Origin of the sequence: Streptomyces sp. NPDC050528 (assembly GCF_044457795.1) — a bacterium.
Lineage (GTDB): Bacteria > Actinomycetota > Actinomycetes > Streptomycetales > Streptomycetaceae > Streptomyces.
This window is the reverse complement of the sequence record NZ_JBITHH010000001.1, coordinates 623,481-1,048,938: the sequence shown is the minus strand read 5'-3', so window position 1 is coordinate 1,048,938 and position 425,458 is coordinate 623,481. Positions and strand designations below refer to the sequence as shown.

Sequence of the window (425,458 nt, the reverse complement as noted above, 5' to 3'; positions counted from 1 at the left end):
GAACCCCCCTACGCCCCCTCCGGCCGATGATCCCCGGCCGCCCCGTCGATCAACTCCCGCACGATGTCCATGTGCCCCGCGTGTCTGGCCGTCTCCTCAAGCATGTGGACCAGCACCCAGCGCAGCGACACCGACTGCTCCCGCCACGGCGGCCGGCCGACCGCGTCCGGCGGCAGCTCCGTGATCACGCGGTCGGCGGCGGCGCGGGCACGGCCGTAGAAGGCGACGATCTGTTCCGTCGTCTCGTCCGGGCCCGCGGTCATGTCCTCGTCCGTGTACGGGTCGAACCACAGCGGCTCCCGCTCGCGGCCGAAGCTCTCCACGAACCAGCCGTACTCCACCGACGCCAGATGCTTCACCAGCCCGAGCAGACTCGTGCCCGAGGGCGTCATCGGGCGTCTGGCCTGCTCCTCGTCCAGCCCGTCCAGCTTCCACAGCACCGCGTCCCGGACCCGGTCCAGGTTCGTGTGCAGCGTCGCCTTCTCGTCGCCGTGGAACGGCAGCCCCGTATCCCCGTTGCCCGTATCCCCGTTGTCCATGTCCTCGTCCCCCTCCTCGGTCCTGCTTCGAAAATTAGCAGCGCGCACTGACAATGCCCTGCCACCATCGCCCCATGGACAACAGCGGGAGCAGCACGCGCAGCTTCGAAGACCTCGTCGCGGAAGGCCTCGCCGTCCCCACCGAGGGCTGGGACTTCTCCTGGTTCGAGGGCCGGGCCACCGAGGCGCGCCCTTCGTGGGGGTACGCGCGCTCCGCCGGGGACCGGCTCTCGCGTGCGACCACCGCGCTGGACGTGCAGACCGGGGGCGGGGAGGTCTTCGACTTCGCGCTGAGCCGGGCCGCCGCGCAGCCCCCGATGCTCGTCGCCGCCACCGAGGGCTGGCCGCCGAACGTCGCCAAGGCCACCGAGCTGCTCCGCTCGCGCGGGGTCGTGGTGGTCGCCGCGCCCGAGGACGCTCCGCTGCCCTTCGCCGACGCCGCGTTCGACCTGGTCCTGAGCCGCCACCCGGTCCGCGCCCACTGGCCGGAGGTCGCCCGCGTCCTGCGTCCCGGCGGCACGTACTTCGCCCAACACGTGGGCCCCCGCAGCGCCTTCGAACTCGTCGAGCTCTTCCTCGGCCCCCAGCCGGAGGCCGTGAGCGGCGCCCGCGACCCCGAACGCGAACGGGCCGGCGCCGAGGCGGCCGGCCTGGAGATCGTCGGACTCCGCGCCGAGCGGCTGCGCATGGAGTTCTACGACATCGCGGCCGTCGTCCACTTCCTCCGCAAGGTGATCTGGATGGTCCCCGACTTCACGGTCGAGGCCTACGAGCCCCAACTCCGCGCCCTGCACGAGCGGATCGAGGCCGAGGGCCCGTTCGTGGCGCACAGCACCCGCCACCTCTTCGACGTCCGCAAGCCGCACGCGTGACGGTGGCGTAAGAGCCGGTGTGAGGGTCGGCGCGACACCGGTGCGAGCAGGGGGCGCGGTCCCGGCCGGAGTGTCCGGGAACCGCCGTTCGAGCCTCCGGACGCCGCCCGGAACGACATCACCCCACGTCCCCCATACGTACACGGGTTTTCCACATTGTTATCGGGATCGGCTCGCGTCCCGCCCGTCACCTCACGTAGGTTCGGACCAAGGTAATTCGCGTGAGCAAAGATGCGCGGTCGGCACCGCGCGGTGGAGGGGGCCGCGCGGTGCCCTGCCCCGTCAAGCGGACGTTCGCTGACCGCGTCACCCCTGAGAGGGACACGCCGGGGGTCGGCGGAAAACCTCCACGTTCTCCTTGGAATCCGCTGTGAACCAGCCATGATCAGGCCCGGAATCGGGGCTTCCGTACCCCCTGACGCGTCGTCGGCCGGTTTCGGAGAGTAGTTGTGGCACGCCGATGCACGCAGCATCACTTACGAAGGGTTATGGTGGAAACCCCCCCTCGGGCCGGTCCGTATCCCCCCCACGGACCGGCCCGATTTTTTGTGCCCCGCGGTGACGACCCCCGCACCGGCCGCCGGCCCCCCGAGTCCGACCTTCGTGCCGAACCGGGATGAGCCCAGACACCCCTTGGGGGAACAGGGCTCCGGCGGGGGTAGGCTGCCAAGCCGGGGACTGCCATCCACGGAGGGGCTGACAACACGTGAACCTGCGCGACACCCTGCGCCGCCTGCTGGTCAGGTTCTACGCACGCAGGGTGGAAGGCCATCTCGACCACGAGCAGGTGCCCAAGCACATCGGCGTCATCATGGACGGCAACCGGCGCTGGGCGAAGGCGGCGGGCTCGACCACCGTCATGGGACACCGGGCCGGCGCCGAGAAGATCGAGGAGTTCCTCGGCTGGTGCAGTGAGACCGACGTCGAGGTCGTGACGCTCTGGCTGCTGTCGACGGACAACTTCGACCGCCCCCAGGAGGAACTCGGCCCGCTGCTCGGCATCATCGAGAACGTCGTCAGCTCGCTCGCCGCGGACGGCCGTTGGCGTGTGCACCACGTCGGCACCCTCGACCTGCTGCCGACCGGGATGCAGTCCGTCCTCAAGGAGGCGGAGGAGTCCACCGCGCACGTCGACGGGATACTCGTCAACGTCGCCATCGGCTACGGCGGCCGCCAGGAGATCGCCGACGCGGTCCGCTCGATGATTCTGGACGCCGCCGACAAGGGCACCTCGATGGAGGAGCTCGCCGAGCACGTGGACGTCGACCTGATCGGCAAGCACCTCTACACGGGTGCCCAGCCCGACCCCGATCTGGTGATCCGGACCAGCGGCGAACAGCGGCTGTCCGGATTCATGCTCTGGCAGACGGCCCACGCCGAGTACTACTTCTGTGAGGTCTTCTGGCCGGCCTTCCGCAAGGTCGATTTCCTGCGCGCGATGCGTGACTACGCGGCGCGACACCGGCGTTACGGCGGATGAAGAGGCCGCTACGGCGCGTGACGGGCCGTGGCGGAGAAGGATCCGGCCGCTGCGGTGAATGACGGACAGAACCCCGGTACCACCCCCCTTGGGACGTAAGTAACAAGGAGTTCACCAGGGCGCCGTCATATGCCGTGGCATGGCGGCGCATGTTCGAGGGCATAAGCCAAGCAGGTCGACGCCCGAACCACGGGTGTCGTATCTCAGCGGACGGCACGGGGCCGTCCGCCCGGGAGGCCCTTTGCACCAGTTCGACCGTGCGGTCAGTACGGGCGAGACGGAGGGCCGGTTCTCGGCCCGCGCATCGCGGCCTGGACCGGTCCAGCTCCTCTCCGTCGCTCCCCGACCTCTTCCGAGGGGGTACGTCCTTCCGTGGTGACCAGCACAAAGCGCCGTATGCCTGACCGGCGCACCTATGTTCTCGACACCAGCGTTCTGCTGGCCGACCCGAACGCACTGAACCGCTTCGACGAGCACGAAGTCGTGCTGCCGATCGTCGTGGTCACAGAGCTGGAGGCCAAGCGGCACCATCCCGAACTCGGGTACTTCGCCCGGCAGGCCCTGCGCCTGCTGGACGAGTTCCGGGTCCGGCACGGTCGCCTCGACGCCCCCATCCCGATCGGGGAACTCGGCGGCACCGTCAGGGTCGAGCTCAACCACTCGGACCCCAGCGTGCTGCCCAGCGGCTATCGCCTGGGGGACAACGACTCCCGCATCCTCGCGGTCGCCCGCAACCTGCAGGCCGAGGGGTACGACGTCACCGTCGTGTCGAAGGACCTTCCGCTCAGGATCAAGGCGTCGTCCGTCGGACTCCTCGCCGAGGAGTACCGCGCGGAACTCGCCATCACGGGCTCCTCCGGCTGGACCGGAATGTCCGAACTGACCCTGCCCGGCGAACAAGTGGACATCCTCTTCGAGGAAGGCCACGTCTTCGTCCCGGAGGCCGCGGACTTCCCCGTCCACACCGGTCTCACGATCCAGTCCGAGCGCGGCAAGGCGCTCGGCCGGGTCACGGCCGAGGGCAACGTCCGCCTCGTGCGCGGCGACCGGGAGGCGTTCGGCATCAAGGGCCGCAGCGCGGAACAGCGCATCGCGCTGGATCTGCTGCTCGACCCGGACATCGGGATCCTGTCCATGGGAGGCCGGGCAGGCACCGGCAAGTCCGCGCTCGCGCTCTGCGCGGGCCTGGAGGCGGTCCTGGAGCGCCGCCAGCACAAGAAGGTGATGGTCTTCCGGCCGCTGTACGCGGTGGGCGGACAGGAGTTGGGCTATCTGCCCGGCTCCGAGGCCGACAAGATGGGCCCCTGGGCCCAGGCGGTCTTCGACACGCTGTCCGCGGTCACCAGCCGCGAGGTCATCGAGGAGGTCACCGCCCGCGGGATGCTCGAAGTCCTGCCCCTCACCCACATCCGCGGCCGCTCGCTGCACGACGCGTTCGTGATCGTGGACGAGGCGCAGTCCCTGGAGCGGAACGTCCTGCTGACCGTCCTGTCCCGGATCGGCGCCAACTCGCGGGTGGTCCTCACCCACGACGTGGCCCAGCGGGACAACCTGAGGGTCGGCCGCTACGACGGCGTCGTCGCCGTGGTGGAGAAGCTGAAGGGTCATCCGCTCTTCGCGCATGTGACCCTCACGAGGTCCGAGAGGTCCCAGATCGCGGCGCTTGTGACCGAAATGCTGGAGGACGGCCAAATCTGAGGTAGTACAGGCCAGTTGGCGCCGTCCCGCGAAGCCGAAGAGCTTAGCGGGGCGGCGCTTTGGCGTCCTGCTCTTTCTCCAAATCCCGTGGGGCAAACGGGATGTGAGCTTTCACACGCAACTCAGAATTGCCACCCGGCGTCCGGTTGCGGCAGAGTCTCATTCCTGTCAGGCCCCGCATACGACACACGTGTACCCCCAGCGGTACGCACCACATAAGCATCACTGCTAACTCCACAGCGAAGTCGTATGCCGCCCGCTCTCCACGCGGCGCTCCCCGAGCGGGAGTTGCCCACCGGGCCCGTGCCTCCCGTGACCCCGCAGTTGGGAGGCCAGCGTTCAGGGGCACGATTGCGTCCGCCAGGGTCACCGAAGCGGACGATGCTGGAAGGAAACCGTGTGAGCCGGATTTCGGTCCGGGGATTCGCAGTGGCTTCGGCCACCGCGGTCACCGCCGTCGGAAGCGTCGTAGGCGTTGCCTCGGGCAGCGTCGCTCAGGCGCAGAACAATGACGCCGAGACGACGGCAGCCGACACCACGCTCCTGGCGGACATCCCCACGGGCGAGCAGGCCCAGGTGCAGACCGCCTCCTTGACGCAGCAGGCCGACGCCCAGGCGATCCAGGCCGACGCGAGCGCCAAGAAGGACGCGGAGGAGTCGGCCCGCCTGGCCGCCGCCAAGACCGCCGTCGCCAAGAAGGCGGCCGCGGAGAAGGCGGAGAAGCTGGCCAAGGAGAAGGCCGCGGCGAAGGCCGCGTCCGCCAAGGCGAGCAGCTCCTCGTCGAGCTTCCCCGTGCAGAGTTCCTACACGGTCGCGCAGATCCAGTCGATGGCCGCCTCGATGGTGCCCAGCGGCCAGTTCCAGTGCTTCAGCAACATCGTGGACCACGAGTCCAGCTGGAACTACCACGCGGTCAACGCCTCTTCCGGCGCCTACGGCCTCTTCCAGGCCCTGCCCGCCTCCAAGATGTCGTCCGCGGGTTCCGACTGGCAGACGAACCCGGCCACGCAGATCAAGTGGGGCCTCCAGTACATGGACGGGCGCTACGGCAGCCCGTGCGAAGCCTGGACGTTCTGGCAGGCCAACCACTACTACTAGGCCCTGCTCGCGCGTCCGGCGCTCAACCTTCTGAAGCCCCTCCCCGTCCTATGGGGAGGGGCTTCAGCCATGTACGGTCGGACGCGACGACTTCCAGGGGGGAGTTAGTGGGGCAAGACGGGGGAAGAGGACGGATCATGTCGCGTGTACCAGGATGGCTCGGCAAGGTCGGCGCCGGACTGAGTGAGATGGGGGAGCGGTTGGACGAGCGCCGCGCCGAGGTGGCGAAGGAACACGCCGAGGCCGCGCCCGAACCGCCCGCCGAACACCCCGAGCCCCGGGAACCCGTCCCGGTCACCATCGCCCGCGACCGCCCCGACCCCGCGCTCGCCGTGCCCTGGGGCGTCCGTGTCGCCGCCGAGGCCGGCTGGCGGCTGCTGATCCTGGCCGGCACGGTCTGGGTCCTGATGCGCGTCATCAGCGCCGTTCAACTGGTCGTCCTGGCCTTCGTCGCGGCCCTCCTCATCACGGCCCTGCTCCAGCCGACGGTCGCCCGCCTCATCCGCTACGGCTTCCCGCGCGGCGTCGCCACCGCGCTCACCGCGATACTCGGATTCGTCGTGATGGGGCTGATCGGCTGGTTCGTGACCTGGCAGGTCATGGCGAACATCGACAACCTCTCCGACCAGGTCCAGAACGGCGTCGACGACCTGCGCAACTGGCTGCTCAAGGGCCCGTTCCACGTCACCGAGAAGCAGATCAACCAGATCGCGAAGAACCTCCGCGAGGCCATCGGCGCGAACACCGACCAGATCACGTCGGCGGGCCTGGAGGGAGTCCAGGTCATCGTGGAAGCCCTGACGGGCATCCTCCTGACGGTCTTCTCAACCCTCTTCCTCCTCTACGACGGCCCGCGCATCTGGCAGTGGTCGCTGAAGCTGGTGCCCGCGGCGGCGCGGCCGGCGATGGCGGGCGCGGGTCCGCGCGCGTGGCGCACGCTCACGGCCTACGTCCGCGGCACGGTGATAGTCGCTCTGATCGACGCCGTGTGCATCGGCGTCGGCATCTACTTCCTCGGCGTACCGATGGCCGTGCCGCTGGCCGTGTTCATCTTCCTGTTCTCGTTCATCCCGCTGGTCGGCGCGGTGGCCTCCGGCGCGCTGGCGGTCGTCGTCGCGCTGGTGACCCAGGGCGTGTTCACGGCCCTGTTGACCCTGGCCGTGGTCCTCGCGGTCCAGCAGATCGAGGGCCACATCCTCCAGCCGTTCATCCTGGGCCGCGCGGTCCGGGTGCACCCTCTTGCGGTGGTCCTGTCGGTCGCCGCGGGTGGGATGGTCGCGGGCATCGGTGGAGCCGTGGTGGCGGTGCCGCTGGTGGCGGTGTTGAACACGGTGGTGAGTTACCTGAAGTCGTACTCCCAGGAACCGGCACCGATCCAGTCCCCGAAGCCGAGGGGGGCTACAGCGGTGTCATCGACGCCGGTCGACCCGGAACCGTCGGACCAGACCCCGTAGAACCCCTGGGGGCTCCGCCCCCAGACCCCCGGTCTCCCACCCACCCACCCGTCTCGGGTGTTTGAGAGGTTGACCTTTGAGGTCCGGGGGCGGAGCCCCCAGCCAACAGGCAGCCGAAGTCACTCAGCCGCCAAAACCGCCTCCGCCTCCAACGTAACCCCCACCGCCTCCACAACCGCCGCGATCTTGAACGCCTCCTGAATCACCTCGCGCTCAACACCCGCCTTGCGCAACACCTGTTCGTGCGAGTCGAGACACATCCCGCACCCATTGATCGCGGACACGGCGAACGACCACAACTCGAAGTCGACCTTGTCGACCCCGGGGTTGCCGATGACGTTCATACGCAGGCCCGCACGCAGGGTGCCGTACTCGTGGTCGGACAGGAGATGCCGCGTCCGGTAGAAGACGTTGTTCATCGCCATGATCGCGGCGGCGGACTTGGCCGCGCCGTACGCCTCGGGCGACAGGTTGGCCTTGGCCTCGGGCGCCAACTCCCGCAGTACCAAAGGAGAACGCGAGGCGATCGCCGTAGCGAGAACCGTGCCCCACAGCTGCTGCGCCGACAGGTCGGAGTTGCCGATGACCGAACCGAGGTTGAGCTTGAGGTCCTTGGCGTAGTCCGGTATGGCGGACTTCAGGGTGTCCAGTGACATCTCAGGTCACTCCCCGGCGAGCAGCGCGCCCGCGTCGAGCGTGTCGTCGCCCTTGGTCCAGTTGCACGGGCAGAGCTCGTCGGTCTGGAGCGCGTCGAGGACCCGGAGGACCTCCTTCGGGTTACGGCCGACGGAGCCCGCGGTCACCATGGAGAACTGGATCTCGTTGTTCTGGTCCACGATGAACACCGCGCGCTTGGCGAAGCCGTCCTCGCCCTCGATGCCGAGGTCGCGCATCAGCTCGTGCTTGGAGTCGGCGAGCATCGGGAACGGCAGGTCGCGCAGGTCGTCGTGGTCCTTGCGCCAGGCGTGGTGGACGAACTCGGAGTCGCCGGAGAAGCCGAGCACCTGGGCGTCACGGTCGGCGAACTCGTCGTTCAGCTTGCCGAAGGCGGCGATCTCGGTGGGGCACACGAAGGTGAAGTCCTTGGGCCACGCGAAGACGATCTTCCACTTGCCCTCGTAGGTCTTGTGGTCGATCTGCTGGAACTCCCGGCCCTTCTCCAGCGAGACGCAGGCGGTCAGATCGAACGACGGGAACTTGTCACCGACAGTGAGCACACGCACTCCTTGCAGCGGAGAAACACCCAAGCGGAATGGATGTTTCTCGTGGGTTGGTCGGCCCCGATCCTGGCACAACGTGCATTGATTGTGGAAATAGCTACACTGGGTCGTGTTGATCGGAGGCGGTTATCAGTGACCGTTAGTAATACGAGTAAGAGGCGCCAGCCCAGCCTCGCGCAGCTGCGCGCCTTCTCCGCGGTCGCCGAGCACCTGCACTTCCGGGACGCGGCCGCCGCGATCGGCATGAGCCAGCCCGCGCTCTCCGGTGCCGTCGCCGCGCTGGAGGAGACCCTCGGTGTCATCCTCCTGGAGCGCACGACCCGCAAGGTGCTGCTCTCGCCCGCCGGTGAGCGGCTCGCCGCACGGGCGAAGGCGGTCCTTGAGGAGGTCGTGGCGTTGTTGGAGGAGGCGGAGGCGGTGCGGGCGCCGTTCACGGGGGCGCTGCGGCTCGGGGTCATCCCGACCGTCGCGCCGTATCTGCTGCCGACCGTGCTGCGGCTGGTGCACGACCGGTACCCGGACCTCGACCTCCAGGTGCACGAGGAGCAGACCGCGAACCTGTTGGAGGGGCTGACGACAGGGCGGCTCGACCTGTTGCTGCTCGCCGTGCCGCTCGGGGTGCCGGGTGTGGTCGAACTCCCGCTGTTCGACGAGGACTTCGTGCTGGTCACGCCCCTCGGTCATCCCCTCGGCGGGCGGTCCGGGATCCCGCGTGAGGCGCTGCGCGAGCTGAATCTGCTGCTGCTCGACGAGGGGCACTGTCTGCGCGACCAGGCGCTCGACATCTGCCGGGAGGCCGGGCGTGCGGATGCCCCGGTGACCACGACCGCGGCCGGGCTGTCCACGCTGGTGCAGCTGGTCGCCGGCGGGCTCGGGGTCACGCTGCTGCCGCGTACCGCCGTGCGCGTCGAGACCACCCGCAGCGACCAGCTCCTCACCGGCTACTTCAGCGAACCCGCCCCGACCCGCCGGATCGCCCTCGCGATGCGCACCGGCGCGGCCCGTCGCGCCGAGTACCAGGAACTGGCCGCCGCTCTGCGCGAGGCGCTGCGGCCGTTGCCCGTAAGGGTGTTGGGCGGCAGCCACTGATCTGCCCCCGTTCGGTCAAATGAGCGTCGGACAAAGGAAATCGAACGGCGGGAATTCTCAACTTCCGTCACCCGCAGGCAGGTAGGAAGAACCCGACCTGAATATGCGCCCGGACTGATAAACCTTCACCCCTCAGCGCTACACGTCAGTTGCGTGTACGAAAAGCCTAGGGGAGTGATGTCGGGCATTCGGGATTCCCTCGGCCGGGTCGGTCACGACCTGCTCGCGCGGGCTCTCGCGGACTGCGGACGCGAGGAGTTCACCGGGGGACTGCGGGTGTCCGGCAGACCCGGCGGCACCTTCCATCTGCGCGGCGGACTCGTCGTGGCCGTGGAGAGCCCCGGCGCCCCGGGCCCCGAGGCGCTGCTGCTGCGCTCCGGCCGGATCGGCGGTGAGCAATGGGCCGATCTGGTACGGGAGTCGGGCGGCACGCGCTGGCCGCTGGACGGGCTGGTCGCCCACGGGTACGCGGGCGCCGCCCAGTTGCGGATCGTGTGCGTGCTGGCCCTGCACGACGCGGCCTTCGCGGTCGCCGCCGGAGACGTCGACGGCTGTGAACTCGCCCCGGACGCCCAGCCGTTCGCCCCGGTCTCGCTCGGCGAGCCCTCGGCCCGGCTGCTCCAGGACGCGACCCGCAAACTCGCCGCGATCACCGCGCTGCCGTACCCCGTACGCCCCGACCGGGAGCGTCCCCGGGCCCCGGCCCACGCCCTCGACGAGGCCGGACTCGGGCTGCTGCAACGGGAGTTGCTCACTCACGTGGACGGCCGCCGTACCGCACGCGATCTCGCGTTCCGCACCGGGCGCGGGGTCTACCCGGTCACCGCCGAGGTCGCGCGGATGCTCGCCGAGGGCTTGTTGGAGTGTGCGGACAGCCCTGTGCCGATCCCGGTGCGGTTGCCGCCCGAGGCGCCCGTCGTACGCCGTCGTGAGCAACCGGCGCTCCCACCACCGCAGTTCACCGCACCCGCCGAGCTGCCCCGTCGTCGTCCGGGCGCCAGCGGGATCACCGAGACTCTCGTCCCCGAAAAGAGCGGGGCGGGTTGGAAAGGGTTCTTCCGCCTGCGGAACGGAACCTGGAAATGACCCCGATGGACAAAAGCGATCAGTTTTAGGGGAGTTGAGTAAGTGGATCACAAAGCCCTGACTTTGGAAATGCGCGAACTGCGGGAAAAGGTGACCGGTATCACCGATACCGCGCTGACGGCGGCCGACGGGCTGCTCATCGCGGCCGACACCGCCGACTCGATCGACCCGGAGGCCCTCGCCGCCCTCGCGGCGGCCGGCCTCGGCCTGGCCCGGCGCACCGCCGAGGCCACCGACCGCGGCACGCTGCGCCAGACGGTGACGTACGGCAGTCACGGCTGCGCCGCGACCTACGCCGTGGGCGACACCGCGCTGATGGTGGTGCTCGGCGACGAGGGGATGGACGTGGACCGGCTGCACCTCGCGGCCCGGCCGACGCTCGACCGGATCGAGTCGATCCTCACGGAGAAGGCGTCAGAAGGAGTGTGAAGGGATGGCGACGAAACGTATGACCCCAGGATTCTCCGACCAGGTGATGGGCCTGGTCAAAACCCTCCGCACCGATGCCCCCGACTGTGTGGCCTCGGGTGTGGTCGACATGTCCACCGGCATGCTGCTGTCGTACGAGACCATCGACAACCACCCGCCAGAGGTCCTCGACCTGCTGGCGGGTGCGACCCTCGACCTGTTCCAGGGCCGGACGGTCGCGATGATCGAGGACGTCTTCAAGGAACGCCGCGGGATCACCAGTGACCACCACTACTTCCAGGAGATCCTCGTCAACAGCGAGAACCTCACCCATCTGTTCGTGCGGATGACCGAGCAGCAGGACGTCGTCGCCGTGGTCGTCTGCCGCAAGTCGGTCAACGTGGGCATGCTCTTCGCCCAAGTCCGGCGCGTGGTACGGGAGTACGGACTCTGACGCGGGCGGACGGGCGGGCTGTGGACGGGGACTACTCCGTGCGCAGCCCGTCCGGCCGCATCATCCGCAGCAACGGCGGCAGGCTCAGCAGGGTCACCGCCAGGACCACCCCCGCGCCGATGCCGGTCATGGCCAGCACGCTGGACCAGTCGATCCGGATCGCCGCGGCGCTCATCTTCAGCAGCACCGCGCCCAGGGTCAGCCCCACCACCGTGGCCAGCACCAGGCCGAGGCCGATCGGGATCGCCGTCTGCCACAGCACCGACATGCTCAGCGTGCGCCGCCGGGTGCCGAAGGCGACCAGCGCCGACAGCAGCTTCCTGCGCTCGCGCAACTGCTCCAGCTGCGAGACCAGCAGACTCGCCCCGATCAGGAGCAGCACACAGCCGGCACCGATGAACAGCCCGGTGCGGATCGAACGGAACTGCGGCGACTCGTCGTTGACCGCCAGGGTGAACACGTCCGCCAGCGGGTCCATGGTCGCGACGGTGTTCCGTACGTGGTCGGTCGCGTCCGCCACCGACTTGTCGAGCCTGACGAACACATGCTGGTCCAGGCGCTTCACCGCGTTCGCGGGCAGCGCGCCGGAGGTGATCAGCAGCCCGTCGCGGGCGTAGCCGGACGGATCCTTGCGCGGGGTCGCCGTCTTCGCCCCGGCCGGTACCTTCCAGACGGCGGGGGCGGCCGGCATCTGGTCGTACGACGGGTCGAAGTACACCGTTCGGCCGGCCGTGGCCAGCCGCTTCGTCATGGCGGCGGTCCCGCTGTCGGTGCTGGTGATCCGGAAGACGTCACCGTCGCGGCAGGCCGTCAGGTGGGCCACCTCACGCAGTTGGGCGCAGCTGCCGACGGTCACTCCCACCACGTCGTCCGGGTTCTTCGCCCGGTCGCCGACCGTGGTCTGCGAGATGGCCGACGTACCGCTCACGCCCTTGGTCCCCGCGATCTTCCGGTCGGCCTCGGCCAGCGAGGTGCCGCTGTCGACGGTGACCTCCATCTGGGCCCGGTGCAGGTCGCTGCCGGTCGGCTTGGTGTAGTCGCCCTCGACCCCGGAGAACAGCATCTGCAGGGCGATCGCCCCGGCCACCGCGACCGCGATGCCGTTGACCATCCGGGCGGCCGTACCACTGCTCAACTGGAGCCTGCGGACGGCGAGTTGCCAGGACACCGAGCCGGAGTTCAGCCGGGCCACGGTGGCCTCGACGACCCAGGGCAGCAGGGCGGTGACGCCGACGAGCAGCAGGACCGTGCCGCCGATCACCAGCCACTGGTTGAAGTTGCCGTTGGAGTCGCCCTTGCCGGTCATCGGGTAGAGCATCGCGAGCCCGGCCAGCGGCAGCAGCAGCCGCCACCACAGCCGGCGGCGCGGCGGCTTCGCCTTGCGGACCACACCGAGCGGCTCGATGACGACCCCGCGCAGCGCGAGCAGCGTCACCAGTACGGCCGCGGCCGGTACGGCGACGGCGACGAGCAGGGCGAGCGCGGGCGACGGGTTGAGGTCGCTGGGGTACAGGCTGATGTCCCGCACGTCGATCAGGGACGCCAGCTGCCGCCCGGCCAGGAAGAATCCGGTGCCGAAGACGAGCCCGAGGAGCGCCCCCGCGAGCGCCTCGCCGCCCGCGATCCGGCGCGCCATCCGCCCGTCGGCGCCGACCAGCCGCAGCGCCGCGAGCCGCCGGTCCCGGCGTTCGCCGCCGAAGCGCACGGCGGCCGCGATGAACACGGCGACCGGCAGCAGCAGCACGACGAACACGATCAGGATCAGCAGGAGCAGCACCGGGTCCAGCTTGTCGGGCTGACTGGCCGGGGAGGGGCCGTAGTAGTTGATGCGCTCGACGGTGCCGCCGGACTGACGCCCTTCCAGTCCCTTCCCGCCCGCGTAGTAGGCGAGTTCGGCGGGCCCGATGAGTCCTCGGTCCGCGATGGTGCCGGTGATCCGGTAGGGCAGGCGCTCGCGCAGCAGCTTCCCGGAGTCCGACTTCAGCAGCTTGTCCAGCGCGGGGGAGACGACCATCGTGCCCACCGCGGGGAACTTCGCGACCCCCGGCGGCAACGGCGCCTTGGTGCCCTCGGGCTCCAGCAGCCGGCCTCGGATGTCCTTGTTGCGGAACGTGGTGTCCGTGTCGGCGACGACCACGGTGTTGTCCGCCTTCGGCAGCACCTTCCCGCTGTACGTGAAGTCCTGCCGGGCGTCGCCGCGCGCGCTCCGCTCGGACAGCGCGTTGGGCAGTGCCGTGGTGAGCAGCAGCAGCGCCACCCCGAGCCCGACGCCGACGGCCGTCAGCACGGCCCGCACCCAGCCCTCACGCCCGCCGCCGAAGGCGAACCGCACCCCCATGGCCAGATCGGCCGACCACTGACGCACGTTCATACGACGCGCTCCATGTCCCTGGACTTGCCGTCGCGTACGACGATCTCGCGGTCCGAGTACGCGGCCACCCGCGCCTCGTGCGTGACCAGCACGACGGCCGCGTTCGTGGACCGGGCCGCCTCGGTCAGCAGCTCCATCACGCGCTCGCCGTTGAGCGAGTCGAGGGCACCGGTCGGCTCGTCGGCGAACAGCACCCGCGGGCTGGTGACCAGCGAGCGGGCCACGGCGACGCGCTGCCCCTGCCCGCCGGAGACCTCACCGGGCCGCTTCTTGGCGAGGTCGTCGACCTCGAGCCGCTCCATCCAGCCGAGCGCGGTCCGTTCGGCCTCCTTGCGGTGCGTGCCGTTCAGCCGCAGCGGCAGGGCGACGTTCTCGACGCAGGTCAGCTCCGGCACCAACTGCCCGAACTGGAACACGAACCCGAACTCCGAGCGGCGCAGCGCACTGCGCTGGGCGTCGCTCATGGTCGCCATCTCCTGCTCGTTGTACGTGATCGAGCCCGAGTCGGGCGGCACGATCCCGGCGAGACAGTGAAGCAGCGTCGACTTGCCCGACCCGGAGGGCCCCATCACCGCGACGACCTCGCCGGGGTGGATGGAGAACTCCGCGCCGTCGAGCGCGGTCGTCGGACCGTAGGCCTTGCGCAGCTCGTTGGCCGCGAGCAGGGAACCGGCGGGATGTGTCGTCACTTGGCCACCACCTCGGCGAGTTTGTCGAGGCGCGCGGCGGTGAGCTCCAGCCACCGCAGGTCGGCCTCCAGATGGAAGAGGGCGTGATCGCAGATCAATTGGTCCGCGAGATCGCCCTTGCGCTTGCGGTCGGTCAGGATCCGCATGCTGCGCAGATGCTCGGAGCGCTGCACGTCGAGGATCTCGGCCGCGTTCCGGTGGGTCAGCAGCGCGAGGACGACCTTGGTGTAGAGCGCCGACTGCAGATACGGCTCGGGCTTCTCCGGCGTCGCGAGCCACTTCTGTACGTCGGTGACCCCGGCGTCGGTGATCGCGTACCGCTTGCGCTCGGGACCGCCGCCGGCCTCGATGCCGTCGACCTCGACGAGACCGTTCTTCAGCAGGCGGGACATCGTCGAATAGACCTGGCCGTAGTGCAGCGGCCGGTCGTGACCGAACTTCTCGTCGAAGGCCCGCTTCAGGTCGTAACCGTGACGCGGACCGGACTCCAGGAGCCCCAGAAGGGTGTGACCGATGGACATGCGGAGCACTCTACACACGGGGTATACCTGGTGTGTATACGCACGGTGTGTAGATCATGGCGGGCCGTACTGGTCCGCAGGTGGCGGCCGATTGTCACGGTTCTGCCACACGCCCGGGCTCTTCTGCCAGGGGTGCGCATGGTCAGCCCGTCCGGCGTTTGAGGACGAGGCCCTTCAGGCCGACGGGGGTCTGGGGGCGGAGCCCCCAGGTGGTCGCCCGCGACGGGGGAGTGGCCTGGCTTCGCCGGGGAGCCGTCCGGCCTCCGCCAACGCCCTGCGCAACAGGAACTCGATCTGCGCGTTGGCGGACCGCAGTTCGTCTCCGGCCCACCGCGCGATCGCGTCGTACACGGACGGGTCCAACCGCAGCAGCACCTGCTTGCGCTGCTGCGGCCGGCGCTTCCCCTCGGGGGCCTCGGAAGGTTCGGTCACTGGTACAGGGTGCCTGTGTTCAGTACCGGCTGCGGCGCCCGGTCCCCGCACAGCACCACCAGGAGGTTGGAGACCATCGCCGCCTTCCGTTCGTTGTCCAGCTCCACGATGTCCTGCTCGGTGATCCGGGCCAGCGCCGCCTCGACCATGCCCACCGCGCCGTCCACGATCTGCCGCCGGGCCGCGACGACCGCACCGGCCTGCTGCCGCTGGAGCATCGCCGAGGCGATCTCGGGCGCGTAGGCGAGATGCGTGAAGCGGGACTCGATGATCTCCACGCCGGCCGCCTCGACCCGGGCGCTCAGCTCGACGGCGAGCTTCTCGGTGATCTCCTCGGCGTTCCCGCGCAGCGAGAGCCCGCCCTCGTCGTGGGCGTCGTAGGGATACTCGATGGCGATGTGCCGTACGGCCGTCTCGGTCTGGGTGGCGACGAACTCGGTGTAGTCGTCCACCTCGAACGTGGCCTGCGCCGTGTCGCGGACCTTCCACACCACGACGGCGGCCAGCTCGATCGGGTTGCCGTAGGCGTCGTTGACCTTGAGGGCCGCCGTCTCGTGGTTGCGGACCCGGGTCGAGATCTTCGTGCGCGAGGTGAACGGGTTCACCCAGCGCAGCCCGTCCTGCCGGATCGTCCCCCGGTACCGCCCGAAGAGCTGCACGACCCGCGCCTCGCCCGGCGCGACCGTGTTCAGCCCGCGCATCGCGATGAACGCGGCGAGCAGCACGAGGATGCCGCCGATGATCAGCGCGGCCTTGACCCCGCCCGCGTCGACCGAGGTGGCCCCGACCAGCAGTCCGGCGGAGGCGAGCAGCCCGGTGAGGCCGAGGACGAGCGCGAGCGCGCCGCCGATGCTGTGCGCGGCGAACTCCCGCACGCGCGGGGCGGGCATGTCGGGTACGTCAGCGGGTACGTCGGTGGTCATGGTGTTCCCCCGTAGCTTGGTTGAATCAAAGTGATATCACAATACCCGAGTACGGCAACCCTCAACCCCTCTCGTACGTCGGTTCCATAAGGACGGGTGCTGATTGTCACGTCCGTAATGGACCGGATCGACAGCCCTTTGTCACAACTCCTGGTGTTAGCTTTCTGAGCTGACTTGACGGGCGAACCTGTGTGACACCAGAGCACAAGAGAGCGAAGCGGAGCGAAACGGACCCATGGGACGAGCGGAAGAGAGACGAGCGCGCCAACGCGGTGGCCACCGCGCGGCGCCCAAGACCCGCCGCTCGTCGGGGGCGGACGGCACGAGCGCCATGAGCACCGCGGGCGCCAAGGGCTCCAAGGACGGCAAGGGCTCCAAGGACGGCAGGAGCTTCATACGCAGGCTCTTCACCTGGAAGAAGATCCTCGGTACGTTCCTCGGCCTCTGCCTGCTGGGCATCGGAGCGTTCATCGTGCTCTACATGATGATCAGCATCCCCGCGGGCAACGCGGACGCGAAGCTGCAGAGCAACGTCTACAAGTACAGCGACGGCTCGACCATGATCCGCAAGGGCAGGGTCAACCGCGAGAACGTCGACCTCTCGGAGGTCCCCAAGGCCGTCCAGCAGACCTTCGTCGCCGCCGAGAACAAGACGTTCTACAGCGACGCAGGCGTCGACCTCAAGGGCACCGCCCGCGGCCTGCTCAACACGCTGTCCGGCAAGGGCGCGCAGGGCGGTTCGACGATCACCCAGCAGTACGTCAAGAACTACTACCTGACGCAGGACCAGACCGTCACGCGCAAGCTGAAGGAAATGGTCATCTCGCTGAAGCTGGACCGCGAGAAGTCCAAGGACTACATCCTCGCCGGGTACATCAACACCAGTTACTACGGCCGCGGCGCCTACGGCATCCAGGCCGCCGCCCAGGCCTACTACCGGGTCGACGCCAAGGACCTCAACGTGCGGCAGGGCGCCTATCTCGCCGCGCTGCTGCAGGCGCCGAACCAGTACGACTGGGCGATCGCGACCGACACCGGCAAGAAGCTGGTGCAGGCGCGCTGGAACTACGTCCTGGACAACATGGTCGGGCAGGGCTGGCTGAGCTCCACCAAGCGCGAGGCCATGACGTTCCCGGTCCCCAAGGAACCCAAGCCCGAGGCCGGCATGGAGGGCCAGATCGGCTACATGGTGACCGAGGCCGACGCGGCGCTGGAGAAGCAGCTGATCGCCTCGGGGCAGGCCGCCGACTCCAAGGAGGCCGAGGCCCTGGTCGACGCGGGCGGCTGGACGATCACGCTCAACATCGACAAGAAGAAGCAGGCCCAGCTGGAGAAGTCGGTCAAGTCCCAGCTGACCGGCAAGCTCGATGCCAAGAAGCGCAAGGTCGACGGCAACGTCCAGCCCGGCGCGGCGTCCGTGGACCCCAAGACGGGCGCGGTCGTGGCGATGTACGGCGGCGTCGACTATCTGAAGCACTTCAGGAACAACGCGACCCGCACCGACTACCAGCCCGCCTCGACGTTCAAGCCGGTGATCCTGGCCGCGGCCCTGGCCGACCAGGCCAAGACGCAGTCCGGCAAGACGATCACGACCGACACGCTCTACGACGGCACCAGCAAGCGCCCGGTCGTGGGCAGTGACATCGGGTTCGCGCCGGAGAACGAGGACGACCAGGACTACGGCAAGGTCACCGTCCAGACGGCCATGAACAAGTCGATCAACTCGGTCTTCGCACAGCTCGGTGTCGACGTCGGCATGGACAAGGTCATGAAGACCGCGGGCGAACTGGGCATGGACTCCGACGACTTGAAGGCCGTACCGGCGCAGACCCTAGGCACCATGGGCGCGAGTCCGATGGAGATGGCCGGCGTCTACGCCACCTTCGACAACCACGGCAAGAAGGTCACCCCGGCGATCATCAAGTCGGTCGCGCACAACACGCGTACGGTCACCATGCCGAACCCGATCGGCGCCCAGGTCATCCCGCGCGAGGCCGCGGACACGGTGTCCTCGGTGCTGACCGGTGTGGTCGACGACGGTACGGCCAAGGTGTCGGTGGCCGAGAACAGCAAGCGCGACGGGCAGCAGGTCGCGGGCAAGACGGGTACCTCCGACAACAACCTGTCGGCCTGGTTCACCGGCTACACACCCGATCTGGTCACCTCGGTGGGCCTGTTCGGCGAGGACGCCAAGACCCACGCCCAGGTCCCGCTGACCGGCGCGACCGGCCTGATCACCGCGGGCGGCGGCCGTATCAACGGTGGTGGCTATCCCGCGCAGATCTGGGCGACGTACATGTTCGGAGTGACCAAGGCGAACGACAAGTTCGACCTGGAGACCGACCAGGGCGCGGCCGTCGAGCCGACATACACGCCCACGCCGACCGTGACACCGTCGGAGACGCCGTCGAAGACGCCGACGCCTTCGGAGACACCGTCCGAGACGCCCTCGGAGACGCCTTCGGAGACACCGTCCGAGACACCCTCGGAAACGCCTTCCCAGACACCGACGACCACTCCACCGACGACACCGACCGACGACAACACGGACCAGCCGTTCGACCAGCTCGGTCAGTAGGCAGATCGCACGGAGAAGGGCGCCCGGCACTTGGCCGGGCGCCCTTCGCATGTGCTCAGAAGTTCGGGACGGCGCCTCAGGTGGTGTAGACGTCCTTTGTTTCGATGGTGCTCCAGAGGAGGCCGCCGGTGGCGGTACCTTGCCAATCGCCTTCCATGGCCCCGACCGAGAAATATGTGTGTTCAGGGAGGTTGAGGTTCACGTACCGTGTGGTCCCCTTGCCATCTCTGTTCCAGTAGAAGTACTGGCTGCCGAGCTGGTACGTGCCGACGGCCGAGTGCCCGTTGGCTATTTCGTCGGTGATGTACATGTCGTCTCCGTACGCCACCCATTGCACGAAGGCGCCAAGGCCGTCGCTGTAGACCACTGCGTCCTCGGCGCTGGCGGTCGTGGTCGTGCCCGCCGCCATCGCAACTGCGATCGCGCCGATGAAAGAAATACGCATCAGTGCCTTCATGAAGGATCTCCATCTCGTCTCTGTTGAATAACTGCTCGCACGATACTGGATCGGCGAACGCGAACTAGAGATTTCCGCGTTGTCGTCCGTTTGCTCTTTTTATGTCATGGCATTGTGCTGAGTCTTCTGATTATTTAGGATGGCGGCACGAAATGACTCCCTCCTAGGCGAAGGTTGGCATGAAGAGACCGTATTACGCGGCCCACGTCGCCCTCATTGTTGTGTTTTCTTCTTTGATTGTCGCGTGTGAACGGAACGGCAGCGCCCAGCCGAATGCTGCCGACAGCCCTAGTGCGAGTATCTACCGGGGAACTCGGGCGGAACCTTCGGGGGAAAAGTTGTTGACCGCGATGAAGGATGTTGCTGATTCCGGTGAAGGGTTCACCCTGAAGGATGCTACGAGTCTTGGCAGATATGTCTATCACGGTCAGGTCGGCGAATATATAGCATGCTTCCGGAAGGGGGTGCCCAAACTTCAAGCTGTAGAGATTTATGCGGTACCGAAGGCGGAGAGTTGCCCGGAGAAGCTGGGCATGAAGGTGCAGGCTTCAAAGCTTTCGAGCCTCGTCGGCCAGAAACTTGATGCATCTCTATTGGCTGTGCTTGTGGCTGGGTACTACCCGGATCACGTCAAGGTTTTCAAGGCCGACGCCCCGGAGTCGCAAGTCGCGAACCCCAAGTCACTGGCGAACTGGCAGGTGTGTGTCCAGGAGCCCAGAGCTGGAACGGAATATGTCGCATCAGCGAAAGTGCGGCTGTACGTCGCCAAAAAGTGTTCGTGACGGGTCAGCGGATTCCGGAGTGAAGATGCCGGAGTGGCTCAGGTCTCCGCCGGACCGGGGCGGGGCGGCGCCGAAAGAGAGTTCCGTGGCACCCGGAATCGGGAAGCTGCTCCGCGGACCCCGGTTCGTACCCGGTGCCGCAGAGCGTGGGGCAGCCGAGCTGACGGCTGTGGCGTCCGCCTCGGGGACGGCGCGGGTCCGTGCATCCCGGTCGCGGTTGGGGGGCAACTGACCTCGGTACCAGCGATGTGTCGCTCCGGCGCGCCGACAGCGGCGGGGCGGATGAGCTTGCGCATGGAAAGAGCTTCCCCTCGATGCGGGTTCTGGACGGTGCCGTATGCCGGGTGCCACGGAGCGGGTGCTCGGCGGAGTGATCTGCACCTGCCAAGCGTGACGGTCACCATAGACATGGGTCAGCCTCGTCGACCAGCGGTTATTTGAGGGCTGGCTCGATAACACCCCTGTGGGATCACGGTCGGAGACTGCGGCTTCCCTGTGTGCGGGCGGTTGGAGGAAGCGTGAACCGCTTGCGGAACGGTCTCTTCCAGGGGCATATTCGGGCCACTTCCTCCCTGTCGTGCAGTCGGCCCTTGACTCCCGTCCATGATTCGGGGCTAAGGTGATCGGCGCGTGGGCGGTTCGGCGACTGAACTGCCGGAACATGCGCCGGCCGACGACTGGGGGATCGTTGTGGTGGGGGAATGCGGCACGGTGTCGCGATGCGGCCCGGCCGTGAGCAGCGAGTTGAATTCGTACACCCTGCTCCGCTCCGTTCGGCTTTCCTGACGCCATACCGCAAGGCGATTCATTTCCGTACCCGCGATACCGGCTGGGCGGGCCGGGCTCGGCGGTGATCTTCATGCGGTTGTTCTTTGCCGCGTGCGTCTTCAATGAACCGGCCGCGAGCGCGCTTGAGGACGACCGGCACCTGGGACTCTGACTTCGAGGGCTGGATACACGGCTTCCAGAAGTTCTTCGCCCTCGCCGACAGTGCCGGCATCTTCGGGACGCGTCTGCGCGTGTTCCCGACCTTCCAGGACAACGCCGGGGCCCACGAGGACTTCAACTGGCCGAACGGCTGCGACCACGGCCGGCGGGCTCATGACCAGGCGGTGCCGATATGCCCAAGGCCGTCGAGTACTTCCAGGGTGTTGCTTCGGGCCCGGCGAGCAGCGGACCAGTTCGTCTCGTACATGTCCGGGCTGTACGACCTGGCGAAAGTGCAAGGACAGGGGTTCATCAGCTACCCCGAAGACCATGGGGCCGGCATGACGGCGGATTTCACCGACCTCTTCTCCGGCTTGGCGCTCGGCCCCGAGCATCTACCTGTCCGGCACCGCCGCGGCGGTCCGTCCGCTCTTCCGTCCCCCTCGGCGTGGAAAGAGCCACCGCCATGACGGAACAGGAGCGCACGGTCGTCCGGGACGTCCTTGCCGACCGCCAGGATGTCGTCGCTCGGGGTGGGGACTTCGAGCCGGTGAAGGAGTCCGACTTCGGGATCGGCGTCCCTCCGGGCGATTCCCGGCGCTCCCGGCTGGCTCAGCGGATCCAGGGCTGGGACGCCACGCCCGGACAGGGTGCCGGAAGTATCGACGCGTTCGAGCCGGCGCGCGTCCGCCGTGCCAGGAGGGCGACAGCGGCCGGACAGTGGGCACGGACTTGAGCGGCGCGTAGCGGCGCGGCGCTCAAGCCGGTGGTCCTGGCCGCATGCCCGGCTGACGGGGCCAAGACGCAGTCGGGCAGGACGATCACCACGAACCCGCCCTACGACGCCGCCGGCAGGCGCCCGCGTAAGTCGGAAGGGCGCCCGGCACATCGCCGGGCGCCCTCTCTCGTGCCGCTGGGTGAACTCCCGTACCGCTAGGCGAAGTTCGCCGCGATCCGGTCGCCGAGTTCCTTGTCGATGTTGTGCCAGTACTGGAGGGCGCGGTCGAGGACCGAGCGGGAGACGTCGGCCTTCAGGTGGCCGCTGACGTTCGCCACGAGGCGGTCGCGGGCCGCGTCGTCGAGGACCTCGCGGACCATCGTGCCGGCCTGGCCCCAGTCGTCGTCCTCGGCGTGCGGCTTCGTTGCCTCGCGGACGAGTTCACCGGCCGTCTGCCAGCTCGCCGGATCGCCGAACTGCCCGTAGTCGGCAGCCGGGCCGCCGTAGGAGTTCGGGGCGTACGGCCGCGCCGCGTTGGACGGCTCGTACCGCATCGGGCCGTCCTTGGCGTACGAGTTGACCGGGGAGTGCGGGCGATTCGGCGGCAGCTGGGTGTAGTTGGGGCCGATCCGGTACCGGTGGGTGTCCGGGTACGAGAAGAGCCGGCCCAGCAGCATCTTGTCCGGGGACGGGCCGATGCCCGGCACCAGGTTCGACGGTTCGAAGGCGGCCTGCTCGATGTGGACGAAGTAGTCCTCGGGGTTGCGATTCAGGGTCATGCGGCCGACGTCGATCAGCGGGTAGTCCCCGTGCGGCCAGACCTTCGTCAGGTCGAAGGGGTTGAAGCGGTAGTCCGCCGCGTCCTCGAACGGCATGATCTGGACCTTGAGGGACCAGCTCGGCGCGTTCCCGGTCTCGATCGACTCGTGCAGGTCACGGCGGTGCTTGTCGCCGTCGGAACCGGCGAGTTCGTCGGCCTCGGCCTGCGTGAGGTACTCGATGCCCTGGTCGGTCTTGAAGTGGTACTTCACCCAGAACCGCTCACCGGCGCCGTTGATCCACATGTAGGTGTGGGAGCTGTAGCCGTTCATGTGGCGGTACGTCTTCGGGATGCCCCGGTCGCCCATCAGCCAGGTGACCTGGTGCGCCGACTCGGGGGAGAGGGTCCAGAAGTCCCACTGCATGTCGTTGCTGCGCAGCCCGGTCGCCGGGTGGCGCTTCTGCGAGCGGATGAAGTCCTGGAACTTGATGGTGTCCCGGACGAAGAAGACCGGGGTGTTGTTGCCCACCATGTCGTAATTGCCGTGCTCTGTGTAGAACTTGAGGGCGAAGCCGCGGGGGTCGCGCCAGGTGTCGGGCGAGCCCTGCTCACCGGCGACGGTGGAGAACCGCGCCAGCATCTCGGTGCGTTTGCCCGGCTGGAAGAGGTCGGCCCGGGTGAACTGGCTGACGTCGTTGGTGACTTCGAAGAAGCCGTATGCTCCGGAGCCCTTGGCGTGCACCACCCGCTCGGGGACCCGTTCCCGGTTGAACTGGGCCATCTTCTCGATGAGGTAGTGGTCCTGGAGCAGGATCGGTCCGTCGGGTCCGACGGTGAGCGAGTGTTCGTCGCTCTCCACCGGGATGCCGACGTTGTTGGTGGTGTACGGAGTGTGCTGGGGTGCCTGCGTCACGAGCGTCCTCCTGTTCGGAAGAAAGTAGGTCGCTTTCGCTTCGCGTACCCCAGCAGTCAACTCCCACGCCGGTACCTCGGCAACTTTTGGACGATGTCTAATTCCGGTTCAGTTCGAACCAGACCACCTTTCCGGTGCTCAGCCGGGTGGCTCCCCACCGACGGGCCAGTCTGTTGACCAGGTACAGCCCGCGTCCGCCCTCGTCCGTGGCCCGCGCCTGCCGCAGCCGGGGCAGCTGGGGCACGTCGTCGCCGACCTCGCAGCGCAGCACGTCGGTCCGCAGCAGCCGCAGCGTGACCGGCCGCGACGCGTACCGCACGGCGTTCGTCACGACCTCGCTGACCAGCAGCTCCACGGAGTCGCTCATGTCCTCCATGCCCCAGCGGGCCAGCGCACGCCGGGCCAGCCGACGGGCCTGCCCGGGCGCCGAGTCCTCCGGGTCGAGGAACCAGTACGCCACATCACTGGGCGCGATCCCGTCGAAGCGGGCGGCGAGCAGCGCGATGTCGTCGTCCCGGTCACCCGGGCCGAGCATGTCGAGCACCTCGTCGCACAGGGCCTCAAGGGGCGGCGGATGATCGGGTCCGGTGAGCTGCGCGACCGCGGCGAGCTTCTCGCGCAGCTGCTCTATCCCGGTCCACACGTCCCGCAGCCGCGACTCGACCAGCCCGTCCGTGTAGAGGAGGAGCGTGGCCCCGGCGGGCGCGTCCAGTTCTACGGCCTCGAAGTCGACGCCGCCGACCCCGATCGGGGCGCCGGGCGGCACCCGCAGGACCTCGGCCCTACCGCCCAGGTGCAGCAGCACCGGCGGCGGGTGGCCCGCGTTGGCGATGGTGATGCGGTGCGAGACCGGGTCGTAGACCGCGTAGAGGCAGGTCGCCATGCGGTCGGTGCCCAGCCGCTGGGCCTGTTCGTCGAGGTGGTGCAGGACTTCCTGCGGGGGCAGGTCGAGACCGGCCAACGTCTGGGCGGTGGTGCGGAGTTGGCCCATGATCGCGGCCGAGGTCATGGAGTGGCCCATGACGTCGCCGACCACGAGGGCGACCCGGCTGCCGGGCAGCGGGATCGCGTCGTACCAGTCACCGCCGACGCGTGCCGTCTCGGCGGCGGGGAGGTACCGGGACGCCAGCCGGACGCCGGTGGGGCGGGGCAGGGTCTCCGGGAGCATGGTGCGCTGCAGCTCGTCGGCGATGTACGCCTCACGGCCGTAGAGGACCGCCTTGTCGATGCCCAGGGCGCTGTGCGTGGCGAGTTGGGCGGCGACCAGGAGGTCGTCGGCCTCGAACGCCATGCGCTCGGGGCGGCGCAGGAAGAGCGCGGCGCCGATCACCCGGCGCCGGCCGCGCAGCGGCGCGAGGATCGCGCGCTGACCGGCCGGGACGATCAACTCGCCGCCCTCACCGAGGAGTTCGGGCAGCGCGGCGCGGGCGGCGGGGGAGTCGGCGAAGACGGGACGGACGCCCCGCAGCACCTCGTTCAGCGCGCCGCCGGGCCGTACCTCGCACAACTCCGCGGTGACCGCGGACAGTTCGGAGGGCTGCTCCGGCTGTATCGCGGGCATGAAGCCGTTCTCCGTGTCCCGCTCTTCGGGGATCCGGTCGGTACGGCGCAGGCGCAGCACGACGGGCCCGGTGGGCCGCTCGTCGCCGACCGGCAACGGGTCGCGCAGGTAGACCAGGATCGCGTCCGAGAACGTCGGTACGGTCGCCCGGCACAGGCCCATGACGATCTCGTCCAGGTCGATGCCGCGGGCGATCCGCCGGGTCGCGGCGCCCACGAAGCGCAGCCGGTCCCCGTCCCGCCGCATCGGCATGGGACCGCCGGACGGCAGCCCCTGTCCCGTACGGCGCTCCTTGGCGGCGGCGTCGGCGACCCCGCCGCCCGGCTGGGCCGGGATGCCGTCGGGCGCGGGGCGCGGGCGATGGGTGTCGGGTTCGGCCGCCGAGGGCTGGGAGTGCTCGGAGCCGGCTGCGGCGGTATCGGGCTCGGGCTTCACAGGGGTACCTGCCGGGTCCTTCCCCTTGGCGCGGGACGTGCTCGTACCCGGCGGCTCGCCGGTGCGTGCCTGTGCCGGTAAGCCGGCGCCACCGGACGGCCTGGACGGCGTCGAGGTGTGCAGGAGCGCCCCGCGGGGGTCTGCGGGGTCGGCGCCGCTCGGGCGCTCGAAGGAGGTGGGGTGCTCCGTCACGCGTGTCGAATCCGTCCGTCCGGGACCGCACGCGATACGTGCGGATCGTCCCGCCGAAATGCCGATACCCGGAATACGTGCCCCAGGAACGGAATTCCCGCGTGGTCAGAGGCTGTTCCTGTGCCACCGGCGGACCGGCGGCCCGCTCCGGTGTCGCCCTGATACCCCTCGCTCACGTCCTGCCGCCCCTCGGTGACGTCTGGTCAGTCCCGGTACATGCCCCGGGAGTTGTGCGGTGCCCTTGCGGAGGACGATCCTACGGTTGCGCACCGGGGGCGCATCAAGGGTCTCATGTGGACATGTGCGCGGGGGTGCGGTCCCAGTCCTCCGGAAGTGAAGGTACAGCCCAGGACGGATCCGGGCGCCAGTGCTGCCACCTGTCCGCGAACGGCGACCCCCACGCGCGGATCGTCTCGACCGCGGACCAGCCCGCTTCCCGTACCCGTTCGGCGAGTTGGGGATCCATCAGCCCGTCCCGCTGGGCCTGCGTGAACTCGTCCTCGTCGAGCCAGCGCCAACTGCGGTCCGGGTGAACGGAGATGTCCAGGAAGTGATCCACCGAGTCGACTCCGCCGTCCCAACGGAGCTGCGGTTCCTCAAGGTTCACGTACCAGTTCTTGAACCGCCATCCGGGCTCCCAGAAAAGCCACACCGACCAGGCCTCACCGGGTCGCGCCAGCTTCAGCACACCGGTGCCGAACCAGTGGTCGCGCTGGACCGTACGCGGCTTGGTGTACCGCGTCTCCAGCGGCTCCCCGTGCACCGACGTGCCGTCCGCGAGCACCGGCTTCACACACTCGGTGCCGGGCGCCAGCCAGACGGCGAGCAGCTCCTCGTCGTCCCGGACGACGGTGACGGGCCGCGCGATGTGGAAACGGTCGCCCGCGTTCTCCCGATAACGCCACAGGATCTGATCCCCGGGCGCCCAGAAGGCCGTAGACGTACCCGCTTCCACCGCTCGCACCGCTCCACCGTCTGTCATGAAGAGATATTAGGTGCCCGGGGCATACGACGCTGCGGTGCGCGTCACGGTTCACGCCAGGGCGACAATTGGTTACGGACGCGTCATCCGCAGGACATCGAGGGCCTCGTCCAGCTGCGCGACGGTCAGGTCACCGCGCTCGACATAGCCGTTCTCCAGCACGACTTGGCGGATCGTCTTCCGTTCCGCCAGTGCCTTCTTGGCCACCTTGGCGGCCTCCTCGTACCCGATGTACTTGTTCAGCGGAGTGACGACGGACGGCGAGGACTCGGCGTACTCACGCGCCCGCTCCCGGTGCGCGACGATCCCCTCGACGGTCCGGTCGGCGAGCAGCCGGGACACATTGGCGAGCAGCCGAATGGATTCGAGCACGTTCTTGGCAATCACCGGCAGCATCACATTGAGCTCGAAGTTGCCTGCGGCCCCGGCGGTGGCGACGGTCGCGTCATTCCCGATGACCTGCGCGGCGACCATGAGCACGGCCTCCGGAATCACCGGGTTGACCTTGCCGGGCATGATCGAGGACCCCGGCTGCAGATCGGGCAGCGAGATCTCGGACAGCCCGGTCCGCGGCCCGGACGCCATCCACCGCAGATCGTTCGCGATCTTCGTCAGCCCTACGGCGATGGTCCGCAACTGCCCGCTGGTCTCGACGATCCCGTCCCGCGCGCCCTGTGCCTCGAAGTGGTCCCGCGCCTCGGTCAGCGGCAGCCCGGTGACCAGCGCGACCTCGGCGATCACGGCGGCGGAGAACCCGGGCGGGGTGTTGATCCCGGTCCCGACGGCGGTCCCGCCCAGCGGCAGCTCGGCGAGCCGGGGCAGCGAGGCCTCCAACCGCTCGACGCCGTACCGGACTTGGGCCGCGTACCCGCCGAACTCCTGCCCCAAGGTCACCGGCGTGGCGTCCATCAGGTGGGTCCGCCCGGACTTGACGACATCGGCGAACTCGACGGACTTGCGCGACAGCGCGCCCGCGAGATGCTCCAGCGCGGGGATGAGGTCGTGGAGGACGGCACCGGTGGCCGCGATGTGGATGGAGGACGGGAAGACGTCGTTGGACGACTGCGAGGCGTTGACGTGGTCGTTCGGGTGGACGTCCTTGCCGAGCCGCTCGGTGGCGAGGGTGGCGATCACCTCGTTGGTGTTCATGTTGGACGAGGTCCCGGACCCGGTCTGGAACACGTCGATGGGGAAGTGCTCGTCCCACTTCCCGCCGGCGACCTCACGCGCCGCGTCCTGGATCGCCTCCGCGATGTCCTTGTCGAGCACGCCGAGTTCGGCGTTCACCTTGGCCGCCGCACCCTTGATCCGGGCGAGCGCCTCGATGTGGGCGCGTTCGATGGGCTGCCCCGAGATCGGGAAGTTCTCCACCGCCCGCTGGGTCTGCGCCCGCCACTTCGCGTCGACCGGGACCCGCACCTCCCCCATCGAATCGTGCTCGATACGGAACGGACCCACTGTCTGACCGTCGGCCATCGCCGATCACCTCCTGTGGGGGACAGCATCGCGGACACGTCCCGTGTTCCCACCTCAGCGGAGGGAAACGGAGTGTCTCGGCGGAGCGCTCAGCGGGCGGTCCCGGTGCACACGGGCTTGCCGCCCACCTCGGCACAGGCCTGCGCGCCGCGCGGGTCGGAGGCGGCCAGCATCGGACTGCTGTAACCGTCCGAGCGGTCCCCGGGGTACTCGGCGGACAGCTCGTCCTGCCCCGCCCTGATGGAGATCTCCCGAGACCCGCCGACCCGGGTGCGCACCTCGGACCAGACGGTGGCGCAGGACGGCGAGTACCGCAGCAGTACGACCTGACGGGCCCGGTTCACGACGCTCTCCGTACGGGCGTCCCGCGCACAGGTCTCGGAGGAGGGCAGCGCCCCCTGACAACCGTTGCCCCGGCAGGAGGCGACCGTGTGATCGAGGACGTCGGTGGCACCGGCGGTGACCGCGACGGTGGTGGCCATGGCGGCGAGGGCGACGAGGGCGCGGGCGGGGGCACGGAAGCGACGGGGTCGTACCGGCGGCACGGACGGCACGGCCGGGACGAGTGGGACGGGCGCCTGCGGCGGGGGAGGAGCGGGCCTGGACCGCTGCTCACGGGCCGCCGCGTCCCACAGGGAGAGGAGCGCGCGGGGGTCGGTATGGGCGAGGGTGGCGAGCGCCTCGACGGCTGCCCGGGGCGGGAGTTGGTCGCCGTTGAGATAACGGTGCCAGGTCGACTTGCTGAACGGCGTGACGGAGGCCAGCGCGGCCAGGCTCAGCCCGGTCCGCTGCTTGAGGAGACGGAGCTGTTCCGTCAGGAGCGGCTGTCTGTCGACCGTCACGTGGCTTTCCATCCTGCTCCCTCGCCTTACCGGGGTGACCGCCGTGATCTGTTCCCGGGGGCGGTGCCGGGCCACACCCCGACAACCGGAATATGAAGGGGTGTTGACCTGGTGTCCCCCGACGGGACGTACGGGACCGTCCTGTCGGGGGACGCCGTCGGTCAGACGAGGGTCAGCACCAGCGGACGGCGCTGCGGTTGTGGACGTAGTGGGCGGAGACGTAGCCCTCGTGGTGCGGGAGCTTGTACCAGCGGTGGTTGCCGTAGACGTTCGACCCGTAGGTCTTGCAGACGATCGGCAACGTCCGCCCGACCCGCCGCGAACCGACCACCCGGTACCCGGTACCCGGGCCGGAACGGACGTTCAGCCGCTTGAAGTGCCGAGTGGTGACCTGCCCGACGGCGTGCCGGGTCACGTGGTGGTGGGCGGTGACGTGATGCGGGGCGGGGGCGCCGGTGGCGGCAACGGCAGTCACCGGGAAGACGGCGACGGCCGCGACCGCGGCGACGAGCCCGTTGCGCAGAGTGCGTCCGATCATGGGGGGTTCCTCCGAGTCGACCGTGGACCACGGGGTGCGGTCCTGTCGGTTCGGAGCGTTTCCGGCAAAGCACCCGAAAATGCCGTCCCGCATGTCCCTGGGACGAACCGGGACAACATGCGGGACATACCAGCCCGTCCGGCGTTTGAGGACGAGGCCCTTTCGGGGCCGGACGGGGGTCCAGGGGGCGGAGCCCCCTGGTGATGGGACGGGTAGGGGTGGCGGGGGCGATGAAAGCCCTACGCCAGCCCCGGCCCCCGCACCGGAATATGCGTGAACGTAGGCTCCGGCGCCGGGTTCTGGAAGAAGTCGTTGCCCTTGTCGTCGACCACGACGAACGCCGGGAAGTCCTCGACCTCGATCTTCCAGACGGCCTCCATCCCGAGCTCCTCGTACTCGACGACCTCGACCTTCTTGATGCAGTCCTGGGCGAGCCGTGCGGCGGGCCCGCCGATCGAGCCGAGGTAGAAGCCGCCGTGCGTGTCGCACGCGTCGGTGACCTGTTTGCTGCGGTTGCCCTTGGCGAGCATCACCTTGGAGCCGCCCGCCGCCTGGAACTGCTCCACGTAGGAGTCCATGCGCCCGGCCGTCGTAGGACCGAAGGAACCGGACGCGTAGCCCTCGGGGGTCTTCGCCGGGCCCGCGTAGTACACCGGGTGGTCCTTCAGGTACTGCGGCATCTCCTCGCCCGCGTCCAGCCGCTCCTTGATCTTGGCGTGCGCGATGTCGCGGGCCACGACCAGCGGGCCGGAGAGCGAGAGCCGGGTCTTGACCGGGTACTTGGTCAGCTCGGCGAGGATGTCGTCCATGGGCTGGTTGAGATCGATCCGCACGACATCTTCCTCGGCGGAGTCGAGATGCTCATCGGTGGTCTCCGGCAGGAACCGCGCGGGATCGGTCTCCAACTGCTCCAGGAACACGCCCTGGGCGGTGATCTTCGCGACGGCCTGCCGGTCGGCGGAGCAGGACACGGCGATGGCGACGGGGCAGGACGCACCGTGCCGGGGCAACCGCACCACCCGCACGTCGTGGCAGAAGTACTTGCCGCCGAACTGCGCCCCGATCCCGATCTTCTGCGTCAGCTCGAAGACCTTCTGCTCCAGGTCCTTGTCCCGGAACCCGTGCCCCAACTCCGAACCCTCGGCCGGGATCTCGTCCAGGTAGTGCGCGGAGGCGTACTTCGCGGTCTTCAACGCGTACTCGGCGCTGGTGCCGCCGACCACGATCGCCAGGTGGTACGGCGGGCAGGCCGCCGTACCGAGCGAACGGATCTTCTCCTCAAGGAACTTCATCATGGAGCCCTCGTTGAGGACCGCCTTGGTCTCCTGGTAGAGGAACGACTTGTTGGCCGAGCCGCCGCCCTTCGCCATGAACAGGAACTTGTAGGCGCCGCCGTCGGTCGCGTACAGCTCGATCTGGGCGGGCAGGTTCGACCCGGTGTTCTTCTCGTCCCACATGGTCAGCGGGGCCATCTGCGAGTACCGCAGGTTGAGGTTGAGGTAGGCGTCGTAGATACCGCGAGACAGCGCCGACTCGTCCTCACCTTCGGTGAGGACGTTCTGCCCCCGCTTCCCCATGACGATCGCCGTCCCGGTGTCCTGGCACATGGGCAGCACACCGGCGGCGGCGATGTTCGCGTTCTTCAGGAGGTCCAGCGCCACGAACTTGTCGTTGTTCGACGCCTCGGGGTCGTCGATGATCCGGCGCAGCTGCGCGAGGTGGGCCGGCCGCAGGTAGTGCTGGATGTCGTGGATCGCCTCGGCGGCGAGCTTGCGCAGCGCCTCGGGCTCGACCTTGAGGAACGTCCGCCCGTCGGCCTCGAAGGTGGAGACACCCTCGGAGGTCACCAGCCGGTACGGGGTGGTGTCCTCTCCCATGGGGAGCAGATCGGTGTACGCGAACTCAGGCATCGCAGCCCATTCCTCACTCGACAGACGGCCGCCCGCCGACACTGGCGGGCGCTCACCAGCGTAGAACCTGCCACTGACACCGGGCTTGTGAGGTAAGGCTCAGTTCTTTCCGGGCTTCGCCACGCCAACGTCGTCCACACCCCTAGTCGCGATCTATCGCGTTTCGGTACGCTGCTGCCGTGGACCTTCAGAAGCAGCCCGCGCCCCCGCAGCCCCCCTCCGCGCCCACGGCCCCGTCGCAGCCCGCGCCCGCAGCCGCGTCGCTGCGTGCCTCGGACGCCGACCGTGACCGCATCGCCGACATCCTGCGCGAGGCCCTGGCCGAGGGGCGTCTGGACGCGGACGAGCACGCCGAGCGGGTCGAGGGGGTGCTGAGCGCCAAGACGGTCGGCGAGCTGGAGGTCTTCATCCAGGACCTGCCGGCCGCCCACGGACACCGGGCTACGACCCCGTCGTACAGCCCCGCTCCGAACCGTCCGACGGAGGGCGCGATCCCGGCCGAGGCCGACGAGCACGTGGTGGCGGTGTTCAGCGCCGCGATGCGCAAGGGCCGTTGGCGCGCGGGCCGCCGTATGCACGCGTACGCCGTGTTCGGCAGTGTCGAGATCGACCTCAGCGAGGCGATCTTCGAGTACCAGCAGGTCGTCATCAAGGCGATCTCGGTCTTCGGCAACGTCGAGATCCGCGTCCCGGAGAACGTGTCGCTGCGCGGCACCGGCGGCGGCGTTCTCGGTAACTTCGAGGTGGACACGCTGGACTCCGTCGAGCCGGACGCGCCCGTGATCTACGTCGACGGGTGGGCCGTACTCGGAAATATCGAGGCAAAACCCAAGCGGGGTAAGCTCGTTGCGGACATTCTCGATCGGGTTCAGCGCAAGGTCGACAAGAATTTGCGCAAACACCTGGACCGTTGACGGTTGTGAATCGGGACACATGTGGAGGTGATCGGTCCACGCCCGTCCGGTCCTGACATCGCGCAGAAGCGCCCGAAAACCAGCGGTTCGGAACTCAGTGCATAGGCGCGCGCACAGCGGGTAGGCCTTGCTGCATCGTCTCTCGCTCGCGAAGCCGTCGTCAGGAGTAGACCGTGCTGCAACCGCCGCATTCGCCCCTCCAGGTAGCTGCTGTTCCGGCCCAGCGGGTGCCTGCGCGAGACAGGGACCAAGACGCTCCATGGCACACCGAAGCGGTGTGCCGGCGCGACGAGGCAGGCCTGTTCTTCGCACCCTCCAAGGAACCCACCGCCGCCCGACTCTCCCGCGAGGACGCCGCCAAGCGCGTCTGCGCCCGCTGTCCGGTCATGGTCGAGTGCCGAGAGCACGCACTCCTGCAACCCGAGCCGTACGGCGTCTGGGGCGGCCTCACCGCCGCCGAGCGCCGCGTGGTCCTGGCCAGGCGCCGCCGCCGCGACCTGGAACTCCAGAAGGCGCGAGCGGCGGGCCGTATAGCGGCGGCCGGCTGACCGACGTAGAAGAAAGGGGCGCCCCCACCGCACCGGGGGCGCCCCTTTCACGTACGACCCTGTGGTCGTGGCTTCGTTGCCGCTACGGCGTGGCTACTTGGCCCGGTCGAAGTCGATCGCGCTGTACGCCCGGAGCTTGCTCAGCCGGTGTTCCGAATCGATTCGCCTGACGGTGCCGGACTTGGACCGCATCACGATGGAGTCGGTCGTCGCGGTCTCCGCCCGATACCGGACGCCCCGTAGCAGCTCCCCGTCGGTGATCCCGGTCGCGACGAAGAACACGTTCTCGCCGGACACCAGGTCGTCGGTGGTCAGCACGCGGTCCAGGTCGTGTCCGGCGTCCAGCGCCCGCTGCCGCTCGGCGTCGTCCTTGGGCCACAACTTGCCCTGGATCACGCCTCCCAGGCACTTCACGGCACAGGCGGAGATGATGCCCTCCGGCGTACCACCGATACCCAGCAGCAGGTCCACGCCGGTGCCTTCGCGCAGCGCCAGGATGGAGCCCGCGACATCGCCGTCGGAGATCAGCTTGATCCGCGCACCGGTCTCCCGGATCTCCTTGATGATGCCGTCGTGCCGGGGCCGGTCCAGGACGACGACGGTGACGTCCTCGGGCGTGACCCGCTTGGCCTTGGCGACCCGGCGGACGTTCACCGAGATCGGGGCCTCGATGTCGACGAACTCGGCGGCCTCGGGCCCGGCGACGAGCTTGTCCATGTAGAACACGGCGGACGGGTCGAACATCGAACCCCGGTCCGCGGCGGCCAGCACGGCGATCGCGTTCGGCATGCCCTTGGCGTTGAGGGTGGTCCCGTCGATCGGGTCGACGGCGATGTCGCACTCCGGCCCGGTCCCGTCGCCGACGCGCTCGCCGTTGAAGAGCATCGGCGCCTCGTCCTTCTCGCCCTCACCGATGACGACGACGCCGTTCATCGAGACGGTGGAGACGAGGGTCCGCATGGCACGCACGGCGGCACCGTCGGCGCCGTTCTTGTCACCGCGCCCGACCCAGCGGCCCGCGGCCATCGCGGCGGCTTCGGTCACCCGGACGAGTTCCAGGGCGAGGTTGCGGTCGGGGGCCTCGGAGGGGACTTCGAGTTCGGACGGCAGATGATGATGCTCGGTCATCGGAGCGCACCTTTCTGATACGACGACGGCCGGATGAGGGTATGGCCACGACTCTATCGCCAGGCAGACAAAATGAGCATGGGGGCCCACGGATGAGCGGACCAGGGCACCTGCGACGATAGGGACGTGGCAGGTTCGAACGGCAAGCAGAAGACGGTCCGGGACATGATCCTCTCCCTGGGCCTGATCGGGATCGCGGCGGCGATCATCTACATCTTCATCCCGCACAGCGACCACGCTCCCGACATCAAGCGGGTCGACTACCGCGTGGAGCTGCTCACGGCACGCCGCACCGCGCCGTACCCGGTGGCGGCCCCGGAGGGCCTGGCCAAGACCTGGAAGGCGACCTCGGTCAGTTATGACGGCGCCGCGTTCGACGCCTGGCACCTCGGGTTCAGTGCCCCTGGCGGACAGTACGTGCAGATAGAGCAGTCGACTCAGAAGCCGGCCGACTTCGTCGACACCGCCAGCCAGGGCTCCGCCGCGACGAAGACGACCCAGAACATCGACGGCCGCACCTGGACCCGCTACACCGGCGGCCGCTACGACGCGCTCGTGCTCGCGGAGAAGGGCTCGACGACGGTGGTGGCGGGTACGGGCTCGTTCGCGCAGCTGACGGAGATGGCGAAGGCGCTGCAGACGAAGTGAAGTGAGCTGACGGCTGAGACGAAGGCCCCCGGCGCCGCGTGGTGCGCCGGGGGCCTTCTGTGTGTCATGGGTGTCCTGTGCCTCAGACGGTCGTGACGACCTCGTCGTAGGCCAGACGCGGGGAGCGCGGGAACCAGGCGTCCGGGCCCGGCTTGCCGATGTTGATGACGACGAACGGGGTGTGGTCGTCGTCCAGGAACTCCTTCTGGACGCCCGCGAAGTCGAGACCGGTCATCGGGCCGGCGGCGAGACCGGCGGCGCGGATGCCGATGATGAAGTACGCGGCCTGGAGGGCGGCGTTCAGCGCGGCGTTGCCCTCACGGACCGAACGGTCGCCGAAGACGGCGTCCTTGGCCTGCGGGAAGTGCGGGAACAGGTTCGGTAGTTCCTCGTGGAACTCGTTGTCCGCGGAGAGGATCGCGACCAGCGGGGCGGCGGCGGTCTTCTTCTGGTTGCCCTCGGAGAGGTGCTGCACGAGGCGCTCGCGGGCCTCGGGGGAGCGGACCAGGGTGATGCGCAGCGGCGACTGGTTCATCGAGGTCGGGCCGTACTTGACCAGGTCGTAGATCGCCTGCACCTGCTCGTCCGTCACCGGCTCGTCGGTGAACGTGTTCGCGGTACGGGCCTCGCGGAACAGCAGGTCCTGGGCGGTGGGGTCAAGGACGAGAGACATACGTGAACTTCCTCGGATAGCCGGGAACAGGATTACCGGACCACGGTCCGGATCGACTGACAGGACCGACGGTACGCGAAGAGAGGTTCAACGTTCAACCAAAAATGGAGGGGGGTGATCCGTATCACGGGGGAGGGGGGTGTGGGTGGGGATGGTCATCGGGTGCGGGGTGCGGGGTGCGGGGTGCGGGGTGCGGGGTGTCGGGTGCGTGCTGGTGCTGGTAGAGGTTCGGCGTTGACGGCGGTGGGCGGTGGTGGGTACTGGCTGGCCGCTGTCGCTAAGGTGTCTGTCGGCGCGAGTCGCTGTTGCTGTCGGCTGTCGTAACTCGGCGTCCGTTGCCAGCAGTTGCTAGCTGTCACCGTTTCCGCCGTGGCTGGCAGCCGGATGTCGGCTGGCGCTACGTGCCGTCTGCTGCTGGCTGTTGTGAGTCGCCCTGCGCTGCCAGTCCTCGGCCACTGGCCCGTTGTTAGCTCTTAGCTGTCGCTGCCGACTGGCGTCCGCCGCTTGTTGTCCGCTGCCCCCGTCAGCCGTCAACCCGCGTGAGCCGTCCGCCCCCGCGTGAGCCGCCCCCGCTCGCTACTCGCCGTCGCCGTCCGCTTCTACGGCTGAGCCCTCTTCCTCCGCCAACGCCGCGTCCAGTCGCGCCCGCGCCCCGTCCAGCCAGCGGCGGCACACCTTGGACAGTTCCTCGCCGCGCTCCCAGAGGGCGAGGGACTCCTCCAGGGTTGTACCGCCCGCCTCCAGGCGCCGTACGACCTCGATCAGTTCGTCGCGTGCCTGCTCGTACCCGAGCGACTCTTCCGTCACCTTGCTGGTCATTCGCCCACCCTATGCATCAACAGGAACTACGCCTCGACCCGAACCGTGAACTCGCCCTCGGCGACCCGCGCGCGGAGCGCATCGTCCGCGCTCACCTCGTCCGGGGCCCGGACGACATGCCCGTCGGCCCGCTGCAGCACCGCGTACCCCCGCTTCAAGGTGGCCGCGGGGGAGAGGGCCACCACGCGCGCGTGCGTGTGGGTCAGCTCCGAGTCGGCGCGGTCCAGGAGGTGGCCGAGGGTGCGCCGGCCGCGGTCGAGGAGGGCGGCCACGTGATCCGCCCGCTCGTCGATCATCCGGTGCGGATCCTGTATCGACGGCCGCGACAACGCCTGCGCCAGCCCACGCTCCTCCCGGTCCACGAACGCCACGACACACCGCCGCGCCCGGTCGCGCAGTTGCCGTACGCGCTCGTACTCCTCGCCCACGTCCGGTACGACCTTCTTCGCCGCGTCGGTGGGGGTGGAGGCGCGCAGGTCGGCCACGTAGTCCAGGAGGGGAGTGTCGGGCTCGTGCCCGATCGCGGACACCACGGGCGTACGACAGGCAGCCACCGCCCGTACGAGCTGCTCGTCCGAGAACGGCAACAGGTCCTCCACGCTGCCGCCGCCCCGCGCCACGATGATCACGTCCACACCGTCGAGCGCGTCCAGCTCCTTCACGGCCTGCACGACCTGCGGCACGGCGTGCACACCCTGCACGGGCACGTTGCGCACCTCGAAACGGACCGCCGGCCAGCGATGCCGCGCGTTCTCCAGGACGTCCCGCTCGGCCGCCGAGGCCCGCCCGCAGACCAGCCCGATCAGCTGCGGCAGAAACGGCAACGGCTTCTTCCGGTCGGCCGCGAACAGCCCCTCCGCGGCCAACGACTTCTTCAACTGCTCCAGCCGCGCGAGGAGTTCCCCAACCCCGACCGGCCTTATCTCGGTCGCCCGCAACGACAACTGCCCCCGCGGCGCGTACCACTCCGGCTTCGCGAGTACGACGACTCGCGCGCCCTCGGTGACGACATCGGCGATCTCGTCGAACACCTGCCGAAAACAGGTCACGCTCACCGAGATGTCGTACGACGGGTCGCGCAGCGTCAGAAACACCACACCGGCACCGGGCCGCCGCGACAACTGCGTGATCTGCCCCTCGACCCACACCGCACCGAGCCGATCGATCCACCCGCCGATCAGCCGGGAGACCTCACCGACGGGGAGCGGCGCGTCCGGAGCAGTGTTGAGAGCCATGCGCCGAGAGTAACGGCCGCCTCTGACAACGGGGTCGAGGTGTGGCGTGGTGGGGCGGTGAGGGGTGGGACATGGGGGCGGGCTGGTGGCCTGGGCTGATGGGGGGCTGCCGTTGACGTGCCGTCCGGCGCCTTTTCAACGCAGGCCGCCTATTTTCAGCCCGTCCGGCGTTTGAGGACGAGGCCCCTTCAGGGCCGACGGGGGTCCGGGGGCGGAGCCCCCAGGAGACGCCCGCCCCCACCCACGCCGCTGGACAGCTACTGCCGGACCGCCCCACGTGACTGCACAGCCAGCACCACCAACCCCACCGCCAACCAGATCGCCCCCACCACCTGCGCCGTCCCGGACGCCTCCACGATCACGGCGATCGTGATCGCCGCCCCCAGCACCGGCACCAGCACGTGCCGCCACCACACCACCGGCCCACCCCGCCGCCGTACCGCGAACCACCCCACCACGCTCGCGTGCAGCAACGTGAACGCGGTGAGCGCGCCGATGTCGACGACCGAGACCAGGTGGTCGAGGCCGTCGTCGCGGCGGGCCGCCCACACCGCGGCGATCAGGGTGATGACCGCCGCAGACAACAGGGCGACCCTCGGTACCCCGGAGTCGGTCTTCGACAGGGCGCGGGGCAGGCGCCGGTCGCGGGCCATCGCGAACACCAGGCGCCCCGCCGCCGCCTGCCCGGCCAGCGCAGCGAACGCCGCGCCGATCGCCTTGCTGACGGCGACCAGGTTGTGCAGCCAGTCGCCGACCGAGACGTCGACCGCGTCGTAGAACGCCGATCCCTGTTTGCCCGGGTCGGCGGCCAGTTGTGCGGACGTCGTCGGCTCCAGGAGGGCGACCAGGTACGTCTGGGCGATGAACAGCACGCCGGCCAGGGCGAGGCAGAACAGCAGCGCCCTGGCGACCTTCTCGGAGCCGCCGGTGACCTCTTCCGCGAAGGTGGCGACCGCGTCGAAGCCCAGGTAGGACAGGACGGCGACCGAGACCGCGCCGATCACCGCCGACAGCGCGAACGCGCCCTGCGTGCCGTCCCCGGAGAGCGGCGACAGCCAGCCGCGTTCGGCACCGTCGCGCGCGAGGACGACGATCGCCGACACGACGAAGATGATGAGGACGACGATCTCCATCGCGAGGACCAAGAAGCCAACGCGGGCCGCCGCGCGCACACCCCAGAGGTTGAGGCAGGTCGTGATGACGACCGCCAGCGCCGTCCACACCCACCGCGACACGTCCGGGACCAGCGCGTTCATGGCGATCCCGGAGAACAGGTAGGCGACGGCGGGGATCAGGATGTAGTCCAGCATCGCCATCCAGCCGGCGATGAACCCGGCCTCCTTGCCGAGCCCCACGCGCGCGTAGGCGAACACCGAGCCCGCCTGAGGGACGACCCGCACCATCTGCGCGTAGCTGAACGCCGTGAACGCCATCGCGACCGTGGCCACGACGTAGACCAGCGCGACGGCCCCGTGCGACTTGGCGTCCAGGGTGCCGAAGACGCCGACCGGCGCCATCGGGGCGATGAACAGCAGCCCGTAGACGACGAGATCCCGGAAGCCGAGGCTGCGCCGCAGCTGGGGCCCGTCGTCGGCCGAGGTCGTCGTATCGGTGGCCGTATCGCTGTCCCTGTCCGCCATCTCGCGTCTCCCGTACGTCGTGCCCGGCCCCCACCCCTCCCACTCCACGGCCAGTCTCCCCAAGGACGCGATCTTTGACCCGTCGAGCGCGGCCTTACGATGGGACGCATGACTGCTTCGTCTGGCCGCCGTGTCCTGCTCGCCGCCCCCCGGGGCTACTGCGCGGGCGTGGACCGCGCCGTGATCGCCGTCGAGAAAGCCCTTGAGCAGTACGGGGCTCCGATCTATGTCCGGCACGAGATCGTGCACAACAAGTACGTCGTCCAGACCCTGGAGAAGAAGGGCGCCGTCTTCGTCGAGCGGACCGAGGAGGTCCCCGAGGGGAACATCGTGATGTTCTCCGCGCACGGCGTCGCCCCCGTCGTCCACGACGAGGCCAAGCAGGGCCGCCTGGCCACCATCGACGCGACCTGCCCCCTGGTGACCAAGGTCCACAAGGAAGCCGTCCGTTTCGCCAACGAGGACTTCGACATCCTGCTCATCGGCCACGAGGGCCACGAGGAGGTCATCGGCACCTCCGGAGAGGCCCCCGACCACATCACGCTCGTGGACGGCCCCAAGGACGTCGCCAAGGTCGAGGTGCGCGACCCGTCCCGGGTCGTCTGGCTCTCCCAGACGACCCTCTCCGTGGACGAGACCATGGAGACGGTCGACGCCCTGAAGGAGAAGTTCCCGCAGCTCATCTCGCCGCCCAGCGACGACATCTGCTACGCCACGCAGAACCGCCAGCTCGCCGTGAAGCAGATGGGCGAGGAGGCCGACCTGGTGATCGTGGTCGGCTCGAAGAACTCCTCCAACTCGGTACGGCTCGTCGAGGTCGCCAAGCTGGCCGGCGCCCGCGCCGCCTACCTGGTGGACTTCGCCGACGAGATCGAGGAGGCCTGGCTGGAGGGCGTCACCACGGTCGGCGTGACCTCGGGCGCCTCCGTGCCGGAGGTTCTGGTCGAGCAGGTCCTGGAGTGGCTGTCGACGCGTGGCTACGAGGACGTCGAACTGGTCAAGGCGGCCGAGGAGTCCATCACGTTCTCGCTGCCCAAGGAACTCCGCCGCGACCTGCGCGAAGAGGCGGCCGCGCTGGTCGCCGAGCGCACCGGTTCGGACCGTACGGCACCCTCCGGGCAGTGACCGTCAGTCGTTCGTCGTAGCGTGGATCCATGCAGATCTTCGGCGTGGACATCGGTGGATCCGGGATCAAGGGCGCCCCTGTGGACCTGGACAAGGGCGAATTGACACAAGAGCGGTGCAAGGTGCTGACCCCGCACCCGGCGACACCGGACGGAGTGGCCGACGGCGTGAAGGAAGTCGTCGACCACTTCGGCTGGACGGGACCGGTCGGGCTCACGTTTCCGGGCGTGGTCACCGGCGGGGCCACGATCCGTACGGCGGCGAACGTCGACAAGAGCTGGATCGACAAGGACGCGGGCGCGCTCTTCGCCGACCGGCTGGGCGGCCTCCCGGTGACGGTCGTCAACGACGCGGACGCGGCCGGCGTCGCCGAGATGCACTTCGGCGCCGGCCAGGGCCGCAAGGGCACGGTGATCCTGCTGACCTTCGGCACGGGCATCGGCAGCGCCCTGTTCGTCAACGGCATCCTCGTGCCGAACACGGAGCTGGGCCACCTTGAGCTGAACGGCCACGACGCCGAGAAGAAGGCGTCCAGCAAGGCCAAGGACGACGGCGAGCTGACCTGGGAGCACTGGGCGCACCGCGTCCAGAAGTACCTCGCCCATGTCGAGATGCTGTTCTCGCCCGAGCTGTTCATCATCGGCGGCGGAGTCAGCCGCAAGGCCGACAAGTTCCTGCACTTCATCGAGGACATCAAGGCCGAGATCGTGCCGGCGCAGCTGCAGAACAACGCGGGGATCGTCGGGGCGGCGATGCACGCGGCGGGGGACGACTAGACCCCGGAGTCCGGAGGGGGCACGCGCGCGTGCGTACGGGAGTCGGGAGTCACGCGCGAGTGCCCAAGGGGGTTACGGGAGTCACGCCCGCCGGCGACGCCTCAGCAGCCGGACCCTGCGAACCGTCGCGATGAGCCCCGCGACGAGGGTCCCCCCGTACAGCCAGCCGGCCTGTGTGGCGAGCCCGGTGAAGAGGGCCACCATGCGGTTGGCGAGGCCGCCGTTGCCGTCGGCCAGGGGGAACAGGCCGACGGCGAAGGCGATCGGTACGACGACCGGCGCGGTCAGCAGGTCACCGCGCCGGATCCAGACCGCGGTCAGCACGCACACCGGCAGGAACAGCACGCCGTACACGGTCAGCGACGCCCCGAACAGGAACTGGTCGATACATCCGAGCACGAACATCACGGCCGTGCAGAAGAGCCCGCCGCCGAGGCCGGTGAGCCGGGGGTTCGGCAGCTGCCGTACGGACTGGGCCGCCGTAGGACCCGGGCGTCGTACCGCCGACGGGCGGCGCTGTGCGGTGCCGCGTGGCTGGGGTCCGGGCTTTCCGGCCCTGGTCGTGCGGGCCGGGCCGCCGTTCGGGCCCCGGCCCGCCTGCGGGGGCAGGGGCGGGGCCCCGCGTCTTGCGCCGGCCTGTGGGGGTCGTGTCCTGTGTTGCTCCACTGGACCAACTTAGGTCGGTTTATGTGCCCAATAGGTCTTGAGACACGCCGATGGGCAGAGCTTGGCCACGTGTTCGACGCGGAGCCGGAAGGGCGCGGCTCACGCCGTAGACTGGTGGATCGGCCCCGGGCCCAAGGCTCCGTAGCCCCGGCCGGTCCCCTCCACTGCTCTCACGCCACTCACGTACGGGAAGTCGCAACGTGTCGCTCACGATCGGAATCGTCGGTCTGCCGAATGTCGGCAAGTCGACCCTGTTCAACGCCCTGACCAAGAACGACGTGCTGGCGGCCAACTACCCGTTCGCCACGATCGAGCCGAACGTCGGCGTGGTCGGTGTCCCCGACCCGCGCCTGACCAAGCTGGCCGAGATCTTCTCCTCGCAGAAGATCCTCCCGGCGACGGTCGACTTCGTCGACATCGCGGGCATCGTGAAGGGCGCGTCGGAGGGCGAGGGGCTGGGCAACAAGTTCCTCGCGAACATCCGTGAGTCCGACGCGATCTGCCAGGTCATCCGCGCCTTCCAGGACGAGAACGTCGTCCACGTCGACGGCAAGGTCTCGCCCAAGGACGACATCGAGACGATCAACACCGAGCTGATCCTCGCCGACCTGCAGACCATCGAGAAGGTCCTGCCGCGCCTCCAGCGGGAGTCGCGCATCAAGAAGGACATCGGCCCGAAGGTCGCGGCGGTCGAGGCGGCGCAGGAGATCCTGGAGAGGGGCGACACGCTCTTCTCGCAGGGCATCGTCCAGGGGTCCGGCAAGGAGGAACTCCTCCACGACCTGCACCTGTTGACGACCAAGCCCTTCCTCTACGTCTTCAACGTCGACGAGGACGAGCTGGTGGACGAGGACTTCAAGACCGCACAGCGCGCCCTGGTCGCCCCCGCCGAGGCGATCTTCCTCAACGCCAAGCTGGAGGCGGACCTCGCCGAGCTCGACGAGGAGGAGGCGATGGAGCTCCTGGAGTCGGTCGGCGTCGAGGAGCCCGGCATGACGACCCTGGCCCGCGTCGGCTTCGACACCCTCGGCCTCCAGACGTACCTGACGGCAGGTCCCAAGGAATCCCGCGCCTGGACCATCAAGAAGGGCGCCACCGCCCCCGAGGCCGCCGGCGTCATCCACACCGACTTCCAGAAGGGCTTCATCAAGGCGGAGGTCATCTCCTTCGCCGACCTGGTGGAGACGGGCTCGGTCGCCGAGGCCCGGGCCAAGGGGAAGGCGCGTATGGAGGGCAAGGAGTATGTGATGCAGGACGGGGATGTCGTCGAGTTCCGGTTCAACAACTGAGCTCCACCACGTCGGCGATGTGACGTCGGCGGGGATCTGCGCCAGTCACACGCCGGCGTGAAGTGGGCTGTTTCCGGGTGGTGTTCAATCGCGGCATGAGCAACGCAGACCGGCACCGGCTGATCGCCCAGGCCGTCAAGGAGTCGGGCAGTGCCACGGTCCCGGAACTCGCCGAGCTGACCGGCGCCTCGGAGATGACCATCCGGCGCGACCTGGACACGCTGGCCGCGCAGGGTGCTCTCCAGCGTGTCCGCGGCGGGGCGCTCACCCTGCTGCTCAGGGGCGAGGAACCGCCCTTCGCGCTGCGCGCCCACGAGGCGGCCGACGAGAAGCGCCGGATCGCGTCCGAGGTGTCCCGGCTCGTCGCCGACGGCGAGACCGTTCTGCTCGACAGCGGTACCACCTGCCTGGAGGTGGCCCGCCTGCTGCGTGGCCGGCACATCACCGTGATGCCCCTGTCGCTGCAGGCCATTCACGTACTCGGCGAGACACCCGGCCCGACCACGTTGCTGGTGCCCGGCGGACGCCCCCGCGCCGCCGAGGGCGCCCTGACCGGCCCCCTCGCACTCGCTTCCCTCGCGGCGTTGCGCTTCGACACCGCGATCGTCGGCTGCTGCGGCCTGAGCGCCGCCGAGGGCCTGACCGCCTACGACCTCGACGACGCGGCGGTGAAGAAGGCGATCATCGCCTCCACGCGCCGCGTCATCGCCGTCGCCGACGGCAGCAAGCTCGGCCGCACCGCCCACGCCTACGTCGGCCCCTCCGCACTCGTGCACACCCTCGTCACCGACACCACCGCGTCCGCCGACGAAGTAGCGGCGCTCGAAAGCGTCGGCACTGTCGTGACGACTGCCTGACAGCGATCAGGGTCCACGGGGACGTGGGGTGCGGGGTGCGCTCGGAGTGGGCCCGGCGCCCGGATGCGGACGGGCGGGTGCGGTCGGCGACGTCAGCCCACGGCGTGCGCTGACCGGCTCATGACGGCGAAACCAGGGCCGGAACCAGGGCCGGAACCAGAACCCGGGTCCGGCCTCGTGGGCTTATCTTAAAAGTGATTAATTCTGTATTTGTTTTCCTGTGAGGGTTTCCGTCGCTTCCCCCGTAAACAAGGGTGAAGGGTGGAGGGCGCATGGATGCGAAAAACAGATTCGAGACGAGAGTCACCTTCCTGCTGCTGCGGATGGAATGGCTGGGTGGTCTGGTCGTATGTGCCGTGCTCGCCGTGCGGCATTTTTCGGAGATTCGGTGGGGAGTGTTTGTCGCTCTCTTCGTCGTGATCGATGTCATCGGTTATCTTCCCGGCGCCCTGGCCTTTCGGAGGAGTCGGGGCGGGTGTATCTCGCGGTGGTACTTCGTGGCGTACAACACCATGCACAGCCTTGTGACCGGGGGTGTCGTCGCCGGATTGTGGGCGGTGCTGGTGAGGCCGGAATGGGCGCTGCTCGCTCTGCCCCTGCATCTGTTGGGGGACCGGGCTCTGTTCGGGAATTCGCTCAAGCCGTTCGGGGTGCGTTTCGAACCGGACCCGCATCCGGCGTATGTCGAATTCGAGCGGGCATACTCGCTTTCGGCCGGAGAGAATTCCGGTGAATCCCGAAGGGGTGCGGATGTCGTCCGTCTTTGATGCCCTGGTCCGGCACAGTGACAATCCGAGTTCTTTTCTTGCCCTCAATCAGGGCAACGAATACTTTCGAGATCCGCGCTTCGACGGCACGTGCGTCTATCGCCGGTCGGGGCGGCACCTGCTGCAGTTCGCGGGGCCCTTCGCGGCGGAGGAGCAGCGTGCGGGGCTGTTGGACGCCTTCGCGGCGCAGGCCCGGCCGCGGCGGGTGGTGGCCGTACAACTGCAGCGGGCGGACGCCGAGTTGTACGGGGCGCACGGGTTCACGGTGAATCAGCTCGGGGCGTCGTACGCGGTCGACCTGGGCCGGTTCACGCTGCGCGGGTCGGCCTTCGTACGGCTGCGGAACAAGATATCCAGGGCCCGGCGTGCCGGACTTGAGGTGGTCGAGGCACCCACTGTGGCCGACGACGAGGTGCGGAACGAGCTGGATCTGATCGACCGGGCCTGGTTGCGGGGCAAGGGCGGTGCGAAGGAGCTGCGGTTCCTGGTGGGTGAGCGGACCGGGCTTGCCCAGCGGCACCGGCGGTTGTTCGTGGGGCGGATCGGTGGGGTGGCCGTCGGGTACATCAGTTACTCGCCGGTGTTCGGGAGTCGGCCGGGCTGGCTGCATGACCTGAGCCGGCGTTCTCCGGAGGCTCCGCCCGGGGTGATGGAGGCGCTCAACGCGACCGCGATGGAGCGGATGTCTGCCGACGGCGCGGGCTGGCTGCACTTCGGTTTCACGCCCTTCACCGGTCTTGCCGACGAGCACGAACTGCCTTGCGCGAGCCGTACGTTCACGCGTTGCGTGCGGTTGCTCGCCCAGCACGGGGAGCGGATTTATCCGGCTGCGGCGCAGCTTGAGTACAAGCGGAAATGGGCGCCGCATGTGGTGCTGCCGGAGTACATCGCGTTTCAGGGGCGGCCTGGGCTTGCGGCGGTGTGGCAGCTGTTGCGTGCTACGCGGGCGCTGTAGGGGCCGGGTGATCGGGCGACCGGTCCTGCCAGTTCCGTCCATCGATCAGTCCCGTCCATCGATCAGTTCCGCCCGTCCATTCGGCTAGCCCCGTCGACCCGCCCATCCCGCCATCCCGCCATCCCGTCTTTCCCGCCACCCGTCATTCCCGTCCGCCGGACGGGGTCCAGCGCGACCGGGTCGTCCCGGAGCAGGGGAGCACATGAGGTTTTTGGAGCGCGAACGCGCCGTACTGACGAAGTTGTTGCCGGGGCTCGACGAGAGTCTGCGGGCGGTGTCGCTCATGGAGTTGGAGAGCCCGCGCAGTCCGGGTATCGGGCTCTTCCGTGACAGTGGCGGGCCCGGGCTTGTGGTGCCGGTTTCCTGTCAGGGGAAGGGGGCCACCGCGCTGGACGCCCTGCGGGTGCAGCGTGCGCTGGGCAGCAGGTCGCCGTCCCTGGCCGTGGCCACCACGATGCATCACTTCTCGATGGCCACCCTGGTCGGTCTCGTCACCGACGGCGAGGGACTGGAGTGGATGCTCGTCGAAGGCGTGGCCTCCGGGAATCGTCTGGTGGCCTCCGGGTTCGCCGAGGGGCGCCCGGGCGCCGGCATTCTCTCGCCGTCGATGACCGCCACGGTGGGGCCCGACGGGGTGCGGATCAGCGGGGTGAAGCGCCCGTGCAGTCTCGCCCGGTCCATGGATCTGCTCACCGCCAGTGTCCTGGTGCCCGGTGAGGGAGGGGTGCGTGAGGAGTTGGCGGTGGCGTTGGTGCCCGCCGAGAGCGAGGGCGTCAGCGTCAGCGGGTTCTGGTCCAGTTCCTTCCTGTCGGGGGCGGAGAGCGACCAGGTCACCCTCACGGATGTGCTCGTGCCGCCGGAACTGTTGCTGCGTACCTCGTGCTCGGACGGGCGCCTGGACGAACTGCAGACCGCGGGACTGGTCTGGTTCGAGCTGCTCATGACGGGGAGCTATCTCGGGGTCGCCAGCGCGCTGGTGGAGCGGGTGTTGTGCAACGAGCGGGTGCCCGAGTCCGAACGGGTCCGGCTGCTGGTGGAGACCGAGGGTGCGATGGCCGCAGCGGAGGGTGTCGCCCGCCGGCTCGACGAGGGTTGCCCGGACGAGTCGACACTCGCCGACTCGCTGTACGTGCGGTACTCCGTCCAGGACGCCCTGGCCCGCATCGTCCCCCGGGCGGTGGAGCTGCTCGGCGGCCTCAACTTCATGAGCTCGGACGAGGTAGGACACCTCGCGGCCTGCGCCAACGGGCTCTCCCTGCACCCGCCGGCCCGGTCCAGGATGACGGGCCCGCTGGCGACCCACCTGGCCGACGGACCGCTCACTGTCGCCTGATCCGGTCCCGATTCCGACCCCGGTCCCGATTCCGACCCCGGGCGGGACTTCGACTCCGACTCCGGGTGCGACTCCGCACGTTTCCACGAACCGCGTCTCGCCCCAACACCCCTCACCCGACGGGCCGTTCACCGTCGTCTGATCCGACCCCGACCCCGCCCCCGCCCCCGGGCGCGACTCCCCACGTCCACGCGAACCGCATCGCACCCCCCACGCCCTCCACCCCCAACACCCCCCACCCGACGGGAGTTTCCGAACCATGCCGCCAGAACCCACCGGTCCGTCCCGCCCCCGGAACCCACGCCCGACCCTGCTGCTGACCGGCGCCGCAGGCGTCCTCGGTCAAGCCCTGATCGACGAGCTCTGCGACGACTACGACCTGATCTGCCTCCGCCACCGGGCACCCCTGGACGACCCCCGGGTACGGGAGGTCACCGCCGACCTGAGAGCCCCCGGTCTCGGGCTGTCGGCCGCCCAACGGCTGGACCTCGCCGCCGAGGTGGACGTGGTCGTGCACTCCGCCGCCGCCACCAACTGGCGCCTGGACCCGGCCGACATCTGGCGCACCAACCTCGACGGCACCCGGTCGATGCTCGACCTCGCGGCTCGCGCCGACGCCCCCTTCTTCTACATGAGCACCGCCTTCGTGGCGAACCCGCTCGCGCCCGAGGAACGGGAGCGTTTTCCCGGGGCGGCGGCCTACCTCGCCTCCAAGGCGGCTGCCGAGGAGGCCGTACGGTCGGCCGAGGTTCCCGGGGTCATCCTGCGGCCGTCGCTGGTCATGGGTGACTCGTCCACCGGCCGGATCGCCCGGGTGCAGGGTCTGACCCGGGCGCTGGGCGGGATCGTCAAGGGCCAGGTCCCGGTGCTGCCGGGCTCGCCCGGGACACGGATCGACATGGTGCCGCAGGACGTGGTGGCCCGCGCGGTCGGTGACCTGGTCAGGTCCGGGGTCGCCCAGGGCGAGTACTGGCTGACCGCCGGGCGCGAGGCGATCCTGCAGCGGGAAGTCGTCGACATCTGCCTGGAGTTCGCAGGACACCACGGTGAACGCCCGCACCCGCCACGGCTGATCCCCGTGGAAGCGGTGCACCGGCTGCTGCTTCCGCTGCTGGAGGGACCGTCCTTCCCCGCGCTGGTACGCCGCCGGCTCCAGGACTACGCCGAGCTACTCCTGGTCTTCCAACGGGAGTTGCCCTTCGCCTCCGATCTGGGAACACCCCACTGCGGCACGGCCCCCACCCGCGCCGCGATCCGCTCGGCACTGACCCGCAACGTCGAGTGCTGGGCCACCGGCCGAGGAGGCCTACGACGATCCCGGCCGACCCAGACCCCGGCGGAGCTGGCGTCATGACGGCGGTGGAGGCTGCGGCTCAGGCGCCCGCAGGGGTGGCGGGTCCTGCTGCCGTGGAGGTGCCTGGTCCCGCCACCGTGGAGATGGCTGCTTCCGCTCCCGAGGAGGGGGCCGGTCCTGTGGTAGCAGAGGTGGCGGCTCACGCCCTCGTGGGAGCGGCCGCCCACGCCGCCGTGGAGATGGCTGCTCCCTCCGCCCTAGGGGTGGCTGCCACAGCCGTTGAAGGGACGGCCGGCCCGGTGGCCGTAGGGATGACCAGTCCCACCCCCGAAGGGATGGCCGGTCCCGTCGCAGGAGAGGCGGCGACTCACGCCCCCGTAGGAGCGGCCGCTCATGCCGCCGTAGACATGGCTGCTCCCGCCACTTCAGCGGTGACCGGTCCCGCCCCCGAGGAGACAGCCGGTCCCGCCGTTGAAGAGACGGCCGCTCCCGCCCCCGCCGGGGTGACTGCTCCCACCCCCAAAGAGACGACCCCTCCAGTCGCCGTGCAGCCGCCTCCCCCCACCCCCGCAGAGCCGACCGCCCCCACCCCCACAAGCCCACCCCCCGCCACCCCAACCCCACCCCCCACCACCGCCGAGCTCTACCACCGTCACCTCAGCACCGGACGCGCAGTCATGGGCACAGTGCTCGGCGGGATGGCCGAGGTGTACTCCGAAGGCGCCTGGGTGTACGTCGACGACGGGCGGCGGTATCTCGACTTCGGGGGCTACGGCGTTTTCATCCTGGGGCATCGGCATCCGGCCGTACTCGACGCGGTGCAGGGGCAGTTGGGTGCGCATCCGTTGGCCACGCGGGTGTTTCTGGAGCCCGTTGCCGCGCGGGCCGCGGCCGCGCTTGCCGCCCGTACCCCGGCCGGGCTCGATCACGTGCACTTCGTCAACTCCGGTGCCGAGGCGGCCGAGGCGGGGCTGAAGCTGGCCCGTGCTCATGGGCGCAACGCGTTGGTGAGTACCGTGTCCGGCTATCACGGCAAGACCCTGGGGGCGTTGAGCGTTACCGCCAACTCCCTTTATCAGGAGGCTTTTGAGCCGTTGCTGCCGGACACCGCGCAGGTTGCCTACGGGGACTTGGGCGAGTTGGAGGCGGCACTGCGTCAGCGTCGGGACCGGGCCTGCGTGATTCTTGAGCCGGTGCAGGGGGAGGGCGGGGTGCGGATTCCGCCGCCCGGGTATCTCGCGGAGGCGGCCGCGCTGTGCCGGGCGTACGGCGCCTTTCTGATCGTGGACGAGGTACAGACCGGGTTGGGGCGGCTCGGCAGCTGGTGGGGCGTGGACGCGGAGGGGGTCGTGCCCGATGTCCTTCTCGTGGGGAAGGGGCTGAGCGGCGGTGTCGTGCCGGTGGCCGCGATGGTGGCCACCAAGGATGCCTATGGGCCGTTCTCGCGCGACCCCTACCTCCACACCTCCACCTTCGGCGCCTCGCCGATCGCCTGTGCCGCGGCGATGGCCGCGGTGGAGACGATCGACCGCGAGGACATCGTGGGCCGGGCCGCCGCGCTCGGCCGGCAGTTGCTCGGGGGAGTCGAGGAGATCTGCGCCCCCTACCGGGAGCGTCTCGTGCACGAGGTCCGGGGCCGGGGACTGCTCATCGGGATCGAGTTCACGCAGGCGCAGGCCGTCGGCGAGACGCTGCTGGAGCTGGTGAGCCGCGGTGTCCTGGTCAACCACTCGCTCAACTCCACGCGCGTCCTCCGGCTGACGCCCCCGGCGATCGCCGACGCGGACGAGGTCCAGTTCTTCCTGGACGCCCTCGCCGAAGCACTACGGGCCGTGCACACCCGCCTCGGCTGACTACCCCCCCCAGGACCGCTGTACGACAGCACCACCCCCTTTGGTCACGACAGCCCCCCACGCCAGTGAGGACGAACCCCATGCGCCAAGTGACAGTCCGGATGACGGCTCAGGGCATCGACCCCGAGCACGCCTACCGGAGGATCAGCGACTTCAGCCGGTACCCCGAACTCACCACGACCGTACGGGCGGTGGAGGTGCAGCCGCCGCGTCCCGACGGTTCCGTGGTCTCCGCGTGGACGGTGGCCTTCCGCAACGGGCTGATGCGCTGGACGGAACGCGACACCTTCTCGCCGGCCGCCCGCTCCATCGCGTTCGAGCAGCTCAGCGGTGACTTCGAGACCTTCGAGGGCAGTTGGGCCTGCGAGGCGCACCCGGACGGCACGACCGTCACTTTCCGGGCCGCGTTCGACCTGGGGATCCCCACCCTCGCCGAGATCCTCGACCCGGTGGCCGAGTCGACGTTACGCACCAACATCGAGAAGATCCTCCAGGGTCTGCTCGGCACGGTGTCGCCGGCCGGTCTCGCGGACGCCGCGCATGGCTGACCTCGCCCTGGCCCGGCCCTTCGATCCGGGCGAACAGTTGCGGGACGAACCCGGCCCCGACACCGAACACTGCCTGCGCCTCTACGCGAAACTCGCCTCCGGCGTCACCGTGATCACCACCCAGGGCGGGACCGGCCCCACCGGAATGACCGTCTCCTCCCTCACCTCGCTCTCGGCCCGCCCACCCCTCCTCCTCGCCTGCCTCCGCAACGGCTCCCACACCCTGTCGGCCATCAGCGGCCAGGGCGTCTTCGCGGTCAACCTCCTCCGGGACAGCCAGAGTTCGCGAGCCGCCCGCTTCGCGGATCCGGCCGTCCCGTCGCCGGAGCGGTTCCGCGAGGTCCCGCTCCGTCGCGTCCTGGGCGCACCCGTCTTCGGCGACGCGCTCGGCTGGTCGGTCTGCCTGGTCGAGGACATCCGCCGCTACGGCGACCACAGCGCGGTGGTGGGACGGGTGGCCGCGGTGCAGGTGGCGTCGGGCCGGCCCCTGCTCTGGCACGACCGGCGGTTCGGGGCACTGTCAGGAGCCGGGGAAGGAGCGCCCCAGTGACCCTGTTCGCGCCGGGCACGCCCTGCTGGGAGCCCGGGGACCCGGACGGCACGGACCCGCCGTCCACCGTGCGCGGCCGGATCGGTGCCGATGTCGCGGTGGTGGGCGCGGGACTCGTAGGACTGTCCACCGCCTTCCACCTCGCGGAACGTCAACCCTCCCTGGACATCGTGGTGGTGGACGCGCGGCGGCCGGCGGCCGGGGCCAGTGGGCGGGGCACCGGGCTGCTGGGACCGCGCGTGGGCCCGCCGGTCGACCGGGCGGTGCGGCGGCACGGGCCCGCCGTCGCCCGCCGGATGCACCGGGCCAGCGTCGAGGCCGTACGACAGGTCGTGGAGCTGTGCGACCGGCTCGGGGTGCCCTGCGCGGACGGCGAACAGATCGTCGCGGCGCGTTCCCGCACCGGGCTTGCGTCCCTGGCCCGGCAGGCCGCCGCCTACCGCGCCCTGGACCTGGAGGTGCCCGTGTTGTGCGCCGCCGACATCCGGCGCCGGGTCGACGTGCCGTACCACGCGGGGTTGCTCCACCGGCATACGGCCACCCTCGATCCGGCCGCGCTGACGGCGGCCCTGGCGAGGGCCTGCGTCGCCAAGGGCGTACGGCTCTACGGCGGCAGCCCGCTGCGGGAGGTGCGCGGCGGGGACGGACAGCAGCCCCAACTGCTGTTCCCGCACGGCATGGTGAGGGCACCGAAGTCCGTGCTGGCGGTGAACGCCGGGGTGGCCGGGCTCGGGCTGCCGGTCGGCACGGTGCTCGGGCTTGAGGTGCACGCGGTGGCGACCGAGCCGCTGGGCCACGAGGCGCGGGCGCTCCTCGGGCAGGGCGGCCTGGCGGTGATCGACGCGGTGCCACTCGCCCCGTACTTCCGCCTCACCCCGGAAGGCCGGCTGGTGGTGGGAGGCGGTACCGCCCTCTGTCCGGACGGGATCGGACCACGTCGTACGGCCGTGCTGCGGGTCTTCGCCTTCGACCGGCTGGAGCGGTGGCTACGGGCACTGCACCCCGCCCTGGCCGGGGTCGAGGTCACGCACCGCTGGGCGGGCGGGATCGGGGTGACGGCGGACGGGCTCCCCGTGGTGGGACCGGTCCGGGGCCGACCCGGCGTCTGGTACGCGGGCGGCTGCAACGGGCACGGTCTCGCGATGTCGGTGGCCCACGGCTCCCACCTCGCCGCGGCCCTCCTGGGCGACGCGGACCCGCATGACCCACTGCCCTGGCACCGCTCCCGAGCACCACGCCTGCCGGTATCGGGCCCGGCCCGCCCGCTGCTGCGAGCCCGGCTGGCCTCGATGGACCGCACGGTCCGCCGCGCTGCCTGGCCCGAGCTCGGACCCCGGGGGTGAGGAGCCGCCGTAGAGCATCCGTGCCGTAGGTCATCCGTCCGACCCCCCTTCGACTGCTCACCACCACACGGACGCCAGGGCGACCGGGAAAGGAAACGTCAATGATCGGGACACTGTTGGCAAGGCCGTTGGAGCTCATGGAGGAGAACTTTCGGAGGCCGGTCGGGAGAGCCGGGCGGTTCTTCGGGAATCTGATGGCGGTGCAGCACCGGAGTCTCACCGAGTGGACGATCGAGCACATGGACGTGCGCGGCCGTCAGCGGGTGCTGGACGTCGGCTGCGGCGGGGGCATGGCGGTGAAGCTGTTGTCGCGGCGGGCCGCTCAGGGGTTCGTCGCCGGGGTGGACTACTCGATGGAGATGGTCGAGCAGGCGGCGCGGCGGAATGTGCCGGCCATCGCGCGCGGGCGGGTCGAGGTCCGGCACGGGGATTGTTCTCAACTGCCGTACGAGGACGCGTCGTTCGACCAGGTCTGCGCTATTGAGACTTTTTACTTCTGGCCGGACCCGCTGGGCGGGCTCGCCGAGGCGTACCGGGTGCTCAAGCCGGGCGGGCAGGTCGCCGTCACGCTGGAGATGAGCCGGGAGGCCGCCGACGATCCGTCACTCACCCAGCGGTTCTTCGGGCGGCGCTTCACGGAACGTTCGCAGCGGGCGGGGCTGCACATCCTCTCCGGGGACGACCTGGTGGAACGGCTCACCAAAGCCGGGTTCCAGGACGCCCGCTTCGTGTCGGAGCCACGCCGTTCGCTGGGCTGGGTCTGCGCCCTGGCACGGAAGTGAGGGTGAGGGACATGAGTGTTGTGCGCGATGGTGTCCTGGGTGCTCCTCGGGCCGCCGGGTTGCCCTTGCTCGGCAGCGTGCTGGACTTCCGGCGCGACATCCTCCAGGCCATGCATCGCGGGCGTAGCGCCCATGGGGACCTGGTGCAGTACCGGCTCGGGCCCGTCGCGGTGCACGGCGTGACCAGTCCGGAGCTGGCCGCCGAGGTGCTGACCGACAGTGAGCGGTTCGGGAAGCTCGGGCCGGACAATCCGTTGCGGCTCGTTCTCGGTGAGGGGCTGCTGACCAGCGACGACCACAAGAGCTGGCTGCGCAACCGGCGGATGATGCAGCCGATCTACACCAAGCAGGCCCTCGCGGGAATGTTCGCGACGATGGGCGTCTCGGCCGCCGAGCAGATCGCGCACATGGCCGACCGCTACCGCACGGGCGCGGTGGTGGACCTGCACACGGAGATGATGCGGGTCACCCTCGACATCGTCAGCCGCTGCATGTTCAGCACCGATGTGAGCCGGACCCTGGCCGGGCTCGGACCGGACGCGGTGGACGTCGCCATCAACTACGCCTTCGACCGGCTGCAGAACCCGCTGAGCCCGCCGACGTCCTGGCCGACCCCACGCAACCGGCGCTTCCAGGACGTCATGCGGGGACTCGACGACCTCATCTACCGGATCATCGCGGAACGCCGGCAGCCCGACGCCCCCACCGGCGGTGGGGATCTCCTCGACATGCTGCTGGCCGCCCGCGACGCCGACACCGGTGAGGGGATGACCGACCGGGAGCTGCGGGACGAGGTGATCACCACCTTCGCCGCCGGGCACGAGACCACCGCGATCACCCTCACCTGGGCCTTCTACCTGCTCTCCCGGCACCGGGACGTGCTGGAGCGGGTCCAGCGGGAGGTCGACGGCGTCCTCGGCGACGAACTGCCCACGCCTGACGACCTGGCGGAGATGCCGTACACCCTGCGGGTCTTCGAGGAGGCCCTGCGGCTCTATCCGTCGGCGCCGATCCTGCCCCGGCTGGTGCGGCGGGACACCGAACTGGGCGGCTACCGGGTGCCGGCCGGGTCACGCGTCCTGGTGAACCTGTACGACATCCACCGGCACCCGCGGCACTGGCCGGACCCCGAGCGCTTCGACCCGGACCGGTTCCTGCCGGAGGCCGGCAAGGGGCGGCACCGCTTCGCGTATCTGCCGTTCGGCGCGGGGCCGCACCTGTGCATCGGGAAGCACTTCGCGCTCATGGAGGCGCATCTGCTGCTGTGCGCCCTGGTGCGCCGCTGGGAGTTCCGCCATGTTCCCTCTCACCGGGTGGTGAACCACGCCACCATCACGCTGCGGCCGCGGTACGGAATGCTGATGACGATGCATCAGCGGACGCCCTCGGCCGCACGCACCGCCCATGTCGCCGGAGAACGGACCTCATGAACGCCGACGCCTCGCTCCTCGACCCCGAGCACATCAACCGGACCCGTTACCGGCCGGGCCAGCGGGCCGGTCACTACGAGAGCTTCTACCAGCGGGGCAACCACCCCACGGAACCCCGCGCGTTCTGGATCAGGTACACCGTGTTCAGCCCGGCCGGGATGCCCGAGGCGGCGATCGGCGAGCTGTGGGCGATCTGGTTCGACGGGGTGACCGGTCGGCATGTGGTGGCCAAGGAGGAACACCCCATCGCCGACTGCCACTTCAGCACCGAGTCGTTCGGCGCCCGGGTCGGCGACCGCGTGCTGGAGCCGGGCCGCCTCAAGGGCGAGGCACGGGGACCGGACGGCCGGATCGGCTGGGATCTCACGTACAGCGGGGGCCAGCAGCCGCTGTTCCTGCTGCCGCCGAGGATGTACACGGGCGGGTTCCCCAAGGCCAAGAGCCTGGTCGGCACACCGCTCGCCGAGTACAGCGGCAGCCTCGACGTCAATGGCGAGGAGATCTCCATCGACGGCTGGACCGGCAGTCAGAACCACAACTGGGGCAGCCGCCACACCGATCACTACGCCTTCGGGCAGGTCGCCGGGTTCGACGGGGAGCCCGACAGCTTTCTGGAGGTCGTCACGGCCCGCGCCAAACTCGGCCCGGTGCACATCCCGCAGGTCACCTTCCTCGTCCTGCGCCACGACGACCGCGAGTACTCGCTGGTGTCCCTGCGTCAGGCGCTCTCCGCCAAGGCCGACTTCGGCTACTTCTACTGGGACTTCGCCACGTCCGACGGCACCGTCGACATCCGCGGCCGGATGACCGCCCCCAAGGAACGGTTCGTGGGCCTCAACTACTACAACCCGCCCGGCGGGATCAAACACTGCCTCAACACGAAGATCGGCTCCTGCACGGTGGAGATCGCCAACCGGGTCACCGGCAAGCGGACCGCGCTCAAGACCGACAGCCGCGCCCTGATGGAGATCCTCACGGACGACCGTGAGCACGGCATCACCATCCGCGCGTGAGGGGCTCGGCCGTGCTCACCGAGAGCATCACGGTCCGGGTGCCGCCGGGCACGGCGTACGCGGCCGTCAGCGACGTCACGCGCATGGGGCAGTGGAGTCCGGAGGTCCGCGGCTCCCAAGTGCTGGGCGGCCGCGGGCCCGTGCGCGTGGGAACCCGCTTCGTGGGACTCAACCGCGCCTCGTGGCTGCCCTGGGCCACCCTGTGCACGGTGGTCGCCGCCGAGCCGGAGAGCCGCTTCGCCTTCAGGGTCAGCTTCCTGGGTGTCGCCCTGTCCCAATGGACGTACCGGTTCAGGGAGTTGCCCGGGGGCTGCGAGGTGACGGAGGAGTGGCTGGACCTGCGCTCGCCGGTCGCGGGACGACTGCTCACCGCCGTCACCCCGGTGTTCACGGGCGTGGTCCGGCGCCGCGAGCGCAACCGCGCGACGATGCGGGCGACCCTCGCCGCCCTCCGGGCAGCACTGGAGAGCGGCTGAGGCGGAACCCTGTTGGTTTGGTGGGCGGTTGAGGACGGGGTGCGCCCGGACCCGGCTCCGGAACCGGCCTCAGACCCTGGACGCGTCAGCGGGTTCTACGGCGGTGATCGAGCAGCAGCGCCATCGCACCCAGGGCGATCAACCCGCCGTAGGAGGAGCCGCGTTGGCCTCCCAGGGCGGCCGGGGTCCTGGGGTGGTGGACCTGGAGTGCGAAGCGCCGGTTGGACGCGTCGGCCAGCAGTCCGCGCAGCTGCTCGGGGCTGGTGGTGGCCGTGACCATCAAGTCCATTGCCGTACGGCCCAGTTGCTCCAGCGAGATGAACTCGCCCAGCAGGGACATCACGATGCCGCGGACCTCGCCCTTGAAGATCTCCGCGAGCGACAGCTCGGGCGCCAGACAGCGCACCGAGCCTTCGAGGTTGGCGAAGGACTTGCCGAGCAGGGAGATCGAGGGCGCGGAGCCGATGCCCCGCTTCGTGGCCTTCTCCAGCACCGTGGTCAGCGAGACGCCGAAGTTGAGTTCGCCCAGCGAGGCGCTGGAGATCTTGGGGACCAACGCCGCCATGTCGGCGGCGAACGCCGGCAGGTTCGCCCAGGCGGTGAGCTTCCCCATGTCGGCCCAGGCGCGGGCCAGGCCGTGTCCGTCGTTCTGCGCCAACGCCATGAGCAGGGGCAGCAGTTGGAGGCTGGTCCGCTTGTCGAGGCGTCCGACCATGCCCCAGTCGATCAGGGTCGCGGGTCCGCCGGGCAGCGCGAAGACGTTGCCCGCGTGCGGGTCCGCGTGGAACGTCCGCTGCACGAAGTAGCCGCGGTACATGAACCGCAGCAAATCCTTGCCGATGTCGGTGCGTTCGCGGTCGCTGAACGCCCTGGGGTCCAGATGCCGTACGGACATGCCGGGAGCCATCGACTGCACCAGCACCCGGGGTGTGGCCAGGAGGACCTCGGGGACGGCGAGGGTGCTGAAGTCGCGGGCCGCCTCCCTGCCCTCCTCCATGTTGCGGGCCTCGCCGGTGAAGTCGAGTTCGGGTTCCATGGCGTCGAAGATCGAGCCCAGCATCGCCTCGACGTCGATGACCTCGTTGAAGCGGGGTGCCGCGCGGGCGACGATGCGGGACGCGCGGCGCAGCAGGGCCATGTCGGCCCGTACCGCCTCGCGGATCGCCGGCCGCTGGATCTTCACCACGGCCGGTCTGCCCCCGGGCAGGGTCACCTTGTAGACCTGGGCCAGCGAGGCCGCGCCCAGGGGCTTGGTGGTGTCGATGTCGTCGAACCTGAGCTTCCAGTCCGGGCCGAGATCACTCTCCAGGACCGGCTCGAACACGGAGAACGGCTGCACGTCGACCTGGTCGTGCAGGTTCTGGAACTCGGCGATCATCGACGGCGGCACCATGTCCGGCCGCGTGGACAGGATCTGGCCGAGCTTCACGTAGAAGGGGCCGAGGCTCTCCAGGGCTTTCCGTACGGCTCTGGCGCGTCGTTGGGCGTCCCCGGCGGCGGATTCCTCCTCCTCCGCCGGGGACCGGCCGTTCCCCTTGGATCTGCCGCGTTCCCGCGCCGTGTGACCGACCTCGTCGGCGATCAGACTGCCCAGCACCTTCACGACCAGCCGGAGCCGGTCGCCGATCAAGGTCCTCACGACGCGGGTTCCCTCCTAAGGGTTCTCGGGGTTCTGCGGCAGCCGGCCCGGCGCACCGGGCGCGGACCGCGGGTCAACGGCCTGGTGACAGGACGGCGTCGGTCATCCCTTCTTGGCCGGCGTACGGACCCCGGCACTTGCCGCGACATCGCTGATCGTGTCGAGAGCGCCGACCAGCGTGGAGAGCAGGTCGGTCAGTTTGGCGATCTGCTGGGGCAGGGTCGCCAGGGACTCGGCCAGACCGCCGAGACCGCCCACGGCACCGGGCAGCCCCGCCGCCGCACCGGCGAGCTGGCCGAAGGCGGCGAGCGGATTGTTGGTGGAGGAGGGGGACTGGCCGGCCAGCCCGGCGAGGGCGGCCGCCGGGTTCGCGCCCGCCAGGACGGCGAGCGGGTTGGCGTTCGCGAGTGCGGCCAGGGGGTTCACCGAGCCGGAACCCCGGTCGGAGGAGGCGCCCGCCAGGAGGGCGAGCGGGTTGGCGCCGGCGAGTGCGGCCACGGGGTTCAGCCCGCCGCCGCCGAACGCCGCCATCGCCTGCAGTGCCCCGAGGGGCGTTCCGGCGAGGGCCGCCATCGGATTGCCGGAGCCGAACCAGTCCGGGAAGTCGGACTTGTTGGACTTGTTCGGCGGGTCGAGGAAATCGTTGAAGGCCTTGTTGGAACTGTCGGCGATATCGCCGAGTAAGTTCTTGATGGTGTCCTGTGCACTCGGTTTGTCAGCCACTTTTTCGGGTGTCCTTCCCTAGGGGCATCATGGAATTCACCAGAATGCCCAACCGTTTTTCGGTCATCCGCAGGATTCGCCCAGAGACTGGGTGCACATGTGCCGGAGCCTGGCTCTGCCACGTGTGAATGCACCCTCGGCGGCCTTTACGGAGATCTGGTTGATGCGGGCGAACTCGGCGATGGAGATACCGTCGGCCCGCGCGAGCATCACCTGCCGCTCCCGGCCCCGGAGCTGGCCGGCCTGCCGGAGCAGCCAGCGGCCGAATTCCCGGTCGCAGACGGCCTCCTCCAGCATCTCGGGCTCCCCGTCGGTGATGCGCAGCAACAGCCGCTGCCAGCGCTCCCGTTCCCGGTAGCTGTCGATGCACAGCCGCATGGCGACCGTGGTCAGGAACGCCCCGAGCCGGTCGCGGTCCAGGTCGCGGTGGGTCGCCGCCCGCAGCATGGCCTCCTGGACGCAGTCCTCGGCGTCGTGCGGATTGGGCAGTCGCCGGCGCACCAGACGCAGGAGGCGTTCGCGATGCTGGAGGACTTCAGTCCAGAAGGAATCGCGGCATAAGTGCATGCGTGTCACCAATGATCGAACGAAAGAAATGCTCCGGCGATTGGGTTCACGCCTGCCGCCATGCGACGAAAATACCCTCCACTCTTTCCACCCCCTCGCCCGTCCTTTCCTTTCTTGGATGGAAACAACGGCTTTCTGCCCTGGGGGGAGGTGGTTAACCCGCCGATCAGACCCTTCCTTCGTTTGAATGAGAAAATGAGAAGGGATAACAGTATCTTCGGGTTTGTTGAATCTGGGGTTCGGTGCCGTGTGTGGCGCATGGCGAGGTGGCGGGCCGGCGAGGCTGGTTGCTAACATCTACGTTAGTAACGTCGTCGTTAGTACCAAGCCCGGAGGTCGGCCCGCATGGTGGATTTCGTAGGCCGGCGTCCGGAACTGGCGACGCTGGAGCGGGAGCTGCGGAAGGTGGCGGCAGCCGTCGGCGGGGAGCGGCCCGGGCGGTGCCTGATGTTGCGTGGGCGGCGCCGGGTGGGCAAGTCGCGGCTGGTGGAGCGGTTCGCGGAGCGCTCCGGGGCCCCGTTCCTGTTCTACGCGGCGACCGGCGCGTCCCTTCGCAGCGATCTCGCCCGGCTCGCCCGGGACGCCCAGGCGTCGACGCTGCCGATGGCGCCGCTCGTGGCCGCCGCCCGGCCGGAGAGCTGGGACGCGGCGTTCGACGTGCTGGCCGCGGCGCTGCCCGCCGACCGGGCGAGCGTGCTGGTCGTCGACGAGGTGCCGTACCTGATGGATGCCGACGGCGCCTTCGAGGGGATGCTGCAACGGGCCTGGGACCGGGTGCTGGAGACCAAGCCCGTGCTGCTGGTCCTCATCGGCTCCGATCTGTCGATGATGGAGGCCCTGAACAGCTACGGACGCCCCTTCCACCAGCGCGGCCGGGAGATGGTGCTGGGGCCGCTGAACCCCGCCGAGGTGGGGCGGATGCTCGGGCTGGCACCGGCGGAAGCCTTCGACGCCGCGCTGGTCACCGGCGGGCTGCCGCTGATCTGCGCGGAGTGGCCGCGCGGCGCCGGGCTGTGGGACTTCCTCGACGAGGCGCTGAGCGACCCGGTCTCGGCCCTGCTGGTGTCGGCCGAGCGTTCGCTGGCCGCCGAGTTCCCGCCGCAGGCCCAGGCTCGTACGGTGCTGGCGGCCATCGGCAGTGGCGAGCGGACCTTCACCAACATCGCCCGTGCGGCCGGCGGGATCGGGGCCACGCCGTTGCAACGGGCGCTGGAACTGCTCACGGAGAAGCGGATCGTCGCCGCGGAACTGCCCGTGTCGCCGCGTCCGTCGAAGGACCGTCGCTACCGGGTGACGGATCCCTACCTGCGGTTCTGGTTGCACCTGCTCGGCCCGTCCATGGAGGAGATCGAGCGGGGGCGGGGCGATCTGACCCTGGCGCGCATCCGGGAGAACTGGACCAGCTGGCGCGGCCGGGCGGTCGAGCCCCTCGTCCGCGAAGCCCTGGCGCGGATCCTGCCCGACGACCGGCTCCCCGCCGCGCCCGCCGTCGGCGGCTACTGGACCCGCACCAACGACGTCGAGATCGACATCGTCGGGGCGGACCGCGCCCCCATCGCCAAAGAGCTGCTCTTCGTCGGCTCCGTCAAGTGGCTGGAGCAGTCCCCCTTCGACCGGCATGACCTGGCAGCCCTCCATCGCCATCGGGCCGCCCTCACTCCGGATCCCGTTCCCGTCCTGGCGGTCTCGCGCAGCGGAGTCGACTGCCCGGGACTCGACGCCGCCTACGGCCCCGACGATCTGCTGACGGCCTGGCCGCTGTGAGCGGCGGATGACGGACGCGGTACGGGAGTTGGGGGCGTGTCACACAACCACGCGTGCCCTTACCCGAGTTGCTCGGCTGCTCGACGAAGTCGTACCCGCCCGGGGTGAGCCCGCCCGGATCGCCGTTACCGAAAGAGGACCATGTACGAGTTCCACGGCTGGTTCGGCATCGCGGAGTCGCCGGAGGAGGCCGACACCGGCACTCTCGACGAGGGCATCGCCGAGCTGAGGGAGCGGATCGAGGCGCTCGACTGGTCGACGGGCGAGGCGGTGCTGCGCGCCCACAACGGGGAGTGGTTCGTGCGCGCCGACGGGCTGGTCAACCGGCGGCGTGACGAGGCCGAGGAGCTCGATGCCCTGGTCGCCTTCGTCGCCCGGCGCTTCCCCGGCGCGTGGGGTCTCCTGTACGAGCGCGCGGACGACCTGCCCTCGCCGCCGGGGCCGGGCGCCTTCCGGGTCCGGGTGCTGGCCCGCGGTGAGGTGACGGAGCGGCTCGACCCGTTTCTGTCGCCGGTGCGGCCGCTCATCGAGGACTGACCGGGCGTCAAGTCGCCGCTCCCGTCAGCCCGGTGCGTCCGCCGCGCGCCGGTTGCCGATCCGGACGACGATTTCGGCCACGAGCGTCGGGACCACCAGCACCACGCAGCACACGAAGCCGAGCAGCCCGCTCTCCAGCCAGACGACCGGACGCTCGTCCCAGCACTGAACCTGTTGCCGGGTGCAGCCGATGTCCGGAGGGAGCGGTGGCACCGGCAGGTTGAACCCCATGACGACGACGAGCACGGAGACGACGGCCCCGGTGGGCAGCAGGGTCCAGCGGATCCACGGCGGCCCCCACCACGACAGGATCCAGCCGACGGCGATCACCGCCGGCAGGATCCATACCTGGGCACTCATTCCCCCACCGCATCGGTCCGCGACATCGAGTTCCGGCCCCTCACCGCTCGGTATAGACCCGCACCTGCTGCGGCCGAACGATACGCGCGTCCATCCGGTAGCCGTGCCGCACCACCTCCGCGACCTCCCCGCTCTGTTCCGGGGAGAGCGCGGCCAGCGCCCCTACGGCCTCCTGCGTCTCGGGGTCGAACGGGTTGCGGGTGACCGGGATACGGGTCATGCCGTATTTCTCCAGCACGGCCAACAGCTCCGCCGCCACCGAGCCGACGAACGCGTCGTCCTGCGTGGCCTGCCGTTCGATCCGGTCGACGAGGAGGACGAGGTCGTAGAGGAGCGGCTGTACGACGCGGCCCTCGGCGGCCTGGTGTGCGTGGTCGAGCTCGGTGAGCAGTCCGTCGAGGCTTCGGCGGACCTCCCGGTCGTTGAGCAGCCGGCGGCGGAACTGGTCGCCGAGGGCGGCCAGTTCGTCGCGCATGCCGTCGACCGCGTCGGCCACGACGGCGAACGGGTCGGGCTGCGCCGCCGGGCCGGGCGGCGGCTCGGCCGGCGCCACGGGCTGGGGGACGGGCGGGTCCTCCGGCTGGGGCGGGTGCGGTGGAGTGGTCATGAGAAGCTCCTGATCTGCGGCCTTTGGTGCGGGGGCAGGTCGTTCAACGTGTGCTGCCAACGCGGCTTGACCCCCATCACGAAGGGCAGCAGGAAGAGTCCGGCTACGAGCAGCACTCGCAGCGGGGTCGAGTCGTATGCCAGGCCGAGGAGGCAGATGCCCATGATCACGGCCATGCTGTTGTGCCAGCGCCAGGTCTTGTCGAGTGCCGTGCTCGCCTCGGCCCGGTAGCCGTTCAGGCGGTCGGCGAGTCCGGGGTCCGTGATGCCGACGGCCAGCGCCTGTTCCACGCAGTGCGTGACCAACGGGACGCCGGCCTCCGAGGCGATGACGTACCGGCTCCTGGCCGGGTGATAGACCATGGCGCCCTCGGCCCGCAGCGACCAGATGCGGCCGATCTGGTCGCGGACGGCCGGGTCGCCGGACCGCTTCGCCAGGGCCTGTTCGTAGTTGCTCAGCGCCTCGTCGTACCGCTGGGCCTGGTACAGGCTGTCGGCGGCGGCGACCCGTGCGTCCGTGTCGTCGGGCGCGAGCCGGGCCGCCTCCAGATGCCAGTTGGCGGCGGTCGTGGTGTCGCCGCGCGCCTCGTGCACCCGGGCGATCAGGGTGTGGGTGAGCGCGTCGCGGGGGTACAGCTCTCGGGCCCGCTGGAACTCCTGCAACGCGTCCTTCCACTGACCCTGTCCGGCGTGGACCGCACCGAGCAGCCGCCAGGCGTCGCCGTTGCCGTCGTCGTAGTGCACGGCCTGCCGCAGCTCGTACAGCGCGCCCTCGTGATTGCCCTGGCTGATCATGCTGCGGGCGTGTCCCACCCAGTCCCGGCCGCCCAGGGTGGGGTGCGGTCGAGGCTGTGTCTGCGGTCCGGGCATCGGCTCCGGTGCGCTCCGGCGCTGTCGCGACTGGTCCAGTCTTCGGTGGTAGTCCTGGCGCCGGGCCGGGTCGAGCAGGTCGTGCCGCGCCCGGGATATCAGCTCCACCTTGTCCTCGGCCTCCCGCCGCTTCGTGGCGTCGGGGGCCCGGCTCGCCCGGCTCGACCAGGTGCGGAACGCCTTGTCGAGCTCTCCTTTCACCGTGTCCGCGGACGCGGACCGGTCGATCTGGAACTCCGTGTAGTAGTCGGGGACGTCCTCGGTCGTCATCGCTGCCGGCTCCCGCTGGAAGGTCAGGACCTAGAGGGTCGGGATGCGGGCGACACGGTCACCGAGCTCGGCCAGCTCGGCGGCGTTCAGGTTGTCCGGGCGTTCGAGCTCGAACTCGCCGAGCCACTTGCCCGTCGTGACGTCCTTCACCTCTACGTGGATGACGCCGTCGACGTCGTAGGAGTACGACACCTCGAACGGCGCGCCCTTGGGATAGCGCGGGATGTCGATCGTGCCGTCCCCGACCGTCTTCACGTACTCCAGGTCCTCGTCGTCCCCCTCCGTCACCTGGACCTTGAGCCGGCTCTGCTGCTCGGCGACGGTGTGGAAGGTGTCGCTCTTCTTGGCCGGCACGGGCGTGTTGTGCGGGATGATCACCGCGTTGTACTCGACGTCGAGGTCCGCGTCGCGGAGCGCGATCATGCCGAGCGACTGCGAGGTGACGTCCTTGATGGACTTCACCTTGCCCTTGGTGAGGCGGGCCAGGCCGTCGCCGGGCGCGGAGTCGACGGCCGCGCCGCCGCCGACGTACTTCCGCTTCTCCTGCGCGTCCTCGGCACGCACCGCGGCGTCCAGCCCGATCAGCGCGGCGCCGAGCGCGACCACCTCGTCCTGGGCGATGCCGCGCTCGGGCTCTCTCCCGGCCAGCCGCTGGATCAGCTCCTGCACCATCGGCATCCGCGTCGAGCCGCCGACCAGCAGCAGCCGGTCGATGCCGGACCAGCCGAGCCCCGCCTCCTCCAGCACGCCCTCGGTGATGATGCGGGTGCGGTCGAGCAGGTCGGCGGTGATCTCCTCGAACTTCTCGCGGGTCACCCGGATCTGCTCGTGGCGGCCACCGGCGGAGAGGATCACGACGGACTGCGGGGCGTTCGAGAGGGTGCGCTTGGCGATCTCCGCCTTGTCGCGCAACTCGGCCTGCAGCGCGCTGTCTTCGGTGAGGTCGGGACCGCCCGCGGCGATGAACGCGCCGTTGAGGTGGTTCATCAGGGCGCCGTCCCAGTCGAAGCCGCCGAGGTTGCGGTCGCCGTCGGTGGCGATCACCGTGTAGTCGCCGTCCTCGACGCGCATGACGGTGACGTCGAAGGTGCCGCCGCCCAGGTCGTAGACGAGCACGGTGCCGATGTCCTCGCCGTCGTCCCGGCCGTCGCCGGCGGACTGGTCGAGGCCGTAGGCGAGCGCGGCCGCGGTGGGTTCGTTGACGATCCGCAGCACATCGAGACCGGCGAGCCGTCCGGCGTCCTGCGTGGCCTTGCGCCGGGCGTCGTCGAAGTACGCGGGTACGGTGATGACCGCCTGCTCGACCGGCTCGCCGAGCATCATCTCGGCGTCCTCCTTGAGGCGTTTGAGCAGCAGGGCGGAGATCTCCTCGGGCCGGTACGCCGTACCGGACTCCGAGTGGTAGACCGGTTTCGTCTCCCCCATGTAGCGCTTGACGAACTGCACGACGTGGTCGGGCGCCGTGGCCGCGGACCGCTTCGCCTGGGAGCCGACGACCACGGTGTCGCCCTGGAACATCACCACGGACGGGGTGATGTTCTCGCCCTCCCGGTTGCGGACGATGGACGGCCGTCCCGAACGGTCGGCCACCGCCACCGCGCAGTACGTCGTCCCGAGATCGATGCCTACAACACGCGTCACCGCTCATTCCCCCTTATGTGAGCAGAACTGCTGACAATCCCAATTGTGCTCATTCCGTGGCCCGTTGGCTGCTTTTCGGCAAGAACCGTTTGACGGTTTTCGGCCGGTCCGGTGTGCGGCGCCCGAGCCCGGCTCCGGCTCGCGCTCCGGCTTCGATTCCGCGCGGGCGTACGCGCTCCAGCGCACGGATACGCAAAGGGGCGCGGGGAACCGATCAAGCGCCCCAGCGCACGGGAACGCCAAGGGGCGCGGGGTGAACTGAACAAGCGCCCCCGCGCCCCGCATCCGCTCCCCGACAGTTGCCAGAGGTCGACAGTTGTCAGAAGCCCCGCCGCGCCCCGCCGTCCACCGACACCATCACCCCGGTGACATACGAAGCCGCCGGCGACAGCACGAACGCGCCCGTGCGGCCGAACTCCTCCGGCGATCCGTACCGCCCGAGCGGAATCGCGGCCTCGTTGGCGGCCTGCCTGGCCGCCGGGTCGGGGGCCAGACCGTCCAGTTCGCGCATACGGTCCGTGGCGATCCGGCCCGGGAGCAGGCCTACGACGCGGATGCCGCGGGGGCCCAACTCGTCGGCCAGGGACTTGGCGAAGCCGGCCAGGCCGGGGCGCAGGCCGTTGGAGATGGCCATGCCGGGGGCCGGTTCGTGGGCCGTGCCGGAGAGGACGAAGCCGATGACTCCGCCGGGTCCCAGTTCCGCCGCGGCCGCCCGGGCCAGCCGTACCGCGCCCAGGAACACCGACTCGAACGCCGTCTGCCACTGGTCGTCGGTGGTGGCCGCCACATCGCCCGCCGGCGGGCCGCCGACGCTGACGAGGATGCCGTCGAAGCCGCCGAACAACTTCCGTGCCGCGGCGATCAGTTGGCGAGGGGCCTGCGGGTCGGAGTTGTCCACGGCGACGCCGGCCGCGTCCGGGCCCAGCTCGGCCGCCGCCTCCGCCGCGCGCTTCTCGTCGCGGCCGGTGACGACCACTTTGGCGCCGTCGGCGACCAGTTCGCGGGCGATGGCGTAGCCCAGCCCGCGCGTGCCGCCGGTGACGACGTACACCTTGTCCTTCAGTCCGAGATCCATGAGTCCTGTCCCTTCCTGTCTCTTGTGTCCGGTCCCTTCTAGAGGCCCAGGGTCGTGGTGACGACGGCGTCCACCCGCGCCGCCAGCTTGGTGTCGTCCTCGTCCGTCCACGCCCAGGTGACATGTCCGTCGGGGCGGACCAGGGCGGCGCGTACGTCCGCCCACGCGGGCCGCGTCCGGTCGGGCGCCCCGGTGTGCACGGCGATCCGCCGCTGGGCGCGGTCCGCCAGCGCGCCGCTCTCCGTCAGGTCGAGCAGGACGTACGCGTCCGCCCGCAGCGCGCCGAACAGCGTGCCGTCCGTGCTGGTCAGGGGCAAGTCGGGGGCGCGGGTTCCGGTCACCGGGTGGGCCGTCGGGTCGGCGCTCGGGTAGGCGACGTCGAGCGCGGTGAGGCGGCCGGCGAGTACGTCGCTGAACTCCCGTGATTCCGGGACCATTCGGCTCAGCAGGTCGCGCAGGGCGAGGCCCTCCGGTGTGAAGGCGTGGAACAGGTAGGTCTGCGCGCGGCTGTGCTCCATCAGCTGCTCGCCGACCGGGTAACGGTCGGTGTGGTAGCTGTCCAGCAAGCCCTCCGAGGCCCAGCCGTCGATCGTCGCGGCCAGCTTCCAGCCGAGGTTGAAGGCGTCCTGGAAACCGACGTTCATGCCGACGCCGCCGGTGGGGTAGTGCTGGTGCGCGGCGTCGCCGGCGAGCACGACGCGGCCACGCCGGTAGTGGGAGGCGAGGCGGGTGGCGTTGCCGTAGCGGGAGAGCCAGGACGGGTCGCGCATGCCGAAGTCCTCGCCGGCGATGTCGACGACCTTCTGCCGCAGCTCGTCCATCGTGAAGTCGCCGGGCCATTCCGTGGTCGCGCTGTCGGGGCTGGTGCCCGCGATGCGCCAGCGGTTGTCGGGCAGCGGCACGATCATCAGGCCGCCGCGCTCGGTGAACCGGTTGAAGCCGGGCGCCGGCGGGTTGTCGAAGAGGACGTCACCGAGCCAGCCGAGATAGCGCGAGTCCGTCCCGGGGAACTCGATCCCGGCGACGTCGCGCACGGTGCTCCGCGTCCCGTCGCAGCCCGCGATGTACTCCGCCTCGATCTCGTACGGCCCCTGCGGCCCCTCCACCTGGACGGTCACCGAGTCCGCGTCCTCGGTGAAGCCGGTGACGCGGTGCCCGCGCCGGATCGTCGCGCCGAGCCCGCGGGCATACTCCTCGAAGAGCGCCTCGGTACGGGCCTGGGGGATGAAGAGCGTGTACGGGAACGGGGTGTCCATGACCGAGAAGTCGAGCCGGTTGGACAGGTTGGCGAAGTGCCCGGTGGAGATCTTCAGGCTCTCGTCGAGGAAGCGTTGGTGGATCCCGCGCGAGGCCAGCACCTCGACACCGCGCGGGTGCACGGTGAGCGCCTTGGAGCGGTTGTCGATCTCGGTGCGGATCTCCAGGACGGTGACGGAGATGCCGTTCAGCCGCAGCTCGGCGGCGAGCCAGAGGCCGACGGGGCCGCCTCCGGAGATCACGACCTGCTCTGTTTCCACCCGCTGTGCCCCGGCCTGCCGCGCTGCCGCCTGCTGTGCGCTCATGAGATCACCCATTTCTTGGTCGCTGACCTAGAGTCTTTGAGTGCAGTAAACTAGGTCGGTGACCAACAAGCAACAGAGCGACCGACTGGATCCGGCCACGGTGATCCGCGCGGGTCTGGCCCTCCTGGACGAGAAGGGCCTGGACGCGGTGTCCACGCGCGCGGTCGCCGACCGGCTCGGCGTGCGGATCAACACCGTGCAGTGGCATGTGAAGACCAAGGCCCGGATGCTGGAGCTGATGGCGGACGCCGTACTTGGCGAGATTCCGCTCACTGACCTTCCGGAAGTCCCCGCCGAACGCGCCCGCGAACTGGCCCGCCGGTTCCGCCGCGCCCTGCTGTCCTACCGCGACGGCGCGGCCCTCGTGGTCGGCACCTACGCCGCCGAGCCCATGACCCTGGCCTTCGCGGAGAGCCTGGTCGAGGCGCTGCTCGCCTCCGGCCTGGACGAGCGCAAGGCCGCGTGGACCGCGTGGGCGCTCGTCTACTTCGCCCTCGGTCTCACCCAGGAGGAACAGGCCCTGGATCACCGCCCGTTGGGCGACGTCCTGGCGCGCGCGATCTCCGAGACGACCCACCCCGCGCTCCACCGCGTGGCCGGCCATCTCGCGCCGACGTCGTTCGAGGAGCGGTACGAGTCCGGGGTGGCGGCGCTGCTGGCCGGGGGGCGGTGAGGGGGAGGGCCTCTCAGGGCGCCGGTCCGTCACGCGTTTCAGCGAAGCGCCGTCAACGCGCTCTCGCCGGCGGCCAGAACCGTGCGCGCCTGGTGTTCCACCTGGTGGCGGACCGGTACCCAGCGCACGCGCAGGGCTTCTTCGGCGTCGGTGCACCACGCGGTGAAGAGTTCGTCGAGTTCGCGGTACAGCGCCGGGGCCGCCCTGTCGCCCGATGCCTTCAGCAGCCGTAGCAACAGGCCTGCCGCGCGGACGGGTTGGCGGCGGGCGACGATGTTCAGGGCCGCGACCTGGGCCGTCGTCAGGTGTCGAGGGTCGTCGGCGGTCGACGCGGCGGCTGCCTGACGGGCCAGTGGTTCCCAGGAGTCGGCGACCATCTCGTAGAGGCCGTCGGCCATCCACTCCACCACCCGCCTGAGCGGGTCGTGTTGAGGCGACGGCAGGAAGACGCGTGCCTTGTCGAGTACGGCGGTCACCTGACGCCCGCCGTCCAGGACCAGGTCGGCCAGTTCGCGGAGCGCGTGCTCGGCATCCGGGTACGGGGACAGGTCCTCGGCCAAGTCGCTTGCCCACATGGGGACTTCGACGATCGCGGTGACTCCGCCGTACCGCGCGGGCGCGCACCAGGTCGACGCCCCGATGTTCTCCGAACCGGCCGCGAGGCGCGCGGTGTTGTCCGGCGGGGGCAGGACGTAGACCGCGGGACCGGGGTTCTCCCAGTACAGGGCGTCGTACGTGCCGTGCTGGAGGGGGATGCGGAGTTCCGCGGCGGATCGGCGGAAGGGTGCGGCCAGTTCGGGGAGATCGCGGTCAACTGGACCCAGCTGCCGCCGATGTCGGTGCTGTGGAGCGAGCACTGGAGGACGGGACGGAGCTCGTCGATCACCGCGAACAGGGCCTGGCTCTCGGGGAGTCGGCACCCGACGATCGGCGCCCACTCCGGCTGCTCGGCGGCGATCGGGCGGTAGGTGGTGCGGTAGTAGGTCCGCAGGGTGGGGACGGTCGCGGGAGCGGCCGTGGCTTCTTCGGCGCCGGCCTCGCTCACGGCCGCGCCGTCCGGGTCGAGACACAGGACGAAGTCCCAGGTGGCGAGGGCGGGGTCGGTCGCCGCGAACGGCCGCTCTCCGCGCGCCACTTGCTCCGCCAGCACGAGCGCGGTCGCGCCGCCGACCGGCTCGTCGGGGTGCGGTCCGGCGACCACGAGGACGTGGTGCGGGCCGTGTCCCACGGACAGCATCAGGATCGGGCGGCCCGCGCGGGAGCTGCCGATCCGGCGCAGTCGGCAGGCCGCGGGATATCGGGAGACCAACTGCCGCGCGGACCCGGTGACTTCGGCGACCGTGGGATAGCGGGCCGTATGATCGGGGAATTCTTCGAAACATTCGGGCGAAAACATTCGACGGTCGGATCTTGATTGTCGGCGATCCATGGGCGACCTCCCGGCGTGAATCGTTCAATAGTGGCTATGAGCTGGGGAATTAGACGAAGCGTCCCGCATTCGCGAGCGGCGAATATTTCGTACTCGGCACCGAAACTATTGACAGTTGGCAGGGGCAGACCAAAACTGACGCGCCATGGACAACACACCCGCACGCACGTCGAAACACTTAAGGCTCTCCGTCAGCGGAGCCTGCGCCTTGCTGCTGGCCCTCCTGGCGCTGATGACCCTGCCCGGCACCGCCCGTGCCGACACGGTCGTCACCACGAACCAGACCGGCACCAACAACGGCTACTACTACTCGTTCTGGACCGACTCCCAGGGGTCGGTCTCCATGAACCTCGGCTCCGGCGGCAACTACAGCACCAGCTGGAGCAACACCGGCAACTTCGTGGCCGGCAAAGGCTGGAGCACCGGCGGGCGCCGGAGCGTGACGTACTCGGGGACCTTCAATCCGTCCGGCAACGGCTATCTGTCGCTGTACGGCTGGACCTCGAACCCGCTCGTCGAGTACTACATCGTCGACAACTGGGGCACCTACCGGCCCACGGGCACATACATGGGCACCGTCACCAGTGACGGCGGCACGTACGACATCTACAAGACCACGCGCTACAACGCCCCTTCGGTGGAGGGCACGAAAACCTTCGACCAGTACTGGAGCGTGCGGCAGACGAAGCGGACCGGCGGCACCATCACCACCGGCAACCACTTCGACGCCTGGGCCCGCGCCGGCATGCCGCTCGGCAGCTTCAGCTACTACATGATCCTCGCGACCGAGGGCTACCAGAGCAGCGGCAACTCCAACATCACGGTGGGCGGGACGAGTTCGGGCGGCGGCACCAGCGGCTGCACGGCGACCCTGTCCGCCGGTACGCAGTGGAGCGACAGGTACAACCTCAACGTCGCGGTCACCGGTTCCAGCAACTGGACCGTGACGATGAACGTCCCGTCACCGGCGAAGGTCCTCTCCACCTGGAACATCGCGGCCACGTACCCGAGTTCGCAGGTGCTGTCCGCCAAACCCAACGGCGCGGGCAACAGTTGGGGCGCCACCATCCAGCCCAACGGCAACTGGACCTGGCCCACGGTCTCCTGCACGGCGAACTGACCGTCCCCACCCAACTCCCAAGGCTGGAGGACCACTTCACATGGCACCCGCACCGAACGTCTTCTCATTGCGCGCCCTACGATCCCTACGGCCCCTGGTCGCCAGGCTGGCCGTGGTCGCCCTGGCCGCCGCGGGCACCCTCGCCGTCGGTGTCAACACCCCCGCTCAGGCAGCCACTTGCAGCGGCTACGTCGGGCTCACCTTCGACGACGGCCCGTCCGGCAACACCCCCACCCTGCTCAACGCGCTGAAGCAGAACGGTCTTCGGGCCACGATGTTCAACGAGGGTCAGTACGCGGCCGCGTACCCGGCCCAGGTCAAGGCGCAGGTCGACGCCGGTATGTGGGTCGGCAACCACAGCTACACGCACCCGCATCTGACCACGCAGACCCAGGCGACGATCGACTCGGAGATCTCCCGGACCCAGCAGGCCATCGCGGCGGCGGGCGGCGGCACCCCCAAGCTGTTCCGTCCGCCGTACGGCGAGACCAACGCGACGGTGAAGGCCGTGGAGGCCAAGTACGGTCTCACGGAGATCATTTGGGACGTCGACTCGCAGGACTGGAACGGCGCGAGCACCGACGCGATCGTCGCGGCGGCCGCCCGGCTCACCAACGGCCAGATCATCCTCATGCACGACTGGCCCGCCAACACGGTCGCGGCGATCCCGCGCATCGCCCAGGGCCTGGCCGCCCGCAACCTCTGCGCCGGAATGATCTCCCCGACCACGGGCCGCGCGGTGGCCCCCGACGGCAGCGGCAACGGCGGTGGCAGCGGCGGCAGTTGCACGGCGACCCTGTCCGCCGGTACGCAGTGGAGCGACCGGTACAACCTCAACGTCGCGGTCACCGGCTCCAGTGCGTGGACCGTGACGATGAACGTCCCGTCGCCCGCGAAGATCATCGCCACCTGGAACATCGCGGCCACGTACCCCAGTTCCCAGGTGCTGACGGCCAAACCCAACGGCGCGGGCAACAGTTGGGGCGTGACCATCCAGCCGAACGGCAACTGGACCTGGCCCACGGTCTCTTGTACGGCTAGTTGACCCCGGCCGGGCTGAGGGCCGCCGCGATCGCCGGGGTCACGGGGTGTCCCGCGAGGACGTGGCGGACCGCGTCGAGCGGGACGGGGCGCTCGTAGTCGTCCTCGAAGTGGGCCTGGACGGTCTCCGGGGAACGGTCGGTGAGGAGGTGGAAGAGGAAGTCGGAACCGTCCGGGTCCGCGTCACCCACGGGGAAGTCGATGGCCGAACCGGCGCGCCACGCGGTGTCGCCGGTCTCGCGCCACAGGCAGACGGTGACGCGGGTGACGTCCGGGCCCTCGTCGCGGAAGGCCGGATCGTCCAGCAACGGACGCAGTACAGCGGGCACTTCGTCGACGACCCCGGGCCAGACCTCCTCGTCGTCCGTCCCGTACGGGCTCATCGCCGACTCGTGGTCGAAGCCGCGGATGAGCACGCCGGCCGGGGCGAAGAGGACCGAGAAGTCGTCCCCCGAGCCGTTGTCCATCAGGGCCGCTTCCGTGCCGGGGCCCCAGCCTGTGTCGAAGACGTACTGGACGAACTGCGGATCGTCGCCGATCGTGGCGTCCAGGACGGCCAACGCCCGCAGATGGACGCGGAGTTCGGCGGGATCGGGGAGGAGGGCGGCGGCCTCGTACACGGTGCTCATGACCTCATGGAAGCAGCCGCCACTGACAACTCCGGCGCGCTACCGGGCCATCCACGGCAACGCGATACCGGCATCGGCCAGCAACCGCAGCTCCCCACCCGTGAACGTTGGCCCGTCGAGCTGCGGCCGTAGTGGCCCAATTGCCGCCGCTGCCAGGACACTTGGGCGGAGCAGGACGGTGCCGGGGGACTGGAGGGTCAGGACTTCCGTCATCGCGGTGGCCACGCGGTACGAGCCCGTCGCGGTGTGGGACAGGCGGCTGACGTAGCGCTGGAGGAGTCGGTCGGCCGTGCCCGCGGTGCGGCCCTGTGTCGTCCTGTAGTGGATGTCCTGGCCCACGGCGAGACTCCAGGCGAGTTCGACGGGTCTCGCGATGGCCCGTTGTGCCTTGCGGGAGAGGCCGTCGGCGAGGCCCACGGACGTCAGGCGGGTGCGCAGGGCCACGGCGCCGATGGCCGCCACCGACATGCCGTGGCCGTAGACCGGGTTGAACGCGGCGACCGAGTCGCCCAGGGCGACCAGGCCTTCGGGCCAGGACTTCAGACGTTCGTAGTAGTAGCGGCGGTTGACCGTGCTGTGGGTCAGGGCGACGTCCGTGAGCGGCTCGGCGTGGGCCAGCAGGTCGGCGACGACGGGGTGGCGGAGGGTGCGGGCGTAGGGCTCGAACTCGGCGGCCTCACGCGTGGGTTGGGCCCCCGGCGTGCCGATCAGGCTGACGTGCCAGCGGCCGTCCTCGATCGGGACGATGCCGCCCGTCCGGCCGGGTTCGCCGGAGCGCGGATCGGCCTGGACGTTGATCACGGGCCAGTTGTGGGTGGGGACGGGCGCGCGGTAGATACGGCTGGCGTACGCGATACCGGAGTCGATGCGGTCCTCGGCCGGGCCCGGGGCGCCCAACTCGCCCAGCCAGCGCGGAAGTCGGGACGCTCGTCCGGAGGCGTCGATCACCAGGTCGGCGGTGAGGCCGGTCTCGGTGCCGTCCGCCGCGCGCAGCCGTACGCCGGTGACGCGGTCCGAACTCCCCAGCAGGGCAGTGACGTTGGTGTGCGGGCGTACGTTGACGCGCGGGTCCTTCACCACCTGGCGGCGGACGACGGAGTCCGTGAGGTCGCGGCTCGCGGTGATCAGATAGTGGCTGTCCCGCTGCCAACGGCGGTACCAGCCCTCGGGCGAGTGGATCAGCATGTTCGTCGTCATGGGCACCCGGTTGGCGCCCGCGGACAGCAACTCCTTGACCGTGCCCGGCAACAGCTCCTCGATCGCGTTGGCCCCGCCGGACAACAGGACGTGGAAATGCGCCGCTTGGGGCACACCCGGACGTGCCTCGGGACCCTCGGGCAGGCCGTGCGCCTCGATGATCTCGACGGTGTCGACATGGTCCCGGACGGCCGCCGCGGCGAGCATGCCGGCGAGGCTGCCGCCGATGACGACGGCACGGGTGGACATGCGGGACGCGGGGCGCGGCGATTCACTCATGGGGGGCTGCTTTCTCCAGAGGAGCACCGGCGAACCAGATCACATCGAGAGGTCTCGATCACATCGAGAGGTCTCGCAGAATATGCCAATCGCAAGGGGACCGAAACGGGGCCGTCGGCCTCACGCGCCGTCGAGCAGCGAGGCGAGCCCCCGGTCGAGGGACGGTTCCAGGGCTTCCCGGCCCGGCTCGGTCACCCGGTAGGTGCGGCGCAGGAAGTGGTGCAGGGCGACCGTGTCGAAGCGGATCATCGCGATGCCCTCCGGCGAGTGGAACTCGACGGCCGTGTGGGCGGGGCCGTAGGGCCTGATGTGCACGTTGCCCATCCCGGCGGGAGCGGCGAGGCCCTCCTCCAGGAGTGCCCGCGCGAAGGTCCATGTCACCTTCTTGCCGTCGAGCGATATCCAGGCGGGGAACAGGAGTTGGACGGCGAAGGGGTCGCCGGAGGAGTAGCGGAGCGTGACCGTGACGGCCAGCTCCTGGTCGTCGTCGGCGAGCAGCCGGGCACTGGTGGGCTGTTCCAGGGTGACGTGGCGCATGGGTGGTCTCCGATTCGGGCGGGGCGGCGGCCGGTTGTGCCGACTCACCCTCCTTGAGCGCGCGGAGGGGCACTTGATTACGCCGTTGCGGAAGTTGGTTGATGTGATCTGAGTCACCTTCCGTTATTGCTGCAACTTTAGTTGAAAGTTTCGCCATCTAGGCTTACAAAATCCTTCCCCGCCCCCTTGGCAACTGGAGCGTTGCTGCCATGACCGACGGTCCCACCGCCGAGTACGCCCGGATCTACGAGGAGCAGCAGCCGCGCCTCGTCGCCTACGCCCGCTCGCTCACCCGGAACACCTGGGTCGCCGAAGACCTCGTCGCCGAGGCGCACTTCAGGGTGTGGCGCAGGCTGTCCGCCGGCCATGAGATCGACAACGTCCCGGCGTACCTCATGACGACGGTGAAGCACCTCGCCACGGCCGCGGGGAGCGCCGCACGCGAGACACCGCGTGATCCGCAGGCCGACGAGCGGGCCGAGGGGAACCACGCGCAGGTCCACGGGGGCGACCCGGCCGAGCAGGTGTCCTCAACGGACCTTCTGGTAAGGGTACTTGAGCAGTTGCCCGAGCGCTGGGTGAAGGCGCTGTGGCTGGCCGAGGCGGAGGGCCTGCCGCTGGCCGCGATCGGCCCCCAGCTCGGCACCAAGCAGGGCGCCACCGCCGTACTGCTGCACCGCGCGCGGGAGGGCATGCGGCAGGCGTTCCTGCGCGAGCAGACCGGCGCCCCGGACGACCCCGCGTGCCAGGTCCACTGGGCCCGTATGCCCGCGTACGTACGCGGAGCCGCCACCGAGCGGCAGTCCGAACGCCTCCTCGGCCATGTCGACGCGTGCGACGACTGCCGCGCCCGCCTCGCGGCCCTGATGCGCGCCAACGACCGCCTGCCCGCGCTCGTCGCACCGGCTCTGCTGGTGTTCGTGCTCGGCGGTGCGGGCAAGTTCCTGCTCGCCGGGTTCGGCGCGGGTTCCGCCGCCGCTGCGGGCGGCCACGGTGCCGGACTGCTGCACGGCGTACGGCACGCGGCAGTCGGCGCCTCCAAGACACAGATGGCGGCCGCCGTCGGTACGGCCGTGGCGGGCGCCGTCGCGGTCGTCGTCCTCTTCGGCGGCACCGACGCCACCGAAGTCCCGGTCGCGAAGGGCCCGGTGGCCGAAGTCCCGGTCACCCAGGCCCCGGTGGCGTCCGAACCGCGCTCGGGGAAGCCCCCGAAGACACCGGGCAAGAGCACGGGTTCTACGGCCCCTGCGGCGGACGGGTCCATAAGTGCCGTGCCCCCGGCCGTACTTGGCGACACGGGCGACGGGTCGGGTGCGAGCGGGACAACTCCGGTTCCTACGGCGCCAGTTGAGTCGCCGCCGGTGACCACCGAGCCGGTTCCCGCACCGCCGGTGACCACGGAACCTGAACCGGAGCCGAAGCCCACGCCCAAACCGCCGGTGGTCACGGACCCGGCCCCGGAACCGACGCCCACCGACCCGACTCCGGCACCGCCCAAGACCGGCGAGCCGAAGCCGGAGCCCACGACCCCCTCCGAGCCGTCGACGGGGGAACCAACTCCCGCCGATCCCAGTCCCGTTGGGGACCCGGTGACCACCCCGGAGACGCCCGAACCGTCCACCCCGGCCGACGGCCAGCCCTGTGCTCAGACAGGGGACGGAGCCGGAGACCGGGGCGGGGTTACGGGCGGCGACGCGGGCGGATCAGCCGATGGCGTAGGCGCGGTAGACGGTCTCCACTGACGTACCGCCCGCGGAGTCGGTCACCTGGGAGCGCAGGGCGACCGCGCCGGAGGCCGGGTTGTGCACGGACGCCTTCCAGGAGGAACCGGAGCGGGTGACGGTGGCGGCCTTCCAGGTCGTGCCGCCGTCCGAAGACGCCCAGACCTTCAGGGACTTGACCGTCGACTTGGTGAACTTGACGTCCGGGCCCTGGGATCCGCGGCCCGCGCTGACGGTGACCGACGTGGTGCTGTTCGCCTTGGCCCGGTTGCGGCTGTCGAGGCCGGCGGGCAGGAAGCGGGTCATGAAGACGGGGGCGACCACCGACTTGGCGGGGTCGGCCTTGAACCGCCAGTCCAGGGTGACGCGCGACGACAGCATGCCGGACGGGAAGGTGATGCCCGGGCGGTAGCGGTGGGCGTCCACGGTCAGCCGGTAGGTGCCCGCCGAGTGGATCGTGGCGGCGAAGTCGGCGTCGGAGGAACCCCAGTTGGTCAGGGTCTTCTTCTTGACGGTGGTGCTCCCCTTGGACAGGACCACCGTCTCCTTCGTCGGGTCGGCCCCGCTCGTGCCCACGTCGGGGTCGCCGATCAGCGCGTCCGGGATGAAGTTCACGGACTTCTGCCAGACGAACGGCAGATAGTGCAGCGGGCTCCACACGGCCCGCCCGAAGGACTGGGTGAAACTCTGCCCCGCCTTCAGCGTCCGCACCGCCGGGAAGCCCCCGCCGACGTCGTCGCCGTTGCTCGCGAAGATGTCGTCGCGCGGCTGCCAACTCCCGGGCGTCACATGGACGGTGGCGCTGTACGGCGCGCTGTCGTCGTTGACGTTGGCGTACAGATCGGTCGTGCAGTTGTCGACCTTCGGGGCGGCCTGGAGCGCGACGTTGTGCTCGTTCGCCATCTGTGTCCCGCCGCGCACCGAGAAACGCATCGTCGCCAGCTGGGACCGCTTGAACGATCCGCCGGGCGCGGCCGGGATGCCGGTCGTGTTCTTGACCGCGACATAGCTGTCGTTGCCGGACCACTGCGCCAGGTACCCGAACTGCAGCCGCTTGGAGGAGTTGGGGATGGCGTAGAGCGACCCCGCGCGGTTCCCGCCGCTCACGGCGACGGCGGAGGGCATGTTGGCGTCGGCGGAGCACACCTGCGCGCCGATCGTGGCAGGCTCGGTGACATCGGCCGGAGTGTCCAGCGACACCTTCACCGCCTTGCCCTTGCGGGCGTCCAGCGTCGTGGACTTGGCCCCCGACACGGACACGACCTGCGCGCCGAGGGTGTCGGTGCCCAGACCGTCCGCGGTGCTCTCGTAGATGTCGGCCATCGCGAGATACGTGCCCGCCGGCAGGCTGAGCCGCTTGCCCGACTTGACGGTACGCGTCTCACCCGACGACGCGTTGACGACGGTGACCGTCGTCGCGACCTTGGCGCCGTGCCGCCCCAGCGTGGTGACGGTCAACGACCCCGACGCCGCCTGCGCGTTGCCGGCGGAGACGACCAACGGCCCCGCGAGCGCGGCCACTCCGACGAACGCGAGCGATGCGAGCGGCGTGCGTCTTGTCCGTCGTACGGACATGCTTCCCCCTGTGGACATGGTTCCCCTCCGAGTCCCGAACCCCAACCCCCGAAAACGGCTCATCGTAACTGTGCCGCAAGGGAGTTCGATCAGCGCCCCGCCACCAGCCGGCACGCCTCCGCGTACGCCCGGACCAGCGGCCGTGCCCCGTCCTCGCGCCGCCACGCGAGGGCGTAACGGCTCGGCGAAATGCCGTGCACCGGGCGGGTGACGACACCGCCGAGGGTGATCAGATGGGCGTTGCCCGTGGCGACCAGGCAGACGCCCAGACCGGCGACCAGCGCCTCGTACGTCTCCTCGGTGCTCGCGATCTCCGCGCCGATGCGCGGGAGTCGGCCGTCGCGTTCGTCGAGGGCGAGCCAATGGTCGCGCAGGGGACCGGCGTCGGTCGGGAGGGCGAGGAACTGTTCGTCGGCGAGGTCCGCGAAGTCGACCTCGGAGCGGGCGGCCAGTGGATGGGTGTCCGGGAGCGCGACAAGGCGGGGTTCCTCGGCGACGACCGTCCAGCCGTAGCGCTCCGCGTCGGGCAGCGGCAGCCAGACGAACGCCACGTCCGCGTCGCCGTCCGCGAGACCGGCCGTCGGATCGTCCCAACTCACCTGCCGCAGCCGTACGTTCGCCTCCGGACGCGCCGCCGTGAAGCGGGAGCGGATCGCCGGGAGCAGACCGCCCCGGCCCGGGCTGGTGCTCATGCCGACCACCAGGGTGCTGCGTTCGGCCGCCGTGACCTCCGCCAGCGCGGCCGTGCCCTCCGCCCAGGTCGCCAACAGCCGTTCCGCGTACGGCAGTAGGGCCGCACCGGCGGCCGTGAGCGCCACGCCCTGCCGGTCACGCCGGAACAACTCGGCGCCCAACTGCCGCTCCAGCGCCCGGATCTGCTTGCTCAGGGCGGGCTGCGAGACGTACAGCCTCTCGGCCGCGCGCGTGAAGTGGAGCTCCTCGGCGACCGCGACGAAGTAGCGCAGGTCCCGTACGTGTACGTCCGTCGTCATGGCCATTGGTTATCAGCGTAGGTCTTGGACGGGTGATCGGGGGCGGGAGCAGGCTGGTCGGCAGATGGACAACAGGGGATCTCAAGGGGAGACGTCATGAACAAGGTGTGGCTGGTCACCGGTGCGAGCAGCGGGTTCGGGCGGGCGATCGTCGAGGCGGCGCTCGCGGCCGGTGACGTGGTGGTCGGTGCGGCCCGGCGGACCGAGGGACTGGACGACCTGGTGGCCGCGCGTCCCGACCAGATGGAGGCGTTGCGTCTGGACGTCACCGACACCCGGGCGGCGGAGGCGGCCGTACGGGACGTGGTGGCGCGGTACGGGCGGATCGACGTGCTCGTCAACAATGCGGGCCGTACGCACGTCGGGGCCTTGGAGGAGACCACCGAGCAGGAGCTGCGGGACCTGTTCGACCTGCATGTCTTCGGGCCCGCGGCCCTCACGCGCGCGGTGCTGCCGTCCATGCGGGAACGGCGCTCCGGGGCGATCGTGCAGATGAGCAGCATGGGCGGGCAGATGTCCTTCGCGGGCTTCTCGGCGTACAGCGGAACGAAGTTCGCCCTGGAGGGGCTCTCCGAGGGGCTCGCGGACGAGGTCGCCGAGTACGGCGTCAAGGTGCTGATCGTCGAGCCGGGTGCCTTCCGGACCGCCCTCTTCGACACGAGCCGGGCCGGGGTCAGCGTCGACAGCGGGGTGTACGCCAAGGTGAGCGAGACCCGCGGCTTCGTCTCCGGCGGCGACGGTGCCCAGGCCGGCGACCCCGCGAAGGCGGCGGCCCTCATCCTCGCCGCGCTGGACGCCGAACAGACCCCGCTGCACCTGCCGTTGGGCGACGACGCGGTCGACGCCGTCCTCGACCACCTCGACCAGGTGCGCGGCGACATCGCGGCCTGGGAGAAGCGGACCCGGGCGACGGGGTTCGACGCGTGAGGAAGGGCTGAGGAGCCGGGCCCGCTCCCGTTGTCAGTGGTGCGTGCCACGATGGGTGCACGGCGAGAAACATGGGGAGCGGGGGTGACATGGAGGGCGAGTTTCCGCGGGCCGGGCGGCGGGCCAGGGAGCTGTGCGCACGGGGCACGCAGCTCTACGACGTGGCGCGCGCCCTGCGTGCCGACCACACCCGCGCGCTCGACACCGTCCGCTCCGCGCTGGAGCCGCTGCGGGCCGAACTCGTCGCGCAGGAGCTGGAGTCCATCCCGGTCGCCCGCCTGAAGGACGTCACCGAGGGACGGCTGCGGCTCGGGGCCGTGGAGGCGGCGGGACTGACCTCCGTGCGCGCGGTGCACGAGGCGAGCCGGTACGAGCTGCGGCAACTGCCCGGCGTAGGACAGCAGACCGCCGACCGCGCCCTCGCCGCCGCCCGGCAGATCGCGCGGGCCGTCGCGGAGACCGTCTCCGTCCGCATCGACGTCGACCACCCCGAGCCCCGGACCACCGCCCTGGTCATCGCTCTGCAACGGCTCGTCGAGGCAGGCCCGGAGCTGCGCCGCGCCCTGGACGCCGCGAACCGGCTCGACGAGCGGCTCGGCGCGCTGCTGCCCGTGGCGCGGCCCGCCAGCAGCAGGCTCCTGATGGCGCTCGCCGGGCGCAGGCGAAGGGACGGCGCGCTCGCCGCGGTCGCCGAAATCCGTGAACTGGTCGGCGACCCGGCCGCCAAGGACGTACGGCTGCTGATCGCCCAGGCCTCCACCGATCTGCTGCGGCCGCCGGTCTCCGAGATCGAGGCGTGGGTCGACTTCGAGCTGCGGTCCGCCGAGTACTACAGCCAACTCGCCGAGGTCGACGGGCAGCAGCCGGACCTCGCGGCGAGCGAGGGCTTCCTGCCGGCGGAGCTGGCCGAGCGCGTGCACGCCCAGCCGCTGGACGACACCCACCGCCGGGTCTCGCTGCGCGGGTACCAGTCGTTCGGGGCGCGGTTCGCCCTGGCCCAACGCCGGGTCGTCCTCGGGGATGAGATGGGACTCGGCAAGACCGTCCAGGCCATCGCCGCGCTCGCCCATCTCGCGGCCGAGGGGCACAACCACTTCCTTGTGGTCTGCCCGGCGAGCGTGCTGATCAACTGGACCCGCGAGATCGGCGCCCGCAGCACCCTGCGCGCGCTGCCCGTGCACGGCCCGGACCGGCACGAGGCCTACGCGGAGTGGGGCGAGCGCGGCGGAGTCGCGATCACGACCTTCGACACGCTGCACACCCTGCCCGCACCCGCCGACACATCACCCAAGGGCAGGCGGACGAAGACCGACGCGCCCACCGGCCCCACCCCGGGCATGCTCGTCGTGGACGAGGCCCACTACGTGAAGAACCCGGACACCCGCCGTACCAAATCGGTCGCCCTGTGGACCGAGCGCTGCGACCGCGTCCTGTTCCTCACCGGCACCCCCATGGAGAACCACGTCGAGGAGTTCCGCACCCTCGTCCGCCACCTCCGCCCCGACCTCCTGCCGACCATCAGCAACGGCAGCGCGGCGGCCGGACCGCACGCCTTCCGCAAGTCCGTCGCCCCCGCCTACCTGCGCCGCAACCAGGAGGACGTGCTCACCGAACTGCCCGCCCTGGTCCAGGTCGACGAGTGGGTCGAGCTCGGCGTCGCCGACCGCGAGGCGTACGAACGCGCGGTCGGCGACGGCAACTTCATGGCGATGCGCCGGGCCGCCTACGCCGACACCGAGAAGTCCGCCAAGCTCCAGCGCCTGCGCGAGCTGGTCGCCGAGGCGGCGGACAACGGGGTGAAGGTGGTGATCTTCTCCTACTTCCGGGACGTGCTCGCCGCGGTCGAACAGGCCCTGGAAAAGGGCGTGTTCGGGCCCATCTCCGGAAGCGTCCCGGCGGCCCGCCGACAGCAGCTCGTCGACGACTTCACCCAGGCCACCGGCCACGCCGTCCTGCTCTCCCAGATCGAGGCGGGCGGTGTCGGCCTCAACCTCCAGGCCGCCTCCCTGGTCATCCTCTGCGAACCCCAGGTCAAGCCGACGGTCGAGCACCAGGCCGTGGCCCGCGTCCACCGCATGGGCCAGATACGCACGGTCCAGGTGCACCGCATGCTCGCCCCCGACAGCGTGGACGACCGGCTCCTGACCATCCTCAAGAACAAGGACCGCCTCTTCGACGCCTTCGCCCGGCGCAGCGCCCTCGCGGACGCCACCCCGGACGCGATCGACATCTCCGACGCCACGCTGGCCCGCCGGATCGTGGAGGAGGAGCAGCGGAGACTGGCGGCGGAGGCCACCAACTGACGCTTCCTTCAGGGGAGTTCGACCGTCACGAGCGCACGTCGAGCTCGGCGAGAGTGGCGCCCTTGCCGCCACTGCGCACGCTGACGCGGACGTACCGGGCTGCCGTTCCGTCGGGCGTGTGCCAGGTACGACGGTCCGCCGAGACCTCGACCGTGTACGACCCCGGCTGCTTGGTCCACGTGGGGTGAACCGTCCGTACGCGCACCGGCCGCCCCAAGTCGACGGTGAGGGAGGCCCGGTCGGCGTCCGGGGACCAGGCGGTCGCGGGGCTGCCGTCCACGGCCGCCTCCGGGTAGAGGCCGGAGACCGAGGAGGTGGCCGTCGCCGGTCGGCAGCGGGCCAGGTCGGTGGTGGGGGTGAGGTCCGGGCGCCGGGTCTTCAGGGTGACCGTGCCGGAGAGGGTGCGGCGCCCCTCGGGGGTGTCCAGGGCGAAGGGCGCCCCGGACCGCAGCCGTACCGTCGTCGTCTTCGCCCCGATCGCGATGTCGTACGTACGACCGTGCCAGCGCAGCCCCGACAGGCGGACGCCGTCCGGGAGTTGGGGCGGCAGGGTCGGGTCCAGGTGGAGGGCGTCAGGGCGGAGCCGTAGACCGGTCAGGCCGTGGGTGAAGACCTGGAGGAAGCCGCCCTTGCCGGTGAGGAAGTCCTGGGCGGGGGAGCCCGCGAGGGGGTCGGACGCGCCCGCCTTGTCGCCGCGCGACTCCGAGAAGAGGGCGAACGGGCCGCGCGCGAAGGGCTGGTAGGCCCGCCGCAGGAAGGTGTACGCGGCACAGCCGGGTTCGCCGATCGCCGCCGCGTCGATCGCGTGGACGGCGTCGGTCATGGCGGGGCCGTCCGGGTCGGTTCGCTGGGCGTAGTAGTCGAGGGTGGCGGCCGCGGCACCGGCCGGCATCGGCCACTCCAGCGGGTAGATCAGCAACACGGTGTCGGCCTGCTTGATCTGGGAGCCGTTGTAGCCGTCGTACTGGAGGAAGATCTTGCGCTTCGGGTCGTAGGGGATGCGCAGGCCGTTCGCGACGCTGAGCCAGTCGGCGGGGGCGTTGGTGCCCAGGGCGCGGGCGGCGTCGGTCGCGGCGCGGAGGGCGGTGGCGGCGACGGCGTTGGTGTAGACGCCGTCGTTGACGCCGTTGCTGTACTCGTCGGGTCCGGCGACCTCCTTGACGGAGTACGAGCCGTCGGTGTTCTTGGTCGCCCGCGAAGTCCAGTACTGGGCAAGGCCGTTGAGGAGGGGCCAGCCCCGGGTGCGGAGCCAGGTGCGGTCGCCGGTGGCGAGGTAGTACTGCCAGGCGGCGAGGGCGATGTCGCCCTGGAGGTGGTTCTGGGTGACGCAGTGCGGCGGCTGCCAGCTCTGGCACTCGTTCCACAGCTTCCCGTGACTCGCGCTCGTCCACGGGAAGAACAGGCCCTTCACCGCGGTCTTCGCGGCGTTCTCGGCGGCGGCCGCGCGGGTGCGGTAGCGGTATTCGAGGACCGGGCGGGCGAGGTCGGGGTGGGTCGCGAGCAGTGAGGGGAACATCCACGTCTCGGCGTCCCAGAACACCATGCCCGCGTAGTTGTCGCTGGTCAGCCCGGCGGGCGCGATGCTGTTCGCGGCTCCCGGCCGCAGCGCGGACAACAGCCCGTACTGCGCGGAACGGACCCAGAGTTGGAGATCGGGATGCCCCGGAACCTCGATGTCCGACGACCACAACGCGCGCCAGGCGGCACGGTGCGAGGCGAGCAACGCGTCCCATCCGCGCCGCGCGGCCACCCCGGCGGCGTCCTGCGCGGCGGACCGGGGATCGTGCGAGGTGAGGGTGGTGTCGACGCCGACGTACTTGGTGGCGGTGTAGGTGTGCCCGGAGCGGACGGGGAGGACGGTCGACTGACTTGAACTCAACTTCCCCTGCCTGCCGGTCTGTTGGGACTGGCCGGGCGCATCCAGCACGGACGCGACGGCCCCGTCGACCCCCGTCCCGTCCGTGCGGAACGCCACGCCGATGGTGTGTTCGCCCACGTGCCCGCCGTCGGTCTGTGTGATCCGGCGGGCGCCGCGGCCGTCGAGGCGGTCGGTGAGGGTGAGTTCGCCGTCCCAGTGCGGGGTCACCCGCAGGTGCACGGCGCCGGTGTGCGGGGTGTCGCGGGCGGCGAGGACGTCGTAGGTGAGGTCGGTGCGGCGGCCGTCGGCGGTGGTCCAGGTGAGGGACGTACGGACGTATCCGCAACGGAGGTTGAGGGTCTGCCGGTAGTGACTGACCCGGCCGCCGCTGCTCCCGCCGTAGGTCTCGCCGCCCGCCGTGACGTCGAGGCCGGTCCAGTTCGGGAGCGCGGCGAGGGCCTCGCGGCCGGCCGTGTTCGCGGGGCCCCGGGCATAGAGCCCGGAGACGAACGCGCCGTCGTAGCGCGGGGTGTAGAGCGGCCAGCCGGTCTTCTCACCGGAGGCGGCGTACCCCGCGCCGGCGGGCGGGACCCGGGTGCCGAGATAGCCGTTGCCGACGTAGGGGTGGTACGTGTCGGCCGGGTCGATCCGGGTGGCGGCGGGCGCCCAGCCGCGCGCGGCGCAGTCGTCGCGGGGGTGGGTGCGGGGGAGGGGTGCGGCGGACGCCGGGGGGAGGGGAAGGGGGAGGAGCAGCGCGGCGGCGAGGAGCGGGAGCAGCAGGCGGGTCGGCTTGGTCACCGTTCGACGATGGAGTGCCCCGCGGGACGACGGCGGGAAGCGCGCGGGGAATTACCACGTACGGGGCGCACCCGGCCCCGAACCCCCTACCTCCCGTAAGGGGTCGGATCGGTGACCCAGCCCGCCGTCAGGATCAGCCGGGACTCCCGGTGTACGGCCAGGAAGCCGAAGGGGCGGTCGAAGAGGGCGGTGACGACGGTGGTCGTGTGGCGGAGGTCGGGACGGACCCCGGCGCCGTAGCCGGCGATCGCGGTCACCGCGCCCGCACGGAAGCCGAGCGCGCCGAACTGGGCCATCGCGGACTGTTCGGCCTGCCCGATGGCCAGCGGGTTCGGGCTGATGCCGGGGAAGTGGCCGGCGCCGGTGTCCTTCGCCGTGGTGAGCCCGAACAGGCCGGGCAGGTCCAGGAGATCGTGCCGCGCCCGCATGTCGTACGCCACCGTCGTGACGTGCAGCTCGGGCGGTTGCGGTATGGCGCACCGCTGTTGCTCGACGCGCAGGCCCGGTCCCACGTCCCCGTACGGGAGTTGGCCACTCGGTACGACGGCCAGCCGGCGGGCCAGCACGTCAACTCCCGTGCCCAGCACCTGACCCGGGGTCATGCGCGGTTCGCCGAGCAGCAGGTGGACGTCGATCCCGTTGTCGCCGGGGACCTTCAGCTCGGTGACGTAACCGTGCGGGCCGCTCACCACGCCGACCCGGTCGAGCCGCACGCCGGTGCGGTACAGGCCCACCAACTGCCGTCCCTGCCAGGGCCCGGCGTCCGGGCCGAGCCTCAACTCGCTGAAGGGGCGCGGCCATTCGGTCCGGAGCGCGAGCGCGCTGGCGAGGACCATCAGCACGCCCGGGTCCAGCGTGACCGGCATCCGCTCGATCAGCCCGTCGGTCCGCTCGGCCGCCCAGGAGTCCAACTCCTTCTGGCAGACCTGGAGATCCCCGGCGAGCACCCCGTGCGTGTCCGCGGGCAACCCGGCCCGCCACTCCTCCCGTACGGCCAGTTCGGGCCGGGTCCACAGGCCGAGCGCGGGGTTCAGCCCGGGCATCGACCCCATCGCGGCCAGCAACTCCCGTGCGGCGGCGGCCGCTTGGTCGGCGGGCATCCCGACCGCGTCCGCCAGCTCCGCCCGCGCGGCGCCCGACGCCCCGTCGGCGAGGAACGCGAGCAGCGGCCACACTCCGGCCGCCGAGAAGACCGAGCCGTCGGTCACCGCGTCCGCCCAACGCGCCGTCAGCCGATTGGCCGCGTCCACCGCGCTCCCGAGCGCCACACCGTCGACCGTCGTGCCCCGCACCGCTCCCACTTCCGCCCCCGTGAGTCCCGTAGCGCAAGATCGCGCACGGAAAGGCTATCGTCGCCCGCCCCGCATCCGACGCTCAGCCCCAGTCCCCCTCGTCCTGCTCGGGGTACGGCTCCGGTTCCGTGACCCAGCCCGCCGCCAGTACCAACCGTGAGTGACGGTGCAGGGCGAGGAAGGCGAAGGGGCGGTCGAAGCGGGCGGTGACGGTGGTCGACACGTAGCGCAGGGCGGGCGCGGCACCGCCGGGGACGGCGGCGACGGCTGTCACCGCCGCCGCGCGGAAGCCGTGTGCGCCGAACCTCGCCGTCGTCGACTGCTCGGCCGACCCGATGGCCAGCGGAGACGGGCTGATTCCAGGGAAGTGACCGTCCGTGGCGTCCCGCGCCGCCGTGAGCCCGAACAGGCGGTGCAGGCGCAGGAGATCGTGCCGCGCGCTCATGTCGTACGCCACCGTCGTCACGTCGAGCGAGGGCGGCTGTGGGCGCGTGCGGCGTTCCTTCGCCACGCTGAGGCCCGGTCCCGGTTCCCCGTAGGGGAGTTGTTCCCCGGGTACTACGGGATGCCGGCCGTCCAGGATGCCCACGCCCGCGCCGAGCACCTGCCCGGACGTCATCCCCTCCTCCCCGAGCAGGAGATGGACGTCGACCGCCGACTTGCCGAGGACCTTGAGCCGGGTGACATGGCCGTCCGGTGTGTTCGCGACGCCGATCCGGTCCAGGAGGGCCGAGCTGCGACGCAGGCCGAGCGGGACCCGGTCGCTCCAGTACGGGCTCTCCATCGGCACCTCGTCGAACGGCCGCAGCCACTCCGTGCGCAGGGCCAGCGCGCTCGCCAGCACCAGTTGGGTGTCGTCGGTCAGCGCGACCGGCATCCGCTCGATCAGTCCGCCGGTGCGTTTCGCCGCCCACGTGTCCAGGGCCGTGCGGTCGGCGTCGAGGTCACCCGTGAGGACCCCGTGCGCCTCGGCCGGCAGCCCCGCCGCCCATGCCTCCCGCAGCTCCAGCGTCCGCTTCGTCCACAGTCCGAGCGCCGAGTCCACGTCCCGTATCGCCGCGAGCCCGCCCAGCAACTCCCTTGCGGCGGCGGCCGATTGATCCGCCGGCATTCCTACCGCGTCCGCCAGCTCGGCCCGCGCCGCGCCCCCGGCACCGTCCGCCAGCAGCGCCAGCAACGGCCACACCCCCGCCGCCGAGAACACCGTGCCCCCGTCGACGGCCCCGGCCCACCGCGCCGTAAGCGCGTTCACCGCCCCTACGGTTCCCCGCCCAACCCGCATTCCGCCTCCGCTCACCTGCCGCTTACCATGCGCCAAGTCGTACGTCAGTCCCGCATCTGAAGGTCTCCAGCTCTCCCCCGGAGATCCCCGCCTGAACCAGGAGCACGGTACCCGTGTCCATACCCCCGCCCCCGGAGCCCCAAGGGCCGCCCACCCAGGGCCCCGAGAGCCCCCAGGACCAGCCCCCGGCCCCGGGCCCGTCTCCCTCCCCGCAGGCAGCCACCCCGTACAACCCGTACGCCCCACCGCAGCAGGACCCGTACGCCCCGCCCGCGCAGAACCCGCCCACTCCCTACGGCGCGCAGCCGCAGCCCCAACCCCCTTACGGGACACCGCCGGGGACCCTCTACGCCCCGTACCCCCAAGGCCCGCAAACCCCTCCGGGTCCCCCCACTCTCAGCCCTTACGGCCCGCAGCCCTACCAGACCTGGTCCCAGGGCTACACCCCGTACAACAACCCCGCGCCCCTCAACGGCATGTCCGTCGCCGCGCTCGTGCTCGGCATCCTGTGCTGCATACCGGGGGTCGGGATCGTCCTCGGGCTGATCTCGCTGAACCAGATCAAGAAGCGGGGCGAGCGCGGGCGGAGCATGGCGGCGGCCGGGATGGTGCTGTCGGCGTTCGGGCTGATGGTGTGGGTGCTCGGGGCGACCGGCGCGGCGACCGGGTTCTGGGACGAGGTCAAGGACAGCGCGCGGGACAACTCCAGTGCCTCCCCGGTGAAGGGCGAGTGCTTCGACGCGCCCAGCGGTTCGCTGGAGGGCATGACGTACGACTTCGACGTGGTGTCCTGCGACGGCGCGCACGACGGGGAGGTGTTCGCCGTCGTACGGATGGGGAGTGGCGCGTACCCGGGGGACAAGAAGGTCACGGCCACCGCCGACGACAAGTGCTACGCGCTCCAGGACGCGTACGCCATGGACGGCTGGGCCGTGCCCGACGACGTGGACATCTACTACGTCACCCCGACCTCGCAGAGCTGGAGCCTGGGCGACCGCGAGATCACCTGTGTGTTCGGCAACACGGACGAGGAGGCGAGCCTGCCCGGCGGTTCGCTGCGCAACGACGCCACGAACCTCGACTCCGACCAGGTCGCCTATCTGAAGGCGGCGCACGTCCTCAACTCGGCGCTGGACTCGGCCCCCGACGCGCAGTACGTCGAGGACGACCTCCCGGGGCACAAGGCCTGGGCGGGCCGGGTGTCGGCCGCGCTCACCCAGCAGGCCGACCTGCTCGACGGTCATGAGTGGTCCGCCGCCTCCGACGAGCCGGTCGCGGCCCTGGTCAAGGACCTGCGGGCGGCACAGAAGGAGTGGGCGAAGGCGGCCGAGGCCTCGGACGCGGACGAGTTCTACGCGCACTACGACAAGGGCGCCGACCTGATCGCCCCCCAGAAGTCCGTCACCGCCCGCAAGGCTCTGGGGCTCGCCACGACCCCTCCGTCGTACGACGAGAACGACAGCGGCGGGGACGGCGGGGGAGACGCCGGCGGCATGGAGGTGTGACGGCCCCTATAGCGGGGAGAAAGTGCCTGGGTAAAGCCCACGCCGGGGATAAGTCATCACATCGAGTGATTCTCTGGCCTTTGCTTGCATGGCACAACCCACGGTTGCCAGGCTGTTGCTGTCTGTACAACCTGATGGGAGCGGCCAGTGACATTCGGTGAGCAGCCGGCATATCTGCGCGTCGCGGGTGATCTCCGCAAGAAGATCGTCGACGGCCAGCTGCCCCCGCACACCCGGCTCCCCTCGCAGGCCAGGATCCGCGAGGAGTACGGGGTGTCCGACACGGTCGCCCTCGAAGCGCGCAAGGTGCTGATGGCCGAGGGCCTGGTCGAAGGCCGCTCCGGGTCGGGGACGTACGTGCGCGAGCGTCCCGTGCCGCGGCGCGTCTCCCGTTCCGGGTTCCGGCCGCCGGCCGGCGCGACCCCGTTCCGGCAGGAGCAGGCCGAGGGGGAGGCGCGCGGCACCTGGGAGTCCAGCAGCGAGCAGGCCGAGGCCGGCGCCGCCATCGCCGAGCGGCTCGCGCTCCAGCCCGGTGAGCGCGTGATGTGCACGAAGTACGTGTTCCGGGACGCCGGCGAGACGATGATGCTCTCCACGTCCTGGGAGCCCCTCGCGGTGACCGGCCGTACGCCCGTGATGCTGCCCGAGGAGGGGCCGCTCGGCGGCATGGGGGTCGTCGAGCGGATGCGTGCCATCGACGTCGTCGTCGACAACGTCACCGAGGAGGTCGGCGCCCGGCCGGGTCTCGCCGAGGAGTTGCTCGCCCTGGGGGGAGTCCCCGGGCATGTGGTGCTGGTCATCCAGCGCACGTACTACGCCTCGGGTCGCCCGGTGGAGACGGCCGATGTCGTGGTCCCGGCCGACCGGTACCGGATCGCCTACCACCTTCCGGTGAAGTAGCGCACGGGCGGTGGAGCAGCGCGCGGGCGGTGAAGTAGCACACCGGTGGTGAAGTAGCGCACGCTTTCCGGCAGTTGACCCGTCTTGTCGCCGGATCCGGTCAATCCGCCCTGCCCTGCGGGCCGTTGGATTCCGGTCTATCTCGCAGGTCGTTCACGGCGCCTGTAGCGTGCCTCTCACCGGAAGCATCGAGGTGCGCCAACGGCGCGTTCGTGGTCGTGCGCCCCCTGCGTCTTGGCTGGTTGCGTACCTCTTTGTGAAAAGCCGTATTCGCTGCGTGAAGGTTAGGCGTAGGCTCCGGCATATGCGGATTGCGGTTTCCTTATGGGGTGGGGCACGGCACGAACCGCGAGCGGGAGGCGGAGGGGCGCGATGGCGATGAACGACGGCACGATCACTCTTCCCTGGCTCGTCATACGGCAGGACGACAACGGCAATCGCTACCGCGTGGGCCGGTACGCGACCCGCGCCGAGGCCCAGAAGATCGCGGACAGCCTCGACGACCGCCGGCACAAGCAGCTCTACTGGGTCGAGCGGATCGGGCAGAGCGAGGACGCCACCCGCAACTGACCGCGCCCCCGCACCCCGTAGGCTCCGGCGCATGACGACACGGATCGTGGTGGTCGGAGCCGCCCTGTTCGACGGCGGCCGCCTGCTCGCCGCGCGCCGCAGCGCACCCCCCGAACTGGCCGGGCGCTGGGAACTCCCCGGCGGCAAGGTCGAGTCCGGCGAGCGCCCCGATGCCGCGCTGGTGCGCGAGTTGCGCGAGGAACTCGGCGTCGACGCCGAGACCGTCGAGCGCGTCCCGGGCGAGTGGCCGCTGAAGCCGCCGTACGTCCTCCAGGTCTGGACGGCCCGGCTGCTCCCCGGATCGGCGGAGCCCCGACCCCTCGAAGACCACGACGAACTGCGCTGGCTCGCCCCCGCCGACATCTGGACCGTCGACTGGCTCGACCAGGATGTGCCCGCCGTACGGGAGACGCTCGCGCTGCTCGATGCCGGGGCGCGCTGAACTCGTCGTCCCCGCCCGGCTTGTCACCGGGGCGCGCCGAAGGTGTCGTGGGCCGAGACGGGGGAGTGTGCCGGATGAGGCGTACGCCGTTCGTGCCACAGTGCGCCCTCGGGGACGGTACCGGGCCCTGAATATCGGGTATGTGCCCATTAACCCCATGAAATCGGACATGGGTGAGCGGGCTGGCCCGGGAGGTGATCGGCTTGATCGACACCGAAGGCGACCGCGTCGAGTGGACGTTTCCCGCGGATCCGGGAGCCGTCCGCACCGCGCGCACCGCCGTCCGCGCCCAGTTGCGCGACTGGGACCTCGACGCCCTCGCCGACATCGCGGCGCTGCTGGTCAGTGAGCTGGTGACCAACGCGTTGCGGCACGCCACAGGACCCATCGGAGTCCGGCTGGTGCGGCCCGTCGGCCCGGCCGGCGTGCTGCTGGTCGAGGTCTCCGACCCACTCCCGGACCTGCCCCGCGAGCGCGTCGCCCGCCCCGAGGACGAGAGCGGCCGGGGTCTCCAACTGGTCGCCGGTGCCTGCGTCCGCTGGGGTACCCGCCCCGGGGAAACGGGCAAAACCGTATGGTTCGAGCTGGCCGTGCCCGGGTGAACCGGGACCGAACACAGCTGTACGAACCGGACAGTCGTGTCCATCGACTGGTTCAGGCCTGTGACGGTTGTCGATCCGCGTGGTTCGACTGCGTGTCCGCTGGTTAGAAGACTGGAAGTGTTGTCGCAGGCAGGTCCGAAATGCATCGGGATTGTCCTGTGATCGTGAACACCGTGTTGTGCGGCGCCGTAGTGCTGGATACTGCGGGCAGCCGCCCCCGGTGACCGGTGCCGGACGCGGTGAGCTGGAGGGGACGGTTCGCGTGAGCGAGATACCAGCGAAGGCCACGGAGTCCGAGGACCCGTCGGACGGCGCGAGGGCTGAGGCCGCGGGCTTCATCGACGTGCCCGGCGAGGGCGTTCTGTCCGTCGGCGACGCCATGTGGCAGAGCAGCCCACCCGGCTCGATCTACGACTACATCAAGGTCGCCTCCTTCTCCATAGGCCCCGACGGGCTCGTCGACCAGTGGAGCCTGCGGGCCGAGCAGCTGTTCGGCATCTCCACGGAGCGCGCGGTGGGCATGGATCCCATCGAGGCGTTCGTCGACCCCGAGTTGCACGAGCACGGCCAGCGGAAGATGGCCGAGATCCTGGACGGCCGGGAGTGGACCGGGGTGGTCCCCTTCAAGGTGCCGGAGACCCCCGGGGGAGAGCCGGGCAAGGAGGGTCTCGCCGAGGTCTATGTGATGCCGACGCGGACCGAGGAGGGCGAGCGGGCCGCCGTCTGCATCGTCGTCGACGTCCGCATCCTGCGCCGGATCGAGACCGATCTCGCCGCCTCGCAGTCGATATTCGGTCAATCTCCCTTCGGCTTCCTGCTGATCGACCCCGACCTGCGGGTCCGGCGGGCCAACCAGCAGATCGCCAACACCTTCGGCGGCACCCCCGACGACCACCGCGGCCGGGGCGTCCAGGACTATCTGCAGAGCCCCGAGGCCGAGCGGGTCACCGCGACCCTGCGCCGGGTCCTGGAGACCGGCAACTCCATCACGGACATGCATGTCACCGGCCTCGTGCCGGGTTCCGAGGAGCGCCGGCACTGGTCCATCAACCTCTACCGCGTGCACAGCGGCAGCGGCCGCCCCATCGGCATCGCCTGGCTCGGCACCGACATCACCGCGCGTCGCGCCGCCGCCCGTGAGGCCGCCTCCGCGCGGCGCAATCTCGCCCTTCTGAACGAGGCCGGCGCCCGGATCGGGAACTCCCTCGACCTGGAGACCACGGCCCGCGAACTCCTCGACGTCGTCGTCCCCGGCTTCTGCGACCTGGCGACCGTCGACCTCTACCAGGGCCTCCTGGCCGGCGACGAGACCCCGCCCGGCCGCGCCGACGGCAGCGCGGAACTCCGCCGGGTGGCCTTCGCCAGCGCGGTCTCGGACGCCCCCTTCGTAGGCGGCGGCGCACCCGTCGCGGTCGGCGCGGTCCACCACTACCCCTTCAACTCGCCCTGCGCGGACGCTTTGCGCACCGCCCGCCCGCAGTACGTCCCCGCCGAGGAGGGCGGCCTCGTCCAGTCCACGCTGGCCGTGCCGATGGTCGCCCACGACACCGTCGTAGGGCTCGCGCAGTTCGCCCGGACGAAGGGCAGCGAGCCGTTCGGGGACCGGGACCGGGATCTCGCGGTGGAGCTGGCGGCGCGGGCCGCCGTCTGCATCGACAACGCGCGGCTGTACCGGCGCGAGCACGAACGGGCGTTGATACTGCAACGGTCCCTCCTCCCGCCCGGCGACCCGGAGGCCTCCGGCCTCGACATCGCCTGCCGCTACCTGCCCGGAAACGCGGCGACGGAGGTCGGCGGTGACTGGTTCGACGTCATCGAACTCCCCGGCCACCGCACGGCGTTGGTGGTGGGCGACGTGATGGGCCGCGGTCTGCGCGCTGCGGTGGCCATGGGCGAACTCCGCACGGCGGTCCGCACGTTGGCCCTGCTTGACCTCGAACCGGCCGAAGTCCTCTCGGCGTTGGACGAGATCGCCCGAGGCCTGGGCACCCCCGGCGGAGTCCAGCAGGCAACGAGGGCGGCCCGCCGCCCCCGCGAGGCGGACCTGGCAGAGGTGTATCTGGCCACCTGTATCTACGCGGTCTACGACTCGGTGACCAGGCGCTGCACGTTCGCCAACGCGGGGCATCTCCCGCCGGTCCTGGTGGAACCGGGCGAGGCGGCGCTGATGCTGGACGTCCCTCCCGGCATGCCCCTAGGGGTAGGCGGCGAGCCCTTCGAGGAGGTGGAGGTCGAACTCCCCGAAGGCGCGCTGCTGGCGCTCTACACGGATGGACTGGTCGAATCCCGCGACCACCCCCTGGACGAGGGCCTCCAGGCGTTCGTGGGCGCGCTGACCGACCCGGCGACGCGTGGTTCGTCCGACGGCCCCCCGCCCACCGCGGCGGCACTGAACGCCGAGACCCACCGCGACCTGGAGGACGTCTGCGACCACGTCCTCAGCACCCTCGACACCCACCACGGCGAGGACGACATCGCGCTCCTCATGGCCCGCGTTCAGGGCCTGCCGGAGGACTCGGTCGGCGACTGGACCCTGCCGCGCGAACCGCGCAGCGTGGGCCGCGCCCGCGAGTACGCCCGCGCCCGCCTCCAGTCCTGGGACCTCGAACCCCTCGTGGACACCGCCGAGTTGCTGGTCAGCGAGCTGGTGACGAACGCGCTGCGGTACGGCGAGGGCGAGATCAGGCTGAGGCTGTTGCTGGACCGCACCCTGGTGTGCGAGGTCTGGGACGCGGGCCTGGTCCAACCGCGCCGCCGCCGCGCCCGCGACACGGACGAGGGCGGCCGGGGGTTGCAGCTGGTCGGCCTTCTGTCGGCGGCGTGGGGCTCACGCCGGACGCCACGCGGCAAGACGGTGTGGTTCGAACTGCCGTTGCCGGATGGGGAGAACGGGATGGTGGACCCGGCGGAGGCACTGCTCAGCCTGTTCTGAGGGAGCGGGCGGGCCTGATCGAGCCGGCGGCTTTGGCTGTTGGGGCGGCCCGCTGGTGCCGACTGTGGTGTTGTTCTACGTCGGCGGGAGGCCCCGGCGTTTCCGGGTGTCCGGTCCGCCGAAGGCGAGGGGCGGGCCGCCGTCCGGGTCCTCGCCCAGCAGGATCCCGCCGAGGACCGCCCCGCCGACCCCGCTGGTGTGCTCTTCGGCGGTACCGGCGTACGGGTTCCCGTGGACGCGGACGTCCTGCTCGGCCAATTCCCGGGCCTCCAGGGCGCATACGTCGGCTGCGGCGGGGTCGGTGGTGAGCAGCGGTTCCGCCTCGGCCAGCCGGGTGCGGGCTGCTACGCCCACGGCACCTCGGTGCGTCGCCACGAAACCGTCCGCCGACCCGAGGTCGCTCCGCGCGACGAGCCAGGCGGCGACACCGAGGACTCCGTCGCGCCCCGCGCCCAACGGCGACAGGGCTCGGACGATACGGCGCAGGGCGTCGAGGGGGTCGTAGGGGTCGTCGCCGGTGAGTTCGTCTCGTACGACGGCGAGGGTGGCGCGGGCGGTGTGGGCGGCTTGGGCGTGGAGGTGTCCCGGTGCGGGTTCGTTGGTTGCCCGTGCGATCGCGGCTTCGGCGCCGGTGAGGGTGGCGGGCAGCAACTCGGTAGCGGCGGCGAGGGAGTTGGCGAGGCGGTCGACGTCGTTGAGGAGGACGTCGGCCTGACTGATGGCACCTTCGGCGGCACGGAGGGAGCGGATGGCTTCGCCGGTGTGGTCCAAGTCGGCTGCCTGGCGGGCCTGGTTGAGATGAGTGGTGGCGAACACGAGCCGGTCCTTGGCCTGTTCGACGTATCCGGTGACGGGGGTGGTCGCGGTGGCCGGGTAGTGCGTGTTCAGGTGGTCGAGCGTGGCGTCGACGCCCCCTGTACGTCCGGCCAGTTCCCGGAACCGCGCCTCCGCGACGCCGAGGGCGTCGTTCATCTCCCGCTCCAACGCCCGGAGTTGATCGAACGCAGGCGCCTCCGCGTCCAACCGACGCCCGGCTTCGGCACACCGCCCGACGATCCCGGCGAGGGCTTGCCGCCGGCCGGTTTCTTCGTCCGGTACCCCATGCTCGTAGCGCAGGCGTATCGCGAAGGCGGCGGAGAGTTCACGCTCGGCTTCGCGCAGGGCCCGTACGAACGATCCGACGGCCACGTCCCCGAACCGGGCCTCGGCAAAGGCGAGTTCCTCACGGCTCGTACGCAAGCAGTCGTCGGCTTGGACGAGGGCGGCACCGGCCTGGCGTTCCAGTACGGGGAGCGGGGTGGCGGGGGGTTGGGGTGACACGACACCGACACCGGGGGTCGTACGGGTACGGGCCCTACGGGTACGGCGCACATACCCGTACCCCGCGAGGACGACCACTCCGCCGAGGGCGACGAGGGGGAGGACGAGGTCGGCGCCGGAGGTGCTGGCTTCGGCGTGCTGGGGGGTGGGGGGTGTGCTGAGGTCGGTGTCTTGTGCGGGGGTGGATGCGCTTCGTCCGAGGTCCTGGGTGGCGGCGTATGTGCTGCCCTCGGTGTCCTGCGCGGCGGTGCCCGCGACGGGCCCGGCCCTCGTCGCCGCAACCGGAGCCTCCGCATTGATCGTCATCACCGGCAACACCAGCCACACGACCCCGGCCGCCCCACCCAACACGGCATGCACCACCCGCACGGATATGTGGGAGGTCCCGCGCCGCGGTCGGCCCCGTATCAAGGATGACGTCACATTTCGGAGCGTATGAGCAGGAATGCGGGCGCGCGACCGGGGTGGGGCGGGGGTGGGACCTGGGGGTGAGTGGGGGGTGTGAGGTGCGGGGGTGCGGCTATCGGGAGGGGTGGTTCCGGGATGGGGCAGGTTGGGGGCGCGGGGATGGGTGCGGGGGCCGGAACGGGTGAAGGGGAGGCGCCGGCTGAGCTGGTGATCGGCGAGGGGGACGCGTCTGCGGGGGCGGAGGCCGGGGAGGCTGCGGTCGGTTCGGGGATGTCGGCGGGTCCTGAGGCTGGGGAGGCGAGTGCGTCGGCGGGTTCCGAGATCGGCGAGCCGCCGGTGTCGGTGGGTCCCGAGGACGGAGAGGCGGACGTGTCGGTGGGTCCCGAGGACGGAGAGGCGGACGTGTCTGCGGGTTCCGAGGGCGGGGTGGCCGATGTGTCTGCGGGTTCTGGAGCCGAGAAGACGAGAGCGTTGGCGGGGCCTGAGCCTGGGGAGACGGAGGCGTCGGTGGATTCCGAGGCCGGGATGGCGGGAGCGCCGGTAGATCCGAAGGCGGGGAAAGGGGACGCGGTAGCCCGACCGGAGACCAAGGAGGGGGACCCCGAGGTCCTTTCAGTGGCCGGCGACGGAGTTGCGCCGGGGGAACCAGAGGCCGGGAAGCACGCCGGGAGCAAAGCGACCGGCGGGTCTGTGGGTTCGGGCGGGTCTGTGGGTTCGGGCGGGTCTGTGGGTTCGGGCGGGTCTGTGGGTTCGGGCGGGTCTGTGGGTTCGGGCGGGTCTGTGGGGACCGACTCCGCTGAGGCCGTTGCCCCTGCCGGGCGTGCGTCAGGTGATCCGGAGTCTGGGGTGGGTGCGCCCGTGGTGACCGATGTGCCTGCGGCCGCCGATGGCGCTGTACCCCCACAAGGGCCACCCGCACCCGACGACGAAAGTAGTACGGGTGGGCGGGGTGGGGGAGCGAAGTGGGTTCGGCGGAGTGTCCTCGGTCTTGTGCTTGCCCTGGTGCTGCCCCTCCTCGGTGCGGAGGCCGCCCTTCGGCTCAATTACGCCGGTGACCTCGCCGACGGGACGTACACCCGGAGCAAGGACGCGATCTGGCTCGGCCACGCCTGGGTGGACGGTCGTAAAACCGACGCCGACTTCACCGCGCTCGCCGGTCGGCTGAAGCGCACCGGTATCCGCGACCTGTACGTCCATTCAGGCCCCCTGGAGCACGACGGCACCCTCCCCGAGTCGGACTATCCGAGGGCGGCGTGGTTGATCGAGTCCGTGCACAGGGAGCTGCCCGGGGTTCGGGTACAGGCCTGGCTGGGGGACAAGCTCGCCACCGAGAGCCCGGACGGCCTGCGCCTGCAGAACCCCGCGACCCGTACCGCCATCGTCGCCTCGACCCGCCAGATCCTCGCCGCCGGCTTCGACGGCGCCCACTTCGACCTGGAACCCCTCCACTCCGGCGACGCGAACTACCTCGACCTCCTCGACCGACTCCACGAGGTCACGCAGGCCCACCACGCCCAACTCTCCGTCGCCGCCCACCAGATAGACCCGCTCCCCGCCTTCCACTCCTTCTGGGGCACCGTCACCAACCACCCCAAGTGGTGGTCGCAGGCGTACTTCGGCCAGGTCGCCCGCCGCGTCGACCAGATCGCCGTCATGTCGTACGACACGATGCAACCCCTCCAGAGCCTCTACGGCGGCTACGTCGCCCAACAGACCTCCCTCGCCCTGGAGGTCACCCCGGACGACACCGACCTCCTCATGGGCCTGCCCTTCTTCCACGAGAACCGCTTCGGCCACCGCGGCGCCGCCGAGACCGTCCCCGCCGCCGTACGCGGCGTACGCCTCGGCCTGTCCCGCACGGACGCGCAGCGTACGAACTTCGGCGTCGCCCTGTACGTCGACTTCGCGGCGACGGAGGCGGACTGGACGGCGTACCGGGAGGGCTGGGTGCGCTGAGCACTGGGCGCACGCTCAAGTTCCCTGAAAATACCGCGCTGTTCAGAGCCCGGGGTGCGATGATCGGCCAGGTCCGATGGGGGTGGGCGATGGTGTGGACGGGACTGGCCGCGGTGGCCTGTGCGCTGGTGGCCGTGAGCGGAGTCGTCGCGGTGACAACCGGCCGTATGCTGCCGACGATGCAAGGCCGGGTCGTACGGCCGGAGTTGTGGGGTTACGGGCAACTGGTCTTCGCGTCCGGCATGGCGACGGGCATCTCCCTGCGCTGGTGGGCGAGTTCCCTTGCCCTGGGCGACGCGGGTGGCGTGACCGCGCTCGCCCTGATCGCCCTCGGCTGTGCGATCCAGTGGCGCGCACAGTGCCCCGCACCCCGATGACCGCCACCCGCAAGACCCTCACCCCCACCGACCTGTCTCCCTTCGCCCGCGCCCTCGGCCACACCCTGACCGACGTCACCCGTCTCCGGGGCGGCTCGAAAAAGGGTGTCTACCGCCTCACCTTCCAGGACCGTTCGACCGCCGTGGCCTACGTCTGGTCCCCGGACGAGGACCTCTGGGACGCCGGCCCCGCAGACCCCCGTGACCCCTTCTCCCACGCCTCCGGCCTCCCCCTCTTCACCGCGGCCGCGAACCGCCTCGCCGCAGCCGGCGTCCGCGCCCCCCGCCTCCTCCACGCCGACAACACGCACACCCACCTCCCGGCGGACGTGGCGCTCGTCGAGGACCTCCCGGGCGGCAGCCTGGAGGACCTGCTGAACGGCGACCTGCCCGCCGTAGCGAAGGCGGACGCGCTGGAGCGGATGGCGGCCCTGCTCGACACCCTGCACGCGTGCACCGGACCGCGCTTCGGGAAGGTCGCGGTCGTCGACAACGGCGGTTCCTCGTACGGCGGTTCGTGCGAGGCGGTCGTAGTGGAACGGGCCCAGAGCGACCTCGACGAGCTACCCGCACGCGACCCACGAGCGGCAGCAGCCCACCCCCAACTGGCCGAGGCGATACGGACGTTGGCCGCGCAAGTCCAGCCCCGCGCCGAACCCCCCGCCCTCATCCACGGCGAACTCGGCCCCGACCACGTCCGCGTGACCCCCGACGGCGACCTCGCCCTCATCGACATCGAAGGCCTGATGTACTTCGACGCCGAGTGGGAACACGTCTTCCTCCGCCAGCGCTTCGGGCACCACTACGACGCCCTGCGCACCGAAGACGCCGAACGCACCGAGGGTCTGGACGAGGACCGCCTGCGTCTCTACCGGCTGGCCACGCATCTCTCCCTCGTGGCGGGTCCCCTGCGTCTGCTCGACGTCGGGGACTTCCACGACCCGGAGTTCATGCGCGGCATCGCCGAGCACCACCTCGGTCTGGCCCTCAGCTTTCTGGAGAACGCCTCCTGATCTTCGACCCCAGCCACACCAACGGGTCGTACTTGCGGTCAACTGCCCTTTCCTTCAAGGGAATCAGCGCGTTGTCCGTGATGTGGATGCCCTCGGGGCAGACCTCGGTGCAGCACTTGGTGATGTTGCAGTAGCCGAGGCCGTGCTCGTCCTGGGCGGTCTTCTTCCGGTCCAGGCCGCTCTGGGCCGCCGCGTCCAGCGGGTGCATGTCCAACTCCGCGACCCGCATGAGGAATCGGGGACCGGCGAACGCCGTCTTGTTCTCCTCGTGGTCGCGCACGACATGGCAGGTGTCCTGGCACAGGAAGCACTCGATGCACTTGCGGAACTCCTGCGAGCGGTCGACGTCCTCCTGCATCATCCGGTACTCGCCGGCCGCGACCCCCTCCGGCGGTACGAACGCCGGAACCTCCCTGGCCTTCTGGTAGTTGAAGCCGACGTCCGTGACGAGGTCGCGGACGACGGGGAAGGCGCGGAGCGGTGTGACGGTGATCGTCTCCTCGCGGGTGAACGTCGACATGCGGGTCATGCACATCAGCCGGGGACGTCCGTTGATCTCCGCCGAGCACGAACCGCACTTGCCCGCCTTGCAGTTCCAGCGCACGGCGAGGTCGGAGGCCTGGGTGGCCTGGATGCGGTGGATGATGTCGAGGATCACCTCGCCGTCGTTGACCTCGACCTTGTAGTCCTCCAGGCCGCCGCCTTCGACGTCCCCCCGCCACACCTTGAAGCGGGCCTCGTAGCTGCTCACTCGTAGAGCTCCTCTTCGGCGAGGTACTTGACCAGCTCTTCCTTCTCGAAGAGGGCGAGCAGGTCGGCGCGGATGGGTTCGGTCGTCTCGCGGGTCAGGCTGATCTGGCCGGACACCGGGTCCGCGGCCGCCAACCCGCCGTTGGGGTGGGTGAGTTGGCAGATCAGGTTGATGCGGCGCCAGTCGCGGTTCATGCCGGGGTGGTCCTCGCGGGTGTGTCCGCCGCGTGACTCGGTGCGTTCCAGGGCCGCCCGGGCCACGCACTCGCTCACCAGCAGCATGTTCCGCAGGTCCAGCGCGAGATGCCAGCCCGGGTTGAACTGCCGGTGCCCCTCAACTCCCGCCCTGCGGGCCCGTACTCGAAGATCCGCCAGTTTCTCCAGCGCCTGTTCCATCTCGCCCTGGCGGCGGATGATGCCGACGAGGTCGTTCATGGTCTGCTGGAGTTCCTGATGGAGGGTGTACGGGTTCTCGGGCGTGCGGCCGTTCTCCTGGCCCGGTTCCGGGCCCTCCGCCGAGAACGGGCGCAGGGCCTCCGCCGCCGCCAGGTCGACCTCCGTGTCGTCCACCAGCGGGCGGCTGTCCGCCAGGTCCGCCGCGTGGTCCGCCGCGTGCCAGCCCGCCCGGCGGCCGAACACCAGGAGATCGGAAAGGGAGTTGCCGCCCAGCCGGTTGGAGCCGTGCATGCCGCCGGCCACCTCGCCGGCCGCGAACAGGCCCTCCACTCCGCGTGCCGCCGCGGTGTCCGAGTCGACCGCGATGCCGCCCATCACGTAGTGACAGGTCGGCCCGACCTCCATCGCCTCGGCCGTGATGTCGACGTCGGCCAGCTCCTTGAACTGGTGGTACATGGACGGGAGTCGGCGCCGGATGACCTCCGCCGGCATCCGCGTCGACACGTCCAGGAAGACCCCGCCGTGCGGTGAGCCGCGGCCCGCCTTCACCTCGGAGTTGATGGCGCGGGCGACCTCGTCGCGGGGGAGCAGTTCGGGGGGACGGCGGTTGGTGTCGGGGTCCTCGTACCAGCGGTCGCCCTCGGCCTCCGACTCGGCGTACTTCTCCTTGAAGACGTCGGGGATGTAGTCGAACATGAACCGCTTGCCCTCGGAGTTGCGCAGCACCCCGCCGTCACCGCGCACCGACTCGGTGACGAGGATGCCCTTCACGGACGGCGGCCAGACCATGCCGGTCGGGTGGAACTGCACGAACTCCATGTTGAGCAGAGGGGCTCCGGCGAGGAGTGCCAGCGCGTGGCCGTCGCCCGTGTACTCCCACGAATTCGACGTCACCTTGAAGGACTTGCCGATCCCGCCCGTCGCGATCACCACGGAGGGCGCCTCCAGGACGAGGAAACGGCCCGTCTCGCGCTCGTAGGCGAAGACCCCCGAGACTCGGCTGCCGTCCTTCAACACCCTTGTGACAGTGCACTCCTGATAGACCTTCAGGCGGGACTCGTAGTCGCCGGTCTCCTTGTGGTCCTCCTGCTGGAGCGACACGATCTTCTGCTGGAGCGTGCGGATCAGCTCAAGTCCCGTACGGTCGCCGACGTGGGCGAGGCGCGGGTACTCGTGGCCGCCGAAGTTCCGCTGCGAGATCTTGCCGTCCTTCGTACGGTCGAAGAGGGCGCCCCAGGTCTCCAACTCCCAGACCCGGTCCGGGGCTTCCTTCGCGTGCAGCTCCGACATGCGCCACTGGTTGAGGAACTTGCCGCCGCGCAGGGTGTCGCGGAAGTGGACCTGCCAGTTGTCGTGCTCGTTGACGTTGGCCATCGCCGCCGCGATGCCGCCCTCGGCCATCACCGTATGGGCCTTGCCGAACAGCGACTTGCAGATCACCGCCGTACGGGCACCGCGCTCGCGCGCCTCGATGGCGGCCCGGAGGCCCGCGCCACCGGCACCGACCACGACGACGTCCCACTCCTGTCGCTCGACCACGGACATATCAGAAGAACCTCGGATCGTTGAAAGCGCCGGAGGCGACCAGGTACACGTAGAAGTCGGCAGCCGCGACGCTGATCAACGACGCCCAGGCCAGCTGCATGTGACGGTTGTTCAGCTTCCCGACGAACTTCCACGCCTTGTAGCGCACGGGATGCTTGGAGAAGTGCTTGAGCTTGCCGCCGACGATGTGCCGGCAGGAGTGGCAGGAGAGGGTGTACGCCCAGATCAGCACGATGTTGGCCACGAAGACGAGGGTGCCCAGGCCCATGTGGCCCCAGTGGTAGTGCTCGTCGCGGAAGGTCAGCACGGTGTCGTAGGTCAGCGTGCCCGCCACCAGGAGCGCCGCGTAGAAGAAGTACCGGTGGACGTTCTGCAGGATCAGCGGGAAGCGGGTCTCACCGCTGTACTTCTTGTGCGGCTCGGCCACCGCGCAGGCCGGGGGAGAGGCCCAGAAGCCGCGGTAGTAGGCCTTGCGGTAGTAGTAGCAGGTCAGGCGGAAGCCGAGCGGGAAGATCAGGATGATGATGGCGGGGGAGATGCCCCACCAGCTCCCGAACAGGTCGGCGTTCGGGCCGGCGTGCATGGTTCTGCACCGGTCGGCCAGACAGGGTGAGTAGAACGGCGAGACATAGGGCGCCGCGTAGTAGTTCGAGTCCGCGAAGGCCCGCCAGGTCGAGTAGACGACGAAGGCCAGCAGTCCGGCGGCGGTGACGGCCGGGGCCAGCCACCAGCGGTCGGTCCGCAGATGCGGGGCGTCGATCGCGGCGCGCGTCCCGGTGTGGACGCCGCCGCTCTTCTGTTGGGGTTCCGTACCAGTGGCCAACTTGAAGACTCCGGTCGGTTGCTGGGGACGCCTCAGTGGCCGGGGCCGTGGTGGGCGCCGAGTCCCTCGTCGTCCGTGTCCGTCCACAGGCTCTTGTCGTACGGGGCGTCGGAGATGGGGACGAGATCGGGGCGCCGGGGGCGCTCGATCTTTGGTGCGGCGTCGCGCAGCAGCGCGACGCTCTCGCGCAGCCGGTCGGCGTCGGCCTTGACCCTGCGCATTTCCAGGCCGCCGCTGCCGAATTGGTTCTCCAGCCGTCCCACCGACCTGAACAGGTCGTCGAGACAGCGCTGGACTGACGTCAGTTCGTCGTGCACGGACATGACGTGACCTCACTTCCGCGGGCGTCGGCCCTGGACGGCAACGTTCATGCGCCTGCGAGTGTTGCGCGTCACACCTACCGGTGGGAAGCGGTGTGCACGGATTGGCCGGGGTGCGTTGGTGTGTACGGGGGCAGATTCGAACATTGCGCCGCACGGGTGGGCTTCCCGGCGCCCCTCGCCGTGTCGCCCTTCATGGCCGAACCGTTTCCTCTTCAGTGGCCGCAAAGATCTGATCAGCTCCATATACGCCCATAAGTGATCAGAAGTCCCGCGGCTTACCGGAGGTAGCAGTGATGTCCCACGACGGCGTCAGACTGCGCGCGGTCATGCGCTCGGTCGCCTTCCTCACCGCGGGCGCGCTCGCGGTGACCACCCTCGCGGCCTGCAGTTCCGAGGATGAATCGGGCAAGCCGTTGGCCGGGCAGGACATCGCGCCGGCCGGCCGTGACCTGGTCGCCGACGGCGGCACCCTGAACTGGGCCGTGGACGACGTGCCGGAGACCCTCAACACGTTCCAGTCGGACGCCGACGACACCACCACCCGGGTCGCCCAGGCCGTGCTGCCCGCGATGTTCCGGCTCGACGCCCAGGGACGCCCGCAGCGGGACGCCGACTTCCTGGAGTCCGCGAAGGTCGTCGACACCGAGCCCAAGCAGGTCGTCCTCTACAAGCTGGACCAGCAGGCCGTGTGGAGCGACGGCCGGGAGATCGGCGCCGCCGACTTCGCCGCCCAGTGGCGCGCCCTGTCCGGCAAGGACTCCGCGTACTGGACCGCGCGCAACGCCGGCTACGACCGCATCGAGAAGATCGAGCGCGGCGCCAACAACCTTGAGGTCAAGGTCACTTTCAGCAGGCCGTACGCCGACTGGAAGGCGCTGTTCTCGCCGCTGTACCCCAAGGACGTCATGGGCACCCCGGACGCCTTCAACGACGGCGCGCGCCGCAAGCTGAAGGTCACCGCCGGCGCGTTCGGTCTGCAGAAGGTCGACCGCAAGGACAAGGAGATCGTCCTAGCCCGCAACCCGCACTGGTGGGGCCGGCCCGCGAAGCTCTCCGAGATCGTGCTGCACGCCGTACCGCTCGACAAGCGGGCCGCCGCGCTCGCCGACGGCACGGTCGACCTGGCCGAGATCGACCCCGCCGACGCGAGCCGGATCGCCCTCGCGGGCCGGGCGAAGGGGACGAACACCCCGCTCCAGGGCGCGAGTTCGAGCTCCACGGCCAAGGACGAGAGCAAGAACGAGAGCCGGCAGAAGAAGAAGCTCGGCAAGAAGGAGCGCAAGGCGCTCGCCAAGTTCCTGCGCCAGCAGGACGAGTTGCGTGCCTTCATCGTCCGCCGCTCCCTTGAGCCCGCGTACACACAGCTCGCGCTGAACGGCTCCGAGGGCCCCCTCCGCGACGAGCGCGTCCGGCGTGCGGTGGCCCGCGCGCTCGACCGCACCGAGCTGGCGAAGGTCGTCCTCAAGCCGCTCGGCCTGCCCGCCGTGCCGGTCGGCAGTCACCTCGCGCTCTCCGGGCAGGCCGCGTACGCCGACAACAGCGGTGCGCTCGGCGACCACGACACCTCGGAGGCGCAGGCGCTGCTCGCCGACGCCGGGTGGGTGCCCGGCGGTCCGCTCAAGGACAAGGGCGAGAAGGCCGCCGGTTCCGAGGGCAAGAAGTCCGACGACGAGGCCGAGTCCGAGGGCGGTTCCGACGGGCAGTACATCGTCGGCGAGGACAACAAGGACCCGCAGGACCACACCAAGAAGCACGGACACGGGGACGAGAGCTCCAGGCACCTCGCCGACGGCAAGCAGTACGACGGGCGCAAGGTGAAGCAGGGCGGGGCGCCCGGCGCGTACGCCCCGAAGGGCACGGCGGCCCCGGCCGGCGCGAAGAACGGGCCGCTCGCCAAGGACGGCAAGCCGCTCACCCTCCGCTTCGTGCTCCCGTCCGGTACCGGTTCGGAGTCGCTGGGCGCGGTCGCCGACAGCATCTCCCGGATGCTGGAGAAGGTCGGCATCCGCACGGAGATCACCAAGGTCTCCGACGACAGCTACTTCAAGGACCACATCGCGTCCGGCCAGTACGACCTCGCCCTCTACTCCTGGCCCGCGTCCGCCTACCCCGCCACCGACGCCCGTCCGATCTTCGCCAAGCCGGTCCCGGCCGCGGACGGCTCCCTCAACGTCGAGCAGAACTACACCCGCGTCGGCACCGACCAGGTCGACCAGCTCTTCGACCAGGCCGCTTCCACCCTCGACCAGGACGAGTCCGCCGCCCTGGTCCGCAAGGCCGACGCCCGCATCTGGGCGGCGGCCGGCTCGATCCCCCTCTACCAGCGCCCCCAGCTCACGGCCGCCCGCAGGACCATCGTCAACGCGGGCTCGTTCGGCTTCCAGACACCGGTCTACGAGGACATGGGCTTCCTGAAGAAGGGCGCCCACCCCTCGGCGAGCCCGACCAAGGACTAACATCGTGCGTACATGACGAGCACGGCCGCCGTCCCGCACCTGGTTGCGGGGCGGCGGTTGTCGTACGGGGGAGCGGGGCGGGCGATGCGAAGCTGGGCTGCGACGGTCACGGTGATGATGTTGGCGACGGCCGGCTGCGGAGCCGTGGCCACCGATGACGGCCGGGACGCCGCCGGGGCGGCCACGATCTGTGGGAACGGGACGTACCAGTGGTCCGGGGTCCGGCGGTCGCAGGAGCTGACCGCGCTCGCGGACCCGGTCACCTTCCCCAAGGGGACCGAGCACTACGAGTCGCACCTCAAGCCCGTCGGTGACACCGTCTACCGGGTCGTCGTCTCCCCTGTGCCCAGGGGAGTCCGCGCGGCCCGCGTGGTCACGGCGCTGGGCGAGCGGCTGAAGGTGGACGAGCCGCTGGCCGATCCGTCGGAGGTGGTGCGGCCCGAGCCGTCGGAGTACTTCGCGGACACCGGGGACCTGGAGGGCGCGTACTACGCCTGGGGGTCGATCAGCCTGGTTGAGGCCGACTTCACTTATACCTGCGGGGCCACCCTGCCGGTGCGGGGCCGGGTGCGGACCTGGGAGACGGTCGGCGTGGGGTTCCTGCCCTGCTCGGAGCCCTCGGACGAGGACGCCGGGCTGGCCGCGGCCCGGCGCCTGTGCCCGGCCGGTTCCCCCGCGACCGAACCCGTCTGATCCGGTCCCGGCGTCGCCGGTAAGGCCCTGCGGAGGCCCCTTCCCCATACGCCACGTACGATGGGGTAAGGCCGTGGCGTGTCCAGCCCGGCAGGGTCCGCGTAACACAGACGTACGCGCAGGCCTTCCTCACTCTCCGGGAGTTCGCCGCAATATGGCCACGCGCCACGACATCCGCAACGTCGCCATCGTCGCCCACGTCGACCACGGGAAGACGACCCTCGTCGACGCCATGCTGAAGCAGGCCGGTGCCTTCGCCGCGCACGCCGCCGAATCGCTCGACGACCGAATGATGGACTCGAACGATCTGGAGCGTGAGAAGGGCATCACGATCCTGGCCAAGAACACGGCCGTGAAGTACCACCCGAAGGATGGCGGCGACGTCATCACCATCAACATCATCGACACCCCGGGCCACGCCGACTTCGGTGGCGAGGTCGAGCGCGGTCTGTCGATGGTGGACGCGGTGGTGCTGCTCGTCGACGCGTCCGAGGGCCCGCTGCCCCAGACCCGCTTCGTGCTGCGCAAGGCGCTCCAGCAGCGCCTGCCCGTCATCCTCTGCATCAACAAGACGGACCGCCCCGACTCCCGGATCGACGAGGTCGTCAACGAGACGTACGACCTGTTCCTGGACCTGGACGCGGACGAGGAGCAGATCGAGTTCCCCATCGTCTACGCGTGTGCGCGTGACGGTGTCGCCTCGCTGACCAAGCCCGAGAACGGCACGGTCCCGCAGGACAGCGACAACCTGGAGCCCTTCTTCTCCACGATCCTGTCGCACGTCCCGGCCCCCGAGTTCGACGAGGCCGCCCCCCTCCAGGCGCACGTCACCAACCTGGACGCCGACAACTTCCTCGGCCGTATCGCGCTGCTCCGCGTCGAGCAGGGCGAGCTGCGCAAGGGCCAGACCGTCACGTGGATCAAGCGCGACGGCACGATGTCCAACGTGCGCATCACCGAGCTGCTGATGACCGAGGCGCTCACCCGCAAGCCGGCCGAGATGGCGGGCCCCGGTGACATCTGCGCCGTGGCCGGTATCCCGGACATCATGATCGGCGAGACCCTCGCCGACCCCGAGAACCCGATCGCGCTGCCGCTGATCACGGTCGACGAGCCGGCGATCTCCATGACCATCGGTACGAACACCTCGCCGCTGGTCGGCCGCGGCGGCACCGGCAAGGGCGCCACCGCGAAGGCGGCCGTCAAGGACCGCAAGGTGACGGCCCGTCAGGTCAAGGACCGCCTGGACCGCGAGCTGATCGGTAACGTCTCGCTGCGCGTCCTCGACACCGAGCGCCCCGACGCCTGGGAGGTGCAGGGCCGCGGTGAGCTGGCGCTGGCCATCCTGGTCGAGCAGATGCGCCGCGAGGGCTTCGAGCTGACCATCGGCAAGCCGCAGGTCGTCACCCAGCAGATCGACGGCAAGACGTACGAGCCCGTCGAGCGCATGACGATCGACGTGCCCGAGGAGCACATGGGCGCGGTCACCCAGCTCATGGGCGTCCGCAAGGGCCGGATGGACAACATGTCCAACCACGGCTCGGGTTGGGTCCGCCTGGAGTTCGTCGTCCCGTCCCGCGGTCTCATCGGCTTCCGTACCGAGTTCCTCACCGGGACGCGCGGCACGGGCATCGCCCACTCCATCCACGAGGGCCACGAGCCGTGGTTCGGCGTGCTGACGACCCGTAACAACGGCTCGCTGGTCGCCGACCGCGCCGGTGCCGTCACCGCGTTCGCGATGACGAACCTCCAGGAGCGCGGTGTGCTGTTCACCGACCCCGGCACCGAGGTGTACGAGGGCATGATCGTCGGCGAGAACTCGCGCGCCGACGACATGGACGTGAACATCACCAAGGAGAAGAAGCTCACCAACATGCGCTCGGCCGCCGCCGACTCGTTCGAGGCGATCGTCCCGCCGCGCAAGCTCTCCCTGGAGCAGTCCCTGGAGTTCTGCCGCGACGACGAGTGCGTCGAGGTGACCCCGGAGGCCGTCCGTATCCGCAAGGTCGTCCTCGACCAGAAGGAGCGCGGCCGCTCCGCGAGCCGCGCCAAGCACGGCTGACGCACCCCGGTACAGCTCGACTGAGCCCGGGCGCCCCCGAGTCGGGGTGCCCGGGCTCAGTCCGTGGGCCGGGCGACGGTGACGATCTCGGGGCTCGCGGCGGTGAACGGACTCCGGTCCCAGTCGCCGTACCGCTCGGCGACCGTCAGTCCGGCCCCGGTGAGGAACCCGGACAGGGCGGCCGGGTCCAGGAACCGCAGGGTGGACCGGCTGACCCGCGGCCGCGGCCAGCACGCGCCCTCGAAGGTCTCGGTGAACGTCAACCGGTCCCCGGGCACAGGGAGTTCGACCTCCTGCCGCACCCGTACGACCTCGCCGTCCGGGCCGGTGAGACGGCGCTCCCGGTCGGGCGTCCAGGTCTCCCAGGCGCGGGCCGCCGGGTTCCGGGTCTCGAAGACGAACCGGCCGCCGGGCGCGAGGGCGGTCCGGACGGCGCGCAGCGCGAGCCTCAACTCCTCGTCGCCGACGAGGACTTGGAAGGCGTGCCCGGTCATCACGACGAGGTCGAAGGCGCCGCGCCAGGGCACGGTCCGCAGATCCCCGAGCACCCACTCGACGCCGGGTTCCCGCCGGCGGGCCTGGACGAGCATCGCGGCGGCGGGGTCGATGCCGGTGAGCCGCCCCGGATGTCCGTCGCGGCGGGCCGTGCGCAGCAACCGTCCGGTACCGCAGCCGACATCGAGCACGGCCCCGGCGGACATCACCAGCTCCAGACAGAAGTCGTCCCCCTCGCCCCACGGATTGAGCTGGTCGTACAGCGAGGCCAGGGACGGGTCCGCGAACGATCGATCCACCACCGCGGCAGCCTGACACACCCGGTGAAGCGCGACGGCGGGGCCGGGCGCATTCTTGACGGGTTCTCAACTATGGAGGTGTCAGGCGTTGTTGCATCACGTCGAACTGTGGGTCGCGGATCTGGAGCGGTCCGAAGCATCGTGGGGATGGCTGCTGGAGCGCCTCGGCTACGCGCCGTACCAGCACTGGGCGGCGGGGCGCAGTTGGCGGATGGCGGAGACGTATCTCGTGATCGAGCAGTCGCCGGCGCTGCGCCCGGACACCGCGCACGACCGGATGCGGCCGGGGCTGAACCACCTGGCCTTCTATGTGCGCGGCGGCCGTGCCGAACTCGACGCGCTGGTCGAGGCGGCGCCGAAGCACGGCTGGGCTCCCCTGTTCCCGGACCGGTATCCGTACGCGGGCGGCCCGGACCACTGTGCCGCCTACCTGGAGAACGAGGAGGGCTTCGAGGTCGAGCTGGTCGTGGGGGGATTCCGCTCGGTCGAGGTTGGCTGAATACAGGGATAACCCTTGTCCTCGCCCGGAATCCGCACAGGCGGGTCCATCCGCACTACTCTGCCGTTGGCGCGATCCTGTCCATGCTCTCTGAAGTGCCGGTCGCATGCTCCCGGCACATGGACCTGTTGATTGCACAACGTTCGCAGAACCGCAACTGGATTTTCACCGGGCGAGCGTTCGGCATGCGGACATTCAGGCCCGATAGGTGTGTAACAAGTCCGTTTCGCAGGGGTCTTTCACCAAACCCTTTGTCCGGATTTTGGAAGATGTACGCGTCAGGTGTGATCGAACCGAGACCTTGGCAGTGTGGTTCGGCCTTCGCTCATGGCAGATAGTTAGGCGCGTAGAGCTCGGGTACGACGGGTCGGGCGCCGACAGGAGGCGCAGGCTCGCGAGCGCTGGGGGCACCGACACATTTTCAGGCACCGGTGACGGTGTTGTGACGTGTGCTGTCCCGTGCAGTGAACCTATGGATTCTTGAAGGAGGAGCCCATGCGCGGTGCGAAGAGTGCCAAGTGGGTCGCGATAGCGGCGGTTGTGGCACTGGGGGCGACCGCCTGCGGTGGTGGCAGCGACGACGGCAAGAGCGACACCAAGGCCGCGGTCAACCCGAACGGCACGTTCACGGTCGAGTCGGGCGAGCCGCAGAACCCGCTGCAGCCGGCCAACACCATGGAGTCCTACGGCAGCATCGTCATCAAGTCGCTGTTCACCGGCCTGGTGGACTACGACAGCGCCGGCAAGATCGTCATGATGAACGCCCAGTCCGTCGACACCAAGGACAGCAAGACCTACACGGTCAAGCTGAAGTCCGGCTGGAAGTTCACCGACGGCACCCCCGTCACTTCCGAGTCCTACGTCAAGGCCTGGAACTGGGCCGCGAACCCGGCCAACAAGCAGACCAACAGCTTCTGGTTCTCGGACATCGCGGGCTACGACGACGTCGCGCCGGCCAAGGGCAAGCCCAAGGCCACCGAGCTCTCCGGCCTGAAGGTCGTGGACGACAACACCTTCACCATCACGTTGTCGAAGGCGATTCCTTACTTCATCTACAAGCTGGGTTACGAGGTCTTCTCGCCGCTGCCCGCGTCCTTCTACAAGGACCCGGCCGCCGCCGGTCAGAAGCCGGTCGGCAACGGCCCGTACAAGTTCGTCAGCTGGGAGCACAAGAAGGCGATCACGGTCGCCAAGAACCCTGACTACAAGGGCCCCAACGCGGCGAAGAACGGTGGCGTGGTCTTCAAGAACTACTCCACCCCGGAGACGGCGTACGCGGACCTGAAGTCCGGCAACCTCGACGTCATCACCCAGGTCGCCCCGAAGGACCTGCCGGTCTACAAGCAGGACCTCGGCGACCGCGCGATCGACCAGGCGTACTCCGCGATCCAGACCATCGCGCCGGCCTTCTACTCCAAGCAGTGGAAGGACATCAACCCGAAGGTCCTCCAGGGTCTGTCGATGGCGATCGACCGCGACACGATCACCAAGACCGTGCTCCAGGGCACCCGTGAGCCGGCCACCGGCTGGGTCGCCAAGGGCGTCCTCGGCTACCAGCCGAACGCCGCGGGCGACGTCACCAAGTACGACCCGGCCAAGGCCAAGGCGCTCATCAAGGAGGGTGGCGGCGTTCCCGGCAACTCCATCACCATCCAGTACAACACCGACGGTGGTCACAAGGAGTGGGTGGAGGCGGTCTGCAACTCCATCACCAACGCCACCGGTGTGAAGTGCGGCACCGACCCGAAGGCCGACTTCCAGGCCGACCTCGACGCCCGTGACGCGCACGAGGTCAAGTCCCTGTACCGCTCGGGCTGGGTGCTGGACTTCCCGATGAACGCCAACTTCATCCGGGACCTGTACGGCAGCAAGTCGGACGGCAACCAGAGCGGCTTCTCCAACGCGACGATCGACAGTGAGATCGCCGCCGCCGACAGCGCCGCCACGCTGGACGACTCGGTGAAGAAGTACCAGGCGATCGAGAAGCAGCTCGTGAACTACATGCCGAGCATTCCGCTCTGGTACTACAAGGTCAACGCGGGCTACTCGGAGAAGGTCTCGGGCGTCAAGTTCGCCCAGGACGGCGACCCGATCCTGACCGGCGTTCAGGTCAAAAAGTAACCGCAGGCAATCCGTTGCCCGGGGCGCGCTGAGCGCGCCCCGGTCGCGGCGGAAGCGGCCGGGGGGCCCTTTCCTTGCGTACCGCTCAGCGGTGCGCAAGGAAAGGGCCCGCCTGTTGCCGCTGTGACTTTTTTATGGAGGCACGATGGGGCGCTATGTCGCACGACGACTGCTCCAGATGATTCCGGTCTTCTTCGGGACCACCCTGCTCATCTTCCTGATGGTCTATGCCCTGCCCGGTGATCCCGTCCGAGGGCTGTTCGGCGACAAGGGCGGCAGCCCGCAGGTGATCGCCGCGCTGCGACACCAGTACGGCCTGGATCAGAACATCTTTGTGCAGTACTTCAATTACATGAAGGGCATCGTTCTGCACGCCGACTTCGGCACGCAGATAGCCAGCGGACGCCCCGTCACCGACGTGCTCGGCGACGCCTTCCCGGTCACCCTGCGCCTGGGCGGCTTCGCCTTCGCCATCGAGATCGTCCTCGGCGTCGGCCTCGGCGTCTACGCCGGTCTGCGCGCCGGCCGGGCCGCCGACACCGCGGTGCTGCTCGTCACCCTGCTCCTGATCTCGATCCCGGTCTTCGTGCTCGGCTTCATCCTCCAGTGGATCTTCGCCGACCAACTCCAGTGGCTGGAACCGAACGTCAACGACGCGTCGAACTACGGTCAGTTGCTGATGCCTGCGATTGTGCTGGCCACGGCGTCACTCGCCTATGTGTCACGGCTGACCCGTACGTCGATCGCGGAGAACATGCGCGCCGACTACGTCCGTACGGCCATCGCCAAGGGTCTGCCCCGGCGCCGGGTGGTGACCGTCCACCTCATGCGCAACTCGATGATCCCCGTGGTCACCTACCTCGGCACCGACATCGGCAGCCTGCTCGGAGGTGCCGTCGTCACCGAGGGCATCTTCAACATCCAGGGCATCGGCGGCACGATCTACCAGTCGATCATCCGCCGGGAAGGCACCACCCTCGTGGGCCTGGTGACCATCCTCGTCCTCGTCTATCTCGTCGCCAGCCTCCTTGTCGACCTGCTCTACGCGGTCCTTGACCCGAGGATTCGCTATGCCTGACATGACCAAATCCGACACCGTCACCGCCGAGCCGGACACCGAGGGCGCGGCCACCCAGAGCCCCCAGCCGGCCAAGGCCGAGAAGACCCGCAGCCTGTGGGGCGACGCCTGGCAGGACCTGCGGCGCAACAAGATCTTCCTCGTCTCGTCGGTGCTGATCCTGCTGCTCCTGGCGATCACGTTCTTCCCCGGCTGGTTCACCAGCGGCAACCCGACCTACGGCGACCTGTCCAAGCACTACCTGCAGAAGCCCCAGCTCGGAAAGGTCTTCTCGACCGAGTGGCTGGGCTACGACCAGCAGGGCCGCAGCGTCTACGCCCGGCTCATCTACGGCGCCCGGGCCTCCATAGCCGTCGGCTTCGGCACCACGTTCGCCGTGACGGTCATCGGCGGACTGGTCGGCATGATCGCCGGCTACTTCGGCGGGATCATCGACTCCGTCCTGTCGCGGCTCGTGGACGTCTTCTTCGGCATCCCGTTCCTGCTGGGCACCATGGTCGTCCTCAACTCCTTCCCGAATCGCACGACCTGGGTCGTCATCGGTGCCCTGAGCTTCTTCGGCTGGACCCAGCTGGCCCGCGTGATGCGCGGCGCGGTGATCACCACCAAGCACTCCGACTACGTCCAGGCGGCCAAGGCACTGGGTGCGAGTACCCCACGCATCCTGTTCCGGCACATCCTGCCGAACACCCTGGCCCCGGTGATCGTCGTGGCGACCATCTCGCTCGGCGTCTACATCGGCTCCGAGGCCACGCTGTCCTTCCTGGGGCTCGGCCTGAACGGCGTCTCCTGGGGCAACGACATCTCCGACGGCGGCAGCTCGATCCGGGTTGCCCAGTGGATCATGCTCTACCCGTCGATCATCCTCACCATCACGGTGCTGGCATTCATCATGCTCGGCGAAGCGGTCCGCAACGCCCTCGACCCGAAGACACGCTGAGGGAGGCGTACGTGACCATCATCGAAGAAGCAGCGCCGGTGCCGGCGCCCCGCGACGGCGAGGACACCCCACTGCTCGAAGTGCGTGACCTGCACGTCGAGTTCGTCACCCGCGAGGGTGTCGTACGGGCTGTCAACGGCGTCAACTACAACGTCCACGCCGGCGAGACCCTCGCCGTGCTCGGCGAGTCCGGCTCCGGCAAGTCGGTGACCGCGCAGGCGGTCATGGGCATTCTCGACATGCCGCCGGCCCGGATCCCGCAGGGCGAGATCCTCTTCCGCGGCCAGGACATGCTCAAGATGTCCGGCGAGGAACGCCGCAAGATCCGCGGCCGCCGCATCGCCATGATCTTCCAGGACGCGCTCAGTTCGCTGAACCCGGTGCTCTCCGTGGGCTACCAGCTCGGCGAGATGTTCCGCGTCCACCAGGGCCTCTCCAAGAAGGAGGCCAAGGCCAAGTCCATCGACCTGATGGACCGGGTGAAGATCCCGGCCGCCGCGGCGCGGGTGAACGACTACCCGCACCAGTTCTCCGGCGGTATGCGCCAGCGCATCATGATCGCCATGGCGCTGGCCCTGGAGCCGGACCTGATCATCGCCGACGAGCCCACCACGGCCCTCGACGTGACCGTCCAGGCCCAGGTCATGGACCTGCTCGCGGACCTCCAGCGCGAGTACAACATGGGGCTCATCCTGATCACCCACGACCTCGGCGTCGTCGCCGACGTCGCGGACAAGATCGCGGTGATGTACGCGGGCCGGATCGTCGAGCGCGCGCCGGTGCACGAGCTCTACAAGAGGCCCGCGCACCCCTACACCCGGGGTCTGCTGGACTCGATCCCGCGCCTGGACCAGAAGGGCCAGGAGCTCTACGCGATCAAGGGCCTGCCGCCCAACCTGCTGCACGTGCCCACCGGTTGCGCCTTCAACCCGCGCTGCCCGAAGGCGCAGGACATCTGCCGTACGGAGGTCCCGGAGCTGGTTCCGGTGACCGAGCAGGACGGCACCGAACTGGTCGGCCGGGGTTCGGCATGCCACTTCTGGAAGGAGACGATCCATGGCTGAGCTCAGCAAGAACGACGAGCCGCAGGAGGCCACGCCGAACGTCTCCGAGGTGGAGGTCGCCGAGGTCCACTCCGAGACGGAGGCGGTCGGCGCCATCGAGGCGCCCGTCGACCGGGGCGAGCCGATCCTCCAGGTGCGGAACCTGGTGAAGCACTTCCCGCTCACCCAGGGCATCCTGTTCCGGAAACAGATCGGCGCGGTCAAGGCCGTCGACGGTGTCTCCTTCGACCTGTACCAGGGCGAGACCCTGGGCATCGTGGGCGAGTCCGGCTGCGGCAAGTCCACGGTCGCCAAGCTCTTGATGAACCTGGAGCAGGTCACCGCGGGCGAGATCTTCTACAAGGGCCAGGACATCACCAAGCTGTCCGGCCGCGCGCTGAAGGCCGTCCGCCGCAACATCCAGATGGTGTTCCAGGACCCGTACACCTCGCTCAACCCCCGGATGACGGTCGGCGACATCATCGGCGAGCCCTTCGACATCCACCCCGAGGTGGCCCCCAAGGGCGACCGGCGCCGCAAGGTGCAGGAACTCCTCGACGTCGTCGGTCTCAACCCCGAGTACATCAACCGCTACCCGCACCAGTTCTCGGGCGGTCAGCGCCAGCGCATCGGCATCGCCCGCGGCCTCGCGCTCAACCCCGAGGTCATCATCTGCGACGAGCCGGTCTCCGCGCTCGACGTGTCGGTGCAGGCACAGGTCATCAACCTGATGGAGCGACTGCAGGACGAGTTCAACCTCTCCTACATCTTCATCGCGCACGACCTGTCGATCGTCCGCCACATCTCGGACCGGGTCGGGGTCATGTACCTCGGCAAGCTCGCCGAGATCGGCAGCGACGAGCAGATCTACGACCACCCGACGCACCCCTACACCCAGGCTCTGCTGTCGGCGGTCCCGGTGCCCGACCCGGAGGCCCGTGAGGGCCGCGAGCGGATCATCCTCACCGGTGACGTCCCGTCGCCGGCGAACCCGCCGTCCGGCTGCAGCTTCCGCACCCGTTGCTGGAAGGCGCAGGACAAGTGCTCGACCGAGGTCCCGCTGCTGGCGGTGCCCGAGCGCTTCCGCGGGGACGACACCCCGGCCGCGCACGAGTCGGCGTGCCACTTCGCCGAGGTCAGGGACGTGGTGCACGCGAGCTGAGCCGCGGCGTCCTCTCTACGGCCACTGGTTCCCGGCACCGTCCCACGGTGCCGGGAACCGGCGTTCCCGGACCGGGGCGGTGCCGGTGCCCGTGTGCTCAGACCGCGGGGTCCAGCGCCCGCGCCCAGTGACAGGCCACCTGCGCGTCCCCGCCGCCGCCCAGCACCTCCAGGTCCTCGGTCCGGCACCGGTGTGCGACACCCGCGCGCTCCGCCTCGCCGCTCGCCAGGACCTGGCAGCGCGCCCGGAACCGGCAGCCGGTCGGGATACGGGACGGGTCCGGAGGCTCGCCGCTGAGGACGACGGGATCGCCGGGCGCCTCCGGCAGGACCGACAACAGGGCCTGGGTGTAAGGATGTTGAGGCGCCGTCAGCACCTGCTCCGCGTCCCCGGTCTCCACGATCCGCCCCAGGTACATCACCGCGACCCGGTCGGCGATGTTCCACGCCAGCCCCAGATCGTGGGTCACCACCAGGGCGGCCAGGCCGAGTTCGGTGCGCAGCCGCAGCAGGAGGGCGAGGATCTCGCCGCGCACGGAGGCGTCCAGGGAGGCCACCGGCTCGTCGGCGACGAGGAGTTCGGGCTCCAGGACGAGCGCACCGGCGATCACCACGCGCTGACGCTGCCCGCCGGACAGCTCGTGCGGATAACGCAGGAAGAACCGCTCGGGCGGCCGGAGCCCCGCCCGGGCCAACGCCTGCGCGACCGCCGCGCGTTCGTCACCGGCACTTCCATGGATCCGCAGCCCCTCGGCCACCGCGTCGTACACCGTGTGCCGCGGATTGAGCGACCCGCTCGGATCCTGGAGGACAAGCTGAACCCGCCGCCGATAGGCCTTCAGCGCCCGGGAGTTGTACCGCAGCGCCTCCCCGTCGAACGCGACCCGCCCCGCGCTCGGCGCCACCAGCCCCAGCAACGACCGCGCCAACGTCGTCTTCCCACACCCGGACTCCCCGACGAGCGCCACGATCTCACCCGCCCGGATATCGAGATCGACCCCGTCCACAGCCCGAGCCTCCGCACCCCCACGCCGCGCGGGAAACGCCACACGCAGCCCCTGAGCACTGAGCAACGGCCCCGAAGTCGTCGTCATGGCGCACTCCTTGTGTCAGGGGCGGGGGTGGCTGGTTCCTGTGTGCCCTCGGTCGCCGTCCCCGTGCTCACGGCAGGCACCGGCACATGAACACAAGCCGCCCGTCGCCCCCGCCCCGCCCCCCGCAAGACCTGGTCCTCAGTCAGACACACGTCCACCGCCTCCCCGCAGCGTGGATGGAACGCGCAGCCGGACGGGAGTTCCGACGGGTCGGGTGGGTCGCCCGGCAAGCCGCGGGGCGCGAAGCGGGAGGTCGGGTCGCCGATGTGGGAGAAGGAGGCCGAGAGGGCCTTGGCGTAGGGGTGGAGGGCGTTTTCGTAGACCTCTTGGGCGGGGCCCTCCTCGATGATTCGGCCTGCGTACATCACCACCAGGCGGTCGCAGATGTCCGCCAGGACGGCCAGGTCGTGGCTGATCATGATCAGGCCCAAGTCCTGGTCCGTGACGAGGCGTTCGAGGAGGTTCAGGATCTGGGCCTGGATCATCACGTCGAGGGCGGTGGTCGGCTCGTCGGCGATGATCAGTTGGGGGGCGCAGGCCAGGGCCATGGCGATCATCACGCGTTGGCGTTGGCCGCCGGAGAGTTCGTGCGGGTACGCCGTCGCCCGGGACGCCGGCAGTCCGGCCTGTTCCAGGAGTTCCCCGGTGCGCTTGCGGGCCTGTGCCGCCGTCGCACCCTGGTGCAGCAGCACCGGCTCCGCGATCTGGTCGCCGATGCGGTGCACGGGGTTGAGGGAGTGCATCGCGCCCTGGAAGACGATGGAGGCGCCGGCCCAGCGGACCGCCCGCACCCGCCCCCAGCGCATCGTCAGCACGTCCTCCCCGTTCAGCAGGATCTCCCCGGTGACCCGGGTCCCCGGCGGCAACAGCCGGAGCAGCGCGAGGGCCAACGTGGACTTGCCGCAGCCCGACTCGCCCGCCACGCCCACTTTCTGACCGGCCGTCAGGGACAGGTCCACGCCCCGTACCGCGGCCACACCGCCCGGGTACGTCACTTCCAGGTTCTTGACCTCCAGGAGCGTCAACCCGCCACCCCCAGCCGGGGGTTGAGGACCGACTCCACCGCGCGCCCGCACAGCGTGAACGCCAGCGCGACCACGGCGATCGCGATGCCGGGCGGGATCAGATACCACCAGTCACCCGCGCTCACCGCGCCCGCTTCCCGGGCGTCCTGGAGCAGCCCGCCCCACGACACCACCGTCGGATCCCCGAGCCCCAGGAACGCGAGGGTCGCCTCCGTGAGGATGGAGGTCGAGACCATCAGGGTCGTCTGGGCCAGGATCAGGGGCATCACATTGGGCAGCACGTGCCGGGACATGACGTGCCAGTGGCCGCCGCCCAGCGCCCGCGCGCGTTCGATGTACGGCCGTGACTCCACCGCCAGCGTCTGCGCCCGCACCAGCCGGGCCGTGGTCGGCCACGTGGTCACGCCGATCGCCAGGATCACCGTCCCGAGAGAGCGGGACATGACCGTGGCCAGCGCGATCGCCAGCACCAGCGTCGGCATGACCAGGAACCAGTCGGTGATCCGCATCAGCACGGTCCCGTACGCGCCCCGGAAGTGCCCGGCGGTGATCCCGACCACCGCGCCGATCGCCACCGACAGCACCGCCGCGAGCAGTCCGACGAGCAGCGAGACCCGGGCTCCCCAGACGACGAGCCCCAGCAGGTTCCGCCCGAACTGGTCGGTGCCCAGCGGGAATTGGGCGCTCGGGCTCTCCAGCGGGTCGCCCGGCGCGTCGGTCACGCTCGACACGTCGGAGCCGACCGTCAGCGGCGCGGTGAGCGCGATCAGCGCGAAGAGGGCGAGCGCGGCCAGGCCGATCAGGCCGGAGCGGTGGGTGCGGTACCTCGTCCAGAACCGCGCGGCGGACCGGCGCCGGCGCTGCCAGGCGAGCGCCCGAGGACCTGCTTGCGCGACGGGGGGAGTGGTCATCGGCCCACCCGGGGGTCGAGCAGCGGATAGACCAGGTCCGCCAGTGTGTTCATGACGATCACCGCCGACGCGAAGAAGAGGAACAGGCCCTGGACCAGGGGCAGATCGGGCACGCTGAGGGCCTGGTAGAACAGCCCGCCCAGGCCGGGCCAGGAGAACACGGTCTCCACCAGGATCACCCCCGCGACCGTACGGCCGAGGTTGACGAAGACGAGGGTCACGGTCGGCAGCAGCGCGTTCGGGACCGCGTGCCGGCGCCGGACCAGGTCGTCCCGAAGTCCCTTGGCTCGCGCGGTCGTCAGATAGTCGCTGCCCATCTCGTCGAGCAGCGCGGAGCGGGTGACCAGCAGCGTCTGCCCGTACTCGACCGCCACCAGCGTGATCACCGGGAGGACCAAGTGGTGGGCGACGTCCAGGACGTACGCGAGGCCCTCCTTGCCGCCCGATTCCATGCCGCCCGTCGGGAAGAGCCCCGGGATCGGGCCCACGCCCACCGAGAACACGATGATCAGCAGCAGGCCCAGCCAGAACGACGGGACCGAGTAAAGGGTCAGCGCCAGACCGGTGTTGAGCCGGTCCGAGAGGCTGCCGTGCCGCCACGCGGAGCGCGTCCCGAGGAACATGCCGAGCGCTGTGTACAGCACGAAGGCCGTGCCGGTGAGCAGCAGCGTGTTCGGCAGCGCCTCGGTGATCTTGTCGATGACGGGCGCCTTGAACTGGTACGACGTCCCGAGGTCACCGGTGAGCGCCTTGCTGCAGTAGTCGGTGAACTGCTGCCACAGTGGCAGGTCGAGCCCGAACTCCTTGCGGTACTGCGCGAGTTGCCCGGCGGAGATCGGGCGGCCGCCCGTCATCGTCTTGACCGGGTCGCCCGGGATGAGCCGGAACAGGAAGAAGCCGGTGACCAGCACGGCGAGCAACGAGACGGCCGCGCCGCCCAACTTGCCCGCCACGTACCGGACATAGCCGGTCCGGGTGCCCGCTCCCGGACCGGTCGTCTCCTCCACCAGAACCGATGGTGCGTCGGCTGCCATCAACGGCCGCCCCGCGCACCGCTGTTGAGGATCGGCGCCATCGGCTACTCCCGGTCCTCGGCCGTGGCCCGGCGCCGCAGCCCGAACAGGACCAGCGCACCGACGACGACCACACCCCCGACGGCGATCCCGGCGATCGCCCCGCCCGAGAGCCCGCCGGACGACGACCCGTCGGAGGCGGCCGGCACCGCGGACCACCAACTCCAGTAGCCGTCCTGGCCGTAGATGTTGCCGCCACTGCTGGGCATCGTCTCGATGGACTTGATCTGGTCGGTGCGGTAGGCCTCGACGGCGTTCGGGTACGCCATGACGTTCATGTACCCGAGGTCGTAGAGCCGGGACTCCATCTGCTTGACGATGTCCGCCCGCTTGGCCGGGTCGTACTCGGCCAACTGCTGGGCGTAGAGCGTGTCGTACGCCTTGTCGCAGACGAAGTTGTCGGTCGCGCCGATGTCCTTGGGCGTCGCCGGCAGGGCCGCGCAGGTGTGGATGGACAGGACGAAGTCCGGGTCGGGGTTGACGGACCAGCCGTCGAAGGCGAGGTCGTACTTGCCCGCGAGCCAGGGGTCGGTGACGTTGTCGAGGCAGTCGAGGCTCACGCCGATGCCGAGCTTGCCCCACCACTCCTGGAGGTACTGGCCGACCGCCTTGTCGTTCGGGTCGGTGGCGTGGCACAGCAGGCGGTAGGTGATCGGCTTGCCGTCCTTGCCGACGCGTTTGCCGTCACTGTTCTTCTTGTAGCCCGCCTGGTCGAGGAGTTGGGCCGCCTTGGTGGGGTCGTAGGCGAGTTCCTGGCTCGCCGACGGTTTCCAGAAGTACGTCGAGAAGCGCGGCGGGATGTAGCCCTGGCCCTCGACGGCGTGGCCCTGGAAGACCTTGTCGATGAGGGTCTTGCGGTCGACCGCCATGAACAGGGCGTGCCGCACGTTCTCGTCGAGCAGGGAGGGGTCGCCGTCGCCGAAGTGCTGCCCGTTCTTCGCCTGTGCGCCGGGGTTGGTGGCGAGGGCGTAGAAGCGGCGGCCGGGGGCGTCGTTGACCTTGATGTTCTTCTCGCCCTTGAGGGACGCGGCCTGGGCGGGCGTCAGGGACGGGGACCCGGCGACGAAGGAGACCTCGCCCTTGCGCAGGGCGGCGACCGCGGCGTCCTGGTCCTTGTAGTAGCGGAAGACCAGCTCGTCGAACTTGGGTGCCCCGCGCCAGAAGGTCTTGTTGGCCTTGAGGCGGACGTAGCTGTCGGCCTTGTAGTCGGTGAGGACGAACGGGCCGTTGCCGACGATCGGGAAGGTCTTGTCGTTGTTGAACTTGGAGAGGTCGCCGGCCTTCTCCCAGATGTGCTTCGGCACGATCGGCACGTCGAGCGCGGTCATCGTGGCCTGCGGCTTCTTCAGCTTGATGACCAGCTGGGTGGGGCTCGGGGCGGTGACCTTCGCGAAGTTGGTGACGAAGCTGCCGTTGGCGGTGGCGGCGCCCGGGTCGGTCATCATCGTGTTGAACGTCCACGCCGCGTCCTCGGCGGTGGCCTGCTGTCCGTCGGACCACTTGGAGTTCGAGCGGATCGTGTACGTCCAGGTCAGCTTGTCCGCCGACGACGTCCACTTGGTGGCCAGCCCGGGGATGGTGTGGTTGTCCTTGGGGTCGTAGTTGGTGAGGTAGTCGTACATCAGCCGGCCGATGCTCGTGCTGACCAGGCGGGTCGCCAGGAACGGGCTCAGGGAGTCCACGCTCTGCGCGACGGCGACGGTGAGGACCTTGTCGCTCTTCTGGGCCTTGGCCTCGGCCTGCTGCGGTGCCGGATTGAGGGGGGTGGCGAGCGCCGCCGTGAGCGCCAGGGCGCCGGCCGCTCCGGCCACCAGCCGGTGCGGGCGGGGTCGTGGTCGTCTCGGGCGTGAGTGCTCTGTGCCGGTGCGGTCCTGAGTGCTCATGGTCCTGACCTCGCGCTGGTGACGCCGGGCTGGGTTGAAGAGTGTGTCTATCAGCGCCGGTCGGCGCCCGTCAACGGTGCCTGAAAGCCCATGTGGCCTGCGGAAACGGGGAGTTGACGGCGAGATCGGAGGTTTATTGGTCCACACCACTGAAGCGTGCCTGGTGGGGCCCTGACGGTCTGTCCGGACCACCTCGGTCCAGGTGGCATCACCCCTCTCACGCGCGGCTTGTGCTGCATTCGGGTGACTGCGTGTGCGCTGTGCCCACTTTGTGCAGATATTGGCCGGTAACGGATGTGCACGGATCGGCTTTCCTGAGGAGGCACTCGATGCGTGGAGCCACGCACGCCAAATGGGCCGCTTGCGCGGCGGCGGTAGCCCTCGCGGCGACCGCCTGTGGGGGCGGCGGGAGCAGCGGCGGCGGTGGTGGCGACGGCAGCGCGGTGCTCAGCGCCTCCTGGGGAGACCCGCAGAACCCGCTGGAGCCGGCCAACACCAACGAGGTGCAGGGCGGCAAGGTCCTCGACATGGTCTTCCGCGGTCTGAAGCGGTACGACCCGAAGACCGGCAAGGCCGAGGACATGCTCGCCGACAAGATCGACACCACGGACTCGCAGAACTTCACGGTCACCGTCAAGAGCGGCTGGAAGTTCAGCAACGGCGAGGCCGTCACCGCGAAGTCGTTCGTGGACGCCTGGAACTACGGGGCGAGCCTCAAGAACAACCAGAAGAACGCGTACTTCTTCGGGTACATCGAGGGCTACGACAAGGTCCACCCCGACAGCGGCTCGCAGAGCGCGACCACGCTCACCGGGCTCAAGGTGACCGGCACCAACACCTTCACCATCAAGCTCACCCAGAAGTTCTCGACCTTCCCCGACACCCTCGGCTACGCGGCCTACTCCCCGCTGCCGTCGACGTTCTTCTCGGACCACGCGGCCTGGCTGAAGAAGCCGGTCGGGAACGGGCCGTACACCATCTCGTCGTACACCAAGGGCTCGCAGATGCAGCTCAAGAAGTGGGACGGGTACACCGGTTCGGACAAGGCGCAGAACGGCGGGGTGACCCTCAAGGTCTACACCGACAACAACACCGCCTACACCGACCTGATGGCCGGCAACCTCGACCTCGTCGACGACATCCCGGCCTCGCAGCTGAAGAACGTCAAGAGCGACCTCGGCAGCCGGTACATCAACACGCCCGCCGGCATCATCCAGACCCTCGCGTTCCCGTACTACGACAAGAACTGGAACAAGAGCGGCTCGGAGAAGGTCCGCCAGGGGCTGTCCATGGCCATCAACCGAGACCAGATCACCAACACGATCTTCCAGAAGACGCGTACCCCCGCCACCGACTGGACCTCACCGGTGCTCGGCACCGAGGGCGGCTTCCAGGACGGGCTGTGCGGGGACGCCTGCAAGTACAACCCGACCGAGGCGAAGAAGCTGGTCCAGGAGGGCGGCGGCATTCCCGGCGGCCAGGTCAAGATCACGTACAACGCGGACACGGGCTCGCACAAGGAGTGGGTGGACGCGGTGTGCAACTCCATCAACAACGCGCTCGGCAACGACAAGGCGTGCGTCGGGAACCCGGTCGGCACCTTCGCGGACTTCCGCAACCAGATCGGCCAGCACAAGATGACGGGCCCGTTCCGCGCCGGCTGGCAGATGGACTACCCGCTCATCCAGAACTTCCTCCAGCCGCTGTACTACACCAACGCCTCGTCCAACGACGGCCAGTGGTCCAACAAGGACTTCGACAAGCTCGTCGACCAGGCCAACGCGGAGACCGACACCAGCAAGGCGATCAAGCTCTTCCAGCAGGCCGAGGGTGTCGTCCGCGACAACATGGCCGCCATTCCGCTCTGGTACCAGAACGGCAGCGCGGGCTACTCCGACCGGCTCTCCAACGTGGCGCTGAACCCGTTCAGCGTCCCCGTCTACAACGAGATCAAGGTCAGCTGAGCCGCACCGGGGGCGGGTTCACGCTCGCCCGCCCTCACGATCCCCGGAGCCTCCATGGGACGGTACGTAATCCGGCGTCTGCTGCAGATGATCCCGGTCTTCATCGGCGCCACACTGTTGATCTTCCTGATGGTGAACGTGATGGGCGACCCCATCGCGGGCCTGTGCGGCGACCGGCAGTGCGACCCGGCGACGGCCGCCCAGCTCAAGCGGGAGTTCGGCCTCGACAAGCCCGTGTGGCAGCAGTACCTGACCTACATGGGGAACGTCTTTACCGGTGACTTCGGTACGGCGTTCAACGGCCAGAAGGTCACCGAGCTGATGTCGACCGCGTTCCCCGTCACCATCCGGCTGACCGTCGTGGCGATCGTCATCGAGGTCGTCGTCGGCATCGCGCTCGGCGTGATCACCGGCCTCAAGCGCGGCCGCCCGATCGACACCACGGTCCTCCTGCTCACCCTCATCGTGATCTCCATCCCGACCTTCGTCACCGGTCTGCTGCTGCAACTGCTGCTCGGCGTCGAATGGGGCTGGATCAAACCGTCGGTGTCCACGGACGCGAACTTCGGCGAACTCATCGTCCCCGGGCTGGTGTTGGCCTCGGTCTCGCTCGCGTACGTGACCCGGCTGACCCGGACGTCCATCGCGGAGAACCGGCGCTCCGACTACGTCCGTACGGCGGTGGCGAAGGGTCTCCCGAGACGCCGGGTGATCGTCCGCCACCTGCTGCGCAACTCGCTCATCCCGGTGGTCACCTTCATCGGCACCGACATCGGGGCCCTGATGGGCGGCGCGATCGTCACCGAGCGGATCTTCAACATCCACGGCGTCGGCTTCCAGCTCTACCAGGGGATCGTGCGCCAGAACACCCAGACGGTGGTCGGCTTCGTGACGGTCCTGGTCCTGGTCTTCCTGGTCGCGAATCTTCTCGTCGACCTCCTCTACGCCGTACTCGACCCGAGGATCCGCTATGCCTGAGCAGCCGTTCGAACCGGAGCGCGCGATTGCCGGGACCGGCATGGGCGGCGCGATGGACCTCGCCGCGAGCGAGGCGGAAACCCTGGAGAAGACGCCGGGCGGCCCGGAAGGCACGGGCCCGCAGGAGAGGCCCCGCAGCCTCTGGTCAGACGCGTGGCGCGACCTGCGCCGCAACCCCGTCTTCATCATCTCCGCGCTCGTCATCGTCTTCCTGGTGATCATCTCCCTCTGGCCGTCCCTGATCGCCTCGGGCAACCCCCTCAAGTGCGACCTCGCCAAGGCGCAGGAGGGCTCCCAACCGGGCCACCCCTTCGGCTACGACGGCCAGGGCTGCGACGTCTACACGCGCACGGTGTACGGCACGCGGACGTCGGTGACGGTAGGCGTGCTGGCCACGCTCGGGGTAGCGATCTTCGGCTCGGTACTGGGCGGCCTGGCGGGCTTCTTCGGCGGGATCTGGGACTCGATCCTCTCCCGCCTGACGGACATCTTCTTCGCGATCCCGGTGGTCCTCGGCGGCCTTGTCCTGCTCTCCGTGGTGACGAGCAACACGGTCTGGCCGGTCATCGGCTTCATGGTGCTGCTCGGCTGGCCGCAGATCTCCCGCATCGCCCGCGGCTCGGTCATCACCGCCAAACAGAACGACTACGTCCAGGCCGCGCGAGCATTGGGCGCCTCCAACTCCCGCCTGTTGCTACGCCACATCACCCCGAACGCGGTAGCCCCGGTGATCGTGGTCGCCACCATCGCCCTCGGCACCTACATCTCGCTGGAGGCGACCCTGTCGTACCTCGGCGTAGGCCTGAAGCCCCCCACGGTCAGCTGGGGCATCGACATCTCGGCCGCCTCCCAGTACATCCGCAACGCCCCCCACATGCTCCTCTGGCCCGCCGGCGCCCTGGCGATCACGGTCCTCGCATTCATCATGCTCGGCGACGCGGTCCGCGACGCCCTCGACCCGAAGTTGAGGTGACCCGCGTCATGCTGCTCGAAGTGCGGGATCTGCACGTGGAGTTCAGGACCAGGGACGGGGTCGCCAAGGCCGTCAACGGGGTCAACTACAGCGTGGACGCGGGGGAGACCCTGGCCGTGCTGGGGGAGTCGGGGTCCGGGAAGTCCGTGACCGCGCAGGCTGTCATGGGGATCCTCGACACCCCGCCGGGGAAGATCACCGGCGGGGAGATTCTCTTCCGGGGCGAGGATCTGCTGAAGTTCAAAGAAGACGAGCGGCGCAAGGTTCGCGGTGCCGAGATGGCGATGATCTTCCAGGACGCGCTGTCCTCGCTCAACCCCGTGCTCTCCGTGGGCGATCAGCTCGGCGAGATGTTCATCGTGCACCGGGGAATGTCCCGAAAGGACGCGCGGACCAAGGCAGTTGAGTTGATGGACCGGGTGCGGATTCCCGGTGCCGCTCAGCGCGTCCGGGACTATCCGCACCAGTTCTCCGGCGGGATGCGGCAACGCATCATGATCGCCATGGCGCTCGCCCTGGAGCCCGCGCTCATCATCGCCGACGAACCCACCACCGCCCTCGACGTCACCGTCCAGGCCCAAGTCATGGACCTGCTCGCCGAGTTGCAGCGCGAACTGCACATGGGGCTCATCCTCATCACCCACGACCTCGGAGTCGTCGCCGACGTCGCCGACAAGATCGCCGTGATGTACGCCGGTCGCATCGTCGAGTCGGCCCCCGTCCACGACATCTACAAGGCGCCCGCCCACCCCTACACGCGCGGCCTGTTGGACTCCATCCCACGTCTGGACCAGAAGGGGCAGGAGCTCTACGCCATCAAGGGCCTCCCGCCGAACCTCATGCACATCCCGCCCGGCTGCGCCTTCAACCCCCGCTGCCCGATGGCCCAGGACGTGTGCAGGACCGACGAACCCGAGCTGTACGAGGTGGATCAACACCGGGGCAGCGCCTGCCACTTCTGGAGGGAATGCCTCAATGGTTGAGTCAACAGCCGTAACAGGATCAACAGTTGAGCCGATCCTGGAGGTTGAGGGGCTCGTCAAGCACTACCCCCTGACCCAGGGCATCCTCTTCAAGAAGCAGGTCGGTGCCGTCAAGGCCGTCGACGGGGTGGACTTCACGCTCAACAGGGGCGAGACCCTCGGCATCGTGGGCGAGTCCGGGTGCGGTAAATCAACCGTCGCCAAGATGCTGGTCAACCTTGAGCGGCCGACCGAAGGGTCGATCAAGTTCAAGGGCGAGGACATCAGCCGGATGTCCGGCAAGGAACTGAAGGCCGCCCGCCGCAACATCCAGATGGTGTTCCAGGACCCCTACACCTCCCTCAACCCCCGTATGACGGTCGGCGACATCATCGGGGAGCCGTACGAGATCCACCCCGAGGTGGCGCCAAAGGGTGACCGGCGCAAGCGAGTTCAGGATCTGCTGGACGTGGTCGGGCTCAACCCCGAGTACATCAACCGGTATCCGCACCAGTTCTCCGGCGGCCAGCGCCAACGCATCGGCATCGCACGGGGGTTGGCGCTCCGCCCCGAGGTCATCGTCGCCGACGAACCCGTCTCCGCGCTCGACGTCTCCGTACAGGCCCAGGTCATCAACCTCCTCGACCGCCTCCAGGACGAGTTCGACCTCTCCTACATCTTCATCGCGCACGACCTGTCGATCGTCCGGCACATCTCGGACCGGGTCGGGGTCATGTACCTCGGCCGGATCGTGGAGATCGGCAAGGACGAGGAGATCTACGACCACCCGACGCACCCGTACACCCAGGCGCTGCTCTCCGCCGTCCCCGTCCCCGACCCGGACGCGCGCGAGCACCGGGAGCGGATCATCCTCGCGGGTGACGTGCCGTCGCCGACGAACATCCCGTCCGGGTGCCGCTTCCGCACCCGCTGCTGGAAGGCACAGGAGCGCTGCTCACTGGAGGTCCCGCTGCTCGCGGTACCGGCCGAGTTCCGGCTCGTGAGCGGCCCCACGGCACACGACTCGGCCTGCCACTTCGCCGAGGAGAAGACGGTCGTACCGAAGGAGGAGACCCCCGCAGCGGCCCCCGAAGCAACCCCGGACGATCTTGCGGATGGGGCGGAATAACACCACAAACAGGCATCAACCGCGTTAACACGCAGGCAACTCCGCCGACCCGGTCTCGATATACGGACGAGTCAACCTGAGTGACGTACGGCCGTGCGGGTGCCGTAAACGGACCGGGGCGCGCCATGTCGCCCCGGTCCGTTGCCGTACCTAGGACAGGCCCAACGCCCGCTTCAGGAAGTCCACTTGGAGCAGGAGCAAATTCTCCGCGACCTGTTCCTGCGGGGTCATGTGCGTGACGCCCGACAGCGGCAGCACCTCGTGCGGGCGGCCGGCGGCCAGCAGCGCGGAGGACAGCCGCAGGGCGTGGGCGACCACCACGTTGTCGTCGGCGAGACCGTGCACGACCATCAGCGGGCGGTCCGGGTCGGCGGGGGAGGACAGTCCGTCGTCCGTCACCAGACTGCTCTTCGCGTACGACTCCGGGTCCTTGGCCGGGTCGCCCAGGTACCGCTCCGTGTAGTGGGTGTCGTACAGCCGCCAGTCGGTGACCGGGGCGCCCGCGATGCCCGCGTGGAAGACGTCCGGGCGGCGGAGTACGGCGAGTCCCGCGAGCCAACCCCCGTACGACCAGCCCCGGATGGCCACCCGGGAGAGGTCCAGCGGGTGGGACTTCGCGAGGTCCTGGAGGGCGTCGATCTGGTCGTCCAGGGAAACCGTGAAGTCGCGGTGGACGGCCTTCTCCCACGCCGGTGAGCGGCCGGGGGTGCCCCGCCCGTCGGCGACGAGCACCGCGAAACCCTGGTCCGCGAACCACTGCGAGGTGAGGTGGGCGTTGTGCGCGGCGACCACGCGGGGGCCGTGCGGACCGCCGTACGGGTCCATCAAAACCGGAAGCGGACTGCTGCCGTCGTAGTCCTGTGGCATAAGCAGGGCGCACGGGACGCGCCGTGCGCCCCCCTCGGTGAACGTCATGCGCGGGGACAGACCGGGATCTTCGGCGTACGACGCGATCGTCACCGTCTTCTTGCCCTCGCGCAGCACTTGGATCTGCGTGCCCGGCCGGTCCGGTACCGCCGAGACCAGCACGGTCACGCCCCCGGCGCGTACCGCCGAGTGCACGCCGGGCTCTTGCGAGAGACGCTCCAAACCGAGTTCGTTGACGCGATAGACATGCACCTCGCCGGTCTCCGGGGCAGGCGCGTCCTCGCCCGCCGACGCCGAGATCAGCACGTGGTCGTCGGAGACGTCCAGCACCGCGCGGACGTGCAACTGCGGCCCTGTGAGCAGGCGTTCACCCACCGCGAGCACCCGGGCACCGCCCTCGTCGGCGATCCGCACGAGCCGTCCCGAGGGGCTCCAGCACGGCACTCCAGGGAAAAGATCAAGCCAAATTGGATCTTCGTCGGCATGCACCATCCGGGTCGCCCCGGAGTCGGGCTCCACGGCGAGGAACAGCTGGCTGCGCTGGTCCCGGGCCTGCACAAGGAGCAGCGGCGCACCCGCCGCTGACCAGTGCACTCGCGCCAGATACGGGTACCGGGCGCGGTCCCAGCGGACCTCCGTGCGCGTCCCGTCGAGCCCGATCACGTACAGCCGGACGTCCGCGTTGGCCGTGCCCGCCGCCGGGTACGCGACCCGCTGCGGCTCGCGCTCGGGGTGGGCCGGGTCGGCGATCCACCAGCGCTGTACCGGCGTGTCGTCCGCGCGCGCGACCAGCAGCCGGTCCGACTCCGGCGACCACCAGAAGCCGCGCGTCCGGCTCATCTCCTCGGCCGCGATGAACTCGGCCAATCCATAGGTAACTTGGTCCGACTCCGGCTCGGCGAGCGCGCGGTCACCGTCCCCGTCGGCTCCCACGACGCGCAGGGCGCCGCCCGTGACGTAGGCGATGTGCCGGCCGTCGGGGGAGGGGCGGGGGTCGATCACCGGTCCCGGGACCGGGAGTTCGCGTGCCGTACCGGCCCGCAGCTCGGCCGTGAAAAGCCGCCCTGACAAGGCGAAAGACGCCAACTCGGCCTCGCTGTCGGTGGCGTAGCCGACGATCCCCGCACCGCCCTCGCGGGTGCGTTCGCGGCGGGCCCGCTCCTCGGGGAAGAGGCGTTCCGAGGCCCCGCCCAGGAGGGCGCGCGGGTCGGCCGCCACGCGCTCCTCGCCGGCCGCCGGATCGAGGACCCACAGCGCGTTCGCCCGGTCCGTGCCGGACGGGGAGCGCAGGAACACGACCCGGGAACCGTCAGGTGACACGGTGAACGCGCGCGGCGCGCCGAGCGTGAACCGCTGGGTACGGGCGTGCCGTCGGGGGAAGGAGTCAGCCTCGGTCGTCATGACCCGACCATATTGGCCATGCGCCCCCTTGTGCGGCTGTGCGCCGAGCGATGCGCGAGCTCGCATAGTTATGATCACTAGCGCTGGGTGGGTATGAACCTGCTGGCTCCTGTATGGATTTGCTGTACCGATTTGCTCCAGGGATCCACCCCATGGATCCGCTGCCCCCATAGTCCGACCCCCCTAGTCCCTGGGATCATTGGAGGTGAGCCGCCGTGGCACTCTCGATTTCGGCGGTGGTGCTGCTGGCGATCGTCGTCTTCCTTCTGGTCAAGAAATCAGGGCTGAAGGGCGGACACGCGGTCGTCTGTGTCCTCCTGGGCTTCTATCTGGCCTCGTCGACGGTCGCGCCCACGATCAGCGATCTCACGACCAACATCGCGAGCATGATCGGCAGCATCAAGTTCTGACCGGCCTCAACCGCGCGGCGTGCTCGAAGTCACGAGTCCGCCGCGCGTTGTCGTTCAGGCCTGGGACACGTACGGCACGAAGTCCGTCCACGCGTCCGGGGTGACCGTGAACCGAGGGCGGGGGCGGGGGCCTTCGGCGGTCTTGGAGTCGCGGATGTGGACAGCGCGGGGCGTTACGGCGATCTCGACGCAGGAGTCGCCGTCAGGGCCAGCGCTGTAACTGCTCTTGAACCAGGTCAGTTCAGGCGCTGTCACGCTTCTCCCAGCTGCTGCACGAAACCTGTCCACGCTGCCGAGGTGACCGTGAACCGAGGGCCCTCTACGTTCTTGGAGTCGCGGACGTTGACTATGCCGGGGGCGGTGGCGATCTCGACGCAGGAGTCGCCCTCGGGGCCGTCGCTGTAGCTGCTCTTGTACCAGGCCAGTTCGGGCTCGCGGATCATGTTTCTCCCAGCAGGCGTTCGATGAAGGACAGAGACTCCCGTGGGGTGAGAGCCTGAGCCCGAATGGTGCTGTATCGCAGCTCAAGAATGCGAAGCTGCTTCAGCTCAGAGGTCGGGCGACCATTGAACGCCCCGTCGGAGCGCCCCACCGCCGTACCGTCCACGAACTTCAGCACCTCGATCTTGCCACTCAGTCCAGGGTGAGCCCCAGAGTCGGTCGGCATTACCTGAAAGGTGACGTTGCGTAGCTCCGCAACCTCCGCCAGGTGTTCGAGCTGCTGACGCCAGACCATTGTGCCTCCCACCCGTCGGCGTAGCGTCACCTCTTCCTGAACGAAGCTGAGCATGGGCGCCGGAGATCGCTCGAAGATTGACTTCCGCGCCATGCGAGCAGCGATCAGGCGCTCCATCTCCCCTTCCGAGTAAGCGGATTGGGATACCTCGAACAGGGCTCGCGCGTGTTCCGGTGTCTGCAACAGGCCGTGGAGGCTGAGCCCGACGTAGACCCCGAATTCAACCGCCTTGGCTTCCGACTCCGCCAGGTCCCGCACCTTCTTCGGATACCGGACCTTCTCCACGTCCTCCTTCATCGCGGCGATCAACCCATCCGCCCCCAACACCTCCTCCGCCTTGTCCAGATACTCGGGCCGGGGGATCCGCTTACCGCCCTCGATCTTGTAGACGAGGTCCTCGCCGTACCCCACCGCGACCGCGAATTCCGCGACCCGCATGCCTGCGGCCTCGCGTCGCAGCCTCAACTGCCGCCCGACCGTCGCGAGGACGGCCAATCCCCACTCGTCGTCCGGGTCGACCTCCCAACCCGGCTCATCCGCCTCGCCGTTGACCTGATCCGGTTCGCTCATCCCGCACCCCTCCTGATCCGTACGACCGTGCCGCGACGCCCCTACCCGCGCGACCGGTCCAGACAGCTTGGACACGACCGGACAACGCCTGGACAGTCACCGTACGCAACGGCCATGTCACTGTTCACGGTAAACACGGACGGCCACGCTGAGTGACGTGATTCAAGAAACCACCGCCTCGGAAGCCCGGCCCAAACCCCAACTCGGCAACCCCACCCGCAACTTCACGGTGCAGTTGTCCCCCACGCTCCGCGGCGCCCGCCTCGCCCGTCTCCTGGCCACCGAACAACTCCGGTCCTGGGCCGTCCCGTTGGACCCGGCCCGCCAGATCGTCGCCGAACTCGCCACCAACGCGGCCACGCACAGTCGCGTACCGGGGAGGGATTTCAGACTCACCCTCTACGTCGTCGCCGGCATCCTGCGCATCGAGGTCACCGACACCCGGGGTGACCGACCGCCGTGCCTCCAAGTCCCGGCGCCGGGCGGGGAGTCGGAGTCGGGCCGGGGTCTGCTGATCGTCGACGCGCTCGCCGACCGCTGGGGCTGGGACCCGGGACCGCGCCCCCGCAAGACGGTCTGGGCCGAACTGCGCCTCGCACCGAAACCCGGAAACCCGAACTCCGGTGCGGGTGACGCCTTTTCCCAAGAACCCACGACGGCGAAATGACCCCCACCAAGCCCCACCCCACCCTCCCGGCGGCCGGAGCCGACACTCACCCATCCGGGTGAACATCATCAACTGGGCTGGATTCCGAGCGGGTTACGTGATCTACGCTCAGCGCAGCAGCAACTCAGGCTGTGCACACCAACCTTCAGACATACGACGGCCCTCGCCGGGACGGCAATCCCAAGGCGAGGGCCTGACCACCAAGGAAGAAGCCCCTTCCCGATGGATACGCACGACATTAGCGCGCCCTCGCGCGCCCAGTCCCGGCACGCCGCCGACAAACACCCGAACCAGCGGAGCAACCGCGCACCCGGCGTCGGTCTCACCCACGAGAACGCCCGCCACACCACCCGCTTCACGGTGATCGGCAACCACCTCGCCCAGCACCCGGAGTTGTCGGCGCTGGCGATCGGCCTCGGCGTCCACATCCAGTCCCTCCCCGCAGGGGCCCGCGCCGACATCAACACCCTCGCGGCCCGCTTCCCGGAGGGCAGGACCCGAATCGCCGCCGCGCTACGGGAGTTGGAGACCCACGGCTACCTCCGCCGCGAACGGCACCGCATCCCGGACGGCCGCATCGTCACCCGCACGATCTCGTGCAACCAGCCCGGAAGCAGCCGTAGAGAAGCCCACAGAGATGCTCCCGCGGCACCCAAAGCAACCGGCGCAGCCAGGACAACCAGGGCAGCGAAACCCGCGCCCCGCAAGGCGCTGCCACCTGTACCGCGCCCGGCGTACCCGGCCCCCGCGCTCGTCCAGCAGGCCACGGATCTCCTGGCGGGCCTCCGCCGCCACGACCCCCGCCTGCTCCTCTCGGCCTGCGACACGGCCCACCTCGCCCCGGGCGTCGCCGCCTGGCTGGAGCGGGACGTCACCCCCACAGCCGTACGCCACGCCCTGACCGCCGATCTGCCCCCCGAGGCCCTGCGCCGCCCCGCCGCCCTCCTGGCCCACCGCCTGACGGCCCAACTGCCACCCCCGCCCCCGTTCCGGACCCCGGCGCCACCACCGGCCGTACGGCACCCGCTCCAGACCTGCGAGGCCTGCGACCGCGCTTTCCGCTCCCCAACCCCAGGTCGCTGCCGCGACTGCCGAACCGATGCTCCGGAGGCCGCCTGGTGAAAGGGCCGCTCCCTTCCCGCCGTTACCGGGCCATGAGGGACTTCCTTGAGTCCATGGACGACACCCTTCCGGGCAGGTTCGAGATCACCAAGGAGGGGATGGACGCCGGACGTGGAAGGCGAAGCCGAGGGCATCATGCGGCGTCCCGACGTGATGGTGATCGCTTGGGCGGACATGGACGTGCCGGGTTCGTTCGACCCGCGCACTCTCGTCGCCGCCGTCGAAGTGGTCTCCCGCTCCAACCCGGACAACGACTGGGTCAGCAAGATGCGCGACTATCCCCTGATCGGGATCCCCACCTATGCCGTCTTCGACCCGCGCACCGGTACCGGCGCCGTCCTCACCGACATCCACGCCACCCCCGACGGCCCCCGCTACGCCACCCGCAAGGACTTCGTCTACGGCGAGGACGTCACCATCGGCGACTGGACGATCGCGACGGACAACCTGCCGCGCTACGGGTGAGGCCCGTGGCCTCGTAGGGTGGGGGTATGACCGAACTGCCCGCCCGTCGTCTGCTCCTGGTGCACGCGCATCCGGACGACGAGTCGATCAACAACGGCGCGACGATGGCCAAGTACGCGGCCGAGGGTGCCCACGTGACGCTGATCACGTGCACCCTCGGAGAGGGCGGCGAGATCATCCCGCCCGCGCTGCGGCATCTGTCGGGCGCCGAGCTGGCCGAGGAACGGGAGAGGGAGCTCGCCGCCGCCATGAAGGCTCTGGGGGTCACCGATCACCGTCTGCTGGGCGGGCCCGGGCGGTATCGGGACTCCGGGATGATGGGTACCTCGGACAACGACGACCCCGGCTGCTTCTGGCGGGCCGACGTCGACGAGGCCGCCGGGCATCTCGTCGAGGTCATTCGTGACGTGCGTCCGCAGGTTCTTGTGACCTACGACCCCGACGGGGGGTACGGGCACCCCGACCACATCCAGGCCCACCGTGTCGCCATGCGTGCGGCCGAACTCGCCGCTGACGCCGGGCAGTTGATCGACAAGGTCTACTGGAATCGCGTACCCCGGACCGTCGTAGAAGACGGTTTCGCGCGGCTGCGGGACGCGTTGCCGGAGTTGCCCTTCGGGGAGACGGCCGCCGTGGACGATGTGCCGGGGGTCGTGGACGACGGGCGGATCACCACCGTGATCGACGGCACCGCGTACGCCGCCGCTAAGACCGCCGCGTTGCGCGCGCACGCCACGCAGGTCGAAGTGGCCCCGGACGCGCCATACTTCGCGCTCTCGAACCTCCTCGCGCAACCCGTGTTCACCACCGAGTACTACGAGTTGGTCCAGGGGGTACCCGGTGGGGCGCCCGAGACCGATCTCTTCGAAGGGCTGGGCCTGTGATGAGTGCCACCAACGGCGGGAGTCTGCTCGCGCAGCCGCTGCAACGGCCGTCCGCGCTGCGGGTGTTGGCCTACCTCGGGCTCTTCGTGCTCGGCGCGGTCGTCGGGGCGGCCGGGGCGCTCGTGCAGGCCGCGTGGTTCCCGGGCGGGCTGCTGCTCGCGCTCGTGGGAGCGGCCGGGGCGTTCGTCGGCGGGGCGAGAGCGACCGAGGGCCGGGGCGGTGCCGTGGCGCCCGCCGCCGGCTGGATGGTGGCCGTCATCCTGCTCACCGCCAGCCGCCCGGAAGGCGACTTTCTTTTCGGCGCGGGGGTCGGTTCCTATCTCTTCCTGCTCGGCGGGATGGCCGTAGCTGTGATCTGTGCCACGTTGGGTTTGGGGCGGCAACCAAGCAGCCCTGACGTCCGACTTGGCAAGTGACGTACCACTTCGCGGTGACGCGCGCGTGCGAGTCCGGTGTGGGTTTCCCCAGCGGCCGTGGGATACCGCCAAGAAGTGGCCAGTATGGTGGTGCGCGCCGCCGAGTCGCCCGTGGGTGTCGGGCGGCGGAGCCAACCGGGAGAACCTGCCTTGAGTCGTGAAACTGACACTCCGTCCTCCGGGCCCGACGGGCGCGGCGGAGCCGCTTACCCCTCGGGGACCCCGCCGTACGGGACGCCCGCGGCTTCCGACGACCGTACGGATGCGGGGCGTTCGGCCGCGCAGCCGGAGGAACGCAAGACCGAGACGACGCTGACGACCCGGATCCGGATCAACATCCCCGGTTCGCGGCCGATTCCGCCTGTCGTCGTGCGCACGCCCGTCGCGGACACCGAGTCCGGCGACGGCTCCACGACCGCCGAGGTGCAGCTGCCGAGTTCCGCGCTGCCCACGCGCGGCGTTGTCGAGCCGACCGGCGAACTCGCGCTGCCCGGCGCCGAGGAGAAGACCAGCGACTGGTTCGCACCCCGCAAGTCCGGCCCCGCGAAGGGCGGTCAGGGCGGTGGCGGCACCAACGGCGCGGGAATTCCGGGTGGTTCGGCCGCCGGTACCCCGAGTGCGCCCGCTGCCGGTGCGCCCGGTGCGCCCGGTCCGGGCAGGCCGAGCCCCGGCCGCCCCGGCGGTGTGGTCGGCGGCATGAGCGTGACGGGCGCCGCCCGCCAGGCCGCCGCGAACGGCGGCACGAACGGCGCCGGAATCGGCGGCGCCACCGGAGCCGGACCCGTCGCCCCCGGGCACGGTGGCGGCACCGGTTCCTTCGACGTGACGGAAGCACTGGCGGCCGGTAATGGGTCGCGCCCGAACGGCGGCGGACCGAACGCTGGTCCCAACGGTGGCGGTCCCGGCGAACCGCGCCGCGACACCCTGCCGTACTTCTCGGACAACGGGCAGCAGGGCGGTTACCCCGGCCCCAACGGGCAGGGCGGCCAAGGCGGTTACCCCGAGCCCAACGGCCAGGGTGAGCCGGGCGGTTTCCCCGGGGGCAACGGTCCCGGCGGGCGAGCCGAACAGTTCCCCGGGCCGAGCGGCCAGGGCATGGGCCCGGGCGGTCCCGGTGGTCCGGGTGGACCCAGCGGTTTCAACGGCCCGAACGGGCGCGGTGGCCAGGGCGGTCCCGAGGGTCCCGCTGGCCCGACCGGCGGTCCGGTCACCGGCAACGGCCTGATGCTCCCGCCCGGCGGCCCCATGGGCGGAGCCCCGGGTGCGCCCAGCGCGCTGAGCGGCTACGCGGACGGTCCCGGACCCGGCGGCCCGAACGGCACCGGCGGTCCCGGAGGCCCTGGCGGCCCCGGCACCCCGGGTGCGCCCTCCGGCCGTCACGGCAGGGGGCCCGGCGGTCCTGGCGCAGGTCCCGGTGGTCCCGGCGCGGGCTCCAACGGTCTTGGCGTGGGGCCCGGCGGTCCCGGTGGCCCGGGTATGGGCCCTGGCGGTCCCGGTATGGGTCCGGGCGGCGCGAGTCTCCCCGGGGGCATGATCCCCGGCGGTGGGCTCAGCGACGACACCGCGATCCTCACCCCGCAGAAGCCGGCCCCCGAACCCGGTGGCCCCGGGTACGGCGCCCCCGCCGACCAGGTCTCCGGACACACCGTCACCAGCGGTATGCCGGTCATCCCGGGCGCGGGCAACGCGCCGTTCGGCACCGGCACCCACCCCGACGGACCGCTCCCGCACACGCCCCCGAAGCTGCCCGACCCCGGCTCGGCACAGAGTGCGCCCGTCGCCGCCAAGAACTCCGGCAAGAGCGCGAAGAAAAAGAAGAAGGGCCGCAGCAAGCTGGTCCTGCTCTGCGTCGGCGTGATCGTCATCGGCGGCGGCGCCTACTGCGCGGGCCTGCTGATGAACCACACCGACGTGCCCAAGGGCACCACCGTGCTCGGCGTCGACATCGGCGGCGGCACCCGTGACGACGCCGTCAAGAAGCTCGACGACGCGTTCGGCGACCGCGTGAACAAGCCGCTGAAGCTGTCGGTCGGCGGAAAGACGGTCTCGCTCAAGCCGGACCAGGCGGGGCTGCAGTTCGACACCACGGCCACCGTCAGCGCGGCCGCCACCAGCGACTACAACCCGGTCTCCGTGATCGGCTCGCTCTTCGGCCAGCACCGGGTCGTCGCCCCGGTCATGCCGATCGACGAGGAGAAGCTCCAGGCGGCCCTCGCGGACCTCGGCGGCGGCTCCGGCTCCGGCGCGGTGACCGAGGGCACGATCCAGTTCACGTCCGGCAAGGCGGTCGCCGTCTACGGCAAGGCGGGCAAGGCCATCGACGCGTCCGCCTCGACCGGGGCCGTCGAGGAGGCGTACCGCACCGAGGTGGAGACCGGCACGGCGACCGCGGTGACCGTCCCGACGACCACCAAGCAGCCGACGGTCTCGAACGCCGAGGTCGACCGCGAGATGAAGGCCTTCGCGCAGCCCGCGATGTCCGACCTCGTCACGGTCAAGACGGACACCGGGGTCACCCTGCAGCTGAGCCCGAAGAACTCCCTGTGGAAGTTCCTCAAGGTGAAGGCCGTGGGCGGCAAGCTCACCGACAGCCCCGACCTGACCGCCCTCAAGACGCTCTACGGCAGCACCTTCGACAGCGTCCAGATCACCCGGGCGAGCGGCCAGAAGACCGCCGTCACACCCGAGGACGTCTACCTCGCCCTGCGCAAGGCCCTGGTGAGCAAGACCGACCGGGTGGGGATCATCGACACGACCCCCAACTAACCGCACAGTCAGTCGTACGACGAGGGGGCACCCGGCACAGCGCCGGGTGCCCCCTCGTCGTACGACTGACTGTGGTGCGACATCCGCCCCCCGCCCATGACATCTGTCATGCGGCACACCGGACCGCCGACACTGCCGGGCGGTGGCCCCCGGCGGCCAGGATGGTTGCCATGACGACAACAGCGGCGACCACCGGCAACCCGGTGGTCGGGTTCGATCAGGTGAGCAAGAGCTACGGCGAGGTCCGGGCCGTGGACGGGCTGTCGCTCGTGCTGCACCCGGGGGAGACGGTGGCCCTGCTGGGTCCGAACGGGGCCGGCAAGTCGACCACCCTGGACCTGCTGCTCGGCCTCAAGCAGGCCGACCGCGGCACGGTCAGCGTCTTCGGGACGAGTCCGCGCGAGGCCATCGTCGCCGGGCGGGTGGGCGCGATGCTCCAGAGCGGCGGCCTGATGGACGAGGTCACCGTCGGTGAACTGGTCAGGCTGGCCTGCGACTTGCACCCCAAGCCGTACAAGGTCGCCGACGTGATCGCCCGCGCGGGCATCGCGCAGATCGCCGACCGCAAGGTCAACAAGCTCTCCGGCGGCCAGGCCCAGCGCGTCCGCTTCGCCCTCGCGACCGCGGGCGACAGCGACCTGATCGTCCTCGACGAGCCGACCACCGGCATGGACGTCACCGCCCGCCAGGCCTTCTGGGCGACCATGCGCGAACAGGCCGACCAGGGCCGTACGGTCCTCTTCGCCACCCACTACCTCGAAGAGGCCGACGCCATCGCGGACCGCGTCCTGGTCCTGCACCGAGGCCGGCTCCTCGCGGACGGCACCGCCGCCGAGATCAAGGCGAAGGCGGGCGCCCGCAAGGTCGCCTTCGACCTGGAGGGCGAGATCGACGAGGCGCCGCTGAGGTCCCTCCCGTTCCTGACGTCGATCGACATAAGCGGCTCCACGATCCGCATCCAGTCCACCGACGCGGACGCGACCGTCCACGCGCTCTACGGCCTGGGCGTCTACCCCCGCAACCTCGAAGTCGCCGGGCTCGGCCTGGAGCAGGCCTTCGTCGCCATCACCGCCGCCGAGGAGGCCAAGCAGTCATGAACAGCCTGATCAAACTGGAACTCACCCGCGCCCTGCGCAACCGCAAGTTCCTGTTCTTCTCGGTGATCTACCCCTCGGCCCTGTTCCTGCTGATCGCGGGCAGCGCGGGCGGCACGGACAAGATCGACGGCACGGGCCTGACGGTCGCGACCTACATGATGGTCTCGATGGCGTCCTTCGGCGCCCTGACCGCCGTCCTGATGGGCAACAGCGAGCGCATCGCGAAGGAGCGGGAGAGCGGCTGGGTACGGCAGTTGAGGCTCACCACACTGCCCGGGCGCGGCTATGTGATCGCGAAGACGGCCAGCGCCGCCGTGGTCAGCCTGCCCTCCATCATCGTCGTCTTCATCGTCGCCGCGACCGTGAAGGACGTACGGCTGGACGCCTGGCAGTGGCTCGCGCTGACCGGCGCGATCTGGGCCGGGAGCCTGGTCTTCGCGGCGCTCGGGGTGGCCATCGGGTACATGGCGAGCGGGGACGCGGTCCGCCCGATCACGATGATCACGTACTTCGGACTGTCGATGCTGGGCGGCCTGTGGATGCCCGCGACGACGTTCCCCGACTGGCTCCAGTCCATCGCGAAATGGCTGCCCACGCACGCGTACGCTGCCCTCGGCCAGGCGATCGAGCAGAGCCGGTCGCCGCACGCCAAGGACGTCACCCTCCTCGTCGTCTACTTCGCCCTGTTCGCGGGCGGGGCGGCCTGGCTGTACCGGAAGGACACGCTGAAGGCGTGAGCGCGATGACCGAGGACCCGCTGCCGGAGAAGGCCAGGGTGGAGCGGCTGATCCGGATCGGACAGCCGCCCCGCGACCGGGGCGAGATGCTGCGCAAGCTGGTGTGGATCCTGCCCTGGCTGGTCTTCCTGGGCGCACCCGTCCAGGACCTCACGGCCCACCACCACACCACCGCGGCCACGACGGCCGGCTGGGTGGGCCTGGTGGCCTTCACCGCGATCTACCTGGCGGTCGTCTTCCGCACCATGGGCCGCCCGTACTCCGGCTGGCTGGTCGGCGCCATGGTCGCCGTGCTGTGGGTCCTGGCGGTCGCCCTGACCTGCTCCCTCGGCCACGCCTGGCTCGGCCTCTTCGTCTACGTCTCCGTCACCTGCGGGGTGACCCTCCCGCTGCTGGCCGCGTACTGGACGATCCCGCTGACGACGGCCGCGATGATGCTCGCGGGCTGGTACGTGGACGACCTGGACGACGCCTGGGGCCTGTTCCTGATCGTCCTGCTGGTGGGCTACTCCATGACGGGAGTACGGCAACTGGTGCGCACGACGGTCGAGTTGCGCAAGGCGCGCGCCACGGTGGCCCAACTGGCGGCGAACGAGGAGAGGTTGAGGCTGGCGAGAGACCTGCACGACCTCCTGGGCCACTCCCTCTCCCTGATCACGCTGAAGAGCGAACTCGCGGGCCGGATGCTCCCCGGCCACCCCGACAAGGCGGCCCAGCAGGTCGCCGACATCGAACAGGTCAGCCGCCAGGCCCTGGTGGACGTCCGCGAGGCGGTCACCGGCTACCGCCGCCCCCGCCTGGCCGGCGAACTGGCGGGCGCGCAGGTCGCGTTGACGGCGGCGGGAGTGATCGCGGACCTCCCAGTCGAACCGGACCTGAAGGCCCTGTCGAAGGAGAACGAGTCGGCCCTGGCCTGGGCCCTGCGCGAGGCGATCACGAACGTAGTCCGGCACAGCGGCGCCCAGCGCTGCGTGGTCGAACTGGTCCGACGCCAGACCCTGGACGGCCCGATGCTGGAACTCTCCGTCGAGGACAACGGCTCGGGCGGCTCGGGCGGCTCCGGCAAAGGCCCCGGCAACGGTCTGACCGGCCTCACCGAGCGCCTGGAGAAGACCGGCGGCTCCCTGGAGACGACCCGCCTCAAACACGGCTTCCGGCTGGTGGCACGGGTGCCCGCCGACGCCCCGGCCGCCGTGACGGACGTAGGATCCCCCGCATGAGCCGTACGATCAAGGTCCTCCTCGCCGAGGACCAGTCGATGGTCCGCGAGGCACTGGCCGCACTGCTCGGCCTGGAGGACGACATCGAGGTCGTCGCCCAAGTCGCGCGCGGCGACGAGGTGTTGACGGCAGCACGGGAGCACGCCGTGGACGTGGCCCTCCTCGACATCGAAATGCCGGGTTGCACGGGCATCGAGGCGGCGGCCCAGGTCCACAAGGCGCTCCCGGCGGTGAAACTGGTCGTCCTCACGACCTTCGGCCGCCCCGGCTACCTCCGCAGCGCGATGGAGGCGGGAGCGGACGCCTTCCTCGTAAAGGACGCACCGGCGGCCCAACTGGCGTCAGCGGTACGGAAGGTACTCGCGGGGGAGCGGGTCATCGACCCGACCTTGGCTGCGGCGGCCCTGGCGGAGGGCGCCAACCCTTTGACCGACCGCGAGCGCGAGGTGCTGCGGGCGGCGGCGGACGGTTCGACAAACGCCGAGCTCGCGAAGGCGCTGCATTTGTCGCAGGGCACGGTCCGGAACTACCTGTCGACAGCGATCCAGAAACTGGCGGTACGGAACAGGGCAGAGGCGGTGCGAATCGCAAGGGAAAAGGGTTGGTTGTAATCGCAGGCTAGGCCGATCTCCCTAGGGGCGCGGGGCTGTATCGATTTGCGGCTCCGCCGCGTGGGCGCGACCAGCCACGACGAGCCCGCACTCGCAAGCCGACAGAAGCCCCAACGGCGAATAGGCGAAGGTCAGTTCAACATGGCCCGAGCCGATGAAGCCTGCCCCCGCACCCGCTCCGCAGCAGCTTCATCCACCGCAGCCACCACCTCGGCATAAGCATCCAACTCAGCAGCGCCGGTCAAGAAATCCCCGCGCTGCACAAGAAGTTGAGCCCGCTCATACCGCAACCGAGCCGAATGAGACGGCAACACCAACGCCAACTCAACGGCCCACAGGGCAACATCCGACCGCTCAGGCCTCGCCGCCGCCCACGCCCGAATGTTGTTGAGAACCCGCACCACCACATCAAGGGGATCAGCCGGCTCCAGCATGGAAGGCCGCAAAGTCGCCCCCACCAACAACTCCGCATCACCCCCGGACAACACCCGCCCCCCGTCAAAGGGATCAACCAACACCTGATCCCCAGCCCCGGCCCCCACCCCGAACCCCACAACAAAATGCCCCGGCAACCCGACCCCGTACACCGGCGCTCCCGCCCGCCGCCCAACCTCCATCCACACCACGGACAACAAGATCGGCAACCCACGCCGCCGCCGCAACACCGCGTGCAGCAACGAGGACTCCAGCCGCTGATAGTCAGAGGGCGAACCCCGGAACTCGAACCGCTCACCCAGGAGTCGACGCAAGGCGCCGGCCCAGGCACCGGGCCCGCCGGGACGGTACGGCACCTGTCCGGCCAGCCCATCAAGCTCCACCTGGACGGAGTCGATCCCGGCGTCGTCCAGCCCCCCGTCCGCCGCGGCCCCCACCAGCAGACACAACGTCGCAAGATCGGGCCGCTCGGCCCGAGCCTCCGCGGCGAACAACTCCCGCACCTCGGCGGCCCGTTCAGCCGAAGGAGGGCAGGGCGAAGACGCGGCGAACTCGAACCCGAACCCGGACCCGGACCCGCTCACGACGAACCATCGCGAGGGTCGCGGTAGTGGTGATAGGCGTGATGCGCGGAGAACCCCATCCCGGAGTACAACGCCCGCGCCCCCACATTGTCCGCCTCGACCTGCAACCACGCGGCCGAAGCCCCCTCCTCCAACGCCCGCGAGGCCAACGCGGCCATGACGAGCGAGGCGAGCCCCCGCCGCCGTAGCGCCGGATCCACCTCGACCGCGCCGAATCCGGCCCACCGCCCGTCGACGACACACCGCCCGATGGCGGCGGGAGCCGAGTCCGCATCCTCGCCGGGCACGGTCGCGAACCACACGGACGGCCCGCTCCCGAGCACCTTCAGAGCCACCTCGCTCACCCCCTTGCGCTGATAGCGGGCCAGCCACCCCTCGTCGGCGGACCGGGACAGCACGACCCCGGACGGGTCGGCGCGGTCGGCGACGGGGGCCAGCGCCCCGACCCACAGCTCGGCCGTGACCTCACGGGTCCAGCCGCGCTGTTCGAGCTCGGCGCAGAGCAGCTCCTGCGTGCCCTCGGCGCCGGTCGCGGTCTGGACGTACGCGGGCAGGCCCCGGTCGCCGTACCACCGTCGTACGACACTCAGGGCCTCGTCGAGGGGCAGGCCGGGATCGCCGAGCGGGAGCACGGAGTTGGCGCGCCGGGTGTATCCGGCGGCGGCGCGCAGCTCCCACGCGCCGAGCCGTTCGCTCACCACCGGCCGCCACGCGCGCGCGGAGACATGGGCCAACTCCGGGTAGCCGGCGGAGGGTCCCCGCCGACGGGCCGGGGCGGCCGGGACGACCTTGCCCGCGACCAGCGAGGATTCCGACATACGGACGGACTCGCCACCCTTCCGTGTGATCGTCAGCACACCGTTGTCCCATGATGTGAGAACACCCACCGTGTCGGTGAACTTCTCCGTCGTGTCTTCAGCATCTGTCAAGCACCTGACGGACACCCGTTTGCCCACGTCAGCAGCGGTTATGCGGACCTCAAGACGTCCCGCCGCAGAGATTTCCACAGGTCAGTTCACCCCTCCTGTATGGATCACGCCCCGGAACGGAGATACTAGGTGCGGGCATGGACGACGCCGCGCTCCAGCGCGCCTGGCGGCGGAGCCTACGGAGGCCCGCCAGCGCCCTATCGAGGAGGAACGACAGCGTGACCTACGTCATCGCGCAGCCTTGTGTCGACGTCAAGGACAAGGCGTGCATCGAGGAGTGCCCGGTCGACTGCATCTACGAGGGCTCCCGGTCCTTGTACATCCACCCGGACGAATGCGTCGACTGTGGAGCCTGTGAGCCGGTGTGCCCGGTCGAGGCGATCTTCTACGAGGACGACACTCCCGAGGAGTGGAAGGACTACTACAAGGCGAACGTCGAGTTCTTCGACGAGCTCGGCTCCCCGGGCGGTGCCAGCAAGCTGGGCCTGATCGAGCGCGACCACCCGTTCGTCGCCGCGCTGCCGCCGCAGAACCAGTAAGAGCGGCCCGCACAGACGCGCGCCGCCTCGGTCCCGTACGGCCTGATCACGCCCGATCAGCGCCCTACGGGGCCGAGGCGTTTGCCGTACCGAAGAAAGTGAGCGAGTAACCGTGTCCGCAGTAACCGACCGCCTGCCCACCTTCCCCTGGGACAAGCTGGAGCCGTACAAGAAGACGGCCGCGGCGCACCCGGACGGCATCGTCGACCTGTCGGTCGGCACCCCGGTGGACCCGGTTCCCGACCTGATCCAGAAAGCGCTGATCGCCGCGGCCGACTCGCCCGGCTATCCGACGGTCTGGGGCACACCCGCACTGCGCGACGCGATCACCGGCTGGGTGGAGCGCCGCCTGGGCGCCCGCGAGGTGACCCACCGCCACGTCCTGCCGATCGTCGGCTCCAAGGAACTCGTCGCCTGGCTCCCGACCCAACTGGGCCTGGGCCCCGGCGACCGCGTGGCGTACCCGCGCCTGGCGTACCCGACGTACGAGGTAGGCGCCCGCCTGGCCCGAGCCGACTACGAGACCTACGACGACCCGACACAGCTGAACCCCGAGGGCCTGAAGCTCCTCTGGCTCAACTCCCCGTCGAACCCCACCGGCAAGGTGCTCGGCAAGGACGAACTGAAGCGCGCCGTCTCCTGGGCCCGCGAGCACGACATCCTCGTCTTCTCCGACGAGTGCTACCTCGAACTGGGCTGGGAGGCCGACCCGGTCTCGGTCCTCCACCCGGACGTCAACGGCGGTTCCTACGACGGAATCGTCGCCGTCCACTCCCTCTCCAAGCGCTCCAACCTCGCCGGTTACCGCGCGGCCTTCCTCGCCGGCGACCCCGAGGTCCTCGCCCCCCTCCTGGAAATCCGCAAGCACGGCGGCATGATGACGTCGGCACCCACGCAGGCAGCGGTGGTGGCAGCCCTCGCCGACGACACCCACGTCCAGGAGCAACGCGAGCGCTACCTGACCCGCCGCACGGCCCTGAGGGAGGCCCTCGTCGCCCACGGCTTCCGCATCGAACACAGCGAGGCCAGCCTCTACTTGTGGGCAACAAGGGACGAGTCCTGCTGGAAGACGGTCGCCCACCTGGCCGACCTAGGCATCCTCGTAGCCCCGGGCGACTTCTACGGAGAGGCCGGCGAAAACTTCGTAAGGGTTGCTTTGACAGCTACGGATGAACGAGTCCGTGCAGCTGTAGAGAGGCTGGGCTGAAGTTTTTAGGGGCGCGGGGAACTGCGCGACAAGCCCCCACCGGCTGGCACTCGACGAACAACCGAAAAAGGGGTCCAGGGAACTCCCTGGACCCCTTAACGCAGCCGCACTAAAACGCAGCCGAATTAGCCGAGCGGCAGCCCCTTCAGCGGCAGCTCCTGCGCCGTGGGCAACCCACCCTTGGTGACGGCGTCCGTAGGCAACCCGCCACCCGACGTCGCCGTCTTAGCGGTCTCACCCAGCAGGCCTCCGGCCTGCCCAGCCGTATCCCCGGCAACATGCTGCGCAGCCGGCGCCACCGTCTTGGCAACCTTCCCACCGGTCTTGCCCGCGGCCGGCACCGCCTTCTCCAGGGCCTGGCCACCGGACTTGCCGGCGACCCCCGTGACATTCTGGCTCGCGCCGTCGACCGTGTTGCCGACGCTCGCCCCGTCCAGGGCGGTCAACGCGCCCAGGTTCGGGGTGGCCGGCAGGGAGGGGGCCGCACTGGCGGAGCCGGCCGCACCGACCCCGGCTGCCGCTCCCGCTGCGACGAGCAGCGCGGCACGGGCGATCCGGCGGGTCAGGGGGAGGGACATGATGCTCCTTGTGTTGATCTCCGGGCTCGGACGCAGTGACTACCGCTCGAAGCGCGCGAAGGTTGCGGAGCGGCAACGTAAAGAGTTGGCAATGCGTCGCATTATCAGCTACGGATAAAAACGGACAAAGAGCGCCGGGTGTGAAAGCCCGCCAAACGCTCACAGCCCTTTGTTTTCAAGGACTCCGGCGCAAGCGGGGGTGACTGCGCGAAAACCTGAGCCCACCCGGGTCGGGATCGGCTGCGCATGACCCCTACGGGTGAAGATCCGTACTACTGCCCGGTCTGCCGCGAGGTCACTATCCGCACCCCGCCGGAGGCCTTCGCCGAGGTCGAGTGCCACGGGTCGTCCGCGCTGCCGGCGGCCCACTCGCGACCGGCGTACGACACCCGCTCGATGTGCAGCACCGAGGAGTTGGCGACCGCCCAGTGCGCGAGCTGCCACCCGGTCCGCGTGCTGCCGGACCGCACCGGCAGGGTCACGGTGCTGCTCCCGCCGCTCGCACTCGCGCTGGGGGACGGCGTCGACTTGGCCTTGGCCTTGGCCTTGGACGACGAGTCACTGGTCACCTCCGCGCCCGTCTCCTTCAGCACCGTGCGCCCGAAGTCCCGTACCAGCGCGGCCCGTACGGCGTCCGGACCGACGGCCGCCTGGGTGCTGTCCGGGAGGCCCTGGCAGGTCAGCGTGGCGGCCGCCTGCCCGGTGAGGGCGGCGGACAGCAGCGTGGCCTCGGGCTCGTGCTTGGCGTACGCCTCCGGGTAGCCGCTGCGCTGCACGCGCTGCGCGGCGACGGTGAGGGGGAGCTGCTGATAGTCGTTCACCTTGGCGAGGTGCTCGTAGAAGACGCCCGCCGCGTACGTCGGGTCCAGGATCTCCTTCTTCGTGCCCCATCCCTGGGAGGGCCGCTGCTGGAACAGGCCGAGCGAATCCAGGTCGCCGTGCTGGATGTTGACCAGCTGCGACTCCTGGAGGGCGGTCGCGAGGGCGATCGTCACGGCCCGCTCCGGCATCCCGCGCCCGGTGCCGACGGCGGCGATCGTGGCCGCGTTCATCGTCTGCTCCTGCGAGAACTCGTAGGCCTGGCCGTCGTCCTTCCCGGAGACCACCTTGCAACCGGGCCCGCCCCGGCCACCGGTGACGTACTGGACGACGAGATAGCCCGCGACCGCGAGCAGCACCACGAACGCCGAGGAGAACCGGAAGAGGCGGCCGCGGCGACGCTTCTTGGGGGTGGGGGACTGGAGCATCCCCACAAGGTAGCGGAGGCTCCTGTTACCGCTGCGCCGGGTGTGGACAAACGGTGGAGAGACCCTTCGGGTTAGGGTCGACGCCATGGCCGACACCGCACTTGACCTCACACTGGACGCCGCACGGCTCACCGCGCAGCTCGTCGACTTCCCCTCGGAGAGCGGCACCGAGAAGCCCCTCGCCGACGCGATCGAGACCGCCCTGCGCGCCCTGCCGCACCTCACGGTCGACCGGTACGGCAACAACGTCGTCGCCCGCACGAACCTCGGCCGTACGGAACGCGTCGTCCTGGCCGGCCACATCGACACCGTCCCGATCGCCGACAACGTCCCCTCGCGCCTCGACGAGAACGGCGTCCTGTGGGGCTGCGGCACCTGCGACATGAAGTCCGGCGTCGCGGTCCAACTCCGCATCGCGGCAACGGTGTTGACCCCCAACCGCGACCTGACGTTCGTCTTCTACGACAACGAGGAGGTCGCCGCCCACCTCAACGGCCTCAAGCACGTCTCCGAGGCCCATCCCGACTGGCTGGAGGGCGACTTCGCGGTCCTCCTGGAGCCGACGGACGGTCAGGTCGAGGGCGGCTGCCAGGGCACGCTCCGGGTGTTCCTGAAGTTCAAGGGTGAACGAGCGCACTCCGCGCGCGCGTGGATGGGCTCCAACGCGATCCACGCGGCCTCAAAGGCGCTGGCCAAGCTCGCCGCGTACGAGCCGCGCACCCCGGTCGTCGACGGCCTCCAGTTCCACGAGGGCCTCAACGCGGTGCGCGTCGAAGGGGGCGTGGCCACCAACGTCATCCCCGACGCGTGCACCCTGGTTGTCAACTTCCGCTATGCGCCCGACCGCAGCGAGGAGGAGGCGGAGGCCTTCGTACGCGACTACTTCGCCGACTGCGGGGTCGACGAGTTCATCGTCGACGACCACACCGGCGGCGCCCGCCCCGGCCTGACCCACCCGGCCGCCGCTGCCTTCATGGCGGCCGTCGGCGGCGAGGCCCGCCCCAAGTTCGGCTGGACCGACGTGGCCCGCTTCAGCGCGCTCGGCGTGCCCGCGGTGAACTACGGCCCCGGCGCCCAACTCCTCGCCCACAAGGTCGACGAGCGGGTCGAGGCGGCCCTGATCCCCGAGGCCGAACGGCGCCTCGTGGACTGGCTGACGGGCTGACATCCGTACGTCCCCCCGCTGTAACCCGCGTAGACCTACGCTGAGGTGGAAACACCTGCAAGTGGAGGGAGCGCACATGGCTACAGGCAACCCCGAGGGCAAGCAGCAGCCACCGGAGGAGCAGCGCCTGGGACCGGTCCTCCGGCGGCGCGGCCAGGTGACCGCGAGCACGACCGACCAGCGCCTCCTGGACGCGGGCGGCCCCTCGGACTGGGTCCACACCGACCCGTGGCGCGTCCTGCGGATCCAGTCGGAGTTCATCGAGGGCTTCGGCACCCTGGCCGAACTGCCGCCCGCGATCAGCGTGTTCGGCTCGGCCCGCACCAAGCCGGACTCCCCGGAGTACGAAGCGGGCGTACGCCTCGGACGCGCCCTCGTGGAGGCCGGCTGGGCCGTGATCACCGGCGGCGGCCCCGGCGCCATGGAGGCGGCCAACAAGGGCGCTCTGGAGGCCAAGGGCATCTCCGTCGGCCTCGGCATCGAGTTGCCCTTCGAACAGGGCCTCAACGCGTACGTCGACATCGGGCTGAACTTCCGTTACTTCTTCGTCCGCAAGATGATGTTCGTCAAGTACGCCCAGGGCTTCGTGGTCCTCCCCGGCGGCCTCGGCACCCTCGACGAACTCTTCGAGGCCCTCACCCTGGTCCAGACCCAGAAGGTCACCCGCTTCCCGATCGTCCTCTTCGGAAGCGAGTACTGGGGCGGCCTGGTCGACTGGCTCAAGAACACACTGATCGCCCAGGGCAAGGCGTCGGAGAAGGACCTGCTGCTGTTCCACGTCACGGACGACGTGGACGAGGCGGTAGCACTGGTGTCGAAAGAAGCGGGACGGTAACTCCGGTCGCTTTCGGTTTGTGACTTTTGAGCGCAGGCCGGCACCATCCAGCCCGTCCGGCGTTTGAGGACGAGGCCGTCCAGGCCGATGGCGGGGGTCTGGGGGCGCAGCCCCCAGGGATGGGACGGGTAGGGGCGGCGGGGGCGAAAAAACCTACGCCAGCCCCCGCCTGCCCACTGCCGGAGGCCGATGCCCCGCAATGGACGCCACCATGTCCAACACCTGCCGCGTCTCCGCGACTTCGTGCACCCGATACACCTGCGCACCCAGCCACGCGGACACGGCGGTCGTCGCCAGCGTCCCGACCACCCGCTCCTTGACGGGCTTGTCGAGCGTCTCCCCCACAAAGTCCTTGTTGGACAGCGACACCAACACCGGCCACCCCGTGGAGACCATCTCCCCGAGCCGCCGAGTCGCCTCCAGACTGTGCCGCGTGTTCTTCCCGAAGTCATGCCCGGGATCGATCAGAACGGACTCCCGAGGAACGCCCAGCGCCACCGCCCGCTCGGCAAGCCCCAGGGTCACACGCAGGATGTCGCCCATGACGTCGTCGTAGGCCACCCGGTGCGGCCGGGTACGCGGCTCCGCGCCACCGGCGTGGGTACACACCAGCCCGACCCCGTACCGCGCGGCGACCTCCGCGAGCCGGGGATCGACGCCGCCCCACGCGTCGTTGAGGAGATCCGCGCCGACCTCGCAGACGGCCTCGCCGACCTCGTGCCGCCAGGTGTCGACGCTGATGATCACGTCAGGGAACCGCCGCCGCACCTCGGCCACGAACCCGACCGTGCGCCGCGCTTCCTCATCGGCGGTGACTTCCTCGCCGGGGCCGGCCTTGACCCCGCCGATGTCGATGATGGCCGCGCCCTCGGCCACCGCCTGCTCCACGCGCGCGAGGGCGGGCTCGTCGCGAAACGTGGCCCCTTGGTCGTAGAAGGAGTCCGGGGTCCGGTTCACGATCGCCATGATCACCGGCTCGTGCGTGTCGAATTCACGCCTGCCCAGCCTGAGCATCCCCTGTGACCTCTCCTAGTACGTACCGGTCTTCAGCCGCCTGTGACCCTAACTGTCAGCGTCGCATGGCACGATCGGACCCTGACACATTCGGCTTCGGCACGTCCGACATCGACGCCCGTGGAGACCTCAGAGATGTTCATGTTCCTGTTCCTGGTCGTCGGGCTCGCCGTCGTGGTCGGCGCCGTGACCCTCTCGGTGATCGGCGGCGGCGAGAACGCCCCGCTGCCCGACGTCGAGGCCGAGCGCCTCGACGACCCGCTGCCCCCGGACCGGCCGGTGAACCACGCGGACATCGAGACCCTCCGCTTCCCGCTCGCCGCGCGGGGCTACCGCATGGCCGAGGTGGACGACGCGCTGAGCCGCATCGCCGCCGAACTCGCCGAGCGCGACGCCCGGATCGCCGACCTGGAGCACGCCCTCGCCGGCGCCCAGGCCACCGCGCACGCGTCCCTGCGGAAGCCGATCGAAGGCGACCAGCAGTGAGCGAGGGCGGGGCGGTGGCGGGCCCGGACGGCGCCCTGCGCTGCCCCTGGGCACTCTCCACGGAGGACTACGTCACGTACCACGACGAGGAGTGGGGCCGCCCGGTCCACGGCGACGACGCCCTCTACGAGCGCCTCAGCCTGGAGGCCTTCCAGTCGGGCCTCTCCTGGATCACGATCCTGCGCCGCCGCGAGGGCTTCCGGGCGGCGTTCGCGGGCTTCAAGATCGCGGAGGTGGCGACCTTCACGGACACCGACCGCGAACGCCTCCTCGCCGACACCGGCATCATCCGCAACCGCCTCAAGGTCGACGCGACAATCGCCAACGCGCGCGTGCTGCTCGACTGGGCACCGGGCGAACTCGACGAGTTCATCTGGTCCCACGCCCCGAAGCCGGGCCCGCCCCCGAAGACACTCGGGGACGTCCCGGCGGTGACGGAGGAGTCGACGGCCTTGTCGAAGGCCCTGAAGAAGCGGGGCTTGAGGTTCGTAGGCCCGACGACGGCATACGCGCTGATGCAGGCGTGCGGATTGGTCAACGACCACCTGGTGGACTGTGTGTCACGCCGTTCCTGAGGTCACCGCCCCAAATACTTCGGCTTCTCCTTGTTGACGAAGGCCTGCACGGCGATCGCGTGATCCTCCGACGCGCCCGCCCAAGATTGCAGTTCGTCTTCTTTCTGCAGCGTCTCCTCAAGGCTGTGCGTCAGACCGAAGGCAACGGCCTCCTTGAGCGCCGCGTAAGCCACAGTCGGCCCGTCCGCCAACTGCTGGGCGACCTTCTCCGCCTCGGCATGCAGCTCACCAACAGGGACAAGCCGGTTGGCGATCCCGAGGTCGTACGCTTCCTGCGCCTTGATCGTCCGAGGAAACAGCAACAGGTCGGAAGCACGCCCAGGTCCGACGACCCGGGGCAACGTCCAGGAGATGCCGGAGTCCGCGGTCAGAGCGACCCCGGCGAAGGACGTGTTGAAGCCGGCGGTGTCGGCCACGACCCGGTAATCCGCAGCCAGCGCAAGCCCGAACCCGGCGCCCGCGGCAACACCGTTGACCCCGGCGACAACGGGCTTCGCCATCCCGGCCAACGCCCGCACGATCGGGTTGTAGTGCTCCTTCACCGTGGTCATCGTGGCCCCGGTCCCGGCCTCCCGGTCGGACGCCAGCAACGTGATGTGCTCCTTCAGGTCCTGCCCCACGCAGAACGCCCGCTCGCCCGCCGCCGTCAGCAGCACGGCCCGTACGGCGTCGTCGGCGGCCGCGGACTGGACCGCCTCCCGGAGGGCGACCTTGGTCGCGATGTTCAGCGCGTTCATCGCCTCGGGGCGGTTCAGCGTGATCGTCGCGAGTCCGTCGCTCACCTCGTAGAGCACGGTGTCGGCCATGGCGTATCCCCTCGGGTGTCGCGGCTCCGGCGTACCGGTCGGTACGTCGTACGTCCGTAGGACAGCATGGCGGAGATCACCGTCCACGACCCGGACCGGACGTGTGACCTGCGTCAAAGAATTACGGCCCGGATCCGGTCGGCCGAGGTCCGCGCGGCGGCGCAGTATCGCAGTCACATCGGCGAATTGAGTGGTTTTGCTCGCGCGCGTTGCCCAAGCGATGCCGACTGATGTTGGTCATCGGGTCCTGAGATGCGGGATAATGGCTTGGAAGCAATGTGTTCGATGCCGGTGACGCGTGTCTCATTAGGGGCCGCGCGTGCCCTCCATGGGGCCGTCGGCGACGATGAGCTGGTTTCAGGAAGGGGAACGAGCATGGCGGCCATGAAGCCGCGGACGGGCGATGGCCCGCTCGAGGTGACCAAGGAGGGGCGGGGCATCGTCATGCGCGTTCCGCTCGAAGGCGGCGGGCGGCTCGTCGTCGAGCTGACCCCTGACGAGGCCGACGCGCTGGGCGACGCCCTCAAGAAGGTCGTCGGCTGACGCGGCGGAACGCGACCATACCCCTTCAGCTGCCCCGGCACCCGAGACGGTGCCGGGGTCGCTGCTTTCCCGGGCGGTCCTTAAGGGGTCAGCGTTTTACGGCGCACAGCAGGCCGTCGCCCACCGGGAGCAGCGACGGCACCAGCTCCGGGCTCTCGCGCACGGCGCGCAGCAGCTCGCGCAGCCGGAGGACTTCGGTGGGCTGGGGGCCCGAGTCGACGGTGCGGCCGTTGGCGAAGACGCCCTCGAAGACCACCAGGCCACCCGTACGCAGCAGGCGCAACGATTCAGCGAGATAGTCCAGGAACTCCAGCCGGTCGCCGTCGCAGAACACGAGGTCGTAGCCGGCGTCCGCGAGCCGGGGCAGCACGTCCAGGGCGCGGCCCGGGATGAAGCGGGCCCGGTTGCTGGCGAAGCCGCAGGCGCGGAAGGCCTGGCGGGCGAACTGCTGGTGGTCCGGCTCCGGGTCGACGGTGGTCAGTACCCCGTCCGGCCGCATGCCGTACAGAAGATGCATTCCGGAGACGCCGGTCCCGGTGCCGATCTCCGCCACCGCCTTCGCGTCCACGGTGGCGGCGAGCATCCGCAGCGCGGCGCCCGTGCCGGGCGACACCGAGCGCAGCCCTGCCTCGCGGGCCCGGTCACGGGCCCAGCGCAGTGCTTCGTCCTCGGCGACATAGGCGTCGGCGAACGCCCAGCTCGTCTGCCGGTTGCCGGTAATGACCCTCTCCTGTCCCCGTGGTTGCCTGGGCGTGACTGTATCCGTTGGTGCCGGGAACCTGCTGATGGGACCGGGCGTTTAGAGGGGGGAGGAAAGCACTGCGGGACGCGGTCGGAGGGAAGGGCGGGGGATGACGATGGATCAGGTTGTCGAGCAAGACGTCGAGCGAGACGCCGAGCAGGGTCACGAGCATCGGCTCGCACCACCGCCAGGTCGGTATGAGCGTGTATCAAATTCTCGTAAAACCGCTTATCCGGAGCTAACGGGCGAGGTGGCTATGGTAGGGGCTCCACTGGACACCACCAGAGCCGACAGGGGAGGTGCGGCTGTACCTGTGGATCGGGGAGGAGTGCTTCGGCGCTTTCTCGGATCGGCGGGCAGGCCGAAATCCGTGAACGACACCGCTGCTGACCACAGCCACGCCGCTGACCATGCCCAGACCGCGACCTTCTCCACCGACGCGGACGGGCAGGCGTGGACTCCGCCCACCTGGGAGGAGATCGTCAGCACCCACAGCGGCCGTGTGTACCGGCTCGCGTACCGACTGACGGGGAACCAGCACGACGCCGAGGACCTCACGCAAGAGGTCTTCGTCCGGGTCTTCCGTTCCCTCTCGACGTACACGCCCGGCACCTTCGAGGGTTGGCTGCACCGCATCACCACCAACCTCTTCCTGGACATGGTCCGCCGCAAGCAGCGCATCCGTTTCGACGCGCTGGGGGAGGACGCGGCCGAGCGACTGCCCAGCCGCGAGCCGTCACCCCAGCAGGTCTTCAACGACGCGCACTTCGACGCCGACGTCCAGCAGGCCCTGGACACCCTCGCCCCGGAGTTCCGGGCGGCGGTCGTCCTGTGCGACATCGAGGGTCTCTCGTACGAGGAGATCGCCGCGACCCTGGGCGTCAAGCTCGGTACGGTCCGTTCCCGGATCCACCGCGGCCGCTCCCAGCTCCGCAAGGCCCTCGCGCACCGCTCGCCGGAAGCACGGGCCGAGCGCCGTTCCTTCGTGGCGCGTGTGCCCGCGCTGGGGGGAGGGGGCGCGACCGCGTGAGTGGATCACGTCCTACGCCTGCGGAGCAGCATCTGGGAGACCGACTTTCCGCCCTGGTGGACGGGGAGCTCGGTCATGAGTCGCGCGAGCGCGTACTGGCGCACCTGGCCACCTGTACGAAGTGCAAGGCCGAGGCCGACGCGCAGCGCCGACTGAAGAACGTGTTCGCGGAAATGGCCCCACCGCCCCCCTCCGAGAGCTTCCTGGCCCGACTCCAGGGGCTTCCCGGGGGAGGCGACGACACGGACGGCGAGGAGCCGCCCGGCGGGGGACTGTTCGCCGCCGGAATCGGCGTCTTCGGCGTCAAAAGAGACGGCCCGCTCGACGCGTTCGAGTTCGGCTACGTCCCCGCGGGCCGGCACGCCGCCACGGCCCTGACCCCTTCGTCCCCGACCCGGTCCGCCGCCCGCGAGGGCTTCCGTATCCATGACGTCAGCCGGCACGAGGCCGACCGCTCCGCCTCGCGCGGGATGCGGTTCGCGTTCGTCGCCGCCGGCGCGGTCTCGCTGGCCGCGATCGCGCTGGGCGGGGTGGCCACGGTCGCGCCGGGCGACACGGCCGCGGAGGCGCGCGGCGGTACGGGTGTGACGCCGGCGCGTACGCAGGGTACGGGCGCGGCGGCGACCACCGACGCCGGGCGTCGCCGTGCGGTCGGCCCGCTGCTCGCCCAGGGCACGAGCCAGCGCTCGATGCTGGGCGACACGGTGGTCCCGACCTCGGTCTCCGCCCCCCTGCTCCCCGGAGTGCCGTCGCCCTCGGCGGTCCAGGGCGACGAGGTCATCCACACGCTGACCGCGCCGGTGATGGCCGGTGCGGCGGTCATGTCCCCCCTGATACGCCCGCTCAACGCGACCCCGCCGGTAGCCCTCACGTCCTGGTCCACGGCCCCCGAGGTCATGGCCCCGGGCCTCCTCCGAGCCCCGGCCCCCGACACCACCTCGTCCCCCTCTTCCACCCCCACGTTCCCCGCCCACCCGCTCCACTGACCGGCCTCTGCGCCACAGCCCGCGAACCTGGTTGAATCCGGGGAGTACGGGGTGGCGCGGCCAGTTGTGGGGGGACGGGAACCATGAACGAGGGGACACCGGAGCGGGCGCCTGAGAAGCCGAAGTGGTGGTCTCGGGGCCGGACAGCGCAGCGGAATCCAATACCGGGCCCGACTGAGGCCGGGGGCGTTGTGCCGGGGCCTGTGGGTGATGCCGGTGCGGATACCGAGGGCGCTGGGGCTGTCGACGGTGCGACCGATGGGGATTTCGCGCTGCGACCGCCGGGCGCGTTGCGGGAAGCTGGCGACGGGGACTTCGAGTTGCGGGCGCCTGTTGAGGGGCGGGGCGGTGAAGTGGCTTCCGGTGGGGGTGACTTCGAGGCAAGGCGTTCTGGGGTTGGGGCGTGCGGTGGCGGTGAGCCTGAGGGTGCTCGGGGTGACGTTGAGCCGGGATTGCCTGGGGGTGGGGCTCCAACTGGGGTTGCGGTTGCGGACGTTGATGGTGATTTCGAGTTGGGGCGCCCTGCGCCGGCGTCCTCGCCTGGTGGTGTGGTCGTGGGTGAGGGCGGTGACTCGAAGGCGGACCACCGTCCTGCGGGTGAGCCTGCAACTCGCCTTGTGGCAGCGGATGTTGGCCACCAGCTGGGCCGGCCCGTGCCGGGTTCTGCGGCCGGTGGTGTGGCCGTGGACGCCGATGGCGTTTCCGAGTTGGACGACCCCGCCCCGCTCTCCCCGGCCGGCGGCATGGCCATAGACCCCGGCGGCGACTTCGAGTTGGGCCGCCCCACGTCGGTTTCCCCAGTCGGCAACGTTGCCGTAGGCGCCGACGACGCCCCCGAGTCGCCCCACCCCGCCTCGGCCGCCCCGACCGGCTCCGGGTCCGCCGACACCGGCGCCGATTTCGAACCGGTATCTCCCGCGCCCGAACCCCCGACGACCCCCGGCGCGGTACTCCCACCCCCTGTTCGCCTCAAGCCACTGCATGACCCCGACCCCTACAGCACCCCGCCGTACGGCGAGCCGGGCCCCTGGGCGTCCGCGCCGCCCGTGCAGCACCCGGCGGTCACCTCTGCGCTCGGCGCGGTCACACAGGCCCCTACAGCCGCTCCCGGCACTCCTGTATCGCCGGTCCCGTACGCCGCTCCCGCGTCTCTTGGTGCCCCTGCACCCCCCTTCACCGATACCGCACCCCCCGACACCCCCATCCCCGCGTCTGTCGCCAACGCCCCGGCCCCCGGCACCTCCCCACCCCCCATCACGCCTCCGGCACCCCTCGCTCCCCCTGCACCACCCCTCCCCAACACCTCAACCTCCGCCCCCCTCACCTCAGTTGCCCCGCACCACACGCCCACCCCCGCCCCAGACCCAGACCCCACCCCACCCACCAACCCCTGGCACCGCTACGACCCCTGGGCCACCCCCGCCCCCCTCCAACAGACCGGCACCCCGACCCTCACCCCCGAGCAGCACCGCACCCGCACCCGGAAACTCCTCGCCGCCTCGGCCCTCGCCCTCGCTCTGGTCTCCGGGGGCATCGGTGGCGTCGTAGGGGCGCATCTGGAGCGGGACGGGATTGGTGGGGACGTCGTGTTGCCGCAGGCCGGTAAGGAAGACGCTCAGCGGGTGCCCGACAGCGTTGCCGGGATTGCCGCTCGGGCTCTGCCCAGTGTGGTGACGCTGCATGTGAGTGGGGGTGAGGAGTCGGCGACCGGGACCGGGATCGTGTTGGACACGCGGGGGCACATCCTCACCAACAACCATGTCGTGCGGTCCGCCGGTGGTGACGGGGCGATATCCGTCAGCTTCAGTGGAGGGCAGAGCGTCAAGGGCAGCGTCGTCGGGCACGACACCGGGTACGACCTTGCCGTCGTGCAGGTGCGTGGGGTGCGGGGGCTGACGCCGATGCCGCTCGGGAATTCCGACAACGTGCGGGTGGGGGACCCCGTCGTCGCGATCGGCGCGCCCTTCGATCTCGACAACACCGTGACCTCCGGGATCATCAGCGCCAAGGAGCGGCCCATCACGGCCGGGGGCGAGGCGTCGGACGGGAGTGATGTGTCGTATGTCGACGCCTTGCAGACCGACGCGCCCATCAATCCCGGGAACTCCGGGGGGCCGTTGCTCGATGCGCGGGGACGGCTCGTCGGGGTCAACTCGGCTATTCGGTCCGCCGATTACGGGGCTGGGGATGGGGACGGGACGGAGAGCGGACAGGCCGGGTCCATCGGGCTCGGGTTCGCCATACCCGTCAATCTGGCCAAGCGGGTTGCCGAGGAACTGATCAACACCGGGAAGGCGGCCCACCCGGTCATCGGCGTCGCCCTCGACACGGACTACGCGGGGGACGGAGCCCGTATCGCCACGAAGGGCACCGGCGACGGGCCCGCCGTCACCGCGGGCGGTCCCGGTGCCAAGGCGGGACTCAAGGCCGGCGACGTCATCACCGAGGTCGACGGCGAGAGCGTCCACTCCGGGAACGAGCTCATCGTCAGGACGCGGGCCCATCGGCCCGGCGACCACGTGCGGCTGACCCTGCGGCGAGGCGGCAAAGACATGACCGTGTCGCTCGTTCTGGGCTCCTCGACCGGTGATTGACAGAAACGTCACAGGTGAGAGCCCCGCGCCCGGTCCCACTAGGCAAACAACCCGGAAAACCGGTGGTGTACACCCACTCGTAGCCCCCGGGACAGTACCGGTCCGGTGGGATCGCCGGGTACCGTGGACCCGGCCCGGACCACGGAAGACGCGCATTGACCACCGAGGGCCGAGGACCGAGGACATCGCAAGGAGCTTCAGGTGTTCAATGACATAGGCCCGCTAGAGCTGGTGACGATCATTGTCCTCGCCGTGCTCGTCTTCGGTCCGGACAAGCTCCCGAAGGTCATCCAGGACGTCATGCGGACGATCCGGAAGATCCGAGAGTTCTCGGAGAGCGCCAAGGCGGACATCCGCGAGGAGCTCGGTCCGGAGTTCAAGGACTTCGACTTCGAGGACCTCAACCCCAAGACGTTCCTGCGCAAGCAGCTGGACAACGACGAACTGGGGCTCAAGGAGATCCGCAACGGCTTCGACCTGAAGAAGGAGATGGCCGAGGTCACGGAGGCGGTCCAGAGCGCGGACACCCCGAGTTCCTCGCCCTCTTCGAGTGGTCGGCTCGACATGACCAAGAAGCCCGAGGACCCGGAGAAGGACGACCGCCCGCCCTTCGACGCCGACGCCACCTGACCCTCCCCGGGCACATCTCCCCGCACATCCCGAGCCCCTCTCACGTGACGCGTCTCATACCTCTGTCACGCCCTCGTACGGCCTGAACACGGCCCATTCGCGCCTCGCGCGCCGGGCGCTTTCCGGGCTGTCTCGCACGAGGTGGCTATGCTGCCGAGTTGTTGTGCGGACCGGGCGAGTCGCCCGACGGGGGGCGGGCCGCCCCGGTCCGACGAGAACGAGGAGGCGTCCGGAGCATGGAGACGACGAGTCGGGTAGGCGCGCAGGCGCCGGCCGCGGAGGGTGGACAACAACTCCCCTCCGCCCGGCGCACGGTCGACGGCTACCTGCTGGCGCCCTTCCCGTGGTACGGCCTCGACGAGGCCTTCACGGGACCGCGCTGGCTGATGCAGGTGGGCATGGCGGCGGACGGAGCCGTCGAACACGGCTCGATCGGGCACGGCGACGAGCCCTCCGTACGCAACGAAGGCACGGAGGACAAGGAGAAGTTCGCGGTCGTCGTCACCGTCGCGGGCAACCCCGCGCGGCGCACGGCCGACGGTACCGGCCTCCTGGAGGCCACCTCGGTCTCCTCTGCGGCCTGGCTCGCCGGGGTGGGACTGCTGTCCTTCACCTGGCCCGGCCAGATGGACCACACCCTGCGCGACGACTGGCTGGAGCAGCAGACGGAGACGGCGTGGGTGCTGGCGGACGACCTCGCCGGCGACGACTGGTCGACCCTGTCCCTCCCCGTGGACGGCGTACCGACGCCCTTCCACTACCGCGAGTCCGAGTTCGGCTGGGTGCTGGCCGGGTCGACTCAGGAGGGCGTGCACGTGGGGGCGTACGGCAGGGGCATGAGCGCGTATGGGCTCGGCTTCGCCATGATCAAGGACATCGCTACTTACGCAGGCCAGTAGCGGTTACGACGATGGGGGCGCCGTCCGGTGAGACGGCGCCCCCATCGTCGTAGAGAAGCCCCTGTGAGACCCCGTAAGAAGATCCCTAGAACTTGTTCCTCGGGGTGATCCCCAGCGACATGCCCGAAAGGCCTCGCTGTCGGCCGCCCAGCTTGCCCGCGATCGCGCGCAGCGCCGCGCCCGCCGGGGAGTCCGGGTCGCTCAGGACCACCGGCTTGCCCTCGTCGCCGCCCTCGCGGAGGCGGACGTCGATCGGGATGGAGCCGAGGACCGGTACCGACGCGCCCGTCGTGCGCGTGAGGCCGTCCGCGACCGACTGGCCGCCGCCCGTGCCGAAGACGTCGACCATCTCGCCGCAGTGCGGGCACGGCAGGCCCGCCATGTTCTCGACGACACCGACGATCTTCTGGTGGGTCTGTACGGCGATGGAACCGGCCCGCTCGGCGACCTCGGCCGCCGCCTGCTGAGGGGTCGTCACGACCAGGATCTCGGCGTTCGGGACGAGCTGGGCGACGGAGATCGCGATGTCGCCGGTGCCCGGGGGGAGGTCCAGGAGCAGGACGTCCAGGTCGCCCCAGTACACGTCCGCCAGGAACTGCTGGAGCGCGCGGTGCAGCATCGGGCCGCGCCACACCACCGGCGCGTTGCCCGGCGTGAACATGCCGATGGAGATGACCTTCACGCCGTGGGCCGACGGCGGCATGATCATGTTCTCGACCTGGGTGGGGTGGCCGTCGGCGCCCAGCATGCGGGGCACGGAGTGGCCGTAGATGTCGGCGTCGACGACACCGACCTTCAGGCCGTCGGCGGCCATCGCGGCCGCGAGGTTCACCGTCACCGAGGACTTGCCGACGCCGCCCTTGCCGGAGGCGACCGCGTACACGCGGGTGAGGGAGCCGGGCTGCGCGAAGGGGACCTCGCGCTCGGCCTTGCCACCGCGCAGGGCGGTCGCGAGTTCCTTGCGCTGCTCGTCGCTCATCACGTCGAGGGTCACGTCGACGCCGGTGACGCCCTCGACGCCCATGACGGCATCGGTCACGCGCTGCGTGATGGTCTCGCGCATGGGGCAGCCGGAGACCGTCAGGTACACGGTGACCGCGACCGCTCCGTCCGCACCGATCTCCACCGACTTGACCATCCCCAACTCGGTGATGGGTCGGTTGATCTCGGGGTCGTTCACCGTCGACAGCGCTTCACGCACCGCGTCTTCCGTAGCCATAGGGTCGATGGTACGGCGCCGCGCGGGGCCGCTGGTAAGCCCGTCACCGGTCGTCTACGTCACGTCCGTGCGACCGTTCCGCCGGGAATACGACGTGTTTGTGGTGGCCGTTCTCCCGTTCCTCCAGCTCTTTCACCAGATCCTGGAGTTCGGAGCGGATCCAGTCCCGGGTCGCGACCTCGCCCAGGCCGATGCGCAGGGCGGCGATCTCGCGGGTCAGGTACTCGGTGTCCGCGATCGACCGCTCGTTCTGCTTGCGGTCCTGTTCGAGGTTGACCCGGTCGCGGTCGTCCTGCCGGTTCTGCGCGAGCAGGATCAGCGGGGCCGCGTAGGAGGCCTGGAGCGACAGCATCAGCGTGAGGAAGATGAACGGGTAGTTGTCGAACCGCACATCCCGCGGCGCGAAGATGTTCCACAGCACCCAGACGATGATGACGATCGTCATCCAGACGATGAACCGTCCGGTCCCCAGGAACCGCGCGATCCGCTCCGACAGCCGCCCGAACGCCTCGGGGTCGTACTCGGGCAGGAACCGGCGCCGGGGCGGACGCGGCTGGTCGAGCCGGGCCCGGGGCCGGGTGGTGGCGGTCGCGCCCGCCGGTGTCCGCTCGCGCGTGGACTCGCGCTCAGGAGTCATGAGCCGCCACCTCCTCGTCCTCGTTCGCGTCCACGCCCTCGTCGAGGTGGAACTCGGTCTCCCGCCAGTCCTCCGGCAGCATGTGGTCCAGCACGTCGTCCACGGTCACCGCCCCGAGCAGCGACCCGGTCTCGTCGACCACGGGCGCCGCGACCATGTCGTACGTCGCGAAGAACCCGGCGATCAGCTGGAGCGACGCGTCCGGGTCGAGCGGCTGAAGATCGTCGTCGATGATCGCGCTGACCAGGGTGTACGGCGGGTCGCGCAGCAGCCGCTGGAAGTGGACCGTGCCGAGGTACTTGCCGGTCGGGGTGTCGTCGGGCGGGCGGCAGACGTAGACCTGGGCGGCGAGGGCCGGGGAGAGGTCGGCGCTGCGGACCCGGGCGAGCGCGTCGGCGACGGTCGCGTCCGGCCGTAGGACGATCGGCTCGGTGGTCATCAGGCCGCCCGCGGTGTGTTCCTCGTACGACATCAGGCGGCGTACGTCGGCGGCCTCCGAGGGCTGCATCAGGTTGAGGAGGCGTTCCTTGTCGTCCTCGGGGAGTTCGGAGAGGAGGTCGGCCGCGTCGTCCGGGTCCATGGCCTCCAGGACGTCGGCCGCGCGCTCCTCCTTCAGCTTGCCGAGGATCTCGATCTGGTCGTCCTCCGGGAGCTCTTCGAGGACGTCGGCGAGGCGGTCGTCGTCGAGGGCGGCGGCGACCTCGGCCCGGCGCTTGGGGGAGAGGTGGTGCAGGACGTTGGCGAGGTCGGCGGGGCGCAGCTGCTCGAAGGTGGCCAGGAGGCTCTCCGCGCCCTGTCCCTGCTCCTCCAGGGAGAACCCGGTGACGGCGGACCACTCCACGGTCAGCGTCTCGCCCTTGGCCCTTCTGAAGGCTCCGCCGGTCCTGCCCTTGCGGACGAAGATCCGGTCGATCTCCCAGTCCCGGCGGGCCGGCAGATGCTGCACCGACAGGTCCAGGACGGTGACCTCCTCGCCGGTCTCGACGAGGGTGACGCGCCGGTCCAGCAGTTCGCCGAACACCAGCCGCTCGGTGGGGCGTTGCTCGAAGCGGCGGACGTTCAGCACGCCGGTGGTGATGACCTGGCCGGACTCGATGCCGGTGACGCGGGTCATGGGCAGGAAGATGCGGCGCCGGGTGGAGAGTTCGACGACGAGGCCGAGCAGCCGAGGGGGCCGGCTGCCGACGCGGAGCATGACGACGAGGTCGCGGACGCGGCCCACCTGGTCGCCGTTCGGGTCGAAGACGGCGACACCGGAGAGGTGCGACACGAAGACTCGGGGAGCGCCGGCTGCCATGGCCGCACCTCCTTCTTTCTCTGCTGGTCCGACGGTGGATTCCGTGGTTTCCGGATGTTCCGAAATGCCTGCTCGGACGGGCTTCAGGCTAGCCCGTCCCCATGTGATCCGCGCTGGTGGGCGGTCCGGACGGACTGGCTCCGCCGGCGCCTCGCGGCCCCGGTACGCTGCCGTACGCCATCGCCCCCCGCACGGAAGGCAACCCACCTGTGACTGCGATCCCCCAGGTCCGAAACCGTCGTGCGGCGCTGCTCGGCGCGGTGTGTGTCCTGGCCCTGACAGGGTGCGGCGGGGACCCGGACGCGGGGACCAACGGGGTCGGCAAGCTGTCCGCCGACAAGATCCAGTCCAAGTCGGTGACGGCCGCGGGTGACGCCGGTGCCGTACGGCTGTCCGGGACGGTCGTCACCAGCGGGCGGACGTACACGCTCGACATGCGGCTGAAGTCCGACGGCGGCAGCGGGTCGGTCACCTCGAAGGGGTCGACCTTCGGGCTGCTGCGGATCGGCGAGCAGCTGTATTTGAAGGCCGACGCGGACTTCTGGAACAGCAACGGGGACTCGGGCGCCGGCAACGCGCTCCACGGCAAGTACGTGAAGGTGCCGCAGGGGGACCCCTCGTACAAGAAGTTCAGTGGTTTCACGGACAAGGACGTCCTCCTCTCCAGCTTGCTGACCCTGCACGGCTCACTCGCGACGGACGGGCACCATGCGCAGAACGGCGTCCGGACGATCCGCATCACCGGCGACAAGGGCTCCGGCGGCACCCTCGACGTCTCCCTGGAGGGCAAGCCGTATCCGCTCCGGCTGGTCCGCGCGGGCGGCGCGGGCACGCTGACCTTCTCGGACTGGGGCAAGAGCTTCACGGTGACACAGCCGAAGGACGACGACACTGTCGACTACGGCAAGCAACTGCCGTCTTCTTAGGGGCAGTTGCTGTAGGTACGGCAGCTACGTACTTATCGCTGCCTGCGTTTCTTCTTCAGGAGCAGGCGCGGCAGGCCAGCCGGGACCGGCTGACGGGTCGTCGCGGGCGAGGGCAGCGGGGGCTGTGCCAGCGAACCCTCCGGCAGGCCGGCGATCGCTCCCGTCGGCTCCAGGCGCAGCACCCTGCACTCGCGGGCCCAGCGGGCCGTCATCGCCTCGCCGTCGGGGGCGTTGAGGCGCTTGCCCTTCAGCTCGGCCACGGCCGCCGTCCAGGCCTCGGAGTCGGGCGCGAGCTCGGTGACCCTCGCGGTCCACGTGACCAGCCGGCCGCCCTTGTCCTTGCTGCGGACCGTGACCTCGGCGGGGCCGCCGTCGGTCAGTCCCGGCAGCGGCTGCTCGCCCGGTCCGTCGCCGATCAGGCAGGCCGCGCCCTCGTGCCAGACGTGCCACAGGGCGCGGGCCGGGACGCCGGGACCGTTGACCCAGACGAGGCCGGACTTCTTCGTGGCCTCCTCGACGAGGGCCTGGTCGAGCAGCTCAGCGCTAGTCATGGCGACCAGCCTATCCAGGCCGCTCACAGCCAGCCGTTGCGCTTCAGCGTGCGGTGGATCGCCAGACAGACCGTCACGGTGAAGGCGAGCACCGCCGGATACCCGTACTTCGCGTGCAGCTCCGGCATGTGCTCGAAGTTCATGCCGTAGACGCCGGTCACCATCGTCGGTACGGCGATGATCGCGGCCCACGCGGTGATCTTCCGCATGTCCTCGTTCTGGGCGACGGACGCCTGCGCGAGGTTGGCCTGGAGGATCGAGTTGAGCAGCTCGTCGAAGCCGATGACCTGCTCGTGGACCCGGGCGAGGTGGTCGGCGACATCGCGGAAGTACTTCTGGATGTCCGGGTCGATCAACCGCATCGGCCGCTCGCTCAGCAGCTGCATCGGACGCAGCAGCGGCGACACCGCGCGCTTGAACTCCAGTACCTCGCGCTTGAGTTGGTAGATCCGCGCCGAGTCGACACCGCGCGAGACCCCGCCCTTGCGGCCCGGCGTGAACACCTCGGTCTCGACCTCGTCGATGTCGTCCTGCACCGCGTCCGCGACCGCGACATAGCCGTCGACGACGTGGTCCGCGATCGAGTGCAGCACCGCCGAGGGACCGCGCGCGAGCAGCTCGGGGTCGTCCTGGAGCCGGTGCCGCAGCGCCCGCAACGAGCCCTGGCCGCCGTGCCGGACGGTGATGAAGAAGTCCCGTCCGGTGAAGCACATGACCTCGCCGGTCTCAACCACCTCGCTGTTGGCGGTGAGTTGGTCGTGCTCGACGTAGTGGATGGTCTTGAAGACGGTGAACAGGGAGTCGTCGTAGCGCTCCAGCTTGGGGCGCTGGTGGGCCTGTACGGCGTCCTCGACGGCGAGCGGGTGGAGCCCGAACTCCCGGGCGATACCGGCGAATTCGGCCTCGGTCGGCTCGTGCAGGCCGATCCACACGAAGCCGCCGTCACGGCGCACCAGGCGCATCGCCTCGTGCGGGGTGAGCGGCTTGCCGGTGTCGATGCGGGCACCGTCGCGGTAGACGGCGCAGTCGACGACGGCCGAGGGGGTACCGGGGTCGCGGGTCGTGTCGTACGCGCCGCCGTCCTTGCGCAGGGAGGGACGGGACGGGCGGACCACGGCACGCAGGTCGCGGATCATCGACATGGCGGGCTCCTTCGCGACGAGCAACGAAAGGCGCCAACGACGGTTGGAACTGCCCGGAATGGGGACGTCCTGTGTGCGGATGTTTGGCACGTCCACAAAGCGGGGAGCACCGCTCCGTCGCGGTGGCGAGCTTCGCTACTGATACAGGCACTGACTTCGGAACAGACAGATCGGTCAGATCGGATTCACCGGACAGATCAGGCAGATCAGGAAAAAGAAACGAAGTGCTCTTCCGGGACAGTGAAGAAGTGCGAGAGGCGGCAGCCGTCTGGGGAGGCTAGAGCCAGAGCGACGACATCAGCGGCCGGAAGAGCGGGTGGTACTGCCAGGCCGACTTCGGTCCATTGCAGCCCCACCTCCTCCGGCCGGTCCCCCGTGGGGGAGTCTCAAGGGCGTCGGGACTTGATCGCGACGCTTCTGCGTGCTGCCCCGAACGACCGGCCAAGACTATCAGCCGACTGAACTGTCAAGGCGCTGCTTTGCCCGGTACTGACGAGTTCTATGCTCACCGCATGGTTGATGTTCTTGCTCTGGTCGAGGCACGGTTGCGCACCGCGCTGGGCGAACCGGACGCCCGCGCCGCGGTCACCTTCCTGGGCACGGACCGCGTCGAGGTACTGCGTTTCCAAGGCGACAACCAGGACGGCACCGTCGTCCGCTACGCCACCCTCGGCATGTCCGCGCAGCCGATGAGCGACCCCACGTCGATGCTCGCCGACCCGGTCGCGGGCCCCCGCGCCGAGCTGGTCCTCTCCGTCCGCGGCGGCCTCGCCGACACCGACAAGGTCCTACGACCCCTTGCCGTGCTCGCGGCGTCCCCGCAGGTCGAGGGCGTGATCGTGGCCCCCGGCGCCTCGCTCGACGTGGGCGAACCGCTGTGGCCCGGCGCTCCGTTCACCTCGGTGCTGGTCGCCGAGCCGGGCGGCCTGGTCGAGGACCTGGAACTCGACGAGCCCCTCGACCCGGTGCGCTTCCTGCCGTTGCTCCCGATGACCCCGAACGAGGCCGCCTGGAAACGCGTCCACGGCGCCCAGGCCCTCCAGGAACGCTGGTTGACGAACGGGACGGACCTCCGGGATCCCTCCCGCAAGTCCGTCCCGCTCGACTGACAGCCGGAGTGAGCAAGCTCACCCATGCGGTCACCAACGTCGGCCGGTCATCGGCTAGTTGGCGAACACCGCGACGCTGTCCTCCACCGCGTGCCTCGGCTCCAGCTCCTCGGCCTCGTGCGTGAGCGCGTTCCGTCGTACGACGACCACCAGCGCGCCCAGCGCCGCGGTGATCGCCGCGACCACGAACGGGATGTGGATGTTGCTCCACCCCTCGATCTTCGGCGCGAAGAACGGCGCGGCAGCGGCCGCGAACCAGCGGACGAAGTTGTAGCCCGCGCTCGCCACCGGGCGCGGCGCGTCCGACACACCCAGGGCCAGCTCGGTGTAGACGGTGTTGTTCACGCCGATGAAGGCGCCGGACAGGATCGTGCAGACGATCGCGGTGGTGTGGCTGCCGTAGCCGAGGACGAGCACGTCGACGGCGAGCAGCACGAGTGAACCGCCGAGCACCTTCAGGGAGCCGAACCGGGTCTGCAGGCGCGGGGCGACGAAGACCGAGAAGACGGCGAGCAGGACGCCCCAGGCGAAGAACACGGCACCGGACTTGTACGGGGTCATGTTCAGCACGAACGGGGTGAAGGCCAGCACGGTGAAGAACGTGTAGTTGTAGAAGAAGGACGAGATCGCGGCGGACGCGAGTCCTCCGTGGCCGAGCGCCTTCAGCGGGTCGAGCAGGGACGTCTTCCGGGCCGGCTTCGGCTGTTCCTTCAGGAACACCGTGATGCACAGGAAGCCGATCGCCATCAGGAACGCGGTGCCGAAGAAGGGGTAGCGCCAGCTCTGGTTGCCCAGCAGGGCGCCGAGCAGCGGGCCGCAGGCCATGCCGAGGCCCAGGGCGGACTCGTAGAGCAGGATCGCCGCGGCGCTGCCGCCGGCCGCCGCGCCGACGATCACGGCGAGGGCCGTCGAGACGAAGAGCGCGTTGCCGAGACCCCAGCCGGCCCGGAAGCCGACGAGTTCGCCGACCGAGCCCGAGGTGCCGGCGAGACCGGCGAAGACCACGACGAGGGCGAGGCCGAGCAGCAGGGTCTTCTTGCCGCCGATGCGGCTGGAGACGAAACCGGTCACCAGCATCGCGATCGCCGTGATCAGGAAGTACGAGGTGAACAGCAGCGAGACCTGGCCGGCCGTGGCGTCCAGGCCCTTCGCGATCGACGGCAGGATCGGGTCGACGAGTCCGATGCCCATGAAGGCGACGACCGAGGCGCCGGCGGTGGCCCAGACGGCCTTGGGCTGTCGCAGGAGGCTGCCCGTGCCGGCGTCTGCTCCCTTGTCGAAGGGGTCGTCCATGCTTCCTCCCAAGTAGTTGGTATATGCACATAGTAAGTTAGGCAAGGTAATGAATGCAAGCTACATCTAGTTCGGGGTCGGCTTCCGGCCGGTTTCGCTCCGTGAGTGGTCCCGGTTCCGTTCCGTGAGTGGCCCGGCCGGACGGGTGATCGTCCTTGACGTGCGCGGGCGAGGGTAGGACCGTGGGGCCCTATGAGGGGCGAACCCAGTTGCCCGAAGTGTGGTGGCCGGGTCAGGGCTCCCGGACTCTTCGCCGATTCCTGGCAGTGCGATGTGCACGGGACGGTGCATCCGCTGCAGCCCGTGATCCCGCCCAGCGTCGAGGCGCTCAGTGTCGTGGTGCATCGGACGAAGGTGCCGGTGTGGATGCCGTGGCCGTTGCCGGTGGGGTGGCTGTTCACCGGTGTGGCTTGTGCGGGGGACGACCGGAGTGGGGGGCGGGCTACGGCTGTCGCCTGTTCCGGGCCGGGGCCCCTAGGGGGAATCGGGGAGTTGATCCTTGTTGCCGAGGAGCTGGGGGTGGGGCTCGGGGCGCGGTATGCGGGGATCGATGGGCCGGATCCTGGGCCCTACATGAACGTTGAGAAGCCTCCTCAGGCGAAGTTGCTTGCGGCGGGGCGGCCTACGCCGTTGTGGCACGTTTCTACGGCGCCGGATGATCGGGCGGTGTTTGCGGGGGAGGCGTTGGGGTTGTGGCTGTGGGCCGTTGTCTGGCCTGAGCAGTCGGGGTTGTTGATGTATGACGAGCTGGTGTTGACGGATTTGCGGGATGCGGGGGCCGAGGTCGACTTGGTGCCGTGTGGGGCGTTGTCGCCCCGGTTGTTGGAGCCGTAGCGCCTAGGGGGGTGCCTCGGTTTGTTGTGGGGCGGGTGCGGCGCCGTTGTGGCTGGTCGCGCAGTTCCCCGCGCCCCTTAAGGGCAAGACCCTCAGGGTGTTTATAGGGGCCCCTGGGATGCCGTTACCCTTGAGTGGTCCCCTTCTTTACTGTTGCCGTTTGGAGTCTGCGCGTGCGTATCGATCTGCACACCCACTCCACGGCCTCGGACGGTACGGATACGCCCGCTGAGCTGGTGCGGAACGCCGCCGCTGCCGGGCTGGACGTTGTCGCGCTGACCGATCACGACACGAGTCGTGGGTATGCGGAGGCGATCGACGCGTTGCCCTCCGGGCTCACTCTCGTCACCGGGGCTGAGATGTCCTGTCGGATCGACGGGGTGTCCATGCACATGTTGGCCTACCTGTTCGACCCGGAGGAGCCTGCTCTGCTTGCTGAGCGGGAGTTGGTTCGGGACGATCGGGTGCCTCGGGCTCGGGCCATGGTGGGGCGGTTGCAGGAGCTGGGGGTGCCGGTCACCTGGGAGCAGGTTGCCCGCATCGCCGCGGACGGGTCCGTCGGGCGGCCTCATGTGGCCACCGCGCTCGTCGAGTTGGGCGTTGTGCCCACCGTGAACGACGCCTTCACCGTGGAGTGGTTGGCCGATGGTGGGCGCGCTCATGTGGCCAAGCATGAGACCGATCCCTTTGAAGCCATTCGGTTGGTGAAGGCCGCGGGAGGCGTGACCGTGTTCGCGCACCCGGGTGCCAGTAAGCGTGGGCACACCGTGCCCGAAGCTGCCATCGCCGAGATGGCTGCCGCCGGGCTCGACGGGATCGAGGTCGAGCACATGGATCACGATGCCGAGACCCGGGTGCGGTTGCGCGGGCTCGCCAAGGAGCTCGGGCTGCTGGCCACCGGGTCCAGTGACTATCACGGGAGCCGCAAGAGCGTGCAGCTCGGGGAGTACACGACCGATCCCGAGGTCTACGGCGAGATCACGCGGCGGGCCACCGGGGCGTTCCCGGTGCCGGGGGCCGGCGGAGTCTGAACCCCGCCTCCGTCTGTTCGTCTCCGCTCACTCTCACTCTCACCTGCAAGGCTCGTGGCTCACCCATGTTCGACGTCGCCGTCATCGGCTCCCTCTTCCTGACCCTTTTTGTCATCATGGATCCCCCTGGGATCACCCCGATCTTCCTTGCGCTGACCGCCGGACGGCCGTCCAAGGTGCAGAAGCGCATGGCGTTCCAGGCCGTGTGCGTGGCCGGCGGTGTCATCGCCGTGTTCGGGCTGCTCGGGCATCAGATCCTCGACTATCTGCATGTCTCCGTGCCCGCGCTGATGATCGCGGGCGGACTGCTGCTCCTGCTCATCGCGCTCGATCTGCTCACCGGCAAGACCGACGAGCCGAAGCAGACCAAGGACGTCAACGTCGCGCTCGTACCGCTGGGCATGCCGTTGCTCGCCGGGCCCGGTGCGATCGTGTCCGTCATCCTCGCCGTGCAGAAGGCCGACAGCGTGGCCACGCAGGTGTCCGTGTGGACGGCCATCCTCGCCATCCATGTCGTGCTGTGGCTGGTGATGCGGTACTCGCTGCTGATCATCCGGGTCATCAAGGACGGCGGGGTCGTGCTCGTCACGCGGCTCGCGGGGATGATGCTCTCCGCCATCGCCGTGCAGCAGATCATCAACGGGATCACCCAGGTCGTTCGCGCGAGCTGATCGTCGTAGGCACCCCGTACGCGCACAACAGTCCCGGTATACGCAGAACCCCCGCCCGGCATCGGTGCCGTGCGGGGGTTCTGAAGTGTGGTGTTGATCCGCGTTTCAGTCGTTCGCGGCGTCGTCGTCAGAGAGTCGTAGGTGTTACGAGGCTTTGGTCTCGGCGGGGCGGATCCACAGGCGCTGTCCTATGGCGGCAGCCTGTTGCACGATCCGGTTGACGGAGGCGGCATCCACGACGGTGCTGTCCACGGTGGTGCCGTCGACCTCGTCGAGACGCATGATTTCGAAGCGCATGGGCTTCTCCCTTCGTCTGGTCATCCTCCTGAGGAGAACTACTCGGTTACGTATGTAGTCAACGGGATGTGTGTTACAAACATTCCCTACGCTAAGGAAATTTTTCGCACGCCTAATTACTGACCGGTAAGAGATCGGCGGGAGACTGACCGGGACCGGTTGTGTTCGCAGCGTGACCGCCGGGACAATGGAGGCGATGAACGACGACCTCGCGGCCCTCAGTGCCCGCATCGACCGCACGAACGAGCTGCTGCAGCGCATGCTCGCCGAAGTGGCGAAGACGCCCTCGACGCATGCGATCTTCGTCGACGCCGGGTATTTGTATGCAGCCGCGGGCCGCCTCGTCTCCGGGACCGAGGACCGACGCACCTTCGACCTCGACACCGAGGGCCTCATCGAGGCGCTCATCGACAAAGCCCGCACGATTTTCGCGGACAGTCGGCTGCTGCGGGTGTACTGGTACGACGGCGCCCGGCGCCGCATCCACACCGCCGAGCAGCAGGCCATCGCCGAACTCCCGGACGTGAAGGTGCGGTTGGGCAATCTCAACGCCAACAACCAGCAGAAGGGCGTCGATTCACTCATCCGCTCCGACCTGGAGTCCCTCGCCCGGCACCGCGCCATCAGCGACGCGGCCCTCATCGGCGGCGACGAGGACCTGGTCTCGGCGGTCGAGGCGGCCCAAGGGTACGGCGCCCGCGTCCACTTGTGGGGCATCGAGGCGCCGGAGGGCCGTAACCAGGCCGAGCCGCTCCTCTGGGAGGTCGACAGCCAGCGCACCTTCGACCTCGACTTCTTCAAGCCGTACGTCTCCCGGCGCGCGTCCGCCGTCTACGAAGCCGCGGCCACCCGGCCCACCCGCGACGACGTCCGTTTCGTGGGCGCGCAGATCGCCGCGAAGTGGCTCGCGGCGCGGGGGCGGGAGGCGCTGGTCGAGCTGCTGCCCGGGCATCCGTATCTGCCGGGCTCCGTCGACCAGGACCTGCTGGTCGAGGCGGAGGGGCTGCTGCAGTACTCGCTGCGCGGGCAGGCCGATCTGCGGCGGGCGTTGCGGGACGGGTTCTGGGAGCACCTGCAGACGCAGTACTGATCCCTCAGGGGGCGGTCGAGTCCCAGAAGTCGGCGATCGCCTTGGCCGTCGCGGCCGGCTGGTCCGTGTTCGGCGAGTGCTCGGCCCGCGCGATGACCGTCCGCCGCGCCTTCAGCCGTACGGCCATGTCGTCCAGGAGCGGCACCGGCCAGGTGTCGTCGCGGGAGCCCGACAGGACGTGGACGGGGAGCGGGACGGCGGCCAGTTCGGCGACCCGGTCCGGCTCCACGCACAACTGGCGTCCCGCGGCGAGGAGTTGAGCCGGCTTCGTGCCCAGCCAACGGCGGCGCAGGTCGGCCCGGTCGTCGAGCCCCTCGTCCAGCCCACCGCCGGTCTCGGTCTCCTCCGGTGCCTCCATGGCCTGGATCGCGTCCCACACCTCGGCCATCGACATCACCGCGAGCGCGTCCCGCAACAGCTTCACGCGCTGCTGCTGCGAGGCCGAGATCTCCGCCGGCCCCGACGCCATCAGCGTCAGCGACACGAACGGTGTGGGGTCCAGCAGTACGGCCGCCCGTGCGATGTGCCCGCCGAAGGAGTGCCCGAGCAGATGCACCGGCGCGCCCACGGTCTCCGCCAGCGCGAGCACGTCCCGCGCCAACTCGTCCTGGGCGTAAGGGGATTCGTCCTCGGCAGGGCCGTCCGACTCGTACTGTCCCCGCCCGTCCACGGCCACGGTCCGGTATCCCCGCGCCCCGAACGCCTCGTGCAGCGGGTTGAAGTCCTCCTTGCTCCCGGTGAACCCCGGCAGCAACAGAGCGACCCCCTTCGCCTCGACACCGTCGCCCATGGGCGAGTCCACGACGGCGAACTCACCGCGAGCGGTCCGCAGCGGGTACGCGCGAGCGCCGGGGGGCGGGGTGAAGGAGGGCGGCTTACTCATGGGGTGAGGTTAACCGGCGAGGCTGAGCGGGAGGGGGACGGGAGGGTGTAACCGGGGTTAACGGGCTGGTGGAACGCCGATGGCCCGGCCCACGTGAAGTGGACCGGGCCATCGGCGGTACTGAGCTGGTCAGCCCTCGGTGGTCTCAGCCGCCGCTGCCGTCTTGCGCGGGCGACGCACCCTCGGCTTGGCCTCGGTGGCCTCCGCCGTCTCCGCGACGACCGGGGCCTCGGCGGCCTTGCGGGTCGTACGGCGACGGGGCTTGACCTCCGCCTCCTCGGCCACCTGCGCCGGGATCTCGGCGGCGACGGCCGTCTTGCGGGTGCGGCGGGGTTTGGCCTCGACGGCCTCGGCCGTGTCGACAGCGGCAACCGCTGCCTTACGGGTCCGACGCGGCTTGGCCTCGGCGACGACCTCCGCAGGTGCCTCGACGGCAACAACGGCGGCCGTCTTACGGGCCCGACGCGGCTTGCTCTCGACGGCCTCGACCGTGTCTACGGCGGTCTCGGCGGCGACGGCGGCCTTACGCGTGCGGCGCGGCTTGGTCTCGGCGACGACCGGCGTCTCCACGGCCTCCACCACCGGCTCCGCGACCTTGCGGGTCGTACGGCGACGGGGCTTGACCTCCGCCTCCTCGGACACCTGGGCGGGGATCTCGGCGACGGCCTTGCGGGTAGCGGTACGGCGGCGCGGCTTGGTCTCCTCGACTGCCTCGACCGTGTTGACGACCTCGACCGCCTCGACCGGAGCCGCGGTCTTCCGCGCCCGGGTCCGACGCGGCTTGGCCTCGACGGCCTCGGCCGTGTCGACCGCGGCCACGGCGGCGGGTTCGGTGGTGGCAGCCGGGGTTGCGGCGGGGGTTGCGGCCTCGACCGGCTCCGCGGCCGGTACTGCCTTACGGGTCCGGCGGCGCGGTTTGGTCTCCTCGACCGGAGTCACGGCCACCGGGGCCTCGACCACCGGGGTCTCGACGACCGGAGTCGCCACTGCGGTCTCGACCGCCGGCTCCGCCGACTTCCGCGTACGCCGACGCCGAGACGTCGTCGTCGGGGCGTCCAGTGCCGGATCCTCGGCCGCGGCTACGGCGCTTTCCGCGACCTTGGACGCGGGCGTGGAGGTGACTGTCGTGGCCGGCAGCTGCTCTCCCGTCGCTCCGTTGCGCGTGCGGCGACGGCGGCGCGGGGTGCGGCCGACGGTGCCTGCCGTGTCCTCGGAGGCGGCCAGCGCGGTCTCCTCCGGAGTGGACGACGTCACGGCCGTAGCGGCCGAAGTCGCTTCCATCGGGGCGCCGTTGCGGGTCCGACGGCGGCGGCGCGGGGTGCGCGGCGCGCGCTCGGTGTCGGCGGCGGAACGGGAGTCGTCGCGGTTGTTGGCACGGCCGTTGTCGCGACCGCCCCTGCCGCCGTCGCGGCCGCTGTCACGGCCACCACGACCGCTGTCGCGGCCGCCTCGGCCACGCGGGCCGCCGCGTCCGCCGGTCTCGCCGAGGTCCTCGACCTCCTCCGCGGCCAGCCCGGCGAGCGTGCGCTCCGAGCGGGGCAGGACACCCTTGGTGCCCGCGGGGATGTTCATTTCCTCGAAGAAGTGCGGGGACGTGGAGTACGTCTCCGGCGGGTTCGGGAAACCGAGGTCCAGCGCCTTGTTGATGAGCTGCCAGCGCGGGATGTCGTCCCAGTCGACGAGCGTGACCGCGATGCCCTTGGCGCCCGCGCGGCCGGTGCGGCCGATGCGGTGCAGGTAGGTCTTCTCGTCCTCGGGGGACTGGTAGTTGATGACGTGCGTGACGCCCTCGACGTCGATACCGCGCGCGGCGACGTCGGTGCAGACGAGCACGTCCACCTTGCCGTTGCGGAACGCGCGCAGCGCCTGCTCGCGGGCGCCCTGGCCGAGGTCGCCGTGGACCGCGCCGGAGGCGAAACCGCGCTGCTGGAGCTGGTCGGCGAGGTCGGCCGCGGTGCGCTTCGTACGGCAGAAGACCATGACCGGGCCACGGCCCTCGGCCTGCAGGATGCGGGCGACGAGCTCGGGCTTGTCCATGTTGTGCGCGCGGTAGACGAACTGCTTGGTGTTCGCGACCGTCGCGCCCTCGTCGTCCGGCGAGGTGGCGCGGATGTGCGTGGGCTGCGACATGTAGCGGCGCGCGAGACCGATGACCGCGCCCGGCATGGTCGCCGAGAACAGCATGGTCTGACGCTTGGCCGGCAGGAAGTTGATGATCTTCTCGACGTCGGGCAGGAAGCCCAGGTCGAGCATCTCGTCGGCCTCGTCCAGGACGAGCGACCTGATGTGCTTGAGGTCCAGCTTCTTCTGGCCGGCGAGGTCCAGCAGGCGGCCCGGGGTGCCGACGATGACGTCGACGCCCTTGCGGAGCGCCTCGACCTGCGGCTCGTAGGCCCGGCCGCCGTAGATGGCGAGGACGCGGACGTTGCGCACCTTGCCTGCGGTCAGCAGGTCGTTCGTGACCTGCGTGCACAGCTCGCGCGTGGGGACCACGACGAGCGCCTGCGGGGCGTCGGTCAGCTGCTCGGGCTTGGCGCGGCCGGCCTCGACGTCGGCGGGGACGGTCACGCGCTCCAGGAGCGGGAGGCCGAAGCCCAGCGTCTTGCCGGTGCCGGTCTTGGCCTGGCCGATGACGTCCGTGCCGGAAAGGGCGACGGGGAGCGTCATCTCCTGGATCGGGAAGGGGGAGACGATACCGACGGCCTCAAGGGCCTCAGCGGTCTCGGGAAGGATTCCGAGCTCTCGGAAAGTAGTCAGGGTGCTGCCTCTTCTGTGTGCGCGGTGCGAGGCGAGCGCGGGGGTCGTGTCAGGACCGTGCCGGGGACGTCGGCTGCCTTACGGACAACCCGTGAGGGCAAGCCGTACTGCACGGGACCACTGCCGACGCTCTAGCGCTCGAACCGCTGAGGGTCCCCCTCCGAACGACGTACGCAACGTGCCGTACGGGCGAGGAGGGCTGTCGGGTCGGAGCCGATCGGGCCACCGACCGGGCATCCTCATTCGTGCGGCCCGGCGAATACTCGGCGGGCGCATTACCACCATACCCCGGAATCACGCACATGCGTTGGCCGATTTGGTCACGTTGTCGTCGTCACACTGATTGACCAGGGACTTCCGCCGTGCTGTGAGCGGGCTATTGTGCGCTTCATGACGACCGCTGACAACGCCTCCGACGCGCCCGCCGAACCCACCGGAGTCGCCGCCCAGGACTGGGCCACGGCCTCCGTCGACCCGCAGTACCGCAACGCGGTCGTGGACCTGCTCGGCGCCCTCGCGTACGGCGAGCTGGCGGCCTTCGAGCGGCTCGCGGAGGACGCCAAGCTGGCGCCGACGCTCGCGGACAAGGCGGAGCTGGCGAAGATGGCGTCGGCCGAGTTCCACCACTTCGAGCAGCTCAGGGACCGGCTCACCGAGATCGGCGCCGAGCCGACCGACGCGATGCAGCCGTTCGTCGCCGCGCTCGACGGCTTCCACAAGCAGACGGCGCCCTCGGACTGGCTGGAAGGGCTCGTCAAGGCGTACGTCGGCGACTCGATCGCCAGCGACTTCTACCGCGAGGTCGCCGCCCGCCTGGACGGGGACTCACGCTCGCTCGTGCTCGGGGTTCTCGACGACACGGGACACGCGAGTTTCGCCGTGGAGAAGGTACGCGCGGCGATCGACGCGGACCCGCGCGTGGGGGGCCGACTCGCCCTGTGGGCACGGCGGTTGATGGGTGAGGCGCTGTCGCAGTCGCAGCGGGTGGTGGCCGACCGGGACGCGCTGTCGACGATGCTCGTGGGCGGTGTCGCGGACGGGTTCGACCTCGCGGAGGTGGGCCGGATGTTCTCCCGGATCACCGAGGCGCACACCAAGCGGATGGCCGCCCTGGGGCTCGCCGCCTAAGCGCGGTCATGCGGGGGCGGACCGCCCCCGGAGTCGTCGCGAGGGTCGAAGGAGCAGCGACAGCGAGGCCGCCGAGACGACCGCGGCGCCGAGCAGGCTCGGGAGTCCGCTGCCGGGGCCGAGCGCGCTGTGGGTGACGAAGTCACCGAAAAGGGCTCCGGCGACGCCCGTGGAGAACACCAGGGAGCGGGCCGGCAGACGGTGTGCGAGCCGGTGTGTGGCAGCCCAGGCGAGCAGCACACCCAGCACGGCGGAGCCGAGCGCTTCCAGGATCATCACGGGGGTCCCTCCCACGGCCGGCGTGCGTTGTTCGGTCGTAGCCGGTCATACCCGTGACCTGCGGAATGCAATCCTCCCCTGTGGGTGACTTGTGCTCCATCTGTGGTGAAAACGCAGATAAGAACAGCGGCGGAAACGCGAGGGGCCCGGTGACCTCCACGGTCACCGGGCCCCTCGTCCGTTCGCGACTACAGCGCGCCGAAGCCCACCTTGCGCGGGGCCGCCTCGCCGAGCTCGACATAGGCGAGCCGGTCGGCGGGGACGAGGACCTTGCGGCCGTGCTCGTCCACCAGGCTCAGCAGCGGAGCCTTCCCGGTCAGCGCCTCGGCCACGGCCTGCTCGACCTCTTCGGCGCTCTGAGCGGTCTCCAGAACGATCTCGCGAGGCGTGTGCAGCACGCCGATCTTGACCTCCACGGCTATGTCCCTCCGACGGTCAGCAAAGTGCGCGATCTTCCGCGCTGTACGCAGCACACACTAGCCCGGCGAGGGGACGTAGATGTTCCGCGCCGGAACGCCAAGAGCGAACAGCGCGCGGGAACAAACCCGGCTCTACGGCGGTCAGTGGTGCTGTTCGCTGCCGTGCAGCGGGAAACCGGCGATGCCGCGCCACGCCAGCGAGGCGAGCAGCTGGACCGCCTGGTCGCGCGGGACGCTGCGGTCGCTGTGCAGCCAGGAGCGGGCGACGACCTGGGCGAGGCCGCCCAGACCCGAGGCCAGCAGCATCGACTCGGCCCGGGACAGGCCGGTGTCCTCGGCGATGACCTCGCAGATCGCCTCGGCGCACTCGTTCGTCACCTTGTCGACGCGCTCGCGCACGGCGGGCTCGTTCGTCAGGTCCGACTCGAAGACCAGCCGGAAGGCGCCGCCGTCGTCCTCGACGTAGGCGAAGTACGCGTCCATGGTCGCGCGGACGCGCTGCTTGTTGTCCGACGTCGACGCGAGCGCGGTGCGGACCGCCTGGATCAGCGACTCGCAGTGCTGGTCCAGGAGGGCGAGGTAGAGGTCGAGCTTGCCCGGGAAGTGCTGGTAGAGCACCGGCTTGCTGACGCCGGCGCGCTCGGCGATGTCGTCCATCGCGGCCGCGTGGTAGCCCTGCGCGACGAAGACCTCCTGGGCGGCGCCCAGCAACTGGTTCCGTCGGGCACGGCGCGGCAGGCGGGTGCCTCGCGGGCGCGCCGCCTCTGTCTGCTCGATGGCTGTCACGCCGCCTCCCAAATGTCGTCCTCATGCGGTGAGCGCCGCGCCGCCATCGTACTTTTCGGTAACCGTGGTGTGCGCGGTGCGAGCGCAGAATTTCACGTACCGGACGGTGGTGAAAGCCGTGCGAATGCGTTGAGAAGGGGATGTAGGGGTCGTGGGTGGTCGGAGGTAAGTGCCTTCTTCTTACTGAAGGGGCCTGTTCGGCGTCACCGGTAGTCGTCCTCGTCGAGGGCGACGACGCGGGCCTGTTCGACGACGTCGGCCTCGTTGGCCTCGTCGGTCTTGCCCGGGTCGAGGTCGGTCGGCTGGTCGTCGGTGGGGTCGTCCTCGGGGGCTTCGACATCGAACGGGGTGGCGCTCTCGTCCTCGAACGTCGCGGGGTCGCTGGGGTCGACGGTCATGGCGGGCTCCCTTCCTGGTACGTCCTGAGCCTAGGAGACAGCGGGCGGGGGTGCCATGGCGGACGTCCAGGGCAGTCGGTCGTAGGGGGCTGTCACGGGCCTTGTGATGGCGAACACACGAGCCACTGCGTGATCGTCTCGTAACATTGCCGCATGTCTTCGACAGAGCTGCCTTCCGTGTCGGCCGCCAGTGTGCTGCCCAAAGTGGCGCCCGTCAGGGTCGGCGAGGGGGAGCGGCTCCGGTCGGTCGGGCTGCCGGGGATCACGCTGACGGTGCGGTCGAGAGCGGCGGCGCGTGAAGGGCTGCCGCCCGCGCTGTACGTCCACGGGCTCGGCGGATCCTCACAGAACTGGTCGCAGCTCATGGCCGAGTTCGACGGCCTGGTCGACAGCGAGGCCCTGGACCTGCCGGGCTTCGGCGACTCCCCGCCACCGGACGACGGCGACTACTCCGTCACCGGGCACGCGCGCGCGGTCATCCGTTACCTGGACGCGGCCGAGCGCGGTCCGGTGCACCTCTTCGGCAACTCGCTCGGCGGCGCGGTCACCACGCGTGTGGCCGCCGTCCGCCCGGACCTGGTCCGTACGCTCACGCTGATCTCGCCGGCCCTGCCGGAGATCCGCGTCCAGCGCTCGGCGTGGCCGACGGCGCTGCTCGGCGTACCGGGGATCGCGTCCCTGTTCACCCGCATCAGCAGGGACTGGACGGCCGAACAGCGCGTCCGCGGCGTCCTGGGCCTCTGCTACGGCGATCCCGGCCAGGTCACGCCCGAGGCATTCCACTACGCGGTCGAGGAGTTGGAGCGACGCCTTCAACTCCCGTACTTCTGGGACGCGATGACCCGTTCCTCGCGCGGCATCGTCAACGCGTACACCCTGGGCGGCCAACACGGCCTCTGGCGCCAGGCCGAACGCGTCCTCGCCCCCACCCTCCTCGTCTACGGCGGCCGCGACCAACTCGTCGGTTGCCGCATGGCCCAGCGAGCGGCCCGCACGTTCCGGGACTCCCGCCTGCTGTCCCTGCCGGACGCGGGGCACGTCGCGATGATGGAGTATCCGGAGACGGTGGCGGCGGCGTTCCGTGAACTTCTCGCGGATGTCGGGGAGTTGGGGGAGAGGGGTGTGTCGGCGGGTTCCGGGACCGGTGCCGGTGCGGGTTCCGTACGCGGGCGTCGCGCGGTCGAGGCGGATGGTTTCGGCCGAGGTGGCGTGAGCGGTGCGCGGGGGTCCCGGGGCGACGGTTCGGTGAGTACGGTGAGTGATGCCGGCCGCGCGGGATCGGGATCGGGACCAGGTTCGGGTCCGGGTTCAGGTGCCGGGGGCGATGGCAACGACGATACGAACGCGGGGAGTTGAGGGGGCGACGTGGGACGCCATAGTCGCCGCCGGTCCCCTGCGAAGGGTGACTCCGCGGACGTAGGCATAGGGGCGGCGGGGAAGAGCGGGAAGAGCGCTCAGGGTTCCCGGGAGGATCAGGGGGCGGGGCGCCAGACTCAGCAGACTCAAGGGGGGCCGCGGTCTCAGCGGGGGCAGGCGGGCCAGCCCGTGCCGGGTCCTGGAACTGAGCCTCGACCGCGACCTGGGGTGGTACCTGGGGGGCGGCGGTCTTCGGTGGATGGGAATCCGGGGTACGGCAATCCGGCGGACGTGAATCCGGGGTACGGGAATTCGGGAGCGGGCGGTGGCACGCCTGCACGGGGAGTTCCACGGCTCCAGGACGCGCCGCCCGCTCAAAGGGGGCCTCGGCCTTCGGACGGGACGCCTGCGCAGGGCGGTTCGGGCTTTCCGGGTGGGACTCCGGCGCGTGGCGTACCGCGGTTCCAAGGGGCGACTTCCGCGGAGGGTGCGTCGCGTTTCGTGGACGGGACTCCGACGGGCGGGGTGCCGCGGGTTCAGGGGCAGTCGTTTGCGGAGGGTGCGTCGCGTTCCGTGGACGGGACGTCGGCTCAGGGTGTGCCGCGTTTCCAGGGGCAGCCGCCCGCGCAGGGTGGGCCGCGGCTTTCTGATGGGACCCCGGCTCACGGAGTTCCGCGCTTCCAGGGCCAGCCCTCCGCTCAGGGTGGGCCGAGGCTTTCTGATGGGACGCCCGCTCACGGTGTTCCGCGCTTTCAAGGGGCGCCGTCTGCGCAGGGTGCGTCGCGTTCCGCTGATGGGACGCTGACTCAGGGTGTGCCGTGGGTTCAGGGGCAGTCGTCTGCGCAGGGTGGACCTCGGCTTGCTGATGGCACTCCGGCTCATGGTGTGCCGCGTTTCCAGGGTCAGCCCTCCGCTCAGGGTGGGTCGCGGCTTCCTGATGGCACGCCCGCTCACGGTGTTCCGCGCTTCCAGGGGGCGGCGGCTGCTCAAGGTGGGCCGCAGCTTCCGGACGGGACCCCGGCTCACGGTGTTCCGCGCTTCCAAGGGCCGCCGTCTGCGCAGGGTGCGTCGCGTTCCGTGGACGGGACTCCAGCTCATGGCGTGCCGCGTTTCCAGGGGCAGCCGCCTGCTCAAGGTGGGCCGCGGCTTCCCGATGGGACCCCGGCTCACGGTGTTCCGCGTTTTCAAGGGGCGCCGTCCGCTCAAGCCGGGCCGGGTCTTCCCGATGGGACCCCGGCTCATGGGTCGCCGCGTTTCTTCGGTGGTGGTCCTACGGGAGGAGGCTCGCGTCTCCCTGACGGCAGTCCCGCGCGCGGGGTGCCGCGTTCGCCGGATGGCATGCCTGGGCAGGGTGGGCCGGGTTTCGGGGACGGGACTCCGGCTCACGGGTTTCCCCGGCTTCCGGACGGGACCCCGGCCCATGGGTTTCCTCGGTTGGCCGATGGGACTCCGGCTCACGGTTTCCCGAGGCTGCCCGATGGCAGTCCCGCGCGCGGTGGGTCACGTATGCCCGACGGCACTCCCCGTGCCCGTGCCGGTCACCCCGAGCAGTCTGAATCCGGGGGCGGCTGGGGCGAGTTGAGGGGGCGGAGCGGTGTGGGGCCGGGCGGGGTGCTCGGTGTTTCTCAGGGGCCGATTGGTGCGTCTGGTGCGTCCGGTGTGTCACACGGGCCCCTCGCCGGTACGCCCTCCGGTTCCGGGCCGGGGCTTCCCATTCCCCGGCAGCGCCAGGCGCCTCAGGGCGGTTCCCGGCGGCGGGGTCGGGGTGGTCCTCGGCAGGACTATGTCGACGCCTTCGAAGGGGACGACGACGTCTTCGCGCCCCGGGCCGGCGTTACGACGCTCGCCTCCGATCCGTACGGGTCCGTCACCGACTGGACGCCCGAGGAAGACACCGACGCCGCCGACGCGCCTCCCACCGATTCCGACCTCGATTCCGACCCCGACTCCGCGCCTGCCAAGGGCCGTAAGGGACGGACGTACACCGGTATCGCGGCCGCCGCCGTCACCACCGTGCTGGCCGTCATCGTGGCCGGGCAGGTTGCCAAGGACAGTGACGGCGACGGTGTGCAGTCGCGGGCGGCCACCGGTCAGGCGCGGGACGCGAGAGGCACGGCCTCGCCGCAGGCCAGCCCGTCGAGTTCGCCACGGCTGGCGACCCTGACGTATGCCCAGAAGATGGACAAGAAGTACCCGCTCGGCGCCAAGCTCAAGGGGCCGGACAAGTTCGACGCGGTGCCCGGTGTCGACAAGGCGCCCGGCAAGGGGCGCAAGTACACGTACCGCGTGGACGTGGAGCAGGGGCTCGGGCTCGACGGGACGCTCTTCGCGCAGGCCGTGCAGAAGACGCTGAACGACAAGCGGAGTTGGGCCCACAACGGCGCCCGTACCTTCGAGCGGATCTACTCCGGCAAACCGGACTTCGTGATCACCCTTGCCAGTCCTGGTACTACCGCCACGTGGTGTGCCAAGTCCGGGCTCGACACCACCGAGGACAATGTGTCGTGCGACTCGGCGGCCACGGAGCGCGTGATGATCAACGCGTATCGATGGGCGCAGGGGTCGTCGACATATGGGGACAAGATGTACGCGTACCGGCAGATGTTGATCAACCATGAAGTCGGTCATCGTCTCGGCTACGGGCACGTCACCTGCGACAAGGACGGCGAGTTGGCGCCGGTCATGCAGCAGCAGACCAAGTTCCTCGACCACGACGGGATCCACTGTCTGGCGAACCCCTGGCCGTACCCGGGCAGTTGACGGTCGGTGACAGGCGACGCTTATGTCACATTGACACGAGCCGCAACTTCCTTCATATTTTTGGGCATGTGGTCTAGTCATGTCCCGAACCGCGCCGCCATCGAGCTGGCGCTCATCGGCGTGACCCCGCTCTGCGTGGCCGACATCCACTGTCGCTGAACACCGCCCCTGGCGTTCGTGTCGCGACCCGCATCATGATGCCCTTGCCGTGTGACCTTGGCAGGGCTTTCTCGACGACCTGACGCCGGGGCAGACGGCTGTTCACTTCCGTCTCACTCCTCGTCCATCCGTCTCACTATTCGAGAGTTCTCCGGGAAATCCCCGCGAAATCCTCGAAAGTCACCCGAGAGGTCGTCATTCCGATGCGTCAACCGTCCGTCATAGCCCGGCGCGTGGCCGTGGCATCCGTCAGCCTGGCCGTGGCGGCGGGCGTCGCCGCCTGCGGGCCGAAGGACAACGATGCCAAGGGCTCCGGTGGCGACTCCACGCCCCACAAGGGCGGCACGCTCACGGTCCTGAACGCGCAGCCCCAGGAGGACTTCGACCCCGCCCGCCTGTACACCTCCGGCGGCGGCAACGTCCCCTCCCTCGTCTTCCGCACCCTCACCACCCGCAACCGCGAGAACGGCGCGGCCGGCGCCAAGGTCGTCCCGGACCTCGCCACCGACACCGGGCGCCCCAACAAGGACGCGACCGTGTGGATGTACACCCTGAAGAAGGGCCTCAAGTACGAGGACGGTACGGCGATCACCTCGGCCGACATCAAGTACGGCATCGAGCGCTCCTTCGCCCCCGAACTCTCCGGCGGCGCGCCCTACTTGAGGGACTGGCTGGTCGGCGCGGCCGACTACCAGGGGCCGTACAAGGACAAGAAGGGGCTCAGTGCGATCGAGACTCCTGACAGTCGGACCATCGTCTTCCATCTGAACAAGCCCGAGGGTGAGTTCCCGTACCTCGCCACGCAGACGCAGTTCACGCCCGTCCCGAAGGGCAAGGACACGGGGACCAAGTACGAGGAGCACCCGGTCTCGTCGGGGCCGTACAGGGTCGTCAGCAACCAGAACGACGGTGAGACGATCGTCCTGGAGCGCAACAAGTACTGGTCCACGGCGACGGATGCCGAGCGCAAGGCCTACCCGGACAAGATCGACGTGAAGTCGGGGCTCGACTCGTCCGTGATCAACCAGCGGTTGTCCGCGTCCCAGGGGGCCGATGCCGCCGCCGTCACGACCGACACCAACCTCGGTCCCGCCGAACTCGCCAAGGTCACCGGCGACAAGGAACTCGCCGCGCGCGTCGGCACCGGGCACTTCGGTTACACGAACTACATCGCGTTCAACCCCAAGGTCGCGCCGTTCAACAACGTCAAGGTGCGCCAGGCGATCTCGTACGCCATCGACCGCTCGTCGGTCGTGAACGCGGCGGGCGGTTCGTCGCTGGCCGAGGCCGCGACCACCTTCCTGCCGAACCAGAAGTCCTTCGGCTACGACCCCTACGACCTCTTCCCGGCGGGCGCGTCCGGCAACGCGGCGAAGGCCAAGGAACTGCTGAAGGAGGCCGGTTACCCGAAGGGGATCACGGTCACCCTGACGCACTCCAACGACAAGGACTTCGAGACGAGCCCGGAGATCGCGACCGCCATCCAGGACGCGCTCAAGAAGGCCGGCATCACCGTCAAGCTCCAGGGCCTGGAGATCAACGACTACAAGGACAAGATCCACAGCGTCAAGACCGAGCCGGGCTTCTTCCTCGCCCACTGGGGTGCCGACTGGCCCTCCGGCGGTCCCTTCCTCGCCCCGATCTTCGACGGCCGCCAGATCGTCAAGGACGGCGCGAACTTCAACACCGGCATGCTCAACGACAAGTCGGTCAATGACGAGATTGACGCGATCAACAAGTTGACGAATCTTGACGAGGCCGCCAAGCGGTGGGGTGCACTGGACAAGAAGATCGGCGAGCAGGCCTTGACCGTGCCGCTGTTCCACCCCGTCTACAAGCGACTCGTCGGCAAGGACATCAGGAACGTCGTCATCAGCGACTGGACCGGTGTCCTGGACATCTCCCAGGTCGCGGTCAAGTAACCCCATGAGTGAGGCACTTGTCGCCTCCCAGGCAGCCGGGGCGGACGTTTCCGTCCCGGCTGTTTCGGGGGCCCGTCAGTTCTGGCGGCGGCTGCGTGCGCAGCGTGCCGCCCTCGTCGCGGCGGCCGTCGTCGCCCTGCTCGTCCTGGTCGCGCTCGCCGCGCCGCTGCTCACCGCGATCGAGGGCCAGGACCCCTTCACCTACCACCCCTCGCTCATCGACTCCGCGCGCGGCGGTGTGCCGACCGGCTCCTTCGGGGGCATCACCGGCGACCACTGGCTCGGCGTCGAACCGCAGACCGGGCGCGACCTGTTCGCCCGTCTCGCCTACGGCGCCCGGGTCTCGCTCGGTGTCGCGCTCGGGGCGACCGTCGTGCAGGTCACCATCGGGGTCGTGATCGGTGTCGCCGCCGCGCTCGGCAGCCGATGGGTTGATCAAGTGTTGAGCCGGATCACCGACATCATCGTGGCGATGCCGTTGATGATCATGTCGTTGGCCCTGCTGGCGATCGTGCCCAGCAGTTTCCCGCGGCCCCTGTTGGTCGCGCTCGTCATCGGGCTCATCGCCTGGGGCAACATCGCGAAGATCGTGCGCGCCCAGACGCTCACCCTGAAGGAACTCGACTACGTCTCCGCCGCCCGGCTCAGCGGCTGGGGCACCTGGCGGATCGCCCGCCGCGAACTGCTGCCCGGGCTCGCCGCACCCGTCATCACCTACGCGGCACTCCTCGTACCGATCAACATCACCACCGAGGCCGCGCTGTCCTTCCTCGGCGTCGGTGTGAAGCCCCCGACGCCCTCCTGGGGACAGATGCTGACCGCCGCCGACGTCTGGTACCAGGCCGCCCCGCAGTACCTGCTGCTGCCCGCCGGCGCCCTGTTCGTCACCGTCCTGGCGCTGACCGTCCTGGGCGACGGCATCCGCACGGCCCTCGACCCGCGCGCGGCCTCCCGCCTGCGCGTCGGCACGGGGCGCAAGCGCGAGGCGAAGGCGGATGCGGATGCGAAGTCCGGTACATCAACAGTTGACCCGAGCGTCAAGGTGATCAAGACAGCCGACGTGAGCGTCAACCCAGTCAAGTCGGCCGACGAGACCGTCAACGTGGTCAAGCCGGCCGACGCGAACGGCAAGAAGGAGGACCCGGCATGAGCGGCTTCGGAGGGTTCGTCCTGCGTCGCGGCGTCGGCACCGTGATCACCCTGCTCGCCATCTCGGTGATCGTCTACGTCGTCTTCTTCGTCACCCCCGGGAACGTCGCCCAGATCACCTGCGGCCCGCGCTGCTCCCCGGAGCAAGTGCACCAGGTGGCCCAGCAGTTGAGGCTCGACGACCCGCTGTACCTCCGCTACTGGCACTTCCTCCAGGGCATCCTCGTCGGCCATGACTACTCCACGGGCACCTCCGTGGAGCACTGCGCGGCGCCCTGCCTCGGGCTGTCGTACCAGGGCGACCAGCAGGTCACCCAGCTGATCCTGGCGAAGCTGCCGGTCAGTCTGTCGCTCGTGTTCGGCGCGATGGTGCTGTGGCTGATCCTGGGCGTCGGCACGGGCGTCCTGTCCGCGTGGCGGCGCGGCCGGTTCACCGAGCGCCTGCTGACCGGCATCACCCTCGCGGGCGTCGCCACCCCGGTGTTCGTGATCGGCCTGGTGCTGATGATCGTCGTCTGCGGGCAGCTGCAACTCCTGCCCTTCCCGCAGTACGTCGCCCTCACCGACGACCCCGAACAGTGGGCCTGGAACCTGCTGTTGCCCTGGCTCTCGCTGGCCCTCATCGAGGCCGCCGCGTTCGCCCGGCTCACCAGGGCGTCGATGCTGGAGACGCTCGCCGAGGACCACATCCGCACCTTCCGCGCGTACGGCGTGGGGGAGCGGTCGATCATCGGGCGGCACGCGCTGCGCGGGGCGTTCGCGCCGATCATCGCGCTGAACGCCAACAACGTCGGCTCGGCGGTCGGCGGCGCGGTCCTCACCGAGACGCTCTTCGGGCTGCCCGGCATCGGACAGGAACTCGTCCACGCCGTCAATGTCGTCGACCTTCCGGTGGTCGTCGGCATGGTCCTGGTCATCGGCTTCTTCGTGGTCATCGCCAACGCCGTCGCGGACGTGCTGTACGCGGTGGCCGACCGACGGGTGGTGCTCGCATGAGTGCGGTGGATATCTCAACGGACGCCGCGGCGGACGTCTTGGTGGAAGTCACCGACCTGACGGTCGCGTTCGGTTCCCTGCGGGCCGTCGACGGCCTCTCCTTCACCCTGGAGAAGGGCGCCGCGCTGGGCCTGGTCGGCGAGTCCGGCTCGGGCAAGTCCACGGTCGCCTCGGCCCTGTTGGGGCTGCACCGGGGCACGGGCGCCGAGGTCGGCGGCTCGGTCCGCGTGGCCGGCATCGACGTACAGGAGGCGTCCGACGCGGACCTGCACCGGCTGCGCGGCGGGAAGGCCGCGATGGTCTTCCAGGACCCGCTGTCGTCCCTGGACCCGTACTACGCGATCGGCGACCAGATAGCCGAGGTGTACCGGGTGCACACGCGCGTGTCCCGTCGGGCCTCACGCGCGCGTGCCGTCGAGGTACTGGACCGGGTCGGAATTCCGGACGCGGTACGGCGATCCCGTTCACGCCCGCACGAGTTCAGCGGCGGCATGCGGCAACGCGCCCTCATCGCCATGGCGTTGGCATGCGAGCCGGACCTGTTGATCGCCGACGAGCCGACGACCGCCCTCGACGTGACCGTCCAGGCACAGATCCTCGACCTGCTGCACACGCTGCGCGAGGAGACCGGCCTGGGGCTGCTGCTCGTCACGCACGACGTGGGTGTCGCCGCAGAGAGCGTCGACGAGATCCTGGTCATGCGGCACGGGCGGGCCGTCGAACACGGGCCCGTGGACACCGTCCTCAGTGCGCCGGCCGAGCCGTACACCCGCGACCTGCTCGGCGCGGTCCCGCGCGTGGACGCGCCGCGCGCCCGCTCGGCGGCGTCCTCGAAGCCCGCGGAGGTCGTCCTGGAGGCGACGGGCCTGCGGCGTGAATTCGGGCGCGGGAAGCGGGCGTTCGCGGCCGTGGACGACGTGTCGCTGACGATCCACCGGGGCGAGACCCTCGGCATCGTCGGTGAGAGCGGCAGCGGCAAGACGACGCTGGGCCGGATGCTGGTCGGGCTCCTGAAGCCGACGGCCGGCGAGATCAAGCCCGGCGGCGGGGTCCGCCCCGACGTCCAGATGGTCTTCCAGGACCCCGTCTCCTCCCTCAACCCCCGCCGCAGCGTGGGCGAGTCGATCGCCGACCCGCTCCGCGCGCGTGGTGAGCGGGACGAGCAGCGCATCCGGGGGCGCGTACGCGAACTCCTGGAGCGCGTGGGACTCGAAGGGGCGCACTACGACCGCTACCCGCACGAGTTCAGCGGGGGCCAGCGCCAGCGCGTGGGCATCGCGCGGGCGCTCGCGGCCGACCCGCGCGTCATCGTGTGCGACGAGCCGGTCTCCGCGCTCGACGTCACCACACAGGCCCAGGTCGTCGCCCTGCTCGGCGAACTCCAGCGCGAACTCGGCCTCGCGCTCGTGTTCGTCGCCCACGACCTCGCCGTCGTGCGCCAGGTCAGCGACCGGGTCGCGGTGATGCGACGCGGGAGGATCGTTGAACAAGGCCCCGCCGACGAGGTCTACGACGCCCCCCAGGACCCATACACGAAGCAGCTCCTGGCCGCCGTACCGGCCCTGGATCCCCAGGTCGCGGCCCGACGCAGGGCGGCACGACGGGAGTTGGCGACGACGTGACGGTGCCGTCGTGACGACGAGACGGTGCCGTTGCGACGACGGAACGGTGCCGTCGCGACGACGCGACGGTTGCGTCCCCGCGACGTGACGGCATCGTCGATACGACCCCGTAGCGACGGCCCGACCGCGGCCTGACGTTCCGTGCGTGATTGATCTCTTAGCGCGACCGAACGCGAACCGCACGGGAAAGTTACGACCGTTCACCCCTTTTGGTGGCGCGATGGACAACCGTCCGTCGCGCCACCGCCTTGTCCGCATACGTTCGTCCCGCTGCGAGCCGCCGGGTCAACGGCGGCTCCCCATATGGGAGATCGGGGGTGTGCCCGTGCGCATAGGACTGCTTACGGAGGGTGGCTATCCGTATGTGAGCGGTGACGCCAGACTCTGGTGCGACCGGCTCGTACGCGGGCTCGGGCAGCACGAGTTCGACATCTACGCGCTCAGCCGCAGCGAGCGCCAGGAGGCCGACGGCTGGCTCGAACTGCCGCCCCAGGTCAGCCGGGTGCGCACCGCGCCGCTCTGGACCGCCGAGGACGACGGGGTGACCCTCGGGCGCCGTGCGCGCCGGCGGTTCGCCGAGCACTACGAGGAGCTCGCGGCCGTGCTGTGCGCGGGGGACGGCGAGGCTCCGGAAGCGGCGGAAGGAGGGGCGCCGGGCGAACAGGGGGAGCCCTCCGCCGATGTGGCGGACCGTTTCGCCAACGCGCTGTACGGGCTCGCCGAACTCGCCCGCGACGAGGGCGGACTCGTGGCCGCGCTGCGCTCCGAGCGCGCCGTACGTGCGCTGGAATGCGCCTGTCGCGCGCCCGGCGCACTCCGTACGGCACGCGAGGCGCGCGTGCCCGAACTCCTCACCGTCGCCGCGCACTTGGAACGCGCCCTGCGCCCCCTCTCGCTCGACTGGTACGAGGACGACGCCCTAGGCTCCGTGGACCTTTGCCACGCGACGGCCGGCGGCACCGCGGCCCTGCCGGGACTGCTCGCCCGCCACTTCGCCGGCGTACCGCTGCTGGTGACCGAGTACGGCGTGCAGCTGCGGACGCACTACCTGGCCTCCGCCGACGCGCCGCCCGCCGTACGGGCCCTGCTCGCCGCCTTCCACGGCAGACTGGCCGCCGAGACCTACCGGCGGGCCGAGTTGATCACCCCGGGCAACAGCCACACCCGCCGCTGGCAGGAACGCTGCGGCGCCGACCGCACGAAGCTCCGCACGGTCCACCCCGGCATGGAGGCGTCCCGCTTCGCGGAGGTCGGCGAGGCGCCCGACGGCGCGGACCCCGACACGCTCGTGTGGGTCGGCCGTATCGAACCCGCGAAGGACCTGATCTCCCTGCTCCACGCCTTCGCGGAGATCCGCAAGGACGAGCCCAAGGCGCGCCTGCGGATCGTCGGCGCGCCCGCCGGCGCCGAGGGTGAGGCCTACCTGGGCCACTGCCGGGCGCTGGCCGCCCAGCTCTTCCCCGACGAGGCCGAGGGCGTGCACGCGGTCGGTGACAACCCGGTGTCGTTCGAGGAGATCGGCGGCCCGGACGCCCCCACGCTGGCCGATGCGTACGCGGCCGGAACGGTGATCGTCCTGTCGAGTGTCGTCGAGGGCTTCCCGCTGAGCCTGGTCGAGGCCATGTTCTGCGGCCGGGCGACCGTGTCCACGGACGTCGGCGCGGTGGTCGAGGTCATCGGCGGTACGGGGCTCGTCGTGCCCCCGCGCAATCCGCGGGCGCTCGCGGAGGCCTGCGTGAGCCTGTTGCGCGACCCGGAGCGCCGGGAGCGCCTGGGCGCCGCCGCGCGCGCCCGAGCGCTCGAACTGTTCACCGTCGAGCAGAACATCGCGGCATTTCACGGCATTTACCTGGAGATCGTCTCGCACTCCCCGGTCCGCCGGGTCGTCCTCGACGACGCAGGTGAACCCCTCCCCTTCGCGGCCCCCGCCGAGGCCCACGTCCCCGGCCGCTGGACCGGCCCGATGGCCCGCGTCGTGGCCCGCGGCGGCCCCACGTGGGCAACCGGAGCGCCGGTACGCGCCACAACTCCCTTGCCGGCAACGGAGGCAGCCCGATGAGCGGCCTCGGCGAACTCGACCGCCCCGGGACGCCCGGGAGCGCGGGGGCGTGGGATGCGCGGTCGGAGGAGTGGCTTGGGGGGAGCGAAGAGCTCGGCGGGAGTGGGGAGTTGGAGACGGCGGCGGAGGGAGAAGCGCAGGGCGCGCCGTCGGTTGTCGGGCAGGACGCACAGGACGCAGGGGACGTGCGTGTTGCCGTCGCCGGCGATGAAGTCCTACCGCCGGATGCCGGGCAGGGCAACGGTCACGTCCGTGTCGCCAGCGCCTTCGCCGCTGACCGCGACGAGGCCGCGCCGGTCGTCGGTCGGGACACCGGTGACGTCCGTGCCGCCGTAGACCATGACGAAGCCGCGCAGGCCGCCGGCCCCGACCCCTACGACGCTGCCCGAATCACCGCCGCCCGCCCCGCAGTTGACGCGCAGCAGGCACACCCCCGTACGGCGCCCGGAACAACTCCCCGCGCGACCGACCGCAAGCCCGCCCCCGCTCGCCGAGGTGCCGCCGACCCCGTGAAGGCGTTGATGCACCGGCACCGCGAACTGTGCGAGCGGGCCGTCGACCCGTTGGAGATCGCGGCGGGGCTGGAGGCGCACGGTGTCACCGACCGGACCGCCGCCCGGTTCCGGCACCGGGACGTGTTCTCGCTCGCCGAGGAGATGTACGCACGCGTGCCCCGCGACGACGCGGCGGCCCCGCACACCGACGCCGTGACCGAACCGGCGCCCCGCGCGACCTGGGCCGTACTCGCCCTGCTGCCCGGAGTCCTCTGCGCCGCGGCCGTGATCGGTGTGCGGCTCACGGACGGCCGGACGCGGCTGACGGTGGCCGTCGTGGGTGTTCTCGCCGTGGCGCTCGGTGTGCGCGCCGCCCTCGCGCGCGGCCCGCTGAGCAACCCGCCCGGCACACACGCGTGGCACCCGCCCCCCGGCACCCGCCTGTGGACGTACTGGCTGCTGGCCTACGCCCTCCTCGGCGACGGACTGCTCCGCGCCGCGGACGACGGCGGCCCCGACGGCCTGCCCACCGGCGTCGCGGGCGGCGCCTGGCCCACGGCCACCGCACCGGTCCTCGCTCTCACCCTGGCCTGCGCCCCAGCGGCCTGGTGCGCCCACCACTTCGCCGTGCGCGCCCGGCGCAAACTCGCGACCAGTCGCGGACTTGAGGACTTCGCCGACTCCGTGCGGCCGCTGCTGCTCGGTACCTTCGCCGTCTTCCTGTGCGCTCTCACCGCCCTCCTCGCTCTCTGCGGCGAGGCCCTGGGCGAGCCCGCCGCGTACGCCCAAACCCTCACCCTGGGCGCCCTGTTGCTGCTCGCCCGCCTCCTCACCGTCCACGGGTTCACCCACGCCCCGACCCTCGCGCTCGGCGCGGCGGCCGCGACGGAGGCGACCGCCTTGTCCCTGGACCTCATCGGCCGCCTCCCCGGCTGCGGCTTCCTGGCCACCCCCGTCGAAACCGTCCTGGAGTCCTGCGGTCCGGGCGGCATCCCAGCCCTGGCCTGCGGCGCGGCCGCCCTGGCCCTCCTGTTCCACACCACCCGCACGCTGACCAGAGCCTCCGCGCACGCGCCGGCGAACGCATCGCGGTGACAGCGCCATGACCCGCACCGGCCAGAGCTGTCACCGAGCCGCAGGCGCCCGGCCCCACCGCCGGAGGCAACCGCATCACCCTGTGAAGGAGAACACCAGATGATCACCTCCCGATCCGGAGAGTCGGCCCCGGGAGCCGTCCGATGAGGGTCCTGCTGATCGGAGCCAACGGTTACCTCGGCCGCTTCGTCGCCGACCGCCTGCTCGCCGACCCGGCCGTCCAGCTCACCGCGCTCGGCCGCGGCGACGACGCCGACGTCCGCTTCGACCTCGCGTCCGGCAGCCCCGGAGCGCTCACCCGCTTCCTGGACGCCGTCCACCCCGGAGTCGTCATCAACTGCGCCGGCGCCACCAGAGGCGGCGCCCGCGAACTCACCCGGCACAACACCGTCGCCGTCGCCACCGTCTGCGAGGCCCTCCGCCGCAGCGGCTGCGGAGCCCGGCTGGTGCAGATCGGCTGCGGCGCGGAGTACGGCCCCAGCCAGCCCGGTTCCTCCACGGCCGAGGACGCCGTACCCCGCCCCGGCGGCCCGTACGGCGTCAGCAAACTCGCCGCCACCGAACTGGTCCTGGGCTCCGGCCTGGACGCCGTGGTGCTGCGCGTCTTCTCACCCGCAGGACCCGGCACCCCCGCCGGTTCCCCGCTCGGCCGGCTCGCCGAGGCCATGCGCCGGGCCATGCAGTCCGGCGACGGCGAACTCAAACTCGGCGGCCTGGGCGCGCAACGCGACTTCGTCGACGTACGGGACGTGGCCCGCGCCGTCCACGCCGCCTCGCTCTCCGCCGCGCAGGGCGTCATCAACATCGGCTCGGGCCGCGCGGTCCGGCTGCGCGACGCCGCCGCCGTCCTCGCCCGCGTCGCCGGATACGGCGGCGCGCTGCACGAACTCGACGGCCCGCCCGGCCCGTTGAGGGCGGCCATCGGGCACCCCCGCACCGACCCCGACCACGCGGCCCCGGTCGCGTACCCGTACCCGGACGGCTGCGGGAGCTGGCAGCAGGCCGATGTGCGCACCGCGCGCGACCGGCTCGGCTGGCGGCCCCGGATCAACCTGGAGGAGTCCCTCGCCGACATCTGGATGGAGGCGGCATGCCGCATCTGACCAGCACGACCCCGGGCACCGCGAGCACCCGAGTCCGCACCGGCTTCGGCATCCCCGGCTACGCGCACCCCCTGGTCGCGCCAACGGAATGGGGCGAACTCACCCGCCCCGGCACCCCCTTGCACTGGGTCGTCCTCAACGTCTCGTCCGGCCCGGGGGCCCGCCCCGACCCACACTGCCTGGAGGCGGCCGGGCGGCTGCGCAACACGGGCGTCCGCGTCCTCGGTCACCTGGACGCCGCGCACGGCGCCCGCACCTTCGGCGACCTGATCTCCGAGGCGCACCGCTACCGCGACTGGTACCAGGTCGACGGCTTCCTCCTGGAGCGCTGCCCCACCGAACGCGCCCGGCTCCCCGAGATCCGCCGCACGGTCACCGCGCTCCGCGAGCTCCGGGACGGCGCCCACATCGTCCTCGGGCACGGCACCCACCCGTACCCCGGATACGCCGAGTGCGCCGACCAGTTGGTGACCTTCTCCGGCCCGTGGAGCGACTACCGCTGGTCCCAGGTGGCCGAGTGGACCGCCGACTACCCGCCCGAGCGCTTCTGCCACTTCGTGCACGGTGTCCCGCGCGGCCATCTCGACGAGGCGCTGCGCATCGCCCGCTGGCAGGGCGCCTCGACCATCTACTTCACCGACCGCACCGATCACGGCGGCCGCACCGACCCCTGGGAGACCATGCCCGGCTACTGGGACGAGATCGTCTCGCGGATCGGAACGGGTGTCTCGGAATGAAGAAGGGCATGGCAGTGTTACGGGGAGAACAACTGTAGTGATTGACCGACCAACGGAGTCCCCGTGTCGCTGCCACCCCTGGTCGAGCCGGCTGCCGAGCTCACCGTAGACGAGGTTCGCAGGTACTCCCGCCACCTGATCATCCCCGACGTGGGCATGGACGGGCAGAAGCGGCTGAAGAACGCCAAGGTGCTCTGTGTGGGCGCCGGCGGTCTGGGCTCGCCGGCGCTGATGTACCTGGCCGCGGCGGGCGTGGGCACGCTCGGCATCGTGGAGTTCGACGAGGTCGACGAGTCGAACCTGCAGCGCCAGATCATCCACAGCCAGGCCGACATCGGCCGCTCGAAGGCCGAGTCGGCGCGCGACTCCGTGCTGGGCATCAACCCGTACGTGAACGTGATCCTGCACGAGGAGCGGCTCGAAGCCGAGAACGTGCTGGACATCTTCCGCGAGTACGACCTGATCGTCGACGGCACGGACAACTTCGCGACCCGCTACCTGGTCAACGACGCCGCCGTCCTGCTGAACAAGCCGTACGTGTGGGGTTCGATCTACCGCTTCGACGGCCAGGCCTCCGTCTTCTGGTCCGAGCACGGCCCCTGCTACCGCTGCCTCTACCCGGAGCCCCCGCCCCCCGGCATGGTCCCCTCCTGCGCCGAGGGCGGCGTCCTGGGCGTGCTGTGCGCGTCCATCGGCTCCATCCAGGTCACCGAGGCGATCAAGGTCCTCACGGGCATCGGCGACCCGCTCGTCGGCCGCCTGATGATCTACGACGCCCTGGAGATGCAGTACCGCCAGGTCAAGGTCCGCAAGGACCCCAACTGCGCGGTCTGCGGCGAGAACCCGACCGTCACGGAGCTCATCGACTACGAGGCCTTCTGCGGCGTCGTCTCCGAGGAGGCCCAGCAGGCGGCCGCCGGCTCGACGATCACTCCCAAGCAGCTCAAGGAGTGGATCGACGACGGCGAGAACATCGAGATCATCGATGTCCGCGAGGTCAATGAGTACGAGATCGTCTCGATCCCCGGCGCCAAGCTGATCCCGAAGAACGAGTTCCTCATGGGCACCGCCCTGGAGACCCTCCCGCAGGACAAGAAGATCGTCCTGCACTGCAAGACGGGTGTCCGCAGTGCGGAAGTCCTCGCCGTCCTGAAGTCGGCCGGCTTCGCGGACGCGGTCCACGTCGGCGGCGGCGTGATCGGCTGGGTCAACCAGATCGAGCCGGACAAGCCCGTCTACTAGACGCACGCTTTCCCGGGAGGGGCTCGGCACCACAGGTGCCGGGCCCCTTTCCGCTGCCCGGGCGGAAGTTCGGGCAGCGGTCCGGGCGGGCGTGCGCGCTACGAGGCGCAGACCTTGCCGTCCTTGGGCACCGTCCCCTTCAGCAGATACGCGTCCACCGTCGAGTCGACACAGTCGCTCCCACTCCCGTACGCCCCGTGCCCCTCGCCCTTCCAGGTGAGCTCCACACCGACGCCCTTGCCCAGCTCGTCGACCATCTTGCGGGCACCTTCGTACGGCGTCGCCGGGTCCCCGGTGTTCCCGACCACCAGGATCGGCGCCGCACCGGGCGCGCTGACCTCCGGGGTGTCGTACTGCCCGGCCACCGGCCAGTCGTGACACCACCCGGCCGTGTCCCAGCCCATGAAGTCGCCGAACACGGGGGAGATCTTCTCGAACTCGGGCAGCAGCTTCTGCGTCTGCGCGGGCGTCGGCCGCTGCTTGTCGTCCAAGCACGATATGACCCGTTGGGACTGCGTCGTCGTGCCGTAGTGCCCCGCGCTGTCACGGTCGTTGTAGCCGTCGGCGAGCGCCAGCAGCTCCGAACCGTCGCCCTCCTGCGCGGAGTTCAGGGCGCTGGTCAGCGTGGGCCAGCTCTCCTTGCTGTACAGCGGAAGGACGATGCCGGTCAGTGCGAGGGTGTCGGTCAGCTTCCGGCCGGTCGAGGTGGCCAGCGGCTTGGCGTCGATCCGCTTGAGCAGGGCCGCGATCTTCTTCGAACCCTGGGCCGGATCCTGGTTCGTCGACTTGAGGTAGTCGTCCAGCGCGCGCTGGAAGCCCCGGGTCTGGTTCAGCGCGTGGCCCACCGAGTCGGCGCTCGGGTCGACGACCGCGTCCAGGATCAGCCGCCCCACGTTCTTCGGGAACAAGTGGGCGTAGACACCGCCGAGTTCGGTGCCGTAGGAGATGCCGAAGTAGTGCATCTTCGTGTCGCCCAGCACCTGGCGCATCAGGTCCATGTCGCGGGCCGTGTCGGTCGTCGACACGTGTGCCATCAGCTTTCCGGCGGCCTTTTCGCAGCCCTTGCCGAAGTCGGCGGCGTCCTGGAAGTACGCCTTCTCCTCGGCCGGGGTGTCCGGCGTGGCGTCGATGTCCTCGGTGGCCCGGATCGCCTTGTCGCTGCGGCAGCGGACGCCCTCGCTGGCGGCGACCCCGCGCGGGTCCCAGCTCACCAGGTCGTAGCGCTCGTGCAGCGCGGACACCGTGGTGGCGTACGCCGGCATGTAGTCCACGCCCGAGCCGCCGGGACCGCCGAAGTTGAACAGCAGCGAGCCGATGCGGTCGCCGCCGGTCGACTTGGAGCGGATCAGGGCCAGCCCGATCGTGGAGCCGTCCGGCTTCGCCCAGTCCAACGGCACCTTGAGCGTCGCGCACTGCCAGTCACTGCTCGGCGCGGCCGAGCCGGCGGTGGCCTTGCAGCGCCCCCAGCCGAGCTTCTGCCCGGTCAGCGACGCGGGCAGCGCGGACGTAGTGGAGGTGGACGAGTCGGCTGCGGACGGCTTGGCGTCCCCCGCGCCCGCACCGTCCTTGCCGTCGTCGGACGAGCCGCCGCTACAGCCGGCCGTCAGCAGTGCGGCGGCGGCCAGCAGGGCCGTCCACCGTACGAATCGCGCCATGTGCATTCCCCCCTCGCAGGCCGTCCGCGTCACGCCGCGGATGGCGGTCAGGCCATAGTAGGCGGCACGGGCCGAGCCCGTGACGGCCTGTGGATAACCTTTTGACCTGCGGTTTTATTCGGAATTCGGGGGCGGTTTCAGGAGCAGACGGTGCCGGCCGCCGGGACTTTTCCGCTCAGCAGATAGCCGTTCACCGCGTTCTGCACGCACTTGTTCTTGCTGTCGTACGCGCCATGTCCCTGGCCCTTGTACGTCAGCTCGACCGCGACACCCTTGCCCAGCGCGTCCACCATCTTCCGCGCCCCCTCGTACGGCGTGGCCGGGTCACCGGTGTTGCCCACGACGAGGATCGGCGCCGACCCGGCCGCGCTCACGTCGGGATGGTCGGCGGCGCCCGGCACCGCCCAGTCGGTGCAGCTGACCATGCCCCAGGCCAAGAAATCGCCGAAGAGGGGAGAGGCGGCCCGGAACTCGGGAAGCTTCTGCTCCACATAATCGGCGGTGTATCTCGGCTTGTCGTCGGCACAGTTGATGGCGATGTTGGCCGCGGTGATGTTGCTGTACTCGCCGTTCTCGCTGCGCCCGTTCATCGAGTCCGACAACGCCATGAGGACCTTGCCGTCACCGCTGTAGGCCTGTTCGAGGCCTTCGGTGAGGTACTCCCAGAAGTCCTTCGAGTACAGCGCCTGCGCGATGCCGTTCGTGGCGGCCGTCTGCGTCAGCTGGCGCGGGAAGATGCCCGGGATCGGCTTGCTGTCGAGGCTCTTGAGTAGCTTGGCGATGCGGTCCTTGACGTCCTGCGCGGTGTCGCCGATCGGGCAGTCCGTGGTCTTCGACGTGCAGTCGTCGGCGAAGTTGTCGAGCGCGAGCTGGAAGCCCTTGGCCTGTCCCAGGGAGCCCTGTTCGGAGTTCTGGGTGGGGTCGACGACCGCGTCGAAGACGGCGCGGCCCACGTGCTTGGGGAACAAGTGGGCGTAGACACCGCCGAGTTCAGTGCCGTAGGAAATGCCGAAGTAGTGCAGCTTGTCGTCGCCGAGGACCTGGCGCATCAGGTCCATGTCGTGGGCCGCGTCGGTGGTGCGCACCTGGGGGAGCATTTTCTTGGAGTGCTTCTCGCAGGCCGCGTTGAACTGCTTGGTGTTGGCCAGCAGCTTGGTGCGCTCGGCCGCGGTGTCCGGGGTCGCGTCCTGCTGGAAGTACTGGTCGAGCTGGGAGTCGCTCTCGCACTCGACGCCGGCGCTGCGGCCCACTCCGCGCGGGTCGAAGCTCACCAGGTCGTAGCGGGTGCGCAGGGTCGCGTAGTCCTCGCCGAACGCGGGCAGCGTGGTGACGCCCGAGCCGCCGGGGCCGCCGAAGTTGAAGACGAGCGATCCGATCCGCTTGCTCTTGTCGCCGCTCGCCTTCGCCCGTACCAGGGCGAGTCCGATCGTGTCGCCCTTGGGCTTGCTCCAGTCGAGCGGCGCCTTCATGGTGGCGCACTGCCACTTGGTGCCGTTCGGCAGCGGCGACGGCGCGGCACCGCCGCCCTCCGACTCGGACGGGGCCGGACAGTCCTTCCAGCTCAGCTTCTGGGCCGTCGGATCCTCGTCCTTGGAGTCGCCGCCGCAGCCCGCCAGCGTGGCGGACAGCAGGACGACGGTGGCGGTCAGGGCAGCGGCACGCAGCCGGGAGGGGTTCGGCATGACCCCATCCTGGGGTCGTATGCGGCGGTGCGCTCGGGGCGCGGGCCGTAAGAGGTACGCACGCGTGCGTGCGCCACATACCCAGGCGATGCGGCACGCGTGCGTGCGCCACGTGCGTACGTGATCGTGCTCTACAGGGAGCCCTTGCGGGACAGGTGGTTGAAGAACAGCCAGCCCGGCAGCACCGGGATCCACAGCGTCAGCAGCCGGTACAGCAGCACCGCCGGAGCGGCGACCTCCTTGGGGAGGCCCACGGCGATCAGACCGAGGGTCAGGCTCGCCTCAACGGCGCCCACACCGCCCGGGGTCGGGGCCGCGGAACCGAGCGCGTTGCCCGCGAGGAAGACGACCGCCACGCTGGCCAGGCTGAGCGACGTCGACTGGTCGCCGAACGCGCGGATCGACGCGTCAAGGCACATCACGAAGCAGGCCGTCAGCAGCAGCATGCCGCCGATGCCGGTGACCAGCTTCTGCGGCCGCTGGAGCACGTCGAGCATGCGCGGGATGACGCCCGCGAAAAGCGACCGCACGCGCGTGACGAGGAACTTCCGCAGGAACGGCACCGAGGTCACCACGAGCACCAGCACCGCCACCGTCAGCAGACCGGCGATGACCGTCCGGGACGGCGACAGGGACGGCGTCTTCTCGGTGCCGGTCAGATAGCCGAACGACAGCAGCATCAGGATGTGGCAGCCCAGGCCGAACAGCTGCGACGCGCCGACACTCGCCACCGCGAGCCCGGGCCGCACCCCGGCACGCTGCAGAAAGCGCGTGTTCAGGGCGACACCGCCGACCGCGGCCGGGGCCACGATCTTCACGAACGACCCGGCGACCTGCGCCGCCACGGCCCGCAGGAACGGCACCCGCTCCGGCACGAACCCCAGGAGGGCCATCGCCGCCGCGAAGTAGCTCAGCGCCGAGAACAGCACGGCCGCGGCCACCCAGCCCCACTGGGCGTTGGCGACGAGCGGACCGAACTCGATGTGCGTGAGCTGCGTCAGCAGGAAGTACGCGCCGATCGCGCCCGCGATGAAACTGATCAACGTGCGCGGCCGCACCCGCTCCAGACGCGCCGGTTCGACGTGCGCCTGCGGTCTGATCAGCAGCACCTGATGACGGATCTGGGTGAGCAGATCCTCCTCACGCGCCTCGTCCAACGCCTCGTCGATGGCCCGCTTCTCGGCCCGCTGCTCCGCGCGCACAGCCTTCTTGTCGGGCTTCTCCAGTACGGGCGTGGAGCCCTCCGAGGCCTCCTCCGCGCGGGCCAGCCTGGTCTGCCGGGACGCCTCCAGGATCGCGTCGCGCTCCCGCTGGGCCCGCTCCCGGGACAGCCGGCGCAGCGTCGCGCGCGTGGAGCGCGACAACGCGATCGGCTGGAGCATCGGCAGACAGTCGGCCACCGCGTCGGGCCCGAGGACACCGACCGCCGAGGCCACCGCACGCTCGGCACCCACCCGCAGACCGATCGTCGTCACCAACTGGGCGACGTCCATGCGCAGCAGCAGCTCACCGGCCGCGATCTCACCGCCCCGCAGGTCCGTGAGGATCACCGTGCCGGAACGATCCACCAGAATCGCGTCACCGGCGAGCCTGCGGTGGGCGATGCGCCGCGACTGCAACGCCTGCACCTGGTGCCAGGTCAGGCGCAGCAGATCGTCGGTGATCTCCTCGTCCCCGAGCGAGTCGAGCGTGCGCCCACCGGTGTGCTCGTAGACGAGCATCACGGCGTCCGGGCCGAGTTCCGAGGTCGCGATCAGCTTCGGGGCGTTGGCACCCGCCGCGATCGCCGCGTACGCCAGCAGAGCCTCCTGCTCCAGCGCCTGGCGCAGCGACTGGAGGCTGCTGCGGGTCGCGAAGCCGCGCAGCGTCAGATTGCGCCACGCACGGTAGAAGAACCCCTGGGCCTGCTGTTCGCGGTCGACCACAGTGACGTCCAGCGGCGGACCGTCCTCCAGGGTCACGAAATAGCGCCGGCCGCGGTCGCCGTTCTCCGTGTCGACGAACTCCTCGCGGGCCGCCCCCACGGGGTGGAAACCGACCGTCCGCAGGCCCGCCATCAGCGTCCGCCCGGTGGGACGGACGTTCGGCGAACCCACCGCGTACAGCGTCCCGTAGGCGACGGTCCAGCCGATCAGCACCGTCAGGATGATCGAGAACGGCGTCGTGTACCCGGTGACCAGCATCGAGAAGGCGTCGAGCAGCAGCACGATCCACAGCACGGAGCGCCAACGCGGCCGCCGGGACATGCCTACGGCCGTCATGTAGGCGATGACGGGCGCCAGATAGCCGTGCACCGGGTCGGTGAGGGCGTGGATGTCGCCGGGGGAGGGCTGGGTGAGCGCCTCCTGGATGGAGCCCGGGGCGGCCTTGGCGACCCACAGGTCCGTGGCGAGTGTCACTCCGTGCGCGAGGACCGCCGCGAGCACGCCGTCGGCGATGCGCAGCCCGTCCCGCTTGATCAACCGCTCGATCGCGAAGGCGACCGGCACCAGCAGGATGGCGATGCTGGACGCCAGTCCTGCGATCTTGATCAGGAGGTCGGGCGCCTGCCCGGTGCCCTTGTTGATGTCCTGTTCGAGCCCCGAGGTCGTGCCGTGCGCGAACGCGGCGATCGCGAGCAGTACGACGATCGCGAGAAAGCCCACCAGGAGGCGCATGAGATCGGAAGGGCGGTGCACGCGCGCGGGGAGCAGCGGTTCGTCGCCCTCGACTTCCTCGACGTGCGGGTCGTCGCCGCAGTCGTCGAGACCGGGCACGGGGCCGGGCGCGGGCGTCTCGGCGGGGCCCTCCGAGGGGTCCTGCTCGTGGGCGTCGGCGGTGTCCGGGCGCGACGCAGCGTCAGAGGTGCCCTCCGCGTCTTCGGGGTGCACACCCTGCTGCTTCATCGTCTCTTCTTGATCTCGTATCACCGGTCACCGCCCGCACGATGGTGGCATGCCCCACCGACACACGGGGGCATCAGGGTGCAAATGCGGGGGCGCACAGTCTGCCCCACGCGCCGCTTCGGGGCGAGGGATACGCACAGTCGCCAGCGCGTCGCATTGTCGGTGGGGTGCGGCAGGATGGGGCGGATGAGCGAGGAGAGCCTTCCGGACGACACCGGCCCCGAGTACGGCGACGCGCTGCCCGAGTACGCGGAGCGGGTCCTCGACGTGGCCGAACGGATTCCGCCCGGGCGTGTCATGACGTACGGGGACGTCGCCGAATGGCTGGAGGCGGGCGGCCCACGCCAGGTCGGCCGTGTGATGGCCCTCTACGGAGGAGCCGTTCCGTGGTGGCGGGTCGTCCGCGCGGACGGGACCCTGCTCCCCGGCCACGAGCTGCGGGCGCTCGACAACTACCGCGCGGAGGGCACACCTCTTAAAGAGGCGAGCAGATCCGCCGAGGGTCACCTGCCGCGCGTCGACATGAAACGGGCGCGATGGGACGGCGGCGAGCGCGCGGACGGTCACACCTGACAGCTTCCGGCATCGGACGCGCCCCGGGGCGACCTGTGGCCCGTACGGGGGAAACCCGGCACGTCCGTGGCATGCCGTACGTTCGAGGGGCGAGGGACGCGAGGGTCGCGCGAGCCGTGAGGGAACGCGCGGAAGTCCTGCTTCCCGGCGACCCGTCGGCGTAGCGTCGGCTGCACCTGTCCCCCTCACCTCGCGGCCACCGCACTCCACATGCGGTGGTCAGGCAACCAGCACACCCACCAGGACCGGCGAACCACGTGAGCTCCTCTTCCTCCACCAGGCGCCTGTCGCACCCCCAGGTGCGACAGGGGAACCGTGGCGCTTACCGACTGGTGCGTACCCCGCCGACCCGGCCGGCTCCCCCTCACCTGGACGCGCCACAGCGCTCGGTGGTTGACCACGAAGCCGGACCACTGCTCGTCCTCGCAGGTCCGGGCACCGGCAAGACCACCACCCTCGTGGAGTCCGTCGCCGCGCGGATCGCCCGGGGAGGTGACCCCGCGCGGATCCTCGTGCTGACGTTCAGCCGCAAGGCGGCCGTCGAACTCCGCGACCGCATGGCCCTGCGCATCGGCGCCGCCCGCGCGCCCCGCGCCACCACCTTCCACTCGTTCTGCTACGCCCTGGTCCGCGCCCACCAGGACACCGACCTGTTCGTCGAGCCGCTACGGCTGTTGTCCGGCCCCGAACAGGACGTCGCCGTACGCGAACTGCTCGCCGGCCAGCCCGGCCTGGAGCGGCTCGGCCTCGCGCACGTGCGCTGGCCGGACGAACTGCGGGCCTGCCTCACCACCCGGGGCTTCGCCGACGAGGTCCGCGCGGTCCTCGCCCGTAGCCGCGAACTCGGCCTGGGCCCCGGCTCCCTGGACGCCTTCGCCCGCCGCATCGGCCGCCCCGACTGGCGCGCCGCCGCCGCCTTCCTCGCCGAGTACCTCGACGTACTCGACCTCCAAGGAGTGCTCGACTACGCCGAACTCGTCCACCGCGCGGTGCTCCTCGCCCACCGCCCCGAGGTCGCCGAGCGGCTCGCCGCGCAGTACGACGCTGTGTTCGTCGACGAGTACCAGGACACCGACCCGGCCCAGGTACGCCTGCTGCAGGCCCTCGCCGGCGGCGGCCGCACCCTGGTCGCCTTCGGCGACCCCGACCAGTCGATCTACACGTTCCGGGGCGCCGACGTGAACGGCATCCTGGAGTTCCCGAACGCCTTCCCGCGCGCGGGCGGCCGACCGGCTCCCGTAGAGGTGCTCCGGACGTCCCGCCGCTCCGCCGCCGCCCTGCTGACCGCCACCCGCCTGCTCACCCAGCGCATGCCCCTGACCAGGCTCCCGGCCCAGAAGGTGCGCGCCCACCGCGAGTTGTCCCCGGTACGGGACGGCGGCCGCGTCGAGGTGTACACCTACCCGACGTCCGGCACGGAGCTGGACAACATCGCCGACATCCTCCGGAGGGCACACCTGGAGGACGGCGTCCCCTGGAACGACATGGCCGTCCTCGTGCGCGCCGGCTCCCGGACCATTCCCACGATCCGCCGCGCCCTCACGGCGGCCGGCGTCCCCCTGGACATCGACGGCGACGACCTGCCCCTGCGCCACGAACCGGCGGTGGCACCCCTGCTGACGGCCCTGCGGGCGGTGGCGGCAGCGGAGGCTTCGGCACGACCCGAGGACGACACCGAAGCCGGAGGAATCGCGGGGGAGACGGCCGACGACGTGGACGCCGTGGCGGAGAGCGACGACGAACAGGCCGCTGCGGCAGCCGGCAGTGAACAGGCCACGGCGGAGGCCGACGGTGAACAGGCCGCTACGGAAGCCGCCTCCGAGGAGCCCATCGTCCCCTCCTGGCTCGACACCGAGACCGCCCTCACCCTGCTCGCTTCCCCCCTCGCCGCCATGGACGCCGCCGATCTGCGACGTCTGGGCCGGGCGTTGCGCGAGGAGGAGCGGGCTGGTGGCAACCCCGTGCCGCCGCCCTCGGACGAGCTGCTCACGCGGGCGCTCGCCGAGCCGGAGCGGCTGGTCGCGCACGACCCGACGTACGCGCGGGGAGCCCAACGCCTGGGCGCGCTGCTGCGCAAGGCACGGGAGCGCCTGGCGGGCGGCGGTACGGCCGAGGAGGCGCTGTGGGACCTCTGGCAGGGCACACCGTGGCCCGCGCGCCTGGAGCGGGCCGCCCTGCGTGGCGGCGCGGCCGGACGCAACGCGGACCGCGACCTGGACGCGATGTGCGCGCTGTTCGCGACCGCGGCCCGCGCGGAGGAGCGCACCGGGGGCCGGGGCGCCCTCAACTTCCTGGAGGAGATCGACGCCGAGGACATCGCCGCCGACACGCTCACCCGGCGTGCCGTACGCCCCGACGCCGTGCGCCTGATGACCGCCCACCGTTCCAAGGGCCTGGAGTGGCGCCTGGTCGTCGTGGCCGGCGTCCAGGAGGGCCTGTGGCCGGACCTGCGCCGCCGCGGTTCCCTCCTGGAGGCCGACCGCATCGGCCGCGACGGACTCGCCGAACCGCTCACCCCGGGGGCCCTGCTCGCCGAGGAACGCCGTCTGTTCTACGTCGCCGCCACACGCGCGCGTGAGCGCCTCGTCGTCACCGCGGTGAAGGCACCCGCGGACGACGGCGACCAGCCCTCCCGCTTCCTCACCGAACTCGGCGTCGAGCCCAAGGACGTCACCGGCCGCCCGCGCCGCCCGCTGTCGGTCGCGGCCCTGGTCGCCGAGTTGCGCGCCACGACCGTCGACCCGCGCGTGTCCGACGTGCTCAGGGAGGCCGCCGCGCGCCGGCTGGCCAAGCTGGCCGCGCTCGCCGACGAGGAGGGCCGCCCGCTGGTCCCGTCCGCGCACCCGTACCGCTGGTGGGGCATGTACGAGCCGACCGAGAGCAAGGTGCCGCTGCGCGACCGCGACCAGCCCGTCGTGCTTTCCGGAAGCGCCCTCGACCAGCTCGCCAACACCTGTGCCCTGCAATGGTTCCTGGGCCGTGAGGTGAAGGCCGACGCGCCCGCGACCGCCGCCCAGGGCTTCGGGAACGTAGTGCACGTCCTCGCCGACGAGGTCGCCTCCGGACGCACCCCGGCCGACCTCGACGTCCTCATGGAGCGCCTCGACACCGTGTGGAACGCGCTCGCCTTCGACGCGCCCTGGAAGTCGGCGCAGGAGAAGGACAACGCGCGCGTGGCGCTCGAACGCTTCCTGAAGTGGCACGTCGACTCGAACGGCATCCGCACCGGCCGTACGCCCGTCGCCAGTGAGCACGACTTCGACGTCACCCTCGAAGCGGGCGACTACGAAGTGCGCATTCGCGGCTCCATGGACCGAGTCGAGGCCGACGGCGAAGGGCGGGCCTACGTCGTCGACTTCAAGACCGGCAAGCAGACGCCGACCGCCCGCGAAGTGGAGCGCCACCCCCAACTCGCCGTCTACCAGCTGGCGGTCCGCGAGGGCGCCGTGGACGAGGCCTTCGACGGGGTGCGTCCCGAACCGGGCGGCGCCGAACTCGTCCAGCTGCGCCAGGGCGCCGCGCAACGGGACGGCGGCGAGACGGTACCCAAGGTGCAGGCCCAGGAGCCCCTGGAGGGGGAGTGGGCCGGTGAGCTGCTGGCCACGGCCGCGGGCAAGGTTCTTGACGAACGGTTCACACCGACGGCCGGGCAGCACTGCGCGCACTGCGCGTTCCGGGCCTCGTGCAGCGCGCGGCCCGAGGGACGACACGTGGTCGAGTAACTCGGGTGACGTATCGCACCACATGTGCTGACCTGCGCTTCTTCTGCCCCTGAGGGCGATTGGTCCTCGACTGTCAGTGGCCGCCGCTAGCCTTCCCGACATGCCCGCCCGTATCACCGATCCCGATCAGCTCAAGGAGCTCCTCGGCATCCCCTTCACCCCGGAGCAGACGGCCTGCATCATCGCGCCGCCCGCCCCGCAGGTGATCGTGGCCGGAGCCGGGTCGGGCAAGACGACGGTGATGGCGGCCCGCGTGGTGTGGCTGGTCGGCACCGGCCAGGTCGCCCCCGAGCAGGTCCTCGGCCTGACCTTCACCAACAAGGCCGCCGGTGAACTCGCCGAGCGCGTCCGCAAGGCGCTCATCAAGGCGGGCGTCACCGACCCCGACGTCATCGACCCGGACAACCCCCCGGGCGAGCCCGTGATCTCGACGTACCACGCCTTCGCGGGCCGCCTGTTGACCGACCACGGCCTGCGGATCGGACTCGAACCGACGGCCCGTCTGCTCGCCGACGCCACCCGCTTCCAGCTCGCCGCGCGCGTGCTGCGCGAGGCCCCCGGCCCCTACCCGGCGCTCACCCGCTCCTTCCCTGACCTCGTCAGCGACCTCCTCACCCTCGACGGCGAGCTGTCCGAACACCTCGTACGCCCCGAGGAGTTGCGCGCCTACGACGCCGAGCTGCTGCGCGACCTGGAGGGCCGCAAGCTCAGCAACGCCGAGCTGCGCAAGGTCCCCGAGGCGGCCGCCGCGCGCCGTGAACTCACCGAGCTGGTGAGCCGCTACCGGACCGCCAAGCGCGAGCGCGACCTGCTCGACTTCGGTGACCAGATCGCCCTCTCGGCGACCCTGGCGCGCACCCGTCCCGAGGTCGGCGAGATCCTGCGCGAGGAGTTCCGGGTGGTGCTGCTCGACGAGTACCAGGACACCTCGGTCGCCCAACGCATCCTCCTGGCAGGCCTGTTCGGCGCCGGGACGGGCCACCCGGTGACCGCGGTCGGCGACCCTTGCCAGGCGATCTACGGCTGGCGCGGCGCGTCGGTCGCCAACCTGGACGACTTCCCGGAGCACTTCGCGCACGCCGACGGCCGCCTCGCCGCCCGCCAGTCGCTCAGCGAGAACCGCCGCAGCGGCGGCCGCCTCCTCGACCTCGCCAACGGCCTCGCGGAACCCCTGCGCGCCATGCACGCGGGCGTGGAGGCCCTCCGCCCGGCCCCCGGCGCCGAGCGTGACGGCATGGTCCGCTGCGCGCTGCTGCCCACCCACGCCGAGGAGATCGACTGGCTCGCCGACTCCATCGCCCACCTCGTACGGACCGGGAAGGCACCGGGCGAGATCGCCGTCCTGTGCCGCACAGCCGGCGATTTCGCCGAGATCCAGGGCGCCCTCGTGGCCCGCGACATCCCGGTCGAGGTGGTCGGCCTCTCCGGCCTGCTGCACCTGCCCGAGGTCGCCGACCTCGTCGCCGTCTGCGAAGTCCTCCAGGACCCCGGCGCCAACGCCTCCCTGGTCCGGCTGCTGACCGGCCCCCGCTGGCGCATCGGCCCGCGCGACCTCGCCCTCCTGGGCCGACGCGCCCGGCTCCTCGTGGCGCACACACGCGTGGGCGACGACGAAGACCCCGACCGCCGGCTCGCCGAAGCCGTCGAGGGGGTCGACCCCTCCGAGGTGATATCGCTCGCCGACGCCCTCGACACGTTCCTGGAGACACCCCTCTACGGCGCCGACCGCGCCGGGGACGACGACGGGCTGCCCTTCTCACCGGACGCGCGCGTGCGCTTCGCCCACCTGGCCACCGAACTCCGCGACCTGCGCCGCTCCCTCTCCGACCCCCTGATGGACGTCCTGCACCGCGTCCTGGCCGTCACCGGCCTGGAGGTCGAACTGGCGGCGTCCCCGCACGCCCTGGCCGCCCGCCGCCGCGAGACCCTGTCGAACTTCCTGGACGTCGCCGCCTCCTTCGCCGCGGGCGACGGCGAGGCGACCCTGCTCGCCTTCCTCGGCTTCCTGCGCACCGCCGCCCAGTACGAGAAGGGCCTCGACAACGCCCTCCCGGGCGGCGAGAACACCGTCAAGGTCCTCACCGCGCACAAGTCCAAGGGCCTGGAGTGGGACGTCGTGGCCGTCCCCGGCCTGGTCACCGGGACCTTCCCCAGCAGCCAGGGCCGCGAGAAGTGGACCGCCCAGGGCAAGGTCCTGCCGCACGCGCTGCGCGGCGACACCGCCACCCTGCCCGACGTCACGTCCTGGGACTCCCGAGGCCTGAAGGCCTTCCAGGAGGCCATGAAGGACCACCAGCACACCGAGGAACTCCGCCTCGGCTACGTCACCTTCACCCGCCCCCGCTCTCTGCTGCTCGGCTCCGGCCACTGGTGGGGCCCCACCCAGAAGAAGCCCCGCGGCCCCTCCGACTTCCTCCAGGCCCTGTACGACCACTGCACGGCCGGGTATGGCGAGATCGAGGCCTGGGCGGACGAACCCGAGGAGGGCGCGGAGAACCCCGCCCTGCACACGGCCACCGCCGACCAGGCCTGGCCGCTGCCCCTGGACGACGCGGCGATGGCCCACCGCCACAAGGCCGCCAAGCTGGTCATGAACCACTTGGAGTACCTCGCCTCCCACGACGAGGGTCACCCCGCGGCCGCACACGACCCGAACACCGTTCACGACGACCCGGACTGGCCACCGCCACCCGAGGACGACGAACCTCCTTACGAAGAGCCCCCTTTCGAGGAGCCTCCCTACGAGGAGTCCCTCCCCGAGACGGCAGTCGAAGCCGAAGACGGCCTCCCTGCGGACGACCCCGCCGACTGGGACGCCTGGAACACGGACCGCCCGACCGTCCCGCACCAGGCGACGGCCCCGCACGCGGCCGAGCACTCCAGTGCGCCAGGGAGCGCACGCCCGCACCTCGCGGATCCGCTCGGCACGCCCCTCACCCCCGAGGAAGCCCGCGCCATCGACTCCTGGGACCGCGACCTGGACGCCCTCACCGGCGAACTCCTGCGCGCCCGCCGAGGCGTCACCGACGTACCCCTGCCGGCCTCCCTCACGGCCACCCAGTTGCTGCTCCTGGCCGCCGACCCGGACGCGCTCGCGCAGGAACTCGCGCGCCCCCTGCCACGCCCACCGCAACCCGCCGCACGCAGGGGCACCCGCTTCCACGCCTGGGTGGAATCACGCTTCGAAGAGCTGACCCTGCCCATGCTGGAGCCGGACGAACTGCCCGGCAGCGAGGCCGAGATCGCCGACGAACGCGACCTGGAGGAACTCAAGGAAGCCTTCGAACGCACCGAGTACGCCCGGCGCACGCCCTACCGCGTCGAGACCGCCTTCCAGCTCGCGATCGCCGGCCGCGTCGTACGGGGCCGTATCGACGCCGTCTACAAGGAGGGCGACGGCGACGAGGCGACCTACGAGATCCTCGACTGGAAGACCAGCCGTACCCGCGCCGCCGACCCGCTCCAGCTCGCGATCTACCGGCTGGCCTGGGCCGAGCGGCAGGGCGTGCCCCTGGAGGCGGTCACGGCCGCGTTCCTGTACGTGCGCGGCGGCGAGGTCGTACGGCCGGAGAACCTGCCGGACCGGGCCGCGCTGGAGCGGCTGCTGCTGGAGGAGCCGGGCGCGCAAGCAAACTGTGAGGAACCGCCCACCGAGGATGTCAGTGCGGGCCGATAGGCTCGTGACCATGAGCCACACCGTTGACAGTGCCGTCAGCGCGGTCCGCACGTACATCGAGCAGCACCGCGCAGCCTTCCTCGACGACCTCGCCGAGTGGCTGCGCATCCCGTCCGTGTCGGCGCAGCCCGACCACGCGCCCGACGTCCGGCGCAGCGCGGACTGGCTCGCCGCCGCACTCCGGGAGACCGGCTTCCCCGCCGTCGAGGTCTGGCCGACCCCGGGCGCCCCCGCCGTCTTCGCCGAGTGGCCCTCCGACGACCCCGAGGCACCCACGGTCCTCGTCTACGGCCATCACGACGTCCAGCCCGCCGCCCGCGAGGACGGCTGGGACAGCGAGCCCTTCGAGCCCGTCGTCCGCGAGAACCGCCTCTACGCGCGCGGGGCCGCCGACGACAAGGGGCAGGTGTTCTTCCACACACTCGGCGTCCGCGCCCACCTCGCCGCCACCGGCCGCACCGCCCCGGCCGTGCACCTCAAGCTGATCGTCGAGGGTGAGGAGGAGTCCGGCTCCCCGCACTTCCGGGCGCTCGTCGAGGAGCACGCCGACCGGCTCGCCGCCGACGCCGTGATCGTCTCCGACACCGGCATGTGGTCCGAGGACACCCCCACGGTGTGCACCGGCATGCGCGGCCTCGCCGAGTGCGAGATCCGGCTGCACGGCCCCGACCAGGACATCCACTCCGGCTCGTTCGGCGGCGCCGTGCCCAACCCGGCGACCGCCGCAGCCCGCCTGGTGGCCGCGCTGCACGACGAGCACGCACGCGTGGCCGTCCCCGGCTTCTACGACGGCATCGTCGAACTCACCGACGAGGAGCGCGAGCTCTTCGCCGAGCTGCCCTTCGACGAGAAGGAGTGGCTGCGCACCGCCAAGTCGCACGCCACCCGCGGAGAGGCCGGACACACCACCCTGGAGCGTGTCTGGGCCCGCCCCACCGCCGAGGTCAACGGCATCGGCGGCGGCTACCAGGGCCCGGGCAGCAAGACGATCATCCCGTCCTCGGCCATGGTGAAGCTGTCGTTCAGGCTGGTCGCGGGACAGGACCCCGACCACATCGAGACGGTCGTCCGAGCCTGGGCCGCCCAGCAGGTGCCCGACGGAATCCGCCAGGAGATCACCTTCAGCGCGGCCACGCGCCCGTGCCTGACGCCCCTGGACCACCCGGCCCTGCAGTCCGTCGTCCGCGCGATGGCCCAAGCCTTCGAGAAACCGGTCCTCTTCACCCGCGAGGGCGGTTCGGGACCGGCCGCCGACCTCCAGGAAGTCCTCGGGGCACCCGTCCTCTTCCTGGGCATCTCCGTCCCCTCCGACGGCTGGCACGCCCCGAACGAGAAGGTCGAACTCGACCTCCTCCTGAAGGGCGTCGAAACCACCGCCCACCTGTGGGGAGACCTCGCCGACACCTGGCGCCGAGCGCCCTGACGAACCCGCGCGACCGGAACGGCCACGCGCGCGGGGCACACTGGAAGAACCGCCCCGCACACCCCGTCCCCGCCGGACCCGGTCGCCTCCTGCCGTACGTCCCGCTGAACCGCCCGCCGAAACAATCCGCATTGCCGGGGGAGTTGGAAGCACCCGTGACCACCTGGACCGACCACACAGCCGACCGACCCATCTCGCTCACCGCCCCGAGCGGCATCGACCGAGCCGCCCACCACCGGCTCGACGAGGCCTGGCTCGCCGCGGCGTGGAGCCACCCCACCACCCGCTGCTTCGTGGTCTCCGGCGGCCAGGCCCTCATCGACGAGACACCCGACGGCAAGACCGAACTCGTCATGACCCCGTCCTTCGAAGCCCCCCTCACCGAGGCCCACCGCTACTTCCTGGGCACCGACGACGACGGCGTCAGCTACTTCGCCCTCCAGAAGGACGCCCTTCCCGGCCGTATCGACCAGTCGGCGCGCCCCGCGGGCCTGCGCGAGGCGGGCCTGCTGCTGTCGCCCCGGGACGTGGGCCTCATGGTGCACGCCGTTGCCCTGGAGAACTGGCAGCGCCTGCACCGCTTCTGCTCCCGCTGCGGCGAGCGCACGGTGATCGCCGCAGCCGGCCACATCCGCCGCTGCCCCGCCTGCGGCGCCGAGCACTACCCGCGCACCGACCCCGCCGTGATCATGGCCGTCACCGACGAGGAGGACCGCATCCTGCTCGGCCGCCAGGTCCACTGGCCGGAGGGCCGCTTCTCGACGCTCGCCGGCTTCGTGGAGCCCGGCGAGTCCATCGAGCAGTCGGTGCGCCGCGAGGTCTTCGAGGAGGCCGGCATCACCGTCGGCCACGTCGAGTACGTCGCCAGCCAGCCCTGGCCGTTCCCGTCCAGCCTGATGCTGGGCTTCATGGCCCGCGCCACCTCGACCGACATCAACGTCGACGGCGACGAGATCCACGAGGCCCGCTGGTTCTCCCGCGAGGAACTCCGCGCGGCCTTCGAGTCCGAAGAAGTACTGCCCCCGTACGGCATCTCGATCGCGGCCCGCCTGATCGAGCTCTGGTACGGCAAGCCGCTGCCGACGCGAACGTTCGTCTGAGGCGACCGGGGGGCGCGGAGGCCCGGGGCACGGATGACCGACCCGTACTGGAACCACAACGTCCACTACCACCCCGTGGTGGTGGACGCCGTGCCCGACGGCTGCCGTGCCGCCCTGGACGTCGGCTGCGGAGACGGCCTGCTCGCCCGCAAACTGGCGAGCAGGGCCGAGTCCGTGACGGGCGTGGACCGCTCGCCCCAGATGATCCGGCTCGCCCGCGCGGACACGCCGCCGGAAAACGTCACCTTCGTAGAGGCCGATTTCCTCGACGACACCTCACTCGACGACGGCACCTACGACTTCGTCAGCGCGGTCGCCGTCGTCCACCACACGGACTTCGAGGACGCGGTGGGACGGCTGCTGCGCCTGCTGGCCCCCGGCGGCCGACTGGTGATCGTCGGCATGGCGTACAACCGCACGCTCCTGGACTGGGTGATCAGCGGTTGTGGACTGCCCGTGAGCCGGTTCCTGACACGACGGAACGGCGGGAAACTCGGCCCCGTCGGCATGCCGATCGAGGACTCGGCCATGAGCTGGGGAGAGGCTCGCGAAGCCGTCCGGCACCTGTTGCCGGGGGCCCGGTTCCGACGACGGCTGCTGTGGCGCTACGTGGTCGTGTGGGACAAACCGGCCGCGTGAGGAGAACGACGAAGAGGGCGGCCCCTGATGTCAGGGGCCGCCCTCTTCGGAGCTGCGTGCGCCGACCGCCGTTCAGGCGCCGAGTGCCTGCTTCACCTGGGCAAGGCTCGGGTTCGTCATGACGACCTCGGAGCCGCCCTGGGAGGGAATGACGAGAACGGTGGGCACCGTCTGATTCCCGCCATTCGCCTTCTCGACGAACGCCGCCGAAGCCGGGTCCTGCTCGATGTTGATCTCGTTGTACGCGATTCCCTCGCGGTCCATCTGGCTCTTCAGCCGACGGCAGTAACCGCACCAGGTGGTGCTGTACATCGTCACAGTGCCCGACATTCTCTCGCGCTCCTCAACAGCTCGGGGGATACGACCTCGCAGTGGTGGAAACGTACGCGACACGGCCCCCATTCCCGCCGGGGACGTCCCGCGGCCCGTGACGCCTGCCGCATTAGTACGACTGCGGGTGCCTGCCTGTGGACAACCGACTCACCTGTCTCCGGCGACCTGGCAGCATGGCCGTGTGACAGCAGCAACGCACTCCTCCCTCTTCCCGCAGGTACCGGACTCGGCCGACGCGGTGCTCGAAGGACTCGACCCCGAGCAACGCGAGGTGGCGACCGCCCTGCGCGGTCCGGTGTGCGTGCTGGCGGGCGCCGGCACGGGCAAGACACGGGCGATCACCCACCGGATCGCCTACGGAGTGCGCGCCGGGGTCCTGCAGTCCTCCAGCGTGCTGGCCGTCACCTTCACCAACCGCGCCGCCGGCGAGATGCGCGGCCGGCTGCGGCAGCTCGGCGCCACCGGAGTCCAGGCCCGGACGTTCCACTCGGCCGCGCTGCGCCAGCTCCAGTACTTCTGGCCGAAAGCGATCGGCGGCGGCATGCCCCGGCTCGTCGACCGCAAGATCCAGCTCGTCGCCGACGCGGCCGCCGCCTGCCGCATCCGTCTCGACCGCGGCGAACTGCGGGACGTCACCGCCGAGATCGAGTGGTCCAAGGTCACCCAGACCGTCCCCTCCGACTACGCGGCCGCGGCGGCCAAGGCGGGCCGCGACGTTCCCCGCGCCCCCGCCGAGATCGCCCAGCTCTACGCCACCTACGAGGACGTCAAGCGCGACCGCGCGGTCATCGACTTCGAGGACGTCCTGCTGCTCACCGTCGCCGTTCTCCAGGACCGGCACGACATCGCCGAACAGGTCCGCTCGCAGTACCAGCACTTCGTGGTCGACGAGTACCAGGACGTCAGCCCGCTCCAGCAGCGCCTCCTGGAGCTGTGGCTGGGCGACCGCGACAACCTGTGCGTCGTCGGGGACGCCAGCCAGACGATCTACTCCTTCACCGGAGCGACGCCGGACCACCTGCTCGACTTCCGCACCCGCCACCCCGGCGCCACCGTCGTCAAGCTGGTCCGCGACTACCGCTCCACACCCCAGGTCGTCCACCTCGCCAACGGCCTGCTCTCCCAGGCCCGCGGCCGCGCCGCCGACCACCGGCTGGAGCTGATCTCCCAGCGCGCCGCGGGCCCCGAGCCCGTCTACGTCGAGTACACCGACGAGCCCGCCGAGGCCGAGGGCGCCGCCCGCCGCATCCGCGACCTCATGGACGCGGGCGTCCCGGCGAGCGAGATCGCGATCCTGGTCCGCACGAACTCCCAGTCCGAGACCTACGAACAGGCCCTCGCCGACGCCGGGGTCCCCTACCAACTGCGGGGCGCCGAGCGGTTCTTCGACCGCCCCGAGGTCCGCAAGGCCGGCATCGCCCTGCGCGGCGCGGCCCGCTTCGGGGGCAACGACTCCCTCCTGGACGACGTCATCGACCTGCCTTCCCAGGTCCGTGCCGTCCTCTCCGGCGAGGGCTGGACCACCGAGCCCCCGGCCGGCTCCGGCGCCGTCAGAGAGCGCTGGGAGTCGCTGGCCGCCCTGGTCAACCTCGCCCAGGACTTCGCCGCCGCCAAACCCGGGGCCACCCTCGGCGACCTGGTCGCCGAACTCGACGAGCGGGCCAACGCCCAGCACGCCCCGACCGTCCAGGGCGTCACCCTCGCCTCCCTGCACTCGGCCAAGGGCCTGGAGTGGGACGTCGTCTTCCTGGTCGGCGTCGCCGAGGGCATGATGCCCATCACCTACGCGAAGACCGACGAACAGATCGAGGAGGAGCGCCGCCTCCTCTACGTCGGCGTCACCCGCGCCAGAGAGCGGCTCCACGTCTCCTGGGCCCTCTCCCGCTCACCCGGCGGCCGCCCCAACCGCCGCCCCAGCCGCTTCCTGGACGGCCTGCGCCCCGGCTCGACCGGCGGTGCGGCCAGACCCGGCACGGTCGCCCCCGGAGGCATCGAGCGCGGCTTCACGGGCGGCGGCCCCAAAGCCGTCCCACGGCGGACCCAGCGCACCGTGGCCCGCTGCCGGGTCTGCGGCCGCACCCTCACCGAGGCCGGTGAGATGAAGCTGATGCGCTGCGACGACTGCCCCTCGGACATGGACGAGGGCCTCTACGAGCGGTTGCGCGAGTGGCGGGAGGTCCAGGCGCAGCGCAGCGGTCAGCCCGCCTTCTGCGTCTTCACCGACAAGACGCTGATGGCCATCGCCGAGACCGTCCCCGACGACGACGGCGAACTCGCGCGGATCCCCGGCGTCGGCGTCCGCAAGCTCAACCGCTACGGGGCCGACGTCCTGGCCATCTGCGGCGGTCAGGAGCCTGCGGAGGGTGTCGGGGAGGACTGATTCAAACTCGTCGAGAAAATAGTTTGCGCATGCCCCAGCAATCCCCATAGGTTCTTAGACACGGGAACAGGGGGCCTTCTCGAAGGCCCTGATTCCGTGCTGTACTTGCATATCCGAAGGACCGGTCTCACCCCCGGTCCCCCGAGACGCCGAGAGGAGGCGATTCCAGTGATCAGCATCAACACCCGCTCCAGCAGCACCGTGAAAATGACCGATCCCTCGGTCGTCTCCCTGTGCATCCTCGGCGTTTCGAACCTGGGCACCGGTCTGTCCGGCATTTCTGCCGCCCGTCCGGCGTCCGCCCTGTCTCTCGCGGTCCTTCCCGTCCGTGAGCGCAATGAGCGACCGACCAAGGCACTGGAAGCAGTAGGGGCACAGGCGCAGGCCTATGCCTTTGCACCCGGTGCCGGAAGCCGGAAGCAGACGACGCAGCACCACCAGATGTGGGCCTTCCGTGGGCCAGAACCCTGGAGTGATCCAGCCTGATCGATCAGGCCGGCGCCTTCAGGGCCGCGGAACCCCACCCGGGATCCGCGGCCCTTCTGTTTTCCCCGAACGGGGACGACGGAGCGAAGGGGCCTCGGGACAAGAAAAGAACCCGGTACCCAGCCGACAACCGGCCCAACAGGGCCGGACCGACCAGACGAGGAAGAACAACCGTGCAACTCGAAGCGCACGCCCCGTCCGTACCGCCTTCCGAAACGATCCCCCCGCCCGGCCTCACGGAGGACTCCACCTTGACTCCGCTCACTACGCTCACCGCGCTCGACGACGCCATCGAGAACCTGGGCGTGCCCGTCCCCTGCCGTTCCTACGACCCGGAGGTCTTCTTCGCCGAGTCGCCGGCAGATGTCGAGTACGCCAAGTCCCTCTGCCGCACCTGCCCGCTGATCGAGGCCTGCCTCGCCGGCGCCAAGGAGCGGCGTGAGCCCTGGGGCGTCTGGGGTGGCGAGCTCTTCGTCCAGGGTGTCGTCGTGGCCCGCAAGCGGCCGCGTGGCCGTCCGCGCAAGAACCCGGTCACGGCATGAACATCTTCGGAACGATCGACCGCCCCCTCACGCACGACCCCAAGAAGCAGGCCCCGATGAAGCCGTCCACTCCCAGCGAGCCCGCGGGCTCCGCGATCCCAGACTTCACCACCCCGGGTGCGACCGAGTCGCGCCAGAACAGGACCCGAGAGATGCAACTCATTCCAGAAGCCCTGGCCCGTGCGCATATGCACGAGCGCCTGCGAGAGGCCGAGCGGGACCGTCAGGCCGTGCGCCTGATGGCCGCCCGTCGGATGCAGCGCAGGGCCGAGCGCGCCTCGATGCGCGCCCGCCGTGCGCTCGCCATGGCCGTCATGCAGTAACCGATCACACCTGAAGCGGTGGCCTCCCGACCCCGGGAGGCGAAAGCTCCTCGCGGGGGCCGGTCCGTCCGAACGGACCGGCCCCCGCGGTGCGTTCAGCCGACCGATCCGCGGCTACGGCGTTATCGTCGCCGCGTGACGAGTCTTCCCGGAGGCAGTGACACCGGCGCCTCCACCACGGAGCCCGGGCCCCTCGTGTGCGCCCGCTGCGGCACCCGGTCCGAAGATCCCCAGCCGACCTGGACCTGTTCCGTGGAGCACGGAACCCGGCACTACTTCTGCGACACCTGCGCCCGCGAGAACCTCAGGGCGATCGAGGGACGCCTGGACTCGGCCTGGTGGTAGGGCTGCGGGCCACCCGGCCGCGTGCTACCAGGCCGCGCATCACCTGACCGCGCGCCACTCGGCCGCAGACCACCCGCAGCCCGACCCACCCGGAGCCCGACCCACGCGGCCCGGCTCACGCCTCCGCCGCAGGATCCTCCTCGTCCAGGAACTCCTCGTACTCGTCCTCCGGTACGAACCCCGGCAGCCACTCCTCCAGCTCCTCGCGCAGCCGTACCGTCGCGCCCAACTGGCACAGCACGCCGATTGTGCTCAATGTCACCCGGTGTATCAGGAGATACGCCGGGGGCAGGTTGAGCTGCTTGCCCAGCTGGTGGGCGGGGGAGCGGGGGTCGGCGATACGGGCCGCCTGGCTGCGCATCCAGCCGCGGCTGAAGGTGAACGCGTCGACCTGGGCCGGCTCGATGATCGGCACGAGGTAGTCGAGGACGGCGTCGGGGTCGAGCTCTATCGACTCCTTGACGAAGCCCTCTGTACGCAGCAGTTCGTAGACCGCCTCGGCGTCGCCGTCGAGTGTCATGCGCAGGGAGTAACCGATGGTCGTCGGCAGACCACCGGGAAGGCGGTCGACCGTGCCGAAGTCCAGGACGCCGAGACGCCAGTCGCCCTTGCCGTCCGGATCGGCGGGCAGCAGACGGAAGTTGCCCGGATGCGGGTCCGCGTGCAGGAGACCGGTGCGGGCCGGGCCGGAGAAGAGGAAGCGGGCCAGGAGCTGGCCTGCCCGGTCGCGCTGCTCCTGGGTGCCGTCGGAGATCACCTCCGACAGCGGGATGCCGTCGATCCACTCCGTGACCAGGACCTGGTCGCACTGGTGGACCACGGCGGGCACCACGACATCCGGGTCGCCCTCGAACTCCTCCGCGTGCACCTGCTGGGCCTGCGCCTCCAAGGCGTAGTCCAGCTCCTCGGAGACCCGGTCGCGGAGTTCGGCGATGAGGGGCTTGATGTCCATGCCGGGGATGAGGGGGCCCAACAGGCGGGCGAAACGGCTCAGTTGGGTCAGGTCGGAGAGGAGGGCCTCGCCGGCGCCCGGGTACTGCACCTTGACCGCGACCTCGCGGCCGTCGTGCCACACCGCCCGGTGCACCTGGCCGATCGACGCCGCGGCCGAGGGTTTCTCCTCGAACTCCAGGAACAGCTCGCGCCAGTCCTCGCCGAGCCGCTCATCCAGCACGCCGTGCACGGTGCGCGTCGGCATCGGCGGCGCCGCCTCCTGGAGCTTGGTCAGCGCGGCACGGTAGGGGCCGGCGACATCCTCGGGCAGCGCCGACTCGAAGACGGACAGCGCCTGCCCGAACTTCATCGCACCGCCCTTGAGCTCGCCGAGCACCTTGAACAGCTGCTCCGCCGTGCGCTGTTGCAGCTCGCGGCCGACGATCTCCGCGGACTCGCCCACGATCCGTTTCCCGAGCCCCCACGTCGCTCTCCCGGCGAAGCCGAGCGGGAGCGCGGCGAGCTTGGCGGTGCGGGTGACCGCCTTGCGGGGAAGATCAGACATGCGCCCTCCAAGTCCCGGCCGGCCGGGCCGAGTCTGCCTTACGGCGCACATCCCTCGACGGCCGGTCCCCTCCCATTGTCGCGTGTGGATCCTCGTCCGTAGAGGTGTGTCCCTCCTTACCTTTCTTCGTACCCTTCTCGGCGGCTCCGCACGGGCAGGCGGAATGCGCCCAGACCGGTCGCGCGTGCCAGTGCAGACCGGGGAGCGAGACCTCCCACCGTGCGCCCGCGCTCGACGGCGACTGCCCGTCCAGGAAGGCGAGCGCGTGCGCGGCCGCCAGACCGGCGACGGTCGTGGCCAGCGTCAGGTCGCAGGGCCGCACCTGCGGCTGCCTGCCGGAGCGCCACTGCGCGACCAGCCGGGGCCAGGTCGCATCCCGGTCGGTGCGCTCGTGATGCAGACAGCCCGCGCAGGACGTCTCACCGGGCAGGACCAGCGGGCCCACGACCCCTGTGCCCTCCACGACACCGGCGTACAGATGAGGGGTCCCCGAGACGATCAGGCCGGTGGCCGCGACCGGGTCCGGCGCGTACACGGCGACATCGTCACGCGGGGCGAGGATCACCAGGGAGAAACCCGGGTCGCCCTCCTCCGACGCGGCCCGCGAGGTCTGGCGGGGCGGGCGGTCCGGTGCCGCCCGGCGTACCGCGCGCCGCGCCGCCTCGTCCCTGCGCTCGCCGACGGCCTCGGCGGGCAGCCCGCCCGGCGCCACGTCCCAGGGCTCGGTGAGCCCGCCGTCGCGAACGTCGACCTCGCCGACCCCCGCGCCCGACAACAGCGCGGCCAGCACCGCGCCCACCCGGCCCGCGCCTCTCACCTGGACGCGCAGTGCGCGACGTGCCGCCAGACGGCCCATCGACTCGCCCGGCTCGCCGGTGATCAGGGAGAGCGACGCGAGGTCAGGGCGCAGCCGGTCGAGGACGTCCTTCTTCGCACGAAGCGCGTCGGCAGCGGGCCCGCCGCCCTTCGCGTCGTCGAGCAGGCCGGCCTGCGTCAGCCCCTCCACCAGCCGGTCGACCTGGCCCTCGGGCAGATCCATCCGCCGCCCCTCCTCACGCAGGAGGGGCAGTCCGCGTGTGCCGTTGAGCAGGTCCAGGAAACTTTCCGTCGCCGTGTCCATCGGGCCCAGCGTCATGGCGTGCGCCGGTGTCATCCCGAACTGCACGGTGTTGAGATCGCGCCAGCCGCGCCGCAGCGCGGGCTTCACCATCGGATGCATGACAGGCCCCCGTAGCCCTAGGAAGTACGTCCCGTGTGCCGGTGGAGCTGGTCGGTGCTCCGCCGGTGATGCCAGCGTGCACGGTTCTGCCGTCGGGTGCCGAAAGTTATCCACAGGCTGTGGGGATTCGTCGTACGAATCAAACGCTTGGTGGGGTATCGACACCGAACCGTCCCAGGGGCGGGACTTCCCGCGTGTGCAGAGGGTAACGTCGTGCCGTGCCCGCCGACCCACTGCACAGCGCCGGAAAACCACAGCGCAGTACGACGAGCCTGCCGCCAGGCGGCTCGGGGGCGAGCGCGATCGAGGTCCGCAGGAGTGCGCGTCGGCGCAGAACTGTCTCCGCGTACCGCGAGGGCGATCGCACCGTCGTGCTCATCCCCGCCCGCATGTCCGAGGCGGAGGAGAAGCGCTGGGTCACCGTCATGCTCGACAAACTCGCCGCCCAGGAAAGCAAACGCGTGCTCGGTGACGCGGAGCTGTCCGAGCGCGCCGAGCGACTGTCGGCCCAGTACTTCGACGGCCGCGCCCGGCCCACCTCTGTGCGCTGGGTCACCAACCAGAACACGCGCTGGGGCTCCTGCACGCCCTCCGAGGGCAGTATCCGCCTCTCGCACCGGCTGCAGGGCATGCCCGAGTACGTCGTCGACTACGTACTGCTGCACGAGCTGGCGCATCTCCTGGTGCCCGGACACGGTCCGCGTTTCTGGCGGCTCTTGGAGGCGTATCCGCGCACCGAGCGGGCCAAGGGCTACCTCGAAGGCGTGGTCGCGGCCGAGCGGCTGCCCCATCCGCCGGGCGCCCGCGACGAATGACATCCCCTTGTGGGGGATTGTGTACCGGGTCTGTACCGACATCCTCCGGTGTCAGAGATTGCCGTTAGCCTGACGCGACGCACTCGCTTTCGGGATGGGGGACGGTCGTTACGCATGGCCAGGGAATTCCAACGCGGCCACAAGGCCAAGATCAGTGACCTCACCGCGGGCACGGATCTGTACGTAGGTGTGCAGATCACGGGCCCCGGACTGACGTTCGACATCAGCTGCTTCGGCCTCGACGCCGAGGAGCGGCTCTCGGACGACCGGTACTTCGTGTTCTTCAACCAGCCGAAGTCCCCCGAGGAGTCCATCCAGCTCCTGGGCGCCCAGGCGGGCGACTCGGAGTCCTTCCGGGTCACGCTCGACAAGATCCCCCCGCAGATCCACAAGTTGGCGTTCACGGCGACGCTCGACGGCGCCGGGCAGATGTCGCAGATCGCCCCCGGGTACGTCCGGATCGTCGCGGGCGGCGAGGAGGTGGCCCGCTACTCGTTCAACGGTACGGAGTTCACCACCGAGCGGGCCGTGATGCTGGGTGACTTCTACCTGAAGGACGTCTGGCGGTTCGCGGCCGTCGGCCAGGGCTTCGACGGCGGCCTCGAAGCGCTGCTGAAGAACTTCGGCGGCGAGGTCGCCGAGGAGGAGACACCCGCGGCGCAGCAGGCGCAGCCCGCGCCGCCGCAGTCCGGTGCCGCCCCCGGCTTCGCCCCGCCCGCGTTCGGCGCCCCCGCGGCCCCGGCACCCGCCCACCAGCCCGCCCCGCAGGGGTACACACCCGCGCCGGCACCCGTGCCCTCCGTGCATGCCGCGCCGACCATCATCGCGCCCATGACCCCGCCCGGCGCGGGCACCGTGCCGCCTCCGGGTCCCGTGCCCGCGCCCTACGGCCAGCCGCAGGCGCCGTACGGACAGCAGGCCCCCGGCCAGACCCCGCCTCCGCCGCCCGGCTACGCGCAGCCCCAGGCCCCGCCCGCGCCGGGCCCGCCGCCCGGCTACGGTCAGCCGACTCCTCCCCCCGGCTACGGCCAGCCGCCCGCGCCTCCTGGCTACGGCCAGCAGCAGCCTCCCTTCGGGCAGGTCCCCGGCCAGGCGGCCGGCTACGGAGTGCCCCAGGGTTCTCCGCAGGGCGCCGGTGTGTCGGCCGCGCTGGAGAAGTTCAAGGAGACGCCCACCGGGCAGCGCTGGACGCAGCAGAACAAGAAGCTCATCCGCGTCGACCTCGGCATCGGCGGCCAGCCCGTGCTCGCCCGCCAGGGCAGCATGGTGCTCTACCAGGGCAAGGTCGACTTCGGCTACAAGGGCGCCGGATTCGCCGGACGGATCGTGGGCAACGCGACCGGCCAGGAGATGCAGCTGATGCGCTGCACCGGCCAGGGCCAGGTGTTCCTCGCCGAGAACTCCACCCACCTGCACCCCGTCGAGCTCCAGGGGGACGCGATCTGCGTCTCCGCGGAGAACGTCCTCGCCTTCGACGAGAGCCTTCAGTACGAGGTCAGACGCATCGAGGGACACGGCATCCCCGGGGGCGCGCTGTTCACGATGCAGTTCCAGGGGACCGGCACCATCGTCGTGAAGACCCACGGCTCGCCCGTGGTGCTGCCGGTCACGCCGACCACGTTCGCCGACTGCAACGCGGTCGTCGCCTGGTCCGCGGCCGCCCAGGTGATCGTCTCCAGCCAGGTCCGGATGCGCCGCAACGCCTATCCGGGCGACACCGGGGAGAGCGTCAACCTGCAGTTCCGGGCCGCCCCCGGCAACTTCATCGTCGTCCAGCCGTACGAGGTCTGAGGGAGCCCGTCATGAACCAGCCGCTCGCGGGCTATGCCCCCGCACCCGTCTCCGCCCGCATGGAGAACCACGGCAACAACATGCTGAAGGTCGCCATGCAGACCGGAAGCGACCTCTTCGCGCGCGTGGGCTCGATGATCGCCTACGAAGGCTTCATCCAGTACGAGCCCAACCCGCCGGCCGTGCGCCAGATCGCGCGCGACTGGATGACCGGCGAGGGCGCGCCCCTGATGAAGTGCTCCGGCGACGGACTGCTCTACCTCGCCGACTACGGCGCGGATGTCGTCGTCATCAACCTCAACGGCGACGGGATCTCCGTCAACGCCACCAACCTGCTCGCTTTCGACACGTCCCTCACCTGGGGTGTCGAGCGCGTCAAGGGGCTCGCCAAGTTCGCCGGGCAGGGCCTGTGGAACACCAAGATCAGCGGCCAGGGCTGGGTCGCGCTGACCTCCCGCGGCACGCCGATCGTCGTCGACTGCGGCGGTGGCGAGGACGAGACGTACGTCGACCCGGACGCGCTCGTCGCCTGGTCCCCGAACCTCAAGGTGAAGGGCAAGCGCAGCTTCAAGGCGCAGTCGCTCATCGGCCGGGGCAGCGGCGAGGCCTACCAGATGGCCTTCTCCGGGACGGGCATCGTCGTCGTCCAGCCCAGCGAGGACAGCACCGACCGTCTCCGGTTCCGGGGCTGAGGGGGGAACACGACACTATGCAGAGCCCGCTTTTCGCGTTCAACGACTCGCAGTCCCAGGACCGCTACAGCCTCCAGAACAAGCAGATGCTGCGCGTCGTCCTGGAGGGCCACGACGACATCCTCGCCCGCAAGGGCACGATGGTCGCCTACCAGGGGCTCGTCGAGTTCGACGCCGAGTACCAGAACAACCAGCAGGCACGCGCGCGTGCCTACACCGGCGAGGGTCTCAGCCTGATGCGCTGCCACGGGCAGGGCACGGTCTTCCTCGCCAACCTCGCCCAGCACATCCACGTAGTGGATGTGGAACAGGACGGCCTGACCGTCGACAGCAGCTACGTCCTGGCGATGGACTCCTCGCTGCACCACGAGGTCATCGCCGTGGACAGCCAGTACGGCATCTCCGGTTCGGGGAAGTACCAGCTCAACATCACCGGCCGCGGCAAGGTCGCCCTGATGACCTCGGGCGCGCCCCTGATGATGCAGGTCACGCCCGACAAGTACGTCAACTGCGACGCCGACGCGATCGTCGCCTGGTCCACCGGTCTGCGCGTCCAGATGCAGGCCCAGACGCATTCCTCCGGGGTGTGGCGGCGCCGCGGCAACACCGGTGAGGGCTGGGAGCTGAGCTTCATGGGCAGCGGTTACGCGCTCGTCCAGCCCAGCGAACTCCTGCCCCCGCAGAACGCCGCGATCGGCCAGGGCCTCGCCGCCCAGTTCGGCATGGGCCAGCAGGGCGTGCACGCCCAGAACCAGGGCAACGCCTGGAGCTGAGGACGGGTAAGGGGTGACCACAAGGGTGGTCACCCCTTACGCCCTCAGAGTCGGGCGCGGGTTGCGTCGAGCAGCCGTACGACCGAGGCATCCGCCACGGACGCCACCTCGTCGTACGCGAACCAGCGCAGGTCGAGCGACTCGTCGCTGATCGCCTCCACGGCTCCGCGTGGGGCCACGGCGGCGTACTGCACGTCCAGGTGCCAGGCGCACGGTGTGTGGTGCCGGTCCAGGCGAACCGGCGTTTTCTGCAGCAGGCTCAGCGAGGGAATGCCGGACTCCTCCGTGGCTTCACGCAGCGCGGCATCCGCGAGCGTGATGTCGCTCCGCTCGCAGTGCCCACCCATCTGGAGCCACATGCGCAGCTTCCTGTGCAGGGTGAGCAGCACGCGCCCCTGCTCCGGATCGATCACCAGGGCGCTCGCCGTGATGTGCCCGGCCTCGCAGTCCTTCCACATACCGTCGGGGTGACCTTCGAGATGGGCCAGATAGACCTCACGGAGGTCTTTCTGGCCCACGTACCTCTCCAGCACCTGGACCGCGTCGTCGTGCAGGGTCACTCGGAGTCGTCGTCCTTCTTCTTCAGGTCCGGCTTCTCCTCCGTGCCGCTCGCCGCCTCGCCGAGCATCTTGTCCAGCTCGGAGAAGTCCAGCTGCTCGCGGTGCACGAAGCCGTCCGGGTCGTCCAGGTCGGAGGCCGTCGGCAGCATGTCCGGGTGGGCCCACAGACCGTCCCTGCCGTCGACACCGCGCGCGTCCGTGAGCGAGGCCCACAGGCGGGAGGCGTCGCGCAGCCGGCGCGGGCGCAGCTCCAGGCCGATCAGCGTGGCGAACGTCTGCTCGGCGGGACCGCCCGTCGCGCGACGGCGGCGCAGGGTCTCGCGGAGCGCGTCGGCGGACGTCAGACGCGGCTTCGCGGCCGCGTGGACCACCGCGTCCACCCAGCCCTCGACGAGCGCCAGAGCCGTCTCCAGACGGGCCAGGGCGGCCTTCTGCTCCGGGGTGTCCTCCGGCTGGAACATGCCCTGCTGGAGGGCGTCCTGCAGCTGCTCCGGATTCGCCGGGTCGAACTGACCGACCACGTCCTCCAGCTTCGCGGTGTCGACCTTGATCCCGCGCGCGTACCCGTCGACCGCGCCGTACAGGTGCGAGCGCAGCCACGGCACGTGCGCGAAGAGACGCTGGTGGGCGGCCTCGCGCAGGGCGAGGTAGAGCCGCACCTCCTCCTGGGGGACGCCCAGGTCCTTGCCGAACGCCTCGATGTTCAGCGGCAGCAGCGCGGCCTTGCCGACCGGGCCGAGCGGCAGGCCGATGTCGGTCGAACCGACGACCTCGCCCGCGAGTGTGCCCACGGCCTGCCCGATCTGCGTGCCGAACATGGCGCCGCCCATCGAGCGCATCATGCCGATCAGCGGGCCCGCCATGGCCTGCATCTCCTCCGGCAGGACGTCACCCATGGCCGCGCCGACGCGCTCGGCGACCGGGTCCACGAGTTCCTTCCAGGCCGGAAGGGTCGCCTCGACCCACTCCGCGCGGGACCACGCCACGGCGGTGCCCGCGCCGGACGGCAGCGAGGTCGCGTCGTCCAGCCACAGGTCCGCGAGGCGCACGGCCTCCTCGACCGCGCTGCGGTCGGCGGGGCCGATGCTCGCGTCCTTGACGCCGTCCTGCGTGCCCTGGGAGACCGTCTGGCGGGCGATCTGCTTGGCCATGTCCCAGTTCACCGGGCCGCCCTCGTAAGAGAGCATCTGGCCCAGCTGCTGGAACGCGGCGCCCAGGTCATTGGGGTTCAGCGAGCCGAACATGGCTGCGAGCGGATTGTCCGCGCCGGGGCCGCCGAAGCCCCCGGCACCGGGCAGGCCGCCAAATCCGAACGGGTTGGCCGGTCCCTGACCACCACCGCTCTCCTGGTCCTTCTTCTTGCCCTCGTCGCCGTCGTCCGGCTCCTCCGGCGGAAGGCCGAATCCGAATGGGGTGTCACTCACGGGATTCCTCGGCTGTTAAGGCCGCCGGTTCTCTCCGACGGCACGACTGCCCTTCAACACCACCCAGCGTAGACACCGCGGGCCGATCGGGCCTCAGTGCTTCGCCGAGACCCGGCCTGCGGCAGGATGGATGCCACCTGGTCCGGACGCGTCACGCGCATCCGTACTGAAGACAACCGCTGGAGACGCCCGGTGAGTTCCCCAGATCCGCAGGTTCGCGCAGCGCGAAACCACTCAACCAGTCCCGCCGTGCGCGGGCCCGTCGTCGCGGTCACCGGCGCCGCGTCCGGGATCGGGGCGCTGCTGACCGAGCGGCTCGCCGCGTCCGAGGAGATCAAGCAGGTCATCGCCATCGACGAGCGGCGCGGCGAGTGCGCGGCGGCGCAGTGGCACATCCTCGACGTACGGGATCCGGCCATCGCGGAGAAACTGCGCGGCGCGGACGTCGTCGTCCATCTGGCCCTCGACCTCGATCTGGAGACCGACCCGGCCGCCCGTTCGGCGTACAACGTCCGGGGGACGCAGACCGTACTCACCGCCGCGGCCGCGGCGGGCGTCCACCGGGTCGTGCTCTGCACCTCGGCGATGGTCTACGGAGCGCTGCCCGACAACGAACTGCCGCTCTCGGAGGACGCCGAACTGCGCGCCACCGCCGAGGCCACCGGCGTCGGCGACCTCCTGGAGGTCGAGCGCCTCGCGCGGCGCGCACCCCGGGCGCACCCAGGGCTCAATGTCACCGTCGTCCGCCCCGGAGTGCTCGTCGGCGGCACCGACACCGCGCTGACCAGGTACTTCGAGTCGCCCCGGCTGCTGGTGGTGGCCGGGTCGCGGCCCGCCTGGCAGTTCTGCCACGTCGAGGACCTGTGCAGCGCCCTGGAGTACGCCGTCCTGGAGAAGGTCGAGGGCGAGCTGGCCGTCGGGTGCGACGGGTGGCTGGAGCAGGAGGAGGTCGAGGAGCTCAGCGGGATCCGCCGCATGGAGCTGCCCTCCGCGGTCGCGCTCGGCGCGGCGGCCCGGCTGCACCGCATCGGGCTCACCCCGTCTCCGGCGGGCGACCTGGCGTACACGATGTACCCCTGGGTGGTGAGCGGGAGCCGGCTGCACGACGCGGGCTGGCGGCCGCAGTGGACCAACGAGGAAGTCCTCGCGGAGCTGCTGGAGGAGGTCTCCGGGCGGCACACGGTCGTCGGACGACGGCTCGGCCGCAAGGACGCGACGGCGGCGGGTGCCGCGGGCGCGACGGTCGCGCTGCTGGGCGCGGCGGCGGTCGTACGACGGGCACGGAAGGCACGGCGGCGCATCTGACGGGCAGGCGGCAGGCCCCTCCGGGACACCCCGACCTCACTCCCGTGAATCGTGCCCCTGTAGAAGGCTCCAAGTCCCCACACGCGTGTGCCTGGTGAAAGTGCTATTCCTCGCTGTCCGCGAGGTGCGGCACGATGGAGGCATGGCACCCACGATCGACCATCCCGGTGAGCAGGCCGCGCACGATCCCATCAAGCTGATCGGGATCCGGGAGACGCCGCTCTCCGTGGACGAGGTCTTCCGGGCCGTCGGGGACGACGCGGCCGGTGGGATGGCCCTCTTCGTAGGGACCGTGCGCAATCACGACGGTGGCGCCGACGTCGACGAGCTGGGGTACTCGGCCCACCCCAGTGCCGAGGACGAGATGCGGCGCGTCGCCGAGAAGGTCGTCGCGGAGTACCCGGTACGGGCGCTCGCCGCCGTCCACCGTGTGGGGGATCTCGGCATCGGGGACCTGGCGGTCGTCGTCGGCGTGTCGTGTCCGCACCGGGGTGAGGCCTTCGAGGCCTGCCGGAAGCTGATCGACGACCTCAAGCACGAGGTGCCGATCTGGAAGCACCAGAAGTTCTCCGACGGCACCGAGGAATGGGTCGGCGCCTGCTGATGCCGGCTCACCGCGCGTGCTGAAGTCGACTCACCGTCCGTGCTGACGGCCGCTCACCGACTTCTCACCGCACCCTGATCGACTTCTCACCCGCCCTCCGGTTGCGTAACCGCCCCCCGGGCACGAGCGTTGTCAGTGGGGCTGGCTAATCTGCTGATCAGTCAGTTGAGGTCATTGATCCGGGGTTGGGAGGTCGGCATGGCGGCACTCGCCTGGTTGTTGATTCCGCTGATGGCGGCGATAGGTGCCGGCCTGTGGGGCAGTTGGGCCAACCGGACCCGCAAGGTGCGCAGCGACGGCCCGGAATTGGACGGCTATGCCCGGTTCCGCGAGGCCATGGAGAAGTCCCACTCCGGCACGTGATCGGAAGGCGGCCCTGACGGTGCGCTGACAGACGCGTCCCGTACTGTCGTGCCATGCCACGCCGCACCGCGACGATGCTCGCCTCCACCCTGATGCTGATCGCGCTCCTGTGCGCGGGAGTCCTCATCAACGTCCCGTATTCGGAGATGTCGCCGGGCCCGACGGTGAACACCCTCGGGGACCACGACGGCGAGCCGGTGCTGCAGATCAACGGGCGCAAGACCTATCCGACGACCGGTCACCTGAACATGACGACGGTCCGCGTCACCAGCGCCGACTACAACATGAACCTCATCGAGGCCGTGTACGGCTGGCTCGCCCACGACGACAAGATCGTCCCGCACGACACGCTGTACCCCGATGGCAAGACGGAGCAGCAGTCCACCCAGGAGAACGCCGAGGAGTTCAGCCAGTCCCAGGAGAGCGCCAAGGTCGCCGCCCTGGACCAGCTGGGCGTCCCGGTGAAGTCCTGGGTGATCGTCTCGACGGTCGTCAAGGGCACCCCGGCCGAGGGCAAGCTGCACGCCGGTGACGTGATCAAGGCGGTCGACGGTACGGCGGTGAAGCAGCCCGACGACGTCGCGAAGCTGGTCACCAAGCACAAGCCCGGCGAGAACGTCGTGTTCACGATCGTGCCCGCCAAGGAGCAGGCCGCCGCCGTGAAGGCCAACAAGACGGCGACCGCGACGAAGAACATCACGATCACCACCGCGACCTCCGACGACACCGGCACCAAGCGCGCCATCGTCGGCATCTCGGCCGGCACCGATCACACGTTCCCGTTCACCATCGACATCAAGCTCGCCGATGTCGGCGGTCCGAGCGCCGGCCTGATGTTCGCGCTCGGCATCTACGACAAGCTCACCCCGGGCGACCTCACCGGCGGCAAGTTCATCGCCGGCACCGGCACGATCGACGACACCGGCAAGGTCGGCCCGATCGGCGGCATCTCGATGAAGACGGTCGGCGCGCGCAGCAAGGGCGCCCAGTACTTCCTGACCCCCGCCGACAACTGCGCGGAGGCCGCCAAGGACACCCCGAGTGGCCTCAGGCTCGTCAAGGTCAACACCATCAAGGACGCGATCAGCGACCTCAAGCTGATCAACAGCGGCAAGACCGACGACCTGCCGAAGTGCAGCACCAAGAGCTGACCAAGGCCCCTTCTTAAAGAAGACCTCGCGTACGACACAGAAGACCTCGCTACGACTCCGGGGGCGCCCCCCAAGCAGGGGGCGCCCCCGGAGTCGTACCCGAGCAACCGGAGTCGTAGCGGACGACGTCAGTCCTCGAAGGTGGCCGACAGGGCCTCCGCGAGGCCGGGGACCAGGGCGCCGCCCGTGAGGACCTCCGTGGGGGAGTCCTTCTCGCGCAGGCGCAGGGCCGAGTCGCGGCTGCCGTCGCGCAGGACGGCGACCGTCATGCGGACCTCCTGGCGGTCGGGGTGCTGGGCGACCCACTGGGTGAGCTTCTTCTCGCTCAGCCCCTCCGGGACGGTGGCCTCGGCGGACGGCGGCAGCATCAGGCGCTCGACGGTGAGCGCGCAGCCGGCCACCGCGTCGGGCCAGGCGATCGTGCCGAGGAACTCGTCCAGCGGCTTTCCGGCCGGGATCTCCTCCTGCTCGATCGGGGTGAGACCGGTGGTCTCGGGCTCGTCCCGCAGGCCGAGTTGGGCCGCGAGGCCGGGTTCCTGGGCCCGCAGCCGTGCGGTGTCTACGAGGGCGAAAAGGCGAGCGGGCTGGTCCCAGCCGAGGCCGGAGGCGTACTCGTCGATCTCCAGTACGGCCCGGGTGAGGGGGTTCGCTGCCATGGGAGTGTTGGACATGGTCACAATCCTGCCTCGTTCATGGCCGGAATCGGGAACCGAGTAAACGGTGAGTAAGTTGCATAGGTGTGGGCCCGCGATCACGTGGGGCTACGGCGGGTCCGCGAAACCGGGGACCTGACGCAACGACAGCGACCAACAGCGAACTTCGAGGTGCGCACCTTGGCTTTCCAGATGCCGGACCGCGGCGGAGGCCCGACAGGGCCGCGGATCAGAGTGGGCCGCCCGTCCCGGCGCGTCCGGACTTTGCTCATGACACTGGGCGTCCTTGCCGTACTCGGCATGGCGTTCACGATGTTCGCGGGCTTCTGGACGGACTGGCTCTGGTACCGGTCGGTGCATTACTCGTCCGTGTTCACCACCACCCTCTCGACGAAGATCGGGCTCTTCTTCGTCTTCGGCCTCCTGATGGCGGCCGCGGTGGGCGTGAACATCTGGCTGGCGCACCGCCTGCGCCCGCCGCTCAGCGCCATGTCGATGGAGCAGCAGAGCCTCGACCGCTACCGGATGGGCATCGCGCCGTACAAGAAGTGGCTGCTGCTGGCGATCACCGCTCTCGTCGGGCTGATCGCGGGCGCCTCCGCGTCCAGTCAGTGGCGGGTCTGGCTGATGTGGGTCAACGGCGTGCCCTTCCACCAGAAGGACCCACAGTTCCACCTCGACGTGTCCTTCTACGCGTTCGACCTGCCCTGGTACCGCTTCCTGCTCGGCTTCGGCTTCGCCGCCGCGATCCTCTCGCTGCTCGCCGCCGCGCTGACCCACTACCTGTACGGCGGCCTGCGCATCACCAGCCCGGGCGCGCGCGCCACGGCCGCGGCCACCGGACATCTGTCCGTCCTCCTCGGCATCTTCGTCGCCCTCAAGGCGGTGGCCTACTGGCTCGACCGGTACGGACTCGCGGTCAAATCAAGCGACTTCAAGGCGACCGGTGACTGGACGGGCCTGAGGTACGTCGACGCGAACGCGTATCTGCCGGCCAAGACGATCCTGTTCTGCATCGCCGTCATCTGCGCGCTGCTGTTCTTCGCCACCCTGTGGCGGCGCACCTGGCAGCTGCCCGTCATCGGCTTCGGCCTGATGGTGCTCTCCGCGATCCTCATCGGCGGCCTGTACCCGGCGATCGTCCAGAAGTTCACGGTCCAGCCGAACGAACAGGCCAAGGAAGCCCCGTACGTCCAGAAGAACCTGAAGGCGACGCGCGAGGCCTACGGCATCGACGACACCAAGGTCACGGAGTACTCGGGGACGAGCACCACCAAGGACAAGACCAAGCTTCGCGCGGACGTCGACTCCACGGCGAGCATCCGGATCGTGGACCCGAACGTCGTGTCGCCCACGTTCCAGCAGCTCCAGCAGATCAGGAACTACTACGCGTTCCCGACCAACCTGGATGTCGACCGCTACAGCGAGGACGGCAAGGACCAGGACACGGTCATCGGGCTGCGCGAGCTGAACCTCAACGGCATCCCGAAGAACAACTGGATCAACGACCACTTCCGCTACACGCACGGCTACGGCGTGGTCGCCGCCAAGGGCACCGAGGTCGACTCCGAGGGCCGCCCGGTCTTCACCGAGTCCGATCTGCCGTCCACGGGTGACCTCGGGACGTACAAGCAGCAGATCTACTACGGCGAGAAGACCACCACGTACTCGATCGTCGGCGGTCCCCAGAAGGAGATCGACTACTCCGACGACAGCGGCGAGAAGACCACCAGCTACACCGGCAAGAGCGGGGTCAACCTCTCCAACCCGCTCAACCGGGCCGCGTACGCGGTGGCGTTCAACGAGCCGCAGATCCTGTACTCCGGTGCGATCGGCGAGGGTTCGCGGATCCTGTACAACCGCACGCCCAAGGAGCGCGTCGAGGCGGTGGCGCCCTGGCTGACCATCGACGGTGACGCCTATCCGGCGGTCGTGGACGGCCGTATCCAGTGGATCGTCGACGCGTACACGACGAGCAACGGATACCCGTACGCCTCACGTACGACCCTCGGCGATACGACGGCCGACTCGCTGACGGCGACCAACAACAACCGCGCGGTGGTGGCCCAGCAGAACCAGGTCAACTACATCCGCAACTCGGTGAAGGCGACCGTCGACGCGTACACCGGTGCCGTCAAGCTCTACCAGTGGGACACCGAGGACCCGGTCCTGAAGACCTGGATGAAGGCGTTCCCGAACACGGTCGAGCCCAAGAAGGACATCTCGTCCTCGCTGATGGCCCATCTCCGGTACCCGCAGGACCTGTTCAAGGTCCAGCGCGAACTCCTCACCCGCTACCACGTGACGGACGCGCAGACGTTCCTCAGCGGCAGCGAGGTGTGGCAGGTCCCGAACGACCCGACGAACCAGTCCAACAGTGCGGTGCCGCCGTACTACTTGAGCATGAAGATGCCGGACCAGTCCGCGCAGGCCTTCTCGTTGACGACGACGTTCACGCCGAACGGCAGAGACAACCTCAGCGCCTTCATGGCCGTCGACTCCGAGGCCGGCACCCCGGACTACGGCAAGATCAGAATCCTGAAGCTGCCGACCAGTACGACCGTCGGCGGACCCAAACAGGTGCAGAGCGCCTTCAACTCCCAACAGGACATCGCCGAATCCATCAAGCTGCTCAAGGGCGGCGACTCCGACATCGAGTACGGCAACCTGCTGACGGTGCCGCTCGACGGGGGACTGCTGTACGTGGAGCCCGTCTACGTACGCGGTGGTGGACTCAAGTACCCGCTCCTGCGCAAGGTGTTGGTGGCCTACGGGAACAAGACCGCCTTCGAGAACACGTTGGACGAGGGGCTCAACAAGGTCTTCGGGGCGGAGAGCAGTACGACGACCCCGCCACCGGACGAGAGCACCAGTCCGCCGACATCCAGCAACCCGACCGTCCAGGCGGCGCTGAGTGACGCTCAGAAGGCCTTCGACGCCGGGCAGACGGCCCTGAAGAAGGGCGACTGGGAGGCGTACGGGCAGGCGCAGAAGGATCTCCAGGCCGCGCTGAAGCGGGCCGAGGAGGCGCAGGCCGCGGCGGACAAGAGCAAGGGCACTGGCAAGACCAGCAGTAGTCCGAGCAGTAGTCCGAGTCCGAGCAGTAGCCCCAGCAGCGGATAGGAAAAAGCCCACCTCACGCCGTGGTACGGTTGCAACACAACGGCGCGGGGTGGAGCAGCTCGGTAGCTCGCTGGGCTCATAACCCAGAGGTCGCAGGTTCAAATCCTGTCCCCGCTACTGAACGCGAAGGCCCGGATCCTTTAAGGATCCGGGCCTTCGCGCTGTGCGAACGCATGTGCCGACGAGGGTGACGGCCGTGCCGCCGGGGGGAGTTGGTGAAACCGTGTTTGTGTTGTCTCTCTGTGGGCATGTCGACAAAACGCTGTAGAGACCTCACTGGCTGCGGTATACCAGGTGTACCCAGGTTGCAGGTGGTGCGACGATGGACGTTATGGGGGACAAGGCAACTCTGTTGGATACAGGGCGTTTTGTGCAGCCTTCCGACCGGGACGAGACCGGTGACGGGGAGGCTGTCGACGAGGCACGCACACGGCTCGCCGCACAGGCCGGCGACGTCGAGGCGACGAGTGTCCTCGGAGCGATGCTGCTGCGCCGCGGTGATCTCGACGGAGCCGAGCCCCTGCTGCGTGCCGCCACCGCCGAGGGCGACCGGGCCGCGGCCAACAATCTTGGCGTCCTCCTGCACCAGCGCGGATACACCGACGAGGCCGCCGGCTGGTGGCGGATCGCCGCCGTGGCGGGATCCGCGGCCGCCGCGCACGCGCTCGGCCGGTTCCACCGCGAGCGCGGTGACGAGCCCGCCGCCGAGTACTGGCTGCGGCAGTCCGCCGAGCAGGGGCACGCGCTGGGTGCCTACGCGCTCGCCGATCTGCTGGAGCATCGCGGGGATGCCGCGGCCGAGCGGTGGATGCGGTCCGCCGCCGAGCGTGGACACCGGGAGGCTGCCTACCGGCTGGCGCGGGCGCTTGATCGCCGGGCGCCGCACGAGGACGAGGGCGGGGCTGACAACGGTGTCGGGTCGGCGCCCGGAGCCGCGGACGTCCCCGGGGATCCCGGGAACGAGGCCGAGCAGTGGTACCGGCAGGCCGCCGCGCGGGGGCACCAGCGGGCCGCGCTGCAGCTCGGGGCGATCTTGGAGCGGCGGGGCGAGCTCAAGGAGGCCGGGCGCTGGTATCTGACGTCCGCGAAGGACGGGGAGGCGCGGGCCGCCTGCGCACTCGGGTTCCTGCTGCGTGACGCCGGCGACACCGAGAGCGCCGCCGTGTGGTGGCTCCGGGCCGCCCAGGACGGCGACGGCAACGCGGCCAACGCGCTGGGCGCGCTGCACGCCGAGCGGGGTGAGACGCAGACCGCCGAGCGGTGGTACCGGGCCGCGATGGACGCGGGGGATGTGAACGGCGCTTACAACCTCGGGCTGTTGTGTGCCGAGCAGGCTCGTACCGCGCAGGCCGAGCAGTGGTATCGGCGGGCTGCCTACGCCGGGCACCGGGAGGCCGCGAACGCGCTGGCCGTGTTGCTGCTTCAGGGCGGCGACGCCACCGGAGCCGAGCCGTGGTTCTCCAAGGCCGCCGAGGCCGGGAGCGTGGACGCTGCCTTCAACCTCGGGATTCTCTTTGCCGGGCGGGGTGAGGAGGGGGTTGCTCTGCCCTGGTACGAGCGGGCTGCTGCTGCCGGGCATACGGAGGCTGCCTTGCAGGTCGGGATCGCTCGGCTTCGGGATGGCGATGAGCGGGAGGCCGAGCGGCATCTGCGGTGTGCCGCCGGTGGGGGGAGTGCGGAGGCTGCGTACCGGCTGGCCTCGGTGCTTGATGCTCGGCGGCCGCCTGCGCCCGCGCATGAGTTGGGGGAGCAGGTGCATGAGAAGACCGAGTGTGAGGAGTGGTACGAGCGGGCGGCTTCTCAGGGGCATCGGCGGGCGCAGGTTCGGGTCGGGATGCTGGCCGCTGCGCGGGGCGATGTTGTCGAGGCGGCTCGGTGGTATCGGGAGGCCGCGGAGGCCGGGTCTCGTAACGGGGCTTTCAATCTTGGGTTGTTGCTGGCTCGGGAGGGGAGTGAGCCTGAGGCTGCTGTGTGGTGGGCTCGGGCGGCTGATGCGGGGCATGGGCGGGCGGCGTTGCGGTTGGCGCTGGTTTATGCGCGGCGGGGGGAGTTGGCCGAGGGACAGCGGTGGGCTGATCGGGCGGTGACGCTTGGGCCCCGGGAGGTTTCTGAGCGGGCGGCTCGGTTGCGGGATGCGTTGCGGCAGGAGCTGACGGCGTAGGGGGGGGGCTTTTTCGCCCCCGCCGCCCCTACCCGTCCCATCCCCAGGGGCTGCCGCCCCTTCCGCCCCGCCTGGGGGCTGTGCCCCCAGACCCCCATCGGCCCTGAAGGGGCCTCGTCCTCAAACGCCGGACGGGCTGGATATAGCCGGCCTGGGGTGGGTGGCTCTGACCTGGCTGGTTAATCGATTTGCTTCTGTCGGTCCGTCTGACGTAGCGTTGCAATCACAACGGCGCGGGGTGGAGCAGCTCGGTAGCTCGCTGGGCTCATAACCCAGAGGTCGCAGGTTCAAATCCTGTCCCCGCTACTGCGGCCTAGGGCCGGAATCCAGAGTCTGGATTCCGGCCCTAGGTGTTTTTGCTGGTGGGTGGTGCTGGTTACGCGCTTGCGCAGTTCGGGCACAGGCCGCGGTAGGTGACCTCTACGTCCGAGACCGTGAAGCCGAAGCGTTCCGAGTCGGGGAGGTCGGCGAGGGGGTTGCCGCCGGGGTGGACGTCGCGGATCTGGCCGCACTGGGCGCAGACCAGGTGGTGGTGCGGGCTGTGTGCGTTCGGGTCGTAGCGCTTGGCTCGTTTGTCCGTGGCGACTTCGAGGACCTCGCCGAGGGAGACCAGTTCGCCGAGGGTGTTGTAGACCGTCGCCCGGGAGATCTCGGGGAGCTTTGCCACGGCGCGGGAGTGGACCTCGTCGGCGGTCAGGTGGACATGGTCGCCGTCGAGTACTTCGGCCACGACACGCCGCTGTGCGGTCATCCGCCATCCGCGTCCGCGCAGCCGCTCCAGAAGGTCACTCATGCCGGTCAGCTTAACAGCTGGGTGACCAGTTCCCGAATAGGTGTGACTTTGGAGGGAGGCCGGAATTGGACTTTGTCCAACTCGTTCTCAGGCCGGTACCTGCTGTCGCGCCGGTGCCCAGCAGCGGATGATGTCGCGGACCGAGACGATGCCGGCGGGCTCGCTGCGGTCGAGGACGATGAGGTGGCGGAAGCCGCCGTGGGCCATCGCGCTGGCCGCGTCCTCCAGGGTCCAGGCCGGGGTGGCGAAGACGACGTCGGTGGTGGTGTGGGCGTGGGCGCGCTCGGTGTCCGGGTTCTGGCCCCGGCCGAGGGAGTTGAGGATGTCGCGTTCGGTGAGGATGCCGATGCCGCCGGCGTCCGGGTCGAGGACCACGGCCGCGCCGACGTGGCGCGAGGCCATCAGGGCGGCCGCCTGGCGGAGGGTGTGGGCGGGGCCGATGGTGAGGACCACCGTGCTCATGGCGTCGCGGACCAGCGTGGACTGGGGAGTCGATTGCGGTGTGGGGTGCGGCGTTGGATTTGGATGCAGCATGGGTGAGGCCACCTCCTAGTGGAATCCGCTTGGTTCACGGACCGTGGGTCCGTTCGTTCGCGGATTCACAAGTTCACAAGTGGGGGACTCTCAGAGTTGCAGGTAAAGCACGGGTCAACAAGAGGGCGCGCGCGGCCGGTTGGGGGCGTGCGCAGGCGTCCCGTTGTGCTCAGTAGCGCATGTTGAGATAGCCCAGGAACTCGTCGTGCAGGATGCCGTTCGACGCAGCCGCGTTGCCGCTGTGCGGGCCCGGGCGGCCGTCGAGGCCCGTGAAGGTGCCGCCCGCCTCGGTGACGATGATCGCGGTGGCCGCCATGTCCCAGAGGTTGAGTTCGGGTTCGGCGCAGATGTCGACCGCGCCCTCGGCGACCATCATGTACGGCCAGAAGTCGCCGTACGCGCGCGTGCGCCACACCTCGCGGGTCAGGTCCAGGAAGCCGCCCAGGCGGCCCTGGTCCTCCCAGCCGGTGAGCGAGGAGTACGCGAAGGAGGCGTCCGCCAGCTTCGAGACCTGGGAGACGCGCAGCCGGGACGCGGAGGAGAGGCTGCGGCCGGTGTAGGCGCCGTGGCCCTTCGCAGCCCACCAGCGGCGGCCGAGCGCGGGTGCGGAGACCAGGCCGACGACTGGCTGGAAACCGCCCTCCGCCGCCTCCATCAGGGAGATCAGCGTGGCCCAGACCGGGACGCCGCGTACGTAGTTCTTGGTGCCGTCGATCGGGTCGATCACCCAGCGGCGCGGGCCGGTGCCCTCGCTGCCGTACTCCTCGCCGATGACCGCGTCGCGCGGGCGTGCGCGCTGAAGATGACCGCGGATGACTTCCTCGGCCGCCTTGTCCGCCTCGGTCACCGGAGTCATGTCCGGCTTGGTCTCGACCTTGAGATCGAGCGCCTTGAACCGTGCGGTCGTCGCGGCGTCGGCGGCGTCCGCGAGGACGTGGGCGAGGCGCAGGTCATCGTGATAGTCGGCCATGCGTGAACCGTATCTTCAGGGGTCGCGCCGGGGCTACAGGGTCCGGTGGGCGAAACGGGAGGTGGGGGACCATCGCGTCCCTCCCTGAGCGGCACTCCTCCCTCAACTCCCGCGCGCAATGGCCGAAGTGCGCCCCCTGGCGCCGCCGCGAACCCTTGACAGTGCCCCCGTGCGCGTCAAATCTGGGCGCAGAGCCGCTCGCCCCGGGAGGCGAATGATGCCTGCAGCGCGGGAATCCCTGCTGGACGCCGCCTATACGGCACTGGCGCGCCGGTCGTGGTCCACCGTACGGATGGTGGACGTGGCCGCTGCCGCCGGAGTGTCCCGGCAGACGCTGTACAACGAGTTCGGGAGCAAGGAGGGGCTCGCGCGGGCGTTGGTCAGAAGGGAGGCCGACGGGTATCTCGTCGGCGTCGAGCGGGCGCTCGGGAGTCACAGCGACGCCCGCGAGCGGCTGACCGCGACCGCCGAGTGGACCGCGTCGGCGGCCCGCGAGAACGCGCTGGTACGGGCCATGCTCACCGGCTGCTGGAGCGAACGGCTGCCCTCGCCGACGCTGTCCGCGGTGCCGTCCTCCTCCGCCGTGCCGGCACAGCGCCGGGCCGACGGGCCGCTGCCCTCACCCGGTGACTTCGTGGCCGTCGTACGCGACCGTGCCGTGGCCGCGCTCGCCGGACCGGGGGCGGCCGCCAAGCCGGACACCACCGACCTGGCCCGGTCCTGCGAACTCGTCGTACGGCTGGCGCTGTCCTGTGTGGCGGCCCCGCCGGGGGAGGGCGGGGTCGGCGAACTCGTGCGCAGTGCGCTCGGCCCGGCCCAATAACTGCTGGGGTCGGCCCAATAACTTCAGTGCGCGGAGCCCGACAGCTGGAGTCCGATGACCCCGATGATGACGAAGCTGATCGACACGATCTTCAGGGTCGACACCAGGTCGCCGAGGAAGACCATGCCGTAGATCGCCGTGCCGGCCGCGCCGATGCCGGTCCAGACGGCGTAGGCGGGGCCCACGTCGAGCTTCTTCAGGGAGAGGGTCAGGAGGCCGAAACTGCCCAGGGCGAAGGAGCAGAAGGCGACCGTGGGCCACAGGCGGGTGAAGCCGTGGGACAGCTTCAGGCACACCGCGAACCCGGTCTCCAGAATCCCGGCCACGACAACCAGCAGCCACGCCATGTGCTGTCCTCCCGTTTGTCCGGCTCGGTGCGATTATGCACTTACCGAACTTGAGTCCCCACAAACACGCGGTGGTCAGCCGGTGATCAGTCGCCCTCGGTTCGCTCCCGGGTGGCCAGCAGCCGCCGTAGCGAATAGAGCCGTTGCGGGTCCGCGTGGCCGTCGGCCACCCACTGGTCCAGGGCGCAGTCCGGCTCGTCGTGGCTGCACGCGCGGGGGCAGTCGGCCGTGCCGGGCTCCAGGTCGGGGAAGGCCTTGATGACCCGGGACGGGTCCACGTGGTGCAGGCCGAAGGAACGGACGCCCGGGGTGTCGACGACCCAGCCCGAGTCGTCCGGCAGCGGGATCATGCGTGCCGAGGTCGTGGTGTGCCGGCCGCGGCCGGTGACGGCGTTGACGATGCCGGTGCTGCGTCGGCGCTCCAGCGAGACCAGCGCGTTGACGAGGGTCGTCTTGCCGACGCCGGAGTGGCCGACGAATGCCGTGATCTTGCCGTCCAGTTGCTTGCGGACCCGTTCCACCGCGGTGCCGTTCTCCAGCTCCTCGCGGCTCGTGACGACGTAGGGGACGCCCAACGCGCCGTACATCTCCAGGAGTTGGTCGGGGGAGGCCAGGTCCGACTTGGTCAGGACGAGGAGCGGGTCCAGGCCGCCGTCGTAGGCCGCGACCAGGCAGCGGTCGATGAGGCGGGGGCGCGGCTCGGGGTCGGCGAGGGCGGTGACGATGGCGAGCTGGTCGGCGTTGGCCACGACCACGCGCTCGTACGGGTCGTCGTCGTCGGCCGTGCGGCGCAGCACCGAGGTGCGCGGCTCGATGCGGATGATGCGGGCGAGGGTGTCCTTGTCGCCGGAGAGGTCGCCGATGATGCCGACGCGGTCACCGACCACGGCCGCCTTCCGGCCCAGTTCGCGGGCCTTGACGGCCATCACGACCCGGTCCTCGACCAGACAGGTCAGCCGGCCCCGGTCGACGGTGACGACCATGCCCTCGACCGCCTCCTCGTGCTTGGGGCGGATGTTGGTGCGCGGCCGGTTGCCCTTGCGGTTCGGGCGCTGGCGGATGTCGTCCTCGTCGGTGTTCTTGCCGTAGCGACGCATGGCGTGTGTCCCCTACGCCCCGTCGCTCCCGAGCATCCCGGTCCACAGGTCGGGGAAGTCCGGAAGGGTTTTCGCCGTCGTCGCCACGTTCTCGATCTGCACGCCCTCGACCGCGAGGCCGATGATCGCGCCCGCGGTGGCCATGCGGTGGTCCTCGTAGGTGTGGAAGATCCCGCCGTGCAGGCGGCGCGGGCGGATGTGCAGACCGTCGGCGGTCTCGGTCACGTCACCGCCCAGCTCGTTGATCTCCTTGGTGAGCGCGGCGAGCCGGTCCGTCTCGTGCAGGCGGAGGTGCGAGACGCCCCGCAGGGTCGAGGGGGAGTCCGCGAGGGCGGCCACGGCGGCGATACCCGGGGTCAGTTCGCCGACCTCGCCGAGGTCCACGTCGATGCCGTGAATGGCACCCGAACCGGTGAACTCCAGCCCGTACTCGGTGAGTTCGCAGGAACCACCCATCTCGGTGAAGATCTGCCGCAGGCGGTCACCGGGCTGGGTGGTCCGGGCCGGCCAGTCCGGTACGACGACCTTGCCGCCGGCGACGAGCGCGGCCGCGAGGAAGGGCTGGGCGTTCGACAGGTCCGGCTCGACGGTCAGGTCCCGGCCGAGCAGCGCACCCGGGGTCACCCGCCAGACGTTGGGTTCGCCGCCGGACTCCGGGGTGTCGACCTGGGCGCCGACCGCGCGGAGCATGTCGACCGTCATGCGGATGTGCGGCATCGAGGGGAGCGAGGAGCCGATGTGGCGGACCTCGACGCCCATGTTGAAGCGCGGGCCGGAGAGCAGCAGGGCGCTCACGAACTGGGACGAGGAAGACGCGTCGATCTCGACCGGGCCGCCGTCCAGGGCGCCGCCGCCGTGCACGGTCAGGGGGAGTGCGCCTCGGCCGTCGTCGTCGATGCGGGCGCCGAGGGTGCGGAGGGCGTCGATGACGCCGTTCAGGGGGCGTTCGTAGGAGCGCGGGTCGCCGTCGAAGCGGATGGGGCCGTCGGCCAGGGCGGCGACGGGGGGCAGGAAGCGCATCACCGTGCCCGCGTTGCCTACGTCCACCGTGGCCGGGCCGTGCAGGCCGGAGGGGATGACCCGCCAGAACTCTCCGGAGCCCTTCTCCGTGCCCACGCCCTCCTCGATGCCTACGCCCATTGCTCGGAGGGCGGCTGCCATGAGGAGGGTGTCTCGGGAGCGGAGGGGGCGGCGCAGCCAGCCGGGTTCGCTGGCTAGGGCTGCGAGTACCAGGGCGCGGTTGGTGACGGACTTGGACCCCGGGACGTGGACCGTCGCGTCGACGGCTCCGCGGGCGTGGGGAGCGGGCCAGAGGGCGGTTTGGTCGTTGTTCGGGGCCATGGGGTCACTGTATAAGGAGGCCGTCTTTCGAGTGCTGCGCCGTCGTGGCTGGTCGCGCCCACGCGGCGGAGCCGCAAATAGATACAGCCCCGCGCCGTTTGTGACTCGCCCCTTCGGGGCGCGTCATAGCTCCAGTAGCCACCTGCCTCCGCCTATGAGCGAGCAGAGGGAGACCAGGTGGAACAGGAAGAACCACAGGCCTGCCGGTACATGGGTCAGGCGGGCCAACTGGTCTGCGTCGGAGTCGCCTGCGCCGCCCCTTGCCCTCTTTGCCTGGAGCTCGAAAGCTGGGCGGACTCCGCCCAGCAACAGGAACCAGACCACCGCGTACGCGAAGGCTGCCTGTACTTGGGGGCCCGTCAGCCAGGAGACGAGCAGGAAGGCTGCGCCGCTGAGGATGACCGTGAGGGCGCCGTAGGCGTTGCGGATCATGACCAGCATGGCTATCAGGAGCAGGGTCGAGAGCCAGAGGAGGAGCGTGATGTGGCCGGCGCCCAAGAGGGCCGCGCCGCCCAGGCCCAGGAGTGGGGGAGCCGTGTAGCCGGCCGCCGCCGTGAGGATCATGCCCAGGCCGTGGGGCTTGCCTCGGCTGACCGTGAGGCCGCTGGTGTCGGAGTGGAGGCGGATGCCGGTGAGGGTGCGGCCGGTGAGCAGGGCCACCAGGCCGTGGCCGCCCTCGTGGGCGATGGTGATGGCATTGCGGGAGAGGCGCCACAGACGGTGTGGGACGACCACGGCCAGCGCGGCGACCATGGTGGCGATCACCACCCACAGGTCGGGGTCCGGCTGGCTGCCGAAGACCTCGTCCCAGAGGGCGCTGAACGAGGTGATTGCGGTGCTGTCCATTGGTGGCGGAGGCTCCCGTGGGTGTCGTCGAATCTGGCAGTCTGGCACGTATGTGCGGACGGTATGCAGCGAGTCGTGGGCCCGAGGATCTCGCAGGAGTCTTTGAGATCGAGAAGTGGGAGCCCGAGGAGGTTCTGGCCCCCGACTACAACGTGGCCCCGACCAAAGAGGTCTATGCAGTCCTCGACCGTCCACTTAAGGACGCGGACAGTCCTGTGCCGGTTCGCCAGCTGCGCAAGCTCAAGTGGGGGCTCGTGCCGAGCTGGTCGAAGACGCCCGAGGGCGGTGCGCGGATGATCAACGCGCGTGCCGAGACCGTGCACGAGAAACCCTCGTACCGTCGCGCCTTCTCGACCCGGCGCTGCATCATCCCCGCCGACGGCTACTACGAGTGGGTCACCGCCAAGGACGAACGGGAGCTGGAGGTCGAGGGCAAGAAGAAGCGGCAGCGCAAGCAGCCGTACTTCGTGCTGCCCGCCGACGGTTCGGTCTTCGCGATGGCCGGGCTGTACGAGTTCTGGCGGGACCGGACCCTGCCCGACGACCATCCGCTGGCCTGGTGGGTCACCTGCTCGGTGATCACTACCGAGGCGGAGACGACCCCGCTGGCGGTCGCCCCGGACGAGGGGCCGCGCGCATTGGCCGACATCCATCCCCGGATGCCGTTGATGCTCACCCCGGACCGCTGGGACTCCTGGCTCGACCCCTCCCGCACCGACCCGGACGACCTGCGCGAGCTGCTCGCCCCGCCGCCCGCCGGGCTGATGCGCGCGTACCCGGTGTCCACGGCCGTCAGCAACGTCCGCAACAACGGGCCGGAGCTGCTGAAGGAGCTGGAGGGGCCCGAGGAGGGCACACTCTTCTGATGTGACGGATGCGACAGGCGTGACTACAGAGGCAATTGAGACCGATGCGGGGACCGCCCGCGTCACCTGGCACACGGCCGAGAAGGCGCGGCTCGTCCTCGCCGTCAGTCATGGCGCGGGCGGCGGCATCGAGGCACGGGATCTGCAAGCCCTCGCTGCCGTGCTCCCTGAGCACCGCGTCACCGTCGCGCTCGTCGAGCAGCCGTGGCGGGTCGCCGGGAAGAAGGTGGCACCGGCGCCGAAGACGCTGGACGTGGGGTGGCGGGGGATCTGGGCGGCGGTCGCGAAGCCGGGGCTGCCGGTGGTTTCCGGGGGCCGTAGCGCGGGAGCCCGCGTGGCCTGTCGTACGGCTACGGAGCTGGGTGCCGCTGCCGTGCTCGCCCTGAGTTTTCCGCTGCATCCGCCGGGCAAGCCGGAGAAGTCGCGGGCCGCCGAACTGCTCGGGGCCGGGGTGCCCACGCTCGTCGTGCAGGGCGGGAACGATCCGTTCGGGAGGCCGGCGGAATTCCCCAAGGGCGACTTCGGGCTGGTCGAGGTGCCGTACGGCGATCATGGGTTCGCGGTGCCGAAGCGGGCGGAGACCGGGCAGGACGAGGCGCTGGAGATCATCACGGGGCGCGTGGTGGAGTGGACTCGAACACTGGGGTAAGGGGCGGGAATGTCGGGGCCCTTACCACTGTTGTGGCGGACATAGACAGTCGTAGAAAGGAAGTCCGCCGCATGGGTTCGACCTTCTGCCCGAGTCGCAACAGCCGCACTGACCTGGACTGGACGGTGCTGCGTGCGGCCAAGGCCACCCCCATTGGGGCGGCGGGCGGACCGGATCGTCGTCTATCCTCCGATTCTGGTGGCATCGGCTTCGGCGCCACCCGGAATCTTGAGGAGGTGGGTCCGGTTCCCGGTACCGACGCAGGGACCGAACACGGCCAGGCGGAGCAGCCCGAGGGCCAGGGCACGAGCGAGGTCACAGCGGAATCGACCTCGGAGCGCAGCGCGCGCTTCGAGCGGGACGCGCTCGAATTCCTCGACCAGATGTACTCGGCCGCGCTGCGCATGACCCGCAATCCGGCCGACGCCGAGGACCTGGTGCAGGAGACGTACGCGAAGGCGTACGCGTCCTTCCACCAGTTCCGTGAGGGCACCAACCTCAAGGCGTGGCTGTACCGGATTCTCACCAACACGTTCATCAACTCGTACCGCAAGAAGCAGCGTGAACCCCAGCGCTCCGCGGCCGAGGAGATCGAGGACTGGCAGCTCGCGCGTGCCGAGTCGCACATGTCGACCGGTCTGCGCTCCGCCGAGTCGCAGGCGCTCGACCACCTGCCCGACTCGGACGTGAAGGAAGCGCTCCAGGCGATCCCCGAGGAATTCCGCATCGCCGTCTATCTCGCGGACGTCGAGGGCTTTGCGTACAAGGAGATCGCGGACATCATGGGGACACCCATCGGTACGGTGATGTCCCGGCTGCACCGCGGCCGTCGTCAACTGCGCGGCATGCTTGAGGACTACGCGCGTGACCGCGGACTGGTCCCGGCCGGCGCCGGAGAGTCGAACGAAGCGAAAGGCTCGGGCTCATGAGCTGCGGAGAGCCGCACGAAACGGACTGCAGTGAGGTCCTCGACCATCTCTACGAGTTCCTCGACAGCGAGATGCCGGACGTGGACCGCGCCAAGTTCAAGCAGCACTTCACGGAGTGCTCGCCGTGCCTGGAGAAGTACGGGCTCGAAGAGGCCGTGAAGAAGCTGGTCAAGCGGTGCTGCGGGCAGGACGACGTACCGACCGACCTGCGCGCCAAGGTCCTGGGACGGCTCGATCTGATCCGTTCCGGGCAGACCGTGCCCGAGCACGATCTGACGGCCGCCCCGCAGGAGTCCTGACCGTTTCACGGCCTTTTCCTGAACGGGCGATCGTCACTCGAACGTGCTAATCCGCGGGTGATACGCCCGCAGCCCGCCCCCGACCGCCCTAGGCTCCTCGGCCTGGACAGGCATGGTCGGGGGAAGGGCGTCAGCCATGGAGGCGACACCGGCACGGGTACGTGCGTACGTCGTCTGTGTCGTCGTCGGCGCCCTGTGGTGTCTGCTTCCGCTGCCGACCGTCCACACACCCTGGTGGGCGGTCGCGCTGCTGGCCGCGCTCTACGCCGGCTGCGAGCAGGTCGCCCGCCGCCGCTTCGCGGGCACGTTCTACCCGGTGCTGCTCGCCGCCGCCTTCCTCCTCCCGCCCCCGGCCGCCACGCTCGTGCCGCTGCCGGGGGCGCTGTTCTCCCGCGTCGAACAGGGCTCGCCCTGGCTGCGGCGGAGCTGGCGGGCCGCGCAGCTCGCCCTGAGCGTGTGGGCGGCGGCACGTGTGCACTGGGCGCTGGGCGGGCGGAACGCCGTCGTCGCGTCCGACTTCCCGTACGCGCTGGTGCCCGCCCTGGCCGCCGTCCTCGCCTTCTGCCTGGTCCTCACCGTCCTCGACGGCGGGATTCTCGCGCTGGCCGAGCGGATGCCCGTACGGCGCGCCTGGCGCGGGCTGTTTCTACGGTCCCTGGCGCCCATCGGCGTGCACGGGCTCGCCGGGCTGATGATGGCCGTCCTGTGGCGCAGCCCCTACGGCCCCGTCGCCGCGCTGCTCGTGCTGTTGCCGATGGGGGTGTCCTGGTGGGTGTTCGCCCAGTACCACCAGGAGCGTGCCGCGCATCAGGCCACCATCCGTGCCCTCGTCCAGGCCGTCGACATCAAGGACGGGTACACCCGCGGGCACAGTGAGCGGGTCGGGCAGGCGTCGATGATGATCGCGCGCGAGCTCGGCATGGACGACTCACGGGTCGAAGTGCTCCGCTTCGCCGGGATCCTGCACGACGTGGGGAAGCTGGGCGTTCCTACGCGGTTGCTCCGCAAGGACGGGCCGCTCACTCCCGAGGAGCGGCGGGTCATCGAACTGCATCCCGAGTACGGGCACGAGATGGTGCGCGGGATCGGTTTCCTGGGGGAGGCCCGTGCGGCTGTCCTGCACCACCACGAACGGTTGGACGGGAGTGGGTATCCCTACGGGCTGTTGGGGAGTCAGATCCCGGAGTCCGCGCGGGTAGTTGCCGTCGCCGACGCCTTCGACGCGATGACGTCCACGAGGTCCTACCGGAGAGCTCGGCCGGTGTCTGTCGCGCTGGAGGAACTGTCGCGTTGTGCCGGTACGCAGTTCGACCCGTTGATGGTCACGGCGTTGGTGCGGGCGCTCGGGCGGTGTGGGTGGCATCCCTCGGTAACAGCTGACGAGGTCCAGTCGTCCATTGTTTTCCCACCCAGCCCGCCCGTTTCCAGTGTGTTGAGGGGTTGACCTCCCATGCCCTCCACCCGACCCCCCTTCACCCTCACCCTCATCCACACCTCCGCCGCCCTCCTCGCCACCACCTCCCTCGCCCTCACCCTCTGGACCGGCCTCGAAGAACCCTCCGTCGCCCTCGCCTTCGGAGTCCTCGTAGCCGTAGGCGAGTTGAGCCGATGGAACGGCACAACCGGCCTCAGAGAAACCGCCCCGCTAGGCGCCGCAGGCGCCCTCTCCTACGCCCTCCTCGGCGCCGACGCCGGCCACCCCACCCACCACGGCGTCTTCCAGACCGTCACCGTGGTGGTCGCCGCCGCCCTCGTCGGCTGCGTCCCGCACATCGCCCGCGGCCACAGCCGCACCCCCGACCACATGGCCCGCCGCATCCTGACCGTCGGCTTCGCGGCCGTCTGCTTCCAACCCCTGTACAACCAGGGCGTGTTCAGACACTGGGGAGGCCCCGCCTACGCCCTGCTCCTCCTCGCGCTCCTCTCCCTCACCGCGCTCTGCGACGCCGTACTCGCCGCCGCGCTCGCGCACTCGCGGACCCGGTGGCCGTTCGGGCCGCTGCTGCGGGACGAGCTGCGGGGGATGCCCGGGATCGGGTCGGCGGTGTGTGCGACCGGCGCGGTGATGGCGCTGGCGGTCGCCGTCGTGGGGCTGTGGGCGCTGCCCGTGTTCTCGCTGCCGCTGCTGCTCACCCAGCTGTCCTTCCGGCGGTACGCGGCCGTACGGGACACCTACCGGCAGACCATCGCCTCCCTCGCCCGGTCCACCGAGATAGCCGGTTACACGCCTGCCGGGCATGCCCGCCGGGTCGCCGCGCTGTGTCAGGCGGTCGGGCGGGACCTGGGGCTGTCCGAGCCCGACCTCACCGTCCTGGAGTACGCCGCCCTGATGCACGACATCGGCCAGCTCAGCCTCGTCGACCCGGTACCGGCCGGCGCCACCGCCGTACTCCCGGCGGAGGAGCAGCGGCGGATAGCGCTGCTCGGCGGGGCCGTCGTACGGCAGACCGGGGTGAGTCCTCAGGTGGCGGCCGTCGTGGAGCGGCAGGCCGACCCGTGCCGGGAGCAGCCGTTGTCCGCGCGGATCGTCCGGGCCGTGAACGCGTACGAGGAGAAAACCCGGGCAGGCGGCCCCGGCGGGCCTCTTCAGGCGCTGGAGGAGCTGCGCCTCGGGACCGCCGGGGACTACGCTCCCGAGGTCGTGGAAGCACTGGCCCGGGTACTGTCCCGGGACTGTCTGACCTTGCCTTCGGCTGGGTAACCCATGGGTAATGAGCGCCCTTCCAGTCGTACGTGGTTGGATGCGAAGAAGAGGGTGTCCGGGGGCATGGCCAGCCCACTGAACGGAACTGGCAGGCGGGAATCGTGAGGATCTTCGGCAAGGGACGGCACCGGCCCTCCGCCTCCTGGCGGCAGGCCACAGACCGCGCGTTCACGCTGATCGGCGACGGTCGGTACGAGGACGCGGGCGCGCTGCTGACGCGGGCCGCCGATCTGGAGCCCTGGCTGTCCGAGTCCTGGTTCAATCTCGCGCTTCTGCACAAGTTCCGGCACGACTGGGAGCAGGCGCGGGCTGCGGGGCTGCGGGCGGTCGCGCTGCTGGACCGGGAGGCGGGTGCGCCTGACTGGTGGAACGTCGGTATCGCGGCCACCGCGCTCCAGGACTGGCCGCTGGCTCGGCGGGCCTGGCAGGCGTATGGGCTGCGGGTGCCGGGTGGGGTCACCGGGGCGGGTGAGCCGGCCGGGATGGATCTCGGCAGCGCTGCCGTACGGCTCTCTCCCGAGGGTGAGGCCGAGGTTGTGTGGGGGCGGCGGCTGGATCCCGCCCGTATTGAGGTGCTGTCCATTCCGCTTCCCTCGTCCGGGCGGCGGTGGGGTGAGGTTGTGCTCCACGACGGCGTGCCGCACGGGGAGCGGACCACTGCCGCCGGGCATTCGTATCCCGTGTTCGACGAGATCGAGTTGTGGGCGCCGTCTCCTGTGCCTACGTGGGTTGTGCTGCTGGAGGCTGCGGCCGAGGCCGACCGGGATGCGTTGGAGCAGTTGGCGGCGGATGCGGGGTTCGCGGCGGAGGACTGGTCGTCTTCCGTGCGGTTGTTGTGCCGGATGTGTTCTGAGTCCCGGATGCCTTCCGATGAGGGTGACGGGGAGCATCTTGATCCGCACGATCACAGTGAGCCGGGGCATCCTGGGCCGCTGGGGCATCGGACGGACGGGCAGTTGTGGGTGCCGGAGCGGGAGTGTGGGTTGGCTGCGCCGGCGTCGCTCGTGCGGGGGTTGTTGGACGGGTGGGTTGCCGACAGCCCTGACTCTCGGGACTGGCGGGATTTGGAAGAGGTCTGCTGAGGTCGGTGGGCGGGTGCGGCGCCGTCGTGGCTGTCGCGCAGTTCCCCGCGCCCCTAAAAGACAGGGCGTTGTCGCTGGTCGCGCTCGCGCGGCGGAGCCGCACATCGACACAGCCCCGCGCCCCTTAAAGACAAAGACGGGGCGTTGTCATGGCCGCCTGCCTGTCCGCACAGCCCCGCGCCTCCCGAAGAACTCCACGTACCCTGTATCAGCAACTTCTCCCCCCTTGGCTTTAGGAAGGCGTTCGTCGGCATGGCGCAGCAGGACACCGATCAGCAGCACGTGGGCGTGCTCCCCGTGGATGACGAGGGGTTCGTCATCGACACCGAGGGGACCGAGGAGCGTGAGGCGGCCTGGCGGGAGCGGGGGGTCTCGCGGGCGATCACGGTCGTCGGGAATCCGGTGCTGCACAAGGAGTGCAGGGACGTCACCGACTTCGGTGCGGAGCTGGAGACACTGGTGGCGGACATGTTCGCCTCGCAGCGCACCGCCGAGGGCGTCGGCCTCGCCGCCAACCAGGTCGGTGTCGATCTCAAGGTCTTCGTCTACGACTGCATGGACGACGAGGGCAAACGGCACGTCGGTGTCGTCTGCAATCCGAAGCTCGTCGATCTGCCCGCCGACAAGCGGCATCTCGACGAGAGCAATGAGGGATGTCTGTCCGTGCCCACCGCGTATGCGCCGCTCGCGCGGCCCGACTACGCCGAGGTGACCGGGCAGGACGAGAAGGGCAACCCGATCAAGGTCCGCGGCACCGGCTACTTCGCTCGGTGTTTGCAGCACGAGACCGATCACCTCTACGGCTACCTCTACATCGACCGGCTCTCCAAGCGTGACCGCAAGGACGCGCTGCGGCAGATGGCCGAGAACGAGCCCCGCTACCCCGTGGTCGCCAACGACTGATCCGGCCGACCCCAGCGGTCGACCCGTCTCCCTTACGTACGGCGTCTGTTCAGGTGCAACTCCCTGACCAGGCGCCGTTCGTCTGTCCCTCGCACATTCGATCGTTTTCGCTCGTGTAGTGATCCAGAATCGGTCACGCAAGGGGAGATTCTCGGCACTTGGGGGTAGTGAAGGGAGCAAATCCGTTCCCAGAACGGTCAGTTGTGGTGCTGAATAGGAAGTGCGGGGATACGCAACGGCGCACGCCCGGCACAGCGGGAGGGGCGTGCGCAACTGGCGGCTGAGAGGGGTTTGTTCGTGCCTGCTTTCTCACACAGCACCACATCGACAACGGCAACGGTAACGACGGCGATCGCGGTACCACCGTCGCTCTCTCTCCCGGTGATCGAGGCGGCGTTTCCCCGGCAACTGCATCCGTATTGGCCGAGGCTCCAGGAGAAGACACGTGTCTGGCTGCTGGAAAAGCGCCTCATGCCGGCGGACAAGGTAAGGGAATATGCCGACGGTCTTTGCTACACGGACCTGATGGCCGGGTACTACTTGGGCGCACCGGACGAGGTGCTCCAGGCGATAGCGGACTACAGCGCGTGGTTCTTCGTCTGGGACGACCGCCACGACCGGGACATCGTGCACCAACGCCCCGACGCCTGGCGGCGGTTGAGGTTCCGGTTGCACGCTGCACTGGATTCACCACGGCACCATCTGCTCCACCCGGACCCCCTGGTCGCAGGGTTCGCCGACAGCATGATGCGGATCTACTCGTTCCTCCCCGACACCTGGAACGCGCGGTTCGCCCGGCACTTCCACGCGGTCATCGAGGCCTACGACCGTGAATTCCGCAACCGCACCGAGGGGACCGTCCCCACGGTCGAGGAATATCTCGCGTTGCGCCGGCTCACCTTCGCCCACTGGATCTGGACGGATCTCCTGGAGTTGAGCGCCGACTGCGAACTCCCGGACGGTGTGAGGAAACACCCGGCCTACCGAAAGGCGGCCCTGCTGAGCCAGGAATTCGCCGCCTGGTACAACGACCTCTGCTCCCTGCCCAAGGAAATCGCGGGCGACGAGGTCCACAATCTCGGCATCAGCCTCATCAAACACGAAGGGCTGACTCTCGAAGAAGCGGTCGCCGAACTGAGGCGCCGTATCGAGGAATGCATAGCCGAATTCCTGGAGGCGGAACGCGAGACGTTACGACTCGCCGCCCGGCTCGACGACGGAAGCGTGCGGGGAAAGGAACTGAGCGCGGCCGTACGGGCCAACCTCGGAAATATGCGGAACTGGTTCAGTTCCGTCTACTGGTTCCACCACGAGTCCGGCCGCTACATGGTCGACAGCTGGGACGACCGGTCCACACCCCCGTACGTCAACAACGAAGCGGCAGGTGAGAAATGACCGTCGAGTCTGTGAAGCCCGCTCCCCCCGAGGTGCCGGAGCTGATGGAGCCGCCCGTCGCGGGCGGCCGGGTCCCGCTTCTCGGCCACGGCTGGAAGCTGGTCCGCGACCCCCTGGCCTTCATGGCCCAACTCCGCGACCACGGCGACGTGGTGAGGCTCCGCCTCGGTCCCAAGACGGTCTACGCCGTCACCGCGCCCGCCCTCACCGGCGCCCTGGCCCTGAGCCCCGACTACATCATCGCGGGCCCGCTGTGGGAGTCCCTGGAGGGACTGCTCGGCAAGGAGGGCGTGGCCACGGCCAACGGGTCCCTGCACCGGCGCCAACGGCGCATCATCCAGCCCGCGTTCCGGCTCGACGCCATCCCCGCCTACGGCCCGATCATGGAGGAGGAGGCGCACGCGCTCACCGAGCGGTGGGCGTCCGGCGAGACGATCGACTGCACCTCCGAGTCCTTCCGGGTCGCCGTGCGGATCGCGGCCCGCTGTCTGCTGCGCGGCGACTTCATGGACGAGCGCGCCGAGCGGCTGTGCGTCGCGCTCGCCACCGTCTTCCGGGGCATGTACCGGCGGATGGTGGTACCGGCGGGACCGCTCTACCGGCTGCCCCTGCCGGCCAACCGCGAATTCAACCGGGCGCTGGCCGATTTGCATCTCCTCGTCGACGAGATCGTCGCCGAGCGGCGCGAATCTGGTCAAAAGCCGGACGATTTGCTGACGGCATTGCTGGAGGCGACGGACGAGAATGGCGAGCCCATCGGGGAACAGGAGATCCACGACCAGGTCGTCGCGATCCTCACCCCGGGAAGCGAAACAATCGCGTCCACGATCATGTGGCTGCTCCAGGTCCTCACCGAACACCCGGAACACGCCGACAAGGTGCGCGAAGAGGTCGAATCCGTGACGGGCGGCCGCCCGGTGGCATTCGACGACGTCCGGAAGCTGACGCACACCAACAATGTCGTCGTCGAGGCGATGCGCCTGCGTCCCGCCGTATGGATATTGACGCGACGGGCGGTCGCCGACACCGAACTGGGCGGCTATCGGATTCCGGCCGGGGCCGACATCATCTACAGCCCGTACGCGATCCAGCGCGACCCGCGTTCGTATGCGCACAACACGGAGTTCGACCCCGACCGCTGGCTTCCGGAACGGTCCAAGGACGTACCGAAGTTCGCCATGAGCCCGTTCAGCAACGGCAACCGGAAGTGTCCCAGCGACCACTTCTCGATGGCCCAACTGAGCCTGGTCACGGCGGCGGTGGCGACGAGGTACCGCTTCGAGCAGGTGTCCGGCTCCAACGACAGCACTCGCGTCGGCATCACGCTGCGCCCGTACCGGCTGCTGCTCAGGCCCGTGCCCAGGTGAGACGCGACGACGTACGTTCAGGCGGCTTCCGGGCCCCTGAACGTGCGTCGGTAGGCGTTCGGGGTGGTCCCGAGCGCCCGGACGAACTGGTGGCGCAGGGCGGGCGCGGTGCCGAAGCCGGCGCGCCAGGCGATCGCGTCCATCGTCTCGTCCGTCCCCTCCAGCAACTGCTGGGCCAGCAGCACCCGTTGACGCAGGATCCAGCGGTACGGCGTGGTCCCGGTCTCCTGCTGGAAGCGGCGGGCGAAGGTGCGCGGTGACATGAGGGCACGGGCGGCGAGCTGTTCGACGGTGACCTCCTGGTCGAGGTGTTCCGCCATCCACACCAGCACCTCGCCCACCGTGTCGCACTGCGAGCGCGGCAGCGGCCGCTCGATGTACTGGGCCTGACCGCCGTCGCGGTGCGGCGGTACGACCATGCGCCGGGCGATCGCGTTGGCGACCTCCGGCCCCTGTTCCTTGCGCACGATGTGCAGACACGCGTCGATACCGGCCGCGGTGCCCGCCGAGGTGATCACCGGGTCCGCGTCGACGTACAGCACATCCGGTTCTACGACGACCTTCGGGTACCGCCGGGCGAGCAGCTCGGCGTGGTGCCAGTGCACCGCGCACCGCCGCCCGTCCAGCAGCCCGGCGGCGGCCAGCACGAACACGCCCGAGCAGACGCTGAGCACCCGGGCACCCCGGTCCACGCCCCGTCGTAGGGCATCGAGGAGTTCCTCCGGGTACCGCCGGGCCGCGTAGGTCGCGCCGGCCGGTACGGCGATGAGGTCCGCGGTCTCCAGGCGTTCCAGGCCGTGCTTGACGGCCAGGGAGAAGCCCGCGTGGGTGGAGAGCTTCGGGCCCTCGGCCGAGGCGACGGCGAAGTCGTAGACCGGCAGCCCTTCGTCGCTGCGGTCGAGGCCGAACACCTCGCAGACCACGCCGAGTTCGAAGGGGTGCACTCCGTCGAGCAGGACCACGGCAACGTTTCTCAGCATGCTGCCAGTGTGCGCCCGGAGTGGCAGTAAATCGAGGGTGTACGGCAGTCCTGCCACTCACGGTAAGGAGTCAAAAGGACGAGACTCATGTCCATGAACACAGCCATGGACAACCTCATCGCCCTCCTCACCGTCGCCGGCATCTTCGTGGCCGTGACCTTCCCGTCGCTGCTCGGCATCGCGCACGACCGGCGCATCGACCGTCAGATCCGGACCGCCCACCGGATCATGGCTTCGACACCACGACGGTGACCGACCATTCCTGAATGCCCTTGCAGGAGATCTTGTGCGGCGCGGTCGCACACAGCGGCCGGGACGACGTGAGCTTCACGGTCCCGGCCGAGACCGCCTCGTAGGCGTTGCTCGCGTCGCCGGGCCGGATCAGGATCCCGCTGTTGGTGGCCTTCAGGCCGGTGCCGACGGTCTTCACCGGTGCCCAGGGCCGGGTGCCCGTCCCGTCCAGCAGGATGCGGACGGTGTTTCCGGTCGTCACACAGAACGTGCCGTTCGTGTCGCCCGCGGCGAGGGTCTCCTTCGCCGTACAGGCCGCCCGGCTCTTGCTCGGCGTGGGGGACGACGACGGCGAGACGCTGCCGCTGCCGGTGTCGGACTTCGTACCGCCGCAGCCCGCGAGGGCGAGCGCCAGGGTGGCGACGGCGAGGGACGGACCAAGAATCGATCGGCGCATGGGGGGCCTCCTTTGCCCCTTTGACGTGTCACGGACGCATCCGGATCCCTTGTGAGCAGTGAAATATCCGTGGACATGACAGAACCCCGACCGCTGCGAGACGGCCGGGGTCCAGCTCATGGCAGGGTCAGCTGGTCGTCACGGCGGTGTCGTCGAGGACGAAGCTGGTCTGGAGGGAGGAGTCCTCGACGCCGCTGAACTTCAGCGTGACGGTGGAGCCGGCGAAGGAGGACAGGCTGAAGGACTTCGCGACGTATCCGGTGGCCGCGTTGAGGTTGGAGTAGGTGGCCAGGGTGGTCGATCCGGCGGTGACCGTCAGCTTGTCGTAAGCCGTGCTGGTGCTGGTCTCCGCGGTGTCGACGTGCAGGTAGAAGGTGAACGTCGTCCCGGTGCAGCCGCTCGGGATCGTCACCGACTGGGACAGCGTGTCGGTGTGGGTCGAGCCGTAGCCGTCGAGCCAGGCCTTGTACGAACCGGTACGGGCCGCCTCACCGGTGTCGTTGGTGATGACACCGCTGCTCGCCGTCCAGGTGGTGTTCCCGGACTCGAAGCCCGCGTTGCCCAGCAGCTGGGTCGAGGTGCAGCTGCCGCCGCCGGAGGTGCTGACCGTCCAGGTGAAGGAGGCCGAGCCGGAGGCGCCGGTGGAGTCGGTCGCGGTCACCGTCACGGCGTAGGTGCCGGCGGTGGACGCGGTGCCGGAGATCAGCCCGGTCGAGCTGCTGATCGACAGGCCGGTCGGCAGCCCGCTCGCGCTGTAGGTGAGGGTCGCGCCCGCGCTGTCCGAGGCCGAGATCTGCAGGCTGGCCGTGGAGCCGGTCGCCGTGGACTGGCTGCCCGGGTTGGTGACGGTCACCGTGTTGCCCGTGGTGGTGCCGGAGGTGAAGGCGGCGGTGCCGTCCGGGGTGCCCCAGCCGGTCGGGCCGTCGTAGCCGGTGCCCGCGGTGCAGAAGTACGAGGTCGAGCAGGTGCCGTTGTTGCCGCTGGTGACGTCGTACAGGTTGCTGGTGTGGGAGTAGGGGTACTTCGCCGGGTAGTCGCTGGAACCCGGGGTGCCGGCCAGCGCGTAGACGCCCGCGATGATCGGGGACGAGGCGCTGGTGCCGCCGTAGACCGCCCAGCCGGAGCCGCCGTAGGTGTCGTAGACGGCCACGCCGGTGGCGGGGTCGGCGACCGCGGAGACGTCGGCCTCCATGCGCTTGGTGCAGCCCGTGTCGGTCTGCCAGGTCGGCTTCGCGTCGTAGGCGGAGCAGCCGGAGCCGCCGCCCTCGGTGCTGCTGGTCTTCCACACGGACTCGGTCCAGCCGCGGGTGTTGGACGACGTGGACAGCGCGGTGCCGCCGACTGCCGTCACGTACTGGGACGTTGCCGGGTACTCGGCGCCGTAGGCCTCGTCACCGGAGGAGACGGTGATCGCGACGCCCGGGTGCTTGAAGTACGAGGTGTCCTCGCTGGTCTGCGAGGAGGACTCGGAGCCGCCCCAGCTGTTGGAGACGAACTTCGCGCCCAGGGCGACGGCCTCGTTCTCGGCGGTGCCGAGGTTGGCGTCGGTGGCCGAAGTGGCCTCCACCAGAATGATGTTGCAGTTCGGGCAGACCGCGCTGACCATGTCGATGTCGAGCGCTTCCTCGCCCGCCCAGCCGGTGTCGTTCGTCGGCAGGGAGGTGGTGGAACCGGTCTGGCTGACCTGCTTGAAGCAGCCGCTGGCCACCGTGCAGGCCGACAGGCCGAAGTTGGAGCGGTAAGTGGCCAGGTCCGAGGCCGCGTTGGGGTCGTTGTACGCGTCCACCACGGCGACCGTCATGCCGGAACCGCCGGTCGAGGGCAGCGCGTACGCGCTGTGCAGGTTGGCCGGGCTGAGCCCGGACACCGCGGCGGCCGCGTCCGCGTGCACGGCGGAGGCCAGTTGCTGCTTGATGTCGGTGCGCCGCTGGGCGAAGCAGGCCGCCGAACCGGGGGCCGCGGTCGCGCACAGGTGCTCGGTCGGCACCTTCTGCCCGGCCTTGCCGGTCGAGTGGACGGCCTGGGCCGCGGGGGCGGTCAGGGCCTTGGAGTTCTGGGTGACCTTGGAGGCCTGAGCGGACTGGACGGCCGCGTGGGGGGCGGGCTGCGCGTCGGCGGGGGAGGCCGCCACGAGCCCGAAGACGCTGAGGGTGAGGGCGGGGATGGCGGCGGTCAGCAGTCTTCGCAGACTCCGTCGGGGCTTTTCACGCATGGGGTACTGCCTCCGTCTTGGAGTGGGGTTCCTCGGCGTGGTGGCAGGCCTGTGACGCGCGTAGCGGCGGCGGTCGACATCGTCATGGGCATGACACTTTGAGCGTCCTGTGGGGCCACTGATGAATGACATGAACAGGACGGGCAGAACGTAGCCGGGGCGACGAGACCGCGAACAGACGCGCCCCATGAACTTTGCCGCTCCATAGAAACTCCATGGACGGCCCATGGAAGCTCCATGGGCCGTCCGCGAAGTAAGAGGCAGATAAAGGGGACTGGTGGTCCTCTAGGGGGTCTAGAAGTCCTCGTCGAGGTCGACCGTGCCCTCCACGGCCACCTGGTACGCCGACGGGCGGCGCTCGAAGAAGTTGGTCAGCTCCTGCACACCCTGCAACTCCATGAAGGAGAAGGGGTTTTCGGAGCCGTAGACCGGCGCGAACCCGAGCCGCTGCAGCCGCTGGTCCGCGACGCACTCCAGGTACTGGCGCATCGAGTCGGTGTTCATCCCCGGCAGACCCTCACCGCACAGGTCGCGCCCGAACTGCAGCTCCGCCTCGACGGCTTCGCGCAGCATGTCGGTCACCTCCTGCTGGAGCTGGTCGTCGAAGAGTTCCGGCTCCTCCTTGCGCACGGTGTCGACCACCTCGAAGGCGAAGCTCATGTGCATGGTCTCGTCGCGGAACACCCAGTTGGTGCCGGTGGCCAGACCGTGCAGCAGACCCCGGCTGCGGAACCAGTAGACGTACGCGAACGCGCCGTAGAAGAACAGCCCCTCGATGCACGCGGCGAAGCAGATCAGGTTGAGGAGGAAGCGGCGGCGGTCGGCCTGGGTCTGGAGGCTCTCCAGCTTCTCGACCTCGTTGATCCACTTGAAGCAGAACTCGGCCTTCTCGCGGATGGAGGGGATGTTCTCCACCGCGTCGAAGGCGGCCGCCCTGTCCTCCGGGTCGGGGAGGTAGGTGTCGAGCAGCGTCAAGTAGAACTGGACGTGCACCGCCTCCTCGAAGAGCTGACGGCTCAAGTAGAGCCGCGCCTCGGGGGAGTTGATGTGCTTGTACAGGGTCAGCACGAGGTTGTTCGCCACGATCGAGTCACCCGTCGCGAAGAACGCGACCAGCCGGCCGATCATGTGCTGCTCACCTGGGGTCAGCTTCGCGAGGTCGGCGACGTCCGAGTGGAGGTCGACCTCCTCGACGGTCCAGGTGTTCTTGATCGCGTCCCGGTAGCGCTCGTAGAAGTCCGGGTAGCGCATGGGGCGGAGGGTCAGCTCGAAGCCCGGGTCGAGAAGGTTCTTGGCTTCGGTCGTCATTACTGGCAGGCCTCGCAGGACTCGGGGTTCTCAAGGGAGCAGGCGACCGCGTCTTCGTCGGGGGTCAACTGCTGTACCGGGATGGGGGTTTGGGCCTGGGCCTGGGCCGCGCGGGCGATCCTCGTCGCCGGGCGGGAGCGCAGGTAGTACGTCGTCTTCAGGCCCTGCTTCCAGGCGTACGCGTACATCGAGGAGAGCTTGCCGATCGTCGGCGTCTCCAGGAACAGGTTCAGGGACTGGGACTGGTCCAGGAACGGGGTGCGGGCGGCGGCCATGTCGATCAGGCCGCGCTGCGGGATCTCCCAGGCCGTGCGGTACAGGGCGCGCACGTCCTCCGGGATCCAACTGAACGCCTGCACCGAGCCGTTGGCCTCGCGCAGCGCCTCCCGGGTGCGGGCGTCCCACACGCCGAGCTGCTTCAACTCGTCGACCAGGTAGGAGTTGACCTGGAGGAACTCGCCGGAGAGGGTCTCGCGCTTGAAGAGGTTCGAGACCTGCGGCTCGATGCACTCGTAGACGCCGGCGATGGACGCGATGGTGGCCGTGGGGGCGATCGCCAGCAACAGGCTGTTGCGCATGCCGGTTTGGGCGATACGTTCCCGCAGGGCCGACCAGCGCTCGGGCCAGGTCAGTTCCACGTCGTAGTGGTCGGGGTGCAGGATGCCCCGGGCGGTGCGGGTCTTCTCCCAGGCCGGTAGCGGGCCGTTGCGCTCGGCGAGGTCGGCCGACGCCTCGTACGCGGCGAGCATGATGCGCTCGGCGATCCGGGTCGAAAGCGCCTGCGCCTGCGGGGAGTCGAACGGGACGCGGAGTTTGAAGAAGACGTCCTGGAGGCCCATCGCGCCCAGGCCGACCGGGCGCCAGCGGGCGTTGGAACGGCCCGCCTGCTCGGTCGGGTAGAAGTTGATGTCCACGACACGGTCGAGGAAGGTGACCGCCGTGCGGACCGTCTCGTCCAGGCGCTCCCAGTCCAGCTCACCATCGGCGACGAACGCGCCCAGGTTCACCGAACCCAGGTTGCAGACCGCCGTCTCGCCGTCGTCCGTGACCTCCAGGATCTCCGTGCAGAGGTTGGAGGAGTGGACCGTGTGGCCCGGCTCGGCGGTCTGGTTGGCGGTGCGGTTGGCCGCGTCCTTGAAGGTCATCCAGCCGTTGCCGGTCTGTGCGAGGGTGCGCATCATGCGGCCGTAGAGATCACGGGCCGGGATGGTCTTCTTCGCCAGCCCCGCGGCTTCCGCCTTGCGGTACGCGGCGTCGAACTCGTCGCCCCACAGGTCGACCAGCTCGGGCACGTCGGCGGGGGAGAACAGCGACCACTCGCCGTCGGCGTTCACCCGGCGCATGAACTCGTCCGGGATCCAGTGCGCGAGGTTCAGGTTGTGCGTACGGCGGGCGTCCTCACCGGTGTTGTCGCGCAGCTCCAGGAACTCCTCGATGTCGGAGTGCCAGGTCTCCAGGTACACCGCGGCGGCACCCTTGCGCCGGCCGCCCTGGTTCACCGCCGCCACCGAGGCGTCCAGCGTCTTCAGGAACGGGACGATGCCGTTCGAGTGCCCGTTCGTGCCGCGGATCAGCGAACCCCGGCTGCGGATGCGGGAGTACGACAGTCCGATGCCACCGGCGTGCTTCGAGAGGCGGGCGACCTGGTGGTAGCGGTCGTAGATGGAGTCCAGCTCGTCCAGCGGGGAGTCGAGGAGGTAGCAGGACGACATCTGGGGGTGCCGGGTGCCGGAGTTGAAGAGCGTGGGGGAGGACGGGAGGTAGTCCAGGCGGCTCATCAGGCGGTAGAGCGCGGCGACTTCGTCCAGGGCGCGGGTCGAGTCGTCCTCGGCCAGGCCGCTCGCCACGCGCAGCATGAAGTGCTGGGGGGTCTCGATGACCTTGCGGGTGATCGGGTGCCGGAGCAGGTAACGGCTGTACAGGGTGCGCAGGCCGAAGTAGCCGAAGCGGTCGTCGGCGCCCTCGTCGAAGGAGGCGGCGATCAGCGCGTCCAGGTGCGCCGCGTGCAGCGTCGCGAACTCGGCGGTGCGGTCCGCGATGAGGCCCTCGCGGTGGCCCACGGCGACGGACTCGGTGAACGTCGTGACGCCCTGGGAGGCGGCCTCGGCGGCGATGCTGACCGTCAGCAGCCGGGCGGCGAGGCGGGAGTAGACCGGGTCCTCGGAGATGAGGCCGGCGGCCGCCTCCGTGGCCAGCTCGCGCAGTTCCGCCACGTCCGCGTGCGCGGACCGGCCGCGCAACGTGGCGGCGGCGACCCGGCCGGGGTCGGCGTCGGGGAGGTCGGCGGTCAGCTCGGTCAGGGTCCGCAGGATCGCGGTACCGGGACCGTCGGCTCCGGGAACGGCCGTTCCGGGAACGTCGGTTCCGGCCACGATCGTGTCGGTTGCCCGGTTCGCTGATGCCGGCTCTGCTGGCGCGATGGTCACGGTGGGGCTCTCCCTCGCTCGGCACGGGGCCTCGCCGAGGGCAGGCGGCAGTACACGAGCGCACGGGGCGTCGCGTCCACCGGCCCACTCCACGAGGCCCGGACGTCATGCGCCCTGGCCGGGTGGCCGGACGCGAGCTGTCGGCAGGTCCTCGGACTGACCATGCGTGCATATGCACGTAAGTACACCGTTGCGGGACAGTTCCGGATTCGCACCGGATTCCCCTGCGGCGACAGCGAGCACGAGCATACATCTTGTGCTCGCCTGTCACGTCACCACCAGATGTTGTGTCGCGCCTGTTTCAGAGCGTCAACTCATAGGTGAGGAGAGTGATGTCGTCGAGCTCCGGCAGGGGAGTCCAGTCGCGGTCGGGGGTGCGGGTGAAACCCAGGCGTTCGTAGATGCGGTGGGCCGCGTGCATGGTGCGTTGGGTCGACAGGACTACGGCCGTGCAGCCTTCCGTCGCTCGGGCGCGGTCGACGCAGGCGCGGACGAGGGCCTCGCCGGCGCCCTTGCCGCGGGCGTCGCGGGCGATCGCCAGCATCCGGATCTCGGCCTCTCCGGGTTGCGCGATGTCGGCCATCGGGCCGCCGGACGGGACGAAGGTCACTCCGCCGAGGAGGCGGTCGCCGTTCAGGGCGACCAGTACGTCGGCTGCGGCTGCCCGTTTTGCTACGGCTCTCAACTCACCGAGGTATTCGTCGCTTTCGCCGAAGTCGAGGAGGCCGTCCTGTAGGTAGGCCTGTGCGGTGATCTCGCCGAGGGGTTCGTATTCGGTGGGTTCTGCTTGCCGGATGAGGATGTCCATGCGGGTGAGTGTGCACGAAGAGCGGGCCGCCGAGGGGGGTGCTCTCGGTGGCCCGCTGCGGGTTCGTTGTGGCTGGTCGCGCAGTTCCCCGCGCCCCTAGGGTGACTTAGTGGCCGGCGATTACAGGGAGCTCCTCCTTCACTCCCGGGTCGCCCGCGTCCGCCGTGTAGTCGGCCGGGTTTGTCTCGTCGGTGCCCTCCGGGGCCTTGAACGCCCTCAGGGCGAACGTCAGGACCACCGTCACCACCACGTTCATCACGAACGCCGTCAGGCCGATGTAGCCGATCTCGCCGATGCCCGGGATCTCCTTGGAGGAGCCGCCGAAGTGGTCCTGGGTCGGGGAGGCCACGCCGTAGGCCGCGAGGGTGCCGTAGATCATGCCGACTGCCCAGCCGGTGAGGAGGGCCCAGCGGTGGGGCCAGCGGGTGAAGAGGCCGCCTACCAGGGACGGGAAGGTCTGGAGGATCCAGATGCCGCCCAGGAGCTGGAAGTTGATGGCGACCGTCTTGTCCATCGTGAGGACGAAGGCGAGGGCGCCCACTTTCACCAGGAGGGAGACGATCTTGGAGACCTTTGTCTCCTGGGCCGGGGTTGCGTCGGGCTTGATGAAGTCCTTGTAGATGTTGCGGGTGAAGAGGTTCGCCGCCGCGATGGACATGATCGCCGCGGGCACCAGCGCTCCGATGCCGATCGCCGCGAACGCCACGCCCGCGAACCAGTCCGGGAACATGTTCTCGAAGAGCTGCGGGATCGCCAACTGGCCGTTGGTGACCTTGACTCCGGCCGCGATCGCCATGAAGCCGAGCAGCGCGAGCAGGCCCAGCATCAGTGAATACAGGGGCAGGATCGTGGTGTTGCGGCGGATCACGTTGCGGCTCTTGGAGGAGAGCGTCGCCGTGATCGAGTGCGGGTACATGAACAGGGCGAGTGCCGAGCCCAACGCCAGGGTGGCGTACGTCCATTGGCCCGCCGGTGCGGGGACCAGTCCGCCCGCCCCGGCCGCCTTGAACTTGGCGCCCGCCGCGCTGAAGATGTCGTCGAACCCGCCGAGCTTGATCGGGATGTAGATGATCGCCACCGCGATGACGATGTAGATCAGGCCGTCCTTCACGAACGCGATCAGCGCGGGTGCGCGCAGGCCCGAGGAGTAGGTGTACGCCGCCAGCACCGCGAACGCGATCAGCAGGGGCAGGTCCTTCACGAACCAGTTGGAGTTCGCGCTGCCGCCCACGCCCATGACGTCCAACACGGCCTGGATGCCGACCAGTTGGAGCGCGATGTACGGCATCGTCGCGAGGATGCCGGTGATCGCCACCGCCAGCGACAGCCCCTTGGAGCCGAAGCGGCCGCGCACGAAGTCCGAGGTCGTCACGTATCCGTGCTTGTGCGACACCGACCAGAGGCGGGGGAGGAAGGTGAAGATCAACGGGTAGACGAGGATCGTGTACGGCACCGCGAAGAAGCCGGCCGCGCCCGCCGCGTAGACCGCCGCCGGGACCGCCACGAACGTATACGCGGTGTAGAGGTCGCCGCCGAGCAGGAACCAGGTGACCCAGGTGCCGAACGACCGTCCGCCCAGGCCCCATTCGTCGAGGCTCTGCTCGTTGTCGGCCCGGCGCCAGCGTGCGGCCAGGAAGCCCAGGGCCGTGACGGCCAGGAAGAAGAAGATGAAGACGCCGAGGGCGACGCCGTTCACGCCGTCGTTCACCGGTTGCCTCCGTGGCGGGTGCGCTGGTCACGCTGCCAGAGCTTGTAGGCGGTCATCGTCAGCGCCGTCGAGATCAGCACCCAGAGCATCTGGTACCAGTAGAAGAACGGGACGCCGATGAACGTGGGGTCGATCTTGGTGTAGGAGCCGACCCAGAGCAGCGCCACGAAGGGCGCGAACAGGCAGACGGCGATGACCACGCGGACCGGTGTCACGACCGGTGCGGCTGCGGGCGGTGCCACTTCGGGCGGTACTTCCGGCACATCTGACATATCGCGGCTCCGTCACCTTTGATGATCCCCTGTGTAATGCGGAGGCAATCTAGGTCACGGCGTCGCGCGAGCGGAAGACCTCGTCCGTATATCGGCATGTCGATTCTGTGAAGACGTGACATCGGTGTCAAAGACAGGCCGACCAGGGTCAACAGCAGCGGAAACCCTGGCGCGGGTCGGCCTCCTGGCGGGCCGTCCGCATGCGTTCGAAGTCACGGCGGTCGGGGACCTCCGCGTCCGGGTGGTTCCGGCGTACGTGCGTGACGTATCGGTCGTACGCCGACTCGTCCGTCAACTCCCGGACGTACCACCGCACTCCACCGATCGCCCGGCTAGCCGCCCGTATCAGCGCCGACCGCATCGCGCGCCACCTCCTCCTTCTCCTCCCGGGTCGGGATCAGCCCGGCCGGTGCCACGATGTGCGACTCGACGTACGGCGTCTCGCTCAGCGTGGAGAGCGCGGGGCGGCGGATGTGTCGAACACAGACGCGGAGGGCGTCCGCGATCACGACCACGACGAGCACCGCGAGAATGGCCGAAAGCACCCCGTCCACCGTGGAGTTGGTGACGACGGTGTGCATGTCGTCCATGGACTTGGCCGGCGGCAGGACCTTGCCCGCGTCGATCGCGTCCTGGAACACGGACCGTTGCTTGAAGAAGCCGAGTTTCGGGTCGCCGGAGAACACCTTCTGCCAGCTCGCGGTGAGGGTGACCGTCGCGTCCCAGGCGAGCGGAATCCCGGTGATCCAGGCCCACTTGAGGCGTCCGGACTTCACTAGGAGGGTGGTGCAGACGGCCAGCGCGACGGCGGCGAGGAGTTGGTTGGCGATGCCGAAGATCGGGAAGAGCTGGTTGATTCCGCCCAGGGGTTCGTGGACGCCGACCCAGAGGAAGTAGCCCCAGAGCGCGCACACGATCGCGCTCGTCAGGGCCAGGCCCGGGCGCCAACTCACGTTCCTGAAAGGCCGGTAGACGTTCCCGAGCATGTCCTGGAGCATGAACCGGCCCACCCGCGTACCCGCGTCCAGTGCGGTCAGGATGAACAGCGCCTCGAACATGATCGCGAAGTGGTACCAGAAGGCGCGCAGGCTCCCGCCGGTGACCTTGGAGAAGATCTCCGAGACGCCGACCGCGAGGGTGGGCGCACCGCCGGTGCGGGACAGCAGGCTCGCCTCGTCGACGTTCTTCGCGGCCTGCGCGAGGTCGGCGGGGGAGATGTGATAGCCCCAACTGCTCACCACCTGCGAGGCGTTCTGCACGGTCGTGCCGATCGCGCCCGCCGGGGCGTTCATCGCGAAGTACAGACCCGGGTCGATGATGGTCGCGGCGACCAGGGCCATCACGGCGACGGACGACTCCATGAGCATGGAGCCGTAGCCGATCATGCGGATCTGGGTTTCCTTCTGGATCATCTTCGGGGTCGTACCGCTGGAGATGAGCGAGTGGAAGCCGGACAGGGCGCCGCAGGCGATCGTGATGAAGACGAAGGGGAAGAGCGAACCGGCGAAGACCGGGCCGTTGCCGTGCCTGGCGAAGTCGGTGACGGCGGGCATCTTCAGGGCGGGCAGGGCGACGACGACGCCTATCGCCAGCAGGCCGATCGTGCCGATCTTCATGAAGGTGGAGAGGTAGTCGCGCGGGGCGAGCAGGGTCCAGACGGGGAGGATCGAGGCGACGAAGCCGTACGCCACCAGCCAGATCACCAGGGTCGAGGGCGCGAGGGTGAAGGTGCCGGCCCAGGACGACTCGGCGACCCAGCGGCCCGCGACCAGGGCGAGCAGCAGCAGGGCCACGCCGATGAGGGAGACCTCGGAGACCCGGCCCGGGCGGAGTACCCGTAGATAGAAGCCCATCAGCAGGGCGATCGGGATGGTCATGCCGATGGAGAAGGTGCCCCAGGGGGAGGAGGCCAGCGCGTTCACGACGACGAGGGCCAGCACGCCGAGCAGGATGATCATGATGGCGAAGGTGGCGATCAGCGCCGCCGCGCCGCCGAACGGGCCGATCTCCTCGCGGGCCATCTGCCCGAGTGACCTGCCGTCGCGCCGGGTTGAGAAGAACAGCACCACCATGTCCTGGACCGCGCCCGCGAAGACGACCCCGGCGATGATCCAGATCGTGCCGGGCAAGTAGCCCATCTGCGCGGCGAGTATGGGTCCGACGAGCGGTCCGGCGCCGGCGATCGCGGCGAAGTGGTGGCCGAGCAGGACGCGGCGGTCGGTGGGGTGGTAGTCGATGCCGTTGTCGAGGCGCTCGGCCGGGGTGGCTCGGGTGCCGTCGACCTTCAGGACCTTGTACGCGATGAACTTCGCGTAGAAGCGGTAGGCGATGGCGTACGAGCCGAGCGCGGCGGCGACCATCCAGGCGGCCGACACGTTCTCGCCCCGCGCCAGCGCGAGGACGGACCAGCCCGCGGCGGCGACGAGCGCGACGAGGGTCCAGACGACGATGGTTCGGACGTTCGCGGTACGCACCGGGGAGTCCTCCCGTCCATGCGGCGACGGGAGGAACGTAGAGCAACCTCGGTAACTCCGTAAGTCCCTTAGTCCTGTGGGCGCTTGAGTCGCGCCACGAACTTGTACCTGTCCCCCCGGTACACCGACCGCACCCACTCCACCGGCTTGCCCTCCTTGTCGAGGGAGTGGCGGGAGAGCATCAGCATGGGCAGGCCCACGTCGGTGCTGAGGAGGCCGGCCTCGCGCGGGGTAGCCAGGGAGGTCTCGATGGTCTCCTCGGCCTCGGCGAGATGGACGTCGTAGACCTCGGCCAACGCGGTGTAGAGGGACGTGTACTTGACCAGTGACCTGCGCAGCGCGGGGAAGCGCTTCGCGCTGAGGTGGGTCGTCTCGATGGCCATCGGTTCGGCGTTGGCCATGCGGAGGCGCTCGATGCGCAGGACCCGGCCGCCGGTGGTGATGTCGAGCAGGTCGGCGAGGGTGTCGTCGGCGGTGATGTAGCCGATGTCCAGGAGCTGCGAGGTGGGTTCGAGGCCCTGGGCCCTCATGTCCTCGGTGTACGAGGTGAGTTGGAGCGCCTGCGAGACCTTCGGCTTGGCGACGAACGTGCCCTTGCCCTGGATGCGCTCCAGTCGGCCCTCGACGACCAGTTCCTGAAGAGCCTGGCGGACCGTGGTGCGCGAGGTGTCGAACTCCGCGGCCAGGGTGCGCTCGGGCGGGACGGGCGTGCCGGGCGGCAACGTCTCCGTCATGTCCAGCAGATGCTTCTTCAGGCGGTAGTACTTCGGCACGCGCGCGGTACGGACGGTAGCCCCACCCTCGTTCTCCGCACTGCTGACGTCGGTGCTCATGCTCCGCCTTCCCGGCTCCGGACAAGGGTCACTTGGTGATCCCCTCTGTATACCGTCGCCGTCTCTTTTGGTCTAGTCCACAGCGCCAAGTGGTCTAGCGGACGACAGTACTCCGGCACCGTTGTTTTCGCTGCCTTCTTACTTAAAGGTTCCTGCATATGTAGGTCGCATAACGGCTGGTCAGGGGTGTTTCGGGGGCTCTTGACAGGCCTTGTGGTCTGGTCCAAGCTCCCGGTACTGGTCTACACCATTGGTTCAGGTCCCGGCCCTTGGGCGGGAGGTGTGGCAGGCATCCCTGAGGAGGGTGGCGTGAAGCGCAAGCTCATAGCCGCGATCGGTATCGCGGGCATGATGGTCTCCATCGCGGCGTGCGGGGGCAACGACGACAAGGGCTCTTCGAACAGCGGCGCCGACGCCAAGGAGCTGACCGTCTGGCTCACCGTCGACGCGCAGAACAACTGGCCCCAGCTGGTGAAGGCGGCCGACGCGGCCGTGCAGAAGGCGCACCCCGGCGTCAAGATCAAGCACGAGTACTACGGCTGGCCGGACAAGAACACCAAGCTCGACGCGGTCCTCGCCACGGACAAGGCCCCCGACGTGGTCGAGATGGGCAACACCGAGATGCTGAGTTACATGGTCAAGGGCGCCTTCGCACCCGTCGACCCCGCCAAGTTCACCAACTCCTCCGCCTGGCTCGACGGCCTCAAGGCCTCGGTCACCTACGACGGCAAGACCTACGGCGTCCCGTACTACGCCGGTGGCCGCGTCGCCAACTGGCGCAAGGACATCGCCGCTTCGGTCGGCGTCAAGGCGCCCCCGACGACGTACGCCGAGCTGACCGCCGACCTGGACAAGATCCAGAAGAAGGAAGGCAGCAAGTTCAGCGCCTGGTACCAGCCCACCCGTGACTGGTATGCGGCCATGTCCTTCGTCTACGACGCCGGCGGCGCCATCGCCACCCAGTCCGGCAGCGACTGGAAGGCCAGCCTCTCCTCGCCCGAGTCCATCAAGGGGCTCACCGAGTGGAAGTCGGTCATCGACAAGTACATGCACGGCGACAAGACCAAGGACGAGTCCGACCGTTACATCGTGTACGGCCAGGGCAAGGCGTCCATGATCTTCGCCGCCGCGTGGGAGGGCGCGACCGCCGCCGACCCGAAGAACGACAAGACGGGCGGCAAGCTGAAGACCGACCTGGTCAACTTCGTGATGCCCGGCCCGTCCGGCAAGAACATGCCCGTGTTCCTGGGCGGTTCGGACCTCGCCATCCCGGTGAAGTCCAAGGCGCAGGCGCTCGCCGCCGAGTGGATCAACGCCTTCACCGGTCCGTCCGGCCAGAAGGGCCTGATGGCCAAGGGCAACCTGCCGAACAACAAGACCGACCTCGCGACGCTGAAGAGCGACCCCGCGACGGCGGTCCCGGCCACCGCGGCCGAGTCCAACTGGTTCGTCCCGATGGCACCGGGCTGGGGCCAGGTCGAGAAGGCCCAGGTCCTGCAGACCATGCTGCAGAACATCGGCACCGGCAAGCAGTCGGTGGCGGACGCCGCGAAGGCCGCGGACACCGCGATCGACAAGGTCATCAACACCAAGTGATCTGAATGCAGGGCCCTGTTGACGTACAGGGCCCTGCATCTCGTACGGATTCCGCGCGTTGGCGCATTCCCGTACGAGGTACGGCCGTACGACCTGAGGGATCGCTGAGGAGCCCGCGATGAGTGCCGACACGACCACCCCCGCCAAGGTGCCGCCGCCGCGGCACGCGCCACCACCGGGCGTCCCCACCGCTCCCCGCAGAAAGCGGACGTCGAGAGGGGCCGGGATCCCCTGGCTGCTGCTCGCGCCCTGTCTGCTCATCCTCGCCCTGGTCATGGGCTATCCGCTGGTCCGGCTGGTCACCCTGTCCTTCCAGTCCTTCGGGCAGTCCCAGCTGTGGGGCTTCAAGTCCGCCGAGTGGATCGGCTTCGACAACTTCTCCGGGATCCTCGGCGACGGCGAGTTCTGGGGCGTCGTCGTCCGCACGATCGTCTTCGCGGCCGGCTCGGTCGTCTTCACGATGGTCGCCGGCATGGCCCTCGCCCTGCTCCAGCAGAAGGTCTCCGGCTGGGTGAAGACCCTCATCAACGTTGTCCTGGTGGCCAGTTGGGGCATGCCGGTCATCGTCGCGACCACCGTCTTCAAGTGGCTCTTCGACTCGGACTACGGCGTCTTCAACGCGCTGCTCAGCAAGTTGCCCGGCGTCGACATGATCGGCCACAACTGGTTCGCCAGCGGACCGCAGGGCCTCCTCGTCATCATGCTGCTCGTGGTGTGGGGCGCGGTGCCCTTCGTCGTCATCACGCTCAGCGCCGGACTCACCCAGGTTCCCCAGGAGTTGGAGGAAGCGGCCCGCCTCGACGGCGCCGGCGCCTGGGGCGTCTTCCGGTACGTCACGCTGCCCATCCTCAAGCCGATCATCGTGATGCTCACGACCCTGTCGGTGATCTGGGACATGGGCGTCTTCCCCCAGGTGTTCGTGATGCGCGGCGGCCACCCCGAGGCCGACTTCCAACTGCTCAGCACCTATTCCTACGACCGTGCCTTCGTCGTCAACGACTACGGACAGGGTTCTGCGATAGCCCTGGTCACGGTGGTGCTGCTGCTCGGGGTCGTCGCCGTCTACATGCGTCAGATGCTTCAGATCGGAGAGGTCGAATGAGCGCGCTCACGACCGATGCGCCCAAGACATCGGGCGGGGGCCGCCGTAGGCCGAAGCTGGGCTGGAACCTTCTCGGCCTGCTCGTCTTCGTCGTCGTCGGCTTCCCCCTCTACTGGATGCTCGACACGGCGTTCAAGCCGGCCAAGGACGCCATCGACCCGGACCCGAGCCTGCTGCCCACCGGCATCACGCTCGACAACTTCCGCCGGGCGCTGGACATCGCCGACTTCTGGGGCCCGGTCGGCCGCAGCCTCATCGTGTCCCTGTCGGTGGTCGTGATCGGCGTCGTCGTCGGCCTGCTGGCCGCGCTCGCCATCTCCCGGTTCGCCTTCCGCGGCCGCAAGATCGTGATCGTCGGCATCCTCGCGGTCCAGATGGTCCCGCTGGTCTCGATGATCATCCCGGTCTTCCTGCTGCTGAACGACCTCGACCAGTACGACAAGCTCTCGGGCCTGATCATCACGTACCTGACCTTCATCCTCCCGTTCACGGTGTGGACCCTGCGCGGCTTCATCGTCAACATCCCGAAGGAGCTGGAGGAGGCGGCCATGGTCGACGGCTGCTCCCGCACCGGCGCCTTCATCCGGGTCGTCTTCCCCCTCCTCGCCCCGGGCATGGTCGCCACCTCGGTCTACGGCTTCATCCAGGCCTGGAACGAGTACCTGTACGCCCTGATGCTGCTCAGCCAGGAGCACCAGACGGCGACCGTCTGGCTCGGCAACTTCACCACCAAGCACGGCACCGAGTACGCCCCGATGATGGCCGGCGCCACCATGATGGCCGTGCCGATCGTCGTCCTGTTCCTCATCGTCCAGCGCAAGATGGCCGCGGGCCTGACCGCGGGCGCTGTGAAGGGATAACACCACCGATGACGACACTCGCCAGCGGTACCGACACCCTGACGCGCGACGCCCTCACCGTCCTGCAACCGGGCTTCCCCGGCACCACGGCCCCCGACTGGCTGCTGCGGCGCCTCGGCGAAGGCCTGGCCTCGGTGGGCCTGTTCGGCCGCAACATCGCGTCCCCCGAGCAACTCTCGTCGCTCACCGCCCAGTTGAGGTCCGAACGGGACGACGTCCTGGTCGCGATCGACGAGGAGGGCGGCGACGTCACCCGCCTGGAGGCCCGCACCGGCTCCTCCTTCCCGGGCAACCACGCCCTGGGCGCGGTGGACGACGTGAACTTGACCAGGGAGGTGGCCCACGAGCTGGGCCGCAGACTCGCCGCCTGCGGAGTGAACCTCAACTGGGCCCCCTCCGCGGACGTCAACTCCAACCCCTCCAACCCGGTCATCGGCGTCCGGTCCTTCGGCGCCGACCCGGAGTCGGTCGCCCGGCACACGGCGGCCTACGTCACCGGCCTCCAGTCGGCGGGCGTCGCCGCCTGCACGAAGCACTTCCCGGGCCACGGCGACACGGCGGTCGACTCCCACCACGCCCTCCCGCGCATCGACGCCGATCTGCCGGTCCTGGAGCGACGCGAGCTGCTCCCGTTCCGCGCGGCCATCGCCGCCGGCACCCGCGCGGTGATGAGCGCCCACATCCTGGTCCCCACCCTGGACCCGGAGCACCCCGCCACCCTCTCCCTCCGCATCCTCACCGACCTCCTCCGAGGCCAACTCGGCTACGACGGCCTCATCGTCACCGACGGCATGGAAATGCAGGCGATCGCCGCCACCTACGGCATCGAACGCGGCAGTGTCCTCGCGATCGCCGCCGGCGCCGACGCGATCTGCGTGGGCGGAGGCCTCGCGGACGACGAGACGGTACGACGGCTGCGCGACGCCCTGGTGGGTGCGGTGCGGTCGGGGGAGCTGCCGGAGGAGCGGCTGGCCGAAGCAGCGGAACGGGTACGGGAGTTGGCCCGGTGGGCGGCCTCGGCGTCGGCCACGGAGGAGGCCTCCAACACCGCATCGGATGTGACGCGCGTCGACATCGGCCTCGTCGCCGCCCGCCGCGCCCTCACGGTCACCGGCGCCGAGGACTTCACCCCGCTCACCGAACCGCCGTACGTCGCTCTCCTCACCCCCGTCGCCAACATCGCCGTGGGCGACGAGACCCCCTGGGGTGTGGCCGCCGAACTCGAACGGCTGCTGCCGGGCACGGAGACGGCCGGCTTCTCCGGGGACGACGCGGGGAGCGTGATCCTGAAGGCGGCCGGGACACGGCGCATCGTGGCCGTGGTCCGGGACGAGCACCGGCACCCCTGGATGACGGCTGCCCTCGACACCCTGCTGGCCGCCCGGCCCGACACCGTGGTGGTCGAGATGGGCGTCCCGCAGGCACCGCCCCGAGGCGCCCTGCACATCGCGACTCACGGCGCGGCCCGCGTCTGTGGCCACGCGGCGGCGGAGGTCATCGCCGGGGCGTGACCGTGAGCCGGGGGAGCGACCCCGACCCGGGGGAGCACCTCCGCATACACCGGTGCCGGGCCTTCCACGAGCGGGCCCGGCACCGGCATGTACAGATATGAGACTGGGTCAGATTCCTTACTGGTCAAGCGGGTTGAGGAACCCGGTCCTCAGATGCCCTGCCAGTCCGGCTTGTTGACGAACGTGTGCCGGAAATAGTCCGCGAGCTTCAGCTTGGACGCGGCGCCCTCGTCGACCACGACCGTCGCATGCCGGTGCAACTGGAGCGCCGACGCCGGGCACACCGCGGCCACCGGACCCTCCACGGTCGCGGCGACCGCGTCCGCCTTGCCCTCGCCGGTCGCGAGGAGGACCAGGTGCCGGGCCTCCAGGATGGTGCCGATGCCCTGGGTGATGACGTGGTGCGGGACCTGCTCGATGTCGCCGTCGAAGAACCGCGCGTTGTCCACCCGCGTCTGCTCGGTCAGCGTCTTGATCCGGGTCCGCGAGGCCAGCGACGAGCACGGCTCGTTGAACCCGATGTGCCCGTCGGTCCCGATCCCCAGCACCTGGAGGTCGACCCCGCCGGCCTCGCCCAGCGCTCGGTCGTACGCCTCGCACGCCGCCTGTACGTCCTCGGCGGTGCCGTCCGGCCCGGAGAAGGCGTCCATCCCGATCCCGAGCGGCTCCAGCACCTCGCGCCGCAGGACCGAGCGGTACGACTCCGGGTGCTCGGCGGGCAGCCCCACGTACTCGTCGAGCTGGGCGATCCGGGCCCGCGAGGTGTCCACGGATCCGGCGCGGACCTTGGCGGCGAGGGCTTCGTAGATGGGCAGCGGCGTCGACCCGGTGGCCACGCCGAGAAGGGCGTCCGGCTTGCGCCGGAGCAGCTGTGCCATGGCCTCGGCGATCAGCTCGCCGCCCGACTTGGCGTCCGGAACGATGACAACTTCCACGCTGGCCTGCCGTTCTGCAGAGGGGCTTCGAGGAGCCCGGAAGAGCTGTGTGGTTTAGACCAATCCGCGCACCAATCTAACAGAGGAGGCTCTTGCCTCCCAGAGTTCGCCCGCTGTCCGAAAACCGGTCACCGCCCAACAGAGGCGCACCTCCCGCAGACGGGGTGAAATGGACACCGCAGCACCGCCCCGACCGACCTCCGGAGGACCCCGCATGACCGCCACGACCCCGGCCCCCGACAGCGAACTCCCCGGCCGGATCATGGCCCGCGAGATGGCCGAACAGCCCGACGTCCTGCGCCGCATCCTGGACGAGGGCGCCCCGCGCATCCGCCAGGTCGCCCAGGAGGTGGCCGTACGCAAGCCGCGCTTCGTGCTGCTCACCGCCCGCGGCACCTCCGACAACGCGGCCCTCTACGCCAAGTACCTCCTGGAGATCCGCCTCGGCCTGCCCTGCGGACTCACCTCGATGTCCACCACCACGGCCTACGGCGCCCGCCCCGACCTGACCGACGTCCTCGTCGTCACCGTCAGCCAGTCCGGCGGCTCCCCGGACCTGGTGGCCTCGACCCGGGCCGCCCGCGACGCCGGCGCGATCACGGTCGCCGTGACCAACAACCCGGACTCACCACTGGCCGCCGTATCGGAGTACCACGTCGACATCATGGCGGGCCCGGAGAAGGCCCTCCCCGCGACCAAGACGTACACGGCCTCCCTGCTCGCCCTCTACCTCTTCGTCGAGGGCCTGCGCGGCGGCGACGGCGCGGCGGCCAAGGTGCTGCCCGACCTCGCCGAGCAGCTGCTCGCCCGCCAGGACGAGGTCCGCACCCTCGCCTCCCGCTACCGCTTCGCCGAACGCATGGTGATCACCTCGCGCGGCTACGGCTACCCCACCGCCAGGGAAGCCGCCCTCAAGCTGATGGAGACCAGCTACATCCCCGCGCTCGCCTACTCCGGCGCCGACCTCCTGCACGGCCCCCTCGCCATGGTCGACAACGTCTCCCCGGTCATCGCGGTCGTGACGGCCGGCAAGGGCGGCAGCGCCCTCCAGCCCGTCCTCGACCGGCTGCGCGGCCGGGGCGCCGACCTGGTCGTCATCGGCCCGGCGGGCCAGGTCGAGCAGGCCTCGGCCGGCTTCGTCCTGCCCGTCGAGGGCGTCCCCGAGGAACTCCAGCCGATCCTGGAGATCCTCCCGCTCCAGCTCCTCGCCTACGAGGTCACCATCGCCCGCGGCCAGGACCCGGACGCGCCCCGCGCCCTGGCGAAGGTGACGGAGACCCGCTGAGCCCGGGTCAGTGTTGGGGCCGCGGAAATTCCCATGACCAATCAGTCCCGCACAGGACCCGACACGGTTAGGCTCTTCAACGTCCTCCCAAGCATGGACACCGCATGTGGTCTAGTCCACAATGTGTTAAGGCGTAAGCCTCCGTCCTCCCCGCACAGGAGGACGGACCGAGGAACCGAGGCTCTCTGCCCTGACTGCCCCGGCTCCTCATCCATCGGCCGATCGGGACCGCACACCCCGTGGCCGTTGCTGCTCCGGGCTGCGGTGCCGAGAGGGCTGAGGGTCCCTCTCAGGCGCCGCGGCCCGCGGGTGTTTTTAGGACAGGTACAGACCGGCGGGTACGCTCGCAGACGTGCCCTCCATGAACGAACTCGTACGCCAGCACACAGCACTCGACGATTCCGACCTTGAGTGGCTGCACCTGCTGGTCTCGGAGTGGCAGCTGCTCTCCGACCTCTCCTTCGCCGACCTGGTCCTGTGGGTCCCCACCCGCGACGGCACCCGCTATGTCTCCGTCGCCCAGATGCGGCCGAACACCGGGCCCACCTCGTACCAGGACGACATGGTCGGCCACCTCGTCCCGCGCGGCCGCCGCCCCATGCTGGACGCGGCCCTGGACGAGGGCCGCATCGTCCGCGAGGGCGACCCCGAGTGGCGCGAAGAGGTCCCCGTCCGGGTCGAGTCGATTCCGGTACGACGGGACGGGCGCGTCCTGGGTGTCATCGCGCGCAACACCAATCTCCTCACCGTGCGCACCCCGAGCCGCCTCGAACTCACCTACCTCCAGAGCGCGTCGGACCTCGCGCAGATGATCGCGGCCGGTTCCTTCCCGTTCCCGAACCAGCAGGTCGACATGGACGCCTCGCCGCGCGTCGGCGACGGACTGATCCGCCTCGACGGCGACGGCATCGTGCAGTACGCCTCGCCGAACGCCCTCTCCGCGTACCACCGCATGGGCCTCGCCACCGACCTCGTAGGCCAGCCGCTGGGTACGACCACCGCCGAACTCGCCCCGACCCGGGGCCCGGTGGACGAGGCGCTCGCCAAGCTGGCGAGCGGCTGGGCGCCGCGCGAGTTCGAGATCGAGGCCCGTGACGGGGTGATCCAGTTCCGGGCGATCCCCCTCAAACCCAAGGGCACCCGCATCGGTTCCCTGGTGCTGCTGAGGGACGTCACCGAACTGCGGCGCCGCGAGCGGGAGTTGATCACCAAGGACGCGACCATCCGGGAGATCCATCACCGGGTGAAGAACAACCTCCAGACGGTCGCCGCCCTGTTGCGTCTCCAGGCCCGCCGCATCGACTCCGAGCGCGGCCGGGAGGCCCTGGAGGAGGCCGTACGCCGGGTCGGCTCGATCGCGATCGTGCACGAGACGCTGTCCCAGAACCTGGACGAGCGCGTGGAGTTCGACGAGATCGCCGACCGGGTGCTCGCGATGGTCGCCGAGATCTCCCCGGGCAAGGTCACCGGCCGGCGCAGCGGACGCTTCGGAATACTGGACGCCGAAGTGGCGACCCCGCTCTCCATGGTCCTCACCGAAATCCTCCAGAACGCCCTCGAACACGGCTTCCGTGAGGGCGAGACGGGCACGGTCGAGGTCTCCGCGGTCCGCGGCGGCACCTCGAAGGAGGCCCGCCTCCTGGTCACCGTGCAGGACGACGGCGTAGGTCTTCCCGAGGGATTCGACCCGCACCGCTCCGGCAACCTGGGCCTGCAGATCGTACGGACGCTGGTGGAGGGCGAGTTGGGCGGCACGTTCGACATGGTGGCCGGGCCGGAGCGGGGGACCCGGGTGATCCTGGACGTGCCGGTGCAGGCGCACAAGTGACGTATGTGCACACGACCTTCACACGGGCGGGCGTCAACAGCCGTACGTACTCGGGTGCTTGAACGGCTCTACGCGCGCGGACTTGGACGGCCGTACGCGCGCGCACCTGAACAGCAAAGAGCCCCGGATCAATTGCTGATCCGGGGCCAGTCGCTCGTTGCTATGCGCATCGGGGGTACTGCGCGCTGCGGCTCGGGGGCGGGAGATGCGTACTCGCTGTACGCGCCGCCAAGCTCAGGCTGTTAGCAGGGTGGGCGTCAGGCGGAGGCCTGACGGGCACGGTTGCGAGCGGCGCGGCGCTTCATGGCGCGGCGCTCGTCCTCGCTGAGACCACCCCAGACGCCGGAGTCCTGGCCGGACTCGAGCGCCCACTGCAGACACTGGTCCATAACGGGACAGCGACGGCAGACGGCCTTGGCTTCCTCGATCTGCAGCAGCGCAGGACCGGTGTTGCCGATGGGGAAGAAGAGCTCGGGGTCTTCCTCGCGGCAAACGGCGTTGTGACGCCAGTCCATGGCTGCTACCTCTCCTTGGTATTACGTGCGGGTTGCTTGTGAATGTGAACGCTTTCACGAATCCCTCAACAAGTGAAGGGCCGAACGCCAGACTCGCTGGCGGAGGTCCTGTGGATTGAAGAGGGGTTCCGGTGATCCGTGGAGGCCGGTGTTGCGGGCCGTCTCGATCGCCACGTAGAGACTCGCAAACCTCAGCGGCGGATACAACCCCTTCCGGAAAGTTTTTTTTGATTCCTCGGTGTCGACTAGGTCACAGCCGTACTTCCATGGGGTGGACCCTGGTCTAAACGTTCGAGTGAAAGGACTTCAGCCCTTTCTGCTCACACAATCACACGCAGTGCACGGCGTACGCCTGTGAACGTCACGCTCGTACGCAGTCCGAGGTGGTCGCCGTCCATCTGGAGGGGCAAGGGCACCTTCGAATGCAAGGTGAACTCGCTCAGGTCGTGCAGAGCCGCAGCATGCTTGCCATGGGGCCCGCGTTCGGGGGACGAAGTGAGCAACTGGGTGCCATACCGGGCAACCGCGGCGCTGGACAGGCGGCTGAGACCGAGTACGTCGAGGCCTTTATCGAACGACGCCTTAGGTGACGTGTACATCGGGCGATTGCCGAGATACGTCCAGGGCGAGGTGTTCGAGACTATGGCGACCACCAGATCGGTCACCGGATCCTCACCGGGCTGCTCCAGTGTGATCGTCCCGTGCCGGCGGTGCTGCTCGCCGAGGAACTGCCGGACGACCTGACGCACGTAGAGCGCATGCGTGGATTTCTTGCCCTGCTCCCGCTGCTGCTCGACCCGCCCGACCACCCCGGCGTCGAACCCGAGCCCGGCGTTGAAGGTGAACCAGCGTGAGGGCACGGCCTCGTCCTCGGTGCCGGGCGTCCCGGAGGTCAGCCCGAGGCCGACCGTGCGCTCGCGGCCCTCGCGCAGGGCGTCCAGGATGGCGCCGGTCGCCTCCACGGCGTCGTTGGGCAGGCCCAGGGCGCGGGCGAAGACATTGGTGGAGCCGCCGGGGACCACCGCGAGGCCGGGCAGGCGCTCCGGGTCGGGGCCGGTGTGCAGCAGGCCGTTGACCACCTCGTTGACCGTGCCGTCGCCGCCGAGGGCCACGACCAGATCGACGTTCCCGCTCTCCGCGGCCTGTCGGCCGAGGTCGCGCGCATGCCCCCGGTACTCGGTGGTGACCGCTTCCAGCTTCATCTCGCTCGCGAGCGCGTGGAGCAGGACGTCGCGCGTACGTGCGCTTGTGGTGGTTGCCGCCGGATTGACCACGAGAAGTGCACGCATGAGTTGCAGCGTACCTACTGGGGGGTACTCGGCCCATACCGAGGTAGGCGTTGGGTAAGAGGAGACGGCGTGAGCCTGAACACCTGGGGCCGGATCCCGAGGGCTACCCTTCTGGGGTGAGTGCTGAGCAGACCCCCGCCCCGGAGACCGACGGCCCCGACGGACCCCGCCCGCGCCGCCTGACCTACGCGGCGGTCCTCGTCGGCGTCGAGGGGCTCGCGCTGGCCGTGGCCGGAGTGTGGATGCTCGCCCTGGGGTTCACCGGCGAACCGGACGACCGGCAGCAGGCCGTGACCGGTGGCGTGACCCTCGTGGTGCTCGCGCTGCTGCCGCTGCTCGCCGCACGCGGACTGATCGGGCGGCGCGGCTGGAGCCGGGGCCCGGCCGTCATCACCCAGGTCATGGCGCTGCCCGTGGCCTACAACCTGCTCCAGGCCGACAGTGTCGCCATCCCGGCCGGCATCGCCCTCGCGGTGGTTGCCATCGCCGCGCTGGTGCTGCTGATCAACCCGGCGACGACACAGGCCCTCGGAATCCGAGGGCCTGGTCGACGAACCGAAGAGCCGAAGAGCTGACGCCTTCCGCCCGGTCCTGACTCTTTTCTGGTGGTCCTACTCCTCGACGAGGAGCTTCTCCCGCAGCTGGGCCAGCGTCCGGGCGAGCAGCCGGGACACGTGCATCTGCGAGATGCCGACCTCCTGTGCGATCTGCGACTGCGTCATGTTGCCGAAGAAGCGAAGCAGCAGGATCCGCTTCTCCCGGGGCGGCAGATCCTCCAGCAGCGGCTTGAGCGACTCGCGGTACTCGACGCCCTCCAGGGCCTCGTCGTACGCGCCGAGCGTGTCCGCGACCGCCGGGGACTCGTCGTCCGTGTCCGGGACGTCCAGGGACAGCGTGGAGTAGGCGTTCGCCGACTCCAGGCCCTCCAGGACCTCCTCCTCCGAGATGCCCAGCTTCTCGGCCAGCTCGTGGACCGTGGGGGAGCGACCGTGCCGCTGCGAGAGCTCCGCCGTCGCCGTGGTGAGCGACAGACGCAGCTCCTGGAGCCTGCGCGGGACGCGCACCGCCCAGCCCTTGTCACGGAAGTGCCGCTTGATCTCGCCGACGACTGTCGGGGTCGCGTACGTCGAGAACTCGACGCCGCGCTCCGGGTCGAAGCGGTCGACCGACTTGATCAGGCCGATGGTGGCGACCTGGGTCAGGTCGTCCAGCGGCTCACCGCGGTTGCGGAAGCGGCGCGCGAGATGCTCGACGAGCGGCAGGTGCATACGGACCAGCCGGTTGCGCAGCTCCGCGTACTCGACGCTGCCGTCCTTGAGTTCGCGCAGCTCGATGAAGAGTGCGCGCGCTCCGCTGCGGTCCTGGGGGTCGTGCCGTGTGACCTGCACGCTCTGCGTGCCCGCCACATCGTCCCGCTCGTGCTCGCTCATCGCCTGGTCCGTCGCCCCTTCCCGAGCTTTCGCCTCCTCCCCCACGCTCGACTCAGTCGGAGCGGGGGGACCCCCGGCAACGGGGGAGACCCCACCAATACGCACGGCACCGTCCTGCTCACGTTGACCGTCGTCCATCACACCGGCCTCCGAGGGTTCTTCCTCCGGGTGCGGCCGGGCCTGTTCGGGGATTCCGCCGCGTGGCACGAGGGCGCCGTCGTCCGCCGTGCGGCGGGATCCGTCCGAGCCGCCCTCGGCCGGCAGCTCCCGTGTGCCGCGCTCTTCGTCCCGCACCGGCCCGTCCCCGTTCCTCACGCCGGCCCGGGTCCCGCGCCGCGCTGTTTGTAGAGGCTGATCGAAACGGTCTTGTCCTCGTCGACTGCCGATGAGACCTTGCCCGCGAGGGCCGAGAGCACGGTCCAGGCGAAGGTGTCGCGCGAGGGGGCGTGACCGTCCGTCGTCGGGGCGGAGACGGTGACTTCGAGCGAGTCGTCCACGAGGCGGAAGACACAGCTGAGCACCGAACCCGGCACGGCCTGCTGGAGCAGGATCGCGCAGGCCTCGTCCACCGCGATGCGAAGGTCCTCGATCTCGTCGAGGGTGAAGTCCAAACGGGCCGCGAGGCCGGCCGTGGCCGTACGCAGCACCGACAGGTAGGCACCCGCAGCCGGCAGCCGGACTTCCACGAAGTCCTGGGTCGCGGGCTCGCCTGCGATCTGGGACACCCTCACCTCCAAGGTGGTACAAGCTCTTTCGGGGGCCCAGGGGTCGCCCCCCGGGGTAACGCGATACTTGGTTCAGCGGTGACGCTACCGCGCTCCGAACTTTTCTGTCCCCGGGACCCCAACCCCATGCTGTCACTCATAGTAAACCTACGGATACGCTCCGTGGCTAGGGGTCCTGCGGGCCCAATTGGGAAGAGCGCGCGCCGGGTTGACGTACCCAGACGTCAGACGGTCGAACCGTCGAAACCGGCGGTCGAATTACGGGGTCACAGGAGTACGTGGTCGACGAAGCACCAGCGCCAGCTCTCCCCGGGCTCGAACGTCCGCATCACCGGATGTCCGGAGTCCTTGTGATGAGCTGTCGCGTGACGGGCGGGCGAGGAGTCGCAGCAGGCGACATGGCCGCAGAAGAGGCACAGTCTCAGCTGCACCGGGTGGGTGCCGGCCGCCAGACACTCCAGACAGGTCTCGCTCTGGGGCCCCGGTTCCGGGAGCGGCAGCGCGTCGGCGTGCGTGCACTGTTTCATGATTGCCAGATTACGACGGCTGTGCGGTTGGCCGCGCGGAAAAACGAGGGCGGGCGAGGACGATGGACGTGATGCCACTGCTGTTGCTGGTGGCGGGGAGCGCCGTGGTGGCCGCCGCGGCCCGGCGAACCCCGGTGCCGGCACCGCTGCTGCTGGTCGCGGTCGGGCTGGTCGTCTCGTACGTCCCGGGGGTGCCCGACTACACCCTCGACCCGGACGTCGTGCTGCCGCTGCTGCTGCCCCCGCTGCTGTACACCTCGGCCACCGACAGCTCGTACCTCGACCTGAGGGCCCAAGTGCGGCCCGTGGCACTGCTGTCGGTCGGCTACGTGCTCTTCGCCACGTTCGTCGTCGGCTGGGCCGCGTACGTGATCGTGCCGGGGCTGCCGCTGACCGCCGCGCTGGTGCTGGGCGCGGTGGTGGCGCCGCCGGACGCGGTCGCGGCGACGGCGGTGGCCCGCCGGGTCGGACTGCCGTCCCGGATCACGACGATCCTCCAGGGCGAGTCCCTGCTGAACGACGCCACCGCGATCACCGCCTACAAGGTGGCCCTCGCGGCCGCGATCGGCGAGGGCGCCACCTGGGCCGGCGGCATCTGGGAGTTCCTGCTCGCGGCCGTCGGCGGGGTCGGGGTCGGGCTCCTGATGATGGTGCCGATCCACTGGCTGCGCACCCACCTCAAGGAGGCGCTGCTCCAGAACACGCTCTCCCTGCTGATCCCGTTCGTCGCCTACGGAGTCGCCGAGCAGGTGCACGCCTCCGGGGTGCTCGCGGTCGTGGTCGTGGCGCTGTATCTGGGTCACCGCGCGTGGGAGGTCGATTTCGCGACCCGCCTCCAGGAGGAGGCCGTCTGGAAGATGGTCGCCTTCGTCCTGGAGTCCGCGGTGTTCGCCCTGATCGGGCTCCAACTGCCGGTGGTTCTCAAGGGCCTTGGGGAGTACCGGGGCCTGGACGCCGCCTGGTACGCGATCGCCGTGTTCCTGGTCGTCGTCGTGGCCCGGTTCGTGTGGGTGTATCCGGCGGCCTTCATTCCCCGCCTGCTGTCCGCGCGGATCAGGGAGCGCGAGGACAGTCCCACCTGGAAGGGGGCGATGACCACCGCGTGGGCCGGCATGAGAGGCGTGGTCTCGCTGGCCATCGCCTTCTCGATCCCGCTCACGGTGCACGGCGGCGACCCGTTCCCGCAGCGCAACCTGATCCTGTTCCTGACCTTCACGACGGTCATCGGCACGCTGGTGGTGCAGGGCCTGAGCCTGCCCCCGATCATCCGCCTCCTGAAATTCCCCGGCCGCGACCAGCAGGCGGAGACGCTCGCCGAGGCCAACGCCCAGGCGCAGGCCTCCCGGGTCGCCGAAAAACGCCTGGAGGCCCTTCTGGAGGACGAACGCAACGCCCTGCCGCCTCCCCTCGCCGACCGCCTCCGCGAGGTCCTGGAGCGCCGCCGCAACGCCGTCTGGGAGCGCCTGGGTGCCACCAACCCCGTCACCGGCGAGACCGTCGACGACACCTACCGCCGCCTCTCCCGCGAGATGATCAGCGCCGAACGCTCGATGTTCGTCCGCCTCCGCGACGGCCGCTACATCGACGACGAGATGCTCCGCACCCTGCTGCGCCGCCTCGACCTGGAGGAAGCGGCGGCCTACCGGGAGGCGGCCTAGCGGTCCCGGTTTCTACGGCACCTGGAGTGCCCTGCGATTTCTGAAGTGGGCCTACGGGAACGGTCGTCCGGTGATCACCGCGGCGACCGTGCTCCCGCGCGGGAAGGCGCCTTCGTCGGCGAGGGCGACAAGTCCGTACAGCAACTTGGCGACATAGAGACGCTCTACGGGCACCCCGTGCCGGTCCTCGAAGTCCCCGGCGAAGGCGTCGAGTTCGGTGGGCACACGCGCGTAGCCCCCGAAATGGAACCGGTCGTCGAGCGACCAGTCGCCGCACCGACCACCGAAGGCCCGCTCCTGAAGACGTTCTATGTCGGCGTCCAGGAAGCCGCCCTTGAGGACCGGTATCCCCAAAGCCCGCTGGTCAGGCCCGAGTCCGGCGGCGAGCCCGGCCAGCGTGCCGCCGGTCCCGCAGGCGAGCGCGACCACATCGACGTCGGCACACGCGCGCAGCTCCTCACCCAGGGCCCGACAGCCGCGTACGGCAAGGGAGTTGCTGCCACCCTCGGGGACGACGTACGCGTCTTCCGTGTCCACCTCGCGCAGGATGCCGGCCAGCGCCTCGGGCTCGCTCTTGCGCCGGTACGTCGACCTGTCGATGAAGTGGAGGCGCATCCCGTCGGCCGCGCACCGGGCCAGGGACGGATTGAGCGCCCGGTCGGACAACTCCTGCCCGCGGACCACGCCCACGGTGTCCAGACCCAGGAGCCGACCCGCGGCGGCGGTGGCGCGCAGGTGGTTGGAGTAGGCGCCCCCGAACGTCACAACCGTCCGCCCGGCCGCCGCCGTCAGATTCGGCGCAAGCTTGCGCCACTTGTTGCCGATCAGGTCCGGGTGGATCAGATCGTCCCGCTTGAGCAGCAGCCGGACACCGCGCCGCCCGAACCGCCCGTCCACGATCTCCTCCAACGGCGAGGGGAGCCGGGGCCGCAGGTCGGCGAGGTCGGCGACGTCGGCGGGGTCGGGGCTGGTCACGGCACCATTGTGACCCGGGGCATGTGTGCCGGCCGGGGCGGCGGGGCGTTCATGTCGCCCGGGGGCCCGGTCGCCCGGATCGCCCAGGACCCCCGCGTCCCCGCCCCAGCTCCCCGGAAGCCCCACGCCTCCTCCTCCCCCCAAAAAAAGTCACTTCAGCCGGTCACGCACCCGGTCCCTGAGCCACGCCATCGTGAAGCCCCGCGGGTCCACCTTTCCGGGCTGCCACTCCAGGTGGCCGATCACCGAGCGCTCCGACCAGCCGTGGTGGCGGCAGATCGCCGCGCAGACCTTCTCGATCGTTTCCAACTGGGCCTCGGGCCAGGGGTCTTCGCCGTCTCCGAGGTTCTCGCACTCGAAGCCGTAGAAGTGCCGGTTGCCGTCGGTGTTGGCCTCGTTGTCGTGCGGCAGCGCCTTCTCGGCGATCACCGCGCGGAGCACGTCGTCGTCGCCGAGGCCCGCGTGGTTGGCGCGGCCGTAGCCGACGAGGTGGAGGGTGCCGTCTTTGGTGATGACGCCGTGGCAGAGCGGGCCGGGGAGGTCCGCGCGGCCCTCGCGGCACAACTCCACCGTGGCCGCGCTGCCCCTGGTGACCGTGTGGTGGATCATCACGCCGTGGACGGGCCCCCACGCGCCCTTGTGGTTGCGGTTGTGGTGTTCCCAGTCGCCGACCTCGACGACCTTGACGCCCTCCGCCTTCAGACCGGCCAGGAAACCGCCCGCGGACATGGGTGAGGCCATGACGCCTCCTTCGTGCTGTGCGACGGCCGCCGTTCGCGGTCGCCTGTTGTCAGTGCTTGTACTGACAACAGGGCACTTGGGCCTACTTGTTCGTACGGCGTGCGAGCCGATCCGGACACCCCGGACATCAGCCGCCACTCGAACACCATTCGACGTAAACAGCCCCCGTGCCCAGCAGTTGAAGATCCATTCCCGCTCTTTCGGGTAATACCATCGGCACGCTCCGTGAGGAAGGCTGGTGCGCGAGAACGATGCCGGGCGCACAGGTGCCGGGCATGAATGGGGAGGGCATTTCTCTATGTCGGTAGGCGAAGAGGTCCGCGCGGAGCAGAACAAGCCGCAGCAGAGTCTTGGTACGGCGGCGGCGCGGAACCTGGCCACGACCACGAAGTCCGCACCGCAGATGCAGGAGATCAGCTCGCGCTGGCTGCTGCGCACACTGCCGTGGGTGAACGTGCAAGGTGGCACATACCGGGTGAACCGACGGCTGAGTTACTCCGTGGGCGACGGCCGGGTGACATTCGTGAAGACCGGCGACCGCGTCGAGGTCATCCCCGCGGAGCTCGGCGAACTGCCCGCACTGCGGGACTACGAGGACGAGGAGGTGCTCTCGGAGCTGGCCACCCGCTGCCGGCAGCGCGAGTACGCCCCGGGGGAGGCGATCGCGTCGTTCGGCAGCCAGGCCGACGAGGTGTACCTGCTGGCGCACGGCAGGGTGGAGAAGGTCGGCACGGGCCCGTACGGCGACGACACGGTCCTCGGAGTCCTCGCCGACGGCGCCTACTTCGGCGACCAGGCACTGCTCGACCCGGAGGCCATCTGGGAGTTCACGGCCCGCGCGGACACCGCGTGCACGGTGCTGATCCTGGCCCGGGGGGACGTCGAGCAGGTCGCGGAGCGCTCCGAGACCCTGCGCGAGCACCTCACACAGCTGCGGGCGATCCCGGAGCAGCGCACCAACAAGTACGGCGAGAAGGCCATCGACCTCGCCGCGGGCCACTCCGGCGAGCCGGACATCCCGCACACGTTCGTCGACTACGACGCCCGGCCGCGCGAGTACGAACTGAGCGTGGCCCAGACCGTCCTGCGCATCCACTCGCGCGTGGCCGATCTCTACAACCAGCCGATGAACCAGACGGAGCAGCAACTCCGGCTCACCGTCGAGGCGTTGAAGGAGCGCCAGGAGCACGAACTCATCAACAACCGCGAGTTCGGCCTGCTCAACAACTGCGAGTACGACCAGCGGCTCCAGCCCCACGACGGCGTCCCCAGCCCGGACGACCTGGACGAGCTGCTCAGCAGGCGGCGCGGCACCAAGATGCTCCTCGCCCACCCGCGCGCGATCTCCGCGTTCGGCCGCGAGCTGAACAAGCGCGGCCTGGTCCCCGAGTCCATCGACGTCGGCGGCAACCGCATCCCGACCTGGCGCGGGGTGCCGATCTACCCGTGCAACAAGATCCCGGTCAGCGACCGGCGGACCACCTCGATCATCGCCATGCGTACCGGCGAGGCCGACCAGGGGGTCATCGGCCTCCAGCAGGCCGGCATCCCGGACGAGATCGAGCCGAGCCTGTCGGTGCGCTTCATGGGCATCAACGAACAGGCGGTCATCAACTACCTGGTGACGGCCTACTACTCGGCGGCGGTCCTGGTGCCGGACGCCCTCGGCGTTCTGGAGAACGTCGAGATCGGCCGCTGGAGGTGACGTTTCAGCAGCTCGACGCGGTGTTCCCGCCCGCAAGGGCGGGTACACCCCGGTCTGATGCGACCGGTCGCGGCGGAGGCGTCACCGTCCGCGGACTCTCGGAGGGGGACCCCATGGCCGAGTCGAGGGGGGAGTCCATGGCCGAGTTCAGAACGGAGACGAGACAGCACCCCGACGGGACACAGCAACCCGACGGCGCGCAGCCGCCCGACGGGCACGAGGCGGCGGTGATCCTGGAGGGGGCCAGGACGTCCGTCGACCCCGAACTGCGCGCGGCGATCGACTCGTTGCCCGGCTCGATGCGCCGGGTCGCGCTCTACCACTTCGGGTGGGAGCACGCGGACGGCACACCGGCGGCGGGCAACGCGGGCAAGGCGATCCGCCCCGCCCTCGTCCTGGCCGCCGCGACCGCGCTCGGCGGCGAGCGGTCACGGGCGAGCGCGTTGCGGGCCGCCGCGGCGGTGGAGCTGGTCCACAACTTCACGTTGCTGCACGACGACGTGATGGACCGGGACACCACCCGCAGACACCGGCCCACCGCGTGGACCGTGTTCGGCGACGCCGACGCGATCCTGGCCGGGGACGCCCTCCAGGCGCTGGCCCTGCGGCTGCTCGCCGAGGACCCGCACCCCGCGTCCGCGGCCGCCGCGGCCCGGCTCGCGGACTGCGTCGTCGAACTCTGCGAGGGCCAGCACGCGGACACCGCCATGGAGAAACGGGCCCCCACCGAGGTCACCCTCGACGAGGTGCTCGCCATGGCCGAGGCCAAGACCGGCGCGCTGCTCGGCTGCGCCTGTGCGGTGGGGGCGCTGTACGCGGGGGCGTCCGCCGAGGACGTCGAGGCACTGGACGCGTTCGGCCGCCAGGCCGGGCTCGCCTTCCAGCTGATCGACGACGTCATCGGCATATGGGGCGACCCCGGCCGCACCGGCAAACCGGCCGGCGCCGACCTCGCCGTCCGCAAGAAGTCCCTGCCCGTGGTCGCCGCCCTCACCTCGGGCACCCCGGCGGCCGTGGAACTCGCGGAACTGTACGGACTGCCGTACGAGGAAGGGGAGTTGGAGCGCACCGCGCTCGCCGTGGAGCGGGCCGGGGGCCGGGACTGGGCGCAGGCCCAGGCGGCCGACCGGATGGCGCGGGCCGTGCAGGAACTGGCCCGGGCGATCCCGGACCCGCAGGACGCGGGCGGTCTGCTGGCGCTGGCCGAGTTCGTGACCCGGCGCAGCAGTTGATGACTCCGGAGCCCCTGGTGGCCGTGCGGCCCTGACTCCGCATGGCCCCGGGCCCCGGACCGGCGGGTCCCGCGCATCCCCACGGTGCGCGGGGCCCGTTTTTTTGTGGCTCGGTTCGCCTCCGGGGCGCCAAAGCCTGTGTCCCTTCGGCTCACTCGCCCGGAAGTCCCGTTAGGCTCAACAGCCGTTCAGGTAGCGGTGGTTGAGGACTAAGGGGCGGAACATGAGCGTGGCGATACGGGCGGCGGGCGAGGGTGACAGAGAGCTGGTCGTCCGGCTGTTGGACGAGGCCTTCCAGGACGATCCGGTCAGCGGCTGGGTCTTTCCCGACGCCGAGTACCGCCGCACGACCCACCACAAACTGATGGCCGCCTTCACCGACGCCGTGCTCGCCGACGGCCGCATCGACCTCGCCGAGGACGGCGCGGCGTGCGCGCTGTGGCTGTCGGTACCGGCCGAGGCGCATGTGGCGGACGGCGAGGACGAAGCCGTAGGGCTACGGGAGTTGGTGGATCCGGACAACGAGCGGGTCGAGACGATCGCCCGGTTGATGTCGGAGTCGCATCCGGCCGGGCGGGTGCACGAGTACCTGTGGATGATCGGCGTGGCACCGGACCGACAGGGCGAGGGACTCGGCGCCGCGCTCATCCGGCACGTCCTCGACCGCTGTGACCGCGAGGGCCTGCCCGCGTACCTGGAGGCGAGCAGCGAACGCAGCACCAAGCTGTACGAGCGCCTCGGCTACACCTTCACCGACCACACCCTCGACCTGCCGGACGGCCCGCGCATGTACCCGATGTGGCGCGAGCCGAGGTCGTAGCGAGGGCGGGTGCGGGGGTCGTAGCGTGGGCTCATGTCTGAACAGGAACTCGCCACCACCCCCATCCTCCACATCACCGAGCGCGCCCTCTGGGACGAGGCCCGTGCGCGGGGGAGCTACGCGTGGTCGACCCGTGGCCGCACCCTCCAGGAGGAGGGTTTCATCCACTGCTCGACCCGCGCCCAACTCCCGCGCGTGGCAGCCTTTTTGTACGGTTCCTATGACGGCCTCGGCGAGCTGGTGGTCCTCGTCGTGGACCCGATACGGCTCGACGCACCGCTGAAGTACGAGGCGCCGGAGCCGGGTGGGGAGGAGTTCCCGCATGTGTACGGGGCGATTCCGGTGGACGCGGTGGTGGATGTGGAGGTGTGGACGGGCTGAGGCCGTCGCCTCAGGGGCGGTTGGGGAGCCCGCCGGTCTCCGGGTCGCGGCCCGTCAGGCAGTAGGTGCCGCCGGCCGGGTCCCGCATGACCGTCCAGTGCTTGCCGTGGGAGACGACGGTCGCGCCGAGGTTCTCGTGACGGGCGACGGCCGCGTCGATGTCCGCGCAGGCCAGGTCGAGATGGGCGGCGGCGGGGCGTTCCTCGCCGAGGCGTTGGAGCAGGATGCGGATCGGCAGGCCGGGCGGCGGCTTGAGCACGTGGAACTCGGGGAGCGCGCCGGACAGCGAGGCCCAGTCGGGCAACAGGGCGCTCCAGAAGGCGAGTTCGGCGTCGTAGGAGCCGGGCCCGATGTCGATCGACACCTGGTCGAGGCGGGTGCCGGCCGCGACGGGCGGTCGTACGGACTCGCCGTGCCAGGGGACCGCGCAGAACAACTGCCCTGCGGGGGACCGGAGTACGGCCCAGCCGTCGTGCTCGGCGACGGTGTCGGCGCCGAGTCGCAGCGCGGAGTTCACGAACGCCGGTACGTCCGCGACGGAGAAGTCGAGATGAGCGCCGCCCGGGCCGGCGTCGACGCCCTGGACCTTCACACAGGCGTCCGTCCCCTCTGACAGCAGGGTGACGAACTCGCCTTGTTCACCGCGCGGTTCGGACGGCCGGGTGTCCGTGACGGCCGTCCAGAAGGTGCGGGCGGGTTCGACGAGACCGAGCGGGCGGTCGACGAAGGCGTAGGTCCAGCGGAGGGTGGGTGCGCTCATGGCGTGATGGTAGGCGCGAGGCTCGCGACTGCCCCGTGTGTTTTCAGTCCCCGTCCCGCTGCATGAACCGCAGCATGTTCCCGGCCGGGTCGCGGAACGCGCAGTCGCGGACGCCGTAGGGCTGGTCCGTCGGTTCCTGGACCACCTCGGCGCCGGACTCCTGGACGCGGGCGTAGAGGGCGTCGCAGTCGGCGGTGGTGAAGTTCACGCCGCGCAGGGTGCCCTTGGCGAGGAGTTCGGCCATGGCCTGCTTGTCGGCGGGGGAGGCATCCGGGTTCGCGGCCGGCGGCTCCAGGACGATCTCCACGTCCGGCTGCAACGGCGACCCCACGGTCACCCACCGCATGCCCTCGAAACCGACGTCGTTACGGATTTCCAGCTCCAGGACGTCGCAGTAGAAGGCGAGCGCCTTGTCGTGGTCGTCGACGGCGATGAAGCACTGGCGGAGTTTGAGATCCATGGACGACAGGCTAGGGGCGCGGCGGCGGTCCCGCCCGGTTCGGCCGGGTAAAAGTGCGGGCCACGCAGGACGGGATCACGGCACCGGCCTCGTGCGAACGGGCCCGATAGGCGCTGGGCGTCTCACCGACCAACTCGGTGAACCGCGAGCTGAACGAACCGAGCGAAGTACACCCGACGGCCATGCACACCTCGGTCACACTCAGATCCCCGCGCCGGAGAAGGGCCTTGGCCCGCTCGATCCGCCGGGTCATGAGATAGCTGTACGGCGTCTCGCCGTACGCGGCGCGGAAACTGCGCTGGAAGTGGCCCGGCGACATCAGCGCGGTGCGCGCGATCGAGGCCATGTCGAGGGGTTCGGCGTACTCGCGGTTCATGCGGTCGCGGGCCTGTCGCAGCCGTACGAGGTCGTCGCGGTTCACGGGGTCCAGGATGGCACGGGGGCCGTTTGTGCCGGGGCGGGAACGGCGAAGCATCCTTGTCGGTAGAGTCTGGTCCGGCCGCGACTGGCGAGGGTGGACAACCACCGGGGAGCGGCCGTTGACCCGCGTGAGCGTCGACCGCCTGGGCGTCTCCGTCAGTGATTTTCCGCTGAGGAGACCAGGACGTGGATCCGCGTTACGGAATGAATCCGAGCTCCGCCGTCACGTCGTCGACGCCACCGGCACGGTGTCGGCCACATCGCCGAGCCGGGCGGATCGATCCGTTCCCGTGAGGTCGAAGACGCCTGCCGTGAGTATCAGATCGCCCTCGCACGCACCCGTCCCGGAAAGCGCAGCCGTATGTTCGCCCTCCACGACCTGTTGTCCGCCAACCCCTACCCGGGCCGCGGGGTCCTGTGCGCCCGCACCCGCTCCGGAACGGTTCTGGGCGGTTACTTCCTCACCGGCCGCAGCCCTGCCTCGCGCGACCGCGCCCTGCGACTGATGGACGGTGAGCTCGTGGTCGGCTCCCTCGCCGCGGCGGAACACGATCCACTTCGCCACTACGCCGCCGCCACGGCCACCGACGGCTGGCTGGTTCTGGGCAATGGCGAGCAGGTGTCCCGGGCCGCGGAACGACTCCGTGCGGGAGCCGCGCCCACCGAAGCGCTCAGCGGCTTCGCGTACGAACCGGACCCGCCGATCCGGACGTCCCGGATCACCGCGCTGATCAGCCGCGACGGCGGACGCACCACCGTTTTCGGAGCCGCCCGCCCCAGCCGTGCCGCACGCCTGACCAGCAACGTGATGACCCTCGCCGTACAGGATCTGGAACCGGGCGAGGCGGTCCTGCTGACCACCTACGACTCCGACGGCGAACAGGTCTCGGTCGCCGCTCCCTTCACCGAGGCCGCTGTCGGCGCCGGGAACGCCGAGGAACTGCTGGACGAGATCTGGTCCGGGCTCGACGAACGGTTCCGGATCGCCGCCGCGGTCGTTGATCCTGCCCGGGGACCGGGGGCTGCGATCCGGCGATCCGCTTGAGCCGCGACGCCTGGGAGACTGGCTTCCTGTGACCCATTCTGATCTCGCTCGCCGCATCCATGCCGTCTCTCACCTCGAAGGCCACTTCACGCTTCGGTCCGGACGGGCCGCCACGGAGTACTTCGACAAGTACCGGTTCGAGGGCGATCCCGTTCTGCTGGACGAGATCGCCCAGCGGATGGCGCCACTGGTGCCGTCCGGCACCGAGGTGCTGGCCGGCCTGGAGATGGGCGGCATCCCGGTCGTGACCGCGCTCGGCCGGCACACGGGTCTGCCCTGTGCGTTCGTACGCAAACAGGCCAAGCCGTATGGCACCTGCCGTCTCGCCGAGGGCGCCGAGGTGGGGGGCCGGCGAGTGCTGGTGGTCGAGGACGTGGTCACCAGTGGTGGACAGATCGTGCTGTCGACCGCGGATCTGCGTGACCTGGGCGCGCGGGTTCACGAGGCTCTGTGCGTGATCGACCGTGAGCAGGGTGGTGCGGATGCCCTCGCGGCCGAGCGCATCAAGCTGGTGTCGTTGCTGACTGCCGCGGACCTGCGAGCCGCCGCTTGACCGGCAGTGCCCTTCGACTGCCGTCCCTGACGCGGGCACGACGAAGGGGCTCCGCCGGCGAACCGGTGGAGCCCCTTCCCCGAACCCGCTGACCGTCGATGGTGCACCGATCGTCGGTCGGGCGGGTCGGGCCGACTGGGTGTCAGGCCTTCTTGGTCTCCCAGAAGATCTTGTCGATCTGGGCGATGTAGTCGAGCGCCTTCTGGCCCGTCGCCGGGTCGGTGGACGCCTTGGCGGCCGAGAGGGCCTTCAGGGTGTCGTTGACCAGCTGGTGCAGCTCCGGGTACTTCTCGAAGTGCGGGGGCTTGAAGTAGTCGCTCCAGAGCACCGAGACGTGGTGCTTCGCGAGCTCGGCACGCTGTTCCTTGATGACGATGGCGCGTGCCTGGAAGTGCGGGTCGTCGTTGGCGGCCATCTTGTCCTGCACGGCCTTCACCGACTCCGCCTCGATGCGGGCCTGGGCCGGGTCGTACACACCGCAGGGCAGGTCGCAGTGCGCGCTGACCTTCACCTTGGGGGCAAACAGGCGGGAAAGCATGGAGCGTTCCTTCCTCGTGATCGTCTTCTCAGGTGGGACATTACTCCCTGGAGAAGCTGATTTCGCGAGTGCCCCCATGGGCTTAGGACAAAAGTCCAGGGTCGGACTCAGACTGGTGGAGGATAGGACCGGGGAGGTGCCGGGGATGCCGGAGCTGTCGCAGGAGACCGAGCGGGGAAGGGCCGTACTGCCCTTCGGGACGGCCGAGGTGACGGGCCCGTCGATGGTGCCGACGCTGCTGCACGGGGATCTGCTCGTGGTGCAGTACGGCGCCAGGGTCAGGCCGGGGGACATCGTCGTGCTGCGGCATCCGTTCCAGCAGGACCTGCTGGTCGTGAAGCGGGCGGCGGAGCGGCGGGACGGGGGCTGGTGGGTGCTCGGGGACAACGCGTTCGCCGGTGGGGACAGCACGGATTACGGCGCCGTGCCCGAGGATCTGGTGCTGGGCAAGGTGCGGTTTCGGTACCGGCCGCCGAAGGCCGGTCAGCGTTCGCCGGTCGCGCTCGTCCGCTGGGTGCTCTCCGCCGCCAGGCCCGTGCTCTCCGACCGGTCGGCCTCCAGGCGCTTCCGGGCCCGGTAGGCGGCCACGTTGGCGCGGGTCGCGCAGCGGTCCGAGCAGTAGCGCCGGGAGCGGTTCGTCGAGGTGTCCAGGTAGGCGTTGCGGCACGGCGCCGCCTCGCACAGGCCGAGGCGGTCGACGCCGTACTCGGTGAGATGGAAGGCCAGGCCCATCGCCGCGATCGCCGCGTAGCCGGCCGTCGCGTTCGACGGGTGGTCAGCGAGGTGCATGTGCCACAGCGGGCGGCCGTCGTCGTCCCGGAAGTTGTGGCCCGAGATCTGCGGGCTGACCGGGAACTCCAGGAGCAGTGAGTTCAGCAGGTTCACGGAGAGGGTCTCGTCGCCGCCGTCGGCCGCCTCGAAGACCGCCCGCAGCCGCGCCCGGACCGAGCGGAAGCGCGTGACGTCGGCGTCGGCGGCGCGGCGGGCCGCCTCCTGGTTGGTGCCGAACAGGTCCCGCACGGCCTCGACCGAGGTCAGGGCGTCCTTGCCCCGGGCCGGTTCCTCGGTGTTGACGAGGCGTACGGCGTAGTCCGAGTAATAGGCCAGTTCCACTTGTAGTCCTTACGGAGGCGCTCTATGGTCGTGGATGCGGTCGGGTAACAGCTGATCGTGCTTCCAGGGTATTACGACAGTGACGGGACAGGGGGTCCACATGACGACCGGCATCGGAACCGACTGGCAGGCCTGGCAGGAGAGCTGGGACCGGCAGCAGGAGTGGTACATGCCCGACCGGGAGGACCGCTTCCGGATCATGCTCGACATGGTCGAGGCCTGCGTGGGACCCGAGCCTCGCGTCCTCGACCTCGCCTGCGGCACCGGCAGCATCACCGCCCGGCTCCTGGCCCGCTTCCCGAAGGCCACCAGCACCGGTGTCGACCTCGACCCCGCCCTCCTCGCCATCGCCCGGGGCACCTTCGCCGGCGACGACCGGGTCTCCTTCGTCACCGCCGACCTCAAGGACCCGGACTGGACGACGAGCCTGCCGTACGACTCGTACGACGCCGTCCTGACCGCCACGGCCCTGCACTGGCTGCGCAGCGAACCCCTCGCGGCCCTCTACGGACAACTCGCCGACCTCGTTCGCTACGGCGGCGTCTTCATGAACGCCGACCACATGATCGACGACACCACGCCCCGGATCAACGCGATCGAGCGCACCCAGCGCCACGCCCGCATGGATCAGGCCATGCGCGACGGCGCCCTCGACTGGGCCGAGTGGTGGCAGCTCGCCGCCCAGGACCCCGTCCTCGCCGGTCCCACGGCCCAGCGCTTCGAGATCTACGGCGACCACGCCGACGGCGACATGCCCTCCGCCGCATGGCACGCGCGCGTGCTGCGCGAGAAGGGGTTCGAGGAGGCGCGGGCGGTGTGGTGCTCGCCGTCGGACACCTTGTTGCTCGCGCTCAAGTAGGCGTTCCCGAAAGCGAGTTCAGATCTGTCGAATGGGTCGGTGAGCAGGCGCGCACGTCATCGGCCGGACCATCACACTGAGTTGCTGAAGCGAAATACCTTGCTTCTCGGTGGGGGTGATGATCCAATGCCCACTCCAAGACCACGGGGGCTTGGAGAGGGGATAGGTCTGAAATGAGAATTCGGCCTCTGTCCGCCGTTGCCGCGCTGACCATCGCGGCCGCGGGGACATTGCTGGCGGGTACTCCCGCCAGTGCGGCGAGCAAGACCTGTGCGGTGGACCAGGGTTCCGTCTATGACGTCTGTTTCGACGCCGACGGAGACAAGTTCATCGTCAACGACCTTCGCAAGGACGGTATGCGTGCCGTCGTGAAGTGGAAGGCGATGGACGGTTCGGGCCGAGTCGGCCAATGCGCGGACACCGACGGCGCGTTCAACGCGGCGAAGGTCTGCGACTACGACTTCAAGGAAGGCCCGCAGAACTACGTCCTGTTCACCGGCTTCATCCAGGACGGGCCGCGCGGCGCCGCGCAGTTCATCTCCTACACGTACACCGGGTACATCAGCGCCAAGTGAGCCTCGGCCGCGCACTCAGGGGGAAAACAGTGGGACTCAAGCAGAGAATCGTCGTCGGCGCGGTATCCGTGCTGGCGTTCAGCGGCCTTCCGGTATTCGTGGCCGGGGCCCAGGCCGACCCGAGTTGTACGGTCAGCGTCAGCGGCTCCACGAGCGGCAAGTCGTACACGGTGAACTTCACCAAGAATCCCTGTGGCCGTAAGGTCCGGGCCTATGTCGGCTGTATCTACACCGACACGTTCTACCGGTCGACGAAGTACGGGAAGACCATCTCCGGTACGGGCACCAGCAAGGCGACCTGTGATTCGCGCGACGTCATCGAAAAGCGCGGACACCAGGTCTATGTGCCGGGCCAGGGCTGGACGACGTACCAGCACTGAACGATGTGCAGTTGAAAAGGGCTGGTGCGGAAGGGAATTACCTTCCGCACCAGCCCTTTTCAGGGACTCCGTACCAGCCCTTTTCGGATCTGCCGTTTCTGGCAACCCGTCTCTGCCGTCTCTGACAATCCGTCAGAAGGCGGTGGCTCAGAGCACCTTGGACAGGAACGACTTCGTGCGCTCGTGCTGCGGGTTCGTCAGGACCTCGCGCGGATGGCCGGACTCGACCACCACACCGTCGTCCATGAAGACCAGCGAGTCGCCGACCTCGCGGGCGAAGCCCATCTCGTGGGTGACGACGATCATCGTCATGCCGTCCGCCGCCAAGTCCCGCATGACGTCGAGCACTTCGCCGACCAGCTCCGGGTCGAGGGCCGAGGTCGGCTCGTCGAAGAGCATCAGCTTGGGCTGCATCGCGAGCGCCCGGGCGATCGCGACGCGCTGCTGCTGGCCGCCGGAGAGCTGGGCCGGGTAGTGGCCGGTACGGTCGCCGAGGCCCACGCGGTCCAGCAGCTGCTGCGCCCGCTCCCGTGCCACGGCCTTGGTCTCGCGCTTGACCTGGACCGGCGCCTCCATGACGTTCTCCAGCGCCGTCATGTGCGGGAACAGGTTGAAGCGCTGGAACACCATGCCGATGTCCCGCCGCTGCGCGGAGACCTCCTTCTCCTTCAACTCATAGAGCTTGTCGCCCTGTTGCCGGTAGCCGACGAGCCGGCCGTCGACGTAGAGCCGCCCGGCGTTGATCTTCTCCAGGTGGTTGATGCACCGCAGGAAGGTGGACTTGCCGGAGCCGGACGGGCCGACCAGGCAGAACACCTCGCGCGGGTTCACCTCCAGGTCGATGCCCTTGAGGATGTGCGCGAGCCCGAACGACTTGTGCACGGCCTCGGCCCTGACCATCGGCCCGCCGCTCGTGCTGGGGGCGATGTCCTTGGTGAGCTTGGTCATCGGGCCACCTCCGGGCGGCGGAACGAGCCGAACATGCGGAGGTACTTGCGCATCCGCTGCAGGGGGGTCGGCGGCAGACTGCGCTGGGAACCACGGGCGTAGCGGCGCTCGATGTAGTACTGCACGATGCTGAAGATCGTGGTCAGGAACAGGTACCAGATGCACGCCACGAAGTACATCTCGACGACCGCCAGCGAGGTGCTGGAGATGTCCGTTGCCTTCTTGATCAGCTCGGGGAGCTGGACGGCGTAGGCCAGGGACGAGGTCTTCAGCATGTTGATGAACTCGTTGCCGGTCGGCGGGATGATGACCCGCATCGCCTGCGGGAGGACCACCCGGCGCAGCGTCTTGCCCTGCGTCATGCCCAGGGCGTGCGACGCCTCCGTCTGGCCCTCGTCGACCGACTGGATGCCGGCGCGGACGATCTCCGACATGTACGCGGCCTCGTTCAGGCCCAGGCCCAGCAGCGCCGTCAGAACCGGCGTCATCACCTGGTTCATCTCGTCCTTGTAGAACCCCAGGTTCAGGATGGGGAACACGAGCGAGATGTTGTACCAGAGGAGCAGCTGCACCAGGACCGGGGTGCCGCGGAAGAACCAGATGTAGACCCAGGCCACGGTGCTGGTGACCGGGTTCGACGACAGCCGCATCACGGCCAGGATCACGCCGAGTACGACGCCCAGGAGCATCGCGAGCACCGAGATGTACAGCGTGGTCCAGGCGCCGGCCACGATGCCCGGGTCGAAGAGGTAGTCCGGGATCACGCTGTAGTTGATCTTCGCGTTGGAGAACGCGATCCCGACCAGCACCAGCAGGCCGATGACCACGACCCCGGCCACCCAGCGGCCGTAGTGGCGCACCGGGATGGCCTTGATCTGCTCGGGCGGCACCGAGGGCGCGGGCGGCGGAACCTTGTCGGCAATGTCAGTCACGGTGACTGCCTTTCAACGTCGCGCGGGATCAGGAGCCGCCGTTGATCTTGGCCTCGGTCACCGCGCCGTCCGTGACGTTCCACTTCTGCAGGATCTTGGTGTACTCGCCGTTCTTCATGATCGCGGCGAGCGCGGCCTGGAGGGCGTCGCGCAGCTGGGTGTTGGTCTTGCTGACGGCGATGCCGTACGGACCCGCCTCGATCTGGTCGCCGACGACCTCGAAGTCCTTGCCGCTGCTGGAGGTCTTCGCGTTGTAGGCCGCCACCGGGAAGTCGTTGAGGTCGGCGACGGACGCGCCCTGCTTCAGGCGGAGCAGCGCCTCGGGGTCGGTGTCGAAGGTCTGCAGGCTGATGGCCTTCTTGCCGTCGGTCGTACACTTCTTGCTCTGCGTCTTGGCGATGCCCTCGGACGTGGTGCCCTTCTGCAGCGCTACGACCTTGCCGCACAGGTCGTCGAGCGACTTGATGCCCTTCGGGTTGCCCTTCTGGACCAGGATCGACGTACCGGCGGTGAAGTAGTCGACGAAGTCGACGCCGTCGCCGACCTTCTTGCCGGTGTCCGAGTCCACGCCGTCCTGGCGGGCCTTGGTGTCGTTCATCGCCGACATGAGCACCTGGAAGCGCTTGGCCTGGAGGCCCACGATCAGGTTGTCGAACTTGCCGTTCTGGAACTCGAACTTCACGCCGAGCTGCTTGCCGAGCGCGGCCGCGATGTCCGGGTCGATGCCGACGGCCTTGCCGTTCTCCATGTACTCGACCGGCGGGTACGCGATGTCCGAGCCGACCTGGATGACGCCGGCCTTGCGGATGTCGGCGGGGAGCTTGCTCGCGAGCGGCGCCGAGGCGGACGACGACGAGTCCGAGCTGCCGCTGTTGTCCGTGTGGTCACCGCAGGCGGTGAGCACCAGGGTGCCGGCGACCGCGAGCGCGCCGACCGCTGCCAGCCGGGTGTGCGGGGCGGTCGTACGACGGGTGAATCTTGCGGTCATGGTGAATTCCTCCGGCGGATGGATGGCGGTGCCGACGGGTCGACGAGAACACACACCTTCGGGTGTCGCGACCTCGTGTGATTAGGGCATCTTGCCATTCGGACTGGACCATTCAGGGGACCAGCCATGTCAAAATCGGATAACGGGTGAACCCCGAATCGCATCAGGTCGGTACATCGAGACGCCCTGATCACGGACCATCTGCTGGAATCACCCGTTCCGGCCGGAAGATCTTCGGCATGTCTCACGATGTGATCGATCATCGTTCCGCCCTCGGCGGACGAGATGTGACCTTGCGCCTATTGGACTCGTCCTCGGCGGTGTCCGTCCGGTAAGAAGGTTCTCTACACCCCTCATCCGGGGCTCAGGGCGCGTGTGCGGCGCGCCCGTCGCGCAGGTGCTCGTACGCATCAATTCTCTGGGGCCTGCGCGGTGCCCGCCCACCCCTCACCAGGGAGTGGCCACCCTCAAAATCAATGAAGACTTAAGGGGTAAGACAAAGTGGCAGCGGAGATCGTCAATCCTCGCAGCGACAGCAGTACGGATCAGGACGGCGGGGCCGAGCCCCTCGATTCCTTCGATCCGGCGTTCGCGCTGCACCGCGGCGGCAAGATGGCCGTGCAGGCCACCGTGCCGATCCGCGACAAGGACGACCTGTCCCTCGCGTACACACCCGGCGTCGCGCGCGTGTGCACCGCGATCGCGGAGCAGCCGGAACTCGTCCACGACTACACGTGGAAGTCGTCCGTGGTCGCCGTCGTGACGGACGGTACGGCCGTGCTCGGACTCGGCGACATCGGTCCCGAGGCATCCCTCCCCGTCATGGAGGGCAAGGCGATCCTGTTCAAGCAGTTCGGCGGCGTGGACGCGGTGCCGATCGCGCTGGACTGCACCGGCGTCGACGAGATCATCGAGACCGTGGTGCGCCTCGCGCCCTCCTTCGGGGGCGTCAACCTGGAGGACATCTCGGCGCCGCGCTGCTTCGAGATCGAGCGTCGGCTCCAGGAGCGGCTGGACATTCCGGTCTTCCACGACGACCAGCACGGTACGGCGATCGTGACGCTGGCGGCGCTGCGGAACGCTGCGCGGCTGACCGGGCGGGAGTTGGGCGAGCTGCGGGCCGTCATCTCCGGTGCGGGTGCGGCCGGCGTGGCCATCGCCAAGTTCCTGCTGGAGGCGGGGCTCGGCGATGTCGCCGTCGCCGACCGCAAGGGTGTCGTCTCGCGTGACCGGGACGACCTCACGCCGGTCAAGCGCGAGCTCGCCGAGATCACCAACAAGGCGGGGATCTCGGGGTCGTTGGAGGCGGCGCTGGAAGGTGCCGACGTCTTCATCGGGGTTTCCGGGGGTACGGTGCCGGAGCCTGCCGTCGCTTCGATGGCCGAGGGTGCGTTCGTCTTCGCGATGGCCAACCCGGATCCCGAGGTGCACCCGGATGTGGCGCACAAGTACGCGGCGGTTGTCGCCACAGGCCGGTCCGACTTCCCGAACCAGATCAACAACGTGCTGGCGTTTCCGGGGATCTTCGCGGGGGCGTTGCAGGTGCGGGCGTCTCGGATCACGGAGGGGATGAAGATCGCGGCGGCGGAGGCGTTGGCCGGGGTCGTGGGGGACGATCTTGCCGCGGACTATGTGATTCCGTCGCCGTTCGATGAGCGGGTGGCGCCTGCGGTGACCGCGGCGGTGGCTGCGGCGGCGCGGGCGGAGGGGGTTGCTCGGCGGTGACTCCGAATGGCCCCGTCCGTTTGGGCGGGGCCATTCTTTGCCCACCCGCCCGCCCGTTCGGGTGACTTGGGGGGTGGGCGTTTGCCGTGGGGGGTCTGGGTTGCTTGGCGGCTGCGGGTGGTGGGGGCTTGTGCCTTTCCCACCCGCCCGCCCGTGCGGGGGACTGGGCGGTGGGCGTTTGCCGTGGGCGGTCCGGGTTGCTTGGCGGCTGCGGGTCGTGGGGGCTTGTAACTTTCCCGCCCGCCCGCCCGTGCGGGGCATCCGACGGTGGACGTTGCCCGTGGGGGTTGGGGTCGTTCGGCGGCTGCGGGCTGCGGGCTGCGGGCTGCGGGCTGCGGGCTGCGGGCTGCGGGCTGCGGGCTGCGGGGGGCTTGTGCCTTCGCGCTCGTTCGTGCGGGGGCCTGAGGGGGGCCTTTGTCGTGGGGGTGAGGTTGCTCGGCGGCTGCGAGGGTGGGCCCTGCTGGTGCCGGTCGTCTTCCAGCCCGTCCGGCGTTTGAGGACGAGGCCGTTCAGGCCGACATGCGGGGGTCTGGGGGCGCAGCCCCCGGGGGACGGTCACGCAAGGCACCCCGTACCCCTCGTGCAAGAGGGCATGTGTCACAGCGTGAGGTAGTTCCCTGGTCAACCGGCGGAGCCTATCGTCAAGGTCATGTTCGCCGTCTACGCCGCCCGAATCGACCGCGACCAGCCGCTCTCCGGCCTTGAGTTGGGGGAGCGTCCCGCCCCCGAGGCCCGGCCGGGCTGGAGCACCGTCGACGTCAGGGCCGCCTCCCTCAATCACCATGACCTCTGGTCCCTGCGCGGCGTCGGCCTCGCGGAGGACAAGCTGCCGATGATCCTCGGCTGCGACGCCGCCGGTGTCGACGAGGACGGCAACGAGGTCGTCCTGCACTCCGTCATCGGCCAGACCGGTCACGGCGTCGGCCCCAAGGAACCCCGTTCCATCCTCACCGAGCACTACCAGGGCACCTTCGCCGAGCGAGTCGCCGTACCGACGTGGAACGTGCTGCCCAAGCCGAAGGAACTGTCCTTCGCCGAGGCCGCCTGCCTCCCTACCGCATGGTTGACCGCGTACCGCATGCTCTTCACCAACTCCGGTGTACGGCCCGGTGATTCAGTGCTCGTGCAGGGTGCCGGCGGGGGCGTTGCCACGGCCGCCATCGTGCTCGCCAAGGCGGCGGGGTTGCGCGTCTTCGCGACCAGCCGGGACGAGGCCAAGCGGAAGCGGGCGCTGGAACTCGGTGCCGTGGAGGCGGTGGAGCCGGGCGCGCGGCTGTCGCAGCGCGTCGACGCCGTCATCGAGACCGTCGGCGCCGCCACCTGGTCCCACTCGGTCAAGTCTCTGAAGCCCGGCGGCACCATCGTCATCTCCGGTGCCACGAGCGGCGACCGGCCCTCGCACGCCGAACTCACCCGCATCTTCTTCCTCGAACTCAAGGTCGTCGGCTCGACCATGGGCACCAAGGACGAACTGGAGGATCTGCTCGCCTTCTGCGCGGCCACCGGTGTCCGTCCGGTCATCGACGAGGTGCTGCCCATGGACCGCGCCCGCGAAGGCTTCGAACGGCTCGACTCCGGCGGCCAGTTCGGCAAGATCGTCCTCACGAACGGATAGTCCTCCCCCTCGTTGCGCGGCCTCGTTGCTCGGCTTTGCGGCCGGTCCGGTTTCCGGGCCGGCCGTTGGCGTGTGTGTCGCCATCGCTTGTCAACTTTGGTTGACATCGTGCGCGTGTCAACGTAGGTTGACATCATGACCGAAGCAACGGATCTCGCCGAGCGCGCGGGTGACCGTGATCCACGGGTCGGCCTGCGTGCCGTCTCCGCGCTGCGCAGGCTAGTGGAGCAGTTGGAGGCGGTGCAGGTGCGCAGTGCGCGCAACCAGGGCTGGTCGTGGCAGGAGATCGCCGCGGAACTCGGTGTCAGCAGGCAGGCCGTGCACAAGAAGTACGGGAGGCAGTGATGTTCGAACGGTTCACGAAGGACGCCCGCGCCGTGGTGCAGGGCGCGGTGGAGCACCGCGAGCGGTCGGGGTCCCGCTCCGTCGACCCCGACCATCTGCTGCTGGCACTCCTCGACCGCCGGGGCAGTCGCGCCTCCTTCGCCCTGACCGCCCTCGGCCTCGCTCCCGAGAAACGCAAGGAGTCCGTACGACAGGCTCTCGGCGACGCGCGTCGACGTGCGGGGCTCTCCCAGTCCGAGGCCGACGCCCTTGCCGGGCTCGGTATCGACGTCTCGGAGATCGTCGCCCGGGTCGAGGAGGTGCACGGCGTCGGGGCGATGTCCGGCGAGCGACACTCCAAGGAGTCCCGGTCGGGTCGCCCCACCTTCAGTCGCGGTGCCAAGAACGTCCTGGAGAAGTCCTTGCGCATCGCCGTCGCCCACCGCGACCGCCACATCGGCGACGAGCACCTCCTCCTCGCCCTGACCATCCTCCCCGGCGTACCGGGCGAGGCGCTCGCCGACCACGGAGTGACCCACGAGGCGGTGACGCGCGTGCTGTACGGGGGAGGGGAGGCGAGGGCGGCGGGGTAAGGGTGACGGGATAAGGGCGGCGGCCGAGGGGCCCGAACCGCTCGCTCCTTCCCTCAGGCCCTCAGGCTTTAGGCCTTGCGGTTGCCGCCTCGCAGTACCGCCCCGATGTGTGCCGCCGCCGCCGACAAGTGGCGGCGCGTGTCGCGGAGTTGGTCCTCGGTGACGCCATGGTCGCGGGCCGCGTCACGGATGTCGTCCCGGAAGCGGTCGAGGAGCCGGTCGAGATCGCGGGCCGGCTCGCCGGTGGAGTCGTCGTGGGCCCAGGTCGGCTCGTACTCGGCGGGGAAGTCCTCCGGGGTCTGGCTGTACTCGGGTGCCGACGGACTGCCCGAGGCCGATGCCGATGCCGACTTGCCGGCACCTGCACCTGCACCCGCACCCGTACCAGCACCCGCTCCCGCACCGGTACCCGGCCGTCCGAACCCGAAGTCCTTGCCGAACTCCTTCCCGAAGTCGCCGAATTCCTTGGCCAGTTCGGTCAGGCTCTCTCGCACCCCCGTGGGCCAGTCGCCGCGCGCGAAGTGGTCCTGCGCGTGCTCCTGGACCTGGCGGCCGATGCGCTGCATCTCCTCCTGGGCCTGCGCCCAGGCCCGCGCCTGCGCCTCCTTGGCCTGGCGCCGGGCCTGTTGGGCCTCCTCGCGGGCCCGCCGGCTCTCGTCCTTGGCGCGCCGGGCCTGTTCCTTCCACTCCTGCTTGGCGCGGCGCATCTCCTCCTTGGCGGCGCGCCACGACTCCTTGTCACCGAAGTCCGTGAAGTCCCCGGCGGGGGAGTCGTGTTCGCCCGTCCGGCCGCGCCCGGTCCTGGCGCCCTGCCGGGCCTCGGTGGCCGCCGCGCGCATCTCGCGGCGCAGGTCGCCCGCCGCGCCCCGGACGTCGGCCCGGATCTCGGCGGCGAGTTCGGCGACCGACTCGCGGATCTCCAGCTCCAGGTCGGCCAACTCGCCGCTGCGGTCGGCCAGTTCGGCGCGGCCGGCGTCCGTGATGGCGTACACCTTGCGGCCGCCCTCGGTGGTGTGGGTGACCAGGCCCTCGGCCTCCAGCTTGGACAGGCGCGGGTAGACCGTGCCCGCCGAGGGCGCGTACAGCCCCTGGAAGCGCTCCTCCAGGAGGCGGATGACCTCGTAGCCGTGTCGGGGGGCCTCGTCCAGCAGCTTCAGCAGGTAGAGGCGGAGGCGGCCGTGGGCGAAGACGGGAGGCATGTCAGAGCACCTTCTTGTCGGTCGTGCCGTCGGCGTCGGCGGTGCCGTCAGCACCGTCCGGGCCGGAAACGGAATTGTCCCCCGAGTTGCTCTGAACCCCGTCCACAGGGGCGCCGGAAGCGTCGACCGAAGCATCCGGAGCCTTGGTCTCCCCGGGGCCCGACTCCCTGGCGGTGTCGTCCGCAGCGCCCGGCGCGGGCGCGTCCGCAGAGGTGTCCGACGCGTCGGGCCCCTTGGTCATGTCGGCCCGAGCTGTCTTGTCGGCCCGCGTCGCCGTGACGTTCACCTCTGTGGGCCCGTCCCACGGGCCGTCCTCACCCTCGTCCTCCGTCGCGGGCCGCCGTAGCAGCGCGATCGAACCGGAGACGGTCGTCGCGCGCAGCTTCCCGGTGCCCGCGCCCAGCCGCCCGGTGATCTTGTGGGCGCCCCACTGGCCGTGCACCCGCAACCCGTCGAAGGCGTTGGAGATCGAACCACTCGCCGTGTTGGCCTCGACGTCCGCATCCGCCGGGTGGGGCAGCCGGATGGCGATCTCGCCCGAGACGTTGGTGAGACGGACGTCGGTCGGGCCGTCCGGGTCGAGGTCCACGATCATCGAGCCGCTCACCGACTCGGCGCGCACGGAGGGACCCGAGCCCTCGACGACCGTGAGATCGCCGGAGACCGAGTTGAAGCGGAGGTCGCCGGTGACCGCTTGCGCCTCCAGGTTCCCGGAGACCGTCTCGGCGCGGACCGACCCGGAGAGGCTGACGAGGGTCGTGTCGCCCGTGACCCCGCGCACCACCGAAGGTCCGCTGATCCCGGAGACGACGGCCGCCGCGCCGACCACCCCGACCTCGACCCGGGTGCTCGCGGGCACGGCCAGGGAGACCACCGCGCTGCGCCGCCAGCCCTTGCGGTCGAGCCACTTGAGGAAGCCCTTCCAGGGGAGGTCCTCGTACGCGACCGTCAGCGTGCCGTTCGTCTGGGTCACCACCAGGGGCGGCCCGTCGATCTCGGAGATTTCCATGCGGGCGGAACCCTCGTCCGTCCCCACGACGTTCACCGTTCCGTTGACGATGCGCACGTGGAGATCGCTCACGGGCTCGTCGAACGTGAGCTTCTTGGGCTCTGCGACGGACCACTCGGACATGATGCAGACCTCCTCGGCCTAGTCGGACGGAACGCGACGCGCCATATCGCGTCTTCCGAGAAACACGATATATCGCGGATCGGGAAAGTCAAGACACTCGTTTCGGTGATCACCGGACGTCGAACAAACGGCGGAAATCGGTGCATTGCCCTAGCGTGTGACCATGTCGACGGAGAAGCCCCAGGCCGGACGCCGGACCGGTGCCACCCCGGGTGCCCTGCTGCTCTGCCGGGCCGACCCCGAGTCCGTCGCCCAGGCGGCCCATCCGCTCCGCGAACGCATGCTGCTCACCGGCGCGGGCAACGACTGGAGCGTGCTCGTCCCCGAGGGCAAACCGTGGCTGCACGGCGAGGAACCGGTCGACCGCGTCCTCACCGGCTGGGCCACCGCGCTAGCCGTCGGCGCTCCCTGGCCGGTACTCGCCCTGTGGTGGGACGCCGACCGCGCGGGCTACACCCTGGCCTCCGGTTTCCGCCGCCCCGTCGGCTACGTCTGGCTCACCGACGGCACTCCCGCCGGCGAGGACGAGGCGATGCGCACCTTCGCCGCCCGCCTGGCCCTGGACCCGGTCCTGGACCTGCAGTCCCTGGACGACCTGACGAAACCGGACCCCGAAGCCGACGCCCGCGCCCGCCTCCGCGGCCTCCTCGCAGTCCTCACGCGCGCGGGAGTGGCCCTCCCCACCGGCCTCACCCCGGGCGAACCCGCCGACCGCCTCCGGGAGATCGCCCGCGTCCGCCCCGACGCCCGACAGGTCGAATGGGCGGGCTGGCGCGAGGCCGTCCGCGCGGAACTCGACGCGGTCGACTGCAGCCGCCTCGGCCCCTGGATGCCCTGGTCCGGTACCCCCAGGGCGCGCGCCCTCGCCCTGACCCAGATGGCGGCGGGCCTCCCGCTCACGACCTGGGGCCTACGACGCCGTAGCGGAGGCTGGATCGTGGCGGGGGCGCTGCTCCTGACGCACGGGGCGCTGGGCCTCGCGTACGACGTGGCCCGCCCGCGCGACTGACGCCCCGGACGAGACGGTCGTAGGAACTACTCGTCGTCGTCCTCGTCGTCCAGCCGTGCCAGCCAGGTCGCCAGGCGTTCCACCGGGACCTCGAAGTCCGGGTTCAGGTCCACGAAGGTGCGCAGTTGCTCGGCGAGCCACTCGAAGGTGACCTCTTCCTCGCCGCGTCGCTTTTCGAGCTCTTCGATGCCTCGGTCGGTGAAGTACACGGGGGATTCTCCTGGAAGTGGGCCTCGGGCCACGGTTCGGTGGATCTCCAGGTTATGTGGGATCGGCGTGGCGGCCGACGACTCCGGCGCATCCGGCGCGCAGGCAGGCCGCTGCCGGGGTATGCCCTATGCGAGGAAGGGGCGGCGGGACCGGGGTGCGCGCCGGCAAAGGCTGCCGAGCGGGGACGCAGGCGACGAGGTGAGGGGGCAGGGTGATGGCGGAGTCAGAGGCCAGTACGCCGGACGGCGAGGAGCCGTCTCCGGGGCACCCACGGGACGCGGAACTGCCGGACCTTCTGGCAATGGGGCTTGCGGAGTTGAGGACTGTGCAGCACCCGATCCTGGCCGAGGTGCTGGTGGACCTCCGGGAGCGAGCGACGGATCCGGACGAGATGTTGTGGGGGTTCAACAACGCTTTTTGAGCGGGCAGCGGGCGAGCGGGGAGAGGCGCGCTGCGTGTGGAAGCGGGTGGTCCGGAGCCGCGGTTGTCCCATGCCGGGTTCCGGCCGATCCACCGGCCGAATCGGACACCTTCGAAGAGGCCGGGTTACGTGCGGGAAGGCGCCGGGAAAGGCGTCTCGGGCGGCTTGCACTACGGCAATGGGGGGGGGCCTGAGTGTCTGAAGACGTGACCCTGGCACGGGCTCCTTTCCCCTTCCGGCAGTTCGTGGTGAAAATCCATGGCCGATGCAACCTTTCCTGCCGCTACTGCTATCTCTACGAAGGCCCCGATCAGACATGGCGCGACCGTCCCTCCGCGGCCTCCCCGGAGGTGCTTGACGCCACCGCGTCCCGTATCGCCGAGCACGCCGCACAACACCGACTGAGCGCGCTGTCCCTGGTCCTGCACGGCGGTGAGCCGTTGCTCGCGGGTGCGGAGAGGCTGGCCTGGTTCACCGACCGGGTGAGGGCGGAAGTGCCCGCACGGTGCACTGTTCACCCCGTTGTCCAGACGAATGGCACGCTCCTGACCGCGCGACGTGTCGACGTACTGGCCTGGCATGGCATCCGTGTCGGTCTCAGCCTCGACGGGGGTCTTGCCGCCCACAACGCGCGCCGCGTCGACCGTGCCGGACGGCCGTCGTGGCCCGCGGCGGTGCGTGGCGCGCGGCTGCTCGCCGAACGGCGTCCGGAGTCGTACGCGGGAATCTTGTCCGTGGTGGACCCTGCGACCGATCCGATCGAGATGTACGAATCCCTGTTGGCGCTGCGTCCGCCGGCGCTCGACCTCCTGCTGCCGCACGGGAACTGGTCGACTCCGCCGCCCGCTCTCGGGCCGATGCCGGCGAAACGGGTCACGACCCCCTACGGGGACTGGTTGTGCGCCGTTTTCGACCGCTGGTGGGGAGCGGGACGCCGGGAGACGAAGGTGCGGCTCTTCGAGGAGTGCATCGCGCTGCTGTTGGGGCTGCGTGCGAGTACGGAGTCGTTGGGGCTCGCCCCTTTCGATGCCGTGGTCGTGGAGACCGACGGTTCGATCGAACAGATCGATTCGCTCAAGTCGGCGTACGACGGGGCTGCTCACACCGGTCTGGACGTCTTCCGGGACAGTTTCGACGACGCGCTCGGTCATCCTGGTGTCGTTGCGCGGCAGGCGGGGGCCGATGCGCTGGGGGCGGAGTGCCGGGTATGTCCGCTGCTGGCGGTCTGTGGGGGTGGGCACTACGCCCATCGTTATCGGGCCGGGTACGGCTTCGTGAATCCCTCGGTGTACTGCGTTGACCTGCAGCGGTTCATCCGGCATGTCGCCGGGCGGGTGGCCGGGGCGGCGACCGCGCCCCAAGTGGCCCGAGCCGGAACCCCTGGCACCCGAGGAGCCCCCTGGTGATCTCGTCGGCGCTCCCCGATGGAGCTCTGCGTGAACTGGGCCGTACTGCGGGCGGCCCCGACACGCTCGCGCTGCTTGTCCGGGATCAGCACACTCGGCGGCTGCTTTTGCTGCGTGCCGTGTTGGATGCCGTCGAGGCCGCAGACGCGGCGGTCTGCCCGTCGTCGGTCCGGGACCGGCTGCGGGAGGACTGGGCCCTCTTGGAGGCGGCGGACCGAACGCGGGACGAGGGCGGCACAGAGACATGGCTGGGAGCGGGCATCCGGGGTTCGGCTGCCCTGGACCGGCTCCTGTATCCACTGGTCGGGCCCTGGGCTCGGAGCTGCCTGCGTTTACTGGACGGTGTGGCGGCGGGCGGCGACCGTGTGCCCCTTGAGGGACAGGAACGAGTACGACTCCTGAGGCGTGACCTGGCTCATTTCAGCGCCATCGCTGCCGCTGCGGCGGTTCGGGCCGGGGTGCCGTTCGCGGTGCGGCTCAGGGCTCGGGACGGGGTGTTGGTGCTGCCGTCTCTGGGGGCGTTGCGGACGGATGCATCGGGGGATGCGGTGGTTGAACTCGCCTTCCAGGAAGGGGTAATGACCTTTCGTCAGGTCGGGGCGGCGGACGTCGTAGTGCGTTGGGGGTGTGACGGCTCCACGACGTGGTCCGATGCGCTCGCCTGGACCGCCATGCGCACCCTGCCCGGCCTGTTTCCCGGTGTCGACCCGGTGCCGCTCGACGACATCGATCCTTTCCGCACCGCGAATCGTGAGCTGCGGCACCGTGATCTGAGTGGTCCGGCCGTTGTCGACGCGGAGGAGCGAGCGCGGTGGTTGCGTTCGTGGGAGGGGACGGCATCCCTGTTGCGGCTCGGGGGTGAGCATCGGTTGATGGAGGTCGCCGCTCTGCTGCGGTGTCTGGTGCCGTTGACCGTTCCTGTCTCGCCCATGGCCCTGGACTCGGAGGCGGGCGGTATCGGCAGCTGCAGCGGGAGTCGCAGGGAGGCCTTCGGCGCTGTTCTCAGCAGCACCCCACCTACTCCCGCCGCATTCGCGGCGACCCTCGTGCACGAGATTCAGCATGCCAAATTCGCCGCGCTCAGCGAGCTGGTGGAGTTGCACCACGCGGGTCCGGAGGAACGATACTTCGCACCGTGGAGGCCCGACCCGAGACCGTATGACGCGTTGTTGCACGGGGCCTACAGTCACTTGGCGCTCGCGGACTTCTTTCAACGTTGCGCACTGGCGACCACTGTCGGGCCCGCGCAGAGAGACGCGGCATGGGAGCGGCATGCACGCCATCGAGAGCAGGTGAAGGCCGCCCTCCGAGAGATCGAGGCATCGGACGAACTCACGCGGTCCGGGCGCCTCCTGGTCGACCGACTGATCAAAGAGTGCGCACGGATGGGTGACGACCCACCCCCCAGGAGAGTGCGGGAAGAGGCCGAGAACTATGTCTACCTGCTCCGGAAGGCATGGATACGAGAATATTTGTACCCAAACGGGTGAGGGATGCGTGTCTCAGCAGAAGATTGATCGTTCGTGCGTAAAGGATGCGCGAAGCAATCAAGAAGCACGTGGGACGAAAACGCTGTGGAGAGAACGGCTCCACAGGTGCTGAACGCGCCCTGGTCGAGGCCGGTGTCTGCGTCCTACACTGGCGCACGTCACTGCGTGCCTCGACGGGGGAGGTCGCCACATGGCCGGGACGCGCACGCCTGTTGGGTCGATCGGCGGACGTGCGGTCAAGCAGACCGTGACGATCAGTTTCGCGGGGTTCAACAGAGCCTGGGCGGCGTGGATCGGGGACCGGCTGGAGCGTCGCGGTCACCGTGTCGTATTCGCGCGATGGGATGCCCCGCCGGAGATTGCGCTAGTCGATCTACTGGAGTCCCTGAAGCTCGCCCCGGGGCGGGTTCTGATCGTCGTCAGCAAGTGGTACTTCCAACTGGGGCCGCGCACCTACGAAGAGTGGAATGCTGCGCTCCGACAGGTCGTGGCTCCTGATCCGGCGAAGTTCGCGGCGGTGTCCGTCAGCAGTGACCCGATGCCGACCGCCACTGCCGTCCTCGCCGCGATGGACCTCAGCAACGTGGGTGTCGACGAGGCCGAACGGCGTCTGCTGGACCGGCTCGACATGCTCGGCGAGCCGTTGCTGGAGTCCGCTGACGGCGCGCGGCGCGGTCCCCGCTTTCCGGCGGTGATGCCCGAAGTCTGGGGTGGGGTGCCCCGCCGCAACACCCGTTTCACGGGACGTGAGCCGCTGCTCAACGATGCCTACCACCTCTTGCAGGACGCCGAGCCGGGCGCGGGAGTGCTGGCCTTCTACGGCATGCCGGGGGTGGGCAAGACCCAGCTCGCGGCCGAGTACGTCTACCGCTTCGGGCCTGAATACGACGTGGTGTGGTGGGTCAACGCCGAGTCGCTGGCGGCCTATCGGCGTCGCCTCGCGGAACTCGCCCCCAAGCTCGGCCTCTCGACGGGCGCCGACTACGGCGAGCGACTGCGTGCCGTGAGAGACGCTCTGCGTCGGGGGCAACCTCATAGCCGCTGGTTGTTGGTTCTGGACGGTGCGGACGAGCCGGGTCAGATCTCGAACGTCGTACCCACCGGCCCCGGTCACGTCCTGATCACCTCACGGAACCAGGGGTGGCGCGAGCAGAACAGCCAGTTGATGGAGGTGCCGGTCTATCTTCGCGACGAATCGGTGGCCTTCATCCGTCGCAGGGCCTCGCGGCTGACGGATGCCGATGCCAATCAGCTCGCGGAGGCACTGGAAGACCTGCCGCTGCTGCTGGACCAGACGGCCGGCTGGCTGAACGACTCGGACTTGTCCGTGCCGGACTACATCGCGCAGTTCGAGAGCGGCTTGGCTGTTCCAGGAGACATCCCGGGGCCTTTCCAGCGGGCCTGGGCGATCCTGCTGACAAAACTGAGGCAGACCGTGCCTGAGTCCGTTGACCTGCTGCGGCTGTGCACGTTTTTCGCACCAGGCTTCATTCCTGTGGGATTCCTCAGGGCACTGTCGATGGAGGAGATTCCAGAGAGGTTCGCCGGGCTGATTGGTGATCCCGCGCTGTGGACCAGAGCGATCGACCAGTTGCGCCAGTATTCGGTGGTTCGCCTGGAATCCCACGAGACGGTCGCTGACGAGGATGCCTCCGCCGGCCAGTCCCTCTACCTGCACAGGATGGTGCATCAGATCGTGCATCAGGGAATTTCCGATGAGGACAGTCGCGTCTTCGTCGACTTGGTGCGACGGGCTCTGGTGGCGGCCGATCCCGGGCGCCCCGACGACACCCGGTTGTGGGACAAGTACGCGGAGATCGTGCCACACCTCAAGTACGCGGATGTGCTCACGAGTGAAGCTCGCCAGGTCCAACGGCTTGTCCTGAACTGCCTCCGCTACATGTACAGCTCGGGTGAGTACACGGCAGGCCTCAAACTCGGCGAGCGTGCCATGGATGCCTGGCGGGAGTTGCTGGGTGAGGGACATCCTCGCTTCTGGGAGCTGGCCCATCACTATGCCAACCTGCTTCGAGCAGTAGGCGACTACCAGAATGCTGAGACGGTCGGACGTTCGGTTGTCGAAACGCTCAAAGGTCAAAACAGGGCCCAGGGGCTGGAGTACGTACGTGCGATCAACGGTATCGCCGCCGACCTGCGAGGTCTTGCTCGCTACCAAGAAGCGCTGGAGCTCTCGGAGTGGCTTGTCCCGGCCTGGCGTGACCTTCTTGGCGAATCGGATCGTCAAACACTGAGTGCGCAGAATAATTTGGCTGTTTCGCTGCGGCTTCTTGGCCGCTATGAAGAAGCCTTGGAGATGGATCGGAGAACTCTGGAACTGCGTCGTGAAGTCCTTCGAGCAGCGCATCCGGAAACAATTTGGTCGGGAATCAGCTATTCCTTCGATCTGCGCCTTTTGGGTCGATACGCAGAAGCCGAATCCATTCAGAGAGATAATCTGCGCGAATTGCGCAGGATTCTGGGTGATGACGGGGAGCTGACGCTGCGGGGAGAGCACAATCTTGCGTTGTGCCTGTATCGAGGTGGTGACCGTGGCCAAGCGGGACGGTTGCTTGCCGGGGTCTTGGAGCGCGGGGGGCGAGTGTTGGGTGAAGCATCCCCATGGACGTTGGTATTTGCCGTAAGTCAGAGCTGTTTCGCCCGCGAACACGGTGACATCGACAAGGCGCGCGAGGTCAGCGAATCCGTCCTGGCGCGCTATGAGTTGGCGCATTCGGAAGGGCATCCTTTCATTGCGGGATGCCGGTCCAACCACTCCCTGATCCTCTGCAGCGTCGGAGAACTGGACCAGGCTTACGCTCTCGCCGAGCGAGCCCTGGCCGACATGACCACGGCGGTGGGGGAGACCCACCCCTGGACCTTGGGCTGTGCCATCAACGCCTCATTCATCCGCAACTTGTCAGGCGACCCGGAGTCGGCCGCAGAGCTGAGCAGGACGACGGTCTCGCGGGCCGGCGAGGTGCTGGGCCGCACGCATCCGCTGACCCTGTCGGCCCGTATTGCTCTCGCAGCCGATCTCCGTGATCTGAGGAACCGTCAAGAGGCGGAAAAGATCGAACAGGAAGCGCTGTCGGATCTGTCGGGAACCCTCGGGTCCCAGCATGTTCACACGGTTGCGGCCCGTTCCCGGAAGCGCCCTTACTGGGACTTCGAGCCCTGGACCGTGTGAATGGCCCGGAGCATCTCCCAGCACGCATAACTCTCTGCGGGCCGGGGAATGAGCAGAATCCCTGTCAATAACCGCACACAACAATGATGTTGGACCGGGGGGACGTGTGGTGATTCTTGTGGGGCCCGTTCCGGTGGGCGCAGACGGACCGATACCTGTAGAAGTCGACGTCGAGGTCGACCCCGGTGTGCCGGACGGCCTCGCAGCCGTCTACGCCGACGAAAAGACCAGAGACGGTTCCGCCCGCCGAGTCGTCCAAGTCGCCCAGGACGCCTACACCGAGGGCCTGGACCTGGCCCGCCGGTGTGCCGCGCAGGCCGTCCGCCGGTTCGGGGAGATGGCGGACGAACTGAGGCCGGACGAGATCGAGTTGCAGTTGGCGATCAAAGTGGACGCGGGCGTCGTGGCGTTGGTCAAGAGCGGGGCCGAAGCGCAGCTCCAGGTCACCTTCAGGTGGCGGACAGCCGGCGCCTCCGGAGTGGCGTTACCGGGCAGCGGAGGGGGAGCCGACTCGTGAGCCGTGCATCGGAGGGCGTGCGCATCCTGCCCTACAGCCGAGTCGTGGGGCAGGACGATCTCAAACTGGCGCTGGAACTCAATTACGTGGCACCTACCATCGGCGGGGTGCTCATGGCCGGAGCTCGCGGGACCGCCAAGTCGACCCTCGTACGGGCCTTCGCGCTCATGGTGCACGAGGAGTTACCGGTCACGCTCCCCATCAACGCGACCGACGACCGGGTCGTCGGCGGCTGGGAGTTGGACGCTCTGATGCGGGGCGAGGCGCGTCCGCAGCCGGGGTTGCTGGAAGAGGCCGCCGAGAAGGGGCTGCTTTACATCGACGAGGTGAACCTCCTCGACGACCACCTCGTCAATATCATCCTCGACGTCGTCTCGACCGGAGTGCTGTCCGTGCAACGGGAAGGACTCGCCACCGCCAAGCAGCTGTCCTTCGGGCTGGTGGGCACGATGAACCCCGAAGAAGGCGGTCTGCGGCCGCAGTTGCTGGACCGGTTCGGGCTCATGGTCGCCGCGAGCCAGCTGGACACCGAAGCACGCCACAGGACGATCCGGACCGTTCTCGACTTCGAGGAGGAGCTGACCCGCAAGGAGTCCGCCTGGCTGGAGGATGCGGAACGGGACGACACCGCACGGCGGGAACGGCTTGAGAGGGCCAAGGAGCGGGTGTCCCGCACGCAGGTCCCCGACGAGGTCGTCCGGTTGTGCGCGCAGGCTGCCGAGCGCGTGGCAGCCGTCGGCCAGCGCGGCGAGATCGTGGCGACCCTGGCGGCCCGTGCGCTGGCCGCACTGGAGGACGCGGACGCGGTGGGGCCCGGTCATCTCTTCCGGGTACTGCCCATGGCCTTTCGGCACCGTCGGCCGGAGACCGCCCACGGCGGCACGTTCGAATGGGGGCGCGAGGACGAGTCCCGCGTCAAGGACCTCTTCGACGCGGCCTGAAGCCATCATGTCCATCGAGCCGCCGAACAGGACCGACGCGCCCGTCCAGAACACTCCGGTACCGCCGGAGACCGACGAACTCGCCCTCAGGCTGTGCCGCGCCCTTGTCTGCGCCGCCGTCGACCCGGCACTGTCTGGTGTGCTGCTGTTCGATCTGGAACCCCAGTTGCTCGACCCGGTGACACGTCTCTTCGGCCGGATCCTCAGCGGTGCCCGAGAGCCGGTACGTCCCGCCCTCATGCTGGGGGCCACGAGCCGGGACGAGGACCTGTGGACGCGGCCCGTACTTCTGCAAGAACCCGACGGCATCTCGTTCCGGATGGAGCCCGGCCCGCTGATCGAGGCGGACGGCCACCCCGGAGTCCCACCGGTGGTCGTGGTTCCGGACCTGACCCGGCTGAGCGTGGCCGGCATGCGGGCTGCCGTCCAGCTACTGGGGGCCGACGTGACCGTGGTCGAGTACGCCGGACTGCGCCACCGGGCCAGGCCACGGGCTCGCTGGCTGGCCACGTGCCGATCCGTCGACGCGGGACGACCCACTAGTCACCTGCTCGACCGGTTCGCCCTCAGGCTGCCCGTCTCCGGACTACGGCTGCCGGAGCCCGACCGGCTGCTCGCGGCGCTGCCACCCGGCTGGCTGGACGCCGCCCGAGACGCCCAGGAGGCATCGGTGCCGACCGCCACGGTCGGTGATGAAGCACTGACCCGCGTACAGGAGTTGCTCGGGCCGGAGGTCAACATCCGCAGGGAACTCTCCTTGGCCAGACTCGCCCGTGCCCTGGCCACGCTCGACGGAGAGCGGTCGGCCACCGCCCGGCACTGCGATGCGGCGGCCCGGCTCATGGGGTTGACGGCGCCCGGAGCGCCGCCGCCCGCGGACTCGGCCGGGGACGTGCCGGAGTCGTCGTCTCCCTCACCCGGCCTGGGCAGCCGGCCGCACGGAGGCCCCGGAGAACGACTGCGGACGGAACAGGACGAGCGGCATCGTGCCGAGGGGGTCGAACCACTGCTGGAGTCCGAACCGGCCGAGGGCGTCGGGGCGGGGCGCGGCGGCACCCACACGGTTCTCGCCACCCCGTACCCCGAGGACGAGGCCGACGCGCTGCACGAGTTCGCGCCGCTGCGTAGCCCCTGGCAGCGTACGGCGGGACCGGCCTCGCTGCGCGGAGTGGCGATCGGCACTCGACGGGCCACGGATCTGAGCGATCTCGCCCATGTGCGCACTGTCCGGGAAGCGGCCGTGCACCAGCGTATCCGTCGGACGGAGCGGTTCACGGTTTCGCCGGTCGACCTCCACAGCCATGTACGCGCCGGCACTCCTGAGCACTTGCTCGTGCTGCTCCTCGACCACACCTGCCGGGTCGACGACTGGGACTGGCAGGACGTCGTCACCCCGTTCCTGGAATGGGCGTACACGCGACGGGCCGCGGTCCAGGTCGTCGAGATCGGCAGCGCCGAGACCGGCGACGAACTGCGGGCGGAGTCCTTCGCCGCGCGCAGCGTCCTCGATCCGAGGATCCTGCCCGCCCTGTACCGGTCGCCGGGCCGGGCCAGCCCGCTCGCGCACGGCATCGAGCAGGCGGTGCACGCGCTGCGGCGGTCCTTCCGTCAGCACGGCAGCAGTCTCGCGGAGGCGTGGCTCGTGGTGGTCACGGACGGCCGGGGCAATGTTCCGCTGCACGTCAGCCAGACCGGGCGGCTGACGGGCCCGGTCGGAGCGCAGGGCGTCGAGGACGCCCTGCGGGCCGCGGCCGGCGTCAACGCCATGGACCGCACGAGGCTGCGGGTCGCCGTCGTCGACGCGCAGCGGGAGCCGTACGGGGACCTGCCGTTCGCGTTGGCGGACGCGCTGGGCGGGACAGTGCTCGATGGACCGTCAAGGCCCTCCCCGACGACCCGTGAAGGAGGTGCCGGTGAGCGGTGAGCCGCCGCGCGCCGCCCGCTGGCTGACGGGCACGGGGACAGCGATCCGGCGGGCCGCGTTCCCTGCCCTGCAGGCGGCCGCGAGGCGTGAGTCCGCGGCGGTGCTGCAGTTCCGCCGTCCGTCCGGTCCGCCCTCGGGAACCGGCAGCGGCCCCGCCCGGCCCTACGAGCGTCTGGAGGACGGCTACGCGATGCTCCGGGTCATCCGGACGGCGGGCTTCGGCAACCAGGACGGTTACCAACTCCACGGATCGTGCGGCGAGTTCACGGTGACCTGCCGGACCGGACCGACCCGTCTCGTGGCACCCGGCGTCAGTCTCGGCACCATCAGGGAGACCGGCGAGTTCCCGTCGGAGACCCTGCGCGGGATCCAGCTCTGGTCCGCCAACCAGAGCGAACTCGCCGACTGGATCAACCTCATCCGCGACCGGCACGGCGACAGGCTGCGCCTCATCGTGTGGGACGACACCGGGTTCGAACTGCCTTGGGAGTTGTTCTGGGTGCCCGCCGACGAACGGCACGGCCTGGCCGGCGGGTTGCTGGGCGCGCTGCTCGTCATGGCCCGCTGGACCACCGTGCACGGCGTGGACGAGAGCCTGCCCCGGCACACGGGCGACTGCCATGGCCGAGTCCTCGCCTATCTGCACGAGGACATGACCGCCGACGGCGGGGTCTTCGTCCCCTACGCGCATCAGGTGCACGACGCGATGACGCCGTTTCTTCAAGCCCTCGATCTCCCTCTGCCCGACGAGCGCACCGGACTGGTCTACATGGGGTGTCACGGCACGTACGGCGAGGCCGTCATGCGGCTCACCCTCGGCGACCGGACCTGGGCTGAGTTCAACACCCGGGACATGCATGTGCTGCGCGAGGACCGCGCGCTCGTCTGTCTCAACGCCTGCCATTCAGGTCGCTTCGTTCACAACCGCGTCCAGGGCGAGGAGGCGCTGCGCGGTTTCGCCGAACTCTTCCTGCGCAAGGGCGCAGGCGGGTGCATCGTCACGGCCGGGGAGGTCGGGGACCAAGAGGCCAGGGGGATGGTCCGCCGACTGTTGCACGAGGTCGCCGCGCACCCCGACCGTCCCGTCACCGAGACCCTGCGGGACTTCCGGGCTCGCGCGGTCGAGGACTTCGGCACTCTGGCGGCGATCCCGACGACGCGCAACGATGACGGGCAGGTCGACAAAGTCGGGCAGAAACGGGTTCTGCGGCTGCTTTATGCCTTCATGTTCCATTACTACGGGCATCCGCTCACCACACTGCGGCTCGTCGCCGGCAATGGGCACAGTGCCTGGGGAGGGGGCCCATGGTGAACCTCGACGAGCACCCGCTGCTGATCGAACCGGTCGTGGCCTGGCCGAGGGTGGCCGAGACGGAGTGCGACTACCTCGTCACCGTCGACCTGCGCGGCCCGCTCCCGGAGGGGCAGGACATGGCACGGGCCTGGCCCTACCCAGAGGAGGAGTTCACCTTCACCGTCGCGCTCGACGGCTCTCCGTACTTCGTGTGCACCGCGCTCGACGAACCGAGCGTCGTACTGCACCGGTTCGGCGGCACGTACGGTCCGGCGTACTTCAGGGTGTCGACGGGCCGAGCCACCGGCCACGGTGCACTCTGGCTCACCGTCAGCAACCAGTGGGGCGTGCCTGTCCGCAAGGCCGAACTGCGCGCCGAGATCAGGGAGAGCACACCTGGGCGGGCGCCGGCGGCGCGACTGGCAGAGGTGGCGCGGGAGCGTGCCTCCTCGGCACGGTTGCCGGAGCGGTCCGGAGACATCCCCTGGGTTCAGGACCGGCCGACCGGCCGGCGAACCGTCGCGTTCCCGACGGCGCCGGCGCCCGGCGGAAGCACCTCACCGGGTCCGGAACAACGGCCGTTGCGCGTCGGACGGCAGACGATCACCATCAGCTTCACCCCCTTCGACCAGAGCTGGGCCAACTGGATCGGACATCGCCTGGAGCGGCGCGGCCACCGTGTCGTGCTGCAGCGTTGGGACCCGCCGCCGGACGCCTCCCTGGAGGAGTCACTGCGTGACCTTCTGCTGGCGCCCGGCCCGGTTCTTCTGCTCCTCAGCGACCAGTACCTCAGGTCCGGGGCGCACACCGAGGGGGAGTGGCACTCGGCGCTGGGTGAGGTCGTCGTCCCAGAGACGGAGCGCATCGCCGCGGTGTCGGTGGCTCCTTCGCTCCCGTCGATGCCGGCTCTCGACTCCGTCAGCCTGCATGACGTGAGTTCCGACGAGGCCGAACGCAGGCTCCTGGACCGGCTTGCGCTGCCCGCCGATGCCGAGCAGGGGGCCACGGCCGACACTGACGACGGCCCGCCCTTCCCCGTCCACACTCTTCGGGTGTGGGGCAGGATCCCCGAGCGCAACGAGCGGTTCACCGGCCGGGTACCCCTGCTCAACACGGCCTACGAACGGCTTCAGCGTGAGAGCCGGGTCACTCTGTGCGGCCTGTCCGGAGTCGGCAAGACCCAGCTGGCCGCCGAGTACGCCTACCGTTTCGCGTACGGATACCACGTCGTGTGGTGGATCAACGCAGGCAATCGCGCGGCCTTCCGGCAAGGACTCGCCGACCTGGCGCCGGCACTGGGCCTGCAGACCGGTGCCGACTACGGCGAGCGCCTGCGCGCGGTCCGCGAGGCGCTGCGTAGAGGGGACCCCTACCCGCGCTGGCTGATCATCCTGGACGGCGCGGACGACCCGGACCAGGTCCAGGACCTGGTACCGGCCGGACCGGGCCATGTGCTGATCACATCCTGCAACCAGGAGTGGGGTGCGCACCGCAGCGCGCTGGTGCAGGTGCCCGCCTACGACCGCGCCGAGTCGGTGGACTTCATCCGCCGCCGCGCGCCACGGCTGACCGATGACGACGCCCGTCGGCTGGCGGAGGCGCTTGCCGACCTGCCCCTGGCTCTCGATCAGACGGCCGGCTGGCTGGACGAGTCGGGCATGTCGGTGGCGGAGTACTTGGAACTCCTGGCGAGGGACTTCTCCCTGGACACCAGGGTCGCGGTCTCCCAAGACTTCCCAAGGACCTTTCGAGCGGCTTGGACCGTCCTGTTGGAAAGGCTCCGCGCGGCCTGCCCGGACTCGGTACTGCTGCTGCGGTTGTGCACGTTCTTCGCGCCCGACGCCGTACCCCTGCGGCTCCTGCGGGAAACGCCGGTCGACGGCCTGCCGCCCGCCGTGGTCCGGCTGCTCACGGACAGGGACCGCTGGAACGACGCTGTGGGGCAACTTCGCACCTATTCGGTGGTTCGCATCGAGCATCCGGCGCAGGACTTGTCGAACGAGGTCCTGTCCATGCACCGGATGGTGCATCAGACCGTTCGTGACGACATGCCCGCCGATGAGCACCGGGAACTCTCCGACGTGGCCTGGCGATCACTCGTCGCGGCCGATCCGGGTACCCCGGGCGAGGCGAGCGTGTGGCCGCGATACGCCGAGTTCGTCCCGAATCTGGAGTACGCGGACGTGCTGTCCCGGGACGCGTCCGCCGCACACCAACTGGTCCTCAACTGCCTGCGGTATCTGTATCTTTCAGGCGAGTACGAGACGGGCATTCGGTTGGCCGAGCAGGCATTGTCGGTCTGGGAACAACTCCAGGACGAGCAACCGGACTTGCTCTGGGAGCTCGGCTATCACTACGCCAACCTGCTGCGCGCCGTGGGCGATTACCGGCGCAGTGAGATCGTGAACCGGGCGGCCATGGAGCAGTTCCGCTCTGTGGGCGGGGCGAGGGACCCTCGATATCTCCGTGCGGTCGGCAGCCTTGCCGCGGACCTGCGGGCGTTGAGCGGTTACGAGGAAGCACTCGATCTGTCGGAGAAGGTGTGGGAGGGCTACCGCGAGCTTGAAGGCGAACGGAAGCCGGTCACTTTGTCGGCCGAGAACAACATTGCTGTCTCGCTCAGGCTGCTCGGCCGATACAACGAGGCCGCCGAGATCAGTCGGCGAGTTCTGCGGGCCCGTGAGCAGGTTGTGGGGTTTGACCACTTCAGGACTCTGCACTCGGAACTTCAATGTGCGACCGACCTGAGACTCATGGGTCGCTATGACGAAGCCCAAAGTCTTCAAAGGACGAATACGGCCCGCCACCAGCAAATCATGGGCGACGGCCACCCTCAGACCCTCCAAGCCCTCTACAACCTGGCCCAGTGCCAGTACCGGACCGGCGACATCCAGAGCGCGGGACCGCGTTTCGCCGCTGTGCTGGACAGGAGCGAACGGCTCAGTGGCAAGGACGATCCCCTCACCCTCATGTTCGCCGTCGCCCACTGCTGCCACGAACGTGAGCACGGCGACGTGGACCACGCCCGACGTCTCAGCGAGTCCATCGTGGACAGGTACGAGACCCTGCTCGGTCCCGACCACCCCTACGCGGCCGGAGCCCGGGCCAACCACGCCCTCATCCTCCGCACAGTGGGTGAGCACAGGCAGGCCCACGCCCTCGGGGAACGGTCACTCGCCGACATGACCCGCGCCGTTGGACAGTCCCACCCCTGGACGCTCGGCTGCGCGGTGAACGTCGTCGCCGGCAGTCCCGACCGCTCCCCGACGATCACCGCACTCGGCCAGGAGACGGTGGCCCACGCGACCGCGACCCTTGGCGCCGGGCATCCACTCACCCTCACGGCACAGGCGGCCCTCGACGGTCCCGACGACCACCCGCACTGGGACTTCGAGCCACAGACCACCTGAGACCTGAGGCGGAGCCGAAACCCCGAGGGGCCGCCCCCGGATTCCTCCGGAGACGGCCCCTCGGCAAGTACTGCTGTGCCGTTGTTCGAGACCTACGCCTCGAACACCTCCCGCACCAACTGCTCCTGCTCAGCCTGATGCCGCTTCGCCGACCCCACCGCCGGAGACGACGAGTGCGGGCGCGAGATCCGCCGCAGCCGCTCCCCGTGAGGAACATCCGCGCCGACCGCGAGGTCCAGGTGGTCGATCAGGTTGAGGGCGATGAACGGCCACGCACCCTGGTTCGCCGGCTCCTCCTGGGCCCACAGGTACTTCTCGACGTTCGGGTACTTGTTGACCTCCGCCTGGAGCTCCGCACCCGGCAGCGGGTACAGGCGCTCGACGCGGATGATCGCCACGTCCGTCGTGCCGCGCTTGGCGCGCTCGGCCTCCAGGTCGTAGTACAGCTTGCCCGTCACGAAGACGACCTTGCGCACCGCGGCCGGGTCCGTCACCGTCTCGTCGCCGATGACCGGGCGGAACGCGCCCGTCGTGAACTCCTCCGTCTTCGACGCGGCGGCCTTGAGGCGCAGCATCGACTTCGGGGTGAAGACCACCAGCGGCTTGTGGTGCGGGTTGTGCACCTGCCACCGCAGGAGGTGGAAGTAGTTCGACGGGAGCGTCGGCATCGCGACCGTCATGTTGTTCTGCGCGCAGAGCTGGAGGAAGCGCTCCACGCGAGCCGAGGAGTGGTCCGGGCCCTGGCCCTCGTAGCCGTGCGGGAGCAGGAGCGTGACGCCGCTCGTCTGGCCCCACTTCTGTTCCGCCGCCGAGATGTACTCGTCGACCACCGACTGCGCGCCGTTGACGAAGTCGCCGAACTGCGCCTCCCACATCACGAGCGCGTCGGGACGGGCCAGCGAGTAGCCGTACTCGAAGCCCATGACCGCGTACTCGGAGAGGAGCGAGTCGTAGACGTTGTAGCGCGCCTGGTCCTCGGAGAGGTACTGGAGCGGGGTGTAGTCCTCGCCCGTCTGGCGGTCGATGAGGACCGCGTGGCGCTGGCCGAACGTGCCTCGGCGGGAGTCCTGGCCGGACAACCTGACAGGCGTGCCTTCCAGCAGCAGCGAGCCGATCGCCAGCGTCTCGCCCATGCCCCAGTCGATCGTCCCGTCCTCGACCATCGTCGCCCGGCGCTGCAGCTGGGGCAGCAGGCGCGGGTGGACGTGGAAGTTGTCCGGGATGTTGACCTGGGACTCGGCGATCCGCTTCACGACCTCCGTGGAGATCGCCGTGGAGACCGCGACCGGGAACTCCGCCTGCGGGTCCGACATGGGCGCCGCGCCCGGCTGGGCCGTCGCCTCGCGGACCTCCGTGAAGACCTTCTCCAGCTGGCCCTGGTAGTCCTGGAGGGCTTGTTCGGCTTCCTCAAGGGTGATGTCGCCTCGGCCGATCAGCGACTCGGTGTACAGCTTGCGCACCGAGCGCTTCTTGTCGATCAGGTCGTACATCAGGGGCTGGGTGAAGGCCGGGTTGTCCGACTCGTTGTGACCGCGGCGGCGGTAGCAGATGAGGTCGATCACCACGTCCTTGTTGAACGCCTGACGGAACTCGAAGGCCAGGCGGGCAACGCGGACGACGGCCTCGGGGTCGTCGCCGTTCACGTGGAAGATCGGGGCCTCGATCATCCTCGCCACGTCCGTCGCGTACATCGACGAGCGGGACGACTCCGGCGCGGCCGTGAAGCCGACCTGGTTGTTGATGACGATGTGGATCGTGCCGCCCGTGCGGTAACCGCGCAGCTGCGACATGTTGAGCGTCTCGGCCACCACGCCCTGGCCCGCGAAGGCCGCGTCACCGTGCAGGGCCAGCGGGAGGACCGTGAAGTCCGTGCCGCCCTTGTTGATGATGTCCTGGCGGGCGCGGACGATGCCCTCGATGATCGGGTCGACCGTCTCCAGGTGGGACGGGTTCGCCGCGAGAGTGACCTTGATCTGCTCGCCGTCCAGGCCGGTGAAGGTGCCCTGGGCGCCCAGGTGGTACTTCACGTCGCCGGAGCCGTGCATCGACTTCGGGTCGAGGTTGCCCTCGAACTCGCGGAAGATCTGGGCGTACGACTTGCCGACGATGTTCGCGAGCACGTTCAGGCGGCCGCGGTGGGCCATGCCGATGACGACCTCGTCGAGGCGCGACTCGGCCGCGCTGTCGATGACCGCGTCGAGCAGCGGGATGACCGACTCGCCGCCCTCAAGGGAGAAGCGCTTCTGGCCTACGTACTTCGTCTGCAGGAAGGTCTCGAAGGCCTCCGCCGCGTTCAGGCGGCGCAGGATGCGCAGCTGCTCCTCGCGCTCCGGCTTGGAGTGCGAGCGCTCGATGCGGTCCTGGATCCACTTGCGCTGCTTCGGGTCCTGGATGTGCATGAACTCGATGCCGGTGGTGCGGCAGTACGAGTCGCGCAGCACGCCGAGGATGTCGCGCAGCTTCATCAGGGACTTGCCGGCGAAGCCGCCGACCGCGAACTCCCGCTCCAGGTCCCACAGGGTGAGGCCGTGCTCGGTGATGTCCAGGTCGGGGTGCTTGCGCTGGCGGTACTCCAGCGGGTCGGTGTCGGCCATGACGTGGCCGCGGACCCGGTAGGAGTGGATCAGCTCGAAGACGCGGGCGGCCTTCGTCACGTCGTTGTCGTGCGACGCGTCGATGTCCTTGAGCCAGCGGACCGGCTCGTACGGGATGCGCAGCGCCTCGAAGATCTCGTCGTAGAAGCCGCTCTCGCCGAGCAGGAGGTTCGCGACGACCCGCAGGAACTCGCCGGAGGCGGCGCCCTGGATGACCCGGTGGTCGTAGGTCGACGTGAGCGTCATGACCTTCGAGATGCCGAGCTTGTTCAGGGTGTCCTGGCTCGTGCCCTGGAACTCGGCCGGGTAGTCCATCGAGCCGACGCCCATGATGACCGACTGACCGGGCATCAGACGCGGGACCGAGTGGACGGTGCCGAGGCCGCCGGGGTTGGTCAGCGAGACCGTGACACCGGTGAAGTCGTCCATCGTCAGCTTGCCGTCGCGGGCGCGGCGGACGATGTCCTCGTAGGCCTGCCAGAACTCGAAGAAGTTCAGCGTCTCGGCCTTCTTGATGCCGGCGACGACGAGCTGGCGGTCGCCGTTGGGCTTCACCAGGTCGATGGCGAGACCGAAGTTGACGTGCTCCGGCTTGACCAGGGTCGGCTTGCCGTCCTTCTCCACGAAGGAGTAGTTCATCGACGGCATGGCCTTGATGGCCTGCACCATCGCGTAGCCGATGAGGTGGGTGAAGGAGATCTTCCCGCCCCGGGCACGCTTCAGGTGGTTGTTGATGACGATGCGGTTGTCGAAGAGCAGCTTGACCGGGACCGCGCGCACCGACGTGGCGGTGGGGACCTCGACCGAAGCGTTCATGTTCTTCGCGACCGCGGCGGCGGGACCGCGCAGCGTCACGAACTCCGGGCCACCGGCGGCCTCGGCCGCGGGCTCCGCCTTCTTCGGCTGAGCGGCCGGGGCCGCCGCCTTCGCAGGCGCCGGAGCCGGGGCTACGGCCTTCACCGGCGCCGGAGCGGCCGCTGCGGGCGCCGGCGCGGGGACCGCCGGAGCGGCAGGCGCGGCGGGCGCAGCAGGAGCGGCCGGAGCCGGGGCTGCGGGTGCCGCCTGGGCCGGAGGGGTGGAGGTCCCTGCGGCCCCCGCGGCCGCAGTACCCGCCGAAGTCGAGGTCGGGGCGGCAGCCGCGCCCGGCTTGTAGTCGGCGAAGAAGTCCCACCAGGCTCGGTCTACCGAGTTCGGATCCTGGAGGTACTGCTGATAGATCTCGTCGACGAGCCACTCGTTGGGCCCGAACGCCGCCGCGGGATTCTTACCCGCGGCTTGGTCGGACTCGGTCGAGATGGTCGAGTTACTGGGGGACTGTGACGACACGGCGGCAACCGCCCTCTTCCGCTTCACAAGGTGATGGACAGCGGGAATTAAGGCTACGCCCCCATGACGGCCAAGGTCAGGTCGGGCCGGTCCATCGTCGCGTAAGTCACATCGGAAAGTGTGTTTCGGGGCCTGAAATGGCGGGAAACAAGCGTGGTTCCGCTACGGAAGAGGTGTGTTGGTGCGGGCCGGGCGCGCGAACGGCGCGGGCCTGTGCCTGATCACACGTGTCCGTCAGCGCGGACCGTCGTGGATCTTGGGGCTCCGGGTCGAACTTTACGTCAACTTGGCACGGAAGACAGTCCCGGGAGAGTGACGATAATCCTGCAGCCACGGTCGGATTCGGCCACACCGATCCGGCCGCCGTGCAGATCCACCGCCCAGCGGGCGATCGCCAGGCCGAGGCCCGTACCGCCGTCGCTGCCCGGTCCGTGCGGCGAGCTGACCGCTCCCCGGTTGAACCGCTCGAAGATGTGCGCCCACTGCGCCTTCGGGATCCCGGGCCCCTCGTCCAGGACCTCCAGCTCCAGCGACTCCGGCAGCGACCCGCGCCGCGCCTTCACCGTCACCCGGCCGTGCGCGGGGCTGTGCTTGACCGCGTTGTCGATCAGGTTGGCGACGACCTGGTGGATCCGCTCCGGATCGGCGAGCGCGGTCAGCTCCGGCGGGGACACGTCCAGGTGCAGATGGACGTCCGTGCGCGTATGACTCCCCGAGCCCGACGCGATGCCCGCACGCGCGGAGGCGACCATGTTGGCCTCCTTGAGCACGCCCGAGAGATACGGCCACACCTCGAACCGGCGGGTCTTCAGCGGTACGACCCCGTTGTCCAGCCGGGAGAGGTCGAGCAGCGTCTCCACGAGACGTCCCAGCCGCTCGGTCTGCTTCAGCGCCGTCCGCATGGTCTCCGGGTCGGCGGCCGAGACGCCGTCGACGACGTTCTCCAGTACGGCGCGCAGGCCCGCGATGGGGGTGCGCAGCTCGTGCGAGACGTTCGCCACGAGCTCCTTGCGCTGGCGCTCCTGGGCCTCCAGCTCGTCGGCCATGACGTTGATCGTCCCGGCCAGGTCGCCCAGTTCGTCACGGCGGTTCTCGCGCACCCGGCGGGTGTAGTCGCCGTGCGAGATCGACCGGGCCACCGCGTTCATCTCGTCCAGCGGCGCGGTGAGCGAATGGGCCACGAACTGCGTTATCAGCAGTGTGGCGATCATCGAGAAGACCGTGATGAAGCGCAGCTCCGTCGCCGTGCGCATGGCGATCATCATCAGCCCGGTGGTGATGAGCACCGCGATGACGACCAGAGCACCCAGCTTGGTCTTGATCGAGAACGGGCGTACGCCGCCCCAGGGCTCCCCGGGGCTCCTCCGTGACGTCGGCCCTTGGCTCATGGCGTCGGTGTCTCCAGTGCGTAGCCCACGCCGTGCACCGTGCGGATCCGCTCGGCGCCGATCTTCCGGCGCAGCGCCTTGATGTGGCTGTCGACCGTACGCGTGCCGGAGGCGTCCGCCCAGTCCCACACCTCGGCGAGCAGCTGCTCGCGCGAGAGCACGGCACGCGGGGTGTTCGCCAGGCAGACCAGCAGGTCGAACTCGGTGGGCGTGAGATGGACGTCCTCGCTGCGCACCCGTACCCGGCGCTGCGCGTGGTCGATCTCCAGCTCGCCGAGGCGCAGGATGCCCGAGCGCGGGGTGGACGCGGCCACCACGGCACGCTCCACCCGGCGCAGCAGGACGTGCACCCGCGCGGCCAGCTCCCGCATCGAGAACGGCTTGGTCATGTAGTCGTCGGCGCCGACCCCGAGCCCGACCAGCATGTCGGTCTCGTCGTCGCGCGCGGTGAGCATCAGCACCGGCACCGGGCGGGCGGCCTGCACACGGCGGCAGACCTCCAGCCCGTCGAAGCCGGGCAGCATGATGTCGAGGATCAGCAGATCGGGCTGCCAGGCCTCGGCGGTGTCGACGGCCGACGGCCCGTCGCCCGCGGTCTGCACGAGAAATCCCTCGGCGCGCAGACGGGCCGCGATGGCGTCGACGATCGTCGGGTCGTCCTCGACCACCAGCACCCGGCGCTGTGCGCCCGGCGTGGCCGTGGCCGTGCCGTTGTGGGAGGTATGTGTCTGCTCCATCGCCCGCCCCTGAAGTGTGCTTTCCGGAACCAGTGGGGTGATCCCATGACTGCGCTTGACGCTTGAATGATCTGCGTCAGGGAAGCAGGGTACGGGGAGTAACGGCGGCTTTGCTATCCAGGTCGTACGGCGAGGTGCACGACGTCGGGAACGCCTCGGTCAACGGGGATCTCTTCGGTACGCACCCGTTGGAACCCGGCATTCCATAAGGTTCGCTCAAATTCCGGAGAGGGCTGCGCCGACCATACGGCGAGTACCCCTCCCGGTCTCAACACCCTTGCGCAGCTTGCCAGTCCGGCCGCTGAGTACAGGCTGTCGTTGCCCTCGGTGACGGTCCAGCCGGGGCCGTTGTCGATGTCGAGGCAGAGCGCGTCGAAAGTGGCGCAAGTCTCATTGACGAAAGCGACTAGGTCCGTTTTCACAATGTCGGTCCGCGGATCGGCGAGAGCGGCCGCGGAGAGCGCCGACAGGGGTCCTGAACGGTGCCATTCGACGATCGCGGGTTCCCGTTCGACGACCGTGATCCGACCCCAGCGGGCGTCGGCGGCGGCATGCGCCAGCGAGAAGCCGACGCCGAGTCCGCCGATCAACACATGAGGTTCGGGGCGCGAGTCGAGGGCGTCGCGTGCGGCGTCGACCAGCAGCCGCTCCGACCGCCCGTCCGAAGTGTCCATCAGGAAGCACCCGTTGGCGATGATCTGGAGCAACTCCCCGTGCCGGCGCAGCACGACCTCGCCGTAGGGGCCCTCGCGACGGTCCAGGACAACGGGGCCGTCGTACGCGGGAACGCTGTCGTACGCGGTGGTCATGCCCCTCATCCTGGCAGTTTCACCGGATCGTGCAGCCGAATTAACCCAGGGCGAACACGTCCGGGTGCAAGGTACCTGCGGACGCGTGAGAAGGCTTTCAGGTTGCTGTGAATCGGCTCTCGCGTGGCGTCGGTCATAGACAGCGACTGGTGGGACGGCGAAGGGTGGGGTGTGAACCGGAAGGAGCGCCTCACCGTGGAACGGATCGCGACGGCCGACACCCAGGCCTCGGCCACGCCTCCGGGCGGCCCCTCGGTCGACGACCCCGGTCTGCTGGACGCGATGCCGAGACAGCGGGAAGTGCTGGACGGGGCCGGGGAGTTGAGGTTCGGCACCCCGACCCCGGTGGCGGTGTCCGTCTCGGCGTCCACCCCCGCCGTTCCTGGCGAGCCGTACGTTCTGACCGCGCTGCGCCGCGTCCGCCCCTGGCGCCTCCTGCCGACGCCCACCGGCACACCGTTCACCTTCTGCTACGGCGTGCTGCTCGTCGTGACGTCGCTGGTGACGCAGTACGCGGATCCCGCCTTCGTGACCCAACTGCACCAGGCGTCCAGCACGGACGTCACCCACCTCCTCCGCGACCCGTTCCTCGTCCTGGTCGCGTCCGCGCTGTGGATCGTGGGCGGGATGGTCTCGCCGTACGCGTTCCTGTTCCTGCTGGTGCTGACCGCGCTGGAACGCAGGATCGGCGGGCTACGGGCGGCCGGTGTCTTTCTCTTCGGGCACATCCTGGCCACGCTCGCGACCGAAGGGACCGTGGGGTTCGCGGTGTTGGCGGGCCACCTGCCCGCCACGTCCCTGCACCGCCTCGACTACGGCATCAGCTTCGGCGTCGCGACGAGCATAGGAGCGCTGGCCGGCCTCCTGCGCCCATGGCTCGGCCTCCCGCTGATCACCCTGTTCGGCTGGACCCTGGTCCAGGACCTGATCGCGTTCACCGACCCCATGACGAACTGGGGCCATCTGATCTCGCTGACGATAGGCGTCGCGACCTGGCCGCTGATACGACGCTGGGCACGGGCGGCAAGGGCGGCTTCGACGGAGGTTTCTCAGGTCGGTACGGCTCGGGTCGAGGTCGCGCGGGTCTGACTCCCTGACTGTCTGGCCCGGCCGTGTCGGGCTGGTGTATTGATGGCGTGGAGAGCCGGTCGTGGTCCTGGGCGGGGGAGGTCCGAGTGACGGATGCGGATGCGGATGCGGTACGGCGGATCGAGCGGGCGATCGGCGCAACTGGCCTTGTGGTGGCCGGAGTTGCCGAGGGCCAGTGGGTGAAACCCACCCCGTGCACGGAATGGGACGCCAGGGCTGTTCTCAATCACACCGTAGGCGGCATGCGCATCTTCGCCGCCGAACTGAACGGCACCGATCCGGGTGCCGAGCACGAGTCCGACTGGCTGGGTACCGATCCCAAGGGTGCGTACGCCGACGCGGCGGAGGTGGACCGCGCGGCGTGGAACCGCCCCGGCGCCCTGGACACCACGGTCCATATCTCGCTGGGCGCGCTGCCCGGTCCGACGGCCGCGCTGATCCATTTCACGGAGGTCTGCGTCCACGGCGTGGACCTGGCGGTCGCGACGGGCCAACAGGCGGTGCTGGACGAGGAGTTGTGCGCGGAACTGCTGTCGGTGATGCGAGGCATGGGCGGCTTCGACGCCTTCCGTGTGCCCGGCGTCTTCGGCCCGGAGGTCCAGCCTGCGCCGGGGGCGGCCCCGCACGGGCAGTTGCTGGCCTACTTGGGTCGCACGGCCGCCTGATCCGCTCGGTCCGGTGACCACACGTACGGCGTGGTCGTCGTGACCGCCCGGAAGCCCAGCCGGCGCAGGATCGGGGCGCTGTCGTCCGAGGCGTCCACCTGGAGATACGGCACTCCTCGCGCGGCGGCGAGGGCGGCCCGGGTGGCGACCAGGGCGCGGTAGACGCCCTTGCCGCGCCATTGCGTGACGGTCGAACCGCCGCGCAGCCCCGCGAAGTCGGAGTCGCCGTAGAAGACGAGCCAGGACGCGGAGATCACCTCGTCGTCCGCCTCCGCGACGTAGACCGCGAGCTCGTCCGGGGTGGCGGTGATCCGGCCGAGCAGTTCGTTCGCCAGCCAGGTCAGGTCGATGCCCCAGATCGCCGACTCCATGGCTGCGATCCGGCGCAGGTCGGCCGCCTCGGCGACGCGACGCACGGTGACCCCGTCGGGCAGCGCGGGCTCCTCTGCCGCCAACTCCTCGGTCCGTCCGATCAGTACGGTCTCCTGGTCCTCGGGCACGAAACCCGCCGCGCGGAGCCGGTCGGTGAGGTCGGCCGGTTCGTCATGACCCCGGATCTTCCACTCCACACCCTCCCCGCGCGCCGCGAAGAAGTCCCGCTGCCGGACGATCAGTTCATCGAGCGCCCGCCCCCGCACACCCAGATCACGCGGCCCGGTCACGAACCCCCGCGTCTCCCCGACGATCCGCAGCAACGGCCCGTCCTTCTCGTACGTCACGCCGGCGGCGGGCACGGGTGGGGCGCCGCGCATCTGGTCGTCGTAGGCGGCGAGGAGGGTCTGGGTCTCGGTTTCTGTCTCTGTCACCGGGCGACAGTACGAGGGGGTGGGTGAGCCGGGGCAACTGGTTATCGGCGGGGGGTGGTGGTCTTGATGTGGCGTAGGAGGGCGGTGAGTTGGGGGTGGTGGGTGTGGAGCACGGTGGTGGGGGTGTCGCTTTCGCGGAGGGCGAGGGTGTGTGGAGTGGCGCCGATTTCAACGCAGTTCGTCTCCGCCGAACCGGAGTAGGACGACTTCTGCCAGGTGATCTCGGGCATGTCCTCAACTTTCACGGAGACGCGGTACGGGGTGAGGTGGCCTTGATGTGCCCTAGGAAGGCGGCGAGTTGGGGGAGGTGGGTGTGGAGTACGACGGTGGGGGCGTCGCTTTCGCGGAGGGCGAGGGTGGTGTCCGATGCCGCGAGTTCGACGCAGTTGTTGTCCGCCGAGCCGGAGTAGGACGACTTCTGCCAAGTGAACCTGGGCATGTTCCCGCCTTCAGATGCTCTGTGCCACGGAGTGGATGAACTCACGTGACTCCCTCTGCGGAAGCGCGGCCTTGGTGATGCGCTCCACGAGCACACGGTAGTTCGCCAACTGGGTGGGCGCATCGAGGAATTCGGCGCCGATCGCGGTGTCGAGCTGCACGCTGTCGAGCTGGGGCACGGGGCCGGAGACGTACGACATGGTGAGTCCGGGCACCGGAAAGCCGCCCGCGCCGAATGGGATGACGCGTACGGTGACGTTCCGCCGACGTGAGGCTTCGACCAGCTCCTTCAACTGCGCGCGCATGATGTCGGGGCTGCCGAAGTGCAGCCGTAGCGCTGCCTCGTGGAGGAAGAACGTGCACGCGGGCGGATCGTCCCGGTCGAGGATGTCGCGCCGTTTCATCCGGTACGAGAGCCGCCGGCGCAGCTCGGCGCCGGGCCAGGGCGGCACTCGCTCTGCCAGTACGGCACGGGCGTACTCCTCGGTCTGGAGCAGGCCCGGCACGTGAACCAGACCGAACATGCGCAGGCTCACCGCGTGGAATTCCAGCTCGGCGAGGTCCAGCGCCCCCGTGGCGAGGGCGCCGCTGTACTCCTCCCACCATCCGGACCTGCGGTCCTGGGCCATGCCGACCAGAGCGTCGACGTACGACTCGTCCGGTGTGCGGTAGATCGCGGCGAGGGTACGCACCCGCTGCTCGCTCACTCCGAAGCGGGCCAGCTCCACGTTGGTGATGTGCGTGCGGCTGACGCCGAGTTCGGTGGCCGCTTCGTTGATGCTGAGCCCCGACTGCTCGCGCATGCGCCGCAGTTCGGTGCCCAGTCGCAGCTGTCGCAGGGTCGGAGATGTCCTCGGTGGCATAGGCGACAGTCTTGCCCGCGCCACACGATCGGGTCTAGTCGTAGACGAAATAGCGCGAAGTGGTAGCAGATGTTTCCCGGCCTGCTCTACGGTGAGTGCCTGGTCGGTCACAGGACCGCCAATCTCCCTATGTCAGCCAGGAGTTGCCATGGACGGACGTCTCCCCGAACCCCCCTCCGAATGGCGCTACACCCTCCGCGTCCCCCACGACCCCCTCGCCCCGGCCATCGCCCGCGACACCGTCCGCTCCGTCCTCGCCCGTCACGCCCTCCCCGAACTCGCCGACACCGCCGTCCTGTTGACCTCCGAACTGCTCACCAACACCTGGCGTCACGCCCCCGGCCCCGCCTCCCTCAGCCTCAAGTGGGCGGACAAGCGGCTGCGGGCCAGCGTCTGGGACACGGGGTTCCTGCCTCCGTATACGGCGGGCTGCCCGGAGCCGTACGCCGAAGGCGGTCGCGGGCTCGCCCTCGTGGAGCTCTGCGCCGATGCGTGGGGGAGCTTTGTGATGGGGCCGGCTCAGGGCAAGGTCGTGTGGTTCGAGCTGATGTGGGGTGTGCCGGGGTGCGTGGCGGCGTGACAGTGTCGTTGGCCGGGTCCGGTGCAGGGCAAGTAGGCTGCTGGCAGCTGAGGAGGAGGTCCTCTTTGTCCCACCTGGCAACGGTCTCCGAAGTGCGGCTCACCCGCTTCAAGACCTTCCGAGACGCCGTGCTCCCGCTGGAGCCGCTGACCGTGCTCATAGGGCGGAACAGCAGCGGGAAGTCCAATGCGCTGGACGGACTCGACGTGTTGTCCCGGCTGGCCTGGGGCGAGGACGTCCGGGGCGCCCTGGACGGCCGCCGCCGTGACATCGGCGCCGTGCGCGGAGGGCTCGAAGGATGCCCGCCGCACGGGTCGGACGTCTTTGAGCTCGGCTGCACGGTGGACACTCCCTGGGGTGCGCCCGCGATGCTCGACGTGGCCGTACAGGTGCGCCCTGACGTGCGAATCATCTCTGAGCGGCTGTCCGGCCGGATGCGTGATGGGCAGCCGATGCTGCTCCGCTCCCTGGCTCCGGAGTCGGGCAGCGGAAGCATCGTGATCGAGCGGTACGCCGACGGCTCCGAGTGGAAGGCTCGTCTGTCGCTGAAGGGTGACCGGTTGCTCTGTTCTCAGGTCGCCGGCGGATTCGTCTCCGAATTGGTGTTGGAAGGCGACATGATCGAGGCGGCCGACGTAGTGCTCGGTGCGTTGCGTGGGGTGTTCCACCTGGACCCTGTGCCGCACCTGATGCGCCAATACGTGCCCGCGCGCGACGCCGAGCTGCGGCGCAGCGCGGAGAACCTCTCAGCGACGGTCGGCCGTATCGCCAAGCGGGCGCCGGAAGAGTTCGCCCAGCTCGAAGCCGCGCTGCGCCGCATTGCCGAGCACCCCATCGAACACTTGCGAACCACGCGGTCAGACCTCGACGACGTCATGCTCGTCGTCGACGAAGGCCAGGGCGGCATCACCCCGGCACGGGAAATGAGCGACGGCATGCTGCGGTTCCTCGCGATCGCCACCGCGCTGATCACTGGTCGGCACGGCGTCGATATCGACGTCGGACCAAGTGCGAAACCCAGCCTCACCCTGGTCGTCGAGGAACTGGAGAACGGTCTGCACCCCTCGCAGGCCAACCTCCTGTTGGATCTGCTGCACCAGGCCGTGGCCCGCGAACGGACACAGGTGCTGGTCACCACCCACAGTCCAGCGCTGCTCTCCGCGCTCTCTGGCGACGACCATCGCGGAGTGATCGTGTGCGACCGGGAGTCGGGAGCAGGTCTCAGCCGCCTGCAACGGCTGCCGGAGATCGACGGATACGCGGCGGCGATGGCGGAGGGGCGGCTCGGTGACGTAGTCGCCCGGGGCCGTCTCCCGCTGCGGCCCGAGGAACGGGACTACTCCGACTTCGACCGGCTGATGGGGATCGGCTGACCCATGGCCCGCCCCGTCGCCTTCGTGGACACCTCCGTGCTCTGCAACCTGCTCGCCGTGCCGCACATGGACCAGGACCGGAAGTCCGTCCTTACGGAACTGACCGAGCGGCGCAAGAGCCATGACCTGATCCTGCCGGTGACCGCTGTCATCGAGACCGGCAACCACATCGCCCAGATTGCCGACGGGCGGTTACGTAGGAGCTGCGCCGAGAGGTTCTCGGAAGTGCTGCGCATGGTGGTCGAGCGCAAGGCTCCCTGGAACCTCAACCGCGTCGAATGGGACGAGGTGCACCTGCTCGACCTCATCGGCGGCGCCGGCACCGGTGCCACTCTCGTCGAATTGGCCTCACAGCGCCTCGGCTGCGGCGATGTGAGCATCCTCGCGGAGCGCAACCGCTATCTGGAACGAACCTCCGGCACGACAGCCGAGGTCTGGACTCTCGACGAACAGCTCGCGAGCTATTCCTGACCGGGACCCAGTCGCATCACAGAAAGTCACCGACTGACTCCGCAGATCTGGATACGGTGCCCAGAAGGGTGCTGGATCGAAGGAGAAGGCCATGGGGGAGAGGCTGCGACTCGCCGATGTCGAGCGCATCCCGACTGATCAGCTCGTACCGTTGATCACGGAGAGCTTCGACAACCTTGTTGCCGTGGCCCTCGCGGACGCCACGAGCGGGTTCGTCCCGCAGCGCACCCGTCGGCTGCTGCGCAAGGCCGAATGGCGGGAGGACTGGCAGGACGCCCTGTTCTGCGCGGCCGGGGAACTGCAGGTGGCCACTGAGCGGATGCGTTACACCGGCGATCCTCGCCTGGAGATCACCGAGCACCGCCTGCGTCGCGTTCGTGCTCGCGGCAACGAAGCCAGCGTGCTGGTCAAAAAACTCCGTCGCAACGACTTCCACAACAGCGTGGAACGCAAGAACGGCACGAACTCCCATGTCACCGCTCAGGGTTGGCTCAGGAACGCGTTTCCGGACGAGCACGCGGAGCTTCTTCGGCGAGAGCGCACTCGCTTGAATATGGACGACGGGTACGAGGAGCCCTCCTTCAGCGACGTGCATGAGCAGATCGCATACGCCGTCACCCATGGCCGGATCGTCGCGCCGCGCTCCGGGGAGGTCGAGGCGTTGCTCGCCGCCGACGACATGGCCGTGAGACTCGCGGCGGCCGATGACGCCAAGGATCAAGAGGAGCGCAACCTGGCGCTGCGCCATCCCCTGATGCTGGGCCGGTGGGAGAACGCGCTGCGAGGACTGGCCGACAGCACCGCGGAGCGTGCCCGCGCGGAGTCACCCCACGCGCTCGGATCACTTCCGGACGACTTCTACCGGCTCCCTCACGCGGAAGCGACCGGTGTACTCAATGCCCGGCGTTTCCTTGCTGCCGTCCAGCAGCGACGCCTGGAGTGCAAGCGGTGTCTCCGTCAGGTCAACCAGGTGCTGCGCGAACGGACGCGCGAGAGTCCACACGTGATCGCCGGGGCCGAAGCCAAAGCGGCGGCAAGTCGGCTCCTCGTCGAAGGACATCCGTCCGAGTACGCGTTCATCCGCGCCGAGTTGCGCCCTCACGAGGAGCGGGACGGGTATTTGCCCATGTCGCTCGTCAGCAGCCCCCGACGCGCCGAGATCAAGCGCCGAGTCCTCGCCGCCCTGGCCGACGGCACCTGGACGCGCTCGGTGGTGCTGGAACCGTAGGTGCCCGGCCAGGGCAGTGGAGCGACCCTGCCTTGTGCTTGCCGTGAGTCAGCGCGAGGTGTCGACAATGCCGTCGCGATACTCCTGGAACGCGTGCCAGCCCGAGGGTCCTCCCGGAGTGATCAGTTCTCCGGAGGAGCAGTCCAGCACCTTGCAGTCGAAGGCGTCCGCGAGGCGGAAGACGGAGGGGAGCACGTCGTCGCCGGAGCCGCGGACGTGGAGCATGATCGAGTCCACGGGATCATCCGAGCCGATGCTGAGTTCGATGGACCAGGTGGGTCCGGTGAGGTCGCCCCAGGTGGGATCCGTGAGGTCGGCTGAGGGCTCGGCCCTGCTCACGGCCGCGAGGACCTCGTGGAGTGGGCCGAGTGGGCGCGGGGCGTAGTCGTCGGGTATGTCCTGCGCCGAGGTGATGTCGTCGGGCAGGTTGAGGAGAAGAACGTCCCAGCTCATGTGGCCTTCCTGATGAGGAACGGGCGGTTGCGCTGTCGGTGGGGGTTCAGGTGAGGCTGAGCTGTTCTCCTGGCGGCGAGGGTGCGAGCGTGTTGCGGAGTCGGCCGACGGCCACCCGCCAGGGGGTGCCGTCCGGTCCGTCCCAGAGCTCCAGGAGTTCGGACGGCTCGGTCATGACGCGGTCGAGGGCCTGGAGGGCGAGGGCGCGTAGACCGGTGAGGTCGGGGAGCGGCTCGTCCGGTCCGTAGACGGGGTGCGCGGGCTCGCCGCCGGGGCATTGTGCGGCGACCAGGGCCGCTGCCGCGACGGCTTCGTCGCCGACGCGCGCGTCGAGGAGGTCTACGGTGTCGGCAGCCCGGGTGAGCGTGTCCCGCACCAAGCCCTGACGCTCCTCCGGCGACGCGTCATCGAGGTCGCCGCACCAGTCCGCCGCGGTGTCGTTGTCGAAGGGGCCGACGTCCCAGGTGCCCATGCGTCTCTCCTGATCGTGATCCTGATCGTGATGGCGTCGCGTCCGGGGATCGTGGCAGGCGCCACTGACAACGGCCGCCGAGGGCGACTGCCGAAGGCGACCGGCGAGATCGGGCGTCAAGCCCCGGCCACCCCGTCGGCGCACCCCTCCAACGCACCCCGTTCCCCGGGAAGCCCCCACCCCATTTCCGTGTTCACCTGCACAGAGCCCGGGGCACTGCCTCTGATCGCTCACGGCGAACACCCGGTGGGGAACAATCGAAGACGCCCAAGCATTGAGTCGGCATAGCTCAACTTGACTGCCTAAGGGGAGATCATGGCTTCGACGTCCACACCGCTCACCCTGCCCGTGCTGCCGCTCGACGACGAGGTCGTGCTGCCCGGAATGGTGGTTCCGCTGGACCTGAACGACACCGATGTACGCGCCGCCGTGGAGGCCGCTCAGGCCGCCGCGCGGTCCGAGCCCGGGAAGCCCAAGGTCCTGCTGGTGCCACGCATCGACGGGACTTACGCGAGCACCGGCGTGCTCGGCACCATCGAGCAGGTCGGCCGGCTGGCCGACGGTGACCCGGGTGCACTGATCCGCGGCCGTAGCCGCGTGAAGATCGGGGCCGGGACCACCGGGCCCGGTGCCGCGCTCTGGGTCGAGGGCACCGCGCTCGACGAGAGCCTGCCCGAGCCCTTGCCCGGGTCCGTTGCCGAACTGGTCAAGGAATACAAGGCGTTGGCCACCGCGTGGCTGCGCAAGCGCGGGGCCTGGCAGGTCGTCGACCGCGTGCAGGCCATTGACGATGTGTCCACGCTCGCCGACAACTCCGGTTACTCGCCCTTCCTGACCACCGAACAGAAGATCGAGCTGCTGGAGACCGCCGACCCGGTCGCCCGGCTGAAGCTCGCCACCCAGCACCTGCGCGACCACCTCGCCGAGCAGGACGTTGCCGAGACCATCGCCAAGGACGTGCAGGAAGGCGTCGACAAGCAGCAGCGCGAGTTCCTGCTGCGGCGCCAGCTCGAAGCCGTCCGCAAGGAACTGCGTGAGCTCAACGGCGACACGAGCGACGGCGAGGAGTCCGATGACTACCGCGCCCGCGTCGAGGCCGCCGATCTTCCCGAGAAGGTTCGTGAGGCCGCGCTCAAGGAGGTCGAGAAGCTGGAGCGGTCCTCCGACCAGTCGCCGGAGGGGTCGTGGATCCGGACGTGGCTCGACACCGTTCTTGAACTGCCGTGGAACGAACGGACTCAGGACGAGTACGACATCCAGGGCGCCAAGGCGATCCTCGACGCCGAGCACGCCGGTCTGAACGACGTGAAGGAGCGCATCACCGAGTACCTGGCCGTGCGCAAGCGGCGCGCGGAGCGGGGACTGGGAGTTGTCGGGGGGCGGCGCGGTGGTGCCGTGCTCGCTCTTGTGGGGCCGCCCGGTGTTGGCAAGACCTCCCTCGGGGAATCCGTCGCGCATGCGATGGGGCGGAAGTTCGTCCGGGTCGCGCTCGGTGGCGTGCGGGACGAGGCCGAGATTCGTGGTCACCGGCGTACGTACGTCGGTGCGCTGCCCGGTCGGATTGTGCGTGCCATCAAGGAGGCCGGGTCCATGAACCCGGTGGTCCTGCTGGACGAGATCGACAAGGTGGGGTCCGACTACCGGGGCGACCCGGCGGCCGCGCTCCTCGAAGTGCTCGACCCCGCGCAGAACCACACCTTCCGCGACCACTACCTGGAGGTCGAACTCGACCTGAGCGACGTGGTGTTCCTGGCGACGGCCAACGTGCTCGAAGCCATCCCGGAGGCACTGCTCGACCGTATGGAACTGGTCCGGCTCGACGGTTACACCGAGGACGAGAAGGTCGTCATCGCCCGTGACCACCTGCTCCCGCGTCAGCTGGAGCGGGCGGGGCTCAAGGACGACGAGGTCGTCATCGACGAGAGCGCGCTGCGCAAGCTCGCCGGCGAGTACACGCGTGAGGCGGGCGTCCGCACCCTGGAGCGGTCCGTCGCCCGGCTGCTGCGCAAGATCGCGGCCCAGCACGAACTGGGCCGGCGCGAGCTGCCGTTCACGGTGACCGACGCCGACCTGCGCGCCCTGATCGGACGGCCGCACCACGTGCCCGAGTCCGCCCAGGACCCGGCCGAGCGCCGTACGGCCGTACCCGGTGTCGCCACCGGACTCGCGGTCACCGGCGCGGGCGGTGACGTCCTCTACGTCGAGGCGTCGCTGGCCGACCCGGAGACGGGCGCGGCGGGTCTGACCCTGACCGGTCAGCTGGGTGACGTGATGAAGGAGAGCGCGCAGATCGCCCTGTCCTTCCTCCGCTCGCACGGCGCCGAACTGGAGCTGCCCGTGGGCGACTTGAAGGACCGGGGCGTGCACATCCACTTCCCGGCGGGTTCGGTGCCGAAGGACGGCCCGAGCGCGGGTGTCACGATGACGACGGCCCTGGCGTCGCTGCTCAGCGGCCGCCTGGTCCGCACGGACGTGGCGATGACGGGTGAGGTCTCCCTGACCGGTCGGGTCCTCCCGATCGGCGGCGTGAAGCAGAAGCTGCTCGCCGCGCACCAGGCCGGGGTCACCACCGTCATCATCCCGAAGCGCAACGAGCCCGACCTGGACGACGTCCCGGCCGAGGTCCTGGACAAGCTCGACGTCCACGCGGTGACGGACGTCCGCCAGGTCCTGGAGCTGGCGCTCGCGCCGGCGACGAACGGCGCGACGTCGGAGGTTCCGGTGGCGGCGTGACGGACGCCATCGGATGAGTGAAGGCCCGGGTCTCTTCAAGGGAGGTCCGGGCCTTCGCCGTAGTACGGAGGGCTCGTCAGCCGTTGTACGGAGGGCTCGTCAGCCGTTGGCGAGCGCGACCACCCGGTCCAGCGCGCCGTTGAACTTGTCGTGGTCCCCGACCGTCGTCCCGGACGACGTGTACTGCCACATCGTGTAGAAGCCCCATCCCGCCGGCAGCGTCCCCGGGTCCGAGGCGTACCGCGCGATCCACAGCGGGTTGGCGGACGCGAAGGCGCTGGAGTTGCCCGTGCAGTCGCTCCACCAGCTCGTCGCCGTGTAGATCACCGCGTCGCGGCCGGTGCGGGACTTGTACGTGGAGAGGAAGTCGGCGATCCAACTCACCATCGCCGCGTCCGACTTGCCGTAGCAGGACGCGCCGTACGGGTTCCACTCGATGTCGAGGACACCGGGCAGGGTGCGGCCGTCCTTGGACCAGCCGCCGCCGTGGTCGACGAAGTAGTTGGCCTGGGTGGCGCCGCTCGTCGTGTCCGGGGTCGCGAAGTGGTACGCGCCGCGGATCATGCCGACGCCGTAGGAGCCGTTGTACTGCTGGGCGAAGTACGGGTTCGTGTAGTACGTCCCCTCGGTCGCCTTCGTGTAGGCCCACTTGACCCCGCTGCTCCACAGGGTCGACCAGGCGACGTTGCCCTGGTAGCCGCTGACGTCGACGCCCTCCGTCTGGGTGGCGTCACCGCCGGTCGGGGTGCCGTCCTGGCCGTCGTGCGCGAGGACGCCGATGCCCAGGTAGGCCGAGCCGCGGGCGGGGACCGTGGCGGCGCCGGCCGGGTGGGAGAGGCCCGCCAGCAGGATGCCGGAGAGGGCGAGGGCGAGGGAGAGGTACCGCAGGCGTGGTGTTCGGGGTCTGTGCACAGGCATGGGCGCGGGCATGGCGTGCCTCCGAGGGCGCGGTGGGGCGCGGTGGGGGAGTGGGGGAAGGAGCGGTGATGATGGCGTGGCCATGCCAGTCGTTGCCTGGTAAGGAAGCTACGCACCGACGAGACCGCCTGGGAAGGGGGTCTCGACGCTGCCGTTGGTCTAGCCCTGCGAAATACTGGCGGAGCTGCGGCGATGACGGTGTTTGGCGGAAACTTTCACGAGCGGGAAAGCGGACCAATGGGTGCTGACGTGCACAAGGGTGAGGACAGGAACGGCGGCGGGCTTCCCGTGGACGGCGGCGGCCTCTCCGGAGAGGGCGGCGCGCCGCCCGTGGGCCCCGACGGACTCGCTGTCGACCACGAATACCTGTCCCTGGAGCGCGAGTTGACGTTCCTCTTCCGGCGGGCCCGGGCCAACCAGGGTGAGATGGCCCGCGAGGTCCACCCCGACCTGGAGTCCGCCGCGTACGGCCTGCTGGTCCGGCTGGAGGAGTACGGACGCCAGCGGGCCACCGAACTGGCCGCCTACATCGGCGTCGGCAAGGCCACGATGTCCCGCCAGCTGCGCGCCCTGGAGGACCTGGGGCTGATCGCCCGCGAGCCCGACCCGGCGGACGGCCGCGCCTGGCTGGTCGACCTCACCGACGAGGGCCGCCGCCGCGTCGCCCACGTCCGCGAGGCCCGGCGGGCGCGCTACGTCACCCAGCTCTCCCACTGGGACCGCCGCGAGGTCGCCGAACTGGCCCGCCTGATCCACCAGTTGAACGGGGTCATGGAGAAGTGACACCGGGGTGGCGGCCGTTCGGGGTTCGAGGTGCGGGGGAGAAGTGACACCGCCGTTGGAGGCCTAGGCGCCGCCGGTCACAGCTCGGCGTACACGACCGTCGCGTCGTCGTGCGTTTTGCTCCGGCGCAGATACGTCCGCTCCTCCGCGTCGGCCCGCTCCAGCGCCCGGACCCGGCCGATCAACTCCGCCGCCCCCTCCTTCCGTACGAGAGCGAAGCAGTCCGTCCAGTCGCCCTGGTCGAACTTCTCCACCCAGCGCGTCGCCCCGTCCGTCAGGGCGACGAGGGTGCGGACGTCGGCGCGGGGGAGTGAGCCCGTCACCGCCCGGGCCGCGACCGAGGGATCGGCGGCGGCCGTGAAGAAGCCGCCCTCCTTGTTACGGAGCGTGGTGTCGATCATGGCGTCCGTCGCGAGAGCGGAGCGGGGGAGGCGGGAGAGGCGGTCGTCCAGGACGACGGTCACCTCGCCGGCCGGTGATTCGGCCAGCAGGGCCGAGTCCGAGAGGACCAGGTATTCGACGTCCTGGGGGGACCAGCGGGCCAGCACCACCGTTGCCTGTGGGGTGCGTGGGTGAGAAAGGTCACAGGTGGTGGCGTGGGCCTCAGCTGTTCGGAGGATCGCCCGGGAGAGAATCTCCGGCAGGCTCAGATCCCGGTAGGAAACGGTCAGTTCGGTCAGTGCGCCACCCAGGCGCGCGGTGTACCAGGGGACCGAATGCAGACAGCCCGTCTCGCCCTTCGGCGGGGTGACTCCGTCCAGGACGATCAGCGAACCGCCCTGTCCCGAGGCCGGAAGGCCGACGCTCGCGAAGTCCTCGTTGGGGCGGTCCGGGTCGCCGGGTTCCGACACAAGTTCCGTACGCATACGGCCAGTCTGCACGACCTCTTCACAGGCTCCGCAAAAGCTTGGCACTCATGGTCGAATAGCCGCAGGAGTGCAGGTCAGACGCCTGGTTTGGGCTGGAATGGATCACTCCGGGAATACGTGGCGGCGAATCCTGCCAAAGCCCGCCGCTCACGTCCAACCGGCGCGGCGCCCAGGCCCCTTGGGGCGGCCGCCGGAACTTGCCCGCCAACTCCCGTCCGGGGTTCACTCCTTCGGGTGGCGGGCCGGACGATGCGCGACCACTGCCTACCGGCACTGGGAGGGTCGCCGTACCGGGATGACGGAGCGTCACCCGGGCCCATGGGTATCACGAGTCAGGAATGCGAGCACCGGTGCAGAACAAGCGGCCGCGGCGCACAGGCAAGCAGACGGCCCCTCAGGGGGGCGCCACCGGTGCCGCCGTGCCCGACCCCGCGGGCAAGGGACGCCGTACCCACGTCCGCAACCGGCTGATCATCGCGGTGGCCGTCGTGGCCGCCGCCATCGCCGCGGCCGGTGTGCCCTCCCTCATCACCGCCTCGGGTCAACTGAGCGACTCCCAGGACCTGGTGACGCTCGCCGGACAGACCCAGGACGCGCTGTCGCTGGCCCACTCCCTCGCCGACGAGCGGGACGCGGTCACCTCGTACATCGCCGCCGGACGCCCCAAGTCCCAGGCCCCCGACGAGGACCACAGCGCCCGCGTCGACCGCCAGGTCGACGAACTCCGCGCCGACACCGACATCTCCGCCGCGCTCCGCTCGGACCTCGACGACGTCGCCGCCGTACGACGGGCCGCGCTCACCGGTCAGAGCAGCGCGCTGGAGGCGCATGTCGCGTACTCCGGTGCCATCACCGAACTGCACCGGCTGGCCGAGGAGTTGGCGGAGAAGATGCCGCCGCGCGCCGGTTCCGGCGCCTACGCGCTCGCCGAGCTCGACGCCGCCGTCCAACAGGCCGCCGCCGCACGGGGACTGCTCCTCGCCGCCCTGAACGTGCCGACGACCACCGAGACGGTCATCAGCCCCATCACCGGTCTCTCCGTCACCGAGACCACCTCAACCAAGGCCCAGAGCAAGCAGCGCGACGCCCTCAGCGCCGCCGCCCAGCAGGCCCGGCTGCGCTCCGACGCGGCCCTCGCGGACTTCCGCGACAGCGCGACGAAGGACGCCGTCGAGGGCTACGACTCCACGGTCACCGGGTCCGAGGTCAACTCCGCCGAGAAGTACCTGGCCTCCCTCACAGCCCAACCCACCCTCTCCGACAGCCAGTTGGACACCAGCACGAAGAAGCTCGACGCGGCGCTGTCCGCCCGCGTCGACCTGATGCGCGGCGAGGAGTCCGCGCTCTACGTGGACCGCGCCAAGGACCTGGCCCAGCTCCGCGACGACGACGTCAAGGCGCTGGAACTGCGCATCGCGATCCTCGGCGCCCTCATGCTGCTCGCCGTAGGCATCGCGACGGCCATGGCCCGGACCCTCACCCGCCCGCTCTCCGTCCTGCGCCGCGGCTCGACGCGGCTGGCCGAGGCGGAGGACCCGGCGGCCGAGGAGCCCATCAAGTTCACCGGCCGCAACGACGAGTTCGCCCAGGTCGTCCGCTCGGTCAACGCCCTGCACGCGCACGCCGCCGCCCTCCACGAGCGCATCGCCACCCTGGAGGCCGACCGCAAGCACCTCGTCGGCCAGCGCCAGAAGATGGCCGACGCCCGTGAGGAACTCCGCGCTGAAGTCACCGACTCCGCAACGCAGTTGGAGCGCCTGCGCACCAGCATCGGCGGCACCTTCGTCAACCTCGCGCTGCGCACCCTGGGCCTCGTCGAGCGTCAACTCGCCGTCATCGAGGGCCTGGAGGAGCGCGAGCAGGACCCCGACCGCCTCTCCACCCTCTTCAAGCTCGACCACTTCGCCACGGTCATGCGCCGCCACAGCGAGAACCTCCTCGTCCTCGCCGGCACCGAACACGTCCAACAGCACGCGGGACCCGTCCCGTTGGTCGACGTGGTCCGCGCGGCGGTCAGCGAGATCGAGCGCTACGACCGCGTCCGCATCTCGGCACTGCCCCCGCACGCGCACGTGGCGGGCTTCGCGGCGGACGACCTGAGCCACCTCCTGGCCGAACTGATGGAGAACGCCACGTCGTTCTCCCCGCCGGACGCCCCCGTCGAGATCTCCGGCTGGCTCCTGGAGAACGGCGAGGTCATGCTCTCCGTCCAGGACGAGGGCATCGGCATGACCGACGACCGCATGACCCGCCTCAACCACCGCCTCACCGAGTTCGACCCGGACTCCCCCTACGACCAGGAGGGCGAGGAGGGCCTGGGCCTGGGCCTGTACGTAGTGGCCCGCCTGGCCCACCGCCACGGCGTCCGCGTCCAACTCCGCGACCAGAAACAGGGCGGCATCGCGGCGGTGGTGGTCCTTCCCAGCCCCCTCCTGACCCCGGCCCCCACGACGGCGGTCCCGTCCTCCACCCCGGCCCTCGGCGACACCCACTCCTACTCCCTCCCCGGCGCCTCCGCAGAGGTCAACTCCAACATCCTGCACGGCCGTTCGGAACACACGGACCCGCTGGTGGCGCTGGCGGAGAAGGCGGTACGGGAGACTCCGTCGGAGACATCGGTGCAGGCTCCGGTGAGAAATCCAGTGGGGAATCCGGTGGGAAATCCGGTGGAGATCCCGGCGGAGTCTCCTGCGGAGATGACGATGGAACTCCTGCTCCCGCTGACGCCGGAGGACCGAGCCGCCCCGGACGAACGGTCGGCCGCCGACGGCGAGTTCGCCCCACAGGGGCCACCCGCACCCGACAACGATGGCGCCACGGGCGGTGCGGGTGGGAACAAATTTACGGCTGAAGGCGAAGCCGAAGCCGTAGAACACGAACGAGCCCAGGACGAGGACCGCGTCACCGACAAGGGCCTCCCCAAACGCACCCCCAAGCTCACCCAACCCGCCCAAGCCCCGCGCCAGCGGACCGGCACGGTCGACGCGGACGCCCTGCGCCGCAGACTGGGCGGCTTCCGCGCGGGCGCCTCCGCGGGCTACAAGGACGTAGAAGCGGAAATCGCCGAAAAGACCGGCCAGAACCCGGTCCCGGCACCGCGAAGCGCACCCGCACGATCCGAAGAACCCACGGGGGGCACCGTCGAGGAGGCAAGCAGTTGACCGCGCCCAGTACCTTCGGACTGAGCAGTGAAGCCCGCAACCTGCACTGGCTGCTGAGCAACCTCGTCGAGGAGGTGCCCGGCATCCAGTCGGTCGCGGTCGTCTCCTCCGACGGCCTGCTGCTCCTCTCCTCCGATCCGGGAAGGAACACGGAGGCCAGAGAGGCCCTCGAAGCCAAGCGCAAGGGCCCGCGAGGCTCCGCCGCGGACCTCGCCACCATCGTCTCCGGCATCGGCAGCCTCACCATCGGCGCCGCGAAGCTGATGGACTCAGGACCGGTGAAGCACACCATGGTCGCGATGGAGGAGGGCAGCCTCTTCGTGATGTCGATCAGCGACGGTTCGCTGCTCGGCGTACACGGCTCCGCGGACTGCGACATGAGCGTCGTGGCGTACCACATGGCACTCTTCGTCGGCCGCGCCGGCCACGTCCTGACGCCCGAACTCCGCAGCGAGCTACGGAAATCCCTCGAAGACGCGACCTCGGGGAGTGCGCGATGAGCGGCGGTACGCCCAACAAACTCCCGGTGCGCGGCGGCGACCGCAAACCCGCCCGGGTACGCCCCTACTCGCTCACCGGCGGCCGTACCCGATTCGGCCATGTCCTCCTCGTGGAGACCTTCGTCGCGGCGCTCGAAGCCCCGGAGGAGCGCAAGGAGTTGACGAACGGTTCCCTCAACACCCGGGTGATGCCGGAGATGCGGGCCATCGTCGAACTCTGCCGCCGTATGCGCACGGTGGCCGAGATCGCCGCGCTGCTGAAGATGCCGCTCGGTGTGGTCCGCGTGCTCCTGAGCGATCTCGCGGACCAGGGAAAGATCCGTGTGTACGGAACCGGAACCGCTCACGGTACGGGCCGTCCTGACCGCGCTCTGCTGGAAAAGGTGCTGAGTGGACTCCGCCGTCTCTGACGCCGCCGCCTACGGCGTCTCCCCGCTCCTCGACGACGAGCAGCGACCGCGCAACGACGAGAAGCAACTCCTCGACGACGAGGAGCAGTTGCGGCCCTGGCAGCAGGACCGCACGCGCGCGCCCGTCGCCGCGAAGATCGTGGTGGCCGGCGGTTTCGGCGTCGGCAAGACCACCATGGTCGGCGCCGTCTCCGAGATCCAGCCCCTCCAGACGGAGGCGCTGATGACCGAGGCCAGCGAGGACACCGACGACCTCACGGCCACCCCGAGCAAGATGACGACCACGGTCGCCATGGACTACGGCCGCCTCACGCTCGACGACGACCTGGTGCTCTATCTGTTCGGTACGCCGGGACAGCAGCGCTTCTGGTTCATGTGGGACGACTTGGTACGCGGCGCGATCGGCGCGGTCGTCCTGGCCGACACCCGCCGCCTGAAGGACTGTTTCCCCGCGCTGGACTACTTCGAGAGCTGCGGGGTGCCGTACGTCGTCGGGGTCAACCACTTCGTCGGCAGCGAGCGGTTCGATCCGGAGGACGTGCGGGAGGCGCTGACGATCCCCGCGCACGTGCCTGTCATGATCATGGATGCGCGGCGGCGGATTTCGGCCATCGAGACCCTGCTCGCGCTCGTCGGCCACGCGCTGGACGTCACCCCCGAGTAGTTCCCGAGCAGCAGTCCCCGAGCCGTCGCGACCAAGGAGCCACCACCCGTATGCGGAAGATACTCGTCGTAGGAGCCGGTCAGGCCGGTCTCCAACTCGCCCTCGGCCTCCAGTCGCACGGGTACGAGGTCACCCTGATGTCCAACCGGACGGCGGACGAGATCCGCTCCGGGCGGGTCATGTCGACGCAGTGCATGTTCCACACGGCACTGCAGCACGAGCGCGATCTCCAGCTGAACTTCTGGGAGTCCCAGGCCCCGAAGATCGAAGGACTCGGCGTCTCGGTCGCCGCCCCCGGCTCGCACGACCCGGGGCCGACACAGCGCGCGATCGACTGGGTGGGCAAGCTCGACGGGTACGCGCAGTCGGTCGACCAGCGGGTCAAGATGGCCGGCTGGATGGAGACGTTCGCCCAGCGCGGCGGCCAACTGGTCATCCACGGCGCGGCAGTCGGCGACCTCGACTACTTCTCCCGTACGTACGACCTCGTGCTGGTGTCGGCGGGCAAGGGCGAGCTGGTCTCGATGTTCGCCCGCGACCCGGAGCGGTCCCCGTACACCGAGCCGCAGCGCGCGCTGGCGGTCTCCTACGTCCACGGTCTCGGCCCGCGTCCGGAGCACCCGGACTACGACGCGGTCCGCTGCAACCTGGTGCCGGGCGTGGGCGAGTTGTTCGTCATGCCGACGCTCACCACGTCCGGGCGCGCGGACATCCTGTTCTGGGAGGGCATACCCGGCGGCCCGTTGGACGTCTTCAACGGCATCAAGGACCCGGCCCAACACCTCTCCCTGACCCTGGAACTCATGGAGAAGTTCACGCCGTGGGAGTACGAGCGGGCGCGGAACGTCGAACTCACGGACGCCGGCGGCACGTTGGCCGGCCGCTACGCCCCCACCGTCCGCAACCCCGTTGGCCAACTCCCCGGTGGTGGCCTGGTGTTGGGCGTCGCGGACGTCGTCGTCGCGAACGACCCGATCACCGGCCAGGGGTCCAACTCAGCGTCCAAGTGCGCGGCTTCCTACCTCGCGTCGATTCTTGAGCACGGGGAGAAGGAGTTCGACGGGGACTGGATGACGGCGACGTTCGAGCGGTACTGGGACACGGCGCAGCATGTCACCAAGTGGACGAACGCGATGTTGTCTCCGCCGCCGGAGCACATTCTCAACCTCATAGGTGCGGCTGGGCAGTTGCCGCCGGTGGCGGATCGGTTCGCCAACGGGTTTGATGACCCGGCTGATTTTGAGAACTTCTTCTATGAGCCGGAGAAGACGGGGGCGTACCTGGCTTCTGTGACGGCCTAGGCTGCGGGTTTCGTCGTGGCTGGTCGCGCAGTTCCCCGCGCCCCTTCAGGCAAAGAATCTGGACGAACTGCTCCAAGGATGGGGTAGGACGCCACAGGTGACACCTGGACCTTCTCGCCTGTGCGGGGGGCTTGAACCACCTGGCCCGCGCCCAGGTACAACGCCACGTGTGTGGCCTCGGGGAAGTAGATGACCAGGTCGCCCGGGCGTAGTTCGCTGAGCGGGATTCTCGGCAGCTGCGCCCACTGCTCTTCACTCGTCCTCGGGATCGGGGTGCCCGCGTGACTCCATGCCTCCGACGTCAGGCCTGAGCAGTCGTAGGTCTTCGGGCCCTCCGCTCCCCACTCGTACGGCTTGCCGATCTGCTGGACGGCGTAACGCAACGCCCGGTCGCCCTCTCGGGAGGGTTCGCGGGTGTCGTCGCCCAGGGCGCCCGAAGTGACCAGCTTCTGCTGGGACTTGTCGATGTCGGTCTTCTCGAAGGCTGCCAGGGCGGTGAGTTGGTCGGGGGTGAGGGAGGTCAGGAGCTTCTCCACGTCGGCGAGGCGTTTGCGGACGTCGTCCTGGGCCTTCTTCTCGCGGGTGGCCAGGGTGAGTTGGGTGTCCAGGGCCTTGCGGGCCGCGCGGGCCAGGCCGTCGCTCTTCTTCTCGCTGCCGACCAGCCGGCCGATCGTCTCGGCGCGCTCCCGCGCCAACTGGCCGATGACATGGCCCTCGTCGAGCGCGTGCTGGGGATCGCGGGCGAGGAGCAGTCGTACGTAGGGGGAGATGGCGGTGCTGTTCTGGTACTGCTCGCGGGCCAGGCGTCCTGCGGTGCCCCGGCTGTCGTGGAGGGAGAGGCGGGCGCGGGAGAGTTCGGAGTCGAGCCGGTCGACCTCGGCGCGCTGCTTCTTCAGCTTCTCCTCGGTGGCGTTGTACGTCTCCGTGGCCTGTTCGGCGTCCTGGTAGAGGGTCTGAAGGTCCGTCAGGAGTTCGGCCACGGGACGTTGTCCGGGTGCCTGGGGTTCGGGTACGGCCGCGGCGGGCAGCGGTGCGAGGACGGTGCCGGCCGCCACCGTTGCCGTACAGACCAGACGCAGAAGCCTTCCTGACACGTCATCACCTCCGGTGCGCGGCGGGCCTTCCGCCCCGCACCGTGAGCATCAGCCGGGGGCGGCGGGTCCGCGCGCCGGGTGTGCGCGGTTCGGCGTAACTCGGTCACCCGTGGGTGTCGTCCGGCTTGCCGCCCGGCGTGGCGTCTGGTGCGGAGTCGGGCTTGGACCATGGCCACTTGAGTCCGCTGCCGCGCTTGCCTTCCGGGTCGTACTCGTACTTCCAGCCCTTCGGCAGGCCGAGGCGTTTGCTGTGGGCGCGGGGGACCCTGCGGTACACGAGGACCGTGGGCGGGCCGCCGGCGTCGTCGGGGACCGGGATGCGGTACGTCTTCGGCGGGGTTCCGGTCGGGCCGAGCAGGATGGGCAGGGAACGCCCGTCCATCGGGCCGCCCTCGAACGGGGTCTCTTCGCTCTTCACGCCACCAGTGTCAGCCATCCGCCGCGAGGCCCCGGACCAGCGCGGCGGTCTGCGGGTCCCGCCGCGCCGTCACCGACAGCACCGCCCCGAACTGCTCGACCAGCCAGTCCCGCAACTCGTCGAGCGGCGGCTGCTTGTCCTCGTCGAGCCAGATGAGCGACGCGGCTTCCACGGCCGTGATCCACATCCGTACGGTCATGCGCAGGCGGGGGCCGGGGTCGGTGACCCCGAGGTGGCTGAGGATGTGCAGGGCGGCGGCCCTGCGGACGCCGTCCACGATGGCTGTCGTACGAGACGTCTCTACGACGCTGCCGCCCTGGAGCAGCGCGCTGAAACCGGCGTCGTGCTGGTCGACGAAGCCGAGGTAGCGGTCCAGGGCGCGGGCGAGGCGGGGGAGGAGCGGGCCTTCGCGGGGTTCGTCGAAACACTGCTGGAGTTCGTCGGCGGCGGACCTGAGCGCGGCTTCGTAGAGCTGCTGCTTGCCGCCCGGGAAGTACCGGTACACCAGGGGGCGTGAGACCCCGGCCGCCTCCGCCACGTCGTCGAGGGAGATCTCCTCGGGGGCGCGGTGCGCGAAGAGGGTGAGGGCGGCTTCGAGGAGTTGGCTGCGCCGCTCCTCGACGCCCAGTCGACGGTATGCGGGGGTGGTAGGGGGCATGGGGGCAGGGTAGTCGGGCGGGTGCGGGCGCGTTGTGGCTGGTCGCGCCCACGCGGCGGAGCCGCATATCGACACAGCCCCGCGCCCCAAAAAGATGCCCCTGTTGCAGCGGGCCTGTCTTTAAGGGGCGCGGGGAACTGCGCGACCAGCCCCCACCGGGCCGCACTCTGAAATCAAGCCAGCAGCCCCGAGGCCTTCCACAGCCGTCGCCCGACACCCCGCAGCACACCAATGTCGTCAAGGAAGTCCGTCAGCTTCTTCGAACCCGTCTGCATGACCTCCCGCCGATGCCCACTCGCCCGCACCTGCGCCACCGCCTCAGCCCGGTCAAGCCCCACGTTCGTGTACACCTCGGGATTGACGAACGCGATGGAGAAGATCCGAGCGAACTCCCCGGACGTGACCCGCGTGAACTCCTGCGACCACCGCGGCGCGGTGATCATCTGCCGCCGCAACTCCTCCCGGGCGTACCGGACATGACGCGCCTCCTCGACGACATGGATACGGGTCACACCACGGACCAACGGCTGCACCCGCTCATCCGGAAACGTCAACCTCTGCATCCAGTCGAGGACTTCCTCCCCGAGCAACGTCGCCGTGAACGAACCAGGCGTCGTGGAGATGGTCTTGAAGAGCCGCCCCAGGTTCTGATGGGCCCGGCTCACCGGATACCAGGGAGTCTCGCCCCGCGATATCAACCGCGCGAACATCTTCGAGTGCCGGCACTCGTCCTCGATCTCGGTGAGGGCGTAACGGACATGCGCACTCGTCGCCGCCTTGTCGTAGATGTGTCGGACGAGCAGTTGCATCAGGATCAGCTCGAACCAGATACCCAGCGAAGCGAGCGCCGCGGCCTCGTGCTGGGAGAGCAGGATCCGCTGTTCCTCACCCATCCGTTTCCACAGCGGCGTGCCGTACAGCGACACCAACTCCGGCGGCCAGAACCACTTCCCGTCCTCGAAGGGCGCGTCCCAGTCGAGTTCCTTGTCGGGATCGAAGGAGTGCCTGGCGGAGGACGCGAGCAACCGCTCGGCGACCTGCTCCCGGTCCTTGAGCAGGCCGAGGGCATCCCGCAGCCCGTCGACCGCGTCGGCTTCGGTCAGGGTCGTCATGGTTCTCCCACCTCGCGGATCAGGGTGTTACCCGGGGTCACATCCTCCGATGTCTTATGAGACTGCTTGTCAGCAAGCTCGTCAATCCCTCGGGCGGGACTTAAATCCCTCGGGCGGGACTTATTGGCCGAGCGTCCGTGATCCACTCCCCTGTACGGTGCTGGCGTGTCCATGCCTCCTTCACCCGCGCAGCCGTCACCGCCCTGGCAGCCCTCACCGCCGCCCTCCCCGCTGCGGCGCCGCACCCAAATCGCCCTGCGCATCCTGAGCGTGGTGCTGGGGCTCGACTTCGTGGTCAACGTGGCGATCGTGCAGGTCCGGGAGGCGACCGCGGCTGAACTCCCCACGGCGGAGTACGAGTTGACCCTCCCCGGGACACTGCTCGACGGCCGCTACCGACTCGCGCGCGACCTCACGAGCACCCTCGGCCGAGAGGTGGAGGAAAAGCTGTCCCACAGCCGGAACTCCAGGGTCACCCATGCCGTCGTCGCCCGCTACGGCCTCCACGGTGACGCCGGCAAGGGCGTGTTGGTGATCTCCGGCTTCTACGGCCGGCTCAGGAACACCGGCGCGATCCGCGCGGGCGCGCTGAAGGGCTTCGGGGCCACCGCCGGCAAGATGGTGACTGTTCCACCGAAGGACGTCACCCCGGCCGGCGCGGGTACCAGGATCAGCTGCGAGATCGTCACCGACAGCTTGGCCGGCCCGATGTACACCTACCCGGTGTGCACCTGGGCGGACGGCAACACGTCGGCCCTGGTCGCCGAGATGACCTTCAGCGGGGCCACCCCGGACCTGGACCTGAAGGCGGCCGCCGGAAGGGCGCTCCGCGTGCGCTCGGAGGTGCGCACGCGGATCACGTAGCCGGACGGTCCGCTAGACCGAACAGCCCAGCCCCTCAGGGATGTTGACCGGTCCCGTCGGCTCCGCCCCCTGTGCCGGGAACGACGTCCGGAGCGTGAACGCGTACGGCGTCGGCCCGTGTGTCCGTAGATGCAGCAGCCGGTCTTCCGCCTCCGCCACCGTGGGGCGGTGGCCCGTCGGCACCCACCACAGGACCGCCATCGCCTCCCGCACCCGCTCGAACCACTCGCGGCGGCGGGCCAGCAACTCCCGGTGTTGGCCCTGGTACATGAACGTGGTGAGGGCGTCCGTGTCGCGCCACACCGACATGTTGATGATCAGCCAGTCGTCGCCGAGGACCGGGACGTCGGTCGCGTTGCCGGAGTCGGACTGGAGGCGCCAGACGAAGCCCTCGGCGGCGTCGGAGGTGGCGTTCACGGGGTCGAGGGCGGCCACGAAGTCCGTCAACTCCGGGGAATCCAAAGGGAACTTGAGGCGGCCGATGTTGGCCTGGGCGAGTTCGTACGCGGCGGGTGTTGTTAAGGGGTGACTGGTCATGACCGAACGGTAGGTCGGTTCGTGCCGGCCTCGGTACCCCCGTCTCAGAGACCGAGCACCGCCTCCATCACCGCCTTGGCGATCGGCGCCGCGTCCCCGCCCCCGCTGATGTCCGACCGGTCCGCCGACGCGTCCTCCACCACCACCGCGACCGCCACCTTCGGCTCCATGTCCCGCTCGCCCTGCGCCCAGGACACGAACCAGGCATACGGCGTACCGGAGTTGCCGATGCCGTGCTGTGCGGTACCGGTCTTGCCGCCGACGGTCGCGCCGGGGATCGCCGCGTTCGTGCCGGTGCCTTCCGTGACCACGTCCTCCATGAGTTCCTTCATCTGTACGGCAGTTGCGGGGTGCATGGCCTGGCGGACCGGGCGCGAGCCGTTCGTCGACACCGTCTCGCCGCCCCGCCGCGTCGTCCGTTCCACCAGGTACGGCTGCCGCACCTGCCCGCCGTTCGCGACCGCCGCCGCGACCATCGCCATCTGCAACGGCGTGGCCCGCGTGTTGTACTGACCGATCGACGACAGGGCCAACTGGGCTTTGTCCAACGTCGTGTCGAAGGTGCTGGGAGAGACCGAGAAGGGGATCCGCACCCCGGTGTCGTTGAAGCCGAACGCCTCCGCCGTGGTGCTCATGTCCCGCACGCCGACATCGACGCCCAGCTTCGCGAACACCGTGTTGCACGACCACTCGAAGGCGGAGCGGAGCGGTGCGTCCACGCAGCCGTCGCCCTCGTTCGTGAGGGTCGTCGTCGTGCCCGGAAGGGTGTACGGGTCGGGGGAGTTGGTCGCCGCGTCCAGGTCCGTCACCACACCGGCGTCGAGCGCGGCCGCCGCCGTGACCACCTTGAACGTCGAACCCGGCGGATAGGTCTGCCGTACCGCCCGGTTGAGCATCGGCTTGTCCGGGTCGGCGTTCAGGCGGGCCCAACTGCGGTTCGCGGAAGGGCCGTTGCCCGACAGGGTGCCGGGGTCGTAGGACGGGGTCGAGACGAGTGCGAGGACGCGGCCGGTGGACGGTTCGATCGCGGCGACCGCGCCCGTGCGGGTGCCGAGTCCGTCGTAAGCCGCCTTCTGTGCGGCCGGGTCAAGGGTGGTGACCACGTTGCCGCCGGGGTTCTGGGCGCGGGTGAGGTCGTTCCACAGGGGGAAGGGGGAGAGCATCGGATCGGTGCCGGAGAGGATGCCGTCCTCGGAGTGCTCCAGGAACGTCGTGCCGTACTCCTGCGAGGCGAAGCCGGTGACCGGCGCGTACAACGGGCCGTTCCTGTACGTCCGTTCGTAGCGGAGCTGCTCGCCGGAGTCGCGGGAGCCGGTGATCGGCTTGCCGCCGACGAGGATGCGGCCCCTCGGCTGGTCGTAACGGGCAATGGTGTGGCGCCGGTTGGCGATGTTGTCGTCGTAGGAGCGGGACTCGAAGATCTGGACGCGGGTGGCGTTCACCAGCAGGGCCAGCAGGAGCAGGGTGCAGAAGGCCGCGGCGAGGCGGATGTGGCGGGTCATGGCGTCGGTCATGCGGCCACCTCGATGTCGTACTGACGGCGGGAGGAGTCGCTCAGCCGGATCAGCAGGGCCACGATCGCCCAGTTGGTGACGACCGAGGAGCCGCCCTGTGCGAGGAACGGCATCGCCATGCCGGTCAGCGGGATCAGGCCGGTCACCCCGCCCGCGATCACGAACACCTGGAGCGCGACGATCGACGCGAGCCCGACCGCGAGCAGCCGCCCGAAGGGGTCGCGCAGCGCCAGGCCCGCCCGGTAGCCGCGCTCCACGAGAAGGCCGTAGAGGATGAAGATCGCGGAGAGGCCGGACAGGCCCAGTTCCTCGCCCGCCGTGGCCAGGATGAAGTCCGACTTCGCGGCGAAGCCGATCAGGATGGAGTGGCCGAGGCCCAGGCCCGTGCCGAGCATGCCGCCGGCCGCGAACGCGAAGAGGGACTGGGCGAGTTGGTTCGGTCCCTGGCCCGCGTCGATCGACGCGAAGGGGTGCAGCCAGTCCTGGACCCGGCTGTGGACGTGCGGTTCGAGCCAGCCGACGGCGACCGCGCCGAGGGCCGCGAGCAGCAGGCCGACCGCGATCCAGCCGGTGCGGCCGGTCGCGACGTAGAGGAGGGTCACGAACAGGCCGAAGAAGAGGAGCGAGGTGCCGAGATCGCGTTCCATGACCAGGACGCCGACGCTCAGCAGCCAGATCGCGACGATCGGGCCGAGCACGCGGCCGGTGGGGAGTTGGAGACGCCAGACGCGGCGGCCGGCGTAGGCGAGCGCGTTGCGGTTGGCCGCGAGGTACGCGGCGAAGAAGACCGCCAGCAGCACCTTCGCGAACTCGCCCGGTTGGATGGAGAATCCGGCGATCCGGATCCAGATCCGGGCCCCGTTCACGGCGGGGAAGAGGACGGGGAGGGTGAGGAGGACGAGGGCGGCGGCCACGCAGACGTAGGCGTAACGCTGGAGGACGCGATGGTCGCGGAGGGCCAGGACCACGACGATGAAGAGGCCCACGCCCAGAGTCGACCACACGAGTTGAGTGGGCGCGGCGCGGTCGCCTGGGGTCTCCAGATCGAGCCGGTAGATGAGCACCAGCCCGAGCCCGTTGAGGAGCACCCCGATCGGGAGGAGGAGCGGGTCGGCGTACGGGGCCCGCAGGCGTACCGCGATGTGCGCGAGGAGGGCGAGCACGCCGAGCCCGGCGCCGTAGCCGGCGGCGCCGGGCGGGACCGTGCCGTTCTTGGCGAGACCGACAGCGCAGTAGCCGTACACGGAGAGGAGTACGGCTACGACGATGAGGGTGAGTTCGATGCCACGGCGCCGGGGGAGGCGTACAGCGGGTGTGGGAAGGTCCGCCGTGACGGTGGTTCCGGCGTTGGTCATGTCCGGAACTTACCCAAATGGTGCGGGTTGTGTGCCTTGGGCGGTGAGTGTGTCTCGCCCGTCAGCACCAGCGGGGCGCGGGCCCGATGTTGTCGATGTAGCGCGCCGAACCCCAGGCCCAGGTGCCGTCCGTGAGGAGGTACCAGAGCGGGTTGCCCTGGACGTTCGAGCCGCCGGTCTTGCAGAAGATCGAGACGCGCTCACCGCGGTAGGCGTACCGGATGATCCTGCTGCCGCGGTCCGGGCGGGACCGCAGGGCGAGTTGACCGGCGGTGACGACACCCCGGTAGAGGCGCGGGTTGTCGTGGTCTCCGTGGTCGCCCTGGTGGTCGTAGTCGCCACGACCACCGAAGTCGTCGTCACCCTGCTGATTCCACCCACCGTCGTCCTGCCGGCTGACGCCCGGGTCTTCGTCGCCCCACTCGTCGTCGGCCACGGCGGGAGTAACAGCGGCAACGGTGACGAGCGCACCGGCGGCGACCGCTATACCGAGTCGCCGGAGGGAGAGGCTGAGGGACATGGGGGTACCTCCAGGAATGGGGCGAACTTGACTTATCGCCACATTAGGAGGAGGAGAGACCCCTCGCTCGTCACACTGGTCCACACGAGCGGGGTCCATCGGAGGGGCGGCCCTTGTGAACGCGGCCCACACGAGCGCGCCCTGAAGGGGCGCGGGGAACTGCGCGACCAGCCACATACGGCCGGCAGCCAACGAATCACCTGCAGCCCCGAGCTCTCCACCTATCCGAGCGTCAACGTCGCAAGCGCCCCACCACCATCACCGGCGTCCACATTCGAGAACTCCAGCCGCGCACCAAGCACCTCGGCCTGCCCCAACGCGATGGTCAACCCCAGCCCATGCCCCGTAGCCCCACCCTCCGTACGAAACCGCTGAGGCCCATGCTCGACCAGGTACTCCGGATACCCGTCCCCGTGATCCCGCACCGTCACGACCGCCCCGTCAACGGTCACCACAACCGCCCCCCGCCCATGCCGATGCCCATTGGCAACAAGATTCCCCAGCACCCGTTCCAGCCGCCGCCGATCCGTCTCCACCCACGCATCCCGCACGACAACGACCTCGGTATCGGTCCCGGACGCCCGCACGACCCGCCCGGCCACCGCCCCCAACTGCTCGGTGTCCAGCTCCAGTTTCTCCCGCCGGGTATCGAGCCGAGAGATCTCCAACAGGTCCTCGGTGAGCGTGCGCAACGCGGCGACCCGATCCCGCACCAGCTCCGTCGGCCGTCCCGGAGGCAACAGTTCCGCAGCCGCATGCAACCCGGTCAACGGCGTACGCAACTCGTGCGCCACATCCGCCGTGAACCGCTGCTCACTCAACAACTTCCCCTGCAACGAGGACGCCATCGTGTCCAGCGCGGCGGCCACCGCGGCCACCTCGTCCTGAGGCAGGTTCGCGTCCTTCGTCCGCGGATCGTCCACCCGCGCGTCCAGATCCCCCGCACTGATCCGCCGAGCGACCTGCGCCGTCCCGTGCAACCGCCGCGTCACCCGGGTCACCGCGAACGCCCCGACCAGCAGCGTCGCCCCGATCGCCAGCGCCGAGGACCAGACGATGGCCCGGTCAAGGCCGGCGATGGTGCTCGCGCCCTGCGAGTAGTCGACGGCCACGGCGAGCACCCGGTCGCCGGACGCCGGCCCCGCCGCCCACATCGTGGGGCGCCCCCAGCGTTTGCCGACCATCGAACCGCGTTCGCCGTCCGCGGCCAGTCGCCGCAGCGGAACCGGCAGATCCTCGGGATCGACGCCGGCGCCGTGCACGAGCGAGTCCCCGGCCTCGTACTGCGTTGTCGCCTCCTTCAGCCGCGACAGCGCGAGCGTGCGGGCCTGGCCGACGGTCTGATCGGTCACCGAGACATGCACGAGGACGCCGAGCAGCGCGGCCAGCGCGCAGCACATCACGGTGATGAACACGGCTGCCTTGAAGGCGAGGGTCCCGGCCCACCGGGGCAACGCGAGCCTCATCACGGGGTCGCCGAGGGGGCCGTAGGGGAGACGGGAGAACCAGGAGCGGCGGGGGTGGCCCGGCGGACCCCGTGTTTACGGCTGCCCGTGCGCAGGAACTCGTCGTGGGTCAGCAGCATCGCCTTCTGGTCCGCGTCCCAGGTCCACTGCACGCGGTACTCGTACCCCGCGAGCTCCGAAGGCGACCGGATGATCACGGAATGCCCGGCCAGTTCGACCCCGCTCACCGCGTCGTCGTTGGACATGACCTGCACGAGCTTGTGCTTCTCGACGGTGTAGACGCGGACGGCGGTCATCTTGGTGGGGAGCAGCCGGAACCCCAGCGTGAGGTCGTCGTGTCCGTCGCCGGTGAGGTCGCGGTAGTAGGGCGTGAGGACGGGACAAGCGCTGCGGTCCCCACCTTTCTCGCAGTCGGCGATGCGCTCGGCGGTCCCTCGATACGGCGCCTTGGAGCCGTCGTAGTCGCTCGGGTTCGCGGCGATCTCTGCGCGCACGACGGCGATCGGGTCCACCTTGTGGATGTCGTCGCCGGGGACGGTGATGCCCTTCACGGTCTCCGTGTCCGCCTCGTCGAAGTCGTAGGCGGGGGAGGAGGCGGGCGACAGATTCGGCCAAAGCTTGGCGGGGCTGGTCGCCGTCGGGGTCGCCCCCGCACCGCGCAGCGCGCCGGTGTCACCGCAGGCCACGGCGGTCGCGAGGAGCAGGGCGACGGCGGCGGTGACGCGGGCGGCGCGGGCCGCGCGCACGGGACGGCCGGGGCGACTGGGGGGCACTGCTCTCCTGCGGGGCGCTGGTGTGGGACCCGTACACCCTATTCGTAGGGAAGTCCTTTTTGTTCATGTGTGCGGTCGGGTTGAGGGAACGATTACTCGGCTACGTCGGCTACTCGGCCAGTTCCTCCAGCAGCCGGGCCGTGGACAGTCCCGTGCGCAGGTACTCGACGAACAGTTCGTTGTGGAGGGCCCACGGGGACCGGCGGGAGCGGATCAGCCGTATCGCCTCGTCGGTGGAGTACCCGCGGCGGACCAGCGCGTGGGCGACGACGAGCCCCGACCTGTTGTAACCGTGATAGCAGCGGACGAGGACCTTCCGCCCGTCGTCCAGCGCGTCGCAGGCGGCGACGGCCAGCCGCATCACGCCGGCCAGCTGCGTCCCGTCCAGCGGCCCGTCCGGAATCGGCCACACATGATGCTCGACGCCGGGGTCGGGCCCGTGCCCGGGCAGCCGTAGCAGCGTTTGTACGAGATCGAACTCGTCCCGCACCACCGCGAACTCCGGTTGCCCCGTCCGCCCCCTGAACTCGTGCCCGCCCATCCACAGACCGGGCGTGATCTCGCTCCACGGACTGTCCGGAGCGGGTACGTCGGGTTGCTTCCTGCGCGTCCGCAACGGCGCCTCCCCAAGCCCCAGCGACTGACCCAAAGGTAACCGGGTTCTTGCCCCTTGAGCACCCCGCCTGTTCCCATGGTCGAGGGGTGATGGTGCATGAACGGACTGCGCGTCATACCGACCTGGCGCCATGGTCAGGAACGGCTGTACGTCTGTCACACGGACGGAAGGAACGTCGCCTGGTACGACAGGGAGGCGGCCCGGATCAATCTGCTGAGCGAGGACCGCAGAGAGGACGTCCTGCACGCCCTCGGCCCCTTCCTCACCGGCCCGGTCACGGTGGGCCCGCCCCCGGTGCCGACCCCCGCGGAACTGGCCCGCCTGACCCTCCACCCCGACGACGACCTGGCCCCCAACCGCCCCGGCGAGGCCCTCCACGTGGCCCTCGACCGAGACCCGGGCCCGCAACACCGCCTCCGTCCCGACCCCCGCCGCCGAGCCCTGACGGCGGAGCAATCGGTGGGCGAAGCCCTGGACGCCCTGGACGGCGCGGGCTGGCACGCCCTCCACTCGATCCCGCTCCCCGGCGGCGACCGCCTCCACCACTTGCTGATCGGCCCCGGCGGCCTCTTCGCCGTCCACACGCTGTACGCCCGCAAACAACGCGTCCAGATCGCCGATCCCATGGTCACCCTGGCCCGCCGGGACCCCCTCCCCCTCCTCCGCCGAGCCCGCTCCGACGCGGCCCGAGCGTCGTACGCACTGACGGCCGAGGTCCATCCGGTCCTGGCGCTGTTCGGCCCGGCGGACGTCAGCGCGACGACACCGCTGCGCGAGGTCCGCGTACTCCAGGACACGGAGCTGTCCGAACTGGCAAGAACGGGTGGGGTGTTGAAGCCGGCGGATGTGGAGGCGCTGCACGCGATGGCGAGGGACCGGCATACATGGGGGAGGGTGTGAGGCTTGCACTGCCGGTACGGGTGCGCTTCGGGGCGAGTTCGTCGCGTGTGTTTTCAAGTGGACGTTGGGCCGCCCGCTTCTTGGCCAGTGTCGGGCTTCCACGGCCCGAGTAAAGGGCGCTTCGCTGCGCTACACGTCGCCTCCGGCGATGGCCCTGCGGGCCACCCTTGACTAGGGCCGCTCCAGCCCGTTTCAGAAGCGAGCGGGCGGCCCGAAAAGACGGTTGCCCAGGTACGTAGGCCCCCGAGCCTGTTATGCCCTCACCCGGCGTGCTGGCGAGACGCGACCGCGCACCCCTTCACACCGGCCAGCAAGGCAGTACAGGCAAGGGAGTTCACACCTGGCCATCCGTTCCTGCGGGCGGCCCAACGTCCACTTGAAGGGGGCGAGGCGCATCCCCACGTAACCCCTCGTCAAGGCAGAGCTCCCGCTAGTCCGGCGTCGAGCAACGGTGCCAGCAGATCACCGTACTCAAGCAGCCGTACCTCCAACTCCCCTGCCCTGAAAGAAAGTTGATCCGGGTCCACACACGCAGACACCTCCTCCCACGTCACCGGCGCCGACACACACTCCACCGCCCGCGCCCGCAACGTATAGGGCGCGGCCGTGGTCTTCCGCGCAGCGTTCTGACTCCAGTCGACGAACACCTTCCCCGGCCGCAGACTCCGCGTCATCCGATGCACGACAAGCCGAGGCAGAACCCGCTCCGCCTCCACGGCCAACTCCTTCGCGTACGACACGACCCGCTCCGAAGCCACCGGCTCAACCCCCGCCAGCAGATGCAACCCCTTCGCCCCGGACGTCTTGACGTACGCCTCGATCCCGTCCACAGCCAGCCGCTCCCGCAACCACACCGCGACCTCACAACACTCGACGACAGTCGCCGGCGCCCCAGGGTCGAGGTCGAAGACGAGCCGGTCGGCGAGCCCCGGCGCCCCGATGACCCACTGCGGCGTATGGAACTCGGTGACGAGATTCGCCGCCCACATCAAGGACGCCAGATCCTGCACCAGCACCATCCGCGCCGGCCCCTCCGACCGGGGCACTTCCGCGGTGGTGACCCAGTCGGGCGTACCGGGCGGCACGTTCTTGGTGAAGAAGACCTGCCCCTCGGGCCCGTCCGGATACCGCAGGAAGGACACGGGCCGGTCCCGCAGATGGGGCAGCAGAACCTCGGCGATGGTCGCGTAGTAGTGCAGGACCTCGCCCTTGGTGAACCCGGTCGCCGGGTACAGCACCTTGTCCAGGTTGCTGAGCGCGACCCTTCGCCCCTCCACCTCGGTGATCGGCGTCATACGATGAGAATCCCACGAAAACATGATGAACCGGGCGCGAGCCGAAATCGGAAGGCGGGTGCGGCAGGTGCGATCCATATGGAACGGCGCCATCTCCTTCGGCCTGGTCAGCATCCCGATCAAGCTGGTGAACGCGACCGAGAGCCACTCCATCTCCTTCCGCCAGATCCACACCGAGGACGGCGGCCGCATCCGCTACCGCAAGGTCTGCGAACTGGAGGACCGCGAGGTCGCCCAGGCCGAGATCGGCAAGGCGTACGAGGACGCGGACGGCACGATGATCCCGATCACGGACGAGGATCTGGCCCAGCTGCCGATCCCGACGGCGAAGACGATCGAGATCGTGGCGTTCGTGCCGGCCGACCGGATCGACCCGCTCCAGATGGACGCGGCGTACTACCTCTCCGCGAACGGCGTCCCCGCGGCCAAGCCGTACACCCTGCTGCGCGAGGCGTTGAAGCGCAGCCAGAAGGTGGCCATCGCGAAGTACGCGCTACGGGGCCGCGAACGCCTCGGCATGCTGCGCGTGGTCGACGACGTGATCGCCATGCACGGCCTGCTCTGGCCGGACGAGATCCGCGTCCCCGAGGGCGTCGCCCCCGACACGAACGTCACCGTCCGCGACAAGGAACTCGACCTGGCGGACGCCCTGATGGACACGCTGGGCGAGGTCGACCTCGCGGACCTGCACGACGACTACCGCGAGGCGGTCGAGGAAATGATCACCGCGAAGGCCTCCGGCGAACAGCCCGCGACGACCCCGTCCCCGGCCCCCGGAGCCAAGGTCCTGGACCTGATGGCGGCCCTGGAGAAGAGCGTCCGCGAGGCAAAGGAGTCGAGAGGCGAGGACCCGGCCACCAAGAAACCGGAAACACCGGAAACAAAAGCCGAGGTCAGACGCATCTCCCCCCGAGCAACCCCCAAACAGACCCCCGGCAAGAAGTCGACGTCCACGACAACGAAGAAGACGACAACGGCAAAGAAGCCCCAGTCCCAGTCCGAGCCCCCACCGAAGAAGACAACCCGCACAACCAAAAAGACAACGACGACGAAGTCCACCACGACGGCAAAGAAGACCCCAGCGAAGAAGGCAACTCCCCGCAAACGAACGGCTTGAGCGGCACCTTCTTCACCGGTTTCCGCACACGGTTAACCGACCAACGGCTACCGCGACCGTGAAGAAGCCCCGGGTGAAGCAGGCAACTACCCCGCAAGCAAGCGCCCCGAGCGGCAGCCTCCTCGCCCGTCCTCGCGTAGCGGCACTTGCCCCACCGCGACCGCGACGAAGTTCACCGCGCCCTTGAAGCAACCGCCGACAGGCGAACGGCTTGAGCGGCGGCCCCTTGCCGGTCTGCGCGGTGCTACCCCATGCACCGCGCCCGCGAAGAAACCCCCGGCGAAGCCACCCCGCCAGAGAGGGACCCACGCAGCGCTACCCGGTCCACCGCCACCACCACCGCGCCCACCGCGCCCACCGCGACCACAAAGAAGCTCTCGCCGAAGCCCCCCCCCGCCAGCAACCCCCTTGAGCAGCAACCCTCTTGAGCCGCAACCTCCTTCACCGATCCCCGCGCAGCACCACCGCACCCGCGCCGCCACCACCAAGCCCAACCATCACCAAGCCCAACCATCACAGCGCCCCCGAAGATCCCCCGGCAAGGCCCCGCGCAAGAAGCCCCCCCCGCAAACGAACACCCCGAGTCGCACCCCCTCCCCTTCCCCTCTCCCCCCTCCCCACGAACCGTTACCCCACCCTCCGCAACGCCAACACGGCGTTATGCCCCCCAAACCCGAACGAATTGCTCAACGCCAGATCCCCACTCCCGGCCCCCCGAGGCAACTCCCGCGCCAGCCCCGTCACCACATCCAGCCCGATCGAGTCGTCCAGCTCGCCCGCCCCCAAAGTCGCCGGCACCACCCCGTGATGCAACGTCAGTACCGTCGCCACAGCCTCAACCCCACCCGCAGCCCCCTGCAGATGCCCAAGATGCCCCTTGATCGCGGTGACAGGAACGTTCTGCTGGCCGAACACCGACCGCAACGCCTCCGCCTCCGCGAGATCCCCCTCAACCGTCGCCGTGGCATGCGCGTTCACATGGACGACGTCCACGACATGCCCGCCCGCATCGCGCACAGCCCGCCGCACGGCGAGTGCGACCCCGGCGCCGGACGGATCCGGCGCGGCCATGTGGTGCGCGTCGGCGGACAGTCCCCACCCGGCCGCCTCGCAGTAGATCCGCGCTCCACGCGCGCGTGCGTGTTCCTCGGCCTCCAGGACGAGCACCCCGGCCCCCTCCCCGTTCACGAACCCGTCCCGGTCCTTCCCGAACGGCCGTGACGGCGACGACCCGTCAGCCAACCCCCGCGTGGACAACGCCCGCATCGCCGCGAACGACGCCATGATCGCCGGCGTGACGACCGCCTCGGCCCCGCCCGCGAGGGCGACGTCGACCCGGCCGTACCGTATGCGGTCGACGGCCGCCCCGATCGCCTCCGTGCCGGAGGCACACGCCGCGGTGACCGTGCGGGCCTCGCCGGTGATGTGCAGGTCGAGGGAGACCTGGGACGCGGCCTGCGACGGAACCGTCATGGGCGTGGTGAGCGGCGAGACGCCGCGCGGCCCCTTGTCCCGCAGTTTGCGGTCGCCGCCGACCAGCACGGACGCGTCCCCGAGGATCGCCCCGAGACTGACCCCGACCCGTTCGGGATCGACCCCGCTCTCCCGCGTGCCGCCCGCCACGAAACCGGCGTCCCCCCACGCCTCCCTCGCGGCCAGCACCGCGAACTGCGCGGCCCGGTTCATCCGCCGCGCCGCCGCCCGCGGCAACAACTCCGCCGGATCGACAGGCACGGTCCCGGCCACCCGCACGGGCAACTCCGCGAACTCCTCACCCTCCAGTTCCCGAATCCCGTGCCGCCCGTCGAGCAACCCCCGCCACAACGCGTCGACCCCGACCCCGAGCGGCGTAACCGCCCCCAACCCGGTCACCACAACCCGCCGCGGCCCGCCCGCGGCCGCCACCCGCTCCGGCCGCGGACGATGCCGTACGACATGCTCCGCGTCCGCCCAGTCCCGCACCTCGGTGTCGGACGCGACCTCGCCCGTCCCGCCGTCGAGGTCCCGATGCCACACCCCCCACCGCCGCACATACGACACCTCGCCCGCCCCCGGATCCACCACCCGCAACGAACTCACCCGGTCGCCCTCCCGGAACTCGACCCCGGCGAGGTCGTCGGAGACGAGGCGCGGCACCGCCCCGACATCCAGTCGCCGGCACCCGCTGATCACCCGGCGGTCGCGGCCGAGTATCTCGTCGTGGTCCGTTCCGCCGAGCGGCGGCCGCAGGGTGACGCGGATCGTCTCGGGGGTCTCGGGGAGGGTGTGGACGACGACGTACCAGCAGGCGCGTTCGGCGTCGGCCGGGGTCAGGGCGATCAGGTCGCCCGGGATGACCTCGGCGGCGGTCACCGGGTGGGGAGCGAGGGGAACTTGCGACGAATCGGATGAATTGGACATATCTCGCACACTTCCTGGGGGACTGAACGGACTTATGCCCTACGGCAAACCATTCAGAGTGAACTGGACGAAACCGGAAATGGCCACGGTTGAACGGTGAACCTGTTGCGCCCCAGGGGCCCTCAAGGCCCGCCGGAATAGGGCGAGTTGTCCAGTTGGTCGCCGAAATTATGTGTGGAACGTCACTTTCGTGGCCGTCGCAGCCACCCCCGCACGCACTTGTTCCCTGGATTTAACGCGAGGCCCTCTGGCAACTCCCTTTCTACGCGCGTAACTTGAGCCGACTCCCCACAGGCACCCGGTATCGGCAGCTAGACGAAGTACGAGGAGACCGCCAGCGTGTCCAGACCTGAAGGGCGCAGACCCCGCGCCCGCCGCACCGCCCAAGCGATCGTCTCGGTGGGCGCGGCGGGAGCATTCGCCTTCACCGCCCTGCCCACCGCGTCCGCAACTCCCTCTGCCTCAGCGGTGATTGCCGAGGTCTACGGCGGCGGGGGCAACTCGGGAGCCACCCTGACCCGCGACTTCGTCGAACTCGGCAACGCCGGTTCGGCGGCCTACGACCTGTCGGGCTACAGCGTCCAGTACCTGCCCGGTACGCCTTCCTCCGGCTCCACTTGGCAGGTCACCGCCCTCACCGGCGCGATCGCCCCCGGGGCCCGTTACCTCGTCGGCGAGGGCACCGGCAGCGGCGGCACGACCGCGCTGCCCACCACCGACGCCACCGGCTCGATCGCGATGAGCGCCACCTCCGGCACGATCGCCCTGGTCTCCGGCACCACCGCGCTGACCTGCAAGACCGCCGCGGACTGCGCGGCCGACCCGAGCATCGTCGACCTCGCGGGCTACGGCACCGCGGTCGTCCGCGAGGGCAGCGGCCCGGCCACCGGCGCCTCCAACACGGCCGCGGTCGCCCGCGCCGACTCGCTCGCCGACACCGACGACAACGCGGCCGACTTCACGAGCGCCACCCCGACACCGGTCAACTCGGCGGGCCAGACGCCCGGTTCGGGCGACGGTGGCGGCGGTGACGGCGGCTCGCCGACCGACCCCGGCACCGTCCGCGTCCACGACATCCAGGGCACGACCCGCCTCTCGCCGTACTCCGGCCAGACGGTCACCCGCGTCCCCGGCATCGTCACCGGCGTCCGCAGCAGCGGCTCCCTCGGCTACTGGATCCAGGACCCGACCCCCGACACCGACCCGCGCACCAGCGAGGCGGTCTTCGTCTACACCGGCTCCACCAAGCCGACCGTGGCGGTGGGCGATTCGGTCCTGGTCACCGGCAAGGTCAGCGAGTACTACCCGAGCAGCACCAGCCAGTCGAACACCGAGATCACCGGCCCGACCACCACGGTCCTCTCCAGCGGCAACGCGCTCCCCGACGCCGTCGCGCTGAACGCCACCTCGGTCCCCGACGCCTACATCCCGACCGCGTCCGGCGGCAGCATCGAGTCCCTCCCGCTCCAACCCACCGTCTACGCCCAGGACTTCTACGAGTCCCTGGAAGGCATGCGGGTCACCTTCGCCGACGCCCGCGTGGTCGGCGCGTCGGACGCGTACGGCGAGCTGTGGGTCACGGTGAAACCCGACGAGAACGCCACGGCACGCGGCGGCACCCTGTACTCGTCCTACGACCAGCCCAACACGGGCCGTATAGAGGTCATGTCGCTCGACACGACCTCAACGTTCCCCGCAGCCAACGTAGGTGACGAGCTGTCAGGAGTCACGACCGGCCCCCTCGACTACTCCACCTACGGCGGCTACAACGTCCAGGCCACCCAGCTCGGCACCCTCGTCGACAACGGCCTGAAGCAGGAAGTGACCCGCCGTCAGAAGAAGGACGAGCTCGCGGTCGCCACGTACAACGTGGAGAACCTGGACGCGCTCGACACCCAGGAGAAGTTCGACCGGCTCGCCGAGGGCGTCGCGGTCAACCTCAACTCGCCCGACATCGTGGCACTTGAGGAGATCCAGGACGACAACGGCGCGACGAACGACGGCACGGTGACGGCCGAGGGCACCCTGAAGCGCTTCACGGACGCGGTCCGCGCGGCCGGCGGCCCGGCGTACAAGTGGCGTTACATCTCGCCGACCAACAACGCGGACGGCGGCGAGCCCGGCGGCAACATCCGCCAGGTCTTCCTCTTCAACCCCAAGCGGGTCTCCTTCACCGACCACCAGGGCGGCGACGCCACGACCGCCACGAGCGTGGTGAAGACCCGCAAGGGCGTCGAACTCACCTACTCCCCGGGCCGTATCGACCCGACCAACGCGGCCTGGGAGGACAGCCGCAAGCCCCTGGTCGGCGAGTTCACCTTCCAGGGCGAGCAGGTCTTCGTGATCGCCAACCACTTCATCTCCAAGGGCGGCGACCAGCCGATCCACGGCCGCTACCAGCCCCCGGCCCGCAGCTCGGAGACCCAGCGCGCGGCCCAGGCGGCAGAGGTCAACACCTTCGTCAAGTCCCTCCTCGCGGCCGACAAGAACGCCAAGGCGGTCGTCCTCGGCGACCTGAACGACTACGAGTTCTCCCAGACGGTGACCACCCTGACGGCCGACAAGGTCCTCAAGCCCCTGATCACCACCCTCCCCGCCGCCGAGCGCTACACCTACGTCTACGACGGCAACTCCCAAACCCTGGACCACATCCTCACCAGCCCCGCGGTGACGTCCTTCAACTACGACGTCGTCCACATCAACGCCGAGTTCGCGGACCAGGCAAGCGACCACGACCCCCAGATCGTCAGAATCGACCTCGCGAAGTGCCGTAGGCACTAGGGCTGTTGGAGGCTGACGGGGTGGGCCGCCCCGTCAGCCTCCCAGCGCCGGGCAGGGCAACCCCCTAAGGGGCGCGGGGAACTGCGCGACCAGCCCCAACGCACCCGCACGCGCAAAACAACACAAGCCACTCAGACGCTAAGGCGCACACTCCGGCCCACCGCACTCCGCCCCGCCACCATGACCAACCCGACCCCCACCGCAAGCCCCAACCCCGGCTGCACCGGAAACCGCCCGCCGTACGCGAACCCATGCCCGGCAAACCAGACCAGCGCACTCACACTCACCGCCATCCCACCCCACAACGCCCAAGGCCGACACGGGAGATCACCGGGCCGCGTCCGTTCGTAGACCACGGAGAGCGTCCGCTCCAACGGCCGCAACACCCCGACGACCCCCACCAGCACCACCCCGAGCACAACCAACCACGGCACCCGCAGCACCCACCAACTCCCCGACCCATACGCCGGTTCGGGAGCAAGCCCGGTGAGATAGAAGGCCGCGGCGACGATCAACACCGGCACCATGTGCCACAGGTACAGCGTCATACTGGCACCGCCCAACGGCCTTACCAGCCCCCACAGTTGCTCCCGCTCCAGCAACCGCCGCAGCGCAGGCGCGACCAGCAGCGCCACCCCCACCTGACCAATCACCCAGGCCAGCATCGCGGCGGACGGGGGATTGGTGTTACTCGGACTCTGCCCGGTCACCAGAATCAGACTCACCGGGAACGGCCCGAGGGCGACGAGCGCGGCGAAGGCGACGGCACCGCCCACGGCCATGCAGGCGGCGAGAGCGGACCGCTCCGTGAGCAGCAAGTCCCGCCAACAGAACCCCAGTTGATAGGCAACGCCCCACACGAGCACGTAGTTGAGCAGTCCTACGACGGGCGCGTGCACGGTGACCACCAGCACGTCCGCGACGACCGCGATCACCCCCATCACCACCGGCACCCGCAACCCCCACCGCCGATGTGCCGCGTGTAGAAGGGGAGTTGCCGCACTGAGCAACAGATACACCGGCAAGAACCAGAACTGCATCGCCATCGCCCACCCGACGAGCGCGAGGATGCCGGGGTCCACCCCGACCGCCGAGCAGATCGCGACGGCGACCAGCACCAGCCCGCTGTACACCCCGGCCGGCAACAGCAGCCGTAGCGCCCGCTGCCCCACCCAACCGGTCGCCGTACGCCCCTCGTTGAGGGCCCGCGCCCAGGAGCCGCCGGCCGCGTGCCCACCGGCCAGGAAGAACAGCGGCATGATCTGGAACCCCAAGGTCAACCACTGGGTCCAGTGCACGGTAGCGAGCAACTCCGGTGCGCTGATCGCCCCGTTGGGGTCCCGCACCAACCCGGTGATCAGCCAGTGCCCGAACACCACCAGCACGATCGCCCACGCCCGCAAGAAGTCGACGCAGCGATCCCGGCCCCCGCTGCCCACGCTCAAGTCCCCCATGAGACGCCATGGTGCTGCCGGTGTACGGCAGTTGTGGGGGAGCGGCGCCGTCCCGCAACCAATCCGTGCCCGTCACGACACCGGCGACAGCTCTCCACATCCCTTGACCCGCCCTTGCCTTGACTCGCCCCTGTCAACACTGCTTCCCTGAGCCCACACAGCGAATTGGTCTGCACCAATATCGCGCAGGGATTGAATCGATTCACCCCCCGTCCCCCGTGGAGGTCGCGCATGCGTACCCGATCGAGATCCCGTTCCCTCTCCCGTTCTCGCACCCGTTCCCTGTCCCGCTCCCTCCTCTCCGCCACCCTGCTGACCGGCGCCCTCGCGGCGGCCGGCCTCACCGCGGCGGCCCCCGCATCCGCCGCCTCCGCCCCGAACGCCTGGCCCGCCCACGTCTTCGCCCCGTACTTCGACGCAGGCTCGGGAAACGTTTCCCTCACCGACGTGGCCAACAACTACGGCACCAAGTTCTTCACGGCCGCGTTCGTCGACGGCCCCGGCTGTCAGTGGCAGGTGCCGGGCCAGTCCGCCCTCCAGTCGCAGATCGACGGCATCCGCGGCCTCGGCGGCGACGTCTCCGTGTCCTTCGGCGGCTACACCTCCGACACCGCGCTCACCGAGATCGGCGACTCCTGTTCCAGCCCGGAGGCGGCTGCGGCGCAGATCGAGAACGTCATCACCACCTTCAACCTCTCGCACGTCGACTTCGACATCGAATCGGCGTCCCTCACCAACTCCTCCGGCATCGACCGCCGCGACAAGGCCCTTGCCCAGGTGCGCACTTGGGCCGCGAACAACGGCCGCGCGCTGTCGATCTCCGTCACCCTCCCCGCCCTCCCCAGCGGCCTCTCGGGCGACGGCCTGAACGTCCTCAACAACGCGCGCTCCAACGGCTTCACCCCGGACGTCGTCAACCTGATGACCATGGACTACGGCTCCTCGGGCACCGACATGGGCAACGCGGCCAACACGTCCGTGGATGCGGCGGCGAGCCAGGTCGCGAGCGCGTTCGGCATCTCCACCTCCGCCGCCTACGCCAAGCTCGGCAACACCCCGATGATCGGCCAGAACGACAGCGCCGGCGAGGTCTTCACCCTCGACAACGCCCGCAGCATCGAGGCCTTCGACGCCTCACGCGGGATCGCGCTCACGTCGTACTGGTCGCAGAACCGCGACAACGGCGGCTGCGCGGGCTCGACTTCGGCCCAGAGCACGTGCAGTGGCGTCAGCCAGAACTCCGGTGACTTCGCCCGTATCTTCCAGGCGTTCACCTCCGGCAGCAGCAGCGGTGGCGGGGGCACCGGCTCAACTGTCCAGTCCCTGCCCGGGACTTGGGCCCAGTGCGCGAGCGAGAACGGCACCTGCGCGGTCAGCGGCACGACGGCCGTGGCCTACGGCGCGAGCGGCAGGTTCAACTACGCGACGGAGACCGGCTCCACGCCCTGCACCAACGCGGTCTTCGGCGACCCGATCTCCGGCACCGCCAAGTCCTGCTACGGCCAGTCCGCCCCGCCCGCGACCAACGTCTGGACCTCCTGCGCCGCCGAGGGCGGCACCTGCGCCTTCTCCGGCGTGATGACGGTGGCCTACGGCGCGGGCAGTTCCTTCAACTACGCGACGCTGCCCGGCGGTACGGCGTGCACCAATGCCGTGTTCGGCGACCCGGCCGCCAACACGGTCAAGTCCTGCTACCTGATCGGCGCACCGCCCTCCTTCGCCACCTGGACCAACTGCGCTGCGGAGGACGGCACTTGCACCTTCTCCGGCACCCACGAGGTGGCGTACGGCGCGGCCGGACGGTACGTGTACCGGTCCGTGTCCGGGTCCACCGGGTGCGGCAACGGGGTCTTCGGCGACCCGGTGTCGGGCACGGCGAAGTCCTGCTACGTGCAGTAACTCCTGGGCCGCTTGGGCTCCTTCGGTCCGGCGGATTGAACGTTTCAATCCGCCGGCCGAGGGTTCCACCCGGTTTCCCCCTCCCCGCACCGCCGCTCGAACGAGGAGAAGCAGCCTCATGAAACGCACGTTCCGCATCGCGCTCGTCGTCGCGCTGGGCCTGGCGTTCGGCGGCGCGGTATCGCTCGAATCCCCACCGTCCGCAGTTGCTGCCACTGTCTCTACGGCAGCCACCCCGGGCGACGCCTACAACCTCTCCCCGACCTCCCGGACCCTCGCCCCCACCGCCGTCTACGGCACGAGCGGCTCCGTCAGCAACCCGACGAACGTGCTGTCCCACCAGTCAACTCGCCTGAACGGCAACGGTTCCGCGGTCACCCTCGACTTCGGCAAAGAGGTCGGCGGGATCGTCACCCTGAACTTCGCCGGTGCCAGCGGCGCGGGTCAGAGTGTCGGCCTGGCGTTCAGCGAGTCCTCGCTCTACACCGGCACCAGCAGCGACAACTCGGCCGGCGGCACGGACGGCGCGATCTACGCCACCGTGGGCGGCGCGGGCAGCTGGACCATGCCCACCGACAAACTGCGCGGCGGCTTCCGCTACTTGACGCTGTTCCTCAACTCCGGTGGCTGGGTGGACGTCAACGGCGTCTCCCTCGACTTCACCGCCGCGCCCGGTGCCTCGAACCCGGCCGCGTACCCGGACTACTTCTACTCCAACGACGACGAGCTGAACCGGATTTGGTACGCGGGCGCCTACACCGTGCAGCTGAACACCATCGACCCGACCCAGGGCCGCGTCTACCCGCCGGTGTCCTCCGGCTGGGAGAACAACGCCACGGTGGGCGTCGGCAGCGAGGTCCTGGTCGACGGCGCCAAGCGCGACCGTTCCGTCTGGCCGGGCGACCTGGGCGTCTCCCTCCCCACCGCCTACGTCAGCACGGACGACCTGACCGCCGCCCGCAACTCCCTCACCACGCTCTACCAGATTCAGAAGTCGACCGGCGAACTCCCTTGGGGCGGCCCGGAGTTCAACTTCTTCGGCTCGGACACGTACCACATGTGGACGCTCATCGGCACGTCCACGTACTACCTCGACAGCGCCGACAAGGCCTGGCTGGACGGCATTTGGGCGAACTACAAGCGGGGCGTCGACTTCATCACCGCCAAGATCGACAGCAACGGTCTCCTCAACGTCACCGGCACGCTCGACTGGGCCCGCAGCGGCCAGGGCGGCGAGAACATCGCGGCCAACGCCATGCTCTACCGCGTCCTGACCACCGGCGCGACCCTGGCCCAGGCAGAGGGCGACAGCACCCTGGCCGCGACCTACAGCAGCAAGGCCGCCTCCCTCAAGTCCCAGATAAACAGCCGCCTTTGGGACGCATCGCCCGGCGCGTACAAGGACAACCCGACCAGCTCGCTCCACCCGCAGGACGGCAATTCCCTGGCCGTCTGGTACGGAGTGACCCCCGGCACCACCCAATCCCGCAGCGTGGCCGCCTACTTGCGCACCAACTGGGGGAGCCGAGGCGCACAGACCCCGGAGTTCAGCAACAACATCTCGCCGTTCACCGGCTCGATGGAGGTGTACGCGCACTTCGCGGCGGGCGACGACACCAACGCGCTGAACCTCATCAGGACCGAGTGGGGCTTCATGCTCGACTCGCCGATCGGCACCAAGAGCACGTTCTGGGAAGGCTATTCACCGCAGGGGGACCTCACGGCCTACCCCGGCTCGTTCACGAGCATGGCGCACGGCTGGTCCACCGGCCCGACCGGCGCCCTCACCTCCGACGTCCTGGGCATCGCCCCGACGACGGCGGGCGGCGTCGCCTATCAGGTCGTACCGCACCCCGGAAACCTCACCCATGTCGAGGGCACCCTGACGGTCGCCGCCGGCAAAACGATCCACGCGAGCTACGACCACCCGGCCGACGGCGGCTTCACCCTCCAGGTGGACGCGGGCACCAACTCCGGTTCCACCGGCGTGATCGCGGTCCCGCGCTTCGGCCAGAACCACACCGTCTCCATCAACGGGAGCACCGCCTGGAACGGCACCTCCTTCACCGGCGCGACGGGGGTCACGAGCGCCGACCAGGACGCCGACTACATCTACTTCCGCGGCGTCCAACCGGGCTCGTACACCGTGGGCTACGCGGCCACCGGCACGGTCTCCCCGACGGAAAACCCTGCCCTGCCCGGCACTTGGACCCAGTGCGCGCTGGAGGGCGGCACGTGCGCGGTCTCCGGCACGAAGACCGTCGCCTTCGGCGCACAGGGCAAGTTCGGCTACACGACGGCCAGTTCGGGCACGGCTTGCACCACCGCGACCTTCGGCGACCCGGCGAGCGGCATCGCGAAGGCCTGCTACGTCCAGCCCGCACCGCCGACCACGAACGTCTGGTCCCAGTGCGCGAGCGAGAACAACTCCTGTGCTTTCACCGGGGTGTTGACGGTCGCGTACGGCTCCGCAGGTTCGTACCGCTACGCGACTCTGTCGGGCGGCACCCCGTGCACCAACGCGGTCTTCGGCGACCCGATCTCCGGCACGGCGAAGTCCTGCTACCTGACCGGAGCACCCCCGACCACCACGACCTGGACGACCTGCGCCGCGGAGAACGGCACCTGCACCTTCACCGGCACCCACGAGGTCGCCTTCGGCGCCAACGGCCAGTACTTCTACGGCAGTTACACGGGCGGCACCCCGTGCACGAACACGGTCTTCGGAGACCCGATCTCCGGAACGAGCAAGTCCTGTTACGTCCAGTGACGCACTTCTCACGAGGAAGGCCGGACGATGTTCAGATCGAAGTTGAAAGGGCGGCCCGCGCAGACCGCCGTACGGAGGCCGAGGTCGAGATCGAGGTCTCGACGCCTGGTCTGGCTGGCGACCCTGGCCCCGATGGTCGCCCTGCTCTACGGCACCACGACCACCCAGCCCGCGCTGGCGGCGGCCCCTGGAGCCCCCGCCGGCTGGTCCACCGTCTTCACCGACGACTTCAACGGCTCGGCGGGATCGGCTCCTTCGTCGGCGAACTGGAAGTTCGACACCGGCCCGGGTTCCAGTTTCGGGACCGGTGAGATCGAGACGATGACCGACTCCACCGCCAACACCCACCTCGATGGCAACGGCAACCTGAACATCACCGCGCTGGGCTCCGGCAGTTCGTGGACGTCGGGCCGTATCCAGACCCCGACGGCGAACGTGGGCGCACCGGCCGGCGGCAAGCTGGAGGTCACCGCGTCCATCCAACAGCCCAGCCCCTCAAGCGGGTTGGGCTACTGGCCGGCGTTCTGGATGCTGGGCCCGGGCCAGTGGCCGGAGAACGGCGAGATCGACATCATGGAGGACGTCAACGCCCTCTCCGACGTGGCCGGCACGATCCACTGCGGCACCTCACCGGGCGGCCCCTGCAACGAGGGCGCGGGCATCAGCAGCGGTCTGCGCGCCTGCTCAGGCTGCCAGAGCGGCTTCCACACGTACTCGATGATCCTCGACCGCACCAACACCTCGGCGGAGACGATCACGTTCTACCTGGACGGCAACGCCTACTACTCGGTCGCCGAGTCCCAGGTGGGCACGGCCACTTGGCAGGCGGCCTTCGACCACAACCAGTCGATCATCCTGGACCTGGCGATGGGCGGCACGTTCCCGAACGCGGCCTGCGGCTGCACGACGCCGTCCGGCTCGACGACATCGGGCGGCACCCTGAGCGTCGACTACGTGGCGGCGTACACCACAACAGGAAGCAGCACCGGCTCCACCACCCAAGCCCTGCCCGGCACTTGGCCCCAATGCGCGAGCGAGAACGGCACCTGCACACTCAACGGCACGTCGGCGGTTGCCTTCGGCGCGAACGGCCGCTTCAACTACACGACGGCGACCGGCTCAACTCCCTGCACCACGGCGGTCTTTGGCGACCCGACGTCAGGGGTGGTGAAGTCCTGCTACGCGGAGGCGGCACCCCCGGCAAGCAACATCTGGTCCACCTGCGCCGCCGAGAACAACACGTGCGCGTTCTCCGGCGTGATGACAGTCGCGTACGGCGCCGCAGGTTCGTACCGCTACGCCACGCTGCCGGGCGGCACCCCGTGCACCAACACGGTCTTCGGCGACCCGATCTCGGGCACGGCGAAGTCCTGCTACCTCATGGGCCCACCCCCGTCGTTCGCGACCTGGACGACCTGCGCGGCGGAGAACGGCACGTGCTCCTTCTCAGGCACGCACGAGGTGGCGTACGGAGCGAACGGCCAGTACTTCTACGGGTCGTTCAACGGGGGCACTCCCTGCACCAACACGGTGTTCGGCGACCCGGTACCAGGAACGGCAAAGAACTGTTACTACCAGTAACAATGCGCAGGTGGGCGCCCCGCCGTTACTCACTTTCGGGTGACGGTCGCGCCGGGCCGGGGGTGGCGCACCGTGGCGAATGCGGAGCCCGGCCCAGTGCCCGCAAGGCCCGTTGTCCGGCCGGGGCGTCAACCTGGTGCATCACGCGCATAAATGGACGGTACAGGCGACAGTCACGGAAACACGACTGACTCGTAACACGATTCACGTATCGCTCATATCCTGACCGTCCGGTGGAGAAGGTGTGGGTGTGCGGCCAACAGGCCGCCACCCGCACACCGCACAGCCCGGGGTCCGGCCGTAGCCGTATCCAGGGAAGTGCCCGCACCATGCTGGGGGAACCCGTGACCTCTTCACCTTCCGTGTCCGTCCGCCGTCTGGCCGCCGCCGCTCTCGCGGCCGGCGCTCTCGTCGGCGCGGCGGCACTGCCGGCGACCGCTGCCGACCACGCGGCCCGGCCGAGCGTGGAGATCAGCCGCGTGCAGTACGACTCTCCGGGACCGGAGGACCGCTCCAACCGCTCCCTGAACAACGAGTGGGTGGAGATCACCAACCACGACCGCCGCAGCGTCAACCTCGACGGCTGGAAGCTCTCGAACAAGGACGGCCAGACCTACACCTTCCACCACTACCGCCTGGACGGCCACGCCACCGTCCGCGTCCACACCGGTGTCGGCCGCGACACCAACCGTGACCTCTACCAGGACCGCCACAACTACACCTGGGACAACCGCTCCGACACCGCCACCCTCCGCAACGACCACCGCCGCCTCGTGGACGACACGTCCTGGGGCAACCACGACGGTGGCGGCCACGGTGGCGGGGGCCACAACGGAGGTGGCGGTCACAACGGTGGCGGGGGCCACAACGGTGGCGGCGGTCACGGTGGCGGCCACCGCTGACCACCAACTGCACTACGACGTCATGACGTTCAGGCGATGACGTGACATCTGCGATATCCGCGGCGCGCTGTCCCAGCCAGGGGCGGCGCGCCGCTCACGTCTGCGCCAGGCCTCGACCCGGGTAGCCTCGTCCCGAACACACGGCAGGGACGGGGGAGTTCACGCAATGGCGAAGAAACCGGTACGCGCAGCGGTGGGAGACATCTGGCTCAAGTGCCAGGTCTGCCAAGGAGATCTGTTCCGCGACCGGGGCGTCCTCCTCAACAGCACCGGCATGGAATTCATGAAGCTGGCCTGGGCCGACGAGAACGCCACCGGCCTGATCTGCTGGCGCTGCGGCTACGTCCACCTGTTCGTGAACAGGGACATCAAGCTGTACCGGGCGGACAAGTAGCGGAGACTGCCGAGCCAAGTGGATTAGCCGGCCGGCCTGTTGGGGGCGGCAGGGCTGAGCCGTCCGGTTCCGGATTCTCTGCTCCACTCCACGGCGGCTAACCGCACGAGTCGCACATGCCCGTCGCGGGGAGCTGGACGAAGCAACCGCCACAGACCTGCGGAGGCTTCTCGGTGCGCTCGCGTCGGCGTTCGACGGCCGCCTGATGTCGGGGGGCGAGCGCGGGGACGCCACCGCCGGGCGGCAGGGTTGCTCCGAAGTGCCGATAGCAGGCGAGCCGGGCATCGGCGGCATGCTGTTCACGTTCCAGCACGTCCTCCAGCGGCGGTTCTCCAGCGACTTCCAGCACTTCCTTGTAGCCGTTGCCCACCATGCCGTCGTCACTGTGAACCACCAGCGCGGTCAGTGGCGGATCGCCACGATGATGCGCTTCACGGACCACTTTGCCGAGCGTGGAGCCGATCCAGTGATGCAAGCGAACCTTGGTACGGAATCCCGTCCCGCTCTGGATCTCCTCAGCCAACTCCTTGTAGGTGATGACGGCGTGGTAGCTGCGCGCCACGCCCACGAGGACGGAGTACGCCTCTGCCGCCCAGGCTTCGCGAATCTCCTGCGGTGTCGGCAAAGCACCGCCGGCCTCACGCTCAGGCTCGCTGTCCGTCACCCCCCAACCTCGCCATGGACTCGTCGATTGATGCCCCGCCGCACCCTCCTCCGAACGACGACCGAGGCGCCATCGATCGCACCGGTTGTCGCTACTGCGAACCGGCCGAGTCCCAGCACGCGCGGAGCAACGCGACCAGGCGCAGGGTACGCAGAACTCCTGCCGCCCCGTCGGGGACCTTTCGAGATCAGCACGCCATTGCAACGTGATCACTGACTAACGGCGGCTCTAACCGACACCCGCCTGCACAAAACGCGAAGACCCCGTCCTCAGCTAACGCGCTGATGGCGGGGTCTTTAGGCACCAAATACAAGGTGCCCCCGGCAGGATTCGAACCTGCGCACACGGCTCCGGAGGCCGTTGCTCTATCCCCTGAGCTACGGGGGCGTGTCCGTCGCGGTGATCGCGGCGACGGGTAGAACCCTACCAGTTCCTTACGGGTGTTCATGAACAGGTTTCTCGGTGATCAGGGAGGTGATCGGGGAGGTGATCGAGAAGGTGGGCAGGGCGGTGTGCCGGGTCGCTCGCAGGGGGTGGAAGTGGGGAAAACCCGGACGCGGTGGCCGGTCCGGACCTACTCTCGAGTTGTGCCAGGCGCGTCGGGTCGGGTGCTTGTTGTGGACGACAACAAGGTCATCCGGCAGTTGATCAGGGTCAATCTCGAACTGGAGGGTTTCGAGGTCGTGACCGCGGCCGATGGTGCCGAGTGTCTGGATGTCATTCACCAGGTACGGCCCGATGTGGTCACCCTCGATGTGGTCATGCCCCGGCTCGACGGACTGCGTACCGCCGCCCGGTTGCGCAGTGATCCCCGGACCCGTGACCTGCCCCTCGCCATCGTCAGCGCCTGCACCCAGTACGAGGTCGACAGCGGGCTCGACGTCGGCGTCGACGCGTTTCTCGCCAAGCCCTTCGAACCTGCCGAACTCATCGCTCTCGTACGGCAGTTGATAGAGCGGGGGCGGCGGCGTGAGCCGCGTGATCCGGCCGATGGCCTCTCCATCGGTGGTGCCTTCGGTGCCGGCGCCGGTAGCGGTGAGGGTGAGCGGGCCGGGCGGGGTGGGCGTAGCGGCGGCTGAGGCAGCAGCCTCTCCGGTAGCCCGTCTCCGTCTCCATCCCGGTCTCCATCTCTCATCGCCGTCCCCTCATCTCCTCCCCCCTTGCGCAGGGTCCCTAGTACGAGGCTCTGCTCCCCATACCGGCCCTACCTGCCACCCCTCGGTTCGCTCCCCTTCCCCACCCACAGCCCCCCGCCGTATACAGACCCCGCGTCCACATCCCGGAACCCCGGCCAAACCGGCTGGCCTACCCACCCCCCTCCTCCCATACGCTTGTCCCGTGACCCCCGTCGAGCTCTCCCGTACCGTGCTGCGCGCGGTGCGTCGTGCTGTCGAGGTCGGGGAGCTGCGCGTCGCCGTGCCGGAGAAGGCCTCCGTGACCGTGCCGGGGGCCGGCGGGTGCGGGGACTACGCCACCAACATCGCCCTCCAGCTCGCCCGGCCCGCCGGGAAGACCCCGCGCCGTGTCGCCGAGCTGCTGCGGCCGCATCTCGCCGAGGCACATGGCGTCAGCGGTGTCGAGATCACCGGGCCCGGGTTCCTCAACATCAGTCTCGGGAGTACGGCGTCCACCGCCCTCGTCGAGGAGATCCTGCGGCGCGGACCGCGCTACGGGTTCGTCGACGTGACCGAGCCCGGCACCAGCCATGACGCCCTCGCCGACCAGCACGGGTCCAGCGGCCCGGATGCGTCCACCGGCCAGCCCGTCTCCACCAGCTCGAACGTGCCCACCGGCGAGCACGGCTCCAGAGGCCCTGACGCGCCCACCGCCCAGCCAGCCGCCGCCAGCCCGGACGCGTCCACCGGCGAGCACGGCTCCAGCGCCCCGACCGTGCCCACCAGCAAGCCCGCTTCCCTCAGCCCGAACGCCCCCACCGCCCAGCCCCCCTCCACCAGCCCAAACGCCCCCACCCACCCCAACGCCCCCACCCCCCACCACCCCCGCATCCCCTACCTCGTACAACTCCACGCCCCCCACGACCCACGCGCCCTCATCGTCATGGAAGTCCTCGCCCGCATCCTGCGTTCGCAAGGCTCCCTCGTCCGCACCAGTTGTGAGGCCCGGCCCGAGCCCGAGTGGGTGGACGTGCTCGGTGTTGAGGTCGATGCGTACGGCACTCCGGCGGCACCCGCCCCGCTCGACGTCAATGTGCGGCCCGTGCCGGTGTCCGCGCCCGCGGAACTCCTCGCTCTCGGCCGTGACGCCGCTCGTTGGGCTCTTCTGCGCACCGCCGGTCACGACCGGCCCCGTCTCAGCGCCGAGCTCCTTGTGCAGGGGGAGGGCAATCCTCTCTTCCGGGTCCGTTACGCCTACGCCCGCACCCGGGCCGTCAGTCGCAACGCCGCCGACCTCGGTTTCGCCGCCGCACCCGGTGACGTAGAACAAGACGCGCAAGAGGACGCCACCGCTCTCCTCGCCCGCCTCGCCGACCACCCCCGCCTCCTCACCCGCGCGGCAGCGCACCGCACCCCGGATCTGCTCGCCCGGCATCTGGTCGCCGTAGCCGATGCGACGCTTCCGTTCCTTGCCACGACGCTTCCGCTCGGGGACGAGAAACCCTTGGCCGCCCACCGTGCCCGGCTCGCGCTTGCCGAAGCTGCCGGGGTGGTGCTCGCCGGTGGCCTCTCCCTGCTCGGCATCGACGCACCCGAACACCTCTGAGCGCCACGAAGACAGCTGGACATCCACGATCTGCGCGCCAGGAAGAGACAGAAGAGACACGCCATGAGCCGTTCCGCACACCCCGCCGGTCCCCGGCACGCCGATGTTCTGCCCGAGGGGCACTACTCCGCCCCGGCCGCCGACCTCAACGAACTCGACCCCAAGGTGTGGGCGCAGACCGTCGGCCGCGACGCGGACGGTGTCGTCACCGTCGGCGGTGTCGACGTGAAGACGCTCGCCGAGCAGCACGGCACCCCGACCTACGTTCTCGACGAGGCCGATTTCCGGGAGCGCGCCCGCGCCTGGCGTACCGCCTTCGGGCAGGACGCCGACGTCTTCTACGCCGGCAAGGCGTTCCTGTCCCGTGCCGTCGTGCGGTGGTTGCACGAGGAGGGGCTGAATCTCGATGTGTGTTCCGGGGGTGAGCTCGCCACCGCCCTCTCCGCCGGGATGCCCGCCGACCGCATCGCCTTCCACGGCAACAACAAGTCCGTGAGCGAAATTACGCGGGCCGTCGACGCCGGTGTCGGGCGGATCGTTCTCGACTCCTTCCAGGAGATCGTGCGGGTCGCTCATATCGCGCAGTCCCTCGGCAAGCGGCAGCGCGTGCAGATCCGGATCACGGTCGGAGTCGAGGCGCACACGCACGAATTCATCGCCACCGCCCACGAGGACCAGAAGTTCGGGATTCCGCTGGCCGGGGGGCAGGCCGCCGAAGCCGTGCGGCGCGCCCTTCAGCTCGACGGGCTCGAACTCATCGGGATCCACTCGCACATCGGGTCGCAGATCTTCGACATGTCCGGGTTCGAGGTCGCGGCCCATCGTGTGGTCGGGCTGCTGAAGGCCGTTCGTGACGAGCACGGGGTCGAGCTTCCCGAGATCGACCTCGGGGGTGGGCTCGGGATCGCCTACACCAGCGACGACGATCCCCGCGAGCCGCACGAGATCGCCAAGGCGCTCACCGAGATCGTCACCCGCGAGTGCGAGTCCGCGAAGCTGCGGACTCCTCGTATCTCCGTCGAGCCGGGGCGCGCCATCGTCGGGCCGACCGCCTTCACGCTCTACGAGGTCGGCACCATCAAGCCCCTCGACGGGCTGCGGACGTATGTGTCGGTCGACGGAGGCATGTCCGACAACATCAGGACGGCTCTCTACGACGCCGAGTACAGCGTTGCCCTCGTCTCCCGCACCTCCGACGCCGAGCCCATGCTCACGCGCGTCGTCGGCAAGCACTGTGAGAGCGGGGACATCGTGGTCAAGGACGCCTTTCTGCCGGGGGACCTGGCGCCCGGTGATCTCATCGCCGTGCCCGCGACCGGTGCGTACTGCCGTTCCATGGCGAGCAATTACAACCATGTGCTCCGGCCGCCGGTCGTCGCCGTGAAGGATGGGGAGTCGCGGGTCATCGTGCGCCGGGAGACCGAGGAGGATCTCCTGCGTCTCGACGTCGGCTGAATAAGAGGAAGCAGGAAAGGGGTGGAAGATCTCCCGTCTTCCACCCCCGTAGAAATGAAATCGATGTCTCACGATCCGGACTCTGGATAGAAACTCCCGTCCGGTGAGTGAGACTGGTCCAACCGATGACGGTATGAGGAAACGAGGTCGGATGATGCGTACGCGTCCGCTGAAGGTGGCGCTGCTGGGCTGTGGAGTGGTCGGCTCAGAGGTGGCGCGCATCATGACGACGCACGCCGACGACCTCGCCGCCAGGATCGGCGCGCCCGTCGAGCTCGCGGGCGTCGCCGTACGGCGTCCCTCCAAGGTCCGCGAAGGCATCGACCCCGCCCTCGTCACCACCGACGCCACCGCCCTCGTCAAGCGCGGGGACATCGACGTCGTGGTCGAGGTCATCGGGGGTATCGAGCCCGCCCGATCCCTCATCACCACCGCCTTCGAGCACGGCGCCTCCGTCGTCTCCGCCAACAAGGCGCTGCTCGCCCAGGACGGCGCCGCGCTGCACGCCGCCGCCGAGCAGCAGGGGAGGGACCTCTATTACGAGGCCGCCGTCGCCGGTGCGATTCCCCTCATCCGGCCGCTGCGCGAGTCCCTCGCCGGCGACAAGGTCAACCGGGTGCTCGGGATCGTCAACGGCACCACCAACTTCATCCTCGACAAGATGGACTCGACGGGGGCGGGGTACCAGGAGGCCCTCGACGAGGCCACCGCGCTCGGGTACGCCGAGGCCGACCCCACCGCCGACGTCGAAGGCTTCGACGCCGCCGCCAAGGCCGCCATCCTCGCCGGAATCGCCTTCCACACGCGCGTGCGTCTCGACGACGTCTACCGCGAGGGCATGACCGAGGTCACCGCCTCCGACTTCGCCTCCGCGAAGAACATGGGCTGCACCATCAAGCTGCTCGCCATCTGCGAGCGGGCCGAGGACGGTGGCAGCGTCACCGCGCGCGTGCACCCCGCGATGATCCCGCTCAGCCACCCGCTCGCCTCCGTCCGCGGCGCCTACAACGCCGTGTTCGTCGAGTCCGACGCCTCCGGCCAGCTCATGTTCTACGGCCCCGGAGCGGGCGGCGCCCCCACCGCCTCCGCCGTGCTCGGCGACCTCGTCGCCGTGTGCCGCAACCGGCTCAACTCGACCACCGGGCCCGGCGAGTCGGCGTACGCCGCGCTCCCCGTGTCGGGCATGGGCGAGGTCGTCACGCGGTACCACATCAGCCTCGACGTCGCCGACAAACCGGGTGTTCTCGCACAGGTCGCCACCGTGTTCGCCGAGCACGGTGTCTCGATCGATACGGTTCGGCAGCAGGGGAAGGACGGCGAGGCATCCCTCGTCGTCGTCACGCACCGCGCGTCCGACGCCGCCCTGGGCGGGACCGTCGAGGCGTTGCGCAAGCTCGACACCGTGCGGGGTGTCGCCAGCATCATGCGGGTTGAAGGAGAGTAACCAGCAATGACCCACCAGTGGCGCGGAATCATCGAGGAGTACCGGGACCGGCTCCCGGTGTCCGACAGCACGCCGGTCGTCTCCCTCCGCGAGGGCGGCACGCCCCTCGTGCCCGCGCAGGTGCTCTCCGAGCGCACCGGCTGCGAGGTCCACCTCAAGGTGGAGGGCGCCAACCCCACCGGGTCCTTCAAGGACCGCGGTATGACCATGGCCATCACCCGGGCCAAGGAGGAGGGCGCGCAGGCCGTCATCTGCGCCTCCACCGGCAACACGTCGGCCTCCGCCGCCGCCTACGCCGTACGCGCCGGGATGGTCTGTGCCGTCCTCGTGCCGCGCGGCAAGATCGCGCTCGGCAAGATGGGCCAGGCCCTCGTGCACGGCGCGAAGATCCTCCAGGTCGACGGAAACTTCGACGACTGCCTCACCCTCGCGCGCGAGTTGAGCGACAACTACCCTGTGGCGCTGGTGAATTCGGTCAACCCGGTGCGCATCGAGGGCCAGAAGACGGCCGCCTTCGAGATCGTCGACATGCTCGGCGACGCGCCCGACGTCCACGTCCTGCCGGTGGGCAACGCGGGCAACATCACCGCGTACTGGAAGGGCTACAAGGAGTACGCCGGCGACGGCATCGCCGCGAAGACCCCGCGCATGTGGGGCTTCCAGGCGTCCGGTTCCGCGCCCATCGTGCGCGGCGAGATCGTCAAGGACCCCTCGACGATCGCCACCGCGATCCGCATCGGCAACCCCGCGTCCTGGCAGTTCGCGCTGGACGCGCGGGACGAGTCCGGCGGGTTCATCGACGAGGTGACGGACCGTGAGATCCTGCGCGCCTACCGGCTGTTGGCCGCGCAGGAGGGCGTTTTCGTCGAGCCCGCCTCGGCCGCTTCCGTCGCCGGTCTGCTGAAGGCGGCCGAGCAGGGCAAGGTCGACCCGGGCCAGACCATCGTCTGCACGGTGACCGGAAACGGTCTGAAGGACCCCGACTGGGCGGTCGCGGGCGCCCCGCAGCCCGTCACCGTCCCCGTCGACGCGGCCACGGCCGCCGAGCGGCTCGGACTCGCGTAAAGCCGTACCCCGTGCACCCCTCGTAGGAAGATCCCTACGGGGGGTGCACAGGGGGCTTACGACACGCATCGTGCGCCTCCTGTGCGCCCTATGTCGCCACAGAACCTTCCTTCGATAGGCTGTACCGAACCCGCCCGCCGCATATGCCTGCGCGCATGGCTCGGCACCGCGCCGTCTCCACGGCCCGAGGGTCTTCACGTACCTATCGGATGTCATCGAATTCCATCGAATGTCTTCGACAATCACGCAGCTCAAGGAGAGTCATCGAGCGATGGCCGGTCCAGCCTTCCGCGCCGCCGCCGTCCGGGTGCGCGTCCCCGCCACCAGCGCCAACCTCGGCCCGGGCTTCGACGCCTTCGGCCTCTCGCTGGGGCTCTACGACGACGTCGTCGTCCGTGTCGCCGACTCCGGGCTGCTCATCGACATCGCCGGCGAGGGCAGCGAGACCCTCCCGCGCGACGAGAACCACCTCCTCGTACGGGCCCTGCGCACCGCCTTCGACCTGCTCGGCGGACAGCCGCGCGGCCTCGAGATCGTCTGTGCCAACCGCATTCCGCACGGCCGCGGCCTGGGTTCCTCCTCCGCCGCCATCTGCGCCGGCATCGTCGCCGCGCGCGCCGTGACCATAGGCGGGGACTCCAAGCTCGACGACACGGCGCTGCTGGAACTCGCCACCGAGATCGAGGGCCACCCCGACAATGTCGCGGCCTGTCTGCTGGGCGGATTCACGCTCTCCTGGATGGACGGGGGAGCCGCGCGGGCGATCAGGATGGACCCGGCCGATTCCATCGTTCCGGTGGTTTTCGTGCCCGGAAAGCCGGTGCTCACCGAGACCGCGCGCGGCCTGCTCCCGCGCAGCGTCCCGCACGTCGACGCCGCCGCCAACGCGGGCCGCGCCGCCCTGCTCGTCGAGGCGCTCACGCGACGCCCCGAGCTGCTGCTGCCCGCCACCGAGGACCGGCTGCACCAGGAATACCGCGCTCCGGCGATGCCCGAAAGCGCCGCGCTCGTCGACCGGTTGAGGGCGGACGGAGTTCCCGCCGTCATTTCCGGCGCCGGACCGACCGTGCTCGCACTGGTCGACGCCGACAACGCGGACAAGGTGTCCCACCTCGCCGGCGAGGGCTGGGCCGCCAACCGGCTGGATCTCGACGCACAGGGCGCGTGTGTACTTCCGCTCGCGGCCCCCGGCGTCAATTGACTACGTACCGTCGCCGGATTTCGAGAGGGGGAATGTTTGTTGGATCCGGTAGTGTTAATCTCAAGTCTGCACCCGACCCCACCATGGCGAGGTGCTTGTTGTCCCCGTCCGGGACAGACATTCTTCCGGGAGCCTCCCAAGCCGCACTGTGTTTCGTACGACGTACGCGGGCAGTACCTCGTACGCGGACACTGAGCGGTTCGCCGGGCACGCTCCGGAAGCCGGGCAAGCTCCGGAATTGGTGCCACCAAGCCACGTGACACAGACACTCGGTGCCACTGCTTCGGGAAGCGCCGTCACCAGCAATCTCTTCCGCCGCTTAGGCGGACCACCGCCCCGGCACGGTTCACACAGCAAGAACCGAAGCCGGACAGCACAACCGGTCGCCGAGCCAGACAGGCCGACGTCCGCTCCAGGGAAGGACCCTTCGTGAGCGACACCACCGATCTGATGGGCGCACGTGTCGAGGAGACCGCTGCCGCGCCCGCCACGGACGCCTCCGCGCCTGCCACCGGTGCCGGCTCCCGGCGGCGCCGCGGTACCGGCCTCGACGGCATGGTGCTGGCCGAGCTGCAGCAGGTCGCATCCGGCCTCGGCATCAGGGGCACCGCGCGGATGCGCAAGAGCCAGCTGATCGAGGTCATCAAGGACGCGCAGGCGGGCGGTGGTTCTTCGGCCAAGGCCGAGACCGCCACCGAGAGCAAGCCGAAGCGCCGCGCCACCTCCAAGACCCGTACGGGCGACGAGGCGGTCGCCCCGGCCGAGCAGAAGGCCGAGAAGGTCGCCGCCGAGAAGGCCGTGGCCCAGCAGCAGATCGAGATCCCCGGCCAGCCCGCCAGCGATGATGCGCCCGTTGAGCGCCGTCGTCGCCGTGCGACCGCCGAGGCCGGCAGCCCCGAGACGATCACCGCCGAGGCGAAGAGCGAGCCGAAGGCCGAGACGCCCGCCGCCGCGCAGGGCGAGGCCCGGGGCGACGCCGGTGACGACGGCCGTCAGGGCCGCCGGGACCGCCGTGACCGCGACCGCGGTGGCCGTCAGGACCGCCAGGACCGCGACCGCGGCGACCGTCGCAAGGACAACGAGCAGCAGGGCGGCGGCCAGCAGCAGGGCGGCGGCCGTCAGGACCGCCAGCAGGGCGGTCAGCAGCAGGACCGTCAGCAGCAGGGCGGCGGCCGCCAGGACCGTCAGGACCGGCAGCAGCGCGACAACGGCCCGCAGGACGACGACGACTTCGAGGGCGGCCGGCGCGGCCGTCGCGGCCGGTACCGGGACCGCCGGGGCCGTCGCGGACGCGACGAGTTCGGTGGCGGTGCCGCGGGCGAGCCGCAGGTCGCCGACGACGATGTGCTGATCCCCGTCGCGGGCATCCTCGACATCCTCGACAACTACGCGTTCATCCGGACCTCCGGCTACCTGCCGGGCCCGAACGACGTGTACGTCTCCCTCGCCCAGGTCCGCAAGAACGGCCTGCGCAAGGGCGACCACGTCACCGGCGCGGTCCGTCAGCCCAAGGACGGCGAGCGCCGCGAGAAGTTCAACGCGCTGGTCCGCCTCGACTCGGCGAACGGCATGGGTGCCGAATCCGGGCGCGGGCGGCCGGAGTTCAACAAGCTGACGCCGCTGTACCCGCAGGACCGGCTCCGCCTGGAGACCGACCCGGGTGTGCTGACGACCCGCATCATCGACCTCGTCGCGCCGATCGGCAAGGGCCAGCGCGGTCTGATCGTGGCCCCGCCGAAGACCGGCAAGACCATGATCATGCAGGCGATCGCCAACGCGATCACGCACAACAACCCCGAGTGCCACCTGATGGTCGTCCTGGTCGACGAGCGTCCCGAAGAGGTCACCGACATGCAGCGGTCGGTGAAGGGCGAGGTCATCTCCTCGACCTTCGACCGTCCCGCCGAGGACCACACCACGGTCGCCGAGCTCGCCATCGAGCGTGCCAAGCGGTTGGTGGAGCTGGGCCACGACGTCGTCGTCCTGCTCGACTCGATCACGCGTCTGGGCCGTGCGTACAACCTCGCGGCGCCCGCCTCCGGCCGCATCCTCTCCGGTGGTGTCGACTCCACGGCGCTGTACCCGCCCAAGCGCTTCTTCGGTGCCGCGCGCAACATCGAGGACGGCGGTTCGCTGACCATCCTCGCCACGGCGCTCGTCGACACGGGTTCGCGCATGGACGAGGTCATCTTCGAGGAGTTCAAGGGCACGGGCAACGCCGAGCTGAAGCTCGACCGGAAGCTCGCGGACAAGCGCATCTTCCCGGCGGTGGACGTCGACGCGTCCGGTACCCGTAAGGAAGAAATCCTGCTCGGCAGCGACGAGTTGGCTGTCACCTGGAAGCTGCGGCGGGTGCTGCACGCACTTGACCAGCAGCAGGCGATCGAGCTGCTCCTCGACAAGATGAAGCAGACGAAGTCGAATGCGGAGTTCCTGCTTCAGATTCAGAAGACGACTCCTGGCAACGGCGACTGAGGCAAGTCAGCGTTATCAAAGGGCCGCCCCCTGTTAAGGGGGCGGCCCTTTGGGTTGTCAGTGAGTCGCTGTACGATCGCGCCCTTCGGACCTGCTTTCGACAGTCGTCCGAACTTCTGATCCCGAGGGGGGACTTGAGTGGGTACGCCCATGCCTGGGGCCGGTCGGCACAGACGCCGGATACGTTTTGGCCTGCCTGTCGCCGCGGCCGGTATCGCCGCCGCCGTGACCGCCGCACTGATGACGACGTCCGCCGGCGCGGCCACCGCGCTGCCGACGCCGACCGTGAAGCCCGCCGTGAGCACGACGTCGCTCGCCACGCTGAAGAAGCGCGTCGCGGGCGCCGAAGCCGGTGACGACATCGCCGGGGAGAAGACCAAGAAGGCCTCCCTGAGCGCGAGCACCACCGGCACGGCCGTCAGCCCGAAGATCATCGGCGGCACGACGACCACCATCAACACCGCGCCGTTCATGGCGCAGCTCTGGTACTACGACGACAAGGGCACCGCCACCGAGGACGACGACCTCGGCTTCTTCTGCGGTGGCTCGGTCATCTCGCCGTCGAAGATCCTGACGGCCGGGCACTGCACCAAGGACGAGCACGGCAAGGCCTACGACTGGGCCAAGTACGGCGCCGTCGTCACCAGCGCCACCGTGCTGCCGACCAGCACGACGGACGCCGACGGCACTGTCACCACCGACCTGCACGGCGGCCAGGCCACCGCGGTCCTGCGCCAGTGGACCCACCCGTCGTACAGCCCGACGACCATCGACAACGACATCGCGGTCCTCACCCTGGCGGCCCCCGTCAAGGCGACCCCGATCCGCATGACGACGAACACCGACACGGCGTCGTACACGGGCACGGCGGCCAAGACCGCCAAGGTCTACGGCTGGGGCCGCACCAGCTCCCAGACCGACGACCTCTCCGAGACGCTGAAGACGGCCACGCTGCCGATCCAGTCGGACGCCACCTGCACCGGCACCTACGGCAGCCTCGTCATCAAGGCCCACATGGTCTGCGCGGGCACGCCCGCCACCGGCAGCGACACCGGTACGACGGCGATCTGCAACGGCGACTCCGGCGGCCCGCTGGTCGTCGGCGGCCGGATCGTCGGCGTCGTCTCCTGGAGCGGCGACGACGGTGACGCCACCACGGTCAACGACTGCGTCGTCGAGGGCTCCTACGGCGTCTTCACGAAGGTCAGCGCCTACGTCGGCGCCGCCTACGCGCAGGTCGACGACGGCAACCTGAGCTACAGCGACAACAAGGCCGACATCTACGCCCGCAAGTCCTCCACCAAGGTGGGCTACGAGCTGGACTCCAAGGGCACCTCGCTGGCCACGCGCATCTCCCTGGGCGACTGGGGCGGCGTCAACCTGGTCCGCTCGGCCGACCTGAACCGGGACGGCTACCAGGACTGGATCTACCGGACCACCGCCGGCGCGGTCTACTGGGACCACTTCCAGCTCAACAGCGCGCGGGACGACGGCAGTTGGGTCAGCACGAAGATCTTCGCCAACTGGAAGACCCGCACCCGGATCATCGCCCCCGGCGATGTCACCGGCGACTACCTGCCCGACCTGGTCTCGGTCGACAGCGCCGGTGTGCTGTGGATCTACCCGGGCAAGGGCAACGGCACCTTCGGCTCGCCGTCGCGGGTCGGCGGGGGCTGGAGCCAGTACAACACGCTGGTCGGTCACGGCGACTTCAACGGTGACGGCAAGGCCGACCTGCTCGCCCGCAACAAGAGCACCGGCGTCGTCTACCTGTACAAGGGCGCCGGCAAGTCCGGCACGGGTGCCTTCGCGGCCCGCGTGAAGGTGCGCACCTGGGGCAGCTACAACGCGTTCGACGCGGTCGGCGACTTCACCGGCGACGGCAAGGCGGACCTCCTGATCCGCAACGCGAGCAACACGCTGTACGTCTACCCGGGCACCGGCAAGGCCACCAGCGAGATCTTCGGCACACCGAAGTCGCTCGGCACCGGTTTCCAGCAGTACGACATCTTCGGCTGAAATCGCAGGTGAGCGGGGGCATAACCCGCTGAATTGACTACACAGAGTGCCCATCGCCCTACGCGATGGGCACTCTGCGTTGTGCAACCCTTTCCCGAGTTTCCCTGTCTGACCTGGCGGAGCGACCATAGAGCGAGGATTGAGCGCTATCAGTCGCTTCGGCCAGGCCTGACCCTGAAAGCAGGGGGTAACCGACCCGGAACGAGATGCGAGGAGCCCATGTCCGCCGAGAGCACGCCGGAGCCCGCCATACCGGGCAAGGACGGCAACGACGGCCCGCGCCACCGCGCCGGAGGCCGTAAGAAGGAGCGCAGTCCGCGTCACAAGGCCCTGCTGATCACGGCCTGGGTCGCGGCCGGCGTCGTCGTGCTGGGCGGCACCGGCGCCGGGTACGTGTACTTCAAGCTCAACGGCAACATCAAGACCGTCGACATCAACCAGGCCCTCGGCACCGACCGGCCGGTCAAGGTCGACAACGGCTCGGAGAACATCCTGGTCCTGGGCTCGGACAGCCGCTCCGGCACGAACAAGAAGCTCGGCGGCGGCACCGACGACGGCAGCGCCCGCTCCGACACCGCGATGATCATCCACGTCTACAAGGGCCACAAGAAGGCCAGCGTGGTCTCCATCCCGCGCGACACCCTCGTCGACCGCCCCGAGTGCACCGACGCCAAGGGCGTCACCCATGACGCGGCATCCGGCGTGATGTTCAACGAGGCGTACTCCACCGGCGGCGCCGCCTGCACGGTCAAGACCGTCGAGTCCGTCACCGGCCTGCGCATGGACCACTACCTGGAAGTCGACTTCCAGGGCTTCGAGAAGCTCATCGACGAACTGGGCGGCGTCCCGGTCACCACCACCAAGGCCATCAAGGACCCGCAGAGCCACCTGAACCTCAAGGCCGGCACCCACACGCTCAACGGCCAGCAGGCCCTCGGCCTGGTCCGCACCCGCCACGGCGTGGGCGACGGTTCCGACCTCGGCCGCATCCAGCTCCAGCAGGCCTTCATCAAGGCCCTGGTCAACCAGGTCAAGCACATCGGCGTCCTCACCAGCCCGACCAAGCTCTACGACCTCGCCAACACCGCCACCAAGGCCGTCACCACCGACTCCGACCTCGGCTCCGTGAACTCCCTCACGTCCTTCGCCAACGGCCTCAAGACCATCAGCTCCAAGAACATGACCATGGTCACGATGCCCGTCGAATACGACCCGGCCAACCCGAACCGGGTGATCGTGGAGAAGACGAAGGCCCAGATGGTGTGGACGGCCCTGAAGAACGACCGCCCGATCCCAGCGGCGGCGACCAAGGGCACGGCAACAGGCGAAGCCAAGGGCGTCGTAACAGCTGGCTAGAGGGCAACCCCTTAAGGGGCGCGGGGAACTGCGCGACAAGCCCCCACCGGCCCGCAGGGAATAGACAACGCGAACCCCCGGTTTTGGGAGATGGCTCCAGTGCTGGCAGACTGGTACGTCGGCCCCGGTTCACGCCCCGCAACCCGCGAAGCGACCCGGCGCCCTCCCGAAACTAGGAGACACCCTTGAAGCGCGAGATCCACCCCGAGTACGTCGAGACCCAGGTCAGCTGCACCTGTGGCGCGTCGTTCACCACCCGCAGCACGATCACGAGCGGCAACATCCGCGCGGAGGTCTGCTCCGAGTGCCACCCGTTCTACACGGGCAAGCAGAAGATCCTCGACACCGGTGGCCGCGTGGCCCGCTTCGAGGCCCGCTTCGGCAAGGCTGCTGCCGGCTCCAAGAAGTAGCGAGCTCCATTTCGCCGGTCCACGGCCACGCCCTTTTTTCGGCGTGCCGGGACCGGCGTTTTTGGTCGCCCGCCTTCCCTTTCTTCACCGCATTTCAGGAGCCCAAGATGTTCGAGGCTGTCGAGGACCTCATCGGCGAGCACGCCGACCTTGAGACGAAGCTCGCCGACCCGTCGGTCCACGCCGACCAGGCCAACGCGCGCAAGCTGAACAAGCGCTACGCCGAGCTCACCCCGATCGTCGCCACGTACCGCTCCTGGAAGCAGACCGGCGACGACATCGAGACCGCGCGTGAACTCGGCGCCGACGACCCGGAGTTCGCGGCCGAGGTCAAGGAGCTGGAGAAGCACCGGGACGAGATCACGGAGAAGCTGCGCCTTCTTCTCGTACCGCGCGACCCCAGCGACGACAAGGACGTCATCCTGGAGATCAAGGCGGGCGCCGGCGGTGACGAGTCCGCGCTGTTCGCGGGTGACCTGCTGCGCATGTATCTGCGGTACGCCGAGCGCATCGGCTGGAAGACCGAGATCATCGACGCCACCGAGTCCGAACTGGGCGGCTACAAGGACGTCCAGGTCGCCGTGAAGACCAAGGGCGGCAACGGCGCGACCGAGCCCGGCCAGGGTGTCTGGGCCCGTCTGAAGTACGAGGGCGGAGTGCACCGCGTGCAGCGCGTGCCGGCGACCGAGTCCGCGGGCCGTATCCACACCTCGGCGGCCGGTGTCCTGGTCACCCCCGAGGCGGAGGAGGTCGACGTCGAGATCAACCCGAACGACCTCCGCATCGACGTCTACCGTTCGTCCGGTCCCGGCGGGCAGTCCGTCAACACGACCGACTCCGCGGTCCGCATCACGCACATTCCGACCGGAGTCGTCGCTTCCTGCCAGAACGAGAAGAGCCAGCTGCAGAACAAGGAGCAGGCACTGCGTATCCTGCGCTCCAGGCTGCTCGCCGCGGCGCAGGAGGAGGCGGAGCGCAACGCCGCCGACGCCCGCCGCAGCCAGGTCCGCACGGTCGACCGCTCCGAGAAGATCCGTACGTACAACTTCCCGGAGAACCGCATCTCCGACCACCGCGTCGGATTCAAGGCGTACAACCTGGACCAGGTCCTCGACGGCGACCTCGACGCGATGATCCAGGCTTGCGTGGACGCGGACTCGGCCGCCAAGCTCGCGGCGGCGTAGTACACGGCACGCACGGCACACTCGGCACGGACGAGTACGACACGGAGGACTTGCGTGAACCTGCTGCTCGCAGAGGTGGCCCAGGCCACCCAGCGGCTGGCCGACGCCGGCGTGCCCTCGCCGCGCAACGACGCGGAGGAGCTCGCCGCGTTCGTGCACGGTGTGAAGCGGGGCGAGCTGCACTCCGTGAAGGACGTGGACTTCGACGCCCGCTACTGGGAGACCATCGCCCGGCGCGAGCAGCGTGAGCCGCTCCAGCACATCACCGGCCGCGCCTTCTTCCGCTACCTGGAACTCCAGGTCGGGCCGGGGGTGTTCGTGCCGCGCCCCGAGACCGAGTCGGTCGTCGGCTGGGCCATAGACGCGGTCCGCGCGATGGACGTCGTAGAGCCGCTGATCGTGGACCTCTGCACCGGCTCCGGCGCCATCGCGCTCGCCCTCGCGCAGGAGGTCCCGCGCTCGCGCGTCCACGCCGTGGAGCTGTCCGAGGACGCCCTCCAGTGGACCCGCAAGAACATGGAGGGGTCGAGGGTCGACCTGCGGCAGGGCAATGCCCTGGACGCGTTCCCCGACCTCGACGGCCATGTCGACCTGGTCATCTCCAACCCGCCGTACATCCCCCTCACGGAGTGGGAGTACGTCGCTCCCGAGGCGCGGGACTACGACCCCGAACTCGCCCTGTTCTCAGGGGAGGACGGCCTCGACCTGATCCGCGGCATCGAACGCACCGCACACCGGCTTCTCCGTCCGGGCGGTGTCGTCGTCATCGAGCACGCCGACACCCAGGGTGGCCAGGTGCCGTGGATCTTCACCGAGGAACGCGGCTGGGCCGACGCGGCCGACCACCCCGACCTCAACAACCGCCCGCGCTTCGCGACCGCCCGCCGGGCTACGCCATGACCGGCGCCCCGACTTTCGACCCGCAGCAGTACGTGTACGAGGAGGCCCGCTAGATATGGCACGGCGATACGACACCAATGACGCGACCGACCGCACGACGGGTCTGCGCGAGGCCGCGTCCGCCGTCCGCCGGGGCGAACTCGTGGTCCTGCCGACCGACACGGTCTACGGCATCGGGGCCGACGCGTTCTCCTCGGAGGCCGTCGCCGATCTCCTGGACGCCAAGGGCCGGGGCCGCAACATGCCCACCCCCGTCCTCATCGGCTCCCCGAACACGCTGCACGGTCTCGTCACGGACTTCTCCGAGCTGGCCTGGGAACTCGTCGACGCGTTCTGGCCGGGCGCCCTCACGCTGGTCGCCAAGCACCAGCCGTCCCTGCAGTGGGACCTGGGGGACACCCGGGGCACGGTCGCCGTCCGCATGCCGCTGCACCCCGTCGCGATCGAGCTGCTGACCGAGGTCGGCCCGATGGCGGTCTCCTCGGCGAACCTCACCGGGCACCCCTCGCCGGAGGACTGCGACGCGGCCCAGGAGATGCTCGGCGACTCCGTCTCCGTGTACCTCGACGGCGGCCCGACGCCCGGCAACGTGCCGTCGTCGATCGTCGACGTCACGCGCGAGGTCCCGCTGCTGCTGCGCGCGGGCGCGATCTCGGCGGAGGAGCTGCGGAAGGTCGTACCCGACCTCGAGGTGGCGAATTGACAGCCCCTGACGCGGGGCGTGGCATAGGCAACGGGGAAGTGACGGGGACCTTCGGGCTTCCCATGGACAGCTTCCGCATCCTCCACGTCAGCACCGGCAACGTGTGCCGCTCGCCGATCACCGAGCGGCTGACCCGTCATGCCCTGGCGGACCGGCTCGGCGACCCGCTGTGGGGCGGGCTGATCGTGGAGAGCGCCGGCACGTGGGGCCATGAGGGTGCGCCCATGGAGACCAACGCGGCGACCGTCCTCACCGACTTCGGCGCGGACCCCTCCGGGTTCACCGGCCGTGAGCTGCTCGACGACCACGTGATCCGCGCCGACCTGGTCCTGACGGCCACCCGGGACCACCGCGCCCAGGTCATCTCGATGGGCCACTCGGCGGGCCTGCGCACCTTCACCCTCAAGGAGTTCACCCGCCTGGTGAAGGCGATAGACCCCGCGACCCTGCCGCCCCTGGAGGACGGCATGGTGGCCCGCGCCCGCGCCCTGGTCCGCGCGGCAGCGGCCCTCCGAGGCTGGCTCCTGGCCCCCACGGCAGAGGCGGACGAGGTCTTCGACCCCTACGGCGCCCCCCTCCCGTTCTTCCGCTCCATCGGCGACGAGATAAACCAGGCGATCGATCCTGTGGTCACGGCGTTGACGGGTGTGCCCGCGCGGACGTGATGCGTCGGTCGTGGTTCACGGGTGTAGCTGCGCGGACTTGATCCGGCGATCGACCCGATGGTCACCGCGCTCACAGGCGTACCCGCGAACACCTGGCGACGGCCGCGCGTCCCACCCCACCCGGGCCTACATTGGACGTACGTCACCGTCGACGCCCGGAGTCTGCCATGTCGGTCACCCCTGTCCTTGAGGCCGATGTCCTGCGTCGGCAGGACCCCGAGCTGGCCGAGATCCTGCTCGGGGAGCTGGCGCGGCAGTCGACGACGCTTCAGCTGATCGCCGCCGAGAACTTCACCTCGCCCGCCGTGCTGGCCGCGCTCGGCTCCCCGCTCGCCAACAAGTACGCCGAGGGATACCCCGGCGCCCGCCACCACGGCGGCTGCGAGATCGTCGACGTCGCCGAGCGCGTCGCCGTAGAACGGGCGAAGGCGCTGTTCGGGGCCGAGCACGCCAACGTGCAGGCGCATTCCGGGTCTTCGGCCGTGCTGGCCGCCTACGCCGCGCTGCTGCGGCCCGGTGACACCGTCCTCGCGCTCGGGCTGCCGTACGGCGGGCATCTCACGCACGGGTCGCCCGCGAACTTCTCGGGGCGGTGGTTCGACTTCGTCGGGTACGGCGTCGATGCCGAGACCGGGATCGTCGATTACGCGCAGGTGCGTTCCCTCGCCCGTACGCATCGGCCCAAGGCGATCGTGTGCGGGTCCATCGCCTATCCCCGGCACATCGACTACGCCCTCTTCCGCGAGGTCGCCGACGAGGTGGGCGCCTATCTCATCGCCGACGCCGCGCATCCCATCGGCCTCGTCGCCGGGGGAGCGGCGCCGAATCCGGTGCCGTACGCCGATGTCGTCTGTGCCACCACGCACAAGGTGCTGCGCGGGCCGCGCGGCGGGATGCTGCTGTGTGGTGCGGAACTGGCCGAGCGGGTCGATCGGGCGGTTTTTCCGTTCACGCAGGGCGGGGCGCAGATGCACACCGTCGCCGCCAAGGCCGTCGCGTTCGGCGAGGCGGCCACCCCCGCCTTCACGGCGTACGCCCATCAGGTGGTCGCCAACGCACGGGTGCTCGCGGCCGGGCTGGCGGCGGAGGGCATGGTCGTCACCACCGGCGGTACCGACACCCACCTCATCACCGCCGACCCGCTGCCCCTCGGCGTCGACGGACGCGTCGCGCGGGGTCAACTCGCCGCCGCGGGAATGGTGTTGGACTGCTGCCCGCTCCCGCACGGGGACTCGCGCGGGCTGCGGCTGGGCACCGCCGCGGTGACCACGCAGGGCATGGGGGAGGGCGAGATGGCCGGCATCGCGGCGCTGATCGCGGGGGTGCTGCGCGGACGGGTCGACGCCAGGTCGGCCCGTGACGAAGTGCGGGATCTTGTGGGTGGATTCCTGCCCTATCCGGGCTGAACGGGGGTACGCGTACCCAGGTACACAGCCACACGTGCAACCATCGTCGCTACCCGGAAGTCCCCAACCATATGCGTCCCTCGCTAGGGTGTGGGGCTGTGATGGCCAGCGAGACCTGTGGGGAAGCCTGTGCGTGAATACCTGCTGACGCTCTGCGTGACGGCCGCGGTGACGTATCTGCTGACCGGGCCGGTGCGGAAGTTCGCGATCGTGGCCGGAGCGATGCCCGAGATCAGGGCCCGTGACGTGCACCGGGAACCCACTCCGCGGCTCGGCGGTATCGCCATGTTCTTCGGTCTGTGCGCCGGTCTGCTGGTCGCCGACCACCTGACCAACCTCAGCGAGGTCTTCCAGAACTCGAACGAGCCGCGCGCCCTGCTCTCCGGAGCGGCCCTGATCTGGCTGATCGGTGTCCTGGACGACAAGTTCGAGATCGACGCCCTGATCAAGCTCGGCGGCCAGATGATCGCCGCCGGCGTGATGGTCATGCAGGGTCTGACGATCCTGTGGCTGCCCATCCCGTTCGTCGGCAACGTGGCACTGACCCAGTGGCAGGGCACCCTGCTCACCGTCGCCCTGGTCGTCATCACCATCAACGCGGTCAACTTCGTCGACGGCCTCGACGGTCTCGCCTCCGGCATGGTCTGCATCGCCGCCGCCGCGTTCTTCCTGTACGCCTACCGGATCTGGTACTCGTACGGCATCGAGGCCGCCGCCCCGGCCACGCTCTTCTCCGCGATCCTGATGGGCATGTGCCTCGGCTTCCTGCCGCACAACATGCACCCCGCGCGGATCTTCATGGGCGACTCCGGCTCGATGCTGATCGGCCTGGTGCTGTCCGCGGGCGCGATCTCCATCACGGGACAGGTCGACCCGGACGCGCTCCAGCTGTTCCTGCACTCGGAGAAGGCGGCCGTGCACTCGACGGTGCCCGTCTACATCCCGCTGCTGCTGCCGCTGACGATCATCGCGGTGCCGGCCGCCGACCTGGTGCTGGCGATCGTGCGCCGTACCTGGCGGGGCCAGTCGCCGTTCGCCGCGGACCGCGGCCATCTGCACCACCGGCTCCTGGAGATCGGCCACTCGCACAGCCGGGCGGTGCTGATCATGTACTTCTGGTCGGCGCTGATCGCGTTCGGCGCCCTGGCCTACTCGGTCAACTCGGCCTCGATGTGGATCGTCCTCGGCATCGTCTTCCTGAGCGCGATCGGGCTCGTGCTGCTTCTGCTGCCGCGCTTCACGCCGCGTGCGCCGCGCTGGGCCGAGCACCTGGTGCCGCCGCGATATCGCCGTCGCAGGGCCGCAGTTGACCCGGTCGTGGTGTTGGCGGAGGAAGACCGTGACCCGCGTCCTCCGGTTGTCACCGGAGTGTCAGGAGTCAACGGGGCGACCGCGATCGGCCCCCGTTCACGCCTTCTTGACGGACGTCAAGCGGAGTCCTCGCGCTGACGCCAAGGTAAGAATCTGACTAAAGCGTTGCCATCTCGTGGGCAGACAAAGCACCCCTATACCAGACAAGTTGGCCGCTATTTTGCACAGACGCGCACTGTCACTCTCATGTGTGACAGCAAGCACACCTTCTAGGTAAAGACCGCATCAAATAGTTTGTGATACGGTTCACGAGAACCCGGGACAGAGCCGAAGGACCCTAGTGCGACGGTCCATTGGCGTGAGGTTCTCTCTCATCCCGGGACTACGCTCGTCCATGACGACACGCCCCCCTTAGCAAGCGGAGTTGCCGCCATGCCGTCCAATGACGCCCGGATTCTCCTTCAAGCCGCTGTGCCCACAGCTGCCGTCGGCGCGATTGCCGCCGTCGTCAGTGGTGTGGTCGCCGGCGGCAAAGGAGCTATTGGGGCAGCCGTTGCGACGCTGATCGTGATCCTCTTCATGGGAATCGGGCTCTACGTTCTGCAGCGCACTGCCAAATCGCTTCCGCACCTGTTCCAGGCGATGGGCCTCATGCTCTTCGCGGCGCAGATTCTTCTGCTGTTCATTTTCCTCGCCGCGTTCAAGCACACCACGCTGTTCAATCCCAAGGCCTTCGCGTTCACGCTGCTCGCCGGAACCATCATCTGGACCGCCGCGCAGACCCGTGCCCACATGAAGGCCAAAATCCTCTACGTCGAGCCCGAGAAGTCGGGGCATTCGTCGTGAGAGGTAGGGCCGGGATAAGAGCACGTAAGCGACCCTGCTATCGTCCGGTGCCAACTGCGGCATCGCGGGCGCGGGCATCTGAGCTGACGCCTGCTCAATCGCGAGGCTCGATGCCCCACTGCCGCCCCCACATCCGTAACACCAGTCCAGTGCCGAACCGCGGCTGTCCGCCGCGCCGACACAACGAGGTTGCCGTACCTATGCGCCACGCTGAAGGAGCCCGCGGTGAGTGCTGACCCGACGCAGGTGCTCGCCTTCGAGACCGACTGCCACATCTTCGACGGCTGTGGCTTCCCGGCTCCCGGCCTGCACTCGTTCCTGTTCAAGCCCCTTCTGGGGGACGGCGACAGCAACGTGTACTTCAACAAGCCGATGCTGCTGGCGCTGCTCGGCTCGGTCATCGTCGTCGGCTTCTTCTGGGCCGCCTTCCGCAAGCCGAAGGTCGTCCCCGGCAAGCTGCAGATGGTCGCCGAGACCGGCTACGACTTCATCCGCCGCGGAGTCGTCTACGAGACGATCGGAAAGAAGGAGGGCGAGAAGTACGTACCGCTGGTCGTCTCGCTGTTCTTCTTCATCTGGATGATGAACCTCTGGTCGATCGTCCCGGTCGCCCAGTTCCCGGTGACGTCGATCATCGCGTACCCCATCGTCCTCGCGGCGATCGTGTACATCACCTGGGTCTCGCTGACGTTCAAGCGGCACGGATTCGTCGGCGCCTTCAAGAACTTCACCGGCTACGACAAGTCGCTCGGCCCGGTTCTCCCGCTGGCCATGACGATCGAGTTCTTCTCGAACCTGATCGTCCGGCCGTTCACCCACGCCGTGCGACTCTTCGCGAACATGTTCGCGGGACACACCCTGCTGCTGCTCTTCACGATCGCCAGCTGGTACCTGCTCAACGGCATCGGTATCGCCTACGCGGGTGTCTCGTTCGTCATGGTCATCGTGATGACGGCCTTCGAGCTGTTCATCCAGGCCCTGCAGGCCTACGTCTTCGTGCTGTTGACCTGCACCTTCATCCAGGGCGCGCTCGCCGAGAACCACTGAGCAGCACCCCCCTGCAATACCCCCTGAGCGTCCGGTGGCCAACCCCCGCCGGTCCGTATAGATAAGGAAGAATCAGCATGGCTGCCACTGAGACCCTCGCTGCCGTCTCCGGTTCGCTCGGCTCCATCGGCTACGGCCTCGCCGCCATCGGTCCCGGCGTCGGCGTCGGCATCATCTTCGGCAACGGCACCCAGGCTCTTGCCCGTCAGCCCGAAGCTGCCGGCCTGATCCGCGCCAACCAGATTCTCGGCTTCGCCTTCTGTGAGGCGCTCGCCCTCATCGGTCTGGTCATGCCGTTCGTCTACGGCCAGTGATCTGCCGTTCATCGACAGCCCACTAGACGAAAGGCACTGACATGAGCCAGATGCTCATTCTGGCGGCCGAGGCGAAGGAAAACCCCCTCGTCCCGCCGATCCCTGAGCTTGTCATCGGCCTGATCGCCTTCGTCATCGTCTTCGGCTTCCTCGCCAAGAAGCTCCTCCCGAACATCAACAAGGTTCTGGACGAGCGGCGCGAGGCCATCGAGGGCGGTATCGAGAAGGCCGAGGCCGCCCAGACCGAGGCGCAGAGCGTGCTTGAGCAGTACAAGGCTCAGCTCGCCGAGGCCCGGCACGAGGCCGCGCGGCTGCGCCAGGAGGCGCAGGAGCAGGGCGCCACGCTCATCGCCGAGATGCGCGCGGAAGGCCAGCGGCAGCGCGAGGACATCGTCGCCGCCGGTCACACGCAGATCGAGGCCGACCGCAAGGCCGCTTCGCAGGCGCTGCGTCAGGACGTGGGCAAGCTCGCCACCGACCTGGCCGGCAAGCTCGTCGGCGAGTCCCTCGAGGACCACGCCCGGCAGAGCCGCGTGATCGACCGTTTCCTTGATGAACTTGAGGAGAAGGCCGAGGCCGCGCGATGAACGGAGCGAGCCGCGAGGCCCTGGCAGCCGCACGTGAGCGTCTCGACGCGCTGACGGACTCCACGTCCGTGAACGCGGCGCAGCTCGCCGACGAACTGGCCGCCGTCACCGCGCTGCTCGGCCGTGAGGTGTCCCTGCGCCGGGTCCTCACCGACCCGGCGCAGGACGGCGAGGCCAAGGCCCAGCTTGCCGAGCGCCTGCTCGGCGGCCAGGTCGGCGGCTCCGCCCTCGACCTGCTGTCCGGCATGGTGCGCTCCCGCTGGTCGCAGTCCCGCGACCTGGTGGACGCGCTGGAGGAGCTGGCGGCCACCGCCGACCTCACCGCCGCCCAGCAGTCGGGCGAGCTCGACGACGTCGAGGACGAGCTGTTCCGGTTCGGCCGGATCGTCTCCTCGAACACTGGGCTGCGCGCGGCGCTGACCAACCGCGCCGCGAGCACCACGGCCAAGAGCGAGCTGCTGAGCGGCCTGCTCGGCGGCCGGGCCAAGCCGGCCACCGAACGACTGGTGACGCGCCTGGTGACCGCGCCCCGGGGACGTAGCCTGGAAGTGGGACTCGAATCCCTGTCCAAGCTCGCCGCCGAGCGCCGCAGCCGCCTGGTCGCGGTCGTCACCACGGCGGTCCCGCTGAGCGACCCGCAGAAGCAGCGCCTGGGCGCCGCCCTCGCGAAGCTCTACGGCCGCCCCATGCACCTGAACATCGACGTGGACCCCGAGGTCCTCGGCGGTATCCGGGTGCAGGTCGGGGACGAGATCATCAACGGCTCCATCGCGGACCGCCTCGATGACGCCACCCGCCGCATGGCGAGCTAGCAGCACCACAACAAAGACGTAGTAAGGCGGCCCGAGTTGGGCCGTGCAGAGGATTCACCTCGTTCAGGGGGGAGTCCCCCCATCCCCCCAAGTGAAACTTCGGGCCCAACAAGGAGAGCAGGGAACCCAGATGGCGGAGCTCACGATCCGGCCGGAGGAGATCCGGGACGCGCTGGAGAACTTCGTCCAGTCGTACAAGCCGGACGCGGCCTCGCGCGAGGAGGTCGGTACGGTCACCCTTGCCGGCGACGGCATCGCGAAGGTCGAGGGCCTCCCCTCGGCCATGGCCAACGAACTGCTGAAGTTCGAGGACGGCACCCTCGGTCTCGCGCTCAACCTCGAAGAGCGCGAGATCGGTACCGTCATCCTCGGCGAGTTCAGCGGCGTCGAGGAGGGCCAGCCGGTCACCCGCACCGGAGAGGTCCTGTCCGTCGCCGTCGGCGAGGGCTACCTCGGCCGTGTCGTCGACCCGCTCGGCAACCCGATCGACGGCCTCGGCGAGATCGAGACCACCGGTCGCCGCGCGCTGGAGCTGCAGGCCCCGGGCGTCATGGTCCGCAAGTCGGTGCACGAGCCGATGGAGACGGGCTACAAGGCCGTCGACGCGATGACCCCGATCGGCCGCGGCCAGCGTCAGCTGATCATCGGCGACCGCCAGACGGGCAAGACCGCCCTGGCCGTCGACACGATCATCAACCAGCGCGACAACTGGCGCTCGGGCGACGTGAACAAGCAGGTCCGCTGCATCTACGTCGCCATCGGTCAGAAGGGCTCCACCATCGCCTCCGTGCGTGGTGCGCTCGAAGAGGCCGGCGCGCTGGAGTACACGACCATCGTCGCCGCCCCGGCGTCCGACCCGGCCGGCTTCAAGTACCTGGCGCCGTACACCGGTTCGGCCATCGGCCAGCACTGGATGTACGACGGCAAGCACGTCCTCATCATCTTCGACGACCTCTCGAAGCAGGCCGACGCCTACCGCGCCGTGTCCCTGCTGCTGCGCCGTCCGCCGGGCCGCGAGGCCTACCCGGGTGACGTCTTCTACCTGCACTCCCGTCTGCTGGAGCGCTGCGCGAAGCTCTCCGACGAGATGGGCAAGGGCTCGATGACCGGTCTGCCGATCGTCGAGACCAAGGCCAACGACGTCTCGGCGTTCATCCCGACCAACGTCATCTCCATCACCGACGGCCAGTGCTTCCTGGAGTCGGACCTCTTCAACGCCGGTCAGCGCCCCGCGCTGAACGTCGGTATCTCCGTCTCCCGAGTCGGTGGTTCCGCGCAGCACAAGGCGATGAAGCAGGTCTCCGGGCGCCTCCGCCTCGACCTCGCCCAGTACCGCGAGCTGGAGGCGTTCGCCGCCTTCGGTTCCGACCTGGACGCCGCGTCGAAGGCCCAGCTGGAGCGCGGTCAGCGGCTGGTCGAGCTGCTCAAGCAGCCGCAGTACCAGCCGATGCCCACCGAGGACCAGGTCGTCTCCGTGTGGTCCGCGACCACCGGCAAGATGGACGACGTACCGGTCGAGGACATCCGCCGCTTCGAGAAGGAGCTCCTGGAGTACCTGCACCGCAAGGAGCAGGGCCTCATGACCTCCATCAAGGAGGGCGGCAAGATGTCGGACGACACCCTCACCGCCGCCGCGGACGCGATCACCGAGTTCAAGAAGCAGTTCGAGACCTCGGACGGCAAGCTCCTCGGCGAGGACGCCCCGGCCGCGGCCAAGTGACGTAGGAAGGGACCTGACTCATGGGAGCCCAGCTCCGGGTCTACAAGCGTCGCATCCGATCCGTCACCGCGACCAAGAAGATCACCAAGGCGATGGAGATGATCGCCGCCTCGCGCGTCGTCAAGGCGCACCGCAAGGTGCAGGCCTCGACGCCGTACGCGAAGGAACTGACGCGCGCGGTCACGGCGGTCGGTACGGGTTCCAACACCCGGCACCCGCTGACCACCGAGGCCGAGACGCCGACCCGTTCCGCGGTCCTGCTCCTCACGAGCGACCGCGGTCTGGCCGGCGCCTTCAACTCCAACGCCATCAAGGCGGCGGAGCAGTTGACCGCGCGTCTTGTGGCCGAGGGCAAGGAGGTCGACACGTACATCGTCGGCCGCCGCGGTGTCGCCCACTACAACTTCCGTGAGCGCAAGATCTCGGAGCAGTGGACCGGCTTCACCGACGAGCCCACGTACGCGGACGCGAAGAAGGTCGCGGGTCCGCTGATCGAGGCGATCGAGCTGGACACGGCGGAGGGCGGCGTGGACGAACTCCACATCGTCTACACCGAGTTCGTCTCGATGATGACGCAGACGCCGATCGACAGCCGGCTGCTGCCCCTCAGCCTCGAAGAGGTCGCGGAGGAAGCCACGCCCCAGGGCGAGATCCTTCCGCTGTACGACTTCGAGCCGTCGGCGGAGGACGTCCTGGACGCCCTGCTGCCGCGGTACGTCGAGAGCCGTATCTACAACGCGCTGCTCCAGTCGGCTGCCTCCAAGCACGCCGCCACCCGCCGCGCGATGAAGTCGGCGACCGACAACGCGGGAGACCTGATCACCACGCTCTCCCGTCTTGCCAACGCGGCCCGCCAGGCCGAAATCACCCAGGAAATCAGCGAGATCGTCGGTGGCTCCGCAGCCCTGGCCGACGCGACCGCGGGGAGTGACAAGTAATGACGACGACAGTTGAGACGGCCGTTGCCACGGGCCGCGTCGCCCGGGTCATCGGCCCGGTCGTCGACGTGGAGTTCCCCGTCGACGCGATGCCGGAGATCTACAACGCTCTGCACGTCGAGGTGGCCGACCCGGCCCTGGACGGCGCGCAGAAGACGCTGACCCTGGAGGTCGCCCAGCACCTGGGTGACGGCCTGGTCCGCACGATCTCGATGCAGCCCACCGACGGTCTGGTCCGCCAGGCCGCCGTCACCGACACCGGCACGGGCATCACCGTCCCGGTCGGCGACTTCACCAAGGGCAAGGTGTTCAACACCCTCGGTGAGGTGCTGAACAGCGACGAGAAGTACACGGGCGAGCGCTGGTCCATCCACCGCAAGGCCCCGCGCTTCGACGAGCTCGAGTCGAAGACCGAGATGTTCGAGACCGGCGTCAAGGTCATCGACCTGCTGACCCCGTACGTCAAGGGCGGCAAGATCGGCCTGTTCGGCGGTGCCGGCGTCGGCAAGACGGTGCTCATCCAGGAGATGATCTACCGCGTCGCCAACAACCACGACGGTGTCTCCGTGTTCGCCGGTGTCGGCGAGCGCACCCGTGAGGGCAACGACCTCATCGAGGAGATGGCCGACTCGGGCGTCATCGACAAGACGGCGCTCGTCTTCGGCCAGATGGACGAGCCCCCGGGCACCCGTCTGCGCGTGGCCCTGGCCGGTCTGACCATGGCGGAGTACTTCCGCGATGTGCAGAACCAGGACGTGCTGTTCTTCATCGACAACATCTTCCGCTTCACGCAGGCCGGTTCCGAGGTCTCGACCCTGCTCGGCCGCATGCCCTCCGCGGTGGGCTACCAGCCGAACCTGGCCGACGAGATGGGTCTCCTCCAGGAGCGCATCACCTCGACCCGGGGTCACTCGATCACCTCGATGCAGGCGATCTACGTCCCCGCGGACGACCTGACCGACCCGGCCCCGGCCACCACGTTCGCCCACCTCGACGCGACGACGGTTCTGTCCCGTCCGATCTCCGAGAAGGGCATCTACCCGGCCGTGGACCCGCTGGACTCCACGTCCCGCATCCTCGACCCGCGGTACATCGCGGCCGAGCACTACAACACCGCGATGCGCGTCAAGACGGTCCTCCAGAAGTACAAGGACCTTCAGGACATCATCGCGATCCTCGGTATCGACGAGCTGGGCGAGGAGGACAAGCTCACCGTCCACCGTGCCCGTCGCGTGGAGCGCTTCCTGTCCCAGAACACCCACGTCGCCAAGCAGTTCACCGGCGTCGACGGGTCGGACGTCCCGCTGGACGAGTCGATCACCGCGTTCAACGCGATCATCGACGGCGAGTACGACCACTTCCCGGAGCAGGCGTTCTTCCTCTGCGGTGGTATCGAGGACCTGAAGGCGAACGCGAAGGAGCTGGGCGTCTCCTGACCCCGTGCTTCACCTGAGGGGGTGGGGCGTGTCCCACCCCCTCTTTCACGCCCATTAGAATTGACCCAACACCCGGCACGACCGCCGGGTGGTGACCCGAGGAGCCCACCTTGGCTGCTGAGCTGCATGTCGAGCTCGTCGCCGCGGACCGCCAGGTCTGGTCCGGCGAGGCCACCCTGGTCGTCGCGCGCACCACGTCCGGCGACATCGGCGTCATGCCCGGTCACCAGCCGCTGCTCGGTGTGCTGGAGTCGGGCCCGGTGACCATCCGTACGAGCGACGGAGGGACGGTCGTCGCCGCGGTGCACGGCGGTTTCATCTCGTTCGCGGACAACAAGCTGTCGCTGCTCGCCGAGATCGCCGAGCTGTCGGACGAGATCGACGTCCAGCGCGTGGAGCGGGAACTGGAGCGTGCGAAGGCGGAGGGCGACGAGTCCGCCGAGCGCAGCGCGAACGTCCGACTGCGTGCGGTGGAAACGCGCTGAACCCAGTTCTGACGCGATGACGTGACTCAGCCGCGGCTGGGACCGGAGGAATCCGGCCCCAGCCGCGGCTGAGGCGAATGTGGGTGTTTTTTCCGTTCCGTTACCTGTTTTACCTAGGAGACGAGGAGGTCGGTGTCGATGGTCCTCGCTCTGACTGCGTGCGGAATTGTTGTGGCCCTGGTTGTGGTGGGGCTGTTCGTCTTCGGCCTGCGCCGCAGACTCATCCAGCGCTCCGGCGGCACCTTCGACTGTTCGCTCCGCTGGGACGTCCCGGAGAAACCCGACACGAACGGCAAGGGCTGGAGCTACGGCGTCGCCCGCTACAACGGCGACCGCATCGAGTGGTACCGCGTCTTCTCCTACGCCTACCGCCCGCGCCGCACGCTGGAACGCTCGGCGATCGAGGTGGCCGGCCGCCGCCTCCCCGAGGGCGAGGAGGAGCTGGCCCTGCTCTCCGACGCGATCATCCTGACCTGCCTGCACCGGGGCACGCGCCTCGAACTGGCCATGAGCGAGGACGCGTTGACCGGTTTTCTCGCGTGGCTTGAGGCCGCTCCTCCCGGCCAGCGGGTCAACGTCGCATGACCGGACAGACCGGGTTGGGTACGTCGGCCTGACCCACGACGACCGTGTGGGGCGCGGAGCCGAGTGTCACGGTGACGTCGACGGGGCAGGCCGCCATGACGGTGGCGGCGACCGCTGTGGCGAGGGCACTGGCCGGCGCGGCCCAGGCATGGACGGACTTCTTGGTGATGCGGGACGTGGACCTGCGCTTCATGGTTTCCCCCGTGGTGCGGTGTTCCGCTTGCTGTCGTAGGACCAAGATGCCCACGTCAAAAGCTGGTCACCGGCGCCGATCGGCCTCCGCTCCGGGCCGAAGGGCCCCCTGAGGTGCACGCCGGGGGCGCGCGCCGCGTACACCGCGCCGTACGCAACGCACCGCGGGCAGACCGGAGAGGTCTGCCCGCGGCGGTGTGGTGCCGAGCGGTGTGGGGATCAGCTCAGCCCGCTGTTGATGGCGGTCACCAGCTCACCGTTGCTGGTGTCGCCGCTGAAGTCCCAGAAGAACGCGCCGCCCAGACCCTGGGTCTTGGCCCAGCTCATCTTTCCGGCGATCGTGCTCGGGGTGTCGTAGGACCACCAGTTGTTGCCGCAGTAGGCGTACGCCGTGCCGGCGATGGTGCCGGTGGCCGGGCAGGACGTCTTGAGGACCTTGTAGTCCTCGATGCCCTGCTCGTAGGTGCCCGCCGCCGGGCCGGTCGCCGTGCCGCCGGGTGCGGCCTGGGTCACGCCGGTCCAGCCTCGGCCGTAGAAGCCGATGCCGATGAGGAGCTTGTTCGCGGGGACGCCCTTCGACTTGAACTTGGCGATCGCGTCGGCCGTGGTGAAGCCCGGGGTCGGGATGCCGCTGTAGGTGGTGAGGGGGGAGTGCGGGGCGGTCGGGCCGGTCGCGTTGAAGGCGCCGAAGAAGTCGTACGTCATGACGTTGTACCAGTCGACGTACTGGGCCGCGCCCGCGTAGTCGGCGGCGTCGATCTTGCCGCCGGAGGTGCCGTCGGCCGTGGTGGCGGCGGTGACCAGGTTGTTGCTGCCGAACTTGGCGCGCAGGGCCTGCATCAGGTTCTTGTAGGCCGCGGCCCCGCTGGTGTCGCAGGACAGGCCGCAGGCGTTCGGGTACTCCCAGTCGATGTCGATGCCGTCGAAGACGTCGGCCCAGCGCGGGTCCTCGACCAGGTTGTAGCAGGAGTTCGCGAACGCGGTCGGGTTGGCCGCCGCCTGGGCGAAGCCGCCGGACCAGGTCCAGCCGCCGAAGGACCACAGGATCTTGATGTTCGGGTACTTGGCCTTCAGCTCGCGCAGCTGGTTGAAGTTGCCCGCGATCGGCTGGTCCCAGGTGTCGGCGACGCCGCTGACCGACTGGTCGGCGGTGAACGTCTTCTGGTAGTCGGCGTAGGCGTCACCGATCGCGCACTGGCCGTTCGTCACGTTGCCGAAGGCGTAGTTGATGTGCGTGATCTTCGCTGCCGAGCCGGAGGTCACCAGGTTCTTGACCTGGTAGTTGCGCTGGTAGGTGCCCCACTCGGTGAGGTACCCGAGCTTGACCGCGCTGCCGGTGGCCGGGGGAGTGGTCGTCCCGCCCGTGGTGTGCACGGCGACCGAGCCGCTGACCGGTCCGGTCTGGTCGGCGGTGTCGCGGGCCTGCACGGTGTACGAGTAGTCGGTGCCGGCGGTCAGGCCGGTGTTCGTGTACGACGTCGTCGTCACCGTGGCGACCTTGGTGCCGTCGCGCAGGACGTCGTAGTTCTTGATGCCCTTGTCGTCGGTGGCCGCGCTCCAGGAGAGGTTCACCGAGGTGTCGGTGATCGAGGACGCGGTGGGGGTGCCCGGCGCGGAGGGGGCCGCGTCACCGGGGACGGTGGTGCCGCCGTCACAACTGCCGCCGTTGAGCAGGCAGTTGGAGGGCGAGCCGCTGCCGGCGCCGTTGAAGCCGAAGGAGACGGAGGCGCCCGCGGCGATGGTGCCGTTGTAGGACTTGTTCTTCGCGGTCCAGTGGTTCCCGGAGTTGGTGACGTCCGCGTCCCAGGCCGAGGTGACCGACGTGCCGGAGGGGAAGTCCCACTCGACCGTCCATGAACTGATCGCGCTGGTACCGGTGTTCTTCACGGTCCACTGACCGCCGAAGCCGGTGCCCCAGTCGCTGGACTTGGTGAAGGTGGCGGTCGCGGTCGAGGCGGCCTCGGCGGGCGCGGCCAGACCGACGAGAGCGGCGAGCGGAAGCAGCAGGGTGGTGAACCCGGCAACTGCTCGTTGTCTGAAGCGCATTGAGCGCCTCCTCTTTTGTTTTACGCCTCCGGCGCACTGGAGACGGTGTCGGGGGTGTCGGGGCGCGACTGAGCCTTCGCACCCACAGTGCCGCGAGAATAGAAAGGTCTGGACCACGGGTCAATAGGTCTGGACCACTTTGGTATGGGTGTGCTAAACCCCAATTCACGCACCGGCAAAGTCGCTTGAGCCCGGCACCCCGCTGACCTGCGGCGCCGGTCAGCGCTCCCCGCCGGGAACCCACAGCACGTCCCCCGCCTCCTTGTTGGCCGTGCGGGCCAGGATGAACAGCAGGTCGGAGAGGCGGTTGAGGTAAGTCGCCGTCAGCGGGTTCATCACCTCGGCGTGCACCTCAAGCGCCGCCCACGTCGAGCGTTCCGCCCGGCGCACGACCGTGCAGGCCTGGTGGAGCAGGGCCGCGCCCGGGGTGCCGCCGGGGAGGATGAAGGAGCGGAGTTTCTCCAGCCGCTCGTTGAAGTGGTCGCAGTCCGACTCCAGCTTGTCGATGTAGAACTGCTCGACCCGCAGGGGCGGGAACTCCGGGTTCTCCACCACCGGCGTGCACAGGTCCGCGCCCACGTCGAAGAGGTCGTTCTGGACGCGGGTGAGGACCTTGACGATGTTCTCGTCCAGGGCGCCGAGGGCGATGGCGGTGCCGATCGCCGCGTTCGCCTCGTTGGCGTCGGCGTACGCCGAGATCCGGACGTCCGTCTTGGCGACCCGGCTCATGTCGCCGAGGGCGGTGGTGCCCTGGTCGCCGGTCCTGGTGTAGATGCGCGTCAGATTGACCATGTGGCCAGCGTAGTTAGGCCCCGGCCGTCCGGAACACGCGTGTGCCCACCGTCACGGCGACCGCGGCGAAGCCGAGGGCCACGAGAACGCCGTACAGCATGTGGGCGGTGGCGTACGAGCCGACGTAGGCGTCCCGCACCGCGTCCACCAGATAGCGGAACGGCATGAGGTGCGAGAGGGCGTCCAGCCACGTCGGCGCGAGGGTCATCGGGAGCATCAGGCCGGACAGGAGCATGGACGGCATCGTCGTCGCGTTGACGAGCGGACCGAACTCCTGCGGTGTGGCCACCTTCATGGCGATGGCGTACGACAGCGATCCCAGCGAGACCGTCAGCAGCGCCACGAACGCGAAGCCGATCAGGATGCCCGGCAGCGGGGCGCGCAGACCCAGCGCCACCGCCGCCAGGACCAGCGCGACCGCCTGGACCACGAGGACCGTGGCGTCGCGCAGCACCCGGCCGAGCAGCAGCGCCAGCCGGCTCACGGGGGTCACGCGCATCCGCTCCACCACGCCCTGGTTCTTCTCGATGATCACCGAGAAACCCGCGAACGCCGAGCCGAACAGCCCGAGTTGGAGCAGCACCCCGGGAACGAGGGTCTGCCACGAACTGCCCTGCGCGCGCAACGGCAGGTGGGTCAGGAGCGGACCGAAGAAGACGAGATAGAGCAGCGGCACCAGCATCCCGAAGACCAGCGCGAAGCGGGAACGCAGCGACTGGCGGAGATAGCGGCCGTAGATGAGCGAGGTGTCGTGCAGCAGCATGTCGTGGTCCGTCCTGTGCTTTCCGTCGTTGTTCTCATACGGCCACGGGGGCGGCGTCGGGCCGGGCCGGGCCGCGGCCGGTGATCGCGAGGAACGTGTCCTGGAGGCTCGCGTCGATCGAGCCGCCGTGCCGCAGCTTCAGCGCGGTCGGGGTGCCCTCGGCGACCACGACTCCCCGGTCGACGATGACCAGCCGGTCGGAGAGGGCGTCCGCCTCGTCGAGGTAGTGGGTGGTCAGGAAGACGGTGGTGCCGTGCTCGTCGCGCAGCCGCCGGACCAGGTCCCAGAGGCCGGCGCGGCTCGCGGGGTCCAGGCCCGTCGTCGGCTCGTCGAGGAACAGCACCTCGGGTCGGTGGGTGAGGGCGAGCGCGATGTCCAGGCGGCGCCGCCGGCCGCCGGAGAGCGTGGCCGTCCTGCGGTCGAGCTGCTCGGTGAAGTCCAGGTCGTGGGCCAACTCCTCGGCGCGCTCGGCTGCCTGACGCTTCGTCAGGCGGTAGAGGCGGCCCTGGGTGACGAGTTCCTCCCGGGCGGTGATCTGCGGGTCCACGCCTCCCGACTGGGCGACATAGCCGCACGCCCGCCGCACCCCGGCCGGGTCGGTCACGAGGTCGCGGCCCGCGACGGTGGCCGCGCCGCCGGTGGGCGGGAGCAGGGTCGTGAGCATGCGCAGGGTGGTCGTCTTGCCGGCGCCGTTCGGTCCGAGGAAGCCGAGGATCTCGCCGGGCCGTACGGCCAGGTCGATACCGCGCACCGCCTCCACGAGGCCCTGCTTCGTCCGGAAGGAGCGGGCCAGGCCGGCCGCGCTGATGATTGCCATGACCCCAGAAAAACAGAGTCCCTGAAATTTTGCAATGACCCCAAAAAACAAGCGACGCCAAAGTGGCTAGCATGGACGGCATGGTCGAAGGGCTCAGGGAGCGGAAGAAGCGGCAGACCAGGCAGTACATCTCCGATGTCGCCACCGGCCTGTTCATGGAGCGCGGCTTCGACGCGGTCACCGTCGCCGAGGTCGCCGAGGCGGCCGACGTCTCGGTCAACACGGTCTACAACTACTTCTCCACCAAGGAGGACCTGTTCCTCGACCGCGCCGACGACCAGCGCGAACGGCTCGCCCGCTGGGTGCGCGCCCGCGACGCGGGGGAGTCCGCCGCCGCGGCCGTCCTGCGGGAACTGCGCGCCGAACTGGAGGCCGTCTCGCCGCGCGTGGGCCTGATGCCGGGGTTCGAGCGGTTCATGGCGGTCGTCGAGGCCGCGCCCACGCTCCGGCTGCGCCTCATGGCCGTCCGGCACGAGGTGATCGAGCGCCTGGAGGCCGCCCTGCGCGAGGAGACCGCGGCACCGGAGCAGGACATCACCCCGCGGCTGATGGCCGGCCAGATCAACTGGCTGCACGAGGCACTGACGGACTTCGTCCGCCGCGGCATGACCGCGGGCCGCGCACCCGGTGAGGTCTCCCGTGAGGCCCTCGGTCTACTCGACGACCTGGAGGACCTCTTGAGCGAGAGAGTCCTCAACTACGCCGTACGAGCGGTCGAATGAGCCGTGCCGGTGTGATGTCCGTCAGATGAGACGTGACGCGCGTTACTAACCGGTCACACAGCGCCGCACCTTCGCTAGTGTCCGCCGAGAGGCACACGGATACACGCTGTAAGCGTTTCAAAGGGGAGTCGCACAGTGGCACGGAAGCTTGCCGTCATCGGCGCCGGACTCATGGGTTCCGGTATCGCCCAGGTCTCCGCGCAGGCGGGCTGGGACGTCGTCCTGCGCGATGTCACCGACGAAGCGCTGAAGCGTGGCACCGACGGCATCAAGGCCTCGTACGACAAGTTCGTGAGCAAGGGCAAGCTGGAGGCGCACGACGCCGACGCGGCCCTTGGACGCATCACCGCGACCACCGATCTCGACGCCGTCGCCGACGCGGACATCGTCGTCGAAGCCGTCTTCGAGAAGCTCGAAGTCAAGCACGAGATCTTCCGCGCGCTGGACAAGATCGTGCGCGAGGACGCCGTCCTCGCCTCCAACACCTCCGCCATCCCGATCACGAAGATCGCGGCCGTGACGGAGCGTCCGGAGCGCGTCGTAGGAACGCACTTCTTCTCGCCGGTCCCGATGATGGGCCTGTGCGAGCTGGTGCGCGGATACAAGACGAGCGACGAAACCCTCGCCACCGCGCGGGAGTTCGCCGAATCCGTCGGCAAGACCTGCATCGTCGTCAACCGTGACGTGGCCGGGTTCGTGACGACCCGTCTCATCTCGGCGCTCGTCGTCGAGGCGGCGAAGCTGTACGAGTCGGGCGTCGCCACCGCCGAGGACATCGACCTCGCCTGCAAGCTGGGCTTCGGTCACGCGATGGGCCCGCTGGCCACCGCGGACCTCACCGGCGTCGACATCCTGCTGCACGCGACCAGCAACATCTACACCGAGTCACAGGACGAGAAGTTCGCCCCGCCGGAGCTGATGCGCCGAATGGTGGACGCCGGTGACATCGGACGCAAGAGCGGGCAGGGCTTCTACAAGCACTGAATCCGCACACGCCCCTGACCCATCACACGCAGGGGTGAATTCGGTATCGGTTCGCTCACAGACGGCAACTTCGTGGCGCTTCAGGCAGTCAGAGGTTGCATCACCGACTTCGCCGATATCACCGAGTACGCCACCGCACTCACGGGGAGCGCATATGTACATCAGGGGCGACCACGTCGAGCTGGTCGTCGGGGGCCGCCTCGACGTCCGCAGCGCGGCGGACGCCCGTACGGTCCTGCACTCGGCCGTCGACGACGGAGTCGGCGATCTGGTGCTGGACCTGTCCGAGCTCGACTCCTGGGACGCCACCGGCCTCGGCGTCATCATGGGAGCCCACCGACGGGCCGGCCGCTGCGGCCGCCGCCTGGTGCTGCGCCGCGTACCGCCGCAGATGCAGCGCCTGCTCGTGGCCACCCGGCTGCACCGCATCCTCGCCATCGAGGGCGGTATCGGAGTGGAGTCGCTTCCCAGGGTCTGATCCCGGGGTCTGACGTCGGCCGCGCGGAATCCTCATGAGACTGTGACGTCTCGCACCGCGCGGTACCCCGGCCTGTCGTAGATACTGTGCGAAGGTTTACGGTTCGGTTGCCCGCTGCCTCACCACCCTTCGAGCGGGCCCGGACCAGAAGCGACAGCGCGGTGTGCACAAGGCCGGGAGGGGCCTGGGTCCTGTCGACCCGCACACGACGCTTTTGGGGGGCTTGGACCTATGGACCCGATCGACCGGGGACCCGAGGAGTACGGCCATGACGGCGACGACACGTCGTCGCGTCAGCGCCCGCCGCGGGAACCCCTCACACCCGACTTCGGCCAGCACACACCCGCACTCGCGCGCACCGTGCAGCTGGTCACCGGCGACTTCCTGCTCACCGTCAACCCCGTCGACGGCAGCGAGATCGAAGTCTGCTCGCCCGGACAACGGCCCGGCCGGCCCGCCAAGTTCGCCGCCGCCGAGCGCGCCGAGGCCGCCCGCGCCGCCAGACCACCGGTCCCGCCGGGCCTCAACCGCCCCGAACTGCCGCTCCTGGAGCGCCAGGAGGAGCGCGAGCGTCTCGTACGGCTGCTCGCCCGCGGCCGTTCCGTACGCCTCACCGGTCCCTCGGGCTCGGGCCGCACCAGCCTGCTCGACCTCGTCGCCGAGGACTGCCTGGACCTCGCCCCCGACGGCGTGATCCGCCTCAGCGGCTTCCACCGCACCGCCGACGACCTCCTCCACGACCTCTTCTACGCCGTCTACGACGCACCCCTGCACCGGCCCGGCCGGGAGGAACTGCTCGCGCTGACGCGGGAGATCGGCGCGGTCGTCGTCCTGGACGACATCGAGTTCGGGGCCGCCGCGCTCGACGGACTCCTCGACGCGACGCCCGAGTGCGCCTTCCTGATCGCCGCGACCCCGGAGGTCCCGGCACCGTCCGCGGACTCCGCGATCGAGGAGGTCTTCCTCGGCGGCCTGGGCCGGCCCGGCGCCGTCGAGGTGCTGGAGCGTGCCGTGGGCCGCGTCCTCACCGAGGAGGAGGCCAACTGGGCGGGCGACCTGTACTTCGAGTCCGAGGGCCTGCCCCTGCGCTTCGTCCAGGCCGGTGCCCTGCTCCGGCAGCGCGACGAACTGCGCGTCGGCACCAGCGCCGTCGAGGAGTTCGGCGTCTTCCAGGACGCGCCCCCGGCCGACGTGCCCTTCGACGCCCCGCCGCTCGACCCGGACGCGGGCGACGCCGTACCGCTGCCGTCCCTCGGGGAGGCCGCCGCGCCCGCGCCGCTGCTCGCCTCGCGGCTCAGCGCCTCGGCGCGGGCCACCCTGCGCTTCGCCGTCGCGCTCGGCGGTGAGGTGCCGCACCAGGCGCATCTGCCCGCGCTCGTCGGAGACACCCACGCGGACGCCGCCCTCGGCGAACTCGCGGGCTGCGGACTGGTCTCCCCGGTCGGCTCCCGCTACCGGCTCGCCGCCGGCGTCCAGACCCAGCTGGAGGCCGCCGGCTACGGCGACGACGTCGCGTCCGGCGCCCTCATCGCCGCCCTGCACTACTCCTGGTGGGCCGGGCACCCCTCGGTCACGCCCGCGCGCGTGTGCGCCGAGGCGGACGCCCTGCTCGCCGCCCTCGTCGCGCTCGTACCGGCGACGACCCCGCCGGGCGACGGCGAGGAGAGCACCACCGTCCACCTCGCCCGCACGGCGGCGCCCGCGTTCGCCGCCGGGCTGCACTGGAGCGCCTGGGAGCGCGTGCTGCGCTCCGGCTTCGAGGCCGCCCAGCTCGCCGCCGACGTGAGCGAACAGGCCTATTTCCAGCACGAGTTGGGCGTCCTCGCGCTCTGCCAGGGTGACCTCGACCGGGCCCGGGCCGAACTGGAGTCGTCCATCGGCCTGCGCGGCGAGGCCGCCGACAAGCGCGGTGCCGTCGCGGGCCGCCGCGCCCTCGCCCTGGTCGCCGACCGCAGCGGCATCGCGCTCGGCCTCGGCGCCACGGCCGGTGAGGAAGTACCCGACGCGCGCTACGAGGAGTCGGCGTCACCGCCCGGCGGCATACCGGCGCCCTTCCCGCCGCTCCAGCCGCCCGGCGACACCTACACCCTCGTCGCGCACCAGCCCTCGTCCCCGAAGCCGCACAACAAGGCCCGGGGCGGCCTGCGCGGCTACGCCCGGCGCAACCTCGTCGCGGCCGGCGCGGGCGTTCTGCTCGCCGCCGTCCTCGGCACGGTCGTCACCCTCGGCGCCACGTCCAACAACAACGCCGACAACCCCTCCGACAAGGTCGGCGTCAACCCGTCCGCCAGCCAGGGCACCGATGACGACAGCCTCGGCGCGGACAAGGCGAAGAACGGCGACAACAACGACACGGGTACGGCGACCAGCCGGCCGACGGATCCGGGGCCTGACGGGACGTACGGGACGTCGGACGATCCGACGCCGCCCTCGGGCAGCAGCGGCCAGCCCTCGGACACCCCGAGCGGGACGAGCAGTTCGGGGGGCGGGCACACGAGCCCGTCGCCGAGCAAGTCCACGACCAAGCCGCCTACGTCGAGCCCGACCACGACGAAGCCGACGGACCCGAGCTCCCCGTCGTCTCCGACTCCGAGCGACACGCCCACGCCGAGCGACACGCCCACGCCGACGATCACCCCGTCCACCGAGACCTCGGCGAGCGGCGCAACCTCAAGTGCCCCCGTGGACACGACCAGTTCGGCCGCGCCGGTCGGCAGCAGCTCGGACACGTCGAGTAGTGCGGGTGCCGTGATCTGACGCGCGCGCGACAGCCCCGTAGGACATGAAAGGGCCGGCTCCGATGATCGGAACCGGCCCTTTTCGTCGTAGTGGAGTCAGTGCGAAGTCGGTGTCTGGCGGCGGCTGTTCAGAACAGGCGGAGTTTGTCGTCCTCGATGCCGCGCAGGGCGTTGTAGTCGAGGACCGTGCAGCCGATGCCGCGGTCGGTGGCGAGGACGCGGGCCTGGGGCTTGATCTCCTGGGCGGCGAAGATGCCGCGGACCGGGGCGAGATGGGGATCGCGGTTCAACAGCTCCAGGTAGCGCGTGAGTTGCTCCACGCCGTCGATCTCGCCGCGCCGCTTGATCTCGATCGCGACGGTCTGGCCCTCGCCGTCCCGGCACAGGATGTCGACCGGGCCGATGGCCGTCATGTACTCGCGGCGGATCAGCGTGTAGCCCTCGCCGAGGGTGTCGATGCGGTCGGCGAGCAGCTCCTGGAGGTGCGCTTCCACGCCGTCCTTGATCAGGCCGGGGTCCACGCCGAGTTCGTGCGAGGAGTCGTGGAGGATCTCCTCCATCGTGATGATGAGCTTCTCGCCCGCCTTGTTGATGACGGTCCAGACGCCTTCGTCGTCGCCGGAACCCTCCTTCAGCGTGCAGGGCGGAGACATCCAGTTGAGGGGCTTGTAGGCCCGGTCGTCCGCGTGGATCGAGACGCTGCCGTCCGCCTTCACCAGGATCAGACGGGGGGCGGAGGCGAGGTGGGCGGTGAGCCGGCCCGCGTAGTCCACGGAACACCGGGCAATGACGAGACGCATGGTCGGCAACGCTACTCGACGGGCGCCGGCGAACGCGATTCGCCCACCCGTCTCCCACCACCACCCTCAAACGAGACCCTGCGGGTCGCCCCTGTTGTCCTGGAAGACCCGTGACGCCCGTTGTTCATTCGTGGCCGATTGTGGGCCTATTGAGAGTTCCCTATGTACGCATTCTCCTGGTGCCGCCCCCCTCCGTTGCCTACCGTATAAACGGGAGGTCGCGAGACGTGTACGCAGCGTGTTCGCAATCGCGGACTCCCTCATCTGTCCGGCAACCCCCGCGCGTTGGGGGTGCGAGAGGAGAACCCATGTCGCTCGACGTCTCACCGGCCCTACTCGAAAAGGCCGAGCGAGGCGAGGTCGACGAAGCTGAATTCGTCGACTGCGTCCGGACCTCCCTGCCTTACGCATGGGAGATGATCAGCTCCCTGGTGGCTCAGCTGAAGGTCGACGGCGGTGCGTTCGCCGACAACCAGACGCCGCCGCCGGACGAGCAGGCACGCGGTCAGTTGCTGCGTGCGCTCGCGAGTGACGCGATACGCGGCGCGCTGCAGCGGCACTTCGGTGTACGCCTGGCCTTCCAGAACTGCCATCGGGTGGCGGTGTTCCCGTTGGACGGCTCGGTGGACGAGACGCTGGCCCGCTTCACCTCGGTGCGCAGCCAACTGCTGAACCAGTCCCCGGAATTCCGGGACTGCTGACGCGGCGGACGGCGCACTTGCTTGCCGCTCCGTACGCGGGAGGTGCACTGTACGGGGCGGCAAGCTCCCCGCGGATCGTCCAGCGCGGTTCGCTCAGCCGAGGTGAGGGAGCACCTCGGCACCGAGCCGCCGTACGTTCTCCTCGGTCGCCGCGAGGTCCCCGGACCCCTCGACGAGCAGCGCGAAGCGGGAGATGCCGGTCCGCTCGGAGGTCGCCGCGAGCCGGTCGACGCACAGACGCGGGGTGCCCACCGGGTGCAGCCCGCAGAGGAGTTCGGTGTACGCGAGCGGGTCGCGCATCCGGCGCTCGCGGTCGTCCACCGTCACATGGGCGCCGAGCCCCTGCCGCAGCCAGCCCGGCATCGCCTTCACCAGCGCCTCCACGGCGTCGGCGCGCCGGTCCGCGATCTGGCAGACACCGGCCGACACATGGGCGGCAGCGCGGATCTCCTCCACAGGACGGCCCGCCGCCCGCGCCAACTGCCGCCACAGGGCGACCATTTCGGCTTTCTCCTCGTCCCCGACATGCATGCCGAGCAGCATCGGCAGGCCCCGCTCGGCCGCCAGCCGCACACTCGCGGGCGAGGTGCAGGCGACGACGACCTCGGGGCCCGGCGCGTCCGACAGCGCCTCCGACGGCCGTGGTACGACGGGCACTTCACGGAACGCGAAGCGGTCCCCGGTGCCCGCGACCGACGGCTCGCGCAGCCAGCGCATCAGCAGATCGAGTGATTCCGGGAACCCCTGTTCGTATGCGGCGAGGCCCGAGCCGAACACCTCCAGGTCGACCCACGGCCCGCCGCGCCCCACGCCCAGCGAGAAGCGCCCGCCGCTCGTCACGTGCAGCAGCGCGGCCTGCTCGCCGAGGGCGACCGGGTGGACGGTGGGCAGTACGCTGACCGCGGTGCCGACGCGGATGCGCTGGGTGCGGCCCAGCAGTAACGCGGCCAGGGTGACCGCGGACGGGCAGGTGCCGTAGGGCACGAAGTGGTGCTCGGCCAGCCAGGCCGTGTCGAGACCGGCTTCCTCCGCGATCTCCACCGAGCGCACCGCGCGGTGCAGTGCCTCCCCCTGGCCCTGCCCCGGGAACTGGGCCGCCAACACAAAACTTCCGACGCGCATGGCACTTCCTGCTTCCTTGGCTCCGACACGGAGCTCCCCCACCGGGCATAACCGCCCGACACGTGCCGAGGACACGGCCTGGCGGAGAGATTTGCGGATTGTCTGCAGAATGCGCGGTCCCGAGGGGGACTTGTGTGGGTTGATGCCCTTCGCGTACCCCTGCGCGCGCCACGTACGCTGGACGCAGCCCTTGCCTCCTGTATAGCCCCGTGAGGTGTTCCGTGTCCCCGCGTCGCAACCGACCCAAGGAGTCCGGTTCCGCCGGCCGCAGTGCCGACGACGATCGCTCGGGCCGCTACGGCGGCTGGCAGTCCACGGAGCACTGGCAGGGCGAGGAGTGGAGCGTGCGCCATGTCGCCGGGGCGAGCGCGGAGGGCAAGACGTACCGCTGCCCGGGCTGCGACCAGCAGATCCCCTCCGCCGTCCCGCACGTCGTGGCCTGGCCGGAGCACGCGGGCGTCGACGACCGCCGCCACTGGCACAAGGCCTGCTGGAACGCGAAGGACCGCCGCACCACACGGGTGCAGCGGTCCAGGAACGCGCCGAGGTTCTGAGGGTCGTACGACCTACACGTCCCGCTGCTCCAGCAGTGCGACGGCGCCGGCGAACGCGACGGCCGTCACGCCGAGGATGATCCACAGCGGGTCCCAGCCCGAAGGGCCGGACTCCGTCAGGGAGTTGGAGTAGAAGACGCTCAGCTGGTTCGGGATGGAGTACTCGAACAGCGCCTGGCGTACGTCCTCCAGGGACTGCGAGAACATGAACAGCGCGATGACCAGCGGGGCGAGCACCGCGCCGATCATGACGGTGATCGCGCCCGCCGAGTGCCGGATGATCGAGCCGACGATCAGCGAGAGCAGCCCGAGCAGCGCGATGTAGAGCGAGACGCCGACGGTCCCCTTGAACCACTCGCCGGCGGACGGGTCCTTGGCGCCGTTGTTCTCCAGCAGCGAGGCGTCCACGAAGGCGATGAACCCCGAGGACACCAGGGTCACCACGAAGGCGACGGCGAAGAACACGATCGACTTCGCCGCGAGGACCCGGCCGCGGCTGGGGCAGGCGGTCATCGTCGTGCGGATCATGCCCGTGCCGTACTCGGAGGCCGTGGTGAGCACGCCGAGCGTGATGATGCACATGGAGCCGAGGAGCAGCCCGAAGAAGCCGAGGGAGAGCGGATTCTCGCCGTTCATCTCGGACGAGGAGCTGCTGACCACGAGGGCGGCGAGCAGGCCGATGCCGACGACGAGGACCACGAACACCCCGAGCGTCCAGATCGTCGAGCGCACCGACTTGATCTTCGTCCACTCGGAGGCGAGCGCATGCCCGAGATGCGTGCGCACCACCGGGATCGGCGAGGTGTACCCGCCGTACGAAGGACCGTTCGCCGCCTGCCAGTTGGGCGCGGCTGCCTGCGGCATCGGGGGCTGGGGCGTACTCATCGGGCGTCCTCGGGCTTGGTCAGGTCGGCGGCGGAGGGGGCGGGAGCGGCGGGGGCCGGGTTCGCGTCAGCGACCGGAGCCGGGGCCTGAACCGCCGGGGCACCCTGAGCCGGGGCCTGGGGCGGCTGTGCCGCCGTCTGCGGGGTCACGGGCGCCGGAGGTCCGTACGGGCCCGGCGCGGGCGCCACGGGCGCCGCAGGAGCGCCGTACGGATTCGGGGCGCCGTAAGGATTCGCCGGGGGCTGGCCCATGGCGAACGGCTGGCCGCCCTGCTGCGGTGACGGCGGCGCGTACCAGCCCGGCTGGCCCTGGCCCGGCACCGGCATCGGCGGCTGCGCGCCCGGCGGCAGCTGCTGCATCAGACCGGCCTTCTGGTCGGTCGTCGAGCGGTAGTCGACGGCGCCCTGCGTCATCCGCATGTACGCCTCCTCCAGCGAGGCCTGATGCGGGGACAGCTCCCACAGGCGTACGTCCGTGTCGTGCGCGATGTCGCTGATGCGCGGCAGCGGCAGTCCCGTGACGCGCAGCCCGCCGTCCTGCTCGGGCAGCACATGGCCGCCCGCCTCGGTCAGGGCTGAGGTGAGCTTCTCGCGGAGCTGGGGCTCGGTGTCCGGGGTGCGCACGCGCGCGAAGTCGGCGGAGTTCGCCGAGATGAAGTCCCGCACGCTCATGTCGGACAGGAGCTGCCCGCGCCCGATCACGATGAGCTGGTCGGCGGTCAGCGCCATCTCGCTCATCAGGTGCGAGGAGACGAACACGGTACGGCCCTCCGCCGCGAGCGCCTTCATCAGGTTCCGCACCCAGAGGATGCCCTCGGGGTCGAGGCCGTTGACCGGCTCGTCGAAGAGCAGGACCTGCGGGTCGCCGAGGAGCGCGGCGGCGATGCCGAGCCGCTGGCCCATGCCGAGGGAGAAGCCCTTGGAGCGCTTTCTCGCCACGTCCTGGAGGCCCACGACCCCGAGCACCTCGTCCACGCGCCGGGCCGGGATGCCCGAGAGCTGGGCCAGGCTCAGCAGGTGGCTGCGGGCGCTGCGGCCGCCGTGCACGGCCTTGGCGTCGAGCAGGGCACCGACCTGTCTGGGGGCGTTCGGCAGCTTGCGGTAGGGGAAGCCGCCGATCGTCACCTGTCCTGACGTGGGGTTGTCCAGGCCGAGGATCATGCGCATCGTCGTCGACTTGCCCGAGCCGTTGGGCCCGAGGAAGCCGGTGACGGCACCGGGCCGCACCTGGAAGGAAAGGTTGTACACGGCGGTCTTGTCGCCGTAGCGCTTGGTCAGGCCGACAGCCTCGATCATGCTCCGCACCCATCGAAAGGATCAGGACAGCAGGGCACACGCCCCCGTAAGGGTTAGGAGGATATCGGGGCGCTGACGGTTCCGCCCAAGGGAAAGTAAAGCAATGCCCTGAGCTACGCGTCCCGGCGCTTCAGAAGGACGTAGGCACCGACGAGCGAGGCGAGCACCCACAGGGCCATGATCCCGAACCCGCCCCACGGCCCGTACGGCGCCGAGTCGTCGACCGGCGTGACCACCTGCATGATCTTGCTGCCGGCCTGGTCGGGCAGGTACTGGCCGATCTTCTTCGTCGCGGAGACGTTGCCGAGGATGTTGGAGATCAGGAAGAAGAACGGCATCAGGATGCCCAGCGACAGCATCGGCGAGCGCAGCATCGAGGCGACGCCCATGGAGAACAGCGCGATCAGCGTCATGTAGAGCCCGCCGCCGATCACCGCGCGCAGCACGCCCGGGTCGCTGATCTCCGCCTTGTGGGAGCCGAGCATCGCCTGCCCGAGGAAGAACGTGAGGAAGCTCGTCACCAGCCCGACCACGAGACACAGCCCTGCGGCCACCGCGATCTTGCTGAACAGGAAGGTGCCGCGCTGCGGGACGGCCGCGAGCGAGGTGCGGATCATGCCGGTGCTGTACTCGTTCGACACGACCAGCACCCCGAACACGATCATCGCGAGCTGACCGAGACTCATCCCGGCGAAGCTGATGAACGTCGGGTCGAAGGACAGCTTGTCCTTGGCGCTCATGTCGTCGAACTGGCTCTTCGACAGCGCCGAGATCAGCATGCCGAGCCCGATCGTCACCACCAGGGCCAGCGAGAGCGTCCACACCGTCGACGCGACGGAACGGATCTTGGTCCACTCCGAGCGGATGACCTGGGTCGCCGCCATGTCAGCCCTTCTTCCAGCCGTCGCCCCAGCCCTGCTGCTGAGCAGGCGCCCCGGGGGAGGGTGATGGTGCGTCGGAATGCGCGTGGTACTCCACCGACTCCGCGGTCAACTGCATGAACGCCTCCTCCAGGGAGGCCTGTTGGGGACTCAGCTCGTGCAGCACGAGCTGGTGCGACGCGGCCAGCTCACCGATCTGCTCCGACTTGCCGCCGTCCACTTCGAGGACCCCGCTGCCGGACTCGACCACCGTGATCCCGGCCTGGTGCAGCACGTCGAGCAGCCGCTCGCGCTGCGGGGTGCGGATGCGGACGTAGGACCGCGAGTTCTGCTGGATGAAGTCGGCCATGGAGGTGTCCGCGAGGAGGCGGCCCTGGCCGATGACGACGAGGTGGTCGGCGGTCAGCGCCATCTCGCTCATCAGGTGCGAGGAGACGAAGACCGTACGGCCTTGCGCGGCAAGGGACTTCATCAGGTTGCGGATCCAGTGGATGCCCTCGGGGTCGAGCCCGTTGACCGGCTCGTCGAACATCAGGATCTCCGGATCGCCGAGCAGCGCGCCCGCGATGCCGAGCCGCTGCCCCATGCCGAGCGAGAACCCCTTGGCCTTCTTCTTCGCCACCGCGGTGAGCCCGACGGTGTCGAGCACCTCGTGCACCCGGGCCTTCGAGATGCCGTTGCTCTGCGCCAGGCACAGCAGGTGGTTGAAGGCGCTGCGGCCGCCGTGCATGGCCTTGGCGTCGAGGAGGGCGCCGATGTACTTCAGCGGGTCCTTGAGCTGGTCGTAGTGCTGGCCGTCGATCCGCACGTCACCGGCGGTCGGCCGGTCGAGACCGAGCATCATGCGCATGGTCGTCGACTTGCCGGCGCCGTTCGGGCCGAGGAAGCCCGTGACGATGCCGGGTCTGACGGCGAAGGTGAGGTTGTTGACCGCCACCTTCTCGCCGTACCGCTTGGTCAGCCCCGAGAGCTCGATCATGCGGCCACGCTAAGACGGGCGTTCGGCGGATGCCACCCGAACGGGCAAACAGAGTCCGACGAGGCAGGCAACAAAGGTGAACGCTGTCGCCCAGGCGAACGCGTGCGGGAAGGCCGAGCTGCCGTGCCCGTGCGCCAGGACCGTCGCCAGTACGGCCGTGCCGACACCGCCGCCGAGCTGCTGGACGATCCGGACGGTGGTGCTCGCGTGTGGGATCCGGGCCCGGTCGAGCCCCTGATAGGCGCCCACCATGACCGCCAGGTTGGCCGCGCTCACCCCGAGCCCGCGCACGACCAGGGCGATGAGGAGCAGGGCCGCACCGGGATGCGGGAGAAGGAAGGGGAGGGTGCCCAGCGCGCACAGCAGCATGCCCGCCACGGTGACCGGGCGCGGCCCGAGCCGGTCGGTCAGCGGTCCGGTGACCCGGGCCAGCAGGCTGCCCAGACCCTGCGGTGCCAGCAGCAGCCCGGCCGCGATCACGCCCTCGCCGCGCACCTGTTGGTAATAGAGGGGGAGCAGGAACATCCCGCCGAACAGGGCGAGCCCGTTCAGGAACGTCAGGATCGAGGAGACGGCGAACGCGCGGTCCTTGAACAGGCGCAGATCCACGAGGGGTTCGCGGACGCGCAGCGCGTGCCGGGCGAACAGGGCGATCAGTACGGCGCCCACCGGGATCGCGGTCGCGCGGGCGGCGCCGGTCTCGGAGAGGCCGTAGACGAGGGTGGCGAGGCCGGGGGAGAGGAGCAGGAGGCCGGTCAGGTCCAGGTGGTGGCCGGGGCGCGGGGTGTCCTTCGGGACGCCGCGCCAGGCCAGGGCGAGGGCCAGCAGGCAGACGGGCAGGTTGACGTAGAAGATCCAGCGCCAGCTGAGGTGGCCGACGATCAGGCCGCCGACGACCGGGCCGAGGATCGGTACGACCATGACGGGCAGGGTGATCGCCGCCATCAGCCGGCCGAGGCCGCGGCCGCCCGCCGCGCGCATGACCAGGGTCTGGAGCACCGGCAGCAGCAGCCCGCCGCCGATGCCCTGGACGACCCGGAAGGCGATCAGCGAGCCGATGTTCCAGGCGAGGCCGCAGAGGAGCGAGCCGGCGAGGAAGAGGGTCAGCGCGCCGAGCCAGACGTTGCGGGAGTCGAAGCGTTCTACGGCCCAGCCGGAGACCGGGACGACCGTCGCGAGGGCCAGGAGGTAGGCGGTGCTCACCCATTGCAGGCTCGTCGTGGAGGCGCCCAGGTCGTGGCCCAGGGTGTGCAGGGCTATGGAGACGATCGTGCTGTCGAGGAGTGGGGCGAGGGCGCCGAGGACGAGGATGCCGGCGAGTTTGCGGACGGCCGGGTCGAGGCGTTCGGCGGGGCGGACGGTGGTTTCGGGCATGGCGGTTCCCCCTTTAGAGACGTTGCGTCTCTAAAGGCCACGATAGGCTGGGCTCGATAAGAGACGCAAGGTCTCCTAGCGGTCAGCGGGAGGTGCCGGTCATGACCGGAGAGCAGACGCGGCGGCGCGGGGCCGCGCTGGAGGCCGACATCCTGGACGCTGTGTGGGAGGAGTTGGCCGACGTCGGCTACGCCCGGCTCACCATGGAGGGCGTCGCGGCCCGGGCCCGTACCGGCAAGCAGGTCCTCTACCGGCGCTGGGCCAACCGCGCCGAACTCGTCAAGGCCGCCATGTCCCGCCGCAACGGCATCATCGCCGAACGGCTGCCCGACACGGGGGAGTTGCGCGAGGACGTGCTGGCCCTGCTGCGGCTGATGGTGCTGCGGCAGCGGGAGATCGGGTCCGACGTCATCCGGGGCCTGCTCGCGGACGCGCCCGACCTGGACCCGAAGGTCTTCGGGATCGTGTACGACATCCTGGTGCCCATGCTCCAACGGGCCGTGGAGCGGGGCGAGATCCCCACCGCCGACCTGTCCCGACGGGTCGTCACCCTCCCCGCACAGCTGCTGCGTTACGAGATGATCCTGAGCCGCGAGCCGGTCGCCGAGTCCGCCCTCGTCGAGATCGTGGACGACGTGTATCTGCCGCTGCTGGCGGGACAGGGCGGACATGGCTGAGGCCCGCACCCCCGGAGGGAATGCGGGCCTCAGTCGGCGTTCACGTACTCACTGGCAAACGCTTGCTCAGCGGGACTGCTGAGCCGGAACTCCACGGGAGATCGGCTCGTCCTCGACCGGCGAGCTCGCGGCGGCCACCGCGGCACCGGTGAGCGTGGCGAGCATCTCGCGCACGTTCGTCAGCTGGGCGTTGATGCTGTCGCGACGGTTCGTCAGGGCGGCCAGCTCGCGCTCGGATTCCGAACGGATGCGGTCGGCCTTGGCGTTGGCGTCGGCGACGATGTCCTCGGCCTGGCGCTGAGCCGTCTCCACCGTCTGACGGGCGCGACGCTCCGCGTCCGTGCGCAGCTTCTCGGCCTCCAGGCGGAGCTGCTCCGCGCGGTGCTCGATCTCCGCGAGGCGCTTCTCGGCCTTCTGCTGACGGGACGCCAGGTCGCGCTCGGACTGCTCGCGGCGCTTGGCGAGGTTCGTCTCGAAGTCGGCGGCGGCCTGCGCGGCCTTGGCGCGGGTCTCCTCGAAGAGGGCGTCGGCCTCCTCGCGCTTCTGCTGGGCGTCCTTCTGGGCCTCGCCACGCAGCTGGGCGGAGTCGCTCTTGGCCTTCTCGACGATCCGGACGCCCTCGTCCTCCGCCTTGGCCTTGCGCTCCGCAGCGAACGATTCTGCGTCGTTGCGGACCTGCTGGGCAGCGGACTCCGCGAGTTCGCGGTGCTGCTCGGCAGCGCGCCGGGCCTCCTCGCGCAGGTCCTTGGCCTCTTCCTCGGCGAGGCGGAGGATCTTCTCGACACGCGCGCCGAGACCGGCGTACGACGGCTCGGCGTCGCTTACCTGGGCCGCGGCGTTCTGCGTTTCGAGGTGGAGCTCCTCGATGCGCTTTTCAAGAGCAGTGATACGGGCCAGAGCGCTGTCACGGTCGGAGACGAGCTTCGAGATGCGTTCGTCCACCTGAGCGCGGTCGTACCCACGCCGCACAAGCTCGAAGCCGTAGGGGGAAGTGTCGCTCATGGGGTTCCTGTCGAATGAGACCGGTGAGGTGATAGGTGGAATCCTAGGGGCCGAAGCGGTGTGTCATCGAGCGGATGCGTGTTTGATCTGGAGAATGACACCCCTTTTGAGTGGCTAACCGTCGGACCGCTTGCCAAAGACTCGGTCAAAGGCCCCAGATCACCCCTAACCTCACAGGGGTTTCTTAACCTTCAACAGACTTGCCACCCGAACGAGTTGCGCCCGCGGTGGCTCCAGCCTTGACCCCGCCGTCCTTGGCCGCTGTCGGGGCCTCGAAAGACTCCAACGCTTCCAGGACGTCCTGGACACGGGAGATTTCGGCGTTGATGTCCTCGCGGCGGCGGACCAGCACTTCGAGATCGCGCTTGCCCTCCTCGACCGTGAGGCGGGCCTCGCGGATCGCCTCCGCCTTCAGCTCCTCGGCCTCGCGGATGAGCGTGGCCTTCTTCTGCTCGGCCTCCTTGAGGAGACCCTCGGCCTTCTTCACGGCGGCGATACGGACCTTGCCCGCCTCGGAGTTGGCCTCCGAGACCAGTTCCTTGGCCTTCGCCTGCGCCTTGCCGAGCTGCTCCTCCGCAGCCTTGATGAGCGCGTCGCAGCGGTCGCCGGCCGACTTCATCGTCTCGGCGGACTCACGGCGGGCCCGCTCGTGCAGGTTCTCGATCTCCGCGGTGATGCGGTCGCGCAGCTCCTCGGAGCGCTCCCTTATGGCGGTGGCGTCCCGGCGCGCGCCGACGAGCAGCTCGTCCGCGTCCGTACGGGCCTGCTCCACGCGGGAGTTGCCCTCGACCGTGCCCTCGGACACCAGCCGGTCCGCCTCGGCGCGGGCCGCGCCGACCATGGAGTCGGCCTGCGCCTCGGCGTCCGCCGTGGTCTTCTGCGCCTGCTGCTGGGCCTCGCTGAGGAGTTTGTCGGCCTCGGCCGCCGTCTCCGTGATGAGGGTGTCGACCTGCTCGGCCGCCTCGGAACGCCGTTTGTTGGCCTCCTTGCGGGCCTCGTCCAGCGTCCGCTCGGACTCCTCGCGCGCCGCCGAGGTGACCCGCTCGGCCTCCGCCTCCGCGTCCGCCTTGAGACGGGCGGCCTCGCTGCGGATCCGCTCGGAGTGCTGCTGGGCGGACCCCACCGTCTCGGCGGCCTCGGCGCGCAGCCGCTCCGCGTCCCCGGTCGCGTCCGAGATGAGCTTCTCGGCCTTGGCCACGGCCTCGGACCGCACCCGCTCGGCCTCGTTGATCGTCTCCGTCTGGAGCCGCTCCGCCTCCGCCGTCACCTCGGTGATGAGGGTGTCGGCCTGCGTCGCCGCGTCCGAACGGATCCGGTTGGCGTCCTCGCGGGCGTCCGCCCGGGCCCGCGCCGCGTCCTGGTCGGCCTGCGCGATGGTGTCCGAGGCCTGGGTGCGCGCCTGCTGGGCATGGTCGGCGGCCTCGGCCCGCAGCCGCTCCGCCTCCGCGATCGCGTCCGAAACGGTGCGCTCCGCAAGCGCCTTGGCCGCGTCCGTCTCCTCGGCCGCCCGGCGCCGGACGCGATTGGCGTCCTCGGTGGCCCGCTCCCGCTCGCTGTAGGCGTCGGCGCGGACCCGGTCCGCCTCTTCCTGCGCCTCGCGCCGGGTGCGGTCCGCCACATGCTCGGCGGCCGACCTGATCCCGGCGATCTCCTCCTGGGCCTGCTCGTGCAGCCCGGCGACCGACTCCCGTACCTGCTGGGCGTGTTGCTCGGCGCCCGACACCATCTCGGTGGCACGCCGGTCGGCCTCCTCGACCAGCCGGACGGCCTCGGACTGTGCCTCCTCGACGCGGTTGCGCGCCGAGGCCAGCAGCTCCTCGCTCTGCTCGCGGGCCCGCTCGCGCTCCTGCCCGGCCTCCTCACGGGCCGACCCGAGCAGCTCCTCGGCCTCACGACGACGCCGTACGGCCTCCTCCTGGGCGGCGGCCAGCGTCTCCGACGCCTCCGTGGCGAG

The 425,458-nt window shown here is 69.7% G+C and carries 385 protein-coding genes, 3 tRNA genes, 2 pseudogenes and 2 riboswitches (1 of these 392 running past the window's edge); of the genes and pseudogenes, 227 read left to right on the top strand and 163 right to left on the bottom strand.

What is annotated here, in order from left to right; all coding sequences use genetic code 11:
• Window positions 1-8: 8 nt before the first annotated feature.
• A complete protein-coding gene (locus tag ACIBK4_RS04790; RefSeq protein ID WP_398992103.1) occupies window positions 9-539 on the bottom strand; it encodes a DinB family protein in 531 nt (176 codons plus the stop codon).
• Between the two features lie 74 nt (window positions 540-613).
• Here ACIBK4_RS04790 and ACIBK4_RS04785 point away from each other — a divergent pair, with 74 nt between their 5' ends.
• From ACIBK4_RS04785 to ACIBK4_RS04765, 5 genes are all read left to right on the top strand, one after another.
• Entirely contained in the window at window positions 614-1,411 is a 798-nt protein-coding gene (locus ACIBK4_RS04785) for a class I SAM-dependent methyltransferase (protein ID WP_398992101.1), read from the top strand.
• Between the two features lie 706 nt (window positions 1,412-2,117).
• A complete protein-coding gene (locus ACIBK4_RS04780; protein WP_366431359.1) occupies window positions 2,118-2,891 on the top strand; it encodes an isoprenyl transferase in 774 nt (257 codons plus the stop codon).
• 372 nt (window positions 2,892-3,263) lie between these two features.
• The gene (locus ACIBK4_RS04775; protein ID WP_398992099.1) at window positions 3,264-4,589 is read left to right on the top strand and encodes a PhoH family protein; all 1,326 of its coding nucleotides are present in this window, start codon (window positions 3,264-3,266) and stop codon (window positions 4,587-4,589) included.
• Window positions 4,590-4,988: 399 nt separating this feature from the next.
• Window positions 4,989-5,687, top strand: coding sequence for a lytic transglycosylase domain-containing protein (locus ACIBK4_RS04770; protein ID WP_366431361.1), 699 nt, complete (start codon window positions 4,989-4,991; stop codon window positions 5,685-5,687).
• 137 nt (window positions 5,688-5,824) lie between these two features.
• Window positions 5,825-7,141, top strand: a complete 1,317-nt coding sequence (locus ACIBK4_RS04765) for an AI-2E family transporter (protein ID WP_398992097.1) — start codon at window positions 5,825-5,827, stop codon at window positions 7,139-7,141.
• Between the two features lie 119 nt (window positions 7,142-7,260).
• Here the strand turns inward: ACIBK4_RS04765 and ACIBK4_RS04760 are convergent, their stop codons facing one another.
• Together ACIBK4_RS04760 and ACIBK4_RS04755 are read right to left on the bottom strand one after the other, a co-directional pair.
• Window positions 7,261-7,797 (bottom strand): alkyl hydroperoxide reductase, encoded by a 537-nt coding sequence (locus tag ACIBK4_RS04760; protein ID WP_398992095.1) that lies wholly within the window; start codon window positions 7,795-7,797, stop codon window positions 7,261-7,263.
• A 6-nt stretch (window positions 7,798-7,803) separates the two neighbouring features.
• The gene (locus tag ACIBK4_RS04755) at window positions 7,804-8,358 is read right to left on the bottom strand and encodes a peroxiredoxin (protein WP_398992093.1); all 555 of its coding nucleotides are present in this window, start codon (window positions 8,356-8,358) and stop codon (window positions 7,804-7,806) included.
• Window positions 8,359-8,493: 135 nt separating this feature from the next.
• Between ACIBK4_RS04755 and ACIBK4_RS04750 the strand changes: the two genes are divergently transcribed.
• The 4 genes from ACIBK4_RS04750 to ACIBK4_RS04735 all read left to right on the top strand — a co-directional run bounded on the left by ACIBK4_RS04750 (window position 8,494) and on the right by ACIBK4_RS04735 (window position 11,398).
• On the top strand, window positions 8,494-9,450 hold the full coding sequence (locus ACIBK4_RS04750; RefSeq protein WP_398992091.1) for a LysR substrate-binding domain-containing protein: 957 nt from the start codon (window positions 8,494-8,496) through the stop codon (window positions 9,448-9,450).
• A 177-nt stretch (window positions 9,451-9,627) separates the two neighbouring features.
• Complete coding sequence (locus ACIBK4_RS04745; RefSeq protein ID WP_398992089.1) at window positions 9,628-10,536, top strand: MarR family transcriptional regulator; 909 nt, start codon at window positions 9,628-9,630, stop codon at window positions 10,534-10,536.
• 69 nt (window positions 10,537-10,605) lie between these two features.
• Window positions 10,606-10,965: a roadblock/LC7 domain-containing protein gene (locus tag ACIBK4_RS04740; RefSeq protein WP_398992943.1), complete on the top strand. Its 360-nt coding sequence runs from the start codon at window positions 10,606-10,608 to the stop codon at window positions 10,963-10,965.
• Between the two features lie 4 nt (window positions 10,966-10,969).
• Entirely contained in the window at window positions 10,970-11,398 is a 429-nt protein-coding gene (locus ACIBK4_RS04735; RefSeq protein ID WP_026150674.1) for a hypothetical protein, read from the top strand.
• A 31-nt stretch (window positions 11,399-11,429) separates the two neighbouring features.
• On the opposite strand, the gene ACIBK4_RS04730 is transcribed toward ACIBK4_RS04735, so the two are convergent.
• The 5 genes from ACIBK4_RS04730 to ACIBK4_RS04710 form a co-directional block, all read right to left on the bottom strand.
• On the bottom strand, window positions 11,430-13,769 hold the full coding sequence (locus ACIBK4_RS04730; RefSeq protein WP_398992086.1) for an ABC transporter permease: 2,340 nt from the start codon (window positions 13,767-13,769) through the stop codon (window positions 11,430-11,432).
• Window positions 13,766-14,458: an ABC transporter ATP-binding protein gene (locus tag ACIBK4_RS04725; protein WP_398992084.1), complete on the bottom strand. Its 693-nt coding sequence runs from the start codon at window positions 14,456-14,458 to the stop codon at window positions 13,766-13,768. Before ACIBK4_RS04725 ends, ACIBK4_RS04730 begins: the two co-directional genes overlap by 4 nt.
• Window positions 14,455-14,979 (bottom strand): PadR family transcriptional regulator, encoded by a 525-nt coding sequence (locus tag ACIBK4_RS04720; RefSeq protein ID WP_366431369.1) that lies wholly within the window; start codon window positions 14,977-14,979, stop codon window positions 14,455-14,457. Before ACIBK4_RS04720 ends, ACIBK4_RS04725 begins: the two co-directional genes overlap by 4 nt.
• A gap of 174 nt (window positions 14,980-15,153) precedes the next feature.
• Window positions 15,154-15,411, bottom strand: coding sequence for a hypothetical protein (locus ACIBK4_RS04715; protein WP_398992082.1), 258 nt, complete (start codon window positions 15,409-15,411; stop codon window positions 15,154-15,156).
• Window positions 15,408-16,334 carry an SPFH domain-containing protein gene (locus ACIBK4_RS04710; protein ID WP_398992080.1) on the bottom strand — a complete coding sequence of 309 codons (927 nt, stop codon included), beginning with the start codon at window positions 16,332-16,334 and terminating at the stop codon, window positions 15,408-15,410. The genes ACIBK4_RS04715 and ACIBK4_RS04710 overlap by 4 nt, the downstream gene beginning before the upstream one ends.
• A gap of 235 nt (window positions 16,335-16,569) precedes the next feature.
• On the opposite strand from ACIBK4_RS04710, the gene ACIBK4_RS04705 reads away from it, so the two are divergent.
• Window positions 16,570-18,912 (top strand): transglycosylase domain-containing protein, encoded by a 2,343-nt coding sequence (locus ACIBK4_RS04705; RefSeq protein WP_398992078.1) that lies wholly within the window; start codon window positions 16,570-16,572, stop codon window positions 18,910-18,912.
• Window positions 18,913-18,988: 76 nt separating this feature from the next.
• On the opposite strand, the gene ACIBK4_RS04700 is transcribed toward ACIBK4_RS04705, so the two are convergent.
• The gene (locus ACIBK4_RS04700; RefSeq protein WP_398992076.1) at window positions 18,989-19,369 is read right to left on the bottom strand and encodes a hypothetical protein; all 381 of its coding nucleotides are present in this window, start codon (window positions 19,367-19,369) and stop codon (window positions 18,989-18,991) included.
• 341 nt (window positions 19,370-19,710) lie between these two features.
• Here ACIBK4_RS04700 and ACIBK4_RS04695 point away from each other — a divergent pair, with 341 nt between their 5' ends.
• The 3 genes from ACIBK4_RS04695 to ACIBK4_RS04685 all read left to right on the top strand — a co-directional run bounded on the left by ACIBK4_RS04695 (window position 19,711) and on the right by ACIBK4_RS04685 (window position 21,814).
• Window positions 19,711-20,151, top strand: a complete 441-nt coding sequence (locus ACIBK4_RS04695; RefSeq protein WP_398992074.1) for a hypothetical protein — start codon at window positions 19,711-19,713, stop codon at window positions 20,149-20,151.
• Window positions 20,152-21,062: 911 nt separating this feature from the next.
• A complete protein-coding gene (locus tag ACIBK4_RS04690; protein WP_398992072.1) occupies window positions 21,063-21,548 on the top strand; it encodes a hypothetical protein in 486 nt (161 codons plus the stop codon).
• Complete coding sequence (locus ACIBK4_RS04685; RefSeq protein WP_398992070.1) at window positions 21,545-21,814, top strand: hypothetical protein; 270 nt, start codon at window positions 21,545-21,547, stop codon at window positions 21,812-21,814. The genes ACIBK4_RS04690 and ACIBK4_RS04685 overlap by 4 nt, the downstream gene beginning before the upstream one ends.
• 197 nt (window positions 21,815-22,011) lie before the next feature.
• On the opposite strand, the gene ACIBK4_RS04680 is transcribed toward ACIBK4_RS04685, so the two are convergent.
• From ACIBK4_RS04680 to ACIBK4_RS04650, 7 genes are all read right to left on the bottom strand, one after another.
• Window positions 22,012-23,469 (bottom strand): catalase, encoded by a 1,458-nt coding sequence (locus ACIBK4_RS04680; protein ID WP_398992068.1) that lies wholly within the window; start codon window positions 23,467-23,469, stop codon window positions 22,012-22,014.
• Between the two features lie 97 nt (window positions 23,470-23,566).
• Window positions 23,567-25,657, bottom strand: a complete 2,091-nt coding sequence (locus tag ACIBK4_RS04675) for a SpoIIE family protein phosphatase (protein ID WP_366431376.1) — start codon at window positions 25,655-25,657, stop codon at window positions 23,567-23,569.
• Window positions 25,658-25,946: 289 nt separating this feature from the next.
• Window positions 25,947-26,639: a DUF402 domain-containing protein gene (locus ACIBK4_RS04670; RefSeq protein WP_398992065.1), complete on the bottom strand. Its 693-nt coding sequence runs from the start codon at window positions 26,637-26,639 to the stop codon at window positions 25,947-25,949.
• A 72-nt stretch (window positions 26,640-26,711) separates the two neighbouring features.
• On the bottom strand, window positions 26,712-28,115 hold the full coding sequence (locus ACIBK4_RS04665) for a class II fumarate hydratase (protein ID WP_398992063.1): 1,404 nt from the start codon (window positions 28,113-28,115) through the stop codon (window positions 26,712-26,714).
• Window positions 28,116-28,204: 89 nt separating this feature from the next.
• On the bottom strand, window positions 28,205-28,957 hold the full coding sequence (locus ACIBK4_RS04660) for a DUF2690 domain-containing protein (RefSeq protein WP_398992061.1): 753 nt from the start codon (window positions 28,955-28,957) through the stop codon (window positions 28,205-28,207).
• A gap of 172 nt (window positions 28,958-29,129) precedes the next feature.
• On the bottom strand, window positions 29,130-29,495 hold the full coding sequence (locus ACIBK4_RS04655; RefSeq protein ID WP_398992059.1) for an SH3 domain-containing protein: 366 nt from the start codon (window positions 29,493-29,495) through the stop codon (window positions 29,130-29,132).
• Between the two features lie 239 nt (window positions 29,496-29,734).
• Window positions 29,735-31,405: a fumarate hydratase gene (locus ACIBK4_RS04650; RefSeq protein ID WP_398992057.1), complete on the bottom strand. Its 1,671-nt coding sequence runs from the start codon at window positions 31,403-31,405 to the stop codon at window positions 29,735-29,737.
• Between the two features lie 179 nt (window positions 31,406-31,584).
• Between ACIBK4_RS04650 and ACIBK4_RS04645 the strand changes: the two genes are divergently transcribed.
• Both ACIBK4_RS04645 and ACIBK4_RS04640 read left to right on the top strand, forming a co-directional pair.
• Window positions 31,585-32,319: a DUF1707 domain-containing protein gene (locus ACIBK4_RS04645; RefSeq protein WP_398992056.1), complete on the top strand. Its 735-nt coding sequence runs from the start codon at window positions 31,585-31,587 to the stop codon at window positions 32,317-32,319.
• Between the two features lie 173 nt (window positions 32,320-32,492).
• Complete coding sequence (locus ACIBK4_RS04640) at window positions 32,493-32,867, top strand: WhiB family transcriptional regulator (RefSeq protein ID WP_366431383.1); 375 nt, start codon at window positions 32,493-32,495, stop codon at window positions 32,865-32,867.
• Window positions 32,868-32,960: 93 nt separating this feature from the next.
• Here the strand turns inward: ACIBK4_RS04640 and glpX are convergent, their stop codons facing one another.
• On the bottom strand, window positions 32,961-33,995 hold the full coding sequence (gene glpX / locus ACIBK4_RS04635) for a class II fructose-bisphosphatase (protein ID WP_033286599.1): 1,035 nt from the start codon (window positions 33,993-33,995) through the stop codon (window positions 32,961-32,963).
• 126 nt (window positions 33,996-34,121) lie between these two features.
• On the opposite strand from glpX, the gene ACIBK4_RS04630 reads away from it, so the two are divergent.
• Complete coding sequence (locus ACIBK4_RS04630) at window positions 34,122-34,643, top strand: DUF4245 domain-containing protein (RefSeq protein ID WP_398992053.1); 522 nt, start codon at window positions 34,122-34,124, stop codon at window positions 34,641-34,643.
• 82 nt (window positions 34,644-34,725) lie between these two features.
• On the opposite strand, the gene ACIBK4_RS04625 is transcribed toward ACIBK4_RS04630, so the two are convergent.
• The 4 genes from ACIBK4_RS04625 to ACIBK4_RS04610 all read right to left on the bottom strand — a co-directional run bounded on the left by ACIBK4_RS04625 (window position 34,726) and on the right by ACIBK4_RS04610 (window position 39,010).
• Entirely contained in the window at window positions 34,726-35,316 is a 591-nt protein-coding gene (locus ACIBK4_RS04625; protein ID WP_398992051.1) for a malonic semialdehyde reductase, read from the bottom strand.
• A gap of 576 nt (window positions 35,317-35,892) precedes the next feature.
• Window positions 35,893-36,135, bottom strand: coding sequence for an exodeoxyribonuclease VII small subunit (locus ACIBK4_RS04620; protein ID WP_366431387.1), 243 nt, complete (start codon window positions 36,133-36,135; stop codon window positions 35,893-35,895).
• 26 nt (window positions 36,136-36,161) lie between these two features.
• On the bottom strand, window positions 36,162-37,370 hold the full coding sequence (gene xseA / locus ACIBK4_RS04615; protein ID WP_398992049.1) for an exodeoxyribonuclease VII large subunit: 1,209 nt from the start codon (window positions 37,368-37,370) through the stop codon (window positions 36,162-36,164).
• Between the two features lie 257 nt (window positions 37,371-37,627).
• Window positions 37,628-39,010, bottom strand: coding sequence for an APC family permease (locus ACIBK4_RS04610; protein WP_398992047.1), 1,383 nt, complete (start codon window positions 39,008-39,010; stop codon window positions 37,628-37,630).
• A gap of 99 nt (window positions 39,011-39,109) precedes the next feature.
• On the opposite strand from ACIBK4_RS04610, the gene ACIBK4_RS04605 reads away from it, so the two are divergent.
• Window positions 39,110-40,135 carry a 4-hydroxy-3-methylbut-2-enyl diphosphate reductase gene (locus ACIBK4_RS04605; protein WP_398992045.1) on the top strand — a complete coding sequence of 342 codons (1,026 nt, stop codon included), beginning with the start codon at window positions 39,110-39,112 and terminating at the stop codon, window positions 40,133-40,135.
• Between the two features lie 29 nt (window positions 40,136-40,164).
• Window positions 40,165-40,911 carry a polyphosphate--glucose phosphotransferase gene (gene ppgK / locus ACIBK4_RS04600; protein WP_398992043.1) on the top strand — a complete coding sequence of 249 codons (747 nt, stop codon included), beginning with the start codon at window positions 40,165-40,167 and terminating at the stop codon, window positions 40,909-40,911.
• Window positions 40,912-40,992: 81 nt separating this feature from the next.
• On the opposite strand, the gene ACIBK4_RS04595 is transcribed toward ppgK, so the two are convergent.
• Window positions 40,993-41,577: a DUF6542 domain-containing protein gene (locus tag ACIBK4_RS04595; RefSeq protein WP_398992041.1), complete on the bottom strand. Its 585-nt coding sequence runs from the start codon at window positions 41,575-41,577 to the stop codon at window positions 40,993-40,995.
• Window positions 41,578-41,777: 200 nt separating this feature from the next.
• Here ACIBK4_RS04595 and ychF point away from each other — a divergent pair, with 200 nt between their 5' ends.
• The 14 genes from ychF to ACIBK4_RS04525 all read left to right on the top strand — a co-directional run bounded on the left by ychF (window position 41,778) and on the right by ACIBK4_RS04525 (window position 56,067).
• Window positions 41,778-42,866 carry a redox-regulated ATPase YchF gene (gene ychF / locus ACIBK4_RS04590; RefSeq protein WP_366431393.1) on the top strand — a complete coding sequence of 363 codons (1,089 nt, stop codon included), beginning with the start codon at window positions 41,778-41,780 and terminating at the stop codon, window positions 42,864-42,866.
• Window positions 42,867-42,961: 95 nt separating this feature from the next.
• Window positions 42,962-43,723 carry a DeoR/GlpR family DNA-binding transcription regulator gene (locus tag ACIBK4_RS04585; protein WP_398992039.1) on the top strand — a complete coding sequence of 254 codons (762 nt, stop codon included), beginning with the start codon at window positions 42,962-42,964 and terminating at the stop codon, window positions 43,721-43,723.
• A gap of 272 nt (window positions 43,724-43,995) precedes the next feature.
• Window positions 43,996-44,490 (top strand): hypothetical protein, encoded by a 495-nt coding sequence (locus ACIBK4_RS04580; protein ID WP_398992037.1) that lies wholly within the window; start codon window positions 43,996-43,998, stop codon window positions 44,488-44,490.
• Window positions 44,474-45,445 (top strand): bifunctional lysylphosphatidylglycerol flippase/synthetase MprF, encoded by a 972-nt coding sequence (locus tag ACIBK4_RS04575; protein WP_398992035.1) that lies wholly within the window; start codon window positions 44,474-44,476, stop codon window positions 45,443-45,445. The genes ACIBK4_RS04580 and ACIBK4_RS04575 overlap by 17 nt, the downstream gene beginning before the upstream one ends.
• Before the next feature lie 202 nt (window positions 45,446-45,647).
• On the top strand, window positions 45,648-46,778 hold the full coding sequence (locus ACIBK4_RS04570) for an acyl-CoA dehydrogenase (RefSeq protein ID WP_398992033.1): 1,131 nt from the start codon (window positions 45,648-45,650) through the stop codon (window positions 46,776-46,778).
• A gap of 259 nt (window positions 46,779-47,037) precedes the next feature.
• Entirely contained in the window at window positions 47,038-48,132 is a 1,095-nt protein-coding gene (locus ACIBK4_RS04565) for an SDR family oxidoreductase (RefSeq protein ID WP_398992031.1), read from the top strand.
• Between the two features lie 617 nt (window positions 48,133-48,749).
• Complete coding sequence (locus ACIBK4_RS04560) at window positions 48,750-49,925, top strand: aspartate aminotransferase family protein (RefSeq protein WP_398992029.1); 1,176 nt, start codon at window positions 48,750-48,752, stop codon at window positions 49,923-49,925.
• A gap of 80 nt (window positions 49,926-50,005) precedes the next feature.
• Window positions 50,006-50,473: an aromatase/cyclase gene (locus ACIBK4_RS04555; RefSeq protein ID WP_398992027.1), complete on the top strand. Its 468-nt coding sequence runs from the start codon at window positions 50,006-50,008 to the stop codon at window positions 50,471-50,473.
• On the top strand, window positions 50,466-51,023 hold the full coding sequence (locus tag ACIBK4_RS04550; protein ID WP_398992025.1) for a flavin reductase family protein: 558 nt from the start codon (window positions 50,466-50,468) through the stop codon (window positions 51,021-51,023). The genes ACIBK4_RS04555 and ACIBK4_RS04550 overlap by 8 nt, the downstream gene beginning before the upstream one ends.
• On the top strand, window positions 51,020-52,366 hold the full coding sequence (locus ACIBK4_RS04545) for an NAD(P)/FAD-dependent oxidoreductase (RefSeq protein ID WP_398992023.1): 1,347 nt from the start codon (window positions 51,020-51,022) through the stop codon (window positions 52,364-52,366). Before ACIBK4_RS04550 ends, ACIBK4_RS04545 begins: the two co-directional genes overlap by 4 nt.
• A gap of 101 nt (window positions 52,367-52,467) precedes the next feature.
• On the top strand, window positions 52,468-53,148 hold the full coding sequence (locus ACIBK4_RS04540; protein ID WP_366431404.1) for a class I SAM-dependent methyltransferase: 681 nt from the start codon (window positions 52,468-52,470) through the stop codon (window positions 53,146-53,148).
• A gap of 11 nt (window positions 53,149-53,159) precedes the next feature.
• The gene (locus tag ACIBK4_RS04535; protein ID WP_398992020.1) at window positions 53,160-54,578 is read left to right on the top strand and encodes a cytochrome P450; all 1,419 of its coding nucleotides are present in this window, start codon (window positions 53,160-53,162) and stop codon (window positions 54,576-54,578) included.
• Complete coding sequence (locus ACIBK4_RS04530) at window positions 54,575-55,591, top strand: hypothetical protein (protein WP_398992018.1); 1,017 nt, start codon at window positions 54,575-54,577, stop codon at window positions 55,589-55,591. The genes ACIBK4_RS04535 and ACIBK4_RS04530 overlap by 4 nt, the downstream gene beginning before the upstream one ends.
• Window positions 55,588-56,067, top strand: coding sequence for an SRPBCC family protein (locus tag ACIBK4_RS04525; RefSeq protein ID WP_398992016.1), 480 nt, complete (start codon window positions 55,588-55,590; stop codon window positions 56,065-56,067). The genes ACIBK4_RS04530 and ACIBK4_RS04525 overlap by 4 nt, the downstream gene beginning before the upstream one ends.
• 85 nt (window positions 56,068-56,152) lie before the next feature.
• On the opposite strand, the gene ACIBK4_RS04520 is transcribed toward ACIBK4_RS04525, so the two are convergent.
• The 3 genes from ACIBK4_RS04520 to ACIBK4_RS04510 form a co-directional block, all read right to left on the bottom strand.
• Complete coding sequence (locus ACIBK4_RS04520; RefSeq protein ID WP_398992014.1) at window positions 56,153-57,706, bottom strand: ABC1 kinase family protein; 1,554 nt, start codon at window positions 57,704-57,706, stop codon at window positions 56,153-56,155.
• Window positions 57,707-57,808: 102 nt separating this feature from the next.
• Window positions 57,809-58,429 carry a hypothetical protein gene (locus ACIBK4_RS04515; protein WP_398992012.1) on the bottom strand — a complete coding sequence of 207 codons (621 nt, stop codon included), beginning with the start codon at window positions 58,427-58,429 and terminating at the stop codon, window positions 57,809-57,811.
• 63 nt (window positions 58,430-58,492) lie between these two features.
• Window positions 58,493-58,996 (bottom strand): RNA polymerase sigma factor, encoded by a 504-nt coding sequence (locus tag ACIBK4_RS04510; protein WP_398992010.1) that lies wholly within the window; start codon window positions 58,994-58,996, stop codon window positions 58,493-58,495.
• 345 nt (window positions 58,997-59,341) lie between these two features.
• Here ACIBK4_RS04510 and ACIBK4_RS04505 point away from each other — a divergent pair, with 345 nt between their 5' ends.
• A complete protein-coding gene (locus ACIBK4_RS04505; RefSeq protein WP_398992008.1) occupies window positions 59,342-60,760 on the top strand; it encodes an ATP-binding protein in 1,419 nt (472 codons plus the stop codon).
• 141 nt (window positions 60,761-60,901) lie between these two features.
• Window positions 60,902-61,297, top strand: coding sequence for an immunity 7 family protein (locus ACIBK4_RS04500; RefSeq protein ID WP_398992006.1), 396 nt, complete (start codon window positions 60,902-60,904; stop codon window positions 61,295-61,297).
• 24 nt (window positions 61,298-61,321) lie between these two features.
• Here ACIBK4_RS04500 and ACIBK4_RS04495 read toward each other — a convergent pair whose 3' ends face one another.
• The 6 genes from ACIBK4_RS04495 to ACIBK4_RS04470 all read right to left on the bottom strand — a co-directional run bounded on the left by ACIBK4_RS04495 (window position 61,322) and on the right by ACIBK4_RS04470 (window position 67,681).
• Complete coding sequence (locus ACIBK4_RS04495) at window positions 61,322-61,657, bottom strand: hypothetical protein (RefSeq protein WP_398992004.1); 336 nt, start codon at window positions 61,655-61,657, stop codon at window positions 61,322-61,324.
• A gap of 40 nt (window positions 61,658-61,697) precedes the next feature.
• Window positions 61,698-62,264 (bottom strand): nucleotide exchange factor GrpE, encoded by a 567-nt coding sequence (gene grpE / locus ACIBK4_RS04490; RefSeq protein WP_398992002.1) that lies wholly within the window; start codon window positions 62,262-62,264, stop codon window positions 61,698-61,700.
• Window positions 62,261-63,403 carry a tetratricopeptide repeat protein gene (locus ACIBK4_RS04485; protein WP_398992000.1) on the bottom strand — a complete coding sequence of 381 codons (1,143 nt, stop codon included), beginning with the start codon at window positions 63,401-63,403 and terminating at the stop codon, window positions 62,261-62,263. Before ACIBK4_RS04485 ends, grpE begins: the two co-directional genes overlap by 4 nt.
• Before the next feature lie 30 nt (window positions 63,404-63,433).
• Complete coding sequence (locus ACIBK4_RS04480; protein WP_398991998.1) at window positions 63,434-65,044, bottom strand: Hsp70 family protein; 1,611 nt, start codon at window positions 65,042-65,044, stop codon at window positions 63,434-63,436.
• 319 nt (window positions 65,045-65,363) lie between these two features.
• Window positions 65,364-66,119, bottom strand: coding sequence for an SDR family oxidoreductase (locus ACIBK4_RS04475; RefSeq protein WP_398991996.1), 756 nt, complete (start codon window positions 66,117-66,119; stop codon window positions 65,364-65,366).
• 38 nt (window positions 66,120-66,157) lie between these two features.
• Complete coding sequence (locus tag ACIBK4_RS04470) at window positions 66,158-67,681, bottom strand: FAD-dependent monooxygenase (RefSeq protein ID WP_398991994.1); 1,524 nt, start codon at window positions 67,679-67,681, stop codon at window positions 66,158-66,160.
• Window positions 67,682-67,739: 58 nt separating this feature from the next.
• On the opposite strand from ACIBK4_RS04470, the gene ACIBK4_RS04465 reads away from it, so the two are divergent.
• Window positions 67,740-68,354 carry a TetR/AcrR family transcriptional regulator C-terminal domain-containing protein gene (locus ACIBK4_RS04465; protein ID WP_398991992.1) on the top strand — a complete coding sequence of 205 codons (615 nt, stop codon included), beginning with the start codon at window positions 67,740-67,742 and terminating at the stop codon, window positions 68,352-68,354.
• Between the two features lie 38 nt (window positions 68,355-68,392).
• Here the strand turns inward: ACIBK4_RS04465 and ACIBK4_RS04460 are convergent.
• Window positions 68,393-69,750: pseudogene (locus ACIBK4_RS04460) on the bottom strand (M14 family zinc carboxypeptidase).
• A gap of 178 nt (window positions 69,751-69,928) precedes the next feature.
• Here ACIBK4_RS04460 and ACIBK4_RS04455 point away from each other — a divergent pair.
• Together ACIBK4_RS04455 and ACIBK4_RS04450 are read left to right on the top strand one after the other, a co-directional pair.
• Window positions 69,929-70,903 (top strand): glycoside hydrolase family 11 protein, encoded by a 975-nt coding sequence (locus tag ACIBK4_RS04455; protein WP_398991990.1) that lies wholly within the window; start codon window positions 69,929-69,931, stop codon window positions 70,901-70,903.
• A gap of 40 nt (window positions 70,904-70,943) precedes the next feature.
• The gene (locus ACIBK4_RS04450) at window positions 70,944-71,948 is read left to right on the top strand and encodes a polysaccharide deacetylase family protein (protein ID WP_398991988.1); all 1,005 of its coding nucleotides are present in this window, start codon (window positions 70,944-70,946) and stop codon (window positions 71,946-71,948) included.
• Here the strand turns inward: ACIBK4_RS04450 and ACIBK4_RS04445 are convergent.
• From ACIBK4_RS04445 to ACIBK4_RS04435, 3 genes are all read right to left on the bottom strand, one after another.
• Window positions 71,941-72,573, bottom strand: a complete 633-nt coding sequence (locus ACIBK4_RS04445; protein WP_398991986.1) for a hypothetical protein — start codon at window positions 72,571-72,573, stop codon at window positions 71,941-71,943. The genes ACIBK4_RS04450 and ACIBK4_RS04445 overlap by 8 nt on opposite strands.
• Window positions 72,574-72,612: 39 nt before the next feature.
• On the bottom strand, window positions 72,613-74,049 hold the full coding sequence (locus tag ACIBK4_RS04440; protein WP_398991984.1) for an NAD(P)/FAD-dependent oxidoreductase: 1,437 nt from the start codon (window positions 74,047-74,049) through the stop codon (window positions 72,613-72,615).
• A gap of 120 nt (window positions 74,050-74,169) precedes the next feature.
• The gene (locus ACIBK4_RS04435) at window positions 74,170-74,586 is read right to left on the bottom strand and encodes an SsgA family sporulation/cell division regulator (RefSeq protein ID WP_366431426.1); all 417 of its coding nucleotides are present in this window, start codon (window positions 74,584-74,586) and stop codon (window positions 74,170-74,172) included.
• A gap of 209 nt (window positions 74,587-74,795) precedes the next feature.
• Between ACIBK4_RS04435 and ACIBK4_RS04430 the strand changes: the two genes are divergently transcribed.
• Window positions 74,796-76,328, top strand: a complete 1,533-nt coding sequence (locus ACIBK4_RS04430; RefSeq protein WP_398991982.1) for a sigma-70 family RNA polymerase sigma factor — start codon at window positions 74,796-74,798, stop codon at window positions 76,326-76,328.
• Here ACIBK4_RS04430 and ACIBK4_RS04425 read toward each other — a convergent pair.
• Together ACIBK4_RS04425 and ACIBK4_RS04420 are read right to left on the bottom strand one after the other, a co-directional pair.
• A complete protein-coding gene (locus tag ACIBK4_RS04425) occupies window positions 76,290-77,882 on the bottom strand; it encodes a hypothetical protein (RefSeq protein ID WP_398991980.1) in 1,593 nt (530 codons plus the stop codon). The two genes, ACIBK4_RS04430 and ACIBK4_RS04425, sit on opposite strands and share 39 nt — an antisense overlap.
• A gap of 89 nt (window positions 77,883-77,971) precedes the next feature.
• Window positions 77,972-78,880: a LysR family transcriptional regulator gene (locus ACIBK4_RS04420; protein ID WP_398991978.1), complete on the bottom strand. Its 909-nt coding sequence runs from the start codon at window positions 78,878-78,880 to the stop codon at window positions 77,972-77,974.
• A 90-nt stretch (window positions 78,881-78,970) separates the two neighbouring features.
• Here ACIBK4_RS04420 and ACIBK4_RS04415 point away from each other — a divergent pair, with 90 nt between their 5' ends.
• On the top strand, window positions 78,971-79,801 hold the full coding sequence (locus ACIBK4_RS04415; RefSeq protein ID WP_398991976.1) for an oxidoreductase: 831 nt from the start codon (window positions 78,971-78,973) through the stop codon (window positions 79,799-79,801).
• A gap of 89 nt (window positions 79,802-79,890) precedes the next feature.
• Window positions 79,891-82,104, top strand: coding sequence for a DEAD/DEAH box helicase (locus ACIBK4_RS04410; protein WP_398991974.1), 2,214 nt, complete (start codon window positions 79,891-79,893; stop codon window positions 82,102-82,104).
• 25 nt (window positions 82,105-82,129) lie between these two features.
• Here the strand turns inward: ACIBK4_RS04410 and ACIBK4_RS04405 are convergent, their stop codons facing one another.
• The 3 genes from ACIBK4_RS04405 to ACIBK4_RS04395 all read right to left on the bottom strand — a co-directional run bounded on the left by ACIBK4_RS04405 (window position 82,130) and on the right by ACIBK4_RS04395 (window position 87,334).
• Complete coding sequence (locus tag ACIBK4_RS04405) at window positions 82,130-84,760, bottom strand: discoidin domain-containing protein (protein ID WP_398991972.1); 2,631 nt, start codon at window positions 84,758-84,760, stop codon at window positions 82,130-82,132.
• Window positions 84,761-84,846: 86 nt separating this feature from the next.
• Window positions 84,847-86,052 carry a serpin family protein gene (locus ACIBK4_RS04400; RefSeq protein ID WP_398991970.1) on the bottom strand — a complete coding sequence of 402 codons (1,206 nt, stop codon included), beginning with the start codon at window positions 86,050-86,052 and terminating at the stop codon, window positions 84,847-84,849.
• Window positions 86,053-86,134: 82 nt separating this feature from the next.
• Entirely contained in the window at window positions 86,135-87,334 is a 1,200-nt protein-coding gene (locus tag ACIBK4_RS04395; protein ID WP_398991968.1) for a serpin family protein, read from the bottom strand.
• A 113-nt stretch (window positions 87,335-87,447) separates the two neighbouring features.
• Here ACIBK4_RS04395 and ACIBK4_RS04390 point away from each other — a divergent pair, with 113 nt between their 5' ends.
• From ACIBK4_RS04390 to ACIBK4_RS04365, 6 genes are all read left to right on the top strand, one after another.
• Window positions 87,448-88,839, top strand: coding sequence for a DUF4190 domain-containing protein (locus tag ACIBK4_RS04390; protein WP_398991966.1), 1,392 nt, complete (start codon window positions 87,448-87,450; stop codon window positions 88,837-88,839).
• 147 nt (window positions 88,840-88,986) lie between these two features.
• Window positions 88,987-89,739 (top strand): GntR family transcriptional regulator, encoded by a 753-nt coding sequence (locus ACIBK4_RS04385; protein ID WP_398991965.1) that lies wholly within the window; start codon window positions 88,987-88,989, stop codon window positions 89,737-89,739.
• A 378-nt stretch (window positions 89,740-90,117) separates the two neighbouring features.
• Complete coding sequence (locus tag ACIBK4_RS04380) at window positions 90,118-90,309, top strand: SPOR domain-containing protein (RefSeq protein ID WP_366431521.1); 192 nt, start codon at window positions 90,118-90,120, stop codon at window positions 90,307-90,309.
• A 31-nt stretch (window positions 90,310-90,340) separates the two neighbouring features.
• Window positions 90,341-90,751 carry a (deoxy)nucleoside triphosphate pyrophosphohydrolase gene (locus tag ACIBK4_RS04375; RefSeq protein WP_398991963.1) on the top strand — a complete coding sequence of 137 codons (411 nt, stop codon included), beginning with the start codon at window positions 90,341-90,343 and terminating at the stop codon, window positions 90,749-90,751.
• A gap of 173 nt (window positions 90,752-90,924) precedes the next feature.
• Window positions 90,925-91,353 (top strand): ATP-binding protein, encoded by a 429-nt coding sequence (locus tag ACIBK4_RS04370; protein ID WP_398991961.1) that lies wholly within the window; start codon window positions 90,925-90,927, stop codon window positions 91,351-91,353.
• Between the two features lie 262 nt (window positions 91,354-91,615).
• Window positions 91,616-94,285, top strand: a complete 2,670-nt coding sequence (locus ACIBK4_RS04365; RefSeq protein WP_398991959.1) for a SpoIIE family protein phosphatase — start codon at window positions 91,616-91,618, stop codon at window positions 94,283-94,285.
• Between the two features lie 75 nt (window positions 94,286-94,360).
• Here the strand turns inward: ACIBK4_RS04365 and ACIBK4_RS04360 are convergent, their stop codons facing one another.
• On the bottom strand, window positions 94,361-95,956 hold the full coding sequence (locus tag ACIBK4_RS04360; RefSeq protein ID WP_398992941.1) for a hypothetical protein: 1,596 nt from the start codon (window positions 95,954-95,956) through the stop codon (window positions 94,361-94,363).
• An 837-nt stretch (window positions 95,957-96,793) separates the two neighbouring features.
• Here ACIBK4_RS04360 and ACIBK4_RS04355 point away from each other — a divergent pair.
• From ACIBK4_RS04355 to ACIBK4_RS04345, 3 genes are all read left to right on the top strand, one after another.
• Window positions 96,794-97,969, top strand: a complete 1,176-nt coding sequence (locus ACIBK4_RS04355) for a hypothetical protein (protein ID WP_398991957.1) — start codon at window positions 96,794-96,796, stop codon at window positions 97,967-97,969.
• Window positions 97,970-98,058: 89 nt separating this feature from the next.
• Window positions 98,059-98,346 carry a hypothetical protein gene (locus ACIBK4_RS04350; protein WP_398991955.1) on the top strand — a complete coding sequence of 96 codons (288 nt, stop codon included), beginning with the start codon at window positions 98,059-98,061 and terminating at the stop codon, window positions 98,344-98,346.
• The gene (locus ACIBK4_RS04345; protein ID WP_398991953.1) at window positions 98,343-99,359 is read left to right on the top strand and encodes a phosphotransferase family protein; all 1,017 of its coding nucleotides are present in this window, start codon (window positions 98,343-98,345) and stop codon (window positions 99,357-99,359) included. Before ACIBK4_RS04350 ends, ACIBK4_RS04345 begins: the two co-directional genes overlap by 4 nt.
• Here the strand turns inward: ACIBK4_RS04345 and ACIBK4_RS04340 are convergent.
• From ACIBK4_RS04340 to ACIBK4_RS04325, 4 genes are read right to left on the bottom strand one after another with little or no spacing between them, the layout of a single operon-like run.
• On the bottom strand, window positions 99,334-100,110 hold the full coding sequence (locus ACIBK4_RS04340) for a succinate dehydrogenase/fumarate reductase iron-sulfur subunit (RefSeq protein WP_398991951.1): 777 nt from the start codon (window positions 100,108-100,110) through the stop codon (window positions 99,334-99,336). The two genes, ACIBK4_RS04345 and ACIBK4_RS04340, sit on opposite strands and share 26 nt — an antisense overlap.
• Window positions 100,107-102,050, bottom strand: coding sequence for a fumarate reductase/succinate dehydrogenase flavoprotein subunit (locus tag ACIBK4_RS04335; protein WP_398991949.1), 1,944 nt, complete (start codon window positions 102,048-102,050; stop codon window positions 100,107-100,109). Before ACIBK4_RS04335 ends, ACIBK4_RS04340 begins: the two co-directional genes overlap by 4 nt.
• Window position 102,051: 1 nt before the next feature.
• Window positions 102,052-102,873: a hypothetical protein gene (locus tag ACIBK4_RS04330; protein ID WP_398991947.1), complete on the bottom strand. Its 822-nt coding sequence runs from the start codon at window positions 102,871-102,873 to the stop codon at window positions 102,052-102,054.
• A 32-nt stretch (window positions 102,874-102,905) separates the two neighbouring features.
• Window positions 102,906-103,196, bottom strand: a complete 291-nt coding sequence (locus ACIBK4_RS04325; RefSeq protein ID WP_398991945.1) for a hypothetical protein — start codon at window positions 103,194-103,196, stop codon at window positions 102,906-102,908.
• A gap of 293 nt (window positions 103,197-103,489) precedes the next feature.
• Here ACIBK4_RS04325 and ACIBK4_RS04320 point away from each other — a divergent pair, with 293 nt between their 5' ends.
• The 3 genes from ACIBK4_RS04320 (at window position 103,490) to typA (ending at window position 108,407) form a co-directional block, all read left to right on the top strand.
• On the top strand, window positions 103,490-105,652 hold the full coding sequence (locus ACIBK4_RS04320; RefSeq protein ID WP_398991943.1) for an ABC transporter family substrate-binding protein: 2,163 nt from the start codon (window positions 103,490-103,492) through the stop codon (window positions 105,650-105,652).
• Between the two features lie 12 nt (window positions 105,653-105,664).
• Window positions 105,665-106,345 (top strand): hypothetical protein, encoded by a 681-nt coding sequence (locus ACIBK4_RS04315; RefSeq protein ID WP_398991941.1) that lies wholly within the window; start codon window positions 105,665-105,667, stop codon window positions 106,343-106,345.
• A 154-nt stretch (window positions 106,346-106,499) separates the two neighbouring features.
• The gene (typA, locus tag ACIBK4_RS04310) at window positions 106,500-108,407 is read left to right on the top strand and encodes a translational GTPase TypA (protein ID WP_398991939.1); all 1,908 of its coding nucleotides are present in this window, start codon (window positions 106,500-106,502) and stop codon (window positions 108,405-108,407) included.
• 56 nt (window positions 108,408-108,463) lie between these two features.
• Here typA and ACIBK4_RS04305 read toward each other — a convergent pair whose 3' ends face one another.
• Complete coding sequence (locus tag ACIBK4_RS04305; RefSeq protein ID WP_398991937.1) at window positions 108,464-109,204, bottom strand: class I SAM-dependent methyltransferase; 741 nt, start codon at window positions 109,202-109,204, stop codon at window positions 108,464-108,466.
• Window positions 109,205-109,292: 88 nt separating this feature from the next.
• Here ACIBK4_RS04305 and ACIBK4_RS04300 point away from each other — a divergent pair, with 88 nt between their 5' ends.
• The 6 genes from ACIBK4_RS04300 (at window position 109,293) to ACIBK4_RS04275 (ending at window position 116,044) form a co-directional block, all read left to right on the top strand.
• Window positions 109,293-109,700, top strand: a complete 408-nt coding sequence (locus tag ACIBK4_RS04300; protein ID WP_398991935.1) for a VOC family protein — start codon at window positions 109,293-109,295, stop codon at window positions 109,698-109,700.
• A gap of 495 nt (window positions 109,701-110,195) precedes the next feature.
• Window positions 110,196-111,821, top strand: coding sequence for an ABC transporter substrate-binding protein (locus tag ACIBK4_RS04295; RefSeq protein WP_398991933.1), 1,626 nt, complete (start codon window positions 110,196-110,198; stop codon window positions 111,819-111,821).
• Between the two features lie 145 nt (window positions 111,822-111,966).
• Window positions 111,967-112,899, top strand: a complete 933-nt coding sequence (locus ACIBK4_RS04290; RefSeq protein ID WP_398991931.1) for an ABC transporter permease — start codon at window positions 111,967-111,969, stop codon at window positions 112,897-112,899.
• Window positions 112,892-113,839 (top strand): ABC transporter permease, encoded by a 948-nt coding sequence (locus tag ACIBK4_RS04285; RefSeq protein WP_398991929.1) that lies wholly within the window; start codon window positions 112,892-112,894, stop codon window positions 113,837-113,839. The genes ACIBK4_RS04290 and ACIBK4_RS04285 overlap by 8 nt, the downstream gene beginning before the upstream one ends.
• 11 nt (window positions 113,840-113,850) lie before the next feature.
• On the top strand, window positions 113,851-114,903 hold the full coding sequence (locus ACIBK4_RS04280; protein ID WP_398991927.1) for an ABC transporter ATP-binding protein: 1,053 nt from the start codon (window positions 113,851-113,853) through the stop codon (window positions 114,901-114,903).
• Window positions 114,896-116,044 (top strand): ABC transporter ATP-binding protein, encoded by a 1,149-nt coding sequence (locus ACIBK4_RS04275; RefSeq protein ID WP_398991925.1) that lies wholly within the window; start codon window positions 114,896-114,898, stop codon window positions 116,042-116,044. Before ACIBK4_RS04280 ends, ACIBK4_RS04275 begins: the two co-directional genes overlap by 8 nt.
• Window positions 116,045-116,141: 97 nt before the next feature.
• On the opposite strand, the gene ACIBK4_RS04270 is transcribed toward ACIBK4_RS04275, so the two are convergent.
• From ACIBK4_RS04270 to ACIBK4_RS04250, 5 genes are read right to left on the bottom strand one after another with little or no spacing between them, the layout of a single operon-like run.
• Entirely contained in the window at window positions 116,142-117,137 is a 996-nt protein-coding gene (locus ACIBK4_RS04270; protein ID WP_398991923.1) for an oligopeptide/dipeptide ABC transporter ATP-binding protein, read from the bottom strand.
• Window positions 117,134-118,162, bottom strand: a complete 1,029-nt coding sequence (locus ACIBK4_RS04265) for an ABC transporter ATP-binding protein (RefSeq protein ID WP_398991921.1) — start codon at window positions 118,160-118,162, stop codon at window positions 117,134-117,136. The genes ACIBK4_RS04270 and ACIBK4_RS04265 overlap by 4 nt, the downstream gene beginning before the upstream one ends.
• Window positions 118,159-119,073: an ABC transporter permease gene (locus tag ACIBK4_RS04260; RefSeq protein ID WP_398991919.1), complete on the bottom strand. Its 915-nt coding sequence runs from the start codon at window positions 119,071-119,073 to the stop codon at window positions 118,159-118,161. The genes ACIBK4_RS04265 and ACIBK4_RS04260 overlap by 4 nt, the downstream gene beginning before the upstream one ends.
• Window positions 119,070-120,107 carry an ABC transporter permease gene (locus ACIBK4_RS04255; RefSeq protein WP_398991917.1) on the bottom strand — a complete coding sequence of 346 codons (1,038 nt, stop codon included), beginning with the start codon at window positions 120,105-120,107 and terminating at the stop codon, window positions 119,070-119,072. Before ACIBK4_RS04255 ends, ACIBK4_RS04260 begins: the two co-directional genes overlap by 4 nt.
• Before the next feature lie 44 nt (window positions 120,108-120,151).
• Window positions 120,152-122,029, bottom strand: a complete 1,878-nt coding sequence (locus tag ACIBK4_RS04250) for an ABC transporter substrate-binding protein (protein WP_398991915.1) — start codon at window positions 122,027-122,029, stop codon at window positions 120,152-120,154.
• Between the two features lie 329 nt (window positions 122,030-122,358).
• On the opposite strand from ACIBK4_RS04250, the gene ACIBK4_RS04245 reads away from it, so the two are divergent.
• From ACIBK4_RS04245 to ACIBK4_RS04225, 5 genes are read left to right on the top strand one after another with little or no spacing between them, the layout of a single operon-like run.
• Window positions 122,359-123,993, top strand: a complete 1,635-nt coding sequence (locus tag ACIBK4_RS04245) for an ABC transporter substrate-binding protein (RefSeq protein WP_398991913.1) — start codon at window positions 122,359-122,361, stop codon at window positions 123,991-123,993.
• A 54-nt stretch (window positions 123,994-124,047) separates the two neighbouring features.
• Window positions 124,048-124,971, top strand: coding sequence for an ABC transporter permease (locus tag ACIBK4_RS04240; RefSeq protein WP_398991910.1), 924 nt, complete (start codon window positions 124,048-124,050; stop codon window positions 124,969-124,971).
• Window positions 124,964-125,944 carry an ABC transporter permease gene (locus tag ACIBK4_RS04235; protein ID WP_398991907.1) on the top strand — a complete coding sequence of 327 codons (981 nt, stop codon included), beginning with the start codon at window positions 124,964-124,966 and terminating at the stop codon, window positions 125,942-125,944. Before ACIBK4_RS04240 ends, ACIBK4_RS04235 begins: the two co-directional genes overlap by 8 nt.
• An 8-nt stretch (window positions 125,945-125,952) precedes the next feature.
• Window positions 125,953-126,927: an ABC transporter ATP-binding protein gene (locus ACIBK4_RS04230; RefSeq protein WP_398991904.1), complete on the top strand. Its 975-nt coding sequence runs from the start codon at window positions 125,953-125,955 to the stop codon at window positions 126,925-126,927.
• Window positions 126,920-128,035 carry an ABC transporter ATP-binding protein gene (locus ACIBK4_RS04225; protein WP_398991902.1) on the top strand — a complete coding sequence of 372 codons (1,116 nt, stop codon included), beginning with the start codon at window positions 126,920-126,922 and terminating at the stop codon, window positions 128,033-128,035. Before ACIBK4_RS04230 ends, ACIBK4_RS04225 begins: the two co-directional genes overlap by 8 nt.
• Window positions 128,036-128,185: 150 nt before the next feature.
• Here the strand turns inward: ACIBK4_RS04225 and ACIBK4_RS04220 are convergent, their stop codons facing one another.
• Window positions 128,186-130,303 (bottom strand): prolyl oligopeptidase family serine peptidase, encoded by a 2,118-nt coding sequence (locus ACIBK4_RS04220; RefSeq protein WP_398991900.1) that lies wholly within the window; start codon window positions 130,301-130,303, stop codon window positions 128,186-128,188.
• Between the two features lie 215 nt (window positions 130,304-130,518).
• Here ACIBK4_RS04220 and ACIBK4_RS04215 point away from each other — a divergent pair, with 215 nt between their 5' ends.
• The gene (locus ACIBK4_RS04215; protein ID WP_019072052.1) at window positions 130,519-130,713 is read left to right on the top strand and encodes a hypothetical protein; all 195 of its coding nucleotides are present in this window, start codon (window positions 130,519-130,521) and stop codon (window positions 130,711-130,713) included.
• 54 nt (window positions 130,714-130,767) lie between these two features.
• On the opposite strand, the gene ACIBK4_RS04210 is transcribed toward ACIBK4_RS04215, so the two are convergent.
• From ACIBK4_RS04210 to ACIBK4_RS04200, 3 genes are read right to left on the bottom strand one after another with little or no spacing between them, the layout of a single operon-like run.
• Complete coding sequence (locus tag ACIBK4_RS04210; RefSeq protein WP_398991898.1) at window positions 130,768-130,968, bottom strand: DUF397 domain-containing protein; 201 nt, start codon at window positions 130,966-130,968, stop codon at window positions 130,768-130,770.
• Window positions 130,965-131,156, bottom strand: a complete 192-nt coding sequence (locus ACIBK4_RS04205) for a DUF397 domain-containing protein (protein WP_398991896.1) — start codon at window positions 131,154-131,156, stop codon at window positions 130,965-130,967. Before ACIBK4_RS04205 ends, ACIBK4_RS04210 begins: the two co-directional genes overlap by 4 nt.
• Window positions 131,153-132,019 carry a helix-turn-helix domain-containing protein gene (locus ACIBK4_RS04200; RefSeq protein ID WP_398991894.1) on the bottom strand — a complete coding sequence of 289 codons (867 nt, stop codon included), beginning with the start codon at window positions 132,017-132,019 and terminating at the stop codon, window positions 131,153-131,155. Before ACIBK4_RS04200 ends, ACIBK4_RS04205 begins: the two co-directional genes overlap by 4 nt.
• Window positions 132,020-132,176: 157 nt before the next feature.
• Between ACIBK4_RS04200 and ACIBK4_RS04195 the strand changes: the two genes are divergently transcribed.
• From ACIBK4_RS04195 to ACIBK4_RS04150, 10 genes and pseudogenes are all read left to right on the top strand, one after another.
• On the top strand, window positions 132,177-132,686 hold the full coding sequence (locus tag ACIBK4_RS04195) for an ATP-binding protein (RefSeq protein WP_398991891.1): 510 nt from the start codon (window positions 132,177-132,179) through the stop codon (window positions 132,684-132,686).
• A 222-nt stretch (window positions 132,687-132,908) separates the two neighbouring features.
• Window positions 132,909-133,808 carry a helix-turn-helix domain-containing protein gene (locus tag ACIBK4_RS04190; RefSeq protein ID WP_398991890.1) on the top strand — a complete coding sequence of 300 codons (900 nt, stop codon included), beginning with the start codon at window positions 132,909-132,911 and terminating at the stop codon, window positions 133,806-133,808.
• Between the two features lie 53 nt (window positions 133,809-133,861).
• Window positions 133,862-134,273 (top strand): annotated as a pseudogene (locus ACIBK4_RS04185) (Uma2 family endonuclease).
• A 26-nt stretch (window positions 134,274-134,299) separates the two neighbouring features.
• A complete protein-coding gene (mshB, locus tag ACIBK4_RS04180) occupies window positions 134,300-135,157 on the top strand; it encodes an N-acetyl-1-D-myo-inositol-2-amino-2-deoxy-alpha-D-glucopyranoside deacetylase (RefSeq protein ID WP_398991888.1) in 858 nt (285 codons plus the stop codon).
• The gene (locus tag ACIBK4_RS04175; protein WP_398991886.1) at window positions 135,157-135,573 is read left to right on the top strand and encodes a DUF6113 family protein; all 417 of its coding nucleotides are present in this window, start codon (window positions 135,157-135,159) and stop codon (window positions 135,571-135,573) included. Before mshB ends, ACIBK4_RS04175 begins: the two co-directional genes overlap by 1 nt.
• A gap of 150 nt (window positions 135,574-135,723) precedes the next feature.
• Window positions 135,724-138,339, top strand: a complete 2,616-nt coding sequence (locus ACIBK4_RS04170; RefSeq protein WP_398991884.1) for a hypothetical protein — start codon at window positions 135,724-135,726, stop codon at window positions 138,337-138,339.
• A 170-nt stretch (window positions 138,340-138,509) separates the two neighbouring features.
• The gene (locus ACIBK4_RS04165) at window positions 138,510-139,436 is read left to right on the top strand and encodes an ABC transporter ATP-binding protein (RefSeq protein ID WP_398991882.1); all 927 of its coding nucleotides are present in this window, start codon (window positions 138,510-138,512) and stop codon (window positions 139,434-139,436) included.
• Complete coding sequence (locus ACIBK4_RS04160) at window positions 139,433-140,173, top strand: ABC transporter permease (RefSeq protein ID WP_398991880.1); 741 nt, start codon at window positions 139,433-139,435, stop codon at window positions 140,171-140,173. The genes ACIBK4_RS04165 and ACIBK4_RS04160 overlap by 4 nt, the downstream gene beginning before the upstream one ends.
• Window positions 140,170-141,393 carry a sensor histidine kinase gene (locus ACIBK4_RS04155; protein WP_398991878.1) on the top strand — a complete coding sequence of 408 codons (1,224 nt, stop codon included), beginning with the start codon at window positions 140,170-140,172 and terminating at the stop codon, window positions 141,391-141,393. Before ACIBK4_RS04160 ends, ACIBK4_RS04155 begins: the two co-directional genes overlap by 4 nt.
• Window positions 141,390-142,004 carry a response regulator gene (locus ACIBK4_RS04150; RefSeq protein ID WP_398991876.1) on the top strand — a complete coding sequence of 205 codons (615 nt, stop codon included), beginning with the start codon at window positions 141,390-141,392 and terminating at the stop codon, window positions 142,002-142,004. Before ACIBK4_RS04155 ends, ACIBK4_RS04150 begins: the two co-directional genes overlap by 4 nt.
• A gap of 131 nt (window positions 142,005-142,135) precedes the next feature.
• On the opposite strand, the gene ACIBK4_RS04145 is transcribed toward ACIBK4_RS04150, so the two are convergent.
• A complete protein-coding gene (locus tag ACIBK4_RS04145; protein WP_398991874.1) occupies window positions 142,136-143,023 on the bottom strand; it encodes a tetratricopeptide repeat protein in 888 nt (295 codons plus the stop codon).
• Window positions 143,020-144,030, bottom strand: coding sequence for a GNAT family N-acetyltransferase (locus ACIBK4_RS04140; RefSeq protein WP_398991872.1), 1,011 nt, complete (start codon window positions 144,028-144,030; stop codon window positions 143,020-143,022). Before ACIBK4_RS04140 ends, ACIBK4_RS04145 begins: the two co-directional genes overlap by 4 nt.
• 140 nt (window positions 144,031-144,170) lie before the next feature.
• On the opposite strand from ACIBK4_RS04140, the gene fdxA reads away from it, so the two are divergent.
• Entirely contained in the window at window positions 144,171-144,491 is a 321-nt protein-coding gene (gene fdxA / locus ACIBK4_RS04135) for a ferredoxin (RefSeq protein WP_019058397.1), read from the top strand.
• 112 nt (window positions 144,492-144,603) lie between these two features.
• The gene (locus tag ACIBK4_RS04130) at window positions 144,604-145,698 is read left to right on the top strand and encodes a bifunctional succinyldiaminopimelate transaminase/glutamate-prephenate aminotransferase (RefSeq protein ID WP_398991870.1); all 1,095 of its coding nucleotides are present in this window, start codon (window positions 144,604-144,606) and stop codon (window positions 145,696-145,698) included.
• 125 nt (window positions 145,699-145,823) lie between these two features.
• Here the strand turns inward: ACIBK4_RS04130 and ACIBK4_RS04125 are convergent, their stop codons facing one another.
• Window positions 145,824-146,276, bottom strand: a complete 453-nt coding sequence (locus ACIBK4_RS04125) for an ATP-binding protein (RefSeq protein ID WP_366431485.1) — start codon at window positions 146,274-146,276, stop codon at window positions 145,824-145,826.
• Window positions 146,277-146,548: 272 nt separating this feature from the next.
• Complete coding sequence (locus ACIBK4_RS04120; protein WP_398991868.1) at window positions 146,549-147,523, bottom strand: heavy metal transporter; 975 nt, start codon at window positions 147,521-147,523, stop codon at window positions 146,549-146,551.
• 85 nt (window positions 147,524-147,608) lie between these two features.
• Between ACIBK4_RS04120 and dapE the strand changes: the two genes are divergently transcribed.
• The gene (gene dapE, locus ACIBK4_RS04115; protein ID WP_398991866.1) at window positions 147,609-148,688 is read left to right on the top strand and encodes a succinyl-diaminopimelate desuccinylase; all 1,080 of its coding nucleotides are present in this window, start codon (window positions 147,609-147,611) and stop codon (window positions 148,686-148,688) included.
• A gap of 76 nt (window positions 148,689-148,764) precedes the next feature.
• Window positions 148,765-149,523, top strand: a complete 759-nt coding sequence (locus tag ACIBK4_RS04110) for a TIGR00730 family Rossman fold protein (protein WP_318018671.1) — start codon at window positions 148,765-148,767, stop codon at window positions 149,521-149,523.
• 153 nt (window positions 149,524-149,676) lie between these two features.
• Here ACIBK4_RS04110 and folP read toward each other — a convergent pair whose 3' ends face one another.
• A complete protein-coding gene (folP, locus tag ACIBK4_RS04105) occupies window positions 149,677-150,537 on the bottom strand; it encodes a dihydropteroate synthase (RefSeq protein ID WP_398991864.1) in 861 nt (286 codons plus the stop codon).
• A gap of 135 nt (window positions 150,538-150,672) precedes the next feature.
• On the opposite strand from folP, the gene ACIBK4_RS04100 reads away from it, so the two are divergent.
• Both ACIBK4_RS04100 and ACIBK4_RS04095 read left to right on the top strand, forming a co-directional pair.
• Window positions 150,673-151,023, top strand: a complete 351-nt coding sequence (locus ACIBK4_RS04100) for a DivIVA domain-containing protein (RefSeq protein ID WP_398992939.1) — start codon at window positions 150,673-150,675, stop codon at window positions 151,021-151,023.
• Window positions 151,020-151,598: a DNA-3-methyladenine glycosylase I gene (locus ACIBK4_RS04095; protein ID WP_398991862.1), complete on the top strand. Its 579-nt coding sequence runs from the start codon at window positions 151,020-151,022 to the stop codon at window positions 151,596-151,598. The genes ACIBK4_RS04100 and ACIBK4_RS04095 overlap by 4 nt, the downstream gene beginning before the upstream one ends.
• Before the next feature lie 2 nt (window positions 151,599-151,600).
• Here ACIBK4_RS04095 and ACIBK4_RS04090 read toward each other — a convergent pair whose 3' ends face one another.
• Complete coding sequence (locus ACIBK4_RS04090; RefSeq protein ID WP_398991860.1) at window positions 151,601-152,404, bottom strand: enoyl-CoA hydratase/isomerase family protein; 804 nt, start codon at window positions 152,402-152,404, stop codon at window positions 151,601-151,603.
• A gap of 375 nt (window positions 152,405-152,779) precedes the next feature.
• Between ACIBK4_RS04090 and ACIBK4_RS04085 the strand changes: the two genes are divergently transcribed.
• Window positions 152,780-152,947, top strand: coding sequence for a DUF3117 domain-containing protein (locus ACIBK4_RS04085; protein WP_003966491.1), 168 nt, complete (start codon window positions 152,780-152,782; stop codon window positions 152,945-152,947).
• A gap of 88 nt (window positions 152,948-153,035) precedes the next feature.
• Here the strand turns inward: ACIBK4_RS04085 and ACIBK4_RS04080 are convergent, their stop codons facing one another.
• Window positions 153,036-153,734: an O-methyltransferase gene (locus ACIBK4_RS04080; protein WP_363102041.1), complete on the bottom strand. Its 699-nt coding sequence runs from the start codon at window positions 153,732-153,734 to the stop codon at window positions 153,036-153,038.
• Window positions 153,735-154,017: 283 nt separating this feature from the next.
• Between ACIBK4_RS04080 and sigE the strand changes: the two genes are divergently transcribed.
• From sigE to ACIBK4_RS04055, 5 genes are all read left to right on the top strand, one after another.
• Window positions 154,018-154,719: an RNA polymerase sigma factor SigE gene (gene sigE / locus ACIBK4_RS04075; protein WP_019072074.1), complete on the top strand. Its 702-nt coding sequence runs from the start codon at window positions 154,018-154,020 to the stop codon at window positions 154,717-154,719.
• Window positions 154,716-155,705: an anti-sigma factor family protein gene (locus ACIBK4_RS04070; protein WP_398991857.1), complete on the top strand. Its 990-nt coding sequence runs from the start codon at window positions 154,716-154,718 to the stop codon at window positions 155,703-155,705. The genes sigE and ACIBK4_RS04070 overlap by 4 nt, the downstream gene beginning before the upstream one ends.
• A 683-nt stretch (window positions 155,706-156,388) precedes the next feature.
• Entirely contained in the window at window positions 156,389-158,299 is a 1,911-nt protein-coding gene (locus ACIBK4_RS04065) for a trypsin-like peptidase domain-containing protein (RefSeq protein WP_398991855.1), read from the top strand.
• 201 nt (window positions 158,300-158,500) lie between these two features.
• The gene (locus ACIBK4_RS04060; protein WP_327401480.1) at window positions 158,501-158,929 is read left to right on the top strand and encodes a sec-independent translocase; all 429 of its coding nucleotides are present in this window, start codon (window positions 158,501-158,503) and stop codon (window positions 158,927-158,929) included.
• A gap of 236 nt (window positions 158,930-159,165) precedes the next feature.
• A complete protein-coding gene (locus ACIBK4_RS04055) occupies window positions 159,166-159,828 on the top strand; it encodes a hypothetical protein (RefSeq protein WP_398991853.1) in 663 nt (220 codons plus the stop codon).
• An 85-nt stretch (window positions 159,829-159,913) separates the two neighbouring features.
• Here the strand turns inward: ACIBK4_RS04055 and ACIBK4_RS04050 are convergent, their stop codons facing one another.
• From ACIBK4_RS04050 to ACIBK4_RS04040, 3 genes are read right to left on the bottom strand one after another with little or no spacing between them, the layout of a single operon-like run.
• Window positions 159,914-161,047, bottom strand: coding sequence for an Mrp/NBP35 family ATP-binding protein (locus ACIBK4_RS04050; RefSeq protein WP_398991851.1), 1,134 nt, complete (start codon window positions 161,045-161,047; stop codon window positions 159,914-159,916).
• A gap of 43 nt (window positions 161,048-161,090) precedes the next feature.
• Window positions 161,091-161,684 carry a DUF1003 domain-containing protein gene (locus ACIBK4_RS04045; RefSeq protein WP_398991849.1) on the bottom strand — a complete coding sequence of 198 codons (594 nt, stop codon included), beginning with the start codon at window positions 161,682-161,684 and terminating at the stop codon, window positions 161,091-161,093.
• The gene (locus ACIBK4_RS04040) at window positions 161,674-162,981 is read right to left on the bottom strand and encodes a magnesium transporter MgtE N-terminal domain-containing protein (RefSeq protein WP_366433798.1); all 1,308 of its coding nucleotides are present in this window, start codon (window positions 162,979-162,981) and stop codon (window positions 161,674-161,676) included. The genes ACIBK4_RS04045 and ACIBK4_RS04040 overlap by 11 nt, the downstream gene beginning before the upstream one ends.
• Window positions 162,982-163,190: 209 nt before the next feature.
• Between ACIBK4_RS04040 and ACIBK4_RS04035 the strand changes: the two genes are divergently transcribed.
• On the top strand, window positions 163,191-163,907 hold the full coding sequence (locus tag ACIBK4_RS04035) for a hypothetical protein (RefSeq protein WP_398991847.1): 717 nt from the start codon (window positions 163,191-163,193) through the stop codon (window positions 163,905-163,907).
• A gap of 32 nt (window positions 163,908-163,939) precedes the next feature.
• Here the strand turns inward: ACIBK4_RS04035 and ACIBK4_RS04030 are convergent, their stop codons facing one another.
• Both ACIBK4_RS04030 and ACIBK4_RS04025 read right to left on the bottom strand, forming a co-directional pair.
• Entirely contained in the window at window positions 163,940-164,458 is a 519-nt protein-coding gene (locus ACIBK4_RS04030; RefSeq protein ID WP_398991845.1) for a hypothetical protein, read from the bottom strand.
• 23 nt (window positions 164,459-164,481) lie between these two features.
• Window positions 164,482-165,600, bottom strand: a complete 1,119-nt coding sequence (locus tag ACIBK4_RS04025) for a magnesium and cobalt transport protein CorA (RefSeq protein ID WP_398991843.1) — start codon at window positions 165,598-165,600, stop codon at window positions 164,482-164,484.
• A gap of 512 nt (window positions 165,601-166,112) precedes the next feature.
• Between ACIBK4_RS04025 and ACIBK4_RS04020 the strand changes: the two genes are divergently transcribed.
• On the top strand, window positions 166,113-166,709 hold the full coding sequence (locus ACIBK4_RS04020) for a suppressor of fused domain protein (RefSeq protein ID WP_398991841.1): 597 nt from the start codon (window positions 166,113-166,115) through the stop codon (window positions 166,707-166,709).
• A 54-nt stretch (window positions 166,710-166,763) separates the two neighbouring features.
• Here the strand turns inward: ACIBK4_RS04020 and ACIBK4_RS04015 are convergent, their stop codons facing one another.
• Window positions 166,764-168,002, bottom strand: coding sequence for an MFS transporter (locus ACIBK4_RS04015; RefSeq protein WP_398991839.1), 1,239 nt, complete (start codon window positions 168,000-168,002; stop codon window positions 166,764-166,766).
• 192 nt (window positions 168,003-168,194) lie between these two features.
• On the opposite strand from ACIBK4_RS04015, the gene ACIBK4_RS04010 reads away from it, so the two are divergent.
• The 3 genes from ACIBK4_RS04010 to ACIBK4_RS04000 all read left to right on the top strand — a co-directional run bounded on the left by ACIBK4_RS04010 (window position 168,195) and on the right by ACIBK4_RS04000 (window position 170,538).
• On the top strand, window positions 168,195-168,836 hold the full coding sequence (locus ACIBK4_RS04010; RefSeq protein ID WP_033282004.1) for a DUF6758 family protein: 642 nt from the start codon (window positions 168,195-168,197) through the stop codon (window positions 168,834-168,836).
• Between the two features lie 173 nt (window positions 168,837-169,009).
• Entirely contained in the window at window positions 169,010-169,867 is an 858-nt protein-coding gene (locus tag ACIBK4_RS04005; RefSeq protein WP_398991837.1) for a PHP domain-containing protein, read from the top strand.
• A gap of 65 nt (window positions 169,868-169,932) precedes the next feature.
• Window positions 169,933-170,538 (top strand): MarC family protein, encoded by a 606-nt coding sequence (locus ACIBK4_RS04000; RefSeq protein ID WP_398991835.1) that lies wholly within the window; start codon window positions 169,933-169,935, stop codon window positions 170,536-170,538.
• 144 nt (window positions 170,539-170,682) lie between these two features.
• Here the strand turns inward: ACIBK4_RS04000 and ACIBK4_RS03995 are convergent, their stop codons facing one another.
• On the bottom strand, window positions 170,683-170,835 hold the full coding sequence (locus tag ACIBK4_RS03995) for a hypothetical protein (RefSeq protein ID WP_019058373.1): 153 nt from the start codon (window positions 170,833-170,835) through the stop codon (window positions 170,683-170,685).
• 196 nt (window positions 170,836-171,031) lie between these two features.
• Between ACIBK4_RS03995 and ACIBK4_RS03990 the strand changes: the two genes are divergently transcribed.
• Entirely contained in the window at window positions 171,032-171,925 is an 894-nt protein-coding gene (locus ACIBK4_RS03990) for an NYN domain-containing protein (protein ID WP_033282007.1), read from the top strand.
• 4 nt (window positions 171,926-171,929) lie between these two features.
• On the opposite strand, the gene ACIBK4_RS03985 is transcribed toward ACIBK4_RS03990, so the two are convergent.
• Together ACIBK4_RS03985 and ACIBK4_RS03980 are read right to left on the bottom strand one after the other, a co-directional pair.
• Window positions 171,930-172,808, bottom strand: a complete 879-nt coding sequence (locus ACIBK4_RS03985; RefSeq protein WP_398991832.1) for an alpha/beta fold hydrolase — start codon at window positions 172,806-172,808, stop codon at window positions 171,930-171,932.
• Window positions 172,809-172,937: 129 nt separating this feature from the next.
• Window positions 172,938-175,475: a DEAD/DEAH box helicase gene (locus ACIBK4_RS03980; RefSeq protein WP_398991830.1), complete on the bottom strand. Its 2,538-nt coding sequence runs from the start codon at window positions 175,473-175,475 to the stop codon at window positions 172,938-172,940.
• A 480-nt stretch (window positions 175,476-175,955) separates the two neighbouring features.
• Between ACIBK4_RS03980 and ACIBK4_RS03975 the strand changes: the two genes are divergently transcribed.
• Window positions 175,956-176,693, top strand: a complete 738-nt coding sequence (locus ACIBK4_RS03975; RefSeq protein WP_318018691.1) for a ferritin-like fold-containing protein — start codon at window positions 175,956-175,958, stop codon at window positions 176,691-176,693.
• 6 nt (window positions 176,694-176,699) lie between these two features.
• On the opposite strand, the gene ACIBK4_RS03970 is transcribed toward ACIBK4_RS03975, so the two are convergent.
• From ACIBK4_RS03970 to ACIBK4_RS03955, 4 genes are all read right to left on the bottom strand, one after another.
• Window positions 176,700-176,969 (bottom strand): hypothetical protein, encoded by a 270-nt coding sequence (locus ACIBK4_RS03970; RefSeq protein ID WP_398991828.1) that lies wholly within the window; start codon window positions 176,967-176,969, stop codon window positions 176,700-176,702.
• A gap of 191 nt (window positions 176,970-177,160) precedes the next feature.
• Complete coding sequence (locus tag ACIBK4_RS03965) at window positions 177,161-177,388, bottom strand: DUF3107 domain-containing protein (RefSeq protein WP_398991825.1); 228 nt, start codon at window positions 177,386-177,388, stop codon at window positions 177,161-177,163.
• A gap of 144 nt (window positions 177,389-177,532) precedes the next feature.
• Window positions 177,533-178,177 (bottom strand): TetR/AcrR family transcriptional regulator, encoded by a 645-nt coding sequence (locus tag ACIBK4_RS03960; protein ID WP_033282011.1) that lies wholly within the window; start codon window positions 178,175-178,177, stop codon window positions 177,533-177,535.
• A gap of 203 nt (window positions 178,178-178,380) precedes the next feature.
• On the bottom strand, window positions 178,381-178,575 hold the full coding sequence (locus ACIBK4_RS03955; protein ID WP_398991823.1) for a hypothetical protein: 195 nt from the start codon (window positions 178,573-178,575) through the stop codon (window positions 178,381-178,383).
• A 153-nt stretch (window positions 178,576-178,728) separates the two neighbouring features.
• Here ACIBK4_RS03955 and ACIBK4_RS03950 point away from each other — a divergent pair, with 153 nt between their 5' ends.
• The 12 genes from ACIBK4_RS03950 to moeZ all read left to right on the top strand — a co-directional run bounded on the left by ACIBK4_RS03950 (window position 178,729) and on the right by moeZ (window position 195,269).
• The gene (locus tag ACIBK4_RS03950) at window positions 178,729-179,931 is read left to right on the top strand and encodes an alpha/beta fold hydrolase (RefSeq protein WP_398991821.1); all 1,203 of its coding nucleotides are present in this window, start codon (window positions 178,729-178,731) and stop codon (window positions 179,929-179,931) included.
• A gap of 1,338 nt (window positions 179,932-181,269) precedes the next feature.
• Window positions 181,270-182,691 carry a DUF3152 domain-containing protein gene (locus ACIBK4_RS03945; RefSeq protein ID WP_398991819.1) on the top strand — a complete coding sequence of 474 codons (1,422 nt, stop codon included), beginning with the start codon at window positions 181,270-181,272 and terminating at the stop codon, window positions 182,689-182,691.
• A 66-nt stretch (window positions 182,692-182,757) separates the two neighbouring features.
• Window positions 182,758-182,850, top strand: coding sequence for an Ms4533A family Cys-rich leader peptide (locus ACIBK4_RS03940; RefSeq protein WP_398991817.1), 93 nt, complete (start codon window positions 182,758-182,760; stop codon window positions 182,848-182,850).
• A 203-nt stretch (window positions 182,851-183,053) separates the two neighbouring features.
• Entirely contained in the window at window positions 183,054-184,772 is a 1,719-nt protein-coding gene (locus ACIBK4_RS03935) for an ABC transporter substrate-binding protein (RefSeq protein ID WP_398991815.1), read from the top strand.
• A gap of 4 nt (window positions 184,773-184,776) precedes the next feature.
• Complete coding sequence (locus ACIBK4_RS03930; RefSeq protein WP_398991813.1) at window positions 184,777-185,922, top strand: ABC transporter permease; 1,146 nt, start codon at window positions 184,777-184,779, stop codon at window positions 185,920-185,922.
• Window positions 185,919-186,917 carry an ABC transporter permease gene (locus ACIBK4_RS03925; protein WP_398991811.1) on the top strand — a complete coding sequence of 333 codons (999 nt, stop codon included), beginning with the start codon at window positions 185,919-185,921 and terminating at the stop codon, window positions 186,915-186,917. The genes ACIBK4_RS03930 and ACIBK4_RS03925 overlap by 4 nt, the downstream gene beginning before the upstream one ends.
• A complete protein-coding gene (locus tag ACIBK4_RS03920) occupies window positions 186,914-188,539 on the top strand; it encodes a dipeptide ABC transporter ATP-binding protein (protein ID WP_398991809.1) in 1,626 nt (541 codons plus the stop codon). Before ACIBK4_RS03925 ends, ACIBK4_RS03920 begins: the two co-directional genes overlap by 4 nt.
• Before the next feature lie 325 nt (window positions 188,540-188,864).
• Complete coding sequence (locus ACIBK4_RS03915) at window positions 188,865-190,598, top strand: DUF3492 domain-containing protein (protein ID WP_398991807.1); 1,734 nt, start codon at window positions 188,865-188,867, stop codon at window positions 190,596-190,598.
• Window positions 190,595-192,187 (top strand): hypothetical protein, encoded by a 1,593-nt coding sequence (locus ACIBK4_RS03910; protein WP_398991805.1) that lies wholly within the window; start codon window positions 190,595-190,597, stop codon window positions 192,185-192,187. Before ACIBK4_RS03915 ends, ACIBK4_RS03910 begins: the two co-directional genes overlap by 4 nt.
• A gap of 143 nt (window positions 192,188-192,330) precedes the next feature.
• Entirely contained in the window at window positions 192,331-193,290 is a 960-nt protein-coding gene (locus ACIBK4_RS03905) for an NAD-dependent epimerase/dehydratase family protein (RefSeq protein WP_398991803.1), read from the top strand.
• Window positions 193,278-194,027, top strand: a complete 750-nt coding sequence (locus ACIBK4_RS03900) for a spherulation-specific family 4 protein (protein ID WP_398991800.1) — start codon at window positions 193,278-193,280, stop codon at window positions 194,025-194,027. Before ACIBK4_RS03905 ends, ACIBK4_RS03900 begins: the two co-directional genes overlap by 13 nt.
• A gap of 63 nt (window positions 194,028-194,090) precedes the next feature.
• Complete coding sequence (moeZ, locus tag ACIBK4_RS03895) at window positions 194,091-195,269, top strand: adenylyltransferase/sulfurtransferase MoeZ (RefSeq protein WP_019058353.1); 1,179 nt, start codon at window positions 194,091-194,093, stop codon at window positions 195,267-195,269.
• Window positions 195,270-195,367: 98 nt separating this feature from the next.
• Here moeZ and ACIBK4_RS03890 read toward each other — a convergent pair whose 3' ends face one another.
• The 3 genes from ACIBK4_RS03890 to ACIBK4_RS03880 form a co-directional block, all read right to left on the bottom strand.
• Window positions 195,368-196,924, bottom strand: coding sequence for an alpha/beta hydrolase (locus tag ACIBK4_RS03890; protein ID WP_398991798.1), 1,557 nt, complete (start codon window positions 196,922-196,924; stop codon window positions 195,368-195,370).
• 137 nt (window positions 196,925-197,061) lie between these two features.
• On the bottom strand, window positions 197,062-198,606 hold the full coding sequence (locus ACIBK4_RS03885) for an alpha/beta hydrolase (protein WP_398991796.1): 1,545 nt from the start codon (window positions 198,604-198,606) through the stop codon (window positions 197,062-197,064).
• 131 nt (window positions 198,607-198,737) lie between these two features.
• On the bottom strand, window positions 198,738-201,491 hold the full coding sequence (locus ACIBK4_RS03880) for a lysylphosphatidylglycerol synthase domain-containing protein (protein ID WP_398991793.1): 2,754 nt from the start codon (window positions 201,489-201,491) through the stop codon (window positions 198,738-198,740).
• Window positions 201,492-201,677: 186 nt separating this feature from the next.
• On the opposite strand from ACIBK4_RS03880, the gene ACIBK4_RS03875 reads away from it, so the two are divergent.
• The 6 genes from ACIBK4_RS03875 to ACIBK4_RS03850 all read left to right on the top strand — a co-directional run bounded on the left by ACIBK4_RS03875 (window position 201,678) and on the right by ACIBK4_RS03850 (window position 212,624).
• Window positions 201,678-202,064, top strand: a complete 387-nt coding sequence (locus tag ACIBK4_RS03875; protein ID WP_398991791.1) for an MGMT family protein — start codon at window positions 201,678-201,680, stop codon at window positions 202,062-202,064.
• 257 nt (window positions 202,065-202,321) lie between these two features.
• Window positions 202,322-205,786: an ATP-dependent helicase gene (locus ACIBK4_RS03870; RefSeq protein ID WP_398991788.1), complete on the top strand. Its 3,465-nt coding sequence runs from the start codon at window positions 202,322-202,324 to the stop codon at window positions 205,784-205,786.
• A gap of 100 nt (window positions 205,787-205,886) precedes the next feature.
• Window positions 205,887-209,462 (top strand): ATP-dependent DNA helicase, encoded by a 3,576-nt coding sequence (locus ACIBK4_RS03865; RefSeq protein WP_398991786.1) that lies wholly within the window; start codon window positions 205,887-205,889, stop codon window positions 209,460-209,462.
• A gap of 10 nt (window positions 209,463-209,472) precedes the next feature.
• On the top strand, window positions 209,473-210,885 hold the full coding sequence (locus ACIBK4_RS03860) for a dipeptidase (RefSeq protein WP_398991784.1): 1,413 nt from the start codon (window positions 209,473-209,475) through the stop codon (window positions 210,883-210,885).
• Window positions 210,886-211,040: 155 nt separating this feature from the next.
• Window positions 211,041-211,985 carry an NAD(+) diphosphatase gene (nudC, locus tag ACIBK4_RS03855; protein WP_366433825.1) on the top strand — a complete coding sequence of 315 codons (945 nt, stop codon included), beginning with the start codon at window positions 211,041-211,043 and terminating at the stop codon, window positions 211,983-211,985.
• A 33-nt stretch (window positions 211,986-212,018) separates the two neighbouring features.
• Window positions 212,019-212,624, top strand: coding sequence for a class I SAM-dependent methyltransferase (locus ACIBK4_RS03850; protein WP_398991782.1), 606 nt, complete (start codon window positions 212,019-212,021; stop codon window positions 212,622-212,624).
• A 72-nt stretch (window positions 212,625-212,696) separates the two neighbouring features.
• Here ACIBK4_RS03850 and ACIBK4_RS03845 read toward each other — a convergent pair whose 3' ends face one another.
• Complete coding sequence (locus ACIBK4_RS03845; RefSeq protein ID WP_328679211.1) at window positions 212,697-212,954, bottom strand: mycoredoxin; 258 nt, start codon at window positions 212,952-212,954, stop codon at window positions 212,697-212,699.
• 184 nt (window positions 212,955-213,138) lie between these two features.
• On the opposite strand from ACIBK4_RS03845, the gene ACIBK4_RS03840 reads away from it, so the two are divergent.
• The 5 genes from ACIBK4_RS03840 to ACIBK4_RS03820 all read left to right on the top strand — a co-directional run bounded on the left by ACIBK4_RS03840 (window position 213,139) and on the right by ACIBK4_RS03820 (window position 217,033).
• A complete protein-coding gene (locus ACIBK4_RS03840; protein ID WP_398991780.1) occupies window positions 213,139-215,337 on the top strand; it encodes an ATP-dependent DNA helicase UvrD2 in 2,199 nt (732 codons plus the stop codon).
• A gap of 168 nt (window positions 215,338-215,505) precedes the next feature.
• Entirely contained in the window at window positions 215,506-215,823 is a 318-nt protein-coding gene (locus ACIBK4_RS03835) for a hypothetical protein (protein WP_366433828.1), read from the top strand.
• A 173-nt stretch (window positions 215,824-215,996) separates the two neighbouring features.
• Window positions 215,997-216,365 carry a WhiB family transcriptional regulator gene (locus tag ACIBK4_RS03830; RefSeq protein WP_019058340.1) on the top strand — a complete coding sequence of 123 codons (369 nt, stop codon included), beginning with the start codon at window positions 215,997-215,999 and terminating at the stop codon, window positions 216,363-216,365.
• Complete coding sequence (locus ACIBK4_RS03825) at window positions 216,362-216,688, top strand: hypothetical protein (protein ID WP_398991777.1); 327 nt, start codon at window positions 216,362-216,364, stop codon at window positions 216,686-216,688. Before ACIBK4_RS03830 ends, ACIBK4_RS03825 begins: the two co-directional genes overlap by 4 nt.
• A 135-nt stretch (window positions 216,689-216,823) precedes the next feature.
• Window positions 216,824-217,033, top strand: coding sequence for a hypothetical protein (locus tag ACIBK4_RS03820; RefSeq protein ID WP_398991775.1), 210 nt, complete (start codon window positions 216,824-216,826; stop codon window positions 217,031-217,033).
• A gap of 115 nt (window positions 217,034-217,148) precedes the next feature.
• Here ACIBK4_RS03820 and ACIBK4_RS03815 read toward each other — a convergent pair whose 3' ends face one another.
• Together ACIBK4_RS03815 and ACIBK4_RS03810 are read right to left on the bottom strand one after the other, a co-directional pair.
• Window positions 217,149-218,531: an ABC1 kinase family protein gene (locus ACIBK4_RS03815; protein WP_398991773.1), complete on the bottom strand. Its 1,383-nt coding sequence runs from the start codon at window positions 218,529-218,531 to the stop codon at window positions 217,149-217,151.
• Window positions 218,524-219,750, bottom strand: coding sequence for a TOMM precursor leader peptide-binding protein (locus ACIBK4_RS03810; RefSeq protein ID WP_398991771.1), 1,227 nt, complete (start codon window positions 219,748-219,750; stop codon window positions 218,524-218,526). The genes ACIBK4_RS03815 and ACIBK4_RS03810 overlap by 8 nt, the downstream gene beginning before the upstream one ends.
• 218 nt (window positions 219,751-219,968) lie before the next feature.
• Here ACIBK4_RS03810 and ACIBK4_RS03805 point away from each other — a divergent pair, with 218 nt between their 5' ends.
• The 4 genes from ACIBK4_RS03805 to ACIBK4_RS03790 all read left to right on the top strand — a co-directional run bounded on the left by ACIBK4_RS03805 (window position 219,969) and on the right by ACIBK4_RS03790 (window position 223,821).
• On the top strand, window positions 219,969-220,565 hold the full coding sequence (locus ACIBK4_RS03805) for a M48 family metallopeptidase (protein ID WP_398991769.1): 597 nt from the start codon (window positions 219,969-219,971) through the stop codon (window positions 220,563-220,565).
• Window positions 220,566-220,679: 114 nt separating this feature from the next.
• Entirely contained in the window at window positions 220,680-222,356 is a 1,677-nt protein-coding gene (locus ACIBK4_RS03800) for a TerD family protein (protein ID WP_398991767.1), read from the top strand.
• Window positions 222,357-222,367: 11 nt separating this feature from the next.
• The gene (locus tag ACIBK4_RS03795) at window positions 222,368-223,048 is read left to right on the top strand and encodes an AIM24 family protein (protein WP_398991765.1); all 681 of its coding nucleotides are present in this window, start codon (window positions 222,368-222,370) and stop codon (window positions 223,046-223,048) included.
• Between the two features lie 17 nt (window positions 223,049-223,065).
• The gene (locus ACIBK4_RS03790; RefSeq protein WP_398991763.1) at window positions 223,066-223,821 is read left to right on the top strand and encodes an AIM24 family protein; all 756 of its coding nucleotides are present in this window, start codon (window positions 223,066-223,068) and stop codon (window positions 223,819-223,821) included.
• Between the two features lie 44 nt (window positions 223,822-223,865).
• Here ACIBK4_RS03790 and ACIBK4_RS03785 read toward each other — a convergent pair whose 3' ends face one another.
• Both ACIBK4_RS03785 and ACIBK4_RS03780 read right to left on the bottom strand, forming a co-directional pair.
• Window positions 223,866-224,381 (bottom strand): NUDIX hydrolase, encoded by a 516-nt coding sequence (locus ACIBK4_RS03785; protein ID WP_398991761.1) that lies wholly within the window; start codon window positions 224,379-224,381, stop codon window positions 223,866-223,868.
• Window positions 224,378-225,805, bottom strand: coding sequence for a zinc-dependent metalloprotease (locus tag ACIBK4_RS03780; protein WP_398991759.1), 1,428 nt, complete (start codon window positions 225,803-225,805; stop codon window positions 224,378-224,380). The genes ACIBK4_RS03785 and ACIBK4_RS03780 overlap by 4 nt, the downstream gene beginning before the upstream one ends.
• 192 nt (window positions 225,806-225,997) lie before the next feature.
• Between ACIBK4_RS03780 and ACIBK4_RS03775 the strand changes: the two genes are divergently transcribed.
• From ACIBK4_RS03775 to ACIBK4_RS03760, 4 genes are all read left to right on the top strand, one after another.
• Window positions 225,998-227,110: an SDR family oxidoreductase gene (locus tag ACIBK4_RS03775; protein ID WP_266772347.1), complete on the top strand. Its 1,113-nt coding sequence runs from the start codon at window positions 225,998-226,000 to the stop codon at window positions 227,108-227,110.
• Window positions 227,111-227,252: 142 nt separating this feature from the next.
• Window positions 227,253-227,714, top strand: coding sequence for a molybdenum cofactor biosynthesis protein MoaE (locus ACIBK4_RS03770; RefSeq protein ID WP_398991755.1), 462 nt, complete (start codon window positions 227,253-227,255; stop codon window positions 227,712-227,714).
• 198 nt (window positions 227,715-227,912) lie between these two features.
• The gene (locus tag ACIBK4_RS03765) at window positions 227,913-228,077 is read left to right on the top strand and encodes a hypothetical protein (RefSeq protein ID WP_366433838.1); all 165 of its coding nucleotides are present in this window, start codon (window positions 227,913-227,915) and stop codon (window positions 228,075-228,077) included.
• A gap of 53 nt (window positions 228,078-228,130) precedes the next feature.
• Window positions 228,131-229,228: a PDZ domain-containing protein gene (locus tag ACIBK4_RS03760; RefSeq protein WP_398991753.1), complete on the top strand. Its 1,098-nt coding sequence runs from the start codon at window positions 228,131-228,133 to the stop codon at window positions 229,226-229,228.
• Between the two features lie 128 nt (window positions 229,229-229,356).
• Here ACIBK4_RS03760 and ACIBK4_RS03755 read toward each other — a convergent pair whose 3' ends face one another.
• Entirely contained in the window at window positions 229,357-229,899 is a 543-nt protein-coding gene (locus ACIBK4_RS03755; RefSeq protein WP_398991751.1) for a PPA1309 family protein, read from the bottom strand.
• 174 nt (window positions 229,900-230,073) lie between these two features.
• Between ACIBK4_RS03755 and ACIBK4_RS03750 the strand changes: the two genes are divergently transcribed.
• The 4 genes from ACIBK4_RS03750 to ACIBK4_RS03735 all read left to right on the top strand — a co-directional run bounded on the left by ACIBK4_RS03750 (window position 230,074) and on the right by ACIBK4_RS03735 (window position 235,471).
• Window positions 230,074-233,004 carry a UPF0182 family protein gene (locus ACIBK4_RS03750; RefSeq protein ID WP_398992937.1) on the top strand — a complete coding sequence of 977 codons (2,931 nt, stop codon included), beginning with the start codon at window positions 230,074-230,076 and terminating at the stop codon, window positions 233,002-233,004.
• Window positions 233,005-233,047: 43 nt separating this feature from the next.
• A tRNA-Met gene (locus tag ACIBK4_RS03745) sits at window positions 233,048-233,121 on the top strand.
• A 205-nt stretch (window positions 233,122-233,326) separates the two neighbouring features.
• Window positions 233,327-235,165: a tetratricopeptide repeat protein gene (locus ACIBK4_RS03740; RefSeq protein WP_398991748.1), complete on the top strand. Its 1,839-nt coding sequence runs from the start codon at window positions 233,327-233,329 to the stop codon at window positions 235,163-235,165.
• Window positions 235,166-235,397: 232 nt separating this feature from the next.
• Window positions 235,398-235,471 (top strand) — tRNA-Met (locus tag ACIBK4_RS03735).
• A 70-nt stretch (window positions 235,472-235,541) separates the two neighbouring features.
• Here the strand turns inward: ACIBK4_RS03735 and ACIBK4_RS03730 are convergent.
• The 3 genes from ACIBK4_RS03730 to hisN form a co-directional block, all read right to left on the bottom strand.
• Window positions 235,542-235,958 (bottom strand): Fur family transcriptional regulator, encoded by a 417-nt coding sequence (locus ACIBK4_RS03730; RefSeq protein WP_355917607.1) that lies wholly within the window; start codon window positions 235,956-235,958, stop codon window positions 235,542-235,544.
• A gap of 87 nt (window positions 235,959-236,045) precedes the next feature.
• Window positions 236,046-236,420 carry a cyclic nucleotide-binding/CBS domain-containing protein gene (locus ACIBK4_RS03725; RefSeq protein ID WP_033282054.1) on the bottom strand — a complete coding sequence of 125 codons (375 nt, stop codon included), beginning with the start codon at window positions 236,418-236,420 and terminating at the stop codon, window positions 236,046-236,048.
• A gap of 241 nt (window positions 236,421-236,661) precedes the next feature.
• Window positions 236,662-237,462, bottom strand: a complete 801-nt coding sequence (gene hisN / locus ACIBK4_RS03720; RefSeq protein ID WP_398991745.1) for a histidinol-phosphatase — start codon at window positions 237,460-237,462, stop codon at window positions 236,662-236,664.
• Between the two features lie 214 nt (window positions 237,463-237,676).
• Here hisN and ACIBK4_RS03715 point away from each other — a divergent pair, with 214 nt between their 5' ends.
• Window positions 237,677-238,285 (top strand): TetR/AcrR family transcriptional regulator, encoded by a 609-nt coding sequence (locus tag ACIBK4_RS03715; RefSeq protein WP_398991743.1) that lies wholly within the window; start codon window positions 237,677-237,679, stop codon window positions 238,283-238,285.
• A gap of 23 nt (window positions 238,286-238,308) precedes the next feature.
• Here the strand turns inward: ACIBK4_RS03715 and ACIBK4_RS03710 are convergent, their stop codons facing one another.
• The 4 genes from ACIBK4_RS03710 to ACIBK4_RS03695 form a co-directional block, all read right to left on the bottom strand.
• Window positions 238,309-238,632, bottom strand: a complete 324-nt coding sequence (locus ACIBK4_RS03710) for a multidrug efflux SMR transporter (RefSeq protein WP_033282057.1) — start codon at window positions 238,630-238,632, stop codon at window positions 238,309-238,311.
• An 86-nt stretch (window positions 238,633-238,718) separates the two neighbouring features.
• A complete protein-coding gene (gene rsgA / locus ACIBK4_RS03705) occupies window positions 238,719-239,729 on the bottom strand; it encodes a ribosome small subunit-dependent GTPase A (protein ID WP_398991740.1) in 1,011 nt (336 codons plus the stop codon).
• Window positions 239,730-239,741: 12 nt separating this feature from the next.
• Complete coding sequence (gene aroA / locus ACIBK4_RS03700; protein WP_398991738.1) at window positions 239,742-241,070, bottom strand: 3-phosphoshikimate 1-carboxyvinyltransferase; 1,329 nt, start codon at window positions 241,068-241,070, stop codon at window positions 239,742-239,744.
• A gap of 123 nt (window positions 241,071-241,193) precedes the next feature.
• Window positions 241,194-241,916 carry a M50 family metallopeptidase gene (locus tag ACIBK4_RS03695; protein WP_366433846.1) on the bottom strand — a complete coding sequence of 241 codons (723 nt, stop codon included), beginning with the start codon at window positions 241,914-241,916 and terminating at the stop codon, window positions 241,194-241,196.
• Window positions 241,917-241,966: 50 nt separating this feature from the next.
• Here ACIBK4_RS03695 and ACIBK4_RS03690 point away from each other — a divergent pair, with 50 nt between their 5' ends.
• The 10 genes from ACIBK4_RS03690 to ACIBK4_RS03645 all read left to right on the top strand — a co-directional run bounded on the left by ACIBK4_RS03690 (window position 241,967) and on the right by ACIBK4_RS03645 (window position 252,110).
• Entirely contained in the window at window positions 241,967-242,782 is an 816-nt protein-coding gene (locus ACIBK4_RS03690; protein WP_398991736.1) for an SOS response-associated peptidase, read from the top strand.
• A gap of 19 nt (window positions 242,783-242,801) precedes the next feature.
• Entirely contained in the window at window positions 242,802-243,431 is a 630-nt protein-coding gene (locus ACIBK4_RS03685; RefSeq protein WP_398991734.1) for an alpha/beta family hydrolase, read from the top strand.
• Between the two features lie 236 nt (window positions 243,432-243,667).
• On the top strand, window positions 243,668-244,360 hold the full coding sequence (gene sigR / locus ACIBK4_RS03680; protein ID WP_033282150.1) for an RNA polymerase sigma factor SigR: 693 nt from the start codon (window positions 243,668-243,670) through the stop codon (window positions 244,358-244,360).
• Window positions 244,357-244,659: a mycothiol system anti-sigma-R factor gene (gene rsrA / locus ACIBK4_RS03675; protein ID WP_366433849.1), complete on the top strand. Its 303-nt coding sequence runs from the start codon at window positions 244,357-244,359 to the stop codon at window positions 244,657-244,659. Before sigR ends, rsrA begins: the two co-directional genes overlap by 4 nt.
• Before the next feature lie 136 nt (window positions 244,660-244,795).
• A complete protein-coding gene (locus tag ACIBK4_RS03670; protein ID WP_398991732.1) occupies window positions 244,796-246,103 on the top strand; it encodes an HD-GYP domain-containing protein in 1,308 nt (435 codons plus the stop codon).
• 6 nt (window positions 246,104-246,109) lie between these two features.
• On the top strand, window positions 246,110-247,360 hold the full coding sequence (locus ACIBK4_RS03665) for an HD-GYP domain-containing protein (protein WP_398991730.1): 1,251 nt from the start codon (window positions 246,110-246,112) through the stop codon (window positions 247,358-247,360).
• 104 nt (window positions 247,361-247,464) lie between these two features.
• Window positions 247,465-248,445, top strand: a complete 981-nt coding sequence (locus tag ACIBK4_RS03660) for a tetratricopeptide repeat domain-containing protein (protein ID WP_033282065.1) — start codon at window positions 247,465-247,467, stop codon at window positions 248,443-248,445.
• 252 nt (window positions 248,446-248,697) lie between these two features.
• Window positions 248,698-249,348, top strand: a complete 651-nt coding sequence (gene def, locus ACIBK4_RS03655; protein ID WP_393763249.1) for a peptide deformylase — start codon at window positions 248,698-248,700, stop codon at window positions 249,346-249,348.
• Between the two features lie 297 nt (window positions 249,349-249,645).
• Window positions 249,646-250,743 (top strand): epi-isozizaene synthase, encoded by a 1,098-nt coding sequence (gene cyc1 / locus ACIBK4_RS03650; protein ID WP_398991727.1) that lies wholly within the window; start codon window positions 249,646-249,648, stop codon window positions 250,741-250,743.
• Window positions 250,740-252,110, top strand: a complete 1,371-nt coding sequence (locus ACIBK4_RS03645) for a cytochrome P450 (RefSeq protein WP_398991725.1) — start codon at window positions 250,740-250,742, stop codon at window positions 252,108-252,110. Before cyc1 ends, ACIBK4_RS03645 begins: the two co-directional genes overlap by 4 nt.
• Before the next feature lie 17 nt (window positions 252,111-252,127).
• On the opposite strand, the gene ACIBK4_RS03640 is transcribed toward ACIBK4_RS03645, so the two are convergent.
• Window positions 252,128-253,090 (bottom strand): GlxA family transcriptional regulator, encoded by a 963-nt coding sequence (locus ACIBK4_RS03640; protein WP_398991723.1) that lies wholly within the window; start codon window positions 253,088-253,090, stop codon window positions 252,128-252,130.
• An 87-nt stretch (window positions 253,091-253,177) separates the two neighbouring features.
• Here ACIBK4_RS03640 and ACIBK4_RS03635 point away from each other — a divergent pair, with 87 nt between their 5' ends.
• Window positions 253,178-253,342 carry a hypothetical protein gene (locus ACIBK4_RS03635; protein WP_398991721.1) on the top strand — a complete coding sequence of 55 codons (165 nt, stop codon included), beginning with the start codon at window positions 253,178-253,180 and terminating at the stop codon, window positions 253,340-253,342.
• Here ACIBK4_RS03635 and ACIBK4_RS03630 read toward each other — a convergent pair.
• From ACIBK4_RS03630 to ACIBK4_RS03585, 10 genes are all read right to left on the bottom strand, one after another.
• On the bottom strand, window positions 253,317-253,778 hold the full coding sequence (locus tag ACIBK4_RS03630; RefSeq protein WP_398991719.1) for a hypothetical protein: 462 nt from the start codon (window positions 253,776-253,778) through the stop codon (window positions 253,317-253,319). The genes ACIBK4_RS03635 and ACIBK4_RS03630 overlap by 26 nt on opposite strands.
• Window positions 253,779-253,905: 127 nt before the next feature.
• Window positions 253,906-255,990: a putative Ig domain-containing protein gene (locus ACIBK4_RS03625; protein ID WP_398991717.1), complete on the bottom strand. Its 2,085-nt coding sequence runs from the start codon at window positions 255,988-255,990 to the stop codon at window positions 253,906-253,908.
• A 294-nt stretch (window positions 255,991-256,284) separates the two neighbouring features.
• Complete coding sequence (locus ACIBK4_RS03620; RefSeq protein WP_398991715.1) at window positions 256,285-257,298, bottom strand: ribonucleotide-diphosphate reductase subunit beta; 1,014 nt, start codon at window positions 257,296-257,298, stop codon at window positions 256,285-256,287.
• The gene (locus tag ACIBK4_RS03615; RefSeq protein WP_398991713.1) at window positions 257,298-259,724 is read right to left on the bottom strand and encodes a ribonucleoside-diphosphate reductase subunit alpha; all 2,427 of its coding nucleotides are present in this window, start codon (window positions 259,722-259,724) and stop codon (window positions 257,298-257,300) included. Before ACIBK4_RS03615 ends, ACIBK4_RS03620 begins: the two co-directional genes overlap by 1 nt.
• A gap of 124 nt (window positions 259,725-259,848) precedes the next feature.
• Window positions 259,849-259,990, bottom strand: a riboswitch (cobalamin riboswitch).
• Window positions 259,991-260,025: 35 nt separating this feature from the next.
• Complete coding sequence (locus ACIBK4_RS03610) at window positions 260,026-260,532, bottom strand: GNAT family N-acetyltransferase (protein ID WP_398991710.1); 507 nt, start codon at window positions 260,530-260,532, stop codon at window positions 260,026-260,028.
• 106 nt (window positions 260,533-260,638) lie between these two features.
• Window positions 260,639-262,240: a monocarboxylate uptake permease MctP gene (gene mctP, locus ACIBK4_RS03605; protein WP_398991708.1), complete on the bottom strand. Its 1,602-nt coding sequence runs from the start codon at window positions 262,238-262,240 to the stop codon at window positions 260,639-260,641.
• Entirely contained in the window at window positions 262,237-262,512 is a 276-nt protein-coding gene (locus ACIBK4_RS03600; protein ID WP_398991706.1) for a DUF3311 domain-containing protein, read from the bottom strand. The genes mctP and ACIBK4_RS03600 overlap by 4 nt, the downstream gene beginning before the upstream one ends.
• 148 nt (window positions 262,513-262,660) lie before the next feature.
• A complete protein-coding gene (locus ACIBK4_RS03595; RefSeq protein ID WP_398991704.1) occupies window positions 262,661-262,873 on the bottom strand; it encodes a YbdD/YjiX family protein in 213 nt (70 codons plus the stop codon).
• Window positions 262,845-264,986: a carbon starvation CstA family protein gene (locus ACIBK4_RS03590; RefSeq protein ID WP_398991702.1), complete on the bottom strand. Its 2,142-nt coding sequence runs from the start codon at window positions 264,984-264,986 to the stop codon at window positions 262,845-262,847. Before ACIBK4_RS03590 ends, ACIBK4_RS03595 begins: the two co-directional genes overlap by 29 nt.
• Window positions 264,987-265,054: 68 nt before the next feature.
• Window positions 265,055-265,819, bottom strand: a complete 765-nt coding sequence (locus ACIBK4_RS03585; RefSeq protein WP_019072168.1) for a GntR family transcriptional regulator — start codon at window positions 265,817-265,819, stop codon at window positions 265,055-265,057.
• Between the two features lie 309 nt (window positions 265,820-266,128).
• Between ACIBK4_RS03585 and ACIBK4_RS03580 the strand changes: the two genes are divergently transcribed.
• The 4 genes from ACIBK4_RS03580 to ACIBK4_RS03565 all read left to right on the top strand — a co-directional run bounded on the left by ACIBK4_RS03580 (window position 266,129) and on the right by ACIBK4_RS03565 (window position 270,888).
• Entirely contained in the window at window positions 266,129-267,415 is a 1,287-nt protein-coding gene (locus tag ACIBK4_RS03580) for an extracellular solute-binding protein (protein WP_398991699.1), read from the top strand.
• 118 nt (window positions 267,416-267,533) lie between these two features.
• The gene (locus ACIBK4_RS03575; RefSeq protein ID WP_398991697.1) at window positions 267,534-268,517 is read left to right on the top strand and encodes a carbohydrate ABC transporter permease; all 984 of its coding nucleotides are present in this window, start codon (window positions 267,534-267,536) and stop codon (window positions 268,515-268,517) included.
• A complete protein-coding gene (locus ACIBK4_RS03570; protein WP_398991695.1) occupies window positions 268,514-269,377 on the top strand; it encodes a carbohydrate ABC transporter permease in 864 nt (287 codons plus the stop codon). Before ACIBK4_RS03575 ends, ACIBK4_RS03570 begins: the two co-directional genes overlap by 4 nt.
• Before the next feature lie 8 nt (window positions 269,378-269,385).
• The gene (locus tag ACIBK4_RS03565; protein WP_398991693.1) at window positions 269,386-270,888 is read left to right on the top strand and encodes a glycoside hydrolase family 3 protein; all 1,503 of its coding nucleotides are present in this window, start codon (window positions 269,386-269,388) and stop codon (window positions 270,886-270,888) included.
• A 149-nt stretch (window positions 270,889-271,037) separates the two neighbouring features.
• Here the strand turns inward: ACIBK4_RS03565 and nagB are convergent, their stop codons facing one another.
• Complete coding sequence (gene nagB, locus ACIBK4_RS03560) at window positions 271,038-271,823, bottom strand: glucosamine-6-phosphate deaminase (protein ID WP_398991691.1); 786 nt, start codon at window positions 271,821-271,823, stop codon at window positions 271,038-271,040.
• A gap of 214 nt (window positions 271,824-272,037) precedes the next feature.
• Here nagB and ACIBK4_RS03555 point away from each other — a divergent pair, with 214 nt between their 5' ends.
• Both ACIBK4_RS03555 and ACIBK4_RS03550 read left to right on the top strand, forming a co-directional pair.
• Window positions 272,038-273,108 (top strand): SIS domain-containing protein, encoded by a 1,071-nt coding sequence (locus ACIBK4_RS03555; protein ID WP_398991689.1) that lies wholly within the window; start codon window positions 272,038-272,040, stop codon window positions 273,106-273,108.
• A gap of 361 nt (window positions 273,109-273,469) precedes the next feature.
• Window positions 273,470-274,936 (top strand): sensor histidine kinase, encoded by a 1,467-nt coding sequence (locus ACIBK4_RS03550; RefSeq protein WP_398992934.1) that lies wholly within the window; start codon window positions 273,470-273,472, stop codon window positions 274,934-274,936.
• A 257-nt stretch (window positions 274,937-275,193) separates the two neighbouring features.
• Here the strand turns inward: ACIBK4_RS03550 and ACIBK4_RS03545 are convergent, their stop codons facing one another.
• Window positions 275,194-275,451: a WhiB family transcriptional regulator gene (locus tag ACIBK4_RS03545; protein WP_006142322.1), complete on the bottom strand. Its 258-nt coding sequence runs from the start codon at window positions 275,449-275,451 to the stop codon at window positions 275,194-275,196.
• 320 nt (window positions 275,452-275,771) lie between these two features.
• Window positions 275,772-276,740: a diacylglycerol kinase family protein gene (locus ACIBK4_RS03540; RefSeq protein ID WP_318018745.1), complete on the bottom strand. Its 969-nt coding sequence runs from the start codon at window positions 276,738-276,740 to the stop codon at window positions 275,772-275,774.
• Between the two features lie 116 nt (window positions 276,741-276,856).
• On the opposite strand from ACIBK4_RS03540, the gene ACIBK4_RS03535 reads away from it, so the two are divergent.
• Complete coding sequence (locus ACIBK4_RS03535; RefSeq protein ID WP_398991686.1) at window positions 276,857-277,315, top strand: hypothetical protein; 459 nt, start codon at window positions 276,857-276,859, stop codon at window positions 277,313-277,315.
• Window positions 277,316-277,351: 36 nt separating this feature from the next.
• Here the strand turns inward: ACIBK4_RS03535 and ACIBK4_RS03530 are convergent, their stop codons facing one another.
• From ACIBK4_RS03530 to ACIBK4_RS03520, 3 genes are all read right to left on the bottom strand, one after another.
• Complete coding sequence (locus ACIBK4_RS03530; protein WP_398991684.1) at window positions 277,352-278,464, bottom strand: RNA polymerase sigma factor SigF; 1,113 nt, start codon at window positions 278,462-278,464, stop codon at window positions 277,352-277,354.
• A 17-nt stretch (window positions 278,465-278,481) separates the two neighbouring features.
• A complete protein-coding gene (locus tag ACIBK4_RS03525; RefSeq protein ID WP_004925829.1) occupies window positions 278,482-278,895 on the bottom strand; it encodes an anti-sigma regulatory factor in 414 nt (137 codons plus the stop codon).
• Between the two features lie 266 nt (window positions 278,896-279,161).
• The gene (locus ACIBK4_RS03520; RefSeq protein ID WP_266772430.1) at window positions 279,162-279,422 is read right to left on the bottom strand and encodes a UBP-type zinc finger domain-containing protein; all 261 of its coding nucleotides are present in this window, start codon (window positions 279,420-279,422) and stop codon (window positions 279,162-279,164) included.
• 62 nt (window positions 279,423-279,484) lie between these two features.
• Here ACIBK4_RS03520 and ACIBK4_RS03515 point away from each other — a divergent pair, with 62 nt between their 5' ends.
• Window positions 279,485-281,080, top strand: a complete 1,596-nt coding sequence (locus ACIBK4_RS03515) for a Na+/H+ antiporter (RefSeq protein ID WP_398991681.1) — start codon at window positions 279,485-279,487, stop codon at window positions 281,078-281,080.
• 51 nt (window positions 281,081-281,131) lie between these two features.
• Here the strand turns inward: ACIBK4_RS03515 and ACIBK4_RS03510 are convergent, their stop codons facing one another.
• Together ACIBK4_RS03510 and ACIBK4_RS03505 are read right to left on the bottom strand one after the other, a co-directional pair.
• A complete protein-coding gene (locus ACIBK4_RS03510; protein WP_398991679.1) occupies window positions 281,132-282,055 on the bottom strand; it encodes a 1-aminocyclopropane-1-carboxylate deaminase/D-cysteine desulfhydrase in 924 nt (307 codons plus the stop codon).
• Window positions 282,056-282,205: 150 nt separating this feature from the next.
• Window positions 282,206-282,796, bottom strand: coding sequence for an N-acetylmuramoyl-L-alanine amidase (locus ACIBK4_RS03505; RefSeq protein WP_398991677.1), 591 nt, complete (start codon window positions 282,794-282,796; stop codon window positions 282,206-282,208).
• 298 nt (window positions 282,797-283,094) lie between these two features.
• Here ACIBK4_RS03505 and ACIBK4_RS03500 point away from each other — a divergent pair, with 298 nt between their 5' ends.
• From ACIBK4_RS03500 to ACIBK4_RS03485, 4 genes are all read left to right on the top strand, one after another.
• Complete coding sequence (locus ACIBK4_RS03500; RefSeq protein WP_398991676.1) at window positions 283,095-284,501, top strand: family 2B encapsulin nanocompartment shell protein; 1,407 nt, start codon at window positions 283,095-283,097, stop codon at window positions 284,499-284,501.
• 137 nt (window positions 284,502-284,638) lie between these two features.
• Entirely contained in the window at window positions 284,639-285,733 is a 1,095-nt protein-coding gene (locus tag ACIBK4_RS03495; protein WP_398991674.1) for a family 2 encapsulin nanocompartment cargo protein polyprenyl transferase, read from the top strand.
• Window positions 285,734-285,956: 223 nt separating this feature from the next.
• Window positions 285,957-286,553 carry a GNAT family N-acetyltransferase gene (locus ACIBK4_RS03490; protein WP_398991672.1) on the top strand — a complete coding sequence of 199 codons (597 nt, stop codon included), beginning with the start codon at window positions 285,957-285,959 and terminating at the stop codon, window positions 286,551-286,553.
• Between the two features lie 33 nt (window positions 286,554-286,586).
• Window positions 286,587-286,934, top strand: a complete 348-nt coding sequence (locus ACIBK4_RS03485) for a DUF952 domain-containing protein (RefSeq protein ID WP_398991670.1) — start codon at window positions 286,587-286,589, stop codon at window positions 286,932-286,934.
• 10 nt (window positions 286,935-286,944) lie between these two features.
• On the opposite strand, the gene ACIBK4_RS03480 is transcribed toward ACIBK4_RS03485, so the two are convergent.
• The 3 genes from ACIBK4_RS03480 to ACIBK4_RS03470 are packed head-to-tail and all read right to left on the bottom strand — an operon-like array spanning window position 286,945 to window position 288,575.
• Entirely contained in the window at window positions 286,945-287,694 is a 750-nt protein-coding gene (locus tag ACIBK4_RS03480) for a VOC family protein (protein ID WP_398991668.1), read from the bottom strand.
• Window positions 287,695-287,737: 43 nt separating this feature from the next.
• Window positions 287,738-288,154, bottom strand: a complete 417-nt coding sequence (locus tag ACIBK4_RS03475) for a VOC family protein (RefSeq protein WP_398991666.1) — start codon at window positions 288,152-288,154, stop codon at window positions 287,738-287,740.
• Window positions 288,155-288,164: 10 nt separating this feature from the next.
• On the bottom strand, window positions 288,165-288,575 hold the full coding sequence (locus ACIBK4_RS03470; protein ID WP_200687222.1) for a helix-turn-helix transcriptional regulator: 411 nt from the start codon (window positions 288,573-288,575) through the stop codon (window positions 288,165-288,167).
• A 70-nt stretch (window positions 288,576-288,645) separates the two neighbouring features.
• Window positions 288,646-288,730: riboswitch (ZMP/ZTP riboswitch) on the top strand.
• Between the two features lie 205 nt (window positions 288,731-288,935).
• Here ACIBK4_RS03470 and ACIBK4_RS03465 point away from each other — a divergent pair.
• Together ACIBK4_RS03465 and pyrE are read left to right on the top strand one after the other, a co-directional pair.
• A complete protein-coding gene (locus tag ACIBK4_RS03465) occupies window positions 288,936-289,619 on the top strand; it encodes an IMP cyclohydrolase (protein ID WP_398991663.1) in 684 nt (227 codons plus the stop codon).
• 28 nt (window positions 289,620-289,647) lie between these two features.
• Entirely contained in the window at window positions 289,648-290,172 is a 525-nt protein-coding gene (gene pyrE, locus ACIBK4_RS03460) for an orotate phosphoribosyltransferase (RefSeq protein ID WP_398991661.1), read from the top strand.
• Window positions 290,173-290,314: 142 nt separating this feature from the next.
• Here the strand turns inward: pyrE and sodN are convergent, their stop codons facing one another.
• Window positions 290,315-290,710: a superoxide dismutase, Ni gene (sodN, locus tag ACIBK4_RS03455; RefSeq protein ID WP_019058247.1), complete on the bottom strand. Its 396-nt coding sequence runs from the start codon at window positions 290,708-290,710 to the stop codon at window positions 290,315-290,317.
• A gap of 145 nt (window positions 290,711-290,855) precedes the next feature.
• On the opposite strand from sodN, the gene sodX reads away from it, so the two are divergent.
• Window positions 290,856-291,290 (top strand): nickel-type superoxide dismutase maturation protease, encoded by a 435-nt coding sequence (sodX, locus tag ACIBK4_RS03450; protein ID WP_366433878.1) that lies wholly within the window; start codon window positions 290,856-290,858, stop codon window positions 291,288-291,290.
• Here sodX and ACIBK4_RS03445 read toward each other — a convergent pair.
• Entirely contained in the window at window positions 291,194-291,823 is a 630-nt protein-coding gene (locus ACIBK4_RS03445) for a CGNR zinc finger domain-containing protein (RefSeq protein WP_366433879.1), read from the bottom strand. The genes sodX and ACIBK4_RS03445 overlap by 97 nt on opposite strands.
• Window positions 291,824-291,923: 100 nt before the next feature.
• Here ACIBK4_RS03445 and ACIBK4_RS03440 point away from each other — a divergent pair, with 100 nt between their 5' ends.
• From ACIBK4_RS03440 to ACIBK4_RS03430, 3 genes are all read left to right on the top strand, one after another.
• Window positions 291,924-292,682: a class I SAM-dependent methyltransferase gene (locus ACIBK4_RS03440; RefSeq protein WP_398991658.1), complete on the top strand. Its 759-nt coding sequence runs from the start codon at window positions 291,924-291,926 to the stop codon at window positions 292,680-292,682.
• Window positions 292,683-292,855: 173 nt separating this feature from the next.
• Window positions 292,856-293,257 (top strand): hypothetical protein, encoded by a 402-nt coding sequence (locus ACIBK4_RS03435; RefSeq protein WP_245607572.1) that lies wholly within the window; start codon window positions 292,856-292,858, stop codon window positions 293,255-293,257.
• A 29-nt stretch (window positions 293,258-293,286) separates the two neighbouring features.
• A complete protein-coding gene (locus ACIBK4_RS03430) occupies window positions 293,287-293,637 on the top strand; it encodes a hypothetical protein (RefSeq protein ID WP_398991656.1) in 351 nt (116 codons plus the stop codon).
• A gap of 147 nt (window positions 293,638-293,784) precedes the next feature.
• On the opposite strand, the gene ACIBK4_RS03425 is transcribed toward ACIBK4_RS03430, so the two are convergent.
• The 3 genes from ACIBK4_RS03425 to ACIBK4_RS03415 are packed head-to-tail and all read right to left on the bottom strand — an operon-like array spanning window position 293,785 to window position 296,505.
• Entirely contained in the window at window positions 293,785-294,585 is an 801-nt protein-coding gene (locus ACIBK4_RS03425) for an amino acid ABC transporter ATP-binding protein (protein WP_398991654.1), read from the bottom strand.
• A complete protein-coding gene (locus ACIBK4_RS03420) occupies window positions 294,582-295,517 on the bottom strand; it encodes an amino acid ABC transporter permease (RefSeq protein WP_398991652.1) in 936 nt (311 codons plus the stop codon). Before ACIBK4_RS03420 ends, ACIBK4_RS03425 begins: the two co-directional genes overlap by 4 nt.
• A 28-nt stretch (window positions 295,518-295,545) precedes the next feature.
• Window positions 295,546-296,505, bottom strand: coding sequence for an ABC transporter substrate-binding protein (locus ACIBK4_RS03415; protein ID WP_398991650.1), 960 nt, complete (start codon window positions 296,503-296,505; stop codon window positions 295,546-295,548).
• A 501-nt stretch (window positions 296,506-297,006) separates the two neighbouring features.
• Here ACIBK4_RS03415 and ACIBK4_RS03410 point away from each other — a divergent pair.
• From ACIBK4_RS03410 to ACIBK4_RS03395, 4 genes are all read left to right on the top strand, one after another.
• Complete coding sequence (locus tag ACIBK4_RS03410; protein WP_398991648.1) at window positions 297,007-298,230, top strand: NADP-dependent malic enzyme; 1,224 nt, start codon at window positions 297,007-297,009, stop codon at window positions 298,228-298,230.
• 649 nt (window positions 298,231-298,879) lie between these two features.
• Complete coding sequence (locus ACIBK4_RS03405) at window positions 298,880-299,845, top strand: zinc-binding dehydrogenase (protein WP_398991646.1); 966 nt, start codon at window positions 298,880-298,882, stop codon at window positions 299,843-299,845.
• A gap of 135 nt (window positions 299,846-299,980) precedes the next feature.
• Entirely contained in the window at window positions 299,981-300,190 is a 210-nt protein-coding gene (locus ACIBK4_RS03400) for a helix-turn-helix domain-containing protein (protein WP_266772466.1), read from the top strand.
• Window positions 300,190-300,762, top strand: coding sequence for a Clp protease N-terminal domain-containing protein (locus ACIBK4_RS03395; RefSeq protein WP_398991643.1), 573 nt, complete (start codon window positions 300,190-300,192; stop codon window positions 300,760-300,762). The genes ACIBK4_RS03400 and ACIBK4_RS03395 overlap by 1 nt, the downstream gene beginning before the upstream one ends.
• 68 nt (window positions 300,763-300,830) lie before the next feature.
• Here ACIBK4_RS03395 and ACIBK4_RS03390 read toward each other — a convergent pair whose 3' ends face one another.
• Both ACIBK4_RS03390 and ACIBK4_RS03385 read right to left on the bottom strand, forming a co-directional pair.
• Entirely contained in the window at window positions 300,831-301,961 is a 1,131-nt protein-coding gene (locus tag ACIBK4_RS03390) for a helix-turn-helix transcriptional regulator (RefSeq protein WP_398991641.1), read from the bottom strand.
• A gap of 1 nt (window position 301,962) precedes the next feature.
• A complete protein-coding gene (locus ACIBK4_RS03385) occupies window positions 301,963-303,093 on the bottom strand; it encodes a DUF4097 family beta strand repeat-containing protein (RefSeq protein WP_398991639.1) in 1,131 nt (376 codons plus the stop codon).
• Between the two features lie 163 nt (window positions 303,094-303,256).
• Here ACIBK4_RS03385 and ACIBK4_RS03380 point away from each other — a divergent pair, with 163 nt between their 5' ends.
• On the top strand, window positions 303,257-304,102 hold the full coding sequence (locus ACIBK4_RS03380; protein ID WP_398991637.1) for a hypothetical protein: 846 nt from the start codon (window positions 303,257-303,259) through the stop codon (window positions 304,100-304,102).
• A 26-nt stretch (window positions 304,103-304,128) separates the two neighbouring features.
• Here the strand turns inward: ACIBK4_RS03380 and ACIBK4_RS03375 are convergent, their stop codons facing one another.
• On the bottom strand, window positions 304,129-304,311 hold the full coding sequence (locus ACIBK4_RS03375) for a DUF6104 family protein (RefSeq protein WP_019075209.1): 183 nt from the start codon (window positions 304,309-304,311) through the stop codon (window positions 304,129-304,131).
• Window positions 304,312-304,526: 215 nt separating this feature from the next.
• On the opposite strand from ACIBK4_RS03375, the gene fxsA reads away from it, so the two are divergent.
• The 9 genes from fxsA (at window position 304,527) to fxsT (ACIBK4_RS03330) (ending at window position 318,902) form a co-directional block, all read left to right on the top strand.
• On the top strand, window positions 304,527-304,733 hold the full coding sequence (gene fxsA, locus ACIBK4_RS03370) for an FxSxx-COOH cyclophane-containing RiPP peptide (RefSeq protein ID WP_398991635.1): 207 nt from the start codon (window positions 304,527-304,529) through the stop codon (window positions 304,731-304,733).
• Between the two features lie 194 nt (window positions 304,734-304,927).
• Window positions 304,928-306,139, top strand: a complete 1,212-nt coding sequence (locus ACIBK4_RS03365; protein ID WP_398991632.1) for an FxsB family cyclophane-forming radical SAM/SPASM peptide maturase — start codon at window positions 304,928-304,930, stop codon at window positions 306,137-306,139.
• Window positions 306,136-307,629 (top strand): aKG-HExxH-type peptide beta-hydroxylase, encoded by a 1,494-nt coding sequence (locus ACIBK4_RS03360; RefSeq protein WP_398991630.1) that lies wholly within the window; start codon window positions 306,136-306,138, stop codon window positions 307,627-307,629. The genes ACIBK4_RS03365 and ACIBK4_RS03360 overlap by 4 nt, the downstream gene beginning before the upstream one ends.
• Before the next feature lie 190 nt (window positions 307,630-307,819).
• Complete coding sequence (gene fxsT, locus ACIBK4_RS03355; protein ID WP_398991628.1) at window positions 307,820-310,816, top strand: FxSxx-COOH system tetratricopeptide repeat protein; 2,997 nt, start codon at window positions 307,820-307,822, stop codon at window positions 310,814-310,816.
• A 133-nt stretch (window positions 310,817-310,949) separates the two neighbouring features.
• Window positions 310,950-311,333, top strand: coding sequence for a CU044_2847 family protein (locus ACIBK4_RS03350; protein ID WP_398991626.1), 384 nt, complete (start codon window positions 310,950-310,952; stop codon window positions 311,331-311,333).
• On the top strand, window positions 311,330-312,274 hold the full coding sequence (locus ACIBK4_RS03345; RefSeq protein ID WP_398991624.1) for an AAA family ATPase: 945 nt from the start codon (window positions 311,330-311,332) through the stop codon (window positions 312,272-312,274). The genes ACIBK4_RS03350 and ACIBK4_RS03345 overlap by 4 nt, the downstream gene beginning before the upstream one ends.
• A 7-nt stretch (window positions 312,275-312,281) precedes the next feature.
• The gene (locus ACIBK4_RS03340; protein ID WP_398991622.1) at window positions 312,282-314,198 is read left to right on the top strand and encodes a magnesium chelatase; all 1,917 of its coding nucleotides are present in this window, start codon (window positions 312,282-312,284) and stop codon (window positions 314,196-314,198) included.
• On the top strand, window positions 314,188-315,510 hold the full coding sequence (locus tag ACIBK4_RS03335) for a CHAT domain-containing protein (RefSeq protein ID WP_398991620.1): 1,323 nt from the start codon (window positions 314,188-314,190) through the stop codon (window positions 315,508-315,510). Before ACIBK4_RS03340 ends, ACIBK4_RS03335 begins: the two co-directional genes overlap by 11 nt.
• Entirely contained in the window at window positions 315,504-318,902 is a 3,399-nt protein-coding gene (gene fxsT / locus ACIBK4_RS03330) for an FxSxx-COOH system tetratricopeptide repeat protein (RefSeq protein WP_398991618.1), read from the top strand. Before ACIBK4_RS03335 ends, fxsT (ACIBK4_RS03330) begins: the two co-directional genes overlap by 7 nt.
• 92 nt (window positions 318,903-318,994) lie before the next feature.
• On the opposite strand, the gene ACIBK4_RS03325 is transcribed toward fxsT (ACIBK4_RS03330), so the two are convergent.
• The 4 genes from ACIBK4_RS03325 to ACIBK4_RS03310 form a co-directional block, all read right to left on the bottom strand.
• Entirely contained in the window at window positions 318,995-322,822 is a 3,828-nt protein-coding gene (locus tag ACIBK4_RS03325) for a multifunctional oxoglutarate decarboxylase/oxoglutarate dehydrogenase thiamine pyrophosphate-binding subunit/dihydrolipoyllysine-residue succinyltransferase subunit (RefSeq protein WP_398991616.1), read from the bottom strand.
• Window positions 322,823-323,103: 281 nt separating this feature from the next.
• Window positions 323,104-324,210 carry a sensor histidine kinase gene (locus tag ACIBK4_RS03320; RefSeq protein ID WP_398991614.1) on the bottom strand — a complete coding sequence of 369 codons (1,107 nt, stop codon included), beginning with the start codon at window positions 324,208-324,210 and terminating at the stop codon, window positions 323,104-323,106.
• Window positions 324,207-324,947 carry a response regulator transcription factor gene (locus ACIBK4_RS03315; RefSeq protein ID WP_033282112.1) on the bottom strand — a complete coding sequence of 247 codons (741 nt, stop codon included), beginning with the start codon at window positions 324,945-324,947 and terminating at the stop codon, window positions 324,207-324,209. Before ACIBK4_RS03315 ends, ACIBK4_RS03320 begins: the two co-directional genes overlap by 4 nt.
• 113 nt (window positions 324,948-325,060) lie before the next feature.
• On the bottom strand, window positions 325,061-325,756 hold the full coding sequence (locus tag ACIBK4_RS03310) for a spermidine synthase (RefSeq protein WP_398991612.1): 696 nt from the start codon (window positions 325,754-325,756) through the stop codon (window positions 325,061-325,063).
• Window positions 325,757-325,951: 195 nt separating this feature from the next.
• Here ACIBK4_RS03310 and ACIBK4_RS03305 point away from each other — a divergent pair, with 195 nt between their 5' ends.
• Together ACIBK4_RS03305 and ACIBK4_RS03300 are read left to right on the top strand one after the other, a co-directional pair.
• On the top strand, window positions 325,952-326,845 hold the full coding sequence (locus tag ACIBK4_RS03305; RefSeq protein ID WP_398991610.1) for a rhomboid-like protein: 894 nt from the start codon (window positions 325,952-325,954) through the stop codon (window positions 326,843-326,845).
• 86 nt (window positions 326,846-326,931) lie between these two features.
• Window positions 326,932-327,510 carry a TIGR03086 family metal-binding protein gene (locus ACIBK4_RS03300; RefSeq protein WP_398991608.1) on the top strand — a complete coding sequence of 193 codons (579 nt, stop codon included), beginning with the start codon at window positions 326,932-326,934 and terminating at the stop codon, window positions 327,508-327,510.
• Here the strand turns inward: ACIBK4_RS03300 and ACIBK4_RS03295 are convergent.
• The 4 genes from ACIBK4_RS03295 to ACIBK4_RS03280 form a co-directional block, all read right to left on the bottom strand.
• Window positions 327,486-328,262: a GNAT family N-acetyltransferase gene (locus ACIBK4_RS03295; RefSeq protein WP_398992932.1), complete on the bottom strand. Its 777-nt coding sequence runs from the start codon at window positions 328,260-328,262 to the stop codon at window positions 327,486-327,488. The two genes, ACIBK4_RS03300 and ACIBK4_RS03295, sit on opposite strands and share 25 nt — an antisense overlap.
• A 95-nt stretch (window positions 328,263-328,357) precedes the next feature.
• Window positions 328,358-328,546: a DUF397 domain-containing protein gene (locus ACIBK4_RS03290; RefSeq protein WP_398991607.1), complete on the bottom strand. Its 189-nt coding sequence runs from the start codon at window positions 328,544-328,546 to the stop codon at window positions 328,358-328,360.
• 11 nt (window positions 328,547-328,557) lie between these two features.
• Window positions 328,558-328,755 carry a DUF397 domain-containing protein gene (locus tag ACIBK4_RS03285; protein ID WP_398991605.1) on the bottom strand — a complete coding sequence of 66 codons (198 nt, stop codon included), beginning with the start codon at window positions 328,753-328,755 and terminating at the stop codon, window positions 328,558-328,560.
• A gap of 10 nt (window positions 328,756-328,765) precedes the next feature.
• On the bottom strand, window positions 328,766-329,617 hold the full coding sequence (locus ACIBK4_RS03280) for a helix-turn-helix domain-containing protein (RefSeq protein WP_398991603.1): 852 nt from the start codon (window positions 329,615-329,617) through the stop codon (window positions 328,766-328,768).
• 148 nt (window positions 329,618-329,765) lie between these two features.
• On the opposite strand from ACIBK4_RS03280, the gene ACIBK4_RS03275 reads away from it, so the two are divergent.
• The 4 genes from ACIBK4_RS03275 (at window position 329,766) to ACIBK4_RS03260 (ending at window position 333,269) form a co-directional block, all read left to right on the top strand.
• Complete coding sequence (locus ACIBK4_RS03275; RefSeq protein ID WP_398991601.1) at window positions 329,766-330,197, top strand: ATP-binding protein; 432 nt, start codon at window positions 329,766-329,768, stop codon at window positions 330,195-330,197.
• Window positions 330,198-330,262: 65 nt separating this feature from the next.
• Window positions 330,263-331,570, top strand: a complete 1,308-nt coding sequence (locus ACIBK4_RS03270) for an AAA family ATPase (protein WP_398991599.1) — start codon at window positions 330,263-330,265, stop codon at window positions 331,568-331,570.
• Between the two features lie 3 nt (window positions 331,571-331,573).
• Complete coding sequence (locus tag ACIBK4_RS03265; protein WP_398991597.1) at window positions 331,574-332,041, top strand: hypothetical protein; 468 nt, start codon at window positions 331,574-331,576, stop codon at window positions 332,039-332,041.
• Between the two features lie 91 nt (window positions 332,042-332,132).
• Complete coding sequence (locus tag ACIBK4_RS03260; protein WP_398991596.1) at window positions 332,133-333,269, top strand: hypothetical protein; 1,137 nt, start codon at window positions 332,133-332,135, stop codon at window positions 333,267-333,269.
• Between the two features lie 48 nt (window positions 333,270-333,317).
• Here ACIBK4_RS03260 and ACIBK4_RS03255 read toward each other — a convergent pair whose 3' ends face one another.
• Together ACIBK4_RS03255 and ACIBK4_RS03250 are read right to left on the bottom strand one after the other, a co-directional pair.
• Complete coding sequence (locus tag ACIBK4_RS03255; RefSeq protein WP_398991594.1) at window positions 333,318-333,722, bottom strand: hypothetical protein; 405 nt, start codon at window positions 333,720-333,722, stop codon at window positions 333,318-333,320.
• Between the two features lie 46 nt (window positions 333,723-333,768).
• Window positions 333,769-334,194 (bottom strand): DUF4259 domain-containing protein, encoded by a 426-nt coding sequence (locus tag ACIBK4_RS03250; protein WP_398991592.1) that lies wholly within the window; start codon window positions 334,192-334,194, stop codon window positions 333,769-333,771.
• A gap of 315 nt (window positions 334,195-334,509) precedes the next feature.
• Here ACIBK4_RS03250 and lon point away from each other — a divergent pair, with 315 nt between their 5' ends.
• Window positions 334,510-336,927, top strand: a complete 2,418-nt coding sequence (gene lon / locus ACIBK4_RS03245; RefSeq protein WP_398991590.1) for an endopeptidase La — start codon at window positions 334,510-334,512, stop codon at window positions 336,925-336,927.
• Between the two features lie 99 nt (window positions 336,928-337,026).
• On the opposite strand, the gene ACIBK4_RS03240 is transcribed toward lon, so the two are convergent.
• Window positions 337,027-337,845, bottom strand: coding sequence for a lysozyme (locus tag ACIBK4_RS03240; protein ID WP_398991588.1), 819 nt, complete (start codon window positions 337,843-337,845; stop codon window positions 337,027-337,029).
• A 237-nt stretch (window positions 337,846-338,082) separates the two neighbouring features.
• Between ACIBK4_RS03240 and ACIBK4_RS03235 the strand changes: the two genes are divergently transcribed.
• Entirely contained in the window at window positions 338,083-338,628 is a 546-nt protein-coding gene (locus tag ACIBK4_RS03235; RefSeq protein WP_398991586.1) for a MarR family winged helix-turn-helix transcriptional regulator, read from the top strand.
• Window positions 338,629-338,705: 77 nt separating this feature from the next.
• Here the strand turns inward: ACIBK4_RS03235 and ACIBK4_RS03230 are convergent, their stop codons facing one another.
• Window positions 338,706-339,494 carry a protein phosphatase 2C domain-containing protein gene (locus tag ACIBK4_RS03230; protein WP_398991584.1) on the bottom strand — a complete coding sequence of 263 codons (789 nt, stop codon included), beginning with the start codon at window positions 339,492-339,494 and terminating at the stop codon, window positions 338,706-338,708.
• Window positions 339,495-339,847: 353 nt separating this feature from the next.
• Here ACIBK4_RS03230 and ACIBK4_RS03225 point away from each other — a divergent pair, with 353 nt between their 5' ends.
• From ACIBK4_RS03225 to ACIBK4_RS03205, 5 genes are read left to right on the top strand one after another with little or no spacing between them, the layout of a single operon-like run.
• Window positions 339,848-342,658, top strand: coding sequence for a nitrate- and nitrite sensing domain-containing protein (locus ACIBK4_RS03225; RefSeq protein WP_398992930.1), 2,811 nt, complete (start codon window positions 339,848-339,850; stop codon window positions 342,656-342,658).
• The gene (locus ACIBK4_RS03220) at window positions 342,655-343,158 is read left to right on the top strand and encodes a roadblock/LC7 domain-containing protein (protein WP_366433911.1); all 504 of its coding nucleotides are present in this window, start codon (window positions 342,655-342,657) and stop codon (window positions 343,156-343,158) included. Before ACIBK4_RS03225 ends, ACIBK4_RS03220 begins: the two co-directional genes overlap by 4 nt.
• Window positions 343,155-343,568, top strand: a complete 414-nt coding sequence (locus tag ACIBK4_RS03215; protein WP_366433912.1) for a DUF742 domain-containing protein — start codon at window positions 343,155-343,157, stop codon at window positions 343,566-343,568. Before ACIBK4_RS03220 ends, ACIBK4_RS03215 begins: the two co-directional genes overlap by 4 nt.
• Entirely contained in the window at window positions 343,549-344,232 is a 684-nt protein-coding gene (locus tag ACIBK4_RS03210) for a GTP-binding protein (RefSeq protein ID WP_398991581.1), read from the top strand. The genes ACIBK4_RS03215 and ACIBK4_RS03210 overlap by 20 nt, the downstream gene beginning before the upstream one ends.
• Before the next feature lie 50 nt (window positions 344,233-344,282).
• Window positions 344,283-345,533, top strand: coding sequence for a styrene monooxygenase/indole monooxygenase family protein (locus ACIBK4_RS03205; protein ID WP_398991579.1), 1,251 nt, complete (start codon window positions 344,283-344,285; stop codon window positions 345,531-345,533).
• On the opposite strand, the gene ACIBK4_RS03200 is transcribed toward ACIBK4_RS03205, so the two are convergent.
• The 4 genes from ACIBK4_RS03200 to ACIBK4_RS03185 all read right to left on the bottom strand — a co-directional run bounded on the left by ACIBK4_RS03200 (window position 345,530) and on the right by ACIBK4_RS03185 (window position 348,815).
• Complete coding sequence (locus ACIBK4_RS03200) at window positions 345,530-346,627, bottom strand: NlpC/P60 family protein (RefSeq protein ID WP_398991577.1); 1,098 nt, start codon at window positions 346,625-346,627, stop codon at window positions 345,530-345,532. The two genes, ACIBK4_RS03205 and ACIBK4_RS03200, sit on opposite strands and share 4 nt — an antisense overlap.
• A 103-nt stretch (window positions 346,628-346,730) precedes the next feature.
• On the bottom strand, window positions 346,731-347,045 hold the full coding sequence (locus ACIBK4_RS03195) for a hypothetical protein (RefSeq protein WP_398991576.1): 315 nt from the start codon (window positions 347,043-347,045) through the stop codon (window positions 346,731-346,733).
• A 10-nt stretch (window positions 347,046-347,055) separates the two neighbouring features.
• Window positions 347,056-347,703, bottom strand: coding sequence for a TetR/AcrR family transcriptional regulator (locus tag ACIBK4_RS03190; RefSeq protein ID WP_398991574.1), 648 nt, complete (start codon window positions 347,701-347,703; stop codon window positions 347,056-347,058).
• Between the two features lie 173 nt (window positions 347,704-347,876).
• Window positions 347,877-348,815 (bottom strand): diiron oxygenase, encoded by a 939-nt coding sequence (locus ACIBK4_RS03185; RefSeq protein ID WP_398991572.1) that lies wholly within the window; start codon window positions 348,813-348,815, stop codon window positions 347,877-347,879.
• 165 nt (window positions 348,816-348,980) lie between these two features.
• On the opposite strand from ACIBK4_RS03185, the gene ACIBK4_RS03180 reads away from it, so the two are divergent.
• Complete coding sequence (locus ACIBK4_RS03180; protein WP_398991570.1) at window positions 348,981-349,679, top strand: hypothetical protein; 699 nt, start codon at window positions 348,981-348,983, stop codon at window positions 349,677-349,679.
• Between the two features lie 12 nt (window positions 349,680-349,691).
• On the opposite strand, the gene ACIBK4_RS03175 is transcribed toward ACIBK4_RS03180, so the two are convergent.
• From ACIBK4_RS03175 to ACIBK4_RS03145, 7 genes are all read right to left on the bottom strand, one after another.
• Window positions 349,692-350,216, bottom strand: a complete 525-nt coding sequence (locus ACIBK4_RS03175) for a DUF3291 domain-containing protein (RefSeq protein WP_398991568.1) — start codon at window positions 350,214-350,216, stop codon at window positions 349,692-349,694.
• A gap of 44 nt (window positions 350,217-350,260) precedes the next feature.
• Window positions 350,261-351,718: a penicillin-binding transpeptidase domain-containing protein gene (locus tag ACIBK4_RS03170; protein ID WP_398992928.1), complete on the bottom strand. Its 1,458-nt coding sequence runs from the start codon at window positions 351,716-351,718 to the stop codon at window positions 350,261-350,263.
• A gap of 8 nt (window positions 351,719-351,726) precedes the next feature.
• The gene (locus ACIBK4_RS03165) at window positions 351,727-353,085 is read right to left on the bottom strand and encodes an FtsW/RodA/SpoVE family cell cycle protein (RefSeq protein ID WP_398991566.1); all 1,359 of its coding nucleotides are present in this window, start codon (window positions 353,083-353,085) and stop codon (window positions 351,727-351,729) included.
• Between the two features lie 61 nt (window positions 353,086-353,146).
• Window positions 353,147-353,605: an SH3 domain-containing protein gene (locus ACIBK4_RS03160; RefSeq protein WP_398991564.1), complete on the bottom strand. Its 459-nt coding sequence runs from the start codon at window positions 353,603-353,605 to the stop codon at window positions 353,147-353,149.
• A gap of 221 nt (window positions 353,606-353,826) precedes the next feature.
• Complete coding sequence (locus ACIBK4_RS03155; protein WP_398991562.1) at window positions 353,827-355,071, bottom strand: ATP-binding protein; 1,245 nt, start codon at window positions 355,069-355,071, stop codon at window positions 353,827-353,829.
• A complete protein-coding gene (locus ACIBK4_RS03150; protein ID WP_398991560.1) occupies window positions 355,071-355,844 on the bottom strand; it encodes a hypothetical protein in 774 nt (257 codons plus the stop codon). The genes ACIBK4_RS03155 and ACIBK4_RS03150 overlap by 1 nt, the downstream gene beginning before the upstream one ends.
• A 109-nt stretch (window positions 355,845-355,953) precedes the next feature.
• A complete protein-coding gene (locus tag ACIBK4_RS03145; RefSeq protein WP_366433925.1) occupies window positions 355,954-356,460 on the bottom strand; it encodes a dual specificity protein phosphatase family protein in 507 nt (168 codons plus the stop codon).
• A 96-nt stretch (window positions 356,461-356,556) separates the two neighbouring features.
• On the opposite strand from ACIBK4_RS03145, the gene ACIBK4_RS03140 reads away from it, so the two are divergent.
• Window positions 356,557-357,360: a nuclease-related domain-containing protein gene (locus ACIBK4_RS03140; protein WP_398991558.1), complete on the top strand. Its 804-nt coding sequence runs from the start codon at window positions 356,557-356,559 to the stop codon at window positions 357,358-357,360.
• A 413-nt stretch (window positions 357,361-357,773) separates the two neighbouring features.
• Here the strand turns inward: ACIBK4_RS03140 and ligD are convergent, their stop codons facing one another.
• Window positions 357,774-358,655, bottom strand: coding sequence for a non-homologous end-joining DNA ligase (ligD, locus tag ACIBK4_RS03135; RefSeq protein WP_398991556.1), 882 nt, complete (start codon window positions 358,653-358,655; stop codon window positions 357,774-357,776).
• A gap of 58 nt (window positions 358,656-358,713) precedes the next feature.
• On the opposite strand from ligD, the gene ACIBK4_RS03130 reads away from it, so the two are divergent.
• Complete coding sequence (locus tag ACIBK4_RS03130; RefSeq protein ID WP_398991554.1) at window positions 358,714-359,772, top strand: Ku protein; 1,059 nt, start codon at window positions 358,714-358,716, stop codon at window positions 359,770-359,772.
• Window positions 359,773-360,399: 627 nt separating this feature from the next.
• On the opposite strand, the gene ACIBK4_RS03125 is transcribed toward ACIBK4_RS03130, so the two are convergent.
• A complete protein-coding gene (locus ACIBK4_RS03125) occupies window positions 360,400-362,172 on the bottom strand; it encodes a beta-ketoacyl-[acyl-carrier-protein] synthase family protein (RefSeq protein ID WP_398991552.1) in 1,773 nt (590 codons plus the stop codon).
• Between the two features lie 399 nt (window positions 362,173-362,571).
• Between ACIBK4_RS03125 and ACIBK4_RS03120 the strand changes: the two genes are divergently transcribed.
• Entirely contained in the window at window positions 362,572-364,953 is a 2,382-nt protein-coding gene (locus ACIBK4_RS03120; RefSeq protein ID WP_398992926.1) for an endonuclease/exonuclease/phosphatase family protein, read from the top strand.
• A 131-nt stretch (window positions 364,954-365,084) separates the two neighbouring features.
• Here ACIBK4_RS03120 and ACIBK4_RS03115 read toward each other — a convergent pair whose 3' ends face one another.
• Window positions 365,085-366,407, bottom strand: a complete 1,323-nt coding sequence (locus ACIBK4_RS03115) for an acyltransferase (protein ID WP_398991550.1) — start codon at window positions 366,405-366,407, stop codon at window positions 365,085-365,087.
• A 231-nt stretch (window positions 366,408-366,638) separates the two neighbouring features.
• Between ACIBK4_RS03115 and ACIBK4_RS03110 the strand changes: the two genes are divergently transcribed.
• From ACIBK4_RS03110 to ACIBK4_RS03090, 5 genes are all read left to right on the top strand, one after another.
• Window positions 366,639-368,306 (top strand): chitinase, encoded by a 1,668-nt coding sequence (locus ACIBK4_RS03110; RefSeq protein ID WP_398991548.1) that lies wholly within the window; start codon window positions 366,639-366,641, stop codon window positions 368,304-368,306.
• A gap of 118 nt (window positions 368,307-368,424) precedes the next feature.
• Window positions 368,425-371,076, top strand: coding sequence for an MGH1-like glycoside hydrolase domain-containing protein (locus tag ACIBK4_RS03105; RefSeq protein WP_398991546.1), 2,652 nt, complete (start codon window positions 368,425-368,427; stop codon window positions 371,074-371,076).
• 27 nt (window positions 371,077-371,103) lie between these two features.
• A complete protein-coding gene (locus tag ACIBK4_RS03100) occupies window positions 371,104-372,657 on the top strand; it encodes a glycoside hydrolase family 16 protein (protein WP_398991544.1) in 1,554 nt (517 codons plus the stop codon).
• Between the two features lie 233 nt (window positions 372,658-372,890).
• The gene (locus tag ACIBK4_RS03095) at window positions 372,891-373,559 is read left to right on the top strand and encodes a lamin tail domain-containing protein (protein ID WP_398991542.1); all 669 of its coding nucleotides are present in this window, start codon (window positions 372,891-372,893) and stop codon (window positions 373,557-373,559) included.
• A 166-nt stretch (window positions 373,560-373,725) separates the two neighbouring features.
• Complete coding sequence (locus tag ACIBK4_RS03090; RefSeq protein WP_033282142.1) at window positions 373,726-373,953, top strand: hypothetical protein; 228 nt, start codon at window positions 373,726-373,728, stop codon at window positions 373,951-373,953.
• A gap of 97 nt (window positions 373,954-374,050) precedes the next feature.
• Here the strand turns inward: ACIBK4_RS03090 and ACIBK4_RS03085 are convergent, their stop codons facing one another.
• Together ACIBK4_RS03085 and ACIBK4_RS03080 are read right to left on the bottom strand one after the other, a co-directional pair.
• Window positions 374,051-374,617 carry a hypothetical protein gene (locus ACIBK4_RS03085; protein WP_398991540.1) on the bottom strand — a complete coding sequence of 189 codons (567 nt, stop codon included), beginning with the start codon at window positions 374,615-374,617 and terminating at the stop codon, window positions 374,051-374,053.
• 315 nt (window positions 374,618-374,932) lie between these two features.
• Window positions 374,933-375,004: transfer RNA gene (locus ACIBK4_RS03080), tRNA-Arg, on the bottom strand.
• 152 nt (window positions 375,005-375,156) lie between these two features.
• On the opposite strand from ACIBK4_RS03080, the gene ACIBK4_RS03075 reads away from it, so the two are divergent.
• From ACIBK4_RS03075 to ACIBK4_RS02950, 26 genes are all read left to right on the top strand, one after another.
• Window positions 375,157-375,696, top strand: coding sequence for a response regulator (locus ACIBK4_RS03075; RefSeq protein ID WP_398991538.1), 540 nt, complete (start codon window positions 375,157-375,159; stop codon window positions 375,694-375,696).
• A gap of 259 nt (window positions 375,697-375,955) precedes the next feature.
• Window positions 375,956-377,338, top strand: a complete 1,383-nt coding sequence (gene nrtL, locus ACIBK4_RS03070) for an ArgS-related anticodon-binding protein NrtL (RefSeq protein ID WP_398991536.1) — start codon at window positions 375,956-375,958, stop codon at window positions 377,336-377,338.
• A gap of 63 nt (window positions 377,339-377,401) precedes the next feature.
• Entirely contained in the window at window positions 377,402-378,793 is a 1,392-nt protein-coding gene (lysA, locus tag ACIBK4_RS03065; protein WP_398991534.1) for a diaminopimelate decarboxylase, read from the top strand.
• A gap of 151 nt (window positions 378,794-378,944) precedes the next feature.
• The gene (locus tag ACIBK4_RS03060; RefSeq protein ID WP_398991532.1) at window positions 378,945-380,237 is read left to right on the top strand and encodes a homoserine dehydrogenase; all 1,293 of its coding nucleotides are present in this window, start codon (window positions 378,945-378,947) and stop codon (window positions 380,235-380,237) included.
• Between the two features lie 6 nt (window positions 380,238-380,243).
• Window positions 380,244-381,302 (top strand): threonine synthase, encoded by a 1,059-nt coding sequence (thrC, locus tag ACIBK4_RS03055; RefSeq protein ID WP_398991530.1) that lies wholly within the window; start codon window positions 380,244-380,246, stop codon window positions 381,300-381,302.
• 271 nt (window positions 381,303-381,573) lie between these two features.
• Window positions 381,574-382,503 (top strand): homoserine kinase, encoded by a 930-nt coding sequence (gene thrB, locus ACIBK4_RS03050; protein WP_398991528.1) that lies wholly within the window; start codon window positions 381,574-381,576, stop codon window positions 382,501-382,503.
• A gap of 429 nt (window positions 382,504-382,932) precedes the next feature.
• On the top strand, window positions 382,933-384,978 hold the full coding sequence (rho, locus tag ACIBK4_RS03045) for a transcription termination factor Rho (RefSeq protein ID WP_398991526.1): 2,046 nt from the start codon (window positions 382,933-382,935) through the stop codon (window positions 384,976-384,978).
• 150 nt (window positions 384,979-385,128) lie between these two features.
• Complete coding sequence (locus tag ACIBK4_RS03040; RefSeq protein WP_398991524.1) at window positions 385,129-386,997, top strand: trypsin-like serine protease; 1,869 nt, start codon at window positions 385,129-385,131, stop codon at window positions 386,995-386,997.
• Between the two features lie 219 nt (window positions 386,998-387,216).
• The gene (locus ACIBK4_RS03035; RefSeq protein WP_398991522.1) at window positions 387,217-388,353 is read left to right on the top strand and encodes an LCP family protein; all 1,137 of its coding nucleotides are present in this window, start codon (window positions 387,217-387,219) and stop codon (window positions 388,351-388,353) included.
• 185 nt (window positions 388,354-388,538) lie between these two features.
• Window positions 388,539-388,763 carry a 50S ribosomal protein L31 gene (gene rpmE, locus ACIBK4_RS03030; protein WP_266772584.1) on the top strand — a complete coding sequence of 75 codons (225 nt, stop codon included), beginning with the start codon at window positions 388,539-388,541 and terminating at the stop codon, window positions 388,761-388,763.
• A gap of 107 nt (window positions 388,764-388,870) precedes the next feature.
• On the top strand, window positions 388,871-389,947 hold the full coding sequence (gene prfA / locus ACIBK4_RS03025; protein ID WP_366433950.1) for a peptide chain release factor 1: 1,077 nt from the start codon (window positions 388,871-388,873) through the stop codon (window positions 389,945-389,947).
• Between the two features lie 54 nt (window positions 389,948-390,001).
• The gene (gene prmC / locus ACIBK4_RS03020) at window positions 390,002-390,847 is read left to right on the top strand and encodes a peptide chain release factor N(5)-glutamine methyltransferase (protein ID WP_019073183.1); all 846 of its coding nucleotides are present in this window, start codon (window positions 390,002-390,004) and stop codon (window positions 390,845-390,847) included.
• Window positions 390,848-390,902: 55 nt separating this feature from the next.
• Window positions 390,903-391,550: an L-threonylcarbamoyladenylate synthase gene (locus ACIBK4_RS03015; protein ID WP_398991519.1), complete on the top strand. Its 648-nt coding sequence runs from the start codon at window positions 390,903-390,905 to the stop codon at window positions 391,548-391,550.
• The gene (locus tag ACIBK4_RS03010) at window positions 391,547-392,215 is read left to right on the top strand and encodes a low molecular weight phosphatase family protein (protein ID WP_043683118.1); all 669 of its coding nucleotides are present in this window, start codon (window positions 391,547-391,549) and stop codon (window positions 392,213-392,215) included. The genes ACIBK4_RS03015 and ACIBK4_RS03010 overlap by 4 nt, the downstream gene beginning before the upstream one ends.
• Before the next feature lie 167 nt (window positions 392,216-392,382).
• A complete protein-coding gene (glyA, locus tag ACIBK4_RS03005) occupies window positions 392,383-393,621 on the top strand; it encodes a serine hydroxymethyltransferase (RefSeq protein ID WP_398991517.1) in 1,239 nt (412 codons plus the stop codon).
• A 129-nt stretch (window positions 393,622-393,750) separates the two neighbouring features.
• The gene (locus tag ACIBK4_RS03000; RefSeq protein WP_366433952.1) at window positions 393,751-395,070 is read left to right on the top strand and encodes an MraY family glycosyltransferase; all 1,320 of its coding nucleotides are present in this window, start codon (window positions 393,751-393,753) and stop codon (window positions 395,068-395,070) included.
• 294 nt (window positions 395,071-395,364) lie between these two features.
• A complete protein-coding gene (locus ACIBK4_RS02995; protein WP_366433953.1) occupies window positions 395,365-395,778 on the top strand; it encodes a hypothetical protein in 414 nt (137 codons plus the stop codon).
• A gap of 225 nt (window positions 395,779-396,003) precedes the next feature.
• A complete protein-coding gene (atpB, locus tag ACIBK4_RS02990; protein ID WP_366433954.1) occupies window positions 396,004-396,825 on the top strand; it encodes a F0F1 ATP synthase subunit A in 822 nt (273 codons plus the stop codon).
• A gap of 77 nt (window positions 396,826-396,902) precedes the next feature.
• Entirely contained in the window at window positions 396,903-397,139 is a 237-nt protein-coding gene (locus tag ACIBK4_RS02985) for an ATP synthase subunit C (RefSeq protein WP_033285402.1), read from the top strand.
• Window positions 397,140-397,180: 41 nt separating this feature from the next.
• Window positions 397,181-397,726, top strand: coding sequence for a F0F1 ATP synthase subunit B (locus ACIBK4_RS02980; RefSeq protein WP_366433955.1), 546 nt, complete (start codon window positions 397,181-397,183; stop codon window positions 397,724-397,726).
• Window positions 397,723-398,538, top strand: a complete 816-nt coding sequence (locus ACIBK4_RS02975; protein ID WP_398991514.1) for a F0F1 ATP synthase subunit delta — start codon at window positions 397,723-397,725, stop codon at window positions 398,536-398,538. Before ACIBK4_RS02980 ends, ACIBK4_RS02975 begins: the two co-directional genes overlap by 4 nt.
• A gap of 130 nt (window positions 398,539-398,668) precedes the next feature.
• Window positions 398,669-400,258: a F0F1 ATP synthase subunit alpha gene (gene atpA / locus ACIBK4_RS02970; protein WP_033285405.1), complete on the top strand. Its 1,590-nt coding sequence runs from the start codon at window positions 398,669-398,671 to the stop codon at window positions 400,256-400,258.
• A gap of 20 nt (window positions 400,259-400,278) precedes the next feature.
• Window positions 400,279-401,196 carry a F0F1 ATP synthase subunit gamma gene (locus ACIBK4_RS02965; protein ID WP_033285406.1) on the top strand — a complete coding sequence of 306 codons (918 nt, stop codon included), beginning with the start codon at window positions 400,279-400,281 and terminating at the stop codon, window positions 401,194-401,196.
• Entirely contained in the window at window positions 401,196-402,632 is a 1,437-nt protein-coding gene (atpD, locus tag ACIBK4_RS02960) for a F0F1 ATP synthase subunit beta (RefSeq protein ID WP_398991511.1), read from the top strand. Before ACIBK4_RS02965 ends, atpD begins: the two co-directional genes overlap by 1 nt.
• A gap of 110 nt (window positions 402,633-402,742) precedes the next feature.
• Window positions 402,743-403,117, top strand: a complete 375-nt coding sequence (locus tag ACIBK4_RS02955; protein WP_366433957.1) for a F0F1 ATP synthase subunit epsilon — start codon at window positions 402,743-402,745, stop codon at window positions 403,115-403,117.
• A gap of 138 nt (window positions 403,118-403,255) precedes the next feature.
• Window positions 403,256-403,702 (top strand): DUF2550 domain-containing protein, encoded by a 447-nt coding sequence (locus ACIBK4_RS02950; RefSeq protein ID WP_366433958.1) that lies wholly within the window; start codon window positions 403,256-403,258, stop codon window positions 403,700-403,702.
• Here the strand turns inward: ACIBK4_RS02950 and ACIBK4_RS02945 are convergent.
• The 5 genes from ACIBK4_RS02945 to ACIBK4_RS02925 all read right to left on the bottom strand — a co-directional run bounded on the left by ACIBK4_RS02945 (window position 403,689) and on the right by ACIBK4_RS02925 (window position 408,312).
• Window positions 403,689-403,895 carry a hypothetical protein gene (locus ACIBK4_RS02945; RefSeq protein ID WP_398991509.1) on the bottom strand — a complete coding sequence of 69 codons (207 nt, stop codon included), beginning with the start codon at window positions 403,893-403,895 and terminating at the stop codon, window positions 403,689-403,691. The genes ACIBK4_RS02950 and ACIBK4_RS02945 overlap by 14 nt on opposite strands.
• A 218-nt stretch (window positions 403,896-404,113) precedes the next feature.
• Window positions 404,114-405,940, bottom strand: coding sequence for a glycosyl hydrolase family 18 protein (locus ACIBK4_RS02940; protein ID WP_398991507.1), 1,827 nt, complete (start codon window positions 405,938-405,940; stop codon window positions 404,114-404,116).
• A gap of 219 nt (window positions 405,941-406,159) precedes the next feature.
• Window positions 406,160-406,732, bottom strand: a complete 573-nt coding sequence (locus ACIBK4_RS02935; protein WP_398991505.1) for a cob(I)yrinic acid a,c-diamide adenosyltransferase — start codon at window positions 406,730-406,732, stop codon at window positions 406,160-406,162.
• A gap of 13 nt (window positions 406,733-406,745) precedes the next feature.
• The gene (locus tag ACIBK4_RS02930) at window positions 406,746-407,495 is read right to left on the bottom strand and encodes an ABC transporter permease (protein WP_398991503.1); all 750 of its coding nucleotides are present in this window, start codon (window positions 407,493-407,495) and stop codon (window positions 406,746-406,748) included.
• Between the two features lie 34 nt (window positions 407,496-407,529).
• Window positions 407,530-408,312: an ATP-binding cassette domain-containing protein gene (locus ACIBK4_RS02925; protein WP_033285413.1), complete on the bottom strand. Its 783-nt coding sequence runs from the start codon at window positions 408,310-408,312 to the stop codon at window positions 407,530-407,532.
• Between the two features lie 80 nt (window positions 408,313-408,392).
• On the opposite strand from ACIBK4_RS02925, the gene ACIBK4_RS02920 reads away from it, so the two are divergent.
• The 4 genes from ACIBK4_RS02920 (at window position 408,393) to ACIBK4_RS02905 (ending at window position 413,253) form a co-directional block, all read left to right on the top strand.
• Window positions 408,393-409,034: a TetR/AcrR family transcriptional regulator gene (locus ACIBK4_RS02920; RefSeq protein WP_398992924.1), complete on the top strand. Its 642-nt coding sequence runs from the start codon at window positions 408,393-408,395 to the stop codon at window positions 409,032-409,034.
• Between the two features lie 135 nt (window positions 409,035-409,169).
• Complete coding sequence (locus ACIBK4_RS02915) at window positions 409,170-410,018, top strand: 3-hydroxyacyl-CoA dehydrogenase family protein (protein WP_398991501.1); 849 nt, start codon at window positions 409,170-409,172, stop codon at window positions 410,016-410,018.
• Window positions 410,019-410,172: 154 nt separating this feature from the next.
• Window positions 410,173-410,496: an STAS domain-containing protein gene (locus ACIBK4_RS02910; RefSeq protein WP_019060737.1), complete on the top strand. Its 324-nt coding sequence runs from the start codon at window positions 410,173-410,175 to the stop codon at window positions 410,494-410,496.
• Between the two features lie 231 nt (window positions 410,497-410,727).
• Window positions 410,728-413,253 (top strand): ATP-binding protein, encoded by a 2,526-nt coding sequence (locus ACIBK4_RS02905; protein ID WP_398991499.1) that lies wholly within the window; start codon window positions 410,728-410,730, stop codon window positions 413,251-413,253.
• Between the two features lie 109 nt (window positions 413,254-413,362).
• On the opposite strand, the gene nucS is transcribed toward ACIBK4_RS02905, so the two are convergent.
• Window positions 413,363-414,034, bottom strand: coding sequence for an endonuclease NucS (gene nucS / locus ACIBK4_RS02900; protein WP_033285416.1), 672 nt, complete (start codon window positions 414,032-414,034; stop codon window positions 413,363-413,365).
• Between the two features lie 308 nt (window positions 414,035-414,342).
• On the opposite strand from nucS, the gene ACIBK4_RS02895 reads away from it, so the two are divergent.
• Entirely contained in the window at window positions 414,343-414,735 is a 393-nt protein-coding gene (locus ACIBK4_RS02895; protein WP_019060740.1) for an SCO5389 family protein, read from the top strand.
• Window positions 414,736-414,828: 93 nt separating this feature from the next.
• Here ACIBK4_RS02895 and ACIBK4_RS02890 read toward each other — a convergent pair whose 3' ends face one another.
• Window positions 414,829-415,857, bottom strand: a complete 1,029-nt coding sequence (locus ACIBK4_RS02890; protein WP_398991497.1) for an LLM class flavin-dependent oxidoreductase — start codon at window positions 415,855-415,857, stop codon at window positions 414,829-414,831.
• 221 nt (window positions 415,858-416,078) lie between these two features.
• Between ACIBK4_RS02890 and ACIBK4_RS02885 the strand changes: the two genes are divergently transcribed.
• Window positions 416,079-416,411, top strand: coding sequence for an ATP/GTP-binding protein (locus ACIBK4_RS02885; RefSeq protein WP_398991495.1), 333 nt, complete (start codon window positions 416,079-416,081; stop codon window positions 416,409-416,411).
• A 12-nt stretch (window positions 416,412-416,423) separates the two neighbouring features.
• Here ACIBK4_RS02885 and ACIBK4_RS02880 read toward each other — a convergent pair whose 3' ends face one another.
• The 5 genes from ACIBK4_RS02880 to ACIBK4_RS02860 form a co-directional block, all read right to left on the bottom strand.
• The gene (locus tag ACIBK4_RS02880; RefSeq protein WP_398991493.1) at window positions 416,424-417,296 is read right to left on the bottom strand and encodes an ABC transporter permease; all 873 of its coding nucleotides are present in this window, start codon (window positions 417,294-417,296) and stop codon (window positions 416,424-416,426) included.
• A complete protein-coding gene (locus tag ACIBK4_RS02875) occupies window positions 417,293-418,591 on the bottom strand; it encodes an ATP-binding cassette domain-containing protein (RefSeq protein ID WP_398991491.1) in 1,299 nt (432 codons plus the stop codon). The genes ACIBK4_RS02880 and ACIBK4_RS02875 overlap by 4 nt, the downstream gene beginning before the upstream one ends.
• Window positions 418,592-418,704: 113 nt before the next feature.
• A complete protein-coding gene (locus ACIBK4_RS02870; protein WP_390157011.1) occupies window positions 418,705-419,475 on the bottom strand; it encodes an ABC transporter permease in 771 nt (256 codons plus the stop codon).
• 1 nt (window position 419,476) lies between these two features.
• The gene (locus tag ACIBK4_RS02865) at window positions 419,477-420,451 is read right to left on the bottom strand and encodes an ABC transporter ATP-binding protein (protein WP_398991489.1); all 975 of its coding nucleotides are present in this window, start codon (window positions 420,449-420,451) and stop codon (window positions 419,477-419,479) included.
• Window positions 420,452-420,460: 9 nt separating this feature from the next.
• Entirely contained in the window at window positions 420,461-421,825 is a 1,365-nt protein-coding gene (locus ACIBK4_RS02860) for an MDR family MFS transporter (protein WP_398991487.1), read from the bottom strand.
• Window positions 421,826-421,926: 101 nt separating this feature from the next.
• Here ACIBK4_RS02860 and ACIBK4_RS02855 point away from each other — a divergent pair, with 101 nt between their 5' ends.
• Entirely contained in the window at window positions 421,927-422,502 is a 576-nt protein-coding gene (locus ACIBK4_RS02855; RefSeq protein ID WP_398991485.1) for a TetR/AcrR family transcriptional regulator, read from the top strand.
• A 66-nt stretch (window positions 422,503-422,568) separates the two neighbouring features.
• Here ACIBK4_RS02855 and ACIBK4_RS02850 read toward each other — a convergent pair whose 3' ends face one another.
• Window positions 422,569-423,504, bottom strand: a complete 936-nt coding sequence (locus tag ACIBK4_RS02850; RefSeq protein WP_019060749.1) for a cellulose-binding protein — start codon at window positions 423,502-423,504, stop codon at window positions 422,569-422,571.
• A 184-nt stretch (window positions 423,505-423,688) separates the two neighbouring features.
• A protein-coding gene (gene scy / locus ACIBK4_RS02845; protein ID WP_398991483.1) for a polarized growth protein Scy crosses the window boundary here: on the bottom strand, window positions 423,689-425,458 show its 3' end. The gene runs 2,079 nt beyond the window's last position; only the last 1,770 of its 3,849 coding nucleotides appear in the window; the start codon falls outside the window, past its right edge — the gene reads right to left on this strand; the stop codon is at window positions 423,689-423,691.

What these genes read in the sequence shown, in the direction of transcription:
- ACIBK4_RS02895 (WP_019060740.1), top strand. Translation starts at nt 414,343, where the DNA reads ATGTCGCTCGACGTCTCACCGGCCCTACTCGAAAAGGCCGAGCGAGGC.
- ACIBK4_RS03970 (WP_398991828.1), bottom strand. Translation starts at nt 176,969, where the DNA reads ATGATCCTGGAAGCGCTCGGCTCCGCCGTGCTGGGTGTGCTGCTCGCC.
- ACIBK4_RS02855 (WP_398991485.1), top strand. Translation starts at nt 421,927, where the DNA reads ATGACCGGAGAGCAGACGCGGCGGCGCGGGGCCGCGCTGGAGGCCGAC.
- sodN (WP_019058247.1), bottom strand. Translation starts at nt 290,710, where the DNA reads ATGCTTTCCCGCCTGTTTGCCCCCAAGGTGAAGGTCAGCGCGCACTGC.
- ACIBK4_RS03760 (WP_398991753.1), top strand. Translation starts at nt 228,131, where the DNA reads ATGCCACGCCGCACCGCGACGATGCTCGCCTCCACCCTGATGCTGATC.
- ACIBK4_RS03990 (WP_033282007.1), top strand. Translation starts at nt 171,032, where the DNA reads ATGAACGACGACCTCGCGGCCCTCAGTGCCCGCATCGACCGCACGAAC.
- ACIBK4_RS02865 (WP_398991489.1), bottom strand. Translation starts at nt 420,451, where the DNA reads ATGATCGAGCTCTCGGGGCTGACCAAGCGGTACGGCGAGAAGGTGGCG.
- ACIBK4_RS04315 (WP_398991941.1), top strand. Translation starts at nt 105,665, where the DNA reads ATGACGAGCACGGCCGCCGTCCCGCACCTGGTTGCGGGGCGGCGGTTG.
- ACIBK4_RS03465 (WP_398991663.1), top strand. Translation starts at nt 288,936, where the DNA reads ATGTTCGCCCTCCACGACCTGTTGTCCGCCAACCCCTACCCGGGCCGC.
- ACIBK4_RS04165 (WP_398991882.1), top strand. Translation starts at nt 138,510, where the DNA reads ATGACGACAACAGCGGCGACCACCGGCAACCCGGTGGTCGGGTTCGAT.
- ACIBK4_RS04585 (WP_398992039.1), top strand. Translation starts at nt 42,962, where the DNA reads ATGAGCAACGCAGACCGGCACCGGCTGATCGCCCAGGCCGTCAAGGAG.
- ACIBK4_RS04255 (WP_398991917.1), bottom strand. Translation starts at nt 120,107, where the DNA reads ATGGCAGCCGACGCACCATCGGTTCTGGTGGAGGAGACGACCGGTCCG.
- ACIBK4_RS03235 (WP_398991586.1), top strand. Translation starts at nt 338,083, where the DNA reads ATGGGTGCTGACGTGCACAAGGGTGAGGACAGGAACGGCGGCGGGCTT.
- ACIBK4_RS04335 (WP_398991949.1), bottom strand. Translation starts at nt 102,050, where the DNA reads ATGTCCGTGGTCGAGCGACAGGAGTGGGACGTCGTCGTGGTCGGTGCC.
- ACIBK4_RS04275 (WP_398991925.1), top strand. Translation starts at nt 114,896, where the DNA reads ATGGCTGAGCTCAGCAAGAACGACGAGCCGCAGGAGGCCACGCCGAAC.
- def (WP_393763249.1), top strand. Translation starts at nt 248,698, where the DNA reads ATGGCGCAGCAGGACACCGATCAGCAGCACGTGGGCGTGCTCCCCGTG.
- ACIBK4_RS03255 (WP_398991594.1), bottom strand. Translation starts at nt 333,722, where the DNA reads ATGAGCTGGGACGTTCTTCTCCTCAACCTGCCCGACGACATCACCTCG.
- ACIBK4_RS03790 (WP_398991763.1), top strand. Translation starts at nt 223,066, where the DNA reads ATGCAGAGCCCGCTTTTCGCGTTCAACGACTCGCAGTCCCAGGACCGC.
- ACIBK4_RS03165 (WP_398991566.1), bottom strand. Translation starts at nt 353,085, where the DNA reads ATGACCAACGCCGGAACCACCGTCACGGCGGACCTTCCCACACCCGCT.
- ACIBK4_RS04345 (WP_398991953.1), top strand. Translation starts at nt 98,343, where the DNA reads ATGACCGCCACCCGCAAGACCCTCACCCCCACCGACCTGTCTCCCTTC.
- ACIBK4_RS03505 (WP_398991677.1), bottom strand. Translation starts at nt 282,796, where the DNA reads ATGGCCTCACCCATGTCCGCGGGCGGTTTCCTGGCCGGTCTGAAGGCG.
- ACIBK4_RS03825 (WP_398991777.1), top strand. Translation starts at nt 216,362, where the DNA reads ATGAACATCTTCGGAACGATCGACCGCCCCCTCACGCACGACCCCAAG.
- ACIBK4_RS03610 (WP_398991710.1), bottom strand. Translation starts at nt 260,532, where the DNA reads ATGGACATCCTCATCCGGCAAGCAGAACCCACCGAATACGAACCCCTC.
- ACIBK4_RS03385 (WP_398991639.1), bottom strand. Translation starts at nt 303,093, where the DNA reads ATGTCCGAGTGGTCCGTCGCAGAGCCCAAGAAGCTCACGTTCGACGAG.
- ACIBK4_RS03630 (WP_398991719.1), bottom strand. Translation starts at nt 253,778, where the DNA reads ATGCGCCGATCGATTCTTGGTCCGTCCCTCGCCGTCGCCACCCTGGCG.
- ACIBK4_RS02925 (WP_033285413.1), bottom strand. Translation starts at nt 408,312, where the DNA reads ATGGCAATCATCAGCGCGGCCGGCCTGGCCCGCTCCTTCCGGACGAAG.
- ACIBK4_RS02995 (WP_366433953.1), top strand. Translation starts at nt 395,365, where the DNA reads ATGCCGTCCAATGACGCCCGGATTCTCCTTCAAGCCGCTGTGCCCACA.
- ACIBK4_RS03850 (WP_398991782.1), top strand. Translation starts at nt 212,019, where the DNA reads ATGACCGACCCGTACTGGAACCACAACGTCCACTACCACCCCGTGGTG.
- ACIBK4_RS02860 (WP_398991487.1), bottom strand. Translation starts at nt 421,825, where the DNA reads ATGCCCGAAACCACCGTCCGCCCCGCCGAACGCCTCGACCCGGCCGTC.
- glyA (WP_398991517.1), top strand. Translation starts at nt 392,383, where the DNA reads ATGTCGGTCACCCCTGTCCTTGAGGCCGATGTCCTGCGTCGGCAGGAC.
- ACIBK4_RS03600 (WP_398991706.1), bottom strand. Translation starts at nt 262,512, where the DNA reads ATGTCAGATGTGCCGGAAGTACCGCCCGAAGTGGCACCGCCCGCAGCC.
- ACIBK4_RS04730 (WP_398992086.1), bottom strand. Translation starts at nt 13,769, where the DNA reads ATGAACGTGCGTCAGTGGTCGGCCGATCTGGCCATGGGGGTGCGGTTC.
- ACIBK4_RS03485 (WP_398991670.1), top strand. Translation starts at nt 286,587, where the DNA reads ATGTCTGAACAGGAACTCGCCACCACCCCCATCCTCCACATCACCGAG.
- ACIBK4_RS03670 (WP_398991732.1), top strand. Translation starts at nt 244,796, where the DNA reads ATGGAGGCGACACCGGCACGGGTACGTGCGTACGTCGTCTGTGTCGTC.
- ACIBK4_RS03625 (WP_398991717.1), bottom strand. Translation starts at nt 255,990, where the DNA reads ATGCGTGAAAAGCCCCGACGGAGTCTGCGAAGACTGCTGACCGCCGCC.
- ACIBK4_RS02965 (WP_033285406.1), top strand. Translation starts at nt 400,279, where the DNA reads ATGGGAGCCCAGCTCCGGGTCTACAAGCGTCGCATCCGATCCGTCACC.
- ACIBK4_RS03950 (WP_398991821.1), top strand. Translation starts at nt 178,729, where the DNA reads ATGTCTTCGACAGAGCTGCCTTCCGTGTCGGCCGCCAGTGTGCTGCCC.
- ACIBK4_RS03540 (WP_318018745.1), bottom strand. Translation starts at nt 276,740, where the DNA reads ATGCGTGCACTTCTCGTGGTCAATCCGGCGGCAACCACCACAAGCGCA.
- ACIBK4_RS04260 (WP_398991919.1), bottom strand. Translation starts at nt 119,073, where the DNA reads ATGACCACTCCCCCCGTCGCGCAAGCAGGTCCTCGGGCGCTCGCCTGG.
- ACIBK4_RS04740 (WP_398992943.1), top strand. Translation starts at nt 10,606, where the DNA reads ATGCGCGAACTGCGGGAAAAGGTGACCGGTATCACCGATACCGCGCTG.
- ACIBK4_RS04565 (WP_398992031.1), top strand. Translation starts at nt 47,038, where the DNA reads ATGCCGCCAGAACCCACCGGTCCGTCCCGCCCCCGGAACCCACGCCCG.
- ACIBK4_RS04650 (WP_398992057.1), bottom strand. Translation starts at nt 31,405, where the DNA reads ATGCCTGAGTTCGCGTACACCGATCTGCTCCCCATGGGAGAGGACACC.
- ACIBK4_RS04270 (WP_398991923.1), bottom strand. Translation starts at nt 117,137, where the DNA reads ATGACGACGACTTCGGGGCCGTTGCTCAGTGCTCAGGGGCTGCGTGTG.
- ACIBK4_RS04415 (WP_398991976.1), top strand. Translation starts at nt 78,971, where the DNA reads ATGAACAAGGTGTGGCTGGTCACCGGTGCGAGCAGCGGGTTCGGGCGG.
- ACIBK4_RS02875 (WP_398991491.1), bottom strand. Translation starts at nt 418,591, where the DNA reads ATGATCGAGGCTGTCGGCCTGACCAAGCGCTACGGCGACAAGACCGCC.
- ACIBK4_RS03880 (WP_398991793.1), bottom strand. Translation starts at nt 201,491, where the DNA reads ATGAAGCAGCAGGGTGTGCACCCCGAAGACGCGGAGGGCACCTCTGAC.
- ppgK (WP_398992043.1), top strand. Translation starts at nt 40,165, where the DNA reads ATGCAGATCTTCGGCGTGGACATCGGTGGATCCGGGATCAAGGGCGCC.
- ACIBK4_RS03940 (WP_398991817.1), top strand. Translation starts at nt 182,758, where the DNA reads ATGTGGTCTAGTCATGTCCCGAACCGCGCCGCCATCGAGCTGGCGCTC.
- ACIBK4_RS03955 (WP_398991823.1), bottom strand. Translation starts at nt 178,575, where the DNA reads ATGACCGTCGACCCCAGCGACCCCGCGACGTTCGAGGACGAGAGCGCC.
- aroA (WP_398991738.1), bottom strand. Translation starts at nt 241,070, where the DNA reads ATGGCCCCGAACAACGACCAAACCGCCCTCTGGCCCGCTCCCCACGCC.
- ACIBK4_RS04250 (WP_398991915.1), bottom strand. Translation starts at nt 122,029, where the DNA reads ATGAGCACTCAGGACCGCACCGGCACAGAGCACTCACGCCCGAGACGA.
- ACIBK4_RS03265 (WP_398991597.1), top strand. Translation starts at nt 331,574, where the DNA reads ATGGCCCGCCCCGTCGCCTTCGTGGACACCTCCGTGCTCTGCAACCTG.
- ACIBK4_RS03815 (WP_398991773.1), bottom strand. Translation starts at nt 218,531, where the DNA reads ATGTCTGATCTTCCCCGCAAGGCGGTCACCCGCACCGCCAAGCTCGCC.
- ACIBK4_RS03295 (WP_398992932.1), bottom strand. Translation starts at nt 328,262, where the DNA reads ATGCGCGGCGCCCCACCCGTGCCCGCCGCCGGCGTGACGTACGAGAAG.
- ACIBK4_RS03770 (WP_398991755.1), top strand. Translation starts at nt 227,253, where the DNA reads ATGGCACCCACGATCGACCATCCCGGTGAGCAGGCCGCGCACGATCCC.
- grpE (WP_398992002.1), bottom strand. Translation starts at nt 62,264, where the DNA reads ATGACCACTCCACCGCACCCGCCCCAGCCGGAGGACCCGCCCGTCCCC.
- ACIBK4_RS03170 (WP_398992928.1), bottom strand. Translation starts at nt 351,718, where the DNA reads ATGACCCGCCACATCCGCCTCGCCGCGGCCTTCTGCACCCTGCTCCTG.
- folP (WP_398991864.1), bottom strand. Translation starts at nt 150,537, where the DNA reads ATGCTCAGGCTGGGCAGGCGTGAATTCGACACGCACGAGCCGGTGATC.
- ACIBK4_RS04235 (WP_398991907.1), top strand. Translation starts at nt 124,964, where the DNA reads ATGCCTGAGCAGCCGTTCGAACCGGAGCGCGCGATTGCCGGGACCGGC.
- ACIBK4_RS04425 (WP_398991980.1), bottom strand. Translation starts at nt 77,882, where the DNA reads ATGTCCGTACGACGGACAAGACGCACGCCGCTCGCATCGCTCGCGTTC.
- ACIBK4_RS03160 (WP_398991564.1), bottom strand. Translation starts at nt 353,605, where the DNA reads ATGTCCCTCAGCCTCTCCCTCCGGCGACTCGGTATAGCGGTCGCCGCC.
- ACIBK4_RS03575 (WP_398991697.1), top strand. Translation starts at nt 267,534, where the DNA reads ATGAGTGCCGACACGACCACCCCCGCCAAGGTGCCGCCGCCGCGGCAC.
- ACIBK4_RS03550 (WP_398992934.1), top strand. Translation starts at nt 273,470, where the DNA reads ATGAACGAACTCGTACGCCAGCACACAGCACTCGACGATTCCGACCTT.
- ACIBK4_RS03810 (WP_398991771.1), bottom strand. Translation starts at nt 219,750, where the DNA reads ATGCATCCGATGGTGAAGCCCGCGCTGCGGCGCGGCTGGCGCGATCTC.
- ACIBK4_RS03275 (WP_398991601.1), top strand. Translation starts at nt 329,766, where the DNA reads ATGGACGGACGTCTCCCCGAACCCCCCTCCGAATGGCGCTACACCCTC.
- ACIBK4_RS03035 (WP_398991522.1), top strand. Translation starts at nt 387,217, where the DNA reads ATGTCCGCCGAGAGCACGCCGGAGCCCGCCATACCGGGCAAGGACGGC.
- ACIBK4_RS03570 (WP_398991695.1), top strand. Translation starts at nt 268,514, where the DNA reads ATGAGCGCGCTCACGACCGATGCGCCCAAGACATCGGGCGGGGGCCGC.
- ACIBK4_RS04240 (WP_398991910.1), top strand. Translation starts at nt 124,048, where the DNA reads ATGGGACGGTACGTAATCCGGCGTCTGCTGCAGATGATCCCGGTCTTC.
- ACIBK4_RS03215 (WP_366433912.1), top strand. Translation starts at nt 343,155, where the DNA reads ATGAGCGGCGGTACGCCCAACAAACTCCCGGTGCGCGGCGGCGACCGC.
- ACIBK4_RS03415 (WP_398991650.1), bottom strand. Translation starts at nt 296,505, where the DNA reads ATGACCGCAAGATTCACCCGTCGTACGACCGCCCCGCACACCCGGCTG.
- ACIBK4_RS04290 (WP_398991931.1), top strand. Translation starts at nt 111,967, where the DNA reads ATGGGGCGCTATGTCGCACGACGACTGCTCCAGATGATTCCGGTCTTC.
- ACIBK4_RS04190 (WP_398991890.1), top strand. Translation starts at nt 132,909, where the DNA reads ATGGATACGCACGACATTAGCGCGCCCTCGCGCGCCCAGTCCCGGCAC.
- ACIBK4_RS04785 (WP_398992101.1), top strand. Translation starts at nt 614, where the DNA reads ATGGACAACAGCGGGAGCAGCACGCGCAGCTTCGAAGACCTCGTCGCG.
- ACIBK4_RS04790 (WP_398992103.1), bottom strand. Translation starts at nt 539, where the DNA reads ATGGACAACGGGGATACGGGCAACGGGGATACGGGGCTGCCGTTCCAC.
- ACIBK4_RS04765 (WP_398992097.1), top strand. Translation starts at nt 5,825, where the DNA reads ATGTCGCGTGTACCAGGATGGCTCGGCAAGGTCGGCGCCGGACTGAGT.
- ACIBK4_RS04030 (WP_398991845.1), bottom strand. Translation starts at nt 164,458, where the DNA reads ATGACTAGCGCTGAGCTGCTCGACCAGGCCCTCGTCGAGGAGGCCACG.
- thrB (WP_398991528.1), top strand. Translation starts at nt 381,574, where the DNA reads ATGGCCGGTCCAGCCTTCCGCGCCGCCGCCGTCCGGGTGCGCGTCCCC.
- ACIBK4_RS03875 (WP_398991791.1), top strand. Translation starts at nt 201,678, where the DNA reads ATGAGCGAGGAGAGCCTTCCGGACGACACCGGCCCCGAGTACGGCGAC.
- ACIBK4_RS04205 (WP_398991896.1), bottom strand. Translation starts at nt 131,156, where the DNA reads ATGATCCGCGAGCCCGAACTGGCCTGGTACAAGAGCAGCTACAGCGAC.
- ACIBK4_RS02945 (WP_398991509.1), bottom strand. Translation starts at nt 403,895, where the DNA reads ATGAAGCGCAGGTCCACGTCCCGCATCACCAAGAAGTCCGTCCATGCC.
- ACIBK4_RS03980 (WP_398991830.1), bottom strand. Translation starts at nt 175,475, where the DNA reads ATGACGCTCCCCGTCGCCCTTTCCGGCACGGACGTCATCGGCCAGGCC.
- ACIBK4_RS03040 (WP_398991524.1), top strand. Translation starts at nt 385,129, where the DNA reads ATGCCTGGGGCCGGTCGGCACAGACGCCGGATACGTTTTGGCCTGCCT.
- ACIBK4_RS03315 (WP_033282112.1), bottom strand. Translation starts at nt 324,947, where the DNA reads ATGGAGCAGACACATACCTCCCACAACGGCACGGCCACGGCCACGCCG.
- ACIBK4_RS03695 (WP_366433846.1), bottom strand. Translation starts at nt 241,916, where the DNA reads ATGGACAGCACCGCAATCACCTCGTTCAGCGCCCTCTGGGACGAGGTC.
- ACIBK4_RS03250 (WP_398991592.1), bottom strand. Translation starts at nt 334,194, where the DNA reads ATGGGCACCTGGGACGTCGGCCCCTTCGACAACGACACCGCGGCGGAC.
- ACIBK4_RS04510 (WP_398992010.1), bottom strand. Translation starts at nt 58,996, where the DNA reads ATGCACTTATGCCGCGATTCCTTCTGGACTGAAGTCCTCCAGCATCGC.
- ACIBK4_RS03985 (WP_398991832.1), bottom strand. Translation starts at nt 172,808, where the DNA reads ATGAGTAAGCCGCCCTCCTTCACCCCGCCCCCCGGCGCTCGCGCGTAC.
- ACIBK4_RS02935 (WP_398991505.1), bottom strand. Translation starts at nt 406,732, where the DNA reads ATGGTCAATCTGACGCGCATCTACACCAGGACCGGCGACCAGGGCACC.
- ACIBK4_RS04245 (WP_398991913.1), top strand. Translation starts at nt 122,359, where the DNA reads ATGCGTGGAGCCACGCACGCCAAATGGGCCGCTTGCGCGGCGGCGGTA.
- fxsT (WP_398991628.1), top strand. Translation starts at nt 307,820, where the DNA reads ATGGCCGGGACGCGCACGCCTGTTGGGTCGATCGGCGGACGTGCGGTC.
- ACIBK4_RS03740 (WP_398991748.1), top strand. Translation starts at nt 233,327, where the DNA reads ATGGACGTTATGGGGGACAAGGCAACTCTGTTGGATACAGGGCGTTTT.
- ACIBK4_RS03110 (WP_398991548.1), top strand. Translation starts at nt 366,639, where the DNA reads ATGCGTACCCGATCGAGATCCCGTTCCCTCTCCCGTTCTCGCACCCGT.
- ACIBK4_RS04555 (WP_398992027.1), top strand. Translation starts at nt 50,006, where the DNA reads ATGCGCCAAGTGACAGTCCGGATGACGGCTCAGGGCATCGACCCCGAG.
- ACIBK4_RS03380 (WP_398991637.1), top strand. Translation starts at nt 303,257, where the DNA reads ATGTCGACGGAGAAGCCCCAGGCCGGACGCCGGACCGGTGCCACCCCG.
- ACIBK4_RS03425 (WP_398991654.1), bottom strand. Translation starts at nt 294,585, where the DNA reads ATGACCAAGCTCACCAAGGACATCGCCCCCAGCACGAGCGGCGGGCCG.
- ACIBK4_RS02975 (WP_398991514.1), top strand. Translation starts at nt 397,723, where the DNA reads ATGAACGGAGCGAGCCGCGAGGCCCTGGCAGCCGCACGTGAGCGTCTC.
- ACIBK4_RS04535 (WP_398992020.1), top strand. Translation starts at nt 53,160, where the DNA reads ATGAGTGTTGTGCGCGATGGTGTCCTGGGTGCTCCTCGGGCCGCCGGG.
- ACIBK4_RS03115 (WP_398991550.1), bottom strand. Translation starts at nt 366,407, where the DNA reads ATGGGGGACTTGAGCGTGGGCAGCGGGGGCCGGGATCGCTGCGTCGAC.
- sodX (WP_366433878.1), top strand. Translation starts at nt 290,856, where the DNA reads ATGCCGGAGCTGTCGCAGGAGACCGAGCGGGGAAGGGCCGTACTGCCC.
- ACIBK4_RS03520 (WP_266772430.1), bottom strand. Translation starts at nt 279,422, where the DNA reads ATGAAACAGTGCACGCACGCCGACGCGCTGCCGCTCCCGGAACCGGGG.
- ACIBK4_RS04745 (WP_398992089.1), top strand. Translation starts at nt 9,628, where the DNA reads ATGTCGGGCATTCGGGATTCCCTCGGCCGGGTCGGTCACGACCTGCTC.
- ACIBK4_RS04000 (WP_398991835.1), top strand. Translation starts at nt 169,933, where the DNA reads ATGTTCGACGTCGCCGTCATCGGCTCCCTCTTCCTGACCCTTTTTGTC.
- ACIBK4_RS04430 (WP_398991982.1), top strand. Translation starts at nt 74,796, where the DNA reads ATGACCGACGGTCCCACCGCCGAGTACGCCCGGATCTACGAGGAGCAG.
- fxsT (WP_398991618.1), top strand. Translation starts at nt 315,504, where the DNA reads ATGGTGAACCTCGACGAGCACCCGCTGCTGATCGAACCGGTCGTGGCC.
- nucS (WP_033285416.1), bottom strand. Translation starts at nt 414,034, where the DNA reads ATGCGTCTCGTCATTGCCCGGTGTTCCGTGGACTACGCGGGCCGGCTC.
- ACIBK4_RS03635 (WP_398991721.1), top strand. Translation starts at nt 253,178, where the DNA reads ATGTCCATGAACACAGCCATGGACAACCTCATCGCCCTCCTCACCGTC.
- xseA (WP_398992049.1), bottom strand. Translation starts at nt 37,370, where the DNA reads ATGGCTCTCAACACTGCTCCGGACGCGCCGCTCCCCGTCGGTGAGGTC.
- ACIBK4_RS04580 (WP_398992037.1), top strand. Translation starts at nt 43,996, where the DNA reads ATGGATGCGAAAAACAGATTCGAGACGAGAGTCACCTTCCTGCTGCTG.
- ACIBK4_RS03340 (WP_398991622.1), top strand. Translation starts at nt 312,282, where the DNA reads ATGTCCATCGAGCCGCCGAACAGGACCGACGCGCCCGTCCAGAACACT.
- ACIBK4_RS04495 (WP_398992004.1), bottom strand. Translation starts at nt 61,657, where the DNA reads ATGAGTGCCCAGGTATGGATCCTGCCGGCGGTGATCGCCGTCGGCTGG.
- ACIBK4_RS04735 (WP_026150674.1), top strand. Translation starts at nt 10,970, where the DNA reads ATGGCGACGAAACGTATGACCCCAGGATTCTCCGACCAGGTGATGGGC.
- ACIBK4_RS04670 (WP_398992065.1), bottom strand. Translation starts at nt 26,639, where the DNA reads ATGACAGACGGTGGAGCGGTGCGAGCGGTGGAAGCGGGTACGTCTACG.
- atpA (WP_033285405.1), top strand. Translation starts at nt 398,669, where the DNA reads ATGGCGGAGCTCACGATCCGGCCGGAGGAGATCCGGGACGCGCTGGAG.
- ACIBK4_RS03205 (WP_398991579.1), top strand. Translation starts at nt 344,283, where the DNA reads ATGCGGAAGATACTCGTCGTAGGAGCCGGTCAGGCCGGTCTCCAACTC.
- ACIBK4_RS02890 (WP_398991497.1), bottom strand. Translation starts at nt 415,857, where the DNA reads ATGCGCGTCGGAAGTTTTGTGTTGGCGGCCCAGTTCCCGGGGCAGGGC.
- ACIBK4_RS03920 (WP_398991809.1), top strand. Translation starts at nt 186,914, where the DNA reads ATGAGTGCGGTGGATATCTCAACGGACGCCGCGGCGGACGTCTTGGTG.
- ACIBK4_RS03890 (WP_398991798.1), bottom strand. Translation starts at nt 196,924, where the DNA reads ATGGCGCGATTCGTACGGTGGACGGCCCTGCTGGCCGCCGCCGCACTG.
- ACIBK4_RS03545 (WP_006142322.1), bottom strand. Translation starts at nt 275,451, where the DNA reads ATGGACTGGCGTCACAACGCCGTTTGCCGCGAGGAAGACCCCGAGCTC.
- rsgA (WP_398991740.1), bottom strand. Translation starts at nt 239,729, where the DNA reads ATGCGTCGCTACGGCAAGAACACCGACGAGGACGACATCCGCCAGCGC.
- ACIBK4_RS03240 (WP_398991588.1), bottom strand. Translation starts at nt 337,845, where the DNA reads ATGCCTGTGCACAGACCCCGAACACCACGCCTGCGGTACCTCTCCCTC.
- ACIBK4_RS03155 (WP_398991562.1), bottom strand. Translation starts at nt 355,071, where the DNA reads ATGAGGCTCGCGTTGCCCCGGTGGGCCGGGACCCTCGCCTTCAAGGCA.
- ACIBK4_RS02980 (WP_366433955.1), top strand. Translation starts at nt 397,181, where the DNA reads ATGAGCCAGATGCTCATTCTGGCGGCCGAGGCGAAGGAAAACCCCCTC.
- ACIBK4_RS03190 (WP_398991574.1), bottom strand. Translation starts at nt 347,703, where the DNA reads ATGCCCCCTACCACCCCCGCATACCGTCGACTGGGCGTCGAGGAGCGG.
- ACIBK4_RS04230 (WP_398991904.1), top strand. Translation starts at nt 125,953, where the DNA reads ATGCTGCTCGAAGTGCGGGATCTGCACGTGGAGTTCAGGACCAGGGAC.
- ACIBK4_RS04090 (WP_398991860.1), bottom strand. Translation starts at nt 152,404, where the DNA reads ATGGCCGACACCGTGCTCTACGAGGTGAGCGACGGACTCGCGACGATC.
- ACIBK4_RS03480 (WP_398991668.1), bottom strand. Translation starts at nt 287,694, where the DNA reads ATGAGCGCACCCACCCTCCGCTGGACCTACGCCTTCGTCGACCGCCCG.
- ACIBK4_RS04700 (WP_398992076.1), bottom strand. Translation starts at nt 19,369, where the DNA reads ATGAAGGCACTGATGCGTATTTCTTTCATCGGCGCGATCGCAGTTGCG.
- ACIBK4_RS03865 (WP_398991786.1), top strand. Translation starts at nt 205,887, where the DNA reads ATGCCCGCCCGTATCACCGATCCCGATCAGCTCAAGGAGCTCCTCGGC.
- ACIBK4_RS03565 (WP_398991693.1), top strand. Translation starts at nt 269,386, where the DNA reads ATGACGACACTCGCCAGCGGTACCGACACCCTGACGCGCGACGCCCTC.
- ACIBK4_RS02880 (WP_398991493.1), bottom strand. Translation starts at nt 417,296, where the DNA reads ATGAGTACGCCCCAGCCCCCGATGCCGCAGGCAGCCGCGCCCAACTGG.
- ACIBK4_RS03595 (WP_398991704.1), bottom strand. Translation starts at nt 262,873, where the DNA reads ATGCGGTCGGCGCTGATACGGGCGGCTAGCCGGGCGATCGGTGGAGTG.
- ACIBK4_RS03585 (WP_019072168.1), bottom strand. Translation starts at nt 265,819, where the DNA reads ATGAGCACCGACGTCAGCAGTGCGGAGAACGAGGGTGGGGCTACCGTC.
- ACIBK4_RS04485 (WP_398992000.1), bottom strand. Translation starts at nt 63,403, where the DNA reads ATGACGACCGAGGACGTCCCCGACTACTACACGGAGTTCCAGATCGAC.
- ACIBK4_RS03395 (WP_398991643.1), top strand. Translation starts at nt 300,190, where the DNA reads ATGTTCGAACGGTTCACGAAGGACGCCCGCGCCGTGGTGCAGGGCGCG.
- ACIBK4_RS03060 (WP_398991532.1), top strand. Translation starts at nt 378,945, where the DNA reads ATGATGCGTACGCGTCCGCTGAAGGTGGCGCTGCTGGGCTGTGGAGTG.
- ACIBK4_RS03995 (WP_019058373.1), bottom strand. Translation starts at nt 170,835, where the DNA reads ATGCGCTTCGAAATCATGCGTCTCGACGAGGTCGACGGCACCACCGTG.
- ACIBK4_RS04420 (WP_398991978.1), bottom strand. Translation starts at nt 78,880, where the DNA reads ATGGCCATGACGACGGACGTACACGTACGGGACCTGCGCTACTTCGTC.
- ACIBK4_RS04350 (WP_398991955.1), top strand. Translation starts at nt 98,059, where the DNA reads ATGGTGTGGACGGGACTGGCCGCGGTGGCCTGTGCGCTGGTGGCCGTG.
- ACIBK4_RS02930 (WP_398991503.1), bottom strand. Translation starts at nt 407,495, where the DNA reads ATGCTGCTGCACGACACCTCGCTCATCTACGGCCGCTATCTCCGCCAG.
- lon (WP_398991590.1), top strand. Translation starts at nt 334,510, where the DNA reads ATGGCTTCGACGTCCACACCGCTCACCCTGCCCGTGCTGCCGCTCGAC.
- ACIBK4_RS03400 (WP_266772466.1), top strand. Translation starts at nt 299,981, where the DNA reads ATGACCGAAGCAACGGATCTCGCCGAGCGCGCGGGTGACCGTGATCCA.
- ACIBK4_RS03845 (WP_328679211.1), bottom strand. Translation starts at nt 212,954, where the DNA reads ATGTCGGGCACTGTGACGATGTACAGCACCACCTGGTGCGGTTACTGC.
- ACIBK4_RS03490 (WP_398991672.1), top strand. Translation starts at nt 285,957, where the DNA reads ATGAGCGTGGCGATACGGGCGGCGGGCGAGGGTGACAGAGAGCTGGTC.
- ACIBK4_RS03140 (WP_398991558.1), top strand. Translation starts at nt 356,557, where the DNA reads ATGAACGGACTGCGCGTCATACCGACCTGGCGCCATGGTCAGGAACGG.
- ACIBK4_RS04285 (WP_398991929.1), top strand. Translation starts at nt 112,892, where the DNA reads ATGCCTGACATGACCAAATCCGACACCGTCACCGCCGAGCCGGACACC.
- ACIBK4_RS02985 (WP_033285402.1), top strand. Translation starts at nt 396,903, where the DNA reads ATGGCTGCCACTGAGACCCTCGCTGCCGTCTCCGGTTCGCTCGGCTCC.
- atpD (WP_398991511.1), top strand. Translation starts at nt 401,196, where the DNA reads ATGACGACGACAGTTGAGACGGCCGTTGCCACGGGCCGCGTCGCCCGG.
- ACIBK4_RS04760 (WP_398992095.1), bottom strand. Translation starts at nt 7,797, where the DNA reads ATGTCACTGGACACCCTGAAGTCCGCCATACCGGACTACGCCAAGGAC.
- ACIBK4_RS03435 (WP_245607572.1), top strand. Translation starts at nt 292,856, where the DNA reads ATGAGAATTCGGCCTCTGTCCGCCGTTGCCGCGCTGACCATCGCGGCC.
- ACIBK4_RS04010 (WP_033282004.1), top strand. Translation starts at nt 168,195, where the DNA reads ATGAGGGGCGAACCCAGTTGCCCGAAGTGTGGTGGCCGGGTCAGGGCT.
- ACIBK4_RS04620 (WP_366431387.1), bottom strand. Translation starts at nt 36,135, where the DNA reads ATGACCAGCAAGGTGACGGAAGAGTCGCTCGGGTACGAGCAGGCACGC.
- ACIBK4_RS03290 (WP_398991607.1), bottom strand. Translation starts at nt 328,546, where the DNA reads ATGCCCGAGATCACCTGGCAGAAGTCGTCCTACTCCGGTTCGGCGGAG.
- ACIBK4_RS04560 (WP_398992029.1), top strand. Translation starts at nt 48,750, where the DNA reads ATGGGCACAGTGCTCGGCGGGATGGCCGAGGTGTACTCCGAAGGCGCC.
- ACIBK4_RS03320 (WP_398991614.1), bottom strand. Translation starts at nt 324,210, where the DNA reads ATGAGCCAAGGGCCGACGTCACGGAGGAGCCCCGGGGAGCCCTGGGGC.
- ACIBK4_RS04505 (WP_398992008.1), top strand. Translation starts at nt 59,342, where the DNA reads ATGGTGGATTTCGTAGGCCGGCGTCCGGAACTGGCGACGCTGGAGCGG.
- ACIBK4_RS04160 (WP_398991880.1), top strand. Translation starts at nt 139,433, where the DNA reads ATGAACAGCCTGATCAAACTGGAACTCACCCGCGCCCTGCGCAACCGC.
- ACIBK4_RS04175 (WP_398991886.1), top strand. Translation starts at nt 135,157, where the DNA reads ATGAGTGCCACCAACGGCGGGAGTCTGCTCGCGCAGCCGCTGCAACGG.
- ACIBK4_RS04125 (WP_366431485.1), bottom strand. Translation starts at nt 146,276, where the DNA reads ATGTCCCTCCCCCTGACCCGCCGGATCGCCCGTGCCGCGCTGCTCGTC.
- ACIBK4_RS04320 (WP_398991943.1), top strand. Translation starts at nt 103,490, where the DNA reads ATGTCCCACGACGGCGTCAGACTGCGCGCGGTCATGCGCTCGGTCGCC.
- ACIBK4_RS03860 (WP_398991784.1), top strand. Translation starts at nt 209,473, where the DNA reads ATGAGCCACACCGTTGACAGTGCCGTCAGCGCGGTCCGCACGTACATC.
- ACIBK4_RS03755 (WP_398991751.1), bottom strand. Translation starts at nt 229,899, where the DNA reads ATGTCCAACACTCCCATGGCAGCGAACCCCCTCACCCGGGCCGTACTG.
- ACIBK4_RS02850 (WP_019060749.1), bottom strand. Translation starts at nt 423,504, where the DNA reads ATGAGCGACACTTCCCCCTACGGCTTCGAGCTTGTGCGGCGTGGGTAC.
- ACIBK4_RS04550 (WP_398992025.1), top strand. Translation starts at nt 50,466, where the DNA reads ATGGCTGACCTCGCCCTGGCCCGGCCCTTCGATCCGGGCGAACAGTTG.
- fxsA (WP_398991635.1), top strand. Translation starts at nt 304,527, where the DNA reads ATGGCGGAGTCAGAGGCCAGTACGCCGGACGGCGAGGAGCCGTCTCCG.
- ligD (WP_398991556.1), bottom strand. Translation starts at nt 358,655, where the DNA reads ATGACGCCGATCACCGAGGTGGAGGGGCGAAGGGTCGCGCTCAGCAAC.
- ACIBK4_RS03725 (WP_033282054.1), bottom strand. Translation starts at nt 236,420, where the DNA reads ATGAGCACGGTGGTCCTCACCATCGGCCCCGCCCACACCCTCCGCCAG.
- ACIBK4_RS02940 (WP_398991507.1), bottom strand. Translation starts at nt 405,940, where the DNA reads ATGCGCTTCAGACAACGAGCAGTTGCCGGGTTCACCACCCTGCTGCTT.
- ACIBK4_RS04040 (WP_366433798.1), bottom strand. Translation starts at nt 162,981, where the DNA reads ATGGCAGCCGGCGCTCCCCGAGTCTTCGTGTCGCACCTCTCCGGTGTC.
- ACIBK4_RS03260 (WP_398991596.1), top strand. Translation starts at nt 332,133, where the DNA reads ATGGGGGAGAGGCTGCGACTCGCCGATGTCGAGCGCATCCCGACTGAT.
- lysA (WP_398991534.1), top strand. Translation starts at nt 377,402, where the DNA reads ATGAGCCGTTCCGCACACCCCGCCGGTCCCCGGCACGCCGATGTTCTG.
- ACIBK4_RS03930 (WP_398991813.1), top strand. Translation starts at nt 184,777, where the DNA reads ATGAGTGAGGCACTTGTCGCCTCCCAGGCAGCCGGGGCGGACGTTTCC.
- ACIBK4_RS03690 (WP_398991736.1), top strand. Translation starts at nt 241,967, where the DNA reads ATGTGCGGACGGTATGCAGCGAGTCGTGGGCCCGAGGATCTCGCAGGA.
- ACIBK4_RS04380 (WP_366431521.1), top strand. Translation starts at nt 90,118, where the DNA reads ATGAACGACGGCACGATCACTCTTCCCTGGCTCGTCATACGGCAGGAC.
- ACIBK4_RS03715 (WP_398991743.1), top strand. Translation starts at nt 237,677, where the DNA reads ATGATGCCTGCAGCGCGGGAATCCCTGCTGGACGCCGCCTATACGGCA.
- ACIBK4_RS03125 (WP_398991552.1), bottom strand. Translation starts at nt 362,172, where the DNA reads ATGTCCAATTCATCCGATTCGTCGCAAGTTCCCCTCGCTCCCCACCCG.
- glpX (WP_033286599.1), bottom strand. Translation starts at nt 33,995, where the DNA reads ATGACCGAGCATCATCATCTGCCGTCCGAACTCGAAGTCCCCTCCGAG.
- ACIBK4_RS04120 (WP_398991868.1), bottom strand. Translation starts at nt 147,523, where the DNA reads ATGCTCCAGTCCCCCACCCCCAAGAAGCGTCGCCGCGGCCGCCTCTTC.
- ACIBK4_RS04110 (WP_318018671.1), top strand. Translation starts at nt 148,765, where the DNA reads ATGGCTACAGGCAACCCCGAGGGCAAGCAGCAGCCACCGGAGGAGCAG.
- hisN (WP_398991745.1), bottom strand. Translation starts at nt 237,462, where the DNA reads ATGGCCGACTATCACGATGACCTGCGCCTCGCCCACGTCCTCGCGGAC.
- ACIBK4_RS03475 (WP_398991666.1), bottom strand. Translation starts at nt 288,154, where the DNA reads ATGGATCTCAAACTCCGCCAGTGCTTCATCGCCGTCGACGACCACGAC.
- ACIBK4_RS03500 (WP_398991676.1), top strand. Translation starts at nt 283,095, where the DNA reads ATGTCGGTAGGCGAAGAGGTCCGCGCGGAGCAGAACAAGCCGCAGCAG.
- ACIBK4_RS04200 (WP_398991894.1), bottom strand. Translation starts at nt 132,019, where the DNA reads ATGAGCGAACCGGATCAGGTCAACGGCGAGGCGGATGAGCCGGGTTGG.
- ACIBK4_RS03185 (WP_398991572.1), bottom strand. Translation starts at nt 348,815, where the DNA reads ATGACGACCCTGACCGAAGCCGACGCGGTCGACGGGCTGCGGGATGCC.
- ACIBK4_RS03090 (WP_033282142.1), top strand. Translation starts at nt 373,726, where the DNA reads ATGGCGAAGAAACCGGTACGCGCAGCGGTGGGAGACATCTGGCTCAAG.
- prfA (WP_366433950.1), top strand. Translation starts at nt 388,871, where the DNA reads ATGTTCGAGGCTGTCGAGGACCTCATCGGCGAGCACGCCGACCTTGAG.
- mshB (WP_398991888.1), top strand. Translation starts at nt 134,300, where the DNA reads ATGACCGAACTGCCCGCCCGTCGTCTGCTCCTGGTGCACGCGCATCCG.
- ACIBK4_RS04220 (WP_398991900.1), bottom strand. Translation starts at nt 130,303, where the DNA reads ATGACGACCGAGGCTGACTCCTTCCCCCGACGGCACGCCCGTACCCAG.
- ACIBK4_RS04295 (WP_398991933.1), top strand. Translation starts at nt 110,196, where the DNA reads ATGCGCGGTGCGAAGAGTGCCAAGTGGGTCGCGATAGCGGCGGTTGTG.
- ACIBK4_RS04530 (WP_398992018.1), top strand. Translation starts at nt 54,575, where the DNA reads ATGAACGCCGACGCCTCGCTCCTCGACCCCGAGCACATCAACCGGACC.
- ACIBK4_RS04045 (WP_398991849.1), bottom strand. Translation starts at nt 161,684, where the DNA reads ATGACTCCTGAGCGCGAGTCCACGCGCGAGCGGACACCGGCGGGCGCG.
- ACIBK4_RS04500 (WP_398992006.1), top strand. Translation starts at nt 60,902, where the DNA reads ATGTACGAGTTCCACGGCTGGTTCGGCATCGCGGAGTCGCCGGAGGAG.
- typA (WP_398991939.1), top strand. Translation starts at nt 106,500, where the DNA reads ATGGCCACGCGCCACGACATCCGCAACGTCGCCATCGTCGCCCACGTC.
- thrC (WP_398991530.1), top strand. Translation starts at nt 380,244, where the DNA reads ATGACCCACCAGTGGCGCGGAATCATCGAGGAGTACCGGGACCGGCTC.
- ACIBK4_RS02910 (WP_019060737.1), top strand. Translation starts at nt 410,173, where the DNA reads ATGTACATCAGGGGCGACCACGTCGAGCTGGTCGTCGGGGGCCGCCTC.
- ACIBK4_RS03885 (WP_398991796.1), bottom strand. Translation starts at nt 198,606, where the DNA reads ATGCCGAACCCCTCCCGGCTGCGTGCCGCTGCCCTGACCGCCACCGTC.
- ACIBK4_RS04100 (WP_398992939.1), top strand. Translation starts at nt 150,673, where the DNA reads ATGTTCATGTTCCTGTTCCTGGTCGTCGGGCTCGCCGTCGTGGTCGGC.
- ACIBK4_RS03795 (WP_398991765.1), top strand. Translation starts at nt 222,368, where the DNA reads ATGAACCAGCCGCTCGCGGGCTATGCCCCCGCACCCGTCTCCGCCCGC.
- ACIBK4_RS04015 (WP_398991839.1), bottom strand. Translation starts at nt 168,002, where the DNA reads ATGGACGACCCCTTCGACAAGGGAGCAGACGCCGGCACGGGCAGCCTC.
- ACIBK4_RS04685 (WP_398992070.1), top strand. Translation starts at nt 21,545, where the DNA reads ATGACGGAACAGGAGCGCACGGTCGTCCGGGACGTCCTTGCCGACCGC.
- ACIBK4_RS04665 (WP_398992063.1), bottom strand. Translation starts at nt 28,115, where the DNA reads ATGGCCGACGGTCAGACAGTGGGTCCGTTCCGTATCGAGCACGATTCG.
- ACIBK4_RS04085 (WP_003966491.1), top strand. Translation starts at nt 152,780, where the DNA reads ATGGCGGCCATGAAGCCGCGGACGGGCGATGGCCCGCTCGAGGTGACC.
- ACIBK4_RS03640 (WP_398991723.1), bottom strand. Translation starts at nt 253,090, where the DNA reads ATGCTGAGAAACGTTGCCGTGGTCCTGCTCGACGGAGTGCACCCCTTC.
- ACIBK4_RS04050 (WP_398991851.1), bottom strand. Translation starts at nt 161,047, where the DNA reads ATGGCTACGGAAGACGCGGTGCGTGAAGCGCTGTCGACGGTGAACGAC.
- ACIBK4_RS03620 (WP_398991715.1), bottom strand. Translation starts at nt 257,298, where the DNA reads ATGACGACCGAAGCCAAGAACCTTCTCGACCCGGGCTTCGAGCTGACC.
- ACIBK4_RS03105 (WP_398991546.1), top strand. Translation starts at nt 368,425, where the DNA reads ATGAAACGCACGTTCCGCATCGCGCTCGTCGTCGCGCTGGGCCTGGCG.
- ACIBK4_RS04410 (WP_398991974.1), top strand. Translation starts at nt 79,891, where the DNA reads ATGGAGGGCGAGTTTCCGCGGGCCGGGCGGCGGGCCAGGGAGCTGTGC.
- ACIBK4_RS04395 (WP_398991968.1), bottom strand. Translation starts at nt 87,334, where the DNA reads ATGCGGGTTGGGCGGGGAACCGTAGGGGCGGTGAACGCGCTTACGGCG.
- ACIBK4_RS03925 (WP_398991811.1), top strand. Translation starts at nt 185,919, where the DNA reads ATGAGCGGCTTCGGAGGGTTCGTCCTGCGTCGCGGCGTCGGCACCGTG.
- ACIBK4_RS03555 (WP_398991689.1), top strand. Translation starts at nt 272,038, where the DNA reads ATGACCGCCACGACCCCGGCCCCCGACAGCGAACTCCCCGGCCGGATC.
- ACIBK4_RS03710 (WP_033282057.1), bottom strand. Translation starts at nt 238,632, where the DNA reads ATGGCGTGGCTGCTGGTTGTCGTGGCCGGGATTCTGGAGACCGGGTTC.
- ACIBK4_RS03975 (WP_318018691.1), top strand. Translation starts at nt 175,956, where the DNA reads ATGACGACCGCTGACAACGCCTCCGACGCGCCCGCCGAACCCACCGGA.
- ACIBK4_RS03750 (WP_398992937.1), top strand. Translation starts at nt 230,074, where the DNA reads ATGCCGGACCGCGGCGGAGGCCCGACAGGGCCGCGGATCAGAGTGGGC.
- ACIBK4_RS03945 (WP_398991819.1), top strand. Translation starts at nt 181,270, where the DNA reads ATGCCTGGGCAGGGTGGGCCGGGTTTCGGGGACGGGACTCCGGCTCAC.
- ACIBK4_RS03900 (WP_398991800.1), top strand. Translation starts at nt 193,278, where the DNA reads ATGCCGCATCTGACCAGCACGACCCCGGGCACCGCGAGCACCCGAGTC.
- ACIBK4_RS04445 (WP_398991986.1), bottom strand. Translation starts at nt 72,573, where the DNA reads ATGAGCACCGTGTACGAGGCCGCCGCCCTCCTCCCCGATCCCGCCGAA.
- ACIBK4_RS04540 (WP_366431404.1), top strand. Translation starts at nt 52,468, where the DNA reads ATGATCGGGACACTGTTGGCAAGGCCGTTGGAGCTCATGGAGGAGAAC.
- ACIBK4_RS03015 (WP_398991519.1), top strand. Translation starts at nt 390,903, where the DNA reads ATGGCACGGCGATACGACACCAATGACGCGACCGACCGCACGACGGGT.
- ACIBK4_RS04020 (WP_398991841.1), top strand. Translation starts at nt 166,113, where the DNA reads ATGGTTGATGTTCTTGCTCTGGTCGAGGCACGGTTGCGCACCGCGCTG.
- ACIBK4_RS03905 (WP_398991803.1), top strand. Translation starts at nt 192,331, where the DNA reads ATGAGGGTCCTGCTGATCGGAGCCAACGGTTACCTCGGCCGCTTCGTC.
- ACIBK4_RS04225 (WP_398991902.1), top strand. Translation starts at nt 126,920, where the DNA reads ATGGTTGAGTCAACAGCCGTAACAGGATCAACAGTTGAGCCGATCCTG.
- ACIBK4_RS02870 (WP_390157011.1), bottom strand. Translation starts at nt 419,475, where the DNA reads ATGGCGGCGACCCAGGTCATCCGCTCGGAGTGGACCAAGATCCGTTCC.
- ACIBK4_RS04720 (WP_366431369.1), bottom strand. Translation starts at nt 14,979, where the DNA reads ATGTCCATCGGTCACACCCTTCTGGGGCTCCTGGAGTCCGGTCCGCGT.
- ACIBK4_RS04470 (WP_398991994.1), bottom strand. Translation starts at nt 67,681, where the DNA reads ATGAGCGCACAGCAGGCGGCAGCGCGGCAGGCCGGGGCACAGCGGGTG.
- ACIBK4_RS04440 (WP_398991984.1), bottom strand. Translation starts at nt 74,049, where the DNA reads ATGAGTGAATCGCCGCGCCCCGCGTCCCGCATGTCCACCCGTGCCGTC.
- ACIBK4_RS02950 (WP_366433958.1), top strand. Translation starts at nt 403,256, where the DNA reads ATGGTCCTCGCTCTGACTGCGTGCGGAATTGTTGTGGCCCTGGTTGTG.
- ACIBK4_RS04610 (WP_398992047.1), bottom strand. Translation starts at nt 39,010, where the DNA reads ATGGCGGACAGGGACAGCGATACGGCCACCGATACGACGACCTCGGCC.
- ACIBK4_RS03495 (WP_398991674.1), top strand. Translation starts at nt 284,639, where the DNA reads ATGGCCGAGTTCAGAACGGAGACGAGACAGCACCCCGACGGGACACAG.
- dapE (WP_398991866.1), top strand. Translation starts at nt 147,609, where the DNA reads ATGGCCGACACCGCACTTGACCTCACACTGGACGCCGCACGGCTCACC.
- ACIBK4_RS03730 (WP_355917607.1), bottom strand. Translation starts at nt 235,958, where the DNA reads ATGAGTGACCTTCTGGAGCGGCTGCGCGGACGCGGATGGCGGATGACC.
- ACIBK4_RS04475 (WP_398991996.1), bottom strand. Translation starts at nt 66,119, where the DNA reads ATGGATCTCGGACTGAAGGACAAGGTGTACGTCGTCACCGGCGGCACG.
- ACIBK4_RS04150 (WP_398991876.1), top strand. Translation starts at nt 141,390, where the DNA reads ATGAGCCGTACGATCAAGGTCCTCCTCGCCGAGGACCAGTCGATGGTC.
- ACIBK4_RS04575 (WP_398992035.1), top strand. Translation starts at nt 44,474, where the DNA reads ATGTCGTCCGTCTTTGATGCCCTGGTCCGGCACAGTGACAATCCGAGT.
- ACIBK4_RS03935 (WP_398991815.1), top strand. Translation starts at nt 183,054, where the DNA reads ATGCGTCAACCGTCCGTCATAGCCCGGCGCGTGGCCGTGGCATCCGTC.
- ACIBK4_RS02905 (WP_398991499.1), top strand. Translation starts at nt 410,728, where the DNA reads ATGGACCCGATCGACCGGGGACCCGAGGAGTACGGCCATGACGGCGAC.
- ACIBK4_RS04710 (WP_398992080.1), bottom strand. Translation starts at nt 16,334, where the DNA reads ATGACCACCGACGTACCCGCTGACGTACCCGACATGCCCGCCCCGCGC.
- ACIBK4_RS03100 (WP_398991544.1), top strand. Translation starts at nt 371,104, where the DNA reads ATGTTCAGATCGAAGTTGAAAGGGCGGCCCGCGCAGACCGCCGTACGG.
- ACIBK4_RS03405 (WP_398991646.1), top strand. Translation starts at nt 298,880, where the DNA reads ATGTTCGCCGTCTACGCCGCCCGAATCGACCGCGACCAGCCGCTCTCC.
- ACIBK4_RS04435 (WP_366431426.1), bottom strand. Translation starts at nt 74,586, where the DNA reads ATGCGCCACGTCACCCTGGAACAGCCCACCAGTGCCCGGCTGCTCGCC.
- ACIBK4_RS03310 (WP_398991612.1), bottom strand. Translation starts at nt 325,756, where the DNA reads ATGACCACCGCGTACGACAGCGTTCCCGCGTACGACGGCCCCGTTGTC.
- ACIBK4_RS03910 (WP_398991805.1), top strand. Translation starts at nt 190,595, where the DNA reads ATGAGCGGCCTCGGCGAACTCGACCGCCCCGGGACGCCCGGGAGCGCG.
- ACIBK4_RS04655 (WP_398992059.1), bottom strand. Translation starts at nt 29,495, where the DNA reads ATGATCGGACGCACTCTGCGCAACGGGCTCGTCGCCGCGGTCGCGGCC.
- ACIBK4_RS03280 (WP_398991603.1), bottom strand. Translation starts at nt 329,617, where the DNA reads ATGCCACCGAGGACATCTCCGACCCTGCGACAGCTGCGACTGGGCACC.
- ACIBK4_RS03515 (WP_398991681.1), top strand. Translation starts at nt 279,485, where the DNA reads ATGGACGTGATGCCACTGCTGTTGCTGGTGGCGGGGAGCGCCGTGGTG.
- ACIBK4_RS03645 (WP_398991725.1), top strand. Translation starts at nt 250,740, where the DNA reads ATGACCGTCGAGTCTGTGAAGCCCGCTCCCCCCGAGGTGCCGGAGCTG.
- ACIBK4_RS04455 (WP_398991990.1), top strand. Translation starts at nt 69,929, where the DNA reads ATGGACAACACACCCGCACGCACGTCGAAACACTTAAGGCTCTCCGTC.
- ACIBK4_RS03175 (WP_398991568.1), bottom strand. Translation starts at nt 350,216, where the DNA reads ATGACCAGTCACCCCTTAACAACACCCGCCGCGTACGAACTCGCCCAG.
- ACIBK4_RS04325 (WP_398991945.1), bottom strand. Translation starts at nt 103,196, where the DNA reads ATGTCCGTGCACGACGAACTGACGTCAGTCCAGCGCTGTCTCGACGAC.
- ACIBK4_RS03765 (WP_366433838.1), top strand. Translation starts at nt 227,913, where the DNA reads ATGGCGGCACTCGCCTGGTTGTTGATTCCGCTGATGGCGGCGATAGGT.
- ACIBK4_RS04055 (WP_398991853.1), top strand. Translation starts at nt 159,166, where the DNA reads ATGGAGACGACGAGTCGGGTAGGCGCGCAGGCGCCGGCCGCGGAGGGT.
- ACIBK4_RS04625 (WP_398992051.1), bottom strand. Translation starts at nt 35,316, where the DNA reads ATGTCTCTCGTCCTTGACCCCACCGCCCAGGACCTGCTGTTCCGCGAG.
- ACIBK4_RS04375 (WP_398991963.1), top strand. Translation starts at nt 90,341, where the DNA reads ATGACGACACGGATCGTGGTGGTCGGAGCCGCCCTGTTCGACGGCGGC.
- ACIBK4_RS03665 (WP_398991730.1), top strand. Translation starts at nt 246,110, where the DNA reads ATGCCCTCCACCCGACCCCCCTTCACCCTCACCCTCATCCACACCTCC.
- ACIBK4_RS04025 (WP_398991843.1), bottom strand. Translation starts at nt 165,600, where the DNA reads ATGTCGATGATCCGCGACCTGCGTGCCGTGGTCCGCCCGTCCCGTCCC.
- ACIBK4_RS02920 (WP_398992924.1), top strand. Translation starts at nt 408,393, where the DNA reads ATGGTCGAAGGGCTCAGGGAGCGGAAGAAGCGGCAGACCAGGCAGTAC.
- ACIBK4_RS04705 (WP_398992078.1), top strand. Translation starts at nt 16,570, where the DNA reads ATGGGACGAGCGGAAGAGAGACGAGCGCGCCAACGCGGTGGCCACCGC.
- ACIBK4_RS03230 (WP_398991584.1), bottom strand. Translation starts at nt 339,494, where the DNA reads ATGCGTACGGAACTTGTGTCGGAACCCGGCGACCCGGACCGCCCCAAC.
- ACIBK4_RS04605 (WP_398992045.1), top strand. Translation starts at nt 39,110, where the DNA reads ATGGGACGCATGACTGCTTCGTCTGGCCGCCGTGTCCTGCTCGCCGCC.
- ACIBK4_RS03285 (WP_398991605.1), bottom strand. Translation starts at nt 328,755, where the DNA reads ATGCCCAGGTTCACTTGGCAGAAGTCGTCCTACTCCGGCTCGGCGGAC.
- ACIBK4_RS04570 (WP_398992033.1), top strand. Translation starts at nt 45,648, where the DNA reads ATGAGGTTTTTGGAGCGCGAACGCGCCGTACTGACGAAGTTGTTGCCG.
- ACIBK4_RS03440 (WP_398991658.1), top strand. Translation starts at nt 291,924, where the DNA reads ATGACGACCGGCATCGGAACCGACTGGCAGGCCTGGCAGGAGAGCTGG.
- ACIBK4_RS04450 (WP_398991988.1), top strand. Translation starts at nt 70,944, where the DNA reads ATGGCACCCGCACCGAACGTCTTCTCATTGCGCGCCCTACGATCCCTA.
- rsrA (WP_366433849.1), top strand. Translation starts at nt 244,357, where the DNA reads ATGAGCTGCGGAGAGCCGCACGAAACGGACTGCAGTGAGGTCCTCGAC.
- ACIBK4_RS03390 (WP_398991641.1), bottom strand. Translation starts at nt 301,961, where the DNA reads ATGCCTCCCGTCTTCGCCCACGGCCGCCTCCGCCTCTACCTGCTGAAG.
- ACIBK4_RS03800 (WP_398991767.1), top strand. Translation starts at nt 220,680, where the DNA reads ATGGCCAGGGAATTCCAACGCGGCCACAAGGCCAAGATCAGTGACCTC.